This window comes from Actinomadura gamaensis (genome assembly GCF_042652125.1).
Lineage (GTDB): Bacteria > Actinomycetota > Actinomycetes > Streptosporangiales > Streptosporangiaceae > Spirillospora > Spirillospora gamaensis.
Genome location: NZ_JBHSIT010000003.1, coordinates 399,049 through 856,650, shown reverse-complemented (window position 1 = coordinate 856,650; position 457,602 = coordinate 399,049). Strand labels below are relative to the sequence as shown.

General features: G+C 73.1%; 386 protein-coding genes, 1 tRNA gene and 4 pseudogenes (2 of these 391 cut by a window edge). 192 read left to right on the top strand and 199 right to left on the bottom strand.

Annotated elements, in window-relative coordinates; translation table 11 throughout:
* On the top strand, positions 1-1,183 hold the 3' portion of the coding sequence (locus tag ACFPCY_RS14145) for a citrate synthase (RefSeq protein ID WP_378255096.1). Its footprint begins 101 nt before the window's first position; the window shows 1,183 of its 1,284 coding nt (coding positions 102-1,284); the start codon falls outside the window, past its left edge; its stop codon occupies positions 1,181-1,183.
* A gap of 238 nt (positions 1,184-1,421) precedes the next feature.
* A complete protein-coding gene (locus ACFPCY_RS14140) occupies positions 1,422-2,351 on the top strand; it encodes a hypothetical protein (RefSeq protein WP_378255094.1) in 930 nt (309 codons plus the stop codon).
* Positions 2,352-3,193: 842 nt separating this feature from the next.
* On the opposite strand, the gene ACFPCY_RS14135 is transcribed toward ACFPCY_RS14140, so the two are convergent.
* Positions 3,194-3,454: a hypothetical protein gene (locus ACFPCY_RS14135; RefSeq protein ID WP_378255170.1), complete on the bottom strand. Its 261-nt coding sequence runs from the start codon at positions 3,452-3,454 to the stop codon at positions 3,194-3,196.
* Between ACFPCY_RS14135 and ACFPCY_RS14130 the strand changes: the two genes are divergently transcribed.
* On the top strand, positions 3,339-3,590 hold the full coding sequence (locus ACFPCY_RS14130) for a cellulose binding domain-containing protein (RefSeq protein WP_378255166.1): 252 nt from the start codon (positions 3,339-3,341) through the stop codon (positions 3,588-3,590). The genes ACFPCY_RS14135 and ACFPCY_RS14130 overlap by 116 nt on opposite strands.
* Positions 3,591-4,071: 481 nt before the next feature.
* Here ACFPCY_RS14130 and ACFPCY_RS14125 read toward each other — a convergent pair whose 3' ends face one another.
* Positions 4,072-4,230 carry a DUF4291 family protein gene (locus tag ACFPCY_RS14125; RefSeq protein ID WP_378255092.1) on the bottom strand — a complete coding sequence of 53 codons (159 nt, stop codon included), beginning with the start codon at positions 4,228-4,230 and terminating at the stop codon, positions 4,072-4,074.
* A gap of 69 nt (positions 4,231-4,299) precedes the next feature.
* Positions 4,300-4,638 (bottom strand): hypothetical protein, encoded by a 339-nt coding sequence (locus ACFPCY_RS14120; RefSeq protein WP_378255090.1) that lies wholly within the window; start codon positions 4,636-4,638, stop codon positions 4,300-4,302.
* Between the two features lie 400 nt (positions 4,639-5,038).
* Here ACFPCY_RS14120 and ACFPCY_RS14115 point away from each other — a divergent pair, with 400 nt between their 5' ends.
* The 4 genes from ACFPCY_RS14115 to ACFPCY_RS14100 all read left to right on the top strand — a co-directional run bounded on the left by ACFPCY_RS14115 (position 5,039) and on the right by ACFPCY_RS14100 (position 9,384).
* Positions 5,039-5,905, top strand: coding sequence for a helix-turn-helix domain-containing protein (locus ACFPCY_RS14115; RefSeq protein WP_378255164.1), 867 nt, complete (start codon positions 5,039-5,041; stop codon positions 5,903-5,905).
* 117 nt (positions 5,906-6,022) lie between these two features.
* Positions 6,023-6,424 (top strand): nitroreductase family deazaflavin-dependent oxidoreductase, encoded by a 402-nt coding sequence (locus tag ACFPCY_RS14110; protein ID WP_378255088.1) that lies wholly within the window; start codon positions 6,023-6,025, stop codon positions 6,422-6,424.
* A gap of 324 nt (positions 6,425-6,748) precedes the next feature.
* On the top strand, positions 6,749-7,801 hold the full coding sequence (locus tag ACFPCY_RS14105) for a phosphotransferase enzyme family protein (RefSeq protein ID WP_378255086.1): 1,053 nt from the start codon (positions 6,749-6,751) through the stop codon (positions 7,799-7,801).
* A gap of 716 nt (positions 7,802-8,517) precedes the next feature.
* Entirely contained in the window at positions 8,518-9,384 is an 867-nt protein-coding gene (locus tag ACFPCY_RS14100) for an NAD(P)-dependent oxidoreductase (RefSeq protein ID WP_378255085.1), read from the top strand.
* Here ACFPCY_RS14100 and ACFPCY_RS14095 read toward each other — a convergent pair.
* The gene (locus tag ACFPCY_RS14095) at positions 9,360-10,205 is read right to left on the bottom strand and encodes a histidine phosphatase family protein (RefSeq protein ID WP_378255162.1); all 846 of its coding nucleotides are present in this window, start codon (positions 10,203-10,205) and stop codon (positions 9,360-9,362) included. The two genes, ACFPCY_RS14100 and ACFPCY_RS14095, sit on opposite strands and share 25 nt — an antisense overlap.
* Positions 10,206-10,252: 47 nt before the next feature.
* Here ACFPCY_RS14095 and ACFPCY_RS14090 point away from each other — a divergent pair, with 47 nt between their 5' ends.
* The 5 genes from ACFPCY_RS14090 to ACFPCY_RS14070 all read left to right on the top strand — a co-directional run bounded on the left by ACFPCY_RS14090 (position 10,253) and on the right by ACFPCY_RS14070 (position 16,375).
* On the top strand, positions 10,253-10,645 hold the full coding sequence (locus ACFPCY_RS14090) for a VOC family protein (protein WP_378255083.1): 393 nt from the start codon (positions 10,253-10,255) through the stop codon (positions 10,643-10,645).
* Positions 10,646-10,693: 48 nt separating this feature from the next.
* A complete protein-coding gene (locus ACFPCY_RS14085; RefSeq protein ID WP_378255081.1) occupies positions 10,694-11,788 on the top strand; it encodes a hypothetical protein in 1,095 nt (364 codons plus the stop codon).
* Positions 11,789-12,213: 425 nt separating this feature from the next.
* Positions 12,214-13,407 carry a hypothetical protein gene (locus ACFPCY_RS14080; RefSeq protein WP_378255079.1) on the top strand — a complete coding sequence of 398 codons (1,194 nt, stop codon included), beginning with the start codon at positions 12,214-12,216 and terminating at the stop codon, positions 13,405-13,407.
* A complete protein-coding gene (locus ACFPCY_RS14075) occupies positions 13,404-14,876 on the top strand; it encodes a serine/threonine-protein kinase (protein WP_378255077.1) in 1,473 nt (490 codons plus the stop codon). Before ACFPCY_RS14080 ends, ACFPCY_RS14075 begins: the two co-directional genes overlap by 4 nt.
* 62 nt (positions 14,877-14,938) lie before the next feature.
* On the top strand, positions 14,939-16,375 hold the full coding sequence (locus ACFPCY_RS14070) for an AAA family ATPase (protein ID WP_378255075.1): 1,437 nt from the start codon (positions 14,939-14,941) through the stop codon (positions 16,373-16,375).
* Here the strand turns inward: ACFPCY_RS14070 and ACFPCY_RS14065 are convergent.
* Positions 16,372-16,950 carry an SRPBCC family protein gene (locus ACFPCY_RS14065; protein ID WP_378255073.1) on the bottom strand — a complete coding sequence of 193 codons (579 nt, stop codon included), beginning with the start codon at positions 16,948-16,950 and terminating at the stop codon, positions 16,372-16,374. The two genes, ACFPCY_RS14070 and ACFPCY_RS14065, sit on opposite strands and share 4 nt — an antisense overlap.
* 61 nt (positions 16,951-17,011) lie before the next feature.
* Here ACFPCY_RS14065 and ACFPCY_RS14060 point away from each other — a divergent pair, with 61 nt between their 5' ends.
* Positions 17,012-17,593, top strand: coding sequence for a TetR/AcrR family transcriptional regulator (locus ACFPCY_RS14060; protein ID WP_378255071.1), 582 nt, complete (start codon positions 17,012-17,014; stop codon positions 17,591-17,593).
* 7 nt (positions 17,594-17,600) lie between these two features.
* Here the strand turns inward: ACFPCY_RS14060 and ACFPCY_RS14055 are convergent, their stop codons facing one another.
* Positions 17,601-18,404 (bottom strand): ABC transporter ATP-binding protein, encoded by an 804-nt coding sequence (locus tag ACFPCY_RS14055; protein WP_378255069.1) that lies wholly within the window; start codon positions 18,402-18,404, stop codon positions 17,601-17,603.
* Positions 18,405-18,684: 280 nt separating this feature from the next.
* On the opposite strand from ACFPCY_RS14055, the gene ACFPCY_RS14050 reads away from it, so the two are divergent.
* From ACFPCY_RS14050 to ACFPCY_RS14040, 3 genes are all read left to right on the top strand, one after another.
* The gene (locus ACFPCY_RS14050; protein ID WP_378255067.1) at positions 18,685-19,200 is read left to right on the top strand and encodes a hypothetical protein; all 516 of its coding nucleotides are present in this window, start codon (positions 18,685-18,687) and stop codon (positions 19,198-19,200) included.
* 73 nt (positions 19,201-19,273) lie between these two features.
* A complete protein-coding gene (locus ACFPCY_RS14045; RefSeq protein WP_378255065.1) occupies positions 19,274-19,972 on the top strand; it encodes a thioesterase family protein in 699 nt (232 codons plus the stop codon).
* Positions 19,973-20,135: 163 nt separating this feature from the next.
* A complete protein-coding gene (locus ACFPCY_RS14040; RefSeq protein ID WP_378255064.1) occupies positions 20,136-20,351 on the top strand; it encodes a hypothetical protein in 216 nt (71 codons plus the stop codon).
* Positions 20,352-20,499: 148 nt separating this feature from the next.
* Here the strand turns inward: ACFPCY_RS14040 and ACFPCY_RS14035 are convergent, their stop codons facing one another.
* Both ACFPCY_RS14035 and ACFPCY_RS14030 read right to left on the bottom strand, forming a co-directional pair.
* Positions 20,500-22,176, bottom strand: coding sequence for a coiled-coil domain-containing protein (locus ACFPCY_RS14035; protein WP_378255062.1), 1,677 nt, complete (start codon positions 22,174-22,176; stop codon positions 20,500-20,502).
* A gap of 400 nt (positions 22,177-22,576) precedes the next feature.
* A complete protein-coding gene (locus tag ACFPCY_RS14030) occupies positions 22,577-23,110 on the bottom strand; it encodes a GbsR/MarR family transcriptional regulator (protein ID WP_378255060.1) in 534 nt (177 codons plus the stop codon).
* A gap of 96 nt (positions 23,111-23,206) precedes the next feature.
* On the opposite strand from ACFPCY_RS14030, the gene ACFPCY_RS14025 reads away from it, so the two are divergent.
* Both ACFPCY_RS14025 and ACFPCY_RS14020 read left to right on the top strand, forming a co-directional pair.
* Positions 23,207-24,235 carry an ABC transporter ATP-binding protein gene (locus ACFPCY_RS14025; protein WP_378255059.1) on the top strand — a complete coding sequence of 343 codons (1,029 nt, stop codon included), beginning with the start codon at positions 23,207-23,209 and terminating at the stop codon, positions 24,233-24,235.
* A complete protein-coding gene (locus ACFPCY_RS14020; protein ID WP_378255057.1) occupies positions 24,232-25,830 on the top strand; it encodes an ABC transporter permease in 1,599 nt (532 codons plus the stop codon). Before ACFPCY_RS14025 ends, ACFPCY_RS14020 begins: the two co-directional genes overlap by 4 nt.
* 60 nt (positions 25,831-25,890) lie before the next feature.
* Here ACFPCY_RS14020 and hrpA read toward each other — a convergent pair whose 3' ends face one another.
* Positions 25,891-29,850, bottom strand: coding sequence for an ATP-dependent RNA helicase HrpA (hrpA, locus tag ACFPCY_RS14015; RefSeq protein ID WP_378255055.1), 3,960 nt, complete (start codon positions 29,848-29,850; stop codon positions 25,891-25,893).
* A gap of 193 nt (positions 29,851-30,043) precedes the next feature.
* Between hrpA and ACFPCY_RS14010 the strand changes: the two genes are divergently transcribed.
* Positions 30,044-31,489 (top strand): serine/threonine-protein kinase, encoded by a 1,446-nt coding sequence (locus ACFPCY_RS14010; RefSeq protein WP_378255053.1) that lies wholly within the window; start codon positions 30,044-30,046, stop codon positions 31,487-31,489.
* 27 nt (positions 31,490-31,516) lie between these two features.
* Here ACFPCY_RS14010 and ACFPCY_RS14005 read toward each other — a convergent pair whose 3' ends face one another.
* A complete protein-coding gene (locus tag ACFPCY_RS14005) occupies positions 31,517-33,040 on the bottom strand; it encodes an NADH-ubiquinone oxidoreductase-F iron-sulfur binding region domain-containing protein (RefSeq protein ID WP_378255051.1) in 1,524 nt (507 codons plus the stop codon).
* Positions 33,037-33,873: a hypothetical protein gene (locus ACFPCY_RS14000; protein ID WP_378255049.1), complete on the bottom strand. Its 837-nt coding sequence runs from the start codon at positions 33,871-33,873 to the stop codon at positions 33,037-33,039. The genes ACFPCY_RS14005 and ACFPCY_RS14000 overlap by 4 nt, the downstream gene beginning before the upstream one ends.
* A 122-nt stretch (positions 33,874-33,995) precedes the next feature.
* On the opposite strand from ACFPCY_RS14000, the gene ACFPCY_RS13995 reads away from it, so the two are divergent.
* Positions 33,996-35,192 (top strand): acyl-CoA dehydrogenase family protein, encoded by a 1,197-nt coding sequence (locus ACFPCY_RS13995; RefSeq protein ID WP_378255047.1) that lies wholly within the window; start codon positions 33,996-33,998, stop codon positions 35,190-35,192.
* 48 nt (positions 35,193-35,240) lie between these two features.
* Here ACFPCY_RS13995 and ACFPCY_RS13990 read toward each other — a convergent pair whose 3' ends face one another.
* Complete coding sequence (locus tag ACFPCY_RS13990; protein ID WP_378255045.1) at positions 35,241-36,149, bottom strand: SDR family oxidoreductase; 909 nt, start codon at positions 36,147-36,149, stop codon at positions 35,241-35,243.
* Between the two features lie 125 nt (positions 36,150-36,274).
* On the bottom strand, positions 36,275-37,069 hold the full coding sequence (locus ACFPCY_RS13985) for an SDR family oxidoreductase (RefSeq protein ID WP_378255044.1): 795 nt from the start codon (positions 37,067-37,069) through the stop codon (positions 36,275-36,277).
* A gap of 64 nt (positions 37,070-37,133) precedes the next feature.
* On the opposite strand from ACFPCY_RS13985, the gene ACFPCY_RS13980 reads away from it, so the two are divergent.
* The 4 genes from ACFPCY_RS13980 to ACFPCY_RS13965 are packed head-to-tail and all read left to right on the top strand — an operon-like array spanning position 37,134 to position 40,589.
* Positions 37,134-37,883 (top strand): enoyl-CoA hydratase family protein, encoded by a 750-nt coding sequence (locus ACFPCY_RS13980; protein WP_378255042.1) that lies wholly within the window; start codon positions 37,134-37,136, stop codon positions 37,881-37,883.
* Positions 37,884-37,900: 17 nt separating this feature from the next.
* Entirely contained in the window at positions 37,901-38,749 is an 849-nt protein-coding gene (locus tag ACFPCY_RS13975; protein ID WP_378255160.1) for a CoA transferase subunit A, read from the top strand.
* Positions 38,746-39,486 carry a CoA-transferase subunit beta gene (locus tag ACFPCY_RS13970; protein WP_378255040.1) on the top strand — a complete coding sequence of 247 codons (741 nt, stop codon included), beginning with the start codon at positions 38,746-38,748 and terminating at the stop codon, positions 39,484-39,486. The genes ACFPCY_RS13975 and ACFPCY_RS13970 overlap by 4 nt, the downstream gene beginning before the upstream one ends.
* Positions 39,483-40,589 (top strand): NAD(P)H-dependent flavin oxidoreductase, encoded by a 1,107-nt coding sequence (locus ACFPCY_RS13965; RefSeq protein WP_378255038.1) that lies wholly within the window; start codon positions 39,483-39,485, stop codon positions 40,587-40,589. The genes ACFPCY_RS13970 and ACFPCY_RS13965 overlap by 4 nt, the downstream gene beginning before the upstream one ends.
* A 24-nt stretch (positions 40,590-40,613) precedes the next feature.
* Here ACFPCY_RS13965 and ACFPCY_RS13960 read toward each other — a convergent pair whose 3' ends face one another.
* Positions 40,614-41,231 carry a TetR/AcrR family transcriptional regulator C-terminal domain-containing protein gene (locus tag ACFPCY_RS13960; RefSeq protein WP_378255036.1) on the bottom strand — a complete coding sequence of 206 codons (618 nt, stop codon included), beginning with the start codon at positions 41,229-41,231 and terminating at the stop codon, positions 40,614-40,616.
* A gap of 70 nt (positions 41,232-41,301) precedes the next feature.
* Here ACFPCY_RS13960 and ACFPCY_RS13955 point away from each other — a divergent pair, with 70 nt between their 5' ends.
* Positions 41,302-41,919, top strand: coding sequence for a peroxiredoxin-like family protein (locus tag ACFPCY_RS13955; RefSeq protein ID WP_378255034.1), 618 nt, complete (start codon positions 41,302-41,304; stop codon positions 41,917-41,919).
* On the opposite strand, the gene ACFPCY_RS13950 is transcribed toward ACFPCY_RS13955, so the two are convergent.
* The 13 genes from ACFPCY_RS13950 to ACFPCY_RS13890 form a co-directional block, all read right to left on the bottom strand.
* The gene (locus tag ACFPCY_RS13950; RefSeq protein ID WP_378255031.1) at positions 41,879-43,291 is read right to left on the bottom strand and encodes an MFS transporter; all 1,413 of its coding nucleotides are present in this window, start codon (positions 43,289-43,291) and stop codon (positions 41,879-41,881) included. The genes ACFPCY_RS13955 and ACFPCY_RS13950 overlap by 41 nt on opposite strands.
* A gap of 70 nt (positions 43,292-43,361) precedes the next feature.
* Complete coding sequence (locus tag ACFPCY_RS13945) at positions 43,362-44,336, bottom strand: quinone oxidoreductase family protein (RefSeq protein ID WP_378255029.1); 975 nt, start codon at positions 44,334-44,336, stop codon at positions 43,362-43,364.
* A gap of 35 nt (positions 44,337-44,371) precedes the next feature.
* Positions 44,372-45,127, bottom strand: a complete 756-nt coding sequence (locus tag ACFPCY_RS13940) for a glucose 1-dehydrogenase (protein WP_378255027.1) — start codon at positions 45,125-45,127, stop codon at positions 44,372-44,374.
* Between the two features lie 90 nt (positions 45,128-45,217).
* On the bottom strand, positions 45,218-46,081 hold the full coding sequence (locus tag ACFPCY_RS13935) for a helix-turn-helix transcriptional regulator (protein WP_378255025.1): 864 nt from the start codon (positions 46,079-46,081) through the stop codon (positions 45,218-45,220).
* A 148-nt stretch (positions 46,082-46,229) separates the two neighbouring features.
* On the bottom strand, positions 46,230-47,408 hold the full coding sequence (locus ACFPCY_RS13930) for an acyl-CoA dehydrogenase family protein (protein ID WP_378255023.1): 1,179 nt from the start codon (positions 47,406-47,408) through the stop codon (positions 46,230-46,232).
* A gap of 74 nt (positions 47,409-47,482) precedes the next feature.
* Positions 47,483-48,304, bottom strand: a complete 822-nt coding sequence (locus tag ACFPCY_RS13925) for an HTD2 family dehydratase (RefSeq protein ID WP_378255021.1) — start codon at positions 48,302-48,304, stop codon at positions 47,483-47,485.
* A complete protein-coding gene (locus tag ACFPCY_RS13920) occupies positions 48,301-49,452 on the bottom strand; it encodes a CoA transferase (RefSeq protein ID WP_378255019.1) in 1,152 nt (383 codons plus the stop codon). Before ACFPCY_RS13920 ends, ACFPCY_RS13925 begins: the two co-directional genes overlap by 4 nt.
* Positions 49,453-49,555: 103 nt before the next feature.
* Positions 49,556-50,710 carry an acetyl-CoA C-acetyltransferase gene (locus tag ACFPCY_RS13915; protein WP_378255017.1) on the bottom strand — a complete coding sequence of 385 codons (1,155 nt, stop codon included), beginning with the start codon at positions 50,708-50,710 and terminating at the stop codon, positions 49,556-49,558.
* A gap of 35 nt (positions 50,711-50,745) precedes the next feature.
* On the bottom strand, positions 50,746-51,363 hold the full coding sequence (locus ACFPCY_RS13910; RefSeq protein WP_378255015.1) for a TetR family transcriptional regulator: 618 nt from the start codon (positions 51,361-51,363) through the stop codon (positions 50,746-50,748).
* A 13-nt stretch (positions 51,364-51,376) separates the two neighbouring features.
* Complete coding sequence (locus ACFPCY_RS13905; protein ID WP_378255013.1) at positions 51,377-52,153, bottom strand: SDR family oxidoreductase; 777 nt, start codon at positions 52,151-52,153, stop codon at positions 51,377-51,379.
* Positions 52,150-53,331 carry an acyl-CoA dehydrogenase family protein gene (locus ACFPCY_RS13900; protein WP_378255011.1) on the bottom strand — a complete coding sequence of 394 codons (1,182 nt, stop codon included), beginning with the start codon at positions 53,329-53,331 and terminating at the stop codon, positions 52,150-52,152. Before ACFPCY_RS13900 ends, ACFPCY_RS13905 begins: the two co-directional genes overlap by 4 nt.
* 75 nt (positions 53,332-53,406) lie before the next feature.
* Complete coding sequence (locus tag ACFPCY_RS13895; RefSeq protein WP_378255009.1) at positions 53,407-55,299, bottom strand: SpoIIE family protein phosphatase; 1,893 nt, start codon at positions 55,297-55,299, stop codon at positions 53,407-53,409.
* A complete protein-coding gene (locus ACFPCY_RS13890) occupies positions 55,296-55,970 on the bottom strand; it encodes a hypothetical protein (protein ID WP_378255007.1) in 675 nt (224 codons plus the stop codon). Before ACFPCY_RS13890 ends, ACFPCY_RS13895 begins: the two co-directional genes overlap by 4 nt.
* A gap of 316 nt (positions 55,971-56,286) precedes the next feature.
* Between ACFPCY_RS13890 and ACFPCY_RS13885 the strand changes: the two genes are divergently transcribed.
* A tRNA-Pro gene (locus tag ACFPCY_RS13885) sits at positions 56,287-56,363 on the top strand.
* Positions 56,364-56,466: 103 nt separating this feature from the next.
* Here the strand turns inward: ACFPCY_RS13885 and ACFPCY_RS13880 are convergent.
* The 7 genes from ACFPCY_RS13880 to ACFPCY_RS13850 all read right to left on the bottom strand — a co-directional run bounded on the left by ACFPCY_RS13880 (position 56,467) and on the right by ACFPCY_RS13850 (position 61,007).
* Positions 56,467-57,648: a site-specific integrase gene (locus tag ACFPCY_RS13880; RefSeq protein WP_378255005.1), complete on the bottom strand. Its 1,182-nt coding sequence runs from the start codon at positions 57,646-57,648 to the stop codon at positions 56,467-56,469.
* 142 nt (positions 57,649-57,790) lie between these two features.
* A complete protein-coding gene (locus ACFPCY_RS13875) occupies positions 57,791-57,970 on the bottom strand; it encodes a helix-turn-helix domain-containing protein (RefSeq protein ID WP_378255003.1) in 180 nt (59 codons plus the stop codon).
* Between the two features lie 145 nt (positions 57,971-58,115).
* A complete protein-coding gene (locus tag ACFPCY_RS13870) occupies positions 58,116-59,912 on the bottom strand; it encodes an FtsK/SpoIIIE domain-containing protein (protein ID WP_378255001.1) in 1,797 nt (598 codons plus the stop codon).
* Positions 59,909-60,247, bottom strand: coding sequence for a hypothetical protein (locus ACFPCY_RS13865; RefSeq protein WP_378254999.1), 339 nt, complete (start codon positions 60,245-60,247; stop codon positions 59,909-59,911). The genes ACFPCY_RS13870 and ACFPCY_RS13865 overlap by 4 nt, the downstream gene beginning before the upstream one ends.
* 28 nt (positions 60,248-60,275) lie before the next feature.
* Positions 60,276-60,467, bottom strand: a complete 192-nt coding sequence (locus tag ACFPCY_RS13860; RefSeq protein WP_378254997.1) for a hypothetical protein — start codon at positions 60,465-60,467, stop codon at positions 60,276-60,278.
* Positions 60,468-60,632: 165 nt separating this feature from the next.
* Entirely contained in the window at positions 60,633-60,839 is a 207-nt protein-coding gene (locus ACFPCY_RS13855; RefSeq protein ID WP_378254995.1) for a hypothetical protein, read from the bottom strand.
* 6 nt (positions 60,840-60,845) lie between these two features.
* Positions 60,846-61,007: a hypothetical protein gene (locus ACFPCY_RS13850; RefSeq protein WP_378254993.1), complete on the bottom strand. Its 162-nt coding sequence runs from the start codon at positions 61,005-61,007 to the stop codon at positions 60,846-60,848.
* Positions 61,008-61,183: 176 nt separating this feature from the next.
* On the opposite strand from ACFPCY_RS13850, the gene ACFPCY_RS13845 reads away from it, so the two are divergent.
* From ACFPCY_RS13845 to ACFPCY_RS13835, 3 genes are all read left to right on the top strand, one after another.
* Positions 61,184-61,930 carry a helix-turn-helix domain-containing protein gene (locus tag ACFPCY_RS13845; protein WP_378254991.1) on the top strand — a complete coding sequence of 249 codons (747 nt, stop codon included), beginning with the start codon at positions 61,184-61,186 and terminating at the stop codon, positions 61,928-61,930.
* A gap of 2 nt (positions 61,931-61,932) precedes the next feature.
* Positions 61,933-62,409 (top strand): NUDIX hydrolase, encoded by a 477-nt coding sequence (locus tag ACFPCY_RS13840; RefSeq protein WP_378254989.1) that lies wholly within the window; start codon positions 61,933-61,935, stop codon positions 62,407-62,409.
* Positions 62,410-63,294: 885 nt separating this feature from the next.
* A complete protein-coding gene (locus ACFPCY_RS13835) occupies positions 63,295-64,971 on the top strand; it encodes an ATP-binding protein (RefSeq protein ID WP_378254987.1) in 1,677 nt (558 codons plus the stop codon).
* Between the two features lie 731 nt (positions 64,972-65,702).
* On the opposite strand, the gene ACFPCY_RS13830 is transcribed toward ACFPCY_RS13835, so the two are convergent.
* The 4 genes from ACFPCY_RS13830 to ACFPCY_RS13815 form a co-directional block, all read right to left on the bottom strand.
* Positions 65,703-66,257, bottom strand: coding sequence for an HD domain-containing protein (locus ACFPCY_RS13830; RefSeq protein ID WP_378254985.1), 555 nt, complete (start codon positions 66,255-66,257; stop codon positions 65,703-65,705).
* Positions 66,258-66,310: 53 nt separating this feature from the next.
* Positions 66,311-66,739: a GntR family transcriptional regulator gene (locus tag ACFPCY_RS13825; RefSeq protein WP_378255158.1), complete on the bottom strand. Its 429-nt coding sequence runs from the start codon at positions 66,737-66,739 to the stop codon at positions 66,311-66,313.
* A 337-nt stretch (positions 66,740-67,076) separates the two neighbouring features.
* Positions 67,077-67,499 (bottom strand): hypothetical protein, encoded by a 423-nt coding sequence (locus ACFPCY_RS13820; protein WP_378254983.1) that lies wholly within the window; start codon positions 67,497-67,499, stop codon positions 67,077-67,079.
* On the bottom strand, positions 67,496-67,807 hold the full coding sequence (locus ACFPCY_RS13815) for a hypothetical protein (protein ID WP_378254981.1): 312 nt from the start codon (positions 67,805-67,807) through the stop codon (positions 67,496-67,498). Before ACFPCY_RS13815 ends, ACFPCY_RS13820 begins: the two co-directional genes overlap by 4 nt.
* A 180-nt stretch (positions 67,808-67,987) precedes the next feature.
* On the opposite strand from ACFPCY_RS13815, the gene ACFPCY_RS13810 reads away from it, so the two are divergent.
* Positions 67,988-68,719 carry an XRE family transcriptional regulator gene (locus tag ACFPCY_RS13810; RefSeq protein ID WP_378254979.1) on the top strand — a complete coding sequence of 244 codons (732 nt, stop codon included), beginning with the start codon at positions 67,988-67,990 and terminating at the stop codon, positions 68,717-68,719.
* A gap of 792 nt (positions 68,720-69,511) precedes the next feature.
* On the opposite strand, the gene ACFPCY_RS13805 is transcribed toward ACFPCY_RS13810, so the two are convergent.
* Positions 69,512-70,570: an LLM class flavin-dependent oxidoreductase gene (locus ACFPCY_RS13805; protein WP_378254977.1), complete on the bottom strand. Its 1,059-nt coding sequence runs from the start codon at positions 70,568-70,570 to the stop codon at positions 69,512-69,514.
* A 136-nt stretch (positions 70,571-70,706) separates the two neighbouring features.
* Here ACFPCY_RS13805 and ACFPCY_RS13800 point away from each other — a divergent pair, with 136 nt between their 5' ends.
* From ACFPCY_RS13800 to ACFPCY_RS13765, 8 genes and pseudogenes are all read left to right on the top strand, one after another.
* Positions 70,707-71,972: a beta-ketoacyl-[acyl-carrier-protein] synthase family protein gene (locus ACFPCY_RS13800; RefSeq protein ID WP_378254975.1), complete on the top strand. Its 1,266-nt coding sequence runs from the start codon at positions 70,707-70,709 to the stop codon at positions 71,970-71,972.
* Complete coding sequence (locus tag ACFPCY_RS13795; protein WP_378254973.1) at positions 71,969-73,153, top strand: ketosynthase chain-length factor; 1,185 nt, start codon at positions 71,969-71,971, stop codon at positions 73,151-73,153. Before ACFPCY_RS13800 ends, ACFPCY_RS13795 begins: the two co-directional genes overlap by 4 nt.
* On the top strand, positions 73,150-73,392 hold the full coding sequence (locus ACFPCY_RS13790; RefSeq protein WP_378254971.1) for an acyl carrier protein: 243 nt from the start codon (positions 73,150-73,152) through the stop codon (positions 73,390-73,392). Before ACFPCY_RS13795 ends, ACFPCY_RS13790 begins: the two co-directional genes overlap by 4 nt.
* Before the next feature lie 40 nt (positions 73,393-73,432).
* Positions 73,433-74,491, top strand: a pseudogene (locus ACFPCY_RS13785) (phosphotransferase family protein).
* A gap of 2 nt (positions 74,492-74,493) precedes the next feature.
* A complete protein-coding gene (locus ACFPCY_RS13780) occupies positions 74,494-75,462 on the top strand; it encodes a quinone oxidoreductase family protein (RefSeq protein WP_378254969.1) in 969 nt (322 codons plus the stop codon).
* Positions 75,459-76,334, top strand: coding sequence for a SagB/ThcOx family dehydrogenase (locus ACFPCY_RS13775; protein WP_378254967.1), 876 nt, complete (start codon positions 75,459-75,461; stop codon positions 76,332-76,334). Before ACFPCY_RS13780 ends, ACFPCY_RS13775 begins: the two co-directional genes overlap by 4 nt.
* A 15-nt stretch (positions 76,335-76,349) precedes the next feature.
* A complete protein-coding gene (locus ACFPCY_RS13770) occupies positions 76,350-77,378 on the top strand; it encodes a TOMM precursor leader peptide-binding protein (RefSeq protein ID WP_378254965.1) in 1,029 nt (342 codons plus the stop codon).
* A gap of 1 nt (position 77,379) precedes the next feature.
* On the top strand, positions 77,380-78,435 hold the full coding sequence (locus tag ACFPCY_RS13765; RefSeq protein ID WP_378254963.1) for a YcaO-like family protein: 1,056 nt from the start codon (positions 77,380-77,382) through the stop codon (positions 78,433-78,435).
* Positions 78,436-78,514: 79 nt separating this feature from the next.
* On the opposite strand, the gene ACFPCY_RS13760 is transcribed toward ACFPCY_RS13765, so the two are convergent.
* Complete coding sequence (locus tag ACFPCY_RS13760) at positions 78,515-78,985, bottom strand: DUF6463 family protein (RefSeq protein ID WP_378254962.1); 471 nt, start codon at positions 78,983-78,985, stop codon at positions 78,515-78,517.
* Positions 78,986-79,205: 220 nt separating this feature from the next.
* Between ACFPCY_RS13760 and ACFPCY_RS13755 the strand changes: the two genes are divergently transcribed.
* Complete coding sequence (locus ACFPCY_RS13755) at positions 79,206-80,516, top strand: acyltransferase family protein (protein ID WP_378254960.1); 1,311 nt, start codon at positions 79,206-79,208, stop codon at positions 80,514-80,516.
* Here ACFPCY_RS13755 and ACFPCY_RS13750 read toward each other — a convergent pair.
* The 5 genes from ACFPCY_RS13750 to ACFPCY_RS13730 form a co-directional block, all read right to left on the bottom strand.
* Positions 80,504-80,989 carry a MarR family winged helix-turn-helix transcriptional regulator gene (locus ACFPCY_RS13750; RefSeq protein WP_378254958.1) on the bottom strand — a complete coding sequence of 162 codons (486 nt, stop codon included), beginning with the start codon at positions 80,987-80,989 and terminating at the stop codon, positions 80,504-80,506. The two genes, ACFPCY_RS13755 and ACFPCY_RS13750, sit on opposite strands and share 13 nt — an antisense overlap.
* 16 nt (positions 80,990-81,005) lie before the next feature.
* Positions 81,006-81,896 carry an AfsR/SARP family transcriptional regulator gene (locus ACFPCY_RS13745; protein ID WP_378254956.1) on the bottom strand — a complete coding sequence of 297 codons (891 nt, stop codon included), beginning with the start codon at positions 81,894-81,896 and terminating at the stop codon, positions 81,006-81,008.
* Between the two features lie 8 nt (positions 81,897-81,904).
* Complete coding sequence (locus ACFPCY_RS13740; RefSeq protein WP_378254954.1) at positions 81,905-82,888, bottom strand: MsnO8 family LLM class oxidoreductase; 984 nt, start codon at positions 82,886-82,888, stop codon at positions 81,905-81,907.
* A gap of 9 nt (positions 82,889-82,897) precedes the next feature.
* A complete protein-coding gene (locus tag ACFPCY_RS13735) occupies positions 82,898-83,896 on the bottom strand; it encodes a methyltransferase (protein ID WP_378254953.1) in 999 nt (332 codons plus the stop codon).
* Positions 83,897-83,969: 73 nt separating this feature from the next.
* Entirely contained in the window at positions 83,970-85,427 is a 1,458-nt protein-coding gene (locus ACFPCY_RS13730) for an MFS transporter (protein WP_378254951.1), read from the bottom strand.
* Between the two features lie 109 nt (positions 85,428-85,536).
* On the opposite strand from ACFPCY_RS13730, the gene ACFPCY_RS13725 reads away from it, so the two are divergent.
* The 5 genes from ACFPCY_RS13725 to ACFPCY_RS13705 are packed head-to-tail and all read left to right on the top strand — an operon-like array spanning position 85,537 to position 89,400.
* Entirely contained in the window at positions 85,537-86,409 is an 873-nt protein-coding gene (locus ACFPCY_RS13725; protein WP_378254949.1) for an SGNH/GDSL hydrolase family protein, read from the top strand.
* Complete coding sequence (locus ACFPCY_RS13720) at positions 86,396-87,181, top strand: SDR family NAD(P)-dependent oxidoreductase (RefSeq protein ID WP_378254947.1); 786 nt, start codon at positions 86,396-86,398, stop codon at positions 87,179-87,181. Before ACFPCY_RS13725 ends, ACFPCY_RS13720 begins: the two co-directional genes overlap by 14 nt.
* Positions 87,182-87,207: 26 nt before the next feature.
* Complete coding sequence (locus tag ACFPCY_RS13715) at positions 87,208-88,143, top strand: aromatase/cyclase (RefSeq protein WP_378254945.1); 936 nt, start codon at positions 87,208-87,210, stop codon at positions 88,141-88,143.
* The gene (locus ACFPCY_RS13710; protein ID WP_378254943.1) at positions 88,140-88,520 is read left to right on the top strand and encodes an SgcJ/EcaC family oxidoreductase; all 381 of its coding nucleotides are present in this window, start codon (positions 88,140-88,142) and stop codon (positions 88,518-88,520) included. Before ACFPCY_RS13715 ends, ACFPCY_RS13710 begins: the two co-directional genes overlap by 4 nt.
* Entirely contained in the window at positions 88,513-89,400 is an 888-nt protein-coding gene (locus tag ACFPCY_RS13705) for an MBL fold metallo-hydrolase (RefSeq protein ID WP_378254941.1), read from the top strand. The genes ACFPCY_RS13710 and ACFPCY_RS13705 overlap by 8 nt, the downstream gene beginning before the upstream one ends.
* On the opposite strand, the gene ACFPCY_RS13700 is transcribed toward ACFPCY_RS13705, so the two are convergent.
* Entirely contained in the window at positions 89,366-89,689 is a 324-nt protein-coding gene (locus tag ACFPCY_RS13700) for an antibiotic biosynthesis monooxygenase family protein (RefSeq protein WP_378254939.1), read from the bottom strand. The genes ACFPCY_RS13705 and ACFPCY_RS13700 overlap by 35 nt on opposite strands.
* A gap of 169 nt (positions 89,690-89,858) precedes the next feature.
* On the opposite strand from ACFPCY_RS13700, the gene ACFPCY_RS13695 reads away from it, so the two are divergent.
* The 10 genes from ACFPCY_RS13695 to ACFPCY_RS13650 all read left to right on the top strand — a co-directional run bounded on the left by ACFPCY_RS13695 (position 89,859) and on the right by ACFPCY_RS13650 (position 100,463).
* Positions 89,859-90,686, top strand: a complete 828-nt coding sequence (locus ACFPCY_RS13695; RefSeq protein WP_378254937.1) for an SDR family NAD(P)-dependent oxidoreductase — start codon at positions 89,859-89,861, stop codon at positions 90,684-90,686.
* Between the two features lie 88 nt (positions 90,687-90,774).
* A complete protein-coding gene (locus ACFPCY_RS13690; protein ID WP_378254935.1) occupies positions 90,775-92,370 on the top strand; it encodes an ABC transporter substrate-binding protein in 1,596 nt (531 codons plus the stop codon).
* A complete protein-coding gene (locus ACFPCY_RS13685; RefSeq protein WP_378254933.1) occupies positions 92,367-93,332 on the top strand; it encodes an ABC transporter permease in 966 nt (321 codons plus the stop codon). The genes ACFPCY_RS13690 and ACFPCY_RS13685 overlap by 4 nt, the downstream gene beginning before the upstream one ends.
* Positions 93,325-94,239, top strand: a complete 915-nt coding sequence (locus ACFPCY_RS13680) for an ABC transporter permease (RefSeq protein WP_378254932.1) — start codon at positions 93,325-93,327, stop codon at positions 94,237-94,239. The genes ACFPCY_RS13685 and ACFPCY_RS13680 overlap by 8 nt, the downstream gene beginning before the upstream one ends.
* Positions 94,236-95,852, top strand: coding sequence for a dipeptide ABC transporter ATP-binding protein (locus tag ACFPCY_RS13675; protein ID WP_378254930.1), 1,617 nt, complete (start codon positions 94,236-94,238; stop codon positions 95,850-95,852). Before ACFPCY_RS13680 ends, ACFPCY_RS13675 begins: the two co-directional genes overlap by 4 nt.
* 13 nt (positions 95,853-95,865) lie before the next feature.
* Positions 95,866-96,717, top strand: coding sequence for an AfsR/SARP family transcriptional regulator (locus ACFPCY_RS13670; protein WP_378254928.1), 852 nt, complete (start codon positions 95,866-95,868; stop codon positions 96,715-96,717).
* Between the two features lie 25 nt (positions 96,718-96,742).
* Complete coding sequence (gene ssuE / locus ACFPCY_RS13665) at positions 96,743-97,303, top strand: NADPH-dependent FMN reductase (RefSeq protein ID WP_378254926.1); 561 nt, start codon at positions 96,743-96,745, stop codon at positions 97,301-97,303.
* A gap of 920 nt (positions 97,304-98,223) precedes the next feature.
* On the top strand, positions 98,224-98,406 hold the full coding sequence (locus ACFPCY_RS13660) for a hypothetical protein (RefSeq protein WP_378254924.1): 183 nt from the start codon (positions 98,224-98,226) through the stop codon (positions 98,404-98,406).
* A 552-nt stretch (positions 98,407-98,958) separates the two neighbouring features.
* The gene (locus ACFPCY_RS13655) at positions 98,959-99,399 is read left to right on the top strand and encodes a hypothetical protein (protein ID WP_378254922.1); all 441 of its coding nucleotides are present in this window, start codon (positions 98,959-98,961) and stop codon (positions 99,397-99,399) included.
* A gap of 356 nt (positions 99,400-99,755) precedes the next feature.
* On the top strand, positions 99,756-100,463 hold the full coding sequence (locus ACFPCY_RS13650) for a hypothetical protein (RefSeq protein ID WP_378254920.1): 708 nt from the start codon (positions 99,756-99,758) through the stop codon (positions 100,461-100,463).
* Positions 100,464-100,501: 38 nt separating this feature from the next.
* Here ACFPCY_RS13650 and ACFPCY_RS13645 read toward each other — a convergent pair whose 3' ends face one another.
* Positions 100,502-101,425, bottom strand: coding sequence for an NmrA/HSCARG family protein (locus tag ACFPCY_RS13645; protein WP_378254918.1), 924 nt, complete (start codon positions 101,423-101,425; stop codon positions 100,502-100,504).
* Positions 101,426-101,521: 96 nt separating this feature from the next.
* Here ACFPCY_RS13645 and ACFPCY_RS13640 point away from each other — a divergent pair, with 96 nt between their 5' ends.
* Positions 101,522-102,079 carry a TetR/AcrR family transcriptional regulator gene (locus ACFPCY_RS13640; RefSeq protein ID WP_378254916.1) on the top strand — a complete coding sequence of 186 codons (558 nt, stop codon included), beginning with the start codon at positions 101,522-101,524 and terminating at the stop codon, positions 102,077-102,079.
* On the opposite strand, the pseudogene ACFPCY_RS13635 reads toward ACFPCY_RS13640, so the two are convergent.
* Positions 102,012-102,458 (bottom strand): annotated as a pseudogene (locus tag ACFPCY_RS13635) (aldo/keto reductase). The gene ACFPCY_RS13640 and the pseudogene ACFPCY_RS13635 overlap by 68 nt on opposite strands.
* Here ACFPCY_RS13635 and ACFPCY_RS13630 point away from each other — a divergent pair.
* Positions 102,430-103,416: a WD40 repeat domain-containing protein gene (locus ACFPCY_RS13630; protein ID WP_378254914.1), complete on the top strand. Its 987-nt coding sequence runs from the start codon at positions 102,430-102,432 to the stop codon at positions 103,414-103,416. The pseudogene ACFPCY_RS13635 and the gene ACFPCY_RS13630 overlap by 29 nt on opposite strands.
* 227 nt (positions 103,417-103,643) lie before the next feature.
* On the opposite strand, the gene ACFPCY_RS13625 is transcribed toward ACFPCY_RS13630, so the two are convergent.
* The gene (locus ACFPCY_RS13625; protein WP_378254912.1) at positions 103,644-104,498 is read right to left on the bottom strand and encodes a helix-turn-helix transcriptional regulator; all 855 of its coding nucleotides are present in this window, start codon (positions 104,496-104,498) and stop codon (positions 103,644-103,646) included.
* A gap of 128 nt (positions 104,499-104,626) precedes the next feature.
* On the opposite strand from ACFPCY_RS13625, the gene ACFPCY_RS13620 reads away from it, so the two are divergent.
* Positions 104,627-105,622, top strand: coding sequence for an aldo/keto reductase (locus ACFPCY_RS13620; protein ID WP_378254910.1), 996 nt, complete (start codon positions 104,627-104,629; stop codon positions 105,620-105,622).
* Between the two features lie 122 nt (positions 105,623-105,744).
* Here the strand turns inward: ACFPCY_RS13620 and ACFPCY_RS13615 are convergent, their stop codons facing one another.
* From ACFPCY_RS13615 to ACFPCY_RS13605, 3 genes are all read right to left on the bottom strand, one after another.
* On the bottom strand, positions 105,745-106,131 hold the full coding sequence (locus ACFPCY_RS13615) for a Rid family detoxifying hydrolase (protein ID WP_378254908.1): 387 nt from the start codon (positions 106,129-106,131) through the stop codon (positions 105,745-105,747).
* Between the two features lie 75 nt (positions 106,132-106,206).
* Positions 106,207-107,706 (bottom strand): carboxylesterase/lipase family protein, encoded by a 1,500-nt coding sequence (locus tag ACFPCY_RS13610; RefSeq protein WP_378254906.1) that lies wholly within the window; start codon positions 107,704-107,706, stop codon positions 106,207-106,209.
* Positions 107,703-108,653, bottom strand: a complete 951-nt coding sequence (locus ACFPCY_RS13605; protein WP_378254905.1) for an MBL fold metallo-hydrolase — start codon at positions 108,651-108,653, stop codon at positions 107,703-107,705. Before ACFPCY_RS13605 ends, ACFPCY_RS13610 begins: the two co-directional genes overlap by 4 nt.
* 404 nt (positions 108,654-109,057) lie before the next feature.
* On the opposite strand from ACFPCY_RS13605, the gene ACFPCY_RS13600 reads away from it, so the two are divergent.
* Positions 109,058-111,973 (top strand): helix-turn-helix transcriptional regulator, encoded by a 2,916-nt coding sequence (locus ACFPCY_RS13600; protein ID WP_378254903.1) that lies wholly within the window; start codon positions 109,058-109,060, stop codon positions 111,971-111,973.
* Here ACFPCY_RS13600 and ACFPCY_RS13595 read toward each other — a convergent pair.
* On the bottom strand, positions 111,918-114,101 hold the full coding sequence (locus ACFPCY_RS13595; RefSeq protein ID WP_378254901.1) for an FUSC family protein: 2,184 nt from the start codon (positions 114,099-114,101) through the stop codon (positions 111,918-111,920). The genes ACFPCY_RS13600 and ACFPCY_RS13595 overlap by 56 nt on opposite strands.
* Positions 114,102-114,290: 189 nt before the next feature.
* On the opposite strand from ACFPCY_RS13595, the gene ACFPCY_RS13590 reads away from it, so the two are divergent.
* The 3 genes from ACFPCY_RS13590 to ACFPCY_RS13580 are packed head-to-tail and all read left to right on the top strand — an operon-like array spanning position 114,291 to position 115,298.
* Entirely contained in the window at positions 114,291-114,617 is a 327-nt protein-coding gene (locus ACFPCY_RS13590; RefSeq protein WP_378254899.1) for a PadR family transcriptional regulator, read from the top strand.
* On the top strand, positions 114,614-114,970 hold the full coding sequence (locus ACFPCY_RS13585; RefSeq protein ID WP_378254897.1) for a DUF1048 domain-containing protein: 357 nt from the start codon (positions 114,614-114,616) through the stop codon (positions 114,968-114,970). The genes ACFPCY_RS13590 and ACFPCY_RS13585 overlap by 4 nt, the downstream gene beginning before the upstream one ends.
* 1 nt (position 114,971) lies before the next feature.
* Positions 114,972-115,298: a DUF1048 domain-containing protein gene (locus ACFPCY_RS13580; protein WP_378254896.1), complete on the top strand. Its 327-nt coding sequence runs from the start codon at positions 114,972-114,974 to the stop codon at positions 115,296-115,298.
* A gap of 235 nt (positions 115,299-115,533) precedes the next feature.
* On the opposite strand, the gene ACFPCY_RS13575 is transcribed toward ACFPCY_RS13580, so the two are convergent.
* Positions 115,534-116,493: an NADP-dependent oxidoreductase gene (locus ACFPCY_RS13575; RefSeq protein ID WP_378254894.1), complete on the bottom strand. Its 960-nt coding sequence runs from the start codon at positions 116,491-116,493 to the stop codon at positions 115,534-115,536.
* Positions 116,494-116,633: 140 nt separating this feature from the next.
* On the opposite strand from ACFPCY_RS13575, the gene ACFPCY_RS13570 reads away from it, so the two are divergent.
* The gene (locus tag ACFPCY_RS13570; RefSeq protein WP_378254892.1) at positions 116,634-117,503 is read left to right on the top strand and encodes a LysR family transcriptional regulator; all 870 of its coding nucleotides are present in this window, start codon (positions 116,634-116,636) and stop codon (positions 117,501-117,503) included.
* Between the two features lie 71 nt (positions 117,504-117,574).
* Here ACFPCY_RS13570 and ACFPCY_RS13565 read toward each other — a convergent pair whose 3' ends face one another.
* From ACFPCY_RS13565 to ACFPCY_RS13550, 4 genes are all read right to left on the bottom strand, one after another.
* A complete protein-coding gene (locus tag ACFPCY_RS13565; RefSeq protein ID WP_378254890.1) occupies positions 117,575-117,865 on the bottom strand; it encodes an RNA polymerase sigma factor in 291 nt (96 codons plus the stop codon).
* 390 nt (positions 117,866-118,255) lie between these two features.
* Complete coding sequence (locus ACFPCY_RS13560; protein WP_378254888.1) at positions 118,256-119,551, bottom strand: FAD-binding oxidoreductase; 1,296 nt, start codon at positions 119,549-119,551, stop codon at positions 118,256-118,258.
* Between the two features lie 439 nt (positions 119,552-119,990).
* On the bottom strand, positions 119,991-120,941 hold the full coding sequence (locus tag ACFPCY_RS13555; protein ID WP_378254886.1) for an anti-sigma factor RsbA family regulatory protein: 951 nt from the start codon (positions 120,939-120,941) through the stop codon (positions 119,991-119,993).
* A complete protein-coding gene (locus tag ACFPCY_RS13550) occupies positions 120,938-121,336 on the bottom strand; it encodes an STAS domain-containing protein (RefSeq protein ID WP_378254884.1) in 399 nt (132 codons plus the stop codon). The genes ACFPCY_RS13555 and ACFPCY_RS13550 overlap by 4 nt, the downstream gene beginning before the upstream one ends.
* Positions 121,337-121,599: 263 nt before the next feature.
* On the opposite strand from ACFPCY_RS13550, the gene ACFPCY_RS13545 reads away from it, so the two are divergent.
* From ACFPCY_RS13545 to ACFPCY_RS13535, 3 genes are all read left to right on the top strand, one after another.
* Positions 121,600-122,166 carry a TetR/AcrR family transcriptional regulator gene (locus tag ACFPCY_RS13545; RefSeq protein ID WP_378254882.1) on the top strand — a complete coding sequence of 189 codons (567 nt, stop codon included), beginning with the start codon at positions 121,600-121,602 and terminating at the stop codon, positions 122,164-122,166.
* Positions 122,167-122,271: 105 nt separating this feature from the next.
* On the top strand, positions 122,272-124,110 hold the full coding sequence (locus tag ACFPCY_RS13540) for an MFS transporter (RefSeq protein WP_378254881.1): 1,839 nt from the start codon (positions 122,272-122,274) through the stop codon (positions 124,108-124,110).
* Positions 124,111-124,168: 58 nt separating this feature from the next.
* The gene (locus ACFPCY_RS13535; RefSeq protein WP_378254879.1) at positions 124,169-125,515 is read left to right on the top strand and encodes a carotenoid oxygenase family protein; all 1,347 of its coding nucleotides are present in this window, start codon (positions 124,169-124,171) and stop codon (positions 125,513-125,515) included.
* Positions 125,516-125,761: 246 nt separating this feature from the next.
* On the opposite strand, the gene ACFPCY_RS13530 is transcribed toward ACFPCY_RS13535, so the two are convergent.
* Positions 125,762-129,328, bottom strand: coding sequence for an nSTAND1 domain-containing NTPase (locus ACFPCY_RS13530; RefSeq protein ID WP_378254877.1), 3,567 nt, complete (start codon positions 129,326-129,328; stop codon positions 125,762-125,764).
* Positions 129,329-129,608: 280 nt separating this feature from the next.
* On the opposite strand from ACFPCY_RS13530, the gene ACFPCY_RS13525 reads away from it, so the two are divergent.
* The gene (locus ACFPCY_RS13525; RefSeq protein ID WP_378254875.1) at positions 129,609-133,745 is read left to right on the top strand and encodes a HAMP domain-containing protein; all 4,137 of its coding nucleotides are present in this window, start codon (positions 129,609-129,611) and stop codon (positions 133,743-133,745) included.
* Positions 133,742-136,216 carry a SpoIIE family protein phosphatase gene (locus ACFPCY_RS13520; protein ID WP_378254873.1) on the top strand — a complete coding sequence of 825 codons (2,475 nt, stop codon included), beginning with the start codon at positions 133,742-133,744 and terminating at the stop codon, positions 136,214-136,216. Before ACFPCY_RS13525 ends, ACFPCY_RS13520 begins: the two co-directional genes overlap by 4 nt.
* A gap of 43 nt (positions 136,217-136,259) precedes the next feature.
* On the opposite strand, the gene ACFPCY_RS13515 is transcribed toward ACFPCY_RS13520, so the two are convergent.
* The gene (locus ACFPCY_RS13515; protein WP_378254871.1) at positions 136,260-137,078 is read right to left on the bottom strand and encodes an MBL fold metallo-hydrolase; all 819 of its coding nucleotides are present in this window, start codon (positions 137,076-137,078) and stop codon (positions 136,260-136,262) included.
* Positions 137,079-137,207: 129 nt separating this feature from the next.
* Here ACFPCY_RS13515 and ACFPCY_RS13510 point away from each other — a divergent pair, with 129 nt between their 5' ends.
* The 4 genes and pseudogenes from ACFPCY_RS13510 to ACFPCY_RS13495 form a co-directional block, all read left to right on the top strand.
* Positions 137,208-137,813 (top strand): helix-turn-helix domain-containing protein, encoded by a 606-nt coding sequence (locus ACFPCY_RS13510; RefSeq protein ID WP_378254869.1) that lies wholly within the window; start codon positions 137,208-137,210, stop codon positions 137,811-137,813.
* Positions 137,814-138,025: 212 nt separating this feature from the next.
* Complete coding sequence (locus ACFPCY_RS13505; protein WP_378254867.1) at positions 138,026-138,883, top strand: DUF5753 domain-containing protein; 858 nt, start codon at positions 138,026-138,028, stop codon at positions 138,881-138,883.
* A 108-nt stretch (positions 138,884-138,991) separates the two neighbouring features.
* Positions 138,992-139,141: pseudogene (locus ACFPCY_RS13500) on the top strand (MerR family DNA-binding transcriptional regulator); the annotation flags it as partial.
* Between the two features lie 214 nt (positions 139,142-139,355).
* Positions 139,356-139,742 (top strand): annotated as a pseudogene (locus ACFPCY_RS13495) (aldo/keto reductase); the annotation flags it as partial.
* Positions 139,743-139,860: 118 nt separating this feature from the next.
* On the opposite strand, the gene ACFPCY_RS13490 reads toward ACFPCY_RS13495, so the two are convergent.
* The 5 genes from ACFPCY_RS13490 to ACFPCY_RS13470 form a co-directional block, all read right to left on the bottom strand.
* Complete coding sequence (locus tag ACFPCY_RS13490) at positions 139,861-140,160, bottom strand: hypothetical protein (protein WP_378255168.1); 300 nt, start codon at positions 140,158-140,160, stop codon at positions 139,861-139,863.
* Between the two features lie 250 nt (positions 140,161-140,410).
* Positions 140,411-141,835 carry an alpha/beta fold hydrolase gene (locus tag ACFPCY_RS13485; RefSeq protein WP_378254865.1) on the bottom strand — a complete coding sequence of 475 codons (1,425 nt, stop codon included), beginning with the start codon at positions 141,833-141,835 and terminating at the stop codon, positions 140,411-140,413.
* A gap of 165 nt (positions 141,836-142,000) precedes the next feature.
* Positions 142,001-142,714, bottom strand: coding sequence for a LytR/AlgR family response regulator transcription factor (locus ACFPCY_RS13480; protein WP_378254863.1), 714 nt, complete (start codon positions 142,712-142,714; stop codon positions 142,001-142,003).
* Positions 142,711-143,760, bottom strand: a complete 1,050-nt coding sequence (locus ACFPCY_RS13475) for a sensor histidine kinase (RefSeq protein ID WP_378254861.1) — start codon at positions 143,758-143,760, stop codon at positions 142,711-142,713. Before ACFPCY_RS13475 ends, ACFPCY_RS13480 begins: the two co-directional genes overlap by 4 nt.
* 101 nt (positions 143,761-143,861) lie before the next feature.
* A complete protein-coding gene (locus tag ACFPCY_RS13470; RefSeq protein ID WP_378254859.1) occupies positions 143,862-144,677 on the bottom strand; it encodes an alpha/beta fold hydrolase in 816 nt (271 codons plus the stop codon).
* Positions 144,678-144,735: 58 nt separating this feature from the next.
* Here ACFPCY_RS13470 and ACFPCY_RS13465 point away from each other — a divergent pair, with 58 nt between their 5' ends.
* Entirely contained in the window at positions 144,736-145,593 is an 858-nt protein-coding gene (locus ACFPCY_RS13465) for a LysR family transcriptional regulator (RefSeq protein ID WP_378254857.1), read from the top strand.
* A gap of 176 nt (positions 145,594-145,769) precedes the next feature.
* On the opposite strand, the gene ACFPCY_RS13460 is transcribed toward ACFPCY_RS13465, so the two are convergent.
* Entirely contained in the window at positions 145,770-146,927 is a 1,158-nt protein-coding gene (locus ACFPCY_RS13460; protein WP_378254855.1) for a MalY/PatB family protein, read from the bottom strand.
* Between the two features lie 144 nt (positions 146,928-147,071).
* Between ACFPCY_RS13460 and ACFPCY_RS13455 the strand changes: the two genes are divergently transcribed.
* Complete coding sequence (locus ACFPCY_RS13455) at positions 147,072-147,923, top strand: MBL fold metallo-hydrolase (protein WP_378254853.1); 852 nt, start codon at positions 147,072-147,074, stop codon at positions 147,921-147,923.
* A 17-nt stretch (positions 147,924-147,940) separates the two neighbouring features.
* On the opposite strand, the gene ACFPCY_RS13450 is transcribed toward ACFPCY_RS13455, so the two are convergent.
* The 5 genes from ACFPCY_RS13450 to ACFPCY_RS13430 form a co-directional block, all read right to left on the bottom strand.
* Positions 147,941-149,569 (bottom strand): serine/threonine-protein kinase, encoded by a 1,629-nt coding sequence (locus tag ACFPCY_RS13450; RefSeq protein ID WP_378254851.1) that lies wholly within the window; start codon positions 149,567-149,569, stop codon positions 147,941-147,943.
* 141 nt (positions 149,570-149,710) lie between these two features.
* Positions 149,711-150,646, bottom strand: a complete 936-nt coding sequence (locus ACFPCY_RS13445; RefSeq protein WP_378254849.1) for an NADP-dependent oxidoreductase — start codon at positions 150,644-150,646, stop codon at positions 149,711-149,713.
* Between the two features lie 90 nt (positions 150,647-150,736).
* A complete protein-coding gene (locus ACFPCY_RS13440; RefSeq protein WP_378254847.1) occupies positions 150,737-151,336 on the bottom strand; it encodes a TetR/AcrR family transcriptional regulator in 600 nt (199 codons plus the stop codon).
* The gene (locus ACFPCY_RS13435; RefSeq protein WP_378254845.1) at positions 151,336-152,349 is read right to left on the bottom strand and encodes an aldo/keto reductase; all 1,014 of its coding nucleotides are present in this window, start codon (positions 152,347-152,349) and stop codon (positions 151,336-151,338) included. The genes ACFPCY_RS13440 and ACFPCY_RS13435 overlap by 1 nt, the downstream gene beginning before the upstream one ends.
* A gap of 120 nt (positions 152,350-152,469) precedes the next feature.
* On the bottom strand, positions 152,470-153,282 hold the full coding sequence (locus ACFPCY_RS13430; protein ID WP_378254843.1) for an alpha/beta fold hydrolase: 813 nt from the start codon (positions 153,280-153,282) through the stop codon (positions 152,470-152,472).
* A gap of 325 nt (positions 153,283-153,607) precedes the next feature.
* On the opposite strand from ACFPCY_RS13430, the gene ACFPCY_RS13425 reads away from it, so the two are divergent.
* Positions 153,608-154,414, top strand: coding sequence for an NAD(P)-binding domain-containing protein (locus tag ACFPCY_RS13425; RefSeq protein ID WP_378254841.1), 807 nt, complete (start codon positions 153,608-153,610; stop codon positions 154,412-154,414).
* Between the two features lie 10 nt (positions 154,415-154,424).
* On the opposite strand, the gene ACFPCY_RS13420 is transcribed toward ACFPCY_RS13425, so the two are convergent.
* Positions 154,425-154,853, bottom strand: a complete 429-nt coding sequence (locus tag ACFPCY_RS13420; protein WP_378254839.1) for a MarR family winged helix-turn-helix transcriptional regulator — start codon at positions 154,851-154,853, stop codon at positions 154,425-154,427.
* Between the two features lie 139 nt (positions 154,854-154,992).
* Between ACFPCY_RS13420 and ACFPCY_RS13415 the strand changes: the two genes are divergently transcribed.
* The 3 genes from ACFPCY_RS13415 to ACFPCY_RS13405 all read left to right on the top strand — a co-directional run bounded on the left by ACFPCY_RS13415 (position 154,993) and on the right by ACFPCY_RS13405 (position 159,467).
* Entirely contained in the window at positions 154,993-155,895 is a 903-nt protein-coding gene (locus ACFPCY_RS13415) for an MBL fold metallo-hydrolase (protein ID WP_378254837.1), read from the top strand.
* Positions 155,892-157,178 (top strand): MFS transporter, encoded by a 1,287-nt coding sequence (locus ACFPCY_RS13410; protein WP_378254835.1) that lies wholly within the window; start codon positions 155,892-155,894, stop codon positions 157,176-157,178. The genes ACFPCY_RS13415 and ACFPCY_RS13410 overlap by 4 nt, the downstream gene beginning before the upstream one ends.
* A gap of 135 nt (positions 157,179-157,313) precedes the next feature.
* Entirely contained in the window at positions 157,314-159,467 is a 2,154-nt protein-coding gene (locus ACFPCY_RS13405; RefSeq protein WP_378254834.1) for a sensor histidine kinase, read from the top strand.
* Here ACFPCY_RS13405 and ACFPCY_RS13400 read toward each other — a convergent pair.
* The gene (locus ACFPCY_RS13400) at positions 159,408-160,013 is read right to left on the bottom strand and encodes a response regulator transcription factor (RefSeq protein WP_378254832.1); all 606 of its coding nucleotides are present in this window, start codon (positions 160,011-160,013) and stop codon (positions 159,408-159,410) included. The genes ACFPCY_RS13405 and ACFPCY_RS13400 overlap by 60 nt on opposite strands.
* A gap of 251 nt (positions 160,014-160,264) precedes the next feature.
* Here ACFPCY_RS13400 and ACFPCY_RS13395 point away from each other — a divergent pair, with 251 nt between their 5' ends.
* Together ACFPCY_RS13395 and ACFPCY_RS13390 are read left to right on the top strand one after the other, a co-directional pair.
* Positions 160,265-161,461: an MFS transporter gene (locus ACFPCY_RS13395; RefSeq protein WP_378254830.1), complete on the top strand. Its 1,197-nt coding sequence runs from the start codon at positions 160,265-160,267 to the stop codon at positions 161,459-161,461.
* A gap of 13 nt (positions 161,462-161,474) precedes the next feature.
* Positions 161,475-161,837, top strand: a complete 363-nt coding sequence (locus ACFPCY_RS13390) for a nuclear transport factor 2 family protein (protein WP_378254828.1) — start codon at positions 161,475-161,477, stop codon at positions 161,835-161,837.
* A 317-nt stretch (positions 161,838-162,154) separates the two neighbouring features.
* Here ACFPCY_RS13390 and ACFPCY_RS13385 read toward each other — a convergent pair whose 3' ends face one another.
* Entirely contained in the window at positions 162,155-163,279 is a 1,125-nt protein-coding gene (locus ACFPCY_RS13385) for a Gfo/Idh/MocA family protein (protein ID WP_378254826.1), read from the bottom strand.
* Between the two features lie 93 nt (positions 163,280-163,372).
* Positions 163,373-163,936, bottom strand: coding sequence for a phosphotransferase (locus ACFPCY_RS13380; protein WP_378254824.1), 564 nt, complete (start codon positions 163,934-163,936; stop codon positions 163,373-163,375).
* Positions 163,937-164,119: 183 nt separating this feature from the next.
* On the opposite strand from ACFPCY_RS13380, the gene ACFPCY_RS13375 reads away from it, so the two are divergent.
* Positions 164,120-164,536, top strand: a complete 417-nt coding sequence (locus ACFPCY_RS13375; RefSeq protein ID WP_378254822.1) for a pentapeptide repeat-containing protein — start codon at positions 164,120-164,122, stop codon at positions 164,534-164,536.
* 36 nt (positions 164,537-164,572) lie between these two features.
* Here the strand turns inward: ACFPCY_RS13375 and ACFPCY_RS13370 are convergent, their stop codons facing one another.
* On the bottom strand, positions 164,573-165,436 hold the full coding sequence (locus ACFPCY_RS13370) for an MmyB family transcriptional regulator (protein WP_378254820.1): 864 nt from the start codon (positions 165,434-165,436) through the stop codon (positions 164,573-164,575).
* A gap of 101 nt (positions 165,437-165,537) precedes the next feature.
* On the opposite strand from ACFPCY_RS13370, the gene ACFPCY_RS13365 reads away from it, so the two are divergent.
* Complete coding sequence (locus ACFPCY_RS13365; RefSeq protein ID WP_378254818.1) at positions 165,538-166,287, top strand: SDR family oxidoreductase; 750 nt, start codon at positions 165,538-165,540, stop codon at positions 166,285-166,287.
* A 205-nt stretch (positions 166,288-166,492) separates the two neighbouring features.
* Here ACFPCY_RS13365 and ACFPCY_RS13360 read toward each other — a convergent pair whose 3' ends face one another.
* Positions 166,493-167,356, bottom strand: a complete 864-nt coding sequence (locus ACFPCY_RS13360; protein ID WP_378254816.1) for an amidohydrolase family protein — start codon at positions 167,354-167,356, stop codon at positions 166,493-166,495.
* Here ACFPCY_RS13360 and ACFPCY_RS13355 point away from each other — a divergent pair.
* A complete protein-coding gene (locus ACFPCY_RS13355) occupies positions 167,328-167,594 on the top strand; it encodes a MarR family winged helix-turn-helix transcriptional regulator (protein WP_378254814.1) in 267 nt (88 codons plus the stop codon). The genes ACFPCY_RS13360 and ACFPCY_RS13355 overlap by 29 nt on opposite strands.
* Before the next feature lie 83 nt (positions 167,595-167,677).
* Here the strand turns inward: ACFPCY_RS13355 and ACFPCY_RS13350 are convergent, their stop codons facing one another.
* From ACFPCY_RS13350 to sigJ, 4 genes are all read right to left on the bottom strand, one after another.
* Positions 167,678-168,214 carry a ferritin-like domain-containing protein gene (locus ACFPCY_RS13350; RefSeq protein ID WP_378254812.1) on the bottom strand — a complete coding sequence of 179 codons (537 nt, stop codon included), beginning with the start codon at positions 168,212-168,214 and terminating at the stop codon, positions 167,678-167,680.
* Between the two features lie 183 nt (positions 168,215-168,397).
* Entirely contained in the window at positions 168,398-169,996 is a 1,599-nt protein-coding gene (locus ACFPCY_RS13345) for an ArnT family glycosyltransferase (RefSeq protein ID WP_378254810.1), read from the bottom strand.
* A gap of 299 nt (positions 169,997-170,295) precedes the next feature.
* Positions 170,296-170,535 carry a hypothetical protein gene (locus ACFPCY_RS13340; protein ID WP_378254808.1) on the bottom strand — a complete coding sequence of 80 codons (240 nt, stop codon included), beginning with the start codon at positions 170,533-170,535 and terminating at the stop codon, positions 170,296-170,298.
* A gap of 71 nt (positions 170,536-170,606) precedes the next feature.
* The gene (gene sigJ, locus ACFPCY_RS13335) at positions 170,607-171,488 is read right to left on the bottom strand and encodes an RNA polymerase sigma factor SigJ (protein WP_378254806.1); all 882 of its coding nucleotides are present in this window, start codon (positions 171,486-171,488) and stop codon (positions 170,607-170,609) included.
* 138 nt (positions 171,489-171,626) lie between these two features.
* Here sigJ and ACFPCY_RS13330 point away from each other — a divergent pair, with 138 nt between their 5' ends.
* The 5 genes from ACFPCY_RS13330 (at position 171,627) to ACFPCY_RS13310 (ending at position 176,325) form a co-directional block, all read left to right on the top strand.
* Entirely contained in the window at positions 171,627-172,775 is a 1,149-nt protein-coding gene (locus ACFPCY_RS13330) for a serine hydrolase domain-containing protein (protein WP_378254805.1), read from the top strand.
* Positions 172,776-172,821: 46 nt separating this feature from the next.
* The gene (locus ACFPCY_RS13325; protein ID WP_378254803.1) at positions 172,822-173,133 is read left to right on the top strand and encodes a carboxymuconolactone decarboxylase family protein; all 312 of its coding nucleotides are present in this window, start codon (positions 172,822-172,824) and stop codon (positions 173,131-173,133) included.
* Positions 173,134-173,272: 139 nt separating this feature from the next.
* A complete protein-coding gene (locus ACFPCY_RS13320) occupies positions 173,273-173,638 on the top strand; it encodes an STAS domain-containing protein (protein ID WP_378254801.1) in 366 nt (121 codons plus the stop codon).
* A gap of 165 nt (positions 173,639-173,803) precedes the next feature.
* Positions 173,804-174,754, top strand: coding sequence for a hypothetical protein (locus ACFPCY_RS13315; protein WP_378254799.1), 951 nt, complete (start codon positions 173,804-173,806; stop codon positions 174,752-174,754).
* A gap of 2 nt (positions 174,755-174,756) precedes the next feature.
* Complete coding sequence (locus tag ACFPCY_RS13310) at positions 174,757-176,325, top strand: outer membrane protein assembly factor BamB family protein (protein ID WP_378254797.1); 1,569 nt, start codon at positions 174,757-174,759, stop codon at positions 176,323-176,325.
* A gap of 200 nt (positions 176,326-176,525) precedes the next feature.
* Here the strand turns inward: ACFPCY_RS13310 and ACFPCY_RS13305 are convergent, their stop codons facing one another.
* Both ACFPCY_RS13305 and ACFPCY_RS13300 read right to left on the bottom strand, forming a co-directional pair.
* Positions 176,526-177,434, bottom strand: a complete 909-nt coding sequence (locus ACFPCY_RS13305) for a DMT family protein (protein WP_378254795.1) — start codon at positions 177,432-177,434, stop codon at positions 176,526-176,528.
* 227 nt (positions 177,435-177,661) lie between these two features.
* A complete protein-coding gene (locus ACFPCY_RS13300; protein WP_378254793.1) occupies positions 177,662-178,645 on the bottom strand; it encodes a GlxA family transcriptional regulator in 984 nt (327 codons plus the stop codon).
* Positions 178,646-178,716: 71 nt separating this feature from the next.
* On the opposite strand from ACFPCY_RS13300, the gene ACFPCY_RS13295 reads away from it, so the two are divergent.
* Complete coding sequence (locus tag ACFPCY_RS13295; protein ID WP_378254792.1) at positions 178,717-180,162, top strand: MFS transporter; 1,446 nt, start codon at positions 178,717-178,719, stop codon at positions 180,160-180,162.
* On the opposite strand, the gene ACFPCY_RS13290 is transcribed toward ACFPCY_RS13295, so the two are convergent.
* Entirely contained in the window at positions 180,074-180,466 is a 393-nt protein-coding gene (locus ACFPCY_RS13290) for a MerR family transcriptional regulator (RefSeq protein ID WP_378254790.1), read from the bottom strand. The genes ACFPCY_RS13295 and ACFPCY_RS13290 overlap by 89 nt on opposite strands.
* A gap of 90 nt (positions 180,467-180,556) precedes the next feature.
* On the opposite strand from ACFPCY_RS13290, the gene ACFPCY_RS13285 reads away from it, so the two are divergent.
* The 4 genes from ACFPCY_RS13285 (at position 180,557) to ACFPCY_RS13270 (ending at position 184,274) form a co-directional block, all read left to right on the top strand.
* The gene (locus tag ACFPCY_RS13285) at positions 180,557-181,297 is read left to right on the top strand and encodes an SDR family NAD(P)-dependent oxidoreductase (RefSeq protein ID WP_378254788.1); all 741 of its coding nucleotides are present in this window, start codon (positions 180,557-180,559) and stop codon (positions 181,295-181,297) included.
* A 724-nt stretch (positions 181,298-182,021) separates the two neighbouring features.
* Positions 182,022-182,393: a phage holin family protein gene (locus ACFPCY_RS13280; RefSeq protein ID WP_378254786.1), complete on the top strand. Its 372-nt coding sequence runs from the start codon at positions 182,022-182,024 to the stop codon at positions 182,391-182,393.
* Complete coding sequence (locus ACFPCY_RS13275) at positions 182,390-183,061, top strand: DUF3618 domain-containing protein (protein ID WP_378254784.1); 672 nt, start codon at positions 182,390-182,392, stop codon at positions 183,059-183,061. The genes ACFPCY_RS13280 and ACFPCY_RS13275 overlap by 4 nt, the downstream gene beginning before the upstream one ends.
* Before the next feature lie 160 nt (positions 183,062-183,221).
* Positions 183,222-184,274 carry a YihY/virulence factor BrkB family protein gene (locus ACFPCY_RS13270; protein WP_378254782.1) on the top strand — a complete coding sequence of 351 codons (1,053 nt, stop codon included), beginning with the start codon at positions 183,222-183,224 and terminating at the stop codon, positions 184,272-184,274.
* A gap of 127 nt (positions 184,275-184,401) precedes the next feature.
* On the opposite strand, the gene ACFPCY_RS13265 is transcribed toward ACFPCY_RS13270, so the two are convergent.
* The 6 genes from ACFPCY_RS13265 to ACFPCY_RS13240 are packed head-to-tail and all read right to left on the bottom strand — an operon-like array spanning position 184,402 to position 202,488.
* A complete protein-coding gene (locus ACFPCY_RS13265; RefSeq protein WP_378254780.1) occupies positions 184,402-185,454 on the bottom strand; it encodes a methyltransferase in 1,053 nt (350 codons plus the stop codon).
* On the bottom strand, positions 185,435-191,383 hold the full coding sequence (locus tag ACFPCY_RS13260) for an aminotransferase class III-fold pyridoxal phosphate-dependent enzyme (RefSeq protein ID WP_378254778.1): 5,949 nt from the start codon (positions 191,381-191,383) through the stop codon (positions 185,435-185,437). The genes ACFPCY_RS13265 and ACFPCY_RS13260 overlap by 20 nt, the downstream gene beginning before the upstream one ends.
* Positions 191,384-193,435 (bottom strand): AMP-binding protein, encoded by a 2,052-nt coding sequence (locus tag ACFPCY_RS13255; protein WP_378254776.1) that lies wholly within the window; start codon positions 193,433-193,435, stop codon positions 191,384-191,386.
* A 38-nt stretch (positions 193,436-193,473) separates the two neighbouring features.
* A complete protein-coding gene (locus ACFPCY_RS13250; RefSeq protein WP_378254774.1) occupies positions 193,474-193,668 on the bottom strand; it encodes an MbtH family protein in 195 nt (64 codons plus the stop codon).
* 4 nt (positions 193,669-193,672) lie between these two features.
* Positions 193,673-198,532 (bottom strand): amino acid adenylation domain-containing protein, encoded by a 4,860-nt coding sequence (locus tag ACFPCY_RS13245; protein WP_378254772.1) that lies wholly within the window; start codon positions 198,530-198,532, stop codon positions 193,673-193,675.
* On the bottom strand, positions 198,529-202,488 hold the full coding sequence (locus tag ACFPCY_RS13240; RefSeq protein ID WP_378254770.1) for an amino acid adenylation domain-containing protein: 3,960 nt from the start codon (positions 202,486-202,488) through the stop codon (positions 198,529-198,531). Before ACFPCY_RS13240 ends, ACFPCY_RS13245 begins: the two co-directional genes overlap by 4 nt.
* A gap of 459 nt (positions 202,489-202,947) precedes the next feature.
* Here ACFPCY_RS13240 and ACFPCY_RS13235 point away from each other — a divergent pair, with 459 nt between their 5' ends.
* The 5 genes from ACFPCY_RS13235 to ACFPCY_RS13215 are packed head-to-tail and all read left to right on the top strand — an operon-like array spanning position 202,948 to position 208,427.
* On the top strand, positions 202,948-203,214 hold the full coding sequence (locus tag ACFPCY_RS13235; protein WP_378254768.1) for a phosphopantetheine-binding protein: 267 nt from the start codon (positions 202,948-202,950) through the stop codon (positions 203,212-203,214).
* Positions 203,211-204,632: a condensation domain-containing protein gene (locus tag ACFPCY_RS13230; RefSeq protein ID WP_378254766.1), complete on the top strand. Its 1,422-nt coding sequence runs from the start codon at positions 203,211-203,213 to the stop codon at positions 204,630-204,632. Before ACFPCY_RS13235 ends, ACFPCY_RS13230 begins: the two co-directional genes overlap by 4 nt.
* Positions 204,629-205,384, top strand: coding sequence for a thioesterase II family protein (locus ACFPCY_RS13225; RefSeq protein WP_378254764.1), 756 nt, complete (start codon positions 204,629-204,631; stop codon positions 205,382-205,384). Before ACFPCY_RS13230 ends, ACFPCY_RS13225 begins: the two co-directional genes overlap by 4 nt.
* 60 nt (positions 205,385-205,444) lie before the next feature.
* Positions 205,445-207,229 carry a non-ribosomal peptide synthetase gene (locus ACFPCY_RS13220; RefSeq protein ID WP_378254762.1) on the top strand — a complete coding sequence of 595 codons (1,785 nt, stop codon included), beginning with the start codon at positions 205,445-205,447 and terminating at the stop codon, positions 207,227-207,229.
* Positions 207,210-208,427 carry a cytochrome P450 gene (locus ACFPCY_RS13215; protein ID WP_378254760.1) on the top strand — a complete coding sequence of 406 codons (1,218 nt, stop codon included), beginning with the start codon at positions 207,210-207,212 and terminating at the stop codon, positions 208,425-208,427. Before ACFPCY_RS13220 ends, ACFPCY_RS13215 begins: the two co-directional genes overlap by 20 nt.
* Here the strand turns inward: ACFPCY_RS13215 and ACFPCY_RS13210 are convergent.
* Together ACFPCY_RS13210 and ACFPCY_RS13205 are read right to left on the bottom strand one after the other, a co-directional pair.
* Positions 208,348-209,550: an MFS transporter gene (locus ACFPCY_RS13210; RefSeq protein ID WP_378254758.1), complete on the bottom strand. Its 1,203-nt coding sequence runs from the start codon at positions 209,548-209,550 to the stop codon at positions 208,348-208,350. The genes ACFPCY_RS13215 and ACFPCY_RS13210 overlap by 80 nt on opposite strands.
* Complete coding sequence (locus tag ACFPCY_RS13205) at positions 209,534-210,190, bottom strand: ArsR/SmtB family transcription factor (RefSeq protein ID WP_378254756.1); 657 nt, start codon at positions 210,188-210,190, stop codon at positions 209,534-209,536. The genes ACFPCY_RS13210 and ACFPCY_RS13205 overlap by 17 nt, the downstream gene beginning before the upstream one ends.
* Before the next feature lie 385 nt (positions 210,191-210,575).
* Between ACFPCY_RS13205 and ACFPCY_RS13200 the strand changes: the two genes are divergently transcribed.
* Entirely contained in the window at positions 210,576-211,100 is a 525-nt protein-coding gene (locus ACFPCY_RS13200) for a hypothetical protein (RefSeq protein ID WP_378254754.1), read from the top strand.
* 7 nt (positions 211,101-211,107) lie between these two features.
* Here ACFPCY_RS13200 and ACFPCY_RS13195 read toward each other — a convergent pair whose 3' ends face one another.
* A complete protein-coding gene (locus ACFPCY_RS13195; protein ID WP_378254752.1) occupies positions 211,108-211,866 on the bottom strand; it encodes a hypothetical protein in 759 nt (252 codons plus the stop codon).
* Positions 211,867-212,148: 282 nt separating this feature from the next.
* A complete protein-coding gene (locus ACFPCY_RS13190; protein ID WP_378254750.1) occupies positions 212,149-213,129 on the bottom strand; it encodes an NAD-dependent epimerase/dehydratase family protein in 981 nt (326 codons plus the stop codon).
* Between the two features lie 157 nt (positions 213,130-213,286).
* Between ACFPCY_RS13190 and ACFPCY_RS13185 the strand changes: the two genes are divergently transcribed.
* Both ACFPCY_RS13185 and ACFPCY_RS13180 read left to right on the top strand, forming a co-directional pair.
* Entirely contained in the window at positions 213,287-214,435 is a 1,149-nt protein-coding gene (locus ACFPCY_RS13185) for a GNAT family N-acetyltransferase (RefSeq protein WP_378254748.1), read from the top strand.
* Positions 214,436-214,573: 138 nt separating this feature from the next.
* A complete protein-coding gene (locus ACFPCY_RS13180; protein WP_378254746.1) occupies positions 214,574-217,048 on the top strand; it encodes an MMPL family transporter in 2,475 nt (824 codons plus the stop codon).
* 116 nt (positions 217,049-217,164) lie between these two features.
* Here ACFPCY_RS13180 and ACFPCY_RS13175 read toward each other — a convergent pair whose 3' ends face one another.
* Positions 217,165-218,373, bottom strand: coding sequence for an aminotransferase class I/II-fold pyridoxal phosphate-dependent enzyme (locus ACFPCY_RS13175; RefSeq protein WP_378254743.1), 1,209 nt, complete (start codon positions 218,371-218,373; stop codon positions 217,165-217,167).
* 180 nt (positions 218,374-218,553) lie between these two features.
* Positions 218,554-219,366 carry a helix-turn-helix domain-containing protein gene (locus tag ACFPCY_RS13170; RefSeq protein ID WP_378254741.1) on the bottom strand — a complete coding sequence of 271 codons (813 nt, stop codon included), beginning with the start codon at positions 219,364-219,366 and terminating at the stop codon, positions 218,554-218,556.
* A 90-nt stretch (positions 219,367-219,456) separates the two neighbouring features.
* Here ACFPCY_RS13170 and ACFPCY_RS13165 point away from each other — a divergent pair, with 90 nt between their 5' ends.
* Positions 219,457-220,305 (top strand): oxidoreductase, encoded by an 849-nt coding sequence (locus tag ACFPCY_RS13165; RefSeq protein ID WP_378254739.1) that lies wholly within the window; start codon positions 219,457-219,459, stop codon positions 220,303-220,305.
* Positions 220,302-220,949 carry an SDR family NAD(P)-dependent oxidoreductase gene (locus ACFPCY_RS13160; protein WP_378254738.1) on the top strand — a complete coding sequence of 216 codons (648 nt, stop codon included), beginning with the start codon at positions 220,302-220,304 and terminating at the stop codon, positions 220,947-220,949. The genes ACFPCY_RS13165 and ACFPCY_RS13160 overlap by 4 nt, the downstream gene beginning before the upstream one ends.
* A 15-nt stretch (positions 220,950-220,964) precedes the next feature.
* On the opposite strand, the gene ACFPCY_RS13155 is transcribed toward ACFPCY_RS13160, so the two are convergent.
* On the bottom strand, positions 220,965-222,107 hold the full coding sequence (locus ACFPCY_RS13155) for a phosphodiester glycosidase family protein (RefSeq protein ID WP_378254736.1): 1,143 nt from the start codon (positions 222,105-222,107) through the stop codon (positions 220,965-220,967).
* A 148-nt stretch (positions 222,108-222,255) separates the two neighbouring features.
* On the opposite strand from ACFPCY_RS13155, the gene ACFPCY_RS13150 reads away from it, so the two are divergent.
* Positions 222,256-223,776 (top strand): SDR family oxidoreductase, encoded by a 1,521-nt coding sequence (locus ACFPCY_RS13150; protein ID WP_378254734.1) that lies wholly within the window; start codon positions 222,256-222,258, stop codon positions 223,774-223,776.
* A gap of 27 nt (positions 223,777-223,803) precedes the next feature.
* Here ACFPCY_RS13150 and ACFPCY_RS13145 read toward each other — a convergent pair whose 3' ends face one another.
* Positions 223,804-224,511 (bottom strand): ATP-binding protein, encoded by a 708-nt coding sequence (locus ACFPCY_RS13145; protein WP_378254733.1) that lies wholly within the window; start codon positions 224,509-224,511, stop codon positions 223,804-223,806.
* A 487-nt stretch (positions 224,512-224,998) separates the two neighbouring features.
* On the opposite strand from ACFPCY_RS13145, the gene ACFPCY_RS13140 reads away from it, so the two are divergent.
* Together ACFPCY_RS13140 and ACFPCY_RS13135 are read left to right on the top strand one after the other, a co-directional pair.
* Entirely contained in the window at positions 224,999-225,835 is an 837-nt protein-coding gene (locus tag ACFPCY_RS13140) for a helix-turn-helix domain-containing protein (RefSeq protein WP_378254731.1), read from the top strand.
* A 9-nt stretch (positions 225,836-225,844) separates the two neighbouring features.
* Complete coding sequence (locus tag ACFPCY_RS13135; protein WP_378255156.1) at positions 225,845-226,051, top strand: DUF397 domain-containing protein; 207 nt, start codon at positions 225,845-225,847, stop codon at positions 226,049-226,051.
* Positions 226,052-226,078: 27 nt separating this feature from the next.
* On the opposite strand, the gene ACFPCY_RS13130 is transcribed toward ACFPCY_RS13135, so the two are convergent.
* Complete coding sequence (locus ACFPCY_RS13130; protein WP_378254729.1) at positions 226,079-227,056, bottom strand: NAD-dependent epimerase/dehydratase family protein; 978 nt, start codon at positions 227,054-227,056, stop codon at positions 226,079-226,081.
* Positions 227,057-227,432: 376 nt separating this feature from the next.
* Between ACFPCY_RS13130 and ACFPCY_RS13125 the strand changes: the two genes are divergently transcribed.
* The 10 genes from ACFPCY_RS13125 to ACFPCY_RS13080 all read left to right on the top strand — a co-directional run bounded on the left by ACFPCY_RS13125 (position 227,433) and on the right by ACFPCY_RS13080 (position 239,801).
* Positions 227,433-229,430 carry a non-ribosomal peptide synthetase gene (locus ACFPCY_RS13125; protein ID WP_378254727.1) on the top strand — a complete coding sequence of 666 codons (1,998 nt, stop codon included), beginning with the start codon at positions 227,433-227,435 and terminating at the stop codon, positions 229,428-229,430.
* A gap of 4 nt (positions 229,431-229,434) precedes the next feature.
* The gene (locus ACFPCY_RS13120) at positions 229,435-231,420 is read left to right on the top strand and encodes a type I polyketide synthase (RefSeq protein WP_378254725.1); all 1,986 of its coding nucleotides are present in this window, start codon (positions 229,435-229,437) and stop codon (positions 231,418-231,420) included.
* Positions 231,421-231,518: 98 nt separating this feature from the next.
* Positions 231,519-232,334: a thioesterase II family protein gene (locus ACFPCY_RS13115; RefSeq protein WP_378254723.1), complete on the top strand. Its 816-nt coding sequence runs from the start codon at positions 231,519-231,521 to the stop codon at positions 232,332-232,334.
* Positions 232,322-233,212 carry a 3-hydroxyacyl-CoA dehydrogenase family protein gene (locus ACFPCY_RS13110; protein WP_378254722.1) on the top strand — a complete coding sequence of 297 codons (891 nt, stop codon included), beginning with the start codon at positions 232,322-232,324 and terminating at the stop codon, positions 233,210-233,212. The genes ACFPCY_RS13115 and ACFPCY_RS13110 overlap by 13 nt, the downstream gene beginning before the upstream one ends.
* Positions 233,205-233,525: an acyl carrier protein gene (locus ACFPCY_RS13105; RefSeq protein WP_378254720.1), complete on the top strand. Its 321-nt coding sequence runs from the start codon at positions 233,205-233,207 to the stop codon at positions 233,523-233,525. Before ACFPCY_RS13110 ends, ACFPCY_RS13105 begins: the two co-directional genes overlap by 8 nt.
* A complete protein-coding gene (locus ACFPCY_RS13100; RefSeq protein ID WP_378254718.1) occupies positions 233,510-234,688 on the top strand; it encodes an acyl-CoA dehydrogenase family protein in 1,179 nt (392 codons plus the stop codon). The genes ACFPCY_RS13105 and ACFPCY_RS13100 overlap by 16 nt, the downstream gene beginning before the upstream one ends.
* 3 nt (positions 234,689-234,691) lie before the next feature.
* Positions 234,692-235,939, top strand: coding sequence for a class-II aminoacyl-tRNA synthetase family protein (locus tag ACFPCY_RS13095; RefSeq protein ID WP_378254716.1), 1,248 nt, complete (start codon positions 234,692-234,694; stop codon positions 235,937-235,939).
* A 59-nt stretch (positions 235,940-235,998) separates the two neighbouring features.
* Positions 235,999-237,354 (top strand): acyltransferase domain-containing protein, encoded by a 1,356-nt coding sequence (locus tag ACFPCY_RS13090; protein WP_378254714.1) that lies wholly within the window; start codon positions 235,999-236,001, stop codon positions 237,352-237,354.
* Positions 237,355-237,405: 51 nt separating this feature from the next.
* Positions 237,406-238,665, top strand: a complete 1,260-nt coding sequence (locus ACFPCY_RS13085) for a condensation domain-containing protein (protein ID WP_378254712.1) — start codon at positions 237,406-237,408, stop codon at positions 238,663-238,665.
* Complete coding sequence (locus ACFPCY_RS13080; protein WP_378254710.1) at positions 238,662-239,801, top strand: hypothetical protein; 1,140 nt, start codon at positions 238,662-238,664, stop codon at positions 239,799-239,801. Before ACFPCY_RS13085 ends, ACFPCY_RS13080 begins: the two co-directional genes overlap by 4 nt.
* Here the strand turns inward: ACFPCY_RS13080 and ACFPCY_RS13075 are convergent.
* The 12 genes from ACFPCY_RS13075 to ACFPCY_RS13020 all read right to left on the bottom strand — a co-directional run bounded on the left by ACFPCY_RS13075 (position 239,724) and on the right by ACFPCY_RS13020 (position 256,353).
* Entirely contained in the window at positions 239,724-240,995 is a 1,272-nt protein-coding gene (locus tag ACFPCY_RS13075; protein ID WP_378254709.1) for an MFS transporter, read from the bottom strand. The two genes, ACFPCY_RS13080 and ACFPCY_RS13075, sit on opposite strands and share 78 nt — an antisense overlap.
* Complete coding sequence (locus ACFPCY_RS13070) at positions 240,992-241,798, bottom strand: class I SAM-dependent methyltransferase (protein WP_378254707.1); 807 nt, start codon at positions 241,796-241,798, stop codon at positions 240,992-240,994. Before ACFPCY_RS13070 ends, ACFPCY_RS13075 begins: the two co-directional genes overlap by 4 nt.
* Positions 241,795-243,042, bottom strand: a complete 1,248-nt coding sequence (locus ACFPCY_RS13065) for an aminotransferase class V-fold PLP-dependent enzyme (protein WP_378254705.1) — start codon at positions 243,040-243,042, stop codon at positions 241,795-241,797. The genes ACFPCY_RS13070 and ACFPCY_RS13065 overlap by 4 nt, the downstream gene beginning before the upstream one ends.
* 13 nt (positions 243,043-243,055) lie before the next feature.
* Complete coding sequence (locus ACFPCY_RS13060) at positions 243,056-244,372, bottom strand: hypothetical protein (protein WP_378254703.1); 1,317 nt, start codon at positions 244,370-244,372, stop codon at positions 243,056-243,058.
* Complete coding sequence (locus tag ACFPCY_RS13055; protein WP_378254702.1) at positions 244,369-248,112, bottom strand: amino acid adenylation domain-containing protein; 3,744 nt, start codon at positions 248,110-248,112, stop codon at positions 244,369-244,371. The genes ACFPCY_RS13060 and ACFPCY_RS13055 overlap by 4 nt, the downstream gene beginning before the upstream one ends.
* Positions 248,113-248,216: 104 nt before the next feature.
* Positions 248,217-249,173 (bottom strand): aldo/keto reductase, encoded by a 957-nt coding sequence (locus tag ACFPCY_RS13050; RefSeq protein WP_378254700.1) that lies wholly within the window; start codon positions 249,171-249,173, stop codon positions 248,217-248,219.
* A gap of 83 nt (positions 249,174-249,256) precedes the next feature.
* Entirely contained in the window at positions 249,257-250,417 is a 1,161-nt protein-coding gene (locus ACFPCY_RS13045) for a zinc-binding dehydrogenase (RefSeq protein WP_378254697.1), read from the bottom strand.
* A 45-nt stretch (positions 250,418-250,462) separates the two neighbouring features.
* Positions 250,463-251,335 carry a branched-chain amino acid ABC transporter permease gene (locus tag ACFPCY_RS13040; protein WP_378254695.1) on the bottom strand — a complete coding sequence of 291 codons (873 nt, stop codon included), beginning with the start codon at positions 251,333-251,335 and terminating at the stop codon, positions 250,463-250,465.
* 60 nt (positions 251,336-251,395) lie between these two features.
* Complete coding sequence (locus tag ACFPCY_RS13035; RefSeq protein WP_378254694.1) at positions 251,396-252,556, bottom strand: ABC transporter substrate-binding protein; 1,161 nt, start codon at positions 252,554-252,556, stop codon at positions 251,396-251,398.
* A 76-nt stretch (positions 252,557-252,632) separates the two neighbouring features.
* The gene (locus ACFPCY_RS13030; protein WP_378254691.1) at positions 252,633-254,447 is read right to left on the bottom strand and encodes a branched-chain amino acid ABC transporter ATP-binding protein/permease; all 1,815 of its coding nucleotides are present in this window, start codon (positions 254,445-254,447) and stop codon (positions 252,633-252,635) included.
* Positions 254,444-255,352 carry an ABC transporter ATP-binding protein gene (locus ACFPCY_RS13025; protein ID WP_378254689.1) on the bottom strand — a complete coding sequence of 303 codons (909 nt, stop codon included), beginning with the start codon at positions 255,350-255,352 and terminating at the stop codon, positions 254,444-254,446. Before ACFPCY_RS13025 ends, ACFPCY_RS13030 begins: the two co-directional genes overlap by 4 nt.
* Positions 255,352-256,353 carry an alpha/beta hydrolase gene (locus ACFPCY_RS13020; RefSeq protein ID WP_378254686.1) on the bottom strand — a complete coding sequence of 334 codons (1,002 nt, stop codon included), beginning with the start codon at positions 256,351-256,353 and terminating at the stop codon, positions 255,352-255,354. The genes ACFPCY_RS13025 and ACFPCY_RS13020 overlap by 1 nt, the downstream gene beginning before the upstream one ends.
* 118 nt (positions 256,354-256,471) lie before the next feature.
* On the opposite strand from ACFPCY_RS13020, the gene ACFPCY_RS13015 reads away from it, so the two are divergent.
* The gene (locus tag ACFPCY_RS13015; protein ID WP_378254684.1) at positions 256,472-257,875 is read left to right on the top strand and encodes an amidohydrolase; all 1,404 of its coding nucleotides are present in this window, start codon (positions 256,472-256,474) and stop codon (positions 257,873-257,875) included.
* 13 nt (positions 257,876-257,888) lie between these two features.
* Here ACFPCY_RS13015 and ACFPCY_RS13010 read toward each other — a convergent pair whose 3' ends face one another.
* Positions 257,889-258,881, bottom strand: coding sequence for an aldo/keto reductase (locus ACFPCY_RS13010; protein WP_378254682.1), 993 nt, complete (start codon positions 258,879-258,881; stop codon positions 257,889-257,891).
* 119 nt (positions 258,882-259,000) lie between these two features.
* On the opposite strand from ACFPCY_RS13010, the gene ACFPCY_RS13005 reads away from it, so the two are divergent.
* Together ACFPCY_RS13005 and ACFPCY_RS13000 are read left to right on the top strand one after the other, a co-directional pair.
* A complete protein-coding gene (locus tag ACFPCY_RS13005) occupies positions 259,001-260,020 on the top strand; it encodes a class I SAM-dependent methyltransferase (RefSeq protein WP_378254680.1) in 1,020 nt (339 codons plus the stop codon).
* Positions 260,017-260,778 carry an SDR family NAD(P)-dependent oxidoreductase gene (locus ACFPCY_RS13000; RefSeq protein WP_378254678.1) on the top strand — a complete coding sequence of 254 codons (762 nt, stop codon included), beginning with the start codon at positions 260,017-260,019 and terminating at the stop codon, positions 260,776-260,778. The genes ACFPCY_RS13005 and ACFPCY_RS13000 overlap by 4 nt, the downstream gene beginning before the upstream one ends.
* 153 nt (positions 260,779-260,931) lie before the next feature.
* Here the strand turns inward: ACFPCY_RS13000 and ACFPCY_RS12995 are convergent, their stop codons facing one another.
* Both ACFPCY_RS12995 and ACFPCY_RS12990 read right to left on the bottom strand, forming a co-directional pair.
* On the bottom strand, positions 260,932-261,657 hold the full coding sequence (locus ACFPCY_RS12995) for a GntR family transcriptional regulator (protein ID WP_378254676.1): 726 nt from the start codon (positions 261,655-261,657) through the stop codon (positions 260,932-260,934).
* Positions 261,658-261,706: 49 nt separating this feature from the next.
* On the bottom strand, positions 261,707-262,471 hold the full coding sequence (locus ACFPCY_RS12990; protein ID WP_378254674.1) for an alpha/beta fold hydrolase: 765 nt from the start codon (positions 262,469-262,471) through the stop codon (positions 261,707-261,709).
* A 194-nt stretch (positions 262,472-262,665) separates the two neighbouring features.
* Between ACFPCY_RS12990 and ACFPCY_RS12985 the strand changes: the two genes are divergently transcribed.
* The 4 genes from ACFPCY_RS12985 to hpaD all read left to right on the top strand — a co-directional run bounded on the left by ACFPCY_RS12985 (position 262,666) and on the right by hpaD (position 267,887).
* A complete protein-coding gene (locus ACFPCY_RS12985) occupies positions 262,666-264,171 on the top strand; it encodes a fumarylacetoacetate hydrolase family protein (RefSeq protein ID WP_378254672.1) in 1,506 nt (501 codons plus the stop codon).
* Positions 264,172-264,319: 148 nt separating this feature from the next.
* Positions 264,320-265,240, top strand: a complete 921-nt coding sequence (dapA, locus tag ACFPCY_RS12980; RefSeq protein WP_378254669.1) for a 4-hydroxy-tetrahydrodipicolinate synthase — start codon at positions 264,320-264,322, stop codon at positions 265,238-265,240.
* Positions 265,241-265,305: 65 nt separating this feature from the next.
* Positions 265,306-266,862, top strand: a complete 1,557-nt coding sequence (hpaE, locus tag ACFPCY_RS12975) for a 5-carboxymethyl-2-hydroxymuconate semialdehyde dehydrogenase (RefSeq protein WP_378254668.1) — start codon at positions 265,306-265,308, stop codon at positions 266,860-266,862.
* Positions 266,859-267,887, top strand: a complete 1,029-nt coding sequence (gene hpaD, locus ACFPCY_RS12970) for a 3,4-dihydroxyphenylacetate 2,3-dioxygenase (protein WP_378254666.1) — start codon at positions 266,859-266,861, stop codon at positions 267,885-267,887. Before hpaE ends, hpaD begins: the two co-directional genes overlap by 4 nt.
* Before the next feature lie 68 nt (positions 267,888-267,955).
* On the opposite strand, the gene ACFPCY_RS12965 is transcribed toward hpaD, so the two are convergent.
* The 7 genes from ACFPCY_RS12965 to ACFPCY_RS12935 form a co-directional block, all read right to left on the bottom strand.
* Positions 267,956-268,987 (bottom strand): 2-hydroxyacid dehydrogenase, encoded by a 1,032-nt coding sequence (locus ACFPCY_RS12965; RefSeq protein ID WP_378254664.1) that lies wholly within the window; start codon positions 268,985-268,987, stop codon positions 267,956-267,958.
* A gap of 47 nt (positions 268,988-269,034) precedes the next feature.
* A complete protein-coding gene (locus ACFPCY_RS12960) occupies positions 269,035-269,697 on the bottom strand; it encodes a histidine phosphatase family protein (RefSeq protein WP_378254662.1) in 663 nt (220 codons plus the stop codon).
* Positions 269,694-271,205, bottom strand: coding sequence for an FGGY-family carbohydrate kinase (locus tag ACFPCY_RS12955; RefSeq protein ID WP_378254660.1), 1,512 nt, complete (start codon positions 271,203-271,205; stop codon positions 269,694-269,696). The genes ACFPCY_RS12960 and ACFPCY_RS12955 overlap by 4 nt, the downstream gene beginning before the upstream one ends.
* Positions 271,202-272,722, bottom strand: a complete 1,521-nt coding sequence (locus tag ACFPCY_RS12950; RefSeq protein WP_378254659.1) for an FGGY family carbohydrate kinase — start codon at positions 272,720-272,722, stop codon at positions 271,202-271,204. Before ACFPCY_RS12950 ends, ACFPCY_RS12955 begins: the two co-directional genes overlap by 4 nt.
* Before the next feature lie 15 nt (positions 272,723-272,737).
* Positions 272,738-273,979: a sugar ABC transporter permease gene (locus ACFPCY_RS12945; RefSeq protein WP_378254656.1), complete on the bottom strand. Its 1,242-nt coding sequence runs from the start codon at positions 273,977-273,979 to the stop codon at positions 272,738-272,740.
* Complete coding sequence (locus tag ACFPCY_RS12940; protein WP_378254654.1) at positions 273,972-274,880, bottom strand: ATP-binding cassette domain-containing protein; 909 nt, start codon at positions 274,878-274,880, stop codon at positions 273,972-273,974. Before ACFPCY_RS12940 ends, ACFPCY_RS12945 begins: the two co-directional genes overlap by 8 nt.
* 106 nt (positions 274,881-274,986) lie before the next feature.
* Positions 274,987-276,051 (bottom strand): substrate-binding domain-containing protein, encoded by a 1,065-nt coding sequence (locus ACFPCY_RS12935; RefSeq protein WP_378254652.1) that lies wholly within the window; start codon positions 276,049-276,051, stop codon positions 274,987-274,989.
* Positions 276,052-276,398: 347 nt separating this feature from the next.
* On the opposite strand from ACFPCY_RS12935, the gene ACFPCY_RS12930 reads away from it, so the two are divergent.
* The 3 genes from ACFPCY_RS12930 (at position 276,399) to ACFPCY_RS12920 (ending at position 280,949) form a co-directional block, all read left to right on the top strand.
* Positions 276,399-277,247, top strand: coding sequence for a DeoR/GlpR family DNA-binding transcription regulator (locus tag ACFPCY_RS12930; protein WP_378254651.1), 849 nt, complete (start codon positions 276,399-276,401; stop codon positions 277,245-277,247).
* Between the two features lie 92 nt (positions 277,248-277,339).
* Positions 277,340-278,638: a hypothetical protein gene (locus ACFPCY_RS12925; RefSeq protein ID WP_378254649.1), complete on the top strand. Its 1,299-nt coding sequence runs from the start codon at positions 277,340-277,342 to the stop codon at positions 278,636-278,638.
* A 214-nt stretch (positions 278,639-278,852) separates the two neighbouring features.
* Entirely contained in the window at positions 278,853-280,949 is a 2,097-nt protein-coding gene (locus ACFPCY_RS12920; RefSeq protein ID WP_378254646.1) for an MMPL family transporter, read from the top strand.
* Positions 280,950-280,994: 45 nt separating this feature from the next.
* Here ACFPCY_RS12920 and ACFPCY_RS12915 read toward each other — a convergent pair whose 3' ends face one another.
* Both ACFPCY_RS12915 and ACFPCY_RS12910 read right to left on the bottom strand, forming a co-directional pair.
* Positions 280,995-281,660 carry a response regulator gene (locus tag ACFPCY_RS12915; RefSeq protein ID WP_378254644.1) on the bottom strand — a complete coding sequence of 222 codons (666 nt, stop codon included), beginning with the start codon at positions 281,658-281,660 and terminating at the stop codon, positions 280,995-280,997.
* The gene (locus ACFPCY_RS12910; protein ID WP_378254642.1) at positions 281,657-282,838 is read right to left on the bottom strand and encodes a sensor histidine kinase; all 1,182 of its coding nucleotides are present in this window, start codon (positions 282,836-282,838) and stop codon (positions 281,657-281,659) included. The genes ACFPCY_RS12915 and ACFPCY_RS12910 overlap by 4 nt, the downstream gene beginning before the upstream one ends.
* A 181-nt stretch (positions 282,839-283,019) precedes the next feature.
* Between ACFPCY_RS12910 and ACFPCY_RS12905 the strand changes: the two genes are divergently transcribed.
* Positions 283,020-284,852: a bifunctional metallophosphatase/5'-nucleotidase gene (locus tag ACFPCY_RS12905; RefSeq protein ID WP_378254640.1), complete on the top strand. Its 1,833-nt coding sequence runs from the start codon at positions 283,020-283,022 to the stop codon at positions 284,850-284,852.
* 63 nt (positions 284,853-284,915) lie between these two features.
* Here the strand turns inward: ACFPCY_RS12905 and ACFPCY_RS12900 are convergent, their stop codons facing one another.
* On the bottom strand, positions 284,916-285,695 hold the full coding sequence (locus tag ACFPCY_RS12900; RefSeq protein WP_378254639.1) for a tetratricopeptide repeat protein: 780 nt from the start codon (positions 285,693-285,695) through the stop codon (positions 284,916-284,918).
* A gap of 145 nt (positions 285,696-285,840) precedes the next feature.
* Between ACFPCY_RS12900 and ACFPCY_RS12895 the strand changes: the two genes are divergently transcribed.
* Positions 285,841-286,275 carry an RNA-binding S4 domain-containing protein gene (locus tag ACFPCY_RS12895; RefSeq protein WP_378254637.1) on the top strand — a complete coding sequence of 145 codons (435 nt, stop codon included), beginning with the start codon at positions 285,841-285,843 and terminating at the stop codon, positions 286,273-286,275.
* A 101-nt stretch (positions 286,276-286,376) separates the two neighbouring features.
* On the opposite strand, the gene ACFPCY_RS12890 is transcribed toward ACFPCY_RS12895, so the two are convergent.
* Positions 286,377-287,696, bottom strand: a complete 1,320-nt coding sequence (locus ACFPCY_RS12890) for a cytochrome P450 (protein ID WP_378254635.1) — start codon at positions 287,694-287,696, stop codon at positions 286,377-286,379.
* Positions 287,697-287,790: 94 nt separating this feature from the next.
* A complete protein-coding gene (locus ACFPCY_RS12885; protein ID WP_378254633.1) occupies positions 287,791-288,801 on the bottom strand; it encodes a zinc-binding dehydrogenase in 1,011 nt (336 codons plus the stop codon).
* Positions 288,802-288,964: 163 nt separating this feature from the next.
* Here ACFPCY_RS12885 and ACFPCY_RS12880 point away from each other — a divergent pair, with 163 nt between their 5' ends.
* The 3 genes from ACFPCY_RS12880 to ACFPCY_RS12870 all read left to right on the top strand — a co-directional run bounded on the left by ACFPCY_RS12880 (position 288,965) and on the right by ACFPCY_RS12870 (position 295,770).
* Complete coding sequence (locus ACFPCY_RS12880) at positions 288,965-289,609, top strand: TetR/AcrR family transcriptional regulator (RefSeq protein ID WP_378254631.1); 645 nt, start codon at positions 288,965-288,967, stop codon at positions 289,607-289,609.
* Between the two features lie 222 nt (positions 289,610-289,831).
* Positions 289,832-295,363 (top strand): ATP-binding protein, encoded by a 5,532-nt coding sequence (locus ACFPCY_RS12875; RefSeq protein ID WP_378254629.1) that lies wholly within the window; start codon positions 289,832-289,834, stop codon positions 295,361-295,363.
* Positions 295,364-295,608: 245 nt separating this feature from the next.
* Positions 295,609-295,770 (top strand): hypothetical protein, encoded by a 162-nt coding sequence (locus tag ACFPCY_RS12870; protein ID WP_378254627.1) that lies wholly within the window; start codon positions 295,609-295,611, stop codon positions 295,768-295,770.
* A gap of 32 nt (positions 295,771-295,802) precedes the next feature.
* Here the strand turns inward: ACFPCY_RS12870 and ACFPCY_RS12865 are convergent, their stop codons facing one another.
* On the bottom strand, positions 295,803-296,237 hold the full coding sequence (locus ACFPCY_RS12865; RefSeq protein WP_378254625.1) for an SRPBCC family protein: 435 nt from the start codon (positions 296,235-296,237) through the stop codon (positions 295,803-295,805).
* Between the two features lie 247 nt (positions 296,238-296,484).
* Here ACFPCY_RS12865 and ACFPCY_RS12860 point away from each other — a divergent pair, with 247 nt between their 5' ends.
* From ACFPCY_RS12860 to ACFPCY_RS12820, 9 genes are all read left to right on the top strand, one after another.
* Entirely contained in the window at positions 296,485-297,693 is a 1,209-nt protein-coding gene (locus ACFPCY_RS12860; RefSeq protein ID WP_378254623.1) for a Tm-1-like ATP-binding domain-containing protein, read from the top strand.
* The gene (locus ACFPCY_RS12855) at positions 297,690-298,517 is read left to right on the top strand and encodes a phosphoenolpyruvate hydrolase family protein (RefSeq protein ID WP_378254621.1); all 828 of its coding nucleotides are present in this window, start codon (positions 297,690-297,692) and stop codon (positions 298,515-298,517) included. The genes ACFPCY_RS12860 and ACFPCY_RS12855 overlap by 4 nt, the downstream gene beginning before the upstream one ends.
* 277 nt (positions 298,518-298,794) lie before the next feature.
* Positions 298,795-299,976, top strand: a complete 1,182-nt coding sequence (locus ACFPCY_RS12850; protein ID WP_378254619.1) for a cytochrome P450 — start codon at positions 298,795-298,797, stop codon at positions 299,974-299,976.
* A gap of 203 nt (positions 299,977-300,179) precedes the next feature.
* Positions 300,180-300,950: a class I SAM-dependent methyltransferase gene (locus ACFPCY_RS12845; RefSeq protein ID WP_378254617.1), complete on the top strand. Its 771-nt coding sequence runs from the start codon at positions 300,180-300,182 to the stop codon at positions 300,948-300,950.
* Positions 300,947-301,972: an aspartyl/asparaginyl beta-hydroxylase domain-containing protein gene (locus ACFPCY_RS12840; RefSeq protein ID WP_378254615.1), complete on the top strand. Its 1,026-nt coding sequence runs from the start codon at positions 300,947-300,949 to the stop codon at positions 301,970-301,972. Before ACFPCY_RS12845 ends, ACFPCY_RS12840 begins: the two co-directional genes overlap by 4 nt.
* The gene (locus tag ACFPCY_RS12835) at positions 301,972-303,198 is read left to right on the top strand and encodes a cytochrome P450 family protein (RefSeq protein ID WP_378254613.1); all 1,227 of its coding nucleotides are present in this window, start codon (positions 301,972-301,974) and stop codon (positions 303,196-303,198) included. Before ACFPCY_RS12840 ends, ACFPCY_RS12835 begins: the two co-directional genes overlap by 1 nt.
* 10 nt (positions 303,199-303,208) lie before the next feature.
* Positions 303,209-304,132 (top strand): LysR family transcriptional regulator, encoded by a 924-nt coding sequence (locus ACFPCY_RS12830; RefSeq protein ID WP_378254611.1) that lies wholly within the window; start codon positions 303,209-303,211, stop codon positions 304,130-304,132.
* A 150-nt stretch (positions 304,133-304,282) separates the two neighbouring features.
* A complete protein-coding gene (locus tag ACFPCY_RS12825) occupies positions 304,283-304,975 on the top strand; it encodes a type 1 glutamine amidotransferase domain-containing protein (protein ID WP_378254609.1) in 693 nt (230 codons plus the stop codon).
* Between the two features lie 32 nt (positions 304,976-305,007).
* Complete coding sequence (locus ACFPCY_RS12820) at positions 305,008-306,021, top strand: NADP-dependent oxidoreductase (RefSeq protein ID WP_378254607.1); 1,014 nt, start codon at positions 305,008-305,010, stop codon at positions 306,019-306,021.
* Between the two features lie 75 nt (positions 306,022-306,096).
* Here the strand turns inward: ACFPCY_RS12820 and ACFPCY_RS12815 are convergent, their stop codons facing one another.
* The 5 genes from ACFPCY_RS12815 to ACFPCY_RS12795 form a co-directional block, all read right to left on the bottom strand.
* Positions 306,097-306,993: an alkaline phosphatase family protein gene (locus ACFPCY_RS12815; protein ID WP_378254605.1), complete on the bottom strand. Its 897-nt coding sequence runs from the start codon at positions 306,991-306,993 to the stop codon at positions 306,097-306,099.
* A gap of 158 nt (positions 306,994-307,151) precedes the next feature.
* Entirely contained in the window at positions 307,152-307,916 is a 765-nt protein-coding gene (locus ACFPCY_RS12810) for a single stranded DNA-binding domain-containing protein (RefSeq protein WP_378254604.1), read from the bottom strand.
* A gap of 19 nt (positions 307,917-307,935) precedes the next feature.
* Complete coding sequence (locus tag ACFPCY_RS12805; protein WP_378254602.1) at positions 307,936-309,261, bottom strand: ABC transporter permease; 1,326 nt, start codon at positions 309,259-309,261, stop codon at positions 307,936-307,938.
* Positions 309,258-309,965, bottom strand: coding sequence for an ABC transporter ATP-binding protein (locus ACFPCY_RS12800; RefSeq protein ID WP_378255154.1), 708 nt, complete (start codon positions 309,963-309,965; stop codon positions 309,258-309,260). The genes ACFPCY_RS12805 and ACFPCY_RS12800 overlap by 4 nt, the downstream gene beginning before the upstream one ends.
* A 161-nt stretch (positions 309,966-310,126) precedes the next feature.
* Positions 310,127-311,392, bottom strand: coding sequence for an efflux RND transporter periplasmic adaptor subunit (locus tag ACFPCY_RS12795; protein ID WP_378254600.1), 1,266 nt, complete (start codon positions 311,390-311,392; stop codon positions 310,127-310,129).
* Between the two features lie 164 nt (positions 311,393-311,556).
* Here ACFPCY_RS12795 and ACFPCY_RS12790 point away from each other — a divergent pair, with 164 nt between their 5' ends.
* Complete coding sequence (locus tag ACFPCY_RS12790; protein WP_378254598.1) at positions 311,557-313,041, top strand: MFS transporter; 1,485 nt, start codon at positions 311,557-311,559, stop codon at positions 313,039-313,041.
* On the opposite strand, the gene ACFPCY_RS12785 is transcribed toward ACFPCY_RS12790, so the two are convergent.
* The gene (locus ACFPCY_RS12785; RefSeq protein ID WP_378254595.1) at positions 313,013-313,642 is read right to left on the bottom strand and encodes a TetR/AcrR family transcriptional regulator; all 630 of its coding nucleotides are present in this window, start codon (positions 313,640-313,642) and stop codon (positions 313,013-313,015) included. The genes ACFPCY_RS12790 and ACFPCY_RS12785 overlap by 29 nt on opposite strands.
* An 88-nt stretch (positions 313,643-313,730) precedes the next feature.
* Between ACFPCY_RS12785 and ACFPCY_RS12780 the strand changes: the two genes are divergently transcribed.
* The 12 genes from ACFPCY_RS12780 to ACFPCY_RS12725 all read left to right on the top strand — a co-directional run bounded on the left by ACFPCY_RS12780 (position 313,731) and on the right by ACFPCY_RS12725 (position 326,506).
* Positions 313,731-314,180, top strand: coding sequence for a PNPOx family protein (locus ACFPCY_RS12780; RefSeq protein ID WP_378254593.1), 450 nt, complete (start codon positions 313,731-313,733; stop codon positions 314,178-314,180).
* A 170-nt stretch (positions 314,181-314,350) separates the two neighbouring features.
* Positions 314,351-315,640, top strand: coding sequence for an ROK family transcriptional regulator (locus tag ACFPCY_RS12775; RefSeq protein WP_378254592.1), 1,290 nt, complete (start codon positions 314,351-314,353; stop codon positions 315,638-315,640).
* Entirely contained in the window at positions 315,637-316,656 is a 1,020-nt protein-coding gene (locus tag ACFPCY_RS12770) for a mandelate racemase/muconate lactonizing enzyme family protein (protein WP_378254590.1), read from the top strand. The genes ACFPCY_RS12775 and ACFPCY_RS12770 overlap by 4 nt, the downstream gene beginning before the upstream one ends.
* Entirely contained in the window at positions 316,653-318,176 is a 1,524-nt protein-coding gene (locus ACFPCY_RS12765) for an ABC transporter substrate-binding protein (RefSeq protein WP_378254588.1), read from the top strand. The genes ACFPCY_RS12770 and ACFPCY_RS12765 overlap by 4 nt, the downstream gene beginning before the upstream one ends.
* Positions 318,177-318,178: 2 nt before the next feature.
* A complete protein-coding gene (locus ACFPCY_RS12760) occupies positions 318,179-319,129 on the top strand; it encodes an ABC transporter permease (RefSeq protein ID WP_378254586.1) in 951 nt (316 codons plus the stop codon).
* On the top strand, positions 319,126-320,001 hold the full coding sequence (locus ACFPCY_RS12755; RefSeq protein ID WP_378254584.1) for an ABC transporter permease: 876 nt from the start codon (positions 319,126-319,128) through the stop codon (positions 319,999-320,001). Before ACFPCY_RS12760 ends, ACFPCY_RS12755 begins: the two co-directional genes overlap by 4 nt.
* Positions 319,998-320,765, top strand: a complete 768-nt coding sequence (locus ACFPCY_RS12750) for an SMP-30/gluconolactonase/LRE family protein (RefSeq protein WP_378254583.1) — start codon at positions 319,998-320,000, stop codon at positions 320,763-320,765. The genes ACFPCY_RS12755 and ACFPCY_RS12750 overlap by 4 nt, the downstream gene beginning before the upstream one ends.
* Positions 320,762-321,604 (top strand): SDR family NAD(P)-dependent oxidoreductase, encoded by an 843-nt coding sequence (locus tag ACFPCY_RS12745; RefSeq protein WP_378254581.1) that lies wholly within the window; start codon positions 320,762-320,764, stop codon positions 321,602-321,604. The genes ACFPCY_RS12750 and ACFPCY_RS12745 overlap by 4 nt, the downstream gene beginning before the upstream one ends.
* Positions 321,605-323,401, top strand: a complete 1,797-nt coding sequence (locus ACFPCY_RS12740; protein ID WP_378254579.1) for an ABC transporter ATP-binding protein — start codon at positions 321,605-321,607, stop codon at positions 323,399-323,401. It abuts the gene before it with no gap.
* Positions 323,398-323,967: a bifunctional 4-hydroxy-2-oxoglutarate aldolase/2-dehydro-3-deoxy-phosphogluconate aldolase gene (locus ACFPCY_RS12735; protein WP_378254577.1), complete on the top strand. Its 570-nt coding sequence runs from the start codon at positions 323,398-323,400 to the stop codon at positions 323,965-323,967. Before ACFPCY_RS12740 ends, ACFPCY_RS12735 begins: the two co-directional genes overlap by 4 nt.
* Positions 323,968-324,050: 83 nt before the next feature.
* Positions 324,051-325,598 carry a right-handed parallel beta-helix repeat-containing protein gene (locus tag ACFPCY_RS12730; RefSeq protein ID WP_378254575.1) on the top strand — a complete coding sequence of 516 codons (1,548 nt, stop codon included), beginning with the start codon at positions 324,051-324,053 and terminating at the stop codon, positions 325,596-325,598.
* Entirely contained in the window at positions 325,595-326,506 is a 912-nt protein-coding gene (locus tag ACFPCY_RS12725) for a sugar kinase (protein ID WP_378254573.1), read from the top strand. Before ACFPCY_RS12730 ends, ACFPCY_RS12725 begins: the two co-directional genes overlap by 4 nt.
* A gap of 15 nt (positions 326,507-326,521) precedes the next feature.
* On the opposite strand, the gene ACFPCY_RS12720 is transcribed toward ACFPCY_RS12725, so the two are convergent.
* The 13 genes from ACFPCY_RS12720 to ACFPCY_RS12660 all read right to left on the bottom strand — a co-directional run bounded on the left by ACFPCY_RS12720 (position 326,522) and on the right by ACFPCY_RS12660 (position 338,558).
* The gene (locus tag ACFPCY_RS12720; RefSeq protein WP_378254571.1) at positions 326,522-326,950 is read right to left on the bottom strand and encodes an ASCH domain-containing protein; all 429 of its coding nucleotides are present in this window, start codon (positions 326,948-326,950) and stop codon (positions 326,522-326,524) included.
* A gap of 16 nt (positions 326,951-326,966) precedes the next feature.
* Positions 326,967-328,331, bottom strand: coding sequence for an NADH-quinone oxidoreductase subunit N (locus tag ACFPCY_RS12715; RefSeq protein ID WP_378254569.1), 1,365 nt, complete (start codon positions 328,329-328,331; stop codon positions 326,967-326,969).
* Complete coding sequence (locus ACFPCY_RS12710) at positions 328,331-329,824, bottom strand: complex I subunit 4 family protein (protein ID WP_378254568.1); 1,494 nt, start codon at positions 329,822-329,824, stop codon at positions 328,331-328,333. Before ACFPCY_RS12710 ends, ACFPCY_RS12715 begins: the two co-directional genes overlap by 1 nt.
* Positions 329,821-331,659 (bottom strand): NADH-quinone oxidoreductase subunit 5 family protein, encoded by a 1,839-nt coding sequence (locus ACFPCY_RS12705; protein WP_378254567.1) that lies wholly within the window; start codon positions 331,657-331,659, stop codon positions 329,821-329,823. Before ACFPCY_RS12705 ends, ACFPCY_RS12710 begins: the two co-directional genes overlap by 4 nt.
* Entirely contained in the window at positions 331,656-331,961 is a 306-nt protein-coding gene (nuoK, locus tag ACFPCY_RS12700) for an NADH-quinone oxidoreductase subunit NuoK (RefSeq protein ID WP_378254565.1), read from the bottom strand. Before nuoK ends, ACFPCY_RS12705 begins: the two co-directional genes overlap by 4 nt.
* Positions 331,958-332,497, bottom strand: a complete 540-nt coding sequence (locus ACFPCY_RS12695) for an NADH-quinone oxidoreductase subunit J family protein (RefSeq protein WP_378254563.1) — start codon at positions 332,495-332,497, stop codon at positions 331,958-331,960. The genes nuoK and ACFPCY_RS12695 overlap by 4 nt, the downstream gene beginning before the upstream one ends.
* A 12-nt stretch (positions 332,498-332,509) precedes the next feature.
* On the bottom strand, positions 332,510-333,421 hold the full coding sequence (locus ACFPCY_RS12690; RefSeq protein ID WP_378254561.1) for an NADH-quinone oxidoreductase subunit H: 912 nt from the start codon (positions 333,419-333,421) through the stop codon (positions 332,510-332,512).
* On the bottom strand, positions 333,414-334,538 hold the full coding sequence (locus ACFPCY_RS12685) for a hypothetical protein (protein ID WP_378254559.1): 1,125 nt from the start codon (positions 334,536-334,538) through the stop codon (positions 333,414-333,416). Before ACFPCY_RS12685 ends, ACFPCY_RS12690 begins: the two co-directional genes overlap by 8 nt.
* Positions 334,529-334,876, bottom strand: a complete 348-nt coding sequence (locus ACFPCY_RS12680) for an NADH-quinone oxidoreductase subunit A (RefSeq protein WP_378254558.1) — start codon at positions 334,874-334,876, stop codon at positions 334,529-334,531. Before ACFPCY_RS12680 ends, ACFPCY_RS12685 begins: the two co-directional genes overlap by 10 nt.
* A gap of 199 nt (positions 334,877-335,075) precedes the next feature.
* Entirely contained in the window at positions 335,076-335,690 is a 615-nt protein-coding gene (locus tag ACFPCY_RS12675) for a response regulator (protein WP_378254556.1), read from the bottom strand.
* A complete protein-coding gene (locus ACFPCY_RS12670; protein ID WP_378254554.1) occupies positions 335,687-336,910 on the bottom strand; it encodes a sensor histidine kinase in 1,224 nt (407 codons plus the stop codon). Before ACFPCY_RS12670 ends, ACFPCY_RS12675 begins: the two co-directional genes overlap by 4 nt.
* Entirely contained in the window at positions 336,907-337,647 is a 741-nt protein-coding gene (locus ACFPCY_RS12665) for an ABC transporter permease (RefSeq protein ID WP_378254552.1), read from the bottom strand. Before ACFPCY_RS12665 ends, ACFPCY_RS12670 begins: the two co-directional genes overlap by 4 nt.
* Before the next feature lie 2 nt (positions 337,648-337,649).
* Positions 337,650-338,558, bottom strand: coding sequence for an ABC transporter ATP-binding protein (locus tag ACFPCY_RS12660; RefSeq protein WP_378254550.1), 909 nt, complete (start codon positions 338,556-338,558; stop codon positions 337,650-337,652).
* A gap of 412 nt (positions 338,559-338,970) precedes the next feature.
* On the opposite strand from ACFPCY_RS12660, the gene ACFPCY_RS12655 reads away from it, so the two are divergent.
* From ACFPCY_RS12655 to ACFPCY_RS12625, 7 genes are all read left to right on the top strand, one after another.
* Complete coding sequence (locus ACFPCY_RS12655) at positions 338,971-339,093, top strand: lasso RiPP family leader peptide-containing protein (RefSeq protein ID WP_378254548.1); 123 nt, start codon at positions 338,971-338,973, stop codon at positions 339,091-339,093.
* Between the two features lie 170 nt (positions 339,094-339,263).
* Positions 339,264-341,180, top strand: a complete 1,917-nt coding sequence (locus ACFPCY_RS12650) for an asparagine synthase-related protein (protein WP_378254547.1) — start codon at positions 339,264-339,266, stop codon at positions 341,178-341,180.
* On the top strand, positions 341,177-341,596 hold the full coding sequence (locus tag ACFPCY_RS12645) for a lasso peptide biosynthesis B2 protein (protein ID WP_378254545.1): 420 nt from the start codon (positions 341,177-341,179) through the stop codon (positions 341,594-341,596). Before ACFPCY_RS12650 ends, ACFPCY_RS12645 begins: the two co-directional genes overlap by 4 nt.
* The gene (locus ACFPCY_RS12640; protein ID WP_378254543.1) at positions 341,593-342,234 is read left to right on the top strand and encodes a MauE/DoxX family redox-associated membrane protein; all 642 of its coding nucleotides are present in this window, start codon (positions 341,593-341,595) and stop codon (positions 342,232-342,234) included. The genes ACFPCY_RS12645 and ACFPCY_RS12640 overlap by 4 nt, the downstream gene beginning before the upstream one ends.
* Complete coding sequence (locus ACFPCY_RS12635; protein ID WP_378254541.1) at positions 342,231-343,337, top strand: ATP-binding cassette domain-containing protein; 1,107 nt, start codon at positions 342,231-342,233, stop codon at positions 343,335-343,337. Before ACFPCY_RS12640 ends, ACFPCY_RS12635 begins: the two co-directional genes overlap by 4 nt.
* Entirely contained in the window at positions 343,334-344,161 is an 828-nt protein-coding gene (locus ACFPCY_RS12630) for an ABC transporter permease (RefSeq protein ID WP_378254539.1), read from the top strand. The genes ACFPCY_RS12635 and ACFPCY_RS12630 overlap by 4 nt, the downstream gene beginning before the upstream one ends.
* A 47-nt stretch (positions 344,162-344,208) precedes the next feature.
* Positions 344,209-344,490: a lasso peptide biosynthesis PqqD family chaperone gene (locus ACFPCY_RS12625; protein ID WP_378254538.1), complete on the top strand. Its 282-nt coding sequence runs from the start codon at positions 344,209-344,211 to the stop codon at positions 344,488-344,490.
* On the opposite strand, the gene ACFPCY_RS12620 is transcribed toward ACFPCY_RS12625, so the two are convergent.
* From ACFPCY_RS12620 to ACFPCY_RS12610, 3 genes are read right to left on the bottom strand one after another with little or no spacing between them, the layout of a single operon-like run.
* Positions 344,450-345,265 (bottom strand): ABC transporter ATP-binding protein, encoded by an 816-nt coding sequence (locus ACFPCY_RS12620; RefSeq protein ID WP_378254536.1) that lies wholly within the window; start codon positions 345,263-345,265, stop codon positions 344,450-344,452. The genes ACFPCY_RS12625 and ACFPCY_RS12620 overlap by 41 nt on opposite strands.
* Before the next feature lie 7 nt (positions 345,266-345,272).
* Complete coding sequence (locus ACFPCY_RS12615; protein ID WP_378254534.1) at positions 345,273-346,421, bottom strand: FecCD family ABC transporter permease; 1,149 nt, start codon at positions 346,419-346,421, stop codon at positions 345,273-345,275.
* Positions 346,422-346,477: 56 nt separating this feature from the next.
* Entirely contained in the window at positions 346,478-347,569 is a 1,092-nt protein-coding gene (locus tag ACFPCY_RS12610) for a FecCD family ABC transporter permease (RefSeq protein WP_378254532.1), read from the bottom strand.
* Positions 347,570-348,247: 678 nt separating this feature from the next.
* Here ACFPCY_RS12610 and ACFPCY_RS12605 point away from each other — a divergent pair.
* From ACFPCY_RS12605 to ACFPCY_RS12575, 7 genes are all read left to right on the top strand, one after another.
* Entirely contained in the window at positions 348,248-349,087 is an 840-nt protein-coding gene (locus ACFPCY_RS12605) for an ABC transporter substrate-binding protein (RefSeq protein ID WP_378254530.1), read from the top strand.
* Positions 349,084-350,022 (top strand): SDR family oxidoreductase, encoded by a 939-nt coding sequence (locus ACFPCY_RS12600; protein WP_378254529.1) that lies wholly within the window; start codon positions 349,084-349,086, stop codon positions 350,020-350,022. Before ACFPCY_RS12605 ends, ACFPCY_RS12600 begins: the two co-directional genes overlap by 4 nt.
* Positions 350,023-350,211: 189 nt before the next feature.
* Entirely contained in the window at positions 350,212-351,501 is a 1,290-nt protein-coding gene (locus tag ACFPCY_RS12595) for an isochorismate synthase (protein WP_378254527.1), read from the top strand.
* Complete coding sequence (locus tag ACFPCY_RS12590; RefSeq protein ID WP_378254526.1) at positions 351,498-353,216, top strand: (2,3-dihydroxybenzoyl)adenylate synthase; 1,719 nt, start codon at positions 351,498-351,500, stop codon at positions 353,214-353,216. The genes ACFPCY_RS12595 and ACFPCY_RS12590 overlap by 4 nt, the downstream gene beginning before the upstream one ends.
* A 16-nt stretch (positions 353,217-353,232) precedes the next feature.
* Positions 353,233-353,877 (top strand): isochorismatase family protein, encoded by a 645-nt coding sequence (locus ACFPCY_RS12585; RefSeq protein WP_378254525.1) that lies wholly within the window; start codon positions 353,233-353,235, stop codon positions 353,875-353,877.
* Entirely contained in the window at positions 353,874-354,107 is a 234-nt protein-coding gene (locus tag ACFPCY_RS12580; protein ID WP_378254523.1) for a phosphopantetheine-binding protein, read from the top strand. The genes ACFPCY_RS12585 and ACFPCY_RS12580 overlap by 4 nt, the downstream gene beginning before the upstream one ends.
* On the top strand, positions 354,104-358,438 hold the full coding sequence (locus ACFPCY_RS12575; RefSeq protein WP_378254522.1) for an amino acid adenylation domain-containing protein: 4,335 nt from the start codon (positions 354,104-354,106) through the stop codon (positions 358,436-358,438). Before ACFPCY_RS12580 ends, ACFPCY_RS12575 begins: the two co-directional genes overlap by 4 nt.
* A 359-nt stretch (positions 358,439-358,797) precedes the next feature.
* Here ACFPCY_RS12575 and fes read toward each other — a convergent pair whose 3' ends face one another.
* The 4 genes from fes to ACFPCY_RS12555 form a co-directional block, all read right to left on the bottom strand.
* On the bottom strand, positions 358,798-360,045 hold the full coding sequence (fes, locus tag ACFPCY_RS12570) for an enterochelin esterase (RefSeq protein WP_378254521.1): 1,248 nt from the start codon (positions 360,043-360,045) through the stop codon (positions 358,798-358,800).
* 68 nt (positions 360,046-360,113) lie between these two features.
* On the bottom strand, positions 360,114-360,809 hold the full coding sequence (locus tag ACFPCY_RS12565) for a DUF4389 domain-containing protein (RefSeq protein WP_417281564.1): 696 nt from the start codon (positions 360,807-360,809) through the stop codon (positions 360,114-360,116).
* Positions 360,810-361,333: 524 nt separating this feature from the next.
* Entirely contained in the window at positions 361,334-362,128 is a 795-nt protein-coding gene (locus ACFPCY_RS12560) for a response regulator (RefSeq protein WP_378254518.1), read from the bottom strand.
* On the bottom strand, positions 362,125-363,363 hold the full coding sequence (locus ACFPCY_RS12555; protein ID WP_378254516.1) for a sensor histidine kinase: 1,239 nt from the start codon (positions 363,361-363,363) through the stop codon (positions 362,125-362,127). The genes ACFPCY_RS12560 and ACFPCY_RS12555 overlap by 4 nt, the downstream gene beginning before the upstream one ends.
* Here ACFPCY_RS12555 and ACFPCY_RS12550 point away from each other — a divergent pair.
* Together ACFPCY_RS12550 and ACFPCY_RS12545 are read left to right on the top strand one after the other, a co-directional pair.
* A complete protein-coding gene (locus tag ACFPCY_RS12550; protein WP_378254514.1) occupies positions 363,352-363,732 on the top strand; it encodes a hypothetical protein in 381 nt (126 codons plus the stop codon). The two genes, ACFPCY_RS12555 and ACFPCY_RS12550, sit on opposite strands and share 12 nt — an antisense overlap.
* A gap of 119 nt (positions 363,733-363,851) precedes the next feature.
* Entirely contained in the window at positions 363,852-365,387 is a 1,536-nt protein-coding gene (locus ACFPCY_RS12545) for a nitrilase-related carbon-nitrogen hydrolase (RefSeq protein WP_378254513.1), read from the top strand.
* Here the strand turns inward: ACFPCY_RS12545 and ACFPCY_RS12540 are convergent.
* Together ACFPCY_RS12540 and ACFPCY_RS12535 are read right to left on the bottom strand one after the other, a co-directional pair.
* Positions 365,306-366,499, bottom strand: a complete 1,194-nt coding sequence (locus ACFPCY_RS12540) for a hypothetical protein (RefSeq protein WP_378254511.1) — start codon at positions 366,497-366,499, stop codon at positions 365,306-365,308. The two genes, ACFPCY_RS12545 and ACFPCY_RS12540, sit on opposite strands and share 82 nt — an antisense overlap.
* Complete coding sequence (locus tag ACFPCY_RS12535) at positions 366,483-367,586, bottom strand: 3-oxoacyl-ACP synthase III family protein (protein WP_378254509.1); 1,104 nt, start codon at positions 367,584-367,586, stop codon at positions 366,483-366,485. The genes ACFPCY_RS12540 and ACFPCY_RS12535 overlap by 17 nt, the downstream gene beginning before the upstream one ends.
* A gap of 300 nt (positions 367,587-367,886) precedes the next feature.
* Here ACFPCY_RS12535 and ACFPCY_RS12530 point away from each other — a divergent pair, with 300 nt between their 5' ends.
* The gene (locus ACFPCY_RS12530) at positions 367,887-369,692 is read left to right on the top strand and encodes a wax ester/triacylglycerol synthase family O-acyltransferase (RefSeq protein ID WP_378254507.1); all 1,806 of its coding nucleotides are present in this window, start codon (positions 367,887-367,889) and stop codon (positions 369,690-369,692) included.
* On the opposite strand, the gene ACFPCY_RS12525 is transcribed toward ACFPCY_RS12530, so the two are convergent.
* Both ACFPCY_RS12525 and ACFPCY_RS12520 read right to left on the bottom strand, forming a co-directional pair.
* Positions 369,604-371,115, bottom strand: a complete 1,512-nt coding sequence (locus tag ACFPCY_RS12525) for a sensor histidine kinase (RefSeq protein WP_378254505.1) — start codon at positions 371,113-371,115, stop codon at positions 369,604-369,606. The two genes, ACFPCY_RS12530 and ACFPCY_RS12525, sit on opposite strands and share 89 nt — an antisense overlap.
* Entirely contained in the window at positions 371,112-371,840 is a 729-nt protein-coding gene (locus tag ACFPCY_RS12520; RefSeq protein ID WP_378254504.1) for a response regulator transcription factor, read from the bottom strand. Before ACFPCY_RS12520 ends, ACFPCY_RS12525 begins: the two co-directional genes overlap by 4 nt.
* 137 nt (positions 371,841-371,977) lie before the next feature.
* On the opposite strand from ACFPCY_RS12520, the gene ACFPCY_RS12515 reads away from it, so the two are divergent.
* From ACFPCY_RS12515 to ACFPCY_RS12505, 3 genes are all read left to right on the top strand, one after another.
* Positions 371,978-373,405, top strand: a complete 1,428-nt coding sequence (locus ACFPCY_RS12515) for a ferredoxin reductase family protein (protein ID WP_378254502.1) — start codon at positions 371,978-371,980, stop codon at positions 373,403-373,405.
* A 262-nt stretch (positions 373,406-373,667) separates the two neighbouring features.
* Positions 373,668-374,177, top strand: a complete 510-nt coding sequence (locus tag ACFPCY_RS12510; protein WP_378254500.1) for an FMN-binding protein — start codon at positions 373,668-373,670, stop codon at positions 374,175-374,177.
* Entirely contained in the window at positions 374,170-374,955 is a 786-nt protein-coding gene (locus ACFPCY_RS12505) for an FAD:protein FMN transferase (protein ID WP_378254498.1), read from the top strand. The genes ACFPCY_RS12510 and ACFPCY_RS12505 overlap by 8 nt, the downstream gene beginning before the upstream one ends.
* Positions 374,956-375,529: 574 nt before the next feature.
* Here ACFPCY_RS12505 and ACFPCY_RS12500 read toward each other — a convergent pair.
* The 4 genes from ACFPCY_RS12500 to ACFPCY_RS12485 form a co-directional block, all read right to left on the bottom strand.
* Positions 375,530-376,114: a hydrolase gene (locus ACFPCY_RS12500; RefSeq protein WP_378254496.1), complete on the bottom strand. Its 585-nt coding sequence runs from the start codon at positions 376,112-376,114 to the stop codon at positions 375,530-375,532.
* Between the two features lie 525 nt (positions 376,115-376,639).
* Positions 376,640-377,101 carry a MarR family winged helix-turn-helix transcriptional regulator gene (locus ACFPCY_RS12495; protein ID WP_378254494.1) on the bottom strand — a complete coding sequence of 154 codons (462 nt, stop codon included), beginning with the start codon at positions 377,099-377,101 and terminating at the stop codon, positions 376,640-376,642.
* 624 nt (positions 377,102-377,725) lie between these two features.
* The gene (locus tag ACFPCY_RS12490) at positions 377,726-378,631 is read right to left on the bottom strand and encodes a TIGR03854 family LLM class F420-dependent oxidoreductase (RefSeq protein WP_378254492.1); all 906 of its coding nucleotides are present in this window, start codon (positions 378,629-378,631) and stop codon (positions 377,726-377,728) included.
* 64 nt (positions 378,632-378,695) lie between these two features.
* Positions 378,696-379,766 (bottom strand): hypothetical protein, encoded by a 1,071-nt coding sequence (locus tag ACFPCY_RS12485; protein ID WP_378254490.1) that lies wholly within the window; start codon positions 379,764-379,766, stop codon positions 378,696-378,698.
* Positions 379,767-380,178: 412 nt separating this feature from the next.
* On the opposite strand from ACFPCY_RS12485, the gene ACFPCY_RS12480 reads away from it, so the two are divergent.
* The gene (locus ACFPCY_RS12480) at positions 380,179-380,976 is read left to right on the top strand and encodes a DUF72 domain-containing protein (protein WP_378254488.1); all 798 of its coding nucleotides are present in this window, start codon (positions 380,179-380,181) and stop codon (positions 380,974-380,976) included.
* A gap of 308 nt (positions 380,977-381,284) precedes the next feature.
* Here the strand turns inward: ACFPCY_RS12480 and ACFPCY_RS12475 are convergent, their stop codons facing one another.
* Positions 381,285-385,064 (bottom strand): AfsR/SARP family transcriptional regulator, encoded by a 3,780-nt coding sequence (locus tag ACFPCY_RS12475; protein ID WP_378254486.1) that lies wholly within the window; start codon positions 385,062-385,064, stop codon positions 381,285-381,287.
* A gap of 282 nt (positions 385,065-385,346) precedes the next feature.
* Here ACFPCY_RS12475 and ACFPCY_RS12470 point away from each other — a divergent pair, with 282 nt between their 5' ends.
* From ACFPCY_RS12470 to ACFPCY_RS12455, 4 genes are all read left to right on the top strand, one after another.
* Entirely contained in the window at positions 385,347-386,549 is a 1,203-nt protein-coding gene (locus tag ACFPCY_RS12470) for a cytochrome P450 (protein ID WP_378254485.1), read from the top strand.
* Positions 386,546-387,634: an SAM-dependent methyltransferase gene (locus tag ACFPCY_RS12465; protein ID WP_378254483.1), complete on the top strand. Its 1,089-nt coding sequence runs from the start codon at positions 386,546-386,548 to the stop codon at positions 387,632-387,634. The genes ACFPCY_RS12470 and ACFPCY_RS12465 overlap by 4 nt, the downstream gene beginning before the upstream one ends.
* 254 nt (positions 387,635-387,888) lie before the next feature.
* Positions 387,889-388,590, top strand: coding sequence for a HemK2/MTQ2 family protein methyltransferase (locus ACFPCY_RS12460; RefSeq protein ID WP_378254481.1), 702 nt, complete (start codon positions 387,889-387,891; stop codon positions 388,588-388,590).
* A 100-nt stretch (positions 388,591-388,690) separates the two neighbouring features.
* A complete protein-coding gene (locus tag ACFPCY_RS12455) occupies positions 388,691-388,942 on the top strand; it encodes a CDGSH iron-sulfur domain-containing protein (protein ID WP_378255152.1) in 252 nt (83 codons plus the stop codon).
* Between the two features lie 195 nt (positions 388,943-389,137).
* Here ACFPCY_RS12455 and ACFPCY_RS12450 read toward each other — a convergent pair whose 3' ends face one another.
* The 4 genes from ACFPCY_RS12450 to ACFPCY_RS12435 form a co-directional block, all read right to left on the bottom strand.
* Positions 389,138-390,205 (bottom strand): iron-containing redox enzyme family protein, encoded by a 1,068-nt coding sequence (locus ACFPCY_RS12450; RefSeq protein ID WP_378254479.1) that lies wholly within the window; start codon positions 390,203-390,205, stop codon positions 389,138-389,140.
* A gap of 71 nt (positions 390,206-390,276) precedes the next feature.
* Positions 390,277-391,965, bottom strand: coding sequence for a carboxylate-amine ligase (locus tag ACFPCY_RS12445; protein ID WP_378254477.1), 1,689 nt, complete (start codon positions 391,963-391,965; stop codon positions 390,277-390,279).
* 679 nt (positions 391,966-392,644) lie between these two features.
* Positions 392,645-393,706 carry a hydroxyacid dehydrogenase gene (locus ACFPCY_RS12440; protein ID WP_378254475.1) on the bottom strand — a complete coding sequence of 354 codons (1,062 nt, stop codon included), beginning with the start codon at positions 393,704-393,706 and terminating at the stop codon, positions 392,645-392,647.
* A gap of 655 nt (positions 393,707-394,361) precedes the next feature.
* A complete protein-coding gene (locus tag ACFPCY_RS12435; protein ID WP_378254473.1) occupies positions 394,362-395,162 on the bottom strand; it encodes a carbohydrate ABC transporter permease in 801 nt (266 codons plus the stop codon).
* A gap of 258 nt (positions 395,163-395,420) precedes the next feature.
* Here ACFPCY_RS12435 and ACFPCY_RS12430 point away from each other — a divergent pair, with 258 nt between their 5' ends.
* Positions 395,421-395,642 carry a hypothetical protein gene (locus ACFPCY_RS12430; RefSeq protein WP_378254471.1) on the top strand — a complete coding sequence of 74 codons (222 nt, stop codon included), beginning with the start codon at positions 395,421-395,423 and terminating at the stop codon, positions 395,640-395,642.
* A gap of 113 nt (positions 395,643-395,755) precedes the next feature.
* Here ACFPCY_RS12430 and ACFPCY_RS12425 read toward each other — a convergent pair whose 3' ends face one another.
* The 10 genes from ACFPCY_RS12425 to ACFPCY_RS12380 form a co-directional block, all read right to left on the bottom strand.
* On the bottom strand, positions 395,756-396,661 hold the full coding sequence (locus ACFPCY_RS12425; protein WP_378254469.1) for a carbohydrate ABC transporter permease: 906 nt from the start codon (positions 396,659-396,661) through the stop codon (positions 395,756-395,758).
* A gap of 1,069 nt (positions 396,662-397,730) precedes the next feature.
* Positions 397,731-399,032 carry an ABC transporter substrate-binding protein gene (locus ACFPCY_RS12420; protein WP_378254467.1) on the bottom strand — a complete coding sequence of 434 codons (1,302 nt, stop codon included), beginning with the start codon at positions 399,030-399,032 and terminating at the stop codon, positions 397,731-397,733.
* Positions 399,033-399,564: 532 nt separating this feature from the next.
* Positions 399,565-400,650 carry a substrate-binding domain-containing protein gene (locus ACFPCY_RS12415; RefSeq protein WP_378254465.1) on the bottom strand — a complete coding sequence of 362 codons (1,086 nt, stop codon included), beginning with the start codon at positions 400,648-400,650 and terminating at the stop codon, positions 399,565-399,567.
* A 41-nt stretch (positions 400,651-400,691) separates the two neighbouring features.
* Positions 400,692-403,175 carry a DUF2264 domain-containing protein gene (locus ACFPCY_RS12410; RefSeq protein ID WP_378254463.1) on the bottom strand — a complete coding sequence of 828 codons (2,484 nt, stop codon included), beginning with the start codon at positions 403,173-403,175 and terminating at the stop codon, positions 400,692-400,694.
* 1 nt (position 403,176) lies between these two features.
* Complete coding sequence (locus tag ACFPCY_RS12405; protein WP_378254461.1) at positions 403,177-403,989, bottom strand: sugar phosphate isomerase/epimerase family protein; 813 nt, start codon at positions 403,987-403,989, stop codon at positions 403,177-403,179.
* Positions 403,990-404,026: 37 nt separating this feature from the next.
* Positions 404,027-406,432: a polysaccharide lyase 8 family protein gene (locus ACFPCY_RS12400; protein ID WP_378254459.1), complete on the bottom strand. Its 2,406-nt coding sequence runs from the start codon at positions 406,430-406,432 to the stop codon at positions 404,027-404,029.
* 1,027 nt (positions 406,433-407,459) lie between these two features.
* Positions 407,460-407,780 carry a histone-like nucleoid-structuring protein Lsr2 gene (locus tag ACFPCY_RS12395; protein WP_117359934.1) on the bottom strand — a complete coding sequence of 107 codons (321 nt, stop codon included), beginning with the start codon at positions 407,778-407,780 and terminating at the stop codon, positions 407,460-407,462.
* A gap of 14 nt (positions 407,781-407,794) precedes the next feature.
* On the bottom strand, positions 407,795-408,157 hold the full coding sequence (locus tag ACFPCY_RS12390; RefSeq protein ID WP_378254458.1) for a histone-like nucleoid-structuring protein Lsr2: 363 nt from the start codon (positions 408,155-408,157) through the stop codon (positions 407,795-407,797).
* 419 nt (positions 408,158-408,576) lie between these two features.
* The gene (locus ACFPCY_RS12385) at positions 408,577-409,584 is read right to left on the bottom strand and encodes a hypothetical protein (RefSeq protein ID WP_378254457.1); all 1,008 of its coding nucleotides are present in this window, start codon (positions 409,582-409,584) and stop codon (positions 408,577-408,579) included.
* Between the two features lie 359 nt (positions 409,585-409,943).
* The gene (locus tag ACFPCY_RS12380) at positions 409,944-410,966 is read right to left on the bottom strand and encodes an ArsR/SmtB family transcription factor (RefSeq protein WP_378254455.1); all 1,023 of its coding nucleotides are present in this window, start codon (positions 410,964-410,966) and stop codon (positions 409,944-409,946) included.
* A gap of 55 nt (positions 410,967-411,021) precedes the next feature.
* On the opposite strand from ACFPCY_RS12380, the gene ACFPCY_RS12375 reads away from it, so the two are divergent.
* Positions 411,022-412,377, top strand: a complete 1,356-nt coding sequence (locus tag ACFPCY_RS12375; protein WP_378254453.1) for an EamA family transporter — start codon at positions 411,022-411,024, stop codon at positions 412,375-412,377.
* Here ACFPCY_RS12375 and ACFPCY_RS12370 read toward each other — a convergent pair.
* Together ACFPCY_RS12370 and ACFPCY_RS12365 are read right to left on the bottom strand one after the other, a co-directional pair.
* Positions 412,364-414,298: an FAD-dependent monooxygenase gene (locus ACFPCY_RS12370; RefSeq protein WP_378254451.1), complete on the bottom strand. Its 1,935-nt coding sequence runs from the start codon at positions 414,296-414,298 to the stop codon at positions 412,364-412,366. The two genes, ACFPCY_RS12375 and ACFPCY_RS12370, sit on opposite strands and share 14 nt — an antisense overlap.
* Before the next feature lie 204 nt (positions 414,299-414,502).
* Positions 414,503-415,462, bottom strand: a complete 960-nt coding sequence (locus ACFPCY_RS12365; RefSeq protein ID WP_378254449.1) for an MBL fold metallo-hydrolase — start codon at positions 415,460-415,462, stop codon at positions 414,503-414,505.
* Positions 415,463-416,702: 1,240 nt separating this feature from the next.
* Here ACFPCY_RS12365 and ACFPCY_RS12360 point away from each other — a divergent pair.
* The 4 genes from ACFPCY_RS12360 (at position 416,703) to ACFPCY_RS12345 (ending at position 420,325) form a co-directional block, all read left to right on the top strand.
* Positions 416,703-418,388 (top strand): hemolysin family protein, encoded by a 1,686-nt coding sequence (locus ACFPCY_RS12360; RefSeq protein WP_378254447.1) that lies wholly within the window; start codon positions 416,703-416,705, stop codon positions 418,386-418,388.
* Positions 418,385-419,419 carry a hemolysin family protein gene (locus ACFPCY_RS12355; protein ID WP_378254445.1) on the top strand — a complete coding sequence of 345 codons (1,035 nt, stop codon included), beginning with the start codon at positions 418,385-418,387 and terminating at the stop codon, positions 419,417-419,419. The genes ACFPCY_RS12360 and ACFPCY_RS12355 overlap by 4 nt, the downstream gene beginning before the upstream one ends.
* 117 nt (positions 419,420-419,536) lie before the next feature.
* Complete coding sequence (locus tag ACFPCY_RS12350; RefSeq protein ID WP_378254444.1) at positions 419,537-419,770, top strand: RNA polymerase subunit sigma-70; 234 nt, start codon at positions 419,537-419,539, stop codon at positions 419,768-419,770.
* 3 nt (positions 419,771-419,773) lie between these two features.
* Positions 419,774-420,325 (top strand): Clp protease N-terminal domain-containing protein, encoded by a 552-nt coding sequence (locus tag ACFPCY_RS12345; RefSeq protein ID WP_378254442.1) that lies wholly within the window; start codon positions 419,774-419,776, stop codon positions 420,323-420,325.
* 161 nt (positions 420,326-420,486) lie between these two features.
* On the opposite strand, the gene ACFPCY_RS12340 is transcribed toward ACFPCY_RS12345, so the two are convergent.
* Complete coding sequence (locus ACFPCY_RS12340) at positions 420,487-420,612, bottom strand: hypothetical protein (protein WP_378254440.1); 126 nt, start codon at positions 420,610-420,612, stop codon at positions 420,487-420,489.
* Between the two features lie 972 nt (positions 420,613-421,584).
* On the opposite strand from ACFPCY_RS12340, the gene ACFPCY_RS12335 reads away from it, so the two are divergent.
* Complete coding sequence (locus ACFPCY_RS12335; RefSeq protein WP_378255151.1) at positions 421,585-422,712, top strand: serine hydrolase domain-containing protein; 1,128 nt, start codon at positions 421,585-421,587, stop codon at positions 422,710-422,712.
* A 41-nt stretch (positions 422,713-422,753) separates the two neighbouring features.
* On the opposite strand, the gene ACFPCY_RS12330 is transcribed toward ACFPCY_RS12335, so the two are convergent.
* Positions 422,754-425,261: a DEAD/DEAH box helicase gene (locus ACFPCY_RS12330; protein WP_378254438.1), complete on the bottom strand. Its 2,508-nt coding sequence runs from the start codon at positions 425,259-425,261 to the stop codon at positions 422,754-422,756.
* A gap of 668 nt (positions 425,262-425,929) precedes the next feature.
* On the opposite strand from ACFPCY_RS12330, the gene ACFPCY_RS12325 reads away from it, so the two are divergent.
* The gene (locus ACFPCY_RS12325; RefSeq protein ID WP_378254437.1) at positions 425,930-426,205 is read left to right on the top strand and encodes a restriction endonuclease; all 276 of its coding nucleotides are present in this window, start codon (positions 425,930-425,932) and stop codon (positions 426,203-426,205) included.
* 32 nt (positions 426,206-426,237) lie between these two features.
* On the opposite strand, the gene ACFPCY_RS12320 is transcribed toward ACFPCY_RS12325, so the two are convergent.
* Both ACFPCY_RS12320 and ACFPCY_RS12315 read right to left on the bottom strand, forming a co-directional pair.
* A complete protein-coding gene (locus ACFPCY_RS12320) occupies positions 426,238-426,438 on the bottom strand; it encodes a hypothetical protein (RefSeq protein ID WP_378254435.1) in 201 nt (66 codons plus the stop codon).
* Positions 426,439-426,567: 129 nt separating this feature from the next.
* On the bottom strand, positions 426,568-430,767 hold the full coding sequence (locus ACFPCY_RS12315; protein ID WP_378254433.1) for an HD domain-containing protein: 4,200 nt from the start codon (positions 430,765-430,767) through the stop codon (positions 426,568-426,570).
* A gap of 395 nt (positions 430,768-431,162) precedes the next feature.
* Between ACFPCY_RS12315 and ACFPCY_RS12310 the strand changes: the two genes are divergently transcribed.
* Both ACFPCY_RS12310 and ACFPCY_RS12305 read left to right on the top strand, forming a co-directional pair.
* Positions 431,163-432,434 (top strand): serine hydroxymethyltransferase, encoded by a 1,272-nt coding sequence (locus ACFPCY_RS12310; protein WP_378254431.1) that lies wholly within the window; start codon positions 431,163-431,165, stop codon positions 432,432-432,434.
* Positions 432,431-435,397 (top strand): non-ribosomal peptide synthetase, encoded by a 2,967-nt coding sequence (locus ACFPCY_RS12305; RefSeq protein WP_378255149.1) that lies wholly within the window; start codon positions 432,431-432,433, stop codon positions 435,395-435,397. Before ACFPCY_RS12310 ends, ACFPCY_RS12305 begins: the two co-directional genes overlap by 4 nt.
* 10 nt (positions 435,398-435,407) lie before the next feature.
* Here ACFPCY_RS12305 and gndA read toward each other — a convergent pair whose 3' ends face one another.
* Positions 435,408-437,012 carry an NADP-dependent phosphogluconate dehydrogenase gene (gene gndA / locus ACFPCY_RS12300; protein WP_378254429.1) on the bottom strand — a complete coding sequence of 535 codons (1,605 nt, stop codon included), beginning with the start codon at positions 437,010-437,012 and terminating at the stop codon, positions 435,408-435,410.
* Positions 437,013-437,159: 147 nt separating this feature from the next.
* Here gndA and ACFPCY_RS12295 point away from each other — a divergent pair, with 147 nt between their 5' ends.
* Positions 437,160-437,912 carry a beta-phosphoglucomutase family hydrolase gene (locus ACFPCY_RS12295; RefSeq protein WP_378254427.1) on the top strand — a complete coding sequence of 251 codons (753 nt, stop codon included), beginning with the start codon at positions 437,160-437,162 and terminating at the stop codon, positions 437,910-437,912.
* Positions 437,909-440,314, top strand: coding sequence for a glycoside hydrolase family 65 protein (locus ACFPCY_RS12290; RefSeq protein ID WP_378254424.1), 2,406 nt, complete (start codon positions 437,909-437,911; stop codon positions 440,312-440,314). Before ACFPCY_RS12295 ends, ACFPCY_RS12290 begins: the two co-directional genes overlap by 4 nt.
* 881 nt (positions 440,315-441,195) lie before the next feature.
* On the opposite strand, the gene soxR is transcribed toward ACFPCY_RS12290, so the two are convergent.
* From soxR to ACFPCY_RS12255, 7 genes are all read right to left on the bottom strand, one after another.
* The gene (gene soxR / locus ACFPCY_RS12285) at positions 441,196-441,726 is read right to left on the bottom strand and encodes a redox-sensitive transcriptional activator SoxR (RefSeq protein ID WP_378254423.1); all 531 of its coding nucleotides are present in this window, start codon (positions 441,724-441,726) and stop codon (positions 441,196-441,198) included.
* 9 nt (positions 441,727-441,735) lie between these two features.
* Complete coding sequence (locus tag ACFPCY_RS12280; RefSeq protein WP_378254421.1) at positions 441,736-442,302, bottom strand: DUF421 domain-containing protein; 567 nt, start codon at positions 442,300-442,302, stop codon at positions 441,736-441,738.
* Between the two features lie 127 nt (positions 442,303-442,429).
* Positions 442,430-444,250, bottom strand: coding sequence for a phosphoenolpyruvate carboxykinase (GTP) (locus ACFPCY_RS12275; protein WP_465251221.1), 1,821 nt, complete (start codon positions 444,248-444,250; stop codon positions 442,430-442,432).
* A gap of 175 nt (positions 444,251-444,425) precedes the next feature.
* Positions 444,426-445,571 carry an ABC transporter ATP-binding protein gene (locus ACFPCY_RS12270; RefSeq protein ID WP_378254419.1) on the bottom strand — a complete coding sequence of 382 codons (1,146 nt, stop codon included), beginning with the start codon at positions 445,569-445,571 and terminating at the stop codon, positions 444,426-444,428.
* The gene (locus tag ACFPCY_RS12265; RefSeq protein ID WP_378255146.1) at positions 445,568-446,323 is read right to left on the bottom strand and encodes an ABC transporter permease; all 756 of its coding nucleotides are present in this window, start codon (positions 446,321-446,323) and stop codon (positions 445,568-445,570) included. Before ACFPCY_RS12265 ends, ACFPCY_RS12270 begins: the two co-directional genes overlap by 4 nt.
* A gap of 176 nt (positions 446,324-446,499) precedes the next feature.
* Complete coding sequence (gene modA, locus ACFPCY_RS12260) at positions 446,500-447,285, bottom strand: molybdate ABC transporter substrate-binding protein (RefSeq protein ID WP_378255144.1); 786 nt, start codon at positions 447,283-447,285, stop codon at positions 446,500-446,502.
* 38 nt (positions 447,286-447,323) lie between these two features.
* Positions 447,324-447,716 carry a helix-turn-helix domain-containing protein gene (locus tag ACFPCY_RS12255; RefSeq protein WP_378254417.1) on the bottom strand — a complete coding sequence of 131 codons (393 nt, stop codon included), beginning with the start codon at positions 447,714-447,716 and terminating at the stop codon, positions 447,324-447,326.
* A 235-nt stretch (positions 447,717-447,951) separates the two neighbouring features.
* Here ACFPCY_RS12255 and ACFPCY_RS12250 point away from each other — a divergent pair, with 235 nt between their 5' ends.
* The 3 genes from ACFPCY_RS12250 to ACFPCY_RS12240 all read left to right on the top strand — a co-directional run bounded on the left by ACFPCY_RS12250 (position 447,952) and on the right by ACFPCY_RS12240 (position 450,272).
* Positions 447,952-448,950: an alpha/beta hydrolase gene (locus ACFPCY_RS12250; RefSeq protein ID WP_378254415.1), complete on the top strand. Its 999-nt coding sequence runs from the start codon at positions 447,952-447,954 to the stop codon at positions 448,948-448,950.
* Between the two features lie 18 nt (positions 448,951-448,968).
* Positions 448,969-449,403 carry a PPOX class F420-dependent oxidoreductase gene (locus ACFPCY_RS12245; protein WP_378254413.1) on the top strand — a complete coding sequence of 145 codons (435 nt, stop codon included), beginning with the start codon at positions 448,969-448,971 and terminating at the stop codon, positions 449,401-449,403.
* Between the two features lie 188 nt (positions 449,404-449,591).
* Positions 449,592-450,272 carry a hypothetical protein gene (locus tag ACFPCY_RS12240; RefSeq protein ID WP_378254411.1) on the top strand — a complete coding sequence of 227 codons (681 nt, stop codon included), beginning with the start codon at positions 449,592-449,594 and terminating at the stop codon, positions 450,270-450,272.
* A 100-nt stretch (positions 450,273-450,372) separates the two neighbouring features.
* On the opposite strand, the gene ACFPCY_RS12235 is transcribed toward ACFPCY_RS12240, so the two are convergent.
* The 9 genes from ACFPCY_RS12235 to ACFPCY_RS12195 form a co-directional block, all read right to left on the bottom strand.
* Entirely contained in the window at positions 450,373-450,576 is a 204-nt protein-coding gene (locus tag ACFPCY_RS12235; RefSeq protein WP_378254409.1) for a hypothetical protein, read from the bottom strand.
* 201 nt (positions 450,577-450,777) lie between these two features.
* Complete coding sequence (gene der, locus ACFPCY_RS12230; RefSeq protein WP_378255142.1) at positions 450,778-452,163, bottom strand: ribosome biogenesis GTPase Der; 1,386 nt, start codon at positions 452,161-452,163, stop codon at positions 450,778-450,780.
* 116 nt (positions 452,164-452,279) lie between these two features.
* Positions 452,280-452,942, bottom strand: a complete 663-nt coding sequence (cmk, locus tag ACFPCY_RS12225; RefSeq protein WP_378254407.1) for a (d)CMP kinase — start codon at positions 452,940-452,942, stop codon at positions 452,280-452,282.
* Between the two features lie 118 nt (positions 452,943-453,060).
* Positions 453,061-454,182: a prephenate dehydrogenase gene (locus ACFPCY_RS12220; RefSeq protein ID WP_378254405.1), complete on the bottom strand. Its 1,122-nt coding sequence runs from the start codon at positions 454,180-454,182 to the stop codon at positions 453,061-453,063.
* Between the two features lie 214 nt (positions 454,183-454,396).
* Positions 454,397-454,759, bottom strand: a complete 363-nt coding sequence (gene aroH, locus ACFPCY_RS12215; RefSeq protein ID WP_378254403.1) for a chorismate mutase — start codon at positions 454,757-454,759, stop codon at positions 454,397-454,399.
* Between the two features lie 28 nt (positions 454,760-454,787).
* Positions 454,788-455,519: a pseudouridine synthase gene (locus ACFPCY_RS12210; RefSeq protein ID WP_378254401.1), complete on the bottom strand. Its 732-nt coding sequence runs from the start codon at positions 455,517-455,519 to the stop codon at positions 454,788-454,790.
* Complete coding sequence (gene scpB, locus ACFPCY_RS12205) at positions 455,516-456,256, bottom strand: SMC-Scp complex subunit ScpB (protein WP_378254399.1); 741 nt, start codon at positions 456,254-456,256, stop codon at positions 455,516-455,518. Before scpB ends, ACFPCY_RS12210 begins: the two co-directional genes overlap by 4 nt.
* Positions 456,249-457,136: a segregation and condensation protein A gene (locus ACFPCY_RS12200; protein ID WP_378255140.1), complete on the bottom strand. Its 888-nt coding sequence runs from the start codon at positions 457,134-457,136 to the stop codon at positions 456,249-456,251. The genes scpB and ACFPCY_RS12200 overlap by 8 nt, the downstream gene beginning before the upstream one ends.
* A 92-nt stretch (positions 457,137-457,228) precedes the next feature.
* Positions 457,229-457,602: the final stretch of a ParA family protein gene (locus ACFPCY_RS12195; RefSeq protein ID WP_378255138.1), read on the bottom strand. It continues 511 nt past the right edge of the window; the window shows 374 of its 885 coding nt (coding positions 512-885); the start codon falls outside the window, past its right edge; the stop codon is at positions 457,229-457,231.

Sequence of the window (457,602 nt, the reverse complement as noted above, 5' to 3'; positions counted from 1 at the left end):
GGAGACCGGTCACGTCACCCTCGACCCGGGCTTCACCAACACCGCCTCCACCACGTCCGCGATCACCTACATCGACGGGGACGCGGGAATCCTGCGCTACCGCGGCTATCCGATCGAGGAGCTCGCCGAGAAGTCGTCCTTCCTGGAGGTCGCCTACCTGCTCATCTACGGTGAGCTGCCGACCGCCGACAAGCTCCAGGAGTTCACCGAGCGCATCAAGCGCCACACGCTGCTGGACGAGAAGTTCCGCGCGTTCTTCTCGGCCTTCCCGCGTCGCGCGCACCCGATGGCGGTGCTGTCGTCCGCGGTGAGCGCGCTGTCGACCTTCTACCAGGACAGCCTGGACCCGTTCGACGACGAGCAGGTCGACGTCTCGAGCATCCGGCTCATCGCGAAACTGCCGACGATCGCCGCGTACGCGTACAAGACGTCCATCGGCCAGCCGCTGCTCTACCCGGACAACTCTCTGAGCTACGTGGAGAACTTCCTCCGCATGACCTTCGGGCTGCCCACCGAGAACTACGAGGTGGACCCCGAGATCGTGCGCGTGCTGGACATGCTGTTCATCCTCCACGCCGACCACGAGCAGAACTGCTCCACCTCGACGGTCCGGCTGGTCGGCTCCAGCCAGGCCAACCTGTTCTCGTCCGTTTCGGCGGGTGTGGATGCGCTGTTCGGTCCGCTCCACGGCGGCGCCAACCAGGCGGTGCTGGAGATGCTGGAGCGCATCCACCAGGACGGCGACAACATCGAGAGCTTCGTAGAGCGCGTCAAGAACAAGGAGCCCGGCGTCAAGCTGATGGGCTTCGGACACCGCGTCTACCGCAACTACGACCCGCGCGCGGCCGTGGTGAAGAAGGCCACGTCGAAGGTCCTGGACGCGCTGGGCGTCTCCGACCCGCTGCTCGACCTGGCGATGCGCCTGGAGGAGGTGGCCCTCCACGACGACTACTTCATCGAGCGCAAGCTCTACCCGAACGTCGACTTCTACACCGGGGTCATCTACAAGGCGCTCGGCTTCCCGACCAACGCCTTCACCGTGCTGTTCGCGCTCGGCCGCCTTCCCGGGTGGATCGCCCAGTGGCGCGAGATGATGAACGACCCGGCCACGAAGATCGGTCGTCCGCGCCAGGTGTACGTGGGCGAAGGCGAGCGTCACTACACGGACATCGCCAACCGCTGACCTGCGCGAGGTCTCGGCTCACAGGGCCGGACGCCAAGGCTTGAGCCTGGCGTCCGGCCCTGAGCTTTTCCCGTCCTCACCGACGTCGCGCTCTCTTCATCTTTTCTCGGCGACGCGCACGTAGAGCGCGTCTGACCCTGATCCGTCGAGTTATCCACAGAATGGAGTTCGGTTAGTCTCGCGCGGCGCGGCGCTCCAGCCTGGTTCGTGTACCCGACCAGGCCCGAGGAGGCCCCCGATGACCGAAAACTTCCGTCTCACCGTTCCCGACCGCACGTCCTGGACGTTCGTCGTCGCGGCCGAGCAGTGTCCCGACGACCTGCCGGCCGCCATCTTCGAACATGTCGCCGCCCCGTTCGCCACCCACGCGATGCGGCGTCTCGGAGATCCCCAGCTGACCGTCTCGGCCCGTCCGGCGGCCGGCTCGCCCTGGGACCTCAGCAAGATCACGTCGTTGGACGACGAGGACGACCGCGACGGCGATCTCGCCTACCTGCGCTCGGCCGACTGGAACATCGGCGTGAGCGCCACGCTGCCCGCCCTCGACCGCCCCTTCGGCGCCCGCATCGCCCGCGCCGCCGCGCACGCCCTCCGCGAGGCCACCGACGGCATCCTCGCGGACTACGACCTCGGCATCGTCCTGCCGACGCCTCAGCAGGACGACGGCGGGCGGTTCGTCCTCGCCGACGACTGGATCATCACCGTCTACACCGGTCATGGGAATTCTCCGTGTCCCGCCGGCGATGCCGACATCGACGGCTGCGCCTGCCTCCAGCTGTCCACTCGCGGTATGCAGCGCCTCGGCCTGCCCGAGCTCCGCATGTCCGGTGTCGCATGCGTCCATGATCTGGCGGCGACCAACGTCCTCCGCAGCCTGAGCAGGCGGTTACTGCCTCTCGGCATCACCCACGGCACGCGCGTCATGCCGGGGGAAGCGCTCGTGACCGGCGGAGACTTCGCCGAGTACTGGGGCACGGACGACCCGATGTGGAACGACGGTCCCGTCCCCGTCCAGCTGTCCCCGATCAGCAGCGACCTGCTCGAGGTCAGGCCGCCGGACGACTACCCCGGAAGCGTGAACGAGTGGCTCTGGGACGAGCTGCCGCCGGTCGTCCACGAACTCCTCGGCTGCGATCCGGACCCCACACCGGGGTTCTACGCGAGCTGATCCCCCAGCGCCGTCATTCGATGAAGCACGTTGAGGCCCTCAAGGAGGAGCGCGTTGCCGCTACTCGGTGGTGGGTGAGCACAAGCAACGACCGATGTCCCCGGCCGGTTCGAAGGCCCCCGCCAGGCTCGACTTCCCAGCTCGCGACCAGGCAGTTGAGATCTCCGGCTCGTCCAGGCTCCCCATGGGGAACATCAGATGTCGGCCCCGCCTCCTGCTCGAATGCATACCTGGCGCGTCGGGACGTCGGGACGTCGGGACGTCGGGATGTCGGGGCACGGTGCCTCGCGTTGTGCTGTGCCAAGTAACCGAGTCAAAGGAGGCGGTGAGCGAGGTCCTCGTGGAGGGCTTGAGGGATGCGGCACGGAAGACAGGCTCGATAGAAGGTAGCGGCGAGCGATGGGCGTTTCGGAGTCAGAGGTGACGTGTCCTGAACCGGAGGTCGGAAGGCTACGGAAGGAGGCGTCGGAGCCGATCGGTTGTTGATAGATTCTCGTCGCTCGTGATGTGTTGATTTGTCCTGGCTTGATGTGCGGCAGCCGGACTTGCGTGGGCGGGGTCGGTGTCGTGGTGACCGAACAGGGGCGACGGCGGGTCAAAGGGCGGAGACGGCGTCCGAAGGCGGGAGTGGGACAGCGCGTCGGCGGACGGACGATCGCGCTTGCCCTGAGTGGGATCGGCGTCGTCGGAAGTCTGGCGTTCTTCGCCGTCCATGCGACTGGTGGCGGAGCCGAAGCGAAACCTCCCGGATGTGCCTTGGGATGCGCTGCCAGCCCGACGAGGTCTCCGCTGGCCGGTCCGACGATCGAGGCGGTCGTCCCGCCGCGGCCTGGCGCTCATGCTCAGGCGTCTGGCGGAACGACCACGTCGTCCCCCAGTAGAACTGCTTCGGAGAGTCCGAGTCGAAGCACGCAGCCGTCGTCGTCACCGCCATCGGGGACGTTGGCCGCCTCGTTCTCCGTTTCGAACTCCTGGGGATCCGGCTTCATCGGGACGCTCACGGTCGTCAACCGCGGGAACTCCCCTGTCTCCCTGTGGCGGCTCTCGGCGCAGTTCTCGAACGCGGTGATCATGTCGGTGTGGTCGCCGAGCGGGTCGGTCACCGGGTCTCATTCGGGCGGACGGCTTGACGGCGTCGGCCGGGGCTTGGGGCCTGGACGATCGATGCAGATCAGCTTCCAGGCTCAGGGGCGTCCCGGCGCGCCGGCCGCATGTTCCCTCAACGGCCGTTCTTGTTAGGCCCATTGCGGCGGTTGAAGCGGGCAGAGTTCGGAGCTTGGCGCGCGGCTCGCAATACGTCCGCCTCCCAGAATCGGGTGGCGGAGGACGTGCCGGTCAACGGGCTGACCCCCCGGGCCATCTGCGGCACTGGCTGACACGTCCAGAAGCTCCGTGCTCGCGCGCTGCGCGCAAAACTCGACGAAGCGATGACCAAGCCAGCAGCACGACCCGCGAGCCGGTGCGAAGCGGCACGGACCTGGGACGGAGCACGGGGTGACGGGGGCGCGCGAAGCAGGGCGGAGGTGGGAGGAAGCACCGGGGAGACGGGGCCCAGCGCGGGTGGAGCGGGGCGGGCGATGGTGCGGCTGGGGAAGGGTGGTGGTGGCGTAGAGAAGGCTGGACTGAAAGGGGAACGCTTCGTCCAAATTTCGTGGGTGATGCGGACGGCCGGGATTCTTTCCTGGGCGGGGTTGCGGGGTCGGCCGCTGCGGGCCATGAGTCAGGGGAAGGAGGGCTTGATTCGCGTCGTGTTGGTGCGGGAGAAGCGCGGGAGGAAGTGGCCGTGGTTTTGGGGCGGGGCGGCGGTGGGCGGGGAGGAGGCTTGGTAGGCGGTGAGCGAGTCATGGTCGTATGCGGCTCGGGTCTCGCGTGTCCGCATGGTGCCTCCTCCCCGGTGATCGGAGGGGCAGCGTGCCTGTGGCCGAGGTGACGGGGCGAAGGGGTCTCGTCAGCTCGCGCGCAGGTAGGCGACCCGGACGGAGAGGCGGTCCTGGAGGAGGGTGATGGCCTCGTCCACGGTCGGGGCGGCGGCCTGGACGCGGAGGGAGCGGCCGTCGATGGTGACGACCGCCTGCGCCAGGGCCGGGCGCGGCAGGGACGGGTCGGCGGCCATCGTCAGCGTGCCGCGGACGGTGGCGGTGGGCGCGGCGACGTCGGCCAGGGCCGCGCGGACGGCGGCTTCGGCGGAGGCGCGGGCGGCCTCCGGCACTCGGCCGGTCGTGAGGAAGCGGATGTCCATCGGATCCCCCTGTGTCGGTGTCGTGTAGCCGGGAGGCGTCGTGTTCATCTCCTCCCAGCAATGGAAACGTGCCGTCGCAGCGGACATCACCGTCCGCGGGCGAGAGGTGCGTCACGCGCTGCGACGGCTCGTCCGGGAAGGAGGGAGAACGGCACGTCAGGGCGGGTGACACGGGCGGCGTGACGGACGGACGTGAGAGACTTCACGCGTCCGGTGGAGGCGGGCGCGAACGGTTCGGCGGCCGAACCGAACGGGACGCCCGGTTGGGGCGGATCGGCGCGTGTCACTTCGGCACGTTCCGGAAGCGATCCGGCGAGGCGGGCGGCGCGGGGCGGTGTGATCCTCTACGATGGTCGGTGCCGTTTCGCCAAGACTGGCTGGTGACCCCTTGCCCCAGGACGCTGCTGCACCGATTCCTCCAGCGGAGGGCGACGCCACGCCCGGACGACTGCTCGACTACCCGCGTCGCGGCGGTCCGACCGTGCTGCGCATCCTCCTGGGGGCGCAGTTGCGCCGGCTCCGCGAGGAGAAGGGGATCTCGACCGAGGACGCCGGGTACGAGATCCGGGGCTCGCACTCGAAGATCAGCCGGATGGAGCTCGGCCGCGTCGGCTTCAAGGAGCGCGACGTCGCCGACCTGCTGACCCTGTACGGCGTGACGGACCCCGCCGACCGCGCTCCCCTGCTGGAGCTCGCGCGCGAGGCGAACACGCCGGGCTGGTGGCATCGCTATGGCGACGTCCTGCCGAACTGGTTCGAGACCTATCTCGGACTAGAGGAGGCGGCGTCCCTGCTGCGCTGTTACGAACTCCAGTTCGTGCCAGGTCTGCTGCAGACGGAGGACTACGCGCGGGCCGTCGTCCGCCTCGGTCACCCCGACGCGACCGAAGAGGACGTCGAGCGGCGCGTCCGGCTGCGGATGACCCGGCAGGAGCGGTTCGTGGAACCGGGTGCGCCGACGCTGTGGGCCGTGCTGGACGAGGCCGTGCTGCGCCGTCGTCTCGGCGGTGACGAGGTGATGCGCGGTCAGCTCCGGCATCTCGTCGAGATGGCCGACCTGCCGAACGTCACGCTCCAGGTGGTGCGGTACGAGGCGTCCGAACCGTGCGCCACCGGTGGACCGTTCACGATCCTGCGCTTCGCGGAGCCGGGCCTGTCGGACGTCGTGTACCTGGAGCAGCTCACCAGCGCCCTCTACCTGGACAAGCCCGCCGACGTGGACACCTACATGCGCGTGATGAACGACCTGTGCATCACCGCGTCGCGTCCGGACGAGACGATCCGCTTCCTCAACTCGCTGCTGAACGAGATTTGACCGTCCGCTCCCGCGTGGCCGGTGAGCCGGCGGGAAGGTCCTCGTGCCGACGGACGTTGTCCCGGTCGCGCGGCCGGCGCGCCGCGCGTACATCCGTCCGGTGAACGAGGAGGACCCATGCTTTTCGGCAAGGACCACGTCAAGCGCTACCAGGAGACCGACGGCGCGGAGGGCCACGAGTGGAACGGCACGGTCACGCTGCTGCTGACCACGGTGGGACGCAAGTCGGGCCAGGAGCGCACCACTCCGCTCATCTACCAGCAGGACGGTGATGACTACGTGGTCGTCGCGTCCAAGGGCGGAGCCGACGAGCACCCGCTCTGGTACCTGAATCTCCAGGCCAACCCCGAGGTGAAGGTCCAGGTGAAGGGCGACCGGTTCAAGGCCCGGGCCCGCACCGCGACGGCCGACGAGCGTCCGCGCCTCTGGCAGAAGATGGCCGCCGTCTGGCCCGACTACGACAACTACAAGACGAAGACGGACCGTGAGATCCCGGTAGTGATCCTCGAGCGCGCCTGACCGCCCGCGTTCGGCGTCGCCTTTTCGAGTGCGCCAAGCTATCCGCCCGCGCGGACGTGAGGAATTCGAAGCCTCACGACCGCGTGGGCTTCTTCATGCCGTGGCGCGGTCGTCTCGCCGCGCATCGCCTCGCTGACGCGGCGATCGTCTCGCGCGTGGTGTCCTCCCGCTTTTCCCTGCGTGCGGGCGACTGCTCGCAGCCGGCGCGGTCATCGACGCGGGGGCGGTGCGGCGGATACCGGTGGTTCGCTTTCGTGGGCGAGGGGTCAGCGTGTAGCGTCGCCGTGAGAACATCCGTTCGACCGAGTCCAGCGAGGGACCGAGGTGCCGACGTCATCGCGGGTTCACGACGACGAGCCGCTGCCGCCGCGGCTGCCGCGTCGTTGGGAGATCGAGGCCGGGGGCGCTCCGGAGCCGCTGGCCGGTGGACGGGATCGGCGGTGGCGGCTGGACGCGGAGGGCACGTCCTACCTGCTTCGCGAGCATGAGACGCCCGACCGCAAGCGGATTCGCGTCCGGCACGAGGCGATGGCCGCGCTGGACGGCGCCGGGCTTCCCGTACTCGCGCCGGTCCCCGCGCGCAACGGCAAGACGCTGGTGGTCGCCGGTGGGCGCGGTTACGAGCTGTTCCCCTGGGCGTCCGGTCGGCGGCGGGACGGCCTGGAACTGACGTTCGTCCAGTGCGAGCGTCTCGGGGCGCTGCTCGGGCACCTGCACGTCGAACTCGATCGGGCGACGGGCGCGGTGCAGCAGAGCATGCTGGTGCCGACGTCCCGGGCGTCCGCCGCGATCGCGGACGTGGACGCCGCGCTCGACGAGACGCCCGACGACGGAACCGATTTCTCCGCGCTGACCGTCCGGCGGTTGCGGGAGCGGCGCGAGCTGCTGGAGGAGTTCGCCGACCACCAGCCTCCGGAGATCGATACGAGCGTGGTCGGACGGCTGCACGGCGCGTTCCATCAGGAGCATCTCCGTTATGGACGGTCGGGCGAGGTGTCGGCCGTGCTTGGTTGGGACGCGCTGACCACCGGGCCGCTCGCCGGAGAGGTCGTCGATGCCGCGGCGCGGCTGTTCGCCTGCGGGGACGACCGCGGGCTCGATCTCGACCGCGTGCAGGCGTTCCTGCGCGGGCACCGGTCGGTGGTCGATCTGGACGCGGGGCAGATCCAGTCGGCCGTCCATCGGGCGTGGTGGGAGCGGCTGTGCGACGTGGCCTCGCTGCGGCAGCGGTATCTCGGTGACGAGTCGGCGGAGTCCGACGGCGGCGGTGCGTCCACAGCGCTGATGGCCTGGTGGTCCGCCAACCTTGAGCGGACACTCGACGCGTTCGCCGCCCCTTACACGACGGTCGCCGACGACAACCCCGCCTACGGCTGAGCCACGGCGTCGCGCGACCGACCAGCCTCGCACGACCGACCAGCCGCGCACGATGACCCGCAGCGTCGCGCGATTGGCCAGCCTTGCACGACTGACCGGCTATGCACGGCTGACTTGCGGCCGCGCGTGACAATTCCCAGCCTCGCGCGGCTAACCCGCGGACTCGCACGGCTGAGCTGCGGCCTCGCACGGCTAACCCGCGGCCACGCGCGTGACGGGCCCGCGGCCTCGCGCGGCTGAGCGGCCTCGCGCGCTGACCTGCGGCCACGCGCGACGGGGCCGCGGCCTCGCACGGCTGAGCGGCCTCGCGCGGCTGACGTGCGGCCTCGCGCGGTTGAGCTGCGGCCTCGCGCGCTGACCTGCGGCTTTGTGTGACGGGCCCGCGGCCTCGCGCGGTTGACCTGCGGAGTCGCGTGGTTGAGCTGCGGGCTCGCGTGACGCGCCCGCGGAGTCGCGCGGTTGAGCTGCGGGCTCGTGCGGTTGGACGTGGGACTCGCGTGGTGGACCGGCCTTGTGTTGCAGGACGCTCGGCGTGGTTGAAGCGCGTTGCAGCGGCGTCTGAGTCGGGAGGAGCGGTCGCATCGGGTGGCTGTTTGATGGGGTGATGGCTGGATTCGGACCTTGCGGGGGTCTGAGGAGCGTCGGCGGGTGATCTGGGTAGGGGGTGGGGTGAAGCGCGGTGCGATGGGTGCCGGGTCGGCTCTGGGAGGTTCGGGATGACGGCTGTGGCCTTGCTCGGGACGGGGATCATGGGGGCCGCGATGGCGCGGAACCTGGTCGCCGCGGGGCTGGACGTGACGGTGTGGAATCGCTCTCGGGCTCGCGCGGAGCCGTTGGCCGAGGTGGGGGCGCGGGTGGCGGACTCGGCCGGTGAGGCGGTCGCGGACGCCGACGTGATCGTCACGATGCTCACCGACGGCGACGCCGTGCACGCGGTGATGGCGGACGCGGCTCCCTCCGCCCGCGCGGGGGCGGTGTGGGCGCAGATGAGCACGGTCGGTCTCGCGGCGCTCGGGCCGCTGTCCGCGCTGGCCGGACGGCACGGTCTCGCGTTCGTGGACGCGCCGGTGCAAGGTAGCAGGCAGCCCGCCGAGGAAGGGAAGCTGATCGTCCTGGCGGCGGGGCCGGAGGCGGCGCGCAAGGCGGTCCAGCCGGTGTTCGACGCCGTCGGGCAGCGGACGCTGTGGCTCGGCGAGGACGGCGCGGCCGGCGGCGGGACGCGGCTGAAGATGGTCACGGTGGGCTATGCGATCACGCTGACGTCGCTGGTGGCCGAGTCGCTGGCGCTGGCGGAAGGGCTGGGGCTCGATCCGCGCGCCTTCGGGGAGGTCGTGAGCGGCGGTCCGCTCGACAGCGGCTACCTCCAGACCAAGATGCGGGCCGTCCTGGAGCGGGATTTCAGTCCGACCTTCACCGTGGTGAACGCGACGAAGGACACGGGGCTCATCATGGAGGCGGCGTCGTCCGCCGGGGTCCGGGTGGACCTCACGGACGCCGCGCGACAGCGGTTCATCCGCGCCACCGAGCAGGGGCACGGCGAGGAGGACATGGTCGCGAGCTACTTCGCCGGGTTCGCGTCCTGAGTGTCGTGGTCGTCCTGGACCTTGCGTCCGGCCTGGAGGTCGCGTCCGGGTTGGAGGTCGCGTCCGGGTTGGAGGTCGCGTCCGGGGCGGAGGTCGTGCGCGGGCTGGAGACCGTGTTCGGGGCGGAGGTCGTTTGCGGGCTGGACGCCCTGGTCGGCGTGGGGGTCGAGGGTGGCGGTGCTGGTGCCGAGGACGACGGAGAAGTCGTCGTCCTCGCCGGGGCGCAGTTCGACGATCGTGCCGTTCGGGGTGGCGCCGACGTCCGCGAAGCGGCGGAAGGCGCGCATCTGCTCTGGGGTCGGTTCGGTGATGCCGGTCAGGAGCGTCCACATGACGGCGCGCATGAACAGGCCGTGGGTGAAGACGGCGATGAGGCCGTTCTCCGGGCGGGCGGCCAGAGCGGCGACCGTCGCGCGGGCGCGCGTGACCAGGTTCTGGAAGGACTCGCCGTCGCCGCCGTCCATGTAGGACGGGTCGAGACGGTTCCAGTAGGCCCTGGCATGAGGGCGGCGTTCGGCGCTCGTCGTGTTCGCCTCGTGCATGGAGCCCAGGTAGGTGAACTCCTGGACGGGCCATTCCTCGTAGGGGACGCCAGGGAAGCGTGCGCATGTGGGCAGCGCCGTCTCGCGGGCGCGCGCGAAGGTGGAGCTGACGATGAGGGACGGCGCGGACGTGAACAGCGCCGCGACGCGTTCGGCCTGGCGGCGGCCGTAGGCGGTGAGCGGGCTGGCTCCGGGACCGTTCGCCGGGAGGCCCGCGTTCGATTCGCTCTCCCCGTGCCTGACCATCCAGACGCGCCGGGGGGCGGCTTCGGTGTCCATCACACGGATAAGGCTGTCATACCGTCCGGCTGGGAATGATGGGGCGCATGGAGGTTCTGAGCAGCCGTGTCCTGATCCGTCCCGCCGATCCCGAGCGGGCGCGCCGGTTCTACCGGGACGTGCTCGGGCTCGCGGTGTACCGGGAGTTCGGGCCGCCGGACGATCCCGGCCTGGTGTTCTTCCTCGGTTCCGGGTTCCTGGAGGTGTCCGGGCGCGGGCCCGGTCCGGTGGGCGAGGGCGCGCCGATGCTGTGGATCCAGGTGCGGGACGTCCGGGCCGAGCACGAGCGGCTGGCGGCGGCGGGTGTCCGGGTGACGCGCGAGCCGCGCGTCGAGCCGTGGGGCCTGGTCGAGATGTGGATCGAGGACCCGGAAGGTGTCCGGATCGTCCTGGTCCAGGTGCCGGACGACCATCCGCTGCGCCGCGACCAACGCGGATAAATCTGGAAAATACTGGAACTCACTGGAAGTCGCGCTACGCTCTCCGGCATGTCCGGACCACCCGGCTCCTCCCCCGACGCGCTGGAGGAGCGCATCGCCGAGCTGCGCGCGGCCGTCCGGCGTGCCGTCGCGGGCGGCGACCGGGAGTCCGCACGGCGTCTGCGCGCGGAACTGCGCCGGGCGGAGCAGGCGTGGGACGACGCGGTCCTCGGCGGTGAGGCCGCTGCCCAGTCGTCCGGTTCGTCCGATGCGTCGGACGGCGCGCTGGCCACCACATCGGGCGGCGTGTCGGGCGGCGGGTCAGGCCGCACGCCGGGCAGCGGGTCAGGCCGCACGCCGGGCAGCGCGCCGGGCAGCGGGCAGTCTTACGGCTCGTTCGCCGTCGGATCCTCCGGCCCGTCTGGCATCGCGCGTCTTCAGGATGAGCGCGCCGTGCAGGCGCGCGGGCTCGTTCCCGTCCGGGAGCAGGTGCACCAGGCGTTGACTCTGCTGGCCGTGCCCGCCGCGCCGAAGCTGGTGGGGGCGGTCTACGGAGCGTTCTTCCCTGGAGAGATCCAGGCCACGCGGCTGACGAGCCTGCGGCGTGACGAGGAGCGGTCGTTCCGTTCCTCGCCTTACGCGCGTCCGTATTACCTGTGCGCCGCGCTCACCGCGGACCTGCTGGCTCCGGCGCGCGGGTTGCTGACGGTGAGCACGTGGCCGCTGCGGCAGCGGATCGTCGGACCGCTGAGCGCCCGCGTGGACTTCCTCACGGCCGCGATCCGGGTCGCGGAACGCGCCCAACACACCGATACCGGACGGGACGCGCGCGTCCAGCGGCTGCTGTGGCGGTTCGCCGCCACCATTCCGGGGGCGGCGGACGGTACGGTCGGGACGGACGGGGCGACGGATCCGGCCGTGGTCGCCGAGGCGGCCCGGGCGGAGCTGGACGTGCACCGCGACGCCGACGAGCGGGATCGCGCGGCGGCGGCCCGGCGCGCGGCGGACGCGCTGGACGACGCGGCGCTGCTGTTCGGCGGCGGGCTGCGCGTCCTCCCCCGCCGCGCGGCCACCGGCGACACCCCCGGCGCGAGGCCGGGCGACAGCGACGACAGGCGAACGGGCTCCGGCCCCGACGACACGACGAACCGGCGACGGCGATGAGCAGAGACGACGACCCCACGGCGACGAGCCCCACGGCCCCCGGCCCCACGCCGCCCAGCCACACGGCACCCCGCCAAACGGCGCCCAGCCCCACGGCCCCCGGCCAAACGGCCCCCGGCCCGACGCCGCCCGGCCACACGGCACCCGGCCACACGGCACCCGGCCACACGGCACCCGGCCACACGGCACCCGGCCACACGGCACCCGGCCACACGGCACCCGGCCACACGGCACCCGGCTCGACGGCACCCGGCCACACGGCGTTCGGCTCGACGGCGTCCGCCCATACGGCGAACGGTCCCACAGAACCCGGCCAAACGGCTTCCCGCCCGACGGCGAACGGCCACACGGTGAACGGTTCCGCGGCCACCAGCCACGCGGCGAGCGGTCACGCGCCAAAGGGGCACGCGGCGAGTGGCCACGCAGTGAGCGGCGACGCGGCGAACGGGCAGGCGGTGCTCGACCTGTCCCATCTGCGCGGCGGCGAGGCTCCGCGCAATCACGACGCGCGTACGATCGCGGCGCTGACCGCGAATCCGGGCTGCGCGCGGCGCGGGGTGATGGACGCCGCCGGGGTGGACAAGGACGCCGTGGCGCGGCGGCTCGGGTTCGCCGCGCCGTTCGGGCAGTCGCAGTTCGCGATCACGCGCGGGAACGCGTTCGAGGCGCAGGTGAAGGCGGACGGCTGCGCCGAGCTGCTGGCCCTGCTGCGCGACCGGCTCGGGCTGGAGATCCCGGAGGTCTCCTACGACGACCTGGAGTCGGTCGGGACGGAGAGCCGCGAGGTGCGGCACGCCCGCACCCGGCACCTGATGGCGCGCGCCCTGGAGACGGGCGAGGGCACGCTGTTCGACCATCCGCTGCTGCGCCTGGACATCGCCGGCCAGCGCGCCTACCTGGAGCCGGACGTGATCGCGTTCCAGCTCGGCGGCCGGTTCCACGTCGTGGAGGTCAAGTCGTTCGCGGTGGTGGACGGCCAGGCCGAGCCGGAGCAGGTCGCGGCGGCGGCCCGGCAGTCGGCGGTGTACGTGCTGGCGCTGCGCGAGCTGGTCGCGGATCTCGGGCACGATCCGGAGCGGGTGTCGCACGAGGTGTTCCTCGTCTGCCCGGAGAACTTCTCGAACCGTCCGACCGCCACGCCGCTGGACGTCCGGCCGCAGCTCGCGACCGTGAGGCGGCAGCTCGACCGCCTGACCCGGGCCGACGACATCGCCCGGCAGCTTCCCGAGGGGTGCACGTTCGCGCTCGACGAGAACCTGCCCGAGGCGGTGCGCGCGGTGGAGGCCCGGTACGCGCCGGAATGCATGGCGAGCTGCGAGATGGCGCTGTTCTGCCGGGACGAGGCGCGCGCGTGCGGGGCGACGGGGACGCTGGGCCGGAACGTCCGCGACGAGCTCGGCGGCGTGGACAGCCTGGTGACCGCGCTGGAACTGGCGCGCGGCGTCCGGGAGCCGTCCGAGGACATGGCCGAGACGGCCGAGCAGCTGCGTCTCGCCGCGCGGTTGCGCCGTGAGGCCCTGGCCGCCGCGCCGACGCCCCCGGCTCCGGCGCGTCCGGCGGCGGCCCCGCTCGTCGGCGGGCAGGCGCGGAGCGCGGACGTCCTGGAGCGGACGGCGTGAGCACGCTCACCGCCCTCGCGCAGATCGAGGCGCTCGCGTCGGGTCGCGCGCAGCCGATCGCGACCGTCCGGCACTGCCATCTGAGCGAGACCCCGCTGGTGATGATCCCGCTGAAGCTGGCGGGTGAGGCGGCGGCGCCGCTGGCGACGATGCTCGGCACCGACCGGGACGCGCCGACGCTCCTGGTCGTCCCTCAGCCGCGCAACCGGGACATGCGGTTCGCGTACGCGGCGGAGCTCGCGAAGGCCGTGCTGGAGCACGTCGAGGCCGAGCGCGGCGCGACGGAGACGCTGGAGCCGTCCAAGGACGGCGAGGAGCGGTTCCGGTACGAGCGCGCGCCGCAGATCGTCGTGCCGAACCGTGGCGGCGTGGGGTTCCTGCGCCTGCTGGGACGGTCCACGCGGTTCCGCAGCACCGAGGGGCCGTGGGCGGTCGATCCGGCCGTCCCGGCGCTGGGCCGCTGGCTGACCTGGTACGCCGACCGCAACGACCGTCCGGGCTCGTCGCTGCTGCTCGCGCTGACCGAGACCCTGCGCCTGCACTGGGCGACCGGGCAGAGCGCGCTGGAGGACGGCAACCTCGGCGCGCTGATGGGCTGGATCGACCCGCCCGAGGGCATGGACGGCCCGGCGGCGGCCGCACGCGCCGAGGACCCGGTGGCGTGCCCGCCCGCCGGTCCGGCGACCGATCCGACGTTCGACAACGAGGTCCTCGCCCCGGCGATCGCGGCGTTCGACGAGAGCGGCGGGGAGCCGCGCGCCGAGGAGCGGATCCGGGCCGCCGTCGCGTCCCAGCTCCGGCCCACCTGGGACCTGGCGTGGCGGGCGCTGGACCTGCTGCGCGCGCTCCCCGAGGGCGCCAGCGTCGCGAAACGCTGGGAGCGGGACCGCGACTCGTTCACCTACTTCCACCGCGAGTTCGCCGAGAACCCGCCGCAGGCGAAGCTCGACGACGCCGTCCGGGCCGCGCGCCGCCTGCACGATCTCGAACGCGCGCAGGAGTCGTACGAGGCGCAGCGCGCGTTCGACGATCCGCTCGTGATGGCCGAGCAGCGGCTCGCGGGCCAGGCGTTCGGCGGCGTGGTCACCGAGGCCGCCCCGACCCGGCTGGACGAGTCGGGCAAGCGCCCGAAGCTCCGCCCGCACGTGTGGATCCGCACCGAGGACCCGATCCGGCTGGAGGAGGGCACGACGGTCGTGAACGCCGCCCGTCCGGGGCTCAAAGGCCGGATCGTGGAGATCGACGGTGGTGACGTCCTGCTGGAGCTGACCGGCGGCATGGGACGCAAGCTCACCCCGGAGGCGGGCGTCGTCCCCGAGCCGGGGCAGCAGGTCGTGTTCACGTCCCGCACGGCCGACTCGTGGGGTGCGGGCAAGTTCCCCGAACGCGAGGACACGCCGTGGACGCACGGCGGCCCGCCCGCCGAGTACGAGCCGACCAGCGAGGACGCGACGGAGGTGTGGTCGTGAGCGCGGACCCGCGATCGAGCGACGACCCGAACACGAGCGCAGGCACGCGGGCGGACACGAGCGTGAGCGCGCAGGCGGACACGAGCGTGAGCGCGCAGGCGGACACGAACGCGAACACGTCGGCGGGCACGAGCGCGGGCGCGCGGGCGGACACGAGCGCGGGCGCGCGGGTGGATGCGGGCGCGGCGCGGGCGGGTGGGCCCGGCGCGGAGGCGAACCGGGTCGTCGAGGCCGTCCTCGCCGACCTGGCGCGGGACCACCGCGGCGTCGTCGTCGACTCGCCGCCCGGCGCGGGCAAGTCCACGCTGGTCGTCCGGGCGGCGGCGCACCTCGCCGCGGCGGGCGAGCGGCTGATGATCGTGGCGCAGACGAACGAGCAGGTGGACGACCTGATCGACCGGATCGCGGGCGAGCATCCCGCGGTGCCGATCGGGCGGCTCTCGGCGGCGGGGTACGCGGCGTCCGAGCGGGTGACGGCGCACGCGTCGGTGCGGGTCGCGCAGAAGGCCGACGACATCGCCGACCGGACGATCGTGATCGCGACCGCCGCGAAGTGGGCGACGCTGACCGACGGCTCGTGGCCGTGGGCGATCGTGGACGAGGCGTACCAGATGCGCTCGGACATGCTCCTGCGCATCGCCGGACGCTTCGAGAGGGCGCTGTTCGTGGGCGATCCGGGGCAGCTCGACCCGTTCTCCACCGTGGAGGTCGAGCGCTGGGCGGGCCTGTCGTGGGATCCGATGCGCAGCGCCGTGTCGGTGCTGCTCGCGCACAATCCCGAACTGCCGGTGCACCGTCTTCCGGTGTCGTGGCGGCTGCCGGCGTCGGCGGCTCCCGTGGTGTCGCAGGCGTTCTACCCGTTCACCGGGTTCCGTTCGGGCACCGGCCCCGGAGACCGGCGGCTGGAGCTGAGCGCGGGCGGGATGGGCACGACCTACGACCGCGCGGTCGAGGAGGCCGCGGCGACGGGCTGGTCGCTGTACGAGCTGCCCGCGCGGCACACGCTGCGCACGGACGCCGAGGCCGTCCGCGCGACGGCGGCGCTGGCCGTCCGGATGCTCCAGCGCGGTCCCGTGGCGCACTCCGAGCGCGGCGAGGCCCCGGTCGGCGCGGACCGGATCGCGGTCGGCGCGGCGCACCGCGACCAGGTCGCCGCGATCCGCGCCGCGCTCGGCCCGCATGCGGGCGAGATCACCGTGGACACCGCCAACCGGCTCCAGGGCCGCGAGTACGACGTGACGGTCTTCCTGCATCCGCTGTCCGGACGGCGCGACGCGACCGCGTTCCACCTGGAGTCGGGACGGCTGTGCGTCCTGGCGTCGCGGCACCGGCACGCGTGCCTGGTCGTGGCGCGGGCTGGCATCCCGGAGCTGCTGGACGCGCATCCGTCGGCGGAGCCGGTGCGGCTCGGCGTCCCGGTGAGGTTCCCGGACGGCTGGGAGGCGAATCAGGCGGTCCTGGCCCACCTCGCCGGACACCGCGTCCGCGCGCACGCCTAGGCCCCGGACGGCGAGGGGGCCGAGGCCAGTGACCGGAGCAGCCTGACGCGGCGGGACCAGCGGGCCGGGGCGTCGATCCGGCCTGTGCAGGACTGCTCGACGCGGTCGAAGCAGTCTTCGATCAGGGCGTCGTGAAGCCATCGATAGGCCAGCGGCCAGGTGAGCCGGGCCGGGCCGGTGACGGTCATCGCGAGAGTGTGGCGCAGCATCGTCGCGGCATCAGCGAAACCGGCGGCATCAGCGACAGCGGCGGCATCGGAGGCATCAGCGGCGTCGGTGGCATCGGCTGCGCCGTCGCCGACCGGACGGACCGACAGTTCGTGGAAGCCGTTGAAGCCGCGCGGTGCGGTGAAGGCGAAGCGCACCCGGCGTCCGGGGACGTAGGCGGCGACGGTGTAGCGGATGGGGCCGTGCCCGCCGGCGGAGCCGACCGCGAGGCCGCCGTCCAGGCGCATGCGCGGCCAGTTCTCCACCGGCCAGAACCGGTCGTCCGCGCTGGCGAGGGTTTCGAGCAGCGCGCCGACCCGCTCGACGGGCGCCGCGATGCGCCGTTCGTGGACGTTGCGTACGGCCATGGTCCGCTCCCACGGTTTTAGAGGAATCACTCCATTTGAAATGGAGAGTACTCTCTATTTCATGGTCCGGCCATCTCGCCACGATCCGTCCGTGCTCGTCGACGCCGCCGTCCGTCTCGCCGCCGCGGAGGGACCGGCCGCCGTGACGATGGCGGCGGTGGCGAAGGCCAGCGGCGCTCCCAACGGCTCGGTGTACCACCGGTTCCCCAACCGCGCCGCGCTGCTCTCCGAGCTGTGGATCCGCACCGTCGAGCGCTTCCAGGACGGTTACCTCGCCGCCCTGGCCTCCCATCCCGACCCCGCGCGCGCGGGCGCAGCCGCGGCCCGCCACGTGGTCTCCTGGAGCCGGGCGAACCCGGAACAAGCCGCCGTCCTCCTGCACGGCGCGGAGGCGTTGGGCAGGAAGGAATGGCCCGCGGCGCAGGCGGCCCGGGCCGATGCCGGGACCGAACGCGCCCGCGCGGCCCTGGCAAGCCTCGCCAAGCGCCTCGACGCCTCCACTCCCGTGGACGTCGACCGCGTCACCCTGGCCGTCGTTGACCTTCCCTTGGCCCTCGTCCGCCGCCACCTTCGCGCGGGGGCGCCCCTGCCCGCGCACGCCGAGGATCTGGCCGAGGAATGCGCCGCCGACCTGCTCCGGTGAGGGGGCGCTAGCGGCCCGCGGTGGCGGCCCAGCGGCCGTTGGAGCGGGTGATCGTGACCGGGTGGTCGAAGCAGGCGCTGACCAGTTCGGTGGTGAGCACCTCGTCCGCCGGGCCGGACGCCAGCACCGCACCGTCGCGGAGCAGCATCGCGTGGCTCGTCGAGGTCGGCAGCTCCTCCAGGTGGTGGGTGACGAGGACGGTCGTCAGGTCCGGCCGGTTCTCGCGCAGGACGTCGATCGCGGCGAGCAGCCGCTCGCGGGCGGCGAGGTCGAGGCCGGTGGCGGGCTCGTCCAGCAGGAGCAGCGGCGGGTTCGGCATCAGCGCGCGGGCGATCAGCGCGCGGCCCCGCTCGCCCTGCGAGAGGTTCGGCCAGCGCGCGTCGGCGCGGGCCGCGAGGCCCATCAGCGCGATCAGCTCGTCCGCGCGGGACAGCTCCGCCTCCGAGGGGGTCCAGCGCGGGACGAGCTCGATGGTGCCGGTGGCGCCGGTCAGCACGATCTCCCGGACGGTCCGCGCCGACTCCAGCGGGTGCCTGGGGTTGACCTGGCCGATCAGCGTCCGCAGGTCGTGCACGTTCACCCGGCCGAGCCGGTGCCCGAGGATCTCGGCGGTGCCGCGCGTGGGGTGGGTGTAGGCGCCGAGGATGCCGAGCAGCGTGCTCTTGCCCGCGCCGTTCGGGCCGATCAGCGCCCAGTGCTCGCCGGTCAGGACGGTCATCGAGACGCGGTCGAGCAGCGTCCGGCCGTCGCGGACGAGCTCGATCTTGTCGGCGTTCAGCACGACGCCGGTCGGGACGGGGACGAGGGACACGGTCGACCTCCTGTTCGGGGCTCGGCGCCGCGCGGGCGGGCGCGGTCCGCGGCGGATGGGCGGAGGCCGGGCGGGCGCGGCGCGTGAGGCGGGCGGAAGGACGGGGCCGCCGGGATCGCCGGGGCGCGCGCGTCGCAGGGGGCCCACGGTATCGGACACGCCGCCGTGCGCCGGGCACGGGGCCGAATCCGGGAGAGATCGAATCCCGTGGGCCCGGTACGCGGGCGCCGCCCTTCCGGATACTGTGAGAACCGGTGCCCCAGCGATCAGGGGGAAGGGCATGGAGGACATCGGCTTCATGTGCGCCCGGTGCGGCGGCGAGGTGCACGACGTGACGCACAACCGCGAGGGCGCGCTCGACACCGTGGGCTACCGGCACAACCGCCGCGTGGAACCGTGGGACCACGCGCTCGAGCTGGCCGTCGGCGAGCCCGCCCCGCTCGATCCGTCGTGCGACTTCTGCGCGGCCCCGGACCCGAGCTGGCTCTACTACCCGACGCTCGACCCCGAGGCGACCGACATGTTCGAGGTCGAGCTCGACACCACGCACCTGTCCGACGACGACACCGCGGTGGCGGTGCTGAACATGCTGTACCCGTGGTTCGCCTGCGACACCTGCTCGGTGCTCGTCGCCGACCGCAACGTCGAGCTGCTCATCGAGCGGGCGCTGGAGTTCCGCCCCGTCCCCGAGGACGGCCCGGTCGACGAGGAGACCGTGCGCGCCCGGCTGACCGGATCCCTGTCGGTGTTCTTCTCGACGCGCCCGGGGCGTCCGCAGCCGTCCCGCGCCCTCTGACCGGAATCCGGGCCGCCTGATCGTCCCCGCTAGGATTCGACCGTTCCAGGTCGTTTCACTCGGGGGTGCGCACATGCTGGTGGAGGCTCGGTTCCACGGTCCGGACAACTCGGGCAACGGCGGGTACGTCGCCGGGCTCCTGGCCGCCGAGGTCGCCGCCGACGTGGTGCGGGTCGCGCTGCGCCTGCCTCCCCCGCTGGAGACCGGGCTGCGCGTGGCCGACGAGGACGGCGCGCGCGGCCGTGTGACGCTCTGGGACGGCGACAGGCTGGTCGCCGAAGCTTCCGCGGACGCGTTCTCCGTCGAGCCCGTGGCGGCCGTCCCGGCGGACGTGGCGGCCCGGGCCGCCGAGAAGTTCAACCCCGGCGGCGACCATCCCTTCCCGCGGTGCTTCGTGTGCGGGCCGGAGCGCGCGCCCGGCGACGGCATGCGGCTCGCCCCCGGCCCCGTGGACGGCGTGGACGGCACGGTCGCCTGCCCCTGGGTCCCCTGGGACGACCCGACGCCCGCGCTCGTCTGGGCCGCGCTCGACTGCCCCGGCGGCTGGGCGTTCGACCCGGCCGGCAGCCGTCCGGCGGTGCTCGGCACGATGACCGCGCGCGTGCACGAGCTGCCCGAGGCGGGCGAGCCGTGCGTGGCGGTCGGCGTCGCGCGGAGCAGGCAGGGGCGCAAGATGTTCGCCGGCAGCGCGGTCTACGGCGCGGACGGCCGGCTGATCGGCCGGGCCGAGCAGATCTGGATCGAGGTCGATCCAGACCAGTTCAGGCCGTAGCGGGGATACTCGGAGGTATCACCCCTGGCGACACCCATGATCCGGAGCCGGACGTGAACTGCGTGCGACGGATCAGTGTCGAAAATGTGTCGCGCGGCACGGTTCAGGGCAGGGACAATCGCGTTGAATTCTGAGCATCTGCGGCCAACGGAGGTCGGGCCAGATGACCGGAAACGGATTGCTCATCCTCGCCGTGGCGGCGCTCGCGGTGTACATGGGGATGACCTGGGAGCGCGCGCGCCGGGCGATGTTCGACGTCAGGCAGGGCCGGCGGCGGGTGTCCAACCTGCGCAGCACCGCCAGCAGGGAGCGCGGCCACGCCTTCTGGATCCTGATCTGCTCGGTGCTGGTGCTTTTCGTCGTCGTCCGCTACCTGTGAAGGGAACCGGCGGTGCCGGGTGCGACGCACCCGGCACCGTTCTCGTTCCCCGAGCCGCGGCCCGGCGCGCTTCCGCCATGCCCGCATGCGCCGGGCGCGTGTCGGGGTGCCGGCGGCCGTGCGCCGGGGCGGCGGGCGGGAGCCGTCGTCACGGCTTGTTGAACAGGGGGTCCTCGCGCTCGTCGGGGTTGCGGCGGTGGCCGTTCAGGGCGCCGTTGGCTCCGGCGGGAGCGGGGGCCTGGCCGTGCTGTCCGCCGTGCGCCGCCGGTCCGCCCACGTACGGGGTGCCTCCGGTGATCGAGGACGGGATGCCGACCGGACCGGGCACCGGCGCCGCCATGGGCGCGCCCTCCGCGGCCGGGTACGCGCCGCTCGGGTCCGCCGCCGGGTAGGCGCCGCTCGGGTCGCCGTGCGAGTAGGGGTGCTTCGCCTCGGCGGAGCCGTATCCGGACCCGGCGTCGGCGGGCGGGTAGCCGTTGCTCGGGTCCGCCGTCGGGTACGAGACGCCGTGGCCCGTGGTGGACGGCGACCCGAGGCCGCTGTGCGGAGGCGGCGAGAGCGGCGCGCCGTCCGAGAGGCTCGGCACCTCCTGCGAGGTCCCCGGACCGCCCGGCACTCCGTGCGCGCCCGGCAGGCGGGTCGCGGGCAGGTTCGACGACAGCGTGTTGTGCGTGAACTGGTCTATCTGGCGCCGGGCCCGGTCGGCCTCGGCGCGGGCGGCGTCGCGTTCCTCGGCGAGCGCGGCGAGCGCCGCCTGCTGCTCGGCGACCGACTGCGAGAGCTGCCGGATCTGGAGCGCGTGCTCGTTCAGCTTGCCGAGCAGGTCGTCGCGCTCGGCGATCGCCTGGGCGGCCTGCTCGCGGGCGGCGTCGCGCTCCTTCACCGCGTCCTCGGCGAGGGCCTTGGCGCGGACCGCCTCGGCCTCGGCCTCCGACTGCGCCCGCTGCGCGGCGGCGCGCTCGGCCTCGGCCTTGCTCGCGGCCTGCATGGCGCGCTGGCGCTGCGCCTCGGTGTCGCGCATGGAGTTGCGCAGGTCCTCGGCGCCCTGCTTGGCGACGGCGGCCTCGACGCGCTGCTTCTCGACCGCGCCCTCGGCCTCGGCGACCTTGGCGTGCTGGGCGACCAGGTCGGCGCGGGTGCTCTCCAGCGCGGCGAGCAGTTCGGTCTCGCGGGCGGCGATCCGGTCGCGCTCGCTCTCGGCGGCGAGTTTCGCGGTGACCGCCTGCTGCGCGATCTCGTGCGCCTCCTCCCACGCCTTCTGCGCGGCGTCGCGCTTGGCGGTGGCCTTCTTCGCCTCGTCGCGGGCGCGGGCGGCGTCCTTCTCGGCGGCGTCCGCGCGCTGGCGCGCGTTGTCGGCCTCCGAGCGGGCCTCCTCGGCGCGGCGCTGCGAGGCGTCGCGCTCGCTCTGCGCGACCGACAGCTCGCGCGCGGCCTCGGCGCGCACCTCGGCGATGCGCCGCTCCACCCCCGCGACGCTCAGCTCGGCGCTCAGCGACTCGGCGAGCGCGTCGGCGGCCTGCTCCAGCCGCTCGACCATCTCCCACGTCGCGGCGACCTGCCCGGTGAGCCCGGGTGCGTCCCGGCCGCGCTCGCGGCGCTCGCGCGCCTCCCGGACGCAGGCACCGTCGTTGTCCTGGCAGTACCGGACGGCGCGGACGGCGCCGACCGGCTGCGGCACGGGCCGTCCGCAGTTGGCGCACGGCCAGACGGTGACGGGGTCACCCAGCCTCGCGACCTCGCCGCCCTCGGCGGACCGGGCCACGGCCTCGCCGGACGTTCCCTGCTCCGGAACACCCGAGTTGTCGCGCTCGTCGCTGTTAGGCATGGGATGAACCTTACGCATTTCGGCGGGTGTCCGCAGGGACTGCCGGGACGTGTGGGAACCGCCACCCCCGCCAGATGACCAGGCGCGACGAGCCCGTGACCGCATGTCGATCACAAAGCGACCTGTGCGCATCCGACAAGCCCGGACACTCATCTGGTGAGCATCGCCCCACCTCACCGCGTGAGCGTTCCGTCCTTCCGCCGCGGACGAGCCCGCTGAGCGGGTACGCGCGACATCACCCGGCGGAAACCGCCGGCCGTCGCTTACGAGGCGTCCAGGACGACACTCAGCGGCGACTCAGCCACCCGCCCGGCCACCCGCCGGCCATCGGGCCGCCCGGCCACCCGCCGGCCATCCGGCCGGCCGGCCACCCGCCGCCGCACGCCGGGCATCCGGGCGGTCATCCGGCGGCGGCCTCACGGGCCTCGGCGGCCCGCACGGCGTCGCGGTGCTCGACCCAGCGTTCCATGATCGTCTGGATCTCGCGGCGGATGAACTCGAAGAACTCCGCCGACTCGGCGAGGCGGCGCCCGGCCGGGGTGTCCGGGCCGAGCAGCTCCGAGCCCTCGGCCAGGCCCGCCGCCCACCGGACGAGCGCCTGGTCGCGGTTGCTCAGCGCGCCCTGCCAGGCCTCGTTGTCGACGCGGTAGAGGTCGCGGCGGGTGCCGATCTCGCGCTCGCGGGAGATCAGGTCGAGGTGGGACAGGTACCGCACCGCGCCCGAGACCGCCGCCGGGCTGACCCGCAGCTCGTCGCTCAGCTCCGCCGCGGTGAGCGCGCCGGAGTCGGTGGCGAGCAGCGCGACGAACACGCGCGCGGCCATCCGCGGCCAGCCCGCGTCGGCGAGGGTCGAGGCGAACCGCTCGACGAAGCGCAGCACGGCCTCCTGGTCGCGCCCGGGACGCGCGCCCTCCGGCGCCCGCAGGTCGGTCACCCGGCATCAACTCCCCCACTGGATCGGTTCGGGACACACCAGTTTAGCTTATTCATTATCTTCACGAAATCATGAATGAAGTGTAGGTTGTGAAGCATGAACGAGGTCATCTCCGTCTCCGGCCTGGTGAAGACCTTCGGCCGGACGCGCGCCCTGGACGGGCTCGACCTGACCGTCCGGCCCGGCGAGGTCCACGGCTTCCTCGGCCCGAACGGCGCGGGCAAGTCCACCACCATCCGGATCCTGCTCGGCCTGCTGCGCGCCTCCGGCGGCGACGCCAGGCTCCTCGGCGGCGATCCCTGGCACGACGCCACGTCGCTGCACCGCCGCCTCGCCTACGTGCCGGGCGACGTGACCCTGTGGCCGAACCTGTCCGGCGGGGAGGTGATCGACCTGCTGGGCAAGCTGCGCGGCGGTCTGGACCGCGCGCGGCGGGACGAGCTGGTCAAGCGGTTCGAGCTCGACCCGAAGAAGAAGGGCCGCGCCTACTCCAAGGGCAACCGGCAGAAGGTCGCGCTGATCGCGGCGCTGGCGTCCGACGCCGAACTGCTCATCCTGGACGAGCCGACGTCCGGCCTGGACCCCCTGATGGAGGAGGTCTTCCAGGAGTGCGTGCGCGAGGAGCGCGGCTCCGGGCGGACCGTCCTGCTGTCCAGCCACATCCTCAGCGAGGTCGAGGCGCTCTGCGACCGGGTCACCATCATCCGCAAGGGCCGGACGGTCGAGAGCGGCACGCTGTCCGAGCTGCGGCACCTCACCCGCACCTCGATCCGCGCCGAGCTCGCCGGACCGCCGGACGGCCTGGCCGAGCTGCCCGGCGTGCACGACCCGCAGATCCAGGACCGCGTGTTCCGGTGCGAGGTCGACACCGCGCGGCTGGACGGCGTGCTGCGCAGGCTGACCGAGATCGGCGTGCGCGGGCTGACCAGCCAGCCGCCGACGCTGGAGGAGCTGTTCCTGCGCCACTACCAGGACGACCTGCGCGAGAACGGTTCCGGCGCCCGCACCGGAACCGCGTCCGGCGGCTCCGGCGGCACAGGCGGCTCCGGCGAGTCGAGCGGCTCCGGCGGCTCGGGCGAGTCGGGCGGCTCCGGCACGGACGGCGCCAAGGCGGGTTCGCGATGACCGCGCTCGCCGGCACCCGCGAGCTCACCCGGCTCGCGATGCGCCGCGACCGGATCATGCTCCCGGTCTGGGTGTACCTGATCGTGATCATGGCGGCGTCGACGGTGTCGTCCACCAAGGGCCTCTACCCCGACACCGCGTCGCGGGTGAAGCTGGCGGCCAACACCAACGACACCCCGGCGCTGGTCGCGCTGTACGGGCGGGTCTACGACCCGACGTCGCTCGGCGCGGTGTCGATGCTGAAGCTGAACGTGTTCGGCGCGCTCGCCGCCGCCGCGCTGTCGATCGTGCTGGTCGTCCGGCACACCCGCGCCGACGAGGAGACGGGGCGGCTGGAGCTGGTCGGCGCGACGGCGGTCGGCCGGCGCGCGCCGCTGACCTCCGCGCTGTCGGTCGTGCTGTCGACGAACGTCATGATCGCGGTGCTCTGCGCGCTCGCCCTGACCATCGCGGGCCTGCCCGCCGCCGGATCCACCGCCGCGGGGCTGGCGTGGGGCGGCGTCGGCGTCGCGTTCGGCGCGATCACCGCCGTCGTCGCGCAGCTCACCTCGCACGCGCGGACCGCGACCGGCTACTCGTTCGCGATCCTCGGCGCGTTCTACCTGGTGCGGGCGCTCGGCGACACCTCCGACGCGGACGGCCCGCGCTGGCTGTCGTGGCTGTCGCCGATCGGCTGGGGCCAGCAGTTCCGCCCGTACGCGGGGAACCGCTGGTGGGTGCTGCTCGTGATGGTGGTGTTCGCCGCGGTCATGACGGTGGTGGCGTACTCGCTGGTGTCGCGGCGCGACATCGGCGCGGGCATCCTGCCGGACCGCGACGGGCCGGCCACCGCGTCCCCGCGGCTCGCCGGGGCGGTCTCGCTGTGGTGGCGGCTCCAGCGCGGGTCGGTGCTCGGCTGGGCGATCGCCTTCCTGGTCCTCGGCGCGGTCCTCGGCGGCATCGCGACGAACGTGGGCAGCATCGCCGACAGCAGGCAGGCGCACGACATGATCACCAAGCTGGGCGGGGAGAAGGGCATCACCGACGCGTTCCTCGCCACCGAGATGGGGTTCGCGGCGATCTTCGCGGCGGCGTTCGGCGTGCAGGCGGTCGGCCGGCTGCGCGCCGAGGAGACCGGCCAGCGCGCCGAGCCGGTGCTCGCGACGGCGGTGAGCCGGTGGCGCTGGGCGTCCGGGCCGGTGCTGGTCGCGCTGCTCGGGTCGGCGGTCATGCTGCTGCTCAGCGGCGCCGTCAGCGGCGCGGTCTACGCGGGGCAGAGCGGCGACGGCGCGCAGTTCGGACGGCTCGTCGGCGCGTCGCTCGTGCAGGTCCCGGCGGCGTGGGTGGTGATCGGCGCGGTCGTGCTCGGCTACGGGCTGGTGCCGCGCTTCACCGCCGCCGGATGGGCGGTGCTGGTGGCGTTCCTGCTGATCGGCGAGTTGGGGCCGCTGCTGAAGCTGCCGCACTGGATCATGGACGTCTCGCCCTTCGCGCACACCCCGAAGCTGCCGGGGACGAGCTGGTCGGCCACTCCCCTGGTGTGGATGACGGCGATCGCGGCCGTCCTGGTCGGCGCGGGGCTGTGGACCTTCCGGCGGCGCGACGTCACCGCCTGACCCGATCCGCGAGAGGGTACGGCGGTGGCCGCGCGGCCACCGCCGTACCCTTTCGTCCGGCTAGGGCTGGATCTGCGCCATCGCCTTGCGGATGCGCTTGTCGGACACCGGGAAGCGCGTGCCGAGCTGCTGGGCGAACAGGCTGACCCGGTACTCCTCCAGCATCCAGCGGATCTGCTTGACGGCGTCGTCCTCGCGGCGGCCGGGCGGCAGGCGGCGCAGCAGGGCGTCGTACTCCTGCGCGAGGACCTGCACCTGGTGGCCGAGCATGCGGTCGCGGGCGGGGTTCTCCGGCAGCTTGTCCACCCGGACCTGCATGGCCTTGACGTACCGGAGCAGGTCGGGCAGGCGCTGCGCGCCCGTCGCCGTCACGAAGCCGGGGCCGACCAGCGCCGCGAGCTGGTCGCGGATCTCGGTGAGCGCGTGCACGAGCGTGAGGCTGGTGCTGCCGCGCAGGCTCCGGTCGAGCTGGTGCGAGGCGGCGAGGACGCGCTCGACCTGGCCGACGATCGCGGCGGTCGTGTCGTGCAGCTCGGCGCGGACGTGGTCGTAGAGGCGCTGGAAGCCCGCCTCGTCCCAGGCCGGTCCGCCGGCGTCCGCCATCAGCCTGTCGACGGCGGCGGAGACGCAGTCGTCGAACAGCGCGGCCACCGACCCGTGCGGGTTGTGGCTGAGCGCGAGCTTGGCCTGGTTGCCGAGGCGGCTCTGGATCTGCTTCACCGGGGACGGCGCGTTCAGCAGGATCAGCCGCCGCGTGCCGTTCCACATGGCGCGGCGCTGCTCGGCCTCGGTCTCGTACATCCGGACGGCGACGCTCGCGCCCTCGTCGGTGAGCGCGGGGAACGCCTTGACCTCGTATCCGGCCTGCCTGCGCTCGTAGGTGCGGGGCAGCTCGCCGAGCGTCCATGACGTCAGGCCGTCCTTCTCGACGCCCTCCTTGGACGCCGCCTTGGACAGCGTGCCGCGCACCTTGCCCGCGAGCCGCCGCTTCAGCTCGTCGAGGTCGGTGGACTCGGCGAGCGGGCGCCGGCGCTCGTCCACGACGCGGAACGTCATGCGCAGGTGGGCGGGCAGGCGGGACAGGTCCCACGCCTCGCGGGCGACCGGCACGGACGTCAGCTGCGTCAGCTCGCGCTCCAGCGCGTCCAGCAGCGGCTCGGTGCGCGGCGAGACGCGCTCCAGGACGCGGCGGGCGTAGTCGGGCGCGGGGACGAAGTTGACCCGGAGCTGCTTGGGCAGCGACCGGATCAGCTCGGTGACCAGCTCGGTCCGCAGGCCGGGCACCTGCCAGTCGAAGCCGTCCGCCTTGACCTGGTTGAGGATCTGCACCGGGATGTGGACGGTCACGCCGTCGGCGTCGGCCCCCGGCTCGAACTGGTAGGTCAGCCGGAGCCGCAGCGGCCCCTGCTGCCAGTGGTCGGGGTAGTCGGCCTCGGTGACCTCGCCCGCGGTCCGGTTGATGAGCATCGACTTCTCGAAGTTGAGGAGGTCGGGCTCGGCGTGGCGGGCCTTCTTCCACCAGGTGTCGAAGTGCCGTCCCGACACGACGTCCTCGGGGACGCGCTCGTCGTAGAAGTCGAACAGCGTCTCGTCGTCGACGAGGATGTCGCGGCGGCGGGCCCGGTGCTCCAGCTCCTCGACCTCGTCGAGCAGCGCGCGGTTCTCGTGGAAGAACTTGTGGTGGGTCTCCCAGTCGCCCTCGACGAGCGCGTGCCGGATGAACAGCTCGCGCGACAGCTCGGGGTCGATGCGTCCGTAGTTGACGTTGCGCTGCGCGACGATCGGCACCCCGTACAGGGTGACCTTCTCGTACGCCATCACGGCCGCCTGCTTCTTGGACCAGTGCGGCTCGCTGTAGCTGCGCTTGACCAGGTGCTCCGCGAGCGGCTCGATCCACTCGGGCTCGATCCTGGCGTTGACCCGCGCCCACAGCCGGGACGTCTCGACCAGCTCGGCGGACATCACCCAGCGCGGCGGCTTCCTGAACAGCGACGACCCCGGGAAGATCGCGAACTTGGCGTTCCGCGCGCCCAGGTACTCCTGCTGCGCGCGGCGGCGCGGCCCGCCCTCGTCCTTCTTGTCGGTGTCCTGGAGGCCGATGTGCGACAGGAGGCCCGAGAGGAGCGAGACGTGCACGCGGTCGGGCGGGGCGTCCACGGTGTTGAGGGTGACGCCGAGGGACTTGGCGACCTGCTTGAGCTGGGTGTGCAGGTCCTGCCACTCGCGGACGCGCAGGTAGTGCAGGAACTCGTTCTTGCACATGCGGCGGAAGGCGCTGCCGGACAGCTCCTTCTGCTTCTCACGCAGGTAGTTCCAGAGGTTCAGGTAGGCCAGGAAGTCCGAGGTGGGGTCGGCGAACCGGCGGTGCTTCTCGTCGGCGGCCTGCTGCTGGTCGGCGGGACGCTCGCGCGGGTCCTGGATCGACAGCGCCGCGGCGATGATGAGCACCTCGCGGACGCAGCCGTTCCGGTCGGCCTCCAGGACCATCCGGCCGAGCCGCGGGTCCACGGGGAGCTGCGCGAGGCGGCGGCCGAGGGGGGTGAGGCGCTTCTTCGGGTCCTGCTCGTTCGGGTCGATCGCGCCGAGCTCGTGCAGCAGGTCCACGCCCGCCCGGACGTTGCGGCGGTCCGGCGGCTCGACGAACGGGAACGCGGCGATGTCGCCGAGGCCGAGCGCGGTCATCTGCAGGATGACCGAGGCGAGGTTGGTGCGCAGGATCTCGGGGTCGGTGAACTCGGGGCGGGACTCGAAGTCCTCCTCCGAGTAGAGCCGGATGCAGATGCCCTCCGACACGCGCCCGCAGCGGCCCTTACGCTGGTTCGCCGACGCCTGCGACACCGGCTCGATCGGGAGCCGCTGCACCTTCAGCCGGTGGCTGTAGCGCGAGATGCGGGCCGTGCCCGGATCCACGACGTACTTGATGCCGGGGACGGTCAGGGACGTCTCGGCCACGTTCGTCGCGAGCACGATGCGCCGCCCGCGGTGCGGCTGGAACACCCGGTGCTGCTCGGCGGACGACAGCCGCGCGTACAGCGGCAGCACCTCGTGGTGGCCGCGCTTGCCCGCCAGGTGCTTGGTGAGCGCGTCGGCGGTGTCGCGGATCTCCCGCTCGCCGGACAGGAACACCAGCACGTCGCCGGGGGCCTCGCGCTCCAGCTCGTCCACGGCGTCGACGATCGCCTGGATCTGGTCGCGGTCGGGGTCCGCGGACGGGTCGTCGGGGTCGGCGATCGGGCGGTACCGGACCTCGACCGGGTAGGTCCGTCCGGACACCTCCACGATCGGGGCGTCGCCGAAGTGCCGGGAGAACCGCTCGGGGTCGATGGTCGCGGAGGTGATGATCACCTTGAGGTCCGGCCGCTTCGGCAGGATCTCCCGGACGTACCCGAGCAGGAAGTCGATGTTGAGGCTGCGCTCGTGCGCCTCGTCGATGATCAGCGTGTCGTACTGCCGCAGCAGCCGGTCGGTCTGGATCTCGGCGAGCAGAATGCCGTCGGTCATCAGCTTGACCAGGGTGTCGTCGCTCGACCGGTCGGTGAAGCGGATCTTGTACCCGACGGCCTCGCCGAGCTCGGTCCCGAGCTCCTCGGCGATGCGGTCGGCGACGGTGCGGGCGGCGAGGCGGCGCGGCTGGGTGTGGCCGATCGAGCCGAGCACGCCGCGGCCGAGCTCCAGGCAGATCTTGGGGAGCTGGGTGGTCTTGCCCGACCCGGTCTCGCCCGCGACGATCACGACCTGGTGGTCCCGGATCGCGGCGGCGATGTCGTCCTTCTTCTGCGAGACCGGCAGCTCGGCGGGGTAGGTGATCGCGGGCACGGCGGCGCGGCGCCGCTCCACGCGGCGCTCGGCGGCGTCCACCTCGGCGGCGATCTCGGCGGCCACCCGGTCGCGGCGGGCGGCGTCCCGCATCTTGACCGTGCCCTCGATCCGGCGGCGGAGCCGCTGCCGGTCCCGCGGCATCAGCTCGGGCAGTCGCGCGCGCAGATCGGCGAGCGGCGAACTCACAGGCGTCGTCCTCATAACCATCGGCAAGAATACGGACCGGGGGCACCGTAGCCGTCCCCGCCCCCGGCGGCGAATCATTTTCCGGCCGCCGCAGGTGCAACGTCCGCGCAGGTCGCGGCATTCCTCCCCGGCCCGGACGGCGGGGTGCCCTCTTTATCATCGCCGAGCCCCTGACGCGCGGCCGTCCGATCGCGCATCATGGGCGTCCATGGAGACCCCTCCGTCGGCCGGCAGGTACCGGATCGACCGGCTCCTCGGCTCCGGCGCGTTCGCCGTGGTGTGGCTCGGCCACGACGCGGAGCTGAACTCGCCGGTGGCGATCAAGATCCTCGCCGAGCACTGGGCCCGCCGGGACGACGTCCGGGAGCGGTTCGTCCAGGAGGCGCGGCTGCTGCGCCGGGTGGACTCGCACCGGCTCGTCCAGGTGTTCGACATCGGCACGCTGCCGGACGGCCGCCCCTACTTCGTGATGACCTACGCCGACCGCGGCACGGTCGAGGACCGGCTCGCCGCCGGGCCGCTACCGGTGAGCGAGGCGCTGCGGCTGGCCCGCGAGGTCGCGCGCGGCCTCGCCGACCTGCACGCCGAGGGCGTCGTGCACCGGGACCTGAAGCCGTCGAACGTCCTGCTGCGGTCCGGGGCGGGCGGCGACGAGCGGGTGATGATCTCCGATCTCGGCATCGCGCGCACCGGGGACCGGCTGTCCAGCCTCACCCTGCCCGCCGGGTCGCCCGGCTACATGGCGCCCGAGCAGGCCGTGATCGACGGCGCGCCCGACCACCGCTCGGACGTGTACGGCCTCGGCGCGCTCACCTACCACCTGCTGACGGGCGAGCCGCCGCGCGAGAACCCGCCGCCGCCCAGCGCGCTGCGTCCGGGCGTCCCGCCCGTGGTGGACGCGGTGGTCCTGCGCGCCCTCGCCGAGGACCGGGACCGGCGCTGGCCCGGCGCCCTGGAGTTCGAGCGGGCGCTGGCCCGCACGACGAGCAGGATCGAGACCGACCCGCTGCCCGGGAACCGGCCCGCCCGCCGCCGCGGCCGGACGCGCCGCCGGCTCCTGCTCGCGGGCGGGGCGCTCGCGCTGGTCGCGGCCGCCGGGGGCGGGACGGTCCTCGCCCTCACCGGCGGGGCGGGCTCCGGCTCCGGGCATCACTCCGGTTCGCGGGACTCGGGGCCGGGCGATCCCGGCGGCCGGTGGCTGCGCACCGACCGGGGCATCCCGGTGCAGTACCGGAGGCTGATCGTCCGGGCCGGGACGTGGTGCGAGCTGAAGGGGCTGAGCCCCGCGCTGATCGCGGCGATGCTGAAGGTGGAGAGCGACTTCGACCCGAACCTGTCCGATCCGGCGAAGGACGAGTACGGCATCGCCCGCTGGACGCCGCACGTGCTGACGTTCTGGCAGCCGGGCGGGCTGAACAACCCCGAACCGCATCCCGAGGACATCACGCCCGACCTCTCGATCCCGGCGATGGGCCGCTACCTGTGCTACTGGGGGAAGGACCTGGCGAACGTGCCGGGCGATCCCGCGCTGAACCTCGCGGCGACCTACCGGTCGTCGTCGCAGAAGGTCGTGGCCGCGAAGGGACCGCCGCCGAAGTACCGTGCGTACTGCGCCGAGGTCGGCCGCTACATCGCCTACTACCGGCCGTCCTGACCGGCTCCCGGTTTCCGTCTTCGGGCGTCAGCCGGCCTGGGCGGGGACGCGTTTGCCCGGCTTGCTGTGCGGCGTCCGCGGGACGAGCCGGAGCGCGAGACCGGGGCACATCGCGACGGCCTTGCGCGCGGCCGGTTCCAGCGCCGCCGGAAGGGGCTCGTCCGGGATGACCGGGTAGCCGTAGCCGTCCATGCGGACGGTGCCGCGCAGCAGGTCGGCGCACAGGCCGTGGCCGTCGCAGCGGCTCCAGTCCACCTCCAGCCGCAGCCGCGCCTCCACCGGATCGGCGGGCAGGACGCCGCGCACCGGCCGTCCGCAGCCGCCGGACGCGATGTGCCGGTCGACGTCGTCGGCGAACACCTCCAGCGTGGACAGGACGAACCGGGCCGTCCCGTCGGGGTGGAAGCAGGCGCCGCGTCCGGCCGTCAGGCGGGCGGCGCGGCGGGCGGCGGCGACCGCGGCCTCCCCGTCCCGCCCGGCCGCGAGGTCGGCGAGCGCGGCGGCGAGGTCGGGCAGCCCGAGGCGGCACGGCCCGCACTGCCCGGCCGACTCGGCCGCCAGGTAGCGCGCGACCCGCGCGGACTCGCCCAGCGGGCAGGTGCCCCGGCCGAGCGGCATCACGATCCCGGCGCCGAGCGTGCCGCCGGCCTTCGCCATGCCGTCCCGCGAGATCCGCGCCCGGACGGCGTCCTCGCCGCGCAGCCACGCGCCGTGGTAGCCGCCGACCAGCACGCCCTCGCTCGCCCGCGCGCCGCACAGGTCCAGCAGGTGGCCGAGCGGCGCGCCCGCCGGCGTCTCGACGACGGCCGGGAACCGGGCGGACCCGGTGACGGTGAGCAGGACCGTTCCCGGCTCGTCCGGCGTGCCGACCCGGCGGTAGCGGCGCGCGCCGAGGCCCGCGAGGACGGCGAGCTGCGCGTAGGTCTCGGCGTTGGACAGCAGCGTGGGCAGGCCGTCCACGCCTCGGTTGGCCGCGCGGACCTTGCGTCCGGGCGGGACGGGCCGCCTGCCGTTGATGCCCCGCACGAGCGCGCCGCTCTCGCCGGTGATGAACCGCTCCGGCAGCCGGACGACCCGTGCCCGCGCCGTCAGATCGCGTTCGCGCAGCGCCAGCTCCACCGACGCGGCGGCGGACGGCTCGGTGACCGCGACGACGATCTCCAGCGCGCCGAGCGCGGTGGCCGCGAGGGCCGCGCCGTCCAGCACCAGGTGCGGGGCGCGGCACAGCAGGACCTTGTCCTTGGCGCTGCCCGGCTCGCCTTCGGTGCCGTTCACCACGACGACCGTCCGCTTGCGGCGGCGCTCGGCCGCGTCGGCGACGGCGCGCAGCTTGCGGGCGAACGGGAACGCCGCGCCGCCGCGTCCGTGCAGGCGTCCGTCCTCGGCGAGCGTGATCAGGGCGTCGGCGGTGCACGGTCCCGGCGCGGGGTGCAGCGACCGGTGGGCGTCCAGGTCCAGCCGGACGTTCCCGTCCAGGCCGAGGGTGAGGCGCGGCGGGCCGACCTGCCGGACGGGGATCGATGGCGCACCCGGCGGCGCGACCGGCGTCATGGCGTCCTCCTCGACTCGGCGGGGCGCAGCAGGGGCCGGACGGCCGTCCCGGCGGCGACCGCGCTCAGGCAGGCCAGGTAGCTCGCGGTGACCCACACGGCGGCGGGGCGTCCGCAGGTGAGGCCGTGCGCGACGGCCGCCGGCCAGGCGGCGTAGGCGGTCAGGTGCAGCAGCCGCCACAGCCAGGGACGGCGGATCTCGGCGAACCGGCCGCGCACGACGCCGCCGACGACCGCGACCACCATCAGGTAGCAGGCGACGACGCCGAGCCCGAGGCTGAGCGGGTGCCCGGCGGTCCCGGCCGGGACGAGCGAGGCGAGCACGCCGACCCGGTGCCGGACGAGCTGGGTCGCGATGTGCGCGGCCAAGGACGTCACGGCGACGAACGCGAACACGCGATGCGCGATCTGGGCGCGGAGGCGGTGCCGGGACGGCACGACGCGTCCGGTGGCGAGCAGCCCGACCATGACCGCGAGCGAGAGCCCGACCAGGGCGACGACCCCGCAGTAGAAGTCCATGAGCCTGCCGAGCGCGCGTCCGGCCGGGCCGAGCGCGCCGGACGAGACGCCCGCGCCGAGCGCCAGCCCGACCGCCGCGACCAGCACGAGGGCGGCGGCCCGGCGCAGGAGCGGACGCCCGCGGCGGGCGGCGCGGCGGGGGTTCCAGGGCACGCCGCCGCCCGCGAGGAAGCCCGTGGTGCCCTCGTGGGAGAGCCGCCGCTCCGCGGACGGCGGCGGGTCGGAGGCCATCACCGTGCAGCCGTCCCCCTTCGGATCGCGAGCGACCCGGCGTCCGGACGAACCGGCGCCGTGCCCCTTACGACGCGTGATCAAGAATCCGGGTTCGCCGCGGACGCCCGCGCGCGCGTCCTGGCCGGAACCGGACCGGCGCCGTCCCGGCGGTCCGGCGGGTCCGCGCGCAGGATGGGCGGTGGGCGGCGACGGGGAGGTGACCCATGAGACGGTTCGGCACGGCACGGCAGCGGGAGCTCGCGGAGGTCGCGGAGGGCCTGGCCGGCCCGATCGCCGAGCGGGCCGCGCGCTACGACGAGGAGAACCGGTATCCGTTCGAGAGCTTCGCCGAGCTGCGGAAGGCGGGCCTGCACCGGGTGTCGGTCCCGGCCGAGCTGGGCGGCGGCGGAGCGGCGCCGGGCGACCTGTTCCCGATGCTGGAGCGGCTCGCCGCGGCCGACGGCTCCACCGGGCTCACGCTGAACATGCACATCGCGGCGCTGGGCCTGCTCGCCGACGCGTGGCGGGCCTCGGGGAACGAGCGGCTGGAGTGGCTGCTGCGCGAGGCCGCGGCCGACCGGGTGCTGATCGCGGGGGTGAACAGCGAGCGCGGCGTCCACAACCCGTACCTGGACACCCGGACGGCGGCCGAGCGCGTGCCCGGCGGCTACCGGCTGACCGGCCGCAAGTCCTTCGGCACGAACATCGAGGTCGCCACGCACATGTTCAGCATGGCGAGGCGCACCGACGAGCCGGACGGCAGACCGATGATCACGATGTTCACGATCCCGGTCGACACGCCGGGCGTCCGCGTCCACCGCACCTGGAACACGCTCGGCATGCGCGGCACGCAGAGCCACGACGTGGAGCTGGACGGCGTGTTCGTCCCGGACGACCAGGTGCTGGCCTCCTATCCGCCCGGCCATTACGGAGGTCTCGCGCGCGGGCTGCACCGGTGGGCGCAGCCGACGTTCGGCGCGGTCTACACCGGTGTCGCGCTCGGCGGGATGGAGTGGACGCGCGGGTTCGCCGAGCGGGACGGCCGGGCGGACGACCGGTTCGTCCGGGACGTCCTGGCCGAGTGCGAGCTGCTGCTGGAGTCGTCGCGCGCGGTCCTGTACCGGCACGCGGCCGAGGACGAGGAGGGGCACGCGGACGAGCTGCCGCTGCGCGAGCTCGTCGCGCGCGCCGCGATGGTCAAGACCGTGTGCACCGGCAACGCGATCGAGATCATGAACCGGCTGGCCGAGGTCGTGGGCGGGGCCGGGCTGGCCCGCGCCCTGCCCTTCGAGCGGATGTGGCGGGACGTCCAGGCGGGCCGGGTCATGCCGTTCAACCGCCGGACGGCCCTGGAGCTGATCGGCGCCGCCTCGTTCGGCGCGGACCTGCCGGAGACGGCCGAGCCCACCGACGCGTCCTAGGCCTCGGTCCTAGGTTCCGGTCCTAGGTTCCGGTCCTAGGTTCCGGTCCTAGGACGCGCCGTACACGGGTTCGGGGGCGGGGGCCCGGGCGAGCAGTTCGGTGACGGCGTCGCCGACCTCGGCCGGGTCCCAGCGCGCTCCCCGGTCCACCGACGGTCCGTGCCTGAAGGCGTCCATCACGCAGATCCGGCCGCCCTCGGCCTCGAAGACGCGTCCGGTGACGCCGCGCGATCCGGCCGAGCCGAGCCAGACGACCAGCGGCGACACGTTCTCCGGCGCCATGGCGTCGAACTCGCCCTCGGCTGGACGCGCCATGGTCTGCGCGAACACCTCCTCGGTCATGCGGGTCCGGGCGGCGGGCGCGATGGCGTTGACCGTCACGCCGTAGCGGCCGAGCTCGGCGGACGCGACGAGCGTCAGCCCGACGATGCCCGCCTTCGCGGCCGAGTAGTTGCCCTGCCCGACGCTGCCGAGCAGTCCCGCGCCGGACGAGGTGTTGACGACGCGGGCGTCCACCGCGCGGCCCGCCTTGCTCTGCGCGCGCCAGTACAGGCCCGCGTGCTTGAGCGGCAGGAAGTGGCCCTTGAGGTGGACGCGGACGACGGCGTCCCACTCGTCCTCGGAGAGGTTCACCAGCATCCGGTCGCGCAGGAAGCCGGCGTTGTTGACCAGGACGTCCAGCCCGCCGAACGTCTCGACGGCGAGCGCGACCAGGGCCTTCGCACCGTCCTCGGTGGCGACGTCGTGCGGGCTCGCGACGGCCCGGCCGCCGAGCTTCCCGATCTCGGCGACGACGTCCTGCGCGGGGCCGGACGCGGCCTCCCCGGTGCCGTCGCGCGCCACGCCGAGATCGTTGACGACGACCTTCGCGCCCTGCCGGGCGAACTCCAGCGCGTGCGCGCGGCCGAGCCCGCGCCCGGCGCCGGTGACGATGACGACGCGGTCCTTGCAGATCATTCCGACTCCTCGGTCGCGGTGGCGGGATGGCGGGCCGCCGGGGCTGGTCGCGGTGGCTGGCCGCGGGCTGGTCGCGGGCTGGTCGCCGTCACCCGGTCAGGCCGGGGGCGTGCGGTAAGGCGGGGTCAGGTGTCGCGGTTCACGGTGGCGGCGTCCAGGAAGGCGGGGCGCTCTCCCCCGCCGTGCACCAGCAGGGACGAGCCGGAGACGTAGCCCGCGAGCGGCGAGGCGAGGAACACGCAGGCCGCGCCGACGTCGGCGGGTTCGGCGAGGCGGCCGAGCGGGACGGTTCCCGCGACGGCCGCGATGCCGTCCTCGCCGCCGTAGTGCAGGTGCGACTGCTCGGTCCGGACCATCCCGAGCGTGACGGTGTTGACCCGGATCTTCGGGGCCCACTCGACGGCGAGGCTGGTCGCGAGGCTGGCGAGGCCCGCCTTGGCCGCGCCGTAGGCGGCGGTCCCGGGCGACGGACGGACGCCGCTGACGCTGCCGATCATGATGATCGAGCCGCCCTCGTCCCGCGCGGCCATCGCCGGGTACACGGCCCGGGACATGATCAGCGCGGACACCAGGTTGAGTTCGATGATCTTGATGTGGCGGCGCACGTCGCCGTCCGCGATCGGCCCGAACGGCGTCCCGCCCGCGTTGTTGACGAGCACGTCCACGCGGTCGAGTCCGGCGGCGAACGCTTCGGCGGCGTCCGGGTCGCGGACGTCGAGGGCGGCGAACCGGGCGCGGCGGCCGTCCGCCTCGGGCAGCTCGTCCGGTTCGTGCCGGGCGACCGCGACGACGTCCGCGCCCGCGGCGAGGAACGCGCGGGTGATGCCGAGGCCGACGCCGCGCACGCCGCCGGTCACGACGGCCGTCCGGCCGCTGAGGTCCAGGCGCGGCCGCTCCGCGTCCCCTGTCTCCGGTGACATTGCGCCCTCCCGGCGGTGCCCTGCTACCTTCTGTTCTAACAAATGTTTGGTGGAAAGGTAGCGCATGGGAGTCTCCACCACGACCCACGGGTCCGGGGTCGCCGAGATCGTGGTCGCCGCGCCGCCGGTGAACGCGCTGACCGTGGCGGGCTGGTTCGAGCTGGCGGACGCGCTGCTCGCCGCCGGACGCGACCCCGCCGTCGGCGCGGTGGTGCTGCGCGCCGAGGGCCGCGGCTTCAACGCGGGCGTCGACATCAAGGAGATGCAGCAGAGCGACGGCCACGCCGCGCTGGTGGGGGCGAACCGGGGCTGCTTCGCCGCGTTCGCGGCGGTCTACGAGTGCGAGGTGCCGGTCGTCGCGGCCGTGCACGGATTCTGCCTCGGCGGCGGGATCGGCCTGGCGGGCAACGCCGACGTCGTCGTGGCGTCCGAGGACGCCTACTTCGGGCTGCCCGAGGTGGACCGGGGCGCGCTCGGCGCGGCCACCCACCTGGCCCGGCTCGTCCCGCAGCACCTGATGCGGGCGATGGTCTACACCTGCCGCAACGTGACCGCGGACGAGCTGCACCGGTTCGGCTCGGTGCTGGAGGTCGTCCCGGCCGGGGAGCTGCGCGCCAAGGCGATGGAGGTAGCCGAGGACATCGCGGCGAAGGACCGGTACGTGATCCGCCGCGCGAAGGAGTCGCTGAACGGCATCGATCCGGTCGATGTGAGGCGGTCCTACCGGTACGAGCAGGGCTTCACGTTCGAGCTGAACCTCATGGGCGCGGGCGACCGCGCGCGCGACGCGTTCGCGGCGAAGGGAGCGCGCTGATGGCCGCGGCCAAGGTGATGACGATCGACGAGATCGTCGGGTCGCTGTCGGACGGCATGACGGTCGGGATCGGCGGCTGGGGGTCGCGGCGCAAGCCGATGGCGCTCGTCCGCGCGATCTGCCGCTCGCCGCTGCGGGACCTGACGGTCGTCTCGTACGGCGGGCCGGACGTGGGGCTGCTGTGCGCGGCGGGGAAGGTCCGCCGCCTGGTCGCCGCGTTCGTCACGCTCGACACGGTGCCGCTGGAGCCGCACTTCCGCACCGCCCGGCAGGACGGCGCGATCGAGCTGACCGAGTACGACGAGGGCATGTTCATGTTCGGCCTGTACGCGGCGTCGCACCACCTGCCGTTCCTGCCGACGCCCGCCGGCCTCGGCTCGGACGTGCTCCGCGTGAACCCGTCGCTGAAGACCGTCCGGTCGCCGTACGGGGACGAGGAGCTGGTCGCGGTGCCCGCGCTCACGATGGACGTCGCCCTCGTGCACATGAACCGCGCCGACGCGCGCGGCAACGCGCAGTACCTCGGCCCCGACCCGTACATGGACGACCTGTTCGTGAAGGCCGCCGACCGGGCGTACGTGTCGTGCGAGCGCCTCGTCGACACCTCCGACCTGCTGAAAGAGGGCCCGCTCCAGTCGCTGCTGATCAGCCGGGCGCACGTCGCGGGGGTCGTGGAGACGCCGAACGGCGCGCACTTCACCACCTGCGAGCCCGACCACGGACGCGACGAGGAGTTCCAGCGGCTCTACGCCAGGTCCGCCGCCGACCCCGCCGCGTGGGCGGCGTTCCGGGAGCGGTTCCTGTCCGGCGACGAGGCCGCCTACCAGGACGCGGTCCGGGCGTTCCGAGAGGAGACCTCCCGATGAGCACTGCTGTCACGGCGACCCGCGCCGAGGTGTGCGCCGTCGCCTGCGCCGAGCTGTTCCGCGGGGACGGCGAGATCGTGGCGGCGGCGGTCGCCGGGTTCGTCCCGATGCTCGGCTCGCGGCTGGCCCGCGCGACGTTCGAACCTGACTTGCTGACCACCGACGGCGGGCCGGTGCTGTCGGCCGAGCCGGCGCCGCTCGGCTCGGCCGCGACGGAGATCGAGGGCTGGCTGACCTTCCGCGACCACCTGTGGCTCGTGCTGAACGGGCGGCGGCACGTCGTCATGGGGCCGAGCCAGATCGACCGGTACGGCAACACGAACATCTCCGCGATCGGCGACTGGGAGAGGCCGACGCGGCAACTGCTCGGCTCGCGCGGCGGGCCGGGCAACACGCGGCTGAACCCGACGAGCTACTGGGTGCCGAAGCATTCGAAGCGCGTGTTCACCGAGCAGGTCGACTTCGTGAGCGGCATCGGCTGGGACCGGGGCGCGCACGAGATCCGCGGCGTGGTCACCAACCTGTGCGTGCTCGACTTCGCGACGCCCGACCACCGGATGCGGCTGCGGACCGTCCATCCGGGCGTGCGCGTCGCGGACGTCGTGGAGGCGACCGGGTTCGAGCTGGTGATCCCCGACCAGGTGCCCGAGACGCGCGCGCCGTCCGCCGAGGAGCTGCGGATCATGCGCGAGGTGCTGGACCCGAAGAGCCTGCGCGAGCGCGAGGTCCCGGCGTGACCGGGCCGGACCGGGTCACCGGGCCGGACCGGGTCGCGGGGCCGGATCGGGTCCTCGACACGCCGCTGACCCGGCTGGTCGGCGTGCGGCATCCGGTCGTGCAGACCGGGATGGGCTGGGTCGCCGGGCCGCGCCTGGTGTCGGCGGTCGCGAACGCGGGCGGCCTCGGCGTCCTCGCGTCGGCGACGATGACGCTGGACGAGCTGCGGCTGGCCGTCCACGAGGTGAAGGACCGCACGGACGCGCCGTTCGGCGTGAACCTCCGCGCGGACGCGGGCGACGCCGGCGACCGGATCGACCTGATGATCCGGGAGGGCGTCAAGGTCGCCTCGTTCGCGCTCGCGCCCCGGCCGGAGCTGATCGCGAAGCTCAAGGACGCGGGCGTCGTGGTGATCCCCTCGGTCGGGGCGCGGCGGCACGCGGAGAAGGTCGCGGCCTGGGGCGCGGACGCGGTGCTCGTCCAGGGCGGCGAGGGCGGCGGCCACACCGGGCCGGTCGCGACGACGCTGCTGCTCCCCCAGGTCGTGGACGCCGTGGACATCCCGGTCATCGCGGCGGGCGGCTTCTTCGACGGGCGCGGGCTCGCCGCCGCGCTGGCGTACGGCGCGGCCGGGGTCGCGATGGGCACGCGGTTCCTGCTGACGTCCGACAGCTCCGTCCCGGACGAGGTGAAGAAGGTCTACCTCGGCATGTCCGAGACCGTCGTGACGCGGCAGGTGGACGGGATGCCGCACCGCGTCCTGCGCAGCGACCTGGTGAAGGAGCTGGAGGGCGCGGGCCGGGTGTCGGGGCTCGTCCGGGCGCTGCGGAACGCGGCCCGGTTCAGGAAGATCTCCGGGATGTCGTGGCGGGCGATGATCGCGGACGGCCGGGCGATGAAGCACGGCAAGGACCTGTCGTGGTCGCAGGTGCTCATGGCCGCGAACACGCCGATGCTGCTCAAGGCGGCGATGGTGGACGGCCGTCCGGACCTGGGCGTGATGGCGTCCGGGCAGGTCGTCGCGGTGATCGACGACCTGCCGGACTGCGCGGAACTGATCGGCGGGATCGTCCGGCAGGCGGCCGAGGTGCTGGCGCGGCAGCCGTCCTACCTGGTGCGCTGACGGCCGGGGCCGGGCGGGCGCCGATCAGCGGGTCTTCTCGATGCCGTCGAGGATCAGGTCGAGGCCGCGCCGGAACTCCTCGTGCGAGGAGATCTCGCGGGCGCGCCGTCCGGCCGCCGCCATGCGGGGGAACTCGTCGTCCGGCAGCGCGGCGATCACGTCGGTGCCCGGCCCGGACAGCGGGCCGAGGTGTTCGAGCTGGATCGCGCCGATGATGTAGGCGGTCACGCCGCGCAGGGCGATGATGCGCGCGTCTCCCCCGAAACCGGCGTCCGCGAGGACGCCGAGGACGGTCTCCGACCAGCGCAGCAGCGCCGGCGAGCGGTGCCGGTGGGCGGGCGTCAGCGGGATCGCCTCGGGATGCGCGGCCACCGCGAGGCGGATCCGTTCCACGAGCGCGGCGAGGCGCTCGCGCCACGGGCCGTCCGGCGGCGGCGCGGTGTCCACGCCCGACAGGACGCGTTCGACGACGAGCCCTTCGAGTTCCTCGCGGCCGTCCACGTAGCGGTAGAGCGCCATCGTGCTCATCCCGAGCTCTTTCGCGACGGCGCGCATGGACAGGGCCGCGAGGCCGTCGCGGTCGATGACGGCGAGCGCCGCGGCGGCGAGCTGCGGCTGGGTGAGGGACCGTGGACGCGGCATGGCCTTGACAGCGTACGGCATACGCCTACCCTCGTAGGTGTATGCCGTACACCTACGGGAGGGAAGCGCCGTGCGCACCTACGACCTGACGTCCGTGACCGGGGACCCGGTCCGCGTTCCGGACCCGGAACGGATCGTCCACCTGCAGTTCCGGCGCTTCGCGGGCTGCCCGATCTGCAACCTGCACCTGCGCTCGTTCGCCGTCCGGCACGCCGAGATCGAGGCGGCGGGCGTCCGCGAGGTCGCGGTGTTCCACGCGCCCGCGGACGAGCTGCGCGAGCACGTCGCCGAGCTGCCGTTCGACGTGATCCCCGACCCGGGCCGCGAGCTCTACGTCGCGTTCGGCGTCGAGTCCCGGCCGCGCGCGCTGCTCGACCCGCGCGTGTGGCCGGCGATCGTCCGCGCGGTCGTCACCGGCCTGCTGCGCCGCGACCCGCTCCCCAGGTCGCGTCCGACGGGCGGACGGCTCGGGCTGCCGGGCGACTTCCTCATCGCCCCGGACGGCACGGTCCTCGCCAGCAGGCTCGGCGCGCACGCGAACGACCAGTGGTCGCTGGACGAGATGCTCGCGCTCGCGCGGGCCGCCCACGCCCAGCCCACCCACGACCAGCCCACCCACGACCAGCCCGTCCCTGGTCAGCCCGCGCTCAGTCGGCCGGCGCCGAGCGAGCGCGCGTCGCGAGCATGACGATCAGCAGGCTCGGCACGACCAGCACGCCCAGCGCGGGGCCGAAGCGCGTCAGCGGGACGGCTCCCGCCGCCACGTCCGACGCGACCGTGCCGAGCAGCGCGGAGCCGAGCGCGAGGATGCCGATCTGGCCGAGGTTCTGGGCCGTCATCATCGCGCCGCCCGCGTAACCGGTCCGTCCGGACGGCGCGTGCGCGAGCGCCAGCACGGTGAGGGTCGGGACGGCCGTGCCCATGCCCACGGCCGCGACGCCCAGCGCGACCGCCGGGATCCACGCGGGCAGGCCGAGCGCCATCGCCGCCGCCGCGCCCCCGGTCGCGACGCCGAGCAGTGACGCGCCCGCCGCGACGAGCAGGTGCCGGGGCCGTCCGGCGAGCCACCGGCTCTGCGCCCACGAGGACGCCGCCCAGGCGACGGCCGAGCCGGTGAAGGCGAGCCCGGCGAGGGCGGGCGGCACGCGTCCGTCCAGGTTCAGGATCAGCGGGACCATGGTCTCCAGCGTGAAGAACGTCCCCGCCGCCAGGCCGTTGAGCAGGACGGTCGCGGGCAGCCCGGAGGCGGCCCGCCACGCGCCCGGCGGCACCATGCGCCGCACGAACGCGCCGATGACCGCGACGGCCCCGATCCCGCAGGCCAGATGAACCACGCTCCGCCCCGACAGCGCGTACTGCCCGAGCCCCGCGCCGACGCTCACCGCGACCGCGACGAGCAGGCCGGGCCCCTCGTTTCCGATCGGCTCCTCGGGGCGCGGGAGCCTCCGCAGCAGGACGACCACCAGCACGCCGGGCACCACCGTCAGCACCGCGAGGCCGAGGAAGACCCAGCGCCACGACCACCAGGAGACGACCAGCCCGGCGAGCGGCGGGCAGGCGAGCGAGGGGCCGACCCAGCAGGCGGACATCAGCGCGAGCGCGCGGGGCCGCAGATGGTCCGGAAAGGTCTGCCCGATCGCCGCGTTGGTGGCCACCACGATCATCCCGGCGGCCAGGCCGTCCAGGAAGCGGCCCGCTGCGAGCTGCCAGATCGTCCCGGCCGTGCCGGAGACCACCAGGGTCGCGATCGCGAGGAGGAGTCCCGCCGCGAGCGGGCGGCCCGGCCCGGACCGGTCCGACCAGGCGCCGCCGAGCACCCCGCCGACCAGGCCGGCCGCCACGAAGGCGCTCGCCACCAGCGGATACAGCCACAGCCCGTCGAGCGCGCGGGCCGCGACCGGCAGCGTCGGGACGACGGCGAACCCGGAGAGGCCGGTGAGCACGGTCAGCGCCGTGAACGCGGTGGCGGCGGCCGCGTAGGCGCCCGAGAACAGCCCTTCGGGCTTCCCCGCCGCCCCGGCTCCGGTCTCGGTCGTCGTCGTCCGGAGCCCCACGGCCACTCCCGTTCTTTTAGGAAACTTTATTATCCAAAAGACGGTAGGGACGCGGCCCGCCCGCTGTCAACGGCGTTCAGGGCCGCACCGCGAGGACGAGCTTGCCCGTCGTCGTCCCGGACTCGATCCGGCGGTGCGCCTCGGCCGCCTTCTCCAGCGGCATCTCCTCCACCGCCACCCGCAGATCACCGGACGCGACGGCCGCGACTGCGCGGCGGAGGGCGCGGCCCGCCTCGGCCGGATACAGCGCGCTGAACGCCGCGAGGTTGAAGCCCGAGACGGTCTTGTTGGTGAGCCACAGCTCGTTCGGCGACAGGGGCACGTCGTCCGAGCCGGACGCGTTGCCCATCACGACGAGCCGTCCGAACTGGGCGAGCGCGTCGAGGCTCGCGCGCCGCGCCGGGCCGCCGACCATGTCCGCGATGATGTCGAAGCCGTTTTCAGCGGTCAGCTCGGCGACGCGTCCGGGCAGCTCATCGCGCAGCACGACGTGCTCCACGCCCAAGTCGCGGACGGTTTGGACCTTGGCCTCGCTGCCGACCGTCCCGACGACCGTGCCCGCGCCCAGCAGCCGAGCGGCCTGCACGAGCTGGCTGCCCACTCCCCCGGCGGCGGCGTGGACGAGCACCCGCTCGCCGGGCGCGATCCGCGCGAGCCGGTCGAGCACGAGGAAGGCGGTGGTGCTGTTGGACGGAACACCCGCCGCGACCTTCGGGTCCAGCCCGTTCAGAGGCGCGACCAGACCGGCGGAGGTGACGGCGACCTCGGCGTACCCGCCGCCGTCCACGATCGTCAGCGCGGCGACGGGCTCGCCGACGCGCAGGCCCTCGACGCCCGCGCCGAGCGCCCGGATCCGTCCGGAGACCTCGATGCCGGGCACGAACGGCAGCGGCACGTCCGCGATGCCGCGGCGGTAGAGGACCTCGGCGAAGTTGGCGCCCGCGTAGTCCACGTCGATCGACACCTGGCCGGGCCCTGGTTCGGGCGCCTCGACGTCGTCGAGGCGCAGCACGTCCGCGTCGCCGAACTCGGGAATGGTGATGGCCTTCATCGTGCGGGTCCTTTCGGAGGTTCTCGGGGGAAGGGTCAGGCGGGGATGGACGAGACCAGGCCGCCGTCCACGACGATGTCCTGGCCGACGATGTAGGACGCGTCGTCGGAGGCGAGGAAGGCGACGGCCCGCGCGACGTCCTCGGACGTCCCGAGCCGCCCGGCGACGGTCTGCGCCGCGTGGACCGCGGCCTGCTCGTCGGTCGACGCCGCGCCGCGGAACATCGGGGTGTCGATGAAGCCCGGGCTGACCGAGTTGACCCGGATGCGCCGAGGGGCGAGGTCGGCGGAGAGCGTCCGGGCGAGGTTGTGCACGGCCGCCTTGGACGCCGAGTACACCGACGCCGGGGCCATCCCCCGGTACAGCGTCCAGGACGCGTTGATCACGATCGCGCCGCCGCCGGTCATCAGCGGCACGGCCTTCTGGATCGTGAAGTAGACGCCCTTGAAGTTCACGCCGACGATGCGGTCGAAGTCCTCCTCGGTGACCTCGGCGCTCGGCTGGAAGACCCCGGCGCCCGCGTTGGCGAACACGACGTCGAGCCGTCCGAACCGGTCGCGGACGCGGCTCGCGAGGGCGTCGAGGTCGGCGACGTTCGCGGCGTCCGCGCGGACGGTCAGGAGCCGGTCGCCCGCATCCAGCGTGCCGGCGGCGGCGTCCAGGCGCTCCCGGTCGCGGCCGGTGATCACCACGTGCGCGCCCTCGTCCAGCAGCAGCCGGGCCGTGGCGAGACCCATGCCGCTCGTGCCGCCGGTGACCAGGGCCGTCTTGTTCGTGAATCGCTTCGTCATGCCCGCAAGCCTGCCGCCGGGCGGGCGGACGGAGCAGTGTCGGCTCATCCTGGGTGTGGCACCACCACCCTCACGGCCGGCCTCGGGCGGTCAGCCGGCCTCCACCAGGCGCGGGCCGCCGCGCATCAGGCGCTCCAGCCGCTCGGCCGTGCCGGTCTCGGGACGCGGGTTGTGCAGCACGAGGTTGAGGCCCGGACGGTCCGGCAGCGGCAGCAGCGTGGCGTCGAAGACCATCTCGCCGACCTCCGGATGCCGGATCGCCTTGGTCGCCTCCGCGCCCGTGCTCACGTCGTGCCGCTCCCACAGCTCGGCGAACTCGGGGCTCACGGCGGCGAGATCGGACGCGATGCGCGCGAACTCCGGATCGTCCGGGTAGCGGGCCATGTCCGCGCGGAACCGGCCGACGACGCCCGGCGCGTTCCGACCCCAGAGCGTGTTGGCCGTCCGGAAGCGGGCGTTCGTGAAGTAGCTGACCAGGCAGTTGTGGTCGCTCTCGCCGTAGCCGAACACCACGCGCGCGGCGTCGTTCACGGCCTGGAAATCCCAGTGCCGGTCCTGGATGTAGGCGGGACGCGGCGACCAGGCGTCCAGCACCCGGCGCAGCTCCGGCGACACCGGGACGGCCGCGGCGGGCTCCCGGCGCGGCGGGTTCAGCCCGGCGAGCAGGTAGAGGTGCTCGCGCTCGGCGCCGTCGAGGCGCAGCGCCCGCGCGATCGCGTCCAAGACGTCCTCGGAGACCTTGATGTCGCGGCCCTGCTCCAGCCAGGTGTACCAGGACACCCCGACCCCGGCGAGCACGGCGACCTCCTCGCGGCGCAGGCCGGGGGTGCGGCGGCGGCTCCCGCCGTCCGGCATGCCGACGTCGGCGGGCGTGAGCCGGGCGCGCCGGGTGCGCAGGAACTCGCGCAGGCCGGCCCGGCGGCGCGCGTCCGGATCGAGGGACGTTTCGGACATGCGCCCAGCCTAGCCCCCTGCTCGCGCGCCACCCTCCGCCCGCGCGCCCCTCGCCCGCGCACTACCTCCGGCCCACGCGACGCCCCCCGCCCGCGCGCTACCTCCCGCCCCACGGGCCGCCCCCGCTCGTGCGCCGCCCGGCGGGCGGTCAGCCGTCGGCGAGGAGGCGGCGGCCGATGATCATCTTCTGGATGTCGGCGGTGCCCTCGCCGATCAGCAGCATCGGCGCCTCGCGGTACAGGCGCTCGATCTCGTACTCCTTGGAGTAGCCGTACCCGCCGTGGATGCGGAAGGCGTCCTCGACGACCTCCTTGCAGTACTCCCCCGCCAGGTACTTGGCCATCCCGGCCTCCAGGTCGTTGCGGTCGCCGCCGTCCTTGCGGCGGGCGGCCATGACCGTCATCTGGTGCGCGGCCTCGACCTTGGTGGCCATTTCGGCCAGCCGGAACAGCACGGCCTGGTGCTCGGCGATCGGCTTGCCGAACGTCTCGCGGCGGCGCGCGTACCCGGCGGCCAGCTCGTAGGCGCGGCGGGCGACGCCGCAGGCGCGGGCGGCGACGTTGACGCGGCCGACCTCCACGCCGTCCATCATCTGGTAGAAGCCGCGCCCCGGCGCGCCGCCGAGGATCTGCGCGGCCGGGATCCGGTAGGAGTCGAACAGCAGCTCGGTCGTGTCGACGCCCTTGTACCCCATCTTCTCGATCTTTCCGGGGACGGTCAGCCCCGGCGCGACCTCGCCGAAGCCGGGCTCCTTGTCGACCAGGAAGGTGGTCATGCCGCGGTGCCCGGCGTCCGGGTCGGTCTTGACCAGCGTCGCGACCAGGTGGGACGTGCCGCCGTTGGTCAGCCACATCTTCTGCCCGGTGATCAGGTAGCCGTCCCCGTCCGGGACGGCGCGGGTCCGCAACGCCGCGACGTCCGAGCCGCAGCCGGGCTCCGACATCGAGAACGCGCCGCGCACCTCCCCGGCCGCCATGCGCGGCAGGTAGTGCGCGCGCTGCGCGTCGGTGCCGTGCTGCGCGATCATCCAGGCGACGATGAAGTGCGTGTTGACGATGCCGGACACGCTCATCCAGCCGCGCGACAGCTCCTCCACGACGAGCGCGTAGGTGAGCAGCGACTCGCCGAGCCCGCCGTACTCGGCCGGGATCGTCAGCCCGAACAGGCCGAGCCTCCGCATCCCGGCGACGATCTCCTCGGGATAGGCGTCGGCGTGCTCCAGCTCGGTCGCGACGGGCAGGATCTCCCGGTCCACGAACGCGCGGACGGTCGCGACGATCTCGCGCTGCTCGTCCGTCAGGCCGAACGTCTGCTGCAACCGTCCCATCGCCCGTCCTCCCGCCGCCCGCACGTCGCGCGCACAACGCGCGCCGTCCGCAAGTGTCCGCTTACAGCGGCACCCTACGAGAAGGTCGCGGTCACCGCGGACACCGGCCCCGACGCGTACGCCGCCGCGATCACGGCCAGCTCGCCGTCCGGATGCCCCGCGATCGCGACCGGCTGGCCCGCGTAGACGGGGTGACGCGCCCGGAACGAGAACTCGGTGACCTTGTGCCCGGCCTGGCGCGGCAGCTCCAGCAGCAGGATCGCCAGCAGCGGCCCGTGGACGACCAGCCCCGCGTGCCCCTCGACGTTGGTCGCGTAGTCCTCGTCGTAGTGGATGCGGTGCGCGTTGTAGGTGAGGGCGCTGAACCGGAACAGCAGCACCGGGTCGGCGATGAACGTGCTCCGCCACGGCGCCTTCTGGAGGACGGGCTCCTTGTAGGACGGCTCGGGCTGCGCCGAGTCGGGCGCGCCGCTGCGGTACATGAGGTCCTGCTCCTCGACCGCGATCTTCTGGCCGTCCCGCAGGAACGTCTGCCGGACGGTCACGAACAGCAGCTCGCCGGACCTGCCGTGCTTGATCTTCGCCTCGACCAGCTCGTCCCGGCGGGTCACGGTGTCGCCGACGCGCAGCGGCTCGCGCTGGAGGAACCGGCCCCCGGCGAACATCCGGCGTCGGTTCGGGATGGGCGGCAGGAAGCGTCCCTCGGCGGGATGCCCGTCCGGTCCGAGCACCGCCTGCGGCGGGCGCTCCAGGAAGTACAGCCACTGCCAGAGCGGCGGCAGCTCCTCGCCGTCGAACGGCGCGCCCAGCAGGCCGGCCAGGCCGTGGGCGGGTCCGGGCTGGAGGATCTCGGTGGTCTCGTGCGGGGACGGGTTCCAGTCCCGGATGTCGATCACGCCACGACTCCCTTCGCGCGTAGGCCGGCCGGGTCGAGCCCGAGACCGGCGAGGACCTCGGCCGTGTGCTCGCCGAGCCGCGGCGCGGGCGCGGCCCGCCGCCGCCCGGCTCCGGTGTTCAGGGGGGACGCGGGCACGCGGACGCGTCCCACGCCCGGCTGCTCGACCTCGTCCATGAGCTCGCTCGCGGCGAGGTCGAGGTCGGTGAAGCGGCGGTAGGGGGCCCACAGCACCGAGCAGGTCTTCAGCGCCTCCTCCGCCTCGGGCAGCGTCCGCTCGGCGAACCAGGGCGCGAACAGCGCGGCGAGCGCCTCGCGGTGCCGGTAGCGGTCGCCGTCCACGGCGAAGTCGGCGCGCAGGAGGCGGCCGAGTTCGCCGACCGTCCCGGCCATGCCGGTGATCTCGCAGAGGTCGGTGAAGTGCCGTCCGGTCAGCGCGACGACCATGACCCGGCCGCCGTCGGCGAGGGCGAAGTCGCGCCCGAAACCGCCGTAGAGGTAGTTGCCGATGCGCTCGCGCTCGACACCGAGCTGCGCCTCGGCGAGCAGCCCGAGGTTGCCCGCCGTCGCGAGCGCCACGTCGTAGAGCGGAAGCCGGATGTGCGCGCCCTCGCCCGTCCGGGAGCGGCGGCGTTCGGCGGCGAGGAGGCCGACGGCCGCGTACAGGCCGCACGCCACGTCCCAGGCGGGCAGCACGTGCGAGACCGGCCCGGCGTGCTCGGGTGGGCCTGTGACCAGCGGGAACCCGATCTCGGCGTTCACCGTGTAGTCGACCGCCGCGCCGCCGTCCGGCCTGCCCTCGACCTGGAGGAGGATCAGGTCCGGACGTGCCTCGCGCAGCGCTTCGTAGGACAGCCAGTCGCGTCCGACCGCGTTGGTGAGGACGATCCCGGCGTCGGCGGCGAGGCGGGTCACCACGTCGCGGCCGTCCGGTGAGCGGAAGTCGACCGTGACCGACCGCTTGCCCTTGTTCATGCCGGTCCACAACAGGCTCGTGCCGGACGGCGCGAGCGGCCAGCGCGCGGTGTCGGCCGCGCCGCCGAGCGGATCGATCCGGACCACGTCCGCGCCGAGCTGGGCGAGCGTCATGCCGCCGAGGGGCGCGGCGACGAAGCTCGACACCTCGACGATCCGCAGACCTTCGAGCATGGGCGTCCTCCCTGGGGGGCTCCGCCCGAGTATGCCGGAGGCGTCGTGATCTACGAACCGGAGCCCCGTCCGGGAAGATCATCCCCGGGCGGGGCTCCGCTCCTCAGAGCCGTTCGAGGATGGTGACGTTCGCCTGGCCCCCGCCTTCGCACATCGTCTGCATCCCGTACCGGCCGCCGGTCCGCTCCAGCTCGTGCAGCAGCGTCGTCATGAGCCGCGCGCCGGTCGCGCCGAGCGGGTGGCCGAGCGCGATCGCGCCGCCGTTCGGGTTGACGCGCGCCGGGTCCGCGCCGGTCTCGCGCAGCCAGGCGAGCACGACGGACGCGAACGCCTCGTTGATCTCCACGACGTCCATCTGGCCGATCCGCATCCCGCTCTTCTTCAGCGCGTGCGCGGTCGCCGGGATCGGCGCGGACAGCATCCGGATCGGATCCTCGCCGCGCGCGGAGATGTGGTGCACGCGGGCGCGCGGCGTCAGCCCGTGGTCGCGGACGGCCCGCTCCGACGCGATGAGCAGCGCGGCGGCGCCGTCGGAGATCTGCGAGGCGAGCGCGGCGGTGAGCCGGCCGCCGTCCATGAGGGGCTTCAGCCCGGCCATCTTCTCCAGGGACGTGTCGCGGCGCGGGCCCTCGTCGGTCGTCACGCCCTCGATCGGCGCGATCTCGCGCGCGAACCGTCCCTCGTCGATCGCGGCGATCGCCTTTCGGTGCGAGGCGTAGGCGAACTCCTCCATCTCCTCGCGCGGGATGTCCCAGTCGCGCGCGATCTGCTCGGCCCCCGCGAACTGCGACACCTCGCCGTCGCCGTAGCGCCGCACCCAGCCCTTCGACCCCACGAACGGTCCGCGGTCGAAGCCGAGCGGCTCGGCGGCCGTCATCGCGTACCCGATCGGGATCTGCGACATGCTCTGCACGCCGCCCGCCACCACCAGGTCGGACGTCCCGGACAGCACCGCCTGCGCGGCGAAGTGCACCGCCTGCTGGGACGAGCCGCACTGCCGGTCCACGGTGACGCCGGGCACCTCCTCGGGCAGCCCGGCGGCGAGCCACGCCGTCCGCGCGATGTCCCCCGCCTGCGGGCCGAGGGTGTCGACGCAGCCGAACACGACGTCCTCCACGGCGGACGGGTCGATCCCGGTGCGCTCGACCAGCGCGGTCAGCACGTGCGCGCCGAGGTCGGCGGGGTGCACGGCGGCCAGCCCGCCGCCGCGCCGCCCGACCGGGGCGCGGACGGCGTCGACGAGGTAAGCCTCGGCCATCGGGGGGTCTCCTTCGAATCGGTCGCCTCGCTCGTTCAGGTGGCCTGGATGCCCTCCAGGACCATGGCGAGGTACTGCTTGGCGATGTCCTCGGCGGACAGCCGTCCGCCGCGCTGGTACCAGTTCGCCGCCACCCACACGGTGTCGCGGACGAACCGGTAGACGAGCGTCCGGTCGAGGTCGGCGCGGAACGCGCCCTCCGCGACGCCGCGTTCGAGCAGCGCGATCCACATCTCCTCGAACCTGCGGTGCGAGTCGTTCAGGTAGTGGAACCGCTCGCTGGCGGACAGGTGCTTGGACTCGTTCTGGTAGATCACGACGGCGGGCCGGTGCCGGTCGATCGACCGGAACGACTCGACGACGATCGCTTCGAGGGTCTCCCTGGCGCCGAGCCCGGCGTCGAGCACGCGGTCGTAGGCGGCCCACATGTCGTCCAGGAACGTCGAGAGGATCTCGTCGGCCATCGACTCCTTGGAGTCGAAGTGGTAGTACAGGCTGCCGCCGAGGATCCCGGCCGCGTCGGCGACCTGCCGGATCGTGGTCGCGGCGTACCCCTGCGAGGCGAAGACCTCGGCCGCGGTGCCGAGCAGCTCGGCCCGGCGCTCCGCGCGCGCCGCGGCGGTTCCCTCGGCGTCGCGCCGTCGTGGACTCATCGTTCGTCGGTTCCTAAGGGTGCTGTGAGGAGACGGAGACCGCCTCGCCCGTCATGTAGGACGAGTAGTCGCTGGCCAGGAAGACGATAACGTTGGCCACCTCCCAGGGCTCGGCGTAGCGGCCGAACGCCTCGCGCGCGGTCAGCTCGTCCAGGAGGTCCTGCGAGGTGACCTTGACCAGGTGCGGATGCATCGCCAGGGACGGCGACACCGCGTTGATCCGGACGCCGAACTCGGCGGCCTCCAGGGCGGCGCACCGCGTCAGCGCCATCACGCCCGCCTTCGCGGCGGCGTAGTGCGACTGGCCCTTCTGCGCCCGCCATCCGATCACCGACGCGTTGTTGACGATGACGCCTCCGCCCTGGTCGCGCATGTGGCGGAGCGCGGCGCGGGTGCAGCGCATCGTGCCGTTGAGGGTGATGTCGAGGACGCGCGTCCACTGGTCGTCCTCCATGTCGACCAGGTTCGCGGTGCCGCCGAGGCCGGCGTTGTTGACGGCGACGTCGATGCGTCCGAAGCGCTCGGCGGCCGCGTCGTACAGCGCCCGGACCTGCGCCTCGTCGGTGACGTCGCAGCGCTGGGCGTGGACGCGGTCGTCGCCGAACTCCTTCGCGAGGTCCTCGGCGCTCTGGGCGAGGCGGCGTTCGTGGGCGTCCGAGACGAACACGCGCGCGCCCTCCTCCAGGCAGCGGCGCGCGGTCGCCCCGCCGATCCCGGCGCCGGCGGCGGCCGTGACCACGACCGTCCGGCCGTCGAGCAGCCCGTGTCCGCGCACGTAGGTCGGGGTCATGGACGGGCCTCCCTCGGCAGTCCGAGCACCCGCTCGGAGATGATGTTGCGCTGGATCTCGTTCGACCCGGCGTAGATCGTGTCGGAGCGCGAGAACAGGAACAGCCGCTGCCAGTCGTTCAGGTCGTAGGGCTCGCCGTCCGCGACGAGACCGGACGCGCCGAGCACGTCCATCGCCAGCTCGCCCAGCTCGCGGTGCCACGTCCCCCAGACCAGCTTGGAGATGGACGACTCGGGCCCCGGCGCGCCGCCCGCCACGCCCGCCATCGTCCGGACGGCGTTGAGCCGCATGATCTCCAGCCCCATCCAGGACCGGGTGAGCCGGTCGCGCAGCAGCGGATCGTCGATCGCGCCGGTCCGCCGGGCCAGGTCGATCACGCCCTCCAGCTCGCGCCGAAACCCGACCTGCTGGCCGAGCGTCGCGACGCCGCGCTCGAACCCGAGCGTCGCCATCGCGATCTTCCAGCCGTCGCCGGGCGCGCCGACGATGTTCCCCTCGTCGGTATGCGCGCCGTCGAAGAACACCTCGTTGAACTCCGAGGTGCCGGTCGGCTGGACGATCGGGCGGACCTCCACGCCGTCCTGCCGCATCGGGACCAGCAGGTACGACAGCCCGCGATGCCGCGTCGAGCCGGGCTCGGTGCGGCACACCACGAAGCACCAGTCGGCCTCCATGGCGAGCGACGTCCACACCTTCTGCCCGTCGATCCGCCACCGCCCGCCGTCGAGGACGGCCCGCGTCTGGACGTTCGCGAGGTCGGAACCGGCGTTCGGCTCGGAGTACCCCTGGCACCACAGCTCCTCGACCGCGACGATCGGCGGCAGGAACCGGGCGCGCTGCTCGTCGGTGCCGAACGCGATGACGGTCGGGCCGAGCAGGTTCTCGCCGATGTGGTTGACGCGGGCGGGCGCGCCGGCGAGGGCGTACTCCTCGTTGAAGACGACCTGCTGTTCGAGGCTCGCGCCACGTCCGCCGTACTCCTTCGGCCAGCCGACGCACGTCCATCCGGCGCGCGCCATGTGCCGCTCCCACGCGAGCCGCTCCTCGTGCGCCTCGTGCTCGCGGCCCGGTCCGCCCAGCCCCCGCGCGTGCGCGAAGTCGCCGGACAGGTGCGTTTCGAGCCAGTCGCGGACCTCGGCGCGGAACGCGCGGTCCTCGGGGGTCTCGTTCCGGTTCACGCCCCGGACTCTACCAAACGGTTGTTAGAAAGAATGGCCGGGCAAGACCCGTGGTGGGCGTTGCCGCGGTTTTTGTCAGACGACGCGGAAGGCGAACAGGGTGGTGTCGTCGGCGGACCGGTCGTGGCCGATCCGCTCCAGGACGCGGTCGAGCACGGCGTCCGGCTCGGGGTCGGGGCACTCGGCGAGCAGCTCCGACAGCCGCGCGATGCCGTCCTCCAGATCGGCGTCGCGGCGCTCGACCAGCCCGTCGGTGTAGAAGAGCACCACGTCACCGGGCTCCAGCAGCGTCGAGTTCGTCCCGTACTCGAACTCGGGGGCCGCGCCCAGCAGCGGCTCGGCGTCCACCGAGAGCGGACCGGCCTTGCCGTCCCGCAGCAGGACGGGCGGCGGGTGCCCCGCGCTCGCCCACTCCAGGTAACGCGACTGCGGCTCGAAATGCGCCACGACGGCCGTCCCGGTGGACGCCGGCTCCAGATCGCAGACCAGATCGTTCAGCCAGCCGACGAGCCGTCCGGGGGAACGCCCCGTGTAGGCCATGCCGAGCAGGCCGTTCCGCATCCGCGCCATCGCGGCGGCGGCCGGAAGCCCGTGGCCCGCCGCGTCGCCGACGGCCATCAGCGCCCGTCCGTCGGGCAGGGAACGCGTCGCGAACCAGTCGCCGCCGATGCGCGCCTCGCTCTCGGCGGCCAGCGACCGCACCGCGACCGTCACGCCCGGCAGCCTGCGCACGCCGCCGCTCTCCGGGTCCGGCAGGATCGCCCGGCGCAGCGTCGCCGCGACGCGCCGCTCCTGCGCCGTCAGCGCCTGCTGGCGCAGTATCTCCCGGCGGGTCCGGGCGAGCGCGCGCTCGACGCCCCGCCGCCGCGTGATGTCCTGCGAGACGAGGTTGATCGTGACCGGGCGGCCCGACGCGTCCAGCACGGGCTCGGCGAACACCCACAGGTGCCGCTGCCGCCCGCTCGGCAGGACGACCCGGTGCTCCACCTCGACCGGCTCGCGGCGCGCGAACAGCGTCCGGAGCCCCTCGGAGATCAGCTCCCGGTCCTCCCGGTGGATCACCTCGCCGAGCTCCTCCGGCACCAGCGACCCGGTGGACGGGTCCAGCCCGTAGTTCGCCGCCATCTGCGGCGACCCGGTGATGCGGCCGGTCGCGAGGTCCCATTCGCCGAACCCGATGGCGACGAGCCGCTCGGCCCGCTCCAGCCGCCACCGCATCCGGTCCTCGCCGCGCAGATACCGCCAGGAGACGACCACACCCGTCTGCACCGGCACGCACCGGACGGTCATCCGCGAACCGCGCGTCACGCCGTCCTGCGCGGACGTGTAGAGGAACGGCCCCCGCGCGAACGGCTCACCGGTCTCCAGAACCCGTACATAAGCCGCGAACAGCCCGGACAGCGCCGCCCCCGGCTCGCTGCGCAGCAGCCGCCGCCCCACGAGCTCGTGGGGCGCCCGCTCGAAAAGATCATCGGCCGAGTCGTTCAGCCGGGCGTACAGGAAGTCGACGACGCGCCCGTCGGCGTCGCGCACCGGGACCAGATGGGCCGCCGACGTCAGCGACGCGTCCAGGATGGCCCGCGCGCCCGGATCGTCGGGGAGCGACGCCAGCACCACGGCGTCCTGGGCGGTGTCCGCGTCCGCGACCCGCGCCAGCAGCTCCTGCGCGACCGGCTCCGCCTCCGGCGGCGCCTCGGCGACGACCGCCCCGCGCCCCACGTGGTCCACCGGCGCGTCCGCCGTCTCCGTGACGGCCCGATCTCCCTCAACGACAAGAGCGGCGGCCTCGTCCAGTTCGAGATCCAGGTCCCGGGCCAGCCAGATCAGATGCTGAAGGGCCTCGCCGGACGGACATCCCAGCCGATCGGCGAGCACGACCCGCGCCTCGGACAGGACGGCACGCTCACGCGCCCCGTCCCGCACGCCCGAAAGCTCGGCGCCCATCGGCATCGCACCCGTCTCCGTCACCCGGTACCCCTCACGACATTCACGACCGTACAGTCACGAACGCCATGTAAACGGATGCTCATTCCTGATCTCGGTAAAGTCCGGTTATCCTCCGGCGCCCGGAGCACCTCCCGCGTAAGGGCCGTGACCTGCCGAGACGCCGTCTCGAAGGAAGTTCCCGCGGGCTGCAACGTGAGCACCGCCACGATCCGGTCCCCCACCACCCCGGTCGTGTGGAGCGCCGGCCGCCCGATCCCGAGATCGGCCGGCATCGTCCCGTCCGGCTCCCCGAACCCGGACCACCCCTGCTTCACCGCCCAGGGCCGCTGCGCCGCCCGCGGAATCCCGAAGTACTGGTCGAAATGATCCGTCCCGCGCTCGGTGGCCGCCCGCAGATGCCCCATCACGACGTCCCGCGTCCGCTCAGGCACCCGCTCCAGCACATACCGATAGATCTTCACGACATCGTCCGCGCTGAGCGCCGAGTACCCCCAGAACCCCGGCTTCACCGCCGGCGGCGGCGCGGTCTCCGCCAACCCGATCTTCCGCGCCATCCGCGCCACGATCGCCCCGCGCCCGTTCCGCCGCCACAACTCCGAAGCCGCCGCGTCATCACTCGACCGCAGCATCGGCCCCAACAGCGGATCATCACCCCGCTCCAACTGGTCGAGCGCGATCAGCAGCTTGACCACCGAAGCCGACCGGAACACCCGATGCGGCTCCCGCTGCAGAACCACGCCCCCGCGAGCGAACATTACATAAGAGGCCACAACCCCCGAAGGCACCGTCACCCGCCCAGTAGACGCAGCACTCCGCGAAGCCCTCGTAGAACCCTTCACCGCGACAGGCGCCCTACCCTCCGAACACCCGGCGAGCGCGCCCACCACGACGAGGCCGACGAGCCACCGCCCCACCGCACCCGGCACGACCCGCCACCCGCTTTCCCGGTACGCACTACCCCTCGAACTGCGCTAGAGTAATCACGCCCGCTCAACGAGGGGGCAACACCGGGACGTAGCGCAGTTTGGCAGCGCACTTGACTGGGGGTCAAGGGGTCGTGGGTTCAAATCCCGCCGTCCCGACCAGGCATTAAGCCAGGTCAGAAAGGGCTTCGGAGCATCGCTCCGGAGCCCTTCTTCCGTTCAGGGAAGTGCCGGGGAGCCAAAAAGGGAGCCACTCACTCCGGACCTACGCGGACTGGCTGCGACCGAAGACGGAGTCGATGACCTCCGCGCCCTTGGTGATGACCGGCTTGAGCTGATGCCGGTACACCTCTTCCGTGACCGCCGTGGACGAGTGCCCACAGAGGTCGGCGATGTTCTCGATCGGCACCCCGCCGTCACTCATGATCGAAACGAACGAGTGCCGGAGTTCGCGCGGCGTCCACTTCTCTCCGAGGCCGACCCTCTTCGTGATGAGCCGGAACGCCCGCCGCACGTTCGCCGCATCGAGCGGCGTCCCGGTCGGCGAGCAGAACACGAGGTCGTTGCACTGCCAGAGTTCCCCCGCCTTGAGCTTCTGCGCCGACTGACGGGCATGGTGCCCCCTGAGCGCTTCGGTGACCGGCGTCGGGAGTTCCAGCGTGCGGCGGGACTTCTCCGTCTTCGTGTCGCCGTGCTTGCGGACAGAACGCCAGACGTACAGTGCGAACCGCGCGTGATCGAACCCGGCCTCGGCCACCGGACGCCACGCCTGGCCCGGCTCGTCCCACACGACGACATGCTCCCTTCGGAGGGCACGCGCTTCCTCGGTCCGGATGCCGGTCATCAGGCTCACGACGACATAGGCATGCAGGCGGGACGACCTGGCCTGTTCCAGGACGGCGTTCGCCTGGTCGAGCGTGAGCGCCCGGCTCGGACGCCCGGCCCTCCCCCGCGGAGTCTTCACCAACTCCGCAACGTTGCGGAGCACCCTGTCACGCGCCTGCGCCTGCCGGATGGCGCGCTTCAGGACGCCGTGAACGAGACGGAGCGTGCGGGTGGACAGGACCTCGGTGAGGCCATCGAGCCAGTCATCAACATCGTCCGCGCGGAGATCGGCGAGCTTGGCCTTGCCGACGAACGGGATCACGTGCGTATCGGCGAGGCTCCGGTAATTGCTCACGGTGTCGGCGTCGAGACCTTTGAGGCCCCTGGAGAGCCAGTCCTCTACGGCCTGGGCGACTGTGTAGTTTCCCGAGTCCTCGATACCGGCTTCGAGTGACGCGACGACCTTCTTGAGCTTGTCCTTGACGATCTCCTTGGTACGCCCCTTCCTCTTGATGCGGTTGCGCTTTCCGTTCGGCAGGAAGCCCAGGGAGAGGGCTCCGGTGAACCCGTTGCCCTCCGGGTAGATCGTGGCCTCGTACTTGCCAATCATGATTTTCGCCATGAGTTCCCTCCTTGTGCGCCGCGCGCGGGGGGCGCGTGGGCGCGGCCTTCGCCTCGGACGTTAACCCAAGACGTCCCTAGACGTCCCTCGGTTCGGGGAGGTTCGGCCGGTGGTGGCCGAACCTCCCCGGCGGCGGTTGGGCTCAGCGGTCGGCGTCTTCGAGGGAGGCGACGAACTCGGCAAGGTGCTGGTCGGTGATGCGTCGGAGTTTGCCGATCTTGATGCTGCGGAGGCGGCCGGTTCGGATGAGGGCGTAGACCTTGTCGCGTCCGATCTGGAGGATCTCGGCGACCTGTTCGACGGTGTATGCCTGCACGCTCACCCCCTTCTCCCGAGTCGCGTGCTCGGGTGCTGTGTCGGGTTGGGCATCATTCTCCGTTCGTCACGGTGAGTGATGTTCTTCGTGCATGTCTACGTCTCGTCTGCGCGCCTTACGTGCAGGCGCGCGGGACGTAGACGTAGACGAGTTACTGAGTGTGGTTGTCGGTGGCGCGCCAGCGGCCTCGGGAGACCTGGATGACGTGGCCGGCCTCGGCTTGCTGGCGAAGCCTCTGGTAGATCCACGGGCGGCTCATGCCGGTCGCCTGGATCAGGATCTGGACGGGTGTTCCCTCGTCCGGCGCGCCGCTCAGGACGGCCATGAGTGCGGCGTCGGGGTCCGCGGTGTCGCGCGGGGCGCCGGACGGCGCGGGCGGTGCTGTGAGGCCCGCTTGTGCCTCTTCGACGGCCGTCCGGGAGATCGTGTCGAGCGCGGGACGGTCGTCGGCGTGGTGCTCGGCGGTGCGCGCAACGGTCTCATCGGTCAGCAGGTAGGCGCGGGCACGTCGGGGGACGTCGTGTTCGGGTGCGGACAGAAGGAACTTGCCCGGGGCGTTGAGGGTGTGGGCGTGCCATCCGGCGGAGAGCATGCCTTGTCCGAGGATGAGGTCCACGTCCTTGCGTTCACGGACGCGGAAGCTGACCCTTACGTCCATCTGCGAACGGACTGCGCCGCGTCCCATGGCCTTCTGTGTCGGACGCTGCGTCGCGGCGATGAGCTGGACAGCGACGGCCCGTCCGCGCCGCGCGATGGAGTCGGTGTCGCTCGCGGATTCGGGGGCGTCCTCGGCGAGTTCGGCGAACTCGTCAATGACGATGACCAGGGCAGGCGTGTTCGGGGACGGCTCCCAGACGCGGCGGCCGTTGGCGGCGAGCCAGGACGCGCGGGCTTCCAGGACTGCCACGGCGTCGCGGAGCAGCACGCGAGCTTGCTCGGGTGTGGTGGCGAGGCGGTCGATGCATGAGGCCCACGGCTGCAACTCCATGCCGCGCTTGAGGTCGATCGCCCAGATCACGACGTCTTGGCAGGCGGTGAGGTTGCCCATGAGGACGTTGATCCCGCCGCTCTTTCCCGAGCCCGCCACTCCGCCGATGAGGCCGTGGCGGCGCAGGAGCAGGATGCGGGCGGCCGTGGCGTCCTCGAACGGTCCGAGGTCGATCGACTCGTTGATGGTGGTCACGGACGGTCCGGGCCACGGGATCGCGTCGGCGTGCGGGTCGATGTCCAGGACGCGCAGTTCGAACCGGTTGGCCTTGTCGTCGCGCGTCGGGAGGACGCGGACGGCTCCCCGGAAGGTGCCGAGAGCGGACTCGATCGCGGGGATCTTGGCGATCGCGTCCTGGATGGTCTGGCCGCGTGCGAGAGCGAAGCGGGCGCGCCATCCCCACACGTCCACCACCGCCGATTGCAGCCGCGAGCCGGGCAGGCCGATGTCCTTGGCAATCTCCGGCCACGCGGAAAGTTGCCGCTCGACGCGGACCCGGGCTCGTCGTCTGCGGTGCGCCCACCACGGGACGCCAAGGACGCCGGTCTCGGCGGCGAGGAGTTGCGGGAGCGGCCCGTACAGCGCTCCGAGGCCGATGGCGGACGCGAGCCAGCCGCCGGCCGCCAGGATGACGGCGGCGGCGTAGTACCGCTCGGCGCGCAGCGACAGTCCGATGCGTCCGCCGAACAGGGCGACCAGCCATGCGGCAGTCGTCGCGGCGACCAGGACGCCCCACCACCACGCGGTGTGTGAGGGGTGGAGCGACGCGGCCACGAGGAACAGCGTCAGTGCGAGCGCGGGCGGGGTGAGTTCGGAGCGGTACCGCCACATGCCCCGCGCGATGACCACGGCGACCAGGTCGGGAAACCGGTCGTTGGCGTCGATGACGACCATAGGCTGTAGGCCGTTGCGGCGCATCTTGCGCGCGTGCCGCCGCATCTGCGCGTTGCGGCTGCTCACGCGTCCTCCTGGTCGCGTTCCTGCTGCGCGGTGACCTCGTCGCGCAGGTAGTAGAGCGGGTCGGGGTCGGTGCCCTCGGTAGCCGCGCCGAGGGTGGCGCGGGCGGCGGCGAGGAGGTTGGCGTAGTCGTCGCGGAGGAGGCGGTTGGCGGCGTTGAGGCGGTTGACTTCTCCGATCAACACCAGGGTGTCGGCGAGGGCGGCGTAGACACGCCCCCACAGCTCGGCCAGCGTAGGAAGAGCGTCGTCGAGGTAGGCGATGATCTCTCGGGCGATGCGGTTCTTCTCGCGGACCTCCGTGAGGCTGAGCGTGGCGGACGGGGGCGACTTGGGCACTGGGCATCCCTCCTTCAGGTCGGGGCGGTCAGTGCTTGGCGGTGACCATCCGGACGAGTCCGGTGAGCAGGCGATCGATACTCGGCGCGGCGGTGCTGGAAGCCAGCAGGAACCCGAACACCAGGCACAGGACCAAGTGCCAGACCCGCAGGCCGATGTAGCGCCAGGCGACCCACACGGCCGCGCCGACCAGGACCACGAGCGGGACGGTGACGGTCACGACGTGGCCTCCTTCAGTTCCACAGGTCGGGGTAGCGGGAGCCCTCCCGGCGGCGGGCGTACCGGGCACGGTTACGGCACTTGCGACAGCGCCGGTTGCCGGGCTCGATACGCGCGCCACATGAGCAGGAGTGGCCGGTGATGACGCGCGGCATCCGGGCCGTCCTCATCGGCCGACCTTGACCTTCGCCGGCGGCTGGTCACCGGTGCGGGTGGTGAGCAGGCGACGCGAGACGGTTCCGGCGGTGCTGGGCTTGTGGTTGGTGCGGGCGCGGCGCTCCTCGGCGTGGATGCCGAGGACGATGAGCGCGAAGATCCCGCAGACGCTTCCGGCGAAGAACACCGCGACGATGGCGACGAGGATGAGTATCATCGTTGATCACCGTCCCGTCCGGAAGAACCGGCCGAAGCGCCGGGGGCGGTTGATGGCGTAGCGGGTGCGGGCGCGGCACTTGCGGCACTGGCCGTAGCTGGTGGTGGCGTTCGCGCCGCAGGGGCAACGGCGCTGCCAGCCGTCCAGGGTGTTTCCGAGGTAGTACATGGGGGTCTCCCTCGCGTAAGGCCCGGTGTCCGGCGGGGGCGGCTCGGGCTGTGATGTGCCTTACGTGACCGAGAGTGCGCCCAGGTGGCGGGACGAGATCACCACATGACTGGACGTGTTCAAGACGTCTCCGTAGGCTGAGACGTCCTTGAGTCGTCCCAGTCCCGGACGGGTGCATGCCGAACGAACGCCTACGCGCCGCGCTGCTTCAGAAGCGGATCACGATCGCCGCGCTCGCCGAGGAGGTCGGCGTCGATCCCAAGACGGTCGAACGCTGGGTGACCAAAGATCGCGAGCCGTACCGGCGCACGCGTCTAGCTGTGGCTTCGTTCCTCGGCGTGGATGAGACCTACCTGTGGCCGGACGCGCTGAGCACCGAGCAAGTGGCGTCCGCGTCCACCAGCGAGCTCGTGACGATCTATCCGCACCGCTGGGCCGTCCCCCGGGACACGTGGGGACGTCTGTTTGCGGACGCACAGACCGAGATCGGGATCTTGGTCTACAGCGGCCTGTTCCTCGCCGAAGACGGCGGCGTCCAACGGCTTCTGACCGACAAGGCCCGCGCAGGCGTCCGCATCCGCATCCTCCTCGGTGACCCCGACGCGCCGCAGGTTGCCGCGCGCGGCGAGGACGAGGGAATCGGCGAGGCCATGCCCGCCAAGGTCCGTAGCGTCATCGCGCTCTACAAGCCGCTCCGCGCCGTCGAGGGCGTCGAGTTCCGGCTGCACAGCACCGTGCTCTACAACTCGATCTACTTCGCGGACGACGAGCTGTTCGTCAACACCCACGTCTACGGCGTCCCCGCCAACAACGCGCCGTTCTGGCACCTGCGCAAGATCCCGGGCGGCGAGATCGTCAGCACCTACCGCGAGAGCTTCGAACGCGTCTGGGAAGGCGCGAAACCCCTGGCACCGGAGGCGTGAGCATGGGCCGCAGGATCGACTACTACAACGACCCCAACGCCCCCAAAGCCAACAGCCTCGTCCCATCCGTCAACGTCGTCGTCACCAACGACAACGGCGAGATCCTCATGATCCGCCGCACCGACAACGAGAACTGGGCACTCCCCGGCGGCGCGATCGACCTAGGCGAGTCCATCGCCGAGGCAGCCGTCCGCGAAACCAAGGAAGAGACCGGGATCGACTGCGAGATCACCGGCCTCGTCGGCCTCTACTCCGATCCCAAGCACCTGATCCACTACACGAGCAACGACGAGGTCAGGCAGGAGTTCTCCGTACTGCTCACAGCCCGACCGACCGGCGGCACGCCCCAGCCCAGCGACGAGTCACGCGAGGTGGCCTGGGTCCCCACCGACAAAGCGACCACTCGCACGATGGACCGCTCAATGCGCCTACGCATCACCCACTACCTTGGGGATTCCACCAAGCCGATCATCGCCTGAGCCGTCCCACTAATCACGAATAGGTCATCGGTTCCTTTCCGCCTGCCGCCTTCAGGTGAAAGCTCCTTCCGATCTTCGGAAGGAGCTTCGAGCCCACCCCCTTTGTTAACTGGGCCTCCTACGCGGCCCTCTCATAACGCGGGTGAACGCCTCGGCGGCCAAGACCTCGGCAGCCCTGATCACGTGGGCGCAGACCCAAGACGCCCACGCGACCATTGCGGAAGCTTCCCTGCTGGGACGCCTACACCAGCATCCTGGTGGGCGAGCCACCGTCATCGACAACCGCCTAGACGCAGGCCGTCAGCCTGCCAGAACAGACCCTCAACGCCCTCCGCAAGGTTCACCCCTGATGCCCCGTGCCCACCGCGACAACAGCGCCGAATGAGAACTCTCTCTACGTCGTCAAGAGTGTCCGCTTCGCGGCTGCCGCCGTTCGGTTCGGGCTGGGCATGCGGCCTCTCCGGGCCGGTCCCCGGCCCAAACCGAACGGCGCCCGTCTCCAAGGCGGTCATCCCGGCAGGTAGCTCTCCATCACTCGCGGGCCATGAGTTGAGCCAGCAGCGCTACCACCGCGGCGGCTGCGACTACGGGGGCCCCGACTTTCGGTGCATGCAGGGTCAGGGCGACCACGAGGGTGCCTGTCATCAGGAGTACTACGAGACGCACGCTGATCTGTTCCACAGTGATCTGCCTTCCGTGTGCTGCCAACTGGTTCGTGCTTCCAGCGTGAGGGGCTCACGGACGGCCCCGACAACTTGAGACGATCAGTGACGCAATCGACCAACAACGGCTACGATCTGACTGTGCTTGACAGATTCGGCCGATCATCGTGCAGGTGGTGGCGTTTCTGAGTACAGGATCTGACGCAGAGTCACTGAGGTAAAGATGGCGGTCGCTCGCCCCTGGAAGAGGCCGGAGTTGCCCGACCGGCCGATTTTGAAAAAGCTAAATGATCAGCTCCATGATCTGAGACTGGACGCAGGGCTCCCGTCAGCGCGATTTATTCGTAATCGCATCGGTCGGGATGATCAAGGCTGCTGGATCGTGAATCATCAGGCAGTCCTGGATATCTTTCAGAACGCAGAGATACCTCAGCTGGGCAGACTAGAGCTCATTGTCGAAGCTCTCGCTGAAAGCGCTCGACTCGGCGATGTGAGCAGCGAAATCGATCGCTTTAAGCGGCTATGGAAACTGGCTTTCGAAGAAACGGTCGCGCAAGCGCCCATGCAGGGTCAGATCAACTCCACCGCTCCTGCCAGTGCGGAGGCCGCAAACAGTGCGACCTCCCTCTCCGAAGGAACAGAGATTCAGGATGACGGGGACACCGATGGACCGCCATTGACGGGATCGACAACCAATGCTGACACTTCTACCGAGAGCGACCAGTCCGCTACGCATTTCGACTATGCATGGGAGTCACTAAAGTCGCTGATAATACATTCGGTGCAAGCTTTGTGGAACGACAAAGATGCGTTGGAAATCTTCCTCGGCGTGGTGCGTCGCAGCGAGAACTTTGCCAAGTTGGCTGATGCTATGGAAGGGATGGGAGAACGGCCAGCGAATGCGACCTACTATGGCGTGAAAAGTAAGGAGTTTGAAAGGGGCTACTCGCCAGCGCCTCTGGAACTAAGTGCCCTACACGACTGCCTCGATCAAAATAGGGTGAAGAGAAAGTGGTCTTTCAGTGAAATGGAGGACCGGACAGGCGTTCCATCAAGCGCCTGGATTCGTTGGAGCACTCGCCAGGAACTGCCAGAACGTAAGGCGCTCGTTGCCTTCGCTTCTGCAGCGAGACTCCAGTTAGATGATCGAGTTTTGTTGCTTGGTCTTTGGGATGCGGCTCACGATGCATTGCAAGCTCAGAAAATATATGAGAGCTTGCCGTCGAGCATTAGCTTCGATGCGGCATGGGCAATGCATGACCCGGTAATGCAAAAAATGTGGGCGCTTGCGGGCATAGGAGACGATGGATCCGCTGCATATGGCGCTGATCTATCCTCTGGTCTTGCTCCCGTCTTTATGGTTGCCGGTCCTAGTGGGTCGGGACGTTCCACGGCGCTGGTGAGCATCGCACGCGCTCTGCTCGCATCCGGAACTAAGCTTGTACTAGCCGCCCCCAAGCCGTCACCTCTGCGCGAGTTGGCTGAGCGAGATGGGGTTATTTCCTGCTTCATGCAAGACGATCTCAAACATGACGAACTCAAGAACATCTTGTCAGTGGCATCTCTCGAGGAACCGATCGCTATAGTAATAGATGATGCCGAAGTACTTGCTGAATGCGATGCTTGGCATCTGCTGAACGGCATAGTGCAGCATGGTTTTGAGGAAGGTTTGGCACTAGTCGTAGGGCGCGATGAAGATAAGATTATGCCATACGGTCGATGGCTAGGAAATGCTCAAAAAGCTTGCCGTGGCCTTCTGCTGTCACCCCAAAAAATAGGCGCGGGCGATTTGATCGGAATCAAGATAGGAAGCTCTTTTGTGGGCAGCTCTGTCATTCCTGGCCGTGGCTGGCTCCATCTCGGGGATGGCAAGCTATTGGCAGTGACCGTGCCATGGTGAGCGTGTCACCCGCAGCCCCAGGGCGCAAAATGCGGCGAAGTGCCCATACTGCGCAATCTGCGCGCCCCGGAGCGCCGGCAGAGCTGAGCGTGAGCGAAGTGGGGGGCCTCGCGGCCCCCATGCCCCCGCGAACCTGAGAACTTGTTCGCGGGATACGGCCTGTCACGCCTGTGGGCCGTTCGCGCGAACGAGCACTCCGAACCGTGGCGCGGTAGGCGAGGACGTGCCAACCCGGACGTTAACAATGTCCCCGGATGGCGCTGGTCGAGGGTGGGAACGCGAGCCGCATACGAGGCTCACCAAGCTGGCCGGAGGACGCACCCGGGCGGAGGTTGATCTTGTTCGTCGGACTCGCATTGAAGAGGCGGACGCGGTGAGCTTAGGCGCTGAGCCATCCAGACGGTTACGTCCTTCGCCACGCGGCCTCTGACGGCAGCGACGATCAACTCATGCTCGCGGGTGTCGGGATCGCGATACTCGACCTCGTACTCACCCTCGGCGAGAAGCACGATCGACCCGTACCAGTTGCCTTCCGGCCCAAGAGGTTCAAGAGTCATGAACGTGTGTCCGTAGTGTTGAGGTCCCCAAGGAGCATGTAGATGGCGTCCTCGGACGAATCACCGACCACGTCACCGTTCTCGGTCTCGGCGCGGTATTGGTACGGGTCTCGCGGCGGCATCCAGGGATGCTCGCATGTGCCAGAGACATACCTTGCCCGCAGTTCTGATGACTCAGTATCGGTCGCGCAGTTCTGCCGACACTCGGTGCACGGCGTCGATCAGGTGCGGTGACGATGTGGTGATCGAGCGAGCGACGAGGTGACCGTCTCCATAACGTGCAAGGATCTCGGCGAGGCGTTGCTCGACGGGGAGGTGTTCGCCGTCTGGGCTGGTGGTCATGTCGCAGTAGATGAGCGCCTCGGTGAGGTCGGGCGGCGCTGCGCCGAACTCCTCGGCGAGGTCGGCGGCGAGGCCGCGTTCTCGGGCTTCGACCATGGCGCAGGAGTGGTGTGCGACCAGGCGGCACAGGTGGTGGTCGGCGTGGTGGACGTCGCGGAGGTAGCGGGCTCCGTCCAAGGGGTGGAAGCCAGTGACGGCCAGGTCAGGGGCGTAGCCGATGTCGTGCAGCCAAGCGGCGGCTTCGAGAAGGTCGGCGTGGTCGCCCAGGATCGGGGCGAGGCTACGGGCCTGCCGCGCTACGCCCTGAGTGTGCGCCCAACGGCGCGGAAGCGGTGTCTCAAGGTGGTCCCGCGCCAGCTCCCGTGCCCACTTGGTTGAGTTGTTCATGTTCTCGACGGTAGGTCGGCAGGGCCGGACATTCACGGACGTCAAAGGATCATCTAGGGACGTCTTGAGGTCACGAAACGTCCCTTGCCCTGCCTGGCTTCGACCAGGCCGCCGGCTTCGAGCTCGGCGAGTGCCTGCCGGACGGTGAACCGCACACACCTGTAGCGCTCGCACAGCTCTCGTTCGCTCGGCAGTGCCGTACCAGGCTCAAGGGTGCCGTCCTCGATCTGCGCGCGCAGGTCAAGGGCGATGAGCTTGTAGCGCGGTCGGGCAGGCGGGCGGTCCTCAGTGCCGGTGCCTCGGACGAACCGTCCGATGCCAGGATGAGTTTCGATCAGGCCCTCGCGCTGGAGAGCTTCGAGCGCGCGGCGAACGGTGTTGCGTGTGGTCGCGAACTCGGCGCAGAGGGCGTGTTCGCCTGGCAGGCGCTCACCTGGCGTGTACATGCCGTTGGCGATGCGGTCGCGGAGCGTGGCGGCGATGCGCTTGTAGACGCCCCACGGGGTTCTCGCTCGTCCGTCACTATGGGGCGCGCGTGCGGGAGGCTCGGAGTCGGGGCTCCGAGCCTCCCGTTTGGAGGGGCTGTCCGGTGTCATTGCAGGTCCACCAGAGCGCCGAGGATGCGTCGTGCGAGGCTGCGTCGGTGGCGTCCCGCGTGCCCTCCGTGGACGGGCGGGATCGGGGTGGGGGACGCGACGGGACGGGTTGGTCCGCTGATGTGGGAGAGTCCAGCGGACGCCGTCCGTCCCGCCGCGTCGTTCTCGGTGCGAGCACGCGCCGGACGCCGTGTCCGGCGATGCTTGCCGGCCGGGCGGGACATCAGTCCCCGAACGGCTTGGCGGTGAGAGCGGCGACCAGCCACGGACCCAAACGGGTGGTCAGCGCGTGCGCCGCGTCCTCTGGGGCGTTGCAGTCGCCGAGGTGGGACCCGGTGCTGGTCCAGTACGACCAGCCCTTTGAGCCGCGCACGGCGGCGACGTGCTCGCCGATGTGCGGTGCGGCTTCGGAGAAGAGCCGCAGCAACGGGGGCGAGCAGTCGTGGCGACGCGCCGTCTCCCACCCGAGCCGGTTGAGATGCTGTTCAAGCTGGTTGAGGTGACGACGCGCGTGGAAGGCCGTCCAGGCGTCGCCGAGCCGGCGCGGGACACGGACGGTCAGCGGCGCATGCTCCGGGAGCGGGCGATGGACGGCCGTGAAGTAGGCGGGGCCCTCGTCGGACGGGTCGGCATCGAGCGCGGTCACGAGTGGTCACCCCGGGCCGCCGCGCGCTCCCGCTCGTCCAGCAGCGCGGCGCGCAGTGCCTCGGCGGTGTCACAGACGAGCGTAGGGTCGATTCCCGCGTTCGGGTCGTGCAGAGAGGCGACCCAACAGCCGAGGCCCCCGTCCCTGCGCGGTGAGCGCCAGATGCGGTGCCCGCCGAACTCTTCGCGCAGATCAGAGAGCTTGCGTTCGTCGATGGACACCGTGTTGTTCGTGCTCGCGGACGGCGTCGTCCGGGTCGATGTCGGCGGGGTGCTGCGGTCGTCGCCGCGCGGACGGTCGAAGGACATGGCGACTCCTCGTCGCAGGTCACGGATGTGGGAGCTTGCCGAGTCGGACGCACCGGGCGGTGACTCGGCGGGCTTGTGCAAGAGGTTCGTCCGGTCGCCGGGACGTCTCCATCGACAACTAGGGACGTCTAGGGACGTCTTCTGTTAGCGTCGGGCGTAAGCCCAGCTCCGGGAGGTCCGTTGAACGACCTGTTGCGCAGCGCCCTCGCCGATGCACGCCTCACCCATGACCAGGTGGCGCACCGCCTCGGCGTCGATCCCAAGACCGTCCGGCGCTGGATCGACGGCCGCGTTCCCTACCCCCGCCACCGCAGAAACCTGGCCGAACTACTCAAGCTTGACGAGGTGCTCATCTGGCCGAACCTCGCCGCGCGGAATCCAGCACCTGAGCCGCCGCCCGTGGTCATCCTCGGCGCTTACCCGCATCGCTGGGCCGTCCCTCGCGCCGTCTGGTTGCGCCACTTCGAAAGCGCCCGCCGAGAGATCGACATCCTCGCCTACGCCAGCCTCTTCCTCGCCGAGGACACCGGCATCGTCCGCGTCCTCGCCGAGCGCGCCCGCGCGGGCGTCCGCGTCCGCCTCCTCCTCGGCGACCCGGACGGGGCGCACATCCGCGAGCGCGGGAGCGACGAACGCGTAGGCGACTCTCTCTCAGCCAAGATCCGCAACGCCCTCGTCCTGTATGCGTCGCTCCGCGACTCCCCCAACGTCGAGATCCGGCTTCACGACACGGTGCTCTACAACTCGATCTACCGCGCCGATGACGATCTCCTCATCAACAACCATGCCTACGGTGTCGCAGCGTCCGACGCTCCCGTCCTGCACGTCCGCCACACCACGGACGGCGACCTTGCCGGTACCTACCTTGCGAGCCTCGCTCACGTCTGGAGCAGCGCCGAACCCGCCGTCTGAGGCACACAACGGGCCCCGTCGCGTTGCGGGTTGGCAGCTCGGTTCGGGCAGGCAGTCGCCGACCCGGCAACTCCGCTGAACGCCTCCGCCGAGAAGAATTCGCGGGAGCCAAATGAGGAGCCAACGCCTGTCGACTCCGCTCGACTCGCCGCGACGTCCTCCTGTCATCTCAGCAAGCAGGAGGCTCCCCGTCCGACTCGGATCGACGGTGGACCATGGCTCTTGAGTGCCTGGGGGTCAAGGGGTCGTGGGTTCAAATCCCGCCGTCCCGACCGGTGGCGAAACCCCTGCCGATCCAGGCGAAAGCCGAGGTCAGCAGGGGTTTTGTCATTTCCGCCGCGATGCGCCGTTCAAGGCCTGACGAGCCGCAGCCGGGGACCAGTCGGGGGCCGTCGATCATTGAGATGCCGACTCAACGCCTCCCCCGCTGCCGCAATGGCGCGCAGATAGTCAGCGCTCCACGCGAGGACACGCAATGGGTGGCGGACCGCGCCTTCGATGACGTCGGTGGCGATCGTTGAGGGTGGCGATGCCGGATGTAGATAACGCTTCGTCGTGGTGAGCGAGCCGTGTCCCGCGTTCTTCCGGAGGACGTGCAGCGGAAGGCCTCGCCGTTGTGTCCGGACGGCAGTGCCAGAGCATGGTCGGCGGGCCAGTTCTCGGCGCCGGGGTCGTGCAGGTCTCGGGCCACGGTCCCAGACGCCGCCGGGTTGTGTGGCGGAGCCGTCCGTGGGGGGAGGGCGGGAATTCGCCGGCCTGCGTTCTGGGCGGGCAGGGTGGTGCGGTTCGCGGTCAGGTGGACAGGGCGGGGATGATCTTTTCGGCGAAGAGGGTCACTGTGCGGAGGGACTCCTCGTAGGGCGGGGCGCCGGAGATCACCTGGAGGCTCAGCGTGACGTCGCCGAACCAGGTGCGGATCTCGCGGAGGCGGTCCACGATCTCGTCCGGGCTGCCCACCAGGGACTTGTTCTCCTTGAGGGAGCGGTCGAAGTCGCTCTTCGCGACCCGCTCCACGATCTTCTCGTAGCCGCGGTAGGCCTCGCTGCGCGCGGTCGACCATGCGGAGACCGCCTCGACGAGGGTCGCGTTGGTGCGTTCGGAGTAGGCCTTGCCCTTCTCGTAGGCCTCGGAGGAGTTCTCCGCGACGTACGAGCCGTACGACAGGTGGATGGTCTCGGCGCCCTCGGGGTGGCCGGCGGCCGTCCACGCCTCCCGGTAGCCGGCGATGGTCTCCTGCAGCCGCTCGCGCGGCAGGATCGAGGGCACGAGCATCAGGCCGTAGCCGTTGCGGCCGGCCGCTTGTGCGGACTCCGGGCTGATGGCGGAGGTGACCAGGATCGGCGGGTGCGGACGCTGATAGGGCCTGGGCAGCAGGGTCACCGGGCCGAACCGGTCGAACCTTCCCTCCCAGACCAGGTCCTCCTCCGACCACAGGCGCCGGATGGCCTCCACGCGCTCGTCGAACAGCGCGCGGCTGTCGTCCAGTGCCACGCCGAACGCGTCGAACTCGTCGGGCAGGAAGGCCCGGCCGAAGCCCACCCGGAGCCGGCCCCGGGAGATGTTGTCCAGCATGGCCAGCTGGCCGGCCAGCTTGACCGGATGGGTGAACGCGGGGATGACGGCCCCCGTGACCAGGTCGGCCCGGCGGGTGCGGGCGGCCGCGGCGGCCAGGAACGTCACCGGGTCGGGGCTGTATCCGCCGTACCGGAAGAAGTAGTGCTGCACGGTCTTGATGTGGTCGAACCCGAGCCGGTCCACCTGCTCGGCCAGATCGAGACTCTCGGCGAAATGGTCCGCGGGGTGCTTGTCCTCCGGACCCACGGTCGGAAAGAAATTCACTCCGAACTTCATGCCGGAAACGCTCGGCCGCCCACCTGAAGACCCGGTCAAGCACCGCTCGACCGGCCGCGACGTCCAGAGCTCCTTCACCTGCCCTTCAGCCCTCGCGCCGACGCTCGGAACGAGCACCTTTGTGGAAGGGCGTGCAATGACGACCAGGCGTGTTGTGATCACTGGAATGGGCGTCGTGGCTCCCGGCGGAACGGGAACCAAGGAGTTCTGGGAGTTCGTCACCTCGGGCCGCACCGCGACGCGGTTGATCTCCTCGTTCGACGCCTCCGCGTTCCGGTCCCGGGTGGTGGCGGAGGCCGACTTCGATCCGGTCTCGCACGGGTTCGGCCCGCAGGAGATCCGCCGGATGGACCGGGCCGCGCTGTTCGCCGTGGCGTGCGCCCGCGAGGCCCTCGCCGACTCGGGACTGGACGCGGTCGAGCCCGACCGCACGGGCGTCACCATCGGGACGGCCGTCGGCTGCACGATGGGGCTGGAGCAGGAGTACCGGGTGGTCAGCGACGACGGCCGCCTCTGGCAGGTGGACCACACCTACGCGCCGAGGCATCTGTACGGGCATTTCACGCCGAGTTCGATCGCCGCGGAGGTGGCGCGGGCGGTCGGCGCGGAAGGCCCGGCGGCCGTGGTGTCGGCCGGGTGCACCTCCGGCCTGGACTCGGTGGGGCACGCGGTCGACCTCATCCGCGAGGGTTCCGCCGACGTGATGATCGCGGGAGCGACCGACGCCCCGATCTCGCCCATCACGCTGGCCTGCTTCGACGCGATCAAGGCGACCACCCCGCGCAACGATGACCCCGAGCACGCGTCCCGCCCGTTCGACCGCACCCGCAACGGCTTCGTGCTCGCCGAAGGCGCGGCGGTGTTCGTCCTGGAGGAGGCCGGACGGGCCCGCAGGCGGGGCGCGCAGGTGTACGCCGAGATCGCGGGGTTCGCCGCCCGGTGCAACGCCTTCCACATGACCGGGCTGCGTCCCGACGGCCGCGAGATGGCGGCGGCGATCACGGCCGCCCTGGACGAGGCCCGCATCGCCCCGGGCGACGTCGGCTACGTCAACGCGCACGGGTCGGGCACCAAGCAGAACGACCGGCACGAGACCGCCGCGATCAAGGCGAGCCTGGGCGGCCACGCCCACCGGACGCCGGTCAGCTCGATCAAGTCGATGATCGGCCATTCGCTGGGCGCCATCGGCTCCATCGAGATCGCCGCGTCCGCGCTCGCTCTCGACCGGGGCGTGCTCCCGCCCACCGCCAACCTGCGCGAGCCCGATCCCGAGTGCGACCTCGACTACATCCCGCTGACGGCGCGGGAGAAGAAGACCGACGTCGTGGTCACGATCGGGAGCGGCTTCGGAGGGTTCCAGAGCGCCATGGTCCTGACCGCCCCCGGCCGGCGGGCCGCATGAGGGCGGTCGTCACCGGCCTCGGCGTGGCCGCGCCCAACGGCCTGGGAGCCGGGGCGTACTGGGCGGCGACCCTGGCCGGCCGGTCCGGGATCAGGCGGCTGACCAGGTTCGACGCCACGCCCTATCCGTCCACCCTCGCCGGGGAGGTGGACGGCTTCGACGCGGCCGAGCACCTGCCGAGCCGCCTGCTCCCGCAGACCGACTCGATGACCCGGCTCGCGCTGGTGGCCGCCCAGGAGGCCCTTTCGGACGCCGGGGCGGACCCGGCCGAGCTGGACGAGTTCGGCATGGGCGTGGTGACCGCCAACGCCTTCGGGGGGTTCGAGTTCGGCCACCGCGAGCTGGAGAAGCTCTGGAGCCGGGGACCCCAGCACGTCAGCGCGTACCAGTCGTTCGCGTGGTTCTACGCGGTCAACACCGGCCAGATCTCGATCCGGCACGGAATGCGGGGGCCGAGCGGCGTGCTGGTCGCCGAGCAGGCCGGCGGACTGGACGCGCTCGGCCACGCGCGCCGGACCGTCCGCAAGGGGATCGGGCTGGTGGTGACCGGCGGCGTGGACGGCGCGCTGTCGCCCTGGGGCTGGGCCGCCCACCTGGCGAGCGGGGAGCTCAGCGAGGACGGCGACCCCGCGACCGCGTACGTTCCCTTCGACGCTCGGGCACGCGGTCATGTGCCCGGCGAGGGCGGGGCGATCCTCACCGTCGAGGAACGCGAGCACGCCCGGCGGCGAGGCGCGCCCCGCGCCTACGGAGAGATCACCGGCTACGCCTCCACGTTCGGGGACGGCGGCCTGCGGCGCGCGATCGAGCTCGCCCTCGCCGACGCCGGGATCCCCGCGTCCGGCATCGACGTCGTGTTCGCCGACGGCGCCGCCGACCGCGAACGCGACCGCCGCGAGGCCGAGGCGCTGGTCGCGGTCTTCGGGCCGTACGGCGTGCCGGTCACCGTCCCCAAGACCCTCGTCGGCCGGCTCGCCTCGGGCGCCGGCCCGCTGGACGCCGTCGCGGCGCTGCTGGCCTTCCGCGACGGCGTCATCCCCGCCACCCCCGGCGTCCGGGCCGACCCCGGACTCGAGGTGGACCTCGTCGGCACGCCCCGGCCCGCCCGCCTGCGCCGCGCCCTGGTGATCGCGCGCGGCCACGGCGGCTTCAACTCCGCACTCATTCTGGAGGGAACGTGACAACCCTGGACCTGGAAGGGCTCCTGGACATCCTGCGGCGCTCCGCCGGGGACTCCGAGGCCCTCACCGGCGCGGACGTCCTCGACGTGCCGTTCGAAGAACTCGGCTACGACTCGCTGGCGCTGCTGGAGACGGCCGGTGCGATCGAGCGCGACCTCGGCATCTCGCTGGCCGACGACGAGGTCGCCGACGCCGCCACGCCGCGCCTGTTCCTGGAGCTCGTGGAGCGGTCGTCGTGACGGCCCCCGCCATCGTCGCGACGGCCGGAGGTGCGGCGCGATGCCGGTTCCGCAGCAGCGTGATCCCGGGCTGACCCGGGCGCGGCTGGCCGCCTGGTTCGCCGTGCGGCGGCCGGGGGCCGAGGTCGGCGAGGTCACCATCCCGGCCAACGGCTATTCCAACGAGACCCTCGAGTTCGAGCTGCGCACGGCGGACGGGGTCGAGCCGATGGTCGTGCGGGTGGCGGCGGGCGGCCATCGCGTCCTGCCCGACCACCGCCTCGCCGACCAGGCGCGGGTGATGGAGGTGCTGCGGTCGGTGGGCGTGCCGGTCCCGAAGGTCCACGGCTTCGAACCGGGCTCGGCGGTGCTGGGCGCGCCCTTCGTGGTGATGGAACGGGTCGCGGGCAGGGTGCCGCCCGACTTCCCCTCCTATCACCGGGCCGGGTGGGTGGCCGAGCTGCCGCCCGAGGGCCGGGCGCGGCTGTGGCGTTCGGGGCTGGACACGCTCCACCGGATCCACCGGACCGACCCTCGCCTCACGCCCTTCGCCGGACGGCATCCGGCCGGCTCCCCCGATCTGGCGGTCCGGCTCGACTACTGGACGCGGCGGCTGCCGCATTTCGGGGTCGAATCCGAGGTGGTGACCGACTCCCTCCGCTGGCTGCGCGAACACCGTCCGCGCGCGAACCGTCCGCCCGTCCTGCAGTGAGGCGACGCGCGCATCGGGAACCTCGTCTACGCGGGCACGCGTCCCGTCGCCGTCCTCGACTGGGAGATGCTCGGCGTCGGAGCACCCGAAGCCGACCTGGCCTGGTTCCTCTACATCGACCGGTTCCTCAGCGAGGGCATCGGCGCGGCCCGGCTGCCCGGCCTTCCCACGCGGGCCGAGACGATCGCCCATTACGAGCGGCTCGCCGGGCACGCGGTGACGGACCTGAAGTACTACGAGGTCTTCGCGGGCGTGCTGTTCGCGCTCATTACGGCCCGGGTGACCCGGCTGTCGGTCGCGCAGGGGCTCGTCCCGGAGGGCTTCCCGTTGCACGCGAACGCTCTAGCGGCTCTTCAGCGAACCCTGACCGACCGAACCGAACCTGATCAACGACACGGGAAGAGGTGACCATGCGGATCGTCCGCTATCGCGAGTACGGGGACCCCGGCGTCCTGCGGGTGGAGGAGGACGAGCGCCCCACGCCCGGGCCCGGGCAGGTCGCGATCGCCGTCGAGGCGGTCGGTGCCCAGTTCGCCACGACCCAGCAGCGCCGCGGGATCTATCCCGGCGGCGCGAACCCGCTTCCCGGCGCGCCCGGCGGTGACGTGGTCGGCACCGTCACGTCGGTCGGCGCAGGGGTGACGGAGTTCTCGGCCGGTGACCGGGTCGCGGCCCTGGTGCTCCAGGGCGCTTACGCCGATCACACCGTCGCCGACCTGCACTGGGTCTCGCCCGTCCCGGACGGGATCGACGCCGCGGCGGCGACGGCGCTCGCCTCCCCGGCGCCGGTCGCGCTCGGCGTGCTCAGGACCGGCCGGCTGGCGGAAGGTGAGACCGTGCTGGTGCACGCGGCGGCCGGGGCGATCGGGCACCTGGCGGTCCAGCTGGCGGTGGCGCTCGGCGCGGGCCGGGTCGTCGCCACCGCGGGTTCGGCGGCCAAGCGCGCGTTCGCCCGGGAGCAGGGCGCGGACGTGGTCGTCGACTACACCGCCGAGGACTGGGACGACCGGGTTCGCGACGCCGTGGGCGAGGTCGACCTCGTCCTCGACAGCGTCGGCGCCGAGGTCACCCGGCGCAGCATCGGCCTGCTCGCGCCGTTCGGGAGACTGGTGTTCTACGGCTCGGCGGCCGGAGGACGGGAGGTCCCGCAGATCCCGCTCCTCGACCTGATCGGCCTCCGCCACGTCAGCGGTTTCGCGCTGCGGGTGCTGCGCGAGCGGCGGCCGGAGCTGATCGGCGCCGGGGAGCTCGCCGGGCATCTGCGCGCGGGACGGCTGCGCCCGGTCGTGCACGCCGAGCTGCCGCTCGAGGACGCGGTCAAGGCGCACGAGCTGATCGAGGCGCGGGCGAACACCGGCAAGATCGTGCTGGTGCCGTGACCGGCGGCGAGTACCGGGCGGAGACCTCCGCCGCACGGGGCGCCGGCGGCGAGTACCGGGCGGAGACCTCCGCCGCACGGGGCGCGCGCGATCAGGCCCTCCGGTATGCCGTGCGCGATGCGGGCGTGCGCCCGGTCGAGGAGTTCCTCATCGCGACCCGCAACCGCCGCGCCGACTCGGACCTGCAGCGGTCCATCCTCGCCTACACCTCCCCCGGCGCGCTCGCCGAGGTGGGCAGGCTCGGCCTGGACTCCGAGCCCGTCCGGACGAAGCTGGCGCCCGGCACCCTTCCGGGAGGCCTGGCCGAGGTCCTCTCCCGGCGACGCAGCCGGCGCGCCTTCACCGGAGCCGCGTTGACCGGCGAGCACCTCGCCACCGTGCTGTCGCGGGCCACAGGTGTCACCGGCGGCGCCGATCCGGGCCCGCTGCCGGCCCGGGCCGCACCGAGCGCCGGGGCTCTGTACCCGGTCGACACGTGGGTCGCCGCCTTCAACGTCACGGGGGTGGACCGCGGCGTCCACCGCTATCTCGCCCGCGACGACGAGCTCGCGCACTGGTCGGACGACGCGGACGCGCTCCTGGAGGCCTGCGTCTGGGGAGCCCACGGGATCGACCTGGCGAAGGTCCCCGCCCTGCTGCTGTTCGTCGCCACCCCCTGGCGCTCCGTCCGCAAGTACGGCCCGCGCGGGCTCCGCCTGGCCCTGCACGAGACCGGCTCGCTCGCCCAGAACGTTCACCTGGCCGCGACCGCGCTCGGTCTCGGCAGCATCGACTTCACCGGCTTCTACGACGACGAGGCGCACGAGGCACTGGGGATCGACGGCACGGACGTCACCCTGCTGCACATGGTCGCCCTCGGCCCGGCCTCCTGACCCCCGGAGCTCACCTTGGCAGATGGCAACGCACGGCTTCGCCCCGGCTACACGGTCGTCGCGCACGGCCCCGACAGCGTGGAACTGCGCACCGGCCTGTGGCGGGCCACCACGCTCACCCTCGTCGACGACGACCGCACCGGCGCCCTGTTCCGGCTGGTCAAGGGCCTGGACGGGACGGTCTCACCGGACGGGCTGGCACGTCGGGAGGGCGTCCCGCCGGACGTCGTGGCGGCGCTGGTCCGCGACCTGGCGGCAGCGGGCGCGATCGAGGAGCACCCGTCCAGCGCGCTCGACCTCTACCTGGAGGAGGTCGCGCTCACGACCGACTTCCGCCACGAGCCGCGGGTCCGGCCCGTCCTGCTGCTCGGCGACCCCGCCCTGACCGAGCCGATCGGCGCCGCCGTCGAGGAGGCCCTCGCCGGCCGCTCGGCCGGGGTGCACCGGGCCGACGACGCCACCTGGAAGGCGATCACCGGCGCGACGCCGAGCGCCTTCCACGACAGCGTCAACCTCGCCGAGCTCACCGGCTCCCTCGAACGGTGGCGCGGCTCGTTCGCGATCTTCGCCGAGACCGCCCCGAACCCGCTGCGCTACCAGGCGTGGAACCGCGTCGCCCTGGAGCTGGACATCCCGTGGCTGCACGCCACCGTGGACGGCCCGTTCGCGTTCGTCGGCCCGACCGTCCTGCCGGGGCGCTCGGCCTGCTACGAGTGCCTCGAGCGCCGCCTGCTGGACGGGCTCCGCGAACGCGCCGGATACCTCAAGTACAAGGACGCCCTGGCCGAGGGCGCCGTCTCCGGCGTCCCGGCGCCCGTGCTGGCCCCCGTCCGCACCCTGCTCGCCGGCCACGCCGCGCTCCATGCGGTCGATCTGCTGCTGACCGGCACGTCCTTCACCCTCGACAAGGTGCTGTCGGTGCACGCCCCGACCTCGGAGATCGCCTACCACGACGTGCTGCGCCACCCCGGCTGCCCGGGATGCGCGCCGCAGCCGGGGCGCGACGGCGCGGCCCTGTACACCGACCCGCGGGCGGAGGGCTGAGATGGCCGGCATCAAGGTCCACTTCGACCGGGAGGAACTGGTCGACAGGCTCCAGCAGCGCCTCTACAGCCAGCTGTTCGGGCTGGTCAGGGACATCGGCTCCTATCCCGCCCCGCCGCGGGGCCCGCGCTTCTTCGTGGACCACGTCGCGGTGGCGGGCGACCCGGGGGGGCCGCCGCCGGCGACCGGGGCGGGCGCGTTGCGCTCCGAGAGCCGCGTCAGAGCGCTCGGCGCGGCCGTCGAACGCCACGCCGACGCGGTGGCGGACAGAGCGGACCGGTACGCGGACGACGGCACCGGCCTCGTCCGCGCGGACGACCTGCTCGGGAACGCGGACGACCCGCTCGCGGACGCGGGGGACCTGCTCGCGGGAGCGGACCACCTGCTCGGGAACGCGGACGACCTGCTCGCGGAGGATCTGCTCGGGGACGCCTCACAGTGGGTTCCCGCGGGGACCCTTCTCGCCCGCTACACGCCCGCCCCCGGCGAGCCGCAGGCACCGCCTCCCCGCGCCGCCGCGACCGCGTCGCACATCGTCCGGGACAAGGCGGTGCTGGCGGCGCTGCGCAGGGTCGTCGCACGCGACGCCGCGCAGGGCCCGCACCGCCGCATCGTCCACGGGGACCGTACGCGCCCCCTCGACCGCATCCTCGCGCGGCGGCTCGGCCGAGGGACCCGCGCGGCGTTCCACCTCGCCGATTCGCCGGGTTTCACCGTCACCTGCGTGCTCACGCTACCCGGTGGCGGCCAGATCACGGGGATCACCAACCACGCCGTGCTGGTCCGCGCGATGCACGAGGCCCTGCTGGAGGCCGTACGGGCCGGCCAGGACGCGTACTGGCGCACCGGATACGTGCGCGTCGAGCTCGACATCGCCGGAACGGTCGAGGCCGACGGTCTCGGACCCGACGAGCTGACGGCGGCGCGGGACGGCATCGCGTCGATCGTGACCGCCTGGCGCGGGAGCGGCAGGCGGGTGCTGCACCGCGACCTCACCACGCCCGACGTTCTGGCGGCGGGCTTCCACGTCGCCCGCGTCGGGTTGCTCCGTTCCTGACCCGGTCGCCGCCCCGGTCGCCGCTCGCCATGCCCTCGTGGTCCGGGCCGTCCCGGACCACGAGGGCATGGCGGCGGTCCTACTCTGCGACGGCCTCGACCTCGGCCTTGGTCTCGACCTCGGCCCGGCGGTGCTCCCTGACGGGACCGTGGGCGGCGTACAGCAGCAGTCCCGCGGGCACCGCCATCAGCCACGACGGGTTGAAACCCAGCGGCGGCAGGCTGACCAGGACGAACGCCGTCACGGACCAGGCCACGAAGGACGGGATGCGCCGTTCGCGCCGTGCGGTGTGAACGATCCACCACCCCACGATGATCTGCGGGAGGGCGAACCCGCCCGGGCCCGCCCAGTAGATGACCTGCGAACCGGGGCCCTTCTCGTCGGGCTTGCCCGGGACCGAGGCCCACCACCCGTCTCCGAGCAGATCCCCCAGGACGTGTCCGGAACGCAGCAGGAGCACCGCGAGGTGCAGCACCGCCAGCGCGATCACCAGCCAGCCGGCGACGGCCGCCGGCCCGTGTCGTGACGCCCGTGGCGCCTCGTGCGACATCGATCAACTCCTCACCGAGCCCCTGGCGGGAACCCTCGGCCGCACTGTCGCGCCGTCCGCTGAAGCTTCGATGCACATCCGCTCGGCCCGAGCGATCGTTCACCTCCCCTTCAGCCGTCCTGGCCAGGATCAACGCCGTATCGCGTGGGCGACGCCGTATCGCGTGGGCAACGCGGTGCATCGCACGGGCAACCCCACACCGCAGGCACGAGGAGGGCACATGAATGGGGGGACGGGCACAGGCGCGGGCTCGGGCTCGGGCGCGGGCTCGGGCGCGGGTACGGGCGCGGGTACGGGCGCGGGGTCGAGACTGAGATCGCTGACCGGGACGCGGTTCATCGCCGCCGCGCTGGTATTCGTTTTCCACGTCACGCACGACGACCGATTCATCACGGGCGAGACGGGTGACGCGCTGAAGACCGTCTTCGGCCGCAGCGGGAACGTCGGGGTGGCGTTCTTCTTCATTCTCAGCGGGTTCGTGCTGACCTGGTCGGCGCGGGCCGGTGACACCCCGCTCCGGTTCTGGCGCCGTCGCCTGGTGAAGATCTTCCCGAACCACGTGGCCACCTACCTGGTGGCGGGGGCGGCGCTGCTGGCCACCGGGAAGGCCTTGACCGCCGCCGTCCCCAACCTCTTCCTCGTCCAGACGTGGTGGCCCGACCTGACGGCCGCCGTCTCGATGAACGACGTGAGCTGGTCGCTCAGCTGCGAGTTGCTGTTCTACCTGCTCTTCCCGCTGCTGCTGCGCTGGGTGTCGCGGATCCCCGAGCGTCTGCTGTGGGCGTCCGCCGGGGTGGTGTTCGCCTGGATGACGGCCGTCCCCGCGGTGGCCATGCTGTTCTTCCCCGACAGCCCGAAGGTCCCGTACGGACCGCTCAGCTCGGTCACCGAGCTCCAGATGTGGTTCGTCTACTTCTTCCCGCCGGTCCGTGCCCTGGACTTCGTCCTGGGAATGCTGCTGGCCCGCCTGGTCCTGACCGGCCGCTGGATCGGCCCGGGCGTGCTGCCCGCCGCGGCGATCACGGTCGCCGCGTACGCCTGCACGCTCAAGGCACCGCTGCTCATCGGGGTGTCCGGCGCCGGATCGGCTCCGGCCGGGCTGCTGATCGCGGCGCTGGCGGCCGCGGACCGCGACGGCAGGCGGACGCCGTTCGCGGGGCGCACGTGGGTGTGGCTGGGCGAGATCTCGTTCGCCTTCTACATGGTCCACCGGCTCGTGATCACCTACGGTCACCGGCTGCTCGGCGAGCGGGAGACCTGGGCGCCGCTGCCCGGGCTCGGGGTCGTCCTGGCCCTCGCGGCCGCCGCACTGCTCGCGGCCTGGCTGCTGTACGCGGCGGTGGAACGCCCGGCGATGCGCCACCTGGCGGTGTCCCGGCGTCCGGCACCCGCCCCGGCGCCCATCCCGGAGCCTGCGGCACCCGCCCCGGCGCCCACCCCGGAGCCTGCGGCACCCGCCTCGGAGCCTCTGGGCCCCGAGGCGGGTCCGGCCCAGGTCGTCCGGGCCGAGCCGCAGGGTCAGCAGCCGTGAGTCTCCCGCAGGCGGAGCAGCGGTCCTCCGGTCAGCGCCGCGAGGGTGGCGCGCAGCCGCTCCCCCTCCTCGGCGCCGAGCTCGTTCAGCAGGCTCTCCTCGATCGAGCGGAGTTCGGCGGCGGCCGACGCCAGCACCTTCCTGCCCTCGGGGGTGGCGGTGATGATGCGGGCACGGCGGTCGCCGGGGTCCGGCAGCCGCACCACGAGCCCGGCCGACTCCAGCTCGTCGAGCACGACCACGACCTTGGACTTGTCCAGCCCCAGGGCGCGGCCGAGGGCGAGCTGGGTCCTGGCCGGGGTGTCGGCCACCTCGGTGAGCACGTCGTAGCCCCACAGGCTCAACCCGTGCCGGCGCAGGGCCTCCAGCTCCACCGTGCCGAGCCCGCGGAACAGGCGCATCGCCAGCCAGTGCAGGTCGGTGCGCCGCTGACTGGCCGGCGCCTCGGCTTCCACCGGTCCACTGGTCGTCATGCTTTCGACGATACCGTCACGACACGATCCGCTCGTCCTGCGCCGCGGCCGGTGCCGCGCCGCCGGAGGCCGGGCCCGCCGGGACGGTGGCCGCGAGGTCGATGGACAGCAGACCCAGCTCGACCCGGGGTGTGGTGTGCAGCACCGGATCGCGCGTGACGATCGCGTAGTGGAGCCTGCGCATGCGGGCGGACGGCTCGAGCCCGAGCTGCTCGCCCAGGGCCGTGCGCAGCCTCGCGTAGAGGGCGAGCGCGGCGGCGAACTCGCCGCAGCGGGCCAGCGCGACCATGAGCTGCGCATGCAGGTTCTCGTTGAGCGGGTAGCGGGCGACGAGTGCGCGCAGCTCGGGCAGCAGCGCTCGATGCCGGCCGAGGTGCAACTCGGTCTCGTTCCGCTGCTCCATCACGATCAGGTGCGACTCCTGCAACCGCACCTGGTGCAGACTGAGCTGCGGACCGGTCTCCACGTCCCCGAGCGCCGGGCCGCGCCACTCGGCCAGCGCCCCCTCGAACAACTCCGCGGCCGCCGGATAGTCGCCGCGGTCCAGGGCGTGCCGGGCCCGGCAGACTCCCCGCTCGAAGTTGCGGACGTCGAGCGTGCCCCCCGGTGCGGTGAAGGCATAGCCGCCGTCCCGCGTCGCGAGGATCTCGCGTGCGCCGTCCATGGAACCGACCTCGGACAGGCCCGCCAGGGACCTGCGCAGGTGCAGGACATAGGTCTGGAGGGTCGCCTTGGCGCTGACCGGGGCGAACCCGCCCCACAGCTCCTCGATGCACGACACGGTGGACACGGTCTGGCCGTTCTGCGCCAGCAGCAGGGCCAGCAGCGCCCGCTCCTTGGGGGCGGACGGCAGCCGCGAGCCGCCGCCGTCGCTCATCTCCAGCGGTCCGAGAATCCCGAATCGCATGTCTCTCCTCACGCCGCGGACGCGCGGATCCGCAGATCGAAGGCCTCGGCGAGCAGAGCGTAGGAACGCACCCGCTCTTCATGATCGTGAATCGAGCTGAGCACGGTCACCTCGTCCGCCCCGACCTCGGTGGCCAGCGCGGTGATCCGCTCGTGGACCAGCCCGGGCGTGCCGACCACGTACCGCTCCTCGGAGTCGGGGCCGGGGTCGAGGGCGCCCGCCTCACCGAGCTCGGCGACGGCCTGCTCGGGCGAGGGAAGCGGCCGGACCTCGCCGCGCGACATCCGCTGCCGGAACAGCCTCTGGCCCGCGTACAGCCACCGCGCCTCCGCGTCGGTCTCGCCGCAGTACACGCCGAGCCCGAGCACGATGCGCCCGTCCGGGTTGATCTGGCGGTAACGTGCGAGCGCCTCCTTGGTCTGGTCGGGCGCGAGGAAGTGCGCGTAGGCGTAGGGCAGGCCCAGCCGGGCCGCGGCCTCCGCGCTGCGCGCGCTGGAGCCGAGCAGCCACACCTCGGGCCCGCCGGGATCGTCCGGCATGACGTGGACCTCCGGATGCTCCCAGTGGTCGGGGCTGAGGAAGGCGCGGAGTTCGGCCAGCTTCTCGGCGAAGTCGAGCCGGGAGGCGTCCCTGCGCAGCGGCTCGAACTCCGGTGCCTCCGCGCGGATGGCGCGGCCCAGCCCCAGATCGATCCGGTCCGGGTACAGGGCGTGCAGGACGCGGAAGGTCTCGGCCACCTTGAGCGGGCTGTAGTACGGCAGCAGGACCCCTCCGGAGCCGACCCGGATGCGCGTGGTGGCCGCGGCGGCGGCCGCCACGACGATCTCCGGCGCCGGGCCCGCGTGGGACCGGGCCGCGTGGTGCTCGGCGGCCCAGTACCTGCGATAGCCCAGGCGGTCGGCGGCGCGCGCGAGATCGATGCTGTCCGTCAGCGCCCGGGCCGCGGAGGAGCCGTCGGGGATCGGGGACTGGTCGAGGATCGAGAGTTCCACGGGTTCTCCTCAGCGGGGCTTGTGCGCGATGACGAGCGTCGTCGCCGGTCCGAGTTCCTCGGCGGCGGCGGGGCCGAACCCGGCTTCGGCCAGCCAGGCCCGCGCGTCGTCGAGGCTGTAGCCCAGCCCCCCGGCGGACCAGACGAGCATGTTGAGGCTGGCGAGCAGGTTGGGCAGCCGCGGTTCGGCCGCCTCGACCAGGGCGTCGTAGATGAGGACGGCGCCGCCCGGCCGGAGCGCCTTGAAGGCCGAGCGCAGCAGCTGGACGCGCTTGTCCGGCGGCCAGTTGTGCAGCACGTGGCCGAACAGCAGCACGTCCGCCTCGGGCAGCGGATCGGCGAAGAAGTCCCCGGCGGTGAACTCCACCGGCGCGTGGCCGAGACCGGCGATGTGACGGTCGAAGGCCGGGCGCACCTCGGGCAGGTCGAACACACCGGCCCGCAGGTGCGGATGGGCCCGGACGAGCCTGGCCGCGAGGTTGCCTCGCGCGCCGCCCACGTCGACGACCGACGACCACTGCGACCAGTCCCGGGCCGCCAGGGCTTCGCCCAGCGGAGCGTTGAAGGTGTCCATCGCCGCCAGGAACTCGTCGCGGTCGGCCTCGTCCCGGTAGAGGCCGCCGTAGGGATCGGTGTTCGCCGGCCGCCCGGTGCGCAGGCTGTCGGCCAGCCCGTCCCAGGCCGGGTGCAGGACCCGGTCCAGGAAGCGCAGGAAGCCGCCGATGTACTCGGGGCGCCCGCGGACCAGGTAGCGGTCGGCGGCGGGAGCGTTGGCATAACCGCCCGGCCGCCGCTCCAGCAGTTCCAGGCCGACCAGCGCGTCAAGGAAATGGGACGCGCCGTAAGGGTGCAGGCCGGTGCGCTCGCGCAACGCGTCGGCGGAGAGCGGCCCGTCGCCGAGCGCGGTGAACACCTCCAGCTCGTTCGCCGCGATCAGCACCTTCGCCTGCCGGGCCCCTGACGCGATCTTGAGCACGGCCTGCGGGGGCGGTACGGGTGCGGTGGTCATCCTTCGGCTCCCTGGGTCATGGACGGTCGGGCCCGGTCACGCTAGGCGGGCCGGGTGCAGAACCGAGCAAGGATCACTCGGCCGGTACGGCCGCCTCGGCGTCGCTGCGCTCGTCCGGGCCCGGGGCGACCGGCGGCGCCGCCTTGGGCGCGCGCGGCAGCACGGCGGAGGAGACCACCGCGACCAGCGCGAACACCGCCGCGGTGGCGAACGCGGCCGAGTACCCGTCGGTCAGCGTCCGGGCCGTCGCGGCGCCCGTGCCGCTCACCGCGGCGGCCACGGCGGCGAGCACGGCCAGGCCGACCGCGCCGCCGACCTGCCGCGTCGTGCTGAACAGACCCGACGCGAGCCCCGCCTCCTCGCGCGGGACCCCGGCGGTCGCCGACAGCGCCAGCCCGGTCATCGCGAAGCCCGTGCCCGCGGTGACCAGGACCATCGGCACCAGCAGGTCGCCGAGGAAGTGTCCGTCGGCGGGAACGAGCGCGAGCCAGCCCAGGCCGGCGGCGGCCCCGAGCGGTCCGAAGGTCAGCAGCGCCCGCGGCCCGACGCGCTTGGCCAGCGCGGGTCCCGCGTACGCGGCGGCGCTCATCGCGACCGCGCCCGGCAGGAAGGCCAGCCCGGCCTCGAACGGGGTGTAGGACAGCACGTTCTGCATGTAGAGCGTCAGGAAGAAGAAGTGCGCGATCACCGCGCAGCACAGCCAGAACATCATGGTGTTCGCGCCCGCGACCGACCGCAGCCGCAGCACCCGGAAGGCCAGCAGGGGCTCCCTGGCGACCCGCGCCTCGTGGACGACGAACCAGGCGATGAGGGCGATGCCGCCGATCAGCGCGATCAGGGTGACGGGCGCGCCCCAGCCGTGCCGCGGCCCGGCGATGGTCCCGTAGACGAAGGCCAGCAGGCCGGCGGTGACCAGCACGGCGCCGGCCAGGTCGAGGCGGCGTCCGGCCACCGGCCGGGTCGCGGGGAGCACACGGCGCGCGGCGAGGAGGGAGACCAGGCCGATCGGGAGGTTCACGAAGAACACCCACCGCCAGTCGAGCGCGTCGGTCAGCACGCCGCCGAGCACCGACCCGACGGCGGTGCCTCCGGCCGAGACCGCGCTCCACACGCCCATGGCCTTGGCGCGGCGCGGGCCCTCGGAGAACGTCGTGGTCAGGATCGTGAGCGTCGCCGGGGAGAGCACCGCGCCGCCGAGGCCCTGGACGGCCCGGGCCGCCACGAGCGTGCCGTCGTTCTGGGCGAGGCCCGCGACGAGGCTGGCGGCGGTGAACAGCAGCAGCCCGGCGGCGAACACGCGTCGCCGGCCGAACAGATCGGCGGCGCGGCCGCCGAGCAGCAGGAAGCCCGCGTAGATCACCGCGTAGGCGTTCACGACCCATTGCAGGTCCCCGGCGCTGAAGCCCAGGTCGTCGCGGATCGCCGGCAGCGCGACGTTCACGATCGACACGTCGAGGACGACCATGCCCTGCCCGAGGCACAGGACCGTCAGGACGGCCCAGTCCGGGACCCGCCTGGTCTCTTTCGTCATACCGAAGCTTCCTTCCGCGAGGACGAGGGATGCGCAATCAGTACATGACCAAGAACGTCTTGAGTCAAGATGTTCTGGAACTAAGACTATTTATGTCGAGAGGAATGTGATGGAGATCGCTCTCTGGGGTGTCGCGGGCGTCGCCGGCGCCGCCGTCCTCGCCGCCGTCCTGGCCTTCGGAGGCCGGGCGGGGCTGATGTACCTGACCTTCTACCGGCGCCCCAAGGGGCATCCCGGCTCGTTCACCCGGCGCCCCGACGACGGTGCCGTCGTCGTCTGCGCGGGAGACAGCCTCACCCACGCCACGGTCAGCGGCGACTACGTCGCCCGGCTGCGGCGCCGCCTCCCGTCCACACGGTTCGTGAACGCGGGACGCAACGGCGACACCGCCGAGGGCCTCCTCGGACGGCTCGGCGAGATCCTGGCCTGCGAGCCGACGGACGTCGTGATCCTGATCGGCACCAACGACGTGCGGCGGTCGCGGCCGCACGCCGCCTTCGCGGCGGACGTCGCCGCGATCCTCACCCGCCTCACGCCGGCCGCCCGCGTGGCCCTGCTGTCGATCCCGCCCCAGGGCGACCGGCCCGACGACCCCGTCAACGACGTCGTCGCCTCGTACAACCTCCTGCTCGCCGACCTCGCGGACGAGCACGGGGCCGGCTACGTGCCCGTCCACGAGCGCCTGGCGGCACTGGCGGCGGACGACGCGGGCACGGACCGTCCGGCCACCACCGGGGTGTCCTCCTACCTGCGCCTGACCGCCTGGCACCTGCTCGCCCGCCGCTCCTGGGACTCCCTCGCGGCCCGCCGCGGCTCGACGGTCCTCGTCGACGGCGTCCATCTCAGCGACCGCGCGGCGGACGAGGTGGCGGACCTGGTCGCGGAACGGCTGGGTCGAGCGGCTCTTCAACGGGGCTTCACCGGCACTGGCGAAGGTGGGCCGCACACCAGCGACCGAGGAGGCAGACATGACGGAAGCTGACCGCCGGGTGGCCCTCGTCACCGGCGGCACCAAGGGGATCGGGCTGGCGATCGCGGAGGCGCTGGGCCGCCAGGGCCTGGCCGTCTTCATCGCCGCGCGCACGTCCGGGGACGTCACCGACACCGTCAAGCGGCTGCGGGCCGAGGGCCTCGAGATCGACGGCACCGCCGCGGACGTGCGCGACGGCGACCAGGTGCGGAACCTGGTGGCCGCCGCGGTCGCCCGGTACGGGCCGCTCGACGTGCTGGTCAACAACGCCGGGCGCAGCGGCGGCGGGGCGACCGCCGACCTCCCCTACGAGCTGTGGGACGACGTCATCCAGACCAACCTCAACAGCGTCTTCCGCGTCACCACCGAGGCCATCAACCAGGGCGGGCTGCGGGACAAGCCGTCCGGACGCATCATCAACATCGCCTCGACGGGCGGGAAGCAGGGCGTGGTCCTCGGCGCGCCCTACTCGGCCTCGAAGCACGGGGTCGTCGGCTTCACCAAGGCGCTCGGGCTGGAGCTCGCCAGGACGGGCGTCACGGTCAACGCGGTCTGCCCGGGATACGTCGAGACACCGCTGGCCGAACGCGTCCGGCGCGGCTATGCCGAGGCGTGGGACACCACCGAGGAGGACGTCCTGGAGCGCTTCCAGGCGAAGATCCCGCTCGGCCGCTACAGCACTCCCGAGGAGGTCGCGGCGCTGGTCGGCTACCTGGTCACCGACGCGGCGGCCCCCATCACCGCCCAGGCCATCAACGTCTGCGGCGGCCTCGGCAACTACTGACCGGCCGACCAGGAGGAGCAGCGACCATGACGCACGAGACCGAGCACACGATCGAGCTGGCCGCCCCGGCCGAGGCGGTGTACGGGCTGATCGCCGACGTTTCGCGGTGGCCGTGGATCTTCCCGCCGACCGTGCACGCCGAGCGGATCGAGGGCGACGACGCCGAGGAGGTGATCCGGCTGTGGGCCGGCGCGGGCGACGACGTCAAGAGCTGGACGTCGCGGCGGCGGCTCGACCCCGCCGCGCTCCGCGTGAGCTTCCGGCAGGAGAAGTCCGCTCCGCCGGTCGCCTCGATGGGCGGCGAGTGGCTGCTCGAACCCCTCCCGGGCGACCGCACCAGGGTGCGGCTGCTCCATGACTTCACGGCCGTGGACGAGGCGTCCACCGGCTGGCTCGAGGACGTCGTCGACCGCAACAGCGCTGCCGAGCTGGCGGCGCTGCGGCGCGTCGCCGAACTGGGCCCGGAACTGGAGGAGGTGATGCTCACCTTCGACGACGTGACCGAGGCCGCGGGGTCGGCGGCGGACGCCTACGAGTTCATCGACCGCGCCGATCGGTGGCCGGAACGGCTCCCGCACGTGGTGAAGGTCGACTTCCGGGAGGACGAGGACGGCGTCCAGACGCTCGGCATGGAGACCAAGGCCAAGGACGGGTCGACGCACACCACCCGTTCGTTCCGGGTCGGGTTTCCCAACGAGCGCATCGTCTACAAGCAGCTCGTCCTGCCCGCGCTGCTCAGCGTCCATACCGGCACCTGGCTGTTCGAGCCGTCCCCGGACGGCGCGAGGGTCGCCATCACCTCGCGGCACACGGTCGCGATCAAACGGTCGGCCGTCAAGGACGTGCTGGGCGAGGACGCCACCGTCCAGGACGCGCGCCGCTACGTGCGCAACGCGCTCGGTGCCAACAGCAGGGCCACCCTGCGCCTGGCCGGGGAGTACGCCGAAGGGAAGGCCCGGTGAGCCTTTACGCGAGGGTCCAGGACTTCTACGCCCGCCAGATGCGGCTCCTCGACGAGGGAAAGGCCGAGGAGTTCGCCGAGACCTTCACCGAGGACGGCGTCTTCGCCCAGACCACCTCGGATCCGCGTCACGGCCGCGACGCGATCGCGATCGCCTTCCGCAAGGCGATCGACCGCCGCGACGGGCCCCGGCGGCGGCACTGGCTCGGCATGCTGAGCGTCGACGAGGAGGCCGACGGGACGATCCGGACCCGCTACTACGCGCTCGTCATCGAGGGACGGCGGCTGCACCTCAGCACCTCCGCCGAGGACGAGCTGATCGACCGGGAGGGCGCGCTGCTGGTGCGCAGCCGCACCGTGAGCCACGACGATGACTGAGCCGCGGCTGGAGGAGGTCGCCGACCGGGTCTTCGCCTACGTCCAGCCGGACGGCGGCTGGTGCCTCAACAACGCCGGGATCGCCGGCGGGCTGGTGATCGACACCGCGGCGACCGAGGCCCGGGCGCGGGCGCTGCGGGAGTCCGCCGAGGAGATCGCCCGGACGCGCCTGGTGGTCAACACCCATCACCACGGCGACCACACCCACGGCAACTTCGTCTTCGCTCGCGACGCCCCCGTCATCGCCCATCCGCTGGCCCGCACCGAGATGTCCCGGCGCGGGCTGGCGCTGTGCGAGGTATGGCCCGACCGGGCCTGGGGCGCCCTGAAGGTCGCGCTCCCCACCCTCACCGTGGCGGACCGGCTGACCGTCCACGCGGGGAGCATCAGGGCCGAGGTGCTGCACCCCGGCCCGGCGCACACCACCGGAGACCTCGTCGTCTGGCTCCCCGACCACCGGGTCGTGTTCACCGGGGACCTCGTGCTGCCCGGCTGCGCCCCGTTCACGCTCATGGGCTCGGTGGCGGGGACCCTGGAAGCGGTCGCCCGGCTGCGCGAGCTCGACCCGCTGGTGGTGGTCGGGGGGCACGGTCCCGTCGCCGGGCCCGGAGCGCTGGACGAGACCGAGGCCTACCTGCGGCGCGTCCAGCGGCTCGCCGCCGAGGGGCGCGCCGCGGGCCTGACGCCGCTGGAAACCGCACTGGAGGCGGGGCACGGCGAGTTCGACGGCTTGAGAGACGCCGAACGGCTCGTGGCCAACCTGCACCGGGCCTACGCCGACGCGGACGGCGTGGAGCCGGGGACCGGGCTCCGCTCCGGCCCGGTCTTCCGGGAGATGACCGCCTTCAACGGGGGCCGCCACCCGGTCTGCCGGGTGTGACGTCACCGACGCCCTCGAAGACGACCTCGCAGACGTGCCGGTCGCCGGTGGACACCGCGCCGATGCGCTCCCCCTTGGCGAACTTCTCCTGGGTGCGGGCGCGGTCGAAGGATTCCTGGTCCTTCCACTCGGCGATGTTGAAGTAGACGTCCGGATCGGTGGACGAACGCACCAGCTGGAAGCGGATCAGGCCCGCTTGCCCGCTCATGAAGGCGGCCACCGCCTCGTAGATGCGCTCCAGCTCCGCCGCCGGCCCGGTCAGAGTGATCTTGTTCACGAAGACGACCATGCCGCCGAGCCTGCCGCCGGGCGCTGAGGAACCGGTGAGGTCCGGCTCAAGCCGCGCCGGGCCGTGCGCGTCTAGCGATTCCTCAGCGCCGTCGCGGACCATCGTTCACGAGCGGTTCGAACATCGCTCGAAGCTCGCACGAAACCTGCTCGGGAAGGCGGGGTCTCGGATGGCAAACGGAAGCAAGGTGGCGGTGGTGACCGGCGGCACCCGCGGCCTCGGCCGCGACATCGCCGACGCCCTTCACGGCGCGGGCTGGCACGTGGTCCGCGCCTCGCGCAGCGGGCCCGCGCCCCGCACCTGGCCGCCCACCGGGGACGACGCGGAGCCGCGGAAGCGAGGCGGCGACGACGCAGGGCCGTGGGCGCAAGGTGGCGACGACGCGGAGCCGTGGACGCGGGACGGCGACGCCAAGGACCGGTTCCTTCCGGTGGACGTCCGCGACCCCGTATCGGTGCGGGCGCTGCTCCACGCGGTGCGCGAGGAGTTCGGCGGCTTCGACCTGCTGGTCGCCAACGCCGGGATCAGCCGCCCCGGGCCGGTGGCGGCGCTCGCGCCCGACTCCTGGGAGGACGTTGTCCAGACGAATCTGACCGGGGTGTTCCACTGCGTCCAGGCCGCGATCCCGTACCTGGAGCGCTCGGCAGACGGGCGGATCATCACGGTGTCGTCGGTGCTGGGTTCCCGGCCCGTGCCGGGTGCGGCGGCCTACGCCGCGGCCAAGTCCGCGGTGGAGACCTTCAGCAAGGTCGCCGCCCTGGAGCTGGCTCCCGCCGGGATCACGGTCAACTGCCTGTCGCCGGGGTTCATCGACGCCGGGATGGGCCGCGAGCTGGCGGCCAACCGCGACGTCTGGCCGGCGTTTGAAGGGAAGCTCGCCCTCGGCCGGATGGGCACCGGGGACGAGGTGGCCCGCGCGGCGCTGTTCCTGGCCGGCGCGGACAGCTCCTACGTCAACGGCCACGTCCTGGAGGTGAACGGGGGCCTGCGCTGGTGACCCGACCGCGATCCGGGCCGCGGGGACGAAGATCGCCCCTTGCCAATACTCGACTAATTAAGTATGAAAACTAGGGATTGGAGCCGCCGTGAAACCCCTCGTTCGGACGTTCCCGGCCGCCGTCGCGACCCTGGCGGTGGCGCCCTTCGCCACGGCCTGCTCGGCGGGCGACGACGCCGGCGCGGCCGCCGGGCGGACGCTGCGCATCGGGATGGCGACCTCGCCCGAGTGCCTGGACCCGCAGCAGGCCGGGACGTCCGCCGCGCTCAACATCGGCCGCCAGCTCGTGGACTCGCTCACCGACCAGGACCCCCGCACCGGGGAGATCAAGCCCCATCTGGCCGCATCCTGGAAGGTCGACCGCGACTCGACCGCCTTCACGTTCACGCTGGTGCGCGGCGCGACGTTCAGCGACGGCGAGCCGGTCGACGCGGCCGCCGTCAAGGCCAACTTCGACAACGTGGTCAAGCTCGGCGCCAAGGCCCTGCTCGGCTCGGCCTACCTGGCCGGGTATCGGCGCACCACGGTCATCGACGCGCAGACCGCGCGGGTGGAGTTCGCCAAGCCGAGCGCGCAGTTCCTCCAGGCCACCTCGACGGTGTCCCTCGGGCTGCTGGCCCCCAGGTCCTTCGACTCCCCCGCGCCGCGGCGCTGCCAGGCCGCCGGGCTCATCGGCTCCGGACCGTTCACGTTCAAGAGCCTGGTGCAGAACCAGCAGGTCGTCCTCGTCAAGCGGCCCGGCTACGCCTGGGGTTCGGGCGCGTCGGCACACCACGGCGAGGCGTACCTGGACCGCATCACCTACGTGGTCGTCCCCGAGGCGGGGGCGCGCGCGGGGGCGCTGGAGTCCGGACAGGTCGACGCGATCACCGATGTCGCCCCCGGCGATCAGGCACGGTTCCGCGGCGGCGGGTTCACCGAGGTGGACGCCGCCAACCCGGGCATCCCCTACAACCTCCAGCCCAACACCTCGCGGCCGGCCCTCAACGAGGAGAAGGTCAGGCAGGCCCTGCAACTCGGCATCGACCGCAAGGCCGTCGTCGACACGGTGCTCACCCCCAGTTACAAGCCGGCCACCGGAGCCCTCGCCGCCACCACCCCCGGCTACGTCGATCTCAGGGACCAGGTGCGGTACGACCCCGCGCGAGCCGGTGCGCTCCTGGACGAGGCGGGCTGGAAGCCCGGACCGGACGGCGTCCGGGTCAAGAACGGCAGGCCGCTCCGCCTCGGGGTCGTCTACCCCACCAGCTTCGACCAGAACCAGCCGGTGCTCGAACTGATCCAGCAGCAGGTCAGGAAGATCGGTGTCGGTCTGACGCTCCGGCAGGGGACGCCGGGACAGCTCGCCCGGCTCGCCGCGTCCGGCGACTACGACCTGGCGTGGTCCAACCTCACGCGCTCCGACCCGGACGTGCTGCGTCCGATCTTCTCCACCAAGTACGTCAACCGCTCCTACCTGAAGCCCAACCCGCTGGACGACCTGCTCGACCGGCAGGCGGCCCAGCCGCAGGAGGCCGAGCGCAGGGCGACGGTGGCCGAGGCGCAGCGGCTCATCATCGGCAAGGGCTACCTGATCCCAATCTTCGAGGCCGCGCAGGTGCTCGCGTTCTCCCACCGGGTCCGCGGTCTCAGCTTCGGAGCGTCCACCAGGATCGACCTCTACGACGCCCGGGTCGGCGGATGATCCGATACCTCGCCCGGCGCCTCCTGCAGGCGGTCTTCGTGGTCTGGGCGGCCTTCACCCTGTCGTTCCTGGTGCTGTACCTGCTGCCCGGGGACCCGGTCCTCATCATGGCCGGAGGCGGTCAGGCCGGCGAGGCCGGGGCCTACTCCCCCGAGCAGGTCGCCGAGCTGCGCCACGACTACGGGTTCGACCGCCCGCTGCTGACGCAGTACCTCGACCGCCTGCTGCACGCCGTCCGGGGAGACTTCGGCCGGTCGGTCCAGACGAGTTCCCCGGCCGGGCGGATGGTGCTGGACGCCCTCCCGAACACGCTGGCCCTCACCGGCGCGGGCCTCGCGCTCGCGGTGCTGCTGGGCTCGGCCATCGGGCTCCTGGCCAGCCTGACCCGCAGCGAGCCGCTGCGCCGTGGCCTGCTCGCCCTGCCGGGGCTCGGTGTGTCACTGCCCTCGTTCTGGGTCGGGCTGATGCTGCTCCAGGCCTTCTCCTTCCACTGGCACCTGGCTCCGTCCCTGGGCGGCGGCGGGTTCGCCGGCCTCGTGCTCCCGGCGCTCACCCTCTGCCTGCCCGCGACCGCCGCCGTCGCCCAGGTCCTGGCCACCGGCATGCTCGACGAGCTCGGCCGCCCCTACGCCGACACGGCCCGCGCCAAGGGGGCGGGACGGTTGCGCGTGCACTTCCGCCACGCCCTGCGCCTGGCGTCGCTGCCGCCGATCACGATCCTCGCAGTGCTGACCGGCGGCATGCTCGCCAACGCGGTCATCGTCGAGACGGTCTTCGCCCGCGACGGCGTGGGCCGGATCGTCCAGCGGGCGGTCAGCTTCCAGGACATCCCGGTGGTCCAGGCCGTGGTCGTGCTCTCGGCGGTCGCGTTCGCCGTGGTCAACCTGCTCGTCGACCTGTTCTATCCGCTGCTCGACCCGAGAACGACCGCCATGAGGGAAGGGGCCGTCCGCCATGTCTGAGCGCCTGCGCCTCGCCTCGCGCGACGTCCCATCCGTCCTGCGCAAGGACCGGCCCGCCTTCCGCTTCATCCGGCCCGCCCTGCGCTCTGTCCGGCCCGCCCTGAGCCGTGTCCTCCGCCATGTCCTTCGACGGCCGGGGCTGCTTTTGGCGGTCCTCGTCATCCTCGTGGCGCTGGCGGCGGCCGTGTTCCCGTCGGCTTTCACCGGCCAGCAGCCGTTGGCGGTGGGAGGCGCGGGGAACCGGCTCGCTCCGCCCGGCGCCCATCACCTGTTCGGCACCGACCAACTGGGGCGCGACGTGTACGCGCGGGTCGTCTACGGCACCGGCCTCACGCTCCGGGCGGCGGCCCTGGCCTTGGCGGTGGCGGTCCTCGCCGGGACGGTGCTGGGCCTGACCGCCGGGTTCTCGGGCGGCCGGGTCGACGACGCGGTCATGCGGCTGGTCGACGTCCTGCTCGCCGTTCCGGGACTCCTGCTGTCGCTCGCGGTGGTGACCGCGCTGGGCTTCGGCACCATGAAGGTCGCGCTGGCCGTCGGCGTCGCGGCGATCGCCTCCTTCGCCCGGGTCGTACGGGTGCAGGCCCTGCGGGTGCGCTCGGCGCCGTACGTCGAGGCGGCGCGGTCCTTCGGGGTCCGCCGGATCACGGTGGTCTTCCGCCACGTCCTGCCCGCCACCGTCGCACCGGTGCTGGTGCTGGCCACCCTCGAGTTCGGCGTGGCGATCCTGGCCGTGTCCTCGCTGAGCTTCCTCGGCTTCGGGGCCCGGCCGCCCACGCCCGAGTGGGGCTCGCTCGTCGCCTCGGGCCGCGGCTCCATGGCGTCGGCGTGGTGGCTGACCACCATGCCGGGCCTCGTCATCGCGGCGGTGGTCCTGGCCGCCAACCGGATCGCGCGGGAGGTCAGGTGACCGACGCCCTGAGCATTGACGACCTCCACGTCGCCTACGGGGACGCGCCCGCCCTCCGCGGCGCGAGCCTGCGGATCGCCCCCGGCGAGACCGTCGCCGTGGTCGGCGGATCCGGCTCGGGCAAGACGACCCTCGCGCACGCGGCCATCGGCCTCCTCCCGCGGAGCGCGCGGGTGGACCGGGGCGGCATCCGCATCGCCGGGCACGAGGTGAGCCGGGCGTCGGCGGCGGAATGGCGGGCGCTGCGCGGCCGGCGGGTGGGGTTCGTCCCCCAGGATCCGGGGGTCCACCTGAACCCGGCGATGCGGATCGGACCGCAGGTCGCCGAGGTCCTGCGCATCCACCGCCTGGCGGGACGGCGCGAGGCCGCCGCGATGGCGATCGGGCTGCTGGAACGTGCCGGTCTCCCCGACGCGGCGACGCGGGCCCGGCAGTACCCGCACGAGCTGTCGGGCGGCATGCGCCAACGCGTCCTGATCGCGATCGCGCTGGCCGCGGAGCCGCCCTTGATCATCGCCGACGAGCCCACCAGCGCGCTCGACGTCACCGTGCAGCGGCAGATACTCGACCACCTCGGCCGGATCGGCCGCGAGACCGGGACCGCGCTGCTTCTGATCACCCACGACCTCGCCGTCGCCGCCGAGCGCGCCGACCGCGTCGCCGTGATGGAGGCGGGCCGCGTCGTCGAGCAGGGGCCCGCGGAGCAGGTCCTCACCTCGCCCGGGCACCCGGCCACGCGGCAGCTCCTGGACGCCGTCCCCGGGCGTCCGCCACGCGCGGAGCGTCCGCCACGCGCGGAGCGTCCGCCACGCGCGGAGCGGCCGCCACGCGCGGGGCGGCCGGAGACCGCCACCGAGCCGCTGCTGTACGCCGAAGGGCTGACCAAGGACTTCCGGCTGCCCGGCCGCCGCACGCTGCGCGCGGTCGACGACGTCGGCTTCGTCCTGCACCGCGGCGAGACGCTGGCGCTGGTCGGCGAGTCCGGGTCCGGGAAGTCGTCGGTGGCGCGCATGGTCATGGGACTCACCCGGCCGACCTCCGGACGGGTCCGGATCCCCGGGGGAAACACCGCGCGGCAGGTCCAGCTCGTCTATCAGAATCCGTACGCCTCGTTGAACCCGCGCATGCGCGTCGCCGCCATCATCGCCGAGCCGCTCCGGGCCCAGCGCGAGGGCGACCGCGCCGCTCGCCGCGCCCGGGTCGCCGAGCTGGCCGACCAGGTGGCGCTCCCGGCCGCGCTCCTGAGCCGCCGGCCGGGCGAGCTGTCGGGCGGGCAGCGGCAACGGGTGGCGATCGCCCGGGCCCTGGCCCTCCGGCCCCGGGTCCTGGTGTGCGATGAACCCGTGTCGGCGCTCGACACCGTGACGCAGGCCCAGATCCTGCGGCTGCTCGGGCGACTGCGCGACGAGCTCGGCCTGAGTCACCTGTTCATCTCCCACGACCTGGCCGTCGTCCGCGAGTTCGCCGACCGGATCGGCGTCATGCGGGCGGGCCGCCTGGTCGAGATCGGCCCTTCCGCGCGCGTCTTCGACGCCCCGGAGAACGAGCACACGATGCGTCTTCTGGAGGCGATCCCCCGACCCGCCAAGCTCGCCCAACGAGATCTCCACTAGGAGGAAGACCAGGATGGATCTGGACCTCGGCCTGCTCGGCCCGCTGCTCATGAACGTCGACGGCAGGCCCTTCGCTCCCAGCGCCCCCAAGCAGCGCCAGTTGCTGGCACTGCTCATGCTGAACCTCGGACACGTCGTGCCGCTCTCCCACATCATCGAGGAGCTGTGGGACGACGAGCCCCCGCGCACGGCGCCCTCGGCGGTCCAGAGCTACGTCCTGCAGCTGCGGCGCCTGATGTGCGGGATGCCGGGCGTCGGCTCGCTCGCCGTGGCGGGCACCGTCCTGCAGACCAAGAACGGCGGCTACTCGCTCGCGCGCGAACGCGGCCGGCTCGACGCCGAGGAGTTCGAGGACCGGTTGCGCCAGGCCAGGGCCGCGGCAAGGCATGGCGACCCCGCCCGGACCGCACGGCTCTACCACGAGGCGCTCGACATCTGGCGAGGGCCGGCCCTCATCGACGTCCCGGCGGGACCCCGCTTGCAGCGCCACATCACCGCGCTGGAGGAGAGCCGCCTCCAGGCCCTGGAACAGCGTGTGGAGGCCGAGCTCCAGGTGGGGCGCCACCACGAGCTGCTCAGCGAGTTGCGGATGCTGGTGATGCGCTATCCCTCCAACGAGAACCTGCACGCCCAGTTCATGATCGCGTTGTTCCGTTCCGGACGTCAGGTGGAGGCGCTGGAGGTCTTCACGCGGCTGCGGGCGTTCGTCAAGAGCGACCTGGGCATCGAGCTCTCGGGACGCATCCGCCGCCTCCACCAGGCGATCCTCGTCTCCGATCCCATCCTGGAGACGCCGGTGAGAGCCGCGTCTCCCATCACCTTGGACCTGGTGCGCCACGACACCTGCCGGCCCGGCGTCGCCTGACCGGCGGATCACACGAGTAGGGAACATGGGGAACTCGCAACGGATTCTCGTTCTGGCCGGCAGCCCGTCCACGACCTCCCGCACCGCCGCGCTCGCCGGGCATCTCGCCGGCCGGCTGCGTTCCCACGGCCACGATGTCGGCGAGGTCCGCGTCCGCGACCTGCCGGCCGGCGCGCTTCTGGCCGCCGACGCGGGCGCCCCGGGCATCGCCGAGGTCGTCCAGGCCATCGCCGACGCGGACGGCGTGCTGGTCGCCACGCCGGTGTACAAGGCGGCCTACAGCGGCGTGCTGAAGGCCCTGCTCGACCTGCTGCCGCAGTTCGCGCTGGCGGGCAAGGTCGTGCTCCCGATCATGACCGGGGGCAGCCCCGCCCACGTGCTGGCGGTCGACTACGCGCTGCGGCCGGTCCTCAGCTCGCTCGGCGCCGAACACATCGTCCCCGGCTGGTTCGTGCTGGACCGTCACATCGACCTCGCCGCCCCCTCCCTTCGCATAGCACCCGAGTCAGCCGACCCCCTCTACCAGGTGACAGACGCGTTCTCCGCAGCACTGGCCGCACGCCCCACCCTCACCTGCACCACCTGAGGACCAGCCGGACGCCGGCCCGTAGCGCCCCGGACGGCCGTCGCCCGCCCGGGGGCCGGCTCGTCACTTCGGCGAACTGCCGAACGCTAGCGACAGGCTCCCGTGAAGCCGCTGGTCGGGAGGCGGCGCCGAGCGGGGCGAGGAGAGAAAGGCGGCGTGATCGCCATACAGGCCGGCGCGGGTAGCCGGGTCATCGACACCGCGCCCCAGCAGGCACGAATTCTCCGGTGGGCGATCGATGCCACCAGCCGGCGGACTCTGGACTGCGAGGCATGCTCGGCGTCCTCCGCCAGGCCGAACCCCGAATGATCCGGCGAAGGGGAAGCGGCCTCGCCTCTGCCGGGAGTGGGGGCGTGTGGATCAGCCGTTCGTGTCCCTTGCCGTGGTGAGGGCGCGGGCAATTGCCTAGGCAGCCGATCTCCGTGTGAGCGCTGGTTGACGTGGCGCCCGTGTCATATCGCCATGGATCGGGGCGCGGTCGTGCCCCGGCCGGGGCCATCGCCGTAGGTCTGACCGCCGGTGACGGGTGGAGGCTGCCATTGCGGCAGCAGCCGTGCCAGCTCCGCGCGCAGGTGAGATCATGGCGGGCTTGGTGGTCTGCCGCGATCTCCTGACACAGGGCCTCCGTGTGGGGCAGTAGTTCGGCGGCGGCGTATCCCGCCCGGGAAAGGCCGGTGGGCGAGGACTTCGTCGTCGATAAACCTCGCCAACTCATCATCAAGCGAAATCGTTGACCTGCCCTCGCCAGCCACCGCGACCATGGGGGGACCGAGCGTCGCCCGACCAGCAGACGGGGATGGAAGAACGGACTCTGACGGCATCCGCCCGCCAGGCCAGCGTGCGGGTCTTGATCCGGGGCGAACCAGCTGACGCGGCCGCGCGTCCAAGCAGCAGCTCGTTCCCCCGATCAGGAGCCTGCCATGGATCTGGCATACGCTGCCGCGCTCGTCCACACCGCTGGCCGTCCGCGGCCCCGCCGCCACTTCCACCCGAGCCACCACTACGCCCACGGGCCGGGCGGATGGCTCCCGGTCGTGCTGGTCCTGGGGATCGTGGTGATCTTCCTCGTGATCGCGCTGGCCCGGTGGATCACGCGACCTTGAACGCTCGGCAAGCGTGAGCCGATGACCAGCCTCACTCTCCCGGTGCGGACGAAGGGGACGACGTGGAGACCGCCTGGCGCCGGCGCGCCCGCGCTGGACGCCCGGCCCCTCCTGGCGGCGCGTACTCACCCGCAATGGCGACCTGCTCGTCTCGCAGCTCGCTGCGGTGATCGGCCCGCATCGGCGTGCCGCTCTCGCTGTATCTGCTGTACCGGCGGCGCTGGCCGGAACTGGCCTATGGAGCTCTCTATCTGCCCGCGCTGATGCCCCCTCCGCACTCCCTCTCGATCGGGCGCACGTCCCTGCTCCGGTGGCCCCTGTGGCTGGGGTCCGGGACGCTCGCGCTGCGTCACCGTGGGCTGTTCGGGGCGGCTGTCGCGACGGCGGTCCCGTTCGCCGTCCGCCGGCTTCTCACCTTCGCCTCGGAAGGCTGGATGGGGTGGGCGCAACTCCCGCCCCACGGGTGAGTCATCTCACCTGTCGCCGCTTGCATCGTGTCCCGAATCTCGGAAAAGTGGCGCCTCGTCAGAACCCCCCTACCGAGGAGGATTCATGCGGCGTACCGCTCTGGCTCTGGGCACGATGGGGATCGTAGGCGCCCTGACCACCGGCACCGCTCTGGCCGCCCCGTCCGACGCCCACGCGGCGAAGGCGCACGGCTGGAACCTGTCGGTCAAGGGTGGCAAGGCGAACGGGGCGTACACGGTCTCGAGCAAGGGCTTCAAGTCCACGCTGAACCTGAAGAAGACCGCCAAGAACGGCAAGTACCTGGTCTTCTGGCACCGGCAGGCGACCAAGGGCGGCAAGTGGGGCCGTCCGGGCGTCAACTGGACGAAGTCCAACGCGCTCTACAAGGCCACCTTCAGCGCCCCCGAGACCGGCTACCTGCAGGCCACGCTGTGCTGGGCCGACAAGGTCTACGTGCACAAGAACGGTGTGACCTTCAAGAACCTGAAGTGCGCGAAGGTCCGCACCTGGAAGCTCGCCCGATAACCCGGGCGTTCCCGGGGGCCGCAGGCCACTGGTGAACGGCGGGACGCGTCCTCAAGGGCCCGGGGACGCGCCCCGCCGTTTCGCTTTCCCGCGGCCGCGAAGGGCGGCGCCCGTCACCCGAGCACCGACGCGGGCGTCGCGACGGGGTGGCCAGCTCCACGCTGTGAAGCAGAGCGGGCGAGCGGGCGTGCCGGGCGTAATGCTTACGGGCCGCCTCCTCTACGTCCCTGGTCAGCGGGGGACGAGCCGTCTGCTTCGCGGTGGTCATGGGCGCACGGGTGTCACCACGTCGAGCGACTCGGCACTTTCCGGAGGGCCGCGTGGACTGTCACTGCTCCGGACCAGAATCCACGGCCATGAGCTATCAAGACCGCGTCAGCGCGCACGTCAGGGAGCTTCGTTCCGTGCCGGAGGTCGTCGTGTCCACCTGCGAGCTGGGGTCGGGCCCGCCCAGGGGACTCTCGGCCGATGACGCCGCACTGATCGGTGCCGCCTGGGGCGAGGACGCCGTCGAGGGTGTCGGGGACTACCTGCTGAGCACCGACCGCATCCACGTCGCGTGGCAGACCGATGACCACTACCTGTTCGGGGAGTTCGCGGTTGAGGACGTCCGGATCTGCCTGACCGGGGACGGCCTGCCGGGTGCGGATTGGCGGCTGCCCGCGCAGAAGCGGGAGCTGATGGAATGGGAGTTGAAAACGCTGGAGGAAGCGCCCGGATCGGGGCGCCTCACCGCGTTGCGGGTGCCTTCCGGTGGTCGAAGCCGGGAGCTGTGGTTCTACGACATGAATCACGGACGGCTGGAGCTGCTGGAACTCGACTACCGGTCCTACCTGGAGAACCTGCTCCTCATGAAGGGAGCCCCGGGTTGGCAGTACCTGTTCACCGAAGTCGACCTGGAGGACAGGGAGTTCCAGACCATGGTCGGCCAACTGGACAGGACGTTGGAGGCGCTCCCTGTTCTCTTCCCCGACCACGACTACAGCCGCCTGCAAGAACGCTACGAGGTCCGGTGTTCCAGGTCGCCGGTGTTTCGTCGCCACAGGAGCCCGTGGACGACCTAGCGCCGTGTCGCGGGCGGCGCCTTCGCTCTTCACCGCCCTTAGTGGGAGTGGGGTTGGTCTTGCAGGGTGGTTTGTGCCCACTGGTGGAAGGTGGTCGTCGCCAGGCCCAAGTTCGCCGCGAACTCCGGACGCGCCGGTGCGGGGTGTGCGCTCATGTACTGCTGGGCCTGGAAGAGTTCGGTCATGAGGCCTTCGGTGCGGGCCTGTTCCGGGCTGGCGGGGAGCCGGATGTCGGTTGCCAGCAGCCGGGACAGGATCTGTGCGATGTCGTGGAAGCTCAAGATGTCGCCGGCCAGTTCCAGTTCGGTGCCATGGAAGCGCTGGGGCCGGGCGAACGCCGCGGCGGCGGCCGTTCCGATGTCGTCCACCGCGACGAAGGGAAGCGGGACGGCCGGGTCGACTCCGACCAGGAGCCGATCTGAGGTCAGGTCGGCGAAGTAGAACGAGGGCCGGACGAAGTTCTCCATGAAGGTGGCGGGCCGCAGGATCGTCCAGTGGGGGAAGCCCGCCGCGCGCACCAGGTCCTCCACGGCGGCCTTGCTGCGCCAGTAGTGGCCCATGTGCGCACCCCAGCGTTGCTCGTCGAAGTTCTCGGCGTCGACGGTGCCCGCGCCGGAGACCGAGGTGTGCACGAACTGGTCGACACCCGCCGAGCGGGCGGCCTGGATGAGGTTGCGTCCGTGCCGGATTTCGGAATCGCCCATCAGATCGGCCATGTCGGGCGTCTGGACCGAGAACACCGCGCGGGCGCCGTCCAGGGCGGTCACGAGGGACGAGGCGTCGTCGAGGTCGCCGCGCACCAGGACGGCGCCGAGGCTGCTGAGGGCGGCGGCGCGTCCGGAGTCGGGGTCGCGCACCAGGGCGCGAACCGGAAGGCCGCGGTCCAGCAGTGCGCGGAGCACGGCGCCTCCTTGCTTGCCGGTCGCTCCGGTGACCAGCACGAACGGTGACGATGCAGGCATGGTCGCTCTCCCGAACAAGAAATGGGGGGGTTCTCCGTTTCGTGTCGGCTACGATATGGGGTGTCCCTCCGTTTGTCTAGGTGAAAGGTCCCGCCGGTGGCCGAACAGCAGACCAGACCGCCCAGGACGGACTGGCAGCGCAACCACCAACGGCTCCTCCAGGTGGCCTCGGCCCTGGTCGCCCGCGACGGGACCCGGGTGTCCCTGGAGAAGATCGCCCGCGAGGCCGAGGTCGGCTCTGCGACCCTGCACCGGCATTTCCCCTCCCGGCGCGCCCTGCTCCAGGAGGTCTTCCAGGACATCGTCGAGCGCCTTCGCCGGCGAGCCGGCGAGCTGGCCGACGGCGACCCCCGAACCTGCCTCGACACATGGCTGGAAGAGCTGACCGTGTGCGCCGCCGAAACCCGCGGCCTGGGCGCATGGCTGGCCGCCGAAGCAGACGGCGATCCGTCCGACGGCGAGTGCTGCCACGTCGTCATGCGGGAGGCGACGGCGGCCCTGGTGGACCGGGCGCGATCGGCAGGCGCCGTCCGCCCCGGAATCTCTCCCCAAGACCTGCTCACCCTGACCGAAGCCGTCTCCCTGGTCACCGAGGACGATCCAACGACCGCACGCCGCCTGCTCCGGCTGGCCCTCGACGGCGTGCGCCCCTGACCACGGCCCCCGGTGCGAGCGCAGGGTCCCCCGCAAGTCCTGTGCGATCGTCGCCGACGCGGCGGTTCGCCACCCGGACGGCAGCCGGCTGGACGGCAGCCGGCTGGGCCGGTTTGGTGACCCCGACGATGGGCGAGGTCGCCACCGGGTGGCGCATGACCCAGGCCAGGGCGACCTGGGCCGGGGACAGGCCCCGCTCGCCCGCGATCTCGTGGACGCGCTCGGCCGCCGCCCGGTCCTCGTCGCGCTAGAGGATCTTGCCGCCCGCGTCGGTCTCGGCACGCGCCGTGGCGGTGTCCCAGGTCCGCGTCAGCCTGCCCCGCGCCAGCGGGCTCCACGGGATCACGCCAATGCCCTGGTCGGCGCAGAGCGGGCACATCTCCCGTTCTGCTTCCCTGCTTCCGGCCGGGGCGCCCATCGGCGACATCGACGTGGTCGAGAGGAACGGCCGGCCCCTGGTGGTCTGCGCCGAGTACGGCGGCGGCGCGGCGACGTGGGATCCGGACCGCGACGCGTGGGCCAAGCCTTCACTCCAGCCGCCCCTCGACGAGTATCCGGACGAGGAGGACCCCGACCTCGACTGCGTGGCCGCGGGCGTGAGCGACGGCCGGCTGGTCGTCGTCGGAGGCAGTGAGAACCACGCCATGGTCGCTTGGGACCTGGAGTCCGGAGAGGTGCTCAGGCACGCCAAGGAAGAGGACGAGCCGGACGTCTCGGTGACGGCCGTGGAGATCGACGGCCGCATGTGCTTCGCGTCCGGCGGCTACGGCGGAGGCATCGTCCTCTGGGAGCCGTCCGGGGCCGAGCCCACGGAGCTGGAAAGCGACCACCAGGAGTCCATTCTCGACCTCGCGACCGGCTCCCCCGGTGGCCGTCCCATGCTCGCGGCGGGCGGCTACGACGCGATGGTCAGCGTCTGGGACCTGCGCTCCGGTGAAGAGGTCGCCTGGTTGAACGCCAAGGACGTCGGCCCGGTCAGGGGAGTCGCGCTGACCTCGGTCAGCGGGCGTCCGGTCGTGGTGGCCGGCGGCGAGAGCGGCCAGGTCCGCTTGTGGGCCCTGGACACTCCCGACCGCCCGCTCCTCCGCACCTTGGCCTGTCACGAAGACCGCATCAACGCCCTGGAGACGACCACGATCGACGGCCGCCCTCTAGCAGTCACCGCCAGCGAGGACGGAACCATCCGAACCTGGGATCTCGCCATCGGACAGGAGATCGGTCCACCCAAGCTCGCTGATACCGAATCCCTGCTGATCACCCACCTGAACGAGACCCCGGTCGTCCTCGCCGGTGACAACGAGGGAATCATCCGCGGCTGGCACCTGACCACCAACTGATCAGCCCGAACCCGCCGCGTTTCTCCAGCGTCATGAGGATGACGGCGGCAACTCCAGCGCGTTCCCTGACTACAGCGGCAAGTGACCGCCACGTCCGGACGAGGCCCCCGGCCAGTCAGCACCGGTCGGGGCCTCGGGGGACGGCAAGACGGCGTCAGCGGCCCGGCCGGGCAGCACTGAGCGCTCTTCGAGACCGGGAATCTCGATGAAAGCCGCAGGCGGGGACGTTATTGCGCGGCCGTGGCGTCGGTGGGGAAGTCCTCGATGCCGAGGACCCACAACAGGTCCAGCCGCTCGCGGGTTTCGGCGTCGGCTGGCGTGAGCACCAGCAACTGCTGGCTCTGGTCGGGAGTGATCAGCGTTTCGCAGTCCAGCAGGAGGCGGCCCACGCGCGGGTGCAGCATGGTCTTGCGGTCGGTGCGCCGGACCGCCACCTGGTGCTCGGCCCACAGCCGCCGGAAGTCGGCGCTGGCGGCCTGCAACCGTTCGACGAGTCCGGCGACCGCGGGATCACCGGTGCGGCGGCCGGCGGCCGCGCGGAGGTCCGCCACGAGCTGGCGGGCGTAGTGCTCCTGCTCCTGGACCGGGGCGACCGCGCGGGCGGCGGGGTCGGTGAACCAGCGGTGGACGGCGTAGCGCCGGTCGCCGGAGAAGCCCGTGTGGTCGCCGGTCAGCAACATGGCCGCCCGGTTCTGGGCGAGGACCTCGCCCAGGTCGGACAGCACCAGCGCCGGGGTCCGGCCGAGCAGGTCCAGCATGCGCATCAGGCCGGCGCGGGCGAGGCGGGCCGTTCCGTCGGCGGGCGGCGGCCGATGGCCGGCCAGGTGGAACAGATGGTCGCGTTCGTCGTCGGACAGGCGCAGTGCCCGGGCCAGCGCGCCGAGCAACTGAGGCGAGGGCTGACTGCTACGGCCCTGCTCAAGGCGTACGACGTAGTCCACCGACATGCCGGCGAGCATCGCCACCTCTTCCCGGCGCAGTCCGGTGGTGCGGCGGCGGGAGCCGTCGGCGATGCCGACCTCGGTCGGACGGATCGCCGCGCGGCGGCGGCGCAGGAAATCGGCGAGCTGATCACGTTGCACGACCCCATCGTCCCGCGCCGCGGCGAGCGTAACCAGGGAGCGGCTCTCCCACGATGAACGCTCCGCTCCCGCACCATCCGGCTGGGGCACAGGGTGGAGGGACGACAGCGAGAACGAGGGAGAACCCGATGCAGAAACGCACTCTAGGCAAGGCCGGACCGGCCACCTCCGCGCTGGGCCTGGGCGCGATGGGCATGTCGGGCGCCTACGGCCCGGCCGACCGCGCGGAGAGCATCGCCACCGTGCACGCCGCGCTGGACGCCGGCGTCACGCTGATCGACTCCGGCGACTTCTACGCCATGGGCCACAACGAGCTGCTGCTCGCCGAGGCGCTGCGCGGCCGGGATCGCGACAGCTACCAGCTCAGCGTCAAGTTCGGCATGCTGCGAGGCCCGGGCCGGGAGTTCGGCGGGCAGGACGGCCGTCCCGAGGCGGTGAAGAACTTCCTGGCCTACTCGCTGACCCGGTTGGGCACCGACCACATCGACATCTACCGTCCCGCGCGGCTGGACCCGGCGGTGCCGATCGAGGAGACGGTCGGCGCGATCAAGGAGATGATCGACGCCGGATACGTCCGGCACGTGGGGCTCTCGGAGGTCGATGCGGCCGCGATCCGCCGCGCGCACACCGTCCACCCGATCAGTGACCTGCAGATCGAGTACTCGCTGATCTCCCGGGCGGTGGAAGCGGAGGTCCTCCCCGCGCTGCGGGAGCTGGGCATCGGCCTGACCGCCTACGGCGTGCTCGGCCGCGGCCTCATCTCCGGACACTGGAGACCCGGCCGCACCGCGGGCCCCGGCGACAGCCGCGGCTCCAGCCCCCGGTTCACCGGCGCGAACGCCGACCACAACCTCACCCTCGTGGAGGCGCTGCGCCGGGTCGCCGACGCCAAGGGCGCCACCGTCGCCCAGCTGGCCATCGCCTGGGTGGCCGCGCGAGGCCAGGACATCGTGCCGCTGGTCGGCGCCCGCACCCGCGAACGACTGGCCGAAGCGCTGCCCGCGATGGAGCTGGACCTCACCGCGGACGACCTCGCCGAGATCGAGAACGCGGTCCCGCCAGGCGCGGCGCGCGGCGACCGGTACCCCTCCGCGTTCATGCCCCACCTCGGCGTCGGGAACTGAGCAACCCTCAGGGGACCGTTGGCGGCCAGTTGCGCGCCCAGCACCCGGCCGGGCTGCCGGGTCGCGTGCGCGGCGTCCGGAGTCGGAGGGCGGACGGTTGCCGCCGCCCTCCGGCTCCGGGGTCAGTCCGCCAGTACGGCCAGGGCGTCGATCTCGACGTGGACGCCGGGCGGCAGCGCCATGTACACCGTCGTGCGGGCCGGGAAGGGGGAGCCCACGAAGGCGGCGTACGCCTCGTTCATGGCCGCCAGGCCGGCCGGGTCGGCGAGGTAGACGCGGAACATCACGACGTCGTCCAGGGTGGCTCCGGCCGCGTCGAGGACGGCGGCGACGTTGCGCAGCGCCCGGGTGGTCTGCTCGGCGACGGTGGCGCCGGCGACGGTGCCGGTGTCGGGGTCGTAAGGGAGCTGGCCCGACACCTGGACGAGCGGTCCCCTGCGCACGCCTTGGGAGAGCGGGGCGTCGAGGCTCGGCGCGCGGTCAGTGCTGATAACGGTTCTGCCGGTCATGGCGATGGCCTCCTGCTGATTGGGCGGGCTGGCGGGCTGGCGGACGGGCGGGCTGGCGGCTGGCGGGCTGGCGGGTCAGCTCCATGCCCGGAGTTCCTCGCCGTGCGGGTCGTCCACGGTGGTCCATTCGTCGTCGATGCGCATGGTCGTGCGACGCTCGGTGTCGTAGCGGCCCCAGCCGGGATCGCCGGTGGCGGCGAAGGACACCCAGGCCGCGTGCATGCGGGCGGCGAGGTCCGTCGGCGGCTCGTCCGGGCCGAGGATGGCGGCGGGGCCGCGGAGGGACGGCAGTCCGGTGATGTCGAAGACGAACGGCAGCTCGACGGCGTGGGTCGCCCCGAGTTCGCCGCCGAGGGCGTTCGAGCGCCACGCGAACGAGTAGCGGTAGGTGGCGCCGGACGTGCGCGCGTGCGCGTCGGCCAGCCGCCGGGTTCCGGCGCCGAACAGGGCGTCGCCCATGATGGCGGAGCGCAGTTCCCCGGCGGAGGCGTGCGGCCTGGCCCTGCGGTAGGCCTCGACGAGCCGGGCCGGCCGCGGGTGCGAGCTCGCGGCGGTGGCGTCCACATCCGCCGCCGTGGAGGTGGACAGCTTGCCGAAGGGCGCCAGGTAGAGGTTGCCCTCCTCGGTGTTGGTGCCCGCCAGCAGGTCGACGTCCGCTCCGGCGCCCGCGGCGACGGCCTCGGCCGGTTGCCGGTCGAGCACGATGCTGAACGGGCTCAGCCCGATGAGCGGGTCGGCGTGCGTCTCGGTCCGCAGATCGATACCGGAGAGCTCGCCCGTGACCTCGACGAGCCGCTCGTCGGGGACGGCGGCGAAGGCGCCGGCGTGCGGCTCGACTCCCAGGGCCCGGGCCGCGGCGCGGGTCACGCGGGCGGCCTGCTCGGGTGTGAAGGCGCCCAGGCCGCTGCCGCTCTGCACGATCGCGCGCCGGAACAGCCGCCGGCCGGCGGACGCGGCCTCGGGCGAGGCCAGCACGCCGCCCACGATCGTCGCGCCCGCGGACTGGCCGAACAGCGTGACGCGGTCGGGGTCGCCGCCGAAAGCGGCGATGTTCTCCCGCACCCAGCGAAGAGCGGCGATCACGTCGAGCAGGCCGCGGTTGGCGGGCGCTCCGGGCAGATCGAGGAACCCCTGGACGCCGAGCCGGTAGTTCAGCGTCACGAGGACGACGCCATCGCGGGCGAAGGCGGCGCCGTCGTAGAGCTCCGAACGGGTGGAGCCCGCCACGAAGCCGCCGCCGTGCACGAACACCATCACGGGCAGGCGCGCGCCGCCGGCCTCCGGGGTCCAGACGTTGACGGTCAGGAAGTCCTCGCCGGCGATCCAGCCCGGTCCGAAGTACGGGGTCATGTCCACGTCGCCGAGCCGGCGTTCGGCCTGCGGCGCGGTCGGGCCGGGCGTCGTGGCGTCCCGTACCCCGTCCCAAGGGGCGTGCGGGCGGGGAGCGGCGAACCGGGACGCGCCCGTCGGAGGCGCCGCGTACGGGATGTTCAGGAAGACCGCCGCCCCGTCGCGGCGCAGGCCCCGCACGGCGCCCTGCGCGGTGGCGACGACCGGTCCCGCCTGCCGGCTCATCGGGCGTCCTTCGAGGTCTCGGCGTGCGGCGCGAACGGCGCCCACCCCTTGACGGCGAAGCCGCTGCCGTCGCGGACGACCTCGGCGGCGCCGTGGCCGCCCAGGTGCGCGGGGACGACCAGGGCGTTGTGGTCGGCGGCCCAGGACAGGAACCTGCGGCGGGTGGCGCGGGCCGCGGCCGGGTCCTCGCAGAAGCAGCTGTTGGCGTCCGGCTCCACGAACTGGACGGGGCTGTGCAGCATGTCGCCGACGAACACCGCGCGGTCCGTGCCCGATTCGAGGGTGACGACCGACGACCCCGGGGTGTGGCCGGGCGCGGCCTCCAGGCGCAGGTTGCCGTCGATGGTGTGGCCGTCCTCCCACAGCCGCGTCAGGCCCGCCTCGTGGACGGGTGCGACGCTGTCCTCGAACACGTTCTGGTTGCCCCGGCCGAGCCGCGGCCTGTGCTCGTTCGCGGGGTTCCAGAAGTCGAAGTCGGCCTTGGGCATCAGGTAGGTCGCGTTGGGGAAGGTGGGCACCCAGGTGCGGCCGTCGAGGTAGGTGTTCCAGCCGACGTGGTCCACGTGCAGGTGGGTGTTCACCACGAGGTCAACGTCCTCGGGCCGCACGCCCGCGCGGGCCAGGTTGTCCAGGAAGCCGGTGTCGAGACGGCTCCAGACCGGCGAGTAGGGCCGGTCCTTGTGGTTGCCGACCCCGGTGTCGATGAGGATGTTCCTGCCCTCGCTGCGCAGCAGCCAGGTCTGGATCGCCGAGTTGACGATCCGCGTCTCGGCGTCCACGAAGTGGGGCTCCAGCCAGGACGCGTGCTCTTCCCACGTATCGGGCGAGCTTTCGGGGAAGAACGTGTCGGGCGTCATCTCGACGGATCCGTAGTACTCCCAGACCCGCGTGACCGTGACATCGCCCAGAGTGATCTCGTCCGAGCGTGCCGATGGAGCGGTGCGCATGGCACTCCTTGATCGTTAGAGGTGGGGGGCGGTCGGGAACCGCCGCTGGCTCCATCGTGCGCGGACGCCGGGGCAGGCGGTATGCGTCAGGTGACTGCACCGGCCGCGGGCGCGCGCTGGCACCGCGTCCAGGGGGCGGCACCGGCAGGTACGCTGGCCTGCGATGACGCCGCACCTCAACGAGCGGGCGGTGGTTAGTGGAGGTTCGCTTGGACGAGCGGGCGCGGGGTTCGCGCGGCACCGCGGCACTGACCGTAGGGAGCCGCGGACATGGTGTTGCGGCACCGACCGGAGAGGGCCGCGGGCATGGCTCCGCGGCACTGACCGGAGGAAGCCGCGGGCATGGCTCCGCGGAGCCGGGCAAGGCGTCCCGCGGCCCGATCGCGGGACGGGACGCCGAGATCGTGGCACGGGACGCCGGAATCGTGGGGCGGAACGCCGGAATCGTGGACCGGGACGCCGAGATCGCGGGACGGGACGCCGAGATCGCGGGACGGGACGCCGAGATCGTGGGGCGGGACGCCGAGATCGTGGGGCGGGACGCCGAGATCGAGCGGCTCTCCGCCCTGGTGGCGGACGTGTCCGGCGGCGGCCGGGCCCTGCTCCTCTCCGGGGCCGCGGGAACGGGCAAGAGCACCCTGCTGGACGACGCGGCCCGCCGCGCGGCGGCGGCGGGCCGGCGGGTGCTGCGCGCGGCCGGCGACGAGTCCGAGAAGGACCTGCCGTTCGCGGCCCTCCACCAGCTCCTGCGGCCGCTGCTGGCCGAGGCGGGCGACCTGCCGGACCGGCAGCGCCGGGCGCTGCTCGGGGCCTTCGGGTTCGAGCCCGGCGACGCCGACCCCCTGCTGACGGGCGTCGCCGTCCTCTCCCTGCTGTCCTGGGCGGCCGGACGGGCGCCCCTGCTGGTCGTGCTGGACGACGTCCAGTGGATCGACGCGGCGTCCGCCGGCGCCCTGTCCTTCGCGGTCCGGCGGCTCGACGGCGACCCCGTCGCGGTGCTGGCCGGCCGGCTCGACGGCGACCCGGTCGCGCTGCTGGCCGGCGGGCGCGGCGCCGACGGTCACGAGGCCGCCACGGTGCTGGCAGGCGGGCGCGGCGGCGACGGCCACGACACCGGCCGGGCGCTCACCGGACGCTTCGGTCGCGGCGTCCCGGAACTCGTGCTGGGCCCGCTCGGGCGGGCCGAGTCCCGGCGGCTGCTCGACCTGCGCTCCCCCGGCCTGGCGGCCGGGCTGCGGGAACGCGTCCTCGACGAGGCCGCGGGGAACCCGCTGGCCCTGCTGGAGCTGGCCGAGGCGGCGCGGGGCCGTCGCGCCGGCGACGCGCACGGGCCGCTGCCGGTGGACGAGCGCCTGGCGAGGATCTACGCCGCGCGCCTGGCGGAGCTGCCCGAAGCGGGCCGGCGCGCCCTGCTGCTGCTCGCCGCCGCCGACGCCGCCGATCCCCCCGACACCGTCCTGGCGCTGCTGCCCCAGCCCGACGACAAGGCGTGGACCGCCCTCGAAGAGTCCCATCTGGTCCGCCGGGAGGGCCGGTACCCGCGGTTCCGGCACCCGCTGATCCGCTCCGCGGTCTACCACGCCGAACCGCTGGACGCCCGCCTGGAGGCGCACCGCGCGCTCGCCGCCGCCCTGCGCGACGAACCGGACCGCCGCGCCTGGCACCTCGCCGCCGCGGCCCTCCACCCGGACGCCGAGGTGTCCGCCGCCCTGGAGGAGACGGCCGAGCGGGCGCGGCGGCGCGGCGGCCACGCCGCGGCCGCCAGAGCGCTGGCCCGCGCGGCGGAGCTGCGCCCCGACCGCGAGGACGGCGCCCGCCTGCTGGCGGACGCGGCCGGCCTGGCCGCCTTCACCGGCGACCTGCCCTGGGTCGAGGAACTGGCCGCCCGGGCCCGCGCCCGCACCGGCGACCCCGCCGTGCACGCCACCGCCGCGCTGCCCGCCGGACGGCTGGCCGCGCTGACCGGCCGGCACGCCGGTGCCTTCCCCGGCCTCATCGCGATCGCCGCCGAACGGGCGGCCGAGGACCCGGCCGTCGCGCTGGACGCGCTCGCCACCGCCGCCGTGCTGCGCTTCTACTCCGGCGAGGAATCCCAGCGGTCGGAGATCGCACGGGTCCTGCCGAGCCTGCCCGCCGGACCGCTGCGCGAGTGGACGCTGGCCGTGTCGGACCCCTTCGGCGCCGGCCGCGCGCTCGCACCCCGGCTGCCGGACCTGATCGCCGCGGCTCGGGACCGTCCCGAACGCTCGACCGCGCTCGCTGTCGCCGCCTGGATCCTGGACGAGACCCCGCTGGCCGTCCGGACGTTCGACGAGGCCGTCCACGCGTGGCGCACCCACGGCCCCCTCCCGGACGGGCTGGGCGGCGTCGTCGCGCTGGCCTACTTCGAGCACGGACGCTGGGAGCAGGCCCGGACGGTCTGCGCCGAACTCGCCGCGCTGCCCGCCGCGCCGGTCCTCGACCACGCCGTCGCGTGCGCGCGCGCCATCGACGCGATGGTGCTGGCCGCGCAGGGCGACACGGCGTCCGCACGCGCGCTCGCCGGCGAGGCGCTGCGCCTGGTGGACCCGCTGGAGAGCCGGTCGGTCGCCGTGTACGCGCACCGCGCCCTCGCGAGCGCCGCCATCGCCGACGGCGACTACGAGACCGCCTACGAGTACGCGCGCGCGGTCTTCGACGCGGACGGCGGCCCCGTCCACTACCACGCCTCGTACCCGGCGCTGCCCGAACTTGCGGCGTCCGCCGCGCGCAGCGGCCACCACGCCGACGCCATAGAGATCGTCGAACGCTCCGCCCGCACGACGGCCGGCAGCGGCTCGTCCCGCCTGCGGTCCCTCGTCCACCGCGGCCGCGCGCTGCTCGCCGAACCCGAGCACGCCGAGCCGGCCTTCCAGGCCGCCCTTGCCGACTCTGAACTGCAGCGCTGGCCCTTCGAGCACGCTCAGACGCTGCTGGAGTACGCGGAGTGGCTGCGGCGCCGCCGCCGCATCGCCGAGGCGCGGCCGTTCCTCACCGCGGCCAACGACACCTTCCTCAGGCTGGGCGCGCGGCCGTGGGCGGAACGCGCACGGTCCGAGTCGCGGGCGGCCGGCCTGGACACCGGCACGGCCGACCCGGGCGGTTTCGCCGGGCTCTCACCGCAGCAGCAGCAGATCGTCCGTCTCGCCGCGCGCGGGCTCAGCAACCGCGAGATCGGCGAACGCCTCTACCTCTCGCCGCGCACCGTCGGCTCCCACCTCTACCGCACCTTCCCCAAGCTGGGCGTCACCGCCCGCTCCCAGCTTCGGGACGTGGTCGACGCGGCGGGCGACCCGGACTGACCGCCGTCCAACGGCGAGCCCGGCGAACGCGGTGAGCCCGGCGAGCATGGCGGGCACCCGCCGCGGGGCCGCCGAGAGCCCGCGCCAGCTCGGCCGTCGCCTCGTCCAGGCGACGCAGATGGAACAGAGCGCGGGTACCCCCGCATGTGCGGTCCCGGGCCCAGCGGGGGTCGGCGGCGAGCCGCTCCAGCGTGCGAGGGCGGCCTCCGGCCGCAGGCCACGCGCCCGCCCGCAGCAGGCGGATCGCCTCGTCGAGGTTGCCTCGGACGCGCTCGGCCGCCGCGTCCGCGTCGCACCCCGGCCCGCCCGGCCGGGCGGGGCGGGCCTCTGCCGGGGCGACAGCGGCCAGGCTGCGCGCATGGTAGGCGCACGACTCCAGCAGCGCGAGCAGGTGCCGGGCGCGGGCGCGATGCGCTCGGCGCGGATTCAGCGGATGGACGAGCGGGCGGAGAGAGCCGCGCAGCTCCTCCAGGGCCCGGTCCAGCTCACGGGCCCCGAGCGGCGAGACGTCCCGCGGTAGGCGCGTCCGCTGGAGGGCGCGCAGCACCGTGAGCAACCGCTCCCCGCCGGCCCGGCGGACGGTCGTGGGACTCACGAGCGCCCCCGCCAGGACCCCGCACGTCACCCCGAGCGCGGTCTCCCGGACCCGCACCGCGAGAAGCTCGCTGGAGAAGACACCGAGCAGGACGAAGATCGTGACGATCATGCACGTGATGAAGAAGCTCACCGCCCAGTACGCGTCCGGCGGTGTCCAGAAGATGCCGAAGACGCAGACCAGTGACACGCACAGGACGACCGGGCCACCGCCGACCGCCGCGACCGCCGGCCCGCAGGCCACGCCCAGGACGGTGCCCAGCAGACGTTGCAGCCCCTGAACCAGGACGTCCCCGGAGCTCTCGGTGTTGACGAAGACCACCCACGCGGAGAGCACGGCCCAGTACCAGTGCCCGGAGGACAAAGCACCCGCACCCACCACGGCGCCCGCCGTCGCCGCGGCGACCTGCGCGGCCCGCCAAACTGGCCCCGGCCCGAGCAGGCCGATTCGCCCGGAAGGCGCGCCCTCCGCCTGCGGGGCTGCGCCGCCGTCCACGAAGCGGCGCGGGCCGTGTTCCCGGTGACCGTCACCGACTGGTCGGAGCCCGGCCACGGCACGCGTCAGCTCGCCGATCGCATCATGGACGTCCAGCAGCGCGGCCGGCGTGCCGAGTCCCGGCCTCCGCGGGTCTTGAGCCGCACCGAGGCCGCCCCCGTCACCACCGTCCCGTGCCCGAACCAGACGAGCGTGGACGGCCCGCAACTCCAGCACCAGATGCTCCCGAAGGCGGGCGGACACCGCCGGGTGTTCGGCGGCCCGGACGGCCAGCACCGCCAGCCGTTGCGCGGCCACCTCGGCCCGTGCGATCCGTCCCAGTTCCCCGGCCCCGCCCGGCACGCCGTGGCTGAGGGCGTCCTCTAGCATCAACGCGCTGCGGTGCAGCCGGACGATCCCGCTCTCCAGCGTCCGGGCCGCGCGGACTCCGCTCCGGCCCGTCCGCACGAGGTCGGCCGCGTCGAGCACCACTCGCGCCAGCTGGGTGCGGAACGCGCGCCGCAGCCGACGCAGCGTGCCGCCGGGGCTCGTACGCAGTAATCCGAAGCGCACGATCGCGTCGGCGGCGAAACCCGCGGCCACGGCCGCGTACAGGCCTGGCAGGTCGCTCATCCGCGCGCCGAGGAACTGGGGCAGGAAGTAGGCCATGAAGGCCAGGATCCCGAGTGCCTGCCCCCGCGCCCCGTAGCGGCGGACGTACACCGCCCAGAAGACCACCAGGACGAAGACGCCCCCGGCCGGCACCGGGTAGGGCGCCAGCGCACCCCCCATGAGCAGGACGGCGGACACCAAGGGCACCGCCGCGGCGACCACGAACGCCTGGTTCCGCGCAGCGCCGTCGCCGAGGGCCAACGCGAGGGTGAACGGAGCGAAGCAGCCCGCGACGAGCAACTCGGCGGGCGCGCCCGAGATGCCGAGACCGGCCAGGGTGAGCGCAACGCCGATGACCGCTCTGAGCGCCGACAGCGTCCGCACGAGTCCGGGATCGCCGGCCTCCAGCCGATCCCGCACACGTTCCGCCGGCAGCCGGACGGTCATCGATTTCTCCGTTCGTCGAGTCCTCCCCCATCGTGCGGAGACGCGTCCCGCCAAGGCATCCGACACATGACTGCACCCGAGCCGACACCAGCCTCCTTCGCAGGCGCCGTTGGACGCCGGCACTACTCAGTGCTACTTTGTAGCAGTACTTGGCGACACGCAGTACCGGGAGGAGTGAGGGGGTCTGCGATGGACGAACTGACGGAGATGCTCAAGGGCACGCTGGAGGGCTGCGTGCTGCAGATCATCGGCGACCAGGAGACCTACGGGTACGCCATCACGCGCCGGCTGAACGAGCTCGGCTTCGCGGGCGTGGTCGAGGGGACGGTCTACACGATCCTGGTGCGGCTGGAGCGGAACGGGCTCGTCCAGGTGACGAAGCGGCCGTCCGAGCAGGGCCCGCCGCGGAAGTTGTTCGCGCTCAACGACGCGGGCCGCGAGGAGCTCGCACGGTTCTGGACGAAATGGGAGTACCTCTCATCGCGCATCGAAAAACTCAAGGAGGGCGGGCGATGAACTTCTGGGAGACCGTGACGGGAAGCGACCTCACCAGAGAATGGAAGGCGTTTGAAGAACGGGCCGCGGCTCTGCCCGACGAATACCGGGCGGCGTGGGAGGAGATCAAGGCCGGACTCTTCCCGCACGCGAACTTCACCGGTCGCAACCTGATGCCGATTCTCGACGGCGCCCTGGGACTGCTGGAAGAGACGGCGGCGGACGGACTGAGCATTCAGGAGGTCCTCGGGGGTGACATCGGCGCTTTCTGCGAGGCCCTGACCGGAGGCGAGGGCGCACGGACGTACCGCGATCGGTGGCGCGAGCAATTGAACCGCAACGTCGCAAGGAAACTGGGCAGGCTGGGAGGCTGACGTGGGCATCCAGGACATCATCGAGGGCAAGAAGCAGTGGCGGGCGCACGTGGCGCGGGTCAAGGCGCTCCCCCCGGACTACCAGATCGTCTACAAGGAGATGCAGAGGTACCTCTTCAAAGTCGGGCCGGTCGACTTGACCGAGGGGAACCTGCTCTCGGAGATCGTCGATTTCTTCGAGCAGGGCGCGGCGTCCGGCAAGGGAGTCCTGGAACTCATCGGCGACGATGTCGCCGCCTTCTGCGACGGCCTGATCGAGGGCTCGCCCACCTATGCGGACCTCTACCAGGAATCCCTTCGCGAACAGTCCGGCACGGCCGAGAAGTAGCAACTCACGGCTCCGCCAAGGACGTGCTCACGACATGGCCGATGAGTCGATGACGCACGAAGCCCCACCGATTCGCGCACGAGACTGGAAAAGTCGTTCAAAGACCTGAAGGCGCTGCGCCCGTCCACTCACCCCGCGGAGCGGACGGGCGGCACGGCAGGTCAGCAGCCGTTCTGGAACGGCTTGCCGGCGAAGCGGTCGTGGAAAACGTTAGACCATCGGGGTTGTTCGGAGGTCAGCGGACGTGGAGGACGGTCTTGCCGCGCATGCTCGTGGGCTTGAGGTCGCCGGTGAGGGCGTGCGGTGCCTCCTCCAAGGGGAGCGTCGCGCCGATGACGGGATGGACGGCGCCTGTGGTGACCAGTCTCGTCAGCTCGGCGAGGCGCTCGGGTTTGCGATCGAGCTGGTAGTTGACGGCGCGGAGGCGCTTTTCGGCGAGGATGTTCTCGTCCACGCCGAAGGCGGTCGACAGGAGCGCTCCGTCGTCTCTTACGGCACCGGCCACGCTGCTCGTGAGGGAGCGTTCGCCGACGGTGTCGAGGATCGCGTCGACGCCCTCCGGCGCGAGCCTTCGCAGGGCCCGGTCGAGGGGCTCCGCGCCACGTAGGACGATCTCGGCGGCGCCGAGCTTTCGTACGTCCTCTGCGACCTGGGCGGACGCCGTCGCGATGACGCGAATTCCGCGCGCGGCGGCGGCCTGCACCGCGAAGGTGCCGACGCCTCCGGTCGCGCCGACGATGAGCAGGGTGCCGCCCTCGGGCACCCGCATGACGTCGATCGCGCCGAGCGCGGTCATGCCGGCGGTCGGCAGTGCGGCGGCCACATCGCTCGGCAACTCGTCGGGGATGCGCGCCAGCGCTCCGAAAGCGGGCACCGCCTGCACCACCGCGACCTCCGCGAAGCAGCCGAACTGAAGGGGTCGGCTCCAGAACTGGCCGAAGACGCGGTCCCCGACGTGGAACTCCGTGACGCCATTGCCGAGCGCGGTCACGGTCCCCGCGCCGTCCATGCCGAGCGTCAGCGGGAACCGGTACTCCCCGAGCGCCGCCAGCGCCCCGGAGGCGATGAGCTGGTCCAGCGGGTTGGTCGACGCCGCCTCAACGGCGACCTGCACCTCGCCGCCACCGGGCTCCGGGACGGGCACGTCCTTGAGGGCCGGGGTCTCACCGAAATGCTCGATGCCGATTGCTCGCATGCTGTTTCTCCGTTCCGCAGGGGGCCTGCCGTCGCATCAGCCTGCGGGACGGGTGAGGGCCCGAGGAAGGACCGATCCGGCACCGACCATGAACGAAAAGGCAGTGATCACGGTGCCGATCGGGTCATAGTGTGGGAGGCATGCCAGCGGAGTCCCGGGCCCTGCGCTACTTCGTCGCGGTCGCGGAGGAACGCAACTTCACCCGCGCCGCAGCACGGCTCGGCATCGCCGGGCCCGCGCTGTCGCGGGCGATCCGCAACCTCGAAGCCGAGCTCGGCGTGCGGCTGTTCGAGCGCTCAACGCGGGTGGTCGAGCTGACCGAGCCCGGCGCCGTGCTGCTGGCTCAGGCGCGGCCCGCGCTGGAGGCGCTCGACGCGGCGGTCCGCCGTGCCGTGCGGGCGTCGGCGCCGCATCGGAGCCTGCTGCTCGCCGTCAAGGCGGACGCCGACGGCGGTCTGCTGGAGGACATCCTCGCCGCGGTGGCCGACGAGCCCGACGCCGGGCCCGTCGCCGTCCGGCTGTGCGGGTGGCGGGAGCACCCGCGGCTGCTGCGGACGGGTGAGGCCGACGCCGCGCTGATGTTCGCCCCGTACGATCCGGGCGGCATCGACGCGGAGGTGATCGCGGTCGAGCCCCGCGTGGCGGCGCTGCCCGCCGGCCACGCCCTCGCCGGCGCCTCCCGCGTCCTGCTCGCCGATCTCGGGATCGGCCCGGACGAGGCCGACGAACGGGCGGAGCGCGACATCGCCGGGCACGGCGTGCAGGATCTCGCGCAGTTGCTCGCGCTCGTCGGCCTCGGAGCGACGATGACCCTGCTTCCGAGATCGGTCGCCGCACGGTATCCCCGGCAGGCGGTGGCGTACGTCCCCGTCGAGGACTGCCCTGCCGCGTCGCTGGTGATCGCCTGGCCGGAGCGGTCCCGCAGCCGTGCCGTGGCCGCGCTGGTGCGCGCAGCCGTGGCCGTCGCCGAATCCCGACAGATGAGCGCGGACGTCGAGGCTGCGTGGTGAGCGCCGTGCGCCGCCGCAGCACTCAGGCGGACGGCGTGCGACGGCGATCAGCTGCTGCGTCGCTCGATGCGCTAGCGGAGGGCGCTGCCAAGCGCCTCGCGCAGCCGCCCGGCGAGCCGGTCGCGGCGGGGGCGTCCCCGACGGTGATTGGCCGGCACCTTGCGCGCCGTGCCGTACAGCCACGGGCGGGCCTCGTCGCCGGGCGGCAGGTCGTCCACGCGCCGCCACGCGGTGGCGGACACCTCCGCCATGAGGTCGGCGGCGTCCTCGGCGGGCTCGGTGCGCCGGGCCAGGTAGCCGAGGATCTCGCCGCTGTGCGCGCGGAAGGCCCGCTCGAAGCGCGCCTCGCGCTCGCCGCTCACCACAGCTTCCCGCGGACGGTCCACTTCGCCCCGCGCTGCTCGCGCACGTAGGCCTTGACCCGGCCCGCGGTGAGCGGATCCGGGATCAGCGACATCGCGGACGGCGGCGCGGCGCGCGAATCTCGACGAGCCCCGCGTACAGCTCGCCGAGCGCCTCGCGGACGCGCGGGTCCGCGCTCAGGTGAACGCGACAGGAGATGATCATGGCTGGATCACGATGCCCGGCGCCGCCGGGTCCGCGCCGTCCGGGAATGGCTGGTCGGCGGACGGCAGCGCATCGGCCGGGGGCAGCCGGAGCTTTGCCCGGGAGGTCCGCCCCACTGCCCTGCCGGCGTCTGCCCCACTGCTCTGCCGGTGGCGGCGGCGAGCAGTGGGGGCGCGCGCTGGGGCTCAGATGTCGGCCGGCGGACGGATCGACTGGGCGTGCTGGAAGATGTTCAAGGGGTCCCAGCGGGCCTTGACGCGCTGGAGGCGGGTGTAGGCGTCCTTGTAGTACAGCTTGTGCCATGACTGGTCGGAGGTGTTCCAGTCGGCGTCGCTCAGGTCGGTGTCGGGGTAGTTGACGTAGCAGCCGTCGGTGTTCTCCCCGATGACGGGAACGCCGCCGGTGGCGGCGAAGGTGGCCCGGTAGGTCTCCCGGATCCACGCCAGGTGCTTCGCCTCGTCGCCGGCGTCGTCGTCGCTGGGACGCTGCCAGTACACCTGGTACTGCATCTTCAGGATCGAGTCCCGCTGCGGGCTGGCGGTGTCGTGGGGCGGGTCGTTGACCGCCGAGCCGTAGGAGTCGATCTGGATGACCGCCTCCTTGTTGTCGTAGTTCTCGAAGTGGGTGTTGCCCAGGTAGTCCCACATCGCGGTGATCTGCCGCTTGGTGAAGGGCTTGCGCAGGTAGGCCGACTTGTACTTGCCGCAGCGGTTCTCACCGGAGCTGTTGAGCGCCTGCGTGGCGGTCAGCCACGGCATCAGCCGCGGCTTGTAGGCGCCGGGGATGGCGGCGTGCTCGGCGGCGGAGGACCACATGGGATGCGAGTCGGGGACCCTGTCGCCGTCGACCTTCTTCAGGAACGCGCGCATCGCGGCGACGCCCGGATCGTCCTCGGCGTCGCTGTCGGCGTCGACCTGGGCGATCAGGCCGATCTCTCCGTTGGCGCGGTGGTTGAGGGTGAGCAGCGTGAACAGCCGGCCCGCGGGCGTGGCGGGATCCTGGTGGTCGGCGAAGTACTCGCCGTAGGCGTTCAGCAGGCGGGTGAAGCTCTCCTTGGTGAAGTCGGGCCACTTCCAGGCGCGGGCGGTGATCAGCACCCGCTCGGGCGGGGCCGGCAGGTCGCGGAACCAGAACCGGGTGACGACCCCGAAGTTGCCGCCGCCTCCCCCGGTGTGCGCCCACCACAGGTCGCGGCGGTCGGGATCGGGATCGTCGCGGGTGGCGACCACCAGGTCCACGGTGCGGTCGGCGTTGACGACGGCGACCTCGACGGCGTACAGGTAGTCCACCGTGAGGCCGGACTGGCGCGACAGCAGCCCGTAGCCGCCGCCGGTGATGTGGCCTCCCAGCCCCACCGAGTAGCACGACCCGCCGGGCAGCGCCTTCCCGCTGAGGGGATACAGATGGCTGTAGGCGTGCCAGTTGGTGGCGCCCGCCTGGACGCACCAGGCCTCCAGGTCCGGGTCGTAGCGATCCCGCACATGGGGCTGACGTCCAGGATCACCCGGACGTCGTCGCCGCAGACGAAGTCCTCGTAGCAGTGTCCGCCGGACCGGACGGTGACGCGGTGCCGCCGCGCGTCCCGGGTCGGCTGGTTGATCGCCTCGGCCAGCGCGGACGCCGCGCCCCGAGGCGTGGTCACCAGGCGTACGTAGTCGGGATCGGCGATCCACCGCTGGTTGAACCCGCGGCTGAGCGCCGGGTAGCGGTCATCGCTGGGCTTGACGGTGATGGCGGGGGCGGGACCAGGGGGCATGCTCATGCGAAGTGACTCCCTGAGGGCCGGATGAGGGCGTTGCGGCCAAGGCCGGTCCGGTCGGGCCGGGCCGGGCACCAAGTATTGATAACCCTCAGTAAGGAAACGATTGCAGCCCGATGGAGATTGTTGGGAGATCCTTGCCGGCGGGCGGCTTCCGGGGCTCAGCGAGCGAAGTAGGCGCGGACGGTGGTGCCGTCCGGGCGGGTGTGCAGGCGCACCAGGTCGGCCAGTTGGTTGACCAGCAGGAGGCCGCGTCCGCCCACGCTGGTGGGCGGGACGGGGTGGCGTCCGGCCAGCGGGTCGGTCAGGTGTCCGCGGTCGCTCACCTCGCACACCAGGTGCGACGGCAGGGTCCAGATCCGCAGGGTGCCGTGCCCGCCGCCGTGCGCCAGGGAGTTGGCGGCGAGTTCGGCGACGGCCAGCTCGACGTCCAGCACCCGGTCGCGGCCCAGCCCGGCTCGGTCGGCGTGCGCGCTGGCCAGGTCCCGGGCTTGGATCAGGGCGTCCTCGTCGAATCTCAGGACCGCGGCGGGGGCGGTGCCGGGGTCGGGCAGCGGCCGGTTGCAGTCGGCGATCACCCTGTCGGCGGCGTAGGCGTCGCTGGGACGCTCCCCGCCGGGGTCGGACAGCACCGGGTGGGTGGCGGCGGCGTCGGTCAGCACCCGCGCCTCCAGCCGGACGGCGTCGTAGGGGCAGACGATGGTCACCGGACGGCCGGCGAACGCGAGGTTGATCAGCGCCTCGTGCTGCAGGCAGGCCGGGTACTCCTCGGCGCTGCGATCGGGCCAGATCGGCTCACCGACGATCCGCACCCGGCGGCCGGGATGGGCGTCGGCGAACGCGCGCAGGACGCCGGGGATGATCCGGCCGGGGTTGCGTCCGGCCCGGCCCATGTCCAGCAGACGGACCCGGTCCGCGTCCGGGCCGAGATGGTCGCGCAGCAGGCGCAGGTTCGGTTCGGGCACCGCCGCCGCGACCGGCTCCCCCGCCTCCAGCCCGCCGTGGATGAACGGCAGCAGCCCGGCCAGGTACTCCTCCGCGCCGCGGTAGAACAGCGCCGGGTGATGGAAGTCCGCACGCGCCCGCTGGACGGCCTCCGACCGCGTGCTCATCGCTCGCGCACCTCGATCCCCACCGCGTCCGGCCACAACACGCCCAGGATCCGGCACAGCGCCCGCGGCGGGTCATACAGCACGATACCGCCGTCGGCGTCCAGCCGGGAGGCGGCCGTGAGCAGCACTCCCACGCCGCCGGCGTCGATCATTCGCAGCCCCGCCAGTTCCAGATGGACCTGCCGTCCGGCGCCGGCCAGCCGGTCGAGCGCCGACTGCCACACCGGACGGTTGCGGATGTCGATCTCCCCGCTGACCACCAGCCCGACCTTCCCGGCCAGCGGCTCCAGCCGCAGGTCCCGCTTTCCGGCACGCCCGTTGAGCGACGGGCTCGGTCCTCCCGGTGCATCGGCGGGATCGTCGGCGCCGGGCACGACGCCATCAGCCACGCTCACCTTCCGCCGCGCCACCTTCCGTGCCGTAACCGCCGTCACGTGAAGTCATCATGCCCCCTGTCGACCGGCCGGGCGAACCCGGCGGCGGCAGGGTCGCCCACCTAAGCCCTGCACCCTACCGGCAGTGACGGACAGTTACCGAGCGCGGCGCGAGGCGGAGAAGAAGAGCCTGGATCGTCCGAGCTCCATGTGACGACGGTCCCGATCTACACGAGATCGGGGTCCGGCTTGACGAGAAGAAGTGTGAGTGGTTTATTACTCACATGATGACGAACCGGGAGAGGCGGCTCTCCACCGCCGAGGAGCGACGGGAGACGGTGCTCGCCACCGCCATCGGCGCCTTCGCGGCCCGCGGCTACTGGGGGACGACCACGACCGAGGTGGCCAAGGCGGCGGGGATCTCCCAGGCGTACGTCTACCGGCTGTTCCCCAGCAAGGAGTCGCTGTTCGTGGCGGTCGTCGAGCACTGCTTCGTGAAGGTGCGCGGCGCGCTGGAGCAGGCCGTGGCCACGCACGGCGGCGGCTCGGCCGAGGCGGTCCTGCGCGCGATGGGCGACGCCTACGCCCGGCTGATCACCGACAACGACCTGATGCTGATCCAGTTGCACGCGCAGGCGGCGGCGGTGTCCGAGCCGGCCGTGCGGGAGGCGGTCCGGCAGGGGTACGCCCGGCTGGTGGAGTACGTGCGCGGCGCCTCCGGCGGCGGGGAGGCCCAGGTCCAGGACTTCTTCGCCCGGGGCATGCTGTGCCACCTGCTGGTGTCCACGGGCGCCGACGAGGTGGAGGCGCCCTGGAGCCGGACCCTCTCGGCGGGGATCACGCACTACTGACCGGTTCCCGGGTGGTCCATCCGGGAACCGCCGGCGGGGCTCGCGCCCCGCCTTCTTTCGGACGCGAGAGTGAGTGGTCAACCACTCACATGTGAGGAGTCGGAGATGCGTAAGACAGGCACGGGCGCCGCGCTCGCGGCCCTGGCCGCGGCGCAGTTCCTCGTCGTGCTCGGCAACTCGATCGTCAACGTGGCGCTGCCGCAGATCCGCGAGGGCGCCGGGCTGGCCGACGGCGGCACGACGTGGGTCGTCAACGCCTACGGGCTGGCGTTCGGGGCGCTGCTCCTGGCCGGCGGACGCGCCGCCGACCTGCTGGGGCACCGCCACGTATTGCTGGGCGGCCTCGCGGTGTTCGGCGGCGCCTCGGCGGTGGCCGGGCTGTCCTCGTCGGCGGGCCTGCTGATCACCGCGCGGGCGGTGCAGGGCCTGGGCGCGGCGGCCGTCGCCCCGGCGGCGCTCGCCGTCGTGATGGGCCTGTTCCCGCCGGGACCCGGCCGTGGCAGGGCGCTCGGAGTCTGGGGCGCGGTCTCGGGCGCGGGAGGCGCCGCCGGGGTCCTGCTGGGCGGGCTCCTCGCCCAGGCATGGGGCTGGCGGGCGCTGTTCCTCGCCGTCGCCCTCGGGGCCTTCGCCGTCCTCGCCGCCGTCGCGGGCTCGGCTCCCCCGTCCGCCGGACGCGGCGGCGGGCGGTTCGACCTGCTCGGCACCGCCACGATCACCGCGGCCCTGACCGCCCTGGTGTGGGGTCTGGCCACCGCCCGCGAACAGGGCTGGGCCGACCCGCGCGTCCTCGGCGCGTTCGCCGGCGCCGCCGTCCTCGGCGCGCTGTTCGTCCTCGCCGAGCGCCGCCACCCCGACCCGCTGGTCCCGCCGCGGCTGTTCCGGGCCGGCCGGGTGGGCGCGGCCAACACGCTGATGGCGCTGTTCGGCTCGGTGTGGATCGCGCTGTTCTTCTTCCTGCCGCTCTACCAGCAGGAGGTCCTGGGACAGGGGCCGCTGCTCACCGGGCTCGGGCAGCTCCCGCTCGCCGGCGCGGTCATGCTGGGCTCGGCCCTGTCCCCCCGGATCACCGCCCGGACCGGCGCGTCCCGCGCGCTGCTCGCCGCCCTGCTCGTCGAGGCCGCCGGGCTGGCATGGCTGTCGCGGATCAGCGCCGGCGGCTCCTACCTCGCCGGCGTGCTCGGCCCGAGCGTCCTCATCGGGCTCGGTCTCAGCGTCGCCTTCGTCCAGCTCACCGCCCTGTCCATGGACGGCGTCGCCCAGCCCGACGCCGGCGCGGCGGGCGGCCTGGCCAACACCACCCGGCAGGTCGGCGGCGCCGCGGGCCTGGCCGTCCTGGCCACCCTCGCCGGATCGCTCACCGCCGGCTCCTCCCGGCCTCGTCTCGAAGCCCTCACCGACGGCTACCGCGCGGCGTTCGCCGTTTCGGCCGCCGTCCTGCTCGGCACGGCCGTCCTGGCCGCCTTCCTGACCCGCACCACCCGCCCGAACGAAAGGAACACCGCCATGCGCACCATCGACGAGACCGCCCCCGTGATCGTCCGCCTGTCCACCACCATCGACGCGCCGATCGAGCGGGTGTGGGCCGTGCACACCGGCATCGACGCCTGGCCGTCCTGGAACGGCGACATCGACACCACCGCGCTCAGCGGCCCGGTCGAGCCCGGCAGCTCCTTCCGCTGGACCACGCACGGCCTGGACATCACCTCCACCGTCTTCGAGGTCGTCCCCGGCGAGCGGATCGTGTGGGGCGGCCCGGCGGGCGGCATCGACGGCGTGCACGTGTGGACGTTCACCGCCGACGGCGACCGCGTCACCGTGCGCACCGAGGAGTCGTGGGCCGGGGCGCCCGTCGAGGCCGCCGCCGAGCAGCTCGGGCAGGCCCTGCACGCCTCGCTCGAATCCTGGCTCGCGGCTCTGAAGGCCCGCGCCGAGCAGCCCGCCTGACCTCCCTCTCCCCCATCTCCGGCCCACCACCGAAATACGACAGACCAAGGAGTCACTCGTGAGCACCAAGCCCTACCTGATCGGCCACTACACCCCGGCCGTCGACGAGATCACCGCGACCGGCCTGACCGTCGAGGGCCACCTGCCGCCGGAGCTGAACGGCCGGCTGATCCGCAACAGCCACAACCCGAAGCCGGGCGTCACCCCGACGCACTGGTTCAAGGGCAGCGGCATGGTCCACGGGATCCGGCTGCGGGACGGCCGCGCCGAGTGGTACCGCAACCGCTGGGTCCGCACCCCGGCGCTGGACGGCGCCCCCTACATGACCGAGCACGGCCCGGACCTCACCGCCAGCACCGCCGGCACCCACGTCATCGAGCACGCCGGACGCCTGCTGGCCCTGTGCGAGGCGAACTTCCCGTTCGAGCTGGACGCCGAGCTGGAGACCGTCGGCGCCTACGACTTCGACGGCAGGCTGCGCTCGGCGATGACCGCGCACCCGAAGACCGACCCCGTCACCGGCGAGCTGCACTTCTTCGGCTCCTCGCCGTTCCCGCCGTACCTCCTCTACTACATCGCCGACGCCGAGGGCCGGATCGTGCACAGCGCCGAGATCCCCGGCGCCACCGCGTCCCTCAAGCACGACTTCGCGATCACCCGCCACCACGTGGTCTTCATCGAAGGGTCGGTCACGTTCGACCCGGCCGAGCACTCCGGCATCCCCTACGGCTGGAGCGACGCCCAGCCCGCCCGCATCGGCGTCATGCCCCGCACCCCGGGCGGCGCCGCCGGAATCCGCTGGTTCGACATCGAGCCCGGCAACATGCTCCACGCGGCGAACGCCTACGAGGACGCCCGGGGCCGGATCGTCCTGGAGGGCCCCACGGTCGACCGGGAGGGCTTCCAGCTCTCCTGGAACTGGTGGGTCGGCGCGCCGGGCCGCGGCACCGAGCCGAACACCCGCTCCTACACCCGCCGCTGGGTCCTGGACCTCGTCCGGGGCAGCGTGGACGAGCAGGTCATCGACGACCTCGCCGTCGAGTTCCCCACCCTCAACGAGGACTACCTCGGCGCCGAGAACCGCTACACCTACGCCATCTCCTTCCCCGACCACGACGGCTTCGGCGGCTACGGCGTCGTCAAGTACGACCGCGCCACCGGGACCCGCCGCGTCCACCAGGCCGGCGACGCCCGCCTGCCCAGCGAGGCGGTCTTCGTCCCCGCCGCGGGCGCCGCGAACGAGGACGACGGCTACCTGCTCACCGTCGTCTCCGACCTCAAGCAGGACGCCTCCCAGCTCCTGGTCCTGGACGCGGCCGGCCTCGACCGCGTCGCCACCGTCCACCTGCCCCGCCGCGTCACCGGCGGCATCCACGGCTCCTGGATCCCCGACACCGAGCGGTGACCGAACCCCGCGGGGGCGGCCCTTCACCGGGCCGCCCCCGCCTCCGTCCCGCCTCCGTCTCCGTCCCGCCTCCGTCCCGCCTCAGCCTCCGCCTCTGCATCGGGCCGACGGCGCGTCACCTTCACCGCCGACCCGCTCACCACCGACGCGGACGAATTCGCCCACGCCCCCATCGCCGCGACCATCGTCGAAGGCCAAAGGCCCGAGCCCGTCCGGCTGCGCCGGTCCGCTGCATGCCGGTTCCGTCTACTGCTCTGCAAGGGGAAGCAGGTGCGTGCGGCGTTCCTCGTCGGTGAGGGCGCGGAAGACGCGGCGGCGGGCGGCGGCTTGCAGGGCGTCCAGGTCGGGATCGGCGTTCCAGAGGCGTGCGGTGCCGTCGTAGGAGCCGGTGATCAGGCCGGTGCTGTCGGCGGTCCACACCACGCTGGTGACCTTGTCGCGGTGGACGCCGACGACGCCGTTCTCGGTGTGGTCGCGGGCGTCCCAGACGCGGACGGTGCGGTCGTAGGAAGCGGTCGCGATGCGGGTGCCGTCCGGTGACCACGCCACCGCGTGGACGCGGGCTTCGTGGCCGGAGAGCACGGCGATCTGCCGTCCGGACGCGACCTCCCAGATGCGGGCGGTGAGGTCGGCCGATCCGCTGACCACGAACCGTTCGTCCGGTGACCAGGCGACCGCGTCCACCCAGTTGGCATGTCCGCGCAGGGTGGCGAACTCCTGGAGGGCGAGCATGTCCCAGATGCGGACGGTCCGGTCGTCGGAGGCGGACGCCAGCCAGCGCCCGCTGTCCGCGGCGGCCAGGGAGACCACCCAGTCCTGGTGGCCGTGCAGGACGGCGACGGGCGAGCCGTCCGTGATGTTCCAGATGCGGATCGTCCGGTCCCTGCCCGCCGAGGCGAACCGGACGTCCACGTCTGCGACGGCCTCCGGGATGCCGCTCGGATACGCGATGACGGCTCTGGCCGGCCCGTGGACGAGACCCGGCCAGAGGCGGAGAGTCCCGTCGCTGGACGCGGTGACGAAGCCGGAGGAGCTCAGAGAGACGTCGAGGACGGCGTCCCGATGGTCGTCGAGAACTTCTACGAGCTCGGAGGTCTCGACGTCCCAGATTCGGAGGGTGTGGTCGTCGGATCCCGTGACCAGCAGCCCGCGGGTCTTGTCGCGGTGGCGCTCGGACGGCGCGCGGTAGGCCAAGGCACGGACGGGCGCCCGGTGGCCGGCGAACCGGAGCAGTTCACCGCCGCGCGGGTCGATGTCCCAGATCCGTCCGGTGCCGTCGGCGGACGCCGTGGCGATGCGGGCGCCGTCCGGGGACCAGCTCACGGCGCACACGTCACCGGTGTGGCCGCGCAGGGCGAAGACCTCCTCGGCGTTCCCGGGGTTCCAGACGCGGGCGGTACGGTCGGCTCCGCAGGTGGCGAGCCGGGAACCGTCGGGCGACCAGGCGACGTTCCAGACGCGGTCGGTGTGGCCGCGCATCAGCATCGACTGCCGGCCGGTCCCGGCGTCCCAGACGCGGACGCTCTGATCGCCGGAGGCGGAGGCGAGGCGCTTCCCGTCCGGCGTCCAGGCCACGCCTTCGACCAGGTCTTCATGGCCTCGCAGGGGCAGGACGCCCCCGGTCCGGAGGTTCCAGATCCGGACCGTCCGATCGTGCGAGCCGGTGGCGAGGCGGACGCCGTCCGGCGAGAAGGCGAGGTCGAGGACGCTGTCGGTGTGGCCGGTGAGTTCGGTGACGAGGGCGTAGGTGTCCGCGTCCCATACCCGGACGACCAGATCGCGCGATCCGGCTGCGATGCGGCACCCGTCCGGAGACCAGGCGACCGCCCGTACCGCGTCGGTCGCCTCGCGCAGGACGGCCCGGGTCTCGCCGGTCTCGGCGTTCCAGACTCGCACGGTGTCGTCACGTGAGGCGGTGGCGACTCGTCGGGAGTCGGGCGCCCATGCCGCCATCTCGACCGACCCGCCGTGGCCGCGCAGGACCGTGAGACAGGCGGCTGTGGCCGCGTCCCAGATGCGGGCGGTCCCGTCCCGCGACGCGGTGACGATCTTCTGCCCGTCGGGCGACCAGGCGAGGCCGCGGACGACGTCCCCGTGTCCCTTCAGCACATGGCTCAGATGGCTGAAGGTCAAGGCGGACAGCAACGCTCGCACGGCGGCGGACGTGGGCGGACACTCCGAGAGGGCCGCCAGCGAGAGCAGGACCGACAACTCGGGATGCTGCTCGGCATTGGCGATCACGTATTCACCGATGCCTTCCGAGACCCGCCGCAGGAACGCCACGTCACGCCGCTTGGACTCCTGGATGAGCCCCTCGGCGGCCGCCGGCGCCTGACCCGCCTGCTCCAGAGCCCGGTACCAGGACTCGGCCTGGACGAGACGGTCCCCGGTCAGCAGGTAGTCGCGGCTCCGGCCCGCACGTTCCCAGTCGACGGCCCACCGCTCCAACTCGGCGCGCTGCCGCAACTGCTCGATCCGCGCCTCGACCTCCTGCCGCAGCGGTGGCCACTGACGGAACAGCGCCTCGTGCGCGACCTGGGCATGAGGCCGCCCGTCGCCGAGGTCGGTGACGAGCAGGCGGGCATCGACGAAGGCGTCGACGACGGCCCGCTCGCCGGGGGTCAGCTCGTCCAGCGGGACGCGCCGGCGGGTGGCGTCCTGGCCGTCCACCGTGACGAACTTCAGCAGCACCGCCACGACCTTCTCGACACCGCCCTGTCCGTTCAGCTCGGCCATCACCAGGTCCGCCTGGCGGGCCAGCGCACCCGCGACACCACCGTGCGCGTGGTAGGCGTCCTCGGTGATCGTGCCGCCCGCGCCCGCCGCGAAGTACAGCTCCTGGAGCAGGTAGGCGAGCAGCGGCAGGGCGTCGGTGGTCTCGGCGTCGTCCACGATGGCTCCCACCAGCCCGGGGCCGAACCGCAGATCCACCAGCTCGGCCGGCCGCTCGACGATCTGCGCCAGCCGGCTCCGGGTGAGCGCGCCGATCGCGACGGGGTTCTGGAAGAGTCCGGCCTGTCCCGTGTTCAGCAGATCGCGCAGGAACTCGATCCGCAGCGTCGCCAGCACCCATAGCCGCCGGTCACGGCGCAGGGCCTCGGCGATGGCCTCCAGGAACAGCGCACGGTCGCGATCGCCCGCGAGAGTGACCAGCTCCTCGAACTGATCGATCACCAGCAGGACGCGCCGGTGGCGTGGGCCGGATCGCCGCAGCTCGGCCAGGACGAGAGCCAGCCCGTCCGGCGACCGGCGGATACGGCGCAGGACGGCAGAGGCGTCGGTCCTCTTACCCTCCTCGGCCAATACCGCCGCCAGGGCGCCGACCGGGTTGGAGCCGGGCGTGGCCACCGGCAGCACCAGCCAGCGCCGCTCCCGCAGCCGCGGGATCACTCCGGCCCGCACCAGCGAGGACTTCCCGCTACCGGACGCGCCGACCAGCGGGACGAACCGTTCCGCGGGACGGTCGGGCGAGGCGTGCAACCGCTGCACCAGCTCCAGCGCCTCGACGTCGCGTCCGAAGAACACCGCCGCCTCGTCCTCGCTGAAGGCGTCCAGCCCGGGATACGGCGTGCGGCGGCGGTCCCAGGAGCGAGCAGGCGGCGGAGGCGTGCCGAGCCGGAAGGCGATCACTTGCCCGACGACCAGGACCGCGACCAGTGCCAAGGTCGCCGGCACCGAGATGCGCTGCAACCAGCGCAGCAGCCCCGAGACGTGCTCGCCGTTCGTCGCGAAGTTCGTCGCGATCGCGAACAGGCTGGTGACCAGCACCAGCACGACCTGCAACAGGAGCTCGAACCGCCGGCGCCGCCTCATCTCCCGACCATGCGCGAGAACCCACCCGCCGCTGCAACACTCCGTCCACAACAGGCCGAGCCGCAGCTTCACCGATCGCGACCTCATACCGCCCTACCGAGAGCCGGCCGCCGAGTACCGTTCTGGCCGGGACGCCTCGCGGTCTGCTGTGGCAGCTTCTCGTGTCCTTCGCGGTGGTTGGTTTGAGTAACCTTCTCGGGTATTTGCCGTGCGGCAAGGAACGTTCCCAGTCGTCCGTGACGCGGGCGGTGTCCTCACGGTCCGGAAATGAGGAGTCGAGATGGGTGAGCTGGCTCGTGGGGGCGAGGTCCGGGACGGTCATCGCCCGGATCCGGGCGTGGAGGCCGGGGAGGCCGGGCTGCGCCGGTTGCTGGCGGGGCTGACGGCGGTCCGCGACGGGGACTTCGGCACCCGGCTGCCCGACGACGCCGACGGGCTGCTGGGTGAGATCGCCGGCGTGTTCAACGGGATGGTGGACCAGCTCGCGCTGTTCACCTCGGAGGTGACCCGCGTCGCGCGCGAGGTCGGGACCGAGGGTCAGCTCGGGGGGCAGGCGAAGGTGCCCGGCGTGTACGGGACGTGGGCCGATCTCACCGACTCGGTGAACGCGATGGCGGGGAACCTGACCACCCAGGTGCGTGACATCGCGCAGGTGGCGACGGCGGTGGCCAAGGGCGACCTGTCGCAGAAGATCACCGTGGACGCCCGCGGCGAGATCCTCGAGCTGAAGAACACCGTCAACACGATGGTCGACCAGCTCTCGTCGTTCGCCGACGAGGTGACCCGCGTCGCCCGCGAGGTCGGCAGCGAGGGACGGCTCGGCGGGCAGGCCGACGTCAAGGGCGTCTCGGGAACCTGGCGGGACCTCACCGACTCGGTGAACTTCATGGCCGGCAACCTCACCGGCCAGGTGCGGTCGATCGCGCAGGTGGCGACGGCGGTGGCCAAGGGCGACCTGTCGCAGAAGATCACCGTGGACGCGCGCGGCGAGATCCTGGCGCTGAAGACGACCATCAACACGATGGTGGACCAGCTCTCGTCGTTCGCCGACGAGGTGACCCGCGTCGCCCGCGAGGTCGGGACCGAGGGCAACCTCGGCGGGCAGGCCACCGTCCGCGGCGTCAGCGGCACGTGGAAGGACCTCACCGACAACGTCAACGTGATGGCGTCCAACCTGACCGGCCAGGTGCGGTCGATCGCGCAGGTGGCGACCGCCGTGGCGCGCGGCGACCTGTCGCAGAAGATCACCGTCGAGGCCAAGGGCGAGGTCGCCGCGCTGGCCCAGGCGATCAACGCCATGGTCGACACCCTGTCGGCGTTCGCCGACGAGGTGACGCGGGTGGCGCGGGAGGTCGGCACCGAGGGGCAGCTCGGCGGGCAGGCGCACGTCCCGGGCGTCGCCGGGACCTGGAAGGACCTGACCGACAACGTCAACTCGATGGCCAACAACCTGACCAACCAGGTCCGCAACATCGCGCAGGTGACGACCGCGGTCGCGCAGGGCGACCTGACCAAGAAGATCGACGTGGACGCGCGCGGCGAGATCCTGGCGCTGAAGACGACGATCAACACGATGGTCGACCAGCTCTCGTCGTTCGCCGCGGAGGTGACCCGCGTCGCCCGCGAGGTCGGCAGCGAGGGACGGCTCGGCGGGCAGGCCGAGGTCGAGGGCGTGTCGGGGACCTGGAAGCGGCTCACCGAGAACGTCAACGAGCTGGCCGGGAACCTGACCCGGCAGGTGCGCGCCATCGCGGAGGTGACCAGCGCGGTCACCTCCGGCGACCTGACCCGGTCCATCACCGTGGACGCGTCCGGGGAGGTGGCCGAGCTCAAGGACAACATCAACCTGATGGTGGAGTCCCTGCGCGAGACCACCCGGGCCAACCAGGAGCAGGACTGGCTGAAGACGAACCTGGCCCGCATCTCCGGCCTGATGCAGGGGCACCGCGACCTGTCGGCCGTCGCCGACCTCATCATGGACGAGCTGACCCCGCTGGTGTCGGCGCAGTACGGCGCGTTCTACCTGGCCGCCGAGGACACCGGGGGCCTGGAGCTGGAGCTGATCGGCTCCTACGCCTACCCCGAGGACGGCGACCCGGCGGGCCCGTCGCGGCCCACCCGGTTCCGCGCCGGCCGCTCGCTGGTGGGCCAGGCGGCGCGGAGCCGGCAGACGATCCTGGTGACGGACGTCCCGCCCGGCTACCTGGCCGTCTCCTCGGGGCTGGGCGCCGGCGCCCCGGCCAGCGTCATCGTGCTGCCGATCGTCGTCGAGGACCAGGTGCTCGGGGTGATCGAGCTGGCGTCGCTGCGGCCGTTCGGGCCGGTGCAGCGCGACCTGCTGGAACAGCTGCGGGAGAACATCGGCGTCAACGTCAACACCATCATCGCCAACGCCCGCACCGACGAGCTGCTGGCCGAGTCCCAGCGGCTGGCCGGCGAGCTCCAGGCCCGGTCGGAGGAGCTGCAGGCGCGGCAGGAGGAGCTCCAGCGCTCCAACGCCGAGCTGGAGGACAAGGCCGCGCTGCTGGCCGCGCAGAACCGCGACATCGAGACCAAGAACCTGGAGATCGAGCAGGCCCGGCAGGAGCTGGAGGAGCGGGCGCGGCAGCTCTCGCTGGCGTCCAAGTACAAGAGCGAGTTCCTGGCGAACATGAGCCACGAGCTGCGCACCCCGCTGAACTCGCTGCTCATCCTGGCGCAGCTCCTGGCCCAGAACCCCACCCGCAACCTGACGCCCAAGCAGGTCGAGTACGCCGGCATCATCCATTCGGCCGGCTCGGACCTGCTGCAGCTCATCAACGACATCCTCGACCTGTCCAAGGTCGAGGCGGGCAAGATGGACATCGCGCCCGAGCAGGTGCCGATGCGGCACCTGCTGGACTACGTCGAGGCCACGTTCCGGCCGCTCACCGGTCAGAAGAACCTGGAGTTCCGGATCAGCACCGCGCCCGGCGCGCCGGGCCAGGTGCTCACCGACGGCTCGCGGCTGCGGCAGGTCCTGCGCAACCTGCTGTCGAACGCGGTGAAGTTCACCGACAGCGGCAGCGTCGAGCTGCGGATCGAGCCGGCCGACCCGTCCGAGCTGCCCGCCGGCGCGCGGGTGGACGGCCCGGCCGTCGCGTTCCGGGTCATCGACACCGGCATCGGCATCGCCGAGCACCAGCTCGAATCGATCTTCGGCGCGTTCCAGCAGGCCGACGGGACGACCAGCCGCAAGTACGGCGGCACCGGCCTCGGCCTGTCGATCAGCCGGGAGATCGCCTACCTGCTCGGCGGCGCCATCGTCGCCGACAGCACGCTCGGCCGCGGCAGCACCTTCACCCTCTACCTGCCGGTGGCGCGACCCGACTTCCAGTCCGACCCGCGCCTGGACGAGACCGCCGCGCGGCCCGCGCTGGAGGCCGGCGGCCCCGGCGCCACCGCAGGCGAATTCGTCGCCGCCGAAGGCGAAGCCGGCGCCGCGGGCGGAACCGCCGCCTCGCCCGCCGCCTCGCCCGCCGTGGACCGGCCCGTCCCGCGGCGCCTCCTGGTGATCGAGGAGCGGCAGGGCGGGCTGCTGTCGCTGGTGGCCGAGAGCGCCGTGGCCGACAGCGCGCCGCAGGGCGGGCCGGTGGACGAGTCGGGCGGACCCGTCCAGATCGTCACCGCCACCGGACCGCAGGAGGCCGCCGCGGCCCTGGCCGTCGAGCCCTGCCACTGCGTGGTGCTCCAGCTCGACATGCCCGACGGCGCCGCGCTGCGGTTCCTGGAGGCGATGGACGGCGACCCGGCGCTGCGCGGCTGCCCGGTCCTGGCCCACAACAACCGGGCTCTCGGCGCCGAGCAGGAACGGGCGCTGCAGGCGCACGCCGAGCGCCGCCCGCTGGAGCTGCTGCGCAGCCTGGACGAGCTGCGCGAGCGGATCGCGCTGCACCTGGCCGCCGAGCAGCCCGGCGACGTCCTGCCGCTCGCCCGGCCCGGGCACGGCGAGGTGCCGGTCACCGCCACCGCCGACGCGTCCCTGGCGGGACGGGTCGCGCTGATCGTGGACGACGACTCGCGCAACGTGTTCGCCCTCACCAGCATCCTGGAACTGCACGGCGTCCGCGTCGTGCACGCCGAGAACGGCCGCAAGGGGATCGAGGCGCTCGCCGACCACCCGGACACCGACGTCGTCCTGATGGATGTGATGATGCCGGAGATGGACGGTTACGCGGCGACCATGGCGATCCGGGCGATGCCCGAGCACGCCGCGCTGCCCATCATCATGGTGACCGCCAAGGCGATGCCGGGCGACCGGGACAAGAGCCTGGCCGCCGGCGCCAACGACTACGTCACCAAACCGCTGGACGCCGACGAGCTCATCGCCTGCATCCGCCGGTGCCTGGACGACGCGGCGCCGCGGGGCGCGGCCGGTGACGGGAGAGCGCAGCTGTGAGCATCAAGCCGGAGAGCAGGCCCCACGGGAGCACCGACGGCGGCCTGGACGACGCGGGTCTCAGCGTCGGGCGGCTGGCCGCCACGGTCGAGCGGCTGCGCCGGCAGATCCGCGAGGCCCAGCGGGCCGCCGACGGCCGCGGCGTGCTGGAGCTGGCCCGGGGCGTCCTGGTGGAGCGGCTGCGCTGCGGCCCGGCCGAGGCCGCCCGGCATCTGGACGAGCTGGCCGCCCGGGCCGGGCGGTCCCGGCTGGAGCTGGCCGCCGAGATCATCAACCAGGCGGCCCGGGACCGCGTCACCGAGGCCACCCAGGCGTTCCTCACCCGCGCCGTCCGCGGCGATGCCGTCGCCCCGGACGCGGCGGACGGGCGTCTCGGCGCTGCGGACGGGCGTCTCGGCGCTGCGGACGGGAGCCCGGACGCGGCGAACGGCAGCCTGGCCGTGGCGACGCGGCTGCGCGCCGCCGAGAGCGGCGCGATGGCGGCCCCCGACGCCCAGACGGCGGCCGAGGCGCTGCTCGCGAACGCCCTCCGGCCGCTGGACGCCGTGGCCGTCGCCGTGTGGTCGGCCGCCGCGGACGCCTCCCTCACCCTGGCCGGAGCCGCCGGTTTCGGTCCCAACGAGACGACCCGCTGGCGGTACGTCCCGCCCGGCATCGCCACCCCGGCGCGCGCAGCGCTGGTGGAACGCCGCACGGTCCGGTTCTCCTCCCTCAAGCAGCAGGGGCTGCCGTCCATCGGGCACCACGCCTCCACCGCCGACGGCCGGGTCGTCGTCCCCGCCGGGACGGGGGGCCGCATCATCGGCGTGCTGGAGGTCTGCTGGCCCGGTCCGCCGCCGGAACCGTCGCCGCGGCTCGAACGGCAGCTCGAGGCGCTCGCCGAGCTGTCTGCCCACACCCTGGAGACGCGCACCGTCGACGAACCCGGTCCGCGCGGGGGCGACCGCGCGCTGACCGAGCTCACCGACCTCGCCGACGGCCTCCACGACTCGGTCATGGTGCTGCTCCCGCACCACGGCGCGGACGGCGCCCTGGCGGACTTCCGCATCCACCACCTGGGCACCCACTTCGTGGACCCGGCCGGACGTCCCGCCAGCATCGTCGCCGGGACCCTGCTTCTGGAGTCCTACCCGCTGGCGGCCGACCGCGGCGGGCTGCTGGAGAAGATCGAACGGGTGCACGCCACCGGCGAGCCCTTCCACGCCGAGCGGGTCGCGCTCACCTCCCTGGTCGGGCAGGTGCCGCTGACCGCGGTCGCCGACCTCAGCATCACCCGGCACGGCGACGCGGTGCTGCTGGTCTGCCGGATCCAGGACCAGGCCGCCCGCCTGGCCAACCTCCTGCAGCACGCGCAGCGGCTCGGCCGCATCGGCGGCTTCGAGGAGAACCTCGTCACCGGCGAGATCACCTGGAACAGCCAGCTGTTCGAGCTGTACGGGCTCCCCACCGACGCCTCCCCCTCGCCGCTGACCGCCCTGCCCGCGCACGCCCATCCCGACGACGAACCGGCGATCGGACGGTTCCTGCGCACGGTCCTGCGCCACCACCAGCCGAGCTCGGCGGCGTTCCGGATCCGGCGCTCGGACCAGGTCGTCCGGCACCTGCGGATCATCGCCGAACCCGTCCTGGACGACGCCGGCCACCTGCTCGCGGTGCGCGGCGCCTACCAGGACGTGTCCGCGCAGCACTGGACGGAGGTGGCGCTGGCGGCGACCCGCGACCAGCTCGCCCACACCGAGCAGCAGGCCGCCGAGCGCAACCGGCTCGCCCTGCAGCTCCAGCGCGCCATCATGCCGTCCACCCGCGGCCCGCTCGACGTCGGCGGGCTGCAGGTGGCGGTCCGGTACCGCCCCGCCGAACACGAGCACCTCGTCGGCGGCGACTGGTACGAGGCGGTCGTGCTGCCGTCCGGGCACATCCTGCTCGGCGTGGGGGACGTCGCCGGGCACGGCATCGACGCCGCCACCGGCATGGTCGTCCTGCGCAACGCGCTGCGCGGCCTGGCCGCCACCGGCGCCGGCCCCGCCCAGCTGCTGGCCTGGCTCAACCTCGTCGCCCACGACCTCACCGACCACGTCACCGCGACCGCGCTGTGCGCCCTGTACGACCCGTCCACCCGCGTCCTGCGCTGGGCCCGCGCCGGGCACCTGGCCCCGGTGATGATCCGCGACGGCGAGACCTCCACGCTGCCGATGGTCCGGGGGCTGATGCTCGGCGCCCTCGACGACAGCGAGTACGAGGAGGGCGTCCTCACCCTGGCCGAGGGCGACGTCCTGCTGATGTACACCGACGGGCTGGTCGAGCGCCGCGACGGCTCCATCCAGGACGCGCTGGACCACCTGCTCGTCACGGCGCGCCGGCCCGCCGACGACCTGGAGAGCCGCCTGGACAACCTGCTCACCTACAGCAACGCCGACACCGACGACGACACCTGCATCGTCGGCATCCACCTCCCCGCCTCCGGCCGGTGAACCCGGCGCCGGAGAGATCCGGCGCCGCCGCCGACCGCCGCGGTCAGCCGGTCGGTGGCGCGAGGTACTCCAGCGCGTAGCCCTCGCCGGACGGGGTCACGCGGGCGATGCCCGGGGAGTCGAGGTGGGCGCCGGCCACGAAGTGGTCCGGTCGCGTCAGTCGTTCGAGGAGGTTCGCTCGGGCGGCGCGGGCGCGGGACTGGTCGCCGTCGAGCTCCCAGGTCACGTTCGGCCGCTCGAACTGGAGCGTGGGGACGTGCACGGTGTCGCCCCAGGCGAGAAGGCGGCCGGCGCTGCTCCGGGCCTCGTAGACGGTGTGACCGGGGGTGTGGCCCGGGGCCGGGATCGCGGTGGCCCAGTCGTTGATCGCGACTTCGCCCGACACGGGCACGACCCGGTCGCGGATCGGCGCGAGCCGTCCGGTGAACACCGAGGTGTCGCCCGCGCCGATCCACACGCGCTCCAGTCCGGTGAACGCCTCCGAACCGTCCGGCGCGATCAGGCCGCTCACGTGGTCTTCGTGCCTGTGGGTGATGGCCACGTCGGTGATCTGCGCGCGCTCGACGCCCGCTTCGTCGAGCGCCTCGTAGACGAGTCCCATCGTGGGCTCGTGCCAGACGTCGGACGCGCCGGTGTCGATGAGGAGCGACCGCGTGCCGTCGGTGACGAAGAAGGCGTTGACCGACAGCCGCAGGTTGTCCCCGACCAGCGGGACGGCGGCGGGCAGCTCGCCGAGCGCGCATCCGTCCTCGTCGCGGAGCCGGGTGGGCGGCATGTCGATGTACCCGTCCCGCAGCGCGATCACCTGGAGACCGCCGAATTCGAACGTGGCGTGGAGCCGGCCACGTGAGACCAGACGCATGGATCCTCCGTCGCGTTGGGCACGCACCGCGTGCTGGGCACGCACCGCATGTCTCCAATAGAAGACGAATGTCTTCTTTAGAAGAAACCCTACACTGTGCGGCGAGGTACCCAGCGATCGAGGAGCACGGTGGTCGAGCACGACGGAAACGCGGCGGAACCGGAACACGGCGACGACCTGGCGGGCGCGTTCGGCGGCAACGTGCGGCGACGCCGCGAGCAGGCGGGCCTGACGCTGGAGCAGCTGTCCACCCGCTCGTCGGTCAGCCGGGCGATGCTGTCCAAGGTCGAGCGCGGCGAGAAGAGCCCGACGATCGGCGTCGCGTCCAGGATCGCCCACGCGCTCGGCGCGTCGCTCTCGGAGCTGATCGGCGCGCCGGCCGCCGCGTCCGGCGTCGCCATCGTGATGCGCAAGGACGACCGTCCCGTCTTCCGCGATCCGGAGACCGGCTTCGAGCGGCACATGGTCTCGGCGGCCCCCGGAGCGGGAGGGGCGGAGATGATCGTCCACCACCTGCCCGCGCAGGTCTCCACCGGGCTGCTGCCCGCGTACCCGCCGGGGACGGAGAAGCAGCTCATGGTGCTCGAAGGCACCCTCACCGTCGCGATCGGCGGGATCACCGAGACGCTGAACCCGGGCGACTCCCTCTTCCTTCAGGCGGACGCCGACCACGGCTTCGCCAACCGGACGGACGCCCCCTGCGAATACGTCATGTTCATCTCACGCAGGCCCTGACCGGCTGCGTCTTCCGCTGGTCGCCGGGGTCGCTGGCCGGTCCCGGCGAGGGCGGAGGCGGTGATGAACTCGAGCGTCAGGTCGGTGATCTCGTCGGGCCGGACGAACCAGTGCATGTGCCCGTCGCCGCCGAGCTCCACCAGGCGGCTGCCGGGGATGCTCGCGCGGCGAATCGCGTGGCGGAGGGGGTGGGGAGCCGCGAGGATGGGGTCGTGGCCTACGACTATGACCGCCCCGTCCCCAAGATCAACGCTCGGGTCGTCGGCTGGGGCCTGCGCCGGGTGCGCGAGATCCTGGAACTCGGCTATGACGAGGCCGTCGCCGGTTTCGGCCGCGACGCGCAGTGGCTGGCCGCCGTCGAGACCGGCTTCGGCGACATCGGGCCGGAAGAGGTGGCCGCGCTGCTGGCGCACTACGGCCCCGTGCCCGACCGGATCAGGGCGGTGCTGACCGGGCTGGCCGCGCGTCCGGACGGGCCGCTGTGGCTGCAACCCCACCTCGACCGGCTGTCGGGAATGCTCCGGGACATCCTCACCATCGAAGCCGAAGCCGACGTCGTGCGCGCCTTCGGCATCCAGGCCGTGCCCGATCTGGCCCGGACGGAGGCGTACGCCCGGCTCGTGCACGAGCACCGGTTGCTGCCCGAGGACCATCCGGAATCCGACTGGCCGCTGCTCTCCGCGCGGCAGCGGCACCGTCCGGGCGGCGACCCGCGCACCCTGGACCTGATCGTCGACCAGCGGGTCGTCGCCACCTCCCCCAGCGGTCACGAGGAGATGTGGCGTGAGCAGGTCGAGCACCTGCTCGCGCTCTCCCGGGCCGGGCACACGGTGCGGGTCGTCCCGCACAGCGTCGGCTACTACGCCGGCCTGGAGGGGCCCTTCGAGCTCTACGAGGTCTCGGCGTTCAACGACCGGCTCGGCGTCGTCCACTGGCCGGACGGCCTGGGCATGAGCCCGGCCGACCTCGCCCCGCTGTGGCGGAGGATCGAACAGGTGGCGCTCACCCCGGCCGACAGCGCGCTGCTCCTGAACGACGTCCTCCACGGCCGCAGCCTCGACCACTACTGACCCCCGGGCGCCGCTTCGAGCGGGAGCCGCAGGACGGCTTCGGTCGGGTGGTCGTCACGGTGGGTGATTGCTTGCGTTGGAGCGCACTCCGACTTCTAGGGTCGGGACGTGAGGTCGTGGACGATTCGCGAGGCGTCGGACCGGAGCGGGCTGTCGCTGGACACGGTGCGCTGGTACGAGCGTGAGGGCCTGATCGGGCCCGTCGAGCGCGGCGCGGACGGACGGCGCCGGTTCAGTGACGCCGACGTCGAACGGCTGGTGCTGCTTCGCAAGCTGCGAATGACCGGTATGCCGATCCGCGAGTTGAAGCGGTACGCCGAACTCGTCCGCTCGGGCGCGCCGGAGGCACAGCGTCTTGAGGTGTTGCTCGCGCATCGCGAGTTCGTGGCCGAGGCCGTCGAGGTGCAACGGGAGTACCTGCGGCTGCTGGACCGCAAGATCGGCCTGTACCGGGAGCGGCTCGCGGGACGAGGTGGTGATCGCCACCAAGGCCGGGATCGACCGCTCGGCCGGCGACCCGGCGATCCGCCGGGGCGAGCCCGCGTACATCAAACGCTCCTGCGAGGCGTCGCTGCTGCGGCTGGGTGTGGAGACCATCGACCTGTACTACCTGCACCGTCCGCCGCAGACCACCCCGATCGAGGAGGCCGTGGGCGCGATGTCCGAGCTGGTGGCCGAGGGCAAGGTCCGCCATCTGGGCCTGTCGGCGGTCGATGGGGACCTGCTGCGCCGCGCCCACGCCGTCCATCCGATCAGCGCCGTGCAGAGCGAGTACTCGCTGTGGGCCCGCGAGGTGGAGACCACCGTCGTCGGCGCGATGCGCGAGCTCGGCGTCGGCCTGGTGCCCTACTCGCCCCTGGGACGCGGCTACCTCACCGGCGCCATCGGCGACGACGCCCAGCACGCCCGCAGCGGCAACCCCCGCTTCGCGGCCGGGTGCGTGCCGGGCACGGCGGCGGTGCCGACTCCACCTGCTTCTACAGGAGGCCGGGGACGAGGATGCCGCCCAGCAGGCCGCCCTTGTGCTTCTTGCCTCCGCCGAGGACGCCGCCGAGGGGGCCACCGGAATCGTCGCCGCCGGGGTCGGAAGCCTGGCCATGGGACGCCGGAGGGGCCGGCTCGGTGTGGGACGCCGGAGGGGCCGGCTCAGTGTGGGTCGCCGGAGGGGCGGGCTCGGCGCGGGCCGGGCCGGTGGAGGCGGTCAGGGTCAGCGCGGCGGTGACCGCGGTGGCGGCCGTGGTGGCCGCGGCCCGAATCAGCTTGCGGTGCGGACGCATGAGCAGCTCCGATCACAGTACGAGTTCGATCGGCTACTTACTGCCCAACAAGCGGGCGAGATAACCCATACCGTCACAGACAGGCAGTAAAGAGGAGGAGACGCCGCACCGCCCCTTTCGCAGGCCGGCGGCTCGCGCCCGCCGGCCTGCGGCTCGTCCGGCCGCGATGTCGAGGGACAGGCCGTCCCCGCCCCGGACAGCGTGTTCTGGCTGCCATCGATACGTGTTTGACCGGGGTCAGGGCAGCCCTTTAGCCGAGGAGGAACTTGGTCACGGCGTCGCGGCCCGCGTGGGCGGGTTCGCGGTTCTGGATGGAGTGGGCGGCCCCCTTGACGATCACCAGGTCGGTTCCGGCGGAGCTTGCGGCGAGTTCCTGCCGGGCCCATTCGAGGGGCGTGCTGAGGTCGCGGTCGCCGTTGAGGATCAGCGTGGGGACGGCGGGGAGCCGGCCGGACGGGTTGGAGTTGGGCGGCTCGGCAGGCCAGCGCAGGCAGGTCTGGACGCTGCTCTGGGCGAGCGCGACCGCCGTCGTGTAGGGCCAGGTCGCGGACGGCGGCAGGGTTCGCGCAGTGCGGTCGAGGAACGGCCGGCGGAGCTCGTTCGGGGTGGCCGAGGTCCCCCAGGGGAAGCGCAGGTCTTCGCAGAGGGTGGCGGCGTGCAGTCCGGCGCTCTGCTGGCTCGCGGGCGTGCCGTCGGCCGGGGTCATCACGGCTTCGATGGCGTCGAGGCGGCGGGTGTCGCCGGCGACGGCCTGGTGCAGGGCGCCGATGAGGTCGCCCGGCAGGCCGCTGCCGGGGATCGGGTCCGGGTTGCGGTAGGTGGGGTCGAGGAATTCGTATCCCACGACGTCGCCGAACAGGGCCAGCCCGCCGCTGGGGGTGCGCCGCCGGACGAGCGTGGCGAGGTCCCGCGCGGGGTCGAAACCGCAGGCGGGCGCGGCTTTGCAGGCGTCCCGGAGCACTCTGGGCTGGGCGGTGAGCCCGACGAGGTTCAGGTCGCCGGCGACCGTCCAGTGGTGCGGGACGACCGAGTCCAGGATCAGCTTGGACACGTGCCGGGCGTGCGCGATGGCGTACCGGGCCGCGGTGAAGCTGCCGTAGGACACCCCGTCCACGGTCATGGTGTCCACGCCGAGCGCGCGCCGGACGTCCTCGAGGTCGCCGACCGTCTGGTCGGTGCCGTAGAACCGGGCCCGGTCGCCGAGCAGGCGGATGCACTCGTCCACGGCGTCCGGGGTGGCCGGAGCGCTGTCGGAGCCGCTGACCTGCGCCTGCATCGCCGGGCAGTCGACCGCGCCGAGCGGACCGGTGCCGCGCTGGTCGAGCATGACGAGTCGGTACCGGCCGAACACCTCGGGCATGCGCGAGGTGATGCGCCGGAGCAGGGCGACGCCCTCCTGGCCGGGACCGCCGGTGAGGAACAGCAGCGTCCCCTTGGGCTTGGCGGGCGCGTCCGCGACGCCTACCTGCAGGTCGAGCGTGCCGCGCGTCCGGCCGGAATGGTCGAGCGGGACGGTCAGCTTCCAGCAGGTGAAGCCCGGCTGGACGGCGCCGTCGTCGTCCGCGCAGGGGTGCCGGTCGTGGAATCCCTGCGCGGTGGCGTGCGCGGCGGGTGCCGACGCGGCGACGACGAAGCCGCAGCCGAGGGCGGCGACGATACGGCGGACTCTGTTCATCGCGAACTCCCACGTGGTGGTGAGGCCGGGCCTCGCGCCGCAGAGCGGGCGCCGGTCCCGGCCTCGCCGGAGTGACGGACCGCGGCCACCCTAGGAGCGGTCCCGACGCATCGGACGGCCCGGTCCGGCGAACGGGAGCGGACGGCCGGTGAACGGGAGCGGCGGTCAGGTGGGGAGGCCGAGCGCGGCGCGCACCTGGTCGCGGTAGGCGCGGCCGGAGATGACGGTGTCGCCGGAGCTCAGGATCATCCGCATCTCCCCGTGGGCGAGGATCTCCAGCTCGCGGATCCGGTCCACCCGGACGATGACCGAGCGGTGGACGCGCAGGAACGCCGCGGAACCGAGCCGCTCCTCCAGCTTCGCCAGGGTGCCGCGGATCAGGTGCGAGCGGGCGCCGGTGTGGACGCGCAGGTAGCCGTCCTCGGCGCGGACGTAGTCGATCGCGTCCAGGTCCAGCAGCCGGATCCGGCCGCCGGCCTCGACGGGCAGCCGGTTCAGCGCGGGCGCGGGGGCCCGCCGGGCCAGCTGGTCGCGGACGCGGGCGAGCGCCAGGTCGAGCCGGTCCTGGCCGTAGGGCTTGAGCAGGTAGTCCACCGCGTCGATCTCGAAGGCGCGGACGGCGTGCCGGCTGAAGGCCGTCACGAACACCACGGCCGGGTCGTGCCGGCCCCAGATCGCGTCGAGGACGTCGAACCCGTCGCCCCCGGACAGCCGGACGTCGAGGAACACCAGGTCGGGCCGGTGCCGGTCGAGGGCGGCGAGCGCCGTCCCGGGCGATCCGCAGCCGGCGAGCAGCTGGACGTCGTCGTGGCGGGCCAGCATGCGCTGCAGCCGGCGCCGGGCCGGCGGCTCGTCGTCGACGATCAGCGTCCGGATCATGCGGGGGCCGTCCGCAGCGGGAGCCGGACGGTCGCCGCGACGCCGCCGTCGGGGCGCGGTTCGACGCTGAACCGGTGCTCGGGGCCGTACATCTGGGCGAGCCGGGCGCGGGCGTTGGCCAGTCCGATGCCCGAGCGCGCCCGGCCGGGCCGCAGCCCGACGCCGTCGTCGGCGACGACGAGCTGGAGCCACGAGCCGTCCGGACGGGCCGAGATGGTCACCGTGCCCGGTGCGTCGCGGGGTGAGATGCCGTGCAGGACCGCGTTCTCCACCAGCGGCTGGAGCAGCAGCGGCGGGACCAGCGCGTCCAGGGCGCCGGGATGGAGCCGCCATTCCACCGCGAGCCTGTCCTCGAAGCGGGCGAGCTCGATGTCCACGTAGGCGGACAGGACCTCCAGGTCCTCGCGCAGCCTCACCTCCGGCGAGCCGTCGTGCTCCAGCGACTGCCGCAGCAGGGTGCTCAGCCGCACGACCATCTGCTCCGCGCGCAGCGGGTCGTCATGGACGAACGAGGCGATCGTGTTCATCGCGTTGAACAGGAAATGCGGCCGCACCTGCGCCCGCAGGGCCTGCAGCTCGGCGCGGGCGAGCTGCTCGCGGGTCCGCGCCAGCTGCTCGCGGCGCCGCCGGTGCTGGGTGAAGTAGTAGACGCCGTGGGCGACGCCGACCCACTCGAAGTACATGGCCAGGTAGGCGCCGAGATCGCGGAGGTACTCCGCGCCGAAGCCGCGTCCGGGCGGCAGCCAGTGCAGCACCGGATCGAACAGGAACATCCGTCCGCTGAGCCAGCAGAGCGCGACCAGGTACCCGGCCAGATGGACCAGCACCGTCCGCGCCACGTGACGCCGGCCGATCGGGAACCGGACGGTGAGCAGGTACACGCCGATGTTCACCGGGAGCCACGTCAGTGACGACGCCATGGTCTGCGCGAGCCCGAGCCCGGCACTGTGCGCGCCGTCCGCGTAGTCCTTCCACCACCCCAGCGCGTCCACCAGCGCGAGCAGCGACACGACCGCGGTCCAGATGCCGAACACCCGCCGATCCACGCCTGTACCGTAACGACCCCCGCGCCGTCCCGCTCCCGCCGAGCCCGCATCCGGCCACGACGCCGTTGTCCTGGCCGCCTACGCCCCGGTCGTTTCGGCTTTTAGAGGAAGAACTCGGACAGTGTGGCGGCGACCAGGGTGGGGTTGTTCTCCATGGGGATGTGGCCGGCGTCGGGGACGCGTACCAGTGTTGTGTTGGGGACTTCGGCGGCGAAGCGCTCGGCGTAGCCGACCTTCTGGAACGTGTCGTCCTCGCCCCACACCAGCAGCTTCGGCACTGAGGACGCGCGCAGCGCCGGCATCAGCGCCTCGGTGTAGCGGCTGTCGGCGGCGCCGGCCAGGGCCATCCAGGACCGTCCCACCCGCATCTGCTGCCACGGGTCGAGGTAGTCGGCCAGCTCCTGCTCGGTGACGGGCCGGGCCAGGGCCGCGGTGACCGCCGCGCGCCGGTTGGCGAGCAGGTCCTCGACGGTGGTGGCGGCGACCGTCTCGGGGTCGCGGTAGCGCGCCACGCCGGGCACCGGCCAGGAGTCGTAGCTCACCGAGTTGGCCAGGGCCAGGCGGGGGACGGCCAGTTTCCCGTCGACCAGGAGTCGCTGGGCGATCGCGCCGCCGATGTCGTGCCCGGCGACTCCCGCCGGCTCGTCCATGCCGAGTGCCGCGGCGAACCGGGTCACCCATGCGGCCAGCGCGGGGACGGTGGCCGTCTCCAGGGTCAGCTCCCCTTCCGAGCGGCCGAGGCCGGGGAGATCGACGGCGACCGGACGCAGCCCGGCCGCGGCCAGGTCGTCCAGTACCGGGAGCCACACCCGGCTCCAGTAGGTGCCGTGGAGCAGCAGCACCTGCGGGCCGGACCCGCCCGCCGTCAGATAGCTCGCCTTGCGGCCGTCGACTTCGATCATCATGCGCGTGGACATGGCATAACCATCGGGGAATGGATCAATGCCGGTCAAATACCATCTAAGGTATGGGCCCATGACGTTGACGCAGCTCCGGGTCCTGGTCGCGGTGGCCGAGTGCGGCGGTTTCACCGCGGCGGCGGAACTGATCGGCATGTCCCAGCCCTCGGTCAGCCGCGCGGTCGCCGGCCTCGAACGCGAGGTCGGCGCCGCGCTGTTCGTCCGGCACGCCGACGGCATCGCGCTCACCGAGGCCGGACGGCGGGCGCACCTGCGCGCCCGCGAGGCGCTGCGGCACCTCGACCTGATCCGCGCGGAGGTCGCCGAGACCGTCGGCGAGATCACCGGGCCGCTGCGCCTGGCCAGCCTGCCCAGCGCCACCGGCACCCTCATCGCCCGCCGGCTGCGGGCCTTCACCGACCGCCACCCGCAGGTCCAGGTGCGGCTGTTCGAGGGGGTCGACGACGACATCCGCGGCTGGCTGCGCGGCGGCGCGGCCGAGGTCGGGGTGGTCACCCTCCCCGCCCCCGGCCTGCACACGGTCCCGCTCAGCACCCACGAGATGGTCGCCGTCGTCCCGTCCGGCCACCGCCTGGCCGGGCGGGAGAGCGTCCACATCGCGGACCTGGCCGGGCAGCCGTTCATCCTCACCACGGCGGGCTGCCGGCCGATCATCCTCGAGGCGGCGCGCGAGGGGGACGCCCACCTGGACATCGCCTACCAGGCCGGGGGCCAGGCGGCCATCCTGGAGATGGTGGCCGCCGGTCTGGGCGTCAGCATCGTGCCCACGCTCGGCCTGCCCGCCGACCTCGGACCGGTCGTCACCAGGCCGCTCGACCCGCCGCTCACCCGGTCGCTGGCCTTGGCCGTCCGGTCGCTGGACGACTGCGGCCCCGCCGCGCGAGCCTTCCTCGACCTGGCCGATCCGGACTGACCGTCCGAGGGGCGGGGGCCGACCGTCCATGGCGCGGGGACCGACCGTCTGCGGGGCGGGGATCGACCGTCTGCGGGGCGGGGATCGACCGTCTGCGGGGCGGGGATCGACCGTCCGCGGGGCGGGGATCGACCGTCCGCGGGACGGGGATCGACCGTCCGCGGGACGGGGATCGCTCAGCCCGACAGGCGGTGGAGGATCTCTTGCAGGACGGGGAGCCCGGTCGCGAAGTTGAGGCGGGCGAACCCTTCGCCGCCGGGGCCGAAGTCGGGTCCGGGGCTGAGCCTGACTCCCGAGTGCTTCAGGAAGTGCGCGGCCGGATCCGTGCCCAGGTCGAGCGCGCGGCAGTCCAGCCAGGCCAGGTAGGTCGCCTCCGGGGTGTGGTGGCGCACGCCGGGCGGGAGTCCGGTGGCGAGCAGGTCGCGGTTGCGCGTGAGGGTCCGCCGGGCCTCGTCCAGCCACTGGTCGCCCTGCTGCCAGGCCGCGACGGTGGCCGCCACGCTGAGGGAGCTCACCTCTCCGAACATCTGCGGCGGCATGGCGGCCAGCGCGTCGCGGACGCGGGCATCGCCGATGTGCGCGACCGAGCAGCGGAGCCCGGCCAGGTTGAACGCCTTGCTGGCGGAGCTCAGCGTGATCGTCCGGTCCAGGAGCGAGGCGAACGGGACGTGCCGGTGCGGCTCGTAGGTGAGGTCGGCGTGGATCTCGTCGGAGACGACCAGCATCCCGTCGCGCTCGGCCACCTCGGCGAGGGCCGACAGCTCCGCATGGCTCATCACGCGTCCGGTGGGGTTGTGCGGGTTGACCAGGACCAGCGCCTTGGCGCCGGCGGCCCGTTCGGGGTCGAAGGCCCAGCCGTCCGGCGTGTCGGTCATGGGGATGGGGAGCAGCCGGCGCCCCATCCGCTCGATGGTCTTCAGGAACGGCGGGTAGGCGGGGCAGTGCATCGCCACCAGGTCGCCGGGCCGGGTCCCCAGGTGAAGGACGACCTGGAGCGCCTGGATCAGCTCGGTGAAGACGTGCATCCGGGACGGGTCGAGCGTCACCGAATGATGCCGCTGCATCCATCCGGCGAAGGACTCCCGCAGCGGGTTGAGGGCGGGCGTGTCGTCCCAGCGGGGGTAGCCGAGGTAGTCGAGGCGCTGCTGGACGGCCTCGCGGATCGGCGGCGCCACCGGGAAGTCCATGTCGGCGATCCAGGCGGGGAGCACGCCCGGATCCACGTTCCCCCACTTGATCCCGCCGCCGAGCGCCTTGCGGTCGATGTCGTCGAACATGCCCACCACGCTAGGCCAGGCGGCGCGGGCCGCGATCGACGATTTCCGGGCGTCCACGCGGGATCCTCGCGTGGACGCCCTCGACTCGCGACGGGCGAGGCGGCCCGGCACGTGGCCGCCACCGATGCGGACGTCGCGTTTCACGGGTGAGCCGGGGGTAGGGGCCGCTTACCAGCCGTCCTCGTCAGGGGGGTCGAAGACATGAACGAGCCGATGGCCGCACCGGGGTCCGGCCCTCCGGTGGCGGACGACTCGCTGACCTTCGTCGGGAACGCGACCACCATCATCAGATACGGCGGCTTCACGCTCCTGACGGATCCGAACTTCCTGCGGCGCGGGCAGTACGCCTACCTGGGATACGGCCTGCGCTCCCGGCGGTTGAAGGATCCGGCGATGGGCGTGCGCGAGCTGCCGCGACTGGACGGGGTGGTGCTGTCCCACCTGCACGACGACCACTGGGACCGGGTCGCCGAGCGCGGCCTGGACCGGGACCTGCCCGTCCTGACGACGCCGGCCGCCGCCCGCACCCTGCGCGACCGCGGCTTCGGCCGGGCGGACGGGATGGCGACGTGGGAGAGCCGCGAACTGGTCGGCGGGAACCGGAAGGTGACCCTCACCTCCCTGCCCGGACGGCACGGCCCGGGGCCCCTGGCCCGGCTGCTGCCCCCGGTCATGGGGACGTTGCTGGAGTTCGGCCCGCTCGACGGACCGCCCGATCTGCGGCTGCTGATCAGCGGCGACACGCTCATGGACGACCGGCTCGCCGAGATCGCGCACCGCTGGCCCGACATCGACCTGGGGGTCGTCCACCTGGGCGGGACGCGGCTGCTCAACCTGGTCACCGTGACGATGGACGGCCGCCAGGGCGCGGACTGGGTGGAGACGGTGGGATGCTCGGCGGTCGTGCCCGTCCACTGCGACGACTACACGGTCATGAAGTCGCCGCTCTCGGAGTTCCGGGCCGAGGCCGCGAAACGCGGCCTGGCCGGACGCGTCCGCGTCATCGAACGGGGACGCAGCCTTCCCTTGCGTCCGGTCCTTGCGAAACGGTGAGGACGCACCGTCACGGCCTATTCCTCTGGGGCCTGCCATCCGGTGGCCGTCCAGGTCAGGGTGCCCGAGGAGGGTTTGGCGGTGAGCCGGATGGCGGCGAGCTGCTTGGTCGAGGTGTTCAGCAGGCAGAACTGCGAGCCCACCTTGAGATCCGCGTAGCGGACGTTCGCGCTGATCGGGTTCCGCTTGACCGCCGTGTAGCAGGCCGAGCCGTCCGGTGTGCCGTCGATGGCGGCGGCCTGGACATTGTCGTAGAACTTCAGAATGCCGGGGTCGGCCTCCGGCATGTACTGGATGTCGGCGACGGTCGACTCGCTGATGTCCGTGGTGACCGCGGGGCCGTGGGATTCGAAGCTGACGCCGGGAATGCCGCTGGCGGGCAGAGAGAAGGCGGTGTCGGCGTATTCCTTGGCGAATCCACCGCCGAATGACGTCGGGGACGCGGCGTTCGGTGCGATCACGTGCGTTCCCTTAACGACGCCGTCGCGCGTGCGCTGGGAGCTCTTTTCGCTCGCCACGGAGTACGTCAGAACGCCCGCGCCGACCAGCACGGCGACGATGACGGCGGCGGCGAGGACGGGCGTCCGGCCGGCCCTGCCGCCCGGCGGCCGGTCCACGGCCTGCGTCGGCGTGGGCAGCATGGTTCCCGTGGTCCCGAGCGCACCCGGCATGGTCGGTCCGTGGGGCGCGGGTCCAGTCGGGAAGGGCTGCTGGGGCTGCGGGCTGAACGGCGGCGTCGTGGAAGCGGGCTGGAGTTCGGCCGGCGGACGGTAGCTCGCCATGGTGGTGGCGATGGCGGGCGGCAGCCAGCGTCCGTCGCCGCCGGGCCCGCCGGGGATCAGCGCCCCGGCGGCCTCGATGATCTCCGCGGTCGTCGGACGCCGGGCGGCCTCCTTCGCCAGGCACCGGCTGAGGAGCGGACGCAGGTCGTCCGGGCAGCGCTCCAGCTCCGGCTCGGCGTTGACGATCCGGTACATCAGCGCCTGCGAGTTGCCCTCGCCGAAGGCGCTCAGCCCGGTGGCGGCGTGGAAGGCCGTCGACCCGAGCGCGAACACGTCCGCGGCCGTGCCGATCTCGCCGCCGGTGATCTGCTCCGGCGCCATGAACGCCGGGGTGCCCACCACGGCCCCGGACCGGGTGAGGGTGCTGGCGTCGGCCGCCCGCGCGATGCCGAAGTCGATCACCTTCAGCCCGTCGTCGGCGAGCAGGACGTTGCCCGGTTTGAAGTCGCGGTGCACCAGCCCGGCCTGGTGGACGCTGGCCAGCGCTTCCGCGCACCCGGCCAGCAGCCGCGCGACCACGGCCGGGGGCAGCGGGCCGTGCTCGGCGACCGCCTCGTGCAGGGTCGGCCCGGCGACGTAGGCGGTCGCCAGCCAGGGCTGGGGCGCGTCGGGGTCGGCGTCGAGCACGGGCGCGGTGAAGAAGCCCTGGACGCGCTGGGCGACGTCCACCTCCCGGCGGAACCGGCGGCGGAACTCCGGGTCGTCGGCCAGCTCGCCGCGGACGACCTTCACCGCCACCGGGCGCCTGCCCGGCGTGAAGGACAGGTACACCCGCCCCATTCCCCCGCCGCCGAGCCGGGCCAGCAGCGGGTATCCCGCGACCATTCTCGGATCGTCGTCCCCCAACGGCATGAACCTGGCCACGGCGACTCTCCCACCAAGTTTTTCGCAGGATGCTACGCGCGCAGCGCAGTCCCGAACACCCCGACGGCCGCTTTCGGCCCAGCCTTCCCCCACCTTTCGAACGCCCCGGAGACAACGCCGGACTCCGCGCTTGAAGACGGGTCAGTCGAATTGCAGGACGACGCGTCCGCGGACGCCGGGACGCTCCAGCCGGCGGTGGGCGTCGGCGGCGCGGGAGGCGGGCAGGCGGTCGGCCACGCGGGGGGTGAGCCGGCCGTCGCCGGCGAGTTCGGCGAGCCGGTCGAGGGCGGCCGCGGCCGTGGCGTGGTCGCGGACGAAGACCGGGACGACGCGGACCCGGCCGGCGCCGTCGCCCGTGTAGCCGCTCACGGTGACGACCGTGCCGCCGTCCTTGACGGCCGGGAGCGCGGCGGCCTCCAGCACGGCGGCGTCGAGGAGTCCGTCGACGCCGCCGGGGTGGTGGCGGCGGACCTGCGCGGCGAAGTCGTCGCCCCGCGGCAGGACCTGGTCGGCTCCGCAGGCGCGGACGAAGTCCTCGTCCTTCGGGGCGGCGTCGGCGACGACGACCAGCCCGTCCTGCTCGGCGAGCTGGACGAAGTACCCGCCGACGGCGCCGGCGGCGCCGGTGACCGCGACCGTCGCGCCGGGCGGGAGCGCCAGGGTGTCGAGCGCGAGCCGGGCCGTGAGCCCGTTCATCGGGACGGTGGCGGCCTCGGCGGGCGAGAGCCCGGCCGGGATCCTCGCGACCGAGCGCGCCGGCACGACCAGGTCGGCCCGGTAGCCGCCGTGCTCGCCCGACGGCACCACGACGGCCATGACGGCGTCCCCGACCGCGAGCGCGCGGTCGACTTCGGGGCCGATCTCGGTGATCGCGCCGGCGACCTCCATGCCCGGCACGCGCACCGCGTCCGCGGCGTCCTGCCGCGGGCGTGAGCGGATCATCGCGTCGATCGGGTTCACCGCCGCGGCGGCGACGCGGATCCGGACCTGTCCGGGGCCGAGCGGTTCGGGTGCCAGGTCGAGCTCCTCCAGGGCGTCCGGTCCGCCCGGTCGCCTCACTCCGATTGCTTGAACCATGGTCGCTCCTTGTCGGCTGGGGGGGACGGGCGGGACCGGCCGCGCCGCCGGCATCGGCCGCGGCGTGGACCCGACCCGGCCCGGCCCGGGTTACGGCGTCGGGGGGACGCTCAGTCCTTCGAGCAGCAGGCTGCACACCTCGTCGAGCTCGGCGCCGATGCCGGGCTCCTGCCATTCGGCGGCGTGGGCGAGGTGGTGGAACTTGGCGGTGGCGGTCATGACCGCGCGGGCGGTGGCCGCCGGGTCGCCGGCGCGGAAGCCGCCGTCGGCGACACCGTCGGCGATGATGGCCGTGAGCTGGCCCAGCAGGTCGGCGACGTGGTCGGTGGCGACGCTGCTGTGCGCCGCCGCGAGGCTGCCGTAGGCGGCGAACAGCTCCGGTTCCCGGCGGATCTTGTCCTGCTTCAGGGCCAGCACGGCGTGCAGCCAGGCGCGCAGTCGCCGCGCCGGCGGGATCGCGCGGTCGGTGGCGACGACGGCGAGGGTGTCGCGGTTGCGGTCGAGCCAGCGCCGGGTCACGGCCTCGCGGAGCGCCTGCTTGGAGGCGAAGTGCTTGTAGACGGCGGCGTGGCTGACGCCGAGCGCCCGGGCGACGTCGACGACGGTCGCCTTCGCCGGTCCGTGGCGGCGCAGGATCTCCTCGGTGGCCGCCAGGATGGTGTCCGCGTCCAGCGGGGTCCGGGGCGGCATCAGCGGGCGCCTTCCGTCCGTTCGCTGTCCAGGAGCGCGAGCAGGGCGGGGGCGTAGCGCTCTCCGGCGACCGCTCCGCGCGGGACGGCCTGCTCGATCGCGTCCAGGTCGTCCTCGCTCAGCGCCAGTTCGGCGGCCCGCGCCGTCTCGGCGATGCGGCCCGGCCGGCTGACCCCGGCCAGCGCGACGACGTCCCGGTGCGCGCGTCCCTGCGCGAGCACCCACGCGATCGCCAGCTGAGCGACCGTGACGCCGCGGGCGGTGGCGATCCGGCGCAGCCGCTCGACCAGCGCGAGGTTGGTCTCGACGTTGCCCGCGGCGAAGCGGGGCAGGTGCCCGCGATGCCGCGCGGCGTCGGCGGACGGCCGCCACGTCCCGGTCAGCATCCCCTGCGCGAGCACGCCGTAGGCGGTGACGCCGATGCCCAGCTCGCGGCAGGTGGGCAGGATCTCGTCCTCGACGCCGCGGCTGAACAGCGAGTACTCGATCTGGACGTCGGTGATCGGGTGCACCGCGTGGGCGCGGCGGATCGTCTCGGCGCCGACCTCCGACAGCCCGATGCCGCGCACGTAGCCCTTGCGCACCATCTCGGCGATGGCGCCGACGGTGTCCTCGATCGGGACGGCGGGGTCCAGCCGGGCCGGACGGTAGATGTCGACGTAGTCGGTGCCCAGCCGTTGCAGCGAGTACCCCAGGAAGTTCGCCACCGCGTCGGGTCGCGCGTTGACGCCGTGCACGCGGCCGTCCACCCCGAAGAGCGCACCGAACTTCACGCTCACCACGGCGCGCTCGCGGAGGGCGGGACGCAGCGCACGCCCGATGAGCGTCTCGTTGTGCCCCATCCCGTAGTGGTCGGCGGTGTCGATGAACGTGATCCCGGCGTCGAGCGCGCTGCGAAGCGTCGCGATGCCGCCCTCCTCGTCGGCGCTGCTCCCGTACGCGCCGGACATGCCCGCGCAACCGAGCCCGACTGCTCCCACGCGGACGTCCGCACCAAGTGCCCTCTGCTCCATGCGAGGAACACTAGGCGAGAAGGTAACAAGTGTCAAAGTTTGTAACTTGTTGCCCCGGTGGGCGCGTGGGAGCGGGCGGCGACCGCGATGCCTCTTCGCGTGGCCACTTCCCTGGACGCATCAGACGCCGAAGACCTCCAGCAGGCGCCGGGCGAACTCGGCGGGTCGCGCGGTCGCGCCGTTGTGCGCGCCGGGGAAGACCGCCGGCTCGCAGCCGATCTCGGCCGCCAGCAGCCGCGCCGGACGCGCCGGAAGGTTGCCGCCCGTCCGCTCCCCCACGGCGAGGACGAGCCGGTCCGCGACCGCGCGCAGGGCGGCGACGTCCGGCCGGTGAGCGGTGGTGAACGAGCGCAGCTCGTACTCCAGCATCACCGGGGCGTTGGCGGTCTGGCGCTCGACCATCGCCCGGGTGCGCTCGTCCTGCGGCAGCTCCCTGGGCTCCATGACGTCGCCGATGGCCGCCGCGAAGCGCGCGAACCCGGCCGCGGGGCCTTCCGCCTTCAGGGCTCGGACGACCTCGTCCACCATGGCCCGGTGGTCGGCGGCGTCCGGGAGCACGGCGAAGGCGGGCGGCTCGTGCGCCACCAGCCGCCGGACCGCCTCCGGGTGCCGGGCGAGCAGCTCCAGCCCCACGATCGCCCCCGCACTGGCGCCGAAGACGTAGGCGTCCTCCGCGCCGAGGTGGCGGAGCAGGCGGTGGGCGTCGTCGGCCGCCACCTCGACGCGATGCTCGGCCCGCTCGCGCACCACGCTGCGCGAATAGCCGCGCGGGTCGAGGGTGACGAACGTGAACCGGTCGGCCAGCTCGTCCGCGAGCCCGTCATAGACGGCCGCGTCGCCCGGACCGCCGGGCAGGGCGAGCAGCACCGGGCCGTCCCCGCGCACCTCGTAGTACAGCGTCGCCCCCGGCACGTCGATCGTCTCGCAGCGCATGACTCCACCTTTTCCTAGTATCTCTAGGTTTCAAACTAGAGTTTCTAGCGTTGCACCGCAACTTGAACGCTCTCAACTCCGGCCGTCTCGCGGTCGGGAGGGCTGCGGTGCGGGAAGCGGGAGGGGCAGGCCGGTCTTGACGGTGTCGAAGACGACGAGGGTCCCGTAGCGCTCGATGTTGCCGTCGGCCTTGAAGAGACGGTCGCCGACCCGGGTCCCGAACAGACCCGTGAGCCGGCGACCCGGCTCGCGCGTACCGCGTGGACGCCAAGCCCCGATCAACATGGAACGCGACAATCACACCGCACGGAGAGAGGAAGGCACAGTGGAGCGCATCGGCATCATCGGGGTGGGCGAAATCGGCCGGGCCATCGTGGACGGGCTGTACTACCGAGGCGACGAGGGCTGCGGGGACGACGAGGCGCCCGAGGTCTTCCTCTCGCCTCGCGGACGCCGCGCGGCCGCGGAACTGTCCCAGCGCTACGAGAACGTACGCGTGTGCCCTGACAACCAGGCGGTGATGGACCGCTCCGAGATCGTCGTCATCGCCGTCCGCCCCCAGGACCGGCACCAGGCCCTCGACGGTTTGACGGTCGCCGGCGACACGATCGTGGTCAACGTGATGTCCGGCGTCGGCAACGACGACCTGCGCAGGACGCTGGCCACCGATGCCCCGATCGTGCGGGCCATCCCGCTGCCCGCCATCCGCGAACGCCGCGCCGTCACGGTGACGTACCCGTCCCACCCGGTGACGGACACGCTCTTCGAGCGCCTGGGCGGGGCGCTCCCGGTCGCGGACGAGACGGCGTTCAACGTCCTCTCCGCGGTGACGGGGACGCTGACCACCCACTACGCCTACCTCGACGCGCTCACCTCGTGGGCCGTCGGCCACGGCATCGCCCCCGGCGACGCGGACCGTTACGTCCGCGGCCTCTTCCAGCAGGTCGGCCGTGCCCTGAGCGACGAGACGCGCGGTCTGCGGCAACTCGCGGCCGACCACGAGACGCCGAAGGGGAACAACGAGCGCATTCGCACGACGTGGTTCACCCCCGCCAACTCCGCCTCCCTCGCCGGGGCGCTGGACCAGCTCCTCGACCACCTCGAAGGGCGACGGAGCGACGCTCGGCCGTAGCTCGACCCGGCTAGGGGGTGGTGACGGTCTGCTGAAGCAGGTTCTGGAGGGTGCGTTGCTGCTCGGGGCCGAGCGCGGCCAGGGGTGAGTCCTCGGTGAGGAGGTCGAGGAGCCGTTCGCGCAGCGCGGTGCCCTCGGCGGTGAGGACGAGGTGCTTGGCGCGGCGGTCGGTGGGGTGCGCGCGGCGTTCGACCAGGCCCTGCTTCTCCAGCTTGTCGATGACGAAGGTGGCGTTGGACGGTTCGCAGCTCATGCGTTCGGCGAGCTCGCGCATGGTCATCGGCCCGGTCATCTCCCGCAGCGCCGTCGCCTGCGCCGCGGTGAGGCCCAGCGTGACGGCGCGCTGCCGCACGTGATCGGCGATGCGGTGGGCCAGGCCGTTCACCAGGCCGCACAGTTCCCGCTCGGCGACGGCCTGCGCTTCCGGGGATGTCGTCATGCCCCCACTCTAGCAAGTCCATCAAGTTGTACTAATTCCAGCTTGAATGTTTCTAACTTGATGCTTATGGTGGCGTGGTCGCCGCACCGCGAGGGACGGCGGCGACCCGACACACGATGGCGAACGAGGAGTGGCATCCATGCTGAACGCGGCGACCGACCAGGGCGAGCGGCTGCGACGGCCGGCGGAACTCCGCTCGGTGCGGCTGGGCGACACGAAGGTGACCTTCGTCCCGGACGGTGCGATCCAGGGCCGTCCGACCGCCTGGCTGCCGGACTCCACCGACGAGTTCTGGGCGTCCCGTCCGGAGTACCTGGACGCCTCCGGACACCTGGTGGCGAGCCTGGGCGGCCTGCTGGTGGAGCACGGCGACCGCGCGATGCTGATCGACACGGGCTTCGGCCCGCACTCGCTGCCGGCCGATCCGGCGACACCGAACGGCGCCATGCGCGGAGGCGCGCTCCTGGACAACCTGGCCGGGCTCGGCCGCCGGCCGGACGAGCTGGAAGCGGTGGCCTTCAGCCATCTGCACCCCGACCACGTCGGCTGGGCGGCGCACCGGGCGCCGGGCGATGACCGGCCCGCGTTCGCCTCCGCCGAATACCTGGTGGCCGAGCCGGAATGGGCCCAGCGGGAGCACCTGGAGGCGGCGGGGACGCCCGGGGACGTCCTCGACGCCCTCGCGCCGCAGGTCCGCACGGTGGCGGACGGGCAGGAGATCTTCCCCGGCGTCCGGGTCCGGATCACCGCCGGCCACACCGCGGGACACGCGGAGTTCGTCATCACCGGAGGCGGGACCCGCCTGATCGCCTTCGGGGACTCCATGCACTCACCCGTCCAGGTGGACCGTCCCGACTGGTCCTGCGTGTACGACCACGCCCCGCTCCGGTCCGCCGACCACCGCCGCCGCCTCGTCGCCGAGCTGGAGGAACCGGACACCATCGGCTTCGGCATCCACTTCGCCGACGTCGTCTTCGGACGCGTCCGGCGGGACGGCCGAGGCCCCGCCTGGCGTCCTCTGAACGCTGGGGACGAGCTGTGACGACGACCCTCGTCCGCGCGCGTCCGGCCGGATCCCGCACCGGGTACTGGCCGGGCGTCCTCGCGGCGGCGCTGACCACGACGGTCACCGTGATGCCCGGCTTCGCCCTCGGCGCGTTCGCCACGGCGATCGAAGGGGACCTGCACGTCTCGCGGACCGGCGTCGGCCTGATGATCAGTATTTTCTACGCCACCACGGCACTGAGCTCGCCCCTGGCCAAGCGGGTCGCGGCCCGCCTTCCGACGCCGACGGTCCTCGCCGTCGCGGCGGTGGCCGCCTGCGCCGCGATGCTCACCGTCTCCCGGGCGGACGACCCGGCCACGATCACGGCGGCCCTGGTCGCCGGCGGGCTGGGCAACGGACTCGTCCAGCCCGCGGTGGGCCGGCTGATCGCCGCGCACGTCCCCGGGCACCGGCGGTCGCTGGCCGCCGGGACGGTCGGCGCGGCGCTCGGCGCGACCACCCTCGTCCCCGGCCTGCTCGTCGCCACCGTCGTGCCCGCTCACGGGTGGCGGGCGGCCATGACGATCGCCGCGCTGATCGCGCTCGTCCCGGCCGTCCTCACCCCGCTGACGCGCACGACGCCCGGCCCGTTCCCGGCGCGAGCCGAGCACGCCGCCACCACTACCGGGACGCCCAGGGGCGTGCTGGCACTGTGGGCCCTCGCAGCCGCCCTGTCCGCGACCGGCAACAACGCCGTGGCCACCTACTTCGTCCAGCTCGGCACCCACTCCGGGCTGCCCGCCGCCCTCACCGGCAACCTGCTCTCCCTGAGCGCCCTGCTGGCCATCGCCGTCCGGCTGGTGACGGGAGCCCTCACCGAGCGCGCTCCCTGCCGCAACCCAGCGGTGATCACCGCGATGATGCTCACCGGAGGTCTCGGCCTCGCGCTCATCGCGATCGGCACTCCGGCGACCTTCGTCCTCGGCGCCGCGCTGGCCTTCTCGGCGGGATGGGGCTGGACGGGACTGCTGCTCGCCGCCACGCTGCGGCTGGTCGCCGACAGGGCCGAGAACGCGGGGCACACCGTCCAGATCGGCATCTACACCGGCGCCGCCATCGCTCCCTACACCTTCGCCGCGTTGTCCGGCGCGTTCGGTGACTCCGGCGCCGCCCTCATCTCCGCCGCTGCGGGCGTCGCGGGAGCCGCGGCGATGACCACCGGAGCGGTCCTGTCCCGACGCCTTGAGGGAGATTCGTCCAGGCGCGACGCCGCCCCTGAGCCTGCGGCTCCCGTGGGCGCGCTCACCTGTGCCGACGTCGGCACGGCTCGACACCGCTGACCGGTGAGGCCGCCCCGCGGCCTCACCGGCTGCGAAGGACTCGCGAACCCCGCCTTTTCGCTCGGGCGGCGTCGCCGGCCGGCCGCGCGTTCGCTGCCCTTGACGCTCGTCCGGGCGACCGGGAAAGGTGGTGCGATGATCAGAAAGCCGCGGGCGGCGGACGCCGAAGACCTCCCCTTCCGGATGGCGCGCGGCATGCTGTGGACGGCGCTGGTCCTGCTGTTCGTGATGCGCGCGAACTTCGAGGCGGAGGCCGGCGGGTCGGGCGTGGCCGTGGCGCTGGCGGCGGCCTCCTATCCCCCGCTGATCGCGCTGCTGCTCCCGCGCTGGAGGTCGCGGCGACGCGTCCGGTACGGGCTGCTGGGTGCGGTGACGGCGCTGGCCCTGCTGCCGTTCGCCGTGGTCGGGACGGACTGGGGCTGGCTGCCCTGGACGGTCGCCGCGGCGGTCCTGTGCACGCTCCCCCAGCGGATCGCCTGGCCGGTGTTCGTGCTGGTCACCGCGGCCACCTTCGGCGGCGAGGCGCTCTTGGGGGAGCCCTTCGACTACTGCGTCCGGCAGGCGGCGGCCTGCGCGACCGACGGGCTGATCGTGTTCAGCCTGTACGCGCTCGCCGAGATGATCCACGAACTGCACGCGGCCCGGGCCGAGCAGGCGCGGCTGGCGCTGGTCCGGGAACGGCTGCGGCTGGACGGCGAGCTGCGCGGCGACATCGACCGCGAACTGGCGTCCATCACCGACCGTCTACACCGCGCACTCCGCGCCGCACCCGGCAACACCACGCTCAAGAACACCGCACCCAGCACCGCACCCGGTGCCGCATCCGGTGCCGCACCCGACGGCGCGTCCGGCGGCGCGTCCGGCGGCGGGCCCGGCGGCGAGCCCGGCGGCGCGGTCGGCGGCGCGGCCAGCGGCGTGCCGGCGGGTGCGGCCGGCAGTGGGTCCGGCGGCGTGCTTGGGGATGCGCTGGCCGAGGTCGGCGCGGCTACCGAGGCCGCGCGGCGGACGCTGGCGGGTGTCCGGGCCACGGCGAGCCGGTACCGGGTCGCCGTAGAGCCGGCCGCGGCGCCCGCGATCGGTTCGCCGCGGCTGGCCCGTGCCGTCCTGCTGGCGGTCATCGTGCTGCAGGCGGCGAAGAACCTGGTGTACATGGCGTCCGAACCGGGCGGGGACGTGCGCTGGCTGGTCGTGGCGGTCCCGGTCGTGGCCGGCGCGATGGCGCTGCTCCTCGTCCGGCGGACCGCGGCGCGCTGGACGGCGGCCTGGGCGCTGCTGGGGCCGTGCGTCTGGGCGCTCTTCGCCGTCTCGCCGTCGCTGGCCTGGCTGACGTACCTCTGGGGTTTCGTCATGGGCGGCGCGCTGGTGACGTTCCGGCCGCCGCGGTCGTGGGCGCTCGCCGCGGGCCTGCTGGGGATGCACGTCGCGTTCGTGTACTTCTCGCTGCCCACGATGTCGCTGGTCACGCACATCGGCAACGCCGTCTCCGACCTCATCCTGGCGTGGCTGTTCGCCAGCCTGGTCCGGCTCGCCGATCTGGTGGTGGTGCTGGAGCGGGCGCGGCACGAGGTGGCGGGCGCCGTGACCGCCGCCGAGCGGCTGCGCGTCGCCCGCGACCTGCACGACGTGCTCGGCTTCGCCCTGTCGGCGGTGGCGCTGCGCGGTGAGCTGGCCGCGCGGCTGCTGGAGCGCGATCTGGACCGGGCCGCCGCCGAGCTGACGGCGCTCGTCGAGCTGGTGGAACGGTCCCGCGCCGAGCTCGGCTCGATCACCGGCGGGCGGATCCGGTTGCGGCTGGACCGGGAGCTGGACGCGGCGGCGGACGTCCTCACCGCCGCGCGCATCACCGTCCGGACGCAGGGGCACGCCGGGCCGCTCGCGGAGGACGTCGACACCGCGCTCGCGACGGTGCTGCGCGAGTGCGTGACGAACGTCCTGCGCCACAGCGAGGCGCGTACGTGCACCATCACGGTCACCCGGGCCGGCGGTACGGTGCGGCTCCACGTCGCCAACGACGGCGCCGGGCCCGCGCGCGGGGAGCCGGGGTCCGGACTGGCCGGCCTGGCCGAGCGGACCGGCGGGCGGCTGACGGCCGGGCCCGGGCCGGGTGGACGCTTCGAGGTGACGGCCGAGTTCGCTACGGGACCCGAGTCCGCCACGCGAACCGAGTCCGCCACGCGAAGCGAGTTCGGTACGGGACCCGAGTCGGCCACGGGAACGCAGCCGCCGCCCTCAGAACCAGCCGGCCTCCCGCGCGATGCGGACGGCGTCGATGCGGTTGCGGGCGTTTAGCTTCGCCACCGACGACGTCAGGTAGTTGCGCACCGTCCCGTAGGTGAGGCCCATCCGTCCGGCGACGTCGGCGAGCTCGGCACCGGTCGCGACCAGCCGCAGCACCTCGGTCTCGCGGCGAGTCAGCGGGTTCGGGGGCGACCGGAGCGCCGCGACCGCCAGTTGCGGATCGACCGCCTGACCGCCCGCGGCGACCGTGCGGATCGCCGCGACCAGTTCGGCCGGCCGCAGGTCCTTCGGCACGAACCCGGCGACCCCGGCGGCCAGCGCGCGGCGGAGCTGGCCCGGCCGGCTCAGCGCGGTGAGGATCAGCACCCGGCACTCCGGGAGCCGGTCGCGCAGCTCGGCGGCCGCCGCGACGCCGTCCATCCCGGGCAGGTCGATGTCGACCACCGCCACGTCCGGCCGGTGCCGCCGCGCCGCGGGCACGATCTCCGCGCCGGACGCCACCTGCGCCACCACCTCGACGCCGTCCTCCAGCGCCAGCAGCTCGACCAGCGCCTCGCGGAGCAGGTGCATGTCCTCGGCGATCAGAACTCGGATCATTCCCACCCTCCGCCGTCCATGATCGTCGATCGGGTGTGCCGCGCGCAGTGCGGACGGTGTGCAAACTGCACACCCGCCCGGTGACCTCCGACACTGTGCCCGCCCGGTCCGCTCGCCGAAGATCGTCACGGACGCCGGTGACGGTGCCGGAGCGCGGCCCCGCGCACGCCGCGCATCCGCGCCCGGACGGCGTCCTTCCCCATCACTGTCCTTCCCCGTCACTGACCGAACTCCTGAGAAGGGAGGGCCTCTTGCGGACCCGTTCCTCATCCCCGGCGCTCCTCGCGCTCTCGCTCGGCTACTTCGCGCTGGGCACCGCCTCGCTGGCGGTCGTCGGCCTCAGCGCCCCGATCGGCCGGGACCTGCACGTCAGACCGGCCACGGTCGGCACGCTGGTCACCATCTTCGCGCTGGTCTTCGCCCTGGCGGCGCCCGCCGCGACGATCGTGCTCGGACGCGTGCGCCGCAAGCGCGCGCTGTTGCTGGGCCTCGGACTGCTCGTGCTCGGCGGAGTCGCCGCGTCCGTGGCGCCCGACTACCCGACGCTGTGCGCGGCACGCGTGCTGGCCGGGCTCGGCGCCGCGGTGTTCGGGCCCGCCGCGTCCGCCGCCGGGTCGGCGATCGTGCCCGACGACCAGCGGCCCCGCGCGCTGGCCACCGTCTTCGCCGGGATGACCGCCGCCTCGGTGCTCGGCGTCCCGCTGGCCTCCTCGGCGGGCGACGCGCTCGGCTGGCGCGGCACGATGCTGGCCGTCACGGCGCTGACCGCCGTCGCGTTCGTCCTGGTGGCGCGGCTCCTGCCCGGCGTGGAGGCGGAGCCGGCCCCGACCGTCCGGACCTTCGGCGACACGCTGCGCTCCCCCGGCGCGCTGCCGATGGTCGGCACCACCTTCATGATCATGACCGCGCAGTTCACCGTGTACGGCGTCGCCGGGGCCTACCTGGCCGCCCGGTTCGGGGCCGCACAGGGCACCGTCGCGCTCGTCCTGTTCGGCTTCGGCGCGCTCGGGACGGCCGGCAACGTCCTCGGCTCCCGCCTGTACGTCCGGCTCGGCGGCCCCGGCACCGTCGGTCTCGCGCTCGGATGCTTCGCGGCCGGCTTCGCCGTCCTGACCGCCCTCCCCGGATCGCTTCCGCTCGCCCTGCCGCCGCTGGCGCTGTGGGCGTTCGCCAGCGGGCTGTTCATCGCCCCGCAGCAGGCCCGGCTCGTCGAACTGCACCCGCAGCGGCGCGGCATCCTGCTCGCGCTGAACGCCTCCGGCCTCTACCTGGGCATGAGCCTCGGAAGCCTCGCCGGCAGCGCCCTGCTACCGGCCCTCGGCGCACGTCCGCTCTCCGGCATCGCCCTGCTCCCCCTCGCCCTCGCGACGGCCGCCCACCTGGCGTCCATGCGCCGTCCCGCACACGTCCCGGCCGTTCCCGAAAGTCCGGCCCTCTCCCACCACTGAAAGGCAGACCGCCATGTCCCAGCTCGTCCGCGACTACATCGAGACCGTCTGGAACGAGGGCCGCACCGAGGAATCCAAGCGGTTCTTCGCCGACGACCTCATCCAGCACAACCCGCACCTCCCCAACGGACGCGAGCCGCTCGTCCACTTCATCGACGGCCTGCGCGAGCAGCTGCCCCGGCTGCACTTCGACGTCCGCCGGACGGCCGCCGAGGGCGACCTCGTGTTCGTCCACAGCCTCTTCACCGCCGAACCCGGCGCGCGCGGCACCGCCGTGATCGACGTGTTCCGCATCGCCGACGGCCTGATCGCCGAGCACTGGGACGTGCGGGAGGACGTCCCCGAGACGACCGCCAGCGGCAACCCGGTCGCCTGACCGGAACCGTCGATGCGCCTCCGGGAAGAGAGCGTCCTCGGGGCTCGCTAGAGCGCCTCGGTCGGTCGTCGGCCGCCGCGTCCCCCGGAAGCCGGCTGCGCTGCCGGTCGGCGCCCGCGCGGCCGCCGTCCAGCCGCGCGCCCCGCCGCCCATCCGGCCGCGTGATTTGCCGCCCGTCCGGCCGCGTAGCCCGGCACCCGTCCGGACGCGCGACCCGGCGCCCGTCCGGCCGCGCGACCCGGCACCCGTCCCGACGCGTAGCCCGGCGCCCGTCTGGACGCGTGGCCCGGCGCCCGTGCGGGCGCCGGGCGTGGGCGTCAACGTCCGGCCGACGGTTCCGGACGCGCGTCGGGGCGGGCGCGTTCCGGAATCTCCTGGCGGGTTCCCTCGGCTGCGGACCGCTCGATGGCGGCGAGGAGCCGATGGTGGCGCAGGGCGGTCTCGAAGCTCGGGTGCGGCTGCCGGTCCTCGGCGATGGCCCGGGCGACCTCCTGGTAGAGGGCCGCGATGTTGGCCGGCGGGCCGGACCGGACGGCGTCGGGGACGGTGCGGTAGGCGTCGGGAACGGCCACGGCGTCGTCTCCGATCCTGATGTCCCAGTCGTGCCAGTGGATGAACGCCTCGCGCTGGGACGGGGTGGCGGTGAGGGTTCCCTCGCTGCCGACGAGCTTGAGCAGGAACCCGTCCCGGATGGGCCCGTTGCCGCCGTGGACGGTGACGGACGCCGTGGCGCCGCTCGCCAGGACTCCGTGCAGGAGCACGTGGCTGGGCGTGGCGTTGGGCACGGTCTGCTCCGTCCCGGCGACCAGCACGCGGTCGTGCGTGCGGGGCAGGCGCGCGGACACCTCGACGAGCGGACCCGCGACCCGTTCGAGCGCGGCCAGGAAGTGGCCCGCCATGATGGTCACGATGTTGGTCCCCTCGGCGGGGTCGAGACCGAACACCAGGTTCGGCCAGATGCGACTGCCGCCCCAGGGCGCGCCCTCGGCCACCAGCGCGACCGATTCGAGCGTGCCGATCCGGCCTTCGGCCAGCACGTCCGCGACGAAGCGGGCGCTCGGCGAGTGGTGCCCCTGGAGGACGACCGCGTGGACGACGCCCGCGTCGTCGGCGGCCCGGGCCAGCTCGCTCGCTTCCTCGGCGTCCACACCCAACGGCCACTCGGACACGACGTGCTTGCCGGCCTTGAGCGCGGCCCTGATCACGTCGGCGTGCCCGGACGCCTTCACCGAGACGACGACCAGGTCGACATCGGGATGAGCCACGAGCTCGTTCGCGTCGGCGAAGGCGTGCCGCACGCCGTGTGCGGCGGCCGCCCGGTCCGCGCTGGCCTGGTTGGTGGTCGCGACCGCGGTCACCTCGAACGCCTCCAGCGCGGCCAGCGCGGGCAGGTGCGACCCGTCCGCCCACCCGCTGGCCCCGACGACTCCGACTCGGATCATGCCTCACCCCTCAGTTACGTACCTAGCGGTACGAAACTAGAGCGCCCAGCCCCTTCCCGCAAGAGAAAAACGTACCGACAGGTATAAAACTCACTACGCGGGACAGCAGGCCCAGCGGCTCCCGCTCTCCGGCACGTCGCGCACACCGCGCACCAAGACCAAGACCGCGTGAGGCGCTGGCATCGCTGCACGGCGGCGGGGATGTTGCGGTAGGGGCGTCGGCGGTGGGGGTGTCAGACGTCCTTCAGGACACGGGCGAGTGCGGCTCGGCCTGCGGGGCCCCAGTGTGGTTTGCCACCAGGGAGGCCCCGTGCCGCGGCTGATCGAGCCGTGGTCCAGCGGCTCGCCCGGAACCCACGTCATCACGGTCCAGTGCTTGGGGAAGCGCTCGGACGGTTCGCCGAACCGCACCGGGGTCGGCACCGGAAGCGGCAGGCGCGGAGCCAGCACCGGCAGCCACCGCCGCTCCTTGAGCTGGCGCTCCGGCGTGGGGTCCATGCGCTGCATCCGCACGGCCAACTCGTCCCCGAGACGCCACATCTGGTTGCCCCAGCCACCCGGCACCTCGCGGACGGCCAGCCCCGCCAGGTCCGGATGCTGCTCCCGCAACAGGTCGTGAACCAGATCTGCGGTGATCTCGATCTCGGCGTCGGTCATACGACGCCACGCTACGGCTTCAGATCCAAAAAGGCTGAACGAGCGCGAGGGCATCGAGTTCGCCCTGCCAATCGTCCGCGACCGAACGAAACCACACGTGTGTCCGTCGTCCTGAATATGCGAGGAACCCGTGCTCGTGTAATCGAGGTGCCTGACCGTGGGCTTGGTTGGCACCATGGCGTCATGGCCGACGAAACGCCATCCAAGCGGACGCTCAGTGCTCTGACGCGCTACACCACCGTCAGCCGCCAGGTGTTCGACGGCCAGGACCTGATTTCCTTGCGAGCACTGCACCTGTGGTTCGAACGGTGCTCCTTCGTCGCAGCCGACCTCCGTCACGCCACCCTGGACGGCTGCTCCTTCAAGCTCTGTGACCTGCGAGGAGCCGTTCTACGGGGCGCCTCGCTGCGAGGCGTGAGCTGGGCCGGATGCGACCTACGGGACGCCGACCTGCGTGATACGGATTTGGCTGGGGCGCGGTTCGGTTTCGTCAACACCGGTGCGCCGCCGTACGGCCTCACCGACGTCACCGGCGCTCAGTTCGACAACGCGATCGTCCGCGGCCTGGAAACCGAACGAGTGATCGGCTGGGATCGGTAAACGGTCAATCGTTCGTGCGGTGTTTCTTCGATCGGTTCATCGGACGGGTTCGGTCGCCATCGCCTGCGTGCCCAGGACGGTCAGCAGGGCGAGCTTCTCGGCGGCGTCGGTCCCGGCGCGTGGGGTGAACCAGAGCAGCCGCTGGCGGCCGTCCTCGCTGAAGAGGCTGAGGCAGGTGAGGTCGAGCATGCCGACGGCGGGGTGGACGATCCGCTTGCGCTCGTCCCTGCGCACCCCCACGTCCTGGTCGGCCCAGAGCGCCTCGAACTCCGGCGACCGCCGGAGCAGCTCGTCCACCAGGTCGGCCGCCTCGGCGTCGCCCGGGCTGCGGTGCCCGACCGCCGCGCGCAGGTCGGCGACGAACGAGCGCGACTGCGGGGCGTGGTCCTCCGGCGGGTAGATCCGCCGCGAGGCCGGGTCGGTGAACCATCGGTGGATGAAGCTCGCCGAGCGGCCGCGGTGCGCGGACAGGTCGCCGAGCATCGCGATGGCGAGCGGGTTCTGGACCAGGACGGTGTGCAGGTCGGTGCTCACCATCGCCGGGGTCCCGTCGATCCGGGTCAGCAGGTCGAGCATCGCGGGATGGACGTGGGACGCCGTCCCTCCCCCGGGCGGGATCGGGCGGTTCGCCAGCCGGTACAGATGGTCGCGTTCGTCGCGGTTGAGGCGCAGCGCGCGGGCGAGCGCGGCGAGCATCTGGTCGGACGGCTGCGATCCGGCACCGCGTTCGAGCTCGGTGTAGTACTCCACCGAGGCGCCGGCCAGAACGGCGACCTCGTCGCGACGCAGGCCGGGGACGCGGCGCCGCGGGCCGGGCGCGAGCCCGACCTCCTCGGGACGGATCCGCTCGCGTCGCGAGCGCAGGAAGCCCCCGAGTTCGGAGTACCTAGCGTTCGGCATGGGCACAGCCTCCCCGGGCGGCCCCGCCGGGACCAGGGGATGCCGTCCCCACCTTCGCGAGCAACTGTCGCGGGTCCGCGCCGCGCCACAGAGTGGACGCCATGAACACCTCACTCACTGACTCCGGCGTACCGCCGGTCGCCGGAAAGACGGTCCTGATCACCGGGGGCACGAGCGGGATCGGCGCCGCGACCGCCCGGCTCCTGCTGGCGCGCGGCCACCGGGTCGCCGTCACCGGGCGCGACCCCGGCAGGCTCAAATCCTTCCTCGACGACGTCGGCCACGCGGACCGCGTCCTCGGCCTGGAGTCGGACGCCTCCGACTGGGACTCCACGAAGACGGCGGTCACCAGCACGGTGGAGCGCTTCGGGTCGCTCGACGCGGCCGTCGCGAACGCGGGCGGCGCGTCCGCGGACCATTTCCGGATGGGCGGTGCCGGCGTCCTCGACGGCGGCGATCCGGAGCTGTGGGCACCGATGGTACTCGCCAACGTGCTCGGCCCGGCCCTGCTGGCCAGGGCGGCCCTGCCGCACCTCGAACGGTCCGGCGGCCGGCTGGTGCTCATCGGCAGCGTCGCCGGGATCAAGAACAGCCCGGGCAACCTCTACTCCGCCACGAAGTGGGCGGTGGTCGGCTTCGCCGAGAACCTCCGCCTGCACGCCACGACGCGCGGCATCGGCGTCACGCTCGTGAACCCGGGCATGATCGACACCGCGTTCTGGCACGGCCAGGCGCCGCCCATCGCGATGAGCCCGGACTCGGTGGCCGAGGCGATCGGCTTCGCGCTCGACCAGCCGGCGGGCGTCGACGTCAACACGGTGACGATCCGTCCGATCGGCCAGCCCGCCTGACTCCGGACGGGCGGCGTGTGGCGCCCTCCCCACGTCAGTGCCGCCATCACCGAACTGGCGATGAGCACACTGGTCGGACGGGGCGTCCCGCTGCGGCGGCGCGCCTGATCGTGTTGACGGTGCTGCGCTTCACCGTCGGCTACGTCCTAGAAGAACAGGCCGGACGCCCAGTCCGATCCTTCGTCCTGACCGTTCGCCTATCGCTCTACTTCAGGGGCGCGGGGATGCTGTCGGCGGCGAGGCGGTGGCCGCGGCGCCAGACGGCGCGGGTGTTGAGGGTGTCGCCGATGTCGCTGGTCGGGTCGCCGTCGACCAGCAGGAGGTCGGCGCGGAGTCCCTCGGCGATGCGGCCTCGGTCGCTGAGGCGGAAGCGGCGCGCCGTGGTCGCCGTGGCCGCTCGCAGGGCTCGCGAGGGGGTGAGGCCGGCGGCCACGAGGTACTGCAGTTCGTGGTGCAGGCTCGCTCCGTGCGCCAGGCCCCCGAAGAAGGTTTCGGGCATGGAGACGTCCGTGCCGGCCAGGACGTCCACGCCCGCGGCGTCCAGGGCGCGGACGGTGTCGTACACCTCGTCCAGCCTGCCCTGCGGGTAGCGGTCGTAGCTGGAGCGCAGCGTCCGGTCCCACTGGTCGTCGAGGCGGGCGGCGACGCGGGGGTCGTCGGCGAGCGCGCTGCCGGTGATGCCCATCATCGAGGCGTTGAGGCTGATGCAGGGAATGACGAACATGCCCGCGTCCCTGATGAGGCCGATGATCTCGGCGGTGTGCGGCTGGTCCATGAACACGTGGGTGAGGCCGTCGGCGCCGGCTTCGACGGCCATCCGGGTGGCGTCCACGGTCAGCGCGTGGGCCACGGTGAGGACTCCGTACTTCTTCGCCTCGGCCACACCGGCGTTCAGGGTGGCCTGGTCGAGCGAGGGCAGTCCGGGATGCCCCTCGACGGTGCCGTCGTCGATCATGAACTTGATGAAGTCGGAGCCGCGGGCGAGGAGCTGCGGGACGAACGCGGCCGCTTCCTCGGGAGTGCTGGAGAACGCCCAGCCGGTGGCCAGCCGGACCGTCGCCGCCTGCATAGAGGAGGGACTGCTGCGCCGGGCGGCGTCCCAGATCGACGGACGCCGCACCGTGCTCGAACTCACCGCGCACGGCGAGGCCGAACGCGACCGCTTCGCCGCCGAGCAGCGGAAGGCGTTCCAGGAGATCACCGCCGCCTGGTCACCGGAGGAGCGGATCCAGTTCGCGCGCCTCCTCGTCCGCTACGGCGCGGACGCCGCCGCATGGTCGAGAAAGCGAGCCGCGCACCGCGACTGAGCGACCACTCCCCGGCCGCCTCGGCCCGACGACGAAGCCTGTCGCCCGTCCGCCGCCCGAAAGGCGCTGGACGGACGGCGGGGTCAGACGCCGAGGAGGTCGGTGAGGTCGTCGGCGTGGTCCTCTTCTTCGGCGAGGATGTCCTCCATGACGCGGCGGGTGGTCGGGTCCGCCTCGCCGAGCCAGCGGATGATCTCCTGGTAGGACTGGATGACGATCCGCTCGGCGTAGAGGTTCTCCTTGAGCATCTTCGTCAGGTCGTTGTCGTCGAAGGTCGCGTACGGGGTGTGCGAGCGCTTGGTGAGCGTCTCGGGGTTGAAGTCCGGGTCGCCGCCGAGCTGGCTGATGCGGTTGGCGGCCTGCAGGGCGTGCTGGCGTTCTTCCTTCGCATGCTCGTGGAACTCGTCCGCGACCTGGGCGCTGTCGATCCCCGTGCACGCGATGGCGTTCTGGGTGTACCGCATCCAGCACACGATCTCCGTGGCGAGGACGTCGTTGAGGACGGCGATGACCTTCGTGACATCGGATCCGTAGGTGGGGGTCACCGGCCCTTCCTCCATTTTGGCCCGGGCTCGCTCACGGATCGCCGCGACGTCGATGCTGAAGTCACTTTCAAGCATGTCCACTCCTCTTGATCATGCGCTCTACCGCATCAATACCCCGCCTCACCTGCATAATCACGCCTCTCGCGGACATGTATCCGCCCTGCTCCGCACGCCATTGTTTTGGGAATCATTGGCCTCGGCAAGAGCGTGCGATGACCCCGCATTCTGAGCCTTGGAATTCGTCGGAATGCGGCGGCGTCAGCAGTAGGCGGCGAGGTTCCACGGCGGCTGTGCGGCGACCTCCGCGCGCGTGGGCGCGTGCAGGCGCCCCCGGACGGCGTAGACGACGATCACGTGATCGCGATGGACCGGCCGCAGCGCGCCGCGGTTCGCCGCGAGGAAGGCGCGCACGTCGGCGCCGACCGGTGTCCGGCAGCGCGGCCGTCCGATCACCACGGTGTCCACTCGGCTCAGGTCGGCAGGGACTTGGAAGCGCACGGCGCCGGGCAGCCGGACGCCGTCGAACTCCCAGTCGTAGAGTCCGCCGGCCAGGACCTCTCCATGCAGGTTGCTGCGCGCCATCACCTTCGGGAGGTAGGCGGTGCCGACGATCCGGGCGTCCAACGTGCGCCGGGTGTCGGCTGCGGCGAGGGCCGCCGTCCAGGTGAGAGCGCCGGCGAGCAGGACGGCGACACCCGTCCGGATCCCGCGGCGGGCGGTGCTGACGTGCCGGGCCAGCGCGGCGAGGCCGAGCGCCGCCGTCGCGATCGCCGCCGGCAGCCACATCACCCAGTAGAACCCCAGGACCACTTTCGCGAGGAAGCAGTGGAACACCCCGGGAGCGACGAGCGCGGCGGCGCACCAGCCGACCAGCCGGTCCCGGCGCAGGGCCACGGCGGCCCCCCATCCGACGACCAGGACGCCGACCACCACGGGCCTCAGGCCGTGCCCGGCGAACCACAGGTTCGTCCACCAGGGCGGGTGGGCGGTGACGCGTCCGGCGAAGCCGACCAAGTGGCCGCCTTCGGCATGCTTCCACTGGAATTCCAGCATGAACCGGATCCGCGGCAGCGGGTCGCCGAGCGGCAGGTACAGCGCGACGAACGTCGATGCGGCCAGGACGCTCGCGGCGCCGGTCTGCGCCAACCGGGTCGCGAGCTCGCGCCGATCGCGCAGGACGAGCACGAGGCCGAGCAACACCGGACCGATCACGCCGAGGAAGCCGTTCTCCTTCGCTCCGGCGGCCAGCCCGGTGAGCACGCCGGTGGCGACGGCCCATTGCCAGCCGCGACGTCCACGGCGCTGGAACCAGAACCATCCGGCGGCCACCGCGCCGGTCGCGAACAGCTCCGCGACCGGGTCGAGCATCGCGTACCGCCCGAATCGGTAGTCCACACCGGGAACGTGCGTGGGGACGAGAGTGATCAGCGCCCCGGCGAGCAGGCCGGTCCACTTGCCGGCGACGCGGCCGATCCAGCAGCCGAGCACGGCACCGGTCGCCAGCGTGCACAGGGCCGCCACCGACCGGGACGCGGGCAGGCTCGGGTGCCCGGCGATCACCTGGGCGATTCCGAACAGGTACTTGCCCAGCGGCGGGTGCTCGACGTTGTCCACCGTGAACGTGCCGGCGGGAGGGAGGGGAAGCCGCCGGCCGTGCAGGTAGCGCCAGCCTGCCGTCGCATAGATCAGCTCATCGACCAGATGCCTGGGCACGGCGAGATTGGCCAGGTTCTGGACCGCGGCCCACAGCGACACCACGATGAGCGCGGCCGGGAACCCGCCACCGCGAATGCGGGCGAACGGCTTGGCCCCGGCCCCCGCCGGACTCCGGCGCGACGGAGCCGTCGCGCCGGTCACGCCCGGCACTTCCGCAGGAATCCCCGACAGCGCCGGATCACCCCTTGGGCGATCTCCTCTGCTCGCACTCCCCGATCACACAAAGACACCCCGAACCCCCGTAAACCGCCACAAACAAGCGGAATCCAAGATCATAAACGACCGAGGGCCGGACCCGCGTCCCGTTCACGTATTCCGGTGGCGCAACCCGATGCCGGCGTGTGCGGGCCGGATCAGAAACGCGCGACTTCTGCCGGTTCAGGCACGTCCGAAACAGCAAGGCCGACCGCCTTGCACTGATCCCTTGACCGTTCGGGGTTTCACATGGCGCCGGGTGGACGGCCGGGGTTCCGGTAGGCCATCCAGGAGACGTCCGTGTTGGCCGTCCCCTGCGTGCTGTGTTCCCACGCTTTCAGGTCTCGGCGGTTCTCACGGAAGGTCGAGGACAGGTACATGCCATCGTTCATCCGGTGTCCCCGGCGACGGTCCCTCCGGTCGAAGAGCACACCGATCACCAGCAGGATCGCGACGGCGCCGAGAACGGCCAACACCAGCCCCATGCCTCGATCGTCCTCGCTGCGCCGTCGGATCACCAGGGAGGTCGACGATCAAGGGGTGGCCGCAATCGGCGCTAGGGGACGGTGGGGTTGAGGGCGGCTAGGCGGGCGGGGTCGGACAGGATCTCGATGGCGGTGATCCGGTCGTCGGTGACGGTGAAGGCCATCACCGAGAACGGTTCGCCGTCGAGGCTGTTGACCAGGCCGGCGGTTCCGTTGACCAGGGCGGGACGGCTGGTGGTGCGGAGCGCCGTGCGGTGGAAGGTGGCGGCCTGGCCGGCCACCGCGTCGCGGCCGCGCAGGACCCGCATGCCGCCGGGCAGGGCCTTGCCGCCGTCCGCGCGCAGGACGACGTCCGGGTGCAGGACGGCCACCAGCGCGTCGAAGTCGCCGTCGCGCGCGGCGGTGAGGAAGGCGTCGACGACGCGGCGCTGGGCGACCGGGTCGGGGTCGGGCGCGGGAGCGGCGCCCCGGACGCGCCGGCGGGCGCGGCTGGCGAGCTTGCGGGCCGCGACCGGCGTGCGGTCGATGATCGGGGCGATGTCCTCGAACGGCAGGCCGAACATGTCGTGCAGGACGAAGGCCAGCCGTTCGGGCGGGGTCAGCGCTTCCAGCACCACCAGCAGCGCGAGCCCGACCGAGTCGGCGATGAGCGCCTGCCGCTCGGGGTCGGTGGCCGGTTCGGTCACGACCGGGTCCGGCAGCCGGGCCTCCAGCGGCGTCTCGCCGCGTTGCGTGCGCGAGCGCAGCATGTCCAGGCAGACCCGTCCGACGACGGTGGTCAGCCAGCCGCCGAGGTTGCCGATCTCGCCGGTCCCGGCGCGGGCGAGCCGCAGCCACGCCTCCTGGACGGCGTCGTCGGCCTCGGTCAGCGAGCCGAGCATCCGGTAGGCCACCGCCTTGAGGTGGGTGCGGTGCTCCTCGAACCGTTCGGCCAGGAAGTCGCGGTCGTCCATGGTCGCCTTTCACGCCGCCGGTGCGGGTCCTCGCACCACTGACGAGCCGGACGCCGCCGATGTGACGGACGAGAGCGGTCACATTCGCCGCGCGCCGTCCGTCAGGGCTTCGACCGGCGACGAACGGAGCGGGAGACGATGGACGAGTTCGAGGTCCACGGGACGGTGGCCGACGGTTTCGAGGCGGTGCGCGAGGAGTTCGCCGCCGCGGTGGCCGCCGAAGACGGCGAGTCGGGAGCGCAGCTCGCGGCGTACGTGGACGGCCGTCGCGTGGTGGATCTGTGGGCCGGCGACGGCGTCACCGGCGGCACCCTCACCGGGGTGTACTCCTCGACCAAGGGCGCGGCGACGCTGGCGGTGGCGCTGCTGGTGCAGGACGGCGTCCTCGACCCGGACGAGCCGGTGGCCGCGTGCTGGCCGGAGTTCGCCGCCGCGGGCAAGGCCGGGATCACGCTGCGGGACGTGTTGTCGCACCGGTCCGGGGTGATCGGCGTGGACGGCGGGCTGACGGCGACGGAACTCGCCGACGACCGGGTGATCGCGGCGCGGCTGGCCGGGCAGCGGCCGTACTGGCGTCCGGGGACGGCCTGCGGCTACGACGGGTTCGTGTCGTTCGCGATCGTGGGCGAGGTGGTCCGCCGGGTCACCGGCCGCTCGCTGCAGGAGATCTTCGAGGAGCGGGTCCGCTCGCCGCACGGGCTGGACGTCCACCTCGGGCTCCCGGACGCGCTCGAAGATCGGTACCGCGAGGTGCTGCCGGGCCTGGCGAGTCCGGAGGAGGCCGCCGCGTTCTGGGCGGACGTCCCGGGGCCGAGCAGCATCACCGGGATCGGGTACGGCCTGAACTCGACGCCGCCGCTGGACCAGGTCGCCTTCCTCAACACCCGGCGGGTGCGGGCGCTCGGCCAGGCGTCCGCGGGCGGCGTCGGCAGTGCTCGGGGGCTGGCCGCGATGTACGCCGCGGCGGTCTCCGGGCTGGACGGCCACGCGCCGCTGCTCAAGCCCGACACGATCGGCGAGTTCGCCATGCTCCACTCCACCGGCGGCGACCTGGTCGTCGGCCCGCAGGGCCAGTACGCGCTGGGATTCCAGGCCAAAGGGCTGCGGTACCCGTTCCTGAGCGCGAGAGCGTTCGGCCACGGCGGTTCGGCCGGATCGGAGGCCTTCGCCGACCCGCTCAGCGGAATCGCCTTCGGCTACACGCGCCGCCGCTTCTCCTTCAACTGGTCCTATCCCGAACACGACCGGCTGGCCGCCGCCGTCCACCGCGCAGCCACCGCCCGCTGAGGAGATCCCGACGACTGAAGGCATCCACTGTGAAGGAGAACCCGCCATGCAGGCACGGATGAGCAACCCGGCCTACCTGGTACCGGCCGCGGGCGAGGCGATCGGCGCCCTCATGCGGGCACTGCGGCAGGACATGGACGAGGGAACCGTCCCCGCCGCCACGCTCATGCTGGTCGCCATGCGCGGCAGCCAGGTCAACGGCGGCGGCGCCTGCCTGTACGCCGGCGCGGCCGAGGCCCGGAAAGCCGCCGTCACCGACGACCAGATGACCACCGTCGCGGCGTGGCGCCGCTCGCCGTTCTTCACCCCCGCCGAGCGCGCCGCGCCAGCCCTGGCCGAGGCCGCCGCCCGGAACTGAGCCGCGCGGGGAGCCGACGCCCTGCTCGCCGCCGTCCACGACCTGTTCACCGACCTGAGCGGCGGGATCAGCGACGACACCGCGCTGCTCGCCCTCTCCGTCCCGGCGGACGGTGTTCCCGTTCCATAGAGGAGGCAAGGTGACCGACCGTACCCTGACCGCCGTCACCGGCCCGCACCCGTCGGGCGCCGTCGTGCTGGCCGTGCGCGGCGAGCTGGACCACCACACCGCTCCCGAGCTGACGCGGATCGTCCAGGAGATGTCCTTCGACGCCCGGACGCCGGTCATCATCGACCTGACCGACCTCTCCTACTGCGACTCCACCGGCATCACCGTGCTCGTCACCGCCTACAAGCGCGCCCAGGCGAGCCAGGCCCGCCTGACCCTGGCCGGCCTGAACCCCGACCTGACCCGCGTCTTCACCATCGTCGGCCTGGACCAGGTCTTCACGTTCAGCCCCACCGTCGAAGCCGCCGTCGAGTCCCTCCGCACCCCCGCCGAGTGACCGGAGGAGCTCGACGGGCCGCCTAGCGCTCAGCTGCCTCCCGGCTTCGCGGGCGGGAGGGACGGGAATGGGTGGTTTCCCTGATTTCGCCGTGTGCTCCGCCTTCTTACGGTTGGGCGGACTCCCGTCGCGGGAGGACCACCCCACCCCGAAAGGGGAGAGCACATGCGCCGGAGAACCCCGTCCCCGATCTCCAAGCCGTCCGTCCTGGCCGCCTCCGCGCTGGCCGCCGCCGCGCTGGCCGCCGCCGTCCTGGCCGCGTCCGTGCTGGTCGGCCTCGCCCTTCCGGCCGGACGCGCCGCGGCGGCCGGTACGCAGACACTCACCGTCCGCTACGGGCCGTGGACGATCCCGGCCGGTTCCATGGACCGGCCGGGCGAGATCCTCAACAACGTCTCGGCCATCCCGAAACCCTGCGGTTCCTGCGACATCCTCGGCGAGAAACCCGACCTCGTGTACGCCGACGGGTCCAGCGCCAACATGGACACCGGGCCGATGCTCCACCACTTCGTCATCAGCAACCTGGCCGCCCACGACGCGGTCTGCCCGGCCCTCTCCGACCGGATCTGGGCCTCGGGCAACGAGCGCACCGAGAAGCGGTTCCCCGACGGGTACGGCCTCGCCGTCCGCAACCTCGACCAGTGGCTGCTGCTCACCGACCTGATGAACTACTCGTCCGCGCCGAAGACGGTGTACCTCAGCATCACCTACACGATCGCGGGCGCGGCGACGACCACGCCGGTGCGGTCGCTGTGGCTGGACGCCGGCGGCTGCCTCGGCTCGGCCTACAACGTCCCGGCGGGGCAGAGCGTCCGCACCTGGAGCTGGCTGTCCACGGTCGGCGGACGGCTGGTGTTCGCCAACGGCCACCAGCACGTCGGCGGCACGCACGTCTCGGCCACCGACGACACGTCCGGGACGACGCTGTGCGACTCGCCCGCCGGCTACGACACGATGGGCGGGATGCGCGTCCTGGTCTCGATGGGCGTGTGCGCGGGCGACCCGATCGCCGCGATCCGCTTCGGCGACCGGCTGACCGTCCACAGCTACTACGACACCGACGCGCCCGAGACCGGCGTCATGGGCATCATGCACGCCTACCTGGCCCAGGGCTGACCATGGGAATCCTCAGAAGGATCCGCGCGTGGGGTTCCCTCACGGCCGTGGGGGCGTGCGTGCTCGCGCTGGCCCAGGCGCCGTCCGGCCTCGCCGCCTCCTCCGGCGTCCCTTACGTGCCGGACTGGACGGCGGCGGGCCAGAACATCGGCAACACCCGCTACGCCGCGGCGGAGGCGCTGATCTCGCCGGCCAACGCGGGACGGCTGCGCCCCCGCTGGACGGCGACGCTCGGCGGCAACGTCGTCTCCACGCCCACCGTGTCGCTCGGCACCGTGTTCGTCCCCGACTACGGCGGGAACCTCACGGCGCTGGACGCGCTGACCGGGGCCGTCCGCTGGCAGCGTCCGGTCTCGTACTACAGCGGCGTGGCGGGTGACGTGTCCCGGACCAGCCCGGCCGCGACCCCGACGAGCGTCATCTTCGGCGACGGCGTCTCCAGCGTCCCCGGCACCGGCGGGGCGCGGGTGATGGCGGCCGACCGGTTCACCGGCGTCCGGCGGTGGAGCACGATCATCGACGCCGATCCCGCGGCCATCGTGACGACCTCGCCGGTCGTGGACGGCAACACCGTCTACGTCGGGACGGCCAGCCGGCTGGAGTTCGGCGATCCGAGCCCGGTGCGGTTCCGGGGCGCGGTCGTCGCGCTGAACGCCACGACGGGCGCCGTGCTGTGGCGCCGCTACACCGCGCCCACCGGATACACCGGCAACTCGGTGTGGGGCAGCTCGTTCGCCGTGGACCACCTCAACGGCTCGCTCTACGTCGCCACCGGCAACAACTACACCGTGCCGGACGGCGTGTGCACCCGGCCCGGCCAGGACGGCTGCACCCCCGCCGCCGCGGACGACTACACCGACTCGGTCCTGTCCCTCGACCTCGGCACCGGCGCGGTGAAGTGGGCCTTCCGCACGCTCGACGCCGACGTCGGGACCGAGGACTGCGACGAGTGCGGCCCCGACTTCGACTTCGCCCAGGCGCCCAGCCTGTTCGACGTCACCGTGAACGGGACCGTCCGGCACGTCGTCGGCGTCGGGCAGAAGAGCGGCCTGTACTGGGCGCTCGACCCGGCGACCGGCCACCAGTACTGGCACACGCAGGTCGGGCCGGGCAGCGACCTGGGCGGCATGGAGTGGGGGTCGGCCACCGACGGCACCCGGATCTACGTCGGCATCGGCAACGCCGAGCACGAGCCGTACCAGATCACCGGCGCGGACGGCACGACCACGACCGTCACCGGCGGCTCCTGGGCGGCGCTCGACCCGGCCACCGGCGCCAAGCTGTGGCAGGTCGCCGACCCCTACGGGACGCTGGACATCGGTTTCGTCAGCGCCGCCAACGGCGTCGTCTACACGGGCGGCATCGCCGGCGCCGCCGACACGATGTTCGCGCTCAACGCGCGCGACGGCTCGATCCTGTGGCGGTTCCACAGCGGCGGAGCCGTGGTGGGCGGCGCGGCGATCGTGAACGGCACCGTCTACTGGGGTTCGGGCTATTGGTTCGGCGCGTGCTCCGACGGCGGCTACGGCTGCGCCCAGAACAACAAGCTGTACGCCTTCTCTCCCGGCTGACCCCGTCCCCTCAGCTGATCCCGTTCCTCTTCCTCGTCTGAGCCCGTCCCCTCCCCTTAGCTGACGCGTCCGTTCCGCCTCCTGTCGACGCGTCGGGCACGCCGCCGCGGACCGCCCGTCCGCGGCGGCGTCGCACGTACGGCAGAAGTCCAAGGGACGCGCGGTGCGAGGGAATCAACGAAGGACGCGCGGTTCGGGAATCAACTCGACGCAGAGAGTTCCTCTGGCCGCTGCTCTTCGACCACGGCGTCCTCGGGCGCGCCGAACCACGCGACGGCGACGGCGCCGACCACGGCCAGCAGGAACCCCAGGACCGCCGCCCACGCGTAGCCCGGACGCGAGGCGTCCCCGAGCCAGAGGACGCCGATGGCGCCCGGAACCACGGTCTCCCCCACCACCAGCGCCGCCGTCGCGCCGTTGATCGAGCCGATCTGCAGGGCGACGGTGTGCAGGTACATGCCGCCGACGCCGCCGACGAGGATGGCGTACAGCGCCGGGTCGGTCAGCAGCGCGCCGAGGTCGATCGGGTCCACGCCGTTCAGCACCCGCACCCCGATGCCCACCACGCCGAACCCCAGGCCGGACAGCAGACCCGCCGGAATCGCCGCGTTGGCCCCCAGCCAGCGCACCGCGACGGTGCCACCGCCGATCAGCAGCACGGACGCCGCCAGCAGCCACCAGTGCGTGGAGATCGGAGTGCGTCCGTCGCCCTCCGGCCCGGCGGCGCCGGCCAGCAGCACCAGAGCCCCGCAGACGACGGCGATGGAGGCCCACTCCCGTCCGCTCAGCTTGACGCCCAGCAGCCTGATGCCCAGCACCGCGGTGATCACCAGGTTGGCGCTGATCACCGTCTGCGACAGGAACAGCGGCAGCAGCCGCGCGGCCAGCGCCCCGAGCCCGAAGCCGAGGAAGTCGAGCACCGTCCCCAGCAAGAACTCCCACGTCACGGCGGCCTTCGCGGTCGAGGAGAGGCTGGGCCCGCCGTGCTGGGTGGTGGCGCCCGCGGCGGCCTCCTGGCGCGCGGACCTGCGCGACCCCATGGCCTGCAACACCGACCCGACGCCATAACACGCCGACGCCGAGACGGCCGTGACGAGGCCAATGATCATCGATTGCTCCGTTCGCGTGACCGCCCTGCGGGGACCGGGAACCACCGCCGACGTACGAGCGCGAAGCGCAGTCGAGGCTCATCCCTCTCGCAAGATGACGCGCAATACCGAACAGAAGTTCCAGAAACGCCCCCCGAGCAGCACCTCGTGGTCCCCGTCGTCGGCACCGGCCGTCGACAGCGCGTTGTCCTCGGGGAGGCGGGAGCTCGGTCTTTGCGCTGCCCGGTTCAGTCCCGTCCTCGGAACGTGCGGCGGTAGGCGGCCGGGGAGACGCCCAGGGCCTTGTGCAGCTGCAGGCGCAGAGAGCGATCGGTGCCGAATCCGGCGTCACGTGCCACCCGGTCGACGGGAAGCGATGTGGTCTCCAGCAAGTGGCGGGCGTGCTCCAGACGACGTTGCAGAAGCCAGACGGTAGGGCTGAGACCGGTCTCGGCTCGGAACCGCCGGGTGAAGGTCCTCTTGCTCATGCCCGCGCGGTCCGCCAGCACCGCCAGTCCCATGGGCTCGCCGAGATGGGCGAGGGCCCATTCCCGGGCCGGGGCCGTGGTGGTGTCGGCCGCCACGGGGACGGGTCGTTCGATGAACTGGGCTTGGCCGCCCTCGCGCCAGGGCGGCACCACGCATCCGCGCGCCGCGCGGTTGGCCGCCTCGCTGCCGTGGTCCCGCCGCACCAGGTGCAGGCAGAGGTCGATCCCGGCCGCCGCGCCGGCCGAGGTGAGGATCTCGCCATCGTCGACGAACAGCACGTTGGGCTCCAGGCGCACGCCGGGGAACAACCGATGAAAGTGCTCGGTGAACGCCCAGTGGGTCGTGGCGGGCCGGCCGTCCAGCAGTCCGGCCGCCGCCAGGACGAAGGCGCCCGTGCAGATGGACACCAGACGCGCGCCCCGCTCGGCCGCGGCACGCAGCAGCTCCCCGGCGGCAGGCGCCAGGACGCCTTCGCTGACGGCTGGACTCCGCTGGGGGGCGGGGACGATGACGGTGTCCGCCCACTCCAAGGCGCCGGCGTCGTGGTCGGGCTGCAGTGTGAAGCCGGCCGAGGTGCGGACGCCGCGGCCGTCCAGAGTGCAGACACGCACCTCGTAGAGGGGCCCGTCGTCAGCGGCGGCGCTGTCGAAGATGCGACCGGGGATGCCGAGCTCGAAGGCGTAGACCTCGTCGAGGGCCAGCACCGCGATCCGGTGAGGCGTGTTCGGGGCCGGGGGGGTCATGGCCCGATATTTCCATAGGTTGTCCACCGGGCCACTGTTTCGCCGATGACCGCTTCAACAGACTCCTGCACATGACCTCGGTTACTCGGGACGACAAGAGCGCCGCCCCCTCCGGGCGGCGGCGGCCGCACTGGGCCTGGGCCGTGGCGGGCGTCTCCCTGCTGGTACTGATCTCCTCCTCGGGGTTCCGGGCGCTCCCCGGAGTGACCATGGACCCGATGCACGACCACGAGGGCTGGTCGCACAGCGAGATCTCCTTCGCGGTCTCGGTCAATCTGGTGATCTTCGCGCTGACCGCCCCCTTCGCCGCCGCCCTGATGATGAGGTACGGCATCGGACGGACGGTCGCGGCCTCGCTCGCCTTGATCGCCGTCGGCAGCGGCCTGCCGGCCCGGGCCGCCTCGGCCTGGCAACTCACGGTCTACTGGGGACTGCTGGTCGGGCTCGGCAGCGGCGCGCTCGCGGTGGCGTTCGTCACCACGCTCACCCAGCGCTGGTTCCACCGGCGCCGCGGCCTGGTGACCGGCGTGCTGACCGCCGGCGGCACGGCCGGGCAACTGGTCTTCCTTCCCCTCCTCGCCTGGCTGGTCGAGGCGACCGGTTGGCGGGCGGCGTCGCTGGTCGTCGCGGCGGCGGCCCTGGCCACCGCTCCCCTGGCCCTATGGCTGATCCGGGACGATCCACGAGAGCTCGGCCTGCGTCCCTATGGCGCCGACGATCTCTCCTCGGACGAGCTGTCGGCGATGACCGCCGACGAGCTCGGGGCCGAGCCGAGCGGCGCGCTTCGCGCGCTGGCCCAGGCTGCGCGCACGAGCACCTTCTGGCTGCTGGCCGGCGGGTTCGCCATCTGCGGTGTGACCACGGCGGGGATGATCCAGACGCACTTCGTCCCCGCCGCGGGAGACCACGGCATGCCGGGCACCACCGCGGCCGGCCTGCTCGCTCTGGCCGGGGTGTTCGACATCGTGGGAACGACCCTCTCGGGTTTCCTGACTGACCGCGTCGATTCGCGAGTGCTGCTGGGCGCCTTCTACACCCTGCGCGGGATCTCGCTGTTCTTCCTGCCCAGTCTCTTCAGCGACAGCCCCACACCGAGCCTGCTGGTCTTCACCGTCTTCTACGGCCTCGACTGGATCGCCACCGTCCCGCCGATGATCCGGCTCTGCCAGGACCACTTCGGAGCCGACGCCGCCATCGTCTTCGGATGGATGTGGACGGCGCACCAGCTGGGCGGGGCCGCAGCGGCCGCAGCGGGCGGCGTCATCAGGGACTATCTGGGCGCCTACACGATCGCCTGGTACGGCTCCGCGGTCCTCTGCCTCCTCGCGGCCGCGTCTTCACTCGCCATCAGAACCCGGCAGCAGACTTCGACAAGTGCGGCTACGGCCCGGTCCGCCGATCGCGGCATGACTGGTTCGGCGCCTGCGATCAGGAGATCACCATCTGGGGCGGGGACGGGGGCCGGTCGGGGGAAGCTGTGTCGATCACTTCGTCGAGGATTTCGCGGGAGCGGGTGAGGTCGGTGATCATGCGGGTGATGCGGTCGCGTTCGCCGGTGAGTTCGGCGACCAGTTTCGGGGTGGCGGTCTCGTTCGGGCGGCCGTCGGCGTCCCGGATGCAGGGCAGCAGTTGCGCGATCTTCTTGCTGTTGAGGCCCGCGGCGTAGAGCGTCTGGATGCGTATGACGCGGTCGATCGCCCATTCGCCGTAGTCCCGGTGGCCGCCGGGGGTGCGCTCCGCGTGGAGCAAACCCCGGCTCTCGTAGTAGCGCAGGGAGCGCTCGCTCACTCCGCTGCGCCGGGCCAACTCGCCGATCCGCATTCCGCACCTCGCACGAGGACTTGAACCTGACGTCAATGTCAACTTCTACCGTGTCGGCACGACGAACGCATCCTCGGGAGGGGAACAGCGATGGGTGAGTTGACCGGCAAGGTGGCGCTGGTGACCGGTGGCGGTCGCGGGATCGGCGCGGCGGTGGCACGACGGCTGGCCGACGCGGGGGCGGCGGTCGCGCTGACCTACGTCCAGGCCGAGGACCGAGCGCGTGAGGTCGCCGAGCGGATCGAGGCGGGCGGCGGCAGGGCCGCGGTCATCCGGGCCGACCTGACCCGGCCGCAGGACGCGGCGCAGGCGGTGGAGCAGACGGTGGACGAGCTCGGACGCCTCGACATCCTGGTGAACAACGCGGGCTTCCTCGCCTACGGCCCGCTGGCGGAGGTTTCGGCGGAGGAACTGGACCGCGTGCTGGCCGTGGACGTCCGGTCGGTGTTCCTGGCCGCCCAGGCCGCCGTCCGGCACATGGGCGACGGCGGACGGATCATCAGCATCGGGTCGTGCTTCAACGGTCGCGTCCCCGGTGCGAACTTCGTCCTGCAGGCGATGGCCAAGACCGCGCTCGTCGGGCTGACCAAGGGGCTCGCCCGGGAGCTGGGACCGCGCGGGATCACCGCCACGATCGTGGATCCGGGCCCGATCGACACCGACATGAACCCCGCCGACGGCGAGACCGCCGACTTCCAGCGCTCCCTCACCGCCTTGGGACGCTACGGCGAGGCCGACGACATCGCCGCCGCGGTGGCCTACCTGGCAGGCCCCGGCGGCCGTTACGTCACCGGCACCGCTCTCGCCGTGGACGGCGGCTACACCGCCTGACCGCGGCCGGTCCCGTCCGCCCGCACCCACGGGCGGCCGGGACTCCCGATCGGGTTCAGCACGGTGCCAGCGTCTGCGAGACGCCATACAGGCGGCGCGCGACGGTCGCTTGGGGGCGGGACGGCGTGGTGGCGGCGGGGGACGTGGGTCGGGTCGATTTTGGGGGGTCTTCAGCTGCCGGCTCGGCCTGGGGGGACGGGGCTTGGGGCAGGTCACGGGTGATGAAACGGACGGACGGGGAGGTTTGGGCGGCTCGTTCAGCGGTAGCCCAACAACGCCCTCCGGGCCTTCGAACTCGTTCCGGTGCCCGTCCGCACAGGGGAGGCAGAGCCATTTACGCCGCGATCATCATCCCGCCCGCAGGTCTCGTCCTACTCGTCGCCATGCACTGGCTGGAGACGGTTCTTCTGCCTGAATCCCGCGCCGATCCGGCCGCGGAGCCGGTCGGCGACGGGACTCGTGCTGAACGGCCGTCCTCTGGCGGGACCGTGGTGCCGCTGAAGCGGGAGGTTCGGGTGCTCGCCGGGAGCGGGCGCGCGGCCGGAGACCGGACGGACGAGGAACGCCGCGTCGCCGCGGCCGGGTGAGTCCGGGGCACGGGGGCTGTTTAGCGCGTTGCTGGGGGGAACGGATGGCGGAAGTCCGGCACGACCCGGCCGGATGGTGGACTAGGGGGAGGTGACGGGTTATGAGCACGGCACGGTCGTCGGGTTCGGAGCCATCGGTGGGTGAGCTGGTCAAGCAGGCCACCGAGCAGATTCCGGAGCTGGTCCGGGCGGAGATGCGCCTGGCGGTTGCGGAGATGAAGCAGAAGGGACGTCACGCCGGGCTCGGAGCGGGCCTGTTCGGTGGGTCCGGGCTCATGGCGCTGTACGGGGTGGGGGCGCTGCTGGCCGCGGTGATCGCGGCCCTGGCGCTGGTGCTGCCCGTGTGGGCGTCGGCCCTGATCGTCGGGGCGGTGCTGCTGATCGCCGCGGCGGTGCTGGGGCTGCTGGGCCGCTCCCAGGTCGGGCAGGCGGAGCCGCCGATGCCCGAACAGGCGATCAAGTCCACCCGCCAGGACATCACCGAGATCAAGGAGAGGGCACACCGATGACCACCGACCCGTCCGGCGCCGAGAACAGGACGCACGAGACCGGCGACCCGGAGGAGCTGCGCGAGCAGGTCGAGCACCAGCGCGAGAGGCTGGGCGAGACGGTCGAGGCGCTGGCCGCCAAGACCGACGTCAAGACCAAGGCCAAGGAGACGGCCGAGCAGGTTCGGGAGAAGGCGGTCGCGTCGGCGCACGACACCGCTCAGGCCGCGCGCGACAAGGCCGAGCAGGCGGGACGGCAGGTCCAGGACAAGACCCGCCGGATCACCGAGCGGGCCCGGCAGACCGCGAGCGAGACGCAGGGCCGGCCCGCGGCGCGGCGCGGCGGCGCGGTCGTCGTGGCCGCCGCCGTCGCGGGCGGGCTGGCGGTGTGGGTCTGGCGTCGCCGGCGGGCCGTCCGTCCGCAGACGCGCCGGGAGAGGCTCACCGCCGCCGCGCAGCAGACCGGATCGCAGATCCGGGAGAGGGCCGCCTCGTCCGACGCCGTCTCGACCGCGGCCTCGGCCGCTCGGTCGGCGGCCGACAACGCCCGCAAGGGGATGGCCTCGCCCGACTTCAAGCCGCGCGCCCAAGGGGCGGTCGCGGCCACCGCGGTCCTGACGGTGTGGGGGTGGAGGCGCCGCCGCCGCGCGGCGCGCCGCGCCCGCCGCGATCAGGTCGTGGTGATGTGACGGAGGGAGCGAGCGGAAGATCGTGATGAGCGAACGCGGCAAGAAGAATCCCCCGAACGGTCCTCATGGCGAAGACGCTCGCGCGGCCCGGACTCCGGACGGCGCGGCGGCCGGGACCGCGGGCACGAAGAGGTCCGATGTACCGGACGGTCCGACCGAGATGGCGCCGAGGTCGTGGTGGGGCGCGGTCAAACGCACCGCCGGCGAGTACAAGAACGACAACCTGGGCGACTGGGCCGCCGCGCTCACCTACTACAGCGTGCTGTCCATCTTCCCGGCCATGCTCGTCGTGGTGTCGGTGATCGGACTGGCGGGCAAGTCGGTGTCCCAGGACCTGATCACCAACGTCGGGGCCATGGCGCCCGGCTCGGTGAAGCAGGTCCTCACCGACGCCCTCACCCAGTTGCAGCGCGGTCGCGGCGGCGCGAGCGTGGCCGCCCTGGCGGGTCTCGCCGCCGCGCTGTGGTCGGCGTCCGGGTACGTGGGGGCGTTCATGCGCGCCAGCAACGCCGTCTACGCCGTCCCCGAGGGACGGCCGATCTGGAAGACACTGCCGCTGCGGCTGGCCGTCACCGTGGTGACGCTGGTCCTGCTGTCGGCGTCGGTGCTGGCCGTGGTGATCTCCGGTCCGCTGGCCCGCAAGGCCGGGGACATGATCGGTCTCGGATCGGCCGCGGTCACCACGTGGGACATCGTCAAATGGCCGGTGCTGCTGGTGGTGGTCAGCTTCCTGTTCGCGCTGCTGTACTGGGCCTCCCCCAACGCCAAGCAGGGGTTCCGGTGGGTCACCCCCGGCAGCGTCCTGGCACTGGTGATGTGGCTGCTGGCCTCGGCGGTGTTCGCGTTCTACGCGTCCAACTTCAGCTCCTACAACAAGACCTACGGCAGCCTCGCCGCGGTCATCATCTTCCTGGTCTGGCTGTGGATCACCAACACGGCGATCCTGCTGGGCGCCGAGCTGAACGCCGAACTCGAACGCGGTCGCGCCATCGCCACCGGCACGCCCGAAACGCAGGAGCCCTACGTCGAGCCCCGCGACACCCGCACCTTCGACCAGGCCGAACGCGACGCCCTGAACGCCGCCGAGCCCGCGGAACGTGCAGAGCGTCCGGAGCGGGCAGAGCGGGCAGAGCGTCCGGAGCGGGCAGAGCGTGGCGCGGAGGCCGCCGAGCCGGTGAGGCGGGCCGAGCCTGCGGAACGGCACCGGCGCTGACCACGGCCGCGGACGTCCCGGCGCCCGGCGCCCGGCGCCCGGCCAGGCTCTTCGAACCGCAACCACACGTGAACGAGCCTGGCCGGGCGGGTCGGCCGATCGGCCTGTCGCGCGAAAGTCCTGAGGCTTAGTTGGACAGGGTCAGGAGGACGGGGTGGACGGCTCGGATGGCATTGGCGTGCAGGTGTGCCATCAGGCGGCGGGCATCGGCGGAATCGCGAACCAGAAGGCATCCGGGGTCGATGCGGCCGCTGGTGACGGAGTTTTCGGGGACGGCCAGTTGCGATTCGGGAAAGGCTCGGATGTGGGTCGCGGCATAGCCGGACGGTAGCGGCAGGGCCGGGCCTTCTCGGGGCAGTTCGGCGATGAGGAGGATCTGGGCCGAGCCTCCGCCGGCCAGGACGGACGGTAGGCGTTCGACCAGGGTGGTGAGCGCGGTCGGTGCGGCCATCCAGCCGGGTTCCCGGTCGTCGTCACGGTGGGTCGGGCCGGTCGGGCTGTTGAAGATGACGTGGTCGGCAGGCGGGTGGACGCGCAGGTCGGTGGCGAGATCGCCGAGCGTGAAGGTGGCGGCGCGTCCGTTGAGGACGGCGTTGGCGCGCGAGTAGGCGACCGCGCGCGGGTTGATGTCCACGCCTATGACCGAGTCGTAGCGGTCGGCCAGGGACAGGGCGAGGAAACCCGACCCGCAGCCGATGTCGAGAAGGCGGCCTTTCATGGCGGCGACGTTTTCGAGCAGCAAGAGGCTGGACGCGTGGGGCGGCATGACCAGGTCGCGGCGCGTGGTCATCGTGATCGCGCCGTTGGCCGTCCGGAAGAGGGGATCCGACAGGAAGTACATCGAGTCGAAAGGCGAGAGGGAGACCAGAGAACGGACACTGTCCCGTTCTCTGACGAGCAGGTGGAGGGCCTCGAAAGCTTCCCGAAGGCTTGCTGGGACGGACTTCTCGTAGGTGGCTGAAGGAAGTGCGGCGTTGCAGATGAAGAGGTGGGCCAGGATTCCGGGAAGTGTTCCGGTCAGGTCGTCCGGTGAGGTGGCGGCGTAGAGCGCGGAGTTGGTCAGCAGGTCCGCCGGAGTCGCCGCGTGAAGCGAGCGGGCGGCGGTCTCGGCGGTGAATCCGGCGTCCCGCAGCAGTTCGCCGAGACCGTCCACCCTGGCGTCAGGAGTCCAGCGCGGCATCGTCGTCACCATCGAGAAGGGTCGTCCAGCGGTTGTAGAGGTCGCCCACCGACGCGGCGGTGAACGGGGCGCGGTAGGTCGCGTCGACCAGCGCGCCGCCATCGGTGGGTATGACGTCGAAGAACAGGTCGTGGCGCGCCGGACCGGGCGGCGGCGGGGCCAGGCGCGCCGACAGACCGGCCCATTCCCCCGCTTCCAGGGGCGGGTTCAGGTCGAACAGGATCCGCGCCAGGTCGTGGGCTTCGGGTGGACGGCGCATGTGCTCGAAGTCGTCGAGGAGCGCGGCGCGGTTCCGGGCCAGGTAGGCGGCGAAGTTTTCGCCGGGGACGTGGCGGCTGGCGAAGGGCAGGACGTCGACGTGGCAGCCGACGTGGCGGGCGGTCGGCTCGGGACGCCGGTCCACGGACGTGGCGACGACGAGGTCCGGATGGGCCGTCGTCTCGTGCAGGGCGTGGGCGAAGGCGAAGAACATCAGCATGAACGGCGTGGAGTTGGACGCCGCCGCTCGGCGGGTCAGCTGCTCCCAGCGGTCCGGAGTGATCCGGCGGATGTGCCGTTCGGCGGGGGCGTCCGCTTCGTGAGGGGCGGGAGCGGGGACGGACGCGAGCCGGGTGTGCCAGTACTCGTCGGGCGCGTCCGGCTCGTCGGACGGCGGAGGGAGCAGTTCGGGCAGGTCGGGCTCCGAGCCGCGTGCCAGGTGGGAGTAGGCGTGGGCCAGGTCGTCCAGGATGACGGCCAGCGAGCGACCGTCCACGACGGTGTGGTGCCCGGACAGGACGAGGGTGTGGTGGTCGGCGTCCTGCCTGAGCAGCGCGGCGCGGAAGAGCGGGCCCGCGTCCAGGTCGAAGGGGGCGTGGGTGTGCTGCCGGAGCGCCTCGGCGTGGCGTGCGGCACGGTCCGCCGGAGGGATTTCGGACAGGTTGACGACGGGCAGCCTGGTCGGGCTCGGGGGCGCGACACGGAGGGCGGCGCCTTCAGAGGTGAAGGACGACCGGAGCGCCGGATGCCGTGCTCGGAGTGCGTCGAGGGCTCTGCGCAGCCCGTCCTGGTCGAGTGAGCCTCTAAGTTCAACGAGGACGGACTCGTTGTAGGCGCTTGACGCGTCGTCGCCCAGGCGAAGGCATCGCTCACGCAACCGCCGCTGCCTGGGCGAGGCGACCAGTTCGGCTCGCCCTTCCGTCGAGATATGCCCAGCGGCGCGGCCCCCGGACGCGGCGGACTTAGGGCCGAAGCCGGCGCGCGCCAGTCGATCGAGGCTGGAGCCGACGACGGAGACGAGCCGCTCGGCGTCGGCGTCGGTGTGGGCGGTCGACAGGAAGAACGTCCGGCCCTCCCACACGTACAGCCGCTCGGCCAGCATGCAGTGGTAGAGCATCTCCAGGGGAAGCGGCTGGTAGAGGTCGGCGGCGCCCGCGTACTGGAAGCGCCACATCGAACCGAAGGACGCGATCGTGTACGGCAGACCGGCTCGCTCGACGAGTTCGCGGAGCGCGGTCACGGTCCGATCGGCGCGGGCGTTGAGGTCGGTGTAGAGGGCCTCGCCCCGCTCCTGGACGTGCGTGAGGACGGCCTGGGCGGCGACCATCGCCAGCGGGTGCTTCTGGAACGTCCCGCCGAACAGTGTCGTCGGCGCGTCGGGGGCGCTGTCGTCGCCGTAGGCCCACGGGCCGCCGTCCATGCCGTCGAGCAGCGCGGCCCGGCCCGCGATCGCGGCGACGGGCAGCCCGCCGCCGAGGATCTTGCCGTAGGTGGTGAGGTCGGGGGTGATCCCGAAGTGCCCCTGCGCGCCGCGCGGGCCGATCCGGAACCCCGTGATCATCTCGTCGAAGACCAGGACGATGCCGTGCCGGCGGGTCAGCTCCCGCAGGTCGGCGAGGAACGCGCCGGGGCGCCGTCCGGGATCGCGGTTCTGGACGGGCTCGACGAGCACGGCCGCGATCCGGTCGGCGTGCTCGGCGACCAGCTCCAGCGACCTCGGCGCGTCGTACGGCAGGACGATCACGTCCTCCAGCGCGCCCGCGGACAGCCCGGCGGCGCCCGGCAGGACGTCGCCGGGACGGTCGCCCATCATGCCGAGCACCGCGTCGGTGATGCCGTGGTAGGAGCGCGTGAAGTAGACGATCTTCGGGCGCCCGGTGGCCAGCCGCGCCAGCCGGATCGCGCCCGCCACGGCCTCGGACCCGGTGTTGCAGAACGTCGCCCGGTCGTGGCCGGTGAGCTCGCACAGCTGCTCCGCGACCCGGTAGGACGTCTCGACCTGGAACCCGATGGAGAAGGTCCGGTCGAGCTGCCGCCGGACGGCGCGGGTGACGAAGTCCGGACCGTGCCCGAACAGGTGCACGCCGAAGCCGAGGCAGTAGTCGGTGTACTCCACGCCGTCGGCGTCCCAGAGCCGCGAGCCCGCCGCGCGCTCGACGGTGAGCGGCACGTTCAGCTCCTTGAGCGGCGGGCGGAAGGTCGCCCACGGACGGCTCTCCGCCAGCCGGGAGCGGTACCGTCCGGCCAGGCGCTTGGACGCCGGGCTGCGTCCGGCCAGGTCGGACGCCAGCGCCGCGATCAGCCCGCGCTGCGGCTCGGTCAGCGCGGACGCCTCGGCCGGCCGGGAAGCCGCGGCCGACCGGGAAACCGGAGCCGGTCGGGAAACCGCGGCCGGTCGGGAAACCGCGGCCGGCCGGGAAACCGGGGCCGGTCGGGACGCTGTGGTCGGCGCGCTCGGGCGGGACGAGGGTGATGGCCGTGTCGTCGGGACGGAGGTTCCGGTCGGAGACACCTCGGGGGCAGAACGCGAGGGCGCGGGCGGTGGCGGTGGTGGTGGTGTTCCGCCGAGCAGGCGGAGTTGCTCGCGCATGATGTCGAGCTGGGCCGCGACGACGCCCTCGAAAGCCGGTGTCCCGGCCACCGGTTCCTTCGGCGCCGCCGACCCGTCCGACGGTGGGACGGACACGGAGATCGGCGCGGAGACGGGAGCGGGGGCGGAGGCCTGCGCCGGGCGTCCGGTGGCTTGCAGGACTTTCGACAGCGCGGCGACGGTGGGGTGGTCGTCGAAGAGCTGGCTGGGCTGGAGGTCGGTTCCGTAGCGCTCGTTGAGGTGGGTGACGAGCCGGAGCAGGATCATGCTGTCCGCGCCGAGTTCGAGAAAGCGCTGGTCGTCCGCGATGTCGGACGGGCGGCAGCCGAGGAGGTCCGCGAGCCTGTCCTTGATGTCCGTCGTGCAAGCGTCGTCCATGACGTCCTTTACCGGTAGGGCCCAGTAGCTTCGGTGCTGCCAGGGGTGGCCCGGCGCGCCGGGCAGCGGACGGCCGCCCGGCTGCGCCCGGCTCCAGTCGATCGGCGCGCCGCGCGCGTACAGGTCGGCCAGCACGGGACGGACGTCTCCGGCCTCCCCGCGCTTCATGCTGAAAGCGGGCATCACCTGGGCCGTTCCGCCCGCCGCCCGCGCGCTCGCGAGGATGTCGGAGGCGTGCGTGATCCGCGGCCCGATCTCCAGGAACGAGGTGAATCCGGCTTCCACGAGCGCGTCGATCGCCGAGCGGAAGCGCACGCGCTCGCGCACACCCCTCCCCCAGTACGCGCCCGTGACGGCGGCCTCCGGAGTCAGCAGTTCGCCCGTCACGGACGAGAACATCGGGCTGGACGGCGCCCCCGGACGCAACCCGCCGAGCGAGCCGTTGAGTGACGTGGTCAGGCGCCGTGCGGGGTCGTCCATCAGCGGGCTGTGGAAGGCGAAGTCGCCCGGCAGCATGCGGCAGGGGAACCCGGCCTCGCCCAGTTCGTCCACGACGCGCCGCACCTTGCCCGCCTCGCCGGAGACGACGACCGATCGCGGCCCGTTGTCCACCGCGAGCACGACGTCCCCGTGCAGGTGCGGGACGATGTCGTCCGCGGGCGCGGAGACGACGGCCATCCGCCCCCGGCCCGCCGCGGCCTGCATGGCGGCGCCGCGCGCGACGACCAGCCGGACCGCGTCGTCGAAGCCCAGCAGGCCGGAGACGTGCGCGGCGGCGGCCTCGCCCGCGCTGTGCCCGGCGACGGCCGCCGGGACGACGCCGAACGAGCGCCACAGCGCCGCCAGCCCGGTCTGCAACGTGAACAGCGCGGCCTGCGCGATGTCGGTCCGGCGCAGGAGCGCGGTCGCCTCGTCCGGATCGTCGCCGCGCAGCAGCGCCAGGACGGAGACGCCCAAAGGTGCGCGGAAGGCGGCGTCGCAGCGTGCCGCGTGCTCGGCGAACAGCGGTTCGGCGAGCAGGCCGTCTCCCATGCCGGGGAACTCCCGGCCCTGCCCGCCGAAGACGAGGACGGGGTCGCGCCATCGGGGCGCGTCCGGTGGCGCGGTGTGAACCTCCGGGATGGGACGTTCTGCGGCGTAGGCGGCGAGCGCGGCGCGCAGCGCGTCACGGTCCGGGACGACGAAAGCGGCGCGGTGCTCGTGGTGGCTGCGCCGCTCCCCCGCCGTATGGCAGACGTCGTCGAGCGCGGCCGTCCCCTCGCTGAGCCAGCTCGCGTACCGTCCGGCCAGCTCGCGCAGCGCCTCGGGCGACTTGGCGGACAGGGGGAACAACCGCGCCCCACCCCGCCCGCGCGCCGGCTCGGCGCGCACGGCCTCCGCCCGATGTTCGGCGACGATGACGTTGGCATTCGTGCCGCCGAAGCCGAAGGAGCTGACCGCGCCGATCCGGCCGTCCGGGTCGTGCCAGTCCCGCGCCTCGGTCACGATGTCCAGGCCGGGGACGAGGGGCAGCCGGGGGTTGGGCGGTGTGGCGTGGAGCGTGGCGGGCAGCCGGCCGTTCCGGACGCACAGGACGAGCTTGATCAATCCGGCGATTCCGGCCGCTGCCTCGGCGTGCCCGATCGTCGCCTTGATCGCGCCCACTCCGCACACGCCTCCCGTGCGGGCGGCGCCTAGGGTGCGGGCCAGGGCGCCGACCTCGATCGGGTCGCCCAGCGGGGTGCCGGTTCCGTGGGCCTCCACGTAGCCGATCCGCGACGCGGGCGTTCCGGCGTCGGCGAGCGCGCGCCGGATCACCGCCTCCTGCGCGGGTCCGTTGGGCGCGGTCAGCCCGTTGCTGCGTCCGTCCTGGGTGACCGCCGATCCCCGGAGGACGGCCAGGATCGGGTCGCCGTCGGCGCGGGCGCGCTCCAGCGGCTTCAGCACGACGATGCCGCAGCCGTCGCTGCGCACGTACCCGTCCGCGGCGGCGCCGAAGGAATGGCAGCGGCCGGTCGGCGACAGCATCCCGAAGGCGTCCAGCGCCGCGGAGATCTCCGGCGCGAGGACGAGGTTGACGCCCCCGGCGAGGGCGATGTCGCACTCCCCCGAGCGCAGCGCGCGCAGCGCCAGGTGGACGGCGACCAGCGAGGACGAGCAGGCGGTGTCCACGGCCATGCTCGGCCCGTGCATGTCGAGGTGGTAGGAGAGCCGGTTGGCGGCGATCGACGTGGCCTGCCCGGTGCTGAGGTAGCCGTCCGGGGCGGCGCCGTCGCGGCCCAGCAGGCGGCCGTGCTCGCTGCCGCTGATGCCGACGAAGACGCCGCCCCGGTCGAGCGCGCCGCCGTACGGCGGGATCCCGGCGCGTTCGAGCGCCTCCCAGGCGACCTCCAGCAGGATGCGCTGCTGCGGGTCCAGGAGCGTCGCCTCCCGGTTGGAGACGCCGAAGAACGCGGCGTCGAACTGGTCCACGTCGTCGAGGCGTCCGATCCGGGCCGTCCCGCCGGGCGAGCCGGCTGAGCGAGCCGAGCCGGCCGGCCCGTGCGGGGTGGCGTCGGCGAGGGCGTCGCGGCCGTCGAGGAGCGTCCGCCACAGGTCCTCGGGTGACCGGATGCCGCCGGGGAAGCGGCAGGCCATCCCCACGACGGCGACCCCGCCCGCGACCTCTCCTGCACCCCCGCCCGTTACCTCTCCGGCGGCCTCGGAGGCGACTTCGGCGGCCATCTAGGCGTGTCCCGTCAGCGCCGAGGCCACCTGGGCGACGGTCGGGTTGTCGAAGAGCAGGCTCGACGGCAGCGGGACGCCGAGGAACTCCTCGAACAGGCCGACGAGCTCCTGCGTGCCCGCCGAGTCGAGGCCGTAGTGCGCGAGCGGCGTGTCGTCGTCGATGCCGCCCGGCGGGATGCCGAGGACCCCCGACACGAACCGCCGCACGGTCGGCTTGAGCAGCGTCACGGTATGCCTGGCGGACACGCCCGCCCGGTCGTCGCGGGGGGACGCGCCGAGCACGTCCACCGTCCGGCAGGCCGCGAGGCCCCCGGCGGACAGCAACCGACGGCATTCGCTCCGCCTCGGCTTGCCGCTGGTGGTCTTGGGCACCGCGCCCGGCGGTAGCAGCGCGACGGTGTGCAAGGCGATTCCCAGCGTCTCTGTGACGGCGCCGCGGATCGCCGCGACGACCTGCGGCAAGTCCTCGTCGGGGACGGTGTCGCGAACCTCGTAGGCGAGCGTGACCTGCTCGTCCGTCGCGAACGCGACGCCGCAGCCCGGCCGCAGTCCGGCGTGGGCCCGGCCCGCGACGTGCTCGATGTCGCTCGGGTAGTGGTTGCGTCCGCGCAGGATGATGACGTCCTTGCGGCGTCCGGTGACGTAGAGCTCGCCGTCCCGGACGAAGCCGAGGTCGCCCGTCCGCAGGAACGGCCCGTCGCCGCCGTCCTCGCCACCGTCCTCGCCGCCGTCCTCGCCGCCGTCCTTCCCGCCGCTCGCTCCGGCACCTCCGGCGAGCCGGGCGGCGAAGATCTCCTCGGTGGCCGCGGGGTTGCGGTGGTAGCCGCGCGCGACGCTGGCTCCGGCGAGCCAGATCTCGCCCACCGTCCCGTCCGGCAGCGGACGGGCGGTGTCCGGATCGACGACCCGCAGGTCGAAGCCGTCCAGCGGACGTCCGCAGGAGGGCACGGGGCGTCCGGCGTGGTCGCGCCACGCGGGCGGGGCGCCGATGTCGACGGTGGTGACCGCGAGCGTCGCTTCGGCCAGGCCGTAACCCGGCGTCGGCGCGGTGGCGCGGAGGCCGTGCGGGGCGAAGGCGGCGGCGAACTCGGCCATCGTCGCCGGCTGGACGGGCTCGGACCCGTTCCCCGCGGCCCGCCACGAGCCGAGGTCGAGGACGCGCCGCTCCGCCTCCGGCACCTTCCGCACGCACAGGTCGTAGGCGAAGTTCGGCGCGATGGAGTGCGTCCCCCCGTACTCGGAGATCGCGCGGAGCCACCGGCCGGGCCGCCGCAGGAAGGACTCCGGCGACAGGTGGACGGCCCGCGCGCCCGAGACCAGCGGCATCAGCACCGTGTAGATCAGGCCCATGTCGTGGAAGACCGGCAGCCAGCCGACCACGACGTCCTCCGCGGTCAGTTCCGTCCGCTCGCTGAGCGCGCCGAGCTGGTGGGCCAGGTTCGCCCGCGTGACCTCCACGCCCTTCGGCTCCGCCGTGGAGCCGGACGTGTACTGGAGGTAGGCCACGCCGTCGTCCGGCGGACTGACCTGGCGCTTCGCCGGCCGGGCAGCGTCAGGGACGGACGACCGCGCTGGTCCGGCCGCAACGTCCGGGGCCGTGGTGCCGTCCAGCCAGGGAAGGCCGCGCAGGGCGGGAAGCGACGCCGAGAGCTCCCCGGCGGAGACCTCGGACGACGCGCTCACCGCCGTCACCCGGGCGTCGGCGACGATCGAGCTCAGCCGCTCGACGGTGCGGTGGTAGGGACGGGCCGGCGGCGGCGTGGGCACGGCGATCACCCCGGCGCGCAGGCAGCCGAGGAACGCGGTGACGAACTCCTGGCCGCTCGCGTACAGCAGCAGGACTGTGTCACCGGGGCGGACGAGCGCGCCGAGCCGGTCGGCGAACCCGAGCGCCCGGTCGCGGACCTCCCGGTAGGTGAGGTCGGTGCGGTGCGGCTCGTCGTCGCGGGACCCTCCCGGGTAGGTCAGGTCGGTCAGCGCGACCCGGTCGGGTCGGACGGCGGCGTGGTGTTCGACGGCCGACCACACGTCGTCGGCGGCGGCGGGCATGGCGGTCTCCTCGATGCGGGTCGTTGGCGGGGTGCGGATCACGGGTGGGAAGGGCGGATGCCGCGGGGCCTCATGTCGGTCCAGACCCGCTCGATGTGGGCGAGGCAGTCCTGCTTCGGACCGCTGTGCCCCGCCGCGGTCCAGCCGGGCGGGAGCGGCATCGTCTCGGGCCAGATCGAGTACTGCTCCTCGTCGTTCACCACGACGTGGAAGCGCTGGTCGTCGTCGGTCATCGGGTCACCCTCCGGTCGGATCGGCTGCGTCGGCATAGGTGCGGTTCTCGGGACGTGCGGCGGGGTTCGCCCACCGGGGCCGGACGCCCTCGGGGTCGGCGGTCATCGCCTCGGCCGCCGCGAGGTAGCGGTCGGCGTAGGCGCGCGCGTCGGCGAGGGAGATGCGGGCGTCGGTGTGCTCGAAGGTGAGCAGGGCCCGGTCGGACGCCGGGTCCTGGACGAACCCGACGCTCAGCCCGAAGTGGTTGGGTTCGCGGCGGAGCGTGGGCGCGACGCCGATGACGTCGTCGACGATCGCCGCGCCGCCGAGCGCGTGGAACCGGTTGAAGGTGAAGCTCACGTCGAGGTGCGGGTCGGCCATGAGCCGCGCGAGCCGCGCGAACGGGACCCGCCGGTGCGGCATCGCCTCGGCCTCCTGCCGGTGCAGGTCGCGGACGAGCGCGAGCCAGCTCCCGTGGCCGCCGGTCCCGACCCGCAGCGGGACGACGTTGAGGAACAGGCCGAGCGCCGCCACGCCCGCCGCGTCCTCGACCCGGCCGTTGACGGTGAGGCCGGTGACGACGGTGTCGCGTCCGGTGACGTCCGCGAGGGCGGCGACGTGGGCGGCGAGCGCGACGCTCTTGAGGCCGACGCCGGCGGACGCCGCGAGCCGCGCCATCCGGCGGCACAGCTCCGGCGGCAGCGGACGGTCGGTGCGGCGGCCCCCGGTGCCGGCGTCGTTGCCCGCGGACCAGCTCGACGTGCCGAGCATCGACCCGCGCATCCCGGCGAGCCGGCGCCGCCAGAAGGCGAGCGACTCCTCGTCGGCCGAGGCGGCGCGCTCCAGGGCGACGAAGTCGCGGAAGCGCGCGGGCGGCGGGGGCGGTGGCGCGGCGGCCGGATCCCGGCGCAGCCGCTCGTGGGTGGCGAGGAGCTCGGCCAGCAGGGTGGTGAAGCTCCAGCCGTCCAGGATGGCGTGGTGTTCGGCCAGCGTGAGCTGGAAGGCGTCCGGGCCGAGCCGCTGGGCGTCGATGCGGAGCAGCGGCGGGCGGTCGAGCGGGAACGGCGTGGAGTGCTCGCGTTCGACCAGCGCCGCGATCGCGGCGTGCTGCGCGGCCTCGTCCTCGTGGCTGAGATCGCCGAAGACGACCGGCACGGGTGCCGAGGCGTGCACGATCTGCGTCGGTTCGGCGTAGGAGCCCAGGTCGAAGGACGTCCGGAGGGTCGGATGCCGCTCGACCGCCCGCGCGACGGCCGCCGCGAACGCCGCCTCGTCCAGCGGGCCCGCGATCCGGTAGCTGTTGACGTTGCGGTAGGGCGCGTGGTCCGGGTCCAGCTCCAGGTGGTAGACCATCGAGAGCTGGAGGTCGGTCATCGGGTAGGCGTCGATGACGTCGGGGGACGCCAGCGACGCGCGGTCGGCCGGGTCCAGGAGCGCGAACGGCCTGGTCTCGGGCTCGTCGTCGGTCGCGCCGGTGAGCGCGGTGAGACGGGTCGCCGCCGCGGCCAGCGTCGGGGTGGTGAACAGGTCGTCCAGCCGCAGGCCGTAGCCGCGCCGCCGGGCGAGGCCGACGACCTGGACGCTGCGGATCGAGTCGCCGCCGAGTTCGAAGAAGCCGTCGCCGCGGCCGATCCGCTCGACGCCGAGGACCTCGTGCCAGATCTCCGCCAGCGCCGTCTCGGCGGGCCCGCGCGGCGGCTCGTGGACGGTGCTCGCGCGCGTCGCGGCGGGCTCGGGCAGCGCGCGGACGTCCACCTTGCCGTTGGCCGTCATCGGCAGGGACGGGACGACCATGATGACCGCGGGCAGCATGTAGTCCGGCAGCCGCTCGCCCAGGTGCCGCCGCAACTCCGTGACGTCCGGCGTCCCGCCGCCGGACGCCCTGCCGCCCGGCGTGGCGCCGCCCGGCGTGGCGCCGCCCGGCGTGGCGCCGCCCGGCGTGGCGCCGCCCGGCGTGGCGCCGCCCGGCGTGGCGCCGCCCCGTGCGGCGTCGGCCGGTGCGGCGCCGACCGGTGTGGCGTCGCGCGGTGAGTCGTCGGGCACGGCGTAGGCGATGATCCGCGGGTCGCCGGAACGCGTCGGGCGGATCACGACGGCGCTCGTCCGGACGGCGGGGTGGGCGTCGAGATGGTGCTGGATCTCGCCGAGCTCGATCCGGAAGCCGCGGATCTTCACCTGGTCGTCGATCCGGCCGAGGTACTCCAGCGTGCCGTCCGGGCGCTGCCGGGCCAGGTCGCCCGACCGGTAGCGGCGGTCGCCGGGGCGTGCCGCCGCCGGGTCGGGGAGGAACCGTTCCGCGGTCGTCGCGGGCCGTCCCGCGTAGCCGCGCGCGACCCCGCCGCCGCCGACGTACAGCTCGCCGGGCGCGCCGACCGGGACGGGACGGCCGGACGGGTCCAGCACGACGGCGGTCAGGTGCGGCATCGGACGGCCGATGATGCTGCGGTCGAACCCGTCCGGGCCGTCGATGACGTGGACGGTGGTGTGCACGGTGGTCTCGGTGATCCCGTACATGTTGCAGAGCCGGGCTCCGGGCGCGGCGGACGTCCGGTACCAGTTCCGGACGTGCGCGGGCCGCAGCGCCTCCCCGGCGAAGACGATCCAGCGCAGCCGGTCCAGGCGCCGGGGATGCTCCTGAAGCGCCCCGGTGAGCTGCGCGAACGCGGTCGGCGTCTGGTTCAGCACGGTCACGCCCTCGTCCTGCAGCAGCCGTGCGAACGCCTCGGGCGACCGGCTGACCTGGTACGGGACGACGACGAGCCGTCCCCCGTAGAGCAGCGCGCCCCAGATCTCCCAGACCGAGAAGTCGAAGGCGTAGGAGTGGAACAGGGTCCACACGTCGTCCGGGCCGAACGCGTAGGGGTCCTCCGAGCCGCGCAGCAGCTCGGCGACGTTCGCGTGCGTGACCTCGACGCCCTTGGGACGTCCGGTGGAGCCGGAGGTGAAGATCACGTAGGCCTCCTGCTCCGGGTCCACGCGGACGTCGGGCGCGTCGTCCGAGCACGCCGCGATCTCGGCGGCGGCGGACGGCAGGTCCACGACGTCCCACGGGCCGGACGGCGGTCCGCCGGGCCGGTCGGTGACGACGGTTCGGACCGCGGCGTCCGTCAGGACGAGCGCGATCCGCTCGGCCGGGGAGGTGACGTCGGACGGGACGTAGGCCGCGCCGCACTTCAGCACGGCCAGGATCGCCTCGACCTGCCGCGGCCCCCGGTCCAGCAGCAGCCCGACCCGGTCGCCCGGCCGGACGCCGCGGTTCCGCAGGTGGTGGGCGAGCCGGTTGGCCCGCGCGTCCAGCTCGCGGTACGTCCAGCGGCGCCGTCCGAGCACCACGGCGAGGGCGTCCGGACGGGCGCGCGCGACGTCCTCGAACCACCGGTGCAGGCACCGGCCGCCGCGCAGGACCGGCGGGCTCGGCGTCAGCGCCTCCAGCTCGGCGTCGGACAGCAGCGGCAGCGCGGCGACGGACGTCTCCGGACGTTCCGTCGCGGCGGCCAGCAGCCGCTGCCAGTGGCCGACCATCCGCCGGACGGTCGTCACGTCGAACAGGTCGGTGCTGTACTCGACGTGCCCGCCGAGGCGCCGCCCGTCGTCGCTCACCTGCCAGCCGAGGTCGAACTTGGCCGTCCCGGTGGTGCCGATCTCCACGTCGCCGAGCCCGCCGGTCGCCGGCTGCCCGGTCGGCGGTTGCCCGGTCGGCGGTTGCCCGGTCGGCGGCTGCCCGGTCGGCGGCTGCCCGGTCGGCGGCTGCCCGGTCACCGGCTGCCCGGTCGGCGGCTGCTCGGTGCGCATGCCGAACAGCACCTGGAACAGGGGGTTGCGGTCGGTGGGGCGCCGCTCGACGAGCCGGTCCACCACCAGGTCGAACGGGACGTCGTGGTGCTCCAGGTCCGCGAAGGCGGCGTCGCGGACGCGTTCCAGCACCGACGCGAAGGAGTCGGAGCCGGTGAGCTGCGCGCGGACCGGCAGCATGTTCACGAAGTAGCCGATCAGCCGCTCGACCTCGGGACGGTCGCGTCCGGCGACCGGCGTGCCGATCACCAGGTCGTCCTGGCCGGTGTAGCGGTGCAGCAGCGCCGCGAACGAGGTCAGCAGCACCATGTACGGCGTGACCCCCGCCGCCGCGGCCAGCTCGCGCACCCGGCCCGCCACGTCCGCCGGGACGGTGAACCCGACCGTGCCGCCCGCGAACGACTGGACGGACGGACGCGGCCGGTCGTACGGCAGCTCCAGTTGCTGGGGCGCACCGGCGAGGCGCCGCTCCCAGTAGGCGAGCCCGCGTTCGAGGCGTTCGCCCTGCCACGTCTCGTGCTGCCACGCGGTGTGGTCGGCGTACTGGACGCGCGGCGGGTCGAGCCGGGGCATCCGGCCCTCGACCTCGGCGCGGTAGAGCTCGGTCAGCTCGTGCTCGAAGACCTCCAGGGACCACTCGTCGCACACGATGTGGTGGAAGACGACGACGAGCGCGGCCCGGTCGGGCGCCCACCGGACGAGTTCGGCGCGGACGAGCGGGCCTTCCTCCAGGTCGAAGGGACGGCGGGCCGCCGCCGCGATCTCCTGCCGCGCGGCGTCCTCGTCGGCGGCGTCCACGACGGGCAGCTCGGTCACGACGTCCGAGCGGACGATCTGGCGCGGCTCGCCGAGCGCCCCGGAGAACACCGTGCGCAGCGCGGCGTGCCGCTGGACGACCGCGTCGAGGCTGCGCGCCAGGACGGCGGCGTCCACCGGGCCGTGCGGCCGGAGCACCCAGGGGATGTTGTAGGTCGCCGCGTCCGGCCGCCAGCGGTTCAGGAACCACAGGGACCGCTGCCCGAACGCGAGCGGCGCGGACTCGTGATGACCGCGGCGGATCGGCTGCCAGCCGCTGCTCGGCGCCGTGCTCATGCCGGGCTCCCTTCGGTGTCGAGTTCGGTCAGCGCCTCCAGCCAGGCGTCGTCGTCCAGCGCGGGCAGCTCCGCGACGGCGCGCGCCCGCGCGAGGAGGCCGCCACCGGACGGCGCGGCCCGCAGCAGCGCGTCCCGGAGCTGCCCGGACGTCCGCGCCCGGAAGACCGCCGGGAGCGGCAGCTCCACGCGCAGCGCCGCCGCCAGCCGCGACCTCACCCGGACCACGGCCATCGAGTTCGCGCCGTACTCGAACACGTCCTGGTCGACGGCGAGGGCCGGGAGGTCGAGCACGCGGGCCCAGATGCCGGTGACCACCTCGTCCAGCGGCCCGGCGTCCGAGTTCAAGTCCGGGTCCGGGTCCGGTTCGGGATCCGGCGCCGGCGCGAGGAGGCGTGGCGGCGCGGGCTCGGATTCCGCCGGCCGCCCGGCCGGACGGTCCGGGAGGAGATCCGCGACGGCGGTGTCCGGGTACCGGACGGCGCGGGCGAGCAGGACCTGCCAGTCCGCGACCATCCGGTGGACGGTCGCGCGGTCGAACACGTCGCCCGCGAACTCGACCACGCCGTGCAGGCGGTCGCCCTCGTCGGTGGTCTGCCAGCTCAGGTCGAACTTGGCCGTCCCGGTCGGCACCAGCCGCGCGCTCACCCGGACGTCGCCGAACCGCACCGGCTCGGCGTCGTGCCGGTGCATCTCGAACACGGTCTGGAACAGCGGGTTGCGGTCGGCCGGACGGTCGCCCGCGACCCGGTCCACGACCAGGTCGAACGGCACGTCCTGGTGGGCGAGGTCGGCGAGGACGCCGTCGCGGACCCGCGCCAGCACGCCGGCGAACGCGTCGCCGCCGGACAGCCGGGCGCGGACGGGCAGCAGGTTCACGAAGTAGCCGATCAGTCCGTCGAGCTCGGGGCGCCCGCGTCCGGCGACCGGCGTGCCGACCACCAGGTCGTCCTGGCCGGTGCGGGCGTGCAGCAGCGCGACGAACGAGGTCAGCAGCACCATGTACGGGGTGACGCCGGCGCTCGCGCACAGGTCGCGGACGCCCTTGTCCACGGCGCCGTCCAGCGCGAAGGAGATGGCGTCCCCGGCGAAGGACTGCACATCGGGACGCGGACGGTCGTAGGGCAGCGCCACCTGCTGGGGCGCGCCGTCCAGGCGGCGTTCCCAGTACTCCAGGCCGCGCGCGAGGCGCTCACCGCGCCACGTCTCCCGCTGGTCCGCCGCGAAGTCGGCGTACTGGAGCGGCAGCGGCGCGAGCCGGGGCAGCCGTCCCTCGCCGGGCGCGGAGTACAGCTCGGCCAGTTCGGTCAGGAGGGTCCGCAGGGACAGCTCGTCCCACACGATGTGGTGCACGACGACGGCGAGCACGGCGCGGTCGGGCGCCCACCGGACGAGCTTCGCTCGGACGAGCGGACCGTCCTCCAGGTCGAACGGACGGCGGGCCGCCGCCGCGATCTCCTCTTCCGCCGCCGCTTCGTCGGCGACGTCCACGACCGGCAGCTCGACCCTCGCCTCAGGCCGGACGACCTGGCGCGGCTCGCCGAGCACGGCCGGGAACACGGTGCGCAGGACGGCGTGCCGCTGCACCACCGCGTCCAGGCACTGGGCGAGCAGGGCCTCGTCCACCCGGCCTTCGAGGCGCAGCGCCCAGGGGACGTTGTAGGCGACCGACCCCGGGCTCCAGCGGTCCAGGAACCACAGCGCCTCCTGCCCGAACGACAGCGGGCGCGCCCGATCCGCCGCCGGCGCGGAAGCGCGTGCGGGCGCGGCGGTGGAGCGCGACGCGTCCGGGACCTCCCGGTCGATGGCGGCGGCCAGCGCGGCGAGGTCGGCCGCGTCGAAGATCGCACGCGGGGACACCTCGGCGCCCAGCTCCTCCAGCAGCCGGACGGCGACCCGGATCGCGCTGAGCGAGTCACCGCCGAGCCCGAAGAAGTCGTCGCCGCGCCCGACCTCGGCGAGGCCGAGCACCTCCGCCCACACGTCCGCCACCAGCCGCTCGGTACCGGACCACGAACCGCGCCCGTCCCGCTCGGCTTCGCCCGCCTTTTGGTGGGCCTCGGTCCCCGTGGCCGCGCTCCTCGCGGCCTCGCGCCGGACCGGGCCGCTGGTGGGCGAGGTGAGCGTGGCCCGGAGGTGGAGGGCGGCGTGGTCCACCGTGCCGCGCTCGGTCAGCGGCAACCGGGCGAGCAGGACGACCTCGGCGGGCACCATGTGGCGCGGCAGCTCACGGCGCAGAAACGCCAGCAGCCCGGCCGACCCCGCGTCGTCACCGCGGTCAGCCCGGCCAGCCCGGTCACCACGGTCACCGCGGTCGGCGCTGCCGGCGCTGCCGGCGCGGTCAGCGCTGCCGGTGCGGTCGGCGCTGCCGGCGCGGTCGGCGCGGTCGGCGCGGGCACCGCGGTCGGCGCGGTCGGCGCGGTCGGCGCGGTCGGCGCGGTCAGGGCGGTCAGCGCGGTCAGGGCGGTCGGCGCTGCCGGTGTAGTCGGCGCGATCGGCGCGGTCGAGGTGGGCGGGGTGGTCGGCGGGGTGGGACTGGTCGGTCTGGTCGGGGTGGTCGGTCGCGGCGTAGGCGATGAGGCGGCGGGCGCCGCGCGCGTCCTCGGTCACGGTGACGGCGGCGGCGCGGACGGCCGGATGGCGCTCCAGCGCGCGGCCGACCTCGTCCGGCTCGACCCGGAAACCGTTGATCTTCGTCTGGGCGTCGCGGCGGCCGAGGAAGACCAGCGCGCCGTCGTCCCGCCGCGCCACCAGGTCGCCGGTGCGGTACATGCGCCCGCCCGGGACGTCGGCGAACGGGTCGGGAAGGAAGCGCTCGGCCGTCAGGCCCGGCTCACCGAGGTAGCCGCGGGCGAGCGTCGGGCCGCCGATGTGCAGCTCACCGGGCACGCCGGGCGGGCAGGGGCGCAGCCGCTCGTCCAGCACGTAGGCCCGCCGGTCCCCGACGGGCGTGCCGATCGGGATCTCGGCGTCCTCCCCGGACGAGCCGGGCGAGCCGGGCGAGCCGTTCGCGTCGTCCGGGCGCAGGTCGTGCACGGTGCTGGTGATCACGGTCTCGGTCGGGCCGTAGGCGTTGGCGAGCGCCACCGAGCCGGGGACGCCCGCCCGCCACGCGCGGACGGCCGCGGGCGGCATGCGGTCGCTGCCCGAGATCATCAGCCGCAGCGCGCTCTCCGCCGGCCAGGGCCAGACGTCCAGGGCGCCCGCGATGTCGGCCCAGTATCCGGCGGGCAGGTTGGCGACGGTGACGCGGCGGCGGGCGATCAGGTCGAGCGGCTCGTCCCGTTCGGACCGCAGGACGAGCGTCGCGCCCGCCAGCAGCGGCGCGAGCGTCTGCTCGATCGCGACGTCCACGTGCGGCGGCGCGAACCGCAGCACCCGGTCGCCGGAGGTGAGCCCGAACCGGCGGCCGGCGTCGCGGAGGTGGCGCGCCAGCGCTCCGTACGGCACGCACACGGCCTTGGGCCGCCCGGTGGAGCCGGAGGTGTGGATCACGTAGGCGGCGTGCCGGGGGTCCGCCGCGTCCAGCGACGACAGGTCGCCCGCCACCAGGGTGTCGTCCGAGGCGCCGTCAGGGACGCCGTCGGGGAGCAGGACCGGAGTCGCGGTCGGGACGCCGGGGTCGCCCAGGATGAGCGAGGGCGCGGCGTCCGCCAGCAGCGACGCGGTCCGGGCGGACGGCGCGTCCGGGTCGAGCGGCAGGTGGACGCCGCCCGCGCGCAGGGTCGCGAGCATCGCGAGGACGCCGTCCAGCGGGGAGGCGGGCGCGACCGCCACCACCCGCTCGGGGCCGATGCCCTCGCGCCGCAGGGCGCGGGCCAGCGCGGCCGTGCGCCGGTCGAGCTCGGCGTAGGTCAGTCCCGTGTCGTCGCACTCGACCGCGATCCGTCCGGTTCCGGCGTGGGCGCGGAACACCTCGCCCCAGGCAACACGGGATCCGCGATTCGGTTCAACCATCGATTTCCCTCGTCCTCGAAAGCGCCCTTAGGGCTGTTTACGGCATGCCGAGAAGAGTTTCTGACTTCGGCTGCCCAATCCCCGGATGGCGGCGTTGACGCATCGGCCGGTCACCGGCCGCAAACCCCCCGAATAAGTCATGACCGTCCGCCGCCTTCGCCATCTTTAACATTCAACCGGGGTAAGTCAACCCTTCCGATACGGCGCCGGATGTCCGGGTCCGGACGCCCCACAACCTGAACCGCCACCCGCGAGAACACGTTTTCGATCTTCGCAAACTCGGCCCTGACCTGCTCAAACGCAAGCTAACGCGAAGGGCGCGGAATCAGACGTCATCCGTCACACCGGTAACACCGCCCGAGCACGCCGACGCGTCCGGTATGGGCACAGAAATGTTGCCGACCGAAGAAGTCGGTTACATTGACCCGATCAACTAAGACGAATGCCGAGGGGAAGCAGATGGCTTCGAAGTCGCCTTTGCAGCAGTGGGTGGCGGACGTATGGGCCACCACGTTGAAGATCTCCGAACCGGAACTCGACGACGATTTCTATGCACTCGGCGGAACGTCGCTGGCCGCCGTCCGCATCGTGTTCGTCGTCCGCGACCGGCTCGGCGTCGAGCTGCCCCTGCGCGCGCTGCTGGACAGCGCCGACCTCGCCGCCTTCTGCGCCGAGATCGACCGGCGCGCGGAGCCCGGCGCGGCGCTGCTGGAGCGGCTCGCATGACCGCCGGCGTCACGCTCGTGCCGATCGCCCCGATCCAGAACCGGCTGTGGTTCCTCGACCGGCTCACCCCGGGCACCGCGCAGTACAACGTGTGCGTCGGCTACGAGCTGGCCGGGCCCCTCGACCAGCGCGCGCTGCGGACGGCCCTGACCGAGGTCGTGGCCAGGCACGACGCGCTGCGGACGAACTACCTGACCGTTCGCGGCCGTCCGTACGCCGTGGTCCGCCCGGTGGTCGGCGAGGTGCCGCTTCCGGTCGTCCGGCTCGGCCCGGACGCCGAGCGGAAGGCGCGCGCGATCGCCGCAGCGCAGGCGGGCACCCCTTTCGACCTGGCCGGCGAGCCGCTGCTCCGGGCGCACCTGCTCGCGTTCGACGCGACGCGGCACGTGCTGGTCCTGACCTTCCACCACATCGCCGTGGACGACTGGTCGCTGGGCATCGTCCTCGCCGAGCTGGGCGAGATCTACGCCGCGTCGCGCGCCGGGCGCCCGCTTCCGGCCGATCCGCCCGCCCCCGGCTACGCCGAGTTCGCCGCCTGGCAGCGGCGGGCGCTGTCCCCCGGACGCGTGGCCGAGGAGACGGCCTACTGGCAGGACGTGCTGGCGGGCGCGTCGATGGAGCTGCCGACCGACCGTCCGCGAGGCGTCACGGCGTCCGCGCGCGGCGGCGAGGCGCCGTTCGCGGTGCCCGAGCCGGTCGCCGCCGCGCTCACCGCCCTCGCGCGCTCGGACCGGGCCACCCCGTTCATGGTCGCGCTCACCGCCCTGGCCGTCCTGCTGAGGGGGCGCACCGGGAGCCCGGACGTGATCGTCGGCGTCCCCGTCGCGGGACGGCCCGGCCCGGAGTTCGCCGCCACGGTGGGCTTCTTCGTCAACACGGTCCCGGTGCGGATCGACCTGTCCGCCGCCCGGACCTTCCGGTCCGCGCTGGCGGTCGTGCGGCGCGCGCTCATCGACGCGCTCGACCACTCGCTCGTCCCGTTCGACCGGCTCGTGGCCGGGCTCGGCCGCGAGAGCGGGACGCTCGTGCGGGTCGCCTGCCAGCTGCTGGACGACCAGCCCGGCCCCGGCGAGCTGCGCTGGCACGACCTGGACGTCGCGGCATGGGACGGCGTCACCGCCTCGGCCGTCCGCACCGAGCTGGAACTCCACCTGCTGCGCGGCCCCGGACGCCTGCACGGCCTGGCCTGCTACAGCACCGACCTCTTCGACGCCGCGACGATCGACCTGCTCGTCGCCGGATACCTGGACGCGCTCGCCTCCGGCGTCAACGCCCCGGACGACCCGCTCCCGGAGCTCCCGGAGCTCCGCGAGCCGGACCCCGCCGCCGGAGACGCAGCCGGAGAGGCCGGGAAGCCGCCGTCCGCGCCGGTGATCGTCGACATGCGGACGCGGCGCGCCGGGAAGGAGCCGTCATGACCCGGCCGAAACTCGTGTCGCCCTGGTTCTGGATCCCGCACCCGCGTCCCGATGCGGAGCTGCGCCTGTTCTGCTTCCCGCACGCCGGCGGCGACGCCTCGTCGTTCACCGGCCTGTCGGTGGCGCTGCCGCCCAGCGTCGAGGTGTGGGCGCTGCGCCTTCCCGGACGCGGCGGGCGCCTCGCCGAGCGGCTCCCCCGCGACCTCGACGCGCTCGTCCGGCAGCTCGTCGCCGTCCTGCGTCCGGAGCTGACCCGCCCGTACGCGCTGCTCGGGCAGAGCCTCGGGGCGATGACCGCCTACCAGGTCGCGCGGGAGCTGGCCGGATGGCGTCCGCCGGTCGGATGCGTCCTGGCCGCGCTGCTCCCGCCGCACCTGTGGACCGGCCCGCCGGGCCCGGACGACCCCGCCGAGCTGGCGGAGTTCCTGCACCGCGTCGATCCCGCCACGACCGAGATCCTCGCCCATCCCGGCCTGCGGGAGATCGCGCTGTCCGCCGTGACCGCCGACCTCGCGCTCTGCCACGGCTACCGGTACCGGCCGGCGCCGCCGCTCGACCGCCCGATCCACGCCCTGGTGGGCGACGCGGACCCGACCGTCACGCCGGCGCAGATGCGCGAGTGGGCGCGGTACACGACCGCGCCGTTCACGCTGTCGGCGGCGCGGGCGGGCCACCTGGTCGTCCAGGCCGCGCCCGCCGCCGCGGCCGGCGCGGTCGGGCGGCTCCTCCCCTCCTCGACGCAGCGTCCCTGACCACGACGCGCAGCGCCCCTGACCACGACGCGCAGCGTCCCTGACCATGACGGAGCGACCATGACCACCTGCCCTGAGATCGACGCCGCCCTGTCCCGGCACGCGGCGGAACGCCCGCACGCCGCCGCCGTGATCGGCGCGGCCGGGACCCTCACCTACCGCGACCTGGACCTCCGCGTCGACCGCGTCGTCGCGAGCCTCGCGGGCGCCGGGCTGCGGCCCGGCGACCTGCTGGCCATCGCCCTCCCGGACGGCCCGCACGCGGTCGCCGCGCTCCTCGCCGCCGTCCGCGCGGGCCTTCCGTTCACCTGGCTGGACACCGACCAGCCCGCCCACCGGCACCGGCTCCTGCTGGACGACTGCCGTCCCCGCGCCGTCCTGACCGCGGACGGCGTGCACCTCCGCCCCGGAGCGCGCGACGGCCTGCCGTCCGGCGCGGCGTGCGTCGTCTACACCTCGGGATCGACCGGCGTCCCCAAGGGGATCGTGCAGTTCGGCGCCAACCTACACCAGCTCGCCGCCTGGTTCGCCGCCGAGATCGGCATCGGCCCGGACGACCGCGCCCTCCAGTGGGCGAAGTTCAGCTACGACGCGGCGAGCCTGGAGGTGTTCGCGGCGGTCCTGACCGGTGCGGCGCTCGTCGTGCCGCCGCCCGCGGCGAAGTCGGACGTCGGGACCATCGCGCGGTGGATCGCGACGCAGCGGGTGACTCTCGTCCAGGCGGTGCCGAGCCTGTGCCGCGCCCTCCTGCACGCGCGCGACGCCCTGGGCGAGCCGCCGCTCCCGCACGTTCGCGTGCTCAGCCTGTTCGGCGAGATCCTGCACGGTCACCTGGTCGCGCGGGCGCGCACGCACTTTCCCGACGCGACGCTCTACAACCTGTACGGGCCGACCGAATGCGGCCTCGCGACCTTCCTTCGCGTACCGGACGGCGCGGACGGAGCCGTCCCGGTGGGGCATCCCATTCCCGGACGCGAGATCCTGCTCCGCGCCGCCACCGGCGAGCCGCCGTCCGCCGGCATGCCTGTGTCCGAGGGCGTGCCTGTATCCGAGGCCGCTCCTGTGCCCGATGGCGACATCGGCGAGATCTGGGTGCGCAGCCCTCACCTGGCGCACGGCTACCTGGACCGCCCGGACGAGACGTCCCGCGTCTTCCTGCCCGGCGGCGACGGCGGGCACCGCGTCTACCGGACGGGTGATCTCGGACGCCGCCGCCCGGACGGGACCCTGGAGTTCCACGGACGCGGCGACGACCAGGTGAAGATCCGCGGCATCCGGGTCGAGCTGGGCGAGATCGACGCGGCGCTGTACGCCGATCCGGGCGTGGCGCAGGCCGGTGTCGCCGTGCACGGGACCGGCACCGCGGACGCGCGGCTGACCGCCTACCTGGAGCCGCATCCCGGCGCGCCCGTGGACATCGCCGCGCTGCACCGGGGCCTGACCCGCACCCTGCCCGCCGCGCTCGTCCCCGCCGCCTACGTCCTGCTCGACCAGCTGCCCCGCACGTCCACCGGCAAGATCGACCGCACCGCGCTGCCCGACCCGGAACCGCGCGGCGGCGCGGACGCCCCGCACCGTCCACCCGAGACCCCGACGCAGCGCGCGCTCGCCGAGATCTGGACGTCCGTCCTCGGCTGCGGGCGGGTCGGGCTCGACGACGACTACTTCGCGCTCGGCGGGACGTCCCTGCTCGCCCCGCGCCTCGTCGACGCCGTCCACGAGGAGCTCGGTGTCGAGCTGCCGGTGCGCGCCGTCTTCGAGCATCCCCGCCTGGGCCACCTGGCCGACCTCATCGACCGCGAGTACGCCCGTGAAAGGGAAGAGCATGCCGCTTCTGAAGCATGACCTGACGGAACCGGACTTCTGGGCGCGGGACGACTGCCACGCCCTCCTCGCCGCGATGCGCCGCGAGGCGCCCGTGCAGCGCCATCACAGCGCGTCCGAGGGGCCGCTGTGGGCGGTGCTGTCGTACCGGCACGCGGCGGAGGTGCTCGCCGACCCGGCGACCTACAGCTCGCGCGGCGGGTCCCTGCTCGGCACCGGCCCGGACGGCCCGCCCGCCGGGACGGACCGGATGATGGCCCTGTCCGACCCGCCGCGGCACCGCCGCTACCGCGACCCCGCGCTGCCGCTGCTGTCCAACCGGCGGGCCGCCGCGCTGTCCGGACGCGTCCGGGAGCTGACGGGACGGGTCGTCCGGCGCGCGCTGGAACGGGGCGAGATCGACTTCGTCCGGGACATCGGCGCGGCCGTCCCGCTCACCGTGATGTGCGACCTGATGGGCGTCGCGGAGGCCGACCGGGACGCGATCGTGCGCCTCTGCGACCAGGCGTTCCTCGCCCCCGACGCCGAGCGGCGCCGCGCCGCGCACCAGCGGCTGCTGCCGTACCTGTTCCGCGAGGCGCTGGCCCGCCGCGACCATCCCGGCGACGACCTGATCGGCGCGCTGTCCGCGCCGCAGCCGGACGGCACCCGGCTCAGCGTCGAGGAGACCGTGCTGAACTGCGACAACATCATCGTCGGCGGGATCCAGACCGTCCGGCACACGGCGGCGATGAGCATGCTCGCGCTGCTGCGCCACCCCGGTCACCTGCGCACGATGCTGGACGGCGACGCGGACCCGCGGCGGGCCACCGAGGAACTGCTGCGCTGGACGTCGGTCGGCCTGCACGTGCTGCGCACCGCGCGCCGCGACACCGAACTCGGCGGGTGCCGGGTGCGGGAGGGCGACCGCGTGGTGGTCTGGGTGCCGCCGGCCAACCGCGACGAGGCGGAGTTCACCGCCCCCGGCGTCCTCCGGCTGGACCGGCACCCCAACCGGCACCTCGCCTTCGGTTGGGGCCCGCACTACTGCATCGGCGCCCCACTCGCCCGCCTGGAGCTGACGGCCCTGTTCGAGGCGCTCGCCGAACACGTCGGCGCGATCGAGCAGACCGCCGAACCGGTCCACAACCGCTCGATCATCAATTTCGGGCTGGAGTCGCTTCGGGTGACACTGCGTCCGGCGCGGCGACCCGCCGGACCAGCAGCAGCCCTCCGGTGACCGCCAGCGTGGCCCCGCAGGCGGCCAGCAGCACCCGGTAGTCGAGCACGCCCACCAGCGCCGCCCCGGCCGCGATCGACGCGGTCTGCGGCAGCAGCAGGTACAGGTCCGCCGCCGCGGAGACCCGGCCGATCAGCCGCGGCGGCGTGTGCCGCTGCCAGGCCGTCGCGTACCCCACGAGCAGCCACGGGACGCCGACGCCCGCGAGCACGAACCCGCCCAGCACGACGGGTGTGAGCGGCACGGTCATCAGCCCCGAGCCGGCCGCGCAGAGCGCGAGCGCGGCGCCCACCGTGCGCGCCTCGCCGACCCGGCGGATCATCCGCGCCACCGTCAGCCCGCCCAGCACGCTGCCCGCGCCCTGCACGCTCATCAGCACCCCGAAGAACGAGGGCGGATGGCGCAGCCCCTGGTCCACCACGGCGAAGTCGGTGCTGTCGAAGAAGCCGAGCACGCCGAACGCGGCCGCCGCGACCAGGGACATCCACGCCAGCAGCGGCGTGCGCCGGATGTGCCGCACGCCGTCGATCGCGCCGCCGGACGGGCCGTCCGGCACCTCGGACTCCTCGACCCGCAGCGTCGCGAGCACGAGGATCGCGACGCCGAACGTCGCCGAGTCGAAGACCGCCAGCGCCCCGCCGCCCGCCGCCGTGTACAGCCCGGCGCCGACGAGCGGGCTGAGCACCCGGAAACCCTCGCCGACCGTGCGGATGGCGGCGTTCGCGGTGACGAGGTCCTCCCCGCGCACCAGGTCCTTGACCAGCCCGGCGAGCGCGGGCCGCAGCAGCCCGAACGCGCATCCGTACCCGACCGCGACCACGTAGATGATCGGAAGCTGCGCGGTCGAGCGGACGAGCAGCAGCGCCAGGACGCCCGTGCCCGCGACGGCGTTCGTCACGATCAGGAGCCGCCGACGGCCGGTCCGGTCCACGACGTGCCCGGCCAGCGGCCCGAACGGCACCGGCAGCGCGAGGCAGAGGAACACCGCCCCGGCCGCCGCGTTGCTGCCGGTCAGGTCCTTCGCCCAGATCCCGAGCGCCAGGTAGAGCGCGCTGTCCCCCAGGCTGCTCAGGGACTGTCCCACCAGCAGGCGGCGGAACCTCCCGTCATGAAGCGCCCCCATCGCCATCTCCCCCTCCACCAGCGGCCGTTCCCCCGCCGCCGGTCGCGGGCGGAGCTCCGCCCGCCCCCGCGAAGAACCGGATCGGCCGCGACCGCTCCGGCCGCCCTCCGGCGTCCTCGATCCGGTCGCGATAGCGCGCCAGCAGCTCGTCGGCGCGCTCGGTGAGCTCCTCGCGGAACTCGTCCAGTTCCTCCGGCGTCATCCACACGGTGACGCCGAGCGCGAACGAGGCGCGCCGCCACTCGGGCGGCTCGTCCCGCAGCATGCGCCGCCACGTCCGCAGCCGCGCGAACTCGCGTTCGAGGAACTGCTCGGTGACGGCGTCGACCGCCTGCTCCTGCTCGTCGTCCATGCCGGTGGTGTCGACGGCCTGGACGAGGCGCTTCAGACGCCACGGCCGTTCGCGTCCGTCCCGGGCGACCGGTTCGATGAACCCGTGCCGCGCGAGCACCCGCAGATGGAACGAGCAACCGGCCACCCGCTCGCCGAGCAGCTCGGCGCAGCGCGTCGCGGTGGCCGTCCCCTCGGTTCCGAGGACGTCCAGCAGCGCGAGCCGCGTCGGATGCGCCAGCGCGCGCAGGCGCACCGGGTCGCTGATCGGCCCGTCACCGCCGGAACGCGCTCCTGGATCGGTCGTCACATCACCACGGTAATGCCGCGAATCGGACTAACAAGACTCCTTGCGCAACATTCCTTGCTCATGACCGGCTCCGGCCTTCGCTCCGGAAGACTGAACACCTCACCCGTCCCACCCGAACCGACGCTCCCACTCGCCTCCAGCGCGCGATTCCGAATCCCGGATGGGGCGGGGGCACTGCTTCCGCACCTGTCAAGGAACGGCGTTGAGGACTTTTACCACATGGCCCATATCCGTTTGATCGGAGCAGGTGGCGGCCATTGACAGAAAACTGACCGATCGCGGCCATTTACGCTGCGGCGAGTTTTCTTGACGGCCATTCCCGCGCACTGCCAAGATCCCCTCCTCGACCAAAGATCTTGGTTCGAGAATTGCCTGGAGGCAACGCATGGGACAGCAGCATCGGGGTTCCGCGGCGGGTCTGAAGCGGAAGCTGGCCGTGGTGGGGGCCGTGGCCGTCGTGGGCGTCGTCGGCAACGTCGCCACGGCGGAGGCGGCGACGCCCGCCGCCGCGCCCAAGGTTCTGGCCAAGTACAACGTCGACTTCTCGAGCCCCTCCCTCGCCCGCGGCACGAGGGTCATCCACTGCGAGATCCGGTTCATCGGCGACCACGGCGGCATCCCGCACAAGTCCGGTCACGTGCACGGCACGATCAACGTCCGCACCGGCGTGACCTGTACCCAGCCGCTGCGGATGATCCGCGGGAAGGTCGGCCTCTTCAGCAACCGCGGAAGCAAGATCAAGGCGTTCGGCAGCACCGGCGCGCGGACGGCCAAGGGCAACGCGGCCCTCGTCTGCCGGACCGGCAAGTACCACGGCGAAGCGGTCGCCACCCTCTACGCGCCCGCCGGGTACTCCCCGCGGGTCGCCACCGTCGGCAAGAGGACCCCGACGGTCTCCATCCACTGCTGACGGCGCATCACCGGTTGATCTCGTCGCTGTCCGCCCACACCGGGTCGGCCACCTCGACCGGGACGGCCTCCAGGCGCTCGTCCGCCAGGATCTCGGCGACGAGCGCCCGGGTGCCCCCGAGGTAGGTCGAGTCCAGGTCCGTCTCCGTGGTGACGCACCACGCCCGGTCGTCGGGCCAGAAAAGGTTGGGTGACTGCGGAAAGAGCGGCATCGCGAGTTCCCCGGCGGCGTCGAGGGGGCCCTCGAGCAGGAGATAGCCGCGTTCCGGCAGCTCCACTCGGGGGCCTTCGGCGTACTCCGGCGCGAGCACCCCGGGCTCCCCTTCCGCCCCCGCGTCCGCCGTGAACGTGGCGGTCGCCCCCTCCGGAGCCGGGCGGTACCCGTCCGAGACGCAGAACCAGCACCGATCGGCCGTCGCGGTGTGCCTGCCGAGGACGTCGCACAGCGCCGCCAGCAGTTCCGGAGCCAGCGACCCGGGATCGGGCTCCTCCACCCACGGCCGCGCGACGTCCGTCCGCGGCACCGGCCCGGCCAGCGCCTGGAACTGCACCCGCGGATGCACCGTCCCGCCCGACCACGCCGCCACCTGCGCCCACGTCACCGGGCTCCGGTCGGCCGCGTAGGCCGGATGCAGAATCCGCGCGTAAGCCTCGAACCCGTGCGGCACCAGACCGCCCACCCCGGACCCGAACGGCCCGATCCCCGCGACCACCCAGTCGGCCGCCGAGACGTCACCGCACGCAGAAAGCCGTGAACGCCGAGCCATCACGCCGACCTCCGATCACGCGTCCCCGCACCCTACGCCATCCCCGAACCAGCGCCCGGGCCCCCTCGCCAATGGCGCCGGAGAACCACAAACCATAAAGCAGGGCGAGCCATCAAGCCCGCGCCGACATCACTCATTCAACTAGAAAACACCTCAAAAACATGTCGACACCTCTCAAAAGCCACCCGGCCTTTTGAGCAGCCCGCGCCGTCGCCGAGATACCGGACGCTCAACCCCGGAACTTCACTTCGGCGCTTTGCAGAGGGGACACCCGCTTCGCCACTAGGGGGATTGGGGTGGCCAGGTGGCGAGGGTTGCTCGCAAGGCTTCGTGGATGTTCGTGCGGGGCTTGTAGCCCAAGGCGGTGATGCGGCTGAGGTCGTAGCGGGTGCCTGCGGCGATGGACTGGACGGCGTAGCGGGTGAGCATCGGACGGGTGGGTCGGCGGCGCAGTGCCGCGGCCGTTTCGGACAGAGCCGCGGCGGCCATGGCGGTGCGGTAGCCGAGGGATCTGCGGACGGGCGGCACCCCCATGTGCTCGGCGAGAAGGTCGAAGAAGCGGCCGGTGGTGAGGCCGTAGGAGTCGCCGACGACGTAGCCTTCGCCGCCGGCCGAAGGGGTGGTCGCCGCCAGGACGATCGCTTCGGCCAGGTTGTGGCTGTAGGTCAGTTCCAGGGGCGCCCGGCCGTGGTCGAGGTGGACGAGCCGGCCGTTCCGCAGGTTCCCGGCCAGTTCGGGAAGCAGGTGCCGGTCGCCGGGGCCGAAGACCCACGTCGGGTAGACGACGGTGACGTCCAGGCCGCGTCGCAGGTAGGACCAGGCCAGGTTCTCGCCGGCGAGCTTGGACCGGGAGTAGGCGGACGCCGGGCAGCGTCGCGGTGAGCGTTCGCTGATGGTGGTGCGGCCGTTGAAACCGAACACGTCCACCGTGCTGAGATAGACGAACCGCTGGACGCCGCAGCGCAGCGCGTCTTCGAGCAGTGCGCGCGTGCCGTCCCGGTTGACCTGCCAGATGCGGGGGCCGGGGCGCCAGTCGCTCAGCATCGCCGCGGTGTGGACGACCAGTCGCGCTCCCCTGCTCGCCCCCGAGAGCGACGCCGGGCGGGTCAGGTCGCCGACGTGACGCTGGTCGATGAGGGACGGGTCGGACGGCCTGCGGACGAGACCGCGCACCGTCCACCCGTCGGCGCGCAGCGCGGCGGCCACGGCGCTGCCGACGCAGCCGCCCGGGCCGGTCACCAGCGCCAGCTTCTCGTGCCCCATCTCCGACCTCTCCCTGCCGCACAGCCCCGGAAAGATGATCATGTCCCGGCCGGGCCAGAGCGTAACAGTGCGTAGCCGATCATTGTTTAGCGGCGCTCTGACCTGTGCATCTCCTGGATATCGGGTGAATCTTTCGCTACTGGGAGTGGTGTTGCCGATGCTGCCCTTTTTCGTCAGATCGGCCGTCGCGGACGGGGTCACGGTGACGCCGGTCCGGAGCGCCGCCTCCCGGGCGGCGTTCGTCGCTCTGCCCTACCGGCTGTACCGCGACGACCGGCTGTGGGTTCCACCGCGGCGCGGCGACTGCCGGCGCCGGTTGAGCCGCCGCCGCAACCCCTTCTTCGACCACGCGGACGTCGCGCTCTTCCTGGCCCACCGCGGTCGCGAGGTGGTGGGCCGGATCGCCGCGGTGCACAATCACCGTCCGCCGCAGTCGCACCGCGACCGGGAGGGGTTCTTCGGGCAGTTCGAGTGCGCCGACGATCCGGAGGCCGCCGCCGCGCTGGTGCGGGCGGCGGGAGACTGGCTGCGCGGGCGCGGGCTGGTCGCGATGACCGGCCCGGTCAATTTCACCACCAGCGACGAGTGCGGCACGCTCATCGAGGGTTTCGACCTGCCGCCGGTCGTCATGAGCGCCTACAACCCGTCCTACCACGCGGCGTTGCTGGAGGGATGCGGGCTCGTCAAGGCCAAGGACCTGTACTCCTGGCAGTGGACGGCCGACGGCAATCCGCTGCCGGACGCCATCTCCAAGATCGCGCAACGTGCCGCGCGCGGCGGCGTGACGGTGCGGCCGTTGGAGCTGAGGGATTTCCGAGCCGAGGTCGCTCGGCTGCGGTCGCTGTTCAACTCCACCGTCAGTCCCCTCTGGGGGATGCAGCCCTTCAGCGATCGCGAGTTCACGGACCTGGCGACCCGCCTGCGGCCTTGGGCGCGCCCGGAGTTCCTGCTGATCGCCGAAGTTCGCGGACGTCCGGTCGGGACGCTGCTGGCGGTCCCGGACGTCAACCGGGCCCTGGCGGCGGCGCGCGGCGCCCCGCCGGTCGTGCGCACCGCGCGTGCCCTGCGCGCCGTCCGCTCGATCGACCACGGCCGCGTGCTGGCGCTGGGCGTGGCCGCCGAGTACCGCCTGCGCGGCGTGGAGGCGATCCTGGTGGAACGCCTGGCCGCCGCGGGCCTCGGCCTCGGCATGCGCAGCGCCGAGATCGGCTGGACGCTGGAGGACAACACGTCCGTCAACCGCACCATCGCCCGGCTCGGCTGCCGGCGCACCAAGGTCCACCGGCTCTGGCGGCGGGACCTCTAGTCGATGCCGCGATCGATCGTTCACGCGTTCATGATCTGGCCAGCTCTGCGCCAAATTCGCTCATCCGAACAGAGCTGATCAACGAGCGCGGGACGAGCGTGGCCCACGGTTGTCGATGTGATCAACCGGGGGGATGCGATGAACGACACTGGTTCCGGACCCGACCGGGCTCCGTCCGAGGGCCCGTTCGGACGTCGGCCGTCCGGGGGGCGGCCGTCCGGGGGGCGGCCGTCCGGGGCGGCGACGTGGGGGGCGCGGGTCACCGGGGTGGTGATCCGGCACGCGGTGGTGGTGCTGGCGCTCGCCGCGGTCTGCCTGGCCGTCGCGGCGGTCACCGGGTACGGCGTCCACGACCGGCTGTCCCCCGGCGGCACGACGGCGTTCGGTGCGCCGTTCGAGACGGCCGACCACCGGCTGGAAGCGGGCTTCCGGGCGGGCTCCCCCGACCTGGTCGTGGTCGCGCGCGGAACGGCCGGGGTGGACGACGCCGCCGCCACCGCGTCCGGGACCCGCCTGACCGAGCTGCTGGCCGGCGCCTCCGGCGTCACGCGCGTGACGTCCTACTGGACGGAGCCGATGGAGCTCCGGCCGTCGCTGCGCAGCCGGGACGGCCGGTCCGCGCTGATCCTGGCCCGGCTCGCGGGGACGGAGATGCAGCGGGTGGCCGCGGCGAACCGCCTGGCATCGGTCCTCAACGGACGGCACGGGCCGCTGACGGCGGCGGTGACCGGCGAGGCACAGGTGAAGGCGGAGACCCAGCGGCGCAGCGCCGACGACCTGGCGGCGGCCGAACTGATCGCCGCGCCGTTGAGCCTGGCGATCCTGCTGCTGGTGTTCGGCAGCCTGCTCGCCGCGGTGCTGCCGGTGCTGGTCGGGGTGCTGGCGATCACCGTGACGATGGCGGTGCTGCGGCTGCTGACCGAGCTGACCAGCGTCTCGGTCTTCGCGATGAGCATCACCACGGCGCTGGGCTTCGCGCTGGCCGTCGACTTCAGCCTGTTCATCCTCACCCGCTTCCGCGAGGAGCTGGCCGCCGGACGCGCCAGCGCGGACGCCGTCAGGATCACGATGAGCACGACCGGACGGGCCATGGCCTACTCGGCGGCCACCGTCTCCCTGGCGCTGACCTGCCTGCTCGTCTTCCCGTTCCCGATGTACCACTCGATCGCCTACGGCGGCATCACCGTCACCGTCGTCGCGGCGGCCGGGAGCCTGCTGGTGCTGCCCGCGGCGCTGGTGCTGCTGGGCGCGCGCGTCAACAGCCTCCCCGTCCGGCTCCGGCGGCGCCGACCCGCGCTGTCCGGTACGCCCGCCCCGCTCACCGCTGCTTCGCCCGGCCCCGGCTCGCCTGCGCCCGCCTCGGCCGGGACGGGCGTGTGGTCCCGGATCGCTCTGCTGGTCATGCGGCGGCCGTGGCGGGTGGCGGTGCCGACCGTCCTGGTGCTGGCCGCGATGGGCGCGCCGTTCCTGGGCGTGCGGTTCGGTGTCTTCGACGACCGGCTGCTGCCGCCGCAGTCCGCCGCCAGCCACGCGTCCCAGCAGCTGCGCCGCGATTTCGACGCGCGCGGCACCATCGCCGCCACCACCGTCCTCCTGCCGGACCTGCACCTCGGCGCGGACGCCGCCGAGCTGGACGGGTACGCCCGGCGGCTGTCGGCGCTGCGAGGCGTGACGTCCGTCCGGACGGCCACCGGCTCCTACACGCGCGGCGCGCGCGTCCCCGACACGACCGCGGTCCCGCCCGACGACCGGATCACCGCGGACACCACCGCCCGGACCACCACGCGCGAGACCCGTCCGAGCCCGGACGGCGCGCTCGCCGCGACACCGCCCGCCTCCACGGCCGCGCGGTTCACCGGCCCGGCCGGGACCTGGCTGGCCGTCGCGACCGCCTACGAGCCCTACTCGGCCGTCAACGGGCACCTGGCGCAGCAGGTGCGGCGGCTGCCCGCCCCCGGGCCGGTACTGGTCGGCGGGCCGGGCGCCCATCTGGCCGACACCCGCGGCCCCATCGCCGCCGCCCTGCCGATGGGGCTCGGCGCGGTGGCGCTGATCACGTTCGCGCTGGTCGCGGGGCTGACCGGCAGCGTGGTCCTGGCGGTCAAGGCCGTGCTGATGAACGCGCTCAGCCTGACGGCCAGCTTCGGCGTGCTGGTCTACATCTTCCAGGACGGTCATCTGCGGTGGCTGGTGGGCGATTTCAGCGTCACCGGCCACATCGACGTGCTGGTCCCGGCGCTGCTGTTCTGCATCGCCTTCGCGCTGTCGATGGACTACGAGATCTTCCTGCTGTCGCGGATCACCGAGGAGTACCGCCGCTGCGGCGACACCACCACCGCCGTCGCGACCGGCCTGCAGAACACCGGACGGCTGTTCACCTCCGCCGCGGTGATCTTCGCGGTCGTGATGGCGGCGATGGCCACGTCGTCCCTGGCCCTGCTGAAGATGATCGGCGTCGGGCTGGCGGTCGCCGTGCTCCTGGACGCCACCCTGATCCGCGCCCTGCTCGTCCCGGCCGTGATGCGCCTGGCCGGACGCGCCAACTGGTGGACGCCCTGGCCGCGCCGGATCCGGACGCCCTCGACCGCGCCGGCCACCGAGCCCGGCCACTGACGCGCAGCCGTGGCGCTCCTCGGTGAGCCCAGCCCAGCCCAGCCCTGCCGTGGCCAGTACTCGCTCAACCAGGCCGCGGCCAGAACTCGGTCAGCCGTGCTGCGGCCGTGGCTCGGTCAGCCTTCCGCTGCGGCCAGGGCTTCGAGGAGGCCCAGGCGCCGTCCGGTGGTGGCGAACGCCTCCAGGATCCGGTCCACCTGGGCGTCGGTGTGGGCGGCGGTCGCGCCCAGGCGGATCACGGCCTGCCCCTCGGGGACGCTCGGCGCCACCATCGGCAGCGCGAACACGCCGCAGTCCAGCAGCCCGGCCGCCATCTGGAGGCAGGTGAGGGTGTCGCCGATCGGCACCGCCATGATCGGCGTGCTCGTGACCGGCGTGGCGAATCCGAGCTCCGCCAGGCCCGTGCTGAGTCGCTCGGCGACGGCGGCCACGCGGCTGCGGCGCTCGGGCTCGTCCGCGACGATGTCCAGGGCGCGCAGCGCCGCCGCGGTGCACGACGGGGGCAGGGACGCCGAGAACAGCGCCGCCCGTCCGCGGTTGCGCAGGTAGGCGATCACCCGTTCGGGGCCGGCGACCGCGCCGCCCAGCGACCCCAGCGTCTTCGACAGCGCGAAGGTCTGCACGTCGATCGCCGGCTGCATCCCGAAGTGCTCGCCGACGCCGCGTCCGCCGGCGCCCAGCAGGCCCAGGTCGTGGCCGCTGTCGACCACGAGCCTGGCCCCGTACCGCTGCGCCACCTCGGCGATGCCGGGCAGGTCCACGACGTCCCCGGTGACCGAGAACATCCCCTCGGTCACGACCACGCGCGGCGCGTCCGGCCGGGTCTGCTCCAGCAGCCGGGCCAGATGCGCGGCGTCGTTGTGCCGGAACCGCCGCAACCGCGTCCCGCCGAGCCGCGCCGCGTCGATCACCGACGCGTGGACGTCGAGGTCGGCCGCCACCGTCTCGCGCGGCCCCAGCAGCGGCGCCAGCGCCAGGTTCGCCTGGTAGCCGGTGGAGACGACCATGACCGCCTCGAACCCGACGAACTCGGCGAGCCGCCCTTCGAGCTCCTCGTGCAGGGCCAGCGAGCCCGTGGCGATACGGCTGCTGCCGTTGCCGCATCCCAGCTCGCCCGCGGCGCGCGCCGCGGCCTCGGCGAGCCGCGGATCGCCGGACAGGCCCAGGTAGTCGTTGCTCGACGCCAGCACCAGGGTCCGGCCGTCGATCACGACCTCCCCGGCGGCGGGCCGGGCCTGCACCGGCCGGTAGTAGGGGTAGATCCCCAGCGAGGCGGCCATCTCATGGTCGGACCGCAGGACACACTTGTCGAAGACATCCACCATGGCAACCGTCCCCCCGGCCTCGGCCCGTCCCCAGCCTTCAAGATCATTACCGGGATCGCCGGGGCCACACTCCGCGACGGCGGCCTTTGCCCCCACCCCACCGAACCTTGATCACCTCACCGAACCTTGATCACCCGAGCGGGCCGCCGCGCGGTGCGGGCGACGAGCCGGACGGCGCTCTCAGTCGCGAGGTCCGCGGGCGAGGGCGCGGAGGGCTTGGTCGGCCGGGGAGTCCGGGTCGGGGAAGTAGACGTAGAGGACGTGGCCTTCCGGGCCGGTCAGGGGGAAGGTCTCGTAGTTCAGGCTGAGCGTCCCCAGCCCTTCGACGTCGAGTCGCTTCTGGCCGATCACGCGGTCGTAGACGTCGTGGGAGTCCCAGAGGGAGCGGAAGGTGTCGCTGCGGGTCCGCAGGGTTTCGACCAGGTCGTCCACCTCGGCGGGACGGGTCGCGGCGGTGGCGCGCAGGCCCGCCACCGCCTGGACGGCGATCTCGGACCACTCGGGATAGGTCCGGCGCGCCCTCGGGTCCAGGAAGGTGAACTCGACCAGGTTGTGGCCCGGAGCCCAGGCGGGGTTGACCCGGCCGGCCAGCGGCGTGGCCGCCAGGACGTCGCGGCGGGGGTTGACGACGAAGGCGGGCAGGTCGGACCAGCGTTCCAGGAGGTGCAGGACGCCCAGCCGGACGGTCTGCGCGGGCGGCGCGGTCCGCGGCAGCGGGGGCATCGCCAGGGACCACAGGTACGCGCGCTCGGTGTCGCCCAGGCGCAGGACGCGGGCCAGCGCTTCGAGGATCTCCCGCGAAGGGTTCCGGTCGCGGCCCTGCTCCAGCCGGGTGTAGTAGGACGGGCTGACCCCGGCCAGCAGCGCCAGCTCCTCGCGGCGCAGGCCTTTGACGCGCCGCCGGGTGCTGTCCACGACTCCGGCGGAGGCCGCGTCGATCCTCTCCCTGCGGCTGCGCAGGAACGAGCCGAGTTCGTTGTCGTCACGTGCCATCGGAACGAGCTTAGCCGTCCAGGGTGACCCTCGGAGAGCCACCCTCAACGGGGAATGGCACGTTCCAAGACGTCCGGTGAGGATAAAGGCATGACTTCCGAGACGACGAAGACCTGGCTGATCACGGGATGTTCCAGCGGCCTCGGGCGCGCCCTGGCCGAGCATGCCCTCGAACGCGGCGACCGGGTGGCCGTCACCGCCCGGAACCGGGAGGCGGTGGAGGAGTTCGCGACCCGCTACGGCGATCGCGCGCTGCCGCTGGAGCTGGACGTCACCGACCCCGGTTCGGTGACCGCCGCCGTCCGGGCTTGCGAGGAGGGGTTCGGGCGGGTGGACGTCCTGGTCAACAACGCCGGGTACGGCTATCTGGCCGCGGTCGAGGAGGGCGAGGACGCCGAGATCCGGGCGCTCTTCGACACCAATGTCCACGGCGTGGTCGCGATGCTGAAGGCGGTGCTGCCCGGTATGCGGGCCCGGCGGAGCGGACGGATCGTCAACGTCTCGTCCTTCGGCGGGCTGGCGGCCTTCGCGGCGACCGGGTACTACCACGCCACGAAGTTCGCGCTCGAAGGGCTGTCGGAGTCGCTCGCGGCGGAGGTCGCGCCGCTCGGGATCGCGGTGACGATCGTCGAGCCGGGCGGCCTGCGCACCCGGTGGGCGGGCTCCTCGATGCGGCGGTCGCCGGTGCGGATGGACGACTACGAGCAGACCGCGGGCAAGCGCCGCGACTCCACGCTGGCGGTGTCGGGACGCCAGCCCGGCGATCCGGTGCGGGCCGCCGCGGCGATCGCCACCGTCGTGGACGCGGACGCGCCGCCGCTGCGCCTCCTGCTCGGCTCGGACGCGCTGGCCGGCGCCCGAAACCGCCTCGACCGGCTCCGGACCGAGATCGACGCCAACGAACCGCTGACCAGAAGTGCGGACCTGGAGGGAGCGTGAGCGCCGTGGGAGCGTTCGTCGTGATCGGCGCGGGACCGGGAGTGGGCGCCGCGGCGGCCCGCCGGTTCGGCCGCGAAGGCCATCCCGTCGGACTTGTCGCACGCAACGCGGAGCGCTTGGAGCAGATCGCCGCGGACGGTCCGTCCGCGGCGACGGAAACCGCCGACGTCACCGACGCGAAGGCCCTGACGGCGGCGATCGCCCGGCTGCGCGAACGGCTCGGCCCGATCGAGGCGGTGCTGTTCAGCCCGCGACCGAGCCTGGAGTGGATCAAGCCCGTCCTGGAGACCGAGCCGTCCGACGTCGAGAACGCGCTGGCGCTCAGCGTCGTCGCCGCGGCCACGGTCGTCCGGGCGGTCGTGCCCGACATGGTGCGGCGCGGACGCGGCACCCTGCTGTTCACGACCGGCGGCGCCGCCGTCGAGCCGCATCGGGACCGCGCGGTGTCCGGCGTGGCCTACGCGGCCGAGTCGGCCTACGTCCGGATGCTGCACGACGCCCTGGCCGACCAGGGCGTCCACGCCGCGCAGGTCACCATCGTGGGCGCCATCGGCCCCGGGGCCCACCACGAGCCGGACGCGGTGGCGGGCGAACTGTGGCGTCGCCACACCGACCGCGACCAGCCCCTGGTCGTCCTACGCTGACGTCCTTCCGAGGCGTCAGCCGTAGACGGCGAGGCCGTTGGGGACGGGGCGTTCGCGGCCTTCGGACGGGGTGTTGCGGACGGTGGCGGACGGTTCGCCCGGCATGCGCGCGGCCAGCGTGGACGAGCCGCCGCCGTCCAGGAGCAACGCGTCCCGCGCGCCGAGGCGGCGCAGCAGGTCGGCGACGCCCGCGATGGTCTCGCCGGAGCCGGTCTCGTGGCGGCCGTCCAGGACGATCACGTACATGCGGCGTCCGCCCGGGGCGAGACCGACGGCGGTGCGGGAGCTGCGAGTGCGCGCGTCCAGCTTGGGGGCGGGCTCGCCGTGGCGCAGCAGCGGAAGGCCGCCGAGTGCGTAACGGAAGCGGACCGGGCCGGTCAGCGTGGCGGAGACCCGCACTTTCTGGCCGACGCGGAAGGCCCGCAGTTTGGTCACGGGTTCGTCACGAGCCAGCAGGAGGCTCGTGCCGGATGGGAGAGCGCCGCCAGGGTCGGCCAGGGACGTCACGCGGCCCTTGCGGATGAGCACGGCGGCGGTGTCGGCGGTGCAGGGCGCGTTGCGGGACAGGTCGGTGCCGCAGAACGCGCGGGCGCGCGAGGCGGAGCCCCAGGCGGAGGTGTAGAGGCCGACGCCGCCGACTGGGAGGGCGTACTGGTTGAGGCCGCGCAGCGGGATCGTCCGGGTGCCCGTGCGGATCGTCCCGGAAAGGGTGAGGCGGGCGATCCGGCCGACGCCGCGGCGGTCGACGCCGATCACCGTGCCGGACGTGCCGGGCGGCGCGGCGGGGCCGAAGCGCTGGCCGTCCGGGACGGCGGCGCGGATCGGGCGTCCGGCGGTCACCTCCGGGCCGTCCGGGGCGAACGTCTCGGGCACGCCCGGATGGGCTCGCTCGGAGATGTCGAAGAAGTCGCCGTTGACGCCGGCGACGGCGCGCGCCCGGTTCACCATCTCGGAGACGGGAGCGCGGGGAGTGCCGGACGGCGGTCGGAGCAATCCCGTCCGCGCGCGGCGCAGGTCGATTTCGAGGAGCTTTCCGGTGATCTGCCCGTCGCGCACGTCGCGGAGGGTGACGCCGGGCGCGATCCGCAGTTCGGCGGCGGGGGGCGGGGCGGGCGCGAGGGCCAGCGCGAGCATGATCCGCATCAGCACGCGGCCCATGCTGGCGCAAGATCGGCGCCCGGCCGCGCGACACGCGGAGCGCGGTCCGTGGCCTCCTTCGGCCGCGCGTCGAGGGAGGGCAAAGAACAGGTCGGCCCCGGCGTGCCGCGCGCGGGCCTCGGGTACGGGCCGTTCGATGTCACGTTCCATGGAAGGACCTGCGGAGACGTCCGCCGGACGGCTCTGCCTGGTGACGGGCGCCAGCGGCTACATCGGCGGCCGGCTGGTGCCCGAGCTGCTGGACGCCGGGTTCCGGGTTCGCTGCATGGTCCGGTCGGCGCAGCGGGTCCGCGACCATCCGTGGGCGAAGCGCGTGGAGATCGTCGAGGCCGACGCGACCGATCCGGAGCCGACCCGCCGCGCCCTGGACGGCGTGGACGTCGCCTACTACCTGATCCACGCGATCGGCGGCGAGGGCCGGTTCAGCGACACCGACCGGCGCGCCGCCCGCACGTTCGCCGAGGCCGCCGAGGACGCGGGCGTGGCACGGCTCGTCTACCTGGGCGGAATGGCCCCGGAAGAGGAGCTCTCACCGCACCTGGAGTCGCGCGCCGAGGTCGGCCGGATCATGCTGGACTCCGGCGTGCCCGCCGTCTGGCTGCGCGCCGCGGTGATCATCGGCTCGGGGTCGGCGTCCTTCGAGATGCTGCGGTACCTGACCGAGCGGCTGCCGGTGATGGTCACGCCCCGCTGGGTGCACTCGCGCATCCAGCCGATCGCGATCCGGGACGTCCTGCACTACCTGGTGGCGTCCGCCGACCTGCCCGCCGAGGTCAGCCGGGGCTTCGACATCGGCGGTCCGGACGTCCTCACCTACCGGGACATGATGCTGCGGTACGCCGCGGTCGCCGGGCTGAAGAAGCGCCTCATCGTGTCGGTGCCCGTGCTGAGCCCGTGGTGGTCGAGCCTGTGGGTCGGGGCGCTCACGCCCGTGCCGGGACGGCTGGCGCGCCCGCTGGTGGAGTCGCTGCGCAACGAGGTGGTCTGCCGCGAGCACGACATCGCCCGCTACATCACCCCACTGGACGACGGGCTGGCGGGGTTCGAGCAGGCGGTGGCGCTGGCGCTGCGGCGCGTCCGGGAGGCGGACGTCGCGACGCGCTGGTCGTCGGCGAGCGTCCCCGGCGCCCCGAGCGACCCGCTGCCGACCGATCCGGACTGGGCGGGCGGCAGCCTCTACAGCGACGAGCGCGTCTGCGACGTGCACGCCTCGCCGCACCGCCTGTGGGAGGTCATCGAGGCGATCGGCGGCGAGCACGGCTGGTACTCGTTCCCGCTCGCCTGGAGCGTCCGGGGCGTCCTGGACCGGCTGGTGGGCGGCGTGGGCCTCCGCCGGGGCCGCCGCGACCCGCGCCGCCTCCGCATCGGCGAGACGGTCGACTTCTGGCGGGTCGAGGAGATCGAGCCCGACCGCCTCCTGCGCCTCCGCGCCGAGATGCGCCTCCCCGGCCTGGCCTGGCTCGAACTAGGCGTGGACGACCGCGACGGCCGCGTCCGCTACACCCAACGCGCCCTCTACCACCCGCAAGGCTTCCCCGGCCACCTGTACTGGCGCGCCTTCAAGCCCTTCCACAACCGAGTCTTCGGCCAGATGTGCCGAGGCATAGCCCGCGCCGCCGAACGCCCCCCACCAAACAACCACCCACCCACCCCCGCCCCGACCCCATAACGCCCCGCCTCACCGGCCTAAGAACGTTCAGGCCGTGTCAATACGAGCGATGACGGCCTCAACGGCGTCCTGTGCATCGGCGAGCGGCACACGCACCGGTTCACCGTCCGCGGCACGCCAGGTGTAGTGGGTGCTGGTGATCTCCACGCGCAACTCCTCGATCGTCGCGACGCTTGAGGCCCCGTCCTCACTGATCTGCCTGGGGAACAGTCCGCGCACGCACAGCCCGGCCACGAGCCGATGCACGGCGCGCAGCGGCGTGACCGTCTCGCAGGGCGCCGGCCGGTCGTCCGGCAGCGCCAGCGAAAACCACACCGCCTTGCCGCTGACCGGGCACGGCCGCAGCCGCGACCTGCTGCGGTGCGCGCCCGTCCCCTCGGCGAGCGCGGCCACGATCGCCAGTCCCTTCCCCGATTCGGCGAGCAGGCCCCGGCACTCCGACGCGGGCAGGTGACGCGGATCGGCGTCGAAGACCGACACCACCAAGGCCGGACGAGGGCTGGTCCGCGCCCACACCCACAGCTCCGCGGCGTTCTCACGGGCGTGCACCAGCGCATTGGTGCTCAGCTCCGACACCATCAGCGCCCCGTCGTCGACGAGGTCGGCCGGAAGTCCCATCTGGCGCATCACGATCGAGAGGGACGAGCGCGCCACCGACGCGCACGTCCGATCCGGCGGCAAGGGGAACACCCGTGCCTGCCCGGCCGCCAGGACGGGGATGTCGCTGTTCAGCACGTCCCACCCCGCAGCCCCCACGTGTTCTCGCCGAGCGCCGGCGCGGAGCACTCGTACGGGCACGCGAACCTGTCGCTGCGCTTCCGCTCCCGCCGCGACATGCTCCGCAGCCGGGCGACCTGGCGGGACAGTCCGCGATACCAGCCGGTCCTGACCAGCGGCAGCACCGCCGCGGCCGGGCGACCTGGCGCAGCCGGTGTCGCTCGCGACAACCCGGCAAGCTCCGTCGCCAGTGCCTTCGGCACCTCTACCATTGGCGACACACCTCCTTCGAGAGGTTGAAGCCGCGCGGCCGGAACGGTTTCTCAGGCCAGTGATCCGGCCGCGCGGCGCTCTTCGTCGTGACCACTCTCGCTCAGATGCCTACCGTCTGTCACGAAGTCCGTGCAATTATCAGGCCGCCCATGCAAACTGGCTGTGCTGCCGATGTCTGACCGCGTCTGGCGACGGCCTTCAGACACAGAACCAAGCGACAGGAAGACTCTCCATGCCCGAGCTTCACGCCCCGACCGTCCGAGGACGCCGACTGGCGCGCGAGCTGCGGCAGCACCGGGAGCACGCCGGACTCACCCCGGACCAGGTGGTCACCCGACTCGGTTGGAGCCGATCGAAGATCAGCCGGATCGAGAGCGGACGAACGCGACCGAGCGTGGCCGACGTGACGGCCGTTCTCGACCTGTTCGGCGTCACCAGTCCGGTCCGGGACGCGCTCGTCCAGCTGGCGCGCGATGTGCAGAAGCGCGGCTGGTGGACCACTTACGCGGATCTCTGGGACGGCTCGTACGTCGGTTTGGAGGACGAGGCGTCCCGAATCCGGTCCTACCAGGTGCAGTTCGTTCCGGGCCTGCTCCAAACTCCCGACTACGCGCGTGCCGTGATCTCCGCGGGGCGGCCCGACCGGCCCGCGGAAGTCGATCGCCGGGTGCGGGCCCGAATGGCTCGCAAATCCGTGCTGGCTCGCAGTGACGCGCCCACGCTGACCGTCGTCCTGGACGAGGGTCTGCTGCGCCGCCCGTTGGGAGGCCGGGACGTGATGCGCGAACAGCTCTACGCGCTCGTCGCGGCCTCCCAGGGAGGCAGTGTCACGATCAGAGTGCTCCCGACCGAGACGGACACCCTGCTCGGAGCCGAGGGGCCGTTCGTGCTCCTCTCTTTCGAGGAGTCCGATCCCGATGTCGCATACTCCGAGGGCATGTCCGGGTGCGTCTACATGGAAAGCCAGGAGCAGGTCTCCCGCTGTAGGGTGACGTTTGAGCGTCTGTTCGAGACCGCCCTCTCCCCCGAGAAGTCGGTCGCGCTCATCGAGACCTATGCCAAGGAGTAGAGGGTGCCGATGCCTACCGCCCCTTACGCGGATCTCGTGTGGCGGAAGTCGAGCAGGTCCACCAGCAGCAACGACTGCGTGGAAGTGGCGGCCTCCCGGAACGACGAGATCGCTGTGCGGGATTCGAAGCTTGTTCCCGGGCCGGTGCTGGTGTTGGCGCGCGAGACGTTTGCCGAGCTTGTCGATGCTGTTCGCCTCGGCACGCCGAACGTCTGACTCCGGTGAGTCGGGGGCGCCGGGTGGTCATGATTGCGGGTCGGGTGGGAGCATTTCTAGGGCGCGCATTCCCTCGATCGTCTGGATGATGGTCGTTTCCGCGGGGCGGGGGTTCCAGGCCAGGTCGGTGCGGGCTCGGGTGTTGCGGATGACCAGCGGGGGCGGGTCTTCGCCTGGTTCTTGACGGGTCGGGACGCGGGACGCCAGGGGGCCCAGGCGGCGCAGGATTTCGGCCAGGTCCACGTGGGTCAGGGTCGGGCCGTCCGCCACGGCCAGGTATCTCCGGCCCGCGGCGTTCGGGGCGGCCATCGCGCGGAGGTGGAGGTCGGCCACGTCGCGGACGTCGACCACTCCGAAGCGTTGGCGGGGCAGGAGCGTCGTCGTCCCGTCGAGCATCGCTTTGAGCAGCCGTAGGGACGAGCGGACGTCCGGGCTGAGCGGCGGGCCGAAGACGAACGTCGGGTTGAGGACGGTGAGTTCGGTGGTGCCGTGGCGATCGGTTAACTCCCAGGCGGCGCGTTCGGCTATCGCCTTTGAACGGGCGTAGGCGGAGAGTCCGGGGGTGTCGGGGTCGGTCCAGTGCTCCTCGGTGAACTCCGTGGTCGGCTCCGCGGTGTAGCGGACGGCGGCGAAGGACGAGGTGAGGACGGTCCGGCGCGCGCCGGCGTCGATGGCGGCGCGCAGCACGCGGAGGGTGCCTTCCCGGGCCGGGACGATCAGCTCGTCGGGGTCGTCCGGTTCGCGGGTGGGGATCGGCGAGGCGACGTGGTGGACCTCCTCGCATCCGGCGACGGCGGCGGGCCAGCCGTCATCGGATGTCAGGTCCGCGATGACGCATTCGAGGGGTGTGTCGTCCGCGCCGCCGCGGCGTACGGCCGCGCGAAGGTCGGATTCGCTGGTCGGTGAGCGGAGGGTTGTGCGCACTGGCCGACCGGCGCGTAGGAGGGCGACGATCAGGTGCGTCGCCAGGAATCCGGTTCCGCCGGTGACCAGGACGCGGCTCACCGTCCGGTCCCGGGAGGATCGATGATCACCATGGCGCCAGTAGATCACCGGTCCGGAACCGTCTCCAGGCGCTCTCGGGCAGGTGACGAGGGTTTCGGTGAAAGGCGCGGTTTTCGGTCCGGTGGCGGAGGCGTGCGAAGCGGTCTTTCTCTCCCGTCGGCGGAGGCGGAATTTTGGTGGCCTGAAATTCCGGTTCATGACTTGTTGTGGCCTGATGCGGACATAAATGGTCAAGTGACGGATGACACCCCGTCTGACGTGGACCGAGGCCAAAGTCTGCCTATTTCATGCCTGTTTGGCAGGGTTTGTCGACGCCGTGATACGCCTGTTGGGGGTTTTACAAGAGGCCTTCGGCGAGTAGTCGGGCGAGACGCGCATGGCATCAGGGTGGATGGTCGGCCGCAGGGACGGTGTCGTCTCGTCCCATGCGGCGGCGGAGCGGGACTGCGGGCGCGTTCCGGCGCTGGTCGCCGAGCAGGCGCGTCGCACGCCCGGCGCGACCGCGGTGGACGACCCGGGCCGGACGGTCACGTACGCGGAACTGGCCGGGCGCGCGGCCGGGGTCGCGGCACGGTTGCGGGACGCCGGCGCCGGAGCCGAAACAGTTGTCGGAGTCTTCCTTCCGCGCGGCTCGAACCTCGTGGCCGCGGAGTTGGGCGTGCTCTGGGCCGGAGCGGCGTACCTTCCGCTCGAACCCGGCAGTCCTTCCGGACGCCTGGCACATATATGTAAGGACGCCGGGGTCGGGCTCGTGGTCACGACGCGGGAGTTCGCGAATCGGCTTCCCACCGCGCTTTACGTCATCGATCTGGAAAGGGTTTCGGGCGGGACCGGAACTCCCGAATCCGTCCGGGCCGACCAGCTCGCATATGTCATGTACACGTCGGGTTCGACCGGGCTGCCGAAAGGCGTGATGGTCGAGCACGGCGCCCTCGGGAACTTCACTTCCTGGTATCGGCACGAGTTCGGGCTGGGGCCCGCCGACCGGGTCGCCATGCTCAACGCGCCCGGATTCGACGTCTCGGTGGCCGATGTCTGGCCCGCCCTGACCAGCGGCGCGCGCGTCGTCGCCGCGGACGAGGAGACGCGGCTGTCGCCCCGGCGGTTGCGGGACTGGCTGGCCGGCGAGGAGGTGACCGTCGCGCTGCTGGCCACTCCCCTGGCCGAAGCCGTGCTCGGGCTGCCCTGGCCGTCCGGGGCGAGGCTCCGCTACCTGGTCGCGGCCGGCGAGGCGCTGCGCGCCCGTCCCGCGCCGGGAGTGCCGTTCACGCTGGTCAACGGGTACGGGCCGACCGAGGCGACGGTGCTGGCCACCTGGTCGATCGTGGAGGCGGACGGCGAGGGCGCGCCCGACATCGGCGGACCCGTCGCCGGGGCGAGCGCGCACATCCTGGACGAGCGGCTCCGGCGCGTCCCGCCGGGTGAGCCCGGCGAGCTGTACATCGGCGGCGTCGGCGTCGCGCGCGGCTACCTCGGGCAGCCCGAGCGGACGGCGGAGCGCTTCGTCGCCGACCCGTTCGGCGGCGCGCGCCTCTACCGGACGGGGGATGTCGTGCGGCGCAGGCCGGACGGCTCGCTCGACTTCCTCGGCCGCGCCGACGAGCAGGTCAAGATCCGCGGTCACCGGGTGGAGCCGGGCGAGGTCGAGATGGCCGTCCGGCGCCACCCGTCGATCGCCGCCGCGCACGTGGTGGCGCATCGGGGCACGACGCTGGCGGCGTACGTGGTGCCGCGCGAGGGCGCCGCCGCGCCGAGCCTCCCGGAGCTGAGGGCGTTCCTCGCGGACGATCTGCCGGACTACATGCTGCCCGGCGCGTGCGTGCCGCTCCCCAGCCTCCCGCTGACGCCGAACGGGAAGGTGGATGCGAAGGCGCTGCCCGATCCGGATTCGGCCGCCGCGCCCGTCGCCGGGGTGGCGCCGGAGACCGCCACCGAGCGCGCGCTGGCCGGGCTCTGGTGCGAGCTGCTGGAGCTTCCCGAGGTCGGGGTGCTCGACAACTTCTTCGACCTCGGCGGGCACTCGCTGCTGATGCACGTCATGCAGGACCGGATCGCGACGTCGCTCGGCGTCCGCACGCGCGTCGTCGAGCTGTTCGAGCATCCGACCGTCCGCGCTCTCGCCCACCACCTGGACCACCCCGACGAGCCCGCAGGCACGGGCGCGGGTGCTGGCAGGGGCACGGGTGCAGGCGAGGACGCGGGTGCAGGCCCGGGCGAGGGCCCGGACGCGGGCGAGGGCTCGGGCGCGGGGGCGCGGAGGCGGGACGGGCTTGCTCGGCTCGGGCGGCGGCGTCGCGCCGCCTCGGGCGTCGATGCGCCCGCGCCGTCCGAGGCGTCCGAGGCGTCTGAGGCGTCCGAGATGCGGGAGCGGTGATCCGGTGACGGACGAGCTGGGCGCGGACGCGGGCGCGGACGTCGCGGTGATCGGCATCGCGTGCCGCTTCCCGCGCGCCGACGGGCCGGAGGAGTTCTGGCGGAACCTGGTCGACGGGGTCGACTGCATCACGCGCTTCCCGGCGCGCACGCTGCCCGACGGCACGGAGTACGTCCCGGCGGGCGGGCTGCTCCGCGACGCGGACCGGTTCGACGCCGAGTACTTCGGCTACTCGCCGCGCGAGGCGACGATCACCGATCCCCAGCACCGGCTGCTGCTGGAGTGCGCCGTCGAGGTTCTGGAGCGGGCCGGGCACGACCCCGGACGGCACCGGGGCGACATCGGCGTCTACGCGGGCGGCAGCGAGACGGCCTATTCGGCGATCCTGAAGTCGCGGCGCGGGGACCTGCCGTCCGTGACCGACTGGGACGTCCGCCTGGCGACCGGGCTGGACTTCCTCGGCACGCGCGTCGCCTACAAGCTCGGCCTGCGGGGCCCGGCCGTCGCCGTCCAGGCGGCCTGCGCGACCTCGCTGGTGGCGGTGCACGTCGCGGTGCAGGGGCTGCTGGCGGGCGACTGCGACCTCGCGCTCGCCGGCGGCACGACCGTGCACGTCCCGCCGCGGCTCGGCCAGTACGCGGTCGGCGGCATCCTGTCCCCGGACGGCACGTGCCGCACCTTCGACGCCGACGCGGCCGGGATCGTCGGCGGGGACGGCGTCTGCCTGGTGGCCCTCCGGCGCCTCCCGGACGCCGTGGACGACGGCGACCACATCCACGCGGTCATCCGCGGGACGGCCGTGAACAACGACGGCGCGAACCGCGTCGGCTACACCGCGCCCGGCGTCGAGGGGCAGGCGGCGGCGATCCGGGCGGCGCAGCTCGTCGCGGACGTCCGGCCCGGCGACATCGGATACGTCGAGGCGCACGGCACCGCGACGCCGCTCGGGGATCCGATCGAGGTCGAGGCTCTGTCCCGGGTGTTCCGCGACGGCCGCGGACCCTGCTGGATCGGCTCGGTCAAGACGAACGTCGGGCACACCGACGCGACGGCGGGCGCGGCCGGGCTGGTCAAGGCCGTCCTGGCGGTGGAGCGCGGGATCATTCCGCCGAGCCTGCACTTCCGCCGGCCGAACCCGGCGATCGACTTCGGCTCGACGCCGTTCCGGGTGCCGACGCGCGCGGTGGAGTGGCGGCCGCCGCGGGGCGTTCCGCGGCGGGCGGGCGTCAGCGCGTTCGGGATGGGCGGCACGAACGCGCACGTCGTCCTGGAGGAGGCGCCCGCTCCCGCGCCGAGCGGGCCGGCCGCGCCCTGGCAGCTGCTTCCGCTGTCGGCGCGGAGCCCCGCCGCGCTGGACGCGATGGCCGTCCGGCTGGCCGACCACCTGCGGGAACACGCCGAGCTGAACCTCGCGGACGTGGCCTGGACGTTGCAGATCGGCCGCCGGGAGCTGCCGCTCCGCAGGTTCGCGCTGGTGAACGGGCGTGAGGACGCGATCCGCGTGCTCACCGAGCCCGGTCATGAACGCCTGATCACCGCCGACGCCGACGCCGCGGCGCGCGCCGGTTTCGCTTCGGAGGTTCCGCGCGAGCTCGCCGAAGTGGGGATGCGGTGGCTGGGCGGGGCGTCCGTCCGGTGGGAGCGGCTGCACGAGGGCCGCCGCCTGCGCGTGCCGCTGCCCACCTATCCGTTCCAGCGGCGCCGCTACCTCGTGGAACCGGACGCGCCGCGAGAGGCCGCTCCGCCGGTGCCCGCGGAGACCGGTGCGAGCGGGACGCGCGAGGTCGTGGCAAGCCTGTTCGCCGAAATGCTCGGCCTGGACGACATCGAGCCCGACGAGAACTTCTTCGACCTCGGCGGCGACTCGCTGACCGGGACGCGGCTGGTCGTCCGCGCGCAGCAGATCTTCAAGCTGGACGGCCTCGGCCTGCGGGCGCTGGTGAGCGCGCCGACGGTCGAGCGGTTCACCGCCCTGCTGGAGCAGCGGTGACGGCTGAAGGAGGTGTGAGCGTGGCGAGCGGAGGAGCCGCGAGCGGACGAGCGGTCAGCGGAGGAGCGGCGAGCGGACGACCGGTGAGCGGAGGAGCCGTGAGCGGACGAGCGGTCAGCGGAGGAGCGGCGAGGGCCGGAAGCGGGCGGTGGCTCGTGCGGCGCAGGCCGCCGCCGGACGCGCGCGCCGACCTGTACTGCTTCCCGCACGCCGGAGGCATGCCCGGCGAGTACGCGCGCTGGGCCGATCACCTCCCCGACGTCCGGGTGAGCGCCGTGCAGTTCCCCGGACGCGGCTCGCGCCCGGACGAACCGCCGTCCACGCGGATGGGCGCGCTCGTCGAGGCGCTCGCGTCGCAGGTGACGTTCGGCACGGACGGCGTCCCGTTCGCCCTGTTCGGGCACAGTCTGGGGGCGCTGGTCGCGTTCGAGGTCGTCCGCGCGCTGAGGTCCCGGGGCCTGCGGCGACCGGATCTGCTGTGCGTGTCGTCGTGTCCCGCGCCGCCGCTCTCGCCCGTCCGCGAACGGATGCACGAACTGCCGGACGGCGAGCTGCTCGCCGAGATCGAGCGGCGGTGGGGCGCGCTGCCCGAGCAGGTGCGCGCCGACCCGGACCTGCTCGCTCCCGTGCTCGGCCGCTACCGCGCCGACTTCGCCGTCCTGGAGACCTACGAGTTCGAGCCGGGCGAGCCGTTGGACGTTCCGATCCTCGCGCTGACCGGCGCGGACGACGGGAACCGGCCGGAGCGCGTCCGGGACTGGCGGCGGCACACGCAGGGGAAGTTCGCGTTCCGCGTCCTGCCCGGCGGCCACTTCCACTTCCGCGAGCGGCCGGGCGAGGCGCCCCGGCTCGTCCGCGCCGCCCTCGTCCAGCAGTCCAGCACGTCCGGAGGAGTGTTCGCATGGACCGGTTGACCGGCCGGGTCGGGATCGTCGGCGCGGGAACGATGGGCAGGGGCATCGCGCAGCTGTTCGCCGAGCACGGCCACGAGGTCGTCCTGGTGGACCTCACCGAGGACGTCCTGGAGCGGGCCCGCGCCGAGATCGTCCTGAACCTGCGGCTGGCCCCGCTGGTGCGGCCGGGTTCCGCCGCGCCCGACCCGGACGAGGCGGCGGCGCGCATCCGGTTCACCACGAACCTCAAGGACGTCCGGACGGCCGGTTTCGTCATCGAGAACGTCACCGAGGACTGGGAGACCAAGCGCGGCGTCCACACCGAGCTGGACGGGCTGTGCCCGCCGGGCGTCCCGTTCGGGGTGAACACGTCCGCGATCCCGATCACGCGCGTCGCGTCCGTCACGCGCCGCGCGCCGGAGATCGTCGGGACGCACTTCATGAACCCCGCGCACCTCAAGCCGACCGTCGAGGTGATCCGCGGCCACCACACCTCGGACGCGACCGTCGCGCGGACGCGCGCGCTGCTGGAGAGCGCCGGGCGGCGGTGCGTCGTGGTCCGGGACGGTCCGGGCTTCGTGACCAACCGGGTGGCGATGCTCACCGTGAACGAGGCGGTCTTCCTGCTCGCGGAGGGCACGGCGGGCGCGCCGGACATCGACCGCCTGTTCCGCGAGTGCCTCGGCCACGCCATGGGCCCGCTGGAGACCGCCGACCTGATCGGCCTGGACACGGTGCTGCGCTCCCTGGAGGTCCTGCACGGGGAGTTCGGCGATCCGAAGTTCCGCCCGTGCCCGCTGCTGCGCGAGCTGGTCCGCGCGGGACGGCTCGGACGCAAGTCCGGCCGGGGCTTCCACACCTACGAGTCGCTTCCCGGAAAGGACGCGAGCGATGGCTGACGCGACCCGAGAGACCGTCCGAAGGTTCGTCTCCGCCCATCTGGGCGGCGCGTCCGTGGACGACGACGAGGACCTGTTCGCCGAGGGGCACGTCAACTCCCTGTTCGCGGTGCAGGTGGTGATGTGGGTGGAGCGGACCTTCGACCTCACCGTGGCCCGCGGCGACCTCGACATCGCGAACTTCCGTTCGGTCGAGGCGATCGCCGATTTCGTGGACCGCCGGAACGGCGCGGCGGAGCACTCCGATTTCGTGGACCGCCGGAACGGCGCGGCGGAGCAGTCCGAGGAGGCCGGTGCGTGGACTTCTCGCTGAGCCCCGAGCAGCGGGCGCTGCGCGAGGAAGTGATCGCCTTCGCGCGGAGCGAACTCGGCCGGAACGTCGCGGACGGCGACCGGGAGGCGCGCTTCCCCGTCGGCGACTGGCGGCGCTGCGCCGAGTTCGGCGTGCTGGGCTGGCCCGTCCCCGTCGAGTACGGCGGCCAGGGCCTGGACCCGCTGACGACGATCGTCGCGCTGGAGGCGCTCGGGTACGGGTGCCGCGACAACGGGCTGGTCTTCGCGATCGGCAACCATCTCTGGGGTTGCGCCGTCTACCTGCTGGAACACGGCACAGAGGAGCAGAAGGCGCGGTTCCTCAAGCCGATGTGCGACGGCGCGCTGATCGGCGCGCACGCGCTGTCGGAGCCGGAGGCCGGGTCGGACGTCCTCGGGATGCGGACGACCGCCGTGCGGGACGGCGACCACTACGTCCTGCGCGGCGAGAAGTGGTTCGTCAGCAACGGCCCGGAGGCGGACGTGTTCGTCGTGCTGGCGCGCACCGGGCCGCCCGGCCGCGCCCAGGACGCGCTGTCGGCGTTCCTCGTCACCGCGGACCTGCCCGGCGTCGACCGGTCGCGGCGCTTCGGCAAGCTGGGGCTGCGCACGACGCCGATGGGCGCGGTGCGGTTCGACGAGGCGCGGGTCCCGGCGTCCTGCCTGCTGGGCCGGGAGGGCTCGGGGTACTCGCTGTTCGGCGGGACGATCGAGTGGGAGCGGGCGTTCATGTTCGCCCCGCACGTCGGGGCGATGGAACGGCTGCTGGAGACGTCCGTGGAGTACGCCTCGGGGCGGGACCAGTTCGGCCGGCCGATCGGGTCGTTCCAGGCGGTCGCGCACCGGATCGCCGACGTGAAGATCCGGCTGGAGCTGGCCCGGCTGATCCTCTACCGGGTCGGCTGGCTCAAGGCGCGCGGCCGGATGGCGCTGCTGGACGCCACCATCGCCAAGGTCTTCATCAGCGAGAGCCTCGTGGAGGCCGCCGCGACCGCCGTCGAGGTGCACGGCGCGCGCGGCTACCTGACCGACTGGGGCCTGGAGCGCGAGCTGCGGGACGCGCTCGGCGGGCCGATCTACGCCGGGACGTCGGCGGTGCAGCGCGGCGTCCTGGCCGAGCTGCTGGGGCTGCGCGGCGCGGTGTCCGGCGCGGGAGGCGGCTGAGCCGTGGACAGCGGAACGATCACGCGCCGGGTGGACCTCGACCCGCCCGTCCCGGAGGAGTACGCGGACGAGCTGAGCGCGCGGGTGTTCTTCGTCTCGCCCGCGATCGTCGGGTTCTCGCTGGTGCGGTCGGGGTCGGCGATCCACGCGGTCGACCTGCGGCTGAGCGAGGACGGCGCGAACGACGCGGACGGCAAGGACAGCGCGAACGGCAAGGACGGCGCGGACGGCCTGGAGCGCAAGCTCCGGTTCGTGGTCGCCAATGACGTGCTCGCGCAGCGGCGTCCGGAGCCGAAGGTGATCTGGCGCGGACGGGACGTCCCGGCGCCCCGTCCGGGCGTCTACGACGTTCTGCTCGAACGCGGCGTCGCGGTCGAGACGGGCGAGGGGCAGGTGGCGCTCGCCGAACCGGTGCTGACGCTGATGGACCGGCTCGACGCGCGCGTCCGGGACCTGGTGGTGCGGGAGTTCGGGGCGCGCGAGTACCGGTATCCGACGCTGCTGCCCACGGCGGTGCTGGGGCGTTGCGGCTACTACCGCTCGTTCCCGCAGCTCATGATGTTCGTGTCGCGGCTGCACGAGGACGTGGACGACTACCGGGCCTTCCTGGACGACCTTTCGGACGGCCGGAAGCTGACCGAGGCGCTGCGCGGGCACTCGGGCGACCCGGACCTGTCCCTGCCGCCGACCATGTGCCTGTACACCTACCACCAGTTCGCCGACGGGCCGCTGGACGCGTCCGCGCCGGTCGTCACGTCCCGCGGGAAGTCGTTCCGGTTCGAGTCGCGGTACCGCCGCTCGCTGGAGCGGCTCTGGGACTTCACGATCCGCGAGACGGTGTTCCTCGGGCCGCGCGACGTCGTGCTGGAGCGCCGCCGCCGCCTGATGGAGCGGGCGTTCGCGCTGATGGACGAGCTGGACCTCGGCGGCCGGTGCGAGGTCGCCAACGACCCGTTCTTCGTGGACGCCGCCACCGCGCAGCGCGCCTGGTCGCAGCAGATGCTGGAGCTGAAGTACGAGCTGCGGCTGCCGGTGGCGGACGGGCGCGACGTCTCGGTCGCCTCGTTCAACTTCCACGACACGTTCTTCGCCGGTTCCTTCGGCATCGCGCCGGCCGGTCCGGACGACGGCGCCGTGCACACGGCGTGCGCCGGATTCGGGCTGGAACGCCTGGCCTACGCGTTCGTGTGCCGGCACGGGCCGGACCCGGCCGCCTGGCCCGGCGGCCTCGGGGAGGGCCTCACCCCATGACGAACGAACCCGGCCCGATGCCGAGCGAACCCCGTCCGATGACGGGCGAACCACGTCCGATGACAAGCGAGCCACGGCTGCTCGTCCTGGCCGCCGAGACGTCCGGAGAGCTGGAGCGCGCCACCGACGACCTCGCCGCCCGCCTGGCGGCGGAGCCGGAGACCGACCTGACCGAGTTGGCGAACGAGCTGTGGACGGCGGCGTCGTCAGGTGACCACCGGAGGATCGTCGTGGCGTCGGACGCGACGCGTGCCGCGTCCGACCTGGCCAAACGGAATCGCCGGCGCGTCTTCACCGGAAGCGTTGAGGAGCCCGGCCCGAATCCGGTGTTCCTGTTCTCCGGGGTCGGCGAGCAGTATCCGGAGATGGCCGCCGGTCTGTACGCGCATCTGCCGGTGTTCCGCGCCGAGCTGGACCGGTGCCTGGCGATCCTGGACGGCGAGCTGCGGCTGGGCGTCCGGGCCGTTCTCCATCTCGGCAGGCCGGAAGACGGGCCGGACGGCGGGCCGGAGCGGGCGCATGCGCGAAGCGCCGATCTCACGACGCTGTTCGACCGGCGCGAGGCGGGACGGGAGATCGACCGGACGGCCGTAGCGCAGCCGCTGATGTTCGCCGTCCAGTTCGCGCTGGCCCGGACGCTGACGGCGCTGGGCGTGGTCCCGGCGGCGATGGCCGGGTACAGCCTCGGCGAGTACGTGGCCGCGTGCGTCGCCGGGGTGCTGCCGCTGGACGACGCGCTCCGGCTCGTGGCCACGCGCGCCCGGCTGATCGGCGAGCTTCCGGAAGGCGCGATGCTCGCCGCCGCGGCCGGTCCGGACGCCGTGCGGCCCTGCCTGGACGGGAGCGTCACGATCGCCGCCTTGGACGGTCCGGAACTGACCGTCCTGGCCGGGACGGTGGACGGGATCGACCGCGCCGAGCGGAGGCTGTCCGAGGCCGGAGTGCCCGTCCGGCGGCTCGCCGCGTCGCACGCGTTCCACTCGCCGCTGATGGAGCCGGTCGCCGCGCCGCTCGCGGCCCTGCTCGACGGCGTGGAGCTGCGTCCGCCGACGCTGCCGTTCGTGTCCGACGTGACCGGTTCGTGGATCGGCGCGGAGGAGGCGACCAGCCCCGCCTACTGGGCCGGGCATCTGCACCGTCCGATCCGGTTCGACGACGGTTTGCGGACGATCTGGTCGCTTCCCCGGCCCGCGCCCCTGGAGCTCGGGCCGGGGCAGACGCTCGCCGCGCTGGCGTTGCGTCACACGGCCCGTCCGGAGTCCGCCGGGCCGCTCGCCGCTCCCCCGCTGAAGACCCTTCCCGGTCACCTCGAGAGCTCGTCCGACCTGGAGACCCTGCTCACGACGCTCGGGCGGCTCTGGACGGCGGGCGTCCCGGTCGTTCTGCCGTGCCCCGGCGGCGCGCCGCACTACTAGCGCCGCCTGTCCGCCAGCGTCCGAGAAAACCGCCGCGACCAGGGGACGACGATGCGCAGTGCCGCGCCCAAGACCATCACCCGCACCTACCTGAACCGCTTCGGCGACGTCCGCGCCCAGCATGCCGGGCCGGACGCGGACCTGCTGCCCGTGACCGGCGCGCAGCGGCGCTTCCTGCACACCGCGAGCCTGGACCCGCTGGAGCGACGGGCCGTCGTGCCGCTGTTCCTGGAGTATCCGGCCGGGACGGTGTCGGTCCCGCGGCTGGCGCAGGCCGCCCGCGCCGTCGTCGGCCTGAATCCGGCGCTGCGCTCCACGGTGGAGATCGTGGGCGGCATCCCGGTCCAGCGCGTCCGCCGCGAAGGGGACGTGACGGTCGAAGAGGTGCCCGATGTTCGGACCGCCCTGGACGACTGGCCCGAGCAACGCGGCCCGTTCCGGTTGCTGCTCGCCCGCGAATCCACCCGCGACCTGCTGGCCCTGGCCTTCGACCATGTGGCCTGCGACGAGTTCTCGATCGGACTGATCATCGAGCAGCTCGCGGACGCCTACGCCAAGGACCAGGACGCTCCGGTGGCGGGCACGGACCCGTACGGCCACGCCGTCGCGCGCCAGCTCGAACGCGAGGACGCCGCCAGCGGCCCGGAGGCCGTCGCCCACTGGGAACGGCGGCTGGCTCAGGCCGCCCCCGGACACTGGGGGCGCGGCGTCCCACTCAACCAGGGCGGACCGTCCCGGTCGGTCTCCCGCCGCGTCGCGCCGGCGGATCTGAGCGGCCAGGCGCGCAGCAAGCTGTTCCCCACGCTGCTGGCCGCCTGCCGGCTCGCTACCGCCGACTACCGCGACGTCGCGCCCGTCTCCTACGCGTGGGGCGGACGGGCCGCCGACGACGATGAGCCCGTGGTCGGCTGCTTCATCAACACGGTCGTCGCCTGCCCCGCCGGCGAGTCCGACGACCCGTACGAGGACGCGCTGTTCGGCTGGTGGGAAGACCTGGAATGGGCCGACACCCCGTTCGACGAGGTGCTGCGCGCGGCGCGCCGGGCCCGCCTGCCCTGGGCGGGGCACCTGGACGTGCTCCTCACCCTGGACGACCGATCGCGGCGGCCGTCCCTCGTGCTCGACGGCGTGCGGGGCGAGGAGTGCCACATGGCGGGGATGCGCGTCCAGGCGCCCATCGTCGTCTCGGCGTCCTACGACGTCCGCGAGCTGCGGCTGAGAGTCGACCGGGACCCGGCGCTCGTCCCGGACGAGACGGCCGGGCACGTCGCGGACACGCTCGCCGCCCGCCTGGGCGCGACGGCGCGATGACCCCTGAACGGGACAGCGCGATGAACACCGGACGCGACAGCGCGATGAACACCGGACGCGACGGCGCGATGAACACGGTCATCATCTGCCTGGACCGGGGGCGCGGACGGCCGCCCCGCGTCCACGAGCTGGCCGACGGCGAGAGCGTCGTCTTCGGCTGGGCGTCCCCCCGCGCGGACGGCCCGGACGCCGGCGGCCGGGACGATGCGGCGCTCGCGCTCGCGCTCGGCGAGGACGAGGTCGGCGTGCCCGCGGGCCGCATCCGCGCCGTGGACGGCTACTGGCTGATGACCAACCAGAGCCGGTGGCGCACCTACTGCGTGGAGAACCTGGAGGGCGGGGGCGAGTACGTCAAGGTCCCCGCGCGGCGGGTCGGCATGCCCGTCCCGTTCGAGCTGAGCCGGGTGCGGCTCGGCCTGCCGCACCGGCACGGCCGGTTCACGGTGTTCGCGCCCGAACGCGGCGAGCTCGGCGTCCCGGACGCGACCGGCGACCGGACGTCCCCGCTCGACGAGGCCAGCCGCTACTTCATGGTGCTGGTGTGCCTGTGCGAGCCGCGGCTCCGGGACTGCTGCAGCGCGGCGGTGCCGACGCCGGGGCAGGTGAGCGCGCGGCTGGCGGCGTTCGGCGACGACCGCGCCCTGACCCGCTCGGCGGTGAACTACCACATCGACTACCTGGCGGAGAAGCTGGAGGTGGCCGGACCTCCCGGCGGTCCGCGCACCTCGAAGCGGGAGACGCTGGCGGCCCTCGCGCTGAAGTTCGACCTGGTGCGCGAAGAGCACCTGGCGCTCCTTCCTGCCGCGACCGCGGAAACGGGCGGCCCGGTCGCCCAGGGCGCGCCCGGGAAAGCCGGCGGGGCGGTCGCCCAGGACGCGCCTAGGAAAGCGGCCGGGGCGGTCGCCCAGGGCGCGTCCGGGAAGGCGGGCGGGACGGTCGTCCAGGGCGCGTCCGGGAAAGCCGGCGGGGCGGTCGTCCAGGACGCGTCCGAGAAGGCGGGTGGGAGGGTCGTCCAGGACGCGTCCGGGAAAGCGGGCGGGGCGGTCGTCCGGGGCGTTTCAGGGCGTCGGATCGGGGCGTTTGTCGGGGACCTGGGCGCTGACCGCCGGGAGCTCGCGCAGGGACGGAACGGGTGAGCCGAGCAAAGTCGTCCACGACAGCGCGCCGATCACGCCCGCGACCGCCAGGGCCGCGCGCGCCCCGGCCGCCTCGCCGAGGCCGCCCGCGAGCAGGCTGCCCAGGGAGATCGTGCTCCAGACGAGGAACCGCATCGAGGCGTTCATCCGGCCGAGCAGCCGGTGCGGCGTCACGCTCTGCCGCAGGCTGACCTGCGCGATGTTGAACAGCGGCACCGAGAGGCCGAACAGCAGCTGCCCTCCGACCAGCAGCGGCAGTGCCGCCCGTCCCGAGGCGAGCGGCAGCAGCGCGAGCCCGATGCCGGACGTGACGGCGCTGACCACGATCGTCCGGCCGTAGCCGAAGCGGCGCACCGCCGGGCCAGCGCCCAGCGAGCCCGCGACGAGCCCGGCCCCGCCGACCGCGAGCACCAGCCCGACCGTGCTCGGCCCGCGTCCCAGCGACCGGACCATGTACAGCGGGATCAGGACGGTCACCATCGACGACGCGAGGTTCGTGACGCCCGCGCACACGCCGACCCGGCTGAGGATCGGGTGCCGGATCACGAAGCCGAGCCCTTCGCCGATGTCACGGCGCAGCGAGCGGTCGCGGGCGCCGGGGGCGGGCTCGGGTTCGGGACGGCGGATCGTCCGGCAGAGGAGTCCCGACAGCAGGAAGCTGGCGGAGTCGACGGTGACCGTCGCCGCCGCGCCGATCGCCCCGACGAGCACGCCCGCCGCGCCCGGCCCGGCCACCTCGGCGAGCGACCGCGAGGCCGTCACCCGGGAGTTGGCCTCGGTGAGGCGCTCCCGCTCCACCAGGCCGGGCAGGTGGCTCTGGTAGGCGACGTCGAAGAACACGGTCAGGACGCCGGCGAGCGCGGCGACGGCGCACAGCTGCCACATGGTCAGGACGCCGCACGCGTAGGCCACCGGGACGGTGCCCACCAGCAGGAACCGGCCAAGGTCGGCGTAGATCATCACCGGCCGGCGGCGGACCCGGTCGAGGATCGCCCCGGCGGGCAGCGCCAGGACGAGGAACGGCGCGGACCGGGCCGCGCCGAGCAGGCCGAGCGCCCCGGCCGAGGCGTGCAGCGTCCCGATCGCGAGCAGCGGCGTGGCGAGCTGGCCGATCTGGGTGCCGAACTCGCTGACGGTCTGCGCGCCCCACAGCCGCAGGAAGTCCGGGGACCGCAGCAGGCCGCCGCGCGTCACGGCCGTCCGCCCGCGCAGTGGTAGGCGCGGAAGCGCAGGGCCAGCTCGACCGTGCCGTCCGCCCGGGCGAGGACGGCGTCGGCGAGGTCGGCCTGGTCGGCCTCGGGCAGCCGGGACGGCGCGAACGACGGTCCCATCTCGACCCGCCACACCGCGAGCAGCGTCCCGGGATCGGAGATCCGGGCGGTGCGCGTCAGCTCGATCCGGGTCATGACCGTGACTCCGGCCTCGTCCAGCCGGGGCGTGAGATCGACGGCTCCGGCGCGTCCGCCCGGCGGCTCGGGGACGACCAGGACGATCGGGCCGCCGGGCCGCACCACCCGCCGCATCTCGCGCAGCGCGTCCACCGGACGGTCGAAGAACTGCACGCCGAGGTTGCACACGACGGCGTCCACGCTGGCAGCGGCCAGCGGCAGCGCATGGGCGTCGGCGCGCAGCCACACCGGTCCGGCTCCGTCCGCTCGGCCGCCTCCTGCCGCCCGGCCGGCTCCGGCCGCCGGGCCGCCTCCGGCCGCCGGACCGCCTCCGGCCGCCGCCCCGGCTCCGGCCGCCGCCCCGGCGACCCGTCCGGCCCGGCGGAGCAGCCCGGCGGACTGGTCGCAGCCCGCCACCCGGTGCCCCATGCGGGCCATCGCCGCGGCGAGGCGGCCGTCGCCGCAGGCCACGTCGAGGATCCGGGCGGGACGGTCCAGGCCGTCCGCCCAGGCCGCGAGGTGCTCGTGCGTGACCGCGAACAGCGGCACCACGCGGTCGGCGTAGACGGCGGCGTGGTCCTCGAAGTGGCGGCGGTAGTCGACGGTCATCCGAGCGGGACCCCGGTGACGGTCAGCACCTCGTCGAGGGCGGCGAACGCGATGCCCAGCTCCTCCGGCGTGGTGTACACGTAGGCCGAGATCCGCAGGACGGGGCGGCCGTCGCCGTCGCCGTCCACCATCGGCTGGGCGCACAGCTTCCCCGACCGGCACATGACCCGGTAGGAGTCGCTGAGCATCCGCGCGACCTCGTCCACGTCCGCGCCGGGCGGGAGCCGGAGGCTGGCGATCGCCGCGCGGTCGCGGTGGCCGGGGCCGCCGAGCGGGCGCAGGTACGGCCGCCGTGCGATCTCCTCGTACAGCAGCCGCGTCAGCGTCGCGTCGTGCGCGGCGACCGCGTCCCAGCCCAGTCCGCGCAGGTAGTCCAGCGTCGCGCCGAGGCCGTAGACGCCGGCGACGTGCGGCGTGCCCGGCTCCAGGTGGTGCGGCTCGTCGCGCAGCCGGTGCCCGGCGAGGTCCACCCAGTCCACGGTGCCTCCGCCGAGCACCGAAGGGGCGAGTTCCGCGAGGCGGCCGTAGAGGATCCCGATCCCGGTGGGACCGAGCATCTTGTGCGCCGAGAACGCCGCGTAGTCGGCGCCGGTCGCGGCCAGCCGGATCCGGCCGTGCGGGGCCGACTGCGCCGCGTCGAGGACGAACAGCGCCCCCGCCTCGTGGGCCATCCGCGCCATCTCCTCGGCCGGCGCGAACCGTCCGGTGACGTTCGAGCAGGCGCTGACCGCCACGACCTTCGGCCGCAGCCGGAGCAGTTCGGCGTAGGCGCCCAGGTCGGGTGTCGCCTCGGGAGTCAGCGGGATCATCCGGACGGTGGCCCGCGCCCGCCACGGCAGCAAGTTCGAGTGGTGGACGTCGAGGGGCGCGAGCACCAGGTCGCCGCGGTCCAGCGGCAGGCCCGCCGCGACGGTGTTCAGGGCGGCGGTGGTGTTCGGGACGAACGCGACCTGCCGCGTCCCGCCGCCCACCTCGGTCGCCACCTGCGCCCGGACCTGCTCGAACCGGGTGGAGGCGATGTCGGAGAGCATGTGCTTGCCCCGGTGCACGCTGGCGCCGACGTCCCGGTAGTAGCCGGTGATCGCGTCGATGACCGGCTCGGGCGTCAGCGAGGTGGCCGCGCTGTCGAGGTAGACCAGCGGCGGCCCGCCGTCCGGCCGCAAGATCGGCAGGTCGGCGCGGACGGCCGTGGCGACGGCGTCGAAGGCGGGGGTGGTGCCGGGGAGCCCGGCTTCGGTGGTCATGGTTCGAGGCACCTCAGGTGAGCGAGGTCGTGCAGGTGAGGAACTTGCCGGACCGCTCGGACGGCAGGACGGGCGCGGCGGCGACATCGACGCGGCAGCCGGCGCCCAGGCGGCCGGCCAGCGCCTCGGTCAGCTCCCGCTCCCAGCCCGGGAGCGCGCCCCGGTCGGAGACGTAGCGGAACTCGGCGCGGTCGGGCGCGTGCTGGTGGAACTTGTAGGCGATCAGGTGCTCGGGCGCGCCGACGAGATCGTCGAGGCCGCGGGTCGTCAGGCGCGTGCCGTCCTGGCACCGGACGGCGTCCCGGTCGCGGCCCTCGAACCGGACGGCCGGATGCGGATGACCGCACGGGCAGCCGTCCAGCCACCGGTACAGGTCGCCGGTCCGGTAGCGGACGCGCGGCGAGAGCGGGTCGCCGAGGGTGGTCACGATGAGCTCGCCGATCTCGCCGGGACCGACCGGACGCCCGTCGCCGTCCAGCAGCTCCATCCAGAAGGCGGCGGTGTTGAGGTGGAGCGTGCCGTCCGGGCAGGACGCGGCGACCCAGCCGAACTCGGACATGGTGACCGAGCTCGCGACGAGCATGCCCGCAGGCAGCCGGGACCGCAGGTGGGCGGTGGCGAACGCGGGCGCGAAGTTGTAGGTCATGACGAGGGCGCGGCCGGGCAGCCCGGCGCCGTCCGGCTTCCAGCCCCGCTCCTCGGCGGCGCGCGTCAGGTGCGCGAAGCGCGTGGGGTCGCAGGACAGGTAGTCGGGCTCCCATTCGGCGATCTCGTCCCACGCCTTGCGGAGCATCGTCTCGGGCGTGGTGTACAGGTCGTGCGCGGACGGCAGCACCAGCATGCCGTTGGGCAGGATCCGGTCGGCCATGGTGACCTGCGGCAGCGAGCACTCGACGTCGGAGCAGTTCGGGGCCGCGTACCGGACGCTGCGCCGGGTCTCCGGGTCGGCGAGCAGCGCCATCAGCTCCGGGTGGACGTCCAGCGCGCCGAACCGGCGCTCGGCGAGGGTGAACGCGTAGTCCGCGCTGAGCAGGCGCTCGTGCGCGGTGCCCGAGCTGCGGCTGCGCACCACCATCGGGTCGTTCAGTGTCGCGCCGTCCACCAGGACGCCAGCCGGGAACGCCTGCCGGTACTCGGCGCGGGTGGTGAGCGGGACGAGCGCGAGGTCGGCCGGGTCGCGGACGTCCGCGGGCCGCCGGCCCGCCGCGTCGAACTTGGCGCGGGCCAACCGGGTGCGCTCGTAGGCGAGGGTCAGCTCCTCCCGGAGGCGGGGCAGGTCGGCGTCCGGCATCAGCCCGGTGCGGCGTCCCGCCGGGGGCCGGACGGTCATGACGGCACCTCCGCCTTCGCGGCGGCGCGGCCGGTGATGGCGTCGGCGAGCGAGCCCGCCGTCTGCGCCTCGAAGATCGCGCGGACCGGGACGTGCCGGTCCAGCCGCGACCGGATGAGGCTGATCGCGCGGACCGCGAGCAGCGAGTGGCCGCCCCGGTCGAAGAAGTTGTCCTCCTCGGTGACGTGCGGGACGCGCAGCAGGTCCGCCCACACCGCGCGGATGACCGCGACGGTCCGGGCGCGCTCCGCGCCGTCGCCCATGCCGCCGTCGGGTTCGCCGTCGGATTCGCCAGCGGGTTCGCCGGCGGGCTCCGGCGGCGGCTCCGGGACGGCGACCAGCACGGGCCCGGACAGATCGGCTCCGGACAGATCGGGTTCGGATGGCTCAGGCTGCGACAGGTCGGGCTGGGAGGGGGTCGCCTCGGACGGCGGCTCGCTCAGTTCGGCCAGTCTCAGGTTCGGATCGGCGCAGGCCCGGGCGAGGACGTCCAGGAAGCCGTCCGCCGCCTCGGCCGCCCCGGCGGCGTCGAAGTAGCGCGCGGACGCGTGCCACACCATGTCCCACTCGTCGGGTCCGGCGGCGGCGGGACCGCCGGTCCGGCGCTGCGCCTCGGTGATCACGATGACGTCGAGCGGGAACTTGGCCGTGCCGTTCGGGATCGCCTCCTCCAGCGTCAGCTCGACGCCGGGCAGGGCGAGGTCGGGGTAGGGCGCGTCGTGGAAGTTGAACGTGGTCTGGAAGAGCGGGTTCTCCAGGGTGCGCGGCACGCGCAGCGCCTCGACGATCGCGTGCAGCGGCGCGGCCTGGTGCGCGTACCCCTCCAGCAGGGCGCGGCGCGTGCCGGCGGCCAGCGCGCGGAACTCCGCGCCGGGCTCCGGCCGGACCCGGATCGGAAGGTTGTTCAGCACGCAGCCGAGCATGTGCTCGGCCTCCACCCACGGCCGGTTCGCCACGGCGGTGCCGACGGCGAAGTCCCGCTGGCCGGTCAGGCCGCGCAGGAAGGCCGCCCAGGCGGCGAAGCAGACCATGAACGGCGTGACGTCCAGGTCGGCGGCGGTGCGCTTGACCGCGGCGACCAGCTCCGGCGCGATCCTGCGCCGCACCTGGTGCCCGCCGTGGTCACCGTGCCCGCCGTGGTCACCGTGGTCGCCGTGGTCACCGTGCCCGCCGTGGTCGCCGTGCCCGCCGTGGTCGCCGCGCGCGTCCGGACGCGGCGTCAGCGCGAGGGGCGGGACGCCGTTCAGCCGGTCGAGCCAGTAGGGCAGGTGCTCGCGCGCTCCGTCCCGCTCCCACCAGCGGCGCTGCCAGTAGGCGAAGTCCCCGCACTGGACGAGCGGTTCCGGCAGTTCCGGCGGCGTGCCGGTCACGGCCGCCCGGTAGCGCTCGACCAGCTCCCGCAGGAAGACCGAGAACGACCAGCCGTCATGGACGAGGTGGTGCTGGCTCTGCACGAGCCAGGTGCGCTCGCCGTCGAGGCGGATGAGGCACCACCGGATCAGCGGCGGCTCGTCGATCCGGAACGCCCGGCGGACGAACTCGTCGGCGAAGCGCCGCGCGGCGGACTCCGCCCGCTCCGGGGAGGGCTCGGCCTCGCGCAGGTCGATCACGGTGATCGCGGGCGGCGCGGCCGGATGGACGGTCTGCCGGGGCTCGCCGTCCCGGACGGTGAAGCCGGCCCGCAGGATCTCGTGGCGCTCGATGATCCCGGCGAGGGCGCGGCGCAGCGCCGCCTCGTCCAGCGCCCCGGTGAACTTGAAGATCGCCTGGAAGTTGTAGACGGGCTCGCCGGGGGCGAACTCGTGCAGGAACCACAGGCGTTCCTGCAGGTGGGACAGGGGCGGTTCGGTGCCGGGCGGACGGGCCGCCAGCCTCGTGGCGCCGGGCCTCCGTCCGGCGAGGCGCTCGTCCACGGTCGTCTCGAAGTCGCGGAGGGCGGGCGCGCGCAGCACGTCGGCCACCGTGACCTCGATTCCCGTGGCCGCGCGGACACGGTTGGCGAGCATCGCGGCCTTCAGCGACGTCCCGCCGCTCTCCAGGAAGCCGCGCGCGGGATCGGCCGTCCCGACGACCTCGCGCCAGGCGGCACGTGCCGGCGAAGCGCCGTCCGGCAGCTTAGCGTCCCGTGGCTCGGGGACGGGCTCGGGGACGGGATCGGGCAGGGCGGCGAGATCGACCTTGCCGCGTTCGGTCAGCGGCATCCGGTCGAGGAACACGAAGTGGGCGGGCAGCATGTGCCGGGGCAGGCGTTCCGCGAGGTACGCCCGAAGCGCGTCGGTGTCCGGCGTGGCAGCCGGCGGGGCCTCCGGGATGGCGTGCGGAGTGGTGTCCGGGGTGGCGTCCGGCGGGACGTCGGCCGGGACGATGTAGGCGGCGAGTGCTTCACCGCGCAGGGCGACGGCGCTGTCGGCCACGCCCGGATAGGCGTTCAGGTGCGTCCGGATCTCGCCGGGCTCGACGCGGTTGCCCGCCACCTGGAGCTGCGCGTCGCGGCGTCCCTCGAACAGCAGCGCGCCGGAGTCGTCGATGCTGACCAGGTCGCCGGTACGGAACGCTCGGCCGCCGTCCGGCATCGCGACGAACCGCTCGGCGGTCAGCTCGTCGTCGCCGAGGTAGCCGCGCGCGACCGGCGGCCCGCCGACCAGCAGTTCCCCGGACGAGCCGGGCGCGAGCGGCACGCAGCGTCCGGTGAACTCGTCGGCCAGGCCCAGCTCCGCGCCGCCGATCGCGCGGCCGATCGGGACGTCCCGTCCGCCGAGGTCCGCCTGCGGATCGACCTCGTGGTAGGTCACGGCCACGGCTGTTTCGGTCGGCCCGTATCGGGTGAACAGCCGGACGCCCGGCAGGACGTCCAGGATCCGCGCCGCCAGGGCGGACGGCAACCGGTCGCCACCGCAGATGAGATAGCGCAGGCTCGTCGCCTCCCGCAGCGCGGGTTCTTCGAGCAGGAGCGGCACGATGGCGGGCGGCAGCCGGACGGCCGTGATTTGCTGGCGCGCGAGGGTCGCCGCCAGCACGTAGGGGTCCATGTGGTCCCCTTCGGCCAGCGACACGACCGTCGCGCCGCTCGACAGCGGCCAGAAGAAGTCGGTCAGCGACGCGTCGAACGTGTAGGGCGCGACCTGCAGAAGCCGGTCGCCGGGGTGCAGTGGCAGTTCCTCGCGCAGCCAGTCGATGTGCCCGGTCAGATTGCGGTGCTCGACCACGACGCCCTTCGGAACGCCCGTTGAGCCGGAGGTGTAGATGACGTAGGCGGCCTCGCCCGGCGCGGCGACCTCTTCGCTCTCGCCTTCGTCTTCGTCTTCGTCTTCGGCCAGGGCGTCCAGGTCGATGAGCGGGATGTTCGTGCTCAGCCGTCCGCGCGTGGCGGCATGGACGAGCAGGGCGGCCGGACGGCTGTCCCCGAGGATGCGTTCCAGGCGTGCGGGCGGCTCTTCCAAACCGAGCGGCAGGAAGGCGGCACCGGCTTTGAGCGCGCCGAACATGCCCACGGCCATGTCCACGCCGCGTTCGAGGAACAGGCCGACGATCCGTCCCTCAACGCCGACCCGTCCCTCAACGCCGACCCGTCCCTCGTCGCCGCGCAGTCGCCTGGCGACGCGTCCGGCGACGCGTCCGGCCGCCCGGGCGATGTCGCCGTAGCGGTAAGGGGTCCCGTCGGGTTCGATCCAGGCGGTCCGGTCGGGCGTGGTGGCGGCGACCTGCTCGAAGGCGGCCTGGAGCGACTCACTCTCGCGCATGTGCGAACCCCTCATGACGGGCGGCGGGCTTTGTCCCGATCCGAACACGGCCGCTACCGCCCGTCATCCTGACGGGCGTCAGGGGTGCCGCACCGACGCGGCGGCTAGGGGCCCTCGGGGTCCACGGCGTCCCGGTCCACCCAGAACGGGGCGAGCAGGGCGCGGAGGCGGTCGGGGCCGACGCGCTCCAGGAGGTCGAGCGCGGCGATGTTGTCCTGAAGCTGCGCAAGGCTGCTCGCGCCGAACAGGACGGTCGCGACCGAGGGGTGCGTCAGCGCGAACGCGACGCACAGCTGGGCCGGGGAGACGCCGAGGTCGCCCGCCAGCTCGGCGATGCCCTTCGCGGCGTCGTGGACGCGCCCGCGCACGTTGCCGGGATCGCGGCCGATCTGCCGGGACGGGCTGGTGTTGCCCGCCAGGATGCCGCCCTCCAGCACGTCGGACGCCTGGAGCGAGAGCCCCTCGGCGAACAGCGCCGCGAACGGCTCGCCGTCCGCGATGGAGCGGCGGCACGGGCTGTACTTCAGCTGGGCCACCTGCGGGCCGGGGGATCCTTCGGCGCGGGCGTGCTCGCCGATGGTCCGGACGGCCGCGGCGGACCAGTTGTTGACGCCCCAGCAGCCCACCAGCCCCTCGCGTTCCAGTTCGGCGAGGTCGGCGGCGAGGCGGCGCAGGTCCACCTCGCGGCGGATGTCGCCGAGCACCGCGACGTCCGCGCGGTCCACGCCCGCCCGGAACAGGGCGTGGGTGAGCTGGGCGCGCAGCGGGCGCTCGGGATAGCCCTCCAGCCACAGCTTGGCCGACAGCAGGTAGTCGTCCCGGGCCAGCCCGGCCGCGCGGACGATCGCGGAGAACAGGACGTCGGTGAAGACCGGCGGGTGGCCCGGCATCCCGTAGACGGCGACGTCGAAGAGGTCGATCCCGGCGTCCACGGCGTACCGGACCATCGCGACGGCGTCGGCGAAGTCCATCCGGTCGTAGGTGTGCCAGGACCCGAGGGACAGCACGGACGTCTCCGGCCCGGTGGTGCCGAGCCTGCGGCGGGGAACGGGTGTGCTCACGGCGGTTCGCTTTCTCGCAGAGGGACGGACGGTGCGTTCTCGCAGAGGGACGGACGGAACGTGCTCGCAGAGGGACGGGAGGGCTACATCTGGGGGCGGACGACGGCCTTGACCTGCTCCAGCCGGGACATCGCCGCGAGCGCGTCCGTCGCGCCGGCGAGGCCGACGGGGGCGCTGAACAGGTCGTCCCAGGGGAAGCGGTCGCGGAAGGCGCGCAGGAACTCCACGGCGCGGTGGTAGTCGCCGACGTCGCCGTTGAGCGAGCCGAGCACGGTCAGCTCCTTGCCCATGATCGTGCCGAGCGGGAGCGGTTCCGGGCGCGGGCCGGTGCTGCCGACCACGACGAACCGGCCGCCGAAGGCCGCCATGTCGACCGCCTCGGCGCCGACGCCCGGCGCGCCCGCGAGGTCGAGGACGAGGTCGGCGCCGCGTCCTCCGGTGGCGTCCCGCACCCGGGCCGCCCGGTCGGCGGGGTCGCCGTCCAGGCCGATCAGGGTGTCCGCGCCGAACCGGCGGGCCAGCTCCAGCCGGGCGTCCGGAGCGCCGACCGTGATGACGCGGCGGGCGCCGGAGGCGGCGGCGACCGCGGTCGCGACGAGGCCGAGCGCGCCCGCGCCCTGCACCACCACCGACGAGCCGGGGCGCACTCCCCCGGCCCGGTCGAAGGCGTGCAGGACGGTCTTGACCGCGCACCCCGCCGCGGCGGCCCAGGTGTCGGGCACGTCGTCGGGCAGGACGACCTTGTGCGCGCCGGGCGTGACGTACACGTGCTCGCAGAGCCCGCCGGTGGCGTACGGCCAGCGGTCGGCGCGCAGCAGGAAGCCGTAGCCGCGTTCGGCGCAGGCCACCGGGTTGCGCAGGACGGTGCAGCCGTGGCAGTGCCCGCACACCGACTCCGACCAGCCGATGCGGTCGCCGGGCTTGACGTCCCGCCCGAGCGCGTCGCGGGTGCCGGGACCTGCGGCGATGACCGTGCCCATCATCTCGTGGCCGAGGACGATCGGCAGCATCCCGGGGAAGGCCATCGCGCCGTTCCACAGGTGGACGTCGGTGGCGCAGAGGGTGGCGCAGTCCACCCGGACGAGCGCCGCGCCCGGCTCGCACTCGGCGGGCAGGGGCAGTTCTTCAAGGGAGAGGCCGGCGCCGTGCTCGCGCAGGACGGCGGCGCGCGTGGCGGTGGGCGTGGCGGTGGGCGTGGCGGTGGGCGTGGCGGTGGGCGGCTGGGTCATGAGCGGCTGGGCCATGGGTCGCCTCCTCGGCTGGGACATGGATCGTCTCCTCGGGCGGGGTCAGCGGCTGTGGGCGGTGTCCCAGACCTCCCGGCGGCTGCGCCACCACAGCAGCGCGAGCATCACCAGGAAGGGCACCACGCCCTGGTACTTCTGGACGGCGTCGAGCGAGGAGGACAGCCCTTCCAGGCAGCCCAGCACGAGGCCGCCCGCCAGCGTCAGCGGCAGGCTGCGGAACGCGCCGACCATCGCCACCGCCAGCGCCGTGCCGATGAGCCCGGCCAGGGAGGCGAAGTCCCCGCCGAGCCGGGGCGCGACCAGCACGATCACCAGCGTGGTGACCGCGCCGACGCCCGCCCAGACGCCGACCGCGAGGCGGGGCGCGGCGATGCCGACGACCTCGGCGGTGCCGGGACGCTCCGACAGCGCCTGGAGTTTCAGGCCGAGCCGCGTCCGGGTCAGCAGCAGCCCGACCGCGACGGTGATCAGCACGGCGAAGCCGAGCGACACCGGCACCGACGCCGGGACCACGACCCCGCCGACGGTGCACAGGGGTTCGCCGAACGGGTCGGGGAAGCGGTGCGCGCCGGTGGTGTTGCCGCCGAACAGCCGCACGCCGACCGCGGTCAGCGCGACGTAGAGGGCGACCGTCACGGCCGCCTTGGTGCGCTCGCGGTGTCCCGCGAACCAGCGCACCAGCGCCGCGCCGAGCAGGCCTGACAGCAGCGCGCCCGCGAGGACGCCCGCGACCAGGGCGAGCAGCACGTTCACCCCGGCGTCGGTCAGCGACACCAGGACGAACGCGCCGACCGCGCCGACCGCCGTCATCGCGAAGTTGACCACGGCGACCAGCCGGTAGGTCAGCACCACGCACAGGCCGAGCAGGGCGTACCCGCCGCCGCTGGTCAGCCCGGCGATCACAGAGTTCACCATCGGACACCTCCGGGTGGGGCCGGGGACGCGCCGCCGGTCGGCGCGTCCCCGGCGGCGGGGCTAGTTCTTGCCGGGGACGGTGAACCCCTCGGGCAGCACCTTCCAGCCGTGGTCCTCGGCCTTGACGAACCGGGTGCCCTGGATGGGGTTGTGCTGGGATCCGGGGCCGAACACCCAGGGGTTGGCGGCCATCGGGTAGTCGATCGGCCGCATGGTCTTGAACGCCTTGGTCACCGACGCGCGGGTGATCGGGCCCTTGATCGTGCGCAGCACGGCGACGAACACGTCGGCGGCCATCACCGCGCCCTGGCTGAAGGCGGTCTTCTGGATGCCGTTGGCGTCCACGAGCTTCGCCCAGCGCTCGTTGCCGGGCAGGTCCGGCGCGGTGTACGGCTGCCACTCGGTGCCGACATAGGCGCTCATGTCGGGCGGGATCGCCTTCGCGTTCACATCGGTGTAGCTGTTGGCGGCGAGCAGGAAGTCCACCTTCTGCATGCCCTGCGTGCGCGCCTGCGCGAACCAGGGCGCGACCGTCGCGTTGTACAGGACGGCCTGGCATCCGGCGGCCTTGTCGGCGACGAGGTAGCGGGTCGGGTCGCCGGTGCCGACGGCGAGGTTCTTGTGCGCGAGGGTCTTGCCGGTCAGCGCCGTCCACTTCCTGATGGCGTCCTCGATGCCGCCGCCGCTGCCGGGCAGCACCGTGTAGTCGACGCAGACCTTGGCGCGCTTCAGCTTCTCGGACGCGTAGTACAGCATCGCGGTCGTCAGCGCGTAGGGGCCGGGGTTGACCGGGGCGATGTTCGGGCTGGTGAAGCAGGTCGGGTCGACGCCGACGGCCGGGATCGACACGATCTTCTCGCGGCTGTAGGTGGCCCGGTTCAGCCCGCAGTCCACGGCGCTGGACGAGCCGACCAGCGCGACCACGCCCTGGGACGTGATCAGCTCGCGGGCGGCCTGGCTGGACCGCTGCGGGTCCATCGCGTCGTCCTCGCTGACCAGGCGCAGCTTGCGGCCGCCGATGCCGCCGGACGCGTTGACCTCGTCGAACACGGCCCGGACGGCCTTGGGCACCTCGGGGGTCTGGAACAGCCCGGTGACGCCGTTGACGGAGCCGACCTTGATCGGCCCCTTGGTGGAGGACCCGCCGCCCGACTGGCAGCCGGCGGCGGCCAGGGACAGCGCGGAGGCGACCGCGGTCGCGGTGAGCAGGGTGCGTTTCATGGGGACCCTCGGTTGGGTTCGCGGGGGGTGTGGTCGGAGGGGCGCGGGGTCGGAGGGGCGCGGGAGGGCGGGCCGGTCAGCTCGCGGGGACGTCCGCCGTGCCGAGGTAGGCGGCCCGGACGGCGGGCGCGGCGAGGACCTCGGCCGTCGGCCCGGACGCGATGACGTGCCCGAAGTCGAGCACGGTGACCTGCCCGCAGGTCGCCTGGACGAGCTCCATGTCGTGCTCGACCAGCAGGATCGACACGCCGAACCGCTCCGGGACGCGGGCCAGCGTCCGGCCGAGCCGCAGCGACTCGGCGGCGGACTGGCCGGCGGCGGGCTCGTCCAGCAGCGCGACGGCGGGCCGGGCCGCGATCGCCGCCGCGACGTCCAGCAGCTTGCGGGTCCCGGCGTCCACGATCGACACCGGCACGTCGCCGGGCGGGCAGCCGAAGAACGCCAGCAGCTCCTCGGCCTCCGCGCGGGGCAGGCGGCGGCCCGCCCCGATCCGCAGGTACTCGTGCAGGGACAGTTCGGGCGCGATGGCCGTGGTCTGGAAGGTGCGGCGCAGGCCGCGGGCGGCGCGGGCGCTCGGGCCGAGGCGGTCCAGGGACCGGCCGCGCAGTTCCACCGATCCCTCGTAGCCGCCGACGAAGCCGGTCGCGGCGGCGATGAAGGTGGACTTGCCCGCGCCGTTCGGGCCGATGAGCCCGACGACCGACCGCTCGGGGACGGTCAGGTCCACCCCGTCCAGCGCGACGACCTCCCCGAACCGGACGGTCAGCCCCTTCACCACCAGAGCCGGGCCGGACGACCGCGGCGCGGGGACGGTGGCAGGGGGATGGTCGTCCGCCGGGACGGGCGTGCCCGTGCCGGCCTCGTCGGCGGCGCGGGGATGCTCTTCGGCGTCTCGCAGCAGCTTGCGCGCGGCGCGCTCGCGCTTGCGGAGCCGCGTGAGGTCGGTCTGGCTGAGGCCGCTGCGCAGCGCGAGGAGCGCGCCCGCGCCGAACAGGACGCCGCCGAGGTCCTGCGGCAGCGACAGCTTCTCCATGACGGTCGCCATCACCGACCCGAAGATCCCGCCCAGCACCGCGCCCTCGGGATGGTGCGGGCCGATCATGATCGCGATGGCGAACAGCGCGAGCGACTGGCCCATGGCGAAGTTGCCCGGCACGACCATGCCGAGCTGGCCGGCGAGCAGCCCGCCGCCGATCCCGGCGACGAAGGCGCTGATCGCGAACGCGGCGAGCTTGCTCCGCGCGACCGAGACGCCGTGCGCGGCGGCCGACCGCTCCGAGTGCCGCAGCTCGTACCAGGACAGCCCGAGGCGGCTGCGGCCGATCGCGGCGAGCGCCACGGCGAGCACCGTGAACACCAGGACGCAGAGCACGAGGTAGCCGCCGTCGGTGTCGAACGGCGCGGGCCGCTCGACCATCGTCAGCTCCTCCGCGCCGGGGAACGGGTTGCCGTTCCACACGATGTCGGCGGACACGGCGAACCCGAACGTCACCACCGCGAGGTTCACGCCGCGGATGCGCAGCGCGGGCAGGCCGATCGCCACCCCGACGGGCACCGCGGCGAGTCCGCCGAGCAGCAGCCACACCAGGAACCCGCCGGGCGCGCCCGCGACGTTGAGCCGCAGCACGACCCACGCGCCGATCGCGGCGAACGACATCTGGCACAGGGCCATCACGCCCGCGCGGCCGACGATGACGCCGTAGCTCAGCATGACGACGGCGCTCACCGCCGCGCCGATCGCCAGGTAGGTCCAGTAAGGCGGCAGGACGGCCGGGAGCACCGCGCAGGCGAGCGCCGCGAGCGCGATCCCTCCGGCCGTTCCGCGCACGGTGGGCGAGAGGTTCCGGGGCCGGACCGCCACGGGCGGCCGGATCATCGCCGGACGGGTCATCGCGGACCGCCTTCCCCCGCCGCCCGCTCCATCCCGTCCCCCGCACCACCGCGCGCGCCGCCGGGCGCACCGCCGGGCGCGCCGCCAGGTGCGACACCGCGTGCGTTGCCGCGCGCGCTGCCGGGGGCGTTGCCAGGGGCGTTGCCGGGGGCGTTGTGCGCTGTGGCGGGGTCCGGCTCGGCGTCCTGGCCGGGCGGGGCGCCGAAGTAGAGGCGGTGCAGGCGGGCTTCGTCGCCGCGCAGGTCGGCGCAGGGGCCGCCGAACACGACGCGGCCCTTGCGCAGGACGTAGGCGCGGTCGCCGACGTCCAGCGCGAGGTTCGCGAACTGCTCGATGAGCACGACCGCGATGCCCATCGAGGCCAGCTCGCCGACCGTGGTCATGAGCCGGCGCACGACCAGCGGGGCGAGGCCGAGCGACATCTCGTCGATCATGATCACCGAGGGCGCGCCGACCAGCGCGCGGCCGAGCACGACCATCTGCTGCTCGCCGCCCGACAGGTGCCCGGCCTGGACGCCGCGCCGCCGGTCCAGCTCGGGGAACAGCCGGTAGACGGTGCCGAGGTCGCCGCCGTCCGCCTCGGCGACCAGCAGGTTCTGCTCGACGGTGAGGGTCCGGAACGTGGTGCGGGCCTGCTCGACGTAGCCGAGGCCCGCGCGGGCCCGGCGGTAGGGCGGCAGCTTCTCGACCGCCGCCCCGCCGAGCCGGACGCGGCCGGTCCGCAGCGGCGCGAGCCCGGCGACGCCGTCCATCAGCGTGGTCTTGCCCGCGCCGTTCGCGCCGAGGATGACGGTGACCGCGCCGGGCGCGGCCTCCAGCGTGACGCCGTGGACGACGGGCACCTCGGCCCGGTCCACGCCGACGTCCTCCAGGGCCAGGGCGGCTCCGGCCGCCGACGCCGTCATCACGCGCCGCCGTCCGCGCCCGCCGCCGGGGCCGGAGCGGACCCGGCGCCGGTACCGGGAGCCGAGGCGAACGCCTTGGTGAGGGCGTCGGCGACGCGGGCGTGCGCCTCCCGAGCCACGCTGAGCTCGGTCGCCAGCAGCCCGAAGAAGCCGTGGATGACCCCGTCGTAACGGACCAGCTCGGTGGGGGTGCCCGCCGCCTGCAACCTGCGCGCGTACTCCTCGCCCTCGTCGCGCAGCACGTCGCACTCCGCCCCGAGGACGAGCGCCGGCGGGAGGTTCGAGAGATCACCGGCGCGCAGTGGCAGCAGGTAGGGGTCGTTCAGGTCGTCCGCGTCGCGCGGGTACTGGGTGAAGAACCACTCCATGCTCGCCTTGGAGAGGAAGTAGCCCTCGGCGAACTCGTCGTAGGAGGCGCGGCCGTCCGCCCAGTGCCCGACGACGGGCGAGACGAGCACCTGGAGCGCGGCGCGCGGGCCGCCCTGGTCGCGGGCGCGCAGCGCGACGACCGCCGCCAGGTTGCCGCCCGCGCTCTCGCCGCCGACCGCGATCCGGGACGGGTCGCCGCCGCCGGGGAGCTCGGCGGCGTGCTCGGCGATCCAGGCGGTGACGGCGTAGGCGTCGTCGGCCGCCGCCGGGTAGGGGTGCTCGGGGGCGAGCCGGTAGTCCACCGAGACGACGAGGCAGCGCGCGGACGCGCACACCGTCCGGCAGGCGACCTCGTTCTCGTCCAGGGAGCCGATCGTCCAGCCGCCGCCGTGGAACCAGGCGAGGACCGGGAACGGCCCGGTCCCCTCGGGGACGTAGACCCGGACGGGGACGTCCCCGGCGGGTCCGGGGAGGGCGGTGTCCGCGACCGCGCCGACGGGCGGCAGGTCGGCGGGCATCCGCCAGGTCCGGTGGAACTCCTCGCGCATGGCCGCCGCGTTCGGCGGGGTCTCGATCCGGTCCAGCTGGGGGAAGCCGTCGATGATGCGCTGCGCCTCGGGATTCAGGGGCATGGGGGTCGACCTCCGAAGGCCCGGCGTGCCCGCCCGGGGGCTGGGCACTCCAAAATCGTATGTGATTCCGTGTACGTTAAAGCCCCAGCATCGGCGATGTCCAGACTTGGAGCGCGATATGCACGAGCACGCCGACCTCGTCCTCACCGGCGGACGGGTCCACACGATGGACGCCGCGGGCACGGTCGCCGAGGCGGTCGCCACGCGCGGCGGCACGATCGCCGCCGTGGGCACCGCCGAGGACGTCGCGCCCCTCGCCGGACGCGGCACGCGCGTCGTGCGGCTCGCCGGACGCGCCGTCCTCCCGGGGATCAACGACTCGCACCTGCACGGCGTCTGGCTCGGCGCGATGTGGCCCGCGCTGCTGATGGACCGGCTCGCCGGGACGGGCGGGCACGCCGGGACGGGCGGGCACGCCGGGACGGGCGGGCACGAGCACACCGCGCCGGTCCGGCTCGCCGGCGAGGAGCGGGTGGCCAAGGCGATCCTGCGCACCGCCGGGCTGCTGGCGCCGCTCGGGATCACCGGCTACACCGAGCCGGGCCTCGGTCCGGGCGAGGACGGCGGCGCCACCGGCTGTTTCGGGACGTCCGCCCTGCGCGCGTACGCCGACCTCGCCGAACGCGGCGAGCTGACCGCGCGGGTGACCGCGCTGATGCTGTTCGGCGAGCTGGACGGCCGCAGCTCCGCCGACGAGCTGGCCGAGGGCCTGCGCACGTTCGCGCCGCCGCCCGACGTGCCGGGCCGGTTCCGGGTCGCGGGCGTGAAGATCTTCGCCGACGGCATCCCGCCGATGCGGACGGCCTGGACCGAGCGTCCGTACGCCGACGGCTCGACCGGCGCGCTCCTGGTGGACGGCCGCGACGACGCCGACCGGGAGGCGGCGCTGCGCGCGATGATCGACGCGGCGCACGCGGCCGGGCACCAGATCGGCGTGCACGCGACCGGGGACCGGGCCACCCGGGTGGTCGCGGACGCGCTCGCCACCGCGCAGGCGCGCGACGGCCGGGACGCGCGGCACTACCTCATCCACGGCGACCTGCTCTCGCCCGCGACGCTGGAGGTGCTGGCCCGCGCAGGAATCGGGCTGAACACGCAGGCGGGGATCCCGGTCGCGACCGCGCCCTTGCTCGCCGACGCGCTCGGCGCGGACGCGCTGCGCGACGCCTGGCCCGTCCGTTCGGCCCTGGACGCCGGGGTGCGCCTGTCCCTGAGCTCCGACGCGCCGGTGCTCACCCCGGACTGGCGCGCCGGCGTCGCCGCGGCGGTGACCCGCGCCGGGCTGGACGGCACGGTGCGCGGCCCCGAGCAGCGGATCGCGGTGGCCGACGCCCTGCGCGCCTACACGGTCACGCCCGCCTGGCAGGACGGCGCCGAGCGGTGGAAGGGCTCGGTCGAGCCGGGCAAGGCCGCCGACCTGTGCGTCCTGGCCGACGATCCGCTCGGCGTCGAGCCCGCCGCGCTGCCGTCCGTCCCGGTGGAGATGACCGTGCTGGACGGCCGGGTGGTCTACGAGAGCTGACCGTCCGCCGCGCTCAGGTCGCGGCGGACGGCGCGTCGGTGCCCCAGGACGCGGCCGGGTCCACGACGCCCCGGTCCAGCCACAGCCCGGCGACGGCCTCGGGCAGCGCGTCGCCGTGTCGGGCGAGCAGGTCGAGGGCCGCGAGGTTGTCGTCCAGCTGGCCCATCCGGCTCACTCCGACCAGGACGTTCGCGGCGGCCGGATGGGTCAGGCAGTAGGCGATCGCGAGCTGGGCCGGGCTCGCCTCGAACCGCTCGGCGACCCGCCGGACCTCGGGGAGCGCCGCGCGGATCACCTCCCGGATGCCGCCCGGATCCGCGCCGATCCTGCGCGCGGGACGCAGCCGTCCGGCGAGGATGCCGCCCTCCAGGACGTCCGACGCCTGGAGGCCGAGGCCGCCTGCGAACAGCTCGCCGTAGGGCGCGCCCTCGGGCACCGATCGGCGGGCCAGGCTGTACTTGAGCTGGGCGAAGACCGGCGGGACCAGGCCTTCGGCGCGGGCGAAGTCGCGCGCGAAACGCAGGTCGGCCGCCGACCAGTTGTTGACGCCCCACGCGGCGAAGCGTCCCGCGCGCACCTGCTCGGCCACGTCGGTCACGACGGCGCGCAGGTCGGGCCGTTCCACGAAGTCGCCCACGACGACGAGGTCGGCGCGGTCGGTCCCGACGCGGCCGAGCGCTGTCTCCATCTGCTCGGCGAAGGACGACGCCGGGTACTCCCAGAGCCAGAGCTTGCCGCACAGCAGGTAGTCCTCGCGGGCGAGCCCGGCGTCCCGGACGGCCTGCCCGAAGAGCACGTCGGTCACCGCGTTCTCGGCGTGCGGGCCGAAGTTGTAGTGGGCGACGTCGAACAGGTTCACGCCCCGGTCCACCGCGCGGCGGAGGAGCGCCGCCGCGTCGTCCCGGTCCATGCGGTCCCAGGTGTTCCAGGAGCCGAGCGCGAGGACCGGCACCTCCGGTCCGTCCGCGCCGAGCCGCCGCCTCGGCACGCGTTCCGTCTTCCGCATCGCTGACCTCCGCCGTTTCGTGAGGGGTGCGGACCGGTCGCGGGACCGGGCCGCGGTCCCTGGCCGTCGCGCCACAGATCGTATAGCATCTGGCATATTCTTTGCAGAAGGGAATCCCCATGCCGCTCCGCGCCCCGACGCCGCCCTCCGCCGATGCCGACCCGTCCGGCGCCGACCCGTCCGCCATCGTCGGCGTCGCCACCGGCTACATGGCCGCCAAGCAGCTCTTCGCCGCCAGCGAGGCGGGCCTTTTCGCCGCGCTCGCGGACGGCCCGGCCGACGCCGCCGGGATCGCCGAGCGCGCGGGAATCCCCGAGCGCGCCGCGCGCATCCTCGGCGACGCGATGGCGGCGTGCGGGCTGCTCGTCCGCGCGGACGGCCGGTACGCCAACTCCCCCGCCGCCGCGGCCCACCTCGCGGGCGGCGGCGACCTGGACCTGCGTCCGTTCCTGGCCTTCCTCGACTCGATCAGCTACGGGCACTGGCTCGGGTTCGCCGAGACCGTCCGCACCGCCGAACCGCGCCCGCTCGACCTGGCCGGGGCCCGCATGGACGCCTTCCTCGGCGGCGTCATGACCTACAACGCCCTGCACGCGCGGATGCTCGCGCGCTGCTTCGACTTCACGCCGTTCGCGCGCGTCCTCGACCTCGGCGGGCTGTCCGGCTCGTTCCTGGCCGAGGCGCTGCGCGCGGCGGAGAAGGCGCGGGGCGTGTTCGCGTCGGGCGGCGAGCTGGTCGAGTTCGCCCGCAAGGTGATGGTGGACGCGGGCGTCGGCGACCGCGTCGAGGTGCTCCAGACCGACCCGGTGGACGGCGAGCTGCCCGGCGGCTTCGATCTCGTCCTGCTGGAGCACGTCGTGCACCGGTACGACGCGGAGCAGAACAGGGCGATCATCCGGCGGGCGCGCGAGGCCGCCGCCGACGGCGGCACGCTGGTGCTGCTGGACTTCTTCCTCGACGACGACCCCGAACAGCGCCTGCTGGACGCCGTCCACGCCGGGGAGTACCTCGTCATCGACGGGACGGTCGTCCACCCCGAGGCCGAGGTGCGCGGCTGGCTGGCGGACGCCGGCTGGACGCCCGTCGAGACCCGCGCGCTGCCCGGCAGCCCGCGGATCATCATCGCGGAGGCCCGGTGAGCGCCGGGCGCAGCGTCCTGGTCACCGGCGCGGCGAGCGGCATCGGCCGCGCGGTCGCGGCGGCGTTCGCCGCGGCGGGCGACCGCGTGGTGCTGGCCGACCGGGACGGCGTGGCCGCCGAGCGCGCCGCCAAGGAGCTCGGCGGCCACGCCGTCGCCCACGCCGTCACCCACGCCGTCACTATGGACGTCACCGACGCCGCCGCCGTCGCCGCCGGGACGGCCCGCGCCGCCGAGCTGGCCGGCCCGGTCGAGGTGCTGGTCAACAACGCCGGGATCGTGGCGGGCGGCGGCCCGCTGCTGACGCTGCCGCTGGACGTGCTGGACGCCGTCGTCGCGGTGAACCTGCGCGGCACCTTCACCGTCACGCAGGCGGTCGCCGCGCGGATGGCCGAGCACGGGCGCGGCGGGCGGATCGTCAACATCAGCTCGATCGGCGCGCGCCAGCCGACCGCCGGGCTCGGCCACTACGAGGCGACCAAGGCGGCGGTGGACGCGCTGACCCGCACGGCCGCGCTCGAACTGGCCGGGCACGGCATCCGCGTCAACGGCGTCGCGCCCGGACCGGTGCGCACCCCGATGACCGCCGGGCTGATGGACGACCCGGCCGCCCGCGCGGCCTGGGAGAGCCGGATCCCGCTGGGCCGGGTCGCCGTCACCGGCGACATCGTGCCGCTGGTGCTGTTCCTGGCGTCCGACCAGGCCGCGCACATCACCGGCGCGGTCGTCCAGGTGGACGGCGGGCAGCTCCTGACCTGAGCGCCCGCCGCCTCATCCCCGGCGGCGGGCGTTCGAAAGCGAACGTGCCGTCTCCCTCGCGCCGGAGGGGGACGGCACGTTCCCTTTTCCCGGCACGTCCCCTTTCCGGCACGTTCCTTCCCGGCACGTTCCTTTCCCGACGCGGGCCGCGTTTCAGCGCGAGCCGGGGCGGGCGGCGCTGTGCAGGGCCTCGGCGGTCGCGTTCTTGTGCGCGCACGCGACCCGCTCGATCTCGGCGGCGTCCCCGCCCGCCGAGATCAGGTCGAGGATCCGCGCGTGCTCCTCCACCGAGCGCCGGGCGCGGCCCGGGACGTAGGTGAAGGTGGACCGGCGCATGTGGTCCAGCCGGGCCCACTCGGCCTCCAGCAGGGCCCGCAGGTGCGCGTCCGGGCAGTGCTCGTAGATCGAGAAGTGGAACTCTCGGTTGAGGGCGGTGAAGGCGGCCGGGTCGAACTCCTCCAGCGCCTCCACCATCCGGTCGTTGACCGCGCGGGCCCGGTCGAGCTCGGCCGCGCCCATGTGCGGCGCGGAGATCGCCGTGGCGTAGCCCTCCAGGCGCGCCAGCACCTGGAGGGTGTGCTCGACCTGCTCGGCGTCGAACACCGCCACCCGCGCGCCGACGTTGCGCACGACCTCCACCAGCCCGTCGGACTGGAGCCTGCGCAGCGCCTCCCGCAGCGGGATCGTGCTGACCCCGGTCTCCTGCGCGAGCTGGTTGATGACCAGCCGGTACCCCGGCACGTAGGTGCCGTCCAGGATGCGCGAGCGCAGCAGCTCGTAGCAGTACTCGGCCTTGGACTCCTTGCGCGGCGGCTCCTCGCGCGGTGACCGCGCGCGCGCCGACTTCCCGCGCTGGACCTGCTTGCCGACGGGACTCACCCGGTTCTCCTCACCCTCGGTCCGCCCCCGTGACGCGTCCTCGCACCGGTCACCGCGCCAGCGCGTCCAGGACGGCGCCGCGGAACGCGGTCCCGCCCAGCGCCTCCAGATGCCCGCCGGGGACGGTGACCAGCCGGGCCTCGCCGAGGTGCTCCACGAGACCGTCGATGCCCTTTGCCAGGTCGTCATTTTCTCCCACGACGAGCACCGGTGGCACCCGGCCCGGCCACCGGCCGCCCGTGAAGGGCGTCGAGCGCAGTCCCTCGACGCAGAGGGCGAGGCCGCGGGCACGGTCGCCGTGCTGCCGGAGCATGCCCGCGATGGCGGCCGTGAACGGGTCGTCCGGGACGTCCCCGCCGGTCACGGCCCGGTGCAGCGCGGCGACGTCCACGGCGGTGAACGGCTCGGCCGGGCTGAGGCCGCCGAGCACGGCGCGCTCGACGCGCTCCGGGGCCCGGGCGACGACCTCCCAGGCCAGCCGCGCGCCGAGGGAGTAGCCGACGATGTCGAAGCGGTCCGCGCCCGCCCCGTCCATGACCGCGAGGAGGTCGCGGGCGAGCGCGGGGGCGGTGGCCTCGGCGGCGCTCGCGGGCGCGGGCGCGGCGCCGTGCCCGGCCAGATCGGGGACGACGACGGCACGGCCCGTGGCCGCGATCGCGCCGGCGGTGCCGGGAACGATCCAGTCGGCGGCCCCGTCGGAGCCGAACCCGTGCACGAGCAGCACGGGCGGGGCGTCGACGGGTGCGTCGGCGGCTGCGCCGGCGGGGGGCTCGGGGGGCAGCGCGCGCACGGCCGGCCCGGTGGCGTCCGACATCAGACAGCACCTCCTAGAGGATTTCGCATACGATTTGCGATCGTACCTCACCCCGGACCGCCTCCCGGCGGCCCCTCCCCGCCCGGCTCCTCGCTCCCGGCCCTCGTAATCGTGCATGACTTCATATACGATTTCAGTGATCAGTGGGCCGGGGCCCGTCCGGCCCCGCTCCCGTACCCCCACAGGAGAGCCCCGTGCCGCATCCCCTGGGCGACCGGCCGTCGAAGATCATCGCCGTCCATCTGAACTTCCCGTCCCGGGCGCGGGAGCGCGGGCGCGTGCCCGCCCGGCCGTCCTACTTCCTCAAGCCGCCGTCCTCGCTGGCCGGGACCGGCGATCCGCTGCGCCGTCCGGCGGGCTGCGAGCTGCTCGCCTTCGAGGGCGAGATCGCGCTGGTCGTCGGGCGGACCGCGCGCCGGGTCGCGCCCGCGGACGCGTGGGACCGCGTGGGCTGGGTGACCGCCGCCAACGACGCGGCCCTGCACGACCTCCGCCACGCCGACCGCGGCTCCAACCTGCGCTCCAAGGGCTCGGACGGCTTCACCCCGATCGGCCCGCGCCTGCTCCCCGCCCGCGAGGTGGACCCGGCCGGGCTGCGGCTGCGCACCTGGGTGAACGGCGAGCTGGTCCAGGACGACACCAGCGACACCCTGCTGTTCCCCTTCGCCGACCTGATCGCGGACCTGTCCCGGACGGTCACCCTGGAGCCCGGCGACGTCATCCTCACCGGCACCCCGGCGGGCGCGTCCGTGGTCGCCCCCGGCGACACCGTCGAGGTCGAGGTGTCCTGCGGGGAACGGTCCACAGGACGGCTGACCAGCCCCGTCGTCGAGGACCCCGAACCGCTCGCCGGCTGGGGCGCGATGCCGGAGGTGACCGAGGCCGACCGCGCGGACGCGTGGGGCCCGGCCTACGTCGCGCCGCCCGTCCTCGCCCCCGAGACGCTCAAGGCGCTGCGGGACGTCTCGACCGCCACCCTCAGCTCGCTCCTGCGCAAGCGCGGGCTCCAGCACATGACGATCGACGGCGTCCACCCGGCGGGCTGCACCCCGGGCGGCACCCCGGGCGGCACGGCGGGCGGCACGGCGGGCGGCACGGCGGGCGGCACGGCGGGCGGCGCGCAGGTCAAGCTCGTCGGCATCGCGCACACCCTGCGCTACCTGCCGCTGCGCGAGGACCTGTTCGAGCGGTACGGCGGCGGCATGAACGCGCAGAAGCGCGCGGTGGAGGAGCTGCGGCCCGGCCAGGTCCTCGTCATGGACGCCCGCCGGGACGCCTCCGCCGGGACCATCGGCGACATCCTCGCGCTGCGCGCCCGGCACCTCGGCGCGGCTGGGATCGTCACCGACGGCGGCCTGCGCGACAGCGCCGCCGTCGCCGGGCTCGGCCTGCCGGTGTTCCACGCGGGCGCGCATCCCGCCGTCCTCGGGCGCCGCCACGTGCCGTGGGACACCGGCCTTCCGGTCGGCTGCGGCGGCGCGCTCGTCCAGCCGGGGGACGTGCTGGTCGGCGACGCCGACGGCGTGGTCGTCCTGCCTCCCGAGCTGGCGGACGGCCTCGCCGCGGACGCCGTCGAGCAGGAGGCGCAGGAGCGGTTCATCGCCGAGCGCGTCGCCGCCGGGGAGCCGATCGACGGCCTGTACCCGCTCGGCCCGCGCTGGCGGGCCGCCTACGAGACCTGGCGCCGCGACCAGCGCTGACGCCACCCGCCAGACCTGGCGCCGCGACCAGCGCTGACGCCACCCGCCAAACCTGGCGCCGCGACCAGCGCCGACGCCATCCGCCAGACCTGACGGCGCGACCAGCGCCGACGCGCCGCGTCCTCTCCCCTGACTTCGAGGAGCATCCATGAAGTTCCGCACCGACCCGTCGGCGATCCGCGGGTCCATCGCGCCGGTCGTCACCCCGTTCACCGCCGAAGGCGAGCTCGACCACGCCGCGCTGCGCGGGCTGGTCCGCTGGCAGCTCGACTCGGGCTCGCACGGCGTCTCCCTCGGCGGCTCGACCGGCGAGCCGAGCGCGCAGACCGCCGCCGAGCGGATCGCGGCCATGCGCACCGCCGCCGGGGAGATCGCCGACCGCGTCCCGTTCCTTCCCGGCACGGGCGCGGCCCGCCTGGAGGAGACCATGGAGCTCACCTCCGCCGCCCGCGACCTCGGCGCGGACGCCGCCCTCGTCATCACGCCGTACTACGCGCGGCCCACGCAGGAGGCGCTGTACCGCTGGTACGCCGAGATCGCCCGCGAGTTCCCCGACCTGCCGATCGTCATCTACAACGTGCCGTCCCGCACCGCCGTGGACATCGCGCCCGAGACCGTCCGGCGGCTGTTCGGCGACTTCGCCAACATCGTCGGGATCAAGGAGACCACGCGGGACTTCGAGCACTTCTCCCGCGTCCTGCACGCCTGCGGCCCGGAGCTGCTGGTCTGGTCGGGCATCGAGCTGCTCTGCCTGCCGCTGCTCGCGCTCGGCGGCGCGGGGTTCGTCAGCGCCGTGGCGAACCTCGCCCCGGCCGCCGTCGCCCGCATGTACGAGCTGTGGACGGCCGGTGACCACGACGCCGCCCGCGACCTGCACTTCCGCCTCCACCCCCTCGTCGACCTGCTGTTCGTGGAGACGAACCCGGCGCCCGCCAAGTGGGTGCTGCGAGAGCGGGGACGCATCCCGTCGGGGTTCGTCCGGCCGCCGCTCACCGAACCGTCCGACGAGGCCCTGGTGCGCGTCCGCGCGCTGCTCGACGAGGGCGGCGACCTCACCGGCGGGCTCTGACGGCCCGCCGAGCCCGGCGCGGGATCCCAGCCCGCGCCCCCCGCAACCGACCGGAAGAGAGCACGATGCCCCTCCCCCTGCCCCAGCCCCAGTCCCTCTCGCAGCCCCGACGGCCGGGTGCGCGCCGTCCGGACGGCCTGCCGGACCGCATCCGGCACTGGATCGCCGGAGCGCCCGCGTGCAGCGCCGACGGCGCGGAGTTCGACGTCGCCGACCCCGTCACCAACACCCGCTACGCCACCGCCGCCGCGGGCGGCCCCGCCGACGTGGACCGCGCCGTCGCCGCGGCCCGCGCCGCCTTCCCGGCCTGGGCGGCGCTCGGCACCCGCGAGCGGGCGAGCCTGCTCGTCCGCATCGCCGAGGCGGTCGAGGCCCGGGAGGACCGGCTGGCCGAGTTCGAGTCGTTCGACTCGGGCCTGCCGATCACCCAGGCGCGCGGGCAGGCGCGCCGCGCCGCCGAGAACTTCCGCTACTTCGCCGACGTGATCGTCGCGCTCGGCGAGGAGGCCTACCGGGTCGGATCGCAGCAGCTCAACTACGTGGTGCGGACGCCCGCGGGGGTGGCCGGGCTGATCACCCCGTGGAACACTCCGTTCATGCTGGAGAGCTGGAAGCTCGCCCCGGCGCTCGCGGCGGGCTGCACGGTGGTGCTGAAGCCCGCCGAATGGACCCCGCTGTCGGCGGGCCTGTGGCCCGAGATCCTGACCGAGGCGGGGCTGCCCGCCGGGGTCGTCAACATCGTGCACGGCGCGGGCGAGGTCGCCGGGCAGGCCCTGGTCGACCACCCGGACGTCCCGCTGCTGTCGTTCACCGGCTCCACCGACACCGGCCGCCACATCATGCGCTGCGCGGCCGACGGGCTGAAGGCGCTGTCGATGGAGCTGGGCGGCAAGTCCCCGGTGATCGTCTTCGCCGACGCGGACCTGTCCGCCGCGCTCGACTCGGCCGTGTTCGGCGTGTTCTCCCTGAACGGCGAGCGCTGCACGGCGGGCTCCCGGATCCTCGTGGAGCGGCCGGTCTACGAGGAGTTCGTCGCGCGCGTCGCCGAGCGGGCCGAGCGGGTGCGGGTCGGCGCGCCGGGCGACCCGGCCACCGAGGTCGGCGCGCTCGTCCACCCCGAGCACCACGCCCGCGTCCTCGCGTACGTCGAGGCCGGACGCGAGGAGGCCCGGCTCGTCGCGGGCGGCGACCGCCCGGCCGGCCTGCCCGAGGGCAACTACCTGCGGCCCACGGTGTTCGCCGACGTCCCCCGCGACGCCCGGATCTTCCAGGAGGAGATCTTCGGCCCGGTGGTGGCGATCGCGCCGTTCGACGACGAGGCGGAGGCGGTCGAGCTCGCCAACGCCACCCGCTACGGCCTGGCCGCCTACGTGTGGACGGGCGACCTGCGCCGCGCGCACCGGATGGCGCACGCGGTCGAGTCCGGCATGGTCTGGGTGAACTCGCACAACGTCCGCGACCTGCGCACCCCGTTCGGCGGGGTGAAGGACTCCGGCCTCGGCCGCGAGGGCGGCGCGCACAGCATCGACTTCTTCTCCGAGACCAAGATCGTGCACCTCATGCTCGGCGAGGTGCGCACCCCGCGCTTCGGCGCGGACAGCGAAGAAGGCAGGACCCCGTGACCGTACCGCCCCCCGACGTCGTCCGTTCCGCCTACGCCCAGCTCGCCGTCACCGACCTCGCGGCCGCCCGCTGGTTCTGGGTGGACATGCTCGGGCTGCACGTCCAGCACGCCGGCGACCGCACCCTCTACCTGCGCGGCACCGACGAGCTGACCCACCATTCGCTCGTGCTGCGCGAGGGACCGGTCGCCGCGCTCGACCACCTCGCCTACCGCGTCCGCACCGCCGCCGACGTGGACCGGGCGGAGGCGTTCTTCCGCGCGCTCGGCCGGCCGGTGCGGCGCGTCCCGGCGGGCGCGGGCGCGCACGGCGTCGGCGACGCCGTGCGCGTGCTCGACCCGCTCGGCTTCCCGGTCGAGTTCTTCCACGAGATAGCGCGTGGGGAGCGGCTCATCCAGCGCTACGACCTGCACCGGGGCGCGCACATCGCGCGCCTGGACCACTTCAACATCTGCACCCCGGACATTTCCGCCGCCTACGACCACTACCGCTCGCTCGGCTTCGGCTGCTCGGAGACCATCGAGGGCGACGGCCACGAGCTGTACGCGGCGTGGATGTACCGCAAGCAGACCGTCCACGACGTCGCGTTCACCGGCGGCGCGGGGCCGCGCCTGCACCACGTCGGGATGGCCACGCACGAGTCGCACCAGGTGCTGAGGACGGCCGACGTGTTCGGCTCGCTCGGCAAGGAGCACCACATCGAGCGCGGCCCCGGCCGGCACGGCGTGTCCAACGCCTTCTACGTCTACCTGCGCGACCCGGACGGGCACCGCGTGGAGCTCTACACCTCCGACTACTACACCGGCGATCCCGACCACGAGACGTTCCGGTGGAACGTGCGCGACGACCGCCGCCGCGACTTCTGGGGCAACGCGGTGATCGAGTCCTGGTACAAGGAGGCGTCCCCGGTGCTCGACCTGGACGGCGCCGTCCAGCCGGTCGCCGAGGCCGCGCTGGACGAGTCGGCCGTGCGCGTCGGCGCGGACGGCCTGGGCACCTCCGCCGAGGCCCCGGCGGGCTCCTGACCGGTCCCTGCGTCCGCTGCGCCGGCTGTCCGCTGCGTCCGCTGCGCCGCCTCGCCGGCCTCGCCGCGTCAGCGGCCGAGGACCTCGGGGTTGGCGCAGTGGAGCAGGGGTTCGCCCCGCAGGTGGCGGGCGACGTCCCCGGCGAGGATGCGGGCGGCGTTCCTCGCCGTCTGCTTGCTCGCGCCCGCCAGGTGCGGGGTGAGCGTGAGGTTGGGCGTGGTCAGCAGCCTCGATCCGGCCGGGACGGGCTCCTCGGGGAAGACGTCGCAGGCCGCCGCGTAGAGGTGCCCCTTGTCCAGGGCGTCGCAGAGGGCGTCGTAGTCGAGCAGGGCGCCGCGCGCGCAGTTGACGACGACCGCGCCCTCCGGCAGGGCGGCCAGCTCGGCGGCGCCGATCATGCCGGTGGTCTCCGGCGTGACGCGGGCGTGCAGGGAGAGGATCTGCGCCCGGGCGAGCAGCTCGTCCAGCGGGACCGGCTCGGCGACGCCGCCGAGGTCGGTCGCGTACGGGTCGTGGACGAGGACGCGCGCGCCCAGGGCGTGCAGCATGCGCGCGACGCGGCTGCCGACCGCGCCGTAGCCGACCAGGCCGACCGTGCTGCCCTCGATCTCCGGGCCGACGGCCTCGTACCGGTAGTAGTCGCCGCGCCACAGGCCCGCGTGCAGGTCCGCGTGGGTCTGCGGGATCCGCCGGACGGCCGCCATGATCATGCCGAGGGTGTGCTCGGCGGTCGCGGCGGCGTTCCGGCCGGGCGCGAAGGCCACCGCGACGCCGTGCTCGGTCGCCGCCTCCAGGTTCGCGTTGACCGGCCCGCCCCGGCTGACGCCGAAGAACGCCAGGTCCGGGCACGCCTCCAGGACGCGCCGGGTGAGCGGCGCCATCTGCGTCACGCAGACCTCGGCGCCGCGCAGCGCCTCGATCAGCTCGTCCTCGGTGCCGGACGCCTCGTCCACCTCGGCGACCCGTCCGAACGGCTCGACCGGCCAGGGCAGGGTCAGCTCGGTGAACTCCAGGTCGGCGGAGGTCTCGGCGCGGACGGCCTCGACGAGCAGCCGGTTGAGGACGAAGTGGTCGCCTGCGGCGAGCACGCGGACGGACATGGCGGTACTCCCGGGATGAGGTGCGAGGGATCAGCGGGGGGCTGCTGTCAGTGGGCGGTGGTGGTCGGCTCGGAACGCCGGCCGTTGCCGGGCACTCCGAGGGCTCCGCGCAGGGGCGTGTTGAACTCCAGCAGGGCGGCGTGGCCGTCCGCCAGGCGCAGTTCGGTGAGCGCGCAGTTCCGCACGGACGGGAACACGCGCCGGTACTCGCTCAGCGGCAGCGACAGGTAGTGGCAGAGGACGAGGCGGATCGCCGTGGTGTGCGCGACGACCATGACGCGGCCGTCGGGGTGCCGCGCGACGATCTCGTCCAGGCAGGAGCTGAAGCGCTCGGCGGCGGCGTGCGGGTCCTCGCCGCCGGGCAGGTGGCCGCTGACCGGGTCGTCGTGGAAGGCCTGGAGCGCGTCGGGGAAGCGCTCGCGCATCTCGGCGCGGGTGAGGCCCTCGGCGCGGCCGAAGTCCAGCTCGCGCAGGCGCGGGTCGATCCGCAGCGGCAGGCCGGTGGCCTCGGCGCTGAAGGACGCGGTGAGCCGGGCGCGGGTGAGGTCGGACGACCAGAGCCCGGACAGTCCCGCCCGCTGGGCCCATCCGGCCAGCAGGCCGGCCTGTTCCAGCCCGCGCGGGGTCAGCGCCACGTCGGAGACCCCGGCGTACCGGTTCTCGGCGTGCCATTCGGTCTCGCCGTGGCGGACCAGGACCAGGCGGGTCATGCGGACGTCCTTTCCCGTGCGTGCTCGGCGACCGGCCGGGGCAGCCAGCCGCGCCGTTCCAGCTCGCCGACCAGGCGGAGGTAGCCGCCGGCGAACCGGGTGTGGTGGGCGGGGCGGGGGTCCACGGTCGCGCGGACGGAGACCATCGCGGCGGCGACCTCGGGCAGCGCCTCCCCGGCGGACGCCGCGAGGACGGCCGCGCCGAGGGCCGGTTCGGCGTGCCCGGGGAGCGTCACCGGACGGCCGAGGACGTCCGCGCGGAGCTGGACCCAGTAGGCGCTGCGCGTCGCCCCGCCGGTGAGGGTGAGGTCACCGTCCACGGGCGCGCCGAGCATGGCGAGGTAGTCGAAGCACAACCGTTCGACGTATCCGACGCCCTGGAGGATCGAGGCGAACCGGTCCGCCTCGTCGCGGGGCTCGCCGAGGACGAAGCCGCGCGCCTCGGGGGCCACGAAGGGGAACCGCTCCCCCGCCGCTGCCAGCGGATAGGTCACCGCGTCCGAGGGCTCGTACGCGCCGGCGGCGCGGTCGAGCGCGGCCAGGTCGCGGCCCGGGAAGTCGCGGGTGATGATGCCCGCGCCGGTGCTGGACGCGCCGCCGGGCAGCCACCGCCCGTCGGGGGCGCGGTGCGAGTAGACGACGCCGTGCGGGTCCTGGACGAGGTCGTCGGTGACGCCCTTGAGGACGAGCGTGGTTCCCAGCACCGAGTTCCAGGAGCCGGCCGAGAGGCGGCCGGTGCCGAGCTGGGCGGCGCAGCCGTCGGTGCATCCGGCGATGACCGGGATGCCCGCGGGCAGGCCGGTGAACTCGGCGGCGGACGGCGCGACCACGCCCAGCGGCGTGCCGGAACGTTCCAAGGGCGGGAGCAGCCCCGCGGGCACGCCGAGTTCGCCGAGAACGTCGTGCGGCCAGTCCTCGGCGACCAGGTCGGCGCCGGTCTTCAGCGCGCTGCTGAGGTCGGTGGCGACCGGCCCGCCGGTGAGTCGCGCGTTGACGAAGTCGGTCTGGTGCGCCAGCCGGACCCCGCCGCCGTCCTGCCCGGGACCGCCGAACAGATCGCGCCGGTGTTCCAGCAGCCAGAGCAGCCGGGGCAGCGCCCACGCGGGCTGCATGCGCCGGTAGCCGAGCCGGCGCCAGACGTGCGCGCCCGCGCGGTCGACGCGTCCGACCTGGCCGGCGGCGCGCGTGTCGTCGTACATCAGGCCGGGCGTGAGCGGACGGCCCGCCCGGTCGGTCAGCAGGATCGTGCCGGACGTGCCGTCCACCGCCACCGCCTGGACGGCCCCGGCGGGGACGTCGCGCAGCGCCCGGCGGCAGGCCGCGCCCACGGCCGTCCACCAGGACTCGGGGTCCTGCTCGTGGCGGGGGCCGTCGCGGCGTCCGGTCAGCGGGTGGCCGCCCGCGCCGCGCACCTCCCCGCCGGCCGTCACGGCGACGGCCCGGACGCTCTGGGTGCCGAGGTCGACGCCGACCCACACCGCTTCGTCCCTGGCGCTCGGCCGGGTCACCGGTTCCCCCCGTCGGTTCGTTCGCGGTCGCGTGCTCCCGCCAGGATCGGCCACGTGGCCGACGCGGCGGCGCGCACGTCGAGAAAGGTCTGGTACATCCGCGTGTAGCGGTCCGCGCGGACGGGATCGGGCAGGTGGGTATCGCCGGCGCGCACGTGGGCGCGCGCGGCCTCGCCGATCGTGGCGGCCCGTCCCGTGGCGACCGCGCCGACCAGGAACGCGCCGCGCGCTCCGGCCTCGGCGTCCGCGGTCCGGACGACCGGGACGCCGGTGACGTCGGCCATCAGCCGGAGCCACGCCGGGCTGGCCGAGCCGCCGCCGCTGACGCGCAGCTCGGTGGGCGGCGTCCCGGCGGCCGCGAGGCAGTCGCGGACGACCAGGGTCAGCCCTTCGAGGACGGCCCGCGCCAGGTGCGGGCGCTCGTGCTCGACGGTCAGCCCGTGGAACGCGCCGCGCGCCTTCGGGTCGAGGAACGGAGCCCGCTCGCCCGCCGGGGACAGGTACGGCAGGAAGATCAGCCCGTCGGCGCCGGCCTCGGCCCGCCCGGCCAGCTCCGCCAGCCCGGCCGGGTCGCCGTCCAGGCCGAGCAGGCGGCAGGCCCAGTCGACGACCTGCCCTCCGGCGAGCGTCGGGAACGCCCGCAGGTAGCGTCCGCCCGCGAGGCCGAGGGCCACGGTCAGCCCGGACGGCTCGCCGTCGAGCACGGGCGCGTCGATGATCGTCTCGGTGCACAGGGTCGTGCCGAGGATGACGCACGCCTGGCCGGTCTCGGTGGCGCCCGCGCCGAACGCCGTCGAGGCGATGTCGTACGGCGCGAGGACGACCGGCGTGCCGGCGGGAAGGCCGAGCTCGTCCGCGACCCCGGCCGTCAGGCCCGCGACGCGCCGGTCGTCGGACCGCACGTCCGGCAGCAGGGGGCGCGCCCACTCCAGGTCGTAGAGGCGGAGCAGGTCGTCGGAGTACTCGCGCGCGGCGATGTCCATGAACGGGACGGACGCGTCCGACTCGTCCACGCCGATCTCGCCGGTCAGCCGCGCGAAGATCCAGCCGCCGCAGGTCAGGACGGTCGCCGAGCGGGCGAGCCGGTCCGGGTCGCGCGCGCGCAGCCAGGTGAGGATCGCGGTCGGGACGCCCGCGAACGACAGCGACCCGTTCGTGCGGAACGCCGCGTCCAGCACGCCCGCCGCGGCCCACCGCTCGACGGTCGCGGCGGCGCGCCCGTCGTTCCAGAGGATCGCCGGCCCGGTCGGACGGCCCGCCGCGTCGACCGGCCAGCAGCCGTCGCCCTGCGCGGTCACCGCCAGGTACGACACCGGCTCGCCGCCGAGCAGCCCGCGGACCTCGCGCAGGCCGCTCGCGACCGCCCGCCAGACCTCGTCCATGTCCTGCTCGGCGTGGCCGGGCGCGGGCCGCCGCACCTCGGTCGGGCGGCGGACGACCGCGCGCTCGGCGCCGCCGTCCGCGTAGCCGACCACCTTGATCATCGTGGTGCCCGCGTCGACGCACACGACTGCCATGGGCTCCCCTCCCGCTCAGGCCCGGCCGCGTGAGGCGCGCGACCGGCGGGCGACCGAGTCCAGCGCCACCGCCAGCATCAGCACGACGCCGGTGACCATGAACCGGTAGGAGGAGTCCAGGTTCAGCAGCGTCAGCCCGTTGGAGATGGACTGGATGACCAGGATGCCGAGCAGCGCCGCGAACGCGCCGCCGCGCCCGCCGAACAGGCTCGTCCCGCCGATGACGGCGGCGGCGATCGCGTTGAGGTTGACGTCGCCCGCGCCGGTGCTCTGGTTGGCCGCCGCGAGGCGGGCGGCGGCCAGGATGCCGCCGATCGCGGCGAGCGTGGTGCAGATGACGAACGCCGAGGTGTAGATCGTCCGCACGTTGATGCCCGCCCGGCGCGCGGCCTCGACGTTGCCGCCGACCGCGTACACGGCCTTGCCGTAGCTCGTGCGCGTCAGCACGTAGTGCGCGACGAGCACCAGCGCGAGGAAGAACACGAACATCCAGCCGACGCCCCGGTCCCGGTTGAGGTACCAGACCGCCAGCCCGAGGCCCGCGAGGGCGGCGGCGCCGCGCAGCACCAGCACCCGCTCGGACGTCGCGGACAGCCCGGCGCGGCGGCGCGCCACCGCGCGGGCGTGGCCGGTGCCGTACAGCGCCGCGGACGCCGCGACGACGAGCACGTACGCGAGCCACGCCGGGACGAAGTCGAGCTGCGCGAAGGTGACCAGCCGCGAGTCGAACGGCAGGTTGATCGCGCCCTTCGGCCCGAGGACGTGCAGCTGCACGCCGAGGAAGCCGAGCAGCCCGGCGAGCGTGATGACGAAGCTCGGCACCCCGAACCGGTTGAAGATCTGCGCGTACACCCAGCCGATCAGGCAGGCGAGCGCGACGGCGGCCAGGACGGCCAGCCACGGGTTCAGGCCCTGGTCGACGAACAGGACGGCGGTCACCGCCGCCGCGACGCCGCTGAGCGAGCCGACCGACAGGTCGATCTGCCCGACCAGCAGCATGAAGACCACGCCGAGCGCGATCACCCCGACCGGCACCATCTCCATGGTCAGGTTCGACAGGTTGTCGCTGGACAGGAAGACCGGGTTGAGGATCTGCATCACCGTCCAGATCACGACCAGCCCGGCGACCACGGGCGCGACGCCCAGGTCGCCGCCGCGCAGCCGGTCGGTGACGGCGGCGACCGCGCCGCGCGCGCCGGACGGCCCGTCCGCGCCGGTCCGGGCGGCCTCGGCGGGCCGCACGTCGAGGTCACTCATCGTCGGCGCCTTCCTTCTCGGCGGTGTTCTCGGTGGTGTCGTGCTCCGCGGAAGCGGTCGCCGGAACGGCGGGTTCCGGAACGGCGGGTTCCGGCGCGGGCCTGGCGGCGGCGGCGCGCTCGGCCGTGCGGCGGGCGCGGCGCGTGACCTCGTTGTCGGCGGCGCCGGTGATGGCCGCGACGATCTCCTCGGCGGACGCGGTGGCCGCGTCGAACACGCCGTTGTTGCGGCCGAGGCGCAGCACCGCGACGGTGTCGGCGACCGCCTTCACGTCGGCCATGTTGTGGGTGATCATGATGACCCCGTGGCCGCGCTCGCGCAGCCGCTCGATCAGGTTCAGCACCTCGGCGGTCTGCGCGACGCCGAGCGCGGCGGTCGGCTCGTCCAGGATGATGACCTTCGGGTCGCCGAGCAGCGAGCGGGCGATCGCGACGGTCTGCCGCTGCCCGCCCGACAGCCCGGCGACCGGGACCCGCACCGACGGGATCTTCGCCGAGAGCTGCTCCAGCAGCTCGCGCGAGCGGACCTCCATCGCGACGTCGTCCAGCCGCAGCCCGCGCAGCTCCCGGCCGAGGAACAGGTTCTCGATGACGTTGAGGTTCTCGCAGAGCGCGAGGTCCTGGAACACCGTCGCGATGCCGAGCTGCTGCGCCGCGGCCGGGCTCGCGACGGTGACCTCGCGGGACTCGAAGGTGATGGTCCCGGCGTCCGGCGGATGCACCCCCGACAGCGTCTTGACCAGGGTGGACTTGCCGGCGCCGTTGTCGCCCACCAGGGCGACGACCTCGCCCGCCGACACGTCGAGGTCGACGTCGGTGAGCGCGGCGACCGCGCCGAAGGACTTGCTGATGCCGCGCAGGGACAGCAGGGGGCCGGGCGGCGAAGGAGGCGATGGGGACATGACGAACCTTCGTGGCTGCGTTGGGGGCTGGAGCGGCGGCCGTCAGCGGCGGCCGTCGGCGGGGGCTGTCAGCGGACGCCGTCGGCGGGGGCCGTCGGCGGGGCCGTCAGCGGAGGCCGAGCTTGGCGCAGGACGCGGCGTACACGCCGGTGCAGACCTGGGCCGGTTCGAGCGCGCCGCCCGGCTTCACCACGTCCTTGATGTTCTGCTGCGTCACCACGGTCGGGACGAACAGCTCCGACGGGGTGCCGAACAGCGTGGCGTTGCCCTTCGGCTTCTCGCCCTTCACGAAGCCGTGCGCGGCGACCGCCGCCGCCTCGGCCACGATCCTGATGGGCTTGGAGATGGTGTTGTACTGGTCGCCCGCGACGATCCGCTGCATCGCGGCGAGCTCGGCGTCGTTGCCGGTGACCGGCGGGACCTTCGCGGCGGCGGCCTTGAACGCGGCGATCGACGCGCCGCCGGTGCCGTCGTTGGCGGCGACCACGCCCGCGATCTGCCCGCGGAACTTGCTGATCTGGCCCGTCACCCACTCCTGCGCCTTGGCCGGCTCCCAGCCCGGGGTGTCGAACTCGGCGAGCAGCTTGAACCCGCTCGGGTCGACCGCGCTGTGCACGCCCTTCTTGATCAGGCCCGCCGCGGCGTCCGTCGGGGAGCCGTTGACCTCCAGCAGGCCGCCCTGCGCCCGGGTCTCCTTGAGGTGGTCCACGAGCGACTGGCCGATCATGTGGCCGAGCTTCTCGTTGTCGAACGACACGTAGTAGTCGGCCTTCGCCGCCGGGATCGGCCGGTCGTAGGCGATCACCGCGGCCTTGCGCGACTGCGCCATCCGGACGATCGAGGCCGCCGCCGCCGAGTCGACCGGGTCGATGACGATGACCTTGGCGCCCTGCGCGAGCGCCGAGGTGGCCTGCTGCTGCTGCTTGGCGGCGTCGGCGTTCGCGTTCTGGTACAGCACGTCGCAGCCGCCGCAGAGCTGCTTCATCTTCGCCTTGAACAGCGGCGCGTCGTACTGCTCGTAGCGGGTCGAGGCGATGTCCGGCATCAGGAAGGCGACCTTGGCGTGGTCCCCGCCGGATCCCGACGCCTTGGCGGAGCAGGCCGCGGCCGGGGCGAGCACGGCCAGGGCGGCGGCGGCCGCGGCGACCGCTCGGAGGGAGGGCTTCTTCACTGGGTTCTCCTCGAAGTCCCGCCCGTGAAGAAGGGCGGTGTGGGGGTGGCCGCAGCGGTCGCGCGCCCCGCTGCGGTTGTGAACACAACACCCCGCCGCGCACGAATGTCAACATCAGCCCGTGAACTTCACATCGATACCTGTGATTTAGAGCGGTCCCAACGTGAAGTTCGTAACTTGTAACATCGCCAGTCATCCTCGATGCGCTGGCCAGCCCCGGCGGCTGCCGCGAACTCCCGCCACACGACGCCGTGACGAACCGCGAGACGTAGTACGTTATTTTCAACATCAATGTCACATCGACGCCCCGCCGACCCGCGGCCGGGCGGCCCCGAGAAGGGAACCCGGTGACCGACGACGCACTGCCGAGCACGACCGGACCGGACGCCGACGGCGGCAGCACCCGCAGGCGGCGCGAGGCCATCCGCAAGCGGGTGACCGACGAGGGGTTCGTCCGCATCAAGGACCTGGCCGCCGCGCACGACGTCAGCGCGATGACCATCCACCGCGACCTGGACGAGCTGCAGAGCACCGGCTGGCTGCGCAAGGTGCGCGGCGGCGCGACCGCCGAGCCGTCCGCCAGCTACCACGGCGACGTCCGGCACCGCCGCCAGGCCATGGCCGCCGAGAAGCACGCGCTGGCCGCCGCCGCCGCGGGCCTGGTCGGCGCGGGCGCCACCGTGATGATCGACGAGAGCACCACCGCGCTGGAGCTGGCCCGGCTGCTGCCCGGCCGCGGCCCGGTCACGGTGATCACCAACTTCCTCGCCGCGGTGAACGCGCTGACCGGCGAGCCGGGCGTGGACCTCATCGCGCTCGGCGGCGCCTACTACCCGGCCTACGACGCCTTCCTCGGCCTGCGCACGACCGAGGCGATCCGCTCGCTGCGCGCCGACCTGCTGTTCATGTCCACGACCGCGATCACCAACGGCCAGTGCTACCACCAGTCGCAGGAGACGGTCGCGGTCAAGCGCGCCCTGATGGACTCGGCCGACCGCCGCGTCCTGCTCGCCGACCACAGCAAGTTCACCAAGAACGGGCTCTTCCAGCTCGCCCCGCTCACCGATTTCGACCTGGTCATCGTGGACGCGGCCACCCCCGAGTCCGAGGTCGAGGCGCAGCGCGCGCGGGGCGTCCGGCTGCACGTCCTCGGCCGGGACGGCGCCCCGTCCTGGCCCGCGCCGACCGACCGCTGACCTGCGATCCCACCCTTCGTCCGGACGCGCGGGCGCGCCGCCCGCCGGGCTGAGGGGGGCTTGACAGCCGGGGTAGCTTTCCGGGCCAGACGATGATCATCGTGCGGGGGGACGCCCTCGCGACCGTCGCGAACCGCGGATTCGCCATGCCCGAAATCCCCTCACACCCCGGAGCGAAACCCATGCGCACGTTGCTGCTCAGTTCCGTCCTGGGCGCGGCCGTCGCCGTCGCCGGCACGGCCGTCCCCGCCGGTGCAGCCGTCCCCGCCGCCGGTCCCGCCGTCCCTGCCGCCGTCCCCGCCGCCGGTCCCGCCGCGCACCCGGCGCCCGCACGCCACGGCGCGCCGCCGAAGGAGGTCTACGGCGGGGCGTGGCAGTCCGGCCACGTCCAGGGCATCGCCGTGGACCGGCGCCGCGGCTTCATGTACTTCTCGTTCACCGACCTGCTGGTGAAGACCGACATGTCGGGCCGTCCGATCGGGTCGGTCACCGGCTTCACCGGACACCTCGGCGACCTCGACTTCAACCCCGCGGACGGCCGCGTCTACGGCTCGCTGGAGTACAAGGAGGCCAGGTCGTTCTACATCGCGGTCTTCGACGTGGACCGGATCGACCGGATGGGCATGAACGCCGAGGACGCGGGCGTCGTCTCGACCGTCTACCTCAAGGAGGTCGTGGCCGACTACGCCGCCGACATGAACGGCGACGGCGTCTTCGACGGTAACACCGGCGCGACCCCGGACCACCGGTACGGCTGTAGCGGCATCGACGGCGTGGCTTTCGGTCCGGCCTTCGGAAAGCGCGGCGGCCCGCAGCGCCTGACCGTCGCCTACGGCATCTACTCGAACACGGGACGGTCGGACAACGACTACCAGGTGCTGCTCCAGTACGACATCCGTTCCTGGAAGCGTTACGAAAAGCCGCTCACCCAGCAGTTGCCGCACACGAGCGGGCCGTCCGGGACCGACGGCAAGTACTTCGTCTACACGGGTAACACCAACTACGGCGTCCAGAATCTCGAATACGCGCCCGATTCCGGCACCTGGCTGATGGCCGCGTACAAGGGCGCCAAGCCCGGATTCCCCAATTACTCGCTGTTCGCGGTGGACGCGAAGTCCCGGCCGCGGCTGCAGACGCTGAAGGGCCAGCCGACCGCCGAGAAGGGCGAGGTCCTCCCGCTCTCCCCGCGCGGTGAGCTGGACCGTGCCACCGGCGTTCGCGGCTGGTCGGGGGCGTCCGGACAGTACGGCCTGGTCTCCGTGGGGCACGGCCTCTACTACGTCGTGCAGAGCGCGCAGGTCACCGAGAACGGCGTCACCAAGCAGACCGCGCGCGCCCAGCTCCACCGCTGGACGGCCCAGACCCCGAACCCGTTCTCTCGCATTTCCTGACCATTTCCGCCGGGCACGCCGAACGGCGTGCCCGGCCTTTTCCCCATGCCCGTTCCGCACCGCCGGCAATCAGGGCCCGTACATCTCGGGATGTAGGCGCGGCGGCCTCCTTACAGCTCGGTGTGTAGGCAGGGTGCGATCTCGCGCCCGACGCGGCGGGAACGGCTCGCGAAACACGATGGACGCCTGAACCGAGAACCGAGGAGGCATCATCGTGAACGGGAGCCGAAAAGGTCCCGGTGGCCGCCTGGCCGCGCTGGTCTCGGGCCGGCGCGCCAAATGGGCCGTCCTGGCGTTCTGGATCGTCCTGCTGGTGGCGGTGGGGCCGCTTTCGGGGCGCCTCAAGGACGTCCAGAAGGACGACACGGCCAGCTGGCTCCCGGCAGGGGCGCAGTCCACGCGGGTCGCGAAGCTGGACGAGCGGTTCCGCGCCGGCGAGCCGGTGACCGCCGTGGTCGTGTACGAGCGGACGGCGGGCGTCACGCCCGCCGACGTGGCGAAGGCGCGCGCCGACGCGGCCGCGTTCGCCCGCCTTCCCGGAGCCGGAACCGCGCAGGGGCCGTTCGTGTCGAAGGACGGCCGGGCGCTGCGGACGCTCGTCCCGATCGCCAAGGACGACGCGGCGAAGGCCGTGGCGTCGGCGCGCGACATCGCCGGACGCGGCGCTGCCGGACTGGAGACGCACGTCACCGGGCCCGCGGGCGGCGTCGCCGACCTGAGCGCGGTGTTCGGGTCCATGGACGGCCTGCTGCTGCTGGTCGCGGCGGCCGTGGTCATCGCGCTGCTGCTGCTCATCTACCGCAGCCCGCTGCTCTGGCTGGTGCCGGTGCTGAGCGCGGTGTTCGCGCTCGGGCTGTCGCAGTCGGCGGTGTACCTGCTCGCGAAGCACGCGGGGCTGACGTTCAACGGCCAGACCTCGGGGATCCTGACCGTCCTGGTGTTCGGCGTCGCGACGGACTACGCGCTGCTCCTCGTCGCCCGGTACCGCGAGGAGCTGCGGCGGCACGCCGACCGGCACGAGGCGATGGCGGCGGCGCTGCGCCGCGCCGGCCCCGCGGTGATCGCGTCGGCCGGGACGGTCGCGGTGGGCCTGCTGTGCCTGCTCGCCGCGACGATGAACGGCAACCGCGGGCTCGGCCCGGTGGCCGCCGCCGGTGTCGTCGCGGCGCTCGCCGCGATGGTGACGCTGCTGCCCGCGCTGCTGGTGGTCCTGGGCCGCTGGGTCTTCTGGCCGCTCGTCCCCCGCTACGACCCGGCCGCGCCGCCGCAGGACGAGCACGGCCTCTGGGGACGCGTCGGACGCCTCGTCGCGTCCCGTCCGCGCCTGCTGTGGCTCGGCACGTCGCTGGTGCTGGTCGCGCTGACGTTCGGCCTCGGCTCGCTGTCCGCGCACGGCCTGCCGAACGAGGACCAGTTCGTCACCAAGCCCGACTCGGTGACCGGTGAAGAGGTGCTCGCACGGCACTTCCCCGCCGGGTCCGGCGCTCCCGCCGTGGTCATCGGCGACGCGTCGCGGGCGTCCGGGCTGGCCGCCACGCTGCGTTCGGCGGACGGCGTCGCCGAGGTCGGCCGTCCGGTCGTCGCGCAGGGGCTCGTCCGGTACGAGGCGACGCTCCGGGACCCGGCCGACAGCCGGGCCGCGCAGGACACCGTCGACCGGCTGCGGAAGGCCGTCGGCGGGACCGCCGAGGTCGGCGGGACGGCGGCGGTCGGCCTCGACACCCGCCGCGCCGCCGCCCGCGACAACGCGGTCGTCATCCCGGTCGTGCTGGCCGTGGTCTTCCTGATCCTGGCCGTCCTGCTGCGGGCGCTGGTCGCGCCGCTGCTGATGATCGCGACGGTCGTGCTGTCGTTCCTGGCGACGCTCGGCGTGAGCGCGCTGGTGTTCCGGCACGCGTTCGGCTTCGGCGGCGGCGACGCCTCGTTCCCGCTGCTGGCGTTCATCTTCCTGGTCGCGCTCGGCGTGGACTACACCATCTTCCTGATGCACCGCGTCCGGGAGGAGACCGGACGGTCGGGCACCCGGCGCGGGGTCGTCCGCGGGCTGACCGTCACCGGCGGCGTGATCACCTCGGCCGGGGTCGTGCTGGCCGCGACGTTCGCCGCGCTGACCGCGCTGCCGCTGGTCGCGATGGTGCAGCTCGGCTTCGCGGTGGCGTTCGGCGTGCTGCTCGACACGGTCGTCGTCCGGTCGCTGCTGCTCCCGGCGCTCGCGTACGACCTCGGCGGACGCATCTGGCTCCCCGGCCGCCTCGCCCGGCACGCCGCACCCGCCCCCGACCGGACCGGCGCGCTCGAACCGCTCGGCTGACGCCTCGGAACGCGCGGCCCGCCGCCTCCCCCGGCGGCGGGTCCGCTAGCCGAGCCAGCCCGGACGCACCATGCCGGACTCGTAGGCGAGCACGACCAGCTGCGCCCGGGCGCGCGCGCCGACCTTGGCGAGGATGCGGCTCACGTGCGTCTTCGCCGTCGCCGTGCTCAGCACCAGCCGCCGCGCGATCTCGTCGTTCGACATCCCGGCGGCGACCAGCTCCAGCACCTCCCGCTCCCGCGCGGTCAGCGCGTCCAGCGCCGCGTCGGGCGGGGGCGCGGCCGACCGCAGCGCGAACTCGGCGATCAGCCGCCGCGTGACGGACGGGGCGAGCAGCGCGTCGCCGCGCGCCACCACCCGGACGCCGTGGATCAGCTCCGCCGGCTCGGTGTCCTTCACCAGGAACCCGCTCGCGCCCGCGCGGATCGCGCCGTACACGTACTCGTCCAGGTCGAACGTCGTCAGGATCACCACGCGGACGCCCGCGAGACGCGCGTCGCGGACGATGCGGCGGGTGGCCTCCAGGCCGTCCAGCACGGGCATCCGGATGTCCATGAGCACGACGTCGGGACGCAGCTCGGCGGCCAGCCGCACCGCCTGCGCGCCGTCGTCGGCCTCGCCGAGCACGTCGATGTCGGGCTCGCCCACCAGGATCGACCGGAACCCGGCCCGGACGAGCGTCTGGTCGTCGGCCAGCAGCACCCGGATCACGCGAGGTCCCCGTCCGGGCCGGGGAGCGGCAGCCGCGCCCGCACCCGGAACCCGCCGTCCGGCCGCGGTCCCGCCGTCACCTCGCCGCCCATCGACGCCGCCCGCTCCCGCATCCCGCGCAGCCCGTTGCCACCGCCCGGCCCGCCGCCTGTTCCGCCGTCGTCCACCGGTCCTCGCCCGTCGTCGTCCACCTGCACCACCAGCGCCTCGGCGGACCGCTCGATCCGCACCTCGACCGTCCTCGCCCGCGCGTGCCGCACGGCGTTCGTCACCGCCTCCTGGACGATCCGGTAGCCCGCGAGATCGACCTCCACCGGCAGCCCGGACGCCGCCTCCCGCCCGTCCAGCCGGACCGCGAGCCCCGCCGCGACCGCCCGGTCGAGCAGCTCGCCGACCCGCTCCAGCGACGGCGCGGGCGAGACCGCCGCCACGTCCTCGTCCACCTGCCGCAGCACCCCGAGCGCGGTCCGCAGCTCGCGCAGCGTCTCGCGGCTCGCCTGCTTGATCGCCGCCAGCGCGGCGTAGGCCCGCTCGGGCTCGTCCCGCCGGTGCAGCGCCGCGCCCGCCTGCACGTTGATCAGCGAGATCTGGTGCGCGAGCACGTCGTGCAGCTCCCGGGCGATGCGCAGCCGCTCCTGGACGGCCCGCTGCGCGGCCTCCTGCTCGCGCGTCCGCTCGGCCTCGGCCGCGCGCAGCTCGGCCTGCTCCGTCCGTTCGCGCCGTCCGCGCACGTAGTAGCCGAGCCAGATCGTGATGAGCAGCCCGAGCGCCAGCCACGCCAGCGCGTTGCCGTCCATGAGGCGCCGTCCGCGGGCGAGCCCCACCCCGATGGGCACGGCCTCGACGGCCGCGGCGACGGCCAGCGCCACCCACAACCGGCGCTCGACCGCCACGGTGAACAGCGCGACCGGGAACACCAGCGCGATCGCCCCGCTCGGATAGCCGAGCGGGTAGTACAGCACCACCGCGGCCGTGACGACGCCCAGCACCGTCACCGGGAACCGCCGCCGCACCGCCAGCACGAGCGTGGCCGCCAGGATCAGCAGCACGCCGCCCGGCCACAGCGGACGCTCCCCGCCGGACGCCCGGACGGCCGGAACCGCCAGCACGACGACGGCCGCCACCAGCGCGAGGAGCGCGTCCCCGCGCGGCACCCGGAGCCTTCGGATCGTCCCCACGCGCCCACCGTAACCGGCTTCCTCTCGCGCCACGAGACGTTCGGGGCGGCGCGATGATCTCCGTCCTCCCGGTCCCGCGGTTCACCCGCCGTTCGGCCCCCGGACCGCCCCTGGTGATCACCGGGACAGCTCCACCTGGTCACCTCTTGACGATCTTGGTAGGAGCGCTGAGGAGATCCCCATGGACGAGTGCTGCGGAACCCGGTCGCCCATGTCGCGCCGGGCACTGCTGGCGGCGGGCGCGGCGGCGGGGACCGCCTTCGCGCTCGGACGGCCCGCCTACGCCTCGGAGCGGGCCGTCCCGCACCGGGACGGGCTGATCGACGTCCAGCTGCTCAACATCACCGATTTCCACGGCAACCTGAGGACCCCGACCTCGGCCGCCGACGGATACCTCCCGGACGGGAACGGCGGCGACACCCTGCACGTCGGCGGCGCGGCCTACCTCGCGGCGCACCACCGGCGGCTGCGGGCGCCGCGCAACTCGATCTTCTTCTCGATCGGCGACAACTACTGCGGCGGCGAGCCCCTGGACAACAAGATGCTGTCGGACGAGGGCCCGGTCGAGGCGCTCAACGCGCTCGGCCTGCGCTTCTCCACGCTCGGAAACCACGAGCTGGACTACGGCGTCGACTACTTCCTGCGGCACATGGTCGCGGGCGTCCCGGTCGGCGTCCCCGGACGCGACTCCAGCTTCCGCGACTCCACCGGACGCCGCTACCGGGGGCTCCGGTTCCCCTACTACTCGGCCAACATCGTGTGGCGGAAGACCGGGCGGCCGTTCCTGCGTCCGTACAACGTCGAGTACGTCCACGGACCGCGCGGACGCCGCTACCCGATCGGCTTCATCCACCTGACGCTGGAGCACACCGCGACCGGCTCCAGCTCCTACAACCCCGAGCTGGACGGCCTGGACCCGATCGAGACCGCCAACCGGTACGCCGCGCTGCTCAAGCGGCGCGGCGTGAACGCGCTGGTCGTGTGCGTCCACGACGGCGCGCAGCAGGTCGACAACTGGCACGCGCCGATCAACGGCGCGAACCTGGCGGCGGGCGGCCCCGCGCTGGAGATGGCCGCGAAGGTCGACCCGGACGTCTGCGCGATCATCACCGGGCACTGGCACTGGTGGTTCAACGCGATGCTGCCCGACCCCGCCGGGAACCTCCGCCCGTTCGTGGAGGCGGGGCACGCGGGGCAGATCATCAACGAGATCGATCTCAAGCTCGACCCGGAGACCGGGAAGGTCGTCCGGGACCTCACCCGGTCGACCAACCATCCCGTCACGCTCGACATCGCGCCCGACCCGGCCATGCAGCGCGTCGTCGACCACTGGACGGAACAGGGCGACCGCCGCCACGCCACCCCCGCCGGACGCCTGACCGGCGACTTCACGCCCACGCTGGACGCCGACGGCGAATCGACGATGGGCGATCTGGGCGCCGACCTCATGCTCTGGTCGGCGAACCGGAACCGGCAGGGCCGCGCCGACTTCGGCCTGGTCGCCGCCAAGCCGATCTCCGGCTCCAGCGCCGTCGCCGGACGGCTGCTCTACGCCAAGGGCACGAACCCGGCGGACGAGGACGGCCTGATCCTCTTCGGCGAGGCCTACTCGCAGCTCGGCTACGAGAACCCGATCCTGACCGTCACCCTCACCGGCGAGCAGCTCCGGCAGGCCTTCGAGCAGCAGTGGCAGCAGCGCGCCAACGGCACGGTCGCCCACGGCCCGCTCGCGTTCTCCTCGAACGTCCGCGCCACCTTCGACACCACCCGGCCGGTCGGACGGCGCGTGGACCCCCAGCGCTTCCTCATCGACGGCGAGCCGCTGGACCTCGCGCGGTCCTACCGGGTGGCCGGGCTCGGCTACACCCTCATCGGCGCGGACGGCTACACCGCCCTCTCGTCCTTCACCGCCCCCTACCGCAACGGCCGCGACCACGAGGAGTTCATCGCCTACCTCCGCGCCCACAAGACGATCACCCCGTCGAAGCAGGACCGCATCACCCTGCTTCGATGACAGAAGTGAATTCCCCGCCGGATCGACGCCGCCCGACCGCTCCGCCTGGAGCGAGAGCTCGGCCTAGAAGATGCCCGCGATCCGGGCCGCGCCCTGCGTGCGGATCTCGTCCAGCTGACGCCGCGCCTTCGGGTGTCCCGCCTCGGCGGCGGCCTCGAAGTGCCGCACGGCCTCGTCGGTGGCGCCTCGTCCGTCCAGAAGGACGGCGAGGTTGTAGGCGGCGTCGCGGCCGCCCGCCTCCGCGCCCCGGCGCCACCAGCGCTCGGCCTCGTCCACGCGCCGCGCCTTGTAGCAGGACGCGCCGAGGTTGCTCATCGCGACCGGGTCGCCCTTTCCGGCGGCCCTGAGCAGCCAGCTCTCCGCCTCGTCCGCGCGGTCGAGGGCCTCCAGCACGCTGCTGAGGTTGACCATCGCCTCGGTGTCGCCGCTCTCGGCGGCGATCGTGTAGAAGGTGGCGGCCTCCTCCGTCCGCCGCTGGCGGGCGAGCATGAACCCGAGATTGTAGGCCGCCGTGGCGTCGCCCGCCTCGCCGGCGGCGCGCCACCAGCGTTCGGCCTCGTCGGGACGCGACCGCTCGTCCGCGAGGTAGCCGAGGTTGCGCATCGCGGGGGCGAACCCGGCGTCCGCCGCCTTGAGCCACCATCGCTCGGCCTCGTCCTTGTCCCGCTCGACGTGGGAGAGCCCGAGGACGTTCATCGCCCGCACGTGCCCGGCCCCGGCGGCGGCGCGGTAGAGCGCCTCGGCCTCCGCGGTCTCGCCCGCCTCGTCGAGGGCGCGCGCCCGCCGGTACTCGTCCTCGCCCGCTTCCACGCCGTCCTCGCCCGCTGCCGCGTCCTGCCGCACGCCCGGTCCTCTCCGCCGCCCGCACCGGAGGGAGATCCTTCCACGTTCCGGTCCTCGCCGAGGGCCGATGATGATCTCCGGTTCGGAGGCCGGGCGGCGGAAAATGCGGCGTGGGCCGTGCGGGGGCGCGGCTAGAGTGCGGATCATGGCAGGCGAGGAGACGGTGCGGGTCGATCTCTGGATCTGGTCGGTCCGGCTGTTGAAGACACGGTCGCAGGCGACCTCGGCGTGCCGCGCCGGGCACGTGCGGGTGAACGACGAGCGCGCGAAGCCCGCCACGACGGTCAAGGCCGGGGACGAGGTCCGCGTCCGGCACGAGGGGCGCGAGCGGATCGTCGTCGTGAAGAAGGTCATCCGCAAGCGGGTCGGTGCGCCGGTGGCCCAGGAGTGCCTGGTCGACAACAGCCCGCCCCCGCCGCCGCGCGAGCTGACGATGCCCGTCGGCCTGCGGGAGCGCGGCGCGGGCCGTCCGACCAAGCGCGACCGCCGCGAGCTGGAGCGCCTGCGCGCCCAGCGCGACGCGCCGCTCTTCGGCGACCCCGACAAGATCCGCCGCCGCCTCGCGAAGGAGGACGGCTAGCCACCGCGCGGCGCGACGTCCACGAGGACGGCTAGCCGGCGCGGGGCGCGACGTCCACGAGGACGGCTAGCCGGCGCGGGGCGCGACGTCCACGAGGACGGCTAGCCGGCGCGGGGCGCGACGTCCATCCTGATGTCGCCGTCCGCCCACAGGACGAAGCGTTCGATCGGCCTGATCGTCTGGCCGGGCGCGAGCGCGAAGCGGAAGCGTTTCAGCAGGACGGCCAGGACGAGCCGCGCCTCGACCGTCGCCAGCGCCGCGCCCTCGCAGCTGCGGGGGCCGACGCCGAACGGCAGGTGGGCGAGGCGGGGCCGTCCGGCCGAGGCGGCGGGCGTGAAGCGGTCCGGGTCGAACACCTCGGGTTCCGGCCAGTACTCGGGGTTCATGTGGACGGCCCAGAACGGGTAGAAGAGCGTCGTGCCGGCGGGGATCGCGTATCCGCCGAGCGTCAGGTCCTCGGTGGTCTCGCGCGCGCCGTACGGGCCGGGCGGGAACAGGCGCATCGACTCCTTGAGCACCCGGTCGAGGTAGGCCAGGCGCCTCAGGTCCGCGTAGTCCGGGACGGTACGCTCCCCCAGGACGGCGTCGGTCTCGGCGGCGGCGCGCTCCGCCGCGTCCGGGTGGCGGGACAGCAGGTACAGGGTCCAGGAGATCGCTACGCCGGTCGTGTGGTGCGCGGCCATCATGGTCATCAGCACCGTGTCGCGGATGCGCGCGGGGGACGTGCCGGCCCGGACCAGCGCCGCCACGAGGTCGCTGCGGTCGTCCGGCCGCGCCGCGTCCCGGTGGGCGGCGAGGACGTCGTCCACCGTGCGGCGCAGGTAGGCGAGGGAAGCTGCGGCCCGGTCGCTCGCCGAGTCCGAAGCCTCGACCTGGTACAGCCGCGCGAGGTATTCGGTCAGGACGTCCTCGAAGGCGGAGACGACCTGCTCGGACCGCTCCGGAGGCAGGGCGCTGCCGAGCGCGTACTCGCACACCATGCGCAGCGACAGCTCGCTCAGGTCCTTCTGCGTCTCGGCCCAGCCCTGCTCCTCCCAGCGGTCGGCGAGCTGGACGGCGAGTTCCGCGAACCGGGCGAAGTGCGCCTCGTGCGAGGGCCGTCCGGCCAGGACCGACAGCATCGCCTTCCGCCACGGCGCGTGCTCGGCCGCCGGGAGCGTCTGGAGGTTGCCGGACTCCTGGAGCGGCGCCAGGAACGCGAACAGCTTCTCCGGCCGCTTGTCGATCCCGGCCGTGGCCTCCAGCAGGACGGGGTCGGCGACCGAGACGGCCTCGTCCGCTCCGGGCAGCGGGAAGCGGACGACCGGGCCGTACTCGGCGTGCAGCTTCAGCTGGTAGTGGTGCAGGCCGCCCGCCGCGGCGACGGCCTCCGCGCCGTCTCCCGGGGGCGGGCCGGGGATCCGGTCCAGGTCGCCTCGCATCGGCACTCTCCCGTTCCGGGGTGACGGACAGGTGCCGGGTGGGCATACCCGGGGACGGCGCGGAGTAGTGGTCGGATCCGGCCGGGCGGCGGCGTCACGGCTTCAGGACGATCCGGATCGGGTCGCCGTCCTTGGTCTCCAGCGCGTGGACGGCCTTCTCGGCGTCCGCGAGCGGGACGACGGCGCTGACCGACCGGGAGAAGTCGAGACGGTGCGCGCCCAGCAGCCGGACGAGCTCGACCACGTGCTCCGGCGCGGAGCCGTAGTGCCCGAGCAGCTTCTTCTGGAAGAAGCTGAACATGGTCCCGTCGGTGACGGTGATGGGCTTGTCGGTGAGGCCGACGAGGGTGAGCCGCCCGCCGGGCGCGAGGACGGCGACGGCCTGCTCGCGGACGGCCGGGACCCCGGCGAAGTCGAACGCGGCGGCCAGGCCCGCGCCGCCGGTCGCGGCGAGGACCTCGTCGCGGAACGCGGGGTCGGCCGGGTCGAGGGCGAGGTCCGCGCCGAACTCCAGCGCGCGCGAGCGGGCGGCGGGCAGCGGGTCGACCGCGACGATCGGGGCCGCGCCGGCCAGCCGGAGCAGCTGGACGCCGTGCGCGCCGAGCCCTCCGACGCCCCACACGCCGACCGCCTCGGCGGGGCGGACCCCGGCGGTCGCGGTGATCGCGGCCCACGGGGTGGAGACCGCGTCGGGGACGAAGCACGCCTGCTCGAAGGGCAGGTCGTCCGGGATGGGGACGAGGGTGTCCTCGCGGGCGAGGGCGTACTCGGCCCAGCCGCCGTCGTAGTCCACGCCGCGCGTGTAGGTCCGGCCGCCGCGCTCCTCGCCCGCCTGGAGCAGGACGCGGTCGCCGACCTTCGCGGCGGTGGTGTCCGGGCCGAGGGCGTGCACGGTGCCCGCGACCTCGTGGCCGAGGGTGACCGCGTCGCCGTCCAGCAGGAACGGGGTGAGGGTGCCGTCGATGAGGTGCGCGTCGGACAGGCAGACCCCGGCCGCCTCGACCCTGACGAGCACCTGGCCCGGTCCGGGCTGCGGCACCGGGACCTCGTCGAGCTGGAACCGGCGTCCGCCGTCGCCGCTGAAGTGAAGCCGTCCGGCCAGCATGATCGCCTCCTGTCCCGTCGCGCCGCGCCGGAGACCGGCGCCGCGACGGACGTTCTCGCAGGTAGTTACACCTTTCGGAACAGTCGACACAGTGTTGATGTTCCCGACGTGGTGTAGATCTCAACACCGTGTCGACGGACTCGACGCTGCTAGGATCGGCGGCATGGCGACGTCCCGGGCCTCGCGGAGCCGCCGCTCGTCCCGCCCGTCGGGCGACGAGCGGGAGGCGGCCATCCTCGCCACCGCCGAGCGGCTGCTGGCCGAGCGCCCGCTCGCCGACATCTCCATCGAGGACCTCGCGTCGGGCGCGGGCCTGTCCCGCCCGACGTTCTACTTCTACTTCTCGTCCAAGAAGGACGTCCTGCTCTCGCTGCTGGACCGGGTGGCCGAGGAGGCCGACCGGGCCCTGGTCCCGCGCCCGCCGTCCCCGATCGCCGACCCGGCGGCCTTCTGGCGCGACGTCCTCACCGCGTTCCTCGCCGCCTTCGGCGAGCACCGCGCGGTCGCCGCCGCCGCGGCGCAGGCGCGCGCGGACGATCCGGAGATCGACGCGCTCTGGAGCCGCCTCATGACCGGCTGGGTGGACCGCGACGCCGAGGTCATCGAGGCCGAGCGCGCCGCGGGCGCCGCCCCGGACGGCCCGCCCGCGCGCGAGCTGGCCACCGCGCTGAGCCTCATGGTCGAGCGCTCGATGAACGCGCTGTTCGCCGGGCAGCAGCCGGCCCTCGACGAGGACCGGCTGATCGACACGCTGCTCCACGTCGTCCTGAACGCGGTCTACCGCCCGGCGCCCGGCGGCGGCGACTGAGCGAGGCGCGGCAAGAGCGCAGCGTGAGCGACGCGCCACGTTGAGGCGCCGGTCGGCGGGGACGTGTTTTGTGGGGTTCCCACAAGCCGGAGGGTCCGGCACGTGTGGGCGCACACCTTGGTTCCGGGGGTCCTGATCGGACAGTCTGGAGAGCGGACTTGGTGATGCCCCCGTGCCGGGCGTCACTCTTCGTTTTGAGCGGGTGTTCAGGAGGCTCGGCCGGTGTTCAGGCGTATCGCGATCGTCAATCGCGGAGAGGCCGCGATGCGGCTCATCCATGCGGTGCGGGACCTCTCGGCGGAGACGGGGGCGCGGATCGAGACGGTCGCGCTCTACACCGACGCCGACCGCGGCGCCACGTTCGTCCGAGAGGCGGACGTCGCCTACTCGCTGGGCCCCGCGTCCGCCCGGCCCTACCTGGACCTCGCCGTCCTGGAGCGGGCGCTGGTCGCGACCGGCGCGGACGCGGCGTGGGTCGGCTGGGGCTTCGTCGCCGAGGACCCGGCGTTCGCCGAGCTGTGCGACCGGATCGGCGTGACGTTCGTCGGGCCGTCCGCCGAGGCGATGCGGCGGCTGGGCGACAAGATCGGCGCGAAGCTGATCGCCGAGGAGGTCGGCGTCCCGGTCGCGCCGTGGAGCCGCGGCGCGGTCGAGACCCTGGAGGACGCGCTGCGCGCCGGGGACGAGATCGGCTACCCGCTGATGCTGAAGGCGACCGCGGGCGGCGGCGGGCGCGGCATCCGCAAGGTGGCGTCGCGGGACGAGCTGACCGACGCCTACGAGCGGACGAGCCAGGAGGCGCTGCGCGCGTTCGGCTCCGGCGTGGTGTTCCTGGAGCGCCTGGTCACCGGGGCGCGGCACGTCGAGGTGCAGGTCATCGCGGACGGCCAGGGCACCGCGTGGGCGCTCGGCGTCCGGGACTGCTCGGTGCAGCGCCGCAACCAGAAGATCATCGAGGAGTCGGCGTCGCCGGTGCTCGCGCCGGAGCAGGTCGCCGAGCTGAAGGCGTCCGCCGAGCGGCTGGCCAACGCGGTCGGCTACCGGGGCGCGTGCACGGTCGAGTTCCTGTACCACCCGGGCGAGCGGCTGTTCGCGTTCCTGGAGGTCAACACCCGGCTCCAGGTCGAGCACCCGATCACCGAGATCACCACGGGCACCGACCTGGTCCGGCTCCAGCTCCACGTCGCGGCCGGCGGGCGGCTGGAGGGCGAGCGGCCGGCCGAGAGCGGGCACGCCATCGAGGCGCGGCTGAACGCCGAGGACCCCGACCGCGACTTCGCGCCCGCCCCCGGCCGGATCGCGCGGCTGGTGCTGCCCGCCGGTCCGGGCGTCCGGGTGGACACCGGGGTCGGCGAGGGCGACCGGATCCCGGCCGACTTCGACTCCATGATCGCCAAGATCATCGCGTTCGGCCGGGACCGGGACCAGGCGCTCGGCCGGCTGCGCCGGGCGATGGCCGAGACCACGGTGGTCATCGAGGGCGGCGCGACCAACAAGAGCTTCGTGCTGGACCTGCTCGACCGGCCCGAGGTGGTCGACGCGACCGCCGACACCGGCTGGATCGACCGGGTCCGCGCGGAGGGCGGCCTCGTCGCGCACCGGCACGCGGCCGTCGCGCTCGCCGCCGCAGCGATCGAGGCGTACGAGGAGGGCGAGCGCGCCGAGCGGCACCGGCTGCTTGCGACCGCGTCCGGCGGACGGCCGCAGGCGCGGCACGAGTCGGGGCGCCCGCTGGAGCTGAAGCTGCGCGGCGCCGGCTACCGGGTGCGGGTCGCGCGGGTCGGCGCGCAGCGGTTCCGGGTCGGGCTGGAGGCGGGCGACCAGGTCCGCACCGCCGACGTGGAGCTCGACCGGTTCGACCGGCACGCCGGGCAGATCGTGGTGAACGGCGTCCGGTACCGGCTGCTGACCGGCACGCACGGCCCGGTCCACCTGGTCGAGGTGGACGGCGTCGCGCACCGCATCAGCCGGGACGAGGGCGGCGTCGTCCGCTCCCCCGCGCCCGCGCTGGTCGTCGCGACGCCGCTCGCGGTCGGCGCCGAGGTCGAGGCGGGCGCCCCGATCCTGGTGCTGGAGTCCATGAAGATGGAGACGGTGCTGCGCGCGCCGTTCAAGGCCCGGCTGAAGGAATGCCTGGTGTCGGTCGGCGCCCAGGTCGAGACCGGCGCGCCGCTGCTGCGGCTGGAGCCGCTCTCGGAGGAGGCCGCCGACGCGTCCGGCACGGCCGCCGACCTGGACCTGCCCGCCGGGCCCGACTCGGTGCCGCCGCACGAGCGGGCCGTCCGGGGACGGGAGGAGCTGCGCGGCCTGCTGCTCGGCTTCGACGCCGACCCCTACGACGAGCGCCGGACGCTGGACGGCTACCTGGCCGCGCGCCGGACCGCCGCCGAGCACGGCGACCGCCCGGTGGCCGCCGAACTCGACCTGCTGGCGGCGTTCGCCGACATCGCCGAGCTGGGCCGGACCCGTCCGGCGCCCGGCGTCGGCATCGACGGCCGCCGTACCGGGGGGCACGCGTACAGCCCGCGCGAGTACTTCCACACCTACCTGCAGAGCCTGGACGTCGAGCGGGCCGGGCTGCCCGAGGACTTCCGCGCCCGGCTCGCCACGGCGTTCGGCCACTACGGCGTCACCGACCTGGACCGCTCCCCCGAGCTCGAATCGGCGGTGTTCCGGATCTTCCTGGCCCAGCAGCGGGCGTCGGCGAACACCGCGGTCGTCACCGCGCTGCTGCGCGCCTGGCTGGAGGAGCCGCCCCCGGAGGAGGCGCTGCGGGAGCCCGCCGCCCTCGCCCTGGAGCGGCTGATCTCCGCCACGCAGGTCCGCTTCCCGATGGTGTCCGACCTGGCGCGCGGCGTGGTGTTCGCGTGGTTCGGGCAGCCGCTGCTGCGCCGCAACCGCGCCCGCGTCTACGCCGGGGTGCGCCGGCACCTGCGGCACCTGGACGCGCACCCCGGCGCGGCCGACCGCGCCGAGCGGATCGCCGAGATGGTGCGCAGCACCGAGCCGCTGGTGCGGCTGCTCGGCCAGCGGCTGATCCGCGGCGGCCCGGACGGCGCGGGCCTGGACAACTCGGTCATGCTGGAGGTCCTGACCCGCCGCTACTACGGCAACAAGGAGCTGCTTGACGTCCGGACCGCGACGGCCTCGGGCTGCGCGTTCGTGATCGCCCGGCGCGCCGGATCGTCGGTGGTGTCGGCCGCGGTCGGCTTCGAGCGGCTCGGCGCCGCGCTGGACGGCCTCGCCGAGCTGGCCGGCGGCCCGAGCGCCGGCGACGCCGAGGCGGGCGGCGCGACCGACGCCGAGGCAGGCAGCGCGATCGACGCCGACATCTACCTGTCCTGGGAGAAGCAGCCCGAGGACTTCGACGCCATGGCCGCCGCGCTGCAGCGGGTCCTCGCCCTGCACCCGCTGCCCGGGCGGGTGCGGCGGCTCACCGCGACCGTCGCGGGCAGCGGCGGCGCGGTCATGCACCACCACTTCACGTTCCGGCCGTCCGCGGACGGCATGGTCGAGGAGCGGCTGATCCGCGGCCTGCACCCCTACATCGCGCAGCGCATGCAGATGGAGCGGCTGAGCGCGTTCGACCTCACCCGGCTGCCGTCCTCCGACGAGGAGGTGTACCTGTTCCGGTGCGTCGCGCGGGAGAACCCGTCCGACGAGCGGCTGGTGGCGTTCGCGCAGATCCGGGACCTGACCGCGCTGCGCGACCAGGACGGCGCGCACGTCGCGCTGCCGATGGCCGAGTACACGATCGCGACGTGCCTGGACTCGATCCGGCGGGCGCAGGCGGAGCGGCCGTCGAACAAGCGGTTCGCGACGAACCGGATCGTCGTCTACGTCTGGCCGCCGAGCGACCTGTCCCGCGCCGAGCTGGAGCAGATCTTCGAGCGGGTGCTGCCGACGGCCGAGGGCGCGGGCCTGGAGGAGATGCTGTTCATCGGCCGCCGCCGCGACGAGGAGACCGGCGAGCTGCGCAAGGTCGCCGTCCGGATCCGGTTCGACGCGGCGGGCGGCGCCGAGCTGACCATGGGCGAGCCGCCGGCCGAGCCGGTCGAGCCGCTGGACGACTACCGGCAGAAGGTGCTGCGCGCGCGCAGCCGCAACACCGTCTACCCGTACGAGCTGACTGGCCTGCTCGGCGACTTCGTCGAGCACGACCTGGACGGCGAGCACCGGCTGGTGCCGGTGGACCGGCCGAAGGGCCGCAACACCGCCGCGATCGTCGCGGGCGTGGTGACCACGCCGACCGCGCGGCATCCGGAGGGCGTGACCCGCGTCGTCCTGCTGGGCGACCCGACCAAGGCGCTCGGCGCGCTGTCGGAGCCGGAGTGCCGCCGCGTCATCGCCGCGCTGGACCTGGCGGAGCGGATGGGCGTCCCGCTGGAGTGGTACGCGCTGTCCGCCGGGGCCCGGATCTCGATGGAGTCCGGCACCGAGAACATGGACTGGGTGGCGGCCGCGCTCAAGCGGATCGTCGAGTTCACCCAGGACGGCGGCGAGATCAACGTCGTGGTCGCGGGCATCAACGTCGGCGCGCAGCCGTACTGGAACGCCGAGGCGACGATGCTGATGCACACCAAGGGCGTCCTCGTCATGACGCCCGACTCGGCCATGGTCCTGACCGGCAAGCAGTCGCTGGACTTCTCCGGCGGCGTCTCGGCCGAGGACAACTTCGGCATCGGCGGCTACGACCGGGTGATGGGCCCGAACGGGCAGGCGCAGTACTGGGCGCCGGACCTGCCGTCCGCGCGGGACGTGCTGATGGCGCACTACGACCACACCTACGTCGCGCCGGGCGAGTCCGGGCCGCGCACGATCGGCACGTCCGACCCGGTGGACCGGGACATCCGGGACTTCCCGCACGTGGTCGAGGGCAGCGACTTCACCCGCGTCGGCGACGTGTTCTCCGCCGAGCACAACCCGGACCGCAAGAAGCCGTTCGACATCCGGACGGTCATGCGGGCCCTGTCCGACCAGGACCACCCGGTGCTGGAGCGGTGGGCCGGGATGGCCGACGCCGAGACCTCGGTCGTCCAGGACGCGCACATCGGCGGGCGGCCCGTCTGCCTGATCGGGATCGAGTCGCGGTCGGTGCCGCGGCGCGGCTTCCCGCCCACCGACGGCCCGGACGCCTACACGGCGGGCACGCTGTTCCCGCAGTCGTCGAAGAAGACCGCGCGGGCGATCAACGCCGCGTCCGGGAACCGTCCGCTGGTCGTGCTGGCGAACCTGTCGGGCTTCGACGGCTCTCCGGAGTCGATGCGCAAGCTCCAGCTGGAGTACGGCGCGGAGATCGGCCGGGCGATCGTGAACTTCGAGGGCCCGATCGTGTTCTGCGTGATCTCCCGCTACCACGGCGGCGCGTTCGTGGTGTTCTCCAAGGCGCTCAACCCGAACATGACGGTGCTGGCGCTGGAGGGCTCGTTCGCGTCCGTGCTGGGCGGCGCGCCGGCGGCGGCGGTCGTGTTCTCCGGCGAGGTCAACGCCCGGACGGCGAACGACCCGCGGGTGACCGCGCTCCAGGCCGAGGTGTCGGCGGCGGTCGGCGCCGAGCGGGTCGCGCTGACCGCGCGGCTGGCCGAGGTCCGCGCGTCCGTCCGGTCCGAGAAGCTGGGCGAGGTCGCGGCCGAGTTCGACCGCGTGCACAGCATCCAGCGGGCCGTCGAGGTCGGCTCGGTGGACGCCATCGTCAGCGCCGCCGAGCTGCGCCCGCGCGTCATCGAGGCGATCGAGCGCGGCCTGCGGAAGTGACCGTCCCGCGGCGGCCCGCGCCCCTTCGCGCGGGCCGCCGCGGAGCGGGACGGCCGATCGGGACGGCCGATGGGGCGGCCATGGGACGGCCGATCGGGACGCTGCGGCGAGGCGGTTTCACAGGAGTTCACCGGGGTCACAGGGCCCCGTCCGGCGCCGCCCGCACCACCCGGCACTCTTGACAAGATCCCCTACCGGGGTTGACTGTCCCCGAGAGATCTTTCGCCGGAGAGGAGGCGCGGGGCATGCCGACCCTGGACGCCGGAGACGCCTACGCCGCCGCACTGTCGGAGACCGCGCGGCTGCTCATGGAGGAGGCCCTGCTGCGCGAGGCGATCGCGGACCTCACGGCTGACGACGCCGAGTGCGCCGGGACCGGCCCGCCACGCCCCCGCCCCGAGCCCTGATCCGCCCGGGCCCGGCGATGCGCCGGGTCGCGTTACCGCTTGCGGGCGTACTCGCCGAGTTCGGCGAGCCCGGCGGCGAACACCGCGTCGCGGAAGAACGGCGTGAGCCGGACGGTCTCGGCCTCGTCCGCCTCGTAGTCGGCCCACCACTCGGCGAACGCCTGCCCCGACGCGGTGATCGGCGCGACCCGGATCGTCGCGTGGTAGCGCCGCACGGGGAACGGGCTCTCCAGGAACTCGTAGGTCTGGACGAACGCGACGTCGTCCAGGCCGGTGAGCCGCTCCACGAAGACGGCGTCGCCCGCCGTCAGCCGCCGGACGGCCCCGACCGTGTGGTCGCCGCCCTCCTGGAGGACGCAGGTGTCGAGGGCGGGATGCCAGTCGGCGATCGCGCCGAAGGCGCGCACCGCCTCCCACACCTTGTTCACCGGGGCGTCGATGACCGCGCTCGCGTAGGGCTTCGGCATGGCGCCATCATGACCCACCCGCCGCCACGGGCCAAGGACCCGCCGCGGGCCTCCGCGCTCGCGGCGTCGGCCGGGCGGCGCTCGTGATCGCCCGGCCGGCGCACGTGGGCGGCAGGGCGGTGCGCGTGATCGGCAGGGCGGCGCGCGTGGGCGGCCGGGCGGCGCGCGTGGGCGGCCGGGTGGTGCTCGTTGCCCGGTCGGGCGGGGGTCGATAGCGTCGGGCGCGTCGAGGGAGGTGGCGAGGACGATGGCCGATGACAGGGGCCGCGTGGCGTACGTGGTCGGCACGTTCGACACCAAGGGCGCCGAGCTGCGGTACGCGGCGGAGCTCGTGGCGGCGGCCGGGGTGCCGGTCCGGACGGTCGACGTGTCCACCGGGGAGCCCGCGAGCGGCAGGGCGGACGTGACGCCCGCGGACGTCGCGGCGTTCCATCCGGACGGTCCGGCCGCGGTCTTCACCGGGGACCGCGGGACCGCCGTCTCGGCGATGGCGGTCGCGTTCGAGCGGTTCCTCACCGCGCGCGACGACCTCGCCGGCGTCCTCGGGCTCGGCGGCAGCGGCGGCACCGCGCTGATCGCGCCCGCGCTGCGCGCGCTGCCCGTCGGCGTCCCGAAGCTGGTCGTGAGCACGGTCGCGGCCGGGGACGTCGGCGCGTACGTCGGGGTCAGCGACCTGACGATGATGCACTCGGTGACCGACGTCGCCGGGCTGAACCGGATCTCGCGGCAGGTGCTCGGGAACGCCGCGCACGCGCTCGCCGGGATGGTCGCGCGTCCGGTGCCGCCCGCCGAGGACCGTCCGGCCGTCGCGCTGACCATGTTCGGCGTGACCACGCCGTGCGTGACCGCGGTCGCCGAGCGGCTGGCCGCCGGCCACGACACGCTCGTCTTCCACGCCGTCGGCACCGGTGGCCGCGCGATGGAGGCGCTCGTCGGGGACGGGCTGGTCGACGCCGTCCTCGACATCACCACGACCGAGATCTGCGATCTCGTCGCGGGCGGGGTGTTCAGCGCGGGTCCCGGACGGCTCGACGTGTTCGCGCGGACGGGCGTCCCCTACGTCGGGTCGTGCGGCGCGCTCGACATGGTGAACTTCGGCGCGCGCGACACCGTCCCCGACCGGTACGCCGACCGGCTGTTCTACGAGCACAACGCGCAGGTGACCCTGATGCGCACCAGCCCGGACGAGTGCCGGGAGATCGCGCGGTTCATCGCCGCGAAGCTGAACGCCTGCGACGGCCCGGTGCGGTTCCTGCTGCCGGAGGGCGGGGTCTCCGCGCTGGACGCGCCGGACCAGCCGTTCTGGGACCCTCAGGCCGACCGCGTCCTGTTCGAGACGCTGGAGGCCGAGGTGCGGCAGACGGCCGACCGGCGCCTGGTCCGGTCGCCGCACCACGTCAACGATCCCGAGTTCGCCGCCGCGCTGGTCGCGGCCTTCCAGGAGGTCTCCCGATGAGTTTCGCCCGCGCCGAGCTGGTCGAGCGCTTCACCGACATGGCCCGGCGGGGCGAGCCGATCGTCGGCGGCGGCGCCGGGACGGGCCTGTCCGCCAAGTGCGAGGAGGCGGGCGGGATCGACCTCATCGTCATCTACAACTCCGGCCGCTACCGGATGGCGGGGCGCGGCTCGCTCGCCGGGCTGCTCGCCTACGGCAACGCGAACGAGATCGTCGTGGAGATGGCCGCCGAGGTGCTGCCGGTCGTGAAGAGCACGCCCGTCCTCGCGGGAGTGAACGGGACCGACCCGTTCCTGCTGCGCGGCCCGTTCCTGGCGAAACTGCGCGAGCTGGGCTTCTCCGGCATCCAGAACTTCCCCACGGTCGGCCTCATCGACGGCGTCTTCCGCGCCAACCTGGAGGAGACCGGCATGGGCTACGGGCTGGAGGTCGAGCTGGTCGAGGCCGCCCGCGCCGCCGACCTGCTGACCACGCCGTACGTGTTCTCCGAGGACGACGCGCGCGCGATGACCCGCGCCGGGGCCGACCTGATCGTCTGCCACATGGGCCTCACCACCGGCGGCGCGATCGGCGCGGAGACCGCGAAGACGCTGGACGACTGCGTCGCGCTCATCGACGCCTGGTCGGACGCCGCGCTGAACGAGCGCGACGACGTCCTGGTGCTGTGCCACGGCGGCCCGATCGCCGAACCCGAGGACGCCGGGTACGTCCTCGCGAACGCCAAGAACTGCCATGGGTTCTACGGCGCGAGCAGCATGGAGCGGCTGCCGGCCGAGCGCGCCCTGACCGCGCAGACGCGGGCGTTCAAGCAGCTACGCCACTGACGCGTACGGAGCTCGAACGGAGCGCGGACGGCGGGTGCCGACAGGGTTTCCGTCCGCCTTGTTCGGCGAGTCCTGACAATGGACATCGACCGGAGCCGGGGTTACCTTGCCAGCAGTGATCACGTAAGCCCACTGTCCTCCTTTACCAGGGAGCCGCGTGGACAACGATGTGATACACGCGCGTACCGAGGCGAACCCCCGGCACGGGCGTGCCGCCACTCCCCCAGGCCCTCCGCCGTCCGACTCCCCACCGTCCGCCCCCCTGCCGTCCGATCCGGTGTCCGACCCGCTGCCGCCCGACCTCCCGGCGTCCGACCCGCTCCGCAGGCTCGCCGAACCGGCGGCGCTCCGCGACCCGCATCCGGTGTTCGACGAGCTCCGCTCGCGCGCTCCGGTCGCCTGGCACGACGGGCTCGGCACCTGGCTGCTGACGCGCCACGCCGACTGCGCCGCGGTGCTGCGCGACGGCGCCCGCTTCGCGTCCGACCCGCGCCGCGCCGGGATCGACATGCCGCCGCAGGCGGTGAGCGTCCAGACGCTCGACCCGCCCGGGCACACCGCCGCGCGCCGTCCGCTGGTAGACGCGCTGCGCGAGCTGGACCGCGCCGAGGTCGCGCCGATGGTCGCCGAGCGCGCCCGCGCGATGCTCGGCGAGCTGGAGGGGCTGCCGTCCTTCGACGTCGTCGCCGACTTCTGCGAACCGCTCGCGGTGTCCACGATCTGCCGGTACCTGCGGGTGCCCGAGCCGGACCCGGCCTCCTTCGTCCCCGCCGCCGAGACCGTCGCGGCCGGGATGGACGCCGGGGTGTGGCCGGAGCGGGCCGAGGCCGCGATGGATGCGCGGGCGGAACTGTCCGCGCTGACCGCCGGGTGGCTCGCCGACCCGCCGCCGGACGGGATCGTCCGGGTCGTCGCCGACGCCGTCCGCGCGGGCGACCTGGACCGGACGGTCGCGGCGAACACCCTGCGGGTGCTGCTCCACGCGGGTTACACCTCGGCGAGCAAGCTGCTGTCGCTCGCGGTCGTCGCGCTGCTGGACGCGCCCGGCGCGCTCGCCGCGTTCGCCGCCGACCCGTCGCCGCGGGCCGTGGACGAGCTGGTCCGGTACTGCTCGCCGGTGCAGGCGCTCGGCCGCGTCTGCGTCGAACCCGCCGAGGTGGGCGGGCAGCAGATCGAGCCCGGCCAGGACGTGACGCTGTTCCTCGGCGCGGCCAACCGCGACCCGGCGCGCTTCGACCGGCCGCACGAGCTGCGCCTCGACCGGCGCCCGAACCCGCACCTGGGGTTCGGCAAGGGCGCGCACTCCTGCCTCGGCGCGTCGTTCGCGGCCGTCCAGGCGCGGGTGGTGCTCGCCGTCCTGGCGGAGCGTTCCACGGCACTGCGCGCCCTCGGCGCGCCCGAGTTCCGGGCCGCCCTGACCCTGCGCAGTCCCGCCCGTCTGCGCGTCGCGCTGGACTGAGCAGGGTCGGACGTCCCGTCACCCATCAGGGAGTGAGAGGAGGGAGGCCCCATGAAGTACTGGCACTGATGAGCGCCGCGTGAGGTTCGAAGGTTCGCGGCCGCCGTCCCACCGGCGGTCGCGGACCCACCGGCGGTCGCGGACCGCCTGCTCCGCCCTCTCGACGTCCACTCTAGCCTCGAAGCGATCATGTGGGGAGAAACGTGTCGATCGGTACCGACCCGAGCGGCTCCAGCGACCCGTACGCCATCACGCCCGGCTACTACGACCTGTTCCGCGCGCGCGAGGACGCGCTGCCCTCGGTCCCGTTCTTCGCCGACCTGACGCCGCCCGGCGCGGACGCGCTGGAGATCGGCCCTGGCACGGGCCGCCTCGCGCTCGCCGTCGCCCCGCGGGCGCGCTCCCTGTTCTGCATGGAGCGGTCGGCGACGATGCGGGCCGTCCTCATCGCGAAGCTGGCGCAGCGGCCCGACCTGCGGCCGAAGGTGACGGTCGTCGAGGGCAGCGCGCCCGCGTTCGACCTCGGCCGCGCCTTCGACTACGTCTACCTCGGCGGGGTGCTGGAGCACGTCCCGCCCTCCGAGCGCCCGGCGCTGTTCGCGGCGATCGCCGCGCACCTGAGGCCCGGCGGCCTGTGCGCCATGGACATGGTGCTGCGCATGCCCGCGCCCGACCAGGACGAGCGCGTGATGGACGAGCAGGACCTCGGCGAGTGCCGGTACATCCTGTCCGCCTCGGCGCGGCGGCTCGGACCGGACCTGTCCCGGCTGCGCCAGACCTACCGGACGTACCTGCGCGGCGAGCTGGTCGCCACCGAGTCGGTGGAGCGGCTGCACCACATGCACCGGCCCGAGCCCGTCCTGAAGGAGCTGGCGGACGTCGGGCTGCACCCGGCGGAGGGCGACGGTCTCGCGCAGGCGACCCCGCTCCCGGACGATCCGGGCGCGGTCGTGGTCCGGAAGGCCGCGCCGTGACGGCCGTCCTCGCGGAACCGGCGATCCCGACGGCCGTCCCGCTCGACCGGGTGTACGACGCGGACCGGCTCGCCGCCGAGGCGGTCGCGCTGCGCGAGTTCACGTGGCGGGCGCAGCGAGCCTACGGCCAGGACGGCCTGGCGAGCGAGGCCACGATCGACTGGCGGATCCTGTCGCTGCGCTCCCCCGGCGGCGACCCAGGCCGGACCGATCCGGGCGGCGCGGGCCTGGTCCCGCACGCCGACACGCCGTACCTGGCGCGCACCCCGTACATCGCCGAGGTGCTGGCCGGGATCCCGGCGCCGCTGCGGGCCGTCCGGCTGATGGCGCTCGGGCCGGGCGCGCGCTGCCACGAGCACCGGGACGGCAAGTGCGGCTACCCGTGGGGCGCGATGCGGCTGCACATCCCCGTGATCACCAATCCGGGCGCGGTCGTGGTGATCGGCGGCGAGGAGCGGCACTGGGACGCCGGCCGGCTCTGGTTCGGCGACTTCGACCGGCCGCACCACGTCCGCAACGACGGGGACGAGCCGCGCGTCCACCTGGTGATCGACGTCGGTCTGACGCCGGAGCTGCTGGCGCTGTTCCCGGCCGGCTTCCGCGACCGGCTGCCCTGGCGGGACGTGCTGTACGCGCGCACGCCCAAGCCGCTCGCGCCCGCCGACCTGGACGCGCTGACCTGCGAGTTCGACATGCCCGCCGCGTTCCCGGACTGGGCGGAGGACGACGACGGCACGGCGCGTCCGGACGTGCCCGGCTCGGTGCGCGCCCTGGACGGACGGCTCATCCTCTGCGGTGGCGACGGCGGCGGGGAGCCGCTGTTCGGGCTCGTCCACGTCGGATCGGGTGAGTTCCGCTTCGAGGGATGGACGGAGGAGCGGACCGTGCAGCTCGATCTCGACGGGCCGGAGCCGTGCGCGCGGTTCCGCGTGCGGCACGGGACGTCCCTGACCGAAACCACCCGCCCGGCCCGCCCTGCGGGACTCGGCCGACCCGTCCGAAAGCTTCAGGAGGACCTCTGATGACCGCCGAGGCCGCGCACAAGGAGTTCGACCTTCCCCGGGACTTCGCGCAGTGGCTCGACCCGTACCCGCTGCTCGCCGAGATGCGCGCCGAGTCGCCCGTGCACCGCGCGCGGCTGCGCGGCAAGGTGGACGTCTGGGTCATCACCGGCTACGACGAGTGCGTCGCCGCGCTGAACGACGCGCGCTTCTCGGCCGACCTGGAGGCCGCGCCGCGGATCACCGCCGGGCTGCCGCCGGAGCGCCGCCGCAACGTGCTGATGGAGAGCCTGCTCGCGAGCGACCCGCCGGACCACTCCCGGATGCGCGGCATCGTCGCGAAGGCGTTCACCGCGCGCCGGGTCGCCGAGCTGGCCCCGCGCGTCCGGGAGATCGTGGACGAGCTGCTGGACGCGTTCGCCGCCGACGGCGAGGGCGACCTCGTCGAGGGGCTGGCGCTGCCGCTGCCGATCGCGGTGATCTGCGAGCTGCTCGGCGTGCCGTTCGCGCGGGAGAGGTTCCGGTACTGGTCGGTGGGGCTCGCGATGCCGCCCGCCGACGGCGCGACGCTGGAACGCGCCGACGCCGCCCGCGCCGAGATGATCGAGTTCTTCACCGAGCAGATGGCGCTCAAGCGCGCCGAGCCGGGCGACGACCTGCTCAGCGCGCTGGTCACCGCGCACGCCAACGAGCATGTCTCCGACGACGAGCTGGTCGGCCTGGCGATCATGCTGTTCCTGTCCGGGCACGAGACGACGCTGTGCTTCCTCGCCAACGCGGTCGTCGCGCTGCTCACCCACCCCGAGCAGCTCGCCGCGCTGCGCGCCGACCCGTCCCTCATCCCGCGCGCGGTGGACGAGCTGCTGCGCTACGACGGCCCGGTCGCGCGCGGCGTCGCCCGGTTCACGCTGGAGGACGTCCCGATCGGCGGGACCGTCATCCCGCGCGGCGAGATGGTCGTCGTCGCGATCGGCGCGGCCAACCGCGACCCGGCCCGCTACCCCGACCCGGACGTGCTGGACATCCACCGGGAGAACAACCCGCAGATCGGCTTCGGCCACGGCATCCACTACTGCCTGGGCGCGGCGCTGGCCCGGCTGGAGATCGTGACGGCGCTGGAGGCGCTGCTGCGCCGGTTCCCGGACCTGGCCCTCGCCGTCCCGGTCGCCGACCTGCCGCGCCGGCCGGGGATGCTGCGCGGCCTGGCGTCGGTGCCGGTCACCTTCACACCCGAACGTCCCCGATAGTCTCGGTCGGGTGGTCCATAAGAACGCCGATGGCCCGCTCGACCTGGCCCAGCTCCGCACGTTCCTCGCCGTCTACCGCGCCGGTTCGCTGACCGCCGCCGCGCGGCTGGTCGGGCTGTCCCAGCCGACCGTGACGGCGCAGCTGCGCGCGCTGGAGGAGCGCACCGGGCGGCAGCTTTTCGAGCGGCTGCCGCGCGGCGTGACGCCGACGCCGGCGGCCGACGACCTGGCCGCGCGGCTCGCCGCGCCGATGGACGCGCTGGAGGCGATCGCCGGAGGCGGCGCGGCGGACGAGCCCGCCCCCGAGCCGCCGGTGCTGCTCGCCGGGCCCGCCGAGTTCCTCGCGGGCGCGGTCGTGCCGACGCTCGGAACGCTGCTGGACCGGGGCGTCCGGCTGCGGATCACCGCCGGGCTGTCGGAGGACCTGCTGGCCGGGCTGCGCGCGGGCCGCTTCGACCTGGTGGTGTCCACGATCCGTCCGCGCGGCCGGGCGCTGGTGTCCGAGCCGCTCGCGGACGAGACGTTCGTGCTGGTCGCCTCGCCGGACCGGGCCGCCCGGCTCGACCGGGAGCTGCTCGCGCGGGACGGCCCGGCGGCGCTCGCCGGGGTGCCGCTGATCAGCTACGCCGACGACCTGCCGATCCTGCGCCGGTACTGGCGGCACGTGTTCGAGACGCGGCTGACCGCCGAGCCCGCGCTCGTCGTCCCCGACCTGCGCGCGATCAAGGCGGCGGCCGTGGCGGGACTCGGCGTGACCGTCCTGCCCCGCTACCTCTGCCTGGACGAGCTGGCGGGCGGCGCGCTGGTGCCGCTGCTCGATCCCGAGGACCCGCCGATCAACACCTCGTTCCTGGTGCAGCGGAGCGGCGCGTACCCGCTCCCGCACGTCGATCTCGTCCGCCGTCACCTGCTGAGGGTCGCCCGGGACTGCTGACGTCCGAGCGATCGGTTTTCCTATGGCAGGCATACACCTCTCGATTGGTGAGGCTGGATACGCGCGGCTACGCTCGGTCCGGTGAACGAACCGGTGGTCGCCGCGGCGGCGCGCCGGTTCTCCGACTTCATCGTTTGAGAGGACGCCGCGATGGCGAGGATCTTGTTCGTGATGACCGGGGTCGACCACTGGACGCTGGCCGACGGCACCAGCCACCCCACGGGGTTCTGGGCCGAGGAGGCCGCCACGCCGTACGAGGCGTTCACGGCGGCCGGGCACGAGGTCACCGTGGCGACGCCCGGCGGCGCCGTCCCGACGGCGGACGCGGGCAGCCTGGCCGCGGAGGCCAACGGCGGGCGGGACGGCGCGGAGCGGGTCGCCGCCGTCCTCGCGGCCGACGCGTTCCGGCACCCGGTCCGCATCGAGGACGTCGACCTCGACGACTACGACGCCGTGTTCTACCCCGGCGGCCACGGGCCGATGGAGGACCTGGCGGTCGACGCCGGCTCCGGACGCCTGCTCACGCGGGCGCTGGACGGCGGCAAGCCGCTCGGCATCGTCTGCCACGGCCCGGCCGCGATGCTCGCCGCGACCCGGCCGGACGGCAGCAACGCCTTCGCCGGCTACCGGGTGACCGCGTTCACCAACGCCGAGGAGACCCAGGCCGGCCTCGCCGACCGCGCCAAGTGGCTCCTCCAGGACCGCCTCGTCGAGGCCGGGGTGGACTTCCGCGAGGGCGAGCCCTGGGCCCCGCACATCGAGACCGACCGCAACCTCGTCACCGGCCAGAACCCGGCATCGTCCGGCCCGCTCGCCGCCGAGGTGCTGAAGATGCTGGCCTGACCGGCCCCAACGCGTTCCGGGAGAGACCCGTCATGTCCTACACCAGCCGCGAATGGCGGCTCGTCGCCCGTCCGAAGGGCGAGCCGAAGCCGTCCGACTTCGAGTTCGCGACGACGACCGTGCCCGACCCGGAGGACGGGCAGATCGTCGTGCGCAACGACTTCGTCTCCGTCGACCCGTACATGCGGGGGCGGATGAACGACGTCCCGTCCTACATCCCGCCGTTCGGCCTGGACGAGCCGATGACGGGCGGGGCGGTCGGCACGGTCGTCGCGTCGGGCACGGCGGACGTCCCGGTCGGCACGGCCGTCTCGCACTTCCTCGGCTGGCGCGAGTACGCGCTGCTGCCCGCCGGCGGCGTCCAGGTGATCGACACGTCGATCGCGCCGGCCCGGGCGTACCTCGGCGTCCTCGGCACCACCGGGCTGACCGCCTACGCCGGGCTCACCGAGGTCGCGCCGGTCAAGGCGGGCGACACGGTGTTCATCTCCGGCGCGGCGGGCGCGGTCGGGTCGGTGGCCGGGCAGATCGCGCGGCACCTCGGCGCGGGCCGCGTGATCGGCTCGGCCGGCGGCCCGGAGAAGGTGCGCCGCGTCACCGGGACCTACGGCTTCGACGCCGCGATCGACTACCGGCAGGGGAACCTGTCCGCGCGGCTCGCCGAGGCCGCCCCGGACGGCGTGGACGTCTACTTCGACAACGTCGGCGGCGACCACCTCGAAGCCGCGATCAGCGCGATGAACACCTTCGGCCGGATCGCGCTGTGCGGCGCGATCTCGGTCTACAACGCCACCGACGTCCCGCCGGGACCGCGCAACCTGCCGCTCGCGATCGGCAAGCGGCTGAACCTGCGCGGCATGATCGTCTCCGACCACCTCGGGCTGGCGTCCGAGTACGCCTCGCGCGCGGCGGGCTGGCTGCGGGACGGCTCGCTCGTCGCCGAGGAGACCGTGGTGGACGGCGTCGAGAACGCGGTCGAGGCGTTCCTGGCCATGATGCGCGGGGCCAACACGGGCAAGATGCTCGTCCGGCTCGTCCACGACTGAGCGGGGACGGGGAGCGGCCGGGCCTTCAGGGGCCCGGCCGTCCGGTGTGACTACTGCGGGACGCCTACCGCGCGATCACTGCCAGATCTCGGTGATGGGCGTGGCCGTGGCGGCGGCGCCCGCGTGCGTCGTGCCGTACATGTCCTCGATCGTGCGCAGCACGTTGAAGTGGTTGTACCTGGTCGAGTACGCGCCCTGCTTCACGTGCGCGCCGTAGAAGATCGTCGGGATGCGGTTGCCGGACGACCCGTTGTCCTCGTCGAACGTGACGACGAGGACGCTGTTGTGCGCCGTGGCCCACTGCGCGTAGCCGCCCAGCTTGTTCTTCAGCCAGGTGTCACCCGTGGAGACCGAGCAGTCGTGCATGTCGTCGCACAGGTTCGGGACGACGAAGGAGACGGTCGGCAGGGTCGTGTAGTCGGTCGGGAACTGCGCGAACGTGTACCCGGTCGAGGCGGGCACGTTGCTGAAGGAGAACCAGGGGTTGTGCTTGCGCGCGTACTTGCCCGCGCTGTTGGAGCAGGTCGTCGATCCCTGCGAGGGCAGCCCCTCGTTGTAGCTGCCCCAGGACTTCCCGACGGCGCGCACCTCGGCGGCGAGGTTGGCGGTCGAGTAGGGGGATCCGGGCGGCGGGCAGGTGTCGTCGGTGACGCCCTGCGGGCTGCCGGAGAACAGGTCGAAGTAGTTCGGCTGGCTCGGGTGGGTGAGGGCGTACGACTGGGTGAGGTTCGCGCCGGCGTTGGCCAGGGACGTGATGTACGGCGCGCTGGAACTGCCGACGACCTGCGAGTACGAGTGGTTCTCGAAGACCACGACCAGCGTGTGGTCGGGCGTCGGCACCGTCGCGGCACCGGCCGCGCCGCCCGGCACGGCGGCGGCCAGGCCCGCCGCGGCCGCGAGCGCGCACGCGGTGAGCGCGGCGCGCCACCGGGACAGGGGGCCGCGGGTGGTGGCGGGGGGAGCACCTGACATGACGACCTCCGGAACGAGAGATCCTGCCGGGGACCGGGCGGACCCCGGCAGCCGTCACCCTCCCATCGTCCACGAAAACGGGGCACACCGGCACACTCCGGACGCCGGACGGTTCGGCGAACGCCGCGTGAACGCTTTCCAGGCGGCCGTCCGCGGCGTCAGTTGCCCTGCGGAGGCGCGCCCCCGCCCGGCTGGTTCCCGCCGCCGGGCTGGTTTCCACCGGATGGCGGGTTTCCACCGCCGGGCTGGTCGCCGTCGCCGCGGCGGCCGAAGCCGCCGCCCTCGTTGATGGCCGTCGCGGTGACGGTGCCGTCGTCCCCGGACGTCCCGCGCACGACGATCGTCGTGCCGGACTTGAGGTCCTTCACCGTGCCGGTCCTGGTGACCTGGATGCGGGTCGAGCCGCTCGTCTTGACCGTGATGGTCTTGCCGTCGGTCGTGCGCAGGTAGACGGTGTCGCCGTCGATCTTGGTGACCGTGCCGATCGTCGCGCCTCCCCCGCCGTTGGCGCCGCCGCCGAAACCGCCTCCGCCGAAGCCTCCGCCGCCGTTGCGGAAGCCGCCGTAACCGCCGCCGAAACCGCGCGCGTTCGGTCCGCCCGCGGCACGCTCCCCGGACGACGCGGACCCGCCGTCCGCCATCGCCTTGTGCGTGAAGATCCCGCCGAGGAATCCGGCGACCACGAGGACGGCCGCGACGAGGTAGAGCGTCGGGCCGGTCGGCGCGCGCCAACCGGGGCCGCGGTCGGCCAGCTCCTTGTCCAGATCGTCCTTGAACGGGGAGGACTCCAGCACCTCGGACGGCGGCGGCGCCGCGCCTTCCGGAGCCTCGCCGCTTGGCAGCCGCGGGTGCTGCGGCGGGTGCTGCGGCGGGTGCTGCGGTGTCTGCGGCGGGAGCGGCTTCGGGTCGGGAATGTCGTTCATCGTGTGCCTTTCCTGAGGGTCAGTCATGGCGCAGGGCCTCGATGGGGCGCAGCCGGGCCGCGCGGTGGGCGGGGAGGCTGCCGAACAGCAGCCCGACGGCGACCGAGACGCCGAGCGCGAGCACGATCGAGGACGGCACCAGCACCGGTTTGACGCCGACGATGGTGAACCGGCTCGCCACGACGCCCGCGACGACGCCGAGCAGCCCGCCGAGCAGGCTGAGCACGGTCGCCTCGGCGACGAACTGGCCGAGGATCGCGCCGCGCGGCGCGCCGAGCGCCTTGCGGACGCCGATCTCGCGCGTCCGCTCGGTGACGGTGACGAGCATGATGTTGGTGATCCCGATCCCGCCGACGAGCAGGCTGATCGCCGCGACCGCGCCGAGCAGCACGGTGAAGGTGCGGTTGGAGTCGGCGACCGCGGACTGGATGCCCGCCTGGCTGGTCACCTGGAAGTCGGCGGCGGCCGTCCCGGTGATGTCGTGCCGCTGGTCGAGCAGGTCGGTGACCTCGGCCTGGGCGCGGTCCACCAGCGACGAGTCGCGCGCCTCCACGACGATCTGGGACAGCCCGCCGTACGGCGCGAGCGTGCCGCGCACGGCGGTGATCGGCGCGATTACCACGCTGTCGGCGTCCTGGAATCCGGACGATCCGGACCCGCTCGCCCGCAGCACCCCGACCACCGTGAACTCCACGCCCGAGACGGTGAACTTCTGGCCGAGCGGGTTCACCCCGGCGAACAGGTCGCGGGCGACGCTGCTGCCGATGACGGCGACGCGGTCGCCCTGCGCCACGTCGTCGTCGGTGAACGCCGAGCCGCTCTGGATCCGCCGGTCGGCGGCCTCCAGGTAGGTGGGGGTCGTCCCGACGAACTGGCCGACGGTCGTGCTGGAGCCGCCGAACGTGACCGTGGGCTGCTGCGCGTTGACGACTGGCGACGCGCTCTTCACCGAGGGCGCGTTGACCCTGTCGACCAGGGCCTTCGCGTCGTCCATGGTCAGGTCGCGGGCCTGGGTGCGCGGGCCGGTGCTCTGGCCCGCGTCGCCGCCGGGCGCGCCGCCGCGCAGGCCACCGCCGCCGAAACCGGCACCGCCTCCTCCTCCGCCGAAACCGCCGGGACCGCCGCCGAGGCGCCCGCCGCGTCCGGTGGTGGACTTGGTGACGGTCAGGGTGTTCGCGCCGAGCCGCTGGATGCTGTCGCGGATCGCCTTGGACGACCCGTTCCCGACCGCGACCAGCGTGATCACGGCGGCGACGCCGATGAGGATGCCGAGCGTGGTGAGCCCGGTGCGCAGCTTGTTCGCGCCGAGCCCGCGCAGCGCGAACCGCAGGACCTCCAGGATCATCGCGCGCCCTCCCGGGCAGGGCCGAGACGCGGCGGCGGACCCGCGACGGCGGCCCGCCGCAGGTCGGCGGTGATCCGGCCGTCCACCAGCCGGACGACCCGCTTGGCGTGCGCGGCCACCTCCTCCTCGTGGGTGATCACCACGAGCGTCCGGCCGGCGAGGCTGAGCCGGTCGAAGATGGCGAGCACGTCGGCGGTGGAGCCGCTGTCGAGCGCGCCGGTCGGCTCGTCCGCCAGCAGGAGCGTCGGGGCGGTGACCAGCGCGCGGGCCACCGCGACCCGCTGCTGCTGGCCGCCGGACAGCGCGTTCGGCTCGTGCCGCACCCGGTCCGCGAGGCCGACCTCGGCGAGCGCGGCCAGGGCGCGGCGGCGGCGCTCCTCCCGGCGCACCCCGCCGTAGGCGAGCGGCAGCTCGACGTTCGCCAGCGCGGACATCCGCGGGATGAGGTTGAACGACTGGAACACGAACCCGATGCGGCGGTTGCGCAGGATCGCGAGGCGCCGCTCGTCGAGGCCGCCGACGTCCAGGCCGTCCAGCCGGTACCGGCCGCCGGACGGCACGTCCAGGCAGCCGATGATGTTCATGAGCGTGGACTTGCCGGAGCCCGACGCGCCCATCACCGCGACGTAGTCGCCGCGCTCGACGGTCAGGGTGACGCCGCGCAGGGCGTGCACGGCGGTGTCGGGATCGTCCGCGCCGTACACCTTCGTGACGTCGCGAAGGTCGAGGACGGGCGCCGACGCCGCTTCCCCGCCCGCGACACCGCCGGCGCCAGCAGCGGCGACCCCAGCGGCGACGCCACCGACGACGCCGTTGAAGTCGCTGTTGACGCCGCCCGCGACGCGGCGGTCCCCGTCGGCGGGGGTCACCGGCGTCCTCCGCCCGCGCCGCCGGCCCCGCCGCCGAAGCCGCCCGGCGCGCCGCCGCCGAACCCTCCGCCGCCGGGGAAGCCGCCCTGCCGGCCCGTGCCGGACGACGTGGCCGCCGACACGACGACCACCTGGTCACCCTCGTTCAGGCCGGACGTGATCACGGTCCCCTGGCCGCCGCGCAGGCCGGTCTTCACCGTCCGCACCACCTGTTCGCCGTTCTCCATGACCGTGACGGTGCTGACGCCGTTGACCGTCCGGACCGCCGCGCTCGGCACGTACAGCGCGTTCTCCGCGCGGCCGGTGGTGACCTCGACCGTGGACGTCTGCCCGATCCGCACCCCGGACGGGACGCTGTCGAGCTCGGCCGTCACGGCGAAGGTCACCACGTTGTTGCTGGTCGTCGGGGTCGTCGCGATCTGGGCGATCTCCCCGGACGCGGTCGTGCCGGACAGCGCGTCGAAGCTGATCACGGCGTCCTGGCCGACCTTCAGCTTCGCCGAGTCGGCCTCGGTGAAGTCGGCGACGACCTCCAGGTCGTTGGTGTCCACGATCGTGACGAACCCCGACGACGACGTGCCCGACGTGCCCGACGAGCCGCTCGTCCCGCCTGAACCACCTGAGCCGCTTGAACCACCGGAGCCCCCCGAGCCGCCCGAGGATGATCCGCCGCCCGATCCGCCCGTCCCGCCCGAGCTGCCGCCCGAGGAGGACGTCCCGCCGCTCACCGTATCGCCGACGCTGCCGTTGACCTCCGTGACCGTCCCGCTGAAGGGGGCCTTCAGGACGGTGGCGTCGAGCCGGTCCTGGGCGCTGCGGTAGTTCTCCTTGGCCTGCACCCAGGCCGAGTACGCCTGGGCGTACTTGGCGCTCGTCGTGTCGGAGGACGCCTTGTCGAGCGTGTCGGCGGCGGCGTTGAGGGTGAGCCTGGCGGCCTGGAGCGTCTCCAGCGCCGAGGTCTGGTCGAGGCGGGCGAGCACCTGCCCCTTGCCGACCTTGCGTCCCGCCTTGGCGTAGACGCGCGTGACCGTGCCGGACGTGCCGAAGTACAACGCCTTCTGCCGGGTACTGGTCACCGAGCCGGACGCGGAGACGGTCGCCTCGACCGTGCCGCGGGCGACCCGGGCGAGGCGCTCCCGGGCCTGCGTGGCGCCCGCGCCGTCGTCGGCGAGGGAGAGATAGGCGAACCCGGCCCCGCCCGCCAGCAGCACCACGAGCGTGCCGTTGACCAGGAGGGTCCGGCGCTTCAGCGACAGATCCATGCGCCGCAGGCTGGCGGTGCGATCTTGCCGGGCGATGATCCGAATCTGAGAATTCGGTGAGGAAACCGCCCTGACCAGCGATCGGACCCCGTGACCGATTAGACAGTTCAAACTGTTCACCTCAAGGTGTACAGTCTGGACTGGCTAATTGAGGAGGTGGACACATGGCCGAGGGCGGGTTCGACCGCAGGCTGATCGCTCCGATGATCCTCGGGTCGGTGCTGAACCCGATCAACTCCTCCATGCTCGCGGTGGCGCTGATCCCGATCGGCCGGGCCTTCGACGTCTCGCCCGCGCAGACGGCGTGGCTGGTCACCGGTCTCTACCTGGCGACCGCGGTCGGGCAGCCGGTGATCGGGCGGCTCGTGGACGCCTTCGGCCCGCGCCCGCTCTACCTGGCCGGGACGGCCCTGGTCGGCCTCGCCGGGCTGGTCGGCGCGGTCGCGCCGGACCTCGGGGTGCTGATCCTCTCGCGCGTCCTGCTCGGCTTCGGGACGTCGGCGGCGTTCCCCGCGTCCATGGCCCTGCTGCGCGCCGAGTCCGACCGGACGGGCCGGAGCAGCCCGGCCGGCGTGCTCGCGGCGCTGTCGGCGTCCGCGCAGGTCACCGCGGTGGTCGGGCCGACGCTCGGCGGGCTGCTGATCGGCCTCGGCGGCTGGCGGCTGATCTTCACGATCAACGTGCCGCTCTCGGTCGCCTGCCTGGTGCTCGGCGCGCTGTGGCTGCCCCGCCGCCCGCGCGCCGCGTCCGGCGCGGGAACGGCCTCCGGCGCGTCCGGCGCGAGCCCCGCCCACGGCACGTCGGGCGGCGGAGCGGCGCGCGGCGCGATCGACGTGTCCGGGATCGCGCTGTTCGCGGTGACGCTGACCGCGTTCATGCTCTTCCTCATGCGGCCCCGCCCGAGCGGCTGGTACCTGGTCGTGATCACGCTCGCGGCCGGGGCGGCGTTCGCGCTGCGCGAGCTGCGGACCGCCGACCCGTTCATCGACCTGCGCGTGCTGCGCGGGAACGGTCCGCTGCTGGCGACCTACCTGCGGCAGTTCCTCGCGTACACGACGTCCTACGCCTTCCTGTACGGGTTCACGCAGTGGCTCGAAGAGGGGCGCGGGCTGTCGGCGTCGGGGGCCGGGCTGCTGCTCCTCCCGCTGTCGCTGTCGGCGATCGCCGTCACCGCGATCACCGGACGCCGCGCCGAGGTGCGCGGCAAGCTGCTGGCCGGCTCGCTCGTCCAGGTCGCCGGGGTGGCGGCGCTGCTCCTGCTCCACGTCTCCAGCCCGGTCTGGGCGCTGGTCGCCGTCGGGGCCGTGATCGGCGTCCCGCAGGGGCTGACCGGCCTCGCCAACCAGAACGCGATGTACGCGCAGGCCGACCCGGAGCGCATCGGATCGTCCGCCGGGCTGCTGCGGACGTTCATGTACCTCGGCGCGCTGGCCGCGTCGGCCGCCGACGCCGCCGTCTTCCCGCGCGGCGCGACGACCACGGGCCTGCACCACATGGCCTGGCTGCTGGTCGGGACGGCCGTCCTGTTCCTGGTCACGACGCTCGCCGACCGCTCCCTCGCCCGCGTCGGCAGGCAGGACGAGGACGAGCCCGGGCGCGCCGCGGAGGACGGCCCGGCCGTCACGGCCGAGGGGACGTCCCGCCGCTGAGCCGGTGCAGCCCCGCGCGGACGCGCTCGGGCGACATCCCGCGCGCGTCGACGAGGTACTCGATCACGTCGGCGCGCAGCGCGGTGAACACGGCGTGCGCGAGGTACTCGGCGTCGTCGCCCGGATGGACGGCGGCCAGCCGGCGTCCCAGCTCGGCGACCCAGAACCGGCTGGCGTCGTTGGCGTAGTAGGCGTCCGGCCCGCGGTGCTCCAGCGCGCGGATGAGGCCGCGGTTGGCCCACACGAAGTCGAGCAGCGCGTCGATGTAGGCGTGCAGGGACGCGTCCGGGTCGCCGCCGGGACCGAGCGGCGGCGGCCCCGACTCGACCGCCGCGCGCAGGGCCCGAACGCGCGGCTCGATGACGGCCTGGATCAGGCCCGTCCGGTCGCCGAAGCGGCGGAACACCGTGCCCTTGCCGACCCCGGCCGCCTCGGCGACGTCGTTGACCGAGACCGTGCCGACGCCCCGGCGGTCGAACAGCTCGGTCGCCGCCGCGAGGATCGCCTCCCGGTTGCGCGCCGCGTCCGCGCGCTCCATCCGCTCGGCCCCCTCGGCCCGCGCAGGTACCTCGTGCCGCTCGGGCCGCTCGGGTGCTTCCACCGTCTCCCCTTGCCTATCCGGACCGACGGTCCGTATCGTACCGGGCGGAAACCGGACCGTTGGTCCGCTTCACTTCGGGAGGAGCTTCATGGAGCAGCAGACCGACCGGCGCGCGGCGGCGGCACGCGCGATCGAGGACGTCCGCGCCGCGCCCGTCCAGCCGTACGAGGAGGGCAGGCCCGCCCTGCGAGTCGTGAACGTGCCCGGACGGCGCAGCGGAGAGCCCCGGCCGTTCGGCGTCAACGTCACCGCGATCGACGGGCGGCTCTACCTGTGCTCGGCGGTCCGCCGCCGCGACTGGGTGCGCAACCTCGTGGCGGCCGGGGCCTGCACGGTCGAGCGGGACGGCCCCGGCGGCACGGACGCCCGCTACACCGCCACGCTCGTCGAAGGCCCCGAGGCGGCGCGGGCGCTGGCCGTCTACCTGCCGCAGGCCGGGTACGCGGATCCGGAACTGCCGTTCCCGGTGGACGCGAGTGAGGCCGAGATCCTGCCGCACACGGCATCCACGACCGTGTTCCGGCTGGATCCGGCCTGACTCGAACTTTCCCTACTGAATTAGTGTGGTAACGTCGCCGCGTCGGCCGCCCGGCGCGGCGGCGGCTCCGGTGAGCACACCCGTTACCCCTTCGTGATCCAGCTCACTCTTGCCTCTGCCTGCGCCGACTAATTAAGTTTCTGAAACTAAGTCGAGCGGAGGGGGTGCCGGTGAAGCCAGAAGGCCGGTCCGGGCTGGTGACCAGCGGGCGCAGGGCGGAGGGCATGCGGCGCGCGAACGCGTCGGCGGTGCTGCGCGCCGTGCTCTCCGGGGACGGGGTCTCGCGGGCGGAGGTCGTCCGCCGGACGGGCCTGTCGGCCCCCGCGGTCACCAAGCTCACCGCGAGCCTGATCGAGTCCGGGCACCTGGTGGAGGCCGAGCCCCGGCACACCACCGCGCTCGGCCGGCCGCGCGTCGCGATCCGGATCGACCGCGACCGGGGGGCCGCGCTCGGCGTCCACATCGGCCTGGAGCGCACCACGCTCGGCCTGGTCGCGCTGGACGGGACGGTCCTCGCCGAGCGCGCGCTGCGGCACGAGGACACCTCCCCCGCGACGATCGTCGAGCAGGCCGCCGAGGGCGTCGCCGCGTTCCTGCGCGAGCACCGCGGCGGGCGCCGGGTGCTCGGCACCGGCGTCAGCACCGGCGGCTGGGTGGACGGCGGGACGGTCGTCGAGCACGCCGCGCTCGGCTGGACCGGCGTGCCGCTCGCCGACCTGCTCAGCGCGCGCGTGCCCGGCCCGCTGCGGATGGAGCAGCACGTCCGGGCGACCGCCGAGGCCGAGCTGTGGTTCGGCGCGGGCCGCGAGACCGACGACCTGCTGGTCGTGTTCATCGGCCAGGTCGTGGACGCCGCGCTCGTCCTCGGCCGGTCCATCCACCGGGGCCCCGGCTCGGCCGCCGGCGGCATCGACCACCTCTTCGTCGGCGCGACCGCGGGCGGCGACGCCGGCGCGGTCGGCAGCGCGGGCGCAGGCGGCAGCGCGGGCGCAGGCGGCGGCGCGGGCGCGGGCGGCGACGCGGGCGGGGACGGTGATGCGCGGTGCGGGTGCGGGCGGACGGGGTGCCTCGCCGCCGTCGCCACGGACGCCGCGCTGCTGGCCGCCGCGCGCCGCGCCGGGATCGACGCGACCGACCTCGACCACCTCATCGCGCTCGCGCGCGGGGGCGACGAGCGGGCCGCCGCGCTGGTCGGCGGCCGGGCCAGGGCGGTCGGGCGGGCCGTCGCGCTGCTGGCGGACCTGGTGAACCCCGGACGGGTCGTCCTCAGCGGCGGCGTGGTCAAGGCCCCCGAGCATCTGGACGAGCTGTCCGCCGAGGCCGCGCGGTGCGCGAGCCGGGGCCGCGACCTCGCCGACCGCATCGGCGCGACCGGGCTCGGACCGGGCGCGCTGGTCGTGTCCGCCGCCGCGCCCGTCCTCGCCGACGTGCTCGCCGACCCGCTGGGGGCCGAGGCGTGACCGGAGCCGTGATCTCGCTGTACCGGGTCGCGGTGTCGGCCCGCACGGACTGGCTGGTCGTCCGGATCGCCGACCGCGACGGCGCGTCCGGCTGGGGCGAGTGCTCCGACGCCGGGACGCCCGAGGCCGTGGCCGCGCACCTGGACCGTCCGGGCGACCCCGCCGACCCGTTCCTAGTGACGACCGTCCGGGGCGCGCTGGACCAGGCGCACTGCGACCTGGAGGCGCGCCGCCGCGGCGAGCCGCTGTGGAAGTGGCTCGGCGGCTCGGATCCGGGGCCGGTCCGGCTCTACGCCAACATCAACCGGATGCCCGGCGGGCGCGCCCCGGAGGACGTCGCCGAATGCGCCCTCGCCGCCGTCAGGGCGGGCTTCCGGCGGATCAAGTTCGCGCCGTTCGACGTGCCGGGCGACCGCCCGCTGCCGCTGCTCGGCCTGGAGCGGGCGCGGGCGGTGCGCGCGGCGGTCGGCCCGGACGTCGAGCTGATGATCGACTGCCACGAGCGGCTCGCCCCGGACGAGCTCGAACCCGTCCTGGACGCGCTCGCCGACCTCGGCCTCGGCTGGCTGGAGGACGCGACCGGCATCGACGACACCGCCGGGCTGCGCCGGCTGCGCGAGCGCACGGACCTGCGCCTCGCCGGCGGCGAGTTCGCGGTCGACACCGCGCAGGTCGCCCGCGCGCGGGGCCTGCTCGACGTGGTCATGCCGGACGTCAAGCACGCCGGCGGCGTCTCGGCGGCGCTCGACCTCGCGGCCACCGCCGCCGAGTGCGGCGCGGAGGTGTCGTTCCACAACCCGAGCGGCCCGGTCGCGACGGCCGTCAGCGCCCACCTGACCGGCGTGGCGCCCGGCGTCCTGGAGTTCATGTTCGGCGAGGCCGAGTGGCGGCCCGCCGTCGTCGGGGGCGCGGAGCGCGTCGCCGGCGGCCTGCTCACCCTGTCCCCCGGTCCCGGCATCGGCCTGGACCTCTCCCCCGCTCACCCGCAGGTCACCCTTCTCTGGAGCACCCCATGACCACGCACATCCCCCGCCGCAGTTTCTTGGGCGCCCTCGGTCTGGGCGCCGCCGCGCTCGCGCTCCCCGGCTGCTCGTCCGCCGTGGACCAGGCGTCGTCCGGCAAGGGCGGCAGGAAGGTGCTGACGATCGTGCAGGGCGCGGACATCGCCCCGGCCACGCTCTTCGGGCAGAACAACCCGAACTTCTCGATCAACCGGACGGTCTTCAACACGCTCACCGAGTACGACCACAGGACGCTTCAGCCCAAGCCGGGCCTGGCGGAGTCGTGGCAGGTCAAGGGCGACGCGGTGACGTTGAAGCTGCGCAGCGACGTCACCTTCCACACGGGCCGTCCGTTCACGGCCGACGACGTGGTGTTCGCCCTGGAGAACCTGAGGAAGCCGGAGGTCGCCTCGCAGCTCAAGCATGTCGCGCAGGCCGTCGCCAAGACGGAGAAGAACGGCGACCACGAGCTGACGATCACCTTCGCGCACCCGGTCGGGAACGTGTTCGACCTGTTCGAGATCATGATCATCCCGGACAGGGAGACGATCGGGGAGCTGGCCGCCGGGACGAAGATCATCGGCACCGGCCCGTTCAAGGTGGACTCCTACACGCCCGGCACCGGCGTGACGCTCAGCAGGAACCCGAAGTACTTCAAGCCGGTCAAGCTGGACGGCGTCGAGATCAAGGTCATCGGCCAGTCGCAGTCGATGGTCGCGGCGCTCCGCTCCGGCCAGGCGCACCTCGCGCTCGACCTCGCCCCGCTGGACGCCGCCGGCCTCAAGGGCGACCGCGGCTTCCAGGTCGTCGTCTCGGACGCCAACGACTCGGCGTTCTACGTCGGCTCGAACGTGACGGTGAAGCCGCTGGACGACAAGCGCGTCCGGCAGGCCGTCGCGTACGCGGTCGACCGCGACCGCATCCTGTCCCAGGTGCTCGGCGGCATCGGCAGGACGTCGTCGCTGCCGTGGGCGCCCAGCTCGCCCGCCTACGACGCGGCGAAGGCGAAGACGTACTCCTACGACACCGCCAAGGCCAAGGAGCTGCTCGGCCGGGCGGGCGCGGCCGGAGCGAAGATCGACCTGTTCTACAACGCGGGCCTCGGCACCAACGCCAAGATCGCCGAGATCGTGCAGTTCAACCTCAAGGAGGCCGGGCTGAACGTGTCGGCCGTCCCGCTCCAGGCGCCCGACTTCCAGGCGAAGCTGACCGGCGGCGGCATCGGCGGGCTGTTCGTCAACGGGCACGGCTTCGGCCAGCTCAACCCCGCGACGCTCGTCAAGGGCGCGTTCCCGTTCAACGCCGAGAAGAACTCCTCGAAGTTCAGCGACGGCACCTACACGTCCCTCGCGGACGAGCTGTGGCGCAAGCCCGGCGCGTCCGTCTACGGGAAGGTCAACGACTTCCTGCTCGACCAGCAGTTCGTCAGCGACCTCGTCGGCAGCGCGCACACCTTCACGATCTCCACCAAGGTGCGGGGCCTGGCGTACACGATGTTCGACTACCTCAACCTCGACGACGCGGACCTGGCCTGATCATGATCCGATACAGTCTGCGCCGCGTCCCGTCCGGGGCGCTGGTGCTGGCGGTCGCCTCGGTGCTCGTGTTCGCGGTGCTGCGGCTCGCGCCCGGCGACCCCGCCGTCGTGCTCGCCGGACCGGACGCGCCGCCCGAGACGGTCGCGAAGGTCCGGGCGCAGCTCGGCCTCTCCGACTCCCTGCCCGCGCAGTACGCGCACTGGCTGAAGGGCCTGCTGACCGGCGACCTCGGCCACTCCTACATCCTCGGCGCGCCGATCGGGAAGCTGATCGGCCACGGCCTCGGCGCGACGCTCGAACTCACGCTCGGCGCGCTCGTGCTCGCCGTGCTGATCGGCGGCCTCGCCGGGATCGGCGCCGCGGTGCCGAGGAACCGGCAGGTCCGGGCGCTGGCGAACGGTTTCACCAGCCTCGCGGGCGCGGTCCCGCCGTACGTCACGGGCGTGCTGCTGGTGCTGCTGTTCGCGGTGACCGTCCGGATCCTGCCCGCCGGGGGACGGGTGCCGCTCCTGTCCGACCCCGGCATCGGCTGGCAGTACCTGATCATGCCCGCGCTGTGCCTGGCGCTGCCGGTCGCCGCCGTCCTCGCGCGGTTCCTCGCCGCGTCGATCCGGCGCGTCCGGGACGAGGACTACGTGCGGACCGCCGTCGCCAAGGGCATCGCGCCGCGGCGCATCCTCGTCCGGCACGTCCTGCCGAACGCGCTGCCGCCGGTCGTGACCGTGCTCGGCATCCAGGTCGGGCAGCTGCTCGGCGGCGCGATCGTGGTCGAGGCGATCTTCGCCTGGCCGGGCGTGGGGCAGCTCCTGCTCCAGGGCGTCCTCGGCCGCGACTACCTGCTCACCCAGGACCTGCTGCTGCTCGCGGTGGCGGTGTTCGTGGTGCTCCAGACCCTGACCGATCTCGTCCAGGCCGCCCTGGACCCGCGCCGCCGGCTGGAGGGCCGATGACCGCACCACCGGAGGCGCCGGTGAGCGCCGTGATGGACGCCCCGGCCGCCGCGCCGAGACGCGGGCAGTGGCGGCGCGGGCTCGCCACGCCGTCCGCGCGGATCGGGCTGGCCGCCGTCGGGCTGATGTACCTGGCCGGGCTCGCCGCGCCGCTGCTGACCGGGCACGACCCGGAGGCGCAGAGCGCGCACGCGCTGCTCGGCCCCGGCGGCGGGCACCTGCTCGGCACCGACGAGTACGGCCGCGACCTGTGGGCGCGCGTCCTGTACGGGATCCGGGTGGACGTGCTGGTCACCGTCGTGGCCGTCCCGATCGGGGCGGTGCTCGGCACCGCGCTCGGCGTGCTGTGCGGCGCGCACCGCTGGGTGGACCTCGTCCTCCAGCGCGCCTTCGACGTCATGCTCGCGTTCACCGCGCTGATCCTCGGCGTGACCGTCGCGGCGATCATCGGGCCGGGGCTGCCCGCCGTCCTGATCACCGTCGCCGGGGTGAACGTGCCGCTGTTCGGCCGGATCGCGCGGGACGCGGTGATGACCCAGCGCGACCTGGACTACGTCGTCGCCGCCCGCACGGTCGGCGTCGGGCCCGTCCGGCTGCTGCTGCGGCACATCCTGCCCAACGGCGTGGACGCGCTGGTCGTGCAGGCCGCGCTGTCGCTGTCGCTCGCGGTGTTCGTCGAGGGCGCGATGAGCTTCGTCGGGATCGGCGTCCGGGCGCCCGCGCCGTCGCTGGGGTCGCTGCTGCGGTCCAGCGTGAACTTCCTGCACCAGAATCCCGCCTACGCGATCGGGCCGATGATCGCGGTGACCCTGCTGGTCGTCGCGTTCAACCTGGTCGCCGACGGACTGGGGAAGGGACTGCTGAAGCGATGATCGAACCCATCGGAGAGGTGCGGGCCAGGGTCGGCGAGGGGCCGGTCCCGGACGGCGACCGGCTGCTATGGGTGGACGTCTGGGGCGGGCACGTGCACCGCACCGACCTCGACACCGGCCACACCGAGACCACCGACGTCGAAGCCCCGGTCACGTTCGTCTGGCCGACCCCCGAGGGGCCGCTGCTGGCGCAGGGGTTCGACCTGCTCCTCGGCGGCCGGACGGTCGCGACCGTCCCCGCCGGCCCCGGCGAGGAGCGCTGCAACGACGGCGTCGTGGACGGCGCGGGCCGCGTCTGGATCGGCACGATGGGCGCGCCCGGCGCGGCCCGCCTCTACCGGATCGACCCGGGCGCCGAGCCCGTGCCGGTCCTGGACGGCCTGACCATCTCCAACGGCGTCCGGTTCAGCCCGGACGGCGCGCGGCTCTACCACGTGGACACGCCCACCGGCCGCATCGACGTCCACGACGTCGAGGACGGGACCCTGGCGAACCGCCGCACCTTCGCCGAGATCCCCGGCCCCGGCGTCCCGGACGGGATCACCGTGGACGGCGACGGCCTCGTGTGGGTCGCGCTCTGGAACGGCGGCGCGGTCCACGCCTACACCCCGGACGGCGTCCTCGCCGAACGCGTGGAACTTCCGGTGTCGCACCCGACGAGCTGCGTCTTCGTGAACGGACGGCTCGTGGTGACCAGCGCGTCCCGGCCGCTCGGCGACCAGGCCGGGCCGCTCGACGGCGCGCTGCTGGAGGTCGTCCGATGAGCGCGCCCGTCGCCGTCGTCACCGGAGCCGCGCGCGGCATCGGCGCGGCCATCGCCGCCGAACTCGCGCGGCACGGCCACACCGTCGTCGGCGTGGACATCCTGCCCGCCGGCGCTGAAACCCACGCAAGTGCTGTGCGGGACGGCCAGGCCGACGCGGGAACCGACGTGCGCGGTATGGCCGTCGATCCGACCGACGTGCGCGGTACGGCTGTCGATCCGACCGACGTGCGCGGTATGGCCGTCGATCTGACCGAAGTTCGCGGTGTGCAGGTCGATCTGACCGACGCGGACGCGCCCGAGCGGGTGCTCGCCGCCTGCCCGGCACCGCCCGCCATCCTCGTGAACTGCGCCTTCGCCGAGGAGCGCGCGCCGATCAGCGCGAGCACCGACGCGGGCTGGGCGCGCACGTTCGAGGTGTCGCTGCACGCGGCCGTCCGGCTCTCGCGGGCCGTCGTCGCGGCGGGCGGAGCCGAGTCGATCGTGAACGTCGCGTCCGTGCACGCCGGGTTCGCCGCGCCGGAGTTCGCCGCGTACTCGGCGGCCAAGGCCGGGCTCGTCGCGTTCACCCGCTCGGCCGCCCTGGAGTGGGGGCCGCTCGGGGTGCGGGTCAACGCCGTCTCCCCCGGCTTCGTCGCCGTGGAGCGCAACGCGCACGTGTGGGGCGACGAGGCGGCGCTCGCCGAACGCGTCCGCGCGTACCCGCTGCGCCGCGCGGGGCGCCCCGAGGAGATCGCCCGCGCCGTCCGCTTCCTCGCCTCGTCCGAGGCGTCCTATGTCACCGGTGCCGTCCTGCCCGTCGACGGGGGACTCACCGTCCGCCTCCCGGAGGTGCTGTAGATGCTCGAAGTGAAGGACCTGGTCACCCGCTTCCCCGGCCACACGGCCGTGGACGGGGTCGGGTTCGCCGTGGCCGCCGGGGAGACCGTCGCGCTGGTCGGCGAGTCCGGATCGGGCAAGTCGGTCACCGCGATGTCGGTGCTGAACATGGTCCGCGCGCCGGGCCGGGTCGCGTCCGGCGAGGTGCTGTTCCAGGGCCGCGACCTGCTGCGGCTCTCCGAGAGCGAGCTGCGCGGGGTGCGCGGCGCGAAGATCGGCATGGTCTTCCAGGACCCGATGTCCTCGCTCAACCCCGTGATGCGGATCCGCGACCAGATCACCGAGGGCATCCGCGGGATGTCCGCGCGGGACGCCCGCGACCGGGCGGTGGAGGTGATGACCCGCGTCGGCATCCCCGACCCGGAGGCGCGGCTCGCCGACTACCCGCACGCGTTCTCCGGCGGGATGCGGCAGCGCGTGATGATCGCGATGGCGCTGGCGAACCGGCCCGACCTGATCATCGCCGACGAGCCGACCACCGCGCTGGACGTGACCGTCCAGGCGCAGATCATCGACCTGCTCGCCGAGCTGAACCGCGACCTCGGCACGGCCGTCCTGCTGATCACGCACAACCTCGGCGTCGTCGCGCGACTGTGCTCGCGGGCGCTGGTGATGCGGCACGGGAAGATCGTCGAGGAGGGCCCGGTGGACGGCCTGTTCGCCGAGCCCCGGCACGAGTACACGCGGGCGCTGCTCGCGGCCGTCCCCCGGCTGGACGGCCCGCGCGACCTGCCGCCCGCCGGGGACGGGGCGGTGCTGGAGACCCGCGACGTCCGGATGGAGTTCACCTCGCGGCGCGCGTTCAGCCGCAAGGCGTCGGTCGTGCGCGCGCTGGACGGCGTGAGCCTGTCGGTCGCGCCCGGCGAGACGCTCGGGCTGGTCGGCGAGTCGGGCTGCGGGAAGTCGACGTTCGGGAAGGCCGTGCTCGGCGTCCACCGTCCGACCGGCGGCACGGTCACGGTGAACGGCGTCGAGCTCGGCCCGCGCACCGAGCGGAGGATCCGCGGCGACGTGCAGATGGTCTTCCAGGACCCGTACAGCTCGCTCAACCCGCGCATGACGATCGGCGCTCTCCTCCGCGAACCCCTCGACGTGCACGGCTACTCCGGCGACCGGGACGCGCGCGTCGCCGAGCTGCTCGACCTCGTCGGCCTCGACGCCGCGATGGCGGACCGCTACCCGCACGAGTTCTCCGGCGGGCAGCGGCAGCGCGTCGCGATCGCGCGGGCGCTCGCCGTCGAGCCGAAGCTGATCGTCTGCGACGAGGCGATCTCCGCGCTGGACGTCTCGCTCCAGGCGCAGATCGTCGCGCTGCTCGGCGACCTGCAGCGGCGGCTCGGGCTGGCGTACCTGTTCATCGCGCACGACCTGGCGGCCGTCCGGCAGATCTCGCACCGCGTCGCGGTCATGTACCTCGGGCAGGTCGTGGAGCTCGGCCCGGCGGACGCGCTGACCGGCGCGCCCCTGCACCCGTACACGGCCGCGCTGCTGTCGGCCGTGCCCGAACCGGATCCGCCGCTGGAACGCCGCCGGGAACGGATCGTCCTCACCGGGGACGTCCCGTCGCCGCTGGCCCCGCCGCCGGGATGCCGCTTCCACGGACGCTGCCCGATCGGGCCGTCCGTGCACGCGGACCGGACGGTCTGCGCCACCGAGACGCCCGTGCTGCGGGAGATCGCGCCCGGCCGCCACGTCGCGTGCCACTTCGCCGCCGAGACGCTCGCCGTCGCCGCCACCGGAACGGAGGTCCCGGCATGACGGGACGCGCGTTCGCCATCCTGCGCGGCCCGGACGACCGGCACCTGCTGCCCGCCGCGCGCGTCCTGCTGGACGCCGGGCTCCGGCTGGAACTGCCGCTCACCACCCCCGGCGCGCTCGCCGCGATCGAGGCGCTGGACGGCGTCGGCGCGGGCACCGTGCTGACCCGCGACGCCGCCGCCGACGCCGTGTCCGCGGGGGCGTCCTTCCTGGTCACGCCCGCGGTCGTGCCCGAGGTCATCGCCTACGGCGCCGATCGCGGGGTGCCCGTGTACGCGGGCGCGCTCACCCCGACCGAGGTCTGGGACGCGCACCGCGCCGGCGCGGCCTTCATCAAGATCTTCCCCGCGTCGAGCGTCGGCCCGGAGTACGTCGCCGCGCTGCGCCAGCCGTTCCCCGGCCTGAAGTTCGTGCCGGTCGGCGGCATCGGCCTCGACCGCGCCGCGGACTACCTGGCCGCCGGCGCGGTCGCGGTGGGCGTCGGGTCGCCGCTGGTCGGCGACGCCCTCCTCACCGGCGACCTCGACGGCCTGCGCGAACGCGCCCGCGTCTGGGCCGCCCTCTGACCTGCTTCCCCTCTGACCCGCTTCCCCTCTGACCTGATTCCCCCTCCGTGCCGTCTCCTTCCCCCACTCGAAAGGGAGTCGTAATGCGCCGGATCTCCTCCTCACTGGCCGCCGTCCTGCTGGGCGCGGGCGGCGCGGCCGTCCTCGCCGCGCCCGCGCACGCCGCCGGAACGTCCTACTACGTGGACTGTTCGGCGACGGGCTCGGGCGACGGAAGTTCGTCCGCCCCGTTCACCACCCTGACCGCCGCGAACGGCGTCACGCTGAAGCCCGGTGACTCGGTGCTGTTCCGGCGCGGCGCGACCTGCCAGGGCCAGTACGCGCCGACCGGGGCCGGGTCGTCGTCCGCGCCCGTCGTGATCGGCGCGTACGGGGACGGCACGGCGCGTCCGAAGATCGACGCGAACGGCGCGACGAACGCCGTGCTGCTGAACGCCTTCCCCTACGTCACGGTGCAGGATCTCGAAGTGACCGCGCCCGGCGACAACACGGCCGTCCGGCGGGGCGTGTACGTGTACGCGTCGGACGCGGGAACGGTCCCCGGCATCACGCTGCAACGCCTGTACGTGCACGACGTGCGGGGCAAGATGCCGTCCACGACCGGCGCGGGCGCCGGGACGGGCAAGTACGCGGACGCGACCGGCGGCATCGTCGTCGAGGCGCAGGGCACGGCGACGCCCACGGCGTTCAGCGGGCTCAGCGTGCTGGACAACACGATCGCCTCGGTCGACCGGCAGGGCATCTACACCTGGACGAACTGGTGCCGCCGCGCCGAGCTGGCGTCCTTCTGGAACAGCCTGTGCAGCGCCGCGTGGTTCCCGGGCAGCGGGTTCACCGTCCGGGGCAACACCCTGTCGGACATCGGCGGCGACGGCATCGTCGTCAAGGGCTACGACGGCGCGCTGGTCGAGCACAACACGCTGACCGGCTTCAACAAGCGGTCCGGCAGCCCGAACGCGGGCATGTGGACGGCCAACAGCCGCAACGTGACGTTCCAGTTCAACGACGCGTCCGGCGGGACGACCACGAGCGACGGCATGGGCTACGACGTGGACCACTCCACCGACGGCGTCGTGTTCCAGTACAACCTGTCGCACGGCAACCAGGGCGGCTTCTTCCTGCTCTGCCCCTACGACAAGCCGACGAAGAACTTCACGATCCGGTACAACGTGTCGATCAACGACTCGGCGCGCGGGTTCCAGGTCTGCGACGGCGCGCTGACCGGCGGGAAGATCTACAACAACACGATCTACATCGGGAACGGCGTGAACCAGACGGTCGTCACCGAGTCCACCACGGCCACGCTGGACGTCGCGTTCACGAACAACATCGTCCGCAAGGACCTGTCCGGCACCGCGGGCTGGAAGCTGGACGACACCGACTGGAAGCTCGACCGCAACGTGCTGGCCGGGGTGAGCTCCGTCCCGGCGTGGGCGACCGGCACGATCACCTCGGCGCCGCTGTTCGTCTCGCCGGGCACCGTGACCGCCGACGCCTACAAGCTCCGCACGGGCTCGCCCGCGCTGAACGCGGGAGCGGTCGTCGCCGGTAACGGCGGGCGCGACTACTTCGGCACGGCGCTGCCGTCCGGCGCTCCGAACATCGGCTTCTACCAGGGGCCCGGCCTGTGAGCCTGCTCCTCACGCTGGGCGAGGTCCTGGCCGTCGTCAACGCCGAGGAACCCGGCCCGCCGCGCGTCGGCTCCGGGTTCCGGCTGACGGTGGCCGGGGCCGAGTCCAACGTCGCCGTCGGCGCGGCCCGGCTGGGCGCGGACGTCGCGTTCGCGGGCCGCGTCGGCGACGACGAGTTCGGCCGCCTCGCCCGGACCGTCCTGCGCGGTGAGGGCGTCGGCGTCGAAGCGCTGGTCACCGACCCCGGCGCGCCGACCGGGCTCATGGTGAAGCTCCAGCGCCTTCCGGGCGCGGTCGGCGTGCGGTACTACCGCGCGGGCAGCGCAGGCTCCCGTCTCAGCCCGGACGACCTGCCCGACGACCTGCTGCGCGCGGCGTCCGTCCTGCATGTCTCCGGGGTCACGCCCGCGCTGTCGGAGTCGGCCAGGGCCGCCGCGTTCTGCGCCGTCGAAGCGGCCTCCGCCGCCGGCGCGCTGATCTCGTTCGACGTCAACTACCGCTCCCGCCTGTGGACGCCGGACGTCGCGCGGCCGGTCCTGTCCGACCTGGCGTCCCGCGCGGACATCCTGTTCGTCGGCGAGGACGAGACGCACGTCCTCACCTCGGTGCCCGACGCTCCGGAGGTGCTGCTCAAACGCGGCGGCCGGGGCTGCGCGGGCCGGTTCGGCGGGACCGAGACCGTCCGTCCGGCGCGTCGCGTGGCGGCGGTGGACCCGGTCGGCGCGGGCGACGCGTTCGCCGCCGGCTACCTGGCCGACCGGCTGGCGGGCCGTCCGCCCGCCGACGCCCTCGACACGGCCCTGGCCACCGGAGCCTTCGCCGTCACCCAACCGGGCGACTGGGAAGGCCTCCCCCGCCGCGACGAACTGGCCCTCCTCGACGAGAACCCCGAAACCGTCCAACGCTGAAGGCGGCTCCGATCCCTACCAGACCGCAATTTCGGGTTCGACGACGCGGAAGCGTTCGGTGACCACGAGCGTGTCGTCGTCGATGACCGGAGTGCGGCCGAGGAACTCGGTCACACCCTCGCTCCGGAAGAACGCCTCATGGGCCGTCCGCCACTCGGCGGCGTCGGCGTAGCCTCGTCCCTCGGCGACCGCGTAGTCGTCGTCGACCTCCTTGATGGGGACGACGCGGACCTCGACCAGCTCGATGACGACCGCCGGCTCCCCGTCCGAGTCGAGCACCGCGAACCGCTGCCCCGCCTCCGGCAGGGGCTCGCCGGCGTGCTCGTAGATCTCCACGAGGCCGGTGAGAGCGGTCTTGCGCCCGTCCTTGATCGCCGCGACGCCGCTGTCCCGCTCGGGCCCGGGAAAGGCGAGTTCGAGCGCCGGAAGTCCCTCGTTCTCCACCCGCACACGGTAGCGGTCAGGTGAGGGAGAGGGCGATGCCGCTGCCGATGCCGAGGACGAGGGTCAGCGTGGTCGCCGCGTAGGCGACCAGGGCCGCCGGACGGGACGGGCTCGGCATGTCGCTTCCGGGCGAGTAGGCCGGGACGATCCAGCGGAGGTAGTAGAAGACGCTCGCGACGGTGTTGACGGCGGCCACGACGGCGAGCCAGACGTAGTGGCCGTTCAGGGCCGCGCCCAGCATGAGCAGCTTCCCTGCGAACACGGTCGTGGGCGGGGTTCCGATCAGGCCCAGCAGGCAGATGACCAGGGAGAGCGCCAGCAGGGGCGAGCGGCGTGAGAGGCCGCGGTAGTCGTCGATGCGGTCGCGGCCCACGGCGACCACGACGGCGAACGCGCCCAGGTTCGTCACGGCGTAGGCGGCGAGGTAGTAGAGGAGGGCGGGCTCGGCGAGGTCGGTGCGTCCGGCCATGGCCACCGGGACGAGCAGGTAGCCCGCCTGGCTGATGGTCGAGTACGCCAGCAGGCGGCGGACGTTGTCCTGCCCGAGCGCCGCCAGGTTGCCGAGCGTCATGGTCGCGGACGCGAGGACGGCGAGGACCGGCGTCCACGAGTGCGGCGCGACCTCCGCGCCGAAGCGGAGGAGCGCGGCGAAGGCGCCGATCTTCGGGACCGTGGTGACCAGCGCGGCGACGACCGGGGACGCGCCCTCCGCGACGTCCGGAACCCAGAAGTGGCCGGGGACCGCTCCCGCCTTGAACAGCAGGCCCGCCACCAGCAGGACGGCGCCCACGGTCACCGCCGCGTTGTCGGGCAGCCCCCGGGCCAGCGATTCGTAGGACGTACCGCGCCCCAACCCGTACAGGACCGTCACGCCGGTCAGCATGAGCAGGCCGAGCAGCGCGCCCATCAGGTAGTACTTCAGCGCCGCCTCGGCGCCCCCGGCGTCCTTCCGGAATCCGGCGAGCGCGTAGGCGGGGATGCTGGCCGGCAGGTACGCGGCGACCAGCACCAGGAGGTCGGAGGACGCGCCGAGCACGATCGTGCCGAGCGCCGTGAGGACGGTCAGCACGTGGAACTCGGTCTCGCGCCGGTGCCCGCGCAGCGGCGCGAAGGCCAGCGCCATGACCAGCAGCGTCGCGCCCAGCACCGTCAGCCGCGTGACGTGCGTGACGGGGTCGAGCATGAACGCGTCGAACGTCATGAGCCGCGGCCCCGACACCGCCAACGCGGCGGACACCAGGCCCGCCACCACCCCGGCGGCGCAGACCAGGACGGCGATCCACTGCCGCCGCCGCGGCACGAACATCCCGGTCAGCAGGCCGAGGACGGCGCCGAGCAGCGCGCACAGCTCCGGCAGCAGGTCGGCCGGGTTCTCCCGCATCACCGGGCGACCAGCGCGATCACCGCGGACGACACGGGCTCGATCAGGTCCAGCAGGAAGCGCGGCGCGATCCCGATGACCAGCGCGAGCGCCAGCAGCGGGACGATCGAGGCGCGCTCGGCCCGTCCGGCGTCGGTCACCTTGGCGGTCAGGGTTCCGGGCGGGCCCATCAGGACGCGCTGGAGCAGCCGCAGGAACAGCGCCGCCGTGATGAGCACGCCGAGGACCGCGACGCCGCCGGCGACGGCCGCGCCGGTCGTCCCCGCCCCGATGACGCCGGTGAAGATCTGGAACTCGGCGATGAAGCCGGACAGGCCGGGCAGCCCGAGCGAGCCGAAGGACGCGACGGCCAGCATCCCCGCGAACACCGGGGCGACGCGGGCGACGCCGCCGTACTCGTCCATGTCGTAGGACGACGTGCGGTCGTACAGGACGCCGCACAGCAGGAACAGCGCGCCCGTGAGCAGGCCGTGGCTGACCATCTGCGTGACCGCGCCCGTCACCGCGAGCCGCCGCGCGGCCTCGTCTCCCGCGAGCCCGGCCGCGCCGGCCGCGAGGACGATGTAGCCCATGTGGTTCACGGAGGTGTAGGCGACCAGCCGCTTGAGATCGCGCTGCGCCAGCGCCACGAGCGCACCGTAGACGACGCTCACCACCCCGACGAGGACGATCACCCACGCGTAGCGCCGCCAGACGTCCGGCAGCATCGGCATCGCGATCCGGACGAATCCGTAAGTGCCCATCTTGAGCAGCACGCCCGCCAGGATCGCGGACCCGGCGGCGGGCGCGTCGGTGTGCGCGGGCGGAAGCCAGGTGTGGAACGGGACGGTCGGCGTCTTCACCGCAAGGCCGACCGCGATCGCGAGCAGCACCAGTCCGGCGAGGCCCGGCGACCCGGCCAGCGGGGGATGGCGCGTCAGCTCGACCATGTCGAACGTCTTCGGGGACGAGCCGAGGTACAGCCCGATGAAGCCGAGCAGCAGCGCCAGCGACCCGGAGAACGTGTAGAGGAAGAACCGGAGCGCCGAGCGCAGCCGGTCGCCGTGCCCCCAGCCCGCGATCACGAAGTACATCGCGACGATCGACAGGTCGAAGAAGACGAAGAACAGCAGCAGGTCCAGCGCCGCGAACAGGCCGAGGCTGACCGTCTCCAGGAACAGGAACAGCGCCGCGAACGCGCGCGCCCTGCTCGCCTGTTTCAGGGAGTACACGGCGCAGCACAGGAACAGCAGGGCGGTGAGCGCGAGCAGCGGCAGCGACAGGCCGTCCACGCCGAGGTGGTATCCCGCCCGGACGGACGGGATCCAGCGGACATCCGTCTCGTACCCGACGTCCGGCCCGTCGTAGCCGATCCAGAGTCCGATGACGAGCGCGAGATCCGCGGCGGACGCGGCGATCCACGTCCACGCGGCGGCCCGGTCGCCCGGGCGCAGGACGTAGAGCGCCAGCGCGGCGGCCAGCGGAAGGAAGATCACCAGGGAGAGCACGGTCACCCGACCAGGACGACGACGACGGTCAACACGACGAGGAGGACGGCGGCCTGGGCGTAGTAGGCGTGCACCTGCCCGGTCTGCGGGCGGCGGGCGAGCGCGCCCAGCCGCCGGACGGCCCGGCCGGCGCCGTCCACGAGGCCGTCCGCGGGGAACTCCAGCCGCCTCGAAGCCACGGTCGCGGCGGCCCGTCCGCCCGACGCGACCGCGCGGACCGCGCCGTCCAGCACCCGGTCGTCGAACCGGGCCAGCGCGTTCGCGAGCCCGAGCACCGGACGCGCCACCAGCCGATCGGCGGCCCACCCCAGGTACAGCCAGTTCGCGGCGGCCTTCGGCATCGGCACCTCGCGCGCCGCCACGATCGCCACGATCGCCACCAGCACGGCCAGCGCTCCGGAGACGACGAGTTCGGTCGCCGACGGGCCGTGCTCACCGGACGCGCCGAGCAGCCGTCGCCACGGCCCGAACACGCCGGGCAGCGCGACGATCCCGAACCCCGCGCCGACGACCGCGAGGACCGGCATCGGCAGCCACTCGGCGAACCGGACCTGCCGGGTACCGCGCCGCTTCGTGTCGTCGCTGGTCAGAGCGTCCTCGGGCCGCCATACCGCGACCAGGGCCTTGACCGAGTAGGCCGCCGCGAGCACGCCCGCCGCGAGTCCCACCGCGTACAGCGGCGTCGGCGCGGACGCCAGCACGATGTCCTTCGTCACCCACAGCGAGAGCGGCGGAAACCCGGCGAGCGCGAGCGCCCCCGCCCCGAACGGGACGCCGACGATCCGGAACCGGCGGGCCGCGCCGCGCAGTTCGGCGAGGTCCTTGGTGCCGAGCGCGGTCAGCCACGCCCCGGCCCCCAGGAAGAGCAGGCACTTCACGGCCGCGTGCGTGACGAGCTGCGCCGTCCCGCCCGCGACCGAGCCGGCGCCCGCCGCGAGCACCATGAACCCGATCTGCGCGCAGGTCGAGGCGGCCAGCAGCTGCTTCAGGTCGCGCTGCGCGACCGCGACCGCGCCCATGGCCAGGGCCGTCAGCGCGCCGACCCACGCGACGAGCGTCGCCGCCCACCCGGTCGCCTCCAGCAGCGGACGGACGCGGATCAGCAGGTACGCGCCCGCCGCGACCATCGTCGCCGAGTGCAGCAGCGCCGACACGGGGCTCGGCCCGGCCATCGCCCGCGACAGCCAGAACGAGAACGGCAGCTGCGCCGACTTCCCGAGCGCCGCCAGGACGATCCCGGCCGCGACCAGATCGCGCCACGGCGAGGACGCGGTCGCGAGCGCGCCGAGCGAGAGCGAACGCGTTCCGGCGACCGCGCATCCCGCGGCGAAGTAGAGGCCCAGATCGCCTGCGCGCGTCGTCAGGAACGCGACGTTCGCCGACTCCACGCGCTCGGGATCGTGCCACCAGAAGCCGATGAGCGCGTACGACATCGCGCCCATGACCTCCCAGGCCATGAGCAGCACCGCCAGGTCGGACGCCGTGACCGTCACGAGCATCGCCCCGGCGAACACGAGCATGAGACCGAAGAAGCGGGCGCGCGGCTCGTCCGGCCCGATGTCCCCGGCCGCGAAGACCAGGACGGCCAGGGCGGCGGACGCCACGGTCAGCACGAGGACCGCCGACAGGCCGTCCACGGCCAGGCCCGCCGGGAGCCCGGTGAACAGCGGGAACGTCACGTCCGGCCGCGCGACGGCGGCGGCGACCGCGAGACCGAACGCGCCGAGCGCGACGACGATCCCGGCGGCGGGCGCGATCCGGTCGGCGCGGCGTCCGGCGAGCAGGAGCAGCGCCCCGGCCGCGACCGGGAGCACGGGCAGGGCCCAGGCGAACGCGCTCATCCTTTGAGGTCCGAGGCGTCGTCGGTGACGTCCACGTCGCGGGCGCGGAACAGCGCGGTCGCGACGGCGAACCCCATCGCCATCTCCAGCGCCATCACGGTGATCGCGACGAGCACGAGCACCTGGCCGTCCGCCGAACCGGGCGCGACGTAGAACCAGAACGCGCCTCCGGCCACGACCAGGCCGTTCACGATGAGCTCCAGGCCCATCATCAGCATCACGATCGACTGCTGGGACAGCGCCCCGTACAGCCCGACCGAGAACAGGGCCGCCGCGAGCAGGAGGAAGGCCTGAAGCGTCACCGCGCGTCCCCGCCTTCCGGGTCGTTCCGGTCGTCCCGGTCGTAACGGCCCCGGTCCGTCGCGAGGACCACGGAGGCGATCATGGTGGCGAGGATGGCCACGCCGACGACCATCATGACCAGCATCTTCGGCCCCATGACGGCCTCGCCGAGGGCGCGGGTCGGGTCGGGCGGCGGCGCGCCCTCGCGGTGCGGCCACGGCGCGGCGAGGGCACCGGCCGCCAGCAGGACGAACACGACCGCCGAGATGGCCATGGCGTTCCGGTTGTTGTGCACCATCTTCATCGGCATCAGCCCGGCCGGGTTCATCATGTACATGATCATGAAGACCGCCATCACCAGCATCTCCATGATCATCATGAGCACCACCAGGACGCCGAGGTAGTGCAGGTCGATGAGCAGCAGCACCCCGCCGACGCACAGGAACGACGCGAGCAGCGCGAACGTCGCGCGGGCCATCGAGTCGACGGCGAACACCGCCACTCCGGTGCCGACGGCCGCGAGGGCCAGGATCCAGAACGCCGCGTCCCGCAGCACGTCAGCTCCTCCTCACAGCGCGACCAGCCCGGTGACCAGCAGTTGCAGCAGCGTGGCCGGGATCAGGGCCGTCCACGCGAAGGCCATGAAGCGGTCCATGCGCAGCACCGGCAGGCGGTGCGCCGTCGCCACGAGCGCGGCGAGGACGGCGAGCGTCTTCACCAGCGTCCACAGCCACGCCGGAAGCAGCGGCCCCGCTCCCCCGCCGAGGAACAGCGGGACGGCGGCGGCCGACGCGACCGCGAGCATCGCGTACCGGCCCGCGAGGAACACCAGGCGGTCGGCCCCGGCGAGCTCGGCCGCCGCGCCGCCCGCCAGGTCGCCGCCGGCCGGGGACGACAGCGGCCCCCAGAACGCCATCGCCAGCGCGGACAGCAGGTACACCGCGAACGCGACCGGCATCTGGACGGCGAACCAGAGGCCGCGCTGCGCGGCCACCGCGTCCGCGAAGCGCAGCGACTCCGCGCCGGCCCCGACCGTGATCAGCGCGAACATGTGCGGCAGCTCGTAGGCGAGCCCCTGCGCGATCATCCGGTAGCCGCCGGCCAGCGAGTACGCGGAGTTCACGCTCCAGCCCGCGAGCCACACCGCCGCCCAGACCGCGACCTCCATCGCGTTGAACCACACGATCCCGACGGACATGTCGGACGCCGCGCGCGACCCGCCCAGCGGGAGGACGGCCGCCGCGAGCACCGCCGCCGCCGGAAGCGCGAAGACGCCGGCCCGCCGCAGCAGCCGGTCGGCGGCGAGGGTGCCGCGCCGCTGCCGGACCAGCAGCCGCGCCGCCTCGCGCAGCGGCGCGTCCCACGCCCGCCACGCCCCCGGAACCCCGGCGGCGACCGCGCCGAGCACGGCGTCGAACGCCGCCGCCGCGAACGCCAGCACCCCCACGAGGACGGCGACGACCAGCACGGACTCAAGCATGCGCCGCCACCGCGCCCTCGGCGTCGGGATCGAGCGCGGCGACGACAAGGCGCGCCGCCGCGACGTCCACGCCGACGAGCAGCTCCTCCAGCGGGGCGGACGGCACGTGCGAACGCGGCTCACCGTCGATCTCGGCGAGCCACTCGCAGACGCGCGTCCAGGCGTTGGTCTCGCCGAGGTTAACGTCGGCGAGCATCCAGCGCAGCGTGCGTGAACGACGCGTCCGCCGGGTGAACTTGTGGAGACGCCGGGGCTCGACGCGTCCGGCCAACACCTCGTCGCGCAGGATTCGAGCGCGGGCCGCCTGGCCCGTCCATCCGGCGACGGCGAGGAGACGCGCCAGCGAGTCCAGGCGAGCGGCGGCTGCGTTGGTCTCCTGGGGCTCGTGGGGCTCGTGGGTCTCGTGGGTCTCGTCCCAGAAGCGCTCGCCGACCGCGCCGCCGCCGAGCGTCTCCGACTCGACGTCCTGCACGACGTCGCCTTGCAGAGTGAACGTCAGCCGGAGCCCGGCGGGCCAGTCGGCCAGCACCGGCCCGAACGGCACATGCAGGACGTCCAGCTTGAGCCCGTCCCGGTCCGGCGCACGATCCGCCATGGCCAGCCCGTACGGGTCCCCCATCATGTGATGCTCGTGCCCCCCGCCATGCCCCTCATGACCCGCCATGTCCCCGTGGCCCATGCCCCCGTGGCCCATGTCCCCGTGGCCCATGTGGCCGTGATCCATGTCCCCGTGATCCGTCTCCCCGTGGCCGGTAGGTGCTTGCGGGGTGAAGGAGGTGCGGGCGGCGGCGTCCCGGAGCTGGGCGGGTTCGTCGGCCAGGCGGGCGGACGCGTCGTCCAGCGCGGACGGGACGCCGATCACGTCCGCGAGGTCGGCGCGGGCGCGCGGGTTCGGCATCTCGTCCCAGACCGTCTCGACCGCCTGCGACAGGTCGTGGCCGGGGACGCCGCACACGACGAGGAGGTCCGCTTCAGCCGGTGAGAGCGCCGGACGCCAGCCTCGACGCCGCAGTTCGGCTTCGGCGGCGAGCCGGACGCCGGTGAAACCCGGGACGGCCACGACGAGCGGACGCGGGCGGCGGGCCGCATAGCGGAGCAGGATTCCCCTCAGGCCCATCGGAACGCGCCCTCCCGCCAGGCGTACAGGACGCCGACCAGCAGCAGCGCGAGGAAGCCGAACATCTCCACGACGGCCTTCGCTCCGACGGACGTCACGACCAGCGCCCACGGGTACATGAACACCATCTCCATGTCGAACGCCAGGAAGACCATCGTGACCGCGTACCAGCGGACGTGGTAGCGCGACACGGCGTGCTCGGCCGGAAGGCCGCCGGACAGGTACGGCCCCGCGACCGGCGAACCGGGCAGCGCGGTGAAGGCCGAGACCGCGTGGACGGCGCACACGAGCGCGGCGGTGAGGCCGAGGAGGGCGAGCGCCGCGACGAACGGCTGCATCCGCCGCACCTCCTTGCCCGCGAACTCCGAACGGAACCAGTACCGCTACTTCGGAAGATGTCGGTATGCCTCTACCCCGCATCCGTATACCGAACCGAGAGCAGTATGTCCTTCGCGGCGGCGGAGGTTCAAGCCCGAGAGCAGCGGCACGCCGCGCCGCGCGCGATGCGAAACAGGGAAGCGCCTTGCGGAGGGTTCGCTAGGTGAGCAGGCCGCGCCGGTACGCCTCGGCGACGGCGGAGGCGCGGTCGCGCGCGCCGAGCTTGTCGTAGATGTGGAGCAGGTGCGTCTTGACGGTGGCCTCGCTGACGAACAGCTCGCGGGCCGCGTCGCGGTTGGTGGCGCCGCCGGCGACCAGCGCGAGCACCTGCCGCTCGCGGGCGCTCAGGGACTGGTCGGACGGCCGCCGGACGCTCGCCATCAGCCGTCCGGCGACCGACGGGGACAGCACGGACTCGCCCCGGTGCGCCGCCCGGACGGCCCGGACGAGATCCTCGCGCGGCGCGTCCTTCAGCAGGTAGCCGGTCGCGCCCGCCTCGATCGCGGGGAGCACGTCGGAGTCGGAGTCGAACGTGGTGAGCACGAGCACCCGCACGCCCGGGCGGGTCTCGCGCAGCCGCGCGATGGCCTCGACGCCGCCGACGCCCGGCATGCGCAGGTCCATCAGGACGACGTCGGCGCGGTCCGCGAGCCCGACCGCGGTCGCGCCGTCGGACGCCTCGCCGACGACCTCGAAGTCGGGCACGGCCGCGAACACGCCGCGCAGGCCGTCCCGGACGACGGGATGGTCGTCCACGATCAGCAGCCGGATCACCGGGTCCCCTCTCCGGCCGGGATCGCGGGCGCGGTCGCGTTGACCGCGGTGCCCTCGCCCGGCGCGCTCTCCACCGACAGGCCGCCCGCCACGCGCAGCATCCGCTGCCGCATGGACGAGAGGCCGAAACCGCCGCCGGACGCACGGTCCGGGACGAAGCCGACACCGTCGTCGCGCACGTCCAGCAGCACCAGGTCGTCCAGGTAGGACAGGGTGAGGCCGACGCGCGTCGCCCCGGCGTGCTTGGCGACGTTGGTGAGCGCCTCCTGCGCGACGCGGAACAGCGCGACCTCGACGTCCGGGTGCAGCGGGCACGGTTCGCCGGTCGTCTCGACGCTGACCGGGACGCCGCAGGAGGCCGTCCAGCGCCCGGTCATCCGGCCGATCGCCTCGGGCAGCAGCGCCTGTTCGAGCGGCCCGGGCCGCAGCGCCTGGACCGAACGGCGCGCCTCGGTGAGGTTCTCGCGGGCCAGCGCCTGCGCCTGCCGCGCGTACCGTTCCCACCGGTCGGGGTTCTGGAGGGCCGCTTCGAGCTGCGCGACGATCCCGGTGAAGCCCTGCGCGAGGGTGTCGTGGATCTCGCGGGCCATCCGCGCCCGCTCGTCGAGCGCCCCGGCCTCGCGCGCCTGCGCGAGGAGCTGGGCGTGCAGCCCGGCGTTCTCCTCCAGCGCGGTCTCCAGGCGGGCGTTGGCCTCGGTGAGCTCGGCGAGCATCGTGCGCTGCCGGTCGTTCTGCTCGCCGAGCCTGCGGTTGAAGAACAGGAACGCGCCGCCGATCCCGGTGCCGGCCAGGCCGAACACGACGTAGAGCGGGAGCGTGCCGGCGTTGATGTTCCGGAAGCCGCCGACGTAGGTGGAGGCGACCAGGAACGCGGTGATCGCGACGCCGGCGTAGCGGCCGCGCCCGGGGAGCCATCCGGCCTGGACGTAGCCCGTCCAGGCGAACAGCCCGAACAGCGTGGACCGCCAGAGGAGCAGCCCGAACAGGACGGTCATCCCGGCGTAGTGGACCCAGGCGGTGACCGGGCCGAACCCGCCGGCCGGCCGGAGCGTCACCAGCCCGAGCATCCAGACGGCGGTCAGGGCGGCGAGGCCGAGCGTGGCGAGCACGCCCGGCGCGCCGCCCGGCTCCACCAGCACGGCCAGCAGCGTCGAGGCCGCCAGCATGCCGTAGAGAACGGCGTGGACCGTCCGGCCCTGTCGCCGCTCCCACTCGGTCACCGAGACTCCCACCTGAAGAACTTCACCGCCGCCGCCAGGGCCACCACAGCGTACGCGGCCAGCGCGGCGAGCTGCGCCGGGCGGGGGTCGAGGCCCTGCCAGGAGTCCCGGACGGTCTTCAGCGTCGCGCCGAGCGGGGTGTAGTCGCCGACGGCCCGCATCGCGGCGGCCTCCTTCTCGCGCGGGATGTAGACGCCGCCGAGGAGCATGCTCGGGAAGAACAGCGACATCCCGATCGCGCTCCCGGCCCGGCCGCTCGGCGCGACGGCCGCGACGACCAGGCCGATCCCGAACAGCGCGCCCATGCCGAGCAGGACGGCCAGGACGAACCAGCCGAACCGGCCGGGGACCGGCGTGCCGAAAACGGCGTTCCCGAGCAGCACGATCATCGCGACGACCAGCACCGCCGACACCGCGTAGATGAGGAGCTGCGCGGCGAGCAGCCGGGACGGCCGGACCGGGGTGGTCCCGAGCCGCCGCAGCACGCCCTTCTCCCGGTAGTCCGACACCACGCTCGGCAGGATCGTGAAGCCGAGGACGACCAGGACGAGCCCGACGTCGATGGACGCGATGTACTCGGCGGCGCTCTGCCCGGCCAGGTCCCCGCTCGCCTTCGTGCCGCCGGGCATGAACCCGAAGCCGAGCAGCAGCGCGACCGGCAGCGCCACGATGAGCGCGGGGCCGACCATGTCCCGGACGAACAGCCGGAACTCCATCAGGGTGAGCTTGGAAAGCACGGTCAGTCCTCCAGGGTGCGTCCGGTGAGGGCCACGAAGGCGTCGTCCAGGCCGGTCTGCTCGACGCGCAGGCCGGCGGCGATGATCTGGTTGCGGGCGAGGACCGAGGTGACCGCGTGCAGCACCTCGGGCGTGCCGGTGATGACGACCCGCTCGCCGCGCTTCTCGACCGACCGCACCTCGGGCAGGGCGCGGAGCAGCGCGTCGTCCAGGGGCCGGGACGGCCGGAACCGGATCCGTTGCTCGGGCTGGACGCGGGCGACGAGCCCGGCCGGGCTGTCCACGGCGACGACGCGTCCGGCGTCGATCACGGCGAGCCGGTCGCAGAGCCGCTCGGCCTCCTCCATGAAGTGGGTGACGAGCAGGACGGTGACGCCCCGGTCGCGGATGCGCTCGACCATCGCCCAGGTGTCGCGGCGGGCCTGCGGGTCGAGGCCGGTGGTCAGCTCGTCCAGCACGGCGACCTCCGGATTCCCGACGAGGGCGAGCGCGATGGAGAGCCGCTGCTGCTGGCCGCCGGACAGCTTTCCGAACCTCGCGTCGCGCCGGTCGGCGAGGTCGAGCATGTCCAGCAGCTCGTCCGGGTCGGCGGGATTCGCGTAGAACGAGGCGTAGAGGTCCAGCGCCTCGCGCACCTTCATGCGGTTCGGCAGGCGGCTCTCCTGGAGCTGCGCGCCGAGCCGGGCCCTGACCTCGGCGGCGTCGCGGACGGGATCGAACCCGAGCACCGACACGGTGCCGCCGTCGGGCCGCCGCAGGCCCTCGACGCACTCGACCGTGGTGGTCTTGCCCGCGCCGTTCGGACCGAGGATCCCGAAGATCTCGCCCCGCTCGACCGTGAACGACACGTCCTCGACCGCGACCCGGCGGCGGTAGCGCTTGCGCAGGTTGCGCACCTCGATGACCGGCATGTGCTCCTCGCTTCGACTGACCGACGTGCAGGGGGTGACCCCGACCGGGTGACCTGATCGGGTGACGGTCTCGATCATGCGGCGGGGGCCCGGTCCCGCGGATCGACCGGTCCGGCAGGACGGCGGTGGATCCGGGCATCCACCGATCGGTTGATACCGATCCGTCCCTGCGGCCCGGAAAGCGATGTTCCGGGGGTCCGGCCGAAAGGCGCGACACGTCCCCACAAATTCGGACGAAACTCGACGGTGAGCTTTACTCCACGGCCACAGAAGAATGACCAGGGCCAGATGAGGACAGGATATTCGGTGGCCGTTTAGCGAAATCGGTTAGTAAGCTCCGCAGTGGCAGTCAGCCAAAAAGTAAAGGACGATCGACCAACCGGTCGTCCGACCGCGGAAAGGAACGCCACCGATGCGCTACCAGGCCCCCGAACTCACCCGGCTCGGCAACTTCACCCAGGTCACGCTCGGCCACCCCAGCTGGGGCTTCGAGTGGGACGGTCACTGCGTCTACTTCAACTGCGTGAGCGACTGACCCGTTAGGGCCCCGCTCCGGCCCGTCCCGACGGAGCGCGTCCCCGGGGCGCCGGCACCGGAATTCCGGTGCCGGCGCCGCCGCGACCGAAATACCGGCGGCCCGGCCGAATCATTTCCGGGACGCCTTCCCCTCCCCTTTCCCGCTCCGCCTGCCCCCGGGAATTCGCCGTGCGTTTTGTCGTGCTCCCCGACCGTCCGGTCGGGCCCGCCGTCGCCGCCCTCGCGGCCGGCGGCTCCGCTCCCCCGCTCCGGCAGACCCTCCACCATCCGTCCGGGCGGCCCTGGATCGTCGGCGACTGGACGTCCCGCGACATCCGGCACGCCGCCCTCGGCTCCCGCGCCGCCGCCCTGCTCGGGCCGACGACCGCGACCGTCCGGAGCCTGGCGCGGGCGCTCGCGCGGGCCCGGACGCCCGCCGACGTCGCCGCGGCGGCGCGCGAGTTCGGCGGCTGCTTCCACCTGGTCGTCAGCATGAACGGGCGCACCTGGGCGCAGGGGTCGCTGTCCTCCGCGCGGCAGGTGTTCCACGCGCGGGTGGACGGCACCGTCGTCGCGTCCGACCGGCCCGACCCGCTCGTGCGTGCCTTGGACGCCGGCGTCCGCGAGGAGCTGCTCGCCGCGCGGCTGATCGCGCCTTGGCCGCCGTGGCCGCTCTCCGAGGAGAGCCTGTGGCGCGGGGTCGAGGCCCTTCCGGCGGGGCGGGCCCTGGAGATCGACGCGGGCGGGCGCGATCGGGTCGTCCGCTACTGGACGCCGCCCGAACCGCGGCTCTCCCTGCCGGAGACGGCGTCCCTCGTGCGCGAGGCGCTCGTCGAAGGCGTGCGCGCGCGGGTCCGGGGCGCGACCGTCGTGAGCGCCGACCTGTCGGGCGGCATGGACTCCACGAGCCTGTGCTTCCTCACCGCCGAGCACACCGACTCGCTCGTCACGTCCCGGATGGAGGCGAGCGACCTCGCCGACGAGGACGGAGGCTGGGCCGAACGCGCCGCCGCGATGCTGCCCGGCGAGCACCTGGTCTTCCGGCGCGGGACGACCCCGGCCTGGTTCTCCGGCGTCCTCGACCCCACCGACGACCTCGAAGGGCCCTACGCGTGGATCCGGACGCGGGCCGCGCTGCTCGCCACCGCCAACCGGGTCACCGCGCGCGGATCGTCCGTCCACCTGACCGGGCACGGCGGCGACGAGCTGTTCCTGTCGAAACCCGTCCACCTGCGCGAACTCGCCCGGCGGCGTCCGCTGGCGGCCGTCCGGCACCTGCGGGCGCACCGCGCGCTGTACCGGTGGCCCGCGGCGCCGATGCTGCGCGGGCTGTGCGAGAACGCGTCGTTCGGCTCGTGGCTCACGGCGTCGGCCGACGCGCTGACCGCTCGGCCGCACGCGATGGCGTCCGCGCCCGCGTTCGGCTGGGGACTCGGCGGGCTGATGCCGCCGTGGGCCACCCCGGACGCGATCGACGCGGCGCGCACGGCCCTGCGCGAGGCCGCCGCGCGGGCCACGCCGCTGTCCCCAGAGCGCGGCCAGCACTCGCTCGTCCAGGACGTCCGCGGCTGCGGCGCGACCGTCCGGCAGGCGGCGCGCGTCACCGGCATGGACTGGGAGGCCCCCTACCTGGACGACCGGGTCGTCGAGGCCGCGCTGTCCCTGCGACGCGAGGAGCGCGTGGACCTGACCCGCTACAAGCCCGTCCTGTCCGAAGCGCTGCGCGGGCTGGTGCCCTGGCAGTTCCTCGGCCGGACGACCAAGTCCGAGTACGGCGCGGAGGCGTACCGCGGCGTCCGCGAGAACCACGACGACCTCCTCGCGCTGTGCGAGGACTCCTTCCTGGCCCGGCGCGGCCTGGTCGACCTGCACGAACTGCGCCGCGCCCTGACCGTCCCGCCGCCGACGGCGCTCGGTTTCGTCCCGCTGGTCGGCACGGTCGCGTGCGAGGTGTGGGCGCGATCGCTTCCGGAACGGACGGCTCCGGAGCGGTCGCTTCCGGAACGGCCGGTCCCGGCGCGGTCGCTTCCGGCGCGGTCGGTTCAGGCGCAGTCGCTTCAGGAGCGGACGGGCGGCGTCCGAACGAACAAGGGAGAGCGCTCATGACGATGCCCATGACGTTGGAGTCGGCCGACCGGGTGCCGTGGCGGTGGCGGATCGCGGCGCGGATCGCGGTCGCGGCGGCCCGTCCGGTGGCGGCGCTGCCGCCCGCCCGGCTGCGCCGGGTCCTCACGGTCGCGAGCCGGGGCGCGCGTCCGGCGAGCGCGGCGCGGACGGACGCGGCCCGGCGCGCGGTCGTCGCCGTGAGCGTCCGGTGCGCGGGGCAGGTGTGCCTCCAGCGGTCGGTCGCGACGGCCCTGCTCTGCCGGTTCGGCGGGACGTGGCCGGACTGGTGCACCGGCGTGCGGATCCATCCGTTCAAGGCGCACGCCTGGGTCGAGGCGGAGGGGCGTCCGATCGGCGAGAACGCGGAGGTCGGCGCGTTCTCGAAGGTCCTGGTGATCTCGGCGGGCGGGCGATGACGGCGGCGGGCGCGGCCGGCGCGGCGAGCGCGGCCGGGGTGGCGAGCACGGTCGGCGTGGTCGGCGGCGGCGGTGCTGCGGGTGCGGCGCTCGCGTTCGCGCAGGGCGCGATCGTGTTCGTGTTCGGGTACGCGTGCTTCACCAAGCTCCGGAGCGGCGAGGGGTTCGAAAACTTCGTCCGGACGGTCCGGAGGCTCACCAAGCGGGACGGCCGGGGTGTGACGGTCCTCGCCGGCCTGTTCGCGGCGGCGGAGGCGGCGGCCGGGGCGCTCACCGCGGCGCCGGCGACGGCCTTCACCGGGTTCGCGCTGGCCACGGCCCTGCTGGTGCTGTTCATCGGGGTCGTCGTCGGGGCCGTCCGGGGCCGGGTGTTCGCCGAGTGCGGCTGCTTCGGCGGGCACAGCTCGGCGATGAGCTACCCGCTGATCCTGCGCAACGTCCTGCTGCTCGGCTTCTCGGTGCCCGGCCTGCTGCTCTCGGCGGACCGGTCCCCGGCGCTGTCGCCGCTCGCGGCGGGCGCGGCGGCGGCCGGGATCGTGACCGCGTTCCTGCTGGTCAGGTACTACGACACGATCGTCCGGGTGGTGCTCCTGCGGCTCTTCCCGGACGTCCGCGCGTCCCGTCCGGAGGCGTCATGACCGCGGCGATCGAGACCGAGGCGCTCGGCAGGCGGTTCGGGCCGGTCGCCGCGCTCGACGGCGTGGACCTGACCGTCCCGCACGGGACCGTCCTGTGCCTGCTCGGGCACAACGGCGCGGGCAAGAGCACCCTGGTGGACGTCCTGACGACGCTCACCCGGCCGACGTCCGGCCGCGCGCGGGTCGCCGGGTACGACGTCGCCGCCGAGCCGCACCGCGTGCGCCGCCGCATCGGCGTGACCGGGCAGTTCGCCGCGCTCGACGACCGGCTGACGCCCCGCGCGACGCTCGTCCTGCTCGCCCGCCTGCACGGGCTCGGCCGCCGGGCCGCGCAGTCCCGCGCGGACGAGCTGCTGGAGCTGTTCGGCCTCGGCGAGGTCGCCGCGCGGGCGCTGCGCGCCTGCTCGGGCGGCACGCGCCGCCGCCTCGACCTCGCCGCCGGGCTCACCGGACGGCCCGAGGTCGTCGTCCTCGACGAGCCGACCGCCGGGCTCGACCCCGTGTCGCGGCTGGCGCTGTGGGACGTCGTCCGGGAACTCGCGCGGGACGGCGCCGCCGTGCTGCTCACCACCCAGGACCTCGCCGAGGCGGACCGGCTCGCCGACACCATCGCCGTCCTGCGGCGCGGCCGGATCGTCGCGTCCGGCACGCCCGGCGAGCTGAAGGCCCGCGTGGGGAGCCGGGCCGTGACGGTCCGTCCGGCCGATCTCGCGGGCGCCGAACGGGCCCTCCGCGCCGGCGGCCTCGTCCCGGCGCCCGATCCGGCGCGCGGCACGCTGACCGTCGCCGCCGCGTCGTCCCGGCAGGTCGGCGACGTCCTGCGCGCCCTGGACGCCGCCGCGATCGACCCGGGCGAACTCACCCTCAGCGAACCAGGCCTCGACGAGGTCTACCTCGCCCTCGCCACCCCCGACACCCCAGACCCTGGCGTCCCGAACCGCGACGCTTCCGACCGCGGCGTCCCAGACCCTGGCGCGTCGGACCGAGGCACCCCAGACCCTGGCGCGTCGGACCGAGGCGTTCCAGACCGCGGCGTCCCGGGCCCTGCCATGCCGAACCGAGGCATGCCGGAGCGGGGCGTGGCGGGCAGGGGGGCGGCGTGACGGCGGTCGCGGAGCGCGCCGCCGCCCGGGACGCGGGAACGCGGGACGGCGGCGCGCCGGTCGCGACGCAGGTCGGCGTGCTCACCGCGCACACCGTCCGCACGATGCTGGCCGACCGGCGGCTGCTGCTGATCACCCTGCTGGAGCCGCTGCCGATGCTGCTGGTCTTCGGCCAGGCGCTGTCGGGCCTCGCGCGCGTGCCGGGCTTCCCGCCCGGCGTCGCGTACATCGACTACCTCGTCCCGGCGCTGATGGTCACGACGGCGCTCCAGTCGGGCCTCCAGTCGGCGACGCGCCTCACCGACGACCTGCGCGGCGGCCTGCTGTCCCGCTTCCGCGCGATGCCGCTCTGGCTGGGGTCGGTGCTGGTCGCGCAGAGCGCCACGGGTCTCGTGCGGGGCACGATCCGCCTCGCCACCCTGATCGGGCTCGCCTGGGCGGTGTTCGGCTTCCGGTGCCGGGGCGGCCCGCTGCCGCTGCTCCTCGCGATCGCCGTCGCGCTGGCCGTCGCCTGGGCGCTGGGCTGGGCGTTCATGGCCCTGGCCTGCTGGTTCCGCCGCGCCGAGACCCTCCAGGCGGCGGCCGGGCTCGCGATGTTCCCGCTGATGTTCGCCTCGAACGCGTTCCTGCCCGTCACCGCGCTGCCGCCGTGGCTGCGCGCCGTCGCCCGGGTGAACCCCCTCACGCACGGCGTCGCGGCCGTCCGGGCGCTGACGCTGGGACGTCCCGCCCTGCCCTCCGTCACCGCGACCTTCGCCCTGGCGCTGCTGGTGACGGCCGCCGCCGCGCCCCTCGCGATCCGCGGCGTGCGCCGCACCGCCTGACCGTTCGATCACCTGATCATCTGATCGTCTGATCGCTAGGAGACCGCATGACCGTCCGCCTCCCCGACCACATCACGCTCGTCGCCGTCCCGGGCCCGGAGGACGGCGAGCGCCCGTCCGCCGTCCTCCTCGACGGCCGCTCGGGCGAGTACTGGCAGCTCAACGCCACCGCGCACCTCGTCCTGCAGCACCTGCTGGAGGGCGCGTCCGACGCCGACACGGCCCGCGCCCTGGTCGACGCGCATCCCGAGGCCGCCGACCGCGCCGCCGCCGACGTCGGCGACATCATCACCCGCCTGAAGACCGCCGGCCTCCTGGAAGTGCGCTGACCGCGCGCGGGACGACGACCGGGGACGCGTCGCCGGGGGCCCGGAGGATGTCGGCGTCGAGGTCGTACAGGTCCTTGACGAGGGCCTCGCCCACGATCGCGCGGGGCGGGCCCTCGGCGATGACGCGGCCGTCCTTCATGGCGACGAGGGTGTCGGCGTAGCGGGCGGCGGAGGCGAGGTCGTGCTGGACCATGACCACGGTGCGTCCGGCGGCGGCGATGTCGCGGACGAGTTCGAGGACGTCCACGACGTGGCCCATGTCGAGGGCGCTGGTCGGTTCGTCCAGCAGGACGAGCGGGGTGCGCTGCGCCAGGACCATCGCGAACCAGCAGCGCTGGCGCTGGCCGCCGGAGAGGCGGTCGAGGCGTTCGTGCGCGAGGGCGGCGGTGCCGGTCGCCTCCAGCGCCTCCCGGACGGCCCGCTCGTCCTCGCGCGACCACTGCCGCAGCAGGCCCTGGTGGGGGTGGCGGCCGTAGCGGACGAGCCCGGCCACGGTGACGGCCTCCGGGGCGCGCGGCGACTGCGGCAGCAGGGTGACGCGGCGGGCGGCCTCCTTGCGCGGCAGCCGCCACAGGTCCGCGCCATCCGCGTGGACCGTCCCGGAGTCGGGACGGTGCAACCGGGCGACGGCCCGCAGCAGCGTGGACTTGCCGCATCCGTTGGGGCCGACGATGGCGGCGACGTGGCCTGCGGGAACGGTCAGGCTGACGTCCCGGACGACCGGACGCCCCGGATACCCGGCGTGCAGGGAGCGGATCTCGAGACCAGCGTTCATGGGGCGATCAGACCTTCTCGGAGCGGAACAGGACCCACAGCAGGAACGGCCCGCCGAGGACGCTCGTGACGACGCCGACGGGCAGTTCGACGGGCGCGACGACGCGGCCGAGCGCGTCGGCGGCGGTGATGAGCGCGGCCCCGGCCAGCGCGGACCCGGTGACCGGGACGCGGGTCGGCCCGGCGAGGCGCTGCGCGAGGATCGGCGCGGCGAGCGCGACGAACGCGATCGGGCCGCCGACGCCGACCGCCGTCCCGGCGAGGCCGACGGCGAGCGCGAGCGCGGCGGCGCGGACGCGGCGGGGGCTCACGCCGAGCGAGGCGGCCACGTCGTCGTCGAAGCGCAGCAGTTGCAGGCGGTGCCCGGCGGCGAGCGACAGCGGCACCAGGAAGAGCAGCACGACCAGCAGCGGCACGCCGACGCCCCAGTCACGGCCGTTCAGGCTTCCGACCGCCCACAGGAAGACGCCGCCCGCCGTGTTCTCGTTCTGCCGGGACATCACCAGGTCGCCGACCGCGCCGACGGACGTCGAGACGCCGATCCCGACGACCAGCAGCCGGTATCCGGCCGCGCCCGCCCCGCCCGCGCACACGACGACGAGGACGGCGGCGGCGACCGCGCCGAGCGGCCCGAGCCACCAGTCCCCGACCATCCCGGTCGCCGACCCGGCCGCCGCCGCGACCACGACGGTCGTCGCGCCCTGGTGCACGCCGACCACATCCGGAGTGGCGAGCCGGTTCCCCGCGAGGGTCTGCGTGAGGCACCCGGCGATCCCGAGCGCCGCGCCGACCAGCAGCCCGACCGCGACGCGCGGCAGCCGCAACTCCCGGACGATCATCACTCCGCCGGGGTCTCCGGTGCCGAGCAGACCGTCCACGGTCGCGCGCAGCGACATCCCGGTCGAGCTCGCGACGACCGCGAGCACGACCAGCACCACCCCGACCGGCACCAGCAGCGCCGCGGCGAGCGCGCTGCGCCGCGGGAACAGCCACGACAGCCCGCCCGCGCGCAAAACCACACTGTCCGGCGGCCGAACATCCAAGCTGCCCGCCGACTGCACCTCCGGCCTGTCCGACAGCCGCACGTCCAGACCGCCCGGCGGCCGCACGTCCGGCCTGCCCGACAGCCGCCCGTCCAGGCTGCCCGGCTGCTGCACGTCCGATTCCGCGCTCCGTTGAGGTCCGATATGCGAGCCGCGGCCGGGTTCGACACTCACGCGGCACCTGCCGTGGAGAGGCGGGACGAGCGGGCGATCGCGATCAGGAGCGGGCCGCCCACCAGCGCCAGCAGGACGCTGACCGGCGTCTCCCAAGGGCGGATGACGATCCGGGCGAGAATGTCCGCCGCGATCATCACGTCCGCCGCGACCAGAGCGGACAGGACGAGCTGGACGGTCATCCGCGCGCCCGCCACGGTCCGTGCGGCGTACGGGGCGAGCAGCCCGAGGAACGCGATCGGCCCGGCGACCGCGACCGCGCAGCCGACCAGCAACGACACCGACGCGGCGGCGGCGAGCCGGATGCGGCCGGGATGGTGGCCCAGGGAACGCGCCCCGTCGTCGCCGAGGCCGAGCGCGGCGAGCGGGCGGGCGCAGCCGAGCGCGACGAGCAGCCCGGCGGCGGCGACGGGCAGCAGCGGGACGAGGTCGCGCGTCTCGACCCCGGCGAGCGAGCCGATCGTCCAGTACCGGTAGGTGTCGAAGGTGGCCTTCGTGCCGAGCAGGACGTACGAGGTCAGGCCGTGGAAGGTCGCCCCGATCGCGGACCCGGCGAGGACGAGCCGCAGCGGCGAGGCGGCGGCGCGTCCGGACGCGGCGAGCAGCAGCACCACCGCGCTCGCGGCCGTCCCGCCGAGCAGCGCCCACAGCATGAGCGCGGCCGGCGAGGACGCGCCGAACCAGGTCAGCCCCACGACGACCGCGAACGCCGCGCCGGAGTTCACCCCGAGCAGCCCGGTCTCGGCGAGCGGGTTGCGGGTCGCGGCCTGCAGGAGGCACCCGGCCGTGCCGAGACAGGCCCCGACGAGCACGGCGGCGAGCGTGCGCGGCAGGCGGACGTCGAGGACGGCCAGCCGCAGCTGCGCGTCGGCCCGCGCGGCGCGGTCGCCGAGCAGGAAGTCCCAGGCACGGCCGGGTGATCCGGCCGTCCCGGTGCCGACGAGCAGCGAGCACACCGCGAGCGCCAGCAGCAGGACGACCCCGGCCCCCGCCCATCCGGCGACGCTCCCACCGTGGTGAGCGCGAACACCGGACAACGCGGGACGCGGCCGCCGCAGGAGGCCGACGGAATGGCTGAATCGGGACATTTCCCTCCACCCCCTTGCGTGATCGAGATTAGGTTAGCCTAACCTAATCCTCGCCGCCCGATCTTGGGCGACACCTGCGCGAGCGCCTCCCGGCTCGCCCTCACCTGCCCATCTGACCGACGGAGCCCCATGCCCAAGCCCCCGCCCCACCCCACGTCCCCGCACCCCACCAACTCCGCACCGCGACCCGCCGTCGAGCGACGACTCGCCGCCGCCCCGCAGCCGACCATCACCTCGCGCCCCACTTCCACCACGTCAGAACTCGCCGCCTCGCAGTCCGCGTTCATGCCGAGGACCGCTTCCGCGCAGCTCACCCAAACCGCACCGTGCCCCGCCTTCACCTCGCGTCCCGCCATCCCTCCGCGCGCCGCCGTAACCCCGCTGGCCGCGGACACCTCGCAGGCCGCCGCTGCCGCCCGAACCGACCACGCACCCCGGCCCGCCATCCATCCGCAGGGCGCCGTGTTCCGACAGGCCGCCGACACCTCGCGGGCCATCAGCCCTTGGCGAGCCGCTATCGCGTCGCGGGTCGCTGCCGTCGCGCGGCGCGCTGACTCTTCGCGGGCTTTTGCGGCGCGGGCTGCTGTTGCGGCGATCGCGGGCAGCGCATTCGTCGCGCTCGCGGTCAGTGGGTGCGGGTCGTCCGGGAAGGCTGAGGGGGCGACGGGCAAGGGCGGTGTGACGGTCACGGACGCGACCGGCGCGCACGTCCAGGTTCCGGCCGCCCCGAAGCGCGTCGTCGCGCTCAGCGAGATGGACCTCGACGCGGCGCTCGCGCTCGGCGTGAAGCCGGTCGGTCTCACCGCCGGACGCGGCCAGCAGGGCGCGCCGGAGTACCTGAAGGACAAGGCCGCCGGCATTCCCGTGGTCGGCGCGGTGACCGGCCCGGACGTCGAGAAGGTCGTCCAGGCGAAGCCGGACGTCATCCTCGCCGGACAGCTCGCCGACAAGCAGGTGCTCGGCCAGCTCCGCAAGGTCGCGCCGACGGTCGTCACGATCGACCGGACGAAGAACTGGAAGACCGCGCTCGCCCTCACCGGCAAGGTCCTCGGCCGCTCCGACCAGGCGTCCAAGGTCGTCGCCGCGTACACGGCGAAGGCCGACGCGCTGAAGAAGGACCTCGGGAAGCAGGCGGGCGCCACGGTTTCGGTCGCACGGTATTCGGCGAAGGGCACGGCCGTCATGCAGCAGGGCGTGTTCGTCAGCGACGTGCTGAAGGATCTCGGCTTCAAGCGTCCAGGAATCCAGAACGCCCCCGGCGCGGGCCACTCGACGCCGATCAGCGAGGAGAACATCGCGCAGATCGACGGCGACTGGCTGTTCATCGGCACCCTGTCGTCCGCCGGGCCGGACGCGACGCTGCTGAAGCAGCTCACCGCCAAGCCCGCCTACCGCCAGCTCACCGCCGTCAGGAACGGCCGCGCGACCGTGATCGACGGCTCGAAATGGACGAGCCTCGGCGGCGCGGAGGCGGCGGACTCGGTCCTGGACGACATCCGCAAGGCCATGGTCCGGTGAGCGCGGCCCGAGTCCCCGGCCTCGACGGACGGGTCGCGCTCGTCACAGGCGCGGCCGGCGGGATCGGCGCGGCCGTCGTCGAGGCGCTGACAGCACACGGCGCCCGAGTTTTCGCCACCGACCTAGACCCGTCGGCCGCGCGCCACCTCGCCACCGCCACGTCGGTCCCAGAAAGCCTCGCCATCGACACGTCAAGCGCGGGCAGCCTCGCCACCGCTCCCGACACATCGACCGCGCGGAGGCCCGCAACCGCCCCCGACACGCCGTCGGGCACGGGCAGGCTCGCCACCGACCTCGACGCGTCGTCGGGCGCGTGTGTTCGGCCGCTGGACGTCACCGACCCCGTCGCCGTCGAGGCCGCCGTGGACGATGCCGAACGCGAACTCGGCCCGCTCGACATCGCCGTCAACGTCGCCGGGATCCTGCGCCAGGCCAACGTCGCCGACCTCACCGACGCCGACTGGGCCGCCACGTTCGCCGTCAACACGACCGGTGTCTTCCACGTGTCGCGCGCCGCCGCCCGCCGGATGGCGGCGCGCGGACGCGGCAGCATCGTGACCGTCGCGTCGAACGCGGCCGGGATTCCGCGCGCGGGAATGTCCGCCTACGCCGCGTCCAAGGCCGCCGCCGTGATGTTCACCAAGTGCCTCGGTTTGGAAGTGGCGGCGCGGGGCGTCCGGTGCAACACGGTCTGTCCCGGCTCGACCCTCACCGGCATGCAACGCGCGATGTGGGCCGAGACCGGCGGCGCGGACGAGGGGGCACGGCGCGTCGTCGAGGGCGACCTGGCGTCCCACCGGACGGGCATCCCGCTCGGCCGCGTCGCCGATCCCGCCGACGTCGCCGACGCGGTGCTGTTCCTCGCGTCCGACCTCGCGCGCCACGTCACCATGCACGACCTCTACGTGGACGGAGGCGCCACACTCCGCGCCTGACCCGCCCCTGTGCAGGCGCCCTCTCGCCCCTGCTCGCCGCTCACCCGCCTCCGAAACCAATTCCGCCTGGTCCCTAACCGGCCCTGCCGCTGACCGGCCCTGCCGCTGACCAGCCCTGCCGCTGGTCCGGAGCGCTCGCCGGATCCGGGCGAAAACTGCCGACCCTGCCACCTCGCCGACAGGACACTGATGTCTGTTTCCTTGCAAGAACCGTTCGTCTCGCCGGGCGAGGCGACCGCCCTGCTCGACGCCTACCGCCCCGGGACCGACCGCTTCTTCGGTTCACCCCGCCATACCCTGCTCGCCTCCGGGACCGCCGCCGAGGTTCCGCACGACCGGCGGCCGCTGCCCGAACGCGTCCGGGACGTGCTCGCCGCGCGGCGGCGGCCGGGCGGTCCGGTCCCGGTCGTCGTCGGGTCGGTGCCGTTCGCGCCGGACGCGCCGTCCGCGCTGGCCGTCCCGGAGTCGGTGCGGTGGGCCCCGCCGCTGCGCGAGGATCCGCTGGTCGCGCTGCCCGTGCCGCACACCACTGCGCGGGACGGCTGGCACGTGCGCGAAGTGCCCGAGGCCCGCGAGTACGGCGCGGCGGTGGCCGCCGCCGTCGCGCGGATGCGCGCCGGGGAGTTCGCAAAGGTCGTCCTCGCCCGGACGCTGGAACTGACCTCGCCGAACGCGCCGGATCTGGCCGCCGTCCTGCGCCGCCTCGCCCGCCGCGACCCGTCCGGCTACACGTTCGCCGTGCCGAGCGGTCCCGGCCGGACGCTCGTCGGCGCGAGCCCCGAACTGCTCGTCGCGCGGCGCTGCGGACGTCTCGTCGCCAACCCGCTCGCCGGGTCCGCGCCGCGCAGCGAGGACCCCGCCGAGGACGTCCGGAACGCCGCCGCGCTGCTCGAATCGCGGAAGGACCTGCACGAGCACGCGGTCGTCGTCGCAGCCGTCCGGTCCGCGCTCGCGCCGTTCTGCACGCGGCTGGAGGCGCCCGACCGGCCGACGCTCGTCCGCACCGCGACGATGTGGCACCTGTCCACGACCGTCCTCGGCGAGCCGGACGACCCGGCGACGACCGCGCTGGACGTCGCGTCCGCGCTGCACCCGACCCCGGCCGTCTGCGGGACGCCGACCGCGACGGCACGGGAGGTGATCGCCGCGTCCGAGCCGTTCGAGCGCGGCCCGTACGCGGGGATGGTCGGCTGGCAGGACGCGTCCGGCGACGGCGAATGGGTCGTGACGATCCGCTGCGCCGAGGCCGAGGCCGGCGCGGCCGGGGGCGGAGCGGCCGAGGCCGGCGCGGCCGGGGGCGGAGCGGCCGAGGCCGGCGCGGCCGGGGGCGGAGCGGCCGAGGCCGGCGCGGCCGGGGGCGCCAGGTTGCGGCTGTTCGCCGGGGCCGGGATCGTCGCCGCCTCCCGACCCGACGCCGAGATCGCCGAGACCGCCGCGAAGTTCCGCACGCTCCTCGACGCGCTGGGGGTGCGGGCATGACGATCACCCCTGGCGTGGACGCGCCGACCTGGCCCGCCGAGTTCGCCGACCGCTACCGCGCCGCCGGACACTGGCGCGGCGAGACGTTCGGCGGGATGCTCCGCGAGCGCGCCGCCGCGCATCCGGACCGGATCGCGCTGATCGATCCCGCTCCCGAACGCCGCACCTGGACCTACCGCGAGCTGGACGAACGCGTCGACCGCCTCGCCGCCGGGTTCGCCGCGCGCGGCATCGGACGGGGTGACCGGGTCGTCCTGCAACTGCCGAATATCGGCGAGTTCGTCGAAGTGGTGTTCGCACTGTTCCGGATCGGCGCGCTGCCCGTGTACGCGCTGCCCGCGCACCGCGCCGCCGAGATCGGCTACTTCTGCGCGTTCACCGAGGCCGTCGCCTACGTCATCCCGGACCGGCACGCCGGCTTCGACCACCGGACGCTCGCGAGCGAGATCCAGGCGACGACACCGACGCTCAAGCTCGTCTTCGTGGTCGGCGACCCCGGCGAGCACACGCCCCTCGCGGACGTCCCCCGCGATCCGGACCGTCCGCTTCCCGGCCCCGAGCCCCACGAGCTGGCGTTCCTCCAGCTCTCGGGCGGGACGACGGGCGTGCCGAAACTGATCCCCCGCACCCACGACGACTACCTTTACTCGATCCGCGGCTCGGACGAGATCTGCGGCGTGACCGCGGACACGCGCTTCCTCGTCGTCCTGCCCGCCGCGCACAACTTCCCGATGAGCTCGCCCGGCTGGCTCGGCGCCCTGCACGCGGGCGGCACGGTCGTGATGTGCCCGCGGCCCGACCCGGCGACCGCGTTCCCGCTGGTCGAGCGGGAACGGATCACGATGACGGGCCTCGTCCCGCCGCTCGCGCTGCTCTGGACGGACGCCGCTCTCACGTCCGGACACGACCTGTCGAGCCTCGACCTGCTGCTCGTCGGCGGCGCGAAGTACAGCGAGCAGGCCGCGCGCCGCCTCGAACCCGCGCTCGGCTGCCGCCTCATGCAGGTCTTCGGCATGGCGGAGGGCCTGGTCTGCTACACCCGCCTGGACGACGACCGCGAGACCGTCGTCACCACGCAGGGACTGCCGATCTCCCCCGACGACGAGATCCGCATCGTGGACGACACCGGCGCGGACGTCCCGGACGGCGCGTTCGGTCACCTGCTCACGCGCGGTCCGTACACGATCCGCGGCTACTGGCGCGCGCCCGAACACGATGCGCGTTCGTTCACCGAGGACGGCTTCTACCGCACCGGCGACATCGTCCGGCGCGTCCCGTCCGGGCACCTGGTCGTCGAGGGCCGCGCGAAGGACCAGATCAACCGGGGTGGCGAGAAGATCGCGCCGGAGGAGGTCGAGAACGCCGTCCTCGCCCACCCGTCCGTGCACGACGTGTCGGTCGTCGCGGTGCCGGACGAGTACCTCGGCGAGCGAACCCTCGCCTACGTCATCCCCCGCGCGGGCGCGGCCCCTCTGAAGGCCGCCGAGATCAGGCGTTTCGTCCGAGAACGCGGCCTGGCCGCCTACAAGGTCCCCGACCTGGTCGAGTTCGTCCCCGCCTTCCCGCGCACAGGCGTCGGCAAAACGAGCAAGAAAGCCCAACGCTCCACCGCCACCCCCAAAAGCATTCCAACCACCCCCACACCCGTCCGCGCGCCCCAATCCAGCCCGCCCCAATCCAGCCCGTCCGAATCCGACGTGTCCGGCTCCGACTGATCGAGGAGGCTTCGCCATGGCCCTGCCCGCCATCTCCGCCTATCCCCTCCCCACCGAGCACGAGCTGCCCGCCAACCGCGTCTCCTGGACCGTGGACCCGCGCCGCGCTGTGCTGCTCGTCCACGACCTGCAGAACCATTTCCTGGGCGCGTTCCCGTCCGGCGAGCAGCCACTGACCGGGATGCTCGACAACGCGGCGCGCGTCGTGCGGCGTTCACGGGCGCTCGGCGTTCCGGTCGTCTACTCGGCGCAGCGCGGCGGGCAGACGCCCGCCGAGCGCGGGCTCCAGCTCGACTTCTGGGGACCCGGCGTCGCCGACGACCCGGACGCGCTCGCGGTGCCCGACGCGGTCGCGCCGTCCGCCGGGGACACCGTCCTCACCAAGTGGAAGTACAGCGCGTTCGTCCGCACCGGCCTGGAGGAGCTGATGCGCCGGTCGGGCCGCGATCAGTTGGTCATCGTCGGCGTGTACGCGCACATCGGTGTGCTGATGAGCGCCTGCGACGCGTGGATGCGCGATTTCCAGGCGTTCGTCGTCGCGGACGCCGTCGCCGACTTCTCCCGCGCCGACCACGACATGGCCCTGCGCTGGGCCGCCGGACGCTGCGCGGTCGTCACCACTGCCGAAGCCCTGTTCGCGAAGGAGGCCCGGTCCGCATGACCGCCGACCTGACCATCGACCAGATCCGCGCGGACGTCGCGGACGCTCTCGGCGAGGACCCCGCCGACGTCCCGCTGGACGAGAGCCTCGTGGACCACGGCATCGACTCCGTCCGGATCATGGCGCTGCTGGAGCGGTGGCGGCGCGACCTCGGCGTCCGCGCCGACTTCGCCGACCTCGCCGAGCGGCCCGCGATCGAGGCGTGGGCCGAGCTGCTGGGGGCGGCGTGACCGTCCTGCCCCTGACATCGGCGCAGCTCGGCATGTGGTTCGCGCAGGCGCTCGACCCGCTGAGCCCGGCGCAGAACACCGCCGAATGCCTGGAGATCGACGGTCCGATCGATCCTGATCTGTTCGCCGCCGCGCTACGGCGCGTGGTGTCCGAGGCGGACGCCCTGCGCGTGACCGTCGAGGACGGTCCCGTCCAGCGGCTGCACGACGAGGTTCTGTTGCCGCTCATTGTGCGCGAAACGAACGAGAACGAAGCTGAAGCGTGGATGCGCGCCGACCTCGCCGAGCCTTTCGACCTCGCCGCCGGGCCGCCGTTCCGGCACGCGCTGTTCCGGGTCGGCGAGCGGCGCTGGCTCTGGTACCAGCGGATCCACCACCTGGTCATGGACGGCTACGGCTACTCGCTGCTCGTGCGGCGCACGGCCGAGGTCTACTCCGCACTCGCAGCCGGGCAAGAGCCGGGACCGCGCACGTTCGGGACACTGTCCGAGCTGGTCGAGCTGGACGCCGCGTACCGGGCGTCCGAGGCCTTCCACACCGACCGGGCGTTCTGGTCCGAGCGTTTCGGCGACCGGCCCGAGCCGTCCAGGCTCGCGGGACGCAGCGCGCTCCCACCCAGGCTCGCGGGACGCAGCGCGCTCCCGCCCGGGCTCGCAGGACGCCGCGCGCTCCCATCCGGGCTCGCGGGATGCAGCCCGATCCCGTCCGGACTCGCAGGACGCAGCCCGCTCCCGCCCAGGCTCGCGCGACGCGGCGCGCTGCCGTCCCGGACGTTCCTGCGCCGCACCGCCTACCTGCCACCGGACGCGACGGGTCGCCTGCACGATCTCGCCAAGCGGTTGCGCGCCACCTGGCCGGATGTGCTGATCGCCGCGCAGGCGCTGTACGCCGCCCGCGCGACCGGCCGGACCGAGGCCGTTCTCGGGCTGCCGATGATGGGCCGGATGGGTTCGGCGGCGCTGCGGGTGCCGGGCATGGTGATGAACGTCCTGCCGTTGCGGCTGGACGTCCCGCCGGACGACACCGTCGGCGGGCTCGTCCGAAAGGTCGTGCTGGGCGTCCGGGAGGCGCGCCGCCACCAGCGGTACCGGCACGAGGACATCCGCCGCGACCTCGGGCTGCTCGGCGAGGGGCGCGGGCTGGTCGGGCCGCTGGTCAACGTCATGCCGTTCGATTACGGCGCGGAGTTCGCGGGTGCACCCGCGCGGGCGCGGAACCTGTCGGCGGGTCCGGTGGACGACCTGACCGTCAACGTCTACGACCGCGCCGACGGCCGCGGTCTGCGCATCGACCACGACGGCAACCCGGCGCTGTACGGGGAGGACGATCTCGCCGTCCACCAGGAGCGATTCCTGTTCCTGCTCGACCGGATCACGAACGCTCAACCGGACACCCCGCTGTTCGAGTTCGGAATAGCGACACCATCCGAACACGAACTCGTGGTGAACACCTTCAACCGAACCGAACACGCCGTGCCCGATTCGACGCTGCTCGAACCCTTCGAGGCGGCGGTCGCCGAGCATCCCGACGCTCCCGCGCTCATCTTCGGCGACACGATGCTCACCTATGCGGAGCTGGACGTCCGCGCGAACCGGCTGGCCCGGCATCTCCGCACGCTCGGCGCGCGCCCGGGCTCGGTCGTCGCGGTCTCCGTACCGCGATCGATCGATCTGATCGTGTCGTTGTTCGCGGTGATCAAAGCAGGCGCCGCCTACCTACCGCTCGATCCGGACTATCCCGAGCAACGCCTCGCCTTCATGCTCGCCGACGCCACCCCCGTCTGCGCGATCACCGACCACGCGAACCGCCTCCCCAGCGGCCCCCCGATCGTGGCCCTCGACGCTTTCCACCTAACAACCCAAACAGCCGGCCGCTCGCCCGCACAACTCACGCCAGAAAACCCAGCGAACCCTTTCCCCGCACGGCTCGCCCAGGAGCACCCGACCAACGCCCTCCCCCCGAAGCTCGCGCCAGAACCTCCGACGAACGCCTTCCCCCCGAAGCTCGCGCCAGAACCTCCGACGAACGCCCTCCCCCTGAAACTCGCGCCAGAACCTCCGACGAACGCACGGCCGCCGGAGTCTGCGCTGGACCAACCGATGGGTGCCGTCCTCTCGGGACGTTCGCCGGAACATCTGGCTGAGGGCTTCCCGCAGGGGATTGCGCCGGGAGATCCGTCGGGCGGCCTCCCCGATGGGCTTCCCCAAGAACAATCGACGGACGGCTTCGACTCGGGGCTTGTGCCGGAGGATGCGGCGTATGTCATTTACACCTCGGGCTCGACGGGGCGTCCGAAGGGTGTGGTCGTGTCGCACGCGGCGATCGACAACCGGTTGCGCTGGATGCAGCATCAATATCCGCTCGGACCGGACGATCGTGTGCTCCAGAAAACGCCTTCTTCGTTCGATGTGTCGGTGTGGGAGTTCTTCTGGGCGTTGCGCGAGGGCGCGACGCTCGTGGTCGCCGAGCCCGGCGCGCATCGGGATCCCGTACGGCTGACCCGGCTGATCCGCGAGCACGCGGTGACGACGTGCCATTTCGTGCCGTCCATGCTGCAGGTCTTCCTGGCCGAGGCGGACGAACCGGACCGCCTCGGGCTGCGCCGCGTCTTCTGCAGCGGCGAAGCCCTGCCACGCGAGACGGCCGCCGCGTTCGCCCGGGCGATGCCGGACACCGAGCTGCACAATCTCTACGGCCCGACCGAGGCGGCCGTGGACGTGACGTTCCACGCCTGCTCCCCCGGCGACACCGGGCCCGTGCCGATCGGACGGCCGGTCTGGAACACGCGGCTGTACATCCTCGACGCGGCGGGCCGGCCGTGCCCGCCCGGCGTCCCCGGTGAGCTGCATCTCGCGGGACGGCAGCTCGCCGACGGCTACCTCGACCGTCCGGAGCTGACCGCCGAACGGTTCGTCCCCGACCCGTTCGGGCCGCCCGGCGCGCGCATGTACCGGACGGGCGACCTCGCCCGCTGGACGGACGGCGGCGAGGTCGAGTTCCTCGGCCGCGCCGACGACCAGGTGAAGCTGCGCGGCCAGCGGATCGAGCCGGGCGAGATCGAGGCGGCGCTCGCCGCACGGCCCGGCGTGGACGGCGCGTGCGTGATCGTCCGCGACGACCGGTTGATCGGTTACGTCACGGGCGACGCCGACCCGGCCGCGCTGCGCGAAGCGCTGGCACGCGAACTGCCCGAGCACATGGTCCCGGCGGCGGTGGTCGTGCTGGACGCGTTCCCGCTGAGCCCGAACGGGAAGCTCGACCGGTCCGCGCTGCCCGCGCCCGTCTTCGCTGGCGGGGGCGGCGAGACCGCGCGACGCCCGGCGAACCCGCGCGAGGAGACGATGACACGGCTCTTCGCCGAGATCCTCGACGTCCCCGGAACGTGCCCGGACGACACGTTCTTCGACCTCGGCGGCACCTCACTGCTCGCCGTGCGACTGATCGCGCGCGTGCGCGAGGAGTTCGGCGTGGAGTTGACGGTCGGATCACTTTTCGAAGCGCCCTCCCCGGCATCGCTCACAGCGCGGCTCGACGCGCCGTCCGCGTCCGGCGAGGACGCGCTGGACGTCGTCCTGCCGCTGCGTTCCGAGGGCGGTCGGCCGCCGCTGTTCGCCATCCATCCGGCGGGCGGGCTGGCCTGGTGCTATGCCGGACTGGCCGCGCGTCTCGGCCCTGACCAGCCGGTCCACGGCATCCAGGCGCGCGGCCTCGGCCAAGACGAGCCGCTGCCGCGCACGCTGGACGAGGAGGCCGCCGACTACGCCGAACGCGTCCGCGAGGTGCAGCCGCACGGCCCGTACCGGCTGCTGGGCTGGTCGGTGGGCGGCGTCCTGGCGCACGCCGTCGCCGTGAGGCTCCAGGACGCCGGTGAACGCGTGGAACTGCTCGCCCTGCTCGACGCGTTCCCGGCCGAGCAGTGGCGCGGGCGGCCGGCGCCGGAAGAGGGCGACGCGCTCACGGCCGTCCTGCGCATGGCGGGTTTCGATCGCACAAACGAACGCACCCGCGACGACGTCCTCGCGACGCTCCGCCGTGCGGGCAGCCCGCTCGCCGGGCTCTCGGACGGCACCCTCTCCCGGATCATGGACATCGTCCCGAACCACGCCCGGCTGATGCGCGAGCACACGCATCGCGTCTATGCCGGTGACCTGCTGTTCTTCACCGCCGCCGCACCGCGTCGCGAAGACTGGCTGAACGTCGGAGCGTGGCGCCCGCACGTGCGCGGCGAGATCGTCAACCACGATCTGCCCTGCACCCACCCGCAACTCCTCCAGGACGGTCACCTCGACCAGATCGCCGCCGTCCTCGCCCCACGCCTGTCCCGCCAATAAACCGCTCAGCCGAGCATGAGTGAACAAAAGAAGGAGGACCGTTCAATCGAGCAAGCCCGGTCAAGCGAGCAGAACCGGTCAGGTGAGCAAAACCATTCAGATGAGCACAGCCGGTCAGGCGAGCACGTTCGGTCAGGTGAACAGCGCGGCACACAGCAGAACACGAGCGATCAGGTGAGCACTGCTGCTCAACCAAGCAGGCACGATCAGGCGAGCAGGAGCAAACGCGAAAGCAGCGCGGACGCGGGAGCAGCGCGGACGCGGGAGCAGCGCGGACGCGGGAGCAGCGCGGACGCGGGAGCAGCGCGGACGCGGGAGCAGCGCGGACGTGGGAGCAGGGCGGAGGTGGGAGTAGGGGGTTAGGTGAGTAGGGCGGTTAGGCCTTTGGTTAGTTCGGTGCGCCAGCAGAGGTAGTCGTGGCCGCCGTTGTACTCGTGATAGGCGGTGTCGGTGTAGCCGGCGGCGGCGAGGGTGTCGCGGAGGCGGCGGGCGGCGGGCAGGAGCACCCACTCGTGCTCGCCGAACGCCAGCCGGAACCGCACCGGACGGCGCGGGACCTCGGCGATCACGCCGGTCAGCCACTCCGCGCCCGGACCGTCCGGCCACCAGAACGATCCTGACTGAGCGAGCACGTTCCCGAAGCGCTGCGGGTAGGTGAGCGCGGCGTGCGCGGCAGCGAGCCCGCCGAGGCTCTGACCTGAGACGATCGTGCGCGCCGGATCGTTCGTGATCGAAATCCGCTCAGCGGCGGCCCAGGGCAGGAGCTCCTCGGCGAGGAACGCGGCGTGTTCCGGACGGCAGGCCATCTCGTTCCACCGGGTCGTGACATCGACCGACTCCGGCAGGACGGCGGCGACCGGCGGCACCCGGCCGTCCGCTATCAGGTTGTCGAGCAGGTTCGAGAGGCCGAGCCGGGGCTGCCAGTGCTCACCGTCGAGCAGCACCAGCACCGGCAGGTCCCGCCCGCCCCCCGGCGGTTCGTACAGCCAGACGCGTCGGACGCCGCTCAGCCGCTCACTCGCGAGTTCGTGTTCGGTGACCGTGCCGCGCGGCACGTCCGGGCGCGGCTCCCAGTCCGTCCCGCGCGGGGCGTCGGGAAGCTCGGCGTAGGAGACGGGCTCGCCGTCCCAGCGGCCGGGCAGCGCACGCGGGTTGGACGGGTCGGAGCGCCGACGCGTGCGCAGCCAGCGCCAGTATTCGGGCGTGCTCGTTCCCGGACCGCCGCCTTCGTCCACGTAGAACTCATAGGTGCCACGCCAGTCGCGGCGAAGGCGAAGCGTCCAGTGCCACGTGTTCGTGCCGGGGACCCGCTCCATGAGGTTCGCCGAAGGGTCGCTCGGGTCGCCGAGCTTGTTCGGCATGACCTGGACTGCGCGCGTAGCGGACGTCCCTCGCCAGAGGAACGTCACCGCCGCGTATCCGGGATCGCCCAGCGGATCGGGCCCGACTACCGGCGTGCCGCGCCGCCCTACCTCAGCCCAGAACCGGTCCTCATCGTCCGGCGCCGGCAAGACGCACACCGTCCCGGCGAGTCGTGGCACCGGTGATGGCCTGGCCAGCCGGGGCGGACGGTGCGGGGCGTCCTCGGACGGCGGGGAAGGCAGCATCGGCGGTCTCCGTACGGGCGGCGCGGCAGCGAACTTAGGTTTACCTTACCTAAATTCGCGTCGTCCGCTCACAGCGGCCGCTCCGTCTCCAGGGGTCCCTGGTCCAGGCGGAACGGCGGGTAGACGTCGCTGAGCAGCAGCGCGTACACCGACACCCGCAGGCTCCACCGGTTCAGCCCCATCAGCAGGTTGAACAGACCGCGCGGATAGCGCGCCGTGAACAGCAGCGCGATCGCCACGATCAGCACCGACGCGCCGATCAGGCCCGGCGTCCGCCACCCGCCGCTCCCGCTCGCCGAGTACATCCCGGCCCCGCTGAACGCGGCCAGGATCAGGTAGTGCGGGATCGCCAGCAGCCACCACTTCACCAGCACGAGCCCGCGCGACAGCCGCTCGGGGTAGGCCACGGTGAGCCGCGCCGGATAGTCCGGGGCCTCCCCCAGCGTGAACGGCGGGTACCGGTCGGTCGCGAGCATGCCGTATCCGTAGTAGCTCACCCGCCAGTTCCAGCGCAGCACGCCGACCGTGAAGTCGAACAGCGCGCGCGGGTAGCGCCCGGTGAACAGGATCGCGAAGAACGCGATCACCGACACCACCACGACCCCGATCCAGAGGAGGAGCAGCACGATGTAGTGCGGGATCAGCAGCAGCCACTTCACGAGCCAGAGCGCGCGCGAAGGCGCCGGATCCGGCGTGCCCTCGACGCGGAGGGGCCGCGCCGGGGGCGCGTCCGGAGGCGGAGGTGGCGCTTCGGGCGGGGGCATCGGCGGCGGAAAGTTCATGGGACGGCCTCCCTGCTTGCTCGGTCGCTTGGAGGGTCCGCCCGAGCGCGCCTCCTGGGAAGCCCGTATGTCCTCGTCCGGCCAGCTTTTCCCCAGGCGGCGCCCGCCCCAGCCACCGAGCACCCCCGGTTCAGCCGCCCAGCACCCCGCCTCGCCCGCCCAACAACCCGGCTCAGCCGCCCAGCGCCCTGCCTAGCCTGGCCAACAGCCCCCCTCAACCAACCAGCAGCCCGCCTCGCTCGCCCAGCAGCCCGCCGCCTCGCCCGCTCAGCGCCCCGCCCAACAGCCCGGCTGAGCCGCCCAGCGCCCTGCCTCACCCGCCCAACAGCCCGCCTCAACCTCCCAGCAGCCCGCCTCGCCCGGGGACAGTTCGCCTCGCCCCCCCCCAGCAGTCCGCCTCGGCCGCTCAAACGCCCCACCTCGGCCACCGCGAGCAGCTCGCCTCAGCCACTCGGCAACCCGCCTCGCCAGCCCAACAGCCTGCCTCGCCCGCTCAGCGGGCTGCCTCAGCCGCTCAGCAGCCCGGCTTCGTGGGCGAGGATCGCCGCCTGCACGCGGTTCTCGAGCCCGAGCCGGACGAGGATCCGGTTGACCCGGCTCTTCACGTTCGCCTGCGTCAGATCGAGCTCGGCGGCGATCCGCTGGTTGGAGTAGCCGCGCGCGACCAGCAGCAGCACCTCCAGCTCCCGCTCGGTGAGCAGGTCGAGCCCACTTCGTCCTCCGCGCGCACCGGACGCGCCGAGCACCTCGGAACCGCCCGAACCGTCGGAACCACCCGAACCGTCGGAAGCGCTCGAACGGTCGGAAGCGCCGGAAGCGCCGGAAACAGCGGAGCCGCCGGGCCGGCCGACGGCCGCGGACGGCAGCGCCGTGAACACGCCGATCAGCCGCCGCGTCACGCTCGGCGCGAGCATCGCCTCGCCCGCCGCGACGACTCGGACGGCCTGCGCGAACTCCTCGGCCGGGCTGTTCTTCAGCAGGAACCCCGAGGCTCCGGCGCGCAGCGCGGAGTGCACGTACTCGTCCAGGTCGAACGTGGTGAGGACGAGCACGCGCGGCGGCGGGACTCCGTCGTCCGGCGCGGCGGAGAGGATGCGGCGGGTCGCCTCGACGCCGTTCATGCCGGGCATCCGGACGTCCATGACCACCACGTCCGGACGCAGCCGGGCCGCCGCCTCGACCGCCCCGGCCCCGTCGGCGGCCTCACCGACCACGGTCAGGTCCTCGCGGCGGTCGAGGACGGCCCGCAGCGCGGCCCGCACCATGTCCTGGTCGTCTACGAGCAGCACCCGGATCGTCATCGTCCATCGCCCGGGGCGATCGTGGCGGTCACGCGCCAGCCGCCGGACGCCGTCGGGCCGGTCTCCAGGGTGCCGCCGAAGGCGGCCACTCGTTCGCGCATGCCGACCAGCCCGCGGCCCGATCCCGGCACCGGCCGGTGGTCGTCGCCGGGCGGGCCGTTCTCGACCTCCACGCGAAGCCCGGACGCGTCGCACACCACGGCGACGCGCAGCCCGACCGCGCCCGCGTGCTTCAGCACGTTCGTGACCGCTTCCCGGACCACCCGGTACGCCGAAGCCTGCACGGCGACCGGCAGCTCGGCCGCCCGCGGATCGATCTCGGCCGTGACGCGGCAGCCCGCCGCCTCGGCCGCCTCGACGAGCCGGCCGAGATGCGCGAGCGACGGCTCCGTCGTGTCGCCGCTCACCACGAGCAGCCCGAGGATGCGGCGCATCTCGACGAGCGCGGTGTCGGCGGTCTCGGCGATGCGCGTGACGCCCCGCAGGCCGAGCCGCGGATCGTCGGCGAGGACGTCCTCGGTCGAGCGCGCCTGGACGGCGATCGCGCTCACGTGATGCGCGACGACGTCGTGGAGCTCGCCCGCGATCCGCGCCCGCTCCGCGACGACGGCCTGCCGCGCGTTGGCCTCCCGCTCGGCGCGCAGCCGCTCGTTCAGTTCGCGCAGCCGTTCGTTCAGCTGGCGCAGGCGGTCGTTCAGTTCGCGCAGGCGGCGCGCGTCCGCGTCGATGCGCCGTCGTCCGCAGCCGAGCAGGAGCGCGACGGCGAAGTACGCGGCGAACGTGAGGGCGGAATCGGGGTTCAGGGAGTCGGCGCGCGGCATCGCGGCCCGCCCGGCCAGCGCCTCGGCCGCGGACGCGACGGCCAGCGCCAGCGCGGTCGCGGCGAGCCCCTCGCGGACGGGCCGGTACCGCGCGACCGCGTACACGCCGAAGACCAGGAAGTACGGCCCGGGAGTCTTGCCGGGGACCGGGTCCACGGCCTCGAACAGGACGAACAGGGCGGTCATCACCGCGAGGACGGTCTTCGGCCACCGCCGCCGCCACAGCAGCGGGACGGTCTGCGCCGCCCACAGCAGGACGCCCGCCGCGGACGGCGTGGGCTGCCTCCCCAGCAGCGTCACCGCGTCCAGGACACTGAGCCCGCCACCGAGCGCGACGTCGGTCAGCCACGGCCGTCCAGCGAGCCGAAGACGGGCGCCGCGCAGGCCCCCGCGCCGCAATCGGTGGTCGCGCAAGTTCCCGCGCCGCAGACCAGGGCCGCGCGCAACGGCGCGTTCGAGACGGGTGCCGCGCTGAACCCCACGCCGCAGTCGGGCTCCGCGCAAGACGCCGCGCCGCGGATAAGGGCCGCGCGCAAAGGCGGGCCGAAGACCGGTGCCGCGCTGGTCGGCGCGCCGAAGATCGGTGCCGTGCTGAACCCCGCGCCGCAGGCCAGGGCCGCGCTGGACGCTGCGTCGGAGGCGGGTGCCGCGCGCAGCGGCGTTCCGGAGGCGGGTGCCGCGCGCGACGGCGTGCCGGAGGCGGGTGCCGCGCTGGAGGGCGCGTCGGAGGCGGGTGCCGTGCTGGACGGGGCGGGCGTCGGTGCTCATCGCCGCCCACCCTAGGACGCCTCCGACCTGCGGCGCATCGTCCGCGCGGCGCATCGAAGGTTGCGCGGGCCTTCGCGGAGTTCGTCATCTCGGAGGACGCGCGGTGAGGGGGCGCCTACCTAGCGTCGATGGTCATGAAGAGAACCGCAATTTTCCTCGCCGGAACCGCGCTGCTGCTGCTCGCGGTCGGCGGTCGCTGGGACGTCGCCGCGGCCGCCTGGGTCTTCCCCGTCCTGCTCCTCCGCTTCTCCCGGACCGGACGCGCCTGGTCGGCCGTCGCCGGGATCTGGGCGGCGAACGTCGCGGCCGCCCTGTTCTGGACGTGGGAGTCGAAGATCGGAGGCGGTCCGGTCGTGATGATCGGCGCGGTCGCGATCGGCGCGCTGCGCACCGTCCCCTATGTCCTGGACCGCTGGCTGTCGCGGCGCCTGCCCGTCTGGGCGGCACTCCTCGTCTTCCCGGCAGGCGTCGCCGCGTCCGAGTTCGTGCTGACGCTGGTCACGCCGTTCGGCACGGCGTTCGGCGTCCTCGCCGTCACCCAGTACGGCGAGCTGCCGCTGCTCCAGGTCGCCGCCGTCACCGGCTCGTACGGCATCGGGTTCCTGATCGCGTGGTTCGCGAGCACGGCGAACCACGCCTGGGCCGACCGGACGCGGCGTGCGGCGCGTCCGAGCGCGGTGTTCGCGGGTGTCCTGCTGGCGGTCGTCGCGGTCGGCGGCGTGCGGCTGGCGTTCTTCTCGTCCGCCCAGCACACCGTGCGGATCGCCGGGGTCGGCCCGCGCGCGGAGGTCCGCGAAGCCCAGCGCGCGGCGCTGAGCCGCATCCCGGGCGGACGGCGCGACATCGCCGCCGCGCCCGCCGGGGCCGTCCGGCCCGCGATGCGCGCGGTCGAGGACGACCTGCTCGCGAGCACCCGCCGCGAGGCCGCCGCCGGGGCGAAGATCGTCGTCTGGCCGGAGAGCGCCGTGGCCACCCGCGAGGCCGACGAGCGCGCGACGATCGACGCGGCCCGCGCCGAGGCCCGCCGCGACGGCGTCTACCTGGAGATCGGCGTGAGCGTGTACAGCACGACCGGGCCGTCCTACGGCAAGGACGAGGCGCTGCTCATCGACCCGACCGGGACCGTCCTGTGGACCTACCAGAAGGCGCACCCGATCCCCGGCTCCGAGCCGTTCAAGCCGGGTGACGGCCGCGTCCCGGTCGTGTCCACGCCGTACGGACGGCTCGCCAACGTCATCTGCTACGACGCCGACTTCCCCGCGATGATGCGGATCCGCGCCGACATCGTCCTCGTCCCGTCGCACGACTGGCGCGAGTACGGCGACGCGCACACCCGCAAGGCGTCCCTGCGCGCGATCGAGGGCGGCTACGCGCTGTTCCGCCAGGACGGCGCCGGCGTGACCAGCGCGTTCGACCGCCAGGGACGGGTGCTCGCGAGCACCGACACCTTCGCCGCCGGCGAGGAGACCACGGTCGCCTACGTCCCGACGCGCGGCGGCACGACCGTCTACGACGTCATCGGCGACACGTTCGCGTGGCTCTGCCTCGGCGCGGTCGGCGCCCTGACCGCCTACGGCGTCGTCCGGCGTCACCGCGCCCCGGGGGCTCCTTCCAGCAGCGCGGCCCCGGCGACCAGCCCGGCCCCGGCCGAGAGCAGCAGCGTCCGCTGAGCGGGCGGACGGTCCCGCGCCGCGTCCAGGCAGACCAGCAGCCCGGCGGTGTGCGCGCGTGCGCCGCCCGGCGGCCGGACCACGACCCCTGCCGGGACGGCCAGCAGTCCCGGCAGCGCGTCGAGGAACCCCGGTTCGAGCAGGCCCGGGATGACCAGGTCCAGATCGTCCGGGCGGAGACCGGCGCGGTCCAGCAGCCGCGCCGCCGCCTTGGCCGCCAGCGCCGCCGCGCGCTCCCCGAACTCCGGCCGCCGCTCGATCCGCAACCGGTTACTCCCGCGCCCGCGCCCGCCGCGCCCGATCCCCAGCCCGTCAAGGCCGCGCCCGCCCCTCACCCGGTCACGACCGCGCCCGCCCCTCACCCGGTTAAAGCCGCGCTCGCCCTCCAGCCCGTCACGGCCGCGCTCGCTTTCCAGCCCGTCCCGGCCGCGCTCGGCCCCCAGCCCGTCACGGCCGCGCTCACCTTCCGGCCGGTCACGGCCGCGCTCGGCCCCCAACCCGGCACGGCCGCTCCCGCCCTCCAGCCCGTCACGGCCGCGCTCGGCCCGCAGGCGGCTGCGGCCGTTCCCGCCGCGGAAGCGGTCGCGGTCGTCGTCGAGCCCGACCGTGGCGTGGAACAGCTCCTCGTCGGGCTCGGCCTCCCAGGCGAACCCCGCCAGCCCGCCCGGACCGTCGCGGCCCGCGACCACGGCCGCCGCTCCCCAGGGCGGGAAGGGGAAGCCCGGCGCGAGGCCGTGCCCCGGGTCGGCGTCGGACGCGACCACCAGCGCGCGCCGGATAGTCCCGGACCGCAGGAAGCCGTCCGCGATCTGGAGCGAGGTCAGCACGCCGCAGGAGCCGTTCGCGACGTCGAAGGAGAACGTGCCGTGCGCGCCCGGCCGCGGATCCTCCGGGTGCGCGCCCACGCCCTCCTGGATCAGGGCCGCCAGCGCGGGCTCGCCCAGGTTGCGGTCCCGGTACAGACCGGCGTTGAGCAGCAGGTCCACGCCGTCCGCGCCGATCCCGGCCGCGCCGAGCGCGTCCCGCGCCGCCCGCTCGGCGAGCCGCCGCGCGGACCCGCGGCGGGGCAGGCGCCCGCGCACGGCGGCGACGCCCTCAATCGTGGTCGCCATGGCCCTCGACCAGCCTCTCGTCGACGGTGAACAGGACGATGCCGATCTCCAGCCCGGAGGCGAGGGCGACCAGCGCCACCCGGTCCCCCGGCCGGATCCGGCCCGCCCGGATCTCCTCCACGAGCGCCACCGTGTGCGTCGTGGAGGCGGTGTTGCCGTAGCGGTCCACGGTGACCACGGCGGGATTGCGCGGGGCCCCGCCGAGCTCCCGGGTCGCCTCGGCCATGCCCTTGCGGATCGCCCGCGCGGACGTCTGGTGCGGGATGACGTGGTCGATCTCGCCGATCTCGATCCCGACCGCGTCCAGCGCCTCGCGCAGCAGCGCGGGCGTGTCGGCGACCGCGACCCGGTGGATGCCGCGCGCGTCGGTGAACATCCGCGCGCCCGGCGCGTGCCGGCTCGGGTAGGCCAGGCACATGCGGCTGTGCCGGGCGATCGTGGTGAACGCCGCGAACTCGATCCCCGGCGCGTCCTTCGGCGCGCGCTCCAGCACGATCGCCGCGCCCGCGTCGCCGAGCGTGAGCGACGCCAGCTCCCTGCTGAACACCGACCGGACGTGCCGGGCCGCGTTCACCGCGAGCGGTGAGATGTCCTCACCGCCGACGACCATCCCGCACGAGATCTCCCCGCGCATGATCCGGTCCGCGACGACGAACACGCCGGTCAGCATCCCGGCGCACGCGTTGGACAGGTCGAAGGCCAGCGCCCCGGACGCGCCGATCCGCCGCGCCACCGCGAGCGCCTGCGGCGGCTCCAGCCACTGCGTGAGCCCCTCGCGGTACTTGGTGATGCCGCAGCTCAGCAGCGCCTCCACCGCCTCCGGCCGGTGCCGGGAGCGGCTGAGCGCGTCCTCGGCCGCGGACACCGCGAGGCTCAGCGAGGTGTGCTCGGCGCCCGCGACCCGGCGCTCCCGGATCCCGGTCAGCCGCTCCAGGTCGATGCGGGCGTGCCGGTGCCGCAGCGTGCCCATCAGCTCCCCGGTGCCGAGCCGCGTCGCCGGGAGGCACCGTCCGACGCTCTCGAACCGCACCCCGTAGGGCGTGCGCCGCGGGTCCCCACCGCCCTCGGTCGTCATCCAGGCCGTCATCCCGTCCTCACCTCGCTTCACCGCGCCCCTCTCCAGCCTTGACCGGTCCGGGCTCCGCGCGCAGGGACCAAGGCCCCCGCATACCGGGCCGTACGCCGGTGGACGGCCGGGCCGGACGGGAGTGGACTCGACCGAAGACGTCCGGGCGACGGCGACCCGGCCCGCGCCCAGGGAGTGAGCCACCCGATGAACGCCATGGCAGGGACCGAGCGAGGGACCCAGCAAGCGACTCAGCGAGAGACGCAGCGAGGGACGCGGCGAGGGACGCGGCGAGGGACGCGGCGAGGGACGCTCCGCCGGATGAACGCGCTCGACACCGGCATGTTCTTCGCCGAGAACGACACGACCCCGCTGCAGATCGCGGCGGTGCTGGTCTTCGAGGGACCGCCGCCGCCCTATCCGGAGGTGTTGCGCGAGATCCGGGCGCGGCTGGCCCGCGAGCCCCGCTACCGGCAGCGGGTCCGGACCGTCCCGCTCAACCTGGCCCGGCCGGTGTGGGACGACGACCCGCGGTTCCGGCTCGACTACCACGTCCGGCACACCGCGCTGCCGCCGCCCGGCGGGGACGCCGAGTTCCGCGAGCTGGTGTCGCGGGTGCTCGCCGGGCCCATCGACCTCGACCGCGCGCCCTGGGAGCAGTGGATCGTGGAGGGCCTGGCGGGCGGCCGCTGGGCGCTGGTCTCCAAGGTCCACCACTGCGTCGTGGACGGCGTCGCCGGGACCGACCTGCTCATGCTGCTGCTCGACGCGTCCCCCGACTGGCGTCCGGCCGAGGACCGGTCCTGGCCGCCCGCGCGGCCCGCGTCCACCCTGTCGCTGCTGGGACGGAGCGTCCTGGAGCGGCTGGACGACACGGCCCGGCGAGCGGTCCGGCCGCCCGTCCGGGAGACGGCGCGGGTCGCGCTCGGCGCCCTGCGGACCGTCCGCGGCCTGCCGCGCTACGCCGTCCGCTGGACGCGGTCGTCCACGCCGTCGCTGAACGGTCCGACCACCTGGCACCGCCGCTGGGCCTGGACCCGTGTGGACATCGACGACGTGCGGCGGGTGCGCGGCGCCTTCGGCGGGACGCTGAACGACGTGGTGCTCACGGCGGTCGCGGCCGGGTTCCGCGACCTGCTGCTCTCCCGCGACGCGCTCCCGGACGGCGCGGTCGTGCACACCATGGTCCCCGTCTCGACGCGCCCGCCGGACGTGTCCGGCGAACTGGACAACCGCGTCTCGGCGGTGATGGTGAACCTCCCCTGCGGGGAGCCGGACCCGCTGCGGCGGCTCGTGCTCGTCCGCGAGCAGATGGACGAGCTGAAGCACGACCACCAGGAGACCGGCCCCGCCGCGCTCCTCACCGCCCTCGGCCTCGCGCCGGGCGTCCTCGCGACCATGGCGCACACGCTGCTGCGGCTGCGCCAGCCGGTGCTCCAGACGATCGTCACCAACGTCCCCGGCCCGCCGATCCCGCTGTACATGATGGGCCGCCGCGCGATCGCGATCTACCCGTACGTCCCGATCGCCGCGGGCCTGCGCGTCTCGGTCGGCGTCCTGTCCTACGACGGCGCGCTGCACGTCGGCCTGACCGGCGACTTCGACGCCATGACCGACCTCGGCACGCTGGCGGACGCCGTCCGGCGCGGCTTCGCCGACCTGGCCGCCCTCGCGACAGCCCGCGATCCGAACGCCGGAGCGCACCCCGCCCCGAAGCAATCCCCCTCGGCACGATCCGCGTCGGCACGGTCCAAGGCAGCGCGGTCCAAACCAGCGCTGTCCAAACCAGCGCTGTCCAAACCAGCGCGATCCGAGACGGCGCGGCACGAGACGGCACGCTCTGAGATGGCGCGGCCCGAGACGACACCGTCCGAGGCGGCGCGGCGCAAGGCGGCGCGGCCCGAGACGGCACGATCCGAGGCGGTGCGGGCCGAGGCGGGGGTGTCTCGGAAGGCCGGTGCGAAGGCGAATCGGAAGTCGGTGGCGACGAAGGGAGCGAAAGAGGCGCCGAGACCGAAGGCGAAGGCGGGCCCGAAGGCTAAGCCGGACCCGAAGGCGAAGGCTGATCTCGGGGAACGCCCTCCGGGTGGACGGGACGGTCCGGGGGCGGGCCGGCGGGGAGGGTGACGCGGAAGGTCGTCCGGCCCGGGGCGGAGTCGAGGCCGGCGCGTCCGCCGTGCGCGGCGGCGACGCCGGCGACGATCGCCAGGCCGAGGCCCGTGCCGCCGGACGCGCGGGACCGCCCCCGGTCCCCCCGGACGAACCGGTCGAACACCTCGGCGCGCAGCTCCGCCGGGACACCCGGCCCGTCGTCCTCGACCTCCAGGACGGCGCCGTCCCCGGACGGCTCGATCCGCACGGTCACGCGCGTCCCCGGCGGGGTGTGCGTGCGCGCGTTGGCGAGCAGGTTCGCCAGCATCTGGTGCAGCCGGTGCTCGTCGCCGCGGACGGTCACCGGCTCCTCGGGCAGCTCCATCGTCCAGCGCTGGTCCGGGCCCGCCGCGCGGGCGTCGGCGACCGCGTCCAGCACCATGCGGGTCAGGTCCACCGGCTCGTCGGCGAGCGGACGGCCCGTGTCGAGCCGGGCGAGGAGCAGCAGGTCCTCCACCAGGTCGCCCATCCGCACCGACTCGGCCTGGATGCGGCCGAGCGCGTGCCGGACGTCGTCCGGTACCCCGTCCGGCCGCCGCAGCGCCAGCTCGGCGTGCCCGCGGATCGTCGCGACCGGGGTGCGCAGCTCGTGGCTCGCGTCGGCGGCGAAGCTGCGCAGCCGCTCCTCGCTGGCGTGCCGGCGGGCGAGGGCGTCCGCGACGTGCCCGAGCATCCGGTTGAACGCCGCGCCGACGCGTCCGACCTCGGTGCGGGGATCGGCGTCCGGGACGCGCTCGGGCAGCGCCACCTCGCCGCTCGCGAGCGGCAGCTCGGCGACCCGCGAGGCCGTCGCCGCGACCCGCCGCAGCGGGCGCAGCGTCAGCCGCACCCAGCCGGCGGCGGCGACCGCCGCGAGGACGAGCACCGCGCCGAACACGGCCGCCTCGACCATCTCCAGCCGCCGCGTCGTCTCCTCCACCGACCGCAGCGGCAGCCCGGTCACCAGCACGTCCCCGTCGTCGCCGGGGTAGGCCGCGACCCGGTAGGCGCGCAGCGCCGACAGCCGGACGGTGTGCGGCCGCCGGTCGGCGGGCAGCCGGGAAAGGGCGCGCGCGTCGTCCTCGGTGACCGGGATGCCCACGAGCGTCCGGTCCCGGACGATGCCCGCCCCGGTCAGCCGGCCGTCCAGGAGCCGGGCGGCGAACGCCTTGGGCGGGACGCCGCGGGTGTCCGGATTCCGGTTGTCGGCGTCCGGTTCGCGCTCGTGCTCCAGCCCGACGGCCAGGTGCGGGCCGAGGGCGGAGATCTGCTGGTCGACCCGTCCGACCAGGAAGCCGTGCAGGGCGGTGACCGTCGCGATCCCGACCGCGAGGCAGCAGAACGCGAGCAGCGCGACCAGCCCGAGCGTGAGCCGGGCCCGCAGCGTCCGCGGGAGGAGCCGGCGGATCGCGGACGTCACCGGGCCTCCGGTTTCAGCACGTACCCGACGCCGCGCACGGTGTGGATCATCGGCGTGCGGCCCGCGTCGATCTTCTTGCGCAGGTAGCTCACGTACAGCTCGACGACGTGCGCCCGGCCGCCGAAGTCGTAGCTCCACACCCGGTCGAGGATCTGCTCCTTGCTCAGCACGCGGCGCGGGTTGCGCATCAGGAACCGCAGCAGCTCGAACTCGGTCGGGGTCAGCTCGACCGGGTCGCCGTCCCGCGTGACCTCCCGGGCGTCCTCGTCCATGCTGAGCCCGCCGACCGTGAGCAGCGCCGACGAGGCGGCCCGGCGGGTGAGCCCGGCCCGGCGCAGCAGCCCGCGCAGCCGCGCGAGCACCTCCTCCAGGCTGAACGGCTTGGTCACGTAGTCGTCCCCGCCGGCCGTGATCCCGGCCACCCGGTCCTCCACGGCGTCCCGCGCGGTGAGGAACAGCACGCACACCTCCGGCGCCGCCGCCCGCAGCTCCCGCAGGACGCTCAGCCCGTCGATGTCGGGGAGCATGATGTCCAGGACCACGGCGTCCGGCCGGAACTCGCGCGCGGCGGCGATCGCCCCGGCCCCGTCCGCCGCCGTCCGGACCTCCCAGCCCTCCTGGGCCAGCACGCGCCCGAGCACGTCGGTGAGGTCGGGCTCGTCGTCCACCACCAGCACCCGGACGGCCGACCCGTCGGCGTGCCTCAGCCCTCGAACATCATCCATGGTCCCCCCAGTCTCGCCCCCGTTCCTCTGCGTTCCCTCTGAATCTCCTCAGAACACCGGGCGGGAGGAGTGGTCAGAGCGTCCTCAGAAGTTGGGGTGGTTATGTGACGGGACGCCGATCGAAAGGGGGGGTCTCGATGACGGCGGTACGTTCCGGAGGTGTCGTGCCGGACGCGCGGCACGGCCATGCCGGGCCGCGACGGACCGGTGCTCGGCGCGGCGGTGCGCCGCGCGGTCGGGTGCAACGCGGCGGTGCGGGGCGCGGCGGGGCGCGGGCCGAAGTGGTGCTCGGGCTGATCTACGCCGGCGGGCTCGCCGTGCTCGCCCTGTGGTGGCACGGGACGTCCTCGGTGGTGGGGACGGCGGGGTGGCTGACCGACGCGGCCCGGATCACCGGGCTGCTCGCGGCCTACGGGTGCGCGGTCATGCTCGCGCTGATGGCACGGGTCCCGGCGCTGGAGGGGGGCGTCGGGACCGACCGGCTCGCGCGGTGGCACGCGGCGGGCGGACGCTACACGGTGTGCCTGGCGCTGGCGCACGTCCTGCTGGTGATCTGGGGGTACGCCCTCACGTCCCGGACGGACGTGGTCCACCAGACCGGCACGCTGGTCTTCCACTATCCGGAGATGCTCAAGGCCACGCTCGGCACGCTGCTGCTGTTCGCCGTCGGGATCGCGTCGATGCGGGCGGCGCGGCGCAGGCTCCGGTACGAGGTCTGGCACCTGATCCACCTGGGCACCTACCTGTCGATCTTCCTGGTGTTCTTCCACCAGGTCGCGAACGGGGCCCAGTTCGTGGGTCAGCCGCTGGCCGAGGCGTTCTGGTACGCGCTGTTCGTCGGCGTCTCGCTGGTGCTGGCCTGGTACCGGTTCGTCCTGCCGGTGGCGCGCAACCTGCGGCACCGGATGCGGGTGGCCGACGTCCGCTTCGAGACGCCCGGCGTGGTGTCGGTGTACGTCACCGGGCACCGGCTGGACGGCCTGCGCGCGGAGCCGGGCCAGTTCTTCCGCTGGCGGTTCCTCATGCCGGGCATGTGGTGGGCGGCGAACCCGTACTCGCTGTCGGCCCCCGCCCGGGACGGGATGCTGCGGATCACCGTCAAGGCGGCCGGCGACCACAGCCGCGGCCTGGCCCGGCTGCGGCCCGGCACCCGGGTCTGGGCCGAGGGCCCGTACGGCGCGCTCACCGAGGCCAGGCGGTCGCAGCGGCGCGTCCTGCTGCTCGCGGGCGGAGTCGGGATCACACCGCTGCGGACGCTGTTCGAGACGATGGCGGGCGACATCACCCTCATCTACCTCGCCCGGACGCCGAAGGACCTCGCCCTGCGCGGCGAGCTGGAGGCCATCGCGGCCCGCGCCGACCGCCGGGTGCTCTGCTTCGTGGACGACCCGTCCGAGTACTCGATGCCGCTCACCGGCGAGGCCCTGCGCGCGGTCGTGCCGGACGTCGCCGAGCGGGACGTGTACCTGTGCGGCCCGCCCGGCATGGCGGACGCGGCGCACCGGGCGCTGCGCGAGGCGGGCGTCCCGGCCCGGCGCGTCCACCACGAGTCGTTCGAGTTCTGACCCGCGCGGGCCGCCTGCCCGGAGAACGCTGAGCCGCGACCCTGCGAAGTCCCGAACAGCCGAGCAGCCAAGACCGCGCGAACCGAGTAGCGAGAGCTGAGTACCACGCGAACCGAGCAGCGAGCAGCGAGCAGCCGAGTACTGCACGAACCGAGCAGCGAGCGGACCGAGCAGCAAGCAGACCGAGTAGCGAGCGGCCAAGTCGAAGGTCACTCATCCGATCGGGAAGTCGAACCCGGCAGGGGTTCTGGGAGGAGCGCGCATGATGCGCCGAGCCGTCATCGCCACCAGCGCGACGATCGCCGGGGTGAGCCTGCTGCTGGCGCTGAAACCGCACCACAGCGGCTTGGCGGCGGCGTCCGGGACGACCGGCGGACGGACGGGAAGCGGCGAGTCCGCGACCGCACCGCCGTCATCGAGCGAGTCCGAATCTTCCGGATCACCTGGATCGTCCGGCTCTTCCGGCTCGACGAAGAAGGCGGCGAAGCCGAGCACGAGCGGCACCTTCACCGGCGACGCCGTCGACACCCGGTACGGGCCGGTCCAGGTGCAGGTGACGCTGAAGAGCGGCAAGATCAAGGCCGTCAAGGTGCTCCAGGTCCCGAACGAGAACGGGCGCGACCGCGAGCTGGCGAGCATGGCCGTGCCGCGCCTGACCCGGGAGGCGCTCGCGGCCGGGAACGCGCAGATCGACACCGTTTCGGGGGCGACCTACACCAGCGAGGGCTACATCAACTCGCTGCAGAGCGCGCTGGACAAGGCCCATGCCTGAGGAAGGAGCGAGGCCACCGCGCGAAGTCCGAGTCGTCCGCGTGATGGGGACGGTGTTCTCGTTCGACGTCCGGACACCGATGACGCCGCAGATCCGGCGCGCGCTCGACGAGGCGGAGGACTGGCTGCGGCGCGTGGACGCGGTGTTCTCGACCTACCGTCCGGAGAGCGAGATCAGCCGCCTCGCCGCCGGGACGCTGACGCTCGACCGCTGCGCACCCGAGGTCCACGAAGTCCTGGCGCTGTGCGCGGAGATCGCCGAGGAGAGCGACGGCCGCTTCACCTGGACGCCCGGCGGACGGCTCGACCCGTCCGGGATGGTCAAGGGGTGGGCCGCCGAGGCCGCCTCGGACCTGCTGTTCGCGGCGGGAGCGTCCGACCACTGCGTGAACGCGGGCGGGGACGTCCAGGCGCGCGGTTCGGCGGCCCCGGGACGGCCCTGGCGGATCGGGCTGGCGCACCCGCACCACCCCGGCGACCTCACGGCCGTCGTCACCGGCACGGACGTGGCGGTCGCGACGTCCGGCACGGCCGAGCGCGGCGGCCACATCATCGACCCGCGCACGGGCCGCCCCGCGACGGACCTGGTGTCACTGACCGTCGTCGGCCGCCACCTCACCCGCGTCGACGCCCTCGCCACCGCCGCTTTCGCAATGGGCGAGGACGCCCGCGACTGGATCACCGACCTGCCCGACATCGAAGCGTTCGCCGTAACCCCCGAAGGCCGCGCCTGGCAAACCCCCGGCCTCCCCCTCTGGCTCCCCACCCACCCCGCCTAACCCGCCCGCCCGGCCACGCATCCGACCACACGTCCCTCCGCGCGCCAGCCACACATCCCATCGCCCATCCCTCCGCATGCCCGGCCGCGCCTCCGGCGGTGCTTCCGGCCCCTCGCGCGTCCGCGCCCCCTACCGCGCATCCCTCCGCGCCCGACCACGCTTCCCTGAAAGCGTGCTCGCCCCCCGCCCCTCTCCGCGCGCCCGGCCGCACGTCCCTTCACATGCCCGGCCATGCTCCCGCGCCGTGCGCTCGGCCGGACGTCCGACCGCACGTCCGGCCACACGTCCGGCCACACGTCCGGCCACACGTTTCTTTACATGCCCGGCCGTTCCTCCGGCGGTGCGCCCGGCCCCGTGCGCGTCCGCGTGCCGACGCACATCGCTCCGGACGCCCGACCATGCTTCCCTGCCGCGTGCTCGGCCGGACGTCCGACCGCACGTCCGGCCGTGCCACCGATCGTGCGTCCGGACGTGCTCCCTGCCGCGGGCCCAGGGCCGTGCGTCCGGCGATGTATCCGGTCGGGCCTCCAACCGTGCGTCCGGTCGAGCATCCGGTACGGCGTCTTGGCGTCCGTCAGCGGGTCTTGGCGAGGAGGGCGAGGATCTCGGCGGTGCTGCCGGTCTCACCGAGCCGCGGAAAGATCCTCGCGATGCTGTGCTCGTGGGACTCGACGGTGCGGTCGGCCATCGCGTCGGTCGCGAGCGTGACGTGGTAGCCGTGCTCGTACGCGGCGCGGGCGGTGGACTCGACGCCGATGCTGGTGGCGACGCCGCCGAGCACGATCTGCGTGACTCCCCGGCGACGGAGCTGGATGTCGAGGTCCGTGCCATGGAAAGCGCCCCAGTTGCGCTTTGTGACCCGAACGTCGGACGGCTGCGGGTCCAGTTCGTCGACGATGCGGTCCCAGCCCTCGGGCGGCGTCGTCCCGCCGCGCGATCCGGCTTCGGTGCGGCCGGTCGGCGCGTCCGAGCCGTCCGGGGCGAAGCTGACGTTGACGAGTACGACCGGCAGGCCGTGCGCCCGGAACGCCGCCGCCAGCTCAGCGGAACGAGCGACGACATCCGCTCCGCTGAACGGCACGGTCGGCGTGTTGACGATGCCCTGCTGAAGGTCGATGAGAACCAGCGCAGTGCGCTCGTCCAGCGTGGTGACAGCCATACGTGCACTCCTTAATTACCAAGGCTCATTTACCAAGGCGCGACCTACCGCGCCGATCAAAGCGGACTCACACTTCCTGCCCGCCGAACAAGAAAGGGCCCCAGCCGTCGCGCGAGCCAACCCACCGCGTGGTGATGCAACCCCCACATGACGGCGCACCTCCCACTCGACAGTGCAAGGCCCACAAAGACGCACCCGCCCACGCGACGCTGCACCTCCTGCCGCACAAGAGCGCAACCGCACCACACCGACACACCTGCCGAGCAAGACCACGACAGCCCGTGCAGAGGCAACCACCACACCTGCCCCGCCCCAGTGCGCGACCACCAAGTACGGCTGCAACCGCCGCATCCGCGCACCACCACCGCATCCGTGCACCACCACCGCATCCGCGCACCACCACCGTGCGCATGCACCACCACCGTGCGCATGCACGACGACCGCGCCCCTGCACCGCCACCGCGCCCCTGCACCGCGCGGAGTGCATGTGATGCGGGAGCGTTTCCGGTGCGAAGAACAGATGGGTCAGGACTGGGCTAGGCGGTCCAGGAGAGCGAGGGCTTCCAGGAGCGTGCGCCGTTCGGCTTCGGTGAAGTCCTGCTGGAGCGCGCGTGCCATCCACTCCTCGCGGGCCTGTCTGCTGCCCGCGATGAAGGCGTGCCCGCGGTCGGTGAGCGAGACGAGCTGGCGGCGTCCGTCGTGGGGATCGGCGTCACGCCGGACCACGCCGTGGCCCTCCAGCGCGGCGAGGGTCGCGGCCATCGACTGCGGCCGCACCCCCTCGGCGGCGGCGAGTTCGCTCGCCGTCATCGCCTCGCCCCGGCTGAGCCTGCTCAGCACGGACGTCTGGGACGGTGTGAGCACATGGTCGCCGCCGATCTCGCGCAGCCTGCGCCGCAACCGGCTGAACACCACCCGCACCTCGCGGGCGGCGCGGACGGCCGTCTCCCCCACCTCTTCCTGAGCCTGCTCAGCGGACGTCTCCATGACCCTCAGCGTATATGAACAGGCCAGCCTGTCAAGCTCAACCTGAACAGCTCAGGCTGCCTAATTAGTTCGCCTCTCCCAACACTCGGCGGCGCGACAGGCCTTCAGCTCCATCCGCATGAAACTGAGCGCTACAGATCATGCACGGGGCGGCACGACCCGCCGGCCCGAAGGAACGCCACGATCGAGACCGACGAGACGCGCGTCCGCGACAGCACGCTGCACGACGAGCAGCACCGCTGAAGTCGCCGAGCGCTTCCGAGCTGATCGATCTCGAGGACGAACCAAGGCGCGAACCTACTGGGCAGCTCGCTCGAGCACCCCACATCCGGGCTGGGCAGGGACGCACGAACGAACAGAAGACGCGCAAACGAACGAGGGGCGCACAAGCGAACGGAAACGCACGAGCGAACAGCGAACGCCTAGGCAGACGAGGACGAACATGCGGACGGGAACGCACGGACGCACCGCCGGACGCACGGACGCACCGCCGGACGCACGGACGCACCGCCGGACGCACCGCCGGACGCACGGACGCACCGCGGACGCACAGGCGAACCGGATATGGATTGGGGGCGAGGGCGGCTAGAGGCGGGCGGCGGTGGGACTGGGGCGGATGCGTGGTCAGTTCTGAAGAGGTAGCAACTCTGCCTGGAAGGCGTCGAGGAAGGCTCTGCGTGAGGCGACGGTGCCCGCCGGGCGGACGACGAACTTCGACAGGCCGACGTCCACGAACCTGCGGAGCTGGGCGCGCGCGTCGGCCCAGCCCCAGCACAGGAGCGCCCTCGGGTCGCCGACTTCGGGACGGTCCTCGCGCAGGCGGCTGAGCAGGGCGTCCACGGCGCGCTGGTCGGCGTCCTCAGTGACGACCGTCAGGTAGGTGCCGTAATGATCGTCCTCGATGGAGCGTCCGGCGCGAGCGGCGGCGGCGAGGATCTGCGCCCGGCACGTCCCGGCTTCGACGGGGGTGACGAAGCTGCCGAGCCATCCGTCGCCGAGCCGTCCGACGCGATCCATGCCGACAGGGGCCCGTCCGCTGAGCCACAGGTCCAGCGGCTTGGACGGCAGGGGCGCGACGGACGCCGCGTCCAGCTCGAAGAACTCGCCCCGGTGGGTGACGACCGGCTCGGTGAGCAGCGCCCGCACCACGCGCAGCCCCTCCTCGAAGACCCGCGCCCGGCTGCCGCGCGCGACGGCGTAGACCGGACGGTCGGCGGGCCGCGCCGCGCGGACCCCGAACACGGGCAGCACGCGGCCCGGCGCGAGCGCGGCGAGGCTCGCGAGCTGCGCCGCGACGACGGCGGGATTGCGTCCGGGCAGCACGAGGACGCCGGTGCCGAGCTTGAGCCGTTCGGTGCGTCCGGCGGCGTAGGCCATGCCGATCAGGGGATCGACGGCCTCCGGGGAGGAGACCAGGTCCGAGAGCCAGAACGAGTCGATCCCCCGCGCCTCCAGCTCGGTCACCAGGTCGTCCGGCACGGGGTCGCCGAGGCGTTCGGGCACGGGGCCGACGCCGATACGGATCTTCATACCGCCCATCTGAACCCCGGCTTTGCGCACCGTCAAGATCCGGGACAAATCAGCCCTTCGCCTCCTACGCGATCGGCGTCCGCGGACCGAAGGAGCCGGACATCTCAGACGTCAGCCCCCAATCGGTGACCTGTCCCGTCGCCGCATCGATCACGAGGGTCAGCGCGTGCCCGGTGACCGGCCGCCCGCTCTTGCCCGGCACCGGATGCCGCGGCGCGGTGAAGTTCCCCCGCATCTGGACGACATAGACCGACTCGTCGGAGTTGACCCGGCTGCCGGTGGCCGCCGCGGCCCGCTGCCGGGTCGTCCGCACGTAGGACAGCCCGGACGGAATCCGCTCCCCCGCGTTGGCCGCCGCTGTCCGTCCGATCTGTCCGAGGGCCTGAGCCGCGGCGCTCCGCCCGTTCGGAACGGGCGCGGTCGGCGCCGGTTTCTCCGCTGCGGCACCCAAACGCCGGCACCCTGTATTGGTCCAGAAGTAGCCGCGCTTGGCATACGTGGACCACAAGCCCTTGGAATTCGCCGACCGGTACACATTCGGTGCGACAGCGTGCCAGCCGCCATTCCTGTACTGATAGTTGCTGGACGAGCCGTTGACCGTCGTCCGCGTGGTGGTGACCTCCGCCCCGGTGTCCACGCTGAGCCCGTTCACACCATTGCCACTGGACGTCCCCGCATACGACCGCCCCAGGTAGACGTTCCACTTGGCCCCGCCCGCGTACATGACATTGACGTTCGCGGCCCTGCCGGGGCGCGCCCTGCCGAGGTAGTGCTCGTAGTAACTGTTGTCGGGTCGCTTGTCCGCCCAGTACCAGAGCAATCCTCGATAACCGCCTTGCAGCGTCCCCGACGTCATTCCGATCTCGACCCAGGTGTCGAACGAGACTCTGGGCGTGTTCGTTTTCACCCACATCTCATAATTGGCGAACTGCGCAGCGGTATTGGCCACACTCAGACAGTCCACTTTGAGATCGGCACTGGCCGCCGTCAACCGCGGCCGCGGCGAAGCACTGTCGATCGCATAGCAATGCCCACTCGCAGAACACCCGGCCGCGCCGGCCGCGCCCGCTCCTCCGAGCACGACGCAACCCACCGTCCCCGCGACACCCAGCCACACCCCGACCGCCCGAACCACCCCGACTCCTCTCCGCCGCCGTCCCCGAACGATCTATACCGCGCCCCGCCCCACCCGCACCGCCCCCCTGACCATTCATGGCCATCCGTCCCGCCCTTCTCCCGCCTCCGCCGCCCCGCCGCATGCCGCTCCGCCGCCTCGGCCAGCGCCCGTTAAGCCCGTCCACCCGCACCGAACGCGCACCAACCAGCCCCAGCCGAACAAGTGCCCACCCCAAGAGCCCGATCACACCGCCGACACCTCTTGGACACCAGGTCAATTGCGTCGCGACCGAACGAATGGGCGTCGTGGAAGCGATGTCATGCGGGAACGTCCATGACGGTTCGGCGTGTCCCGGTACTCGGATACGGTCTTGCTCATGCGGCTTCACGTGGGATGTGCGATGTGGACTCTCGCGCCCTGGAGAGGACGGTTGATCCCGCACCCGCTGCCGCCGAACGAGCGGTTGCGCGCGTACGCGTCGTGGTGCAACGCCGTGGAAGGGAACACGACGTTCTACGCGACGCCTTCCGTCGAGACCGTGGCCTCCTGGGCCGAGCAGACATCGCCTGACTTCCGGTTCATGGCCAAGCTGCCGAAAACGGTCACACACGAACATCGCCTGATCGGCGGCGAGGAAGAACTGCGAGCCTTCCTCACGGCGATGGAACCGCTCGGCCCTCGTGCCCACGCGTTGTGGGTTCAGCTTCCTGCTTCGTTCGGTCCGAACGATCTGGGCACGCTGGCAACGTTCCTGCGGCGGCTACCCCAGTCGCACCGGCTCGCCGTCGAGGTACGGCACCGGGCGTTCTTCGAGGACGAGCGGTCTGAGCGAATGCTCGAACGTGTTCTCACCGGGGTGAACGCGGAATGGGTGCCGTTCGACACGGTCACGATGTTCGCCAGCCCGCCGACCAGCGACGCCGAACGCGATGCCTGGACGAGGAAGCCGCGCGTCCCGCGCCGGTCGCGAGCACTGACGGACCGTCCGATCGTCCGCTACCTGGGCCGGGACGACGTGGACCGCACAGTCGAGGGCTGGAAGCACTGGGTGGACGTCACGGCGGCCTGGCTGCGCGAGGGCCGTTCGCCGACCATCTTCATCCACACGCCCGACAACGCCGAAGCACCCGTCCTGGCCCGCCGATTCCACGACGAGGTCCGCGCGCTCGTCCCAGAGGTCGAGCCGCTCCCCGAGCCGATCCCCGCCGAACCCCCGACACTCTTCTGACCACCCCGACACTCATCTGACCAACAGAAGCTCTTCGCGCACATCCGAGCACCTGACGCCTTTTCGAACACTCTGAGCGTTCGAGCCACCGCCTGAACACTTCCGGCCATCCGCGGCCCTGCAGGTGCGGCACGCCGCAGACCCGCAGCCGTGGCACTCCCCGGACCTGCGGACGTGGCACGTCGCAGATCTGCGGGTGTTGCGCGTGACGGAGTTGCGGCGGAACAAGTGCCCACCCCAAGAGCCCGACCACACAGTCGACGCCTCTTGGACACACCAGGTCACTTCGCGTCATGGAGTGCGGGCGGTCACATCATGCGGTTTTCGGCGTTTACGGCTTGGAGGCTTTCGGCCAGGCGTTCGCGGCAGATGGTCTCGGGGATGGTCGCTCGCTGGGAGGCGAACAGGTCGATGGCCAGGCGGAGTCTGGTCACCGCTTCGTCGTGCTGGCCGAGGCCCTGATGCGCGTAGCCCCATTGTTCGTGGAAGTAGGCGGCGCCGAGCACGTGGTTGATGCTTCTCGTCAGCGCCAGGCCCTCTTCGCACAGTGCGGGGATGCGGTCATACAGGCCGGCCAGGTGGTAGACGCGGACGAGGCTGAAAAGGGCGATGCCCTGGAAGGCGGGTTCACCGAGCTCGCGCCCGATCGCCAGTGCTCGTTCCAACGCCTCGACCGCTCGTTCGTGATCGCCAAGCTTGCTGAGGGACAGGCCGACGACCCGGAGGCAGCTCAGTTCGGCGTGGCGTTCACCCGTCTGTTGGGCCAGCGCGAGGCCGCGTTCGGCGTCGCGGAGCGCGTCTTCCGGACGATCGAGTGCCTGCCGGCAGAACGCGCGCAAACCGAGCACTCTTGAGAGATCGCGATGGTTTTCCGATCGTTCGAACTCCTCGACCGCTTCGTCGACCATCGGAACGGCGTCGGCGGGGCGTCCCTGGTCGCCCGCGACGACGGCCGCGCCTCGGAAGCGGGCGTACGCGGCGGTCCCGGCGTCTCCCGCCTCCGATGCGGCCCGCGCGACGACCCGCCACAAGTATTCGACCTCGAAGTGCTGGCGGTGCAGATGCGCGTGCGCGGCCAGGCGCATGACGATCCCCGTCGCGAGACGGTGCCGGTTCGCGACGCAGGCGACCTCCACGATCATCCGCAGGTTCGGCATCTCGCTCTCGATCCACGCGGCCGGATCCGGCGCGACGAGCCGTCCGATCAGGTCCGCGTCGACGATCGCGCGCCGCCGGAAACGCGCCGGGGCCGGGAAGTACGGATCGCGCGGCGCACGGTCGTCGGCGGCGTCCACGAGTTCGAGCCACGCCACGATCAATCGCTCAAGCGCCGGTTCGGTGTCCGGATCGTCGTGCAAACGCTCAGAAGCGAACTCGCGCATCAGATCGTGCATCCGGTACCGGGGCTGTCCGAGCCGGTCCACGCCGCAGGCCGTGAGCAGGCACCGATCGACCAGTTCGGACAGAACGTCGCCCGCGTCGGCCGTGTCGAGCAGGACGTCCGCCACCCACGGCGCGAACGAGTGCGGCCCGGCGAGCGCCAGGATCCGGAACGCGTGCTGTGCGCGCTCGTCCAGGGCCGCGTATCCCGCCTCGATGTGCGCTCGAACAGCCGTGTCGCCCGCGACCATCTGGTCCAGGCGTCCCGGACCTTCGAGCAAGCTCGCCAGATGCGACAACGGCCACGACGGACGGGCCGCGAGCCGCGCCCCGGCGATCCGGAGCGCGAGCGGGAACCCGTCGCAGGCCGCCACGATCGTGTCCGCCGCCGGACGTTCGGCCGCGACCCGCTCCGTCCCGACGATCTCGGCGAGCAACGCGACACCTTCGGCGGGAGACATCGGCCGCACGTCCACGGCGTGCGCCCCGTCCAGCCCGAGATGCCGGGACCGGCTGGTGACCAGCAGCGCGCTGCCCGGCTCTCCCGGCAGGAGCGGACGCACCTGCGCCGCGTTCGCCGCGTCGTCGGCGAAGATCAGGACCCGCCGCCCGGCCAGCCGCGACCGGTAGGCCGCGGCCCGCTCGTCCAGTCCGTCGGGCATGTCGCCGGGCCGGACGCCGAGCGCCCGCAGCACCTCCCCCAGCACCGCCGCGACCTCCCGCGGCACCATCGACGCCCCGGCGAGCTGGATGTGGATCTGCCCGTCCGGGAAGGCGTCCTCGACCCGGTGCGCCGCATGCAGCGCCAGCGCCGTCTTTCCGACACCGGGCGGCCCCGTGACGTGCACGATCGGCGGGACGGACGTGGTCGTCCGAAGCAACTCCTCGATCTCGCCGACCTCGGCCTCGCGTCCGGTGAAGTCGCGCAGATCGGCCGGAAGCTGACGAAGCGGCGGCAGCTCCCGAACCGTCCAGGAACGTTCCGTCCCGCCGGCGCCGATCACACCATCGGCGCCATGGATCCCAGCCCTACCACCATCCCACCCAACGCCCGGGCCTCGCTCACCAGTAGAGCCGCTTTCGCCGCCTGAGCCAGCACCACGCGCGCCACGCGGACCACGCACGCCCGCCCCGCCACGCGGGCCACGCGGACCTGCCCCGGTGTCCGTGCCCCGCAGACCAGCGTCGCTCCGGATCACCTCACCGCCCGTACCGTCCCCGGCAAGCGCTTCTTGCGGATCAGCGAAGACCTCCCCAGCCGAACTGACATCACCCGCGCCCTCAAGATCTGCGCCGATGCCCACGCCCTGCGGACGAACATCACTCGCGCGCTGCGGGTCTGCGCCGCTGCCCGCACGGGGCGGAGTAGTGCCGTTCGGGGCCGTTTCGCTTCCGATGCCGTTCGGACGAGCCAGGCCAACCACGTCGCGCGGGCTAGCGTCCCGCGAGTTGGTTCTGCCGCGTTCGCCCGACGAGGCGGCCAGGTCAGGGACGTCTGCCTCAGCTTGAGCGACGTCCGAGTTGATCCCATGGTGCGCGGCGGCCTCTCCGGTGGCGGCATAAGCGCCAACCCCACTGCCTGAGCCCCGCACACTGCCTGAGCCCTGCACGCTGGACGCTCCAACCTCGCCAATCGTTTCGGTCTCGCTAGCGGCGCCCGTAAAGCCCGAAAGGCCCGCCTTGCCGATCGCAACACGAGAATCCGTCCCAATATGTGAGACCGTTCCGCCGTTCGGGTCGTGCGTTCCCTGCGGACGAACCCGCCCGGTCGTCTCGTAAGGGACACTCGCGTTCACCGCGCCCGCCTCAGCGGACGGGCCTCGCAAGGAGGCTCCGCTCAGCTCGATAGGACTGGGCAGCGGCGGCGTGTGCGTTGCGGCCTGCATGGCGGTTCCGTTGAGCGCGCCGTGAGGGCCCGGCAGCGGAAGCAGGCCAGGGGCGGTGAGGGGCTCGTCGCGGCGGATGCGGTCGGCGAGGTCGCGGAGGGATCGGCCGGGGTGGGTGCCGGTCGCGGTCATGATCGCGGCGCGGGTCCGTTCGTAGCTGCGCAGGGCTTCGGCTTTGCGGCCGGAGCGGTGCAGCGCCAGGAGGAGCGCCGCCGCCAGGGTCTCGTTGAGCGGGTCGTCCTCGACCCAGTCGCGCAGGTCGGGGACCAGGTCGCGGTGGCGGGAGAGGGCGAGCAGCGTCTCGGCGGCCTCCTCGCGGACGCGTCGTCGCTCGCCCAGCAGCCCGGTCCGGACGCCCGCCAGGGACGGTGTGCGGGGCAGGTCCGCCAGCACCGGTTCGCGCCAGAGCCCCAGCGCCCGTCCGAAGAGTTCGGCGGCCTCCGCGCAACTGCGGAACGCCTGGTCCGGGGCGGTTCGTTCGGTCGCGGCGGCGCGGGCGAGGGATTCGCGGGCACGGGCGGCGAGATCGCGGAAGACCACGACGTCCAGGGTGTCGCCGGGGTGCGGAACGAGCCGGTAGCCGCCGTGTCCGAGCGGGAGCCGGTCGCGGGTCAGGGCCCGGCGGACGCCGCTGAGGCAGGTCTTGACCGCGCCCGCGCCGCGTCCGGGCGCATCGTCGCCCCACAGCAGCTCGCCGAGCGCGCGGGCGGACACCGGGCGGCCCGCGCGCACCGCGAGCACGCAGAGCGCGGCGCGCTGGAGCGGCTGCGTCGGCTCGACGCGCTCGCCGTCGTCGGACGTCACCTCCAGGGGTCCGAGCATCCGGATCTCCACCGGTCCTCCCTCCGTACTAGCGATCATGGTGGTCGGCGGGCCGCCGGGCGGACGGCGCGCCGGGGTGGCCGCATATGGCCACGGTCAAGTCCAGTCAGGATCACAGTGCGGGCCGCGACCGCTCCTGCCTGCGCCGTCACGGTGCGCGGCCGGACGGCCCGGGCTGCTCGACGCGGCGTGATCGGCCCCGTGCTGACCTTCGGCTGACCTCCGCGTCCTACGCTCACTCCACGGGCAATGATCCAACGGAGGGCCCCGCGGAGGTGACCGGTGCGCGAGTCCGACTCCCCACCGTCGATCCACGCCTTCGGCCGGGTCCGCCTCGAACCGGATCCGCGGCTCGCCGAGCTGCGCCGCGCCGGCCCGGTGACGCGCGTCCGGTTGCCGGACGGGTCGTCCGGATGGCTCGCGACCGGCTGGGATGAGGCCCGCCGGGTGCTCGCCGACCCGGTGTTCAGCCGCGCCCGCGCGGTCGGCCGCACGCCCGGCGCGCACCGCCGCGAGACCTTCCTCATCGACATGGACCCGCCCGACCACGGCCGCGTCCGCCGCCTCGCGGTGCCCGCGTTCACGCACCGGCGCGTCCAGGCTCTCGCGCCGCAGGTTGACGCCTTGGCCGGCGCCCTCGTGGACGCCATGATCGACGCCGGTCCGCCCGCCGACCTGGTGCGCGACCTGGCGCTGCCGCTGCCGATCACCGTGATCGGGGAGCTGCTGGGCGTGCCCGCCCAGGACCGCGACCGCTTCCAGGGCTGGTCGGACGCGTTCCTCTCCACCACGGCGTTCTCGTCCGGCGAGATAGCGGCCGCTCACGTCCATCTGGACGACTATCTCACCGAACTCATCGCGAAGCGGCGGATCGAGCCATCCGACGATCTCCTCTCGGAGCTCGTACGCGCGCGCGACGAGGACGGCGGCCTGAGCGAGGCCGAACTGGTGAATCTGGGCGTCGGCCTGCTCGTCGCGGGATACGAGACGACCGCGAACCAGATCACCAATCTCGTCTACACGCTGCTCACCCAGCGTTCCCTATGGGATCGCCTGGTTGCCGAGCCATCGCTCCTGGCGACCGCCGTCGATGAGCTGCTCCGTTACGTTCCGCTCGGCACGGAGACCGGTATGCCGCGCGTGGCCGTCCGCGACGTGGAACTGGGGGGCGTCCTCGTGCGCGCGGGGGACGTCGTCTACGCGGGACGCCCGGCCGCTAACAGGGATCCATCAGTGTTCGATAATCCAGAAAGGATCGTTCTAGACCGTTCGAACAATCCGCACCTGGCGTTCGGGCATGGGATCCACCACTGCCTGGGCGCCCATCTGGCCCGGCTGGAACTGCGCGCGGCACTCGGGGCGTTGACCGCGCGACTGCCGGCGGTCCGGATCGCCGTCCCCGGGACGGACCTGCAATGGAAGGCGGGGCTGAGCGTGCGGGGGTTGCGCGCCTTGCCCCTGACCTGGGAGGACGACACGAGATGACCAACGGGGGCGGGCTCGGGCTGGCGGGGCCCGCACGGGTCTACGACTGCCTGCTCGGCGGCAAGGACAACTACGCCGTCGACCGCGAGCTGGTGCTCGAACTGCTGCGCATCGAACCGGGCCTGGTGGACGCCGCGCACGCCAACCGCGCCTTCGTCCGCCGCGCCGTCCGAAAGCTGGCCGGGCTGGGCCTGCGGCAGTTCCTCGACATCGGCTGCGGGCTGCCGACCAACGACAACGTCCATCAGATCGCGTCGCGCCACGCGCCGGGCGCCCGCGTCCTGTACATCGACCAGGATCCGCTGGTCCTCGTCCACGCGCGGGCCCTCCTGGTGGACGACGGCGACGTCGCCGCCCTCCAGGCCGATCTGCGCAAACCGGAGGAACTGGTCAGCCAGACCCTTGATCACGGCCTGCTGGACCCGGCCGAGCCGATCGCCGTCCTGATGACGTCGGTTCTGCACCACCTGACGGACGCCGACGACCCCTGGAAGGCCGTCCGGACCCTCACCGCCGCCCTCGCGCCCGGCAGCGCCGTGGTCATCTCCCACCTGACCAGCGCGCCGGTGACCCTGAACCCTGAAACGGGCAGCCCGGAAACCGCGCCTCCCGAAGCACTTCAGGCCCGCCTCACTCCCTCCGCTTCCGGCGTTCCCGGAACTCCTGGGGCTATCGGATCTGCTGGGGCTGCCGGAACTTCTGGGGCTGCCGGAACTTCCGTAGTTTCCGGAACTTCTGGTGGTCACGAGGACCGAGAGATTTTCGGGACTCGCGGGGATTCCGGGGCTCGCAGGAATTCCGGAAGTCGCGGGCCTCAGCAGACGATCGAGGCGGTCGCGGCGACCGACGTCGCGAAGGCGCCCTCGGCCGCCGCGATCGCCGCCGATCTGGCCGCCCGGTACACCGAAGGCTGCTCGCTACCGCTCGTCCCGCGCGACGCGGCCGCGATCATGGCGCTTTTAGACGGCCTGAAGCCCCTCTCCCCCGGTTTCGTCCCCGTGGACGACTGGCGACCCGAACTCTCCGACGGAACGCCGTCCGCGCCGTCCCTCTACCTGGCAGGCGTCGCCACCGTCCCGGACTGACCGTCCCCCGAACGTCCCGGCCCGGACTGAGCGTCTCCCGAACGGTCAGTCCCGGACTGAGCGTTTCCCGAACATCCCGTCCCTTCCCGGCCGCCCTCCCCCTGACGTTCCGACATGGCCGCTTCCCGAAGGCGCGGAATGATCAGCGCTGCCGAACGCTCCACTCCGGTCATCGTCTCCGTACCGCGTCTCCGCATCGACGGCCCGAAGCCCGCCTTCGGGTCGCCGGCCGAGGCGACGACCTGCGGTGATGGATGTTTGGCGTTGTACGCACGGGTATTCCGAAGCAAATGATGCTGCTGAGGCCGCCGGGCGTATATCGACCCCAGGGAGACACGTTCCTGCTCGCCGATGCCCTTCGCCGGGCAGCGGTACCAGCGGGCGCACGCGTGCTCGACGTGTGCACCGGAACCGGCGCGGTCGCCATGGCCGCGCGACGTAACGGCGCGGGACGGGTGATCGCCGTCGACGTGTCGCGCCGCGCGGTCCTCGCCGCCCGGCTGAACGCTCTGTTGTACGGACAGTCAGTGCGGGTGCGCCGCGGCGACCTGCTGGACGCGGTGGAGGGCGAGCTGTTCGATGTGATCCTGGCGAACCCGCCCTACGTGCCCGCACCCGGCATGCCCCGCGTGCCGCGGGGTAGCGCACGCGCGTGGGACGCCGGACCGGACGGCCGCGACCTGCTCGATCGGATCTGCGCGAAGGCACCCGAGCATCTGGTCCCCGGCGGCATGCTGATGGTGGTCCATTCGGCGCTGTGCGGCGTGGAACGGACGCTCGCGACACTGCGGGAGAGCGGCCTCAAGGCGTCCGTCGTCGCCCGCCGCCGCGAACCCTTCGGCCCGGTCATGCGCGCCCGCGCCGCGACCCTTCGGACTCAGGGCCTGATCGGCGCCGAGGACGACGACGAGGAACTGGTGGTGATCCGTGCCGACCGCACCCGAACCGTCCGCTGACCACGACCCCATGGCCACCGACCCGAGCTCCGCGACCAGCACCGCCCCCTCAGCGGCCGGCGCTTCGCGCACAGCCGCCACCGACCCGCCCACCTCGACGATTGATCATGCGCCCGGGACGGCGGGCGGCCCGCCCGTCACCGCGGACCACCGTCGCGTGATCATCGACCCCGGCGGGCCGATCCTGGTCCAGGGGCCGGTCGAGGTCCAGATGCCGGACGGCACGACCGCGACGTCCGATCGCTTCATGGTCGCTTTGTGCGCATGCCGCCGGAGCCGCACCCTGCCGTTCTGCGACACCAGCCATCGGCGCCGTCGCCGTCCGCCGAAGGAAGCGCCGTCCTCCACCTGACGGCGCGCGGAAAGCGTCCGCGCTGTTCATCCGGACAACCGATCAGCTGAACATACGGAAGACGCACGCCCCGAAGCCCGGTAACCGCCCGTCAAGCGGCTGCCGGGCTTCGACCTTCGACCGTTCCGGCTCAAGAAAGACTGAAGGCCGTGCACCGGACTCCCCGTGCACGGCCTTCAGGCGTCGATCGATCGATCAGAAGTCGGTGGACGCCCCGGAAGGCAGCGGCCTGCGCAGCGACGATCGTCCCACCCGCCAGTTGGACAGCAGATGCTCGCCGAGACGCTCCTCCAGGAAATTGGTGGCGCGGATACCGAACGCGATGTCGGCGGCGAGCTCCGGCTCCCGCTCCAGCAGATCCCCCACCACGTCGTGGCGGAGGACCTGCTCATGGACGGCGTCCGCCTCGATGTGCTCGGTGAAGAAGCGCGCGCAGCGCTCCTCCTCGCCGAGCCGCTCCATCGCCCGGGCGAGCCGCGCCGCGCTCGGCGCGGTGGTGATCTCGGCGGCGGCGAAATGTCCGACCATCGCGCCGCGCCGCGCCCGGTGCAGGCCGAACAGCGACATCATCGTGACCACGGCGAGCGCGGGCGCGGGGACCACGTCCAGGTAACGCCCGTAGCGGGAGTCGAGGTCGAGCCCGTCCATCATGTCGGCGAACAGCTGCGCGTGGACCGCCTCGGGTCGTCCGCCACCGTATTCGTCGAACTCCACCGCCACCAGGGACGCTTTGGCCCGTCCGCGCAGCCGCGGAATCAGGAACGCGTGCGGATCGGCCTCCTTGAGGTGGTACGCCGACCGGTGGACGACGTACTCGCGCATCTGCCAGCGCGCTCCCTCGTCCCGCAGATAGTGGGAGACGCCTTCGCCGTCCGCCGGCTCGACCAGCAGGGCGTCCAGTTCGGCGAGCACGGTCTCCTCGGCGGCGGATCGGTCGATCTCGCCGCCCGTATCGGCGCGCAGGGCCTCCAGGAAGGTGCGCTCCATCAAGGCACGCAGGCGCAGCAGGCCCGGATCCCACTCCCAGCCCGGATCCACCCCCTCGATGCCCACATAGTGCAGTTCGTAGCAGAGGTACAACGCGAGCTGGAGATCGTCGCCGTACGGATCGACCGATCCCCAGCGTGTGGCCGTCCAGGCGGCCTCCAGAAGCGGCGGGACGATGTCCCTCTCGGGGGGTCCGGACAACACGGCCAGGACCGCCTCGGACAAGGGACCACGCGGTTCGGGCACAGGCGCGCCCGCCACGTCCGGCACGGTCATGGGACCGAGTGTCATAGGGCCTCCCAGTGATCGGCTCTGGGGTCCGCCTCAAATACCCGGTCAGGGCACCCTCATGCGTCGCTTCCGCCTTCGGATTCGAGCACCCGCGCAAGATACGCGACCGCCGCCCGCGCCGCGCCTTCGCCGCGCATCACTCCGCTTCCTACGCGCGAGTCGTCGTTCGCCGCCCCACCGCCGCGACGATCCCCTCCCGGTCCCGACGCGACATCGCCCCCATATCCCCCTGCCCGTCCCGACGGCACATCACCACGCCCTCCTGCCCGGGCTGCCGCCGCATCCCCTCCTCCCACGCCTGCCCGGGCTGCCGCCGCATCGCCGCCACGCACGCCTGCCCGTGCTGCCGCGACATCGCCTCCGGTTGCCGGGCCGTCCGCCCATCCGGCATCGCTTGCCGCGCCGGCCAGGCCTGCCCGTGCCGGATCGCTCGCCGCGACGGATCGGCCGACGATCGCCCCCGCTGGGATGTCCGAGCGCCCAAAACCAAACGTTCGCAAAGCACTTTCACTCGCCTCCGCCCCGTGGACGGGCTGCCCGAGATCATTTGGGCGCGCCGCGCTGTTCAACCGTCCGACATCGCCCGCTTTGACCCCGCCTCCCGTCCCGGTCGAGCCATTCATCCCCGTCCCGCCGTCTTCTTCTGTTCCGCCATCTGCGCGAGATCCCCTCTCCGCCCGCGCACCACCGTCGGCTTCCGCAGCCAGACGCTGACGCCGGGCACCCGTGCCCTCGCGCATCAGATTCGCCCAGAGCTGCCGGACGTAGGGCAGGTCACCCGTCTCCTCCAGCGCCGGCGACACGAAGCGCAGCAGCTCACGGGCGAGATCACTGGCGGGGACGGAGCGTTCCTGCACCGGATGGACGGCCGGACCGTCCATCCCGTACCGCGCCGCCGACCAGACCGCCGCCGCGCACACCTGATCGTCCAGTTCGGGGCCTTCGCGTCCCGTCTCCAGCTCGGCCAGCGCCGTTTGGACGAGCCCGCGCGTCAAAGCCGCCAGCAGAACGGCGTCGTCCACGGTCGGGACGGCGTCGGCAGCGCGCACCTCCACCGTGGAGAACCTGGACGACGGCCGGGCCAGCCAGAAGGACATCGCCGAATCGACCACGACGCCGCAGTCCACGAGCCGTTCCACCGCCCGCTGCTCCTCATCCGCAGAAGCGAACCTCGGCGGCACGCCGGATCCCGGGAAATGCGCCTGATGCATCATGCGCCAACTGGCATATCCGGTGTCGCGTCCGTCCGCGAAAGGAGAGTTGGCCGACAAGGCCAACAGCATGGGCAACCACGGACGCAAATGATTGATGACCGCCACGGCCGTCTCACGATCGGAGACCCCGATATGGACGTGACAACCCGACACCTCATACGTATCGGCAACGTCCGCGTACAGCCGTCCGATAGCGGCGTATCGATCCCCCGCATTGAGGGATCGCCCCACCTTCCCCGGCAGCGCGGCCGTCCCGGCCGAAACCGCCGCCACACCCTCCGCCCGCGCGGCCTGCGCCACGACGGCCCGTCCCGCCACCAGCTCAGCGCGGAGCTCCGCCAGCGAGGAGCACACGCCGGTGGCCGCCTCCACTTGGCTGGAAGCCAGCTCCTCATGCAAGGTCACCGAGTTCAAGGCCGCAGCAGACAGCGCCTCCCGCGCACGCCTCAGGACGGCCTTCCCACGCGGAACGGTATGGAACCCGGTGGGATCTACCAGGAGAAACTCCTCTTCAACCCCCATGGTGCTCATCGCGAGGTGCTTCCCGCTCTGATCCATTCCAACCAGTCAGACCCGAACATCCGAACACGAGTCCATGAGCACTCACGCCGAGAGCTCCGCTCCGCAACAGCGTCCCGCTCTCAAACCGCCCGCCCTGTCCCCCGCGAACCTGCCCCAGCTCCCCGGGGCTCTCCCCACCAGTCCCGACAACACGCAGCCGATGCAATCAGCACCACCGCCCCGCCGCCGCGGCGATGAGGCGGTGAAGCGGTAAGGCGGTGAGGCGCGATGGTTTTTTTCGTGTCGACTTTGCGTGTCGCCCCTGCGCGGCGGTAGCGCGCAACCCCAGCCACGTCGCTTTGGTTACGCCCCGGCGCCGCGCCGCGCGGCCCCTCACACACCGCCCAAGCGCACCACCGCCGCACGCAGCGGACAAGCGCGGCGCTCGCACTCCGCCGACAGGCGCGGCGTTCACCCCGTCGCCGCGCGACACGCTGCCACTCACGCCCGTTTCGTCCCCCACCAGCCCAGTTCGCGGGCGCGACGGCCCGTACACCACCGCCCTCAGCTTGCGGTCTTCGCGGTTGGAGTCCGTCGCGACGCGGCCGCCTGGTACACGACTCTTGCGCGGCACCGCTCTACCGGGCCACGGCGCACCACCGAAGAGCGCGGACGGGCTGGCCGCGTTGCGTGCCTGGCGGCCGGCGCGTCAGGCCGAGCGAGCGAGGGCTTCCGCGCGGACGGGGTGGTCGAACGGCATTCCTCGCGCGAAACGCTCCAGTTCGTCCAATGCCGAACCTGCCATCCGCGTCAGTTCGTTTCCCAGAGAACCGGCGATGTGCGGGGTGAGCAGCACGTTCGGCAGGTCGTAGAGGGGCGACGAGGCGGGCAGCACCTCCGGTTCGGTGACGTCCAGCACCGCGTGGAGGCGCCCCGCGACGAGTTCATCGGTCAGCGCGTCGGTGTCCACGAGCGAGCCGCGCGCGGTGTTGATGAGCGTCGCTCCGTCCCGCATCAGCCGCAGCACGTGCCGGTCGATCATGTGATGCGTCTCCGGGATCTGCGGCGCGTGCACCGTCACCACGTCGGACGCCGCGGCGAGTTCGGAGAGTTCCGCTCTGCGAACACCGAGCTTTCGCGCCTCGTCCTCTCCCAAGTACGGGTCGAACACCAGGACTTCAACATCGAACGGACGCAACAGCTCAATGACGCGACGACCGATCAAAGAGGCACCGATGATCCCTACGGTCAGCCCGTAGTTGCCCCAGTTCGCGTCCGGTTCCACCCATTCTGGACGGGACCGCTCGCGCCGGTAGCGCGCCGCGATCGGCAGCACGCGCTTGCCGGCGAACAGGATCGCGGCGAGCGTGAACTCCGCGACCGGCAACGCGTTCGCGGCCGCGGCCGAGGACACGGAGATGCCGCGTTCCCAGCAGGCCTCGGTGACGTGGTGCTTGACCGTTCCCGCAGCATGCACGACCGCGCGCAGCCCTGGCATCCGCTCCAGCACCTCGGCGGTCAGCGGGGGGCATCCCCAGCAGGTCAGCAACACCTCGGCCGCCGCGAGTGCATCGGCGTGCGCCGGATCCTCGAAGTCGGCGACGACACGTCCGAGGTCGACTTCGGCGACCCGTGCGAGCCGCTCACGAACGCTCGCGTCGAACACCTGCGGCCACACGTTCGGCGCCATGGCCAGGACAACCCGAGGCCGAACGAACTCCACCCGCTCACCCTCCGTCAAAGGGTCACCTTCCGAACACTCGACGCTCAATGCTTCATGTCCTGATCGATCCATATCGGACCGTTCAGATACCGCCCGATCAGCCTTCGCTTCTCCAGTCACCGCAACTTCCGATGAGTCGCCCTCCTGCGAGCCAGGACCCGCCTTCGGCCCTTCCGATGCCGCCAAGCTCGTCCCTGCCCCTTCGCGCCTCAACCGATCTGGCTCTGATCCTTCGAACACCAACCGAAGCGGCTCGGACGCTTCCAACCCTGAATGCGCCGACTCGGCCCGTTCCACCACCGGACGATCGTTTTCCGCTCTTCCGCACATCGCGCTCTCCAGGCTCACCGGATCGATCCGCGCCTGTTGCGCCCCCGGCACTCCCGACCCCGAAGTCCCTGACCGCGGCGCTCCCGGCTCCGGCGTCCCCGGCGGAAAGGCTCCCGCCTCCAGAGCTCCCGACTCCGGCGCTCTCAGCTGCGGCATTCCCCACGGAAAGGCTTCCGCCTCCATGACTCCCAGCTCCGGAGTTCTCGGCTCCGGCGTTTCCGACTCCGCCACTCCTAACGCCGGCATTCCCGGCTCCGCACTGGGCGCCCCGGGCCCCGGTGCTCCGGGCTCCGGGACTCCGGGCCCAGGACATGCCGGAACCGGAGCAGTGGATGAAGACATTTCCGAGCTCCCCCGAGACGGGTTCCTGGCGCTACTTCACCGCTCCGGCGGTCAGGCCGGAGCGCCAGAAGCGCTGAAGAGAGATGAACGCGACGACGAGCGGAAGCACCGCGACCAGCGATCCCGTGATCACGATCGGATAGAACTCCGGCGACTGGGCCGTGGTCGTGTAGTACGAGTAGACGCCCAGCGTGACGGGGAACAAGTGCTGATCGGACAGCATGATCAGCGGAAGCAGGAAGGTGTTCCAGCTCGCCGTGAAGGAGAACAGGAACAACGTCACCAGCCCGGGCGACAGCATGGGCAACGCGATCCGGCCGAAGATCTTCAGCTCGCCCGCGCCGTCAACGCGCGCGGCCTCCAGGACCTCTCCGGGGACATAGCCCTCGGAGAACACCCGCGCGAGATACACCCCGAACGGGCTCACCACGCTGGGCAGCAGGACACCCCAGTAGGTGTTCACCAGTCCGATCTTGGAGAACAGCAGGTACGTCGGCAGCGAGGTGATGGTCGCCGGAACGAGCACGCCGAGCAGCACCAGGCCGAACAGCTTCTCCTTGCCCGGGAAGTCGTACTTGTCGAACGCGTACCCGGCGAGCATGGACAGCATGGCGCTGACGAACGCGCCGACCACCGAATACAGCACGCTGTTCAGCAACCACCGCCCATAGATGCCGTGATCGATCGTGAACAGTTGCTTCAGGTTCCCGAACAGGTTGAACGATCCGAACTCGAACCCCGGATGACCGAACAGATCACCGGTGTCCTTCGTCGCGGATACCAGCAGCCAGAGCGCGGGCATCAACGCGTACAGCGCCGCGACAAGGAGCACCGCATTCGCGGTGGCCTTCCCGGTCCAACCGCCCCGCGCCGCGCCTACTCCCCCACCGGACACGCCACCCGGACGTCCCCGACCTCGGCGACGCCGAGTCCGGCTCCCCGACCGAGTCACGCCACCGCCGCCGGCACGCCCGCCTTCAGCCATCCGCCCAGCTCCGCCAACTTCCGCAGCTCCGGCCGAATGACCTGCTTCCCGCCCTCCGCCAGACTCGCCGCTTCCAGAACCCGACAATCCGCCCGCTCCCCCGTCGTGTGCGGACACTGCCCGGTCGCCCTGGACAGGCGCGTCGTCCCCGACAGCACGGTCGTCCCGGACAGCGCAGTCGCCCCGGGCAGCACGGTCGGCCTGCGCTGCGCGGTCACCTTGGCCTGCGCGGTCACCCTGGGCTGCGCGGTCAGCCTGGGCTGCGCGGTCAGCCTGGGCTGCGCGCTCGGACTGAACGGCGCGCTCGGACTGAACGGCGCGCTCTGACTGAACGGCGTGGTCGGACGAAGCAACCCGGTCGACTCCGTCGCCTGCTGGACGCACAGCTTCGTTCGCACCGGAGAATCCGTTCGTGTTCGTTCGAACTTCGGTCGGATCGCTCATGCCGGCCTCCTTCCGCCGCCGATCCGTGTCACCACGTAGGAGAGCGCGGCGAGCACGACGGTGAGGACGATCGAGGCGGCGGCCGCGAGACCGTAGTCATGCTGGGCGAACGCCGCGTTGTAGATGTACATGGTCGGGCTCCAGGAGCTGCCCATTCCGGCGGACTTGGCGGCCAGCGCCTGCGGCTGAGTGAACACCTGGATCGAACCGATCACGGTGAACAACGTCGTGAGGACGACCGCCGACCTGATCATAGGAACCTTGACGCTCACCGCGGTGCGCACCGGACCCGCGCCGTCCGCCGTGGCCGCCTCCAGCACCTCCCGCGGAATCGCCTGGAGGGCCGCATAGAAGATGATCATGTTGTAGCCGATCCACTGCCAGACCGAGATGTTGACGATCGAGGTCGCGGCGTTGTCGGACGACAGGAAGTCCCAGTGCAGTCCCGCACCGTCCAGCCACTTGACCACCGGGCTCAGGCCGGGCGTGTACAGGTAGATCCAGATGATCGCGGCGATCAGGTCCGGGATCGCGTGCGGCAGGAACAGGACGACCTGCAGTGTCCGCCGCGCTCGGGTGAGCCCGCTGTCGAGCAGCAATGCGATCAGCAGAGCACCCAGGATCATGACCGGGATGTAGATCATGCAGTACAGCGCGATGTGCCCGAACCCGTGCTGGAAGTCTCCGGCGGAGAGGGCGCGCGTGTAGTTGCGGATCCCGCTGAACTCCGTCGTGGTACCGCCACCGAACCCCAGGCCACCGGACGAGCGCTGATGGAACAGGCTCATCCACACCGCATAGCCGATCGGCGCGACCGTCACCAGCAAGAACAGCAGGACGAACGGGGCCACGAACAACAGCGCCGTCCTGCGCTGCCGCCCCTGGAGATTACCTGTCGCCACCTCGCGGCCTCCTTCCAGTCATGTCAGTTGCTCCACTCGAACGCCACCCGCCCGAGCCGGTCCGGCGCCTTCGGCCTGCCCATCTCGTCGAGCCCGCCGGCACTCCCCGCCGACTTTCGCCTGTCCCCTCCGACCGCGCTCGCCCCTTCATCCCGTTCCAGGCCGTCCAGGCAAGCCCGACCCGTCCAGGCAAGCCCGACCCGTCCAGCCGAGACCGAGCCGTCCAGCCGAGACCGAGTCATCCAGCCAAGCCCGGCTCGTCCAGCTCGTCCGCCCGCGCCCGGGCGGCCGACCCCGTTCAGCCGGAACGCGAATAACGATCCGGCCGACCGCGGCCGAGCCGCCCTTCTCGTCCGGCCGCGGTCTGCCTCGCCTAACCCGTCTCTGACTGCACCCGACCAACCCAATTTCGGCCGAATGCTCGCCGAACGACCACGCGAACATTCGCTCGGACACTGATCGAGCAATCGAACAACCAGCCTGCCCGGACGCCGCCGACGGTTGAGTCAGCCCGCGCTCCCTCAGCTTCCTCAAAGTTCCCGGCGCCGCTTCGACTCTCGTGAACTTCAAGTCCGCCTGAGCGATTGAGCAGCCGCCCGCCCGGATGCGTCCGGACGAACGGCCACTCGGCCTCCCTGGCGCTAGCCGGACGGAGCAAGGACGAGCACCCTGACTTGGCCACATCTCGAGCTGACCGAACACCAGTCCACTCGAAGCCGCCAGCCGATCAAGCTCCCGTCCCGTCACGCGACCTGCGGCTCGCACTGTTCGCCACCGCTGCACGAGCCGAGCAGTCACCTGCCCGCACCGGCTTCCGAGCACTCCACAAACGTTCGTCCGTTCATCCGTCACTCAGCAGCACCATCGGGTCGTTTTCACTTCGGTTGAGCGGAGACCGTTCATTAGTGCGAACGCGCGCCGCGATGGTCGGTCGGTCTCGTCCGGTCATCCGATCGGCAATCGCTCGATCGCGCGTCCGGACGAACACGAGGCCGTCCGTCCGGACGTTTGATCGAGCGAACATGCGCAGCCGCAACAGCGGCGACGTCCGAGCCGGCGGGCGACGGGATCAGGATGCGAGGGACAGGCCGCGGTTCTTGATCTCGGTCACGGCCGTGGTCTGCCCCGCCGTGAGCGAGTCGGTGAGGTTCCCGCCGGTGGTGAGCTTGCCCATCGTGTCGCGGAAGTTCAGGGCGAGCGTCCGGTAGACCGGTCCCCATTGCCAGCCGGGGCGCAGGCTCTTCAGCGCGTCCGAACCGAGCGCGTAGATGTCCTGACCGCCGAAGTAGGACGTGTCGAAGCTGGCCTTCGCGGTGGCCACCATCTGCGGGTCCGCCGGAAGCGCGGCGCTGGTGCCGCTGGCGAGCGTCGCCTTCCACGCCTCCGGCGTGGTCGTCGCCCACTTCATGAACTCCTGCGCGGCCTTGCCCTTCGCGCCCTTCCCGTGCCCCTTGAGGACGGAGTAGACCGAACCGCCGACGGCGCCCGCGGCGGGCTTCCCGTCCCAGGTCGGGATCGGCGCGGCCGCCCACTTGCCCTTCTCGTCGGGCGCGGTGAGCTTGAGAGGCCCGGCGTTCCAGCTCGCGCCGATCAGCGCGACCGTCTTGCCGGAAACGATGCCCTTCGTCCACTGGTCGCTGTAGGAGACCTGCGCCCACGCGAGATCCTGGTGGACGAGGTCCTGCCAGTAGGTGGCGACCTTCTGCGAGGCCGGGTCGGTCAGGTTGACCTTCCACGCGTTACCGGAGGTCGAGAACCAGGTCGCCCCGTTCTGCCAGGACAGCCCGGCGAGGTAACCGATGTCGTCGTTGAAGAACGAGGTCAGGCGGACGCTGCCGTCGACCTGCTTCACCTTCTTGGCGGTGTCCTTGAACTCGTCCCAGGTCTTCGGGACGGCCAGGTGGTTCTTCTCGAAGAAGTCCTTACGGTAGTACAGGAGCTGCGGACCGATGTCGCGCGGCACGGCCCAGGTGCGTCCGCCGAGGGTGACCAGGCTCTGGACGGACTCGGGGAAGGTGTTCTTCACCGTGTCGCCGAGGCCGTCGGTCAGGTCCTCGAGCTGGTTCTGGCTGGCGAACTCGGGCAGCGCGGTGTACTCGACGTTCACCACGTCCGGTCCGTTGCCCGCCTTCGCGGCGTTGGCGATCTTGTCGTAGCCGCCGTTCACACCGGACGGGATCTTCTCGTACTTCACCTTGATGCCGGGGTGCGCGGCGTTGAACGTCTCGACCAGCTTGTCCGCGCCGTTCAGCCATGACCAGTAGGTCAGCTCGACCGGCTTGCTCGACTTGTCGTCCGATCCGCCACCGCCACACGCGGCCGCGCCGACGAGCGTGAGCGCCGTGACCAGGCTGAGGGATCTGAGCTTCATGCATCGCTCCTGGGGGTGGTTCGCGAGTGATCAGCATCATTCGCTCAGAACCGAACAACGTCAAGAGCGAACGAACAATCGATCAGAAAAAAGACATCTCGATCAGATCACGCTCACATGCTCGATCCTCGGTCGTCCAGCGCCGCCGGCTCCCCGCACGTCCGCCCGGAGCCGGCCAGTCGCTACCCGTCCTCTTCCCAGCTCAACGCGGCCGAGCGCGTGGCGCTGGGCAACCATGCGGGACCTTCCCAGCAACATGTTCGTTTGCGCAAACCGATCAAACGTGCCTCCCGCGAAGGGCTCCGAGCTGTCCAAGGTCCCGAGGACCAGAGGCGTCACGATACGAACGTCTGGACGATTGGAAACCAACACGGAGGCACGGTGTGCACACGTGGGGGCATGCGGATGTCGTGCTGCGGCCACGTATGGACGCGCGACGTCATGGACGGTGCGCAAGCGAAGCCGAATCACCGGGAGCCAGGCGTCGGTAAGACGTCTGAAGGCGGAAGTCGAGGGCGTGCTGGTAGGGGGATCAGGCTTCGGTGGAGGCCCGAGTGCGGAGCTGCGGGAGGAGGGAGAGGCGGTGGCGGGGGCGTGAGGGATCCGCGAGGCGGTGGTAGAGGAGGTCCACGGCGGCGGAGCCGACGGAGAGCTTGGGGGGCGCCACGGCGGTGAGGGGGGTGTCGGCCAGGGCGGCGACCTCGTCGTCGTAGGCGACGATGGCGACGTCGCGTGGGACTTCGATGTCGTGGGCGCGGAGCCACTGGAGCAGAAGCATGGCGTCGTGGTCGTTGTGGACGAGGGCCGCGTGAAGGCGGCCTTCGCGGACCTCGGTGCTGAACTTCTCGAAGGGCGCCTGGTCCTCGATTTCCAGCGTTTGGGCGGGCTTGGCGGTGAAGAAGAGCGGGCCGGGTTTCAGGCCCGCGTCGCGCAGGGCGATCGTGTAGCCCTCGCGGATGTGCGGGGTGGTCGGACTGTCCTCGCGCGCGACGAGAGCGATCCCGGTGTGGCCGAGGCCGGCGAGGTGCCGGACGGCCAGGTAGGCGCCCTGCGTGTGGTCGGACACGACGTGTTCGAGGTTCGGCTGCCGGACCTGCGCGTGCCGCTCGACCAGGACGACGGGGATATCGAGCGCGGCGAGCCAGTCCAGGTCGGTGGTGGTCGGGGTGACGAGCAGGCCGTCGACGCCGCTGTTCACGAGGCGCTCGACCTGCGTCCGGTCCTCGGCGGCGTCGTAGCTGGACAGACCGAGGACGAGGCGTCCGTCGCGGCGTGCGGCGGCCTGCCGCGCGCCGCGGATGATCTCCGGGTAGTAGTACACGGCGGACGGGACGACCATGCCGATCGTGACCTGCCGCGTGAGCGCCGGCTCGGACGGCACGGGCGGCGGGGAGTCCGCCGCGGTGCCGTTCGCCGAGCCGCCGGGTTCCGGGGCCGGTTCGCGCAGCGTCGCGCCGCCGTGCACGCGTGTCAGCAGCCTGCGGCCGGCGAGGAGTTCGACGTCGCGCCGGATCGTGATGGCCGACACGCCGAGCCTTTCGGCGAGATCGGTCACCCTGATCGATCCCCTCGCGCGGAGCTCACGCAGGATCGTCTGCTGGCGCTCTTCGGCATGCACCTGGTTCTGTCTCCTCCACGAGCGGCGAGTGGGGCCCAAGTCTAGGCACCCGCTGAACGTTTGTGTTCGTTCTCCCCAAAACGAACATCGTGAAGCTCGACCTCGCAGACGAACATCGCGGGAGACTCCCGGACGACTCCTTCGAGGTAGGGCACGACCGCGTGCGGGCCGTAGGCCGTGCCACTGGGGGCGTCCAGAGTCCCACCGTGAGACCAGCCGCACACGGCTTTCAGCCGAGACACCAGCGTTCGATTCGTGGTTTCGAATGTTTTGGCGGGACGTTCGGGACTGTTGTCCGATTCGCCGCCTGGAACGGCCCATCCGGTCTGTCGCACGACCGTTCCAGGGACAGCCCAAACGACGTGTGTTCGCACCTCCCGCCCGTCCTCTATCGCGCTCATGGACGCGACTCGCGCGCCAGGCACCGGCACACCGTCCAACTGGGGAACGTGGACGGACCCGAGCGATGCCGGAACGCTCGTTTCGGTCCCGCTTTGCCCGAACGCCACACTTTGCGTTTCCGCCTCGAAACGCTCGTGCGTTCTATCCGTCGTGTCATCCGAACCGGTCGAACTTGCGGCCTCATCCGCGCAGGGTGCTGAGCGTTTGTTCGTTTGGGCGTCACGGTGGTCTTCAGTGCGCAGCGCAGGTGCGATGCCTGGATCAAGTGGAAGCGACGTTGCGGCGCCGGGGACTGGAGCGCTCGTTGCCGGGGTGCTCAGAGACGTACCACCGTCAGACTCGGCGCCTGAGGATGCCGGCTCGTGCGGCTCTGGAAGGGAAGGTATCGATGTTGCGGACGCGCAAGCTTTGATCGCTGCCTCAATGGTGGCCGACGTGGCCGGGGTGATCGGGCCCCGAGCAGTCATGCGGTCGCCGAAGACCAGCCCGAAATGGTTGTCCGGGATGTCCTCCGCGTGGGTGGGGCCGGTGACGGTCGAGTACGCGAGACGCGCGTACAGGGGATCATCGCCCTGCGGATGTGGATCGCCCGGGGGTGGAGCGGTCCACGGGATGTCGTCGCTCCCGTGGTTGATCAGGCGCGCGATGCCGCCGTGGCGGTGCACGAGCAGGCCGGGCTGGGGCATGACGCGGGTCGCCTCGTCCGGGCCGTCCTCCTCCACGGACGTCCAGACCGGGTGGTCAGGTGGAAGCAGAAGGCCGAGGAAGCCTTTGGAGGCCCAGTAGGGGGACGCAGCACCCGAGTACCACTGCAGGGTCGCTTCGTGCGGACCGTGCCATCCCATCGTGAGCAGGCCGTCGTCCGATACCGCGCCGTGTTCGAGGAAGTAGCGGAGTGCGCCGGACGCGATCCGGCGCGTCCGGCCTGGTGAGAGGGGGGTGGCGTCGACGAGCGCGCCCAGCCACAGGGATGCGGCTGCCGCCATCCGGTACGTGAGCGAACGACCAAAAAAGAGCGGTGCTCCGTCGGACCCGAACCATTCTGCGTATCCGAACAGGAATTCGCGCAGACGTGCTCGGTACCGATCGTTCGTGCCGATTCCGAGCAAGGGGGAAGGTGTCGTCGGGTCGGCCGCCGCGCCGCGCGTGGCGGGTGACGCCCCCTGCTCAGACGTCCCAGGATGGGTAAGTCCCGTTCGAATCGCTCCCGCCCCTGGTGTGGGTGACGAGGACGGGGCGCCCGGAATGCCGACGGCCGCCTCGTCCGACGCGGAAGTGGAGGCCGACGCCCTCGCCTCGGGACCGCCGAGCTCCGGTGCAGACCAACCGACCTCGGAAAAATTTGGAGCGAGCGAAGCGGGCGCGGCTGATCGGGATTGCGTACCCGTCTGCCCCTGTCCGGCTGGCGCATCGCGATTGATCAGCGGGTCGGGCGCTGGCGGCGTCGACGATGCGAACAAGTACTCACGAAGGTTCGGGTAAAGGTGCAGGGCCCAGCCGTTGTAATGATCGAACGATCGTCGCTCGCCATCCCGGTACCAGCCGCCCCCGACGTAGAACTCCTCCAGCCGCGAAAGGCCGCGTTCCACCGCTGCGTCGTCGTGGGGAACGCCTGCGGCGGAGAGGAAGTCGGCGACCGGGATGGGGAACAGCATCCAGTTGTTGTCGACAGGCCGGTGGGTGAGGGCCCCGCTGAGCCACTCGGTCAGACGCTCGCGCGTCCCGGCGTCCAGCTTGTCCCAGAGCCATGGCTTGGTCAGATGAAGAGCGATGGCGATCGATGCGCTTTCGACCATGGGTTGTGCGCGATCGGTGATCGGAAGCCAAGCGCCGCGCGGGCCTTCGACCAATCCGTCCGCATAGGGCGCGAGCAGACCGTTCGGGTCGTCACCCCCCGCGCCTGCGACACGGATGGCGGCGAGAAGGAACGTTCGGGCGAATCCTTCGAGCCCGTCCGATTCGGAGCCGGACGCGCTGGTCCTCCCCGGCAATCGCACCAACGCACCGGAAGCGTCGAAGTACGGCCGGACGCCCGCGAGCAGTCCATCCGCTGCGGCCTCCCAATGGGCCCGCGTGTAGCCGGTTATCGGGCTGAGCGAAAAATCGTGATCCGGGAGCTGCATGTCATGCCCTCCGGTAGGCGTCGATCCAGGCCAGCGCGCCCGGAAGGGCTTCCTCGACCGGCACCGCGTCGGGATACCAGGTGCGTTCCCATTCGAGCGAAATCCAGCCCGAGTACCCGGCCGTCGCCAGGGCCGTCCTCACCTGGTCAAGCGGCACTCCGCCACTGCCGAGCGGGACCGGGGTGAGATCGGCGGAGGCGTCCTTGATCTGGACGTAGTCGAGCCACGGGCCGAGCGTCGCGACCGTCTCCGCGGGGCTTTCGCCTGATTTCCAGGGATGCAGTACATCCCAGATCGCCCCGAACTGAAGATCTTCCTCAGCACCGTGGAGGGACGGGAAGGCCGCCGGCTCTGTCGAGAGCGAGGCGCGGGCATGGCTCAGGAGGGCGGCGACGGAGGCACCGGTCGGGAGGGCGTCGTGAGTCTCGATCAGCACCCGGACGCCCAGGTCAGCGATCGCTCGGAGGCGGCGGGAAGCGGCCTCCGAGTGCTCGCCACCAGGGAAGACGCGGACGGCCTGCGCTCCTAGATCCCCCGCCAGGAGCAGGTCGGCGCGGAGGGCTTCGATCACCGGAATGTCCGGCCCTTCCGCCGCGATCTGCACATACCCTGCCAGCACCGGTACCTCAAGGCCGGCGTCCTCGATCGCGGCGCGGACGGCCTGCCGGTCCCGCGCCGACAATCCCGGGTGGACGCCGGTGTCCGGATGAAGGCGCAGCTCCAGGCCGTCCAGCCCAAAGCGGGTCGCGATATTGATCGCATCGGCGAGCCCGCAACCCGGCATTCCGAGCGTGCTCACCGCGGTCTTGACCACGCTGTTCGTCTCCCTCAAAGCATCATCGCCTGTTCGATCAGCGCGCGAAGCGAACACGAAGGCGCAACGGAACACCGCGTGCCTGCGAAACGTCCACCCGGAAGCTCAGCTGAGGGCCGAGCGCCGTCACGGTCACGCCTGGGTCAGCGTGGAGGACGGCCAGCGTCCGACGCGCGACCTCGAAACGCAGTTCCTTCTGCTTCTGGGTCGGATCGCTCACGGCGATCTCCAGCTCGCCGCCGTGCTCGCGCATCACGAACGAGCAGGGTTGCTCGGCTTGAACGGTTTTGAGCGTCTCCGCCGCTGTCCAGAAGTTGGCAGCGGTGAAGCCCTCACCCTGGACGGACTGCACACTCGGCGTGTTGTCCCCGATGCGAACGCCCTTGCCGGCTCGAAGTTCGGCGGCATAGCTCGCGGTACGCGCCGCCGACCGACCGGGCAGCAGGTAGTACGCGTACCGGGCGTCGGACGGGCGATCGCCGTGATCGAACCAGAACGTGATGAATTCGCGGGTCACCTCGTCGCCGGGCGCGGTGCGGGACCCCGCTCCGATGTCCGACCAGCGGCCCGTCCGCCGCTCGCGGATTCCTCGCAGACGCGCGCCTGCCAGCGCTTCAAGACCCGCCCTCGGGTCAGCGGTCGTATCGCCGCCCGACCCGTTTGATCGATCGCCTCGAAGCCCGTCACCCGCGGCGACGGGTTCTGCGCCAGCCGAAACCAGGCCGGTCGCGGACCACCGCCCAGGCAGCCCGCGGGGAAGGATGTACCCGCCGGTCCCGTCCAGGTGCGCCCAGCGAGCACGGCTGAGGTCGGCGCGTTCGGGAGTAGTGCGCCTGCCGTCCACGACGAACCGGGCGGACGCGTCGACCATCCTGTTCTCGATGGTCGTCTGGGCGGCGACGCCGGTCGCGGTGATGCCCGCGCCCAACGCCACCACCACGTCGTCGATGGCGAACCAGGACTTGCGTCCGCGCAGGTCGATGGGCTGTTTCGAGACGGGATCGCGCTGGGCGGTGAAAGCCATTCCGTAGGCGCCTGCCCGGTCGAGCCACGCGCCGCCCACCCAGTCGTCCGGTCCAAGGTAGGACGCCCAGTTTCCGTCGTGGTTCGCGCGCGGATACGTCTCGCGAGTCGCGGTGGTCGTCCCGGCGAGCCGGTACATGTCGACCGTGGGCCAGTATCCGTCGTTGTAGGAGGCGCCGTCCCCTGTGTACAGGTAGGTCACGCCCTCGCCGGTGTACCAGCCGGTGCGGTTCTCCTGGTTGCCCGACTCGTAGGCGGCGATTCTCGATGAGCGTGCCGATACTGCGAACACATATCCGGGACGAGAGTGCACGAGCCGATCGTTCGCCGGGAACTGCACATGTCCGATCAGGTCGCCGCGTCGACGAACACCGTCGATCAGTTTCCGAACATTCGCGATCTGGGCGGCCGGCAGACTCGCCAGGACCGGGGCGTACGTGTCGGACGCGACCCACTCGGCGAGCATCGCGGCGATGTGCGCGCGTTGCTGCGGACTGGCCGCGGCGGCGAGACCGGTGAGCGGCATCATCAGGCCGCGCGCGTCGGCGTGGTCGTCTTCGGACTGCCGTGAGATGGCCCGTCCGCGCACGTGCGCCATCATCTGCCCGCGGAACACCATGGGTTCGACGCTTCGACTGATCCAGTCGAACACGTTCGCACGTCCCTGATCGGTCACGTCCCAAGGTGATCCAGCGAGCACCGCGAGAGCGGATGAGAGTCCGGCGAACAGAACACCACCGTATGTCCCGATGTACGGGATGTAGGTGTGCTGGATGAACGAACCGTCCCTGTAGAAGCCGTCCCCGCTGGTCACGTAGGGGAAGACCTGGCTGAGCGCATCACGCCCCAGCGCGATGGCCGCGGGGTCTCCGGCGAGAAGCCCGCGACGAACGGTGATCCAAGCCTTGTCCGTGCGGTTCGCGCCGGTCTCCGTGACTCCGTTGACCTTGCGCTTCGCCGGGTCTGGCACCCATGCGGCGACGGCCGCGACCAGGTCCTCGCGCAAGGCATCTGGGGCGGCCGGGCCGAGCAGCATCACGGAGTCGAGGACGCGCGAGGGCGTGCCGATCTCCCAGTTCCACCAGTTCCCGGTTTCGGGCATCCCCGGGTGGTAGCGCTGATCGTGAAGCCATCGCAGCGCATCGGCGATCAGCGTGGCGAGCAGCGTGTCACCAGTGAAACGGCTGCCCTTGGTCGCGAACGCCGTGGCCATCGTCAGCAGGCGCTGCGCCGATGCAGCGGTTGTCGCGTCGTCCGCACCGGTCTGGTCAGGCCAGAGGTACGTCCGGTCTGACGCCGTGACGAGAGATGAACGAAACCCTTCGACTTGGGTGTCGAGGCGTTCGAGTGCAGCAGCCGTGTCCGATTGAGCAGGATCGATCGCGCTGCCGCCCGTGACGAGGTCGTGCCACCGCTGCATGGCCGCCGCTACGTCCGCGTCCCCTGTCGCCGAGGCCCCGCGGGCCCCGTGACCCTGGACCGGAAGCGCACCCTCAGCGTGCGCGACTCCCCCGCCGTCCAGGCCGGGCACCGTCGCCGCTGCGGCGACGGTCGCCGCCCCGAGCAACACGGCTCGACGAGCGAACGGCACTCCCCGACCGCTAGAACCGGCCGGCGATGATGAACGGAACGGACGAGACGGGGTGGGGGCATCGGTCATGACAGCGACTCCCGTGGCGCGGACGACAGATCACACATCATTCGCACAGATCCGATCAAGGTCAAGCAATCGAGCATCATCCGAACACAAATGAACATGGACACACTCGAAGCCCGCGTGCCCGCCTCCCGCCCCGCGCCCCTCCCCCTGGCCCTCGTCGTCGGCTCCCCGGCGCCTCCGACCTCCTAGGTGCGACGGTGAGCGCAAAAGCCCGTCCACCCGCCTCAGAGCCCCGCGCAGAGACACCGCGGCTCAGTCACACGGCACGCCTCGGCGTCAGCCAAGCACGGTACGTCACAACGCGGGCCGGCGGGCTGAGGCTCAAGCGGGGATGCAGGGCGGACAAAGACCCCACAGCACAGCCAGCCAACGCACAGGCAACCACGGCACGGGCGACGGGGAACGCGCTAGCGCCACGGCAGTGGCACGGGGTGTGGTGCCCCGCCGCAGCGGCAGGCTGCGACGCGAGGGCTGAGGCAACGCGGCGGTTGTAGCACGCCACGGAGCGAAGTGGCACGTCCCGGCCTCGGTCGGACGCGGGACAGCACGGTACGCCTGGGGCGGCCTGTCACGCCTGGGGGCGCGGTGGTGGCGGCGCGGTAGAGGGCGGGCGTGGTGGTGGCGGCTGAGGGAGGACGGAGGTATCGGATGGTTACTTAGGGTGAGGGGACCGCGGTGGGCGGGCAGTGGGTGGGGGTTGGTGTCCCTGGTGGCTTCGTGCCGTACCGCCTTATTCGCGGGCGCAGGGACTGAATCGGGCCGGAAGTGGGGGCCCGAGGGGGTGGTGCTAGTGGGTGGCGTTGTACTGTTCGATCACCTTGGCCGGAATGCGGCCTCGGTCGTTCACCGGGATGCCGTTCTGCTTGGCCCATTCCCGGATTTCGGCGCTCTGCTCGCGGTTGCCCGCGCTGCGCGTCGGCTTGGCCGGGCGGCGGGCGGCCTTACGGGCGTTCGCCACGAACGGCTCGAACCGCTCACGCAGTTTCGCGGCGTTCGCCGCGTTGAGGTCGATCTCGTATCCGACGCCGTCGAGTGCGAAGGACACGGTCTCTTCGGCTTCGCCGCCGTCGAGGTCGTCGGTCATGACGACGATGGTCTTCTGTGCCACGGGGACTCCCTGCGTTACGCGTCTGGGCTGGCTTCGGGGTGCGCCTGGACGAACGCCGCGTAGACGGCGTCGGGCAGCGCACCCTGGTCCGGGACCTCAAGGCCCTCGTTCTTGGCCCACGTGCGGACGTCGGCGTTGGTGAAACCCTTGAGCTTCACCGGGCTTTTCCGGGGCTTGCGCGAGCGCCCCGCCTGCTTCACCTCACGCGACTTCTCGACATAGCGGGTCAGCGTGTCGAGGGTCTCACGCAGCCGCACGTCGTTCTCGTCGGACAGGTCAATGGTGAAAATCCGCCCCAGGATCTCGAAGTCGCGCTTGCGGACATCCTCGCCCTCGCCGCCATCGAGATCGTCTACCAAGATGACCTTCTCAGCCATGCGTTCCTTTCTGAATCGAGCGCCCTTTACGGTAGCGGACTTTCGCACCGCATCGCTCAACTCGCGAACGCGTCGAACAAGCGTTTTCCCGATCCCCGGCCCGGAACCCTCGGGAGGGTCCTTCTTCCGCGTTCATCCGACCACCGTCCGCCGTTACGACGGGCCGTCCGAGCGTTGGGGGCTCTACCGTCTTGGCACGCGGCACGCGCCACGCGGCACGCGAAGCGGAGAGCGGACGGAGCACGGGGCACGGCGCGCGGGGCGCGGGACGCGGGGCGCGGGGCGGACGGAGCACGGCGCGCGGCGCAGGGAGCGCGAAGCACGGGGCGGACGGGAGTTTGCTCACGCGATGAGTGACGGTGTTCGGATGCTCGTGCGAACGCGGCTCGTGACCGTCCGCTCAGAGTTTGCTCGTTCGGTCACGAGGGGGACGGGCCTGTGGAGAGTTCTTGGCCGGTGTCCACGGCGGAGGCTATCCGGTCGCGGAGGACGGCTTCGGCCCGGCGGGCGTCGGCTTCCAGACGGTCGATGACCTCGACTGCGAGGTCGTCCCGGACGGTACCCGCCAGCAGGTCGCGGTACCGGGCGTTCTGATCGGGCAGGGCGCGCAGGACGCACCACTCGTGGTAGGCCTCGTCGGCAGCGTGGGCGGCACGCGCGTACGACTCCAGAGCTTCGATCCGATCGGTGATCGAACGCACAGAGAGGTCGAGGGCGCGGCGCTGAGGTTCCAGGAGGGCGCGGACGGGGGCCGAAAGGCGATCGGGTTGCTGCGTGCGGCGTTCGCGCCGGAGCCGCGTGTGTTCGACCAAAGCGGACGCGATGGCCCATTCCTGGCGGGGCAGTTCGGTGGCGTTGTCGATGTCGTCCAGGAGTCCGGCGGCCTGGGACTGGGAGCCGAGGACGGCGTCGATCGCGCGTTGCGCCCGGACCAGCAGCCGGGCGGCGGGACGGTCGAAGTCGGTCGGCAGCAGGTAGCGGCCGTGCAGTTCGCGGGCGGCGCGGGCCGGGGCGGGTTCGCGGAGGTGGCGCAGGGCCCCGATCGTCCAGCCGGTGAATCCGGCGGCGGCGAGCGCGGCGGCGGCCTCGGGCTGGCCGAGCAGGAGCAGCGACACCTGGACGACCGGGACGGCGAGCATCGCGAGGACGGCGCCACGCCCCCACCGCAGAACCCCGCTGAGCAGGTCGTCCTCGTCCAGCGAGGCGAGGAAGAACAGGCGGATCCAGCCGCCCGGCAGGACCCCGTAGAAGAAGGCGAACACCGGAATCCAGATCAGCCGCGCGACGATCGTGGCGGGACTCAGCCTGGCGGGCGGCGGCGGGGGCAGGCTCGCGGCCGCGAGGTGTTCCGGAGCGGCGGCGAGCAGCGCGCGTTCGGCCGCCGGGAGGGAGGGGTCGAAGACGGGCCGGGGGCGGTCGTCGGTCATGGGAACTCCCACCGCGTCGAGGCAGGTTCGTCCGGTGGCCCTTCCGTGCTATCACGGGTCGTGTGGGCGCATCCAGCGTCCGCCGGAAAGCCCGTCCCATCGGCCCGTCCGGTCCCGGCCGCCTCACCTGAGGAGACGGGAGATGGTCCCCCAGCCGGGCCCGCCTCGGGCGGGAGGGGGCGATCGCTCGGGCCGTCCGATCCCGGCGCTCCCACCTAAGGACGCTGGAGATGGTCGCCTAGGCCGTCCCAGCGCTCCTGTCTAGGGAGGTGAAGGCGGGCGCCCAGACCGTCCCCCCGCGCTCCCACACAGAGAGGTAGGAGGCGATCGCTCGGGACGTCCGGTTTCGGCGCTGCCGCCTAGGGGTGCAGGGGGCGGGCGCTTGGGGCGTCTGGTGCCGGCGCTGGCGTCTGGGGGCGCAGGAGGCGGTCGCCCAGCGCGGTGCGGGCGTAGAGGACGGAGCGTCCCGCACGGGAACGGGTCACGAGACCCGCGTCGCGCAGGACGGCGAGGTGCTGCGATACCGCGCCCGGGGTGACGCCGAGGCGGCGTGCGAGATCGGTGGTGGAGGCGGGTCCGTCCAGGCACGCCAAGAGAGTCGCCTTGGGACGGCCTATGAGATCGGTCAGAACACCAGGACGGGTCGGTGGCGCGGTTTCCCACACGGTCGCTATGCCGCGCGCCGGATAGGACACGAGTGGCGGTTCGTTCATGTTCAAGGGAAGGCCGGGTGTTCGAAGGAACACGGCCGGCATCAGGACGAGACCGCGGCCCGTGATCGGAATCCGCAACTCGGTGTGCGGATAGCTCAGGTCGAGGCGCAGCATCCCGGCGCGCCAGCGGATGGTGGGGTGCAGGTCGGCGAAGAGCAGGCGGGCGCCGCCGCGGGCGAGGCGTTGGGCGCGATAGAGCAGGTCCGCCTCGAGGACGCCGCGCATGCGCGGCCAGTGCGGGGCCAGGACGGCGTCCCAGTAGGCGGCGAGCAGGTCCGCGAGCCGATCGCGGAGCCGCGCGGGACGGTCGAGTTCCCCGGTCAGGACGGCGGGCACCGGGCGCCCCTGCAGCGCGGCGCGGACGTCGGCGGCGATCTTGCCCGGTGGGACGCGCCGGACGCGGTCGAGCTCGGCGGCGAAGTCGGGCAGCGGGTCGTCCGGACGGGCGGTGAGGAAGTCGGGGACGGCGCGGTGGGCGCCGACCAGCGCCAGCAGCAGCCGGATGTCCAGATCGCCGAGCGCGGCGGCGGCGGATCGCAGCCACGGCAGTTGCAGCACGTAGTAGTGCGGGAGCAGCCACACGCGGAGGCTCAGCGCGGCCTCGGCGAGCGGAGAGATGACGAAGCGGGTGTCGGCGAGGTCCTCGACGTCCAGGCGCAGCTCGATCATTTAGGTGGAGTCTAAAAGCCTGCCCGGATCCGGGCGTCCGCGCTGGGGTGAGGCCATGACCACAGCGCTGGCAGTGATTTTCGCCGGGGTGCTCCACGCGACGTGGAACGCGATCGCCAAGGGCACCTCGGACCGGTGGGCCTCGTTCGCTCTGATCGGGACGGGCCAGGCCGTTCTGGCCGTTCCTGTTCTGATGTTCGTGTCCGTTCCGGCTGCGGCGTCCTGGCCGTGGTTGTTCGGTTCGGTCGTGCTGCACCTGGTCTACATGGGGCTGCTGCTGACGTCCTACCAGCTGGGAGACTTCAGCCAGGTGTACCCGCTGGCCCGGGGAAGCGCGCCGCTGATCGTCGCGCTCGTGGCCGCGACGGCCCTCGGTGAACACCTCTCGCTGCTCCAGCTCGGCGGCGTCGCGGCGATCTGTGGCGGTTTGACCGTCCTTGCGTTTGCGACTCCCGAGAAGCGCCCGCCCGCCCGCTCTCGCGGTGGACGGCTTCTGCCGGAGAACGCGCAGCCCGTGTTCGAGGCTGTTCGGGACGAACAACATGCACGTTCGGGTGCTGGAAGCGGCCAGCGGATGTCCGAAGAGGTTCGCGGCGAACAGCAGTCACTGGAGAGGTCTGATGGCGCCCGGCGGCACACCCGCGAGGAGGCCGAGAACGCTTATGAGCCGGCCGAGGCGGCCTCCGTCGAGCAACACGAACCTCAAGTGATCGGGAACGTACAACCCGCAGCGGCAAACGTTCAGGAGGCCCAACAGACTTTCCGGACGGCTAGCGACGTCGCAGGCGGACCGGAAGGTGTTCCGGAGGTTCAGCGAACAGCGGCAATGGCGGGAAACGTGCGAGGGGCGTCCGACGAGGGCTCGAACGTGCGGCGTACGCACGAAGCGGTTCGTGATGCGGTTCGCGATGCGCGGGCGGAGCCCGGGGAGGTCCGAGACGGCGAAGCGGCGGCCGGTGAGGGGGTGGGACGGCGGCGGACGCGGAGTACACGGGCGGTGATGGCGGCGCTGGCGACCGGGGTGGCCATCGCCTCCTACACGGTGCTGGACGGCATCGGGGTGCGGGCGGCGCATGGCGCGATCGGGTATTCGGCCTGGTTGTTCGCGTTGGAGGCGCCGCTGACGGTCTTGATCGTCCTTGCGCTGCGGGGGCGGCGCGCTCTGTCGGGGCTGGCCGTCCGGACGTGGATGATGGGGCTCGCAGGCGGCGTGCTGGCGATGGCGGGGTACGGGATCGTCCTGTGGGCGCAGACGCGGGGCGCGCTGGCGGCCGTCGCGGCGCTGCGGGAGACGGGCGTGATCGCGGGCGCGGTGATCGGCGCGGTGTTCTTCGCCGAGCGCATGGGGGCGCGCCGCATCGCGGCCGCGTGCGTGGTCGCGGCGGGCGTCGTCCTGATCACGGGGACGTGAGGCGGTGGCCTAGCGCCGTCCGGACGGCAGCGGCGATCGTTTCGGGGGTGGGGTTGCGAAGGATCGCGGCGATGTACGCATCTGGTCGAACGATCCACAGCTCGCCGCGTCTCAGGTCGGGCAGCGCGTCCTTGATGAGGCCGGGATCCGGGCAGGTGACGGGCGCGGCGGTCGCCTCCCGGGCCGCCGCGAGGAGTTCACGACGCGGCAGCGACGGGTCGGCGAGCAGCGTGATCCCGCCGCGCAGGAGTTGCCGCAGACGCGTGATCCGTTCGCCGGAATCGTTCTGATTGTGTTCGTCGCGATGGTTGGAGTCGTCCGCGTAGACCGCAGCAACGTTCGGAACGACTGCAAGGCGTGGCGTTTCGCCGTAGACCGCGGCGATGTTCGGAACGGCTTCTCGTGATGGCGGTTCGCTGGAGGACACAGAAGCTGCGGAGGACGAGGTGTCGCTGGAGCGCGTCTGTCGGCTGCCGGGGACGTGCGGAAGGAGCGCGTCTGGGACGATGACGCCGGGGGCTATGGGTTGGGCCGCTCCCCTGGGCGGACGGCCCGCGCACGGTCGGGACGGGTCTGGGACGGTGAGGGGCGAACGGTCGTACCAGTACGGTTCGGCGAAACGACCTGAATCGATCGCATCCGCTTTCGAGTGATCAATGGATGCGCGTTTGAGCACGTCCGTGCGTCGTGTTCGTTCGCGCTCCGTGCGAGGAGCGAGGAAACGCATGGTCGCCGTCGTCACGGCCAGGTTCTCGAGAGCGGCGGCTCGGCGTTCGGTGTCGTAGGTGGCGAGCAGGGCGGGCGGTGACCAGCCGCGCGCCACGAAGGCGATCTTCCAGGCCGCGTTCTCGGCGTCCGGTACGCCGGAGTTGAGGCCGCGTGCCCCGAACGGCGCGTACACGTGCGCGGCGTCCCCGGCGAGCAGGACCCGGCCGACGGCCATCCGGGACGCGACGCGCGAGTGGAACCGGTACTCCGATGCCCACAGCAGTTCGTAGGGCCGGTCCCCGAGGACTTGGCGGATGCGGGCGTCAAGGCGTCCGTCGGCGCGTTCCGCCGCGAGGTCGAAATCCGGCGGAACCTGCCAGTCGATCCGGTAGACCGAGCCCGGACATGGATGGATGAGCACCTGCCGTCCGGGGTTCCACGGCGGGTCGAAATGGAAATGCCGCTCGGTTTCGCGGCCGGGCCAGTCCGTCCGCAGGTCGACGATCAGGAACCGGTCGCCGCCGCTCTCGCCCGGGAAGTCGACGCCGAGGGCGGTGCGCAGGGTGTCCGAACGTCCACCCGAACAGAGCAGCGCATAGGAGCCGCGGACGGACGCGCCCGACGCGCAGTGCAGGACCACCCCGCAGGCGTCTTGGTCGAGGCCCGTGACCTCGTGGCTCCAGCGGATGGAGATGCGCGGGTCGGCGTCCACGAGATCCTGCAGCACCTCCTCCGTACGGCTCTGCGAGATGTTGACGAACGGGGGCAGTGGCCCGGCGGCGGCGAACCGCCAGGAGGTCAGCTCCCGTCCGCGGTAGAAGACGCGACCGGTCGTCCATGTGAGGCCCTCGTCGGCGATCGTTCGCGCACCGATCGAAGCCCAGATGTCCAAAGCGTCCCTCTGCTGGCAGATCGATCGTGAACCGATCACCGAACGCTCAGAACGTCGCTCCAGCACGACGACCCGCAAGCCCCAGCGGGAAAGCAGCAATGCCGCCGTCATGCCGACGGGCCCGGCACCGACGACCAGCACGGCGTCACCGCCCGGCATGGCCTCACCGCCAAGCGCAGAATCGCTACCTGGCTGGGGGGCACTGCCAGACGCGGGGGCACTGCGAGGCGCGGGGGCACTGCGAGGCGCGGGATCACTGCCAGACGTGGCTTCGCCGCTAGGCACTGGGTCACTGCCAGGTCCGGCGTCCGCGCCTGGCATGGCGCCACCGCTAGGCACTGGGACACTGCGAGGTCCGGCGTCACCGCCACGTGTGGGGGCACTGCCAGAGGTGGCATCACCATTGCGCGGCGTGTCGCCCCGTGGGACGAGGTCATCTCCAGGCGCAGTGACAGTGCGTCGCATGGTGTTGCTGGCAGGCTCGGTGTCCCTCAAGGGGGCGGGAGGGCGCGGCGGGACCATGGGTCAGTCCTGGAGGGCGGACCAGACTTCGCGGTCGCGGTCGGCGGTCCAGATGCGGGGACGTTCGACGCCGTCCAACTCGTCCCAGAGACGGGAGACGTCGAACGGGAGGCAGTGCTCGAAGATGGGCCAGCCGCCGTACGACGGTTCGAGCGCGGCGTGCACGGCGTCGAACGCCTCGCGCAGGGTGCCGCCGCGTTTGCGCACGTCACGGACCTCGCGGAGCATGGTCTCCAGGAATTCGCGGGTCTGACCGATCGCGGCGCGCACCGCTTCGCGACCGTGTGCGACCGCGCCGCGCCCACCGATCAGGACGTCCGCGCCGAACGATGCGACGCGGTCGAGCGTCGGACCGGCCCAGTCGCGGTGGAAGGCGTCCCCCGTGTAGAGCGCGGCCTGCGTCTCGACCAGGTCGCCCGCGAACAGGATGCGGTGCTTCGGCAGCCAGGCGACGATGTCGCCCTCGGTGTGCCCGCGTCCGCAATGGCGTAGCACCAGCGAACCGCGGTCCCCGCCGAGGTCGATGGTCATGCTGTCGGAGAAGGTGGCGGTCGGCCACGTGAGGCCGGGGATGCTCGCCGGGTCCTTGAAGAGGCGGGGCATCCGGGCGAACTCCGACTCCCAGTCCTGCTTGCCGCGCTCGGCGATCAGTTCCCGGGTCTTGTCGTGCGCGATGATCGAAGATGTGCCGAAAGCGCTCGCGCCGAGCGTTCGAACAGCGTGGTAGTGCGAGAGCACCAGATGCCTGATCGGTTTGTCGGTGTGTGCGCGAAGCACCATCAGCCAGTCGCGGGCGGCCGCCGGCGTCGCCAGAGCCTCGAAGCAGACCACGAAGTCCTCGCCCTCGACCGCGCCCACATTGGGATCGCCCTCCGCGGTCAACGCGTACACACCGTCCGCGAGGATCTCCAGGGTCTGGGTCTTGGCGGACAGGTCGGCGGACGACGCGAACGGCTTGGGCATCGGTGCCCCTCGCTCTCTGTGGGCGCTCGGCAGGGAGGACGACCACCGGCGGGACGCGGCGGGGAGACCGTCACCGCCGGGGCGAATGTTTCATTCCACGACCGGCCGGACGGTAACCCCGAAACCCGCCCAGGTCGGGCTCTGCCGGGCTCTGCGGGGCTCGGCCGGGCCCGTCCGTCCTGGCCCTGCCGTCTCGCGGTCCCCTACGCACGCTTCACCCGTCCCGTCGCCACCTCGCACTGGCGGTGGCCACCTTCACAGGGTGGGCGGGAAGGCTGCGGGACGTCTCGGCGAGCAGCAGTTCTTTGCGCCGTTCGTCCGTCGCGTCCCGTTCCCTGGTCCGATCACGCCCTTCGTCACAGCCGTCTGGCTATGCCCGCCCGTCCCCTCACAGCCCCTAGCCGGGCAGGCGGCACGCGCCGTCACGGCCGCTCGCTCCGGTGCGGCACTGGACAGCGCGGCATGAACGCTGAGACGCGGTGCGGGCGCTGCACGGCGAGACGGCACGATCGGACGATACGGCGGATGAGACCCCCGACGGGACGAGACGAGACGAGACGACGAGAGGGAACGGGACGGGACGACGAGGTGTCCTGACTCGGGGCGGCTATGGAAGGGCGCCGCGGGATGGGGGACCGACGTGGCGTGGCGAGAAAGCGCACGGGCGCCATGGGCAAGGGTGCCGAGGACACAGCACTGCCTTGGACGCGTTGGAGAGTGCCCGCCGGAGCACGGCGTCGCCCGGCAACGTCACGCGGGAACGCGGGTAAGGCAGTTCGGAGGGCGCCGTCTGGGAGGCGGAGTGGGCTCAGCCCGACAAGGACTGGGAGGCCAAGGGCGCCCACTCCGGAGGGGCGTAGGAAACGCAGGCGGAATGGGTGAGGAGGCCTCGCGGCGGCACCGCATGGAGCGCACGGAAGAAGGCAGACGGGCGGCCTGGGCGGGACAGGTTGGGGTGGGCCGCTTGGGGCGTGTCTGGGAGGGCACGACGGCGGCATCGGATCGGCGGTGAGCCGGAGGGGCGGGACGAGGGAAGGTGGCTCGGGGTTGGGGCGCGGAGCGAGGGCGAGGGCGAAGGCGGGGGCTGGGGCGCGGAGCGAGGGCGAGGGCGAGGGCGAGGGCTGGGGCGCGGGGCGGGTCGGGAGCGGCGGTCGGGGGATGGCAGGGTAGGGAAGATCCAGTTCGGGGAACGTAACGGGGATGCTGTGCGCGCGGGGTGGGCCGCGCGGGAGGAGGGCGGATGGCCGCGGCGTTCGGGCTGTTCGCGGTGCTGTTGCTGACGGCGGCGACCGGATATTTCGTGGCGCAGGAGTTCGCCTTCGTGACGGCGGACCGGCCGGTGCTGGCGGAGCGGGCGGCGGCCGGGGACCGGGCGTCGGAGCGGGCCGTCCGGGTGATGGAGCGGCTCTCGTTCATGCTGTCGGGCGCGCAGCTCGGCATCACGGTGACGGCGCTGGTGGTCGGGTTCATCGCGAAGCCCGCGCTGGCGGACCTGCTCGCTCCGCCGCTGCGCGGGGTCGGTGTTCCGGGCGGCGCGGTCGGCGGGATCTCGGTGACGGCCGGGTTCGTCCTGGCGACGGTGATCCAGATGGTGCTGGGCGAGCTGTTCCCGAAGAACCTCGCGCTGGCCAGGGCGGAGCCGCTCGCGCGGGCGCTCGCCCGGTCGACGCTGACGTACCTGACCGTGGCGGGGCCGGTGATCCGGCTGTTCGACGCGGCCGCGAACCGGCTCGTCCGGGCGGTCGGGATGGAGCCGGTCGAGGAGCTGCACCACGGCGCGACGCTGGAGGAGCTCGGGCACATCATCGGCGAGTCCGGGGAGCAGCTCGGCGACCAGGCCGACCTGCTGGAACGCGCGCTGGAGTTCTCCGACCGGGACGCCGAGGAGGTCATGGTCCCGCGCGTGGACGTGGTGACCGTCCCGGCGGACGCGCTCGCGACCGAGCTGAGCGATGTCGTCACCGCGCACGGGCACTCGCGGTATCCGGTCGTCGGCGACAGCGTGGACGACGTGATCGGCGTGGTCGGACTGGACCGGCTGATCCGGCTGAGCCCGGACGAAGCGGCCCGGACGCGGGTGCGCGATCTGGCCCGTCCGGCGGTGCTGCTGCCGTCGTCGCTGCCGCTGCCGCAGGTGGTCGCCGAGCTGCGCCGGCACGGCGACCCGCTGGCCTGCGTGGTGGACGAGTACGGCGGCTTCGCCGGGCTTCTGACCTGGGAGGACGTCGCGGAGGAGCTCGTCGGGGAGATCGCCGACGAGAACGACGCGGACCCCGACCTCGCGATCCGCTCCGGCGAGTGGTGGACGACCGACGCCGGGCTGCGCGTGGACGAGGTGGAGCATGAGACCGGCATCGCGCTGCCCGACGGCGACTACGAGACCGTCGCGGGCCTGCTGCTGCGCCGCCTGGGGAGGGTCGCCGAGCCGGGCGACGTCGTCCGCGTCGAGCTTCCCCGCGAGCGGCTGGACGAGCCGGAACTCGAGGCCGTGGTCGAGGTGCTGACCGTCCACCGGCACGTCCCGGAGCTGATCCGCGTCCGCGCCGTCCCTGTTGAGGACGACCTGGGCGACTCCCCCGCCGACGACGACGCGGCCGAGCGGAGGAAGAGCGCGAAGAACAACCCCGGGAACGTCCCGGAGCACGGATCCGCGAACGGCGCGAACGCCGGACGCGCGAACGCGGGCGGGAGCGGAGGCGTGGGCGGCTTGGACGCCGGCGGCCCAGGCGGCCCAGGCGGCGCGGGCGGCGCGGGCGCCAGACGCGGGGACGGCGCGGACGCCGGAAGCCGGAGCGGCGCGGACGCCGCGCGTGAGGGGGGCGCGGGCGGCGGAGGCCGAGGTGGTGCGGGCGGCGCTGGACGGCGAGGTGGTGTGGACGGCGGGCTCGGGGGCGGCCGGCGCGACGGGGATGAGGGGGGCTCGTGAACTTGCCGGTGGGGTTGTTGCTGACGTTGGCGCTGCTGGCGGGTAACGGGTTCTTCGTGGCGTCGGAGTTCGCGCTGGTCGCCGCGCGGCGGCCGCGGTTGGAGAAGGCGGCGGCGGAGGGGAGTCGCGCGGCGGCGTCGGCGGTGGCGGGGATCCGGGAGCTGTCGCTGATGCTGGCGGGCGCGCAGCTCGGCATCACGATGTGCTCGCTGGGGCTCGGTGTGGTGTCCGAGCCGGTGTTCGCGGGAACGCTCGCGCCGCTGTTCCATCACGTGGGTGTGCCGGAGGGGGCGGCGCATCCGGTGGCGTTCGTGCTGGCGCTGGCGTTCGTGACGTTCCTGCACATGGTGCTGGGCGAGATGGCGCCGAAGTCGTGGGCGATCATCGATCCGGAGCGGTCGGCGACGGTGCTCGCGCCGCCGTTCCGGGCGTTCACCAAGGTCGTCCGGCCGGCGCTGGCGGCGCTGAACGGCGTGACGAACCTGCTGCTGAGGGTGGTCGGGGTCCGGCCGAAGGACGAGGCGGAGCTGACCCGCACGCCCGAGCAGCTGCGCAGCCTGGCGGTCGAGTCGCGGCGCCTCGGGCTGATCGCCGAGACGGACCTGAACCTGCTGACGGCCGCGCTGGACGCGCCGCGCGCGCCGCTCGCCGGGCTGGTCATCCCGGCGGCGCGGATCGTGGCGGTGCCCGCGTCGGCGTCCCCGCAGGACATCATCGACACCGTCATCGAAACCGGGCACACCCGGCTGGTCATCGCGGATCCGGTGGTCACCTCGTCCGGGCCGGGTCCCGCGCGGATGGTGCACGTCCGGGACGCCTACCTGGCCCGCGCTCGCGAGAAGGACACGTCCGCCGGCGATCTGGCGCATCCGATGCCGCGGCTGTCGATCGCGACGCCGGTCGCCGAGGCGGTCGCGATCCTGCGCGACGACCACAGCCACCTGGGCCTGGTGCTGCGCGAGGACGGCCACACCGTGGGCCTGGTCAGCCTGGACGACCTGCTGACCACCCTCCTCGCCCCGGCGGACTGATTCCGGCGGGCTGGTCCTCCTGGCGATCCGAATGCTCGCCGGGGTCGGACTCTCCCGGCGACATCCTTTTCGTCAACGAGGGTTGACGCGGCCGAGGCGTCAACCTACATTGACATCATGAGCGATGGAGTGAGGCTCGCCCAGGAGGCGAGCAGCCGGGATCCGGCGGTGGGCCTGCGGGCCGTCCGCGCGCTGCGCGAGCTGGCCGAGCGGCTGGAGGCGCTGCAGGTGGACAACGCCCGCGAGCAGGGCTGGTCCTGGCAGGAGATCGCGGTCTGCCTCGGCGTCAGCCGGCAGGCGGTGCACAAGAAGCACGGCGGGGGACGCCGCATCCTCAAGAAGGAGCGCTAGGAGATGTTCGAACGGTTCAGCACCGACGCCCGCGAGGTGGTCAAGGCCGCGCAGGAGGAGGCCCGGAGCCGGGGCGACCGGGAGATCGGGACCGAGCACCTGCTGTTCGCCCTGACGCGCGCCGAGGGACCCGCCGGGGAGGCCCTGCGCGGCTGCGGCGTGTACCGGGCCGCGGCGGGGGACGCCGTGGAGGCGCTGCCCGACGCGTCCGCGCTCGACGCCGAGGCACTGCGCGTCCTCGGCATCGACCTGGACGCCGTCCGGGAGGCCGCCGAGGACGCCTTCGGTCCCGGCGCCTTGGACGCGCCGCCCCGGGCCCGCCGGAACCGCCTCAAGGGGCACATCCCGTTCAAGCCGGAGTCGAAGAAGGTGCTGGAGCTCAGCCTCCGGCAGTCGCTGCGCCTCCGCCACGACTACATCGGCTCCGGGCACATCCTGCTCGGACTGCTCCAGGACCAGCGGTTCCCCGCCGCCCGCGCCCTCACCGGCGCCGGCGTCGACCTGGACGCCCTCCGAGACGACGTCATCCGCCGCATCCCGCCAAGGGCCGCCTGACGAAGCGTCCCACCACGGGCCGCCTGACAAGGCGTCCCACCACGGGCCGCCTGACAAGGCGTTCCCGACCCACGATTCCCGCCGGAGCCGCCGAGCCGCGGATCGGCAGCCCGGCCCCTTCCCCTCGCACGACCCGTCCGAAAACGGCCGGCGCGTGGCTTTCAGTGGTCCATGACGCGGGCGAGAAGCACTTCGCAGGCGTGGCGGCGGCGGTCGTCGGTGGGGAACCGGCGAGCGCACTCGGAGCGCACCCAGGCGGACGGCACTCCCGCCTTGTGGCTGGTCATGCGGGGATGCGGCGAGCCGGCGTGACCGGACGAGGCACCCTTTCCCGACACCCCTCCCTTGCCCGACGAACTCCCGCCATGCGTTGACGACGGACCGGACGGCCTGGGTTTCGGCTTCGGCGACGCACGGCCCGGGAGGGTGGGCGCGTCGGCCGAAACGTCCGGTTGCGGCGTGCTTGAGCTGGACGGACGCCGCTTCAGCGGCTCGCCGGTCTCCGGACGAGGCGCCGGAAACGGCACGACGGGCCGGTGCGGTTGGACCGTCCATTGCCCGGGCCCGGTCACCAGCCGTCCCGCCGCGTCCGGACGCGCCGGACGAGCCCACGGAACCGCCGCCGCGACTCCCCCGGTCAGCGACACGACGGCCACCCCCGCGACCAGCCAGCGCGGACGCGGCCTCAACCGTTGCCAGAGGCTCGGCGGCAGCGGAGTGGCGCGGTGCCGTCCGACGGGGGGCAGGAACTCGTGATCGGGGTGACGCACCCCCTCATCGTCACCCTCAGCGACCATCTGGACACGTTGAACGGCCACACCGTTGTCAAGGCGCTACCTAAGCGCCGGCAAGCCCCTCCCCCGGCCCGGGGGCACAACGAGCCGCCTCGGCAGGACGCGGCAGCCCCTAAGGGATACCGCCTCGCGCGTATCAGGAGCGTAACCGGAATCGCTTACGCCACGACGACGGCCGACCGTCTTCGGTAGTCGCGTCGACCACGCACGCCGAGGACACGGTGTCCCGGTTCTGGAAGGTGGTCGCGAGAGGAGACCTCCGTGGCTGATGGCGCAGGACGGGGCCGGCGTCCGCTCTTCAAACGCACGCCCAATACCCCCAGCACCGCCGGTGCCGCACGGATCGCCGGTGCCGCACGGATCGCCTGGACCGCAGGCATCGCCCGTGCCGCAGGCATCGGCCGTGCCACAGGGAACGCCGGTGCCGCACGGATCGCCGGGATTGCCGGGATCGCCGTGCTGGTGATGGGCCAGGTCGGGCCGGCGATCGCCGCGCCGGAACGGGTCGGGAGCGTCCAGGAGGCGATGGATGAGCTGGCGAAGGTCCACGGGGTCGTGGGCGCGATCGGCGGGGCGTATGTCGACGGACGGCCCGTCGGGAAGGGCAGCGCGGGCTCCCGGCTGCTGGACGGCGAGGGCGGCCGGATTCCCGCGGACGCCCGGTTCCGCATCGGGTCGCAGACCAAGGAGATGGTCGCCACCGTGGTGCTGCAGCTCGTCGAAGAAGGCCGGTTGGGGGTGGACGACAAGCTCGCCGACCTGCTGCCGGTGGTCGCCAGGAAGGACCTCGTGGAGCGGGCGGGCGACATCACGGTGCGGCAGATGCTCCGGCACACGTCCGGCATCCCGGACTGGTACGCCGCCGAGCCGAACCCCGACGGCAGCGAGGGGGAGATCTCGTTCGACGTGTTCGACTTCACGACCCGCTACCGGCCGCTCGACCTGGTGAAGTGGAGCCGCGCCCGGCCCCGGACCGGGGAGCCCGGCGAGCGGTTCTCCTACTCCAACACCAACTACACCCTCCTCGGCATGGTCATCGAGAGGCTGACCGGCCGTTCCCTGGCCGCCGAGCTGCACGATCGCTTGTTCGCCCCGCTCAAAATGACCAGGACCTACCTTCCCGAGAAGCCGCCGGAGGGCATCCGGGGGCCGCACGGGCACGGCTACTACCCCGACGCCCGCGGCAGGCTCCGCGACGTGGACCGGTTCAACGCCAGTCTGGGCGGCGCCGCCGGAGGAGTCGTCTCCACCGCGCACGACGTGAGCGCCTTCAAACGAGCGTTCACCCAAGGGAGGCTCCTGCCGCCGGAGCTCCAGCGCGTCCTGACCGACCGGCTGCCGCAGACCCCGCCACCCCCACCAGGAGGAGGCGGCGGAGGCGGCCTGTGCGGCGGGAAGCTCCAGGGGCAGGTCATCGGCGGGTCCACGGCCGGGTACGTCACGATGACCTTCGCCTCGGCGGACGGCCGCCGCCAGTTCGCGATGTCGGCCACGCTGAGCGTCAAGGACATCAGCGAGCCGGGCCGGGCCATGATGAAGGCCGTGGAGTCCGTCTTCTGCCCCTCGTCCTCAGCGAACCCCGCCGGCGCCTGAGCCCCGGCCGGCGGCGACCGCCTGCGGGCCGCCGCGTCGGGTCACAGGCGGTCGACGGCGGTGACGCGGATGACGGCCTCGCCCGCCTGGTCGGAGCCTGCGAGGTCCACCTCGGCGCTGATGCCCCAGTCGTGGTGGCCCTCCGGGTCGTCGAAGACCTGGCGGACGCGCCACAGCTCGTCCTCGGGGACCTCCTCGATCTGGAGGAGCTTGGGGCCGCGGGCGTCCGGGCCGGTGAGCAGCTCGTCGTGCTCCTCGAAGTAGGCGTCCATGGCGTCCGCCCAGGCGTCCGCGCCGAAGTCGGGGTCGAGCGCGCCCAGCTCGTCGTAGCGTTCGAGGGCGGCCAGCTCGACGCGGCGGAACAGCGCGTTGCGGACGAGGACGCGGAACGCCCGCGCGTTGGCGGTGACGCGGGTCACCTTCTCCTCGATCGCGGCCGAGAGGTCGTCGTCGGACGGGTTGGCGAGCTGCTCCCACTCGTCCAGCAGGCTGGAGTCGACCTGGCGGACCAGCTCGCCCAGCCATTCGATCAGGTCGATCAGGTCGTCGTTCTTGATCGACTCGGGGACGGTCTGCTGGAGCGCCTTGTACGCGCCGGACAGGTAGCGGAGCAGCAGCCCCTCGGCGCGGGCCAGCTCGTAGTACCCGATGTACTCGGTGAAGGTCATCGCCCGCTCGTACATGTCGCGGACGATCGACTTCGGGCTGAGCGGATGGTCGCCGACCCACGGGTGGCCCGCCCGGTACACCTCGTAGGCGGCCTCCAGCTCCTCCTCCAGGGGCTTGGGGTAGGTGACGTCCTGGAGCAGCTCCATCCGCTCCTCGTACTCGATGCCCTCGCTCTTCATCTCCTGGACGGCGACGCCGCGCGCCTTGTTCTCCTGCGCGGCGAGCACCTGGCGCGGGTCGTCCAGGGTGGACTCGATCACCGACAGGACGTCCAGCGCGTACGTCGGGGACGCCGGGTCGAGGATCTCGAACGCGGCGAGCGCGAACGCCGACAGCGGCTGGTTGAGGGCGAAGTCCTCCTGGAGGTCCACGGCGATCCGGGCGTAGCGGCCCTGCTCGTCCGGCTCGTCCAGGACCTCGACGACGCCCCCGGCCAGCAGCGACCGGTAGATCGCGATGGCGCGGGAGATGTGCCGCCGCTGGGCCGCGCGGTCCTCGTGGTTGTCGGTGAGCAGCCGCTTCATCGCCTGGAACGCGTTGCCCGGACGGCCGATCACCGACAGCAGCATCGCGTGGCTGACCTGGAACCGGGAGGTCAGCCGCTCCGGCTCGGCCTGCTGGAGCTTGGCGAAGGTCTCCTCGTCCCAGCCGACGAACCCCTCCGGCGGCTTCTTCCGCTGCACCTTGCGGCGCTTCTTCGGGTCGTCCCCGGCCTTGGCGAGGGCCTTCTCGTTCTCGACGACGTGCTCGGGCGCCTGCGCGACGACGTAGCCGACGGTGTCGAACCCGGCGCGTCCGGCGCGTCCGGCGATCTGGTGGAACTCGCGGGCCCGCAGCCGCCGCACCCGGTGCCCGTCGTACTTGCTGAGCGCGGTGAACACGACCGTCCGGATCGGGACGTTCACCCCGACGCCGAGCGTGTCGGTGCCGCAGATGACCTTGAGGAGGCCGGCCTGGGCGAGCCGCTCGACCAGCCGCCGGTACTTCGGCAGCATCCCGGCGTGGTGGACGCCGATCCCGTGCCGGACGAACCGGGACAGGTTGCGCCCGAACTTGGTGGTGAACCGGAAGTTGCCGATCAGCTCGGCGATCCGGGCCTTCTCCTCCTTGGTGCAGACGTTGATGCTCATCAGCGACTGCGCCCGCTCGACCGCCGCCGCCTGCGTGAAGTGCACCAGGTACACCGGGGCCTTCTGCTCGGCGAGCAGCTCCTCGATCGTCTCGTGCAGCGGCGTGATCCGGTACTCGTACTTCAGCGGGACGGGCCGCTCGACCGAGGTGACGAGCGCGGTCGTCCGGCCCGTCCGGCGGGACAGGTCGTCGCGCAGGAACCCGACGTCGCCGAGCGTCGCCGACATGAGCAGGAACTGCGCCTGCGGCAGCTCCAGGATCGGCACCTGCCAGGCCCAGCCGCGCTCGGGCTCGGCGTAGAAGTGGAACTCGTCCATGACGACGAGGCCGATGTCGGCGTCCCGGCCGTCGCGCAGCGCGATGTTGGCGAGCACCTCGGCCGTGCAGCAGATGATCGGCGCGTCCGGGTTGACCGAGGCGTCCCCGGTCATCATCCCGACGTTCTCCCGCCCGAACATCTCCACCATGTCGAAGAACTTCTCCGACACCAGGGCCTTGATCGGCGCGGTGTAGAACCCGACCTGGTCGCGGCCGAGCGCGGCGAACAGCGCCCCGGCCGCCACCAGCGACTTCCCGGACCCGGTCGGCGTCGCCAGGATCACGTTGTTCCCGGAGACCACCTCGATCAGCGCCTCCTCCTGCGCCGGATACAGGGTGATCCCGCGCCCCGACACCCATCTCTCGAACGCCTCGAAGAGGCTGTCGGCGTCGGCGTCGGTCCCGGAAGGCAACTGGTCGAGAAGGTTCACGTCACCATCCTGCCCTTCGCGACCCACTGCCCACGCCATAACCCCGACGCGAAACGTCCGGCGCCCCCGATCCCGCTACCCAGGCCCCCGCTTCCCGTCCTTTCCCTCGTCCCGCGAGCCGGTTTCCTGGGATGGCTTCCGCTTCGCCTGCCTCAACATCGGTTCCCTCGTCCGGGCGGGCCGCTCAGGCCGAGGCCTGGACGGCCGAGCTGGAGCGGCAGCTGGCCCGGATGCGCGAGGAGCACGCCCGGCGGGTCTCCGAGGCGGAGCGCGTCGCGGCGGAGCAGAACGCCGCGCTCGACCGCAGCTGGCCGCCGGGCTGCGCGTCCACGACCGGCACGCGGTCAGCGAGTACATGGAGATCGTCCTGCGCGCCTCGCCCTATCCGAGGGGTTTCCGGACGAGCGGCACGCGGGTTACGTCCCTGAGTCGTCGCTCCTCGCCGTCGAGTGGTTCCTGCCGCCGTTCGAGATCGTCCCGGAGGAGAGGTCCTTCCGGCACGTCAAGACGCGCAAGGCCGTCGAGCCCGCGGCCCGCCCGCTGCCCGAACGCCGGCGGATCCACCAGGAGCTGATCGCGCAGGTCGCGCTGCGCACCCTGCGCGAGGTGTTCGCCGCCGCGCCGGAGGGCGCCGTGAGCACCGTGGTCTTCAACGGACGCGTCCACGCATGGCCGACCCGCACCCGATCACCGGCGGCAAGTTCGTCATCCAGGCGAAGCTCTACACCCGGACGGTCGAACCGACCCACGTCCGCGACCTGTGGGGCACGGTGCAGCACGAGGGCGCGACGAAGGGGATCATGATCACGACGTCCGGGGACGGGCCGGACAGCTATCGGTTCGCCAACGGCAAGCCCCTCAAGCTCATCGACGGGACGGGCCTGCTGGCCTTGTGCCACGAGCAGGGCGTCCCCGCGCGGATCCTTCCGCGCAAGAGGAAGTAGCCCTGCTCGTCGGCTCGGCCGCTCTCACCGCGTCACTCGGCGCTCCTTCGCCCCGGCCGGGTTCCGGCGCGGCCGGGCGTCGAGCGGCCGTCGCGGGTCGGGTGTTGGGTGCGGCGGCCGTCGGCGAGGGTCGGGCGGCGGGTGCGGCGGTTGGCGGCGAGGGTCGCCGCCAGGCGCAGGGCGGCGGTCACGATGCCGCACAGGCCGCTGATCACCGGTATCCATTCCGTCATTTCGGGCTCCCTGGTGTCGCCGGGGTGAGTGGTCCCAGCGTCGGTCCGGAGGGCGGCCGGGCGGGAGGGGCGGGCTGTGTCGTCCAGGCGTGTCGGCCAGCGACACGGCTTTGACCTGCGGAAACCCGGTCAGGACGGCACGGGCGCGACACGCGGGACACGGGCCAGGGCCATCTTGATCGTCTCGTCGAGGTCCCGGACGGTCATCCCCAGGACCCGCAGGCGGTCGGCGATCTGCGGGACGGTCCGCCCGGTGTCCCAGGCCGCCCGGACGAGATGGAGGAGCGGCACCGGGCGGTCACGCGGGATCCAGGGGCCGTTCGCGCCGATCCCCGAGCGGAGGATCAGCACGTCGTGCTCGTCGGGACGCCATCCGGAGGCGTCGGGGACGTCGAAGCCGAACCGGGCGAGCCGGGCCGCCGTCTCGGCGGGCTCCGCGCCCTGCTCGGCCTGGATGCGGACGAGGTCGCCGAGGCTCACGGCGGTCAGGTCGCCAGGGACGCCGCCGAGGAACAGGCCGTGCGCGATCATGCGCCGGGTGATGCCGTCGGGCTCGGCGTCGATCGCGTGGGCCGGGGGTGCGTATCCGTACGCGACGAGCCTCCGGACGGCGTCTCCCACGTTGACGCCCGCGTCCAGGGCGGCGCGGACGGCCGGCGGGTAGGCGAGCGGACGGTCCGCGGACGGCAGGCGCTCCGCCACGGCGCCGTAGGACTCCAGCAAGCGGTGGTCCGTGGCGCACAGATCGTCCGGCAGCGGGAACGGGACGGTGATTCCGCAGGCCACGACCATTTCCCCGAGCTTCGAGGGTGGGAGGCCGAGTGTCCCGGCGGCCCGGCAGAGGCCCGCGGGCGTGATGTCGCCGTCCCGCTGCATCTCCTGCCACACCTCGGACGCCACCCGGGACAGATCGACGCCCTCGAACGCGGGCGGCGGACGGTGGTCGCACTCGGCACCGGCCCATCCGAGGACCGTCCGCACCCGCTCGACGCCGACGTCGAAGAGGCCGGCCATGACGATCAGGGCGAGCAGCGGGACGGGCCGGCGCCGGAGCAGGGCGGGCAGATCGATCCACCGGCGGCCCAGGGCCTGGTCGTAGCGGGTCGGAACGGGACGCTTCCCGGGCCGGTGTTCCTTCGCCCGCCGCTCCCGTTCGCGGAGGATCTCCAGCTCCGCCGGGCCGAGCCCGTCACGGCCGTCGAGGCCGCCGAGGCCGTGACGGCCGTCACGGCCGGTGAGGCCGTCACGGCCGTTACGGCCGGTGAGGTCGTTGAGGTCGCCGAGGAGGTCGAGGTCGTCGCCGTAGGAAAGCACCGCGACGAGGAGCCGCGAGAGCGGGTACGGGTCGGCACTGATCACGAGGTCGTCGGCGGGCGGGGAGGCGCTGGGCTCGGCGGCCGCGTCCGCCAGTTTCCTGCGGGCCTGCTCGGGCGCACCGAGCGTCTCGGCTCGGCGGAGGAGCTGCGCGGGGGTCATCTCGGCCGCGCGGGACATCTCGCCGAGCTGCCAGCGGTCCGCGTAGAGGCCGTCGTCGAGCCAGCGGCCGTGGGAGCCGCCGCCGAGCACGATCGCGTCGCTCGGCAGCGCGGGAAGCACCTCGGGAGCGCCGTCGAGCCCGGGGAGGCCGAGCTCCTCGGCCATGTCGTGCGCGAGGACGCGCCACAGCACGACGGCGTCGGGCACGTCGTTCAGATCGGTTCTGAGGACCATCGGTCGGGACCGTCCGGCGAAGGCGTCCCAGGGGGCGTGCCTGCGGCTGCCCCAGGTGAGCTGGGCGTCCGCGAGGAAGCAGCCCGTTCGGGACGCGTCCCAGGAGCCCGCCGCGTGCTCGATCCGGCCACCGGCGGCGATGGCCTCGGTCACCACGGCGTCGGCGATCCGGCAGCTGCCCTGGACGACGGAGAACAGCCAGTCGGCGGTGAGCGGCGCGGCGCCGGGCGCGACGAGGGTCCGCGCGGCGGCCCGGACCATCTCCTCGACGTCCGCCGAGACGTCCGACAGGACGTTGCGCCGGTCGACCGAGACGCGCGTCGGCGTCCGGCTCCCGGTCAGGTTGACGACGACGCCGTGCGGGCTCCGGCGCGGGCCGGTGTCGTAGTGACTGCTCGGCGGTTCCATGCGCAGGCCGTCCACGAGGAGGCCGCCGCCTCGGCGGACCCACACGACCGTGCCGCCGCCCGGCTCGCTCCAGGAGGCGATGACGTCGGCCGCGTCCGAGCCATCGCGGCGGAGTTCGCCGGCCGGCCAGTCGCCGGGCGGCCTGCCGTCCACGGCGACGGTGGTGTGGAACTGGGCGATGTGGAGCCATTCGCGGAGGACGTCCAGGCAGTCGACGGGGCGTTCGCCGGGACGCAGGTACAGGCGGACGGTCGTGCCGGGTGAGCGTTCGATCGCGACGTGTTCGATACGGAACAGATGGCCGGGACCGAAGATCGAGACCCTGAGCGTCGGCTGCGGGTCGCCGCGGCGGCCCATCGGGCGCGTGGTGATCTCGATCTCGTCGGCGAGCATGAAATAGCTCAGGACGCCGATGCCGAAACGGCTGTTCGGGAAGAACGGGACGGGCGGGTCGGCGGACTCCCATTCGGCGGCCTCGTCCAGGAAGTCCGGCATGTCGATGAAGCGGGTCCCGGCCTGCGCGAACACCTCGGTGAGGACGGCCGCGGTCATGCCGATGCCGTTGTCGGCGCACTCGATGAAGGCGCGGCCGTTCTCGTCGGTTCCCTGGCGGAACGCGATCCGGCCGGTCCAGTCGTCCAGCCAGAGGCCGCGGGCGCGCAGGTGGGCGATGCGGGCCTCGCGGTAGCGGCAGGCGTCCAGCGCGTTCTGGTACAGCTCGCGGACGGCAAGGCTCCGGTCCTGGTAGAGCTGCTCCCCCATCAGCAGTTCCTGGACGCGCCGCTCGTCCAGGCGGAACCGGCTCACGCTCCGGAACAGGGGGCGGCCCTCCTCGTCCGTCCGGGCCGTGACCTCGTCGGCGGTCGCGCGGGACGGGAGCGCGGCGAGCGGGCTCAGGTGCGGGTGCGCGCGAGCGGCCCGGCGGACGGCGTGCAGCAGCGTGTCCATTCGATCGGCATGACCGCGCAAACCTTCGAGTTCGGCCGGATGTCCGCACCGCGCAGAAAGGTGCAGGACGTCCGCGCCGGAGATCCACTTCGCCCGGGACGTGACGTTCCCGCGCAGGTCGGCGAGGTCGAGCGCGCCCGGAATGCCCAGGTGCCGGACGATCACGTCCGGCAGCCGGGTGAGATCGATCGCCATGGCCGAAGCGACCGCGAAGACGTGCGCGAGGAGCTGTTCGCGCACGATGTGCTCGCCCGCCGCCGTCCTGCTCTCACAGCGCAGCGCCTTCGCGCGCTCCCCGGCGGTCAGCTCGGAGACGTCAAGGCGTAGCGCGTACAGCAACCCCCGGACGGTCTCGGCGTCCAGAAGCTCACTCGTGCCTCCAAGAAGCTCACTCGTGCCTCCAGGGTGTTCGTTCGTTCCCAGGAGAGAGCGAACGTCCGGGAGGTTGTAGAGGCGCGGGTAGCGGGCCAGCCAGCGGTGGAAGAGCCACCAGCCGATCTCGGCCCGCGCGTTCTCCCGGTCCGGCAGCGACGGAGCCTGAGCCCTCGACGTCAACTCCGGATGCTCGAGTAGCAACACTTCGAACGCGCGACGTTCGGCTGATGGCCCTTTGATCGACGAAAGCTCAAGTGGTCCCACAACGCGCAACCGCGCAAGAGCGCGCAGCAAGTGCGTTTGATGCAGCAAAGGAACAAGCGCGATCAGCGCCGCCTCGGCGGGACTGAGATCGCCGAGGCCACGAAGCGGCCCGCGAAGCAACGCCTCCACGGAGGACATGAAACGAAGGCCCGCGCCCACGTCGAGCCACGGGTCGTCGAGGAGTCGCCCCGAAGCCTCGTCCGCAAGCGCCCCCAAGTCCTCGGCCAACGCAACGGCGCGGGAACGGGTCACCTCGTCCGGCACACGCCCCCACACCTCGTGGCCCGCCACCCGCTCCGCCCAAGAACGCCCGACGGAACGTCCCACACCAGCACCGAGGGGAAGGCGGATTCGGGTGTAGAGGACGGCGGCTCGGCGGCCCTGCGCCGGGGTGCCGCCGAGTGCGATGGCCAGGGCGTGAGCCTGGCGCTCGTCGGCGGGCAGGCGGTGTCCGCGCAGGATCGCGTTGACGTTCGTCCGGGACGTGAGGGCCATGGCGGCGGTGATCTCGCCGCGGCTCTTCAGGCCGCGGGTGGCGTGGATCTCGTCCAGGAACTCCAGCAGCCGGCGGTGCGGCCCTTCGGCCGGCCAGTCGGCGCGGTTGATCGGTTTCCCCTGTCCCACAGAGCGTGTGTACACCACGCCCACCGTGCGACAGGGGGAATCGCACAAGGCGACGCGCAAGGAAGCGGCTTTCTGCACGGGCGTCGAGCGGACGGCGGGCTCGAATCGGTGACCACATATGGCCACTGGTTACTGTCGGTGGGCAAAACCGTCCGTCCGCTGACCCGAGATCCGGAACAACCTCAGCTCTTTACCCGCACTTGACGCTGCGGACGGTAGTCAGTGAACAGCGAGTGATGGTAGGCCACCCGCCGAGCATTGCTTTTCGCGGAGCGGTTCACAATCCTGTTGATCGCGGCATTCGACCCCACAATCCCCGCCCCGCCTTTTTCGCAGGCGCGAAAGCGCCGCGCTCGTTCGGCTCCCATCGGCGCGCACGGAGGTGCACTGCCATCATGTCCCTGCTCGATGACTCCATCAGGGAAGTCGACCCCGAAGTAGCCGATGCCCTGGCCGACGAGATCGCCCGCCAGCAGAACAAGCTCGTCATGATCGCCTCGGAGAACTTCACGCCCGCCGCCGTTCTGGCCGCGCAGGGTTCGGTACTGGTCAACAAGCTGGCCGAAGGCTATCCGGGGGTGCGGTACTGCGCGGGCTGCGAGAATGTGGACGTCATCGAAAAGCTCGCGATAGACCGGGCCAAGGCACTTTTCCAGGCCGAGCACGTCAACGTTCAGCCGCATTCGGGCGCGCAGGCCAATGCGGCGGCCTATATGGCGCTGCTGGATCCCGGCGACACCATTCTCGGACTGGATCTCGCGCACGGCGGCCATCTCACCCACGGCATGAAGGCCAATTTCTCCGGCCGTTTCTACGACATCGTCTCGTACGAGGTCCGGGCCGACGACTCGGTCATCGACGTCGAGCAGGTGGCGCGGCTCGCGCGCGAGCACCGGCCGAAGCTGATCGTCGCCGGCTGGTCGGCCTACCCCCGCATGATCGACTTCGCCGCGTTCCGGCGGATCGCCGACGAGGTCGGGGCCTACCTGCTGGTGGACATGGCGCACTTCGCGGGCCTCGTGGCCGCGGGCGTCCACCCCAATCCCGTGCCCTACGCCGACGTCGTCACCTCCACCACGCACAAGACGCTCGCCGGGCCGCGCGGCGGGATGATCCTGTGCCGCGGCGAGCTGGCGCGGCGGATCGACTCGGCCGTCTTCCCCGGGCAGCAGGCCGCGCCGCTGGCGCACGTCATCGCCGCCAAGGCGGTCGCCTTCAAGATCGCCATGACCGAGGAGTTCCGCGACTGGCAGCGGCGCACGCTCGAAGGCGCGCGCATCATCGCCGAGCGCATGTGCGAACCGGACGCGGCGGCGGCCGGTGTCGAGGTCCTCACGAAGGGCACCGACGTGCACCTCGTGGTTCTCGACCTCCGGAACTCCCCGCTGACCGGCCGGGAGGCCGAGCACCGCCTCTACGACATCGGAATCACGGTCAACCGCAACTCCGTGCCTTTCGACCCGCGTCCCCCGATGGTGAGCTCCGGCCTGCGCATCGGATGTTCGGCTCTCGCCACGCGCGGTTTCCAGAGGGAGGAGTTCGCGAAGGTCGCCGACATCATCGCGGACGCGCTCCAACCGGAACTCGACGCAGCGACGGCCGCGAAGCTGCGCTCACGCGTGGAAACGCTCATCGCGAAGTACCCGGTTTACTCCACGCTTTCATGAGCGTCGATTCCGGGACGGCACGTCCGGAGCGGCTCCCGCTCGTCCCGCAGCGCGGGAACCACGCCGGCGCGCCTCTGTCCTACGCGCAAGAACGCGCATGGCTTTTCGAACTCGCCCATCCTGGGACGGCACTTCAGAACATTTCCCTGGCGCTGCGCCTGACGGGTGATATCGACCCGGCCACCTTGCGGCACAGCATCAGGAAAATCCTGCGCCGTCACGAAGTGTTGCGCACCGGCTTCTTCACCGAGAACGGTGGGCCGGTACAGCGGGTGGCCGCGAACGTGACGGAAAGTCTCGTGGCAGAGCGCCTGAGCAATAACGGCCTCACCGCGGGCCAGCGAGACGCGGCGATGCGCCAGTGGACACGGAAAGTGACCTGCGAGCCGTTCGACATCGAAGAGCCGCCGTTGCTGCGCGTTGGACTCCTTCAGGTGGACGAAGGCGAACATGTACTCGTCCTGGTCACGCATCGGCTCGTGGCCGATTCGCAGTCGATGCGCGTCCTCATGGCGGAGCTGATCGCAGGTGACGAGGCCGAGCCACCCGATCGTTTGCCGTTCCACTACGCCGACTTCGCGGCATGGCAACGAAGCAGAACGTTCCCCACCGAACTGGCACACTGGCGGAGCCGACTCGCGGATGCGCCGGTCGGACTGCCCGTGCCGCGGAACCTGCCGCTGCCGGTCGTCCTCGACGACGTACCAAGGCACCCGAAGCAGAACCGCGAGCACCTCCACGTCCGGACGCGCCTGGTGACCGCCCTGAAAGAACTGGCCGCCCAGCAGGGCACCTCGCTGTCCGTCGTCCTCCATACGGCGTTCGCCGTGCTGCTGGCGCGCTACAGCGGTCAGGACGACATCGTCATCGCGACCACGGCCGCCGACCGGCGAAGGGAAGAGCTGGAGCGGCTGATCGGAGCGTTCAGCGACGTCAAGCCGCTACGGACGAACCTCGCCGGCGAGCCGACCTTCCGGCAGGCCCTGGATCGTGTGCAGAAAGCGATCCACATCGCACACGCACATCAGGACGTGCCGTTCGACCGCCTCGTCCAGGAACTCTGGCCGCAGCAGCACTCCGTGGGCAGCCCGGCCGTCCAGGTCGGGTTCGAGCTGGTCGATCTCAAGCTGGTCGATCTCAAGCTGGTCGATCGCGCCTGCGCGGGAACGGCGAGATCCACTGTCCTGGCATGTCCGCCTCCCGATGCGCGGTTCACCCTTGCGCTCCAGGCCACGCTCACCGACTCGGGCCTGAACCTAGAGGTCGGTTACCACGAGGACGTATTCCGGCCGGACTTCATCGCCACCATGCTGGACGGCTTCCATGCACTGCTTCGGAACGTGGTCGATGATCCCGACAGCCCGGTGCACGATGTCCCGCTCACCGAGCCCGCGCATCTGCGCGCGCTCCCCGATCCCACGCTTCCGCCCCGGCGGCATGTGCTTCCACCGATCGCGGAGTTGCTGGAGGCGTCCGCGGCACACCATCGCGACCTGCCCGTGCTCGTTCAGGGAGAACACCGGTGGTCGTATGGCCGGCTTTCCGAACACGCACACGAGCTGGCCGACGTTCTCCGTGCGAACGGTCACGTCCCGGGTGAAGTGGTCGCCGTCGCCACCCGGAGCAAAAGTTTCGACCTTTATGCGGCCATCTGGGCCGTTTGGCTCGCCCGAGGGATCCTGCTCCTGGTCGACACCACGCTGCCGCAAGCCCGACGCACGGAGATGATCACCCGGGCGGACGCGCGCACCGCTCTCGCCCTCGATCAAGAATCGGCCGCAGCCATGACCGATTCGCCCGCCGCAACGGTGCTGAACTGCAGCGGCACCGAGGTGACGGTGATACGCCGTGGCGGCAGACCGAGCCGTCACCTCGGCAGCCGTCCGGGCGCGGACGATCCCGCCTACGTCTTCTTCACCTCCGGCTCCACTGGATCGCCGAAAGCGCTGCTCGGACGCCACAACGGTCTTTCGCACTTCGTCACATGGCAGAGCCGGAACTTCGGCATCGGCGGGCACGACCGGTGCGCTCCCCTGCTCAGCCTCAGCGCGGACGCCGTCCTGCGGGACGTCTTCACGCCTCTGGTGAGCGGCGCATGCCTGCACCTGCCCGTCGATCCGGCGATGCGCGGGGGCGACGCGTCCCTCCCGCTGCCGTGGTTGCACGACGAGGCGATCACGATGCTCCACACCGTGCCCTCACTGGCCTCCGCCGCGATGGTCGTTTGGCCGAACGCTCGTCCGCTCGAACATCTGAGACTGCTCTTCATCGCCGGAGAGCCGCTGTCCGGCCGGCTCGTGGAACGGCTCCGCGCACTGGCCCCCAACGCCGACGTGGTCAACCTCTACGGCACCAGCGAGTGCACCATGGTGCAGACCCATCACCGCGTCCCGCCGTCGTTCGACGCCCGAGACGGCGCGAACGTCCCGGCGGGAACCGGCGTCCCGGACGTGGACGTCCTCGTGGTGACGCGTGGCGGCACGCTGTGCGCGCCCGGGGAGGTCGGCGAGGTCCTCATCCGCTCGCCGCACGCGACCCTCGGGTACCTGGACCACGAGGGGCCGGCGGGCTTCGTCCCCAACCCGTTCCGGGACGACCCCGCCGACCGGGTGTTCCGTACCGGTGACCTGGGCCGCTACCAGCCGGACGGCACGGTCGAGATCCTCGGCCGCAGCAGCGAGCGAACCAGCGGGACGCGTCCGGACGAGGTGAACGCGCTGCTCGAAGCCCATCCGGCCGTCGCCGCCTCGACCGTCCTCGTGACCGAGACGCCTGTCGCCTGCGTCGTCCTCAAGGAAGGTCGGACGGCGTCCCCGGACGAGCTGCGCCGCTTCCTCCGACGCTCATGCCCGCCCGAGGCCGTCCCGACCGCTTTCGTCTACGTCGACCAGATACCGGTGACCACCATCGGGAAGCTCGACCGCCGCCGCCGCCTCGCGAGCCTGGCCGGCGGCCGCGACTGACTCCGGGCGATCAGCGGGTCACCTCCGTGCGGGGATCCTCGGCCCAGAGGGTGTGGAACGTGCCGTCCTTGTCGACGCGACGGTAGGTGTGCGCGCCGAAGTAGTCGCGCTGGGACTGGATCAGCGCGGCGGGCAGCCGGTCGGCGCGCAGCGAGTCGTAGTAGGCCAGCGCCGCCGAGAAGCCCGGGACGGGGATGCCGAGCCGGACGGCCGTGGCGACCACCTCGCGCCACGCGTCCTGCGCGTCGGCGAGCGCCTCGGCGAAGTCGGGCGTGGTCAGGAGCGTCGGCGTCGCCGGGTCACCCTCGTAGGCGGCGCGGATCCGGTCGAGGAACTCCGCGCGGATGATGCAGCCGCCGCGCCAGATCGCGGCGGTCGCGCCGAGGTCGATGTCCCAGCCGTACTCGTCGCTGCCCGCCCGGATCTCGTCGAAGCCCTGCGCGTACGCGACGATCTTGGACGCGTAGAGCGCCTTCTCCACCTTGTCCGCGAACGCGCCGCGCTCCGCCTCATCCACGAACGCGCCGCGACCCGCCTCACCCGCCAACGCGGCCCGACCCGCCTCACCCGCCAACGCGGCCCGACCCGCCTCACCCGCGAACGCGGCCGGCTCCGCGCCATCCGCAGACGCACCGCGACCCGCCTCGTCTCCGGACGCGGCGCGATCCGCCGGGGCGGCGGAGCGGGACGGGCCGGGGAGCGAGTGCGCGGCTTCGCGCAGGTCGGCGTGGCCGGAGACGGAGCGGGCGAACACCGCCTCGGCGATGCCGTTGACCGGGGAGCCGAGGTCCAGGGCGGTCTGGACCGTCCAGCGGCCGGTGCCCTTCTGCTCGGCCTGGTCGAGCACCACGTCCACGAACGGACGGCCCGTCTCCGGGTCGGTATGGGCGAGGATGTCGGCCGTGATCTCGATCAGGTAGGAGTCGAGGCGGCCGGCGTTCCAGGTGCGGAAGATCTCGGCCATCTCGGCGGGCGAGTGGCCGCCCGCGTGCCGCAGCAGGTCGTAGGACTCGGCGATGAGCTGCATGTCCGCGTACTCGATGCCGTTGTGGACCATCTTCACGAAGTGGCCCGCGCCGTCCGGGCCGATGTGGGTCGTGCAGGGGACGCCGTCCACCTTGGCCGCGATCGACTCGAACAGCGGGCCGAGGGCCTCCCACGACTCGGCGGAGCCGCCCGGCATGATGCTCGGGCCGTTCAGCGCGCCCTCCTCGCCGCCGGAGATGCCCGTGCCGACGAAGTGCAGGCCGCGCTCGCGCAGCGCGGCCTCGCGGCGGCGGGTGTCGAGGAAGTGGGCGTTGCCGCCGTCCACGATGACGTCGCCGGGCTCCAGCAGCGGCGCGAACTCCTCGATCACGGCGTCGGTCGGCGCGCCCGCCTTCACCATGACGACGACCCGCCGGGGCCGCTCCAGCGACGCGACGAACTCCTCGGGCGTCGCGGCGGGCAGGAACGTCCCCTCGCCGCCGAACTCCTCCACGAGCGCCTTCGTCCGCGCCTCGGTGCGGTTGTGCACCGCGACCGCGTACCCGTGCCGCGCCAGGTTGCGCGCCAGGTTGCGGCCCATCACGGCCAGTCCGGTGACGCCGATGTCCGCCTTCTCAGTGCTGGTCACTTGGGTTCCTCACTCGTCCTCGGCACCGTTGCCGATCGATGTCCTACCCCTCTGTTCGGGCAACAGGGCGGCGAAGTTCGTTGTTCCGGGTATGTACTGGGCCACGGGGTAGGGCGCCGATCACGAATCAGATGACTTAGGGGAAAGATGCTGGGATTGCCGGAGGGGGTCGAAGCGTGCCTGTTCGACCTGGACGGAGTGCTGACCGCCACCGCCGCCGTCCACGCGGCCGCGTGGAAGCAGATGTTCGACGAGTTCCTGAAGGACTGGTCGCAGCGGCACGGGCAGCCGTTCGTCCCGTTCGACGTCCGGGCCGACTACGGTCCGTACGTGGACGGCAAGAAGCGTGAGGACGGCACCCGCTCGTTCCTGGAGTCGCGCGGGATCCACCTTCCCGAGGGCTCCCCGGACGACCCGCCGAGCGCGGAGACCGTGCGCGGGCTCGGCAACCGGAAGAACGAGCTGGTGCTGAAACTCATCGACGAGAAGGGCGTCCAGGTGTTCGACGGGTCGGTGGCGTTCGTCCGGGCGGCGCGCGAGGCCGGGTTGAAGACCGCCGTCGTGTCGTCCAGCGCGAACACGCCGCAGGTGCTGCGGGTCGCGGGGATCGCCGACCTGTTCGACGCCCGGATCGACGGCGTCGTCGCGGCCGAGCGGAAGCTGCCGGGCAAGCCCGCGCCGGACACCTTCCTCGCCGGCGCCGAGGCGGTCGGCGTGCCCGCGGACCGCGCCGTCGTGTTCGAGGACGCGCTGGCCGGCGTCGAGGCCGGACGGCGCGGCGGGTTCGCCTACGTCGTCGGGGTCAACCGGCTGGACGACGCGCACGCCGAGGGGCTGCGCGAGCACGGCGCGAGCGTCGTCGTGAACGACCTCTCCGAACTGCTGAAGGGGGACCAGTGACCGAGCCGGACATCCGCTCCGAGACCACCGGGCCGCACTACCTGGTGGAGCCCTGGTGCGTGCGAGAACCAGAGCTGCGCCTGGACCGGCTGGCCCAGAGCGAGTCGGTGTTCGCGCTGTCCAACGGGCATCTCGGGCTGCGCGGCAACCTCGACGAGGGCGAGCCGCACGGGCTGCCGGGCACGTACCTGAACTCGTTCTACGAGCGGCGTCCGCTGCCCCAGGCCGAGGCCGCCTACGGCGTGCCCGAGACCGGGCAGACCGTGATCAACGTGACCAACGGGAAGGTCATCCGGCTGCTGGTGGACGACGAGCCGTTCGACGTCCGGTACGGGCGGCTGCACTTCCACGAGCGGGTGCTCGACATGCGCGCCGGGACGCTGTCGCGCGACGTCGAGTGGACGTCCCCGGCGGGCCGCCGCGTGAAGGTCACCTCGACCCGGCTCGTGTCGCTGACGCAGCGCGCGGTCGCGGCGATCTGCTACGAGGTCGAGGCGGTGGACGACCCCGTCCGGATCGTCCTGCAGAGCGAGCTGGTCGCCAACGAGGCGCTGCCCGACCTCGGCAAGGACCCCCGCACCAGCGCGATGCTGGAGACGCCGCTGCTGTCGGAGGACCACATGTCCAACGGGCACCGGGTCGTGCTGGTGCACCGCACGCGGGAGAGCGGCCTGCGGATGGCGGCCGGGATGTCGCACGAGTTCGACTGCCCGGACGAGGCCGACCACGCGCTGGAGAGCCTTCCCGACATCGGCCGGCTCACCATCGCGACGCGCCTCAAGCCGGGCCAGAAGCTCCGGATCGTCAAGTACCTGGCGTACGGGTGGTCCAGCCAGCGGTCCCGGTCGGCGCTGAACGACCAGGTCGTGGGCGCGCTCGCGGCGGCCCGGCAGACCGGCTGGGACGGGCTGCTGACCGAGCAGCGCGAGTTCCTCGACGACTTCTGGGAGGGCGCGGACGTCGAGGTGGACGGCGACGCGGAGGTCCAGCAGGCCGTCCGGTTCGCGCTGTTCCACATCCTCCAGGCGGGCGCGCGCGCCGAGCGGCGGATGATCCCGGCGAAGGGCCTGACCGGCCCCGGCTACGACGGGCACACGTTCTGGGACACCGAGACGTTCGTCATGCCGGTGCTGACCTACACCTATCCGGACGCGGTCGCCGACGCGCTCGGCTGGCGGCACATGACGCTGCCGCTCGCCAAGGAACGCGCGGGGCAGCTCGGCCTGCCGGGCGTCGCGTTCCCCTGGCGGACGATCCGTGGCCAGGAGTGCTCCGGCTACTGGCCCGCCGGAACCGCGGCGTTCCACATCAACGCCGACATCGCCGACGCGGTCGTCCGGTACCTGGACGCCACCCTCGACGAGCAGTTCGAGCGCGAGGTCGGCCTGGAGATCCTGGTCGAGACGGCGCGCCTGTGGCGCGGCCTCGGCCACCACGACGTCGAGGGCGTGTTCCGCATCGACGGCGTCACCGGCCCGGACGAGTACACGGCCATCGTGGACAACAACGTCTACACGAACCTGATGGCCCGCCGGAACCTCATCGAGGCCGCCGACACCGCCATGCGCAACCCGGACGTCGCCGACCGGCTCGGCGTCAGCACCGAGGAGGCGGCGTCCTGGCGGGACGCGGCCGAACGCATGCGCATCCCCTACGACGAGCGGCTCGGCGTCCACCCGCAGTGCGACGGGTTCACCAACCACGCCCGCTGGGACTTCGCGGCGACCAAGCCGGACCAGTACCCGCTGCTGCTGAACGTCCCCTACTTCGACCTGTACCGCAAGCAGGTCGTCAAGCAGGCCGACACGGTGCTGGCGCTGCACCTGTGCGGGGAGCTGTTCACCGCCGAGGAGAAGGCGCGCGACTTCGCCTACTACGAGGGGCTGACCGTCCGGGACTCGTCGCTGTCGGCGCAGACCCAGGCCGTGATCGCCGCCGAGTGCGGCCACCTGGAGCTCGCGCACGACTACCTCGGCGAGACCGCCCTGATGGACCTGCACGACCTGAACCGCAACACCCGCGACGGGCTGCACATCGCGTCCCTCGCGGGCGCGTGGACGGCGCTGGTCGCGGGCTTCGGCGGGATGCGGGCCCGGCGCGGCGAGCTCCGCTTCGCGCCGCGCCTCCCCGGCGGCATCAGCCGCCTGGCGTTCCGGATGCGCTACCGCGACAACCTGATCAAGGTCACCGTCACCGGCGACCACGCCCTCTACGAGCTGCTGGACGGCCCGGGCCTCGTCCTCGCCCACCACGGCGAGGAGTTCCAGCTGGAGAAGGACCCGGTGGAGCGCGAGATCTTCCAGGAGCCCGCGCCCGTCCCACCCTGCCAGCCCGCGGGCCGCGAACCCCTCCCGCGCCGCATCGACCCCCACGACCGCAACCGCCACCGCCGCGTCCGCTAGCCCGCTTCCACCAGCCCACGCGGCCCGCCCGGACGCGCCAGCCCACCCACGCAAGCCCCGCACACCCGGCCCGCCCGTGCGCGCAACCCAGCGCGCACGGGCGGGCCGCAACCCATGCCGGAACGTTGCTCGTCCCCCAGCGCGCCCGGCCCCGCAGAAGCCCAGGGGCGCGCACGGGGCCGGCGCGAGCCCGCTCCCAAGGACGCCCGAGCCCCGCAAAACCCACGGCCACGCGCGCGGGCAGCACCAGGCGCGGGCGGGCTTGCACACAAAAACGCGAGCCCCACACGAACGCGCGCCCACGCGCGAAGTGCAAGCACGCGCGCACGCGCGAAGTGCAGGCACGCGCGCGCACGCGCGAAGTGCAGGAACGCGCGCGCACGGATGGATTGCGGGCACGCGCGCCCACGCGCGAAGTGCGGGCACACGCGCCCACGCGTGGAGTGCGCGCACGCGCGTGGAGTGCGGGCACGCGCGCCCACGCGTGGAATGCGGGCACGCGCGCGCACGCGCGAAGTGCAAGCACGCGCGCCCACGCCTGGAATGCGGGCACGCGCGCGCACGCGCGAAGTGCAAGCACGCGCGCCCACGCCTGGAATGCGGGCACGCGCGCGGTGTCCGCACCGCGCGTGGTGCGGGCACGCGCCAGACGCGGACACGCGCCAGACGCGGGCACACGCCAGACGCGGGCACGCGCCAGATGCGGGCACGCGCCAGACGCGGGCACGCGCCAGATGCGGGCACGCGCCAGATGCGGGCACGCGCGAGGTGTGGGTTGCGCGGTGGGGAGCGCGCGTTATGTGAGCATGCGCGGGCATGCGCGCGGCTGTGTGCACGCGGGGGCGGGGGCGCTTGGGAGGTGGCTTGCGTGGGGGTGAGGGTTAGGGGCAGTTGGGGGTGCAGGGGGTGGTGGAGGTGGCGGCGGCCTTGCCGCTGGGCTTTGCGCGGTCGCGGTGGCGCTCGACGAGGAGGCGGCGGGGGCCGGGGCCCTCGTCGCCGAGGCGGTCGTAGGGGTTGGCGAGCGCGCAGGTCTTGATGGACAGGCAGCCGCAGCCGATGCAGTCGGTGAGGTCGTCGCGCAGCTTCTCCAGCTGGGCGATGCGGTCGTCCAGTTCGGCGCGCCAGGTCTCGGAGAGGCGCGCCCAGTCCTCGACGGTGGGGGTGCGCTCCTCCGGGAGGGTGGCGAGGGCCTCGCGGATCCGGTCGAGCGGGATGCCGACGCGCTGGGCGACCTTGATGAACGCGACGCGGCGCAGCGTGTCGCGGGTGAAGCGGCGCTGGTTGCCCGCCGTCCGGCGGCTGCTGATCAGGCCCTTGGACTCGTAGAAGTGCAGGGCCGACACCGCGACCCCGCTGCGTTCGGCGAGCTGCCCGACGGTCAGCTCGTGGACCCGGAACTCCAACCTCGACATACCTCGAGGCTACCGGGCGGCGAGGGCGGCCAGATGGGCCTCGATGCGGTCCAGGCGCTCCCGCAGCTCGGCCATGTCGGTCTTGTCGGAGTTCTGCTCGCTCTTCCGCAGCCGGACGATCAGCGAGCCCTGGGGTTCCAGGGTGACGAGCCGGGTGTCGCGGACGTGGTCGCCGCCCTGCTCCATGATGCCCTGGATGACGTCCGGCTTGCCGAGGCCGAGGCGGAACATCGTCCGCTCGCGCCACTGCCCGTTCCACACCAGGATGCTGGATCTGCCGTGCACCAGGCGGTACAGCCACGGGACGACCAGGACGAGCCGGACGAACACCGCGTTGGCGGCGACGAGCAGGACCGCGCCGAGCGCCCCGCCCCACAGCGAGTTGTCCGGCCCGATGATCGCGTTCTGGACGACGTTCGACAGCAGCAGCATCACCACGAAGTCGAAGCCGTTCAGCTGCGCGAGCTCGCGCTTCCCGGCGAGGCGCAGCAGGGCCACGATGAGCAGGTAGACCGCGAAGGTGCGGATCACCTTGTCGGCGACGGGGATCTCGATGTGCATCAGGTCGTGCCACATGCGTCCCGACCCTAGTCACGCGGACGGGGCCGTACCCGGAAAGGCACGGCCCCGTCCGTCATGCGGTCGGATCCACGCGGCGGATCCACGCGGCGGAAGCCGCTCAACGATCACGCCGGAGCGGGGATCATTCGCCCAGGCGGTGGACCAGGGCGTTGTACTCGTCCCACAGCTCCTTCGGCAGGTGGTCGCCGAAGGTCTCGAAGTGCTCGGGGACCAGGGCGGCCTCCTGCTTCCAGACCTCCTTGTCCACGGTGAGCAGCGTGTCGAGGTCCTCGTCGGACAGGTCCAGGCCGGACAGGTCCAGGGCCTCGCGGGTCGGGAGCTGGCCGATCGGGGACTTGGCGGCGTCGGCCTTGCCGTTGAGGCGCTCCACGATCCACTTCAGGACGCGGCTGTTCTCGCCGAAGCCCGGCCAGATGAACCGGCCGTCGGCGTCCTTGCGGAACCAGTTGACGTAGTAGATCCGCGGCAGCTTCTCCGGGTCGGTGGAGCGGCCGATCTTCAGCCAGTGGCCGAAGTAGTCGCCCATGTTGTACCCGCAGAACGGCAGCATCGCGAACGGGTCGCGGCGCAGCTCGCCGACGGTGCCCTCGGCGGCGGCCGTCTTCTCCGAGGCGATGTTCGCGCCGAGGAACACGCCCTGCTGCCAGTCGAACGACTCGGTCACCAGCGGGACGGCCGTGGCGCGGCGTCCGCCGAACAGGATCGCCGAGATCGGCACGCCCTTCGGGTCCTCCCACTCGGGCGCGATGATCGGGCACTGCCCGGCCGGGGTGGTGAAGCGGGCGTTCGGGTGCGCGGCGGGGGTGTCCGACTCGGGCGTCCAGTCGTTGCCCTTCCAGTCGGTGAGGTGCGCGGGCGGCTCCTCGGTGAGGCCTTCCCACCAGACGTCGCCGTCGTCGGTCAGCGCCACGTTGGTGAAGATGGAGTTGCCGTAGAAGGTCTTCACCGCGTTGGCGTTGGTGGCGTCGCCGGTGCCCGGCGCGACGCCGAAGAACCCGGCCTCGGGGTTGATCGCGTAGAGGCGGCCGTCGTCGCCGAACCGCATCCAGGCGATGTCGTCGCCGATGGTCTCGACCTTCCAGCCCGGGATGGTCGGCTCCAGCATGGCGAGGTTGGTCTTGCCGCAGGCGGACGGGAACGCGGCCGCGACGTAGCGGGTCTCGCCCTCCGGCGGGGTGAGCTTGAGGATGAGCATGTGCTCGGCGAGCCAGCCCTCGTCGCGGGCCATCGTCGAGGCGATGCGCAGCGCGTAGCACTTCTTGCCGAGCAGCGCGTTGCCGCCGTAGCCCGAGCCGTAGGACCAGATCTCGCGGGTCTCGGGGAAGTGCGAGATGTACTTGGTCGAGTTGCAGGGCCACGGTACGTCCTGCTGGCCCGGCTCAAGCGGGGCGCCCACCGAGTGGACGGCCTTGACGAACGAGCCGCGCTCCTCGATCAGGCGCAGCGCGCCCTCGCCCATCCGGGTCATGATCTTCATGGAGACCACGACGTACGGCGAGTCGGTGATCTCGACGCCGAGCTGGGAGATGTTGCCGCCCAGCGGCCCCATGCAGAACGGCACCACGTACATGGTGCGGCCCTTCATGGCGCCCTTGAAGAGCTCCCCGAAGGTGGCGCGCATCTCGGCCGGCGCGATCCAGTTGTTCGTCGGGCCCGCGTCCTCCTCCTTTTCGGAGCAGATGAAGGTGCGGTCCTCGACACGGGCGACGTCGGACGGGTCGGACGCGGCGTAGAAGCTGTTGGGTCGTTTCTGCGGATTGAGCCGCTTGAAGGTGCCCTGCTCGACGAGGAGCGAGGTCAGGCGTTCCCATTCCGCATCCGAACCATCGCACCATTCGACTCGCTCGGGCTGGGTCAGCTCGGCGATCCCGCGCACCCAGTCGACGAGCTCGTGGTGACTGGTCGGGGCCTGGTCGAGGCCGGGGATCTCCTGGTTGGACACGGGCAACTCCTTCAGCTGTTCGCAGGATGTTTGCATCATGAGCAAAAGTCGCGGCTTTTTCCATTTGGTCTGGACCAATCCCGCCGACATTTGGGGCAAGCCGAGCCCATTTGTGATTGATGTCACCGGGAAACGGTCTCCCCGCGCAGCCTGCGGATCTCCCTGATGCCCCCGCTCAAGCGGGGTAAACACGCACTTCCGTGGCCTTAACGGACGCCCAGACCGGGCTGCCTTCGACGAGTCCGAGATCGGCCACGGCGGCCGCCGTCACGTCGGCGGCGATGTGAGGCCCGCCACCCTCGGTCGCCCGGCCGTCACCGTTCGCGCCGGTCGGACGATCATGCGGGACGGCGTCCAGGCGGATGCGGAAGCGGTCGCCGCGGCCCTCCACGGCGGAGACGCGGGCCTGCCAGAGGTTGCGGGGGCTGCCGTCGGGCCGCGTCCGGTACAGGGCGACCGCGGACGGCTCGAAAGCGAGAAAAACATCACCTTCGAGCGCGGTGACCGCGTCGATCTTCAGATGGCCGTCCGCGAGCGCCACGGTCCCGCCGTCCGCGCGGCCCTGGAACAGGTTCAGACCGACCAGCCGCGCCACGTAGGGGGTGCGCGGATGCCGCGCGACCTCGCCCGGAGGCCCCTCCTGGACGAGCCGTCCGCGCTCGACGACGACGAGCCGGTCGGCGAGGGTCAGCGCGTCCAGCGGGTCGTGGGTGACCAGGACGGCCGCGCCCGCGAACCCGGCGAGGTGCCGGCGCAGGGCCGCGCGGACCTCCAGCCGGGTGTGCGCGTCGAGCGCGGAGAGCGGCTCGTCCAGCAGGAGCAGCCCCGGCCGGACGGCCAGCGCCCGCGCCAGCGCGACCCGCTGCGCCTGCCCGCCGGACAGCGCGCGCGGACGCGCCGAGGCGTGCTCCGCCAGCCCGACGCGGTCCAGCCACTCGGCGGCCCGGCGGCGCGCCTCGCGCCTGCCCGCGCCCTGCGCGCGCAGCCCGAACGCCACGTTCTCCAGGGCCGACAGGTGCGGGAAGAGCAGGTAGTCCTGGAAGACCATGCCGACGCCGCGCCGGTCCGGCGGCAGGTCGGTGAGGTCCCGCCCGTCCACGCGGACGTGGCCGTCCGCGAGGGGCGTGAGCCCGGCGAGGGCGCGCAGCGCGGTGCTCTTGCCCGCGCCGTTCGGCCCGAGCAGCGCGACGACCTCGCCCGGCGCGGCCGTCAGGACGAGATCGAGGTCGAACGCGGGCCGCCGCACGACGAGCCGAGCGTCCAGCCCCCTCTCGGCCGCAGCCTCGGATCCGTGCGCGGCGTCGTTCTCGGTGGCGGTCATGCGGTGCCGGTCCAGCGGTCGCGAAGGGCGGCGAGGACGGCCACCGAGACGGCGAGCAGGACGAGGCTGAGCACGATCGCGGCCTGCGGGTCGGTCTCCAGGGCGAGGTAGACCGCCAGCGGCATGGTCTGGGTGCGGCCGGGGAAGTTGCCCGCGAAGGTGATCGTCGCGCCGAACTCGCCGAGCGCGCGGGACCAGCAGAGCACCGCGCCCGCGAGCACGCCCGGCGCGGCCATCGGCAGCGTGACGCGCCGGAAGACCGTCCAGCGGCCCGCGCCGAGCGTGGCGGCGGCCTCCTCGAACCGGGCGTCGGCGGCGCGCAGCGCGCCCTCCACGCTGATCACCAGGAACGGCATCGCCACGAACGTCTCGGCGAGCACCACCCCGGCCGTCGTGAACGGCAGCGTCACGCCGAAGGCGCGGTCGAGCCACTCCCCCACCAGCCCGCGCCGTCCGAGGACCAGCAGCAGCGCGACGCCGCCGACGACCGGCGGCAGCACCAGCGGCACGGTCACCAGCGCCCGCACCAGCCGGACGCCGGGGAACGGCACGCGCGCCAGCAGCCACGCCAGCGGCACCCCGAACAGCAGGCAGAGCACGGTCGCGATCGTGGCGCTGACCAGCGACAACCGCAGCGCCTCCAGCATCGCGGGCTGGGCGAGGCGGGTGCCGAGCGTCCGCCACGGCGCGCGCCAGAGCAACCCGACCAGCGGCAGCACCAGGAAGGCCAGGCCGGCGAGCGCAGGCAGCATCAGCACCAGCGGCGGACGCCCCCGCACCCGGTCCGCCACCGGCCTCGCCAGCCGCGGCCCGCGCGCACGGCCCGCCCTCGTCCGCCCTCGCCCGCGCGTCTGGTCTGCCACCGGTGAGGTGCCGGACCGCCCGCGCGCACGGTCTGGCACCGGCCTTCGGGGTCCGCGCAGTGCGGTCACGGCGACTCGAACCCCGCCGCGCCCAGCGCGGCCTTCCCCGGCTGCGACAGGACGTACTGGACGAACTCCTTGGCCAGCGCGGGCTGCGGGGCCTTGCTGAGCGCGGCGATCGGGTAGTCGTTGACCGCCTTGGCCGACTCGGGAAACTCGATGCCCTGGACCTGCCCGGCGGCGGACTTCGCGTCCGTCCGGTACACGAGCCCCGCGTCGGCCTCGCCGAGCCGGACCTTCGTCAGGACGGCCTTGACGTCCTGCTCCTGCGACACCGGCGTGACCGTGAGGTGCGCGGCGCCCAGCGCCTTCTTCGCGGCGGCCCCGCACGGCACCTGCTCGGCGCACAGCACGACCTTCAGCTTGGACGAGGCGAGGTCGGCGAGCCCGCGCACCTTCCCCGGATCACCCTGCGGGACGGCGATGACCAGCCGGTTCCTGGCGAACACGGTGGGCCGCCCGGACGCGTCGCCCGCGTCCGCCACGGTCTTCATGGTCGTCCCGCTGGCGGCGGCGAACACGTCGGCGGGCGCGCCCTGCGCGATCTGCTGGGCGAGCGTCGAGCTGCCCCCGAAGTCGAACCGGACCCGCACGCCCGGATGCGCGCCCTCGAAGTCCTTGCCGAGCTTGGTGAACGTCTCGGTGAGCGAGGCGGCGGCGAACACGGTCAGCGTCTTGCCCGATCCGCCGCCCTTTCCGCCGGACGAGGACGAGCCGTCCCCGGTGTCCGCGCAGCCGGCAAGGGCCAGCAGCGACAGCGCCGCCACGGCGGCGGCGGGAACGCGCTTCAACACGACGACTCCAAGGGATGGGGGGACACGGCGGGGGATCAACCGGCATCGGGACGTTCGACGACGACGGTGGTCGACTTCACGACGGCCTCGGCGACGACGCCCACCTCCAGGCCCAGTTCCTCGGCGGCCTCGCGGCTCATGAGCGAGACGACCCGGAACGGCCCGGCCTGGATCTCGACCTTCGCCATGACGGTGTCGAGGACCACGTCGGTGACGATCCCGCGCATCCGGTTCCGCGCGGAGGAGAAGCTCCCGCCCTGCTCGCGCCCCTGGCCCCGGACGAAGGCGGCCAGGTCGGCGCCGGGCACGATGCGGTGCCCGTGCTCGTCCCGCACGGCGGGCAGGCGTCCGCCGTCCACCCACCGGCGCACGGTGTCGGCGCTGACCCCGAGCAGGGCCGCGGCCTCGCTGATCCGGAAGCTCGTCACGCAGAACACCCTAAACCCTCGCAACTGCGAGGCACATCTGGAGAATCACCCAGAAGGTGCAAGCCGAATATGTCGATGTGTATGGCTTTTGCTCCAGGGACTCGCGGGCCGCGCCGTCACCGTCCGGAGGCATTCGGGTGAGAGGCAGGGCACCGGAGTGAGCGCTTGTTCGCGACCGCCGCCCGGTGGGACGATCAGAATCACGTTCGGAACCGGCCGGAGGCGAGGAGCGACCGTGACGCGTGCGGAACCCACCACCCTGGTGATCGACAGGCGCGGGACGGCGAGCCTGCGGTCGCGGGCCCTCGCGGCCGGGGTGCGCCGGCTGCTCGCGCCCCGGCTGGCCAAGGCGGCGGCGCGCCCGCCGGACGACCGGGCGCTGCGCCGGGCCGCCCTGCTGGACGGCCTGGCCGGACGCGCCCGTCCGCCGCGCGGCGCGCGCTTCGAGCCGGTGGCGTTCGACGGCTTCGGCGCCGAATGGACGCACGGGCCGGGCGTCGGGCGCGAGCGCGACCAGGCGATCCTCTACCTGCACGGCGGCGGCTGGGTCTCCTGCGGGTTGAACACGCACCGCCGGATGGTGTCGCGGTTCAGCGCCGCCGCCGGAGTCCCGGCCCTGGCGGTGGACTACCGGATGATCCCCGCCGTCCCGTTCGAGGAGGAGGTCGAGGACTGCCTGACCGCCTACCGGAGCCTCCTGGACGGCCGGGAGGCGTCCGACATCGTGATCATGGGCGACTCGGCGGGCGGGTACCTCACGTTCGCGACCGCGCTGCGCGCCCGCGAGGAGGGCCTGCCGCTGCCCGCCGCGCTGGTCGCGCTGTCGCCCATGCTCGACATGGACCTCACCGACAAGCTCGCGCACGCGAACATGGAGCTCGACCCGTCCGCGCCGGGGCCGCTGCTGGAGTGGCTGGTGCGCGGCTTCCTCGGCCACCTGGACCTCGCCGACCCGGCGGTCTCGCCGATCCGCGCGGACCTCGCCGGGCTGCCGCCCGTCCTGCTCACGGCCGGGTCGACCGAGCTGCTCTACTGCGACGCCGAGATCATGGCGCGGCGGCTCGCGGCGGCGGGCGTCCCGGCGACGCTCCAGGTCTGGGACCGGCAGCTGCACGTGTTCCAGATGTTCGGCCCGCTGCTGCCCGAGTCCCGGGCGGCGATCGCCGAGATGGGCGCGTTCGTCCGGCGCGCGTTCGGGCAGCGGGCGGACGGGCTTGACCTCAAGTCATGTTGAGGTCCTAGCGTCGCGGGCATGACCACGACGACCACACCTTTCACCGCTGCCGAGCGCGCCTACCTGGCCACGCAGAACCTCGGACGCCTCGCCACCACCGGCCCCGACGGGACGCCGAACGTCCGGCCGGTCGGGTTCCGGCTGAACGACGACGGCACGATCGACATCGGCGGGCCGAACAACGCCGCGAGCCGCAAGTACCGCAACGCGCAGGCCCGCCCGAACGTGTCCTTCCTGGTGGACGACATGACGCGCGCCGACGACCCGGACGCCGTCCGGCCCGGATGGGGACGCGGCGTCGAGATCCGGGGACGGGCGGAGTTCGTGAAGGGCCGCATGCACATCGGCGAGGGCTTCTTCAGCGACGACCTGATCCGGATCCACCCGGTCCGGATCATCAGCTGGCACATCGACCCGGAGAACCCGGACGGCTCGTCCCGAACGGTGGCCTAAGCGACCGGCGACCGGCGACCGACGGCCGGCGACCGGCGAGCAGGGACCGGCGCCGGCGACCGGCGACCGGCGACCGGCGAGCAGGGACCGGCGCCGGCGGCCGGGCGGAGCGCCCGCATGAAGCGAGAGACGGAGGGTAAAGGCGAGTTCAAAACTCGATATATCCGACCTCTCGGGAGGCGGCGATCATGACCGGGACCATGCGGGTGCCACGAAGCCGCGGCGCGTTCAGCGGAGTGCTGCTCGTGCTGCTGGGACTCTGGGGGGCGCTGCTGCCCTTCGTCGGGCCGTACGCGCACTTCGGCTTCCACCCGGACGAGACCTGGATCTACGGGACGGACCGGCTCGAGCTGTGCATCGCGCCCGGCGCGGCGACCGCGATCGGCGGACTGATCACGCTGTCCAGCAGGCACCGGGCGCTCGCCTCGTTCGGCGGCTGGCTCGCGGCGCTCGGCGGCGCCTGGTTCGTGATCGGGCCGCAGGTGGCCGTCCTGTGGGACGTGCACGGCATCGGCGACCCGCTCGGCACGACCAGGGCGCGGCATCTGGCCGAGCAGCTCACCGGCTTCTCGGCGCTCGGGGTCGCGATCGTGTTCCTGGCGGCGCTGGCGCTCGGCCGGTTCGCGGTCGTCGGCGTCCGTGAGGCGATGTCCGAGACGGCCCGGACATCCGAGACGGCCCGGACGTCCGAGACGCGCAGGACGCCCGAGACGCGCAGGACGCCCGAGACGCCCGAGGAGTCCGCGCCGCCGCGAGGGAGCTCGGACGCCACGCAGCCGTTCGGCCGTCCGACCGTCGGCCGCTACGCCCGCCAGCCCCAGCCGGACGGCCCGGACCGCCGCGTGGCCCCCGACGAGCCCGGCGTCTGACCGGCCGCGTCTGACGAGTCCGGCGTCTGACGAGTCCGGCGTCTGACGAGTCCGGCGTCTGACGAGTCCGGCGTCTGACGAGTCCGGCGCCTGACGACGGTCAGCGGTTGCGGCTGCGCATGTTGCGGACGGACTTGGTCGTCTCGAAGCTGTGCTTCTCGTCGTCGTTGGCGACGTCGTCCCGGTCGGTGAACATGCCGACGAACAGGACGAGCAGGCCGACCGCGCCGATCCAGGGTTGCTGCCAGTAGAAACCGGCCGCCACGAAAGCGGCGGCAGCGAGCACCAACAGCAGAAGCTTCACGTCGCACCCCTCGTCCCGCGCCCAGACCCTCGTCGTCCTCACGCCCAATAGACCACGAGTCCAATAGGACGGTCAACGAGTAATGGAGGACTTACTCGCCGGGCGCTGGGATGCATCCTGACACGCCGAGGCCCGTCCGGGGAACCCCGGACGGGCCTCGCGACTACTCGCGCTTGCCGCGCCTACTCGCGCCCGCCGCGCCTACTTGCGCTTGCCGCGCTTCTCGCGGATCTTCATGGTCACCGCGATCGGCGTGCCCTCGAAGCCGAACTCCTCGCGCAGCCGCCGCTCGATGTACCGGCGGTAGCCCTCCTCCAGGAACCCGGAGGTGAACAGGACGAACCGGGGCTGCCGGACGCCCGCCTGCGTCGCGAACAGCACCCGCGGCTGCTTGCCGCCGCGGATCGGGTGCGGGTGCGAGGAGACCAGGTCGGCGAAGAACTGGTTCAGCTTGGACGTCGGGACGCGCTTCTCCCAGCCCGCCAGCGCCGTCTCGATCGCCGGGACGAGCTTCTCCATGTGCCGCCCGGTGCGGGCCGACACGTTCACCCGCGGCGCCCAGCGGGCGTTGTGCAGCTGCCGGTCGATCTCGCGCTCCAGGTAGTGGCGGCGCTCCTCGTCCAGCAGGTCCCACTTGTTGTAGGCGATGACGAGGGCCCGGCCGGACTCGATCACCATCGAGATGATCCGCAGGTCCTGCTCGGCGAGCGGCTCGGTGGCGTCGATCATCACGACCGCGACCTCGGCCCGCTCCAGCGCCGACTGGGTGCGCAGCGTCGCGTAGAAGTCGGCGCCCTGGTTCTCCCGGTGCCGGCGGCGGATCCCGGCGGTGTCGATGAACCGCCAGGTCTTGCCGCCGAGCTCGATCTCCTCGTCGATCGGGTCGCGGGTGGTGCCCGCGACCGAGTCGACGACGACCCGCTTCTCCCCCGCGAGCTGGTTCAGCAGGCTGGACTTGCCGACGTTCGGACGGCCCAGCAGCGCCACCCGGCGCGGCCCGCCCGCCTCGACGCCGAACCGCTCCCGCGGCGGCTGCTCGGGCAGCGCCTCCAGCACGGCGTCCAGCAGGTCGCCGGAGCCGCGCCCGTGCACGGCGCTGACCGGGTGCGGCTCGCCGATGCCGAGGCTCCACAGCAGCGCCGCGTCCGACTCGGTGCCGACGTTGTCGACCTTGTTGGCGACCAGCACCACCGGCTTGCCGGACCGGCGCAGGATCTCCACCACGGCCTCGTCCACGTCGGTCGCGCCGACCGTGGCGTCCACGACGAACATCACCACGTCGGCGAGGTCCACCGCCATCCGGGCCTGCTCGGCGATCGCGGCGGCCAGGCCCGCGGCGTCCGGCAGCCAGCCGCCGGTGTCCACGACGGTGAACCGGCGGCCGGACCAGGTCGCGTCGTAGGCGACCCGGTCCCGGGTCACGCCCGGCACGTCCTCCACCACGGCCTCGCGGCGGCCGATGATCCGGTTGACCAGGGTGGACTTGCCGACGTTCGGCCGGCCCACCACGGCCACCACCGGCACGGGACCCTCGTCCTCCCCCGGGGCGCCGGTGAAGCCCTCGTCGAAGCCCTCGGCCGCCGCGATCTCGGCGGCGTCGAAGTCGTATTCGCTGTCAGTCACGTTGATGTCCCCGCTCGCCGGTCGGGTACGCCTCCCGGCGTCCCCCGGCTCGCTCGTGCGCTCGTTGCCGAGCCCGGTGCTCAGTTCTGCTGTTCGGCGAGGCGGACGACCGCCTCGATCACCTCGTCGAGGCTCAGCTCGGTCGAGTCGATCTCGTGCGCGTCCGCCGCCTTGGCCAGCGGGGACGCCTTACGGGTGGAGTCGAGCCGGTCGCGCCGCGCCTGCTCGGCCCGCGTGACCGCCACCGACGCGCCCGGGTCGGCCGCCAGGTCCTTGGCCCGGCGGGCGGCCCGCGCCTCCTCGCTGGCGGTCAGGTACACCTTCACCGGCGCGTCCGGCGCGACGACCGTGCCGATGTCGCGGCCCTCCACCACGATCCCCCCGGCACCGATGATCTCACGCTGGAGCTCGACCAGCCGCGCCCGGACCGCCGGAACCCGGCTCACCGCGCTGACGGCGTTGGTGACCTCGCGGGTGCGGATCGGCTCGGACACGTCCTCGCCGTCCGCCTCGATGGTCGGCCGGTCCGGGTCGGTGCCGGACCTCAGCACCGGCTCGGCCGCGCGGGCCGCGACCGCCGCGCCGTCCTCCACGTCCACGCCGTGCCGCAGCATCCACCACGTCATGGCGCGGTACATCGCGCCGGTGTCGAGGTAGCGCAGGCCGAGGGCCCGGGCCACGCCCTTGGAGGCGCTGGACTTGCCGGACCCGGACGGGCCGTCCATGGCGATGACGAGCGACACGATCGCTCCCTTTCGGTGTCTGTGGCGGTGCGGAGGGGGGCGGGCGCCGGGCGCCCGCGGCCGTGCCGGGCGCGGGCCCGCAGTTGCTCGGTGCCCGGCCAGCGTTCCAGGGTACCGGTCAGCCGGGCACCGACCAGCCGCGCGCGCGCAGCTCGTCGGCCAGCCTCGCGGCCTCCTCGGGCTGGACCGACAGCTCCAGCACACCGACCGGACGGCCCGGCGAGTGCTCGATCGAGACGTCCTCGACGTTGACCCCGGCGATGGTCGCCGCCTGGAAGATCATCGCCAGTTCGCCCGGACGGTCCGGGATGACGACGGTGACCGTGGCGTAGCTGCGCTGGTCGCCGCCGTGCTTGCCCGGGATGCGGGCCCGCCCGGCGTTGCCGCGCAGCAGCAGGTCGGCCACGTGCGTCGCGGCGCCCTCGCTGCCGTCGCGCAGCAGCGAGGCGGCCACCGCGAGGTCGGTCGCGACGGCCTCCAGGACGTCCGCGACCGGCTCGGCGTTGGCCGCGAGGATGCCGATCCACAGCCTCGGGTCGGACGCGGCGATCCGGGTGACGTCCCGGACGCCCTGCCCGGCGAGGCCGAGCGCGGTGTCGTCCGCGCCGGTCAGCCGGGCCGCGACCGCCGCCGACACCACGTGCGGGGCGTGCGACACGAGGGCGACCGACCGGTCGTGGTGCTCGGCGTCCACGGTGACCGGCATGGCCCCGCAGAGCCGCGCCAGGCCCTCGACCGCCGCGACGGCCGCCGGAGCGGTGGCCTCGGCCGGGCACAGCGCCCACGGACGGCCGAGGAACAGGTCGTCGCGGGCCGCGGACGGCCCGGACCGCTCCCGCCCGGCGAGCGGGTGGCCCGGCACGTAGGAGGCCAGCTCGCAACCCAGCTCGGCCGCCTGCGCGAGCGGCAGCGCCTTCACGCTCGCCACGTCGGTGTAGACCTCCGCCAGGCGGCGCTTCTGCGCGTCCAGCAGGGTCACCGCGACGGCGGCGGGCGGGACGGCGATCACCGCGAGGTCGGCGGGCCCGTCGAGACCGCCGTCCGGCAGCGGCTCGCCCGCGCCGATCTGCACGGCCACGTCGAGCGCGGCGGCGTCCCGGTCGGACAGATAGACCTCCGAACCCCGTCCGCGCAGGGCCAGCGCGATCGACGTGCCGATCAGGCCGGTGCCGACGACGACCACGCGGCCGGGGCCGCGCTCGCCGTTTCCGGGACGCTCGGGGACTGGGGTCTCTGCCACCGATCCAGCCTACTGGCCCCGGACGGCAGCCCGGTCCCGCCGGGCCGCGCCGCACCCCACTCCGTCCCGTCTCGCGCCGCGCCGCGCCCCGTCCCGCCTCGCGGCGCGGCCCGTCCCGCCTCGCGGCGCGGCCCGTCCCGGGCCCGCGTCCGAGCTTCGCGCGCGCTTTGCCGGGCCGATCCCCGGACCGCGCGGGCCGGGCGGGCCGGGCGGGCTACTGGGCGATGTCGAGGCGCAGGGCCGCGGCACCGCGCAGGTAGACGTGCTGGATCTCGGCCCGCGGCCGGTCGGTCTCCACGTGCGCCATCAGCCGGATCACGCGGGGCAGCCCGTGCGGGACGGCGATCTCGCTCGCGCACATCAGCGGGACCTCCTGGAAGCCCAGCTTGCGCGCGGCGAGCGCCGGGAACTCGGCGGTCAGGTCCGGCGTGGCGGTGAACAGCACGCTGATCACGTCGTCGGTGCCGAGGCCGTTGCGCCCCATCACCTCGCCGACCAGCTCGGTGGTCGCGGCCAGGATCTCGTCCCGGTCGTCGGCCTCCACCTGGGTCGCGCCCCGGATCGCCCGCACCGCCATGATCCCCTCCCGTCCTACAGGTCCCGTCCTACAGGTCGACGGCCTTGTACAGCTCACCGACCTCGCGGACGGTCAGGGCCCGCATGTGGCCGGGCTTGAGCACGCCGAGCTTGAGCGGTCCGAACTCTACGCGAGCGAGCTGCTGGACCGGGAACCCGACCTCCTTCAGCAGCCGCCGGACGATGTGCTTGCGGCCCTCGTGCAGGGTGATCTCCACCAGGATCCGCCGGCCGACCTGATCGAAGATGCGGAACCTGTCCGCCTTGGCGAAGCCGTCCTCCAGCTCGACGCCCTGCCGCAGCCGGCGGCCGAGGTCGCGCGGGATCGGGCCGTGGATCTCGGCCAGGTAGGTCTTGCTCACGCCGAAGCTCGGGTGGGTCAGCCGGTGCGCCAGCTCGCCGTCGTTGGTGAGCAGGATCAGGCCCTCGGTGTCGGTGTCGAGCCGGCCGACGTGGAACAGCCGCTCGGGCACCTCCACGTACTCGGCCAGGGACTTGCGTCCGCGCTCGTCCTTCATCGTGGACACCACGCCGCGCGGCTTGTTAATCATGTAGTAGCGCATCTCCGACCGGGTCTCCACCCGGCGGCCGTCCACCCTGATCACGTCGCGCTCGGGGTCCACCCGCTCGCCGAACCGGAACACCCGCTCGCCGTTGACCTCGACCCGGCCCTCGCCGATCAGTTCCTCGCAGTGGCGGCGGCTGCCGATCCCGGCCTCGGCCAGGACCTTCTGCAGGCGTACGCCCTCGTTGTCGCTCACGCTTCCTCGACTATCTCTTCTGGCAGGTCTTCGGGCAGGTAGGGGGCCAGCTCCGGCAGCTCGTCCAGGTCGCGCAGCCCCAGTCGCTCCAGGAAGTACCCGGTGGTTCGGAAAAGGGTGGCCTGGGACTCGGGATCCTGCCCGGCCTCCTCGATCAGGCCGCGCAGCGCCAGGGTCCGCATGACCCCGTCGCTGTTGACCCCGCGCACCGCCGAGACCCGGGCCCGGCTGACCGGCTGGCGGTAGGCCACCACCGCCAGGGTCTCCAGCGCCGCCTGGGTCAGGCGTGCCTGCTGCCCGTCGGTGACGAACCTCTCCACCACCGGCGCGCATATGTCACGAGTGTAGAAGCGCCAGCCACCCGCCACGTCCCTCAGGTCGAACCCGCGGCCCTGCGCGGTGTATTCCGCGGCCAGCTCGCGCAGCGTGGCGGCGATCTCCGGGACGGGCCGCTCCAGCAGCTGGGCGAGCGTGATCTCGGCCACGGGCTCGTCCACGACCAGCAGGATCGCCTCGATCTGGGCCCGCAGCGACGGTCCGTCCTCCCCGTCCGAACTCGCTTCCCCGGCTCCGGATTCCCGCTCGGGGCCGTTCTCCGATTCCCCCGCGAATTCGGATCCGATTCCGCGTTCAGGAGCGGATGAGCCTTCGGAAGCGGATTCGCCTTCGGGAGCGGATTCGCCTTCGGGAGCAGGGGCGTCCTCGGCGGTGCGGTGGTCCTCGGGGTGATCAGTCATCGGCGGCTTCCTCGGTCTCGTCGGACGGCGCGGCCTCGACTTCGCGGGCGCCCTCGTAGTCGTCGCCGACACGGACCTCCCCCTCGTCGGTGCCCGTCCAGGTCACGTTCAGGACGCCGAGCGGCTCGTCCTGCTCGAAGGTCACGGCGCGCTCGCGGTACAGCTCCAGCAGGGCCAGGAACCGGGCGACGACCTCGAAGGTGCCCTCGGCGTCGTCGGTGAGCTGCTCGAAGGTGGCACGGCGCAGCGCGCGCAGCTTGGCGACGACCACCTCGGCCTGCTCGCGGACGCTCGCCTTCGGCTGGTACATGTGCTCGACGCTGACGCCCGGCGGCGTCTTCGGCGTGAACACCTTGGCCGCGAGCCGCGCGAACTGGTCGGGGCCGAGGCCGATCAGCACCTCCGGCAGCAGGTTCGCGAACCGCGGCTCCATCGGGACGATCCGGGGGAACCGGCGGGCCGCGTCGGCCATCCGGGCCGACAGGGTCTTGGCGACCTCCTTGTACGCGCGGTACTGGAGCAGCCGGGCGAACAGCAGGTCGCGGGCCTCCAGGAGGGCGAGGTCCTCCTCGTCGTCCACCTCGCCGGACGGCAGCAGCCGGGCCGCCTTGAGGTCGAGCAGGGTCGCCGCGACGAGCAGGAAGTGGCTGGCCTGGTCGAGGTCCCAGTCCTTGCCGTGGGCGCGGATGTGGGCGATGAAGTCGTCGGTGACCTTGTGCAGCGACACCTCGGTGATGTCGAGCTTGTGCTTGGAGATCAGCCCCAGGAGCAGGTCGAACGGGCCCTGGAAGTTGTCCAGCTCGACCCGGAAGCCCTTGCCGTCGTCGTCGGACGCGCCGTCGGCGTCGGGGGGTGCCTGGTCGGAGGGCGCGTCGGCCATCGGGTCGGCCTCGGCCTTCCGGTCGGCCTTCGTCAGGGGCGGGGCGGGCTGGTGCACGGGGAGAACGGTACCGAGCGGGGGCGGACGCCCGCTCAGGCCTCCGGCTTCCAGCGTTGCAGCACCTCGCGGGCCAGGCTGCGGTAGGCGTTGGCGCCCATCGAGGACGGGTCGAAGTAGGTGATCGGCTCGCCCGCGACGGTGGCGTCCGGGAACCGGACGGTGCGGTTGATCACGGTGTGGAACACCTTGTCGCCGAACGCCTCGACGATGCGGCCGAGCACCTCGCGGGTGTGCAGGGTGCGCGAGTCGTACATGGTGCCGAGGACGCCGTCGATGGCGAGCGACGGGTTGATGCGCTGCTGGACCTTGTCGATGGTCTCCATGAGCAGCGCCACCCCGCGCATGGCGAAGTACTCGCACTCCAGCGGGATGAGCACGCCCTCGCTCGCGGCGAGCGCGTTGACGG

What these genes read in the sequence shown, in the direction of transcription:
- ACFPCY_RS12240 (WP_378254411.1), top strand. Translation starts at nt 449,592, where the DNA reads ATGACCGGGACCATGCGGGTGCCACGAAGCCGCGGCGCGTTCAGCGGA.
- ACFPCY_RS12320 (WP_378254435.1), bottom strand. Translation starts at nt 426,438, where the DNA reads ATGACGGAATGGATACCGGTGATCAGCGGCCTGTGCGGCATCGTGACC.
- ACFPCY_RS12925 (WP_378254649.1), top strand. Translation starts at nt 277,340, where the DNA reads ATGATCATCGTGCGGGGGGACGCCCTCGCGACCGTCGCGAACCGCGGA.
- ACFPCY_RS12635 (WP_378254541.1), top strand. Translation starts at nt 342,231, where the DNA reads ATGACCGCGGCGATCGAGACCGAGGCGCTCGGCAGGCGGTTCGGGCCG.
- ACFPCY_RS13795 (WP_378254973.1), top strand. Translation starts at nt 71,969, where the DNA reads ATGAGGGCGGTCGTCACCGGCCTCGGCGTGGCCGCGCCCAACGGCCTG.
- ACFPCY_RS12940 (WP_378254654.1), bottom strand. Translation starts at nt 274,880, where the DNA reads ATGTCCCCATCGCCTCCTTCGCCGCCCGGCCCCCTGCTGTCCCTGCGC.
- ACFPCY_RS13730 (WP_378254951.1), bottom strand. Translation starts at nt 85,427, where the DNA reads ATGACGAAAGAGACCAGGCGGGTCCCGGACTGGGCCGTCCTGACGGTC.
- ACFPCY_RS14090 (WP_378255083.1), top strand. Translation starts at nt 10,253, where the DNA reads ATGGAGGTTCTGAGCAGCCGTGTCCTGATCCGTCCCGCCGATCCCGAG.
- ACFPCY_RS13405 (WP_378254834.1), top strand. Translation starts at nt 157,314, where the DNA reads ATGATCAGAAAGCCGCGGGCGGCGGACGCCGAAGACCTCCCCTTCCGG.
- ACFPCY_RS14140 (WP_378255094.1), top strand. Translation starts at nt 1,422, where the DNA reads ATGACCGAAAACTTCCGTCTCACCGTTCCCGACCGCACGTCCTGGACG.
- ACFPCY_RS12745 (WP_378254581.1), top strand. Translation starts at nt 320,762, where the DNA reads ATGAGCGCGCCCGTCGCCGTCGTCACCGGAGCCGCGCGCGGCATCGGC.
- ACFPCY_RS13125 (WP_378254727.1), top strand. Translation starts at nt 227,433, where the DNA reads ATGGCATCAGGGTGGATGGTCGGCCGCAGGGACGGTGTCGTCTCGTCC.
- ACFPCY_RS14110 (WP_378255088.1), top strand. Translation starts at nt 6,023, where the DNA reads ATGCTTTTCGGCAAGGACCACGTCAAGCGCTACCAGGAGACCGACGGC.
- ACFPCY_RS12735 (WP_378254577.1), top strand. Translation starts at nt 323,398, where the DNA reads ATGACGGGACGCGCGTTCGCCATCCTGCGCGGCCCGGACGACCGGCAC.
- ACFPCY_RS12810 (WP_378254604.1), bottom strand. Translation starts at nt 307,916, where the DNA reads ATGAACGACATTCCCGACCCGAAGCCGCTCCCGCCGCAGACACCGCAG.
- ACFPCY_RS13850 (WP_378254993.1), bottom strand. Translation starts at nt 61,007, where the DNA reads ATGTACTACCTCGGAAACACCCTGGACGGCTGGCAGCGCCGTTGCCCC.
- ACFPCY_RS13245 (WP_378254772.1), bottom strand. Translation starts at nt 198,532, where the DNA reads ATGAGCACGGCGCCGAGCAGCGGCTGGCAGCCGATCCGCCGCGGTCAT.
- ACFPCY_RS12905 (WP_378254640.1), top strand. Translation starts at nt 283,020, where the DNA reads ATGGACGAGTGCTGCGGAACCCGGTCGCCCATGTCGCGCCGGGCACTG.
- ACFPCY_RS13060 (WP_378254703.1), bottom strand. Translation starts at nt 244,372, where the DNA reads ATGACCGTCCGGCCCCCGGCGGGACGCCGCACCGGGCTGATGCCGGAC.
- ACFPCY_RS13750 (WP_378254958.1), bottom strand. Translation starts at nt 80,989, where the DNA reads ATGACGACCAGTGGACCGGTGGAAGCCGAGGCGCCGGCCAGTCAGCGG.
- ACFPCY_RS13440 (WP_378254847.1), bottom strand. Translation starts at nt 151,336, where the DNA reads ATGCCGCCCCGGACCCCGCTGGACGCGGACACCATCCTGGCGGCCACC.
- ACFPCY_RS13985 (WP_378255044.1), bottom strand. Translation starts at nt 37,069, where the DNA reads ATGTCACCGGAGACAGGGGACGCGGAGCGGCCGCGCCTGGACCTCAGC.
- ACFPCY_RS13270 (WP_378254782.1), top strand. Translation starts at nt 183,222, where the DNA reads ATGGCGCCGAGGTCGTGGTGGGGCGCGGTCAAACGCACCGCCGGCGAG.
- ACFPCY_RS14035 (WP_378255062.1), bottom strand. Translation starts at nt 22,176, where the DNA reads ATGCCTAACAGCGACGAGCGCGACAACTCGGGTGTTCCGGAGCAGGGA.
- ACFPCY_RS13455 (WP_378254853.1), top strand. Translation starts at nt 147,072, where the DNA reads ATGAACGAGCCGATGGCCGCACCGGGGTCCGGCCCTCCGGTGGCGGAC.
- ACFPCY_RS13035 (WP_378254694.1), bottom strand. Translation starts at nt 252,556, where the DNA reads ATGAAACGCACCCTGCTCACCGCGACCGCGGTCGCCTCCGCGCTGTCC.
- ACFPCY_RS12510 (WP_378254500.1), top strand. Translation starts at nt 373,668, where the DNA reads ATGATGCGCCGAGCCGTCATCGCCACCAGCGCGACGATCGCCGGGGTG.
- ACFPCY_RS12475 (WP_378254486.1), bottom strand. Translation starts at nt 385,064, where the DNA reads ATGCTCGGACCCCTGGAGGTGACGTCCGACGACGGCGAGCGCGTCGAG.
- ACFPCY_RS13685 (WP_378254933.1), top strand. Translation starts at nt 92,367, where the DNA reads ATGATCCGATACCTCGCCCGGCGCCTCCTGCAGGCGGTCTTCGTGGTC.
- ACFPCY_RS13400 (WP_378254832.1), bottom strand. Translation starts at nt 160,013, where the DNA reads ATGATCCGAGTTCTGATCGCCGAGGACATGCACCTGCTCCGCGAGGCG.
- ACFPCY_RS12410 (WP_378254463.1), bottom strand. Translation starts at nt 403,175, where the DNA reads ATGCAGCTCCCGGATCACGATTTTTCGCTCAGCCCGATAACCGGCTAC.
- ACFPCY_RS13990 (WP_378255045.1), bottom strand. Translation starts at nt 36,149, where the DNA reads ATGATCTGCAAGGACCGCGTCGTCATCGTCACCGGCGCCGGGCGCGGG.
- ACFPCY_RS12530 (WP_378254507.1), top strand. Translation starts at nt 367,887, where the DNA reads ATGAACGCGCTCGACACCGGCATGTTCTTCGCCGAGAACGACACGACC.
- ACFPCY_RS13840 (WP_378254989.1), top strand. Translation starts at nt 61,933, where the DNA reads ATGGGCCGCAGGATCGACTACTACAACGACCCCAACGCCCCCAAAGCC.
- ACFPCY_RS14020 (WP_378255057.1), top strand. Translation starts at nt 24,232, where the DNA reads ATGACCGCGCTCGCCGGCACCCGCGAGCTCACCCGGCTCGCGATGCGC.
- ACFPCY_RS12540 (WP_378254511.1), bottom strand. Translation starts at nt 366,499, where the DNA reads ATGGCGACCACGATTGAGGGCGTCGCCGCCGTGCGCGGGCGCCTGCCC.
- ACFPCY_RS12535 (WP_378254509.1), bottom strand. Translation starts at nt 367,586, where the DNA reads ATGACGGCCTGGATGACGACCGAGGGCGGTGGGGACCCGCGGCGCACG.
- ACFPCY_RS13020 (WP_378254686.1), bottom strand. Translation starts at nt 256,353, where the DNA reads ATGCCCCTGAATCCCGAGGCGCAGCGCATCATCGACGGCTTCCCCCAG.
- ACFPCY_RS12895 (WP_378254637.1), top strand. Translation starts at nt 285,841, where the DNA reads ATGGCAGGCGAGGAGACGGTGCGGGTCGATCTCTGGATCTGGTCGGTC.
- ACFPCY_RS13290 (WP_378254790.1), bottom strand. Translation starts at nt 180,466, where the DNA reads ATGCGGATCGGCGAGTTGGCCCGGCGCAGCGGAGTGAGCGAGCGCTCC.
- ACFPCY_RS12445 (WP_378254477.1), bottom strand. Translation starts at nt 391,965, where the DNA reads ATGAGCACCATGGGGGTTGAAGAGGAGTTTCTCCTGGTAGATCCCACC.
- ACFPCY_RS13570 (WP_378254892.1), top strand. Translation starts at nt 116,634, where the DNA reads ATGCCAGCGGAGTCCCGGGCCCTGCGCTACTTCGTCGCGGTCGCGGAG.
- ACFPCY_RS13650 (WP_378254920.1), top strand. Translation starts at nt 99,756, where the DNA reads ATGAGCTATCAAGACCGCGTCAGCGCGCACGTCAGGGAGCTTCGTTCC.
- ACFPCY_RS13970 (WP_378255040.1), top strand. Translation starts at nt 38,746, where the DNA reads ATGAGCACTGCTGTCACGGCGACCCGCGCCGAGGTGTGCGCCGTCGCC.
- ACFPCY_RS13005 (WP_378254680.1), top strand. Translation starts at nt 259,001, where the DNA reads ATGCCGCTCCGCGCCCCGACGCCGCCCTCCGCCGATGCCGACCCGTCC.
- ACFPCY_RS13725 (WP_378254949.1), top strand. Translation starts at nt 85,537, where the DNA reads ATGGAGATCGCTCTCTGGGGTGTCGCGGGCGTCGCCGGCGCCGCCGTC.
- ACFPCY_RS13225 (WP_378254764.1), top strand. Translation starts at nt 204,629, where the DNA reads ATGACCCGGCCGAAACTCGTGTCGCCCTGGTTCTGGATCCCGCACCCG.
- ACFPCY_RS13830 (WP_378254985.1), bottom strand. Translation starts at nt 66,257, where the DNA reads ATGAACAACTCAACCAAGTGGGCACGGGAGCTGGCGCGGGACCACCTT.
- ACFPCY_RS13230 (WP_378254766.1), top strand. Translation starts at nt 203,211, where the DNA reads ATGACCGCCGGCGTCACGCTCGTGCCGATCGCCCCGATCCAGAACCGG.
- ACFPCY_RS12335 (WP_378255151.1), top strand. Translation starts at nt 421,585, where the DNA reads ATGGGCCAGGTCGGGCCGGCGATCGCCGCGCCGGAACGGGTCGGGAGC.
- ACFPCY_RS13255 (WP_378254776.1), bottom strand. Translation starts at nt 193,435, where the DNA reads ATGCCCGCCGCCGCCGACGACGTGTGGTCGGCCGTCGAACACCACGCC.
- ACFPCY_RS12515 (WP_378254502.1), top strand. Translation starts at nt 371,978, where the DNA reads ATGACGGCGGTACGTTCCGGAGGTGTCGTGCCGGACGCGCGGCACGGC.
- ACFPCY_RS12245 (WP_378254413.1), top strand. Translation starts at nt 448,969, where the DNA reads ATGACCACGACGACCACACCTTTCACCGCTGCCGAGCGCGCCTACCTG.
- ACFPCY_RS13700 (WP_378254939.1), bottom strand. Translation starts at nt 89,689, where the DNA reads ATGGTCGTCTTCGTGAACAAGATCACTCTGACCGGGCCGGCGGCGGAG.
- ACFPCY_RS13880 (WP_378255005.1), bottom strand. Translation starts at nt 57,648, where the DNA reads ATGGCGAAAATCATGATTGGCAAGTACGAGGCCACGATCTACCCGGAG.
- ACFPCY_RS12965 (WP_378254664.1), bottom strand. Translation starts at nt 268,987, where the DNA reads ATGTCCGTCCGCGTGCTCGCCGCAGGCGACCACTTCGTCCTCAACCGG.
- ACFPCY_RS13310 (WP_378254797.1), top strand. Translation starts at nt 174,757, where the DNA reads ATGGGAATCCTCAGAAGGATCCGCGCGTGGGGTTCCCTCACGGCCGTG.
- ACFPCY_RS13920 (WP_378255019.1), bottom strand. Translation starts at nt 49,452, where the DNA reads ATGCTCGAAGGTCTGCGGATCGTCGAGGTGTCGAGCTTCGTCGCCGCG.
- ACFPCY_RS13170 (WP_378254741.1), bottom strand. Translation starts at nt 219,366, where the DNA reads ATGGCACGTGACGACAACGAACTCGGCTCGTTCCTGCGCAGCCGCAGG.
- ACFPCY_RS13010 (WP_378254682.1), bottom strand. Translation starts at nt 258,881, where the DNA reads ATGCGGAAGACGGAACGCGTGCCGAGGCGGCGGCTCGGCGCGGACGGA.
- aroH (WP_378254403.1), bottom strand. Translation starts at nt 454,759, where the DNA reads ATGGCGGTGCGGGCGATCCGGGGCGCGACCCAGGTGGAGGCCGACGAC.
- ACFPCY_RS12705 (WP_378254567.1), bottom strand. Translation starts at nt 331,659, where the DNA reads ATGAGCGCGTTCGCCTGGGCCCTGCCCGTGCTCCCGGTCGCGGCCGGG.
- ACFPCY_RS13340 (WP_378254808.1), bottom strand. Translation starts at nt 170,535, where the DNA reads ATGGGGCTGGTGTTGGCCGTTCTCGGCGCCGTCGCGATCCTGCTGGTG.
- ACFPCY_RS13300 (WP_378254793.1), bottom strand. Translation starts at nt 178,645, where the DNA reads ATGACCCCCCCGGCCCCGAACACGCCTCACCGGATCGCGGTGCTGGCC.
- ACFPCY_RS12295 (WP_378254427.1), top strand. Translation starts at nt 437,160, where the DNA reads ATGCTGGGATTGCCGGAGGGGGTCGAAGCGTGCCTGTTCGACCTGGAC.
- ACFPCY_RS12950 (WP_378254659.1), bottom strand. Translation starts at nt 272,722, where the DNA reads ATGGCAGTCGTGTGCGTCGACGCGGGCACCACGATGATCAAGGTGGTC.
- ACFPCY_RS13215 (WP_378254760.1), top strand. Translation starts at nt 207,210, where the DNA reads ATGCCGCTTCTGAAGCATGACCTGACGGAACCGGACTTCTGGGCGCGG.
- ACFPCY_RS12495 (WP_378254494.1), bottom strand. Translation starts at nt 377,101, where the DNA reads ATGGAGACGTCCGCTGAGCAGGCTCAGGAAGAGGTGGGGGAGACGGCC.
- ACFPCY_RS13070 (WP_378254707.1), bottom strand. Translation starts at nt 241,798, where the DNA reads ATGACCGTCGACTACCGCCGCCACTTCGAGGACCACGCCGCCGTCTAC.
- ACFPCY_RS13295 (WP_378254792.1), top strand. Translation starts at nt 178,717, where the DNA reads ATGACCTCGGTTACTCGGGACGACAAGAGCGCCGCCCCCTCCGGGCGG.
- scpB (WP_378254399.1), bottom strand. Translation starts at nt 456,256, where the DNA reads ATGACTGATCACCCCGAGGACCACCGCACCGCCGAGGACGCCCCTGCT.
- ACFPCY_RS12375 (WP_378254453.1), top strand. Translation starts at nt 411,022, where the DNA reads ATGACCACAGCGCTGGCAGTGATTTTCGCCGGGGTGCTCCACGCGACG.
- ACFPCY_RS13485 (WP_378254865.1), bottom strand. Translation starts at nt 141,835, where the DNA reads ATGAACAGAGTCCGCCGTATCGTCGCCGCCCTCGGCTGCGGCTTCGTC.
- ACFPCY_RS12715 (WP_378254569.1), bottom strand. Translation starts at nt 328,331, where the DNA reads ATGCGGGAGAACCCGGCCGACCTGCTGCCGGAGCTGTGCGCGCTGCTC.
- ACFPCY_RS13470 (WP_378254859.1), bottom strand. Translation starts at nt 144,677, where the DNA reads ATGTCCACGCGCATGATGATCGAAGTCGACGGCCGCAAGGCGAGCTAT.
- ACFPCY_RS13670 (WP_378254928.1), top strand. Translation starts at nt 95,866, where the DNA reads ATGGATCTGGACCTCGGCCTGCTCGGCCCGCTGCTCATGAACGTCGAC.
- ACFPCY_RS12595 (WP_378254527.1), top strand. Translation starts at nt 350,212, where the DNA reads ATGTCTGTTTCCTTGCAAGAACCGTTCGTCTCGCCGGGCGAGGCGACC.
- ACFPCY_RS12990 (WP_378254674.1), bottom strand. Translation starts at nt 262,471, where the DNA reads ATGTCGGACGCCACCGGGCCGGCCGTGCGCGCGCTGCCCCCCGAGCCC.
- ACFPCY_RS13250 (WP_378254774.1), bottom strand. Translation starts at nt 193,668, where the DNA reads ATGACCGACGACGACCAGCGCTTCCACGTCGTGGTGAACGACGAGGAG.
- ACFPCY_RS12865 (WP_378254625.1), bottom strand. Translation starts at nt 296,237, where the DNA reads ATGCCGAAGCCCTACGCGAGCGCGGTCATCGACGCCCCGGTGAACAAG.
- ACFPCY_RS13015 (WP_378254684.1), top strand. Translation starts at nt 256,472, where the DNA reads ATGCACGAGCACGCCGACCTCGTCCTCACCGGCGGACGGGTCCACACG.
- ACFPCY_RS13615 (WP_378254908.1), bottom strand. Translation starts at nt 106,131, where the DNA reads ATGACCGGCAGAACCGTTATCAGCACTGACCGCGCGCCGAGCCTCGAC.
- ACFPCY_RS13545 (WP_378254882.1), top strand. Translation starts at nt 121,600, where the DNA reads ATGATGACGAACCGGGAGAGGCGGCTCTCCACCGCCGAGGAGCGACGG.
- ACFPCY_RS12795 (WP_378254600.1), bottom strand. Translation starts at nt 311,392, where the DNA reads ATGGATCTGTCGCTGAAGCGCCGGACCCTCCTGGTCAACGGCACGCTC.
- ACFPCY_RS13935 (WP_378255025.1), bottom strand. Translation starts at nt 46,081, where the DNA reads ATGTCCGAAACGTCCCTCGATCCGGACGCGCGCCGCCGGGCCGGCCTG.
- ACFPCY_RS14040 (WP_378255064.1), top strand. Translation starts at nt 20,136, where the DNA reads ATGACCGGAAACGGATTGCTCATCCTCGCCGTGGCGGCGCTCGCGGTG.
- ACFPCY_RS13745 (WP_378254956.1), bottom strand. Translation starts at nt 81,896, where the DNA reads ATGCGATTCGGGATTCTCGGACCGCTGGAGATGAGCGACGGCGGCGGC.
- ACFPCY_RS13525 (WP_378254875.1), top strand. Translation starts at nt 129,609, where the DNA reads ATGGGTGAGCTGGCTCGTGGGGGCGAGGTCCGGGACGGTCATCGCCCG.
- ACFPCY_RS13610 (WP_378254906.1), bottom strand. Translation starts at nt 107,706, where the DNA reads ATGAGCCGGCAGGCGGGACCGGTCGTCGCCACCGCGCAGGGCGCCGTG.
- ACFPCY_RS13835 (WP_378254987.1), top strand. Translation starts at nt 63,295, where the DNA reads ATGGCGGTCGCTCGCCCCTGGAAGAGGCCGGAGTTGCCCGACCGGCCG.
- ACFPCY_RS13085 (WP_378254712.1), top strand. Translation starts at nt 237,406, where the DNA reads ATGCGCAGTGCCGCGCCCAAGACCATCACCCGCACCTACCTGAACCGC.
- ACFPCY_RS12740 (WP_378254579.1), top strand. Translation starts at nt 321,605, where the DNA reads ATGCTCGAAGTGAAGGACCTGGTCACCCGCTTCCCCGGCCACACGGCC.
- ACFPCY_RS12760 (WP_378254586.1), top strand. Translation starts at nt 318,179, where the DNA reads ATGATCCGATACAGTCTGCGCCGCGTCCCGTCCGGGGCGCTGGTGCTG.
- ACFPCY_RS12520 (WP_378254504.1), bottom strand. Translation starts at nt 371,840, where the DNA reads ATGGATGATGTTCGAGGGCTGAGGCACGCCGACGGGTCGGCCGTCCGG.
- ACFPCY_RS12390 (WP_378254458.1), bottom strand. Translation starts at nt 408,157, where the DNA reads ATGGCTGAGAAGGTCATCTTGGTAGACGATCTCGATGGCGGCGAGGGC.
- ACFPCY_RS12310 (WP_378254431.1), top strand. Translation starts at nt 431,163, where the DNA reads ATGTCCCTGCTCGATGACTCCATCAGGGAAGTCGACCCCGAAGTAGCC.
- ACFPCY_RS13630 (WP_378254914.1), top strand. Translation starts at nt 102,430, where the DNA reads ATGCCCTGGTCGGCGCAGAGCGGGCACATCTCCCGTTCTGCTTCCCTG.
- ACFPCY_RS13315 (WP_378254799.1), top strand. Translation starts at nt 173,804, where the DNA reads ATGCGCCGGAGAACCCCGTCCCCGATCTCCAAGCCGTCCGTCCTGGCC.
- ACFPCY_RS13910 (WP_378255015.1), bottom strand. Translation starts at nt 51,363, where the DNA reads ATGAGTCCACGACGGCGCGACGCCGAGGGAACCGCCGCGGCGCGCGCG.
- ACFPCY_RS13220 (WP_378254762.1), top strand. Translation starts at nt 205,445, where the DNA reads ATGACCACCTGCCCTGAGATCGACGCCGCCCTGTCCCGGCACGCGGCG.
- ACFPCY_RS12460 (WP_378254481.1), top strand. Translation starts at nt 387,889, where the DNA reads ATGTTTGGCGTTGTACGCACGGGTATTCCGAAGCAAATGATGCTGCTG.
- ACFPCY_RS13480 (WP_378254863.1), bottom strand. Translation starts at nt 142,714, where the DNA reads ATGATCCGGACGCTGATCGTCGACGACGAGCCGCCGGCCCGGCGCCGG.
- ACFPCY_RS13025 (WP_378254689.1), bottom strand. Translation starts at nt 255,352, where the DNA reads ATGACGGCGTCGGCGGCCGGAGCCGCCCTGGCCCTGGAGGACGTCGGC.
- ACFPCY_RS12325 (WP_378254437.1), top strand. Translation starts at nt 425,930, where the DNA reads ATGGCCGACCCGCACCCGATCACCGGCGGCAAGTTCGTCATCCAGGCG.
- ACFPCY_RS13435 (WP_378254845.1), bottom strand. Translation starts at nt 152,349, where the DNA reads ATGGAGCAGAGGGCACTTGGTGCGGACGTCCGCGTGGGAGCAGTCGGG.
- ACFPCY_RS12870 (WP_378254627.1), top strand. Translation starts at nt 295,609, where the DNA reads ATGCCGACCCTGGACGCCGGAGACGCCTACGCCGCCGCACTGTCGGAG.
- ACFPCY_RS12465 (WP_378254483.1), top strand. Translation starts at nt 386,546, where the DNA reads ATGACCAACGGGGGCGGGCTCGGGCTGGCGGGGCCCGCACGGGTCTAC.
- ACFPCY_RS13575 (WP_378254894.1), bottom strand. Translation starts at nt 116,493, where the DNA reads ATGCGAGCAATCGGCATCGAGCATTTCGGTGAGACCCCGGCCCTCAAG.
- ACFPCY_RS12360 (WP_378254447.1), top strand. Translation starts at nt 416,703, where the DNA reads ATGGCCGCGGCGTTCGGGCTGTTCGCGGTGCTGTTGCTGACGGCGGCG.
- ACFPCY_RS13045 (WP_378254697.1), bottom strand. Translation starts at nt 250,417, where the DNA reads ATGGCCCAGCCGCTCATGACCCAGCCGCCCACCGCCACGCCCACCGCC.
- ACFPCY_RS12835 (WP_378254613.1), top strand. Translation starts at nt 301,972, where the DNA reads ATGACCGCCGAGGCCGCGCACAAGGAGTTCGACCTTCCCCGGGACTTC.
- ACFPCY_RS13210 (WP_378254758.1), bottom strand. Translation starts at nt 209,550, where the DNA reads ATGGGGGCGCTTCATGACGGGAGGTTCCGCCGCCTGCTGGTGGGACAG.
- ACFPCY_RS13140 (WP_378254731.1), top strand. Translation starts at nt 224,999, where the DNA reads ATGCCCGAGCTTCACGCCCCGACCGTCCGAGGACGCCGACTGGCGCGC.
- ACFPCY_RS12960 (WP_378254662.1), bottom strand. Translation starts at nt 269,697, where the DNA reads ATGACCCGCCTGGTCCTGGTCCGCCACGGCGAGACCGAATGGCACGCC.
- ACFPCY_RS13980 (WP_378255042.1), top strand. Translation starts at nt 37,134, where the DNA reads ATGGGAGTCTCCACCACGACCCACGGGTCCGGGGTCGCCGAGATCGTG.
- ACFPCY_RS13150 (WP_378254734.1), top strand. Translation starts at nt 222,256, where the DNA reads ATGGAAGGACCTGCGGAGACGTCCGCCGGACGGCTCTGCCTGGTGACG.
- ACFPCY_RS12780 (WP_378254593.1), top strand. Translation starts at nt 313,731, where the DNA reads ATGGAGCAGCAGACCGACCGGCGCGCGGCGGCGGCACGCGCGATCGAG.
- ACFPCY_RS12825 (WP_378254609.1), top strand. Translation starts at nt 304,283, where the DNA reads ATGGCGAGGATCTTGTTCGTGATGACCGGGGTCGACCACTGGACGCTG.
- ACFPCY_RS13975 (WP_378255160.1), top strand. Translation starts at nt 37,901, where the DNA reads ATGACGATCGACGAGATCGTCGGGTCGCTGTCGGACGGCATGACGGTC.
- ACFPCY_RS13915 (WP_378255017.1), bottom strand. Translation starts at nt 50,710, where the DNA reads ATGGCCGAGGCTTACCTCGTCGACGCCGTCCGCGCCCCGGTCGGGCGG.
- ACFPCY_RS12580 (WP_378254523.1), top strand. Translation starts at nt 353,874, where the DNA reads ATGACCGCCGACCTGACCATCGACCAGATCCGCGCGGACGTCGCGGAC.
- ACFPCY_RS13465 (WP_378254857.1), top strand. Translation starts at nt 144,736, where the DNA reads ATGACGTTGACGCAGCTCCGGGTCCTGGTCGCGGTGGCCGAGTGCGGC.
- ACFPCY_RS13585 (WP_378254897.1), top strand. Translation starts at nt 114,614, where the DNA reads ATGAACTTCTGGGAGACCGTGACGGGAAGCGACCTCACCAGAGAATGG.
- ACFPCY_RS13605 (WP_378254905.1), bottom strand. Translation starts at nt 108,653, where the DNA reads ATGCGCACCGCTCCATCGGCACGCTCGGACGAGATCACTCTGGGCGAT.
- ACFPCY_RS13760 (WP_378254962.1), bottom strand. Translation starts at nt 78,985, where the DNA reads ATGTCGCACGAGGCGCCACGGGCGTCACGACACGGGCCGGCGGCCGTC.
- ACFPCY_RS13815 (WP_378254981.1), bottom strand. Translation starts at nt 67,807, where the DNA reads ATGTCCTTCGACCGTCCGCGCGGCGACGACCGCAGCACCCCGCCGACA.
- ACFPCY_RS13325 (WP_378254803.1), top strand. Translation starts at nt 172,822, where the DNA reads ATGCAGGCACGGATGAGCAACCCGGCCTACCTGGTACCGGCCGCGGGC.
- ACFPCY_RS13375 (WP_378254822.1), top strand. Translation starts at nt 164,120, where the DNA reads ATGGCCGACGAAACGCCATCCAAGCGGACGCTCAGTGCTCTGACGCGC.
- hrpA (WP_378255055.1), bottom strand. Translation starts at nt 29,850, where the DNA reads ATGAGGACGACGCCTGTGAGTTCGCCGCTCGCCGATCTGCGCGCGCGA.
- ACFPCY_RS13105 (WP_378254720.1), top strand. Translation starts at nt 233,205, where the DNA reads ATGGCTGACGCGACCCGAGAGACCGTCCGAAGGTTCGTCTCCGCCCAT.
- ACFPCY_RS14065 (WP_378255073.1), bottom strand. Translation starts at nt 16,950, where the DNA reads ATGGCCGTACGCAACGTCCACGAACGGCGCATCGCGGCGCCCGTCGAG.
- hpaE (WP_378254668.1), top strand. Translation starts at nt 265,306, where the DNA reads ATGCCCCTCCCCCTGCCCCAGCCCCAGTCCCTCTCGCAGCCCCGACGG.
- ACFPCY_RS12490 (WP_378254492.1), bottom strand. Translation starts at nt 378,631, where the DNA reads ATGAAGATCCGTATCGGCGTCGGCCCCGTGCCCGAACGCCTCGGCGAC.
- ACFPCY_RS12680 (WP_378254558.1), bottom strand. Translation starts at nt 334,876, where the DNA reads ATGCAGCCGTTCGTCGCGGCGCTCGCCCTCCTCGGCCTCACCGCCGCG.
- ACFPCY_RS12505 (WP_378254498.1), top strand. Translation starts at nt 374,170, where the DNA reads ATGCCTGAGGAAGGAGCGAGGCCACCGCGCGAAGTCCGAGTCGTCCGC.
- ACFPCY_RS13715 (WP_378254945.1), top strand. Translation starts at nt 87,208, where the DNA reads ATGACGCACGAGACCGAGCACACGATCGAGCTGGCCGCCCCGGCCGAG.
- ACFPCY_RS13845 (WP_378254991.1), top strand. Translation starts at nt 61,184, where the DNA reads ATGCCGAACGAACGCCTACGCGCCGCGCTGCTTCAGAAGCGGATCACG.
- ACFPCY_RS12790 (WP_378254598.1), top strand. Translation starts at nt 311,557, where the DNA reads ATGGCCGAGGGCGGGTTCGACCGCAGGCTGATCGCTCCGATGATCCTC.
- ACFPCY_RS12265 (WP_378255146.1), bottom strand. Translation starts at nt 446,323, where the DNA reads ATGCTGCCTGCGCTCGCCGGCCTGGCCTTCCTGGTGCTGCCGCTGGTC.
- ACFPCY_RS12610 (WP_378254532.1), bottom strand. Translation starts at nt 347,569, where the DNA reads ATGTCCCGATTCAGCCATTCCGTCGGCCTCCTGCGGCGGCCGCGTCCC.
- ACFPCY_RS13445 (WP_378254849.1), bottom strand. Translation starts at nt 150,646, where the DNA reads ATGGTTCAAGCAATCGGAGTGAGGCGACCGGGCGGACCGGACGCCCTG.
- ACFPCY_RS13780 (WP_378254969.1), top strand. Translation starts at nt 74,494, where the DNA reads ATGCGGATCGTCCGCTATCGCGAGTACGGGGACCCCGGCGTCCTGCGG.
- ACFPCY_RS12345 (WP_378254442.1), top strand. Translation starts at nt 419,774, where the DNA reads ATGTTCGAACGGTTCAGCACCGACGCCCGCGAGGTGGTCAAGGCCGCG.
- ACFPCY_RS13765 (WP_378254963.1), top strand. Translation starts at nt 77,380, where the DNA reads ATGGCCGGCATCAAGGTCCACTTCGACCGGGAGGAACTGGTCGACAGG.
- ACFPCY_RS12565 (WP_417281564.1), bottom strand. Translation starts at nt 360,809, where the DNA reads ATGCCCCCGCCCGAAGCGCCACCTCCGCCTCCGGACGCGCCCCCGGCG.
- ACFPCY_RS13420 (WP_378254839.1), bottom strand. Translation starts at nt 154,853, where the DNA reads ATGACGACATCCCCGGAAGCGCAGGCCGTCGCCGAGCGGGAACTGTGC.
- ACFPCY_RS13180 (WP_378254746.1), top strand. Translation starts at nt 214,574, where the DNA reads ATGAACGACACTGGTTCCGGACCCGACCGGGCTCCGTCCGAGGGCCCG.
- ACFPCY_RS13680 (WP_378254932.1), top strand. Translation starts at nt 93,325, where the DNA reads ATGTCTGAGCGCCTGCGCCTCGCCTCGCGCGACGTCCCATCCGTCCTG.
- ACFPCY_RS12750 (WP_378254583.1), top strand. Translation starts at nt 319,998, where the DNA reads ATGATCGAACCCATCGGAGAGGTGCGGGCCAGGGTCGGCGAGGGGCCG.
- ACFPCY_RS13555 (WP_378254886.1), bottom strand. Translation starts at nt 120,941, where the DNA reads ATGAGCACGCGGTCGGAGGCCGTCCAGCGGGCGCGTGCGGACTTCCAT.
- ACFPCY_RS13175 (WP_378254743.1), bottom strand. Translation starts at nt 218,373, where the DNA reads ATGGTGGATGTCTTCGACAAGTGTGTCCTGCGGTCCGACCATGAGATG.
- ACFPCY_RS12500 (WP_378254496.1), bottom strand. Translation starts at nt 376,114, where the DNA reads ATGGCTGTCACCACGCTGGACGAGCGCACTGCGCTGGTTCTCATCGAC.
- ACFPCY_RS13590 (WP_378254899.1), top strand. Translation starts at nt 114,291, where the DNA reads ATGGACGAACTGACGGAGATGCTCAAGGGCACGCTGGAGGGCTGCGTG.
- ACFPCY_RS12945 (WP_378254656.1), bottom strand. Translation starts at nt 273,979, where the DNA reads ATGAGTGACCTCGACGTGCGGCCCGCCGAGGCCGCCCGGACCGGCGCG.
- ACFPCY_RS12340 (WP_378254440.1), bottom strand. Translation starts at nt 420,612, where the DNA reads ATGACCAGCCACAAGGCGGGAGTGCCGTCCGCCTGGGTGCGCTCCGAG.
- ACFPCY_RS13240 (WP_378254770.1), bottom strand. Translation starts at nt 202,488, where the DNA reads ATGGTTGAACCGAATCGCGGATCCCGTGTTGCCTGGGGCGAGGTGTTC.
- ACFPCY_RS13960 (WP_378255036.1), bottom strand. Translation starts at nt 41,231, where the DNA reads ATGCCGCGTCCACGGTCCCTCACCCAGCCGCAGCTCGCCGCCGCGGCG.
- ACFPCY_RS12730 (WP_378254575.1), top strand. Translation starts at nt 324,051, where the DNA reads ATGCGCCGGATCTCCTCCTCACTGGCCGCCGTCCTGCTGGGCGCGGGC.
- ACFPCY_RS12815 (WP_378254605.1), bottom strand. Translation starts at nt 306,993, where the DNA reads ATGTCAGGTGCTCCCCCCGCCACCACCCGCGGCCCCCTGTCCCGGTGG.
- ACFPCY_RS12590 (WP_378254526.1), top strand. Translation starts at nt 351,498, where the DNA reads ATGACGATCACCCCTGGCGTGGACGCGCCGACCTGGCCCGCCGAGTTC.
- ACFPCY_RS13080 (WP_378254710.1), top strand. Translation starts at nt 238,662, where the DNA reads ATGACCCCTGAACGGGACAGCGCGATGAACACCGGACGCGACAGCGCG.
- ACFPCY_RS13275 (WP_378254784.1), top strand. Translation starts at nt 182,390, where the DNA reads ATGACCACCGACCCGTCCGGCGCCGAGAACAGGACGCACGAGACCGGC.
- ACFPCY_RS13645 (WP_378254918.1), bottom strand. Translation starts at nt 101,425, where the DNA reads ATGCCTGCATCGTCACCGTTCGTGCTGGTCACCGGAGCGACCGGCAAG.
- ACFPCY_RS13695 (WP_378254937.1), top strand. Translation starts at nt 89,859, where the DNA reads ATGGCAAACGGAAGCAAGGTGGCGGTGGTGACCGGCGGCACCCGCGGC.
- ACFPCY_RS13065 (WP_378254705.1), bottom strand. Translation starts at nt 243,042, where the DNA reads ATGACCACCGAAGCCGGGCTCCCCGGCACCACCCCCGCCTTCGACGCC.
- ACFPCY_RS13930 (WP_378255023.1), bottom strand. Translation starts at nt 47,408, where the DNA reads ATGGGACGGTTGCAGCAGACGTTCGGCCTGACGGACGAGCAGCGCGAG.
- ACFPCY_RS12660 (WP_378254550.1), bottom strand. Translation starts at nt 338,558, where the DNA reads ATGCCGGTCATCGAGGTGCGCAACCTGCGCAAGCGCTACCGCCGCCGG.
- ACFPCY_RS13430 (WP_378254843.1), bottom strand. Translation starts at nt 153,282, where the DNA reads ATGCGCTGCGAGACGATCGACGTGCCGGGGGCGACGCTGTACTACGAG.
- ACFPCY_RS12625 (WP_378254538.1), top strand. Translation starts at nt 344,209, where the DNA reads ATGACCGTCCGCCTCCCCGACCACATCACGCTCGTCGCCGTCCCGGGC.
- ACFPCY_RS13620 (WP_378254910.1), top strand. Translation starts at nt 104,627, where the DNA reads ATGCAGAAACGCACTCTAGGCAAGGCCGGACCGGCCACCTCCGCGCTG.
- ACFPCY_RS13110 (WP_378254722.1), top strand. Translation starts at nt 232,322, where the DNA reads ATGGACCGGTTGACCGGCCGGGTCGGGATCGTCGGCGCGGGAACGATG.
- ACFPCY_RS12280 (WP_378254421.1), bottom strand. Translation starts at nt 442,302, where the DNA reads ATGTGGCACGACCTGATGCACATCGAGATCCCCGTCGCCGACAAGGTG.
- ACFPCY_RS13415 (WP_378254837.1), top strand. Translation starts at nt 154,993, where the DNA reads ATGCTGAACGCGGCGACCGACCAGGGCGAGCGGCTGCGACGGCCGGCG.
- ACFPCY_RS14125 (WP_378255092.1), bottom strand. Translation starts at nt 4,230, where the DNA reads ATGCGGACACGCGAGACCCGAGCCGCATACGACCATGACTCGCTCACC.
- ACFPCY_RS12655 (WP_378254548.1), top strand. Translation starts at nt 338,971, where the DNA reads ATGCGCTACCAGGCCCCCGAACTCACCCGGCTCGGCAACTTCACCCAG.
- ACFPCY_RS14100 (WP_378255085.1), top strand. Translation starts at nt 8,518, where the DNA reads ATGACGGCTGTGGCCTTGCTCGGGACGGGGATCATGGGGGCCGCGATG.
- ACFPCY_RS13660 (WP_378254924.1), top strand. Translation starts at nt 98,224, where the DNA reads ATGGATCTGGCATACGCTGCCGCGCTCGTCCACACCGCTGGCCGTCCG.
- ACFPCY_RS13200 (WP_378254754.1), top strand. Translation starts at nt 210,576, where the DNA reads ATGGGACAGCAGCATCGGGGTTCCGCGGCGGGTCTGAAGCGGAAGCTG.
- ACFPCY_RS14060 (WP_378255071.1), top strand. Translation starts at nt 17,012, where the DNA reads ATGGTCCGGCCATCTCGCCACGATCCGTCCGTGCTCGTCGACGCCGCC.
- ACFPCY_RS13755 (WP_378254960.1), top strand. Translation starts at nt 79,206, where the DNA reads ATGAATGGGGGGACGGGCACAGGCGCGGGCTCGGGCTCGGGCGCGGGC.
- ACFPCY_RS12420 (WP_378254467.1), bottom strand. Translation starts at nt 399,032, where the DNA reads ATGAAGCTCAGATCCCTCAGCCTGGTCACGGCGCTCACGCTCGTCGGC.
- ACFPCY_RS13940 (WP_378255027.1), bottom strand. Translation starts at nt 45,127, where the DNA reads ATGACGAAGCGATTCACGAACAAGACGGCCCTGGTCACCGGCGGCACG.
- ACFPCY_RS12585 (WP_378254525.1), top strand. Translation starts at nt 353,233, where the DNA reads ATGGCCCTGCCCGCCATCTCCGCCTATCCCCTCCCCACCGAGCACGAG.
- ACFPCY_RS12370 (WP_378254451.1), bottom strand. Translation starts at nt 414,298, where the DNA reads ATGCCAGGCGCGGACGCCGGACCTGGCAGTGACCCAGTGCCTAGCGGC.
- ACFPCY_RS13705 (WP_378254941.1), top strand. Translation starts at nt 88,513, where the DNA reads ATGACTGAGCCGCGGCTGGAGGAGGTCGCCGACCGGGTCTTCGCCTAC.
- ACFPCY_RS12450 (WP_378254479.1), bottom strand. Translation starts at nt 390,205, where the DNA reads ATGACCGTGCCGGACGTGGCGGGCGCGCCTGTGCCCGAACCGCGTGGT.
- ACFPCY_RS13365 (WP_378254818.1), top strand. Translation starts at nt 165,538, where the DNA reads ATGAACACCTCACTCACTGACTCCGGCGTACCGCCGGTCGCCGGAAAG.
- ACFPCY_RS13285 (WP_378254788.1), top strand. Translation starts at nt 180,557, where the DNA reads ATGGGTGAGTTGACCGGCAAGGTGGCGCTGGTGACCGGTGGCGGTCGC.
- ACFPCY_RS12640 (WP_378254543.1), top strand. Translation starts at nt 341,593, where the DNA reads ATGACGGCGGCGGGCGCGGCCGGCGCGGCGAGCGCGGCCGGGGTGGCG.
- ACFPCY_RS13945 (WP_378255029.1), bottom strand. Translation starts at nt 44,336, where the DNA reads ATGAAGGCCATCACCATTCCCGAGTTCGGCGACGCGGACGTGCTGCGC.
- ACFPCY_RS13390 (WP_378254828.1), top strand. Translation starts at nt 161,475, where the DNA reads ATGTCCCAGCTCGTCCGCGACTACATCGAGACCGTCTGGAACGAGGGC.
- dapA (WP_378254669.1), top strand. Translation starts at nt 264,320, where the DNA reads ATGAAGTTCCGCACCGACCCGTCGGCGATCCGCGGGTCCATCGCGCCG.
- ACFPCY_RS14085 (WP_378255081.1), top strand. Translation starts at nt 10,694, where the DNA reads ATGTCCGGACCACCCGGCTCCTCCCCCGACGCGCTGGAGGAGCGCATC.
- ACFPCY_RS13190 (WP_378254750.1), bottom strand. Translation starts at nt 213,129, where the DNA reads ATGGGGCACGAGAAGCTGGCGCTGGTGACCGGCCCGGGCGGCTGCGTC.
- ACFPCY_RS12765 (WP_378254588.1), top strand. Translation starts at nt 316,653, where the DNA reads ATGACCACGCACATCCCCCGCCGCAGTTTCTTGGGCGCCCTCGGTCTG.
- ACFPCY_RS12380 (WP_378254455.1), bottom strand. Translation starts at nt 410,966, where the DNA reads ATGATCGAGCTGCGCCTGGACGTCGAGGACCTCGCCGACACCCGCTTC.
- ACFPCY_RS12385 (WP_378254457.1), bottom strand. Translation starts at nt 409,584, where the DNA reads ATGACCGACGACCGCCCCCGGCCCGTCTTCGACCCCTCCCTCCCGGCG.
- ACFPCY_RS13855 (WP_378254995.1), bottom strand. Translation starts at nt 60,839, where the DNA reads ATGATACTCATCCTCGTCGCCATCGTCGCGGTGTTCTTCGCCGGAAGC.
- ACFPCY_RS13260 (WP_378254778.1), bottom strand. Translation starts at nt 191,383, where the DNA reads ATGGCCGCCGAAGTCGCCTCCGAGGCCGCCGGAGAGGTAACGGGCGGG.
- ACFPCY_RS13040 (WP_378254695.1), bottom strand. Translation starts at nt 251,335, where the DNA reads ATGGTGAACTCTGTGATCGCCGGGCTGACCAGCGGCGGCGGGTACGCC.
- ACFPCY_RS13090 (WP_378254714.1), top strand. Translation starts at nt 235,999, where the DNA reads ATGACAAGCGAGCCACGGCTGCTCGTCCTGGCCGCCGAGACGTCCGGA.
- ACFPCY_RS13385 (WP_378254826.1), bottom strand. Translation starts at nt 163,279, where the DNA reads ATGATCCGAGTCGGAGTCGTCGGGGCCAGCGGGTGGGCGGACGGGTCG.
- ACFPCY_RS14025 (WP_378255059.1), top strand. Translation starts at nt 23,207, where the DNA reads ATGAACGAGGTCATCTCCGTCTCCGGCCTGGTGAAGACCTTCGGCCGG.
- ACFPCY_RS13195 (WP_378254752.1), bottom strand. Translation starts at nt 211,866, where the DNA reads ATGGCTCGGCGTTCACGGCTTTCTGCGTGCGGTGACGTCTCGGCGGCC.
- ACFPCY_RS12690 (WP_378254561.1), bottom strand. Translation starts at nt 333,421, where the DNA reads ATGCTTGAGTCCGTGCTGGTCGTCGCCGTCCTCGTGGGGGTGCTGGCG.
- ACFPCY_RS14120 (WP_378255090.1), bottom strand. Translation starts at nt 4,638, where the DNA reads ATGAACACGACGCCTCCCGGCTACACGACACCGACACAGGGGGATCCG.
- ACFPCY_RS14095 (WP_378255162.1), bottom strand. Translation starts at nt 10,205, where the DNA reads ATGGACACCGAAGCCGCCCCCCGGCGCGTCTGGATGGTCAGGCACGGG.
- ACFPCY_RS13360 (WP_378254816.1), bottom strand. Translation starts at nt 167,356, where the DNA reads ATGCAGGCGGCGACGGTCCGGCTGGCCACCGGCTGGGCGTTCTCCAGC.
- ACFPCY_RS12645 (WP_378254545.1), top strand. Translation starts at nt 341,177, where the DNA reads ATGACGATGCCCATGACGTTGGAGTCGGCCGACCGGGTGCCGTGGCGG.
- ACFPCY_RS12305 (WP_378255149.1), top strand. Translation starts at nt 432,431, where the DNA reads ATGAGCGTCGATTCCGGGACGGCACGTCCGGAGCGGCTCCCGCTCGTC.
- ACFPCY_RS13720 (WP_378254947.1), top strand. Translation starts at nt 86,396, where the DNA reads ATGACGGAAGCTGACCGCCGGGTGGCCCTCGTCACCGGCGGCACCAAG.
- soxR (WP_378254423.1), bottom strand. Translation starts at nt 441,726, where the DNA reads ATGTCGAGGTTGGAGTTCCGGGTCCACGAGCTGACCGTCGGGCAGCTC.
- sigJ (WP_378254806.1), bottom strand. Translation starts at nt 171,488, where the DNA reads ATGGACGACCGCGACTTCCTGGCCGAACGGTTCGAGGAGCACCGCACC.
- ACFPCY_RS14050 (WP_378255067.1), top strand. Translation starts at nt 18,685, where the DNA reads ATGGAGGACATCGGCTTCATGTGCGCCCGGTGCGGCGGCGAGGTGCAC.
- ACFPCY_RS12860 (WP_378254623.1), top strand. Translation starts at nt 296,485, where the DNA reads ATGGCCGATGACAGGGGCCGCGTGGCGTACGTGGTCGGCACGTTCGAC.
- ACFPCY_RS12620 (WP_378254536.1), bottom strand. Translation starts at nt 345,265, where the DNA reads ATGAACGCTGGTCTCGAGATCCGCTCCCTGCACGCCGGGTATCCGGGG.
- ACFPCY_RS14005 (WP_378255051.1), bottom strand. Translation starts at nt 33,040, where the DNA reads ATGACGCCGGTCGCGCCGCCGGGTGCGCCATCGATCCCCGTCCGGCAG.
- ACFPCY_RS12350 (WP_378254444.1), top strand. Translation starts at nt 419,537, where the DNA reads ATGAGCGATGGAGTGAGGCTCGCCCAGGAGGCGAGCAGCCGGGATCCG.
- ACFPCY_RS13540 (WP_378254881.1), top strand. Translation starts at nt 122,272, where the DNA reads ATGCGTAAGACAGGCACGGGCGCCGCGCTCGCGGCCCTGGCCGCGGCG.
- ACFPCY_RS14010 (WP_378255053.1), top strand. Translation starts at nt 30,044, where the DNA reads ATGGAGACCCCTCCGTCGGCCGGCAGGTACCGGATCGACCGGCTCCTC.
- ACFPCY_RS14045 (WP_378255065.1), top strand. Translation starts at nt 19,274, where the DNA reads ATGCTGGTGGAGGCTCGGTTCCACGGTCCGGACAACTCGGGCAACGGC.
- ACFPCY_RS13185 (WP_378254748.1), top strand. Translation starts at nt 213,287, where the DNA reads ATGCTGCCCTTTTTCGTCAGATCGGCCGTCGCGGACGGGGTCACGGTG.
- ACFPCY_RS13380 (WP_378254824.1), bottom strand. Translation starts at nt 163,936, where the DNA reads ATGACCGACGCCGAGATCGAGATCACCGCAGATCTGGTTCACGACCTG.
- ACFPCY_RS13515 (WP_378254871.1), bottom strand. Translation starts at nt 137,078, where the DNA reads ATGCGTCTGGTCTCACGTGGCCGGCTCCACGCCACGTTCGAATTCGGC.
- ACFPCY_RS13595 (WP_378254901.1), bottom strand. Translation starts at nt 114,101, where the DNA reads ATGACCGTCCGGCTGCCGGCGGAACGTGTGCGGGATCGGCTGGAGGCC.
- ACFPCY_RS13805 (WP_378254977.1), bottom strand. Translation starts at nt 70,570, where the DNA reads ATGAAGTTCGGAGTGAATTTCTTTCCGACCGTGGGTCCGGAGGACAAG.
- ACFPCY_RS13235 (WP_378254768.1), top strand. Translation starts at nt 202,948, where the DNA reads ATGGCTTCGAAGTCGCCTTTGCAGCAGTGGGTGGCGGACGTATGGGCC.
- ACFPCY_RS13165 (WP_378254739.1), top strand. Translation starts at nt 219,457, where the DNA reads ATGACTTCCGAGACGACGAAGACCTGGCTGATCACGGGATGTTCCAGC.
- ACFPCY_RS13330 (WP_378254805.1), top strand. Translation starts at nt 171,627, where the DNA reads ATGGACGAGTTCGAGGTCCACGGGACGGTGGCCGACGGTTTCGAGGCG.
- ACFPCY_RS12805 (WP_378254602.1), bottom strand. Translation starts at nt 309,261, where the DNA reads ATGATCCTGGAGGTCCTGCGGTTCGCGCTGCGCGGGCTCGGCGCGAAC.
- ACFPCY_RS13030 (WP_378254691.1), bottom strand. Translation starts at nt 254,447, where the DNA reads ATGACCCGTCCGGCGATGATCCGGCCGCCCGTGGCGGTCCGGCCCCGG.
- ACFPCY_RS13905 (WP_378255013.1), bottom strand. Translation starts at nt 52,153, where the DNA reads ATGACCCCGACCTACGTGCGCGGACACGGGCTGCTCGACGGCCGGACG.
- ACFPCY_RS12400 (WP_378254459.1), bottom strand. Translation starts at nt 406,432, where the DNA reads ATGCAGCGGTGGCACGACCTCGTCACGGGCGGCAGCGCGATCGATCCT.
- ACFPCY_RS13370 (WP_378254820.1), bottom strand. Translation starts at nt 165,436, where the DNA reads ATGCCGAACGCTAGGTACTCCGAACTCGGGGGCTTCCTGCGCTCGCGA.
- ACFPCY_RS13265 (WP_378254780.1), bottom strand. Translation starts at nt 185,454, where the DNA reads ATGCCGCGCTGGACTCCTGACGCCAGGGTGGACGGTCTCGGCGAACTG.
- fes (WP_378254521.1), bottom strand. Translation starts at nt 360,045, where the DNA reads ATGCTGCCTTCCCCGCCGTCCGAGGACGCCCCGCACCGTCCGCCCCGG.
- ACFPCY_RS13995 (WP_378255047.1), top strand. Translation starts at nt 33,996, where the DNA reads ATGAGACGGTTCGGCACGGCACGGCAGCGGGAGCTCGCGGAGGTCGCG.
- ACFPCY_RS12820 (WP_378254607.1), top strand. Translation starts at nt 305,008, where the DNA reads ATGTCCTACACCAGCCGCGAATGGCGGCTCGTCGCCCGTCCGAAGGGC.
- ACFPCY_RS12880 (WP_378254631.1), top strand. Translation starts at nt 288,965, where the DNA reads ATGGCGACGTCCCGGGCCTCGCGGAGCCGCCGCTCGTCCCGCCCGTCG.
- ACFPCY_RS12685 (WP_378254559.1), bottom strand. Translation starts at nt 334,538, where the DNA reads ATGGGCCTGAGGGGAATCCTGCTCCGCTATGCGGCCCGCCGCCCGCGT.
- ACFPCY_RS13530 (WP_378254877.1), bottom strand. Translation starts at nt 129,328, where the DNA reads ATGAGGCGGCGCCGGCGGTTCGAGCTCCTGTTGCAGGTCGTGCTGGTG.
- ACFPCY_RS12200 (WP_378255140.1), bottom strand. Translation starts at nt 457,136, where the DNA reads ATGGCCGACGCGCCCTCCGACCAGGCACCCCCCGACGCCGACGGCGCG.
- ACFPCY_RS12890 (WP_378254635.1), bottom strand. Translation starts at nt 287,696, where the DNA reads ATGCGAGGCGACCTGGACCGGATCCCCGGCCCGCCCCCGGGAGACGGC.
- ACFPCY_RS13305 (WP_378254795.1), bottom strand. Translation starts at nt 177,434, where the DNA reads ATGATCATTGGCCTCGTCACGGCCGTCTCGGCGTCGGCGTGTTATGGC.
- ACFPCY_RS13135 (WP_378255156.1), top strand. Translation starts at nt 225,845, where the DNA reads ATGCCTACCGCCCCTTACGCGGATCTCGTGTGGCGGAAGTCGAGCAGG.
- ACFPCY_RS12560 (WP_378254518.1), bottom strand. Translation starts at nt 362,128, where the DNA reads ATGACGATCCGGGTGCTGCTCGTAGACGACCAGGACATGGTGCGGGCC.
- ACFPCY_RS13655 (WP_378254922.1), top strand. Translation starts at nt 98,959, where the DNA reads ATGCGGCGTACCGCTCTGGCTCTGGGCACGATGGGGATCGTAGGCGCC.
- ACFPCY_RS12755 (WP_378254584.1), top strand. Translation starts at nt 319,126, where the DNA reads ATGACCGCACCACCGGAGGCGCCGGTGAGCGCCGTGATGGACGCCCCG.
- ACFPCY_RS13800 (WP_378254975.1), top strand. Translation starts at nt 70,707, where the DNA reads ATGACGACCAGGCGTGTTGTGATCACTGGAATGGGCGTCGTGGCTCCC.
- ACFPCY_RS12365 (WP_378254449.1), bottom strand. Translation starts at nt 415,462, where the DNA reads ATGCCCAAGCCGTTCGCGTCGTCCGCCGACCTGTCCGCCAAGACCCAG.
- ACFPCY_RS13735 (WP_378254953.1), bottom strand. Translation starts at nt 83,896, where the DNA reads ATGACCACCGCACCCGTACCGCCCCCGCAGGCCGTGCTCAAGATCGCG.
- ACFPCY_RS13155 (WP_378254736.1), bottom strand. Translation starts at nt 222,107, where the DNA reads ATGGGCCGCGTGCTGATGCGGATCATGCTCGCGCTGGCCCTCGCGCCC.
- ACFPCY_RS13350 (WP_378254812.1), bottom strand. Translation starts at nt 168,214, where the DNA reads ATGCTTGAAAGTGACTTCAGCATCGACGTCGCGGCGATCCGTGAGCGA.
- ACFPCY_RS12545 (WP_378254513.1), top strand. Translation starts at nt 363,852, where the DNA reads ATGAAGAGAACCGCAATTTTCCTCGCCGGAACCGCGCTGCTGCTGCTC.
- ACFPCY_RS13055 (WP_378254702.1), bottom strand. Translation starts at nt 248,112, where the DNA reads ATGCGCGAGAGTGAGTCGCTCCAGGCCGCCTTCGAGCAGGTCGCCGCC.
- ACFPCY_RS12270 (WP_378254419.1), bottom strand. Translation starts at nt 445,571, where the DNA reads ATGACCGCCACCGAGAACGACGCCGCGCACGGATCCGAGGCTGCGGCC.
- ACFPCY_RS12855 (WP_378254621.1), top strand. Translation starts at nt 297,690, where the DNA reads ATGAGTTTCGCCCGCGCCGAGCTGGTCGAGCGCTTCACCGACATGGCC.
- ssuE (WP_378254926.1), top strand. Translation starts at nt 96,743, where the DNA reads ATGGGGAACTCGCAACGGATTCTCGTTCTGGCCGGCAGCCCGTCCACG.
- ACFPCY_RS12885 (WP_378254633.1), bottom strand. Translation starts at nt 288,801, where the DNA reads ATGCTGGCCGGACGGCTTCACTTCAGCGGCGACGGCGGACGCCGGTTC.
- ACFPCY_RS13490 (WP_378255168.1), bottom strand. Translation starts at nt 140,160, where the DNA reads ATGCGTCCGCACCGCAAGCTGATTCGGGCCGCGGCCACCACGGCCGCC.